This is a genomic window from Saccharopolyspora kobensis (assembly GCF_900108315.1).
Taxonomy (GTDB): Bacteria; Actinomycetota; Actinomycetes; order Mycobacteriales; family Pseudonocardiaceae; genus Saccharopolyspora; species Saccharopolyspora kobensis.
In genome coordinates this window covers 570526-1030970 of record NZ_FNVB01000002.1, presented here as the reverse complement: position 1 = coordinate 1030970, position 460445 = coordinate 570526, and the positions used below count along the sequence as shown (strand labels likewise).

404 protein-coding genes, 1 tRNA gene and 3 pseudogenes (2 of these 408 only partly in view) are annotated in these 460445 nt (G+C 69.9%); 202 read left to right on the top strand and 206 right to left on the bottom strand.

Annotated features, from left to right (window positions below):
- Window positions 1-89 carry the end of a CocE/NonD family hydrolase gene (locus tag C4T78_RS04560; protein ID WP_093346857.1) on the top strand. It extends 1936 nt beyond the left edge of the window, so 89 of the gene's 2025 nt are visible here — the last part of the coding sequence; the start codon falls outside the window, past its left edge; it ends in the stop codon at window positions 87-89.
- Window positions 90-136: 47 nt separating this feature from the next.
- Here the strand turns inward: C4T78_RS04560 and C4T78_RS04555 are convergent, their stop codons facing one another.
- The 3 genes from C4T78_RS04555 to C4T78_RS04545 form a co-directional block, all read right to left on the bottom strand.
- On the bottom strand, window positions 137-1450 hold the full coding sequence (locus C4T78_RS04555) for an ATP-grasp domain-containing protein (protein ID WP_093346859.1): 1314 nt from the start codon (window positions 1448-1450) through the stop codon (window positions 137-139).
- A 41-nt stretch (window positions 1451-1491) separates the two neighbouring features.
- The gene (locus C4T78_RS04550) at window positions 1492-2400 is read right to left on the bottom strand and encodes an alpha/beta hydrolase (protein WP_093346862.1); all 909 of its coding nucleotides are present in this window, start codon (window positions 2398-2400) and stop codon (window positions 1492-1494) included.
- Between the two features lie 75 nt (window positions 2401-2475).
- Window positions 2476-2718 (bottom strand): DUF6480 family protein, encoded by a 243-nt coding sequence (locus C4T78_RS04545; RefSeq protein WP_093346864.1) that lies wholly within the window; start codon window positions 2716-2718, stop codon window positions 2476-2478.
- Between the two features lie 142 nt (window positions 2719-2860).
- Between C4T78_RS04545 and C4T78_RS04540 the strand changes: the two genes are divergently transcribed.
- Together C4T78_RS04540 and C4T78_RS04535 are read left to right on the top strand one after the other, a co-directional pair.
- On the top strand, window positions 2861-3703 hold the full coding sequence (locus tag C4T78_RS04540; protein ID WP_093346867.1) for an MBL fold metallo-hydrolase: 843 nt from the start codon (window positions 2861-2863) through the stop codon (window positions 3701-3703).
- A 295-nt stretch (window positions 3704-3998) separates the two neighbouring features.
- Window positions 3999-4331, top strand: coding sequence for an STAS domain-containing protein (locus C4T78_RS04535; protein WP_235863026.1), 333 nt, complete (start codon window positions 3999-4001; stop codon window positions 4329-4331).
- Between the two features lie 28 nt (window positions 4332-4359).
- Here the strand turns inward: C4T78_RS04535 and C4T78_RS04530 are convergent, their stop codons facing one another.
- Window positions 4360-4863: a hypothetical protein gene (locus tag C4T78_RS04530; protein WP_218161452.1), complete on the bottom strand. Its 504-nt coding sequence runs from the start codon at window positions 4861-4863 to the stop codon at window positions 4360-4362.
- A gap of 287 nt (window positions 4864-5150) precedes the next feature.
- On the opposite strand from C4T78_RS04530, the gene C4T78_RS04525 reads away from it, so the two are divergent.
- Window positions 5151-5615, top strand: coding sequence for a hypothetical protein (locus C4T78_RS04525; protein ID WP_093346872.1), 465 nt, complete (start codon window positions 5151-5153; stop codon window positions 5613-5615).
- A gap of 22 nt (window positions 5616-5637) precedes the next feature.
- On the opposite strand, the gene C4T78_RS04520 is transcribed toward C4T78_RS04525, so the two are convergent.
- The 3 genes from C4T78_RS04520 to C4T78_RS04510 form a co-directional block, all read right to left on the bottom strand.
- Window positions 5638-5934 carry a hypothetical protein gene (locus C4T78_RS04520; protein WP_093346875.1) on the bottom strand — a complete coding sequence of 99 codons (297 nt, stop codon included), beginning with the start codon at window positions 5932-5934 and terminating at the stop codon, window positions 5638-5640.
- Window positions 5931-6209 (bottom strand): hypothetical protein, encoded by a 279-nt coding sequence (locus C4T78_RS04515; RefSeq protein WP_093346876.1) that lies wholly within the window; start codon window positions 6207-6209, stop codon window positions 5931-5933. The genes C4T78_RS04520 and C4T78_RS04515 overlap by 4 nt, the downstream gene beginning before the upstream one ends.
- A 282-nt stretch (window positions 6210-6491) precedes the next feature.
- The gene (locus tag C4T78_RS04510) at window positions 6492-6716 is read right to left on the bottom strand and encodes a hypothetical protein (RefSeq protein WP_093348449.1); all 225 of its coding nucleotides are present in this window, start codon (window positions 6714-6716) and stop codon (window positions 6492-6494) included.
- A gap of 195 nt (window positions 6717-6911) precedes the next feature.
- Here C4T78_RS04510 and C4T78_RS04505 point away from each other — a divergent pair, with 195 nt between their 5' ends.
- Window positions 6912-7412, top strand: a complete 501-nt coding sequence (locus tag C4T78_RS04505; protein ID WP_235863027.1) for a DUF2231 domain-containing protein — start codon at window positions 6912-6914, stop codon at window positions 7410-7412.
- A 198-nt stretch (window positions 7413-7610) separates the two neighbouring features.
- Here C4T78_RS04505 and C4T78_RS04500 read toward each other — a convergent pair whose 3' ends face one another.
- Entirely contained in the window at window positions 7611-8057 is a 447-nt protein-coding gene (locus C4T78_RS04500) for a hypothetical protein (protein WP_177247452.1), read from the bottom strand.
- Window positions 8058-8625: 568 nt separating this feature from the next.
- Between C4T78_RS04500 and C4T78_RS04495 the strand changes: the two genes are divergently transcribed.
- Entirely contained in the window at window positions 8626-9993 is a 1368-nt protein-coding gene (locus tag C4T78_RS04495; RefSeq protein WP_235863028.1) for a cytochrome ubiquinol oxidase subunit I, read from the top strand.
- A complete protein-coding gene (locus tag C4T78_RS04490) occupies window positions 9990-11027 on the top strand; it encodes a cytochrome d ubiquinol oxidase subunit II (RefSeq protein ID WP_093346883.1) in 1038 nt (345 codons plus the stop codon). Before C4T78_RS04495 ends, C4T78_RS04490 begins: the two co-directional genes overlap by 4 nt.
- A gap of 67 nt (window positions 11028-11094) precedes the next feature.
- Here the strand turns inward: C4T78_RS04490 and C4T78_RS04485 are convergent.
- Window positions 11095-11631, bottom strand: a pseudogene (locus C4T78_RS04485) (manganese catalase family protein); the annotation flags it as partial.
- Window positions 11632-11896: 265 nt separating this feature from the next.
- Window positions 11897-12259 (bottom strand): hypothetical protein, encoded by a 363-nt coding sequence (locus tag C4T78_RS04480; protein ID WP_235863030.1) that lies wholly within the window; start codon window positions 12257-12259, stop codon window positions 11897-11899.
- A 439-nt stretch (window positions 12260-12698) separates the two neighbouring features.
- Here C4T78_RS04480 and C4T78_RS04470 point away from each other — a divergent pair, with 439 nt between their 5' ends.
- From C4T78_RS04470 to C4T78_RS04445, 6 genes are all read left to right on the top strand, one after another.
- Window positions 12699-13010, top strand: coding sequence for a hypothetical protein (locus C4T78_RS04470; protein WP_093346889.1), 312 nt, complete (start codon window positions 12699-12701; stop codon window positions 13008-13010).
- A gap of 103 nt (window positions 13011-13113) precedes the next feature.
- The gene (gene greA / locus C4T78_RS04465) at window positions 13114-13599 is read left to right on the top strand and encodes a transcription elongation factor GreA (RefSeq protein WP_374703857.1); all 486 of its coding nucleotides are present in this window, start codon (window positions 13114-13116) and stop codon (window positions 13597-13599) included.
- Window positions 13600-13714: 115 nt separating this feature from the next.
- Window positions 13715-14107: a hypothetical protein gene (locus C4T78_RS04460; RefSeq protein ID WP_093346892.1), complete on the top strand. Its 393-nt coding sequence runs from the start codon at window positions 13715-13717 to the stop codon at window positions 14105-14107.
- 50 nt (window positions 14108-14157) lie between these two features.
- On the top strand, window positions 14158-14478 hold the full coding sequence (locus C4T78_RS04455; RefSeq protein ID WP_093346895.1) for a hypothetical protein: 321 nt from the start codon (window positions 14158-14160) through the stop codon (window positions 14476-14478).
- Between the two features lie 127 nt (window positions 14479-14605).
- Complete coding sequence (locus C4T78_RS04450) at window positions 14606-14923, top strand: hypothetical protein (protein WP_093346897.1); 318 nt, start codon at window positions 14606-14608, stop codon at window positions 14921-14923.
- A gap of 111 nt (window positions 14924-15034) precedes the next feature.
- Window positions 15035-16054, top strand: a complete 1020-nt coding sequence (locus tag C4T78_RS04445) for an SDR family oxidoreductase (protein WP_093346900.1) — start codon at window positions 15035-15037, stop codon at window positions 16052-16054.
- Between the two features lie 97 nt (window positions 16055-16151).
- Here C4T78_RS04445 and C4T78_RS04440 read toward each other — a convergent pair whose 3' ends face one another.
- The 6 genes from C4T78_RS04440 to C4T78_RS04415 are packed head-to-tail and all read right to left on the bottom strand — an operon-like array spanning window position 16152 to window position 23089.
- Window positions 16152-17492 (bottom strand): serine hydrolase domain-containing protein, encoded by a 1341-nt coding sequence (locus tag C4T78_RS04440; protein ID WP_093346902.1) that lies wholly within the window; start codon window positions 17490-17492, stop codon window positions 16152-16154.
- Window positions 17489-18499: an ABC transporter ATP-binding protein gene (locus tag C4T78_RS04435; protein WP_093346904.1), complete on the bottom strand. Its 1011-nt coding sequence runs from the start codon at window positions 18497-18499 to the stop codon at window positions 17489-17491. The genes C4T78_RS04440 and C4T78_RS04435 overlap by 4 nt, the downstream gene beginning before the upstream one ends.
- Window positions 18496-19509: an ABC transporter ATP-binding protein gene (locus tag C4T78_RS04430; RefSeq protein ID WP_093346907.1), complete on the bottom strand. Its 1014-nt coding sequence runs from the start codon at window positions 19507-19509 to the stop codon at window positions 18496-18498. Before C4T78_RS04430 ends, C4T78_RS04435 begins: the two co-directional genes overlap by 4 nt.
- A 2-nt stretch (window positions 19510-19511) precedes the next feature.
- Entirely contained in the window at window positions 19512-20402 is an 891-nt protein-coding gene (locus tag C4T78_RS04425; protein WP_093346911.1) for an ABC transporter permease, read from the bottom strand.
- On the bottom strand, window positions 20402-21403 hold the full coding sequence (locus tag C4T78_RS04420) for an ABC transporter permease (protein ID WP_093346913.1): 1002 nt from the start codon (window positions 21401-21403) through the stop codon (window positions 20402-20404). Before C4T78_RS04420 ends, C4T78_RS04425 begins: the two co-directional genes overlap by 1 nt.
- 33 nt (window positions 21404-21436) lie before the next feature.
- A complete protein-coding gene (locus tag C4T78_RS04415) occupies window positions 21437-23089 on the bottom strand; it encodes an ABC transporter substrate-binding protein (protein ID WP_093346916.1) in 1653 nt (550 codons plus the stop codon).
- 237 nt (window positions 23090-23326) lie between these two features.
- Between C4T78_RS04415 and C4T78_RS04410 the strand changes: the two genes are divergently transcribed.
- Entirely contained in the window at window positions 23327-24367 is a 1041-nt protein-coding gene (locus C4T78_RS04410) for an Lrp/AsnC family transcriptional regulator (RefSeq protein ID WP_093346919.1), read from the top strand.
- Window positions 24368-24644: 277 nt separating this feature from the next.
- Window positions 24645-25418 carry a DUF899 domain-containing protein gene (locus tag C4T78_RS04405; RefSeq protein ID WP_093346922.1) on the top strand — a complete coding sequence of 258 codons (774 nt, stop codon included), beginning with the start codon at window positions 24645-24647 and terminating at the stop codon, window positions 25416-25418.
- 168 nt (window positions 25419-25586) lie between these two features.
- Here the strand turns inward: C4T78_RS04405 and C4T78_RS04400 are convergent, their stop codons facing one another.
- Entirely contained in the window at window positions 25587-26021 is a 435-nt protein-coding gene (locus tag C4T78_RS04400; RefSeq protein WP_093346925.1) for a hypothetical protein, read from the bottom strand.
- 470 nt (window positions 26022-26491) lie between these two features.
- On the opposite strand from C4T78_RS04400, the gene C4T78_RS04395 reads away from it, so the two are divergent.
- The gene (locus tag C4T78_RS04395; RefSeq protein WP_093346928.1) at window positions 26492-27640 is read left to right on the top strand and encodes a carboxylate-amine ligase; all 1149 of its coding nucleotides are present in this window, start codon (window positions 26492-26494) and stop codon (window positions 27638-27640) included.
- 248 nt (window positions 27641-27888) lie between these two features.
- Window positions 27889-28602, top strand: a complete 714-nt coding sequence (locus tag C4T78_RS04390; protein WP_093346931.1) for a GntR family transcriptional regulator — start codon at window positions 27889-27891, stop codon at window positions 28600-28602.
- Between the two features lie 12 nt (window positions 28603-28614).
- Here C4T78_RS04390 and C4T78_RS04385 read toward each other — a convergent pair whose 3' ends face one another.
- The 6 genes from C4T78_RS04385 to C4T78_RS04360 all read right to left on the bottom strand — a co-directional run bounded on the left by C4T78_RS04385 (window position 28615) and on the right by C4T78_RS04360 (window position 37354).
- Window positions 28615-28845: a hypothetical protein gene (locus C4T78_RS04385; protein ID WP_093346933.1), complete on the bottom strand. Its 231-nt coding sequence runs from the start codon at window positions 28843-28845 to the stop codon at window positions 28615-28617.
- Window positions 28846-28856: 11 nt separating this feature from the next.
- Window positions 28857-30200 carry a TRAP transporter large permease subunit gene (locus C4T78_RS04380; protein ID WP_093346935.1) on the bottom strand — a complete coding sequence of 448 codons (1344 nt, stop codon included), beginning with the start codon at window positions 30198-30200 and terminating at the stop codon, window positions 28857-28859.
- Window positions 30201-30278: 78 nt separating this feature from the next.
- Window positions 30279-33176: an FAD-binding and (Fe-S)-binding domain-containing protein gene (locus C4T78_RS04375; protein ID WP_093346938.1), complete on the bottom strand. Its 2898-nt coding sequence runs from the start codon at window positions 33174-33176 to the stop codon at window positions 30279-30281.
- A gap of 340 nt (window positions 33177-33516) precedes the next feature.
- Window positions 33517-35490 (bottom strand): hypothetical protein, encoded by a 1974-nt coding sequence (locus tag C4T78_RS04370; RefSeq protein WP_093346940.1) that lies wholly within the window; start codon window positions 35488-35490, stop codon window positions 33517-33519.
- Window positions 35487-36623 carry a 5'-methylthioadenosine/S-adenosylhomocysteine nucleosidase family protein gene (locus C4T78_RS04365; RefSeq protein ID WP_093346942.1) on the bottom strand — a complete coding sequence of 379 codons (1137 nt, stop codon included), beginning with the start codon at window positions 36621-36623 and terminating at the stop codon, window positions 35487-35489. Before C4T78_RS04365 ends, C4T78_RS04370 begins: the two co-directional genes overlap by 4 nt.
- Window positions 36620-37354, bottom strand: coding sequence for an NUDIX hydrolase (locus C4T78_RS04360; protein ID WP_093346944.1), 735 nt, complete (start codon window positions 37352-37354; stop codon window positions 36620-36622). Before C4T78_RS04360 ends, C4T78_RS04365 begins: the two co-directional genes overlap by 4 nt.
- A gap of 507 nt (window positions 37355-37861) precedes the next feature.
- Here C4T78_RS04360 and C4T78_RS04355 point away from each other — a divergent pair.
- Window positions 37862-38833, top strand: coding sequence for a phosphotriesterase family protein (locus C4T78_RS04355; RefSeq protein WP_093346947.1), 972 nt, complete (start codon window positions 37862-37864; stop codon window positions 38831-38833).
- 196 nt (window positions 38834-39029) lie between these two features.
- Entirely contained in the window at window positions 39030-40640 is a 1611-nt protein-coding gene (locus C4T78_RS04350) for a GMC family oxidoreductase (RefSeq protein WP_093346949.1), read from the top strand.
- Window positions 40641-40731: 91 nt separating this feature from the next.
- On the opposite strand, the gene C4T78_RS04345 is transcribed toward C4T78_RS04350, so the two are convergent.
- Window positions 40732-41283: a helix-turn-helix domain-containing protein gene (locus C4T78_RS04345; protein ID WP_218161453.1), complete on the bottom strand. Its 552-nt coding sequence runs from the start codon at window positions 41281-41283 to the stop codon at window positions 40732-40734.
- Window positions 41284-41314: 31 nt separating this feature from the next.
- On the opposite strand from C4T78_RS04345, the gene C4T78_RS04340 reads away from it, so the two are divergent.
- The gene (locus C4T78_RS04340; RefSeq protein ID WP_093346954.1) at window positions 41315-42274 is read left to right on the top strand and encodes a DMT family transporter; all 960 of its coding nucleotides are present in this window, start codon (window positions 41315-41317) and stop codon (window positions 42272-42274) included.
- Between the two features lie 15 nt (window positions 42275-42289).
- Here C4T78_RS04340 and C4T78_RS04335 read toward each other — a convergent pair whose 3' ends face one another.
- Window positions 42290-43144 (bottom strand): SDR family oxidoreductase, encoded by an 855-nt coding sequence (locus C4T78_RS04335; RefSeq protein ID WP_093346957.1) that lies wholly within the window; start codon window positions 43142-43144, stop codon window positions 42290-42292.
- Window positions 43145-43294: 150 nt separating this feature from the next.
- Here C4T78_RS04335 and C4T78_RS04330 point away from each other — a divergent pair, with 150 nt between their 5' ends.
- Window positions 43295-45970 carry an ATP-binding protein gene (locus tag C4T78_RS04330; protein WP_093346960.1) on the top strand — a complete coding sequence of 892 codons (2676 nt, stop codon included), beginning with the start codon at window positions 43295-43297 and terminating at the stop codon, window positions 45968-45970.
- Window positions 45971-46378: 408 nt separating this feature from the next.
- Window positions 46379-47869: an FAD-binding oxidoreductase gene (locus C4T78_RS04325; RefSeq protein WP_235863031.1), complete on the top strand. Its 1491-nt coding sequence runs from the start codon at window positions 46379-46381 to the stop codon at window positions 47867-47869.
- Between the two features lie 60 nt (window positions 47870-47929).
- On the opposite strand, the gene C4T78_RS04320 is transcribed toward C4T78_RS04325, so the two are convergent.
- Window positions 47930-48709 (bottom strand): SDR family NAD(P)-dependent oxidoreductase, encoded by a 780-nt coding sequence (locus tag C4T78_RS04320; RefSeq protein ID WP_093148869.1) that lies wholly within the window; start codon window positions 48707-48709, stop codon window positions 47930-47932.
- A 510-nt stretch (window positions 48710-49219) separates the two neighbouring features.
- Between C4T78_RS04320 and C4T78_RS04315 the strand changes: the two genes are divergently transcribed.
- Entirely contained in the window at window positions 49220-50635 is a 1416-nt protein-coding gene (locus C4T78_RS04315) for an MFS transporter (protein ID WP_093346965.1), read from the top strand.
- Here C4T78_RS04315 and C4T78_RS04310 read toward each other — a convergent pair.
- From C4T78_RS04310 to C4T78_RS36750, 11 genes are all read right to left on the bottom strand, one after another.
- On the bottom strand, window positions 50602-51468 hold the full coding sequence (locus C4T78_RS04310; protein ID WP_093346968.1) for an arylamine N-acetyltransferase family protein: 867 nt from the start codon (window positions 51466-51468) through the stop codon (window positions 50602-50604). The genes C4T78_RS04315 and C4T78_RS04310 overlap by 34 nt on opposite strands.
- Before the next feature lie 80 nt (window positions 51469-51548).
- On the bottom strand, window positions 51549-52043 hold the full coding sequence (locus tag C4T78_RS04305) for a cupin domain-containing protein (protein WP_093346971.1): 495 nt from the start codon (window positions 52041-52043) through the stop codon (window positions 51549-51551).
- Window positions 52040-52591, bottom strand: a complete 552-nt coding sequence (locus tag C4T78_RS04300; protein ID WP_093346972.1) for a VOC family protein — start codon at window positions 52589-52591, stop codon at window positions 52040-52042. Before C4T78_RS04300 ends, C4T78_RS04305 begins: the two co-directional genes overlap by 4 nt.
- Window positions 52588-53733, bottom strand: coding sequence for a sedoheptulose 7-phosphate cyclase (locus tag C4T78_RS04295; protein WP_235863032.1), 1146 nt, complete (start codon window positions 53731-53733; stop codon window positions 52588-52590). Before C4T78_RS04295 ends, C4T78_RS04300 begins: the two co-directional genes overlap by 4 nt.
- Before the next feature lie 41 nt (window positions 53734-53774).
- Window positions 53775-54998, bottom strand: a complete 1224-nt coding sequence (locus C4T78_RS04290) for a DegT/DnrJ/EryC1/StrS family aminotransferase (protein WP_093346977.1) — start codon at window positions 54996-54998, stop codon at window positions 53775-53777.
- A 130-nt stretch (window positions 54999-55128) separates the two neighbouring features.
- Window positions 55129-56679: a GMC oxidoreductase gene (locus tag C4T78_RS04285; protein ID WP_093346979.1), complete on the bottom strand. Its 1551-nt coding sequence runs from the start codon at window positions 56677-56679 to the stop codon at window positions 55129-55131.
- A gap of 36 nt (window positions 56680-56715) precedes the next feature.
- Entirely contained in the window at window positions 56716-57102 is a 387-nt protein-coding gene (locus C4T78_RS04280) for a cupin domain-containing protein (RefSeq protein ID WP_093346980.1), read from the bottom strand.
- On the bottom strand, window positions 57099-57818 hold the full coding sequence (locus C4T78_RS04275; RefSeq protein ID WP_093346984.1) for a cupin domain-containing protein: 720 nt from the start codon (window positions 57816-57818) through the stop codon (window positions 57099-57101). The genes C4T78_RS04280 and C4T78_RS04275 overlap by 4 nt, the downstream gene beginning before the upstream one ends.
- A complete protein-coding gene (locus tag C4T78_RS04270) occupies window positions 57811-58212 on the bottom strand; it encodes a cupin domain-containing protein (RefSeq protein ID WP_093346987.1) in 402 nt (133 codons plus the stop codon). The genes C4T78_RS04275 and C4T78_RS04270 overlap by 8 nt, the downstream gene beginning before the upstream one ends.
- A complete protein-coding gene (locus C4T78_RS36755; RefSeq protein ID WP_218161454.1) occupies window positions 58209-58535 on the bottom strand; it encodes a hypothetical protein in 327 nt (108 codons plus the stop codon). The genes C4T78_RS04270 and C4T78_RS36755 overlap by 4 nt, the downstream gene beginning before the upstream one ends.
- A gap of 2 nt (window positions 58536-58537) precedes the next feature.
- Window positions 58538-58948 carry a cupin domain-containing protein gene (locus C4T78_RS36750; protein WP_218161455.1) on the bottom strand — a complete coding sequence of 137 codons (411 nt, stop codon included), beginning with the start codon at window positions 58946-58948 and terminating at the stop codon, window positions 58538-58540.
- Between the two features lie 1034 nt (window positions 58949-59982).
- On the opposite strand from C4T78_RS36750, the gene C4T78_RS04260 reads away from it, so the two are divergent.
- From C4T78_RS04260 to C4T78_RS04245, 4 genes are all read left to right on the top strand, one after another.
- Complete coding sequence (locus C4T78_RS04260) at window positions 59983-60387, top strand: BlaI/MecI/CopY family transcriptional regulator (RefSeq protein WP_093346990.1); 405 nt, start codon at window positions 59983-59985, stop codon at window positions 60385-60387.
- A complete protein-coding gene (locus tag C4T78_RS04255) occupies window positions 60384-61289 on the top strand; it encodes a M56 family metallopeptidase (protein WP_093346993.1) in 906 nt (301 codons plus the stop codon). The genes C4T78_RS04260 and C4T78_RS04255 overlap by 4 nt, the downstream gene beginning before the upstream one ends.
- Window positions 61290-61370: 81 nt before the next feature.
- Complete coding sequence (locus C4T78_RS04250; protein WP_093346995.1) at window positions 61371-62105, top strand: ABC transporter ATP-binding protein; 735 nt, start codon at window positions 61371-61373, stop codon at window positions 62103-62105.
- Window positions 62102-63559 carry a hypothetical protein gene (locus C4T78_RS04245; RefSeq protein ID WP_093346996.1) on the top strand — a complete coding sequence of 486 codons (1458 nt, stop codon included), beginning with the start codon at window positions 62102-62104 and terminating at the stop codon, window positions 63557-63559. The genes C4T78_RS04250 and C4T78_RS04245 overlap by 4 nt, the downstream gene beginning before the upstream one ends.
- A gap of 16 nt (window positions 63560-63575) precedes the next feature.
- Here the strand turns inward: C4T78_RS04245 and C4T78_RS04240 are convergent, their stop codons facing one another.
- The 4 genes from C4T78_RS04240 to C4T78_RS04225 form a co-directional block, all read right to left on the bottom strand.
- Complete coding sequence (locus C4T78_RS04240) at window positions 63576-64160, bottom strand: hypothetical protein (protein ID WP_093346999.1); 585 nt, start codon at window positions 64158-64160, stop codon at window positions 63576-63578.
- Between the two features lie 56 nt (window positions 64161-64216).
- On the bottom strand, window positions 64217-65251 hold the full coding sequence (locus tag C4T78_RS04235) for a glucose 1-dehydrogenase (RefSeq protein ID WP_235863151.1): 1035 nt from the start codon (window positions 65249-65251) through the stop codon (window positions 64217-64219).
- Window positions 65252-65317: 66 nt separating this feature from the next.
- Window positions 65318-66469, bottom strand: a complete 1152-nt coding sequence (locus C4T78_RS36290; RefSeq protein ID WP_177247399.1) for an FUSC family protein — start codon at window positions 66467-66469, stop codon at window positions 65318-65320.
- Window positions 66466-67908 (bottom strand): sugar porter family MFS transporter, encoded by a 1443-nt coding sequence (locus C4T78_RS04225; protein ID WP_218161456.1) that lies wholly within the window; start codon window positions 67906-67908, stop codon window positions 66466-66468. The genes C4T78_RS36290 and C4T78_RS04225 overlap by 4 nt, the downstream gene beginning before the upstream one ends.
- Window positions 67909-68104: 196 nt before the next feature.
- On the opposite strand from C4T78_RS04225, the gene C4T78_RS04220 reads away from it, so the two are divergent.
- Window positions 68105-68353 carry an SHOCT domain-containing protein gene (locus C4T78_RS04220; protein ID WP_093347003.1) on the top strand — a complete coding sequence of 83 codons (249 nt, stop codon included), beginning with the start codon at window positions 68105-68107 and terminating at the stop codon, window positions 68351-68353.
- A gap of 66 nt (window positions 68354-68419) precedes the next feature.
- On the top strand, window positions 68420-69370 hold the full coding sequence (locus C4T78_RS04215; RefSeq protein WP_093347006.1) for a nitroreductase family protein: 951 nt from the start codon (window positions 68420-68422) through the stop codon (window positions 69368-69370).
- 25 nt (window positions 69371-69395) lie between these two features.
- Here the strand turns inward: C4T78_RS04215 and C4T78_RS04210 are convergent, their stop codons facing one another.
- Entirely contained in the window at window positions 69396-70217 is an 822-nt protein-coding gene (locus C4T78_RS04210) for a universal stress protein (RefSeq protein ID WP_093348460.1), read from the bottom strand.
- Window positions 70218-70447: 230 nt separating this feature from the next.
- Window positions 70448-71719: an HNH endonuclease signature motif containing protein gene (locus C4T78_RS04205; protein ID WP_235863034.1), complete on the bottom strand. Its 1272-nt coding sequence runs from the start codon at window positions 71717-71719 to the stop codon at window positions 70448-70450.
- Window positions 71720-72440: 721 nt separating this feature from the next.
- On the opposite strand from C4T78_RS04205, the gene C4T78_RS04200 reads away from it, so the two are divergent.
- From C4T78_RS04200 to C4T78_RS04185, 3 genes are all read left to right on the top strand, one after another.
- Window positions 72441-73688: a flavin-dependent oxidoreductase gene (locus C4T78_RS04200; RefSeq protein ID WP_093347009.1), complete on the top strand. Its 1248-nt coding sequence runs from the start codon at window positions 72441-72443 to the stop codon at window positions 73686-73688.
- Between the two features lie 71 nt (window positions 73689-73759).
- Window positions 73760-74179 (top strand): VOC family protein, encoded by a 420-nt coding sequence (locus tag C4T78_RS04195; protein WP_093347012.1) that lies wholly within the window; start codon window positions 73760-73762, stop codon window positions 74177-74179.
- A gap of 464 nt (window positions 74180-74643) precedes the next feature.
- Complete coding sequence (locus C4T78_RS04185) at window positions 74644-75807, top strand: winged helix DNA-binding domain-containing protein (RefSeq protein WP_093347015.1); 1164 nt, start codon at window positions 74644-74646, stop codon at window positions 75805-75807.
- 237 nt (window positions 75808-76044) lie between these two features.
- Here C4T78_RS04185 and C4T78_RS04180 read toward each other — a convergent pair whose 3' ends face one another.
- Window positions 76045-76407, bottom strand: a complete 363-nt coding sequence (locus C4T78_RS04180; protein WP_093347018.1) for an SH3 domain-containing protein — start codon at window positions 76405-76407, stop codon at window positions 76045-76047.
- A gap of 324 nt (window positions 76408-76731) precedes the next feature.
- Here C4T78_RS04180 and C4T78_RS37385 point away from each other — a divergent pair, with 324 nt between their 5' ends.
- Window positions 76732-76815, top strand: coding sequence for a TetR family transcriptional regulator (locus C4T78_RS37385; protein WP_093347020.1), 84 nt, complete (start codon window positions 76732-76734; stop codon window positions 76813-76815).
- A complete protein-coding gene (locus tag C4T78_RS35950) occupies window positions 76812-77009 on the top strand; it encodes a hypothetical protein (protein WP_143185731.1) in 198 nt (65 codons plus the stop codon). Before C4T78_RS37385 ends, C4T78_RS35950 begins: the two co-directional genes overlap by 4 nt.
- 100 nt (window positions 77010-77109) lie before the next feature.
- On the opposite strand, the gene C4T78_RS04170 is transcribed toward C4T78_RS35950, so the two are convergent.
- The 5 genes from C4T78_RS04170 to C4T78_RS04150 all read right to left on the bottom strand — a co-directional run bounded on the left by C4T78_RS04170 (window position 77110) and on the right by C4T78_RS04150 (window position 81902).
- Window positions 77110-77820: a GTP pyrophosphokinase gene (locus C4T78_RS04170; protein ID WP_093347023.1), complete on the bottom strand. Its 711-nt coding sequence runs from the start codon at window positions 77818-77820 to the stop codon at window positions 77110-77112.
- A 162-nt stretch (window positions 77821-77982) separates the two neighbouring features.
- The gene (locus C4T78_RS04165; protein WP_093347025.1) at window positions 77983-78714 is read right to left on the bottom strand and encodes an amino acid ABC transporter ATP-binding protein; all 732 of its coding nucleotides are present in this window, start codon (window positions 78712-78714) and stop codon (window positions 77983-77985) included.
- A complete protein-coding gene (locus C4T78_RS04160) occupies window positions 78714-80210 on the bottom strand; it encodes an ABC transporter substrate-binding protein/permease (RefSeq protein WP_093347027.1) in 1497 nt (498 codons plus the stop codon). Before C4T78_RS04160 ends, C4T78_RS04165 begins: the two co-directional genes overlap by 1 nt.
- Window position 80211: 1 nt before the next feature.
- Window positions 80212-81162 (bottom strand): formimidoylglutamase, encoded by a 951-nt coding sequence (gene hutG, locus C4T78_RS04155; RefSeq protein ID WP_093347030.1) that lies wholly within the window; start codon window positions 81160-81162, stop codon window positions 80212-80214.
- A complete protein-coding gene (locus tag C4T78_RS04150; protein ID WP_177247400.1) occupies window positions 81159-81902 on the bottom strand; it encodes an IclR family transcriptional regulator in 744 nt (247 codons plus the stop codon). Before C4T78_RS04150 ends, hutG begins: the two co-directional genes overlap by 4 nt.
- A 267-nt stretch (window positions 81903-82169) precedes the next feature.
- Here C4T78_RS04150 and C4T78_RS04145 point away from each other — a divergent pair, with 267 nt between their 5' ends.
- A complete protein-coding gene (locus tag C4T78_RS04145) occupies window positions 82170-83372 on the top strand; it encodes an acyltransferase family protein (protein ID WP_093347037.1) in 1203 nt (400 codons plus the stop codon).
- On the opposite strand, the gene C4T78_RS04140 is transcribed toward C4T78_RS04145, so the two are convergent.
- From C4T78_RS04140 to C4T78_RS04130, 3 genes are read right to left on the bottom strand one after another with little or no spacing between them, the layout of a single operon-like run.
- On the bottom strand, window positions 83373-83846 hold the full coding sequence (locus C4T78_RS04140; RefSeq protein ID WP_093347040.1) for a hypothetical protein: 474 nt from the start codon (window positions 83844-83846) through the stop codon (window positions 83373-83375). It abuts the gene before it with no gap.
- Window positions 83843-85255, bottom strand: a complete 1413-nt coding sequence (locus tag C4T78_RS04135; RefSeq protein ID WP_093347043.1) for an ATP-binding protein — start codon at window positions 85253-85255, stop codon at window positions 83843-83845. Before C4T78_RS04135 ends, C4T78_RS04140 begins: the two co-directional genes overlap by 4 nt.
- Window positions 85252-85926: a response regulator gene (locus C4T78_RS04130; protein ID WP_093347046.1), complete on the bottom strand. Its 675-nt coding sequence runs from the start codon at window positions 85924-85926 to the stop codon at window positions 85252-85254. The genes C4T78_RS04135 and C4T78_RS04130 overlap by 4 nt, the downstream gene beginning before the upstream one ends.
- A gap of 112 nt (window positions 85927-86038) precedes the next feature.
- Between C4T78_RS04130 and C4T78_RS04125 the strand changes: the two genes are divergently transcribed.
- Window positions 86039-86782: an SGNH/GDSL hydrolase family protein gene (locus tag C4T78_RS04125; RefSeq protein WP_235863035.1), complete on the top strand. Its 744-nt coding sequence runs from the start codon at window positions 86039-86041 to the stop codon at window positions 86780-86782.
- Between the two features lie 4 nt (window positions 86783-86786).
- On the opposite strand, the gene gad is transcribed toward C4T78_RS04125, so the two are convergent.
- The 10 genes from gad to C4T78_RS04075 form a co-directional block, all read right to left on the bottom strand.
- On the bottom strand, window positions 86787-88208 hold the full coding sequence (gene gad, locus C4T78_RS04120) for a glutamate decarboxylase (protein WP_093347052.1): 1422 nt from the start codon (window positions 88206-88208) through the stop codon (window positions 86787-86789).
- A 43-nt stretch (window positions 88209-88251) separates the two neighbouring features.
- Window positions 88252-89082, bottom strand: a complete 831-nt coding sequence (locus C4T78_RS04115) for an HpcH/HpaI aldolase/citrate lyase family protein (RefSeq protein WP_093347055.1) — start codon at window positions 89080-89082, stop codon at window positions 88252-88254.
- Window positions 89079-90287, bottom strand: coding sequence for a CaiB/BaiF CoA transferase family protein (locus C4T78_RS04110; protein WP_093347059.1), 1209 nt, complete (start codon window positions 90285-90287; stop codon window positions 89079-89081). Before C4T78_RS04110 ends, C4T78_RS04115 begins: the two co-directional genes overlap by 4 nt.
- Window positions 90284-92263, bottom strand: coding sequence for an SUMF1/EgtB/PvdO family nonheme iron enzyme (locus C4T78_RS04105; protein ID WP_093347062.1), 1980 nt, complete (start codon window positions 92261-92263; stop codon window positions 90284-90286). The genes C4T78_RS04110 and C4T78_RS04105 overlap by 4 nt, the downstream gene beginning before the upstream one ends.
- Complete coding sequence (locus C4T78_RS04100) at window positions 92260-93603, bottom strand: ADP-ribosylglycohydrolase family protein (protein WP_093347066.1); 1344 nt, start codon at window positions 93601-93603, stop codon at window positions 92260-92262. Before C4T78_RS04100 ends, C4T78_RS04105 begins: the two co-directional genes overlap by 4 nt.
- Complete coding sequence (locus C4T78_RS04095; RefSeq protein WP_093347069.1) at window positions 93600-94763, bottom strand: ADP-ribosylglycohydrolase family protein; 1164 nt, start codon at window positions 94761-94763, stop codon at window positions 93600-93602. Before C4T78_RS04095 ends, C4T78_RS04100 begins: the two co-directional genes overlap by 4 nt.
- A 99-nt stretch (window positions 94764-94862) precedes the next feature.
- Complete coding sequence (locus tag C4T78_RS04090) at window positions 94863-96128, bottom strand: ABC transporter substrate-binding protein (protein ID WP_093347072.1); 1266 nt, start codon at window positions 96126-96128, stop codon at window positions 94863-94865.
- 32 nt (window positions 96129-96160) lie between these two features.
- Window positions 96161-96988 carry a carbohydrate ABC transporter permease gene (locus tag C4T78_RS04085; RefSeq protein WP_093347074.1) on the bottom strand — a complete coding sequence of 276 codons (828 nt, stop codon included), beginning with the start codon at window positions 96986-96988 and terminating at the stop codon, window positions 96161-96163.
- A gap of 3 nt (window positions 96989-96991) precedes the next feature.
- Window positions 96992-97891 (bottom strand): carbohydrate ABC transporter permease, encoded by a 900-nt coding sequence (locus C4T78_RS04080; RefSeq protein ID WP_093347076.1) that lies wholly within the window; start codon window positions 97889-97891, stop codon window positions 96992-96994.
- On the bottom strand, window positions 97888-98907 hold the full coding sequence (locus C4T78_RS04075) for a LacI family DNA-binding transcriptional regulator (protein ID WP_093347079.1): 1020 nt from the start codon (window positions 98905-98907) through the stop codon (window positions 97888-97890). Before C4T78_RS04075 ends, C4T78_RS04080 begins: the two co-directional genes overlap by 4 nt.
- 471 nt (window positions 98908-99378) lie before the next feature.
- Here C4T78_RS04075 and C4T78_RS04070 point away from each other — a divergent pair, with 471 nt between their 5' ends.
- The 3 genes from C4T78_RS04070 (at window position 99379) to C4T78_RS04060 (ending at window position 102686) form a co-directional block, all read left to right on the top strand.
- Window positions 99379-99939 carry a hypothetical protein gene (locus C4T78_RS04070; RefSeq protein WP_093347080.1) on the top strand — a complete coding sequence of 187 codons (561 nt, stop codon included), beginning with the start codon at window positions 99379-99381 and terminating at the stop codon, window positions 99937-99939.
- A gap of 142 nt (window positions 99940-100081) precedes the next feature.
- Window positions 100082-101311, top strand: coding sequence for a serine hydrolase domain-containing protein (locus C4T78_RS04065; protein WP_235863036.1), 1230 nt, complete (start codon window positions 100082-100084; stop codon window positions 101309-101311).
- 151 nt (window positions 101312-101462) lie between these two features.
- Window positions 101463-102686 (top strand): PLP-dependent cysteine synthase family protein, encoded by a 1224-nt coding sequence (locus C4T78_RS04060; protein ID WP_235863037.1) that lies wholly within the window; start codon window positions 101463-101465, stop codon window positions 102684-102686.
- Window positions 102687-102900: 214 nt separating this feature from the next.
- On the opposite strand, the gene C4T78_RS04050 is transcribed toward C4T78_RS04060, so the two are convergent.
- A complete protein-coding gene (locus C4T78_RS04050; RefSeq protein ID WP_218161457.1) occupies window positions 102901-103440 on the bottom strand; it encodes a thiamine pyrophosphate-binding protein in 540 nt (179 codons plus the stop codon).
- Between the two features lie 372 nt (window positions 103441-103812).
- Between C4T78_RS04050 and C4T78_RS04045 the strand changes: the two genes are divergently transcribed.
- Both C4T78_RS04045 and C4T78_RS04040 read left to right on the top strand, forming a co-directional pair.
- Complete coding sequence (locus C4T78_RS04045; protein WP_093347085.1) at window positions 103813-104766, top strand: ankyrin repeat domain-containing protein; 954 nt, start codon at window positions 103813-103815, stop codon at window positions 104764-104766.
- A 100-nt stretch (window positions 104767-104866) separates the two neighbouring features.
- A complete protein-coding gene (locus C4T78_RS04040) occupies window positions 104867-105577 on the top strand; it encodes a GNAT family N-acetyltransferase (protein ID WP_235863038.1) in 711 nt (236 codons plus the stop codon).
- Window positions 105578-105720: 143 nt separating this feature from the next.
- On the opposite strand, the gene C4T78_RS04035 is transcribed toward C4T78_RS04040, so the two are convergent.
- Window positions 105721-106686 carry a tyrosine-type recombinase/integrase gene (locus C4T78_RS04035; RefSeq protein WP_093347088.1) on the bottom strand — a complete coding sequence of 322 codons (966 nt, stop codon included), beginning with the start codon at window positions 106684-106686 and terminating at the stop codon, window positions 105721-105723.
- Between the two features lie 56 nt (window positions 106687-106742).
- Window positions 106743-108077 carry a M20/M25/M40 family metallo-hydrolase gene (locus C4T78_RS04030; protein WP_093347091.1) on the bottom strand — a complete coding sequence of 445 codons (1335 nt, stop codon included), beginning with the start codon at window positions 108075-108077 and terminating at the stop codon, window positions 106743-106745.
- 137 nt (window positions 108078-108214) lie between these two features.
- Here C4T78_RS04030 and C4T78_RS04025 point away from each other — a divergent pair.
- Window positions 108215-108299 (top strand) — tRNA-Leu (locus tag C4T78_RS04025).
- A 20-nt stretch (window positions 108300-108319) separates the two neighbouring features.
- Here C4T78_RS04025 and C4T78_RS04020 read toward each other — a convergent pair.
- Window positions 108320-109180: a recombinase family protein gene (locus tag C4T78_RS04020; protein ID WP_235863039.1), complete on the bottom strand. Its 861-nt coding sequence runs from the start codon at window positions 109178-109180 to the stop codon at window positions 108320-108322.
- 137 nt (window positions 109181-109317) lie between these two features.
- On the opposite strand from C4T78_RS04020, the gene C4T78_RS36890 reads away from it, so the two are divergent.
- The 6 genes from C4T78_RS36890 (at window position 109318) to C4T78_RS37380 (ending at window position 113137) form a co-directional block, all read left to right on the top strand.
- Window positions 109318-109560, top strand: coding sequence for a hypothetical protein (locus C4T78_RS36890; RefSeq protein WP_235863040.1), 243 nt, complete (start codon window positions 109318-109320; stop codon window positions 109558-109560).
- A gap of 256 nt (window positions 109561-109816) precedes the next feature.
- Window positions 109817-110068, top strand: a complete 252-nt coding sequence (locus C4T78_RS04015) for a hypothetical protein (RefSeq protein ID WP_093347094.1) — start codon at window positions 109817-109819, stop codon at window positions 110066-110068.
- 55 nt (window positions 110069-110123) lie between these two features.
- Window positions 110124-110555: a DUF6188 family protein gene (locus C4T78_RS35945; protein ID WP_143185732.1), complete on the top strand. Its 432-nt coding sequence runs from the start codon at window positions 110124-110126 to the stop codon at window positions 110553-110555.
- A gap of 729 nt (window positions 110556-111284) precedes the next feature.
- A complete protein-coding gene (locus C4T78_RS35940; RefSeq protein WP_143185733.1) occupies window positions 111285-111758 on the top strand; it encodes a hypothetical protein in 474 nt (157 codons plus the stop codon).
- Window positions 111759-111831: 73 nt separating this feature from the next.
- The gene (locus C4T78_RS04005) at window positions 111832-112698 is read left to right on the top strand and encodes a hypothetical protein (RefSeq protein ID WP_143185734.1); all 867 of its coding nucleotides are present in this window, start codon (window positions 111832-111834) and stop codon (window positions 112696-112698) included.
- 22 nt (window positions 112699-112720) lie between these two features.
- Window positions 112721-113137: a hypothetical protein gene (locus tag C4T78_RS37380; RefSeq protein WP_351113733.1), complete on the top strand. Its 417-nt coding sequence runs from the start codon at window positions 112721-112723 to the stop codon at window positions 113135-113137.
- A 731-nt stretch (window positions 113138-113868) separates the two neighbouring features.
- Here C4T78_RS37380 and C4T78_RS04000 read toward each other — a convergent pair.
- Window positions 113869-115206 (bottom strand): recombinase zinc beta ribbon domain-containing protein, encoded by a 1338-nt coding sequence (locus C4T78_RS04000; RefSeq protein ID WP_177247402.1) that lies wholly within the window; start codon window positions 115204-115206, stop codon window positions 113869-113871.
- A gap of 384 nt (window positions 115207-115590) precedes the next feature.
- Entirely contained in the window at window positions 115591-116007 is a 417-nt protein-coding gene (locus tag C4T78_RS37375) for a hypothetical protein (protein WP_374703864.1), read from the bottom strand.
- A 972-nt stretch (window positions 116008-116979) separates the two neighbouring features.
- Between C4T78_RS37375 and C4T78_RS35935 the strand changes: the two genes are divergently transcribed.
- From C4T78_RS35935 to C4T78_RS03990, 3 genes are all read left to right on the top strand, one after another.
- Complete coding sequence (locus C4T78_RS35935) at window positions 116980-117219, top strand: hypothetical protein (RefSeq protein WP_143185735.1); 240 nt, start codon at window positions 116980-116982, stop codon at window positions 117217-117219.
- Window positions 117220-117695: 476 nt separating this feature from the next.
- Complete coding sequence (gene ppk2 / locus C4T78_RS03995; RefSeq protein WP_093347099.1) at window positions 117696-118514, top strand: polyphosphate kinase 2; 819 nt, start codon at window positions 117696-117698, stop codon at window positions 118512-118514.
- Between the two features lie 82 nt (window positions 118515-118596).
- Window positions 118597-119025, top strand: coding sequence for a CBS domain-containing protein (locus C4T78_RS03990; protein WP_093347101.1), 429 nt, complete (start codon window positions 118597-118599; stop codon window positions 119023-119025).
- A 34-nt stretch (window positions 119026-119059) separates the two neighbouring features.
- Here C4T78_RS03990 and C4T78_RS03985 read toward each other — a convergent pair whose 3' ends face one another.
- On the bottom strand, window positions 119060-120139 hold the full coding sequence (locus C4T78_RS03985) for an Acg family FMN-binding oxidoreductase (protein ID WP_309599255.1): 1080 nt from the start codon (window positions 120137-120139) through the stop codon (window positions 119060-119062).
- A gap of 74 nt (window positions 120140-120213) precedes the next feature.
- Here C4T78_RS03985 and C4T78_RS03980 point away from each other — a divergent pair, with 74 nt between their 5' ends.
- Window positions 120214-121101, top strand: coding sequence for a universal stress protein (locus C4T78_RS03980; RefSeq protein ID WP_093347107.1), 888 nt, complete (start codon window positions 120214-120216; stop codon window positions 121099-121101).
- Between the two features lie 5 nt (window positions 121102-121106).
- Here the strand turns inward: C4T78_RS03980 and C4T78_RS03975 are convergent, their stop codons facing one another.
- The 3 genes from C4T78_RS03975 to otsB all read right to left on the bottom strand — a co-directional run bounded on the left by C4T78_RS03975 (window position 121107) and on the right by otsB (window position 126236).
- Window positions 121107-121937, bottom strand: coding sequence for a universal stress protein (locus C4T78_RS03975; protein ID WP_093347109.1), 831 nt, complete (start codon window positions 121935-121937; stop codon window positions 121107-121109).
- Between the two features lie 313 nt (window positions 121938-122250).
- Window positions 122251-124674, bottom strand: coding sequence for a glycoside hydrolase family 65 protein (locus C4T78_RS03970; RefSeq protein ID WP_093347112.1), 2424 nt, complete (start codon window positions 124672-124674; stop codon window positions 122251-122253).
- Window positions 124671-126236 carry a trehalose-phosphatase gene (gene otsB, locus C4T78_RS03965; RefSeq protein WP_093347115.1) on the bottom strand — a complete coding sequence of 522 codons (1566 nt, stop codon included), beginning with the start codon at window positions 126234-126236 and terminating at the stop codon, window positions 124671-124673. The genes C4T78_RS03970 and otsB overlap by 4 nt, the downstream gene beginning before the upstream one ends.
- Window positions 126237-126283: 47 nt before the next feature.
- Between otsB and C4T78_RS03960 the strand changes: the two genes are divergently transcribed.
- Window positions 126284-126688, top strand: coding sequence for a methyltransferase (locus C4T78_RS03960; protein WP_235863041.1), 405 nt, complete (start codon window positions 126284-126286; stop codon window positions 126686-126688).
- Between the two features lie 131 nt (window positions 126689-126819).
- Here the strand turns inward: C4T78_RS03960 and C4T78_RS03955 are convergent, their stop codons facing one another.
- The gene (locus C4T78_RS03955; protein WP_093347117.1) at window positions 126820-128310 is read right to left on the bottom strand and encodes a carboxylesterase/lipase family protein; all 1491 of its coding nucleotides are present in this window, start codon (window positions 128308-128310) and stop codon (window positions 126820-126822) included.
- A gap of 97 nt (window positions 128311-128407) precedes the next feature.
- On the opposite strand from C4T78_RS03955, the gene C4T78_RS03950 reads away from it, so the two are divergent.
- The 7 genes from C4T78_RS03950 (at window position 128408) to C4T78_RS03915 (ending at window position 137802) form a co-directional block, all read left to right on the top strand.
- Complete coding sequence (locus C4T78_RS03950; RefSeq protein ID WP_093347120.1) at window positions 128408-129007, top strand: TetR/AcrR family transcriptional regulator; 600 nt, start codon at window positions 128408-128410, stop codon at window positions 129005-129007.
- Between the two features lie 356 nt (window positions 129008-129363).
- The gene (locus tag C4T78_RS03940) at window positions 129364-132156 is read left to right on the top strand and encodes a bifunctional acetate--CoA ligase family protein/GNAT family N-acetyltransferase (protein ID WP_235863042.1); all 2793 of its coding nucleotides are present in this window, start codon (window positions 129364-129366) and stop codon (window positions 132154-132156) included.
- Between the two features lie 84 nt (window positions 132157-132240).
- Window positions 132241-132897: a hypothetical protein gene (locus C4T78_RS03935; protein ID WP_235863043.1), complete on the top strand. Its 657-nt coding sequence runs from the start codon at window positions 132241-132243 to the stop codon at window positions 132895-132897.
- Between the two features lie 151 nt (window positions 132898-133048).
- Window positions 133049-133735 carry a phosphoribosyltransferase gene (locus tag C4T78_RS03930; protein ID WP_177247403.1) on the top strand — a complete coding sequence of 229 codons (687 nt, stop codon included), beginning with the start codon at window positions 133049-133051 and terminating at the stop codon, window positions 133733-133735.
- A 170-nt stretch (window positions 133736-133905) separates the two neighbouring features.
- Window positions 133906-136602, top strand: coding sequence for a cation-translocating P-type ATPase (locus tag C4T78_RS03925; protein ID WP_093347123.1), 2697 nt, complete (start codon window positions 133906-133908; stop codon window positions 136600-136602).
- 52 nt (window positions 136603-136654) lie between these two features.
- On the top strand, window positions 136655-137266 hold the full coding sequence (locus C4T78_RS03920; RefSeq protein ID WP_093347126.1) for an Rv1733c family protein: 612 nt from the start codon (window positions 136655-136657) through the stop codon (window positions 137264-137266).
- A gap of 38 nt (window positions 137267-137304) precedes the next feature.
- Window positions 137305-137802, top strand: a complete 498-nt coding sequence (locus tag C4T78_RS03915; protein WP_093347128.1) for a universal stress protein — start codon at window positions 137305-137307, stop codon at window positions 137800-137802.
- 79 nt (window positions 137803-137881) lie between these two features.
- Here C4T78_RS03915 and C4T78_RS03910 read toward each other — a convergent pair whose 3' ends face one another.
- Both C4T78_RS03910 and C4T78_RS03905 read right to left on the bottom strand, forming a co-directional pair.
- The gene (locus C4T78_RS03910) at window positions 137882-138715 is read right to left on the bottom strand and encodes a universal stress protein (protein ID WP_093347131.1); all 834 of its coding nucleotides are present in this window, start codon (window positions 138713-138715) and stop codon (window positions 137882-137884) included.
- 9 nt (window positions 138716-138724) lie between these two features.
- On the bottom strand, window positions 138725-139546 hold the full coding sequence (locus C4T78_RS03905; RefSeq protein ID WP_093347134.1) for a universal stress protein: 822 nt from the start codon (window positions 139544-139546) through the stop codon (window positions 138725-138727).
- A gap of 143 nt (window positions 139547-139689) precedes the next feature.
- On the opposite strand from C4T78_RS03905, the pseudogene C4T78_RS36885 reads away from it, so the two are divergent.
- From C4T78_RS36885 to C4T78_RS03895, 3 genes and pseudogenes are all read left to right on the top strand, one after another.
- A pseudogene (locus C4T78_RS36885) lies at window positions 139690-139935 on the top strand (fructose 1,6-bisphosphatase); the annotation flags it as partial.
- Between the two features lie 109 nt (window positions 139936-140044).
- The gene (locus tag C4T78_RS36880) at window positions 140045-140191 is read left to right on the top strand and encodes a fructose 1,6-bisphosphatase (RefSeq protein ID WP_235863044.1); all 147 of its coding nucleotides are present in this window, start codon (window positions 140045-140047) and stop codon (window positions 140189-140191) included.
- Window position 140192: 1 nt separating this feature from the next.
- Window positions 140193-142922, top strand: coding sequence for an HAD-IC family P-type ATPase (locus tag C4T78_RS03895; protein ID WP_177247404.1), 2730 nt, complete (start codon window positions 140193-140195; stop codon window positions 142920-142922).
- Window positions 142923-143006: 84 nt separating this feature from the next.
- Here C4T78_RS03895 and C4T78_RS03890 read toward each other — a convergent pair whose 3' ends face one another.
- Both C4T78_RS03890 and C4T78_RS03885 read right to left on the bottom strand, forming a co-directional pair.
- A complete protein-coding gene (locus C4T78_RS03890) occupies window positions 143007-143378 on the bottom strand; it encodes a CBS domain-containing protein (protein ID WP_093347136.1) in 372 nt (123 codons plus the stop codon).
- A 4-nt stretch (window positions 143379-143382) separates the two neighbouring features.
- Window positions 143383-143988: a CBS domain-containing protein gene (locus C4T78_RS03885; RefSeq protein WP_235863045.1), complete on the bottom strand. Its 606-nt coding sequence runs from the start codon at window positions 143986-143988 to the stop codon at window positions 143383-143385.
- Window positions 143989-144286: 298 nt separating this feature from the next.
- On the opposite strand from C4T78_RS03885, the gene C4T78_RS03880 reads away from it, so the two are divergent.
- Window positions 144287-144730 (top strand): DUF7144 family membrane protein, encoded by a 444-nt coding sequence (locus C4T78_RS03880; protein ID WP_093347139.1) that lies wholly within the window; start codon window positions 144287-144289, stop codon window positions 144728-144730.
- 56 nt (window positions 144731-144786) lie between these two features.
- Here C4T78_RS03880 and fdhF read toward each other — a convergent pair whose 3' ends face one another.
- The 3 genes from fdhF to C4T78_RS03865 are packed head-to-tail and all read right to left on the bottom strand — an operon-like array spanning window position 144787 to window position 150002.
- On the bottom strand, window positions 144787-147474 hold the full coding sequence (gene fdhF / locus C4T78_RS03875) for a formate dehydrogenase subunit alpha (protein WP_093347141.1): 2688 nt from the start codon (window positions 147472-147474) through the stop codon (window positions 144787-144789).
- Complete coding sequence (locus C4T78_RS03870) at window positions 147474-149159, bottom strand: NAD(P)H-dependent oxidoreductase subunit E (RefSeq protein ID WP_093347144.1); 1686 nt, start codon at window positions 149157-149159, stop codon at window positions 147474-147476. Before C4T78_RS03870 ends, fdhF begins: the two co-directional genes overlap by 1 nt.
- Before the next feature lie 24 nt (window positions 149160-149183).
- On the bottom strand, window positions 149184-150002 hold the full coding sequence (locus C4T78_RS03865) for a universal stress protein (RefSeq protein WP_093347147.1): 819 nt from the start codon (window positions 150000-150002) through the stop codon (window positions 149184-149186).
- A gap of 219 nt (window positions 150003-150221) precedes the next feature.
- On the opposite strand from C4T78_RS03865, the gene C4T78_RS03860 reads away from it, so the two are divergent.
- From C4T78_RS03860 to C4T78_RS03835, 6 genes are all read left to right on the top strand, one after another.
- The gene (locus C4T78_RS03860; protein WP_093347149.1) at window positions 150222-150659 is read left to right on the top strand and encodes a universal stress protein; all 438 of its coding nucleotides are present in this window, start codon (window positions 150222-150224) and stop codon (window positions 150657-150659) included.
- 134 nt (window positions 150660-150793) lie between these two features.
- Entirely contained in the window at window positions 150794-151642 is an 849-nt protein-coding gene (locus tag C4T78_RS03855; protein WP_093347151.1) for a universal stress protein, read from the top strand.
- A gap of 229 nt (window positions 151643-151871) precedes the next feature.
- Complete coding sequence (locus C4T78_RS03850) at window positions 151872-152744, top strand: universal stress protein (protein WP_235863046.1); 873 nt, start codon at window positions 151872-151874, stop codon at window positions 152742-152744.
- A gap of 87 nt (window positions 152745-152831) precedes the next feature.
- Window positions 152832-153029, top strand: coding sequence for an SHOCT domain-containing protein (locus C4T78_RS03845; protein ID WP_218161458.1), 198 nt, complete (start codon window positions 152832-152834; stop codon window positions 153027-153029).
- A gap of 174 nt (window positions 153030-153203) precedes the next feature.
- The gene (locus C4T78_RS03840; RefSeq protein ID WP_258958319.1) at window positions 153204-154643 is read left to right on the top strand and encodes a nicotinate phosphoribosyltransferase; all 1440 of its coding nucleotides are present in this window, start codon (window positions 153204-153206) and stop codon (window positions 154641-154643) included.
- A 159-nt stretch (window positions 154644-154802) separates the two neighbouring features.
- Complete coding sequence (locus C4T78_RS03835; protein WP_093347163.1) at window positions 154803-155249, top strand: universal stress protein; 447 nt, start codon at window positions 154803-154805, stop codon at window positions 155247-155249.
- Window positions 155250-157250: 2001 nt separating this feature from the next.
- Here the strand turns inward: C4T78_RS03835 and C4T78_RS03825 are convergent.
- From C4T78_RS03825 to C4T78_RS03815, 3 genes are all read right to left on the bottom strand, one after another.
- Window positions 157251-159146, bottom strand: a complete 1896-nt coding sequence (locus C4T78_RS03825) for an FG-GAP-like repeat-containing protein (protein ID WP_177247405.1) — start codon at window positions 159144-159146, stop codon at window positions 157251-157253.
- Window positions 159147-159170: 24 nt separating this feature from the next.
- Window positions 159171-159656, bottom strand: a complete 486-nt coding sequence (locus tag C4T78_RS03820; RefSeq protein WP_143185736.1) for a hypothetical protein — start codon at window positions 159654-159656, stop codon at window positions 159171-159173.
- Between the two features lie 479 nt (window positions 159657-160135).
- Window positions 160136-163300, bottom strand: a complete 3165-nt coding sequence (locus C4T78_RS03815; RefSeq protein ID WP_143185737.1) for an ALF repeat-containing protein — start codon at window positions 163298-163300, stop codon at window positions 160136-160138.
- Between the two features lie 271 nt (window positions 163301-163571).
- Between C4T78_RS03815 and C4T78_RS03805 the strand changes: the two genes are divergently transcribed.
- Entirely contained in the window at window positions 163572-164420 is an 849-nt protein-coding gene (locus C4T78_RS03805) for a hypothetical protein (RefSeq protein ID WP_093347173.1), read from the top strand.
- Window positions 164421-164631: 211 nt separating this feature from the next.
- Window positions 164632-164985: a hypothetical protein gene (locus C4T78_RS03800; protein WP_103908075.1), complete on the top strand. Its 354-nt coding sequence runs from the start codon at window positions 164632-164634 to the stop codon at window positions 164983-164985.
- Between the two features lie 418 nt (window positions 164986-165403).
- Here the strand turns inward: C4T78_RS03800 and C4T78_RS03795 are convergent, their stop codons facing one another.
- Entirely contained in the window at window positions 165404-165616 is a 213-nt protein-coding gene (locus C4T78_RS03795; RefSeq protein WP_093347179.1) for a hypothetical protein, read from the bottom strand.
- 735 nt (window positions 165617-166351) lie between these two features.
- Window positions 166352-166819, bottom strand: coding sequence for a MarR family transcriptional regulator (locus tag C4T78_RS03790; protein ID WP_218161459.1), 468 nt, complete (start codon window positions 166817-166819; stop codon window positions 166352-166354).
- A gap of 120 nt (window positions 166820-166939) precedes the next feature.
- On the opposite strand from C4T78_RS03790, the gene C4T78_RS03785 reads away from it, so the two are divergent.
- Window positions 166940-168142 (top strand): PP2C family protein-serine/threonine phosphatase, encoded by a 1203-nt coding sequence (locus C4T78_RS03785; protein ID WP_093347185.1) that lies wholly within the window; start codon window positions 166940-166942, stop codon window positions 168140-168142.
- A 477-nt stretch (window positions 168143-168619) separates the two neighbouring features.
- Window positions 168620-169027: an STAS domain-containing protein gene (locus C4T78_RS03780; RefSeq protein WP_143185738.1), complete on the top strand. Its 408-nt coding sequence runs from the start codon at window positions 168620-168622 to the stop codon at window positions 169025-169027.
- Between the two features lie 36 nt (window positions 169028-169063).
- Here the strand turns inward: C4T78_RS03780 and C4T78_RS03775 are convergent, their stop codons facing one another.
- Together C4T78_RS03775 and C4T78_RS03770 are read right to left on the bottom strand one after the other, a co-directional pair.
- Complete coding sequence (locus C4T78_RS03775; protein WP_093347191.1) at window positions 169064-171109, bottom strand: hypothetical protein; 2046 nt, start codon at window positions 171107-171109, stop codon at window positions 169064-169066.
- A gap of 40 nt (window positions 171110-171149) precedes the next feature.
- On the bottom strand, window positions 171150-172391 hold the full coding sequence (locus tag C4T78_RS03770) for an ATP-grasp domain-containing protein (RefSeq protein WP_093347194.1): 1242 nt from the start codon (window positions 172389-172391) through the stop codon (window positions 171150-171152).
- Between the two features lie 577 nt (window positions 172392-172968).
- Here C4T78_RS03770 and C4T78_RS03765 point away from each other — a divergent pair.
- A complete protein-coding gene (locus C4T78_RS03765) occupies window positions 172969-174639 on the top strand; it encodes a DUF8189 domain-containing protein (protein ID WP_177247406.1) in 1671 nt (556 codons plus the stop codon).
- 252 nt (window positions 174640-174891) lie between these two features.
- Here C4T78_RS03765 and C4T78_RS03760 read toward each other — a convergent pair whose 3' ends face one another.
- On the bottom strand, window positions 174892-177396 hold the full coding sequence (locus tag C4T78_RS03760) for an NACHT domain-containing protein (protein WP_093347200.1): 2505 nt from the start codon (window positions 177394-177396) through the stop codon (window positions 174892-174894).
- An 853-nt stretch (window positions 177397-178249) separates the two neighbouring features.
- On the opposite strand from C4T78_RS03760, the gene C4T78_RS03755 reads away from it, so the two are divergent.
- Window positions 178250-179125: a hypothetical protein gene (locus C4T78_RS03755; protein ID WP_218161460.1), complete on the top strand. Its 876-nt coding sequence runs from the start codon at window positions 178250-178252 to the stop codon at window positions 179123-179125.
- 500 nt (window positions 179126-179625) lie between these two features.
- Here C4T78_RS03755 and hutH read toward each other — a convergent pair whose 3' ends face one another.
- Window positions 179626-181218, bottom strand: a complete 1593-nt coding sequence (hutH, locus tag C4T78_RS03750) for a histidine ammonia-lyase (RefSeq protein ID WP_093347203.1) — start codon at window positions 181216-181218, stop codon at window positions 179626-179628.
- Between the two features lie 268 nt (window positions 181219-181486).
- Here hutH and C4T78_RS03745 point away from each other — a divergent pair, with 268 nt between their 5' ends.
- The 3 genes from C4T78_RS03745 to C4T78_RS03735 all read left to right on the top strand — a co-directional run bounded on the left by C4T78_RS03745 (window position 181487) and on the right by C4T78_RS03735 (window position 185018).
- Window positions 181487-183091, top strand: a complete 1605-nt coding sequence (locus C4T78_RS03745; protein WP_093347206.1) for a PTS sugar transporter — start codon at window positions 181487-181489, stop codon at window positions 183089-183091.
- Window positions 183092-183220: 129 nt separating this feature from the next.
- A complete protein-coding gene (locus C4T78_RS03740) occupies window positions 183221-183979 on the top strand; it encodes a GntR family transcriptional regulator (RefSeq protein WP_177247407.1) in 759 nt (252 codons plus the stop codon).
- Between the two features lie 508 nt (window positions 183980-184487).
- Complete coding sequence (locus C4T78_RS03735; protein WP_093347212.1) at window positions 184488-185018, top strand: Lrp/AsnC family transcriptional regulator; 531 nt, start codon at window positions 184488-184490, stop codon at window positions 185016-185018.
- A 223-nt stretch (window positions 185019-185241) separates the two neighbouring features.
- Here C4T78_RS03735 and C4T78_RS03730 read toward each other — a convergent pair whose 3' ends face one another.
- Window positions 185242-186285, bottom strand: coding sequence for a 3-isopropylmalate dehydrogenase (locus tag C4T78_RS03730; RefSeq protein ID WP_218161507.1), 1044 nt, complete (start codon window positions 186283-186285; stop codon window positions 185242-185244).
- Between the two features lie 491 nt (window positions 186286-186776).
- Here C4T78_RS03730 and C4T78_RS03725 point away from each other — a divergent pair, with 491 nt between their 5' ends.
- Window positions 186777-188111 carry an SLC13 family permease gene (locus C4T78_RS03725; protein ID WP_093347215.1) on the top strand — a complete coding sequence of 445 codons (1335 nt, stop codon included), beginning with the start codon at window positions 186777-186779 and terminating at the stop codon, window positions 188109-188111.
- 25 nt (window positions 188112-188136) lie between these two features.
- Here C4T78_RS03725 and C4T78_RS03720 read toward each other — a convergent pair whose 3' ends face one another.
- Genes C4T78_RS03720 through alc (C4T78_RS03710) form a run of 3 tightly spaced genes read right to left on the bottom strand, consistent with a single transcriptional unit; the run spans window position 188137 to window position 191751 of the window.
- Window positions 188137-188988: a GntR family transcriptional regulator gene (locus tag C4T78_RS03720; protein ID WP_143185739.1), complete on the bottom strand. Its 852-nt coding sequence runs from the start codon at window positions 188986-188988 to the stop codon at window positions 188137-188139.
- Between the two features lie 30 nt (window positions 188989-189018).
- On the bottom strand, window positions 189019-190368 hold the full coding sequence (gene dctA / locus C4T78_RS03715; RefSeq protein WP_093347221.1) for a C4-dicarboxylate transporter DctA: 1350 nt from the start codon (window positions 190366-190368) through the stop codon (window positions 189019-189021).
- A 6-nt stretch (window positions 190369-190374) separates the two neighbouring features.
- A complete protein-coding gene (gene alc, locus C4T78_RS03710) occupies window positions 190375-191751 on the bottom strand; it encodes an allantoicase (protein ID WP_309599254.1) in 1377 nt (458 codons plus the stop codon).
- 109 nt (window positions 191752-191860) lie between these two features.
- Between alc (C4T78_RS03710) and C4T78_RS03705 the strand changes: the two genes are divergently transcribed.
- From C4T78_RS03705 to alc (C4T78_RS03695), 3 genes are read left to right on the top strand one after another with little or no spacing between them, the layout of a single operon-like run.
- The gene (locus C4T78_RS03705; protein ID WP_093348484.1) at window positions 191861-192280 is read left to right on the top strand and encodes an allophanate hydrolase-related protein; all 420 of its coding nucleotides are present in this window, start codon (window positions 191861-191863) and stop codon (window positions 192278-192280) included.
- A gap of 17 nt (window positions 192281-192297) precedes the next feature.
- Entirely contained in the window at window positions 192298-193818 is a 1521-nt protein-coding gene (locus C4T78_RS03700; protein WP_177247409.1) for an AbgT family transporter, read from the top strand.
- Window positions 193819-193850: 32 nt separating this feature from the next.
- Window positions 193851-195080, top strand: coding sequence for an allantoicase (alc, locus tag C4T78_RS03695; RefSeq protein ID WP_093347229.1), 1230 nt, complete (start codon window positions 193851-193853; stop codon window positions 195078-195080).
- 165 nt (window positions 195081-195245) lie between these two features.
- Here alc (C4T78_RS03695) and C4T78_RS03690 read toward each other — a convergent pair whose 3' ends face one another.
- Entirely contained in the window at window positions 195246-195755 is a 510-nt protein-coding gene (locus C4T78_RS03690) for a MarR family winged helix-turn-helix transcriptional regulator (RefSeq protein ID WP_093347232.1), read from the bottom strand.
- Between the two features lie 264 nt (window positions 195756-196019).
- Here C4T78_RS03690 and C4T78_RS03685 point away from each other — a divergent pair, with 264 nt between their 5' ends.
- The 16 genes from C4T78_RS03685 (at window position 196020) to C4T78_RS03610 (ending at window position 213003) form a co-directional block, all read left to right on the top strand.
- Window positions 196020-197066, top strand: a complete 1047-nt coding sequence (locus C4T78_RS03685) for a 2,5-dihydroxypyridine 5,6-dioxygenase NicX family protein (protein ID WP_093347234.1) — start codon at window positions 196020-196022, stop codon at window positions 197064-197066.
- A gap of 14 nt (window positions 197067-197080) precedes the next feature.
- A complete protein-coding gene (locus C4T78_RS03680) occupies window positions 197081-197863 on the top strand; it encodes a maleate cis-trans isomerase family protein (RefSeq protein WP_093348487.1) in 783 nt (260 codons plus the stop codon).
- A 262-nt stretch (window positions 197864-198125) separates the two neighbouring features.
- On the top strand, window positions 198126-199397 hold the full coding sequence (locus C4T78_RS03675) for an FAD-dependent oxidoreductase (protein ID WP_093347237.1): 1272 nt from the start codon (window positions 198126-198128) through the stop codon (window positions 199395-199397).
- 37 nt (window positions 199398-199434) lie between these two features.
- A complete protein-coding gene (locus tag C4T78_RS03670; RefSeq protein WP_093347240.1) occupies window positions 199435-200838 on the top strand; it encodes an MFS transporter in 1404 nt (467 codons plus the stop codon).
- 45 nt (window positions 200839-200883) lie between these two features.
- Entirely contained in the window at window positions 200884-201771 is an 888-nt protein-coding gene (locus C4T78_RS03665) for an FAD binding domain-containing protein (protein WP_093348489.1), read from the top strand.
- Complete coding sequence (locus C4T78_RS03660; protein WP_093347243.1) at window positions 201768-204191, top strand: xanthine dehydrogenase family protein molybdopterin-binding subunit; 2424 nt, start codon at window positions 201768-201770, stop codon at window positions 204189-204191. The genes C4T78_RS03665 and C4T78_RS03660 overlap by 4 nt, the downstream gene beginning before the upstream one ends.
- Before the next feature lie 76 nt (window positions 204192-204267).
- Window positions 204268-204798, top strand: a complete 531-nt coding sequence (locus C4T78_RS03655) for a (2Fe-2S)-binding protein (RefSeq protein WP_093348492.1) — start codon at window positions 204268-204270, stop codon at window positions 204796-204798.
- On the top strand, window positions 204795-205463 hold the full coding sequence (locus C4T78_RS03650) for an SRPBCC family protein (protein WP_093347246.1): 669 nt from the start codon (window positions 204795-204797) through the stop codon (window positions 205461-205463). The genes C4T78_RS03655 and C4T78_RS03650 overlap by 4 nt, the downstream gene beginning before the upstream one ends.
- Entirely contained in the window at window positions 205450-206145 is a 696-nt protein-coding gene (locus C4T78_RS03645) for an isochorismatase family protein (protein WP_093347249.1), read from the top strand. The genes C4T78_RS03650 and C4T78_RS03645 overlap by 14 nt, the downstream gene beginning before the upstream one ends.
- A 49-nt stretch (window positions 206146-206194) precedes the next feature.
- Complete coding sequence (locus C4T78_RS03640; RefSeq protein WP_235863048.1) at window positions 206195-207091, top strand: alpha/beta fold hydrolase; 897 nt, start codon at window positions 206195-206197, stop codon at window positions 207089-207091.
- A 408-nt stretch (window positions 207092-207499) separates the two neighbouring features.
- A complete protein-coding gene (locus tag C4T78_RS03635) occupies window positions 207500-207790 on the top strand; it encodes an FmdB family zinc ribbon protein (RefSeq protein WP_093347254.1) in 291 nt (96 codons plus the stop codon).
- A gap of 64 nt (window positions 207791-207854) precedes the next feature.
- On the top strand, window positions 207855-209111 hold the full coding sequence (gene fmdA, locus C4T78_RS03630) for a formamidase (RefSeq protein ID WP_093347256.1): 1257 nt from the start codon (window positions 207855-207857) through the stop codon (window positions 209109-209111).
- A gap of 109 nt (window positions 209112-209220) precedes the next feature.
- Window positions 209221-209976, top strand: coding sequence for a phosphotransferase family protein (locus C4T78_RS03625; RefSeq protein WP_218161461.1), 756 nt, complete (start codon window positions 209221-209223; stop codon window positions 209974-209976).
- Window positions 209977-210176: 200 nt separating this feature from the next.
- Window positions 210177-210767, top strand: coding sequence for a hypothetical protein (locus C4T78_RS03620; RefSeq protein ID WP_093347262.1), 591 nt, complete (start codon window positions 210177-210179; stop codon window positions 210765-210767).
- A gap of 456 nt (window positions 210768-211223) precedes the next feature.
- A complete protein-coding gene (locus C4T78_RS03615) occupies window positions 211224-211919 on the top strand; it encodes a response regulator transcription factor (protein ID WP_093347265.1) in 696 nt (231 codons plus the stop codon).
- Window positions 211912-213003 carry a sensor histidine kinase gene (locus C4T78_RS03610; protein WP_093347268.1) on the top strand — a complete coding sequence of 364 codons (1092 nt, stop codon included), beginning with the start codon at window positions 211912-211914 and terminating at the stop codon, window positions 213001-213003. The genes C4T78_RS03615 and C4T78_RS03610 overlap by 8 nt, the downstream gene beginning before the upstream one ends.
- Window positions 213004-213010: 7 nt before the next feature.
- On the opposite strand, the gene C4T78_RS03605 is transcribed toward C4T78_RS03610, so the two are convergent.
- Genes C4T78_RS03605 through C4T78_RS03590 form a run of 4 tightly spaced genes read right to left on the bottom strand, consistent with a single transcriptional unit; the run spans window position 213011 to window position 216285 of the window.
- Window positions 213011-213682, bottom strand: a complete 672-nt coding sequence (locus tag C4T78_RS03605) for a hypothetical protein (protein WP_143185740.1) — start codon at window positions 213680-213682, stop codon at window positions 213011-213013.
- Window positions 213654-214262: a D-Ala-D-Ala dipeptidase VanX gene (gene vanX / locus C4T78_RS03600; protein WP_093347273.1), complete on the bottom strand. Its 609-nt coding sequence runs from the start codon at window positions 214260-214262 to the stop codon at window positions 213654-213656. The genes C4T78_RS03605 and vanX overlap by 29 nt, the downstream gene beginning before the upstream one ends.
- Window positions 214259-215299, bottom strand: a complete 1041-nt coding sequence (gene vanA, locus C4T78_RS03595; RefSeq protein WP_093347275.1) for a D-alanine--(R)-lactate ligase — start codon at window positions 215297-215299, stop codon at window positions 214259-214261. The genes vanX and vanA overlap by 4 nt, the downstream gene beginning before the upstream one ends.
- Window positions 215296-216285 carry a D-isomer specific 2-hydroxyacid dehydrogenase family protein gene (locus C4T78_RS03590; protein ID WP_093348495.1) on the bottom strand — a complete coding sequence of 330 codons (990 nt, stop codon included), beginning with the start codon at window positions 216283-216285 and terminating at the stop codon, window positions 215296-215298. The genes vanA and C4T78_RS03590 overlap by 4 nt, the downstream gene beginning before the upstream one ends.
- A gap of 457 nt (window positions 216286-216742) precedes the next feature.
- Here C4T78_RS03590 and C4T78_RS03585 point away from each other — a divergent pair, with 457 nt between their 5' ends.
- Window positions 216743-218230, top strand: coding sequence for an amidase (locus C4T78_RS03585; protein ID WP_093347278.1), 1488 nt, complete (start codon window positions 216743-216745; stop codon window positions 218228-218230).
- A 519-nt stretch (window positions 218231-218749) separates the two neighbouring features.
- On the opposite strand, the gene C4T78_RS03575 is transcribed toward C4T78_RS03585, so the two are convergent.
- A complete protein-coding gene (locus tag C4T78_RS03575) occupies window positions 218750-219922 on the bottom strand; it encodes an MFS transporter (protein ID WP_177247410.1) in 1173 nt (390 codons plus the stop codon).
- Complete coding sequence (locus tag C4T78_RS03570; RefSeq protein WP_093347283.1) at window positions 219919-220584, bottom strand: GntR family transcriptional regulator; 666 nt, start codon at window positions 220582-220584, stop codon at window positions 219919-219921. The genes C4T78_RS03575 and C4T78_RS03570 overlap by 4 nt, the downstream gene beginning before the upstream one ends.
- Window positions 220585-220900: 316 nt before the next feature.
- On the opposite strand from C4T78_RS03570, the gene C4T78_RS03565 reads away from it, so the two are divergent.
- On the top strand, window positions 220901-221458 hold the full coding sequence (locus C4T78_RS03565; RefSeq protein WP_093347285.1) for a hypothetical protein: 558 nt from the start codon (window positions 220901-220903) through the stop codon (window positions 221456-221458).
- A 56-nt stretch (window positions 221459-221514) separates the two neighbouring features.
- On the opposite strand, the gene C4T78_RS03560 is transcribed toward C4T78_RS03565, so the two are convergent.
- On the bottom strand, window positions 221515-222129 hold the full coding sequence (locus C4T78_RS03560; protein WP_093347287.1) for a TetR/AcrR family transcriptional regulator: 615 nt from the start codon (window positions 222127-222129) through the stop codon (window positions 221515-221517).
- Between the two features lie 106 nt (window positions 222130-222235).
- Here C4T78_RS03560 and C4T78_RS03555 point away from each other — a divergent pair, with 106 nt between their 5' ends.
- From C4T78_RS03555 to C4T78_RS03530, 6 genes are all read left to right on the top strand, one after another.
- The gene (locus C4T78_RS03555; protein WP_093347290.1) at window positions 222236-223645 is read left to right on the top strand and encodes an amidase family protein; all 1410 of its coding nucleotides are present in this window, start codon (window positions 222236-222238) and stop codon (window positions 223643-223645) included.
- Window positions 223646-224495: 850 nt separating this feature from the next.
- The gene (locus C4T78_RS03550; protein WP_093347292.1) at window positions 224496-224885 is read left to right on the top strand and encodes a cupin domain-containing protein; all 390 of its coding nucleotides are present in this window, start codon (window positions 224496-224498) and stop codon (window positions 224883-224885) included.
- Complete coding sequence (locus tag C4T78_RS03545) at window positions 224882-226138, top strand: beta-ketoacyl-[acyl-carrier-protein] synthase family protein (RefSeq protein WP_093347295.1); 1257 nt, start codon at window positions 224882-224884, stop codon at window positions 226136-226138. Before C4T78_RS03550 ends, C4T78_RS03545 begins: the two co-directional genes overlap by 4 nt.
- Window positions 226135-227367 (top strand): beta-ketoacyl synthase N-terminal-like domain-containing protein, encoded by a 1233-nt coding sequence (locus C4T78_RS03540; RefSeq protein ID WP_093347297.1) that lies wholly within the window; start codon window positions 226135-226137, stop codon window positions 227365-227367. The genes C4T78_RS03545 and C4T78_RS03540 overlap by 4 nt, the downstream gene beginning before the upstream one ends.
- 1 nt (window position 227368) lies before the next feature.
- Entirely contained in the window at window positions 227369-227626 is a 258-nt protein-coding gene (locus C4T78_RS03535) for an acyl carrier protein (RefSeq protein ID WP_093347300.1), read from the top strand.
- Between the two features lies 1 nt (window position 227627).
- Entirely contained in the window at window positions 227628-228083 is a 456-nt protein-coding gene (locus tag C4T78_RS03530) for an SRPBCC family protein (protein WP_093347302.1), read from the top strand.
- 90 nt (window positions 228084-228173) lie between these two features.
- On the opposite strand, the gene C4T78_RS03525 is transcribed toward C4T78_RS03530, so the two are convergent.
- Window positions 228174-228434 (bottom strand): HAMP domain-containing histidine kinase, encoded by a 261-nt coding sequence (locus tag C4T78_RS03525; RefSeq protein ID WP_143185741.1) that lies wholly within the window; start codon window positions 228432-228434, stop codon window positions 228174-228176.
- 320 nt (window positions 228435-228754) lie between these two features.
- Here C4T78_RS03525 and C4T78_RS03520 point away from each other — a divergent pair, with 320 nt between their 5' ends.
- The 3 genes from C4T78_RS03520 (at window position 228755) to C4T78_RS37370 (ending at window position 233946) form a co-directional block, all read left to right on the top strand.
- Entirely contained in the window at window positions 228755-232111 is a 3357-nt protein-coding gene (locus C4T78_RS03520) for a TM0106 family RecB-like putative nuclease (RefSeq protein WP_093348500.1), read from the top strand.
- Window positions 232112-232296: 185 nt separating this feature from the next.
- Window positions 232297-233301 carry a helix-turn-helix domain-containing protein gene (locus tag C4T78_RS03515; protein ID WP_177247411.1) on the top strand — a complete coding sequence of 335 codons (1005 nt, stop codon included), beginning with the start codon at window positions 232297-232299 and terminating at the stop codon, window positions 233299-233301.
- A gap of 330 nt (window positions 233302-233631) precedes the next feature.
- Window positions 233632-233946 (top strand): response regulator transcription factor, encoded by a 315-nt coding sequence (locus tag C4T78_RS37370; RefSeq protein WP_093347310.1) that lies wholly within the window; start codon window positions 233632-233634, stop codon window positions 233944-233946.
- A 155-nt stretch (window positions 233947-234101) separates the two neighbouring features.
- Here C4T78_RS37370 and C4T78_RS03505 read toward each other — a convergent pair whose 3' ends face one another.
- The 7 genes from C4T78_RS03505 to C4T78_RS03475 form a co-directional block, all read right to left on the bottom strand.
- A complete protein-coding gene (locus C4T78_RS03505; protein WP_093347313.1) occupies window positions 234102-234665 on the bottom strand; it encodes a GNAT family N-acetyltransferase in 564 nt (187 codons plus the stop codon).
- Window positions 234666-237677: an amidohydrolase family protein gene (locus C4T78_RS03500; RefSeq protein ID WP_093347315.1), complete on the bottom strand. Its 3012-nt coding sequence runs from the start codon at window positions 237675-237677 to the stop codon at window positions 234666-234668. It abuts the gene before it with no gap.
- Window positions 237678-237681: 4 nt separating this feature from the next.
- The gene (gene prmC, locus C4T78_RS03495; RefSeq protein WP_093347316.1) at window positions 237682-240015 is read right to left on the bottom strand and encodes a peptide chain release factor N(5)-glutamine methyltransferase; all 2334 of its coding nucleotides are present in this window, start codon (window positions 240013-240015) and stop codon (window positions 237682-237684) included.
- Window positions 240016-240032: 17 nt separating this feature from the next.
- Window positions 240033-241268: an aminotransferase class I/II-fold pyridoxal phosphate-dependent enzyme gene (locus tag C4T78_RS03490; protein ID WP_235863049.1), complete on the bottom strand. Its 1236-nt coding sequence runs from the start codon at window positions 241266-241268 to the stop codon at window positions 240033-240035.
- Window positions 241269-241365: 97 nt separating this feature from the next.
- Complete coding sequence (locus C4T78_RS03485) at window positions 241366-242322, bottom strand: prephenate dehydrogenase/arogenate dehydrogenase family protein (RefSeq protein WP_093347320.1); 957 nt, start codon at window positions 242320-242322, stop codon at window positions 241366-241368.
- Window positions 242322-244379 carry an aminodeoxychorismate synthase component I gene (gene pabB, locus C4T78_RS03480; RefSeq protein ID WP_235863050.1) on the bottom strand — a complete coding sequence of 686 codons (2058 nt, stop codon included), beginning with the start codon at window positions 244377-244379 and terminating at the stop codon, window positions 242322-242324. The genes C4T78_RS03485 and pabB overlap by 1 nt, the downstream gene beginning before the upstream one ends.
- 51 nt (window positions 244380-244430) lie before the next feature.
- On the bottom strand, window positions 244431-244709 hold the full coding sequence (locus C4T78_RS03475) for a chorismate mutase family protein (protein ID WP_235863051.1): 279 nt from the start codon (window positions 244707-244709) through the stop codon (window positions 244431-244433).
- Between the two features lie 491 nt (window positions 244710-245200).
- Between C4T78_RS03475 and C4T78_RS03470 the strand changes: the two genes are divergently transcribed.
- Complete coding sequence (locus C4T78_RS03470; protein WP_093347326.1) at window positions 245201-246373, top strand: 3-deoxy-7-phosphoheptulonate synthase; 1173 nt, start codon at window positions 245201-245203, stop codon at window positions 246371-246373.
- 123 nt (window positions 246374-246496) lie between these two features.
- The gene (locus C4T78_RS03465; protein WP_235863052.1) at window positions 246497-247288 is read left to right on the top strand and encodes an SDR family NAD(P)-dependent oxidoreductase; all 792 of its coding nucleotides are present in this window, start codon (window positions 246497-246499) and stop codon (window positions 247286-247288) included.
- Window positions 247289-247341: 53 nt separating this feature from the next.
- Here the strand turns inward: C4T78_RS03465 and C4T78_RS03460 are convergent, their stop codons facing one another.
- A complete protein-coding gene (locus C4T78_RS03460; protein ID WP_235863053.1) occupies window positions 247342-249078 on the bottom strand; it encodes an MFS transporter in 1737 nt (578 codons plus the stop codon).
- 498 nt (window positions 249079-249576) lie between these two features.
- Between C4T78_RS03460 and C4T78_RS03455 the strand changes: the two genes are divergently transcribed.
- From C4T78_RS03455 to C4T78_RS03430, 6 genes are all read left to right on the top strand, one after another.
- A complete protein-coding gene (locus C4T78_RS03455) occupies window positions 249577-251034 on the top strand; it encodes a flavin monoamine oxidase family protein (RefSeq protein ID WP_093347331.1) in 1458 nt (485 codons plus the stop codon).
- A 571-nt stretch (window positions 251035-251605) separates the two neighbouring features.
- On the top strand, window positions 251606-253171 hold the full coding sequence (locus tag C4T78_RS03450; protein WP_093347332.1) for an AMP-binding protein: 1566 nt from the start codon (window positions 251606-251608) through the stop codon (window positions 253169-253171).
- A gap of 46 nt (window positions 253172-253217) precedes the next feature.
- Window positions 253218-253439: an acyl carrier protein gene (locus C4T78_RS03445; RefSeq protein ID WP_093347334.1), complete on the top strand. Its 222-nt coding sequence runs from the start codon at window positions 253218-253220 to the stop codon at window positions 253437-253439.
- A complete protein-coding gene (locus C4T78_RS03440; protein WP_093347336.1) occupies window positions 253436-254779 on the top strand; it encodes a flavin monoamine oxidase family protein in 1344 nt (447 codons plus the stop codon). The genes C4T78_RS03445 and C4T78_RS03440 overlap by 4 nt, the downstream gene beginning before the upstream one ends.
- The gene (locus tag C4T78_RS03435) at window positions 254776-256488 is read left to right on the top strand and encodes a class I adenylate-forming enzyme family protein (RefSeq protein WP_093347337.1); all 1713 of its coding nucleotides are present in this window, start codon (window positions 254776-254778) and stop codon (window positions 256486-256488) included. Before C4T78_RS03440 ends, C4T78_RS03435 begins: the two co-directional genes overlap by 4 nt.
- Window positions 256489-256547: 59 nt before the next feature.
- Window positions 256548-257156, top strand: coding sequence for a TIGR03086 family metal-binding protein (locus C4T78_RS03430; RefSeq protein WP_093347339.1), 609 nt, complete (start codon window positions 256548-256550; stop codon window positions 257154-257156).
- A gap of 5 nt (window positions 257157-257161) precedes the next feature.
- Here C4T78_RS03430 and paaI read toward each other — a convergent pair whose 3' ends face one another.
- The gene (gene paaI / locus C4T78_RS03425) at window positions 257162-257605 is read right to left on the bottom strand and encodes a hydroxyphenylacetyl-CoA thioesterase PaaI (RefSeq protein WP_093347340.1); all 444 of its coding nucleotides are present in this window, start codon (window positions 257603-257605) and stop codon (window positions 257162-257164) included.
- A 119-nt stretch (window positions 257606-257724) separates the two neighbouring features.
- On the opposite strand from paaI, the gene C4T78_RS03420 reads away from it, so the two are divergent.
- The 6 genes from C4T78_RS03420 to C4T78_RS03395 all read left to right on the top strand — a co-directional run bounded on the left by C4T78_RS03420 (window position 257725) and on the right by C4T78_RS03395 (window position 270187).
- Window positions 257725-258114, top strand: coding sequence for an acyl carrier protein (locus tag C4T78_RS03420; RefSeq protein WP_093347342.1), 390 nt, complete (start codon window positions 257725-257727; stop codon window positions 258112-258114).
- Window positions 258115-258163: 49 nt separating this feature from the next.
- Window positions 258164-264592 carry a type I polyketide synthase gene (locus C4T78_RS03415; protein WP_218161463.1) on the top strand — a complete coding sequence of 2143 codons (6429 nt, stop codon included), beginning with the start codon at window positions 258164-258166 and terminating at the stop codon, window positions 264590-264592.
- 7 nt (window positions 264593-264599) lie between these two features.
- Window positions 264600-266066, top strand: coding sequence for a beta-ketoacyl [acyl carrier protein] synthase domain-containing protein (locus C4T78_RS03410; RefSeq protein WP_093347343.1), 1467 nt, complete (start codon window positions 264600-264602; stop codon window positions 266064-266066).
- A gap of 14 nt (window positions 266067-266080) precedes the next feature.
- Window positions 266081-267649 (top strand): fatty acid--CoA ligase, encoded by a 1569-nt coding sequence (locus tag C4T78_RS03405; RefSeq protein ID WP_218161464.1) that lies wholly within the window; start codon window positions 266081-266083, stop codon window positions 267647-267649.
- Window positions 267650-267738: 89 nt separating this feature from the next.
- A complete protein-coding gene (locus C4T78_RS03400) occupies window positions 267739-268167 on the top strand; it encodes an acyl-CoA thioesterase (RefSeq protein ID WP_093347346.1) in 429 nt (142 codons plus the stop codon).
- 601 nt (window positions 268168-268768) lie between these two features.
- The gene (locus C4T78_RS03395; RefSeq protein ID WP_235863054.1) at window positions 268769-270187 is read left to right on the top strand and encodes a KamA family radical SAM protein; all 1419 of its coding nucleotides are present in this window, start codon (window positions 268769-268771) and stop codon (window positions 270185-270187) included.
- Between the two features lie 91 nt (window positions 270188-270278).
- On the opposite strand, the gene C4T78_RS03390 is transcribed toward C4T78_RS03395, so the two are convergent.
- The gene (locus C4T78_RS03390; RefSeq protein ID WP_235863055.1) at window positions 270279-271163 is read right to left on the bottom strand and encodes a C39 family peptidase; all 885 of its coding nucleotides are present in this window, start codon (window positions 271161-271163) and stop codon (window positions 270279-270281) included.
- A gap of 474 nt (window positions 271164-271637) precedes the next feature.
- On the opposite strand from C4T78_RS03390, the gene hutC reads away from it, so the two are divergent.
- The 9 genes from hutC to C4T78_RS03345 all read left to right on the top strand — a co-directional run bounded on the left by hutC (window position 271638) and on the right by C4T78_RS03345 (window position 281758).
- On the top strand, window positions 271638-272393 hold the full coding sequence (hutC, locus tag C4T78_RS03385) for a histidine utilization transcriptional repressor HutC (protein WP_235863056.1): 756 nt from the start codon (window positions 271638-271640) through the stop codon (window positions 272391-272393).
- A gap of 216 nt (window positions 272394-272609) precedes the next feature.
- Entirely contained in the window at window positions 272610-274001 is a 1392-nt protein-coding gene (locus C4T78_RS03380; RefSeq protein ID WP_093347350.1) for an amino acid permease, read from the top strand.
- Between the two features lie 143 nt (window positions 274002-274144).
- Window positions 274145-275512 (top strand): purine-cytosine permease family protein, encoded by a 1368-nt coding sequence (locus C4T78_RS03375; RefSeq protein ID WP_093347351.1) that lies wholly within the window; start codon window positions 274145-274147, stop codon window positions 275510-275512.
- Between the two features lie 274 nt (window positions 275513-275786).
- Window positions 275787-277289, top strand: a complete 1503-nt coding sequence (gene cysC / locus C4T78_RS03370) for an adenylyl-sulfate kinase (protein WP_235863057.1) — start codon at window positions 275787-275789, stop codon at window positions 277287-277289.
- Window positions 277274-278134 carry a sulfite exporter TauE/SafE family protein gene (locus C4T78_RS03365; protein WP_093347355.1) on the top strand — a complete coding sequence of 287 codons (861 nt, stop codon included), beginning with the start codon at window positions 277274-277276 and terminating at the stop codon, window positions 278132-278134. Before cysC ends, C4T78_RS03365 begins: the two co-directional genes overlap by 16 nt.
- Before the next feature lie 22 nt (window positions 278135-278156).
- The gene (locus tag C4T78_RS03360) at window positions 278157-278921 is read left to right on the top strand and encodes a 3'(2'),5'-bisphosphate nucleotidase CysQ (RefSeq protein ID WP_103908070.1); all 765 of its coding nucleotides are present in this window, start codon (window positions 278157-278159) and stop codon (window positions 278919-278921) included.
- Window positions 278921-279817: a sulfate adenylyltransferase subunit CysD gene (gene cysD / locus C4T78_RS03355; protein ID WP_093347359.1), complete on the top strand. Its 897-nt coding sequence runs from the start codon at window positions 278921-278923 to the stop codon at window positions 279815-279817. Before C4T78_RS03360 ends, cysD begins: the two co-directional genes overlap by 1 nt.
- Window positions 279817-281082, top strand: a complete 1266-nt coding sequence (locus tag C4T78_RS03350; RefSeq protein WP_093347360.1) for a sulfate adenylyltransferase subunit 1 — start codon at window positions 279817-279819, stop codon at window positions 281080-281082. Before cysD ends, C4T78_RS03350 begins: the two co-directional genes overlap by 1 nt.
- A gap of 19 nt (window positions 281083-281101) precedes the next feature.
- Window positions 281102-281758, top strand: a complete 657-nt coding sequence (locus C4T78_RS03345; RefSeq protein ID WP_093347363.1) for a sulfotransferase family protein — start codon at window positions 281102-281104, stop codon at window positions 281756-281758.
- Here the strand turns inward: C4T78_RS03345 and bioD are convergent.
- The 4 genes from bioD to bioB form a co-directional block, all read right to left on the bottom strand.
- Window positions 281713-282423, bottom strand: coding sequence for a dethiobiotin synthase (bioD, locus tag C4T78_RS03340; protein ID WP_235863058.1), 711 nt, complete (start codon window positions 282421-282423; stop codon window positions 281713-281715). The two genes, C4T78_RS03345 and bioD, sit on opposite strands and share 46 nt — an antisense overlap.
- Window positions 282414-283547: an 8-amino-7-oxononanoate synthase gene (locus tag C4T78_RS03335; RefSeq protein WP_093347365.1), complete on the bottom strand. Its 1134-nt coding sequence runs from the start codon at window positions 283545-283547 to the stop codon at window positions 282414-282416. Before C4T78_RS03335 ends, bioD begins: the two co-directional genes overlap by 10 nt.
- A gap of 136 nt (window positions 283548-283683) precedes the next feature.
- On the bottom strand, window positions 283684-284943 hold the full coding sequence (locus C4T78_RS03330) for an adenosylmethionine--8-amino-7-oxononanoate transaminase (RefSeq protein ID WP_093347368.1): 1260 nt from the start codon (window positions 284941-284943) through the stop codon (window positions 283684-283686).
- Window positions 284943-286001: a biotin synthase BioB gene (bioB, locus tag C4T78_RS03325; protein ID WP_093347372.1), complete on the bottom strand. Its 1059-nt coding sequence runs from the start codon at window positions 285999-286001 to the stop codon at window positions 284943-284945. The genes C4T78_RS03330 and bioB overlap by 1 nt, the downstream gene beginning before the upstream one ends.
- Window positions 286002-286092: 91 nt before the next feature.
- Here bioB and C4T78_RS03320 point away from each other — a divergent pair, with 91 nt between their 5' ends.
- Both C4T78_RS03320 and C4T78_RS03315 read left to right on the top strand, forming a co-directional pair.
- Window positions 286093-286647, top strand: coding sequence for a TetR/AcrR family transcriptional regulator C-terminal domain-containing protein (locus C4T78_RS03320; protein WP_093347375.1), 555 nt, complete (start codon window positions 286093-286095; stop codon window positions 286645-286647).
- Window positions 286648-286800: 153 nt separating this feature from the next.
- Window positions 286801-287154, top strand: a complete 354-nt coding sequence (locus C4T78_RS03315; protein WP_093347377.1) for a hypothetical protein — start codon at window positions 286801-286803, stop codon at window positions 287152-287154.
- Here C4T78_RS03315 and C4T78_RS03310 read toward each other — a convergent pair whose 3' ends face one another.
- Entirely contained in the window at window positions 287155-287808 is a 654-nt protein-coding gene (locus C4T78_RS03310) for a VOC family protein (protein ID WP_235863059.1), read from the bottom strand. It lies immediately after the preceding gene.
- Between the two features lie 76 nt (window positions 287809-287884).
- The gene (locus C4T78_RS03305; protein WP_235863060.1) at window positions 287885-288238 is read right to left on the bottom strand and encodes a hypothetical protein; all 354 of its coding nucleotides are present in this window, start codon (window positions 288236-288238) and stop codon (window positions 287885-287887) included.
- A gap of 69 nt (window positions 288239-288307) precedes the next feature.
- On the opposite strand from C4T78_RS03305, the gene C4T78_RS03300 reads away from it, so the two are divergent.
- The 3 genes from C4T78_RS03300 (at window position 288308) to C4T78_RS03290 (ending at window position 291527) form a co-directional block, all read left to right on the top strand.
- The gene (locus tag C4T78_RS03300; RefSeq protein WP_093348521.1) at window positions 288308-289096 is read left to right on the top strand and encodes a glycerophosphodiester phosphodiesterase family protein; all 789 of its coding nucleotides are present in this window, start codon (window positions 288308-288310) and stop codon (window positions 289094-289096) included.
- Window positions 289097-289201: 105 nt separating this feature from the next.
- Window positions 289202-290620, top strand: a complete 1419-nt coding sequence (locus C4T78_RS03295) for an MFS transporter (protein WP_093347382.1) — start codon at window positions 289202-289204, stop codon at window positions 290618-290620.
- 568 nt (window positions 290621-291188) lie between these two features.
- On the top strand, window positions 291189-291527 hold the full coding sequence (locus C4T78_RS03290) for an RNA polymerase-binding protein RbpA (protein WP_093156699.1): 339 nt from the start codon (window positions 291189-291191) through the stop codon (window positions 291525-291527).
- 76 nt (window positions 291528-291603) lie between these two features.
- Here the strand turns inward: C4T78_RS03290 and C4T78_RS03285 are convergent, their stop codons facing one another.
- Entirely contained in the window at window positions 291604-292377 is a 774-nt protein-coding gene (locus tag C4T78_RS03285; protein WP_093347385.1) for a polyprenol monophosphomannose synthase, read from the bottom strand.
- Window positions 292378-292445: 68 nt separating this feature from the next.
- The gene (gene lnt, locus C4T78_RS03280) at window positions 292446-293921 is read right to left on the bottom strand and encodes an apolipoprotein N-acyltransferase (protein WP_093347388.1); all 1476 of its coding nucleotides are present in this window, start codon (window positions 293919-293921) and stop codon (window positions 292446-292448) included.
- A gap of 301 nt (window positions 293922-294222) precedes the next feature.
- Here lnt and C4T78_RS03275 point away from each other — a divergent pair, with 301 nt between their 5' ends.
- Both C4T78_RS03275 and C4T78_RS03270 read left to right on the top strand, forming a co-directional pair.
- Window positions 294223-294978, top strand: a complete 756-nt coding sequence (locus C4T78_RS03275; protein ID WP_235863061.1) for an alpha/beta fold hydrolase — start codon at window positions 294223-294225, stop codon at window positions 294976-294978.
- Window positions 294979-295069: 91 nt separating this feature from the next.
- On the top strand, window positions 295070-297151 hold the full coding sequence (locus tag C4T78_RS03270) for a P-loop NTPase family protein (RefSeq protein WP_093347393.1): 2082 nt from the start codon (window positions 295070-295072) through the stop codon (window positions 297149-297151).
- Here C4T78_RS03270 and C4T78_RS03265 read toward each other — a convergent pair.
- The gene (locus tag C4T78_RS03265) at window positions 297130-298362 is read right to left on the bottom strand and encodes a CDP-glycerol glycerophosphotransferase family protein (RefSeq protein ID WP_093347396.1); all 1233 of its coding nucleotides are present in this window, start codon (window positions 298360-298362) and stop codon (window positions 297130-297132) included. The two genes, C4T78_RS03270 and C4T78_RS03265, sit on opposite strands and share 22 nt — an antisense overlap.
- Window positions 298341-298829: a hypothetical protein gene (locus C4T78_RS03260; protein WP_146075828.1), complete on the bottom strand. Its 489-nt coding sequence runs from the start codon at window positions 298827-298829 to the stop codon at window positions 298341-298343. The genes C4T78_RS03265 and C4T78_RS03260 overlap by 22 nt, the downstream gene beginning before the upstream one ends.
- A gap of 106 nt (window positions 298830-298935) precedes the next feature.
- Between C4T78_RS03260 and C4T78_RS03255 the strand changes: the two genes are divergently transcribed.
- On the top strand, window positions 298936-299394 hold the full coding sequence (locus C4T78_RS03255; RefSeq protein ID WP_258958318.1) for a DUF3574 domain-containing protein: 459 nt from the start codon (window positions 298936-298938) through the stop codon (window positions 299392-299394).
- Between the two features lie 4 nt (window positions 299395-299398).
- Here C4T78_RS03255 and C4T78_RS03250 read toward each other — a convergent pair whose 3' ends face one another.
- The 3 genes and pseudogenes from C4T78_RS03250 to C4T78_RS03240 form a co-directional block, all read right to left on the bottom strand.
- Window positions 299399-303934 carry a CHAT domain-containing protein gene (locus C4T78_RS03250; protein ID WP_093347398.1) on the bottom strand — a complete coding sequence of 1512 codons (4536 nt, stop codon included), beginning with the start codon at window positions 303932-303934 and terminating at the stop codon, window positions 299399-299401.
- Between the two features lie 84 nt (window positions 303935-304018).
- Window positions 304019-304598, bottom strand: a pseudogene (locus C4T78_RS03245) (mycothiol transferase).
- 468 nt (window positions 304599-305066) lie between these two features.
- Window positions 305067-306011: a DMT family transporter gene (locus C4T78_RS03240; RefSeq protein WP_374703856.1), complete on the bottom strand. Its 945-nt coding sequence runs from the start codon at window positions 306009-306011 to the stop codon at window positions 305067-305069.
- A gap of 47 nt (window positions 306012-306058) precedes the next feature.
- Between C4T78_RS03240 and C4T78_RS03235 the strand changes: the two genes are divergently transcribed.
- A complete protein-coding gene (locus C4T78_RS03235) occupies window positions 306059-306940 on the top strand; it encodes a LysR family transcriptional regulator (protein WP_093347404.1) in 882 nt (293 codons plus the stop codon).
- A gap of 131 nt (window positions 306941-307071) precedes the next feature.
- Window positions 307072-307548, top strand: a complete 477-nt coding sequence (locus C4T78_RS03230; RefSeq protein ID WP_143185742.1) for a DUF7144 family membrane protein — start codon at window positions 307072-307074, stop codon at window positions 307546-307548.
- Here the strand turns inward: C4T78_RS03230 and C4T78_RS03225 are convergent.
- From C4T78_RS03225 to C4T78_RS03200, 6 genes are all read right to left on the bottom strand, one after another.
- Window positions 307496-308395 carry a tellurite resistance/C4-dicarboxylate transporter family protein gene (locus C4T78_RS03225; protein WP_093347409.1) on the bottom strand — a complete coding sequence of 300 codons (900 nt, stop codon included), beginning with the start codon at window positions 308393-308395 and terminating at the stop codon, window positions 307496-307498. The genes C4T78_RS03230 and C4T78_RS03225 overlap by 53 nt on opposite strands.
- Before the next feature lie 54 nt (window positions 308396-308449).
- A complete protein-coding gene (narI, locus tag C4T78_RS03220; protein WP_177247412.1) occupies window positions 308450-309181 on the bottom strand; it encodes a respiratory nitrate reductase subunit gamma in 732 nt (243 codons plus the stop codon).
- Complete coding sequence (narJ, locus tag C4T78_RS03215; RefSeq protein ID WP_093347411.1) at window positions 309178-309789, bottom strand: nitrate reductase molybdenum cofactor assembly chaperone; 612 nt, start codon at window positions 309787-309789, stop codon at window positions 309178-309180. The genes narI and narJ overlap by 4 nt, the downstream gene beginning before the upstream one ends.
- Window positions 309786-311354, bottom strand: coding sequence for a nitrate reductase subunit beta (gene narH, locus C4T78_RS03210; protein ID WP_093347414.1), 1569 nt, complete (start codon window positions 311352-311354; stop codon window positions 309786-309788). The genes narJ and narH overlap by 4 nt, the downstream gene beginning before the upstream one ends.
- Window positions 311354-315073: a nitrate reductase subunit alpha gene (locus C4T78_RS03205; protein ID WP_181138253.1), complete on the bottom strand. Its 3720-nt coding sequence runs from the start codon at window positions 315071-315073 to the stop codon at window positions 311354-311356. The genes narH and C4T78_RS03205 overlap by 1 nt, the downstream gene beginning before the upstream one ends.
- 782 nt (window positions 315074-315855) lie before the next feature.
- Complete coding sequence (locus tag C4T78_RS03200) at window positions 315856-316824, bottom strand: GlxA family transcriptional regulator (protein WP_093347417.1); 969 nt, start codon at window positions 316822-316824, stop codon at window positions 315856-315858.
- 119 nt (window positions 316825-316943) lie between these two features.
- Here C4T78_RS03200 and C4T78_RS03195 point away from each other — a divergent pair, with 119 nt between their 5' ends.
- The 3 genes from C4T78_RS03195 to C4T78_RS03185 all read left to right on the top strand — a co-directional run bounded on the left by C4T78_RS03195 (window position 316944) and on the right by C4T78_RS03185 (window position 318026).
- On the top strand, window positions 316944-317147 hold the full coding sequence (locus tag C4T78_RS03195) for a hypothetical protein (protein WP_093347420.1): 204 nt from the start codon (window positions 316944-316946) through the stop codon (window positions 317145-317147).
- 141 nt (window positions 317148-317288) lie between these two features.
- Entirely contained in the window at window positions 317289-317537 is a 249-nt protein-coding gene (locus tag C4T78_RS03190; RefSeq protein ID WP_143185743.1) for an SHOCT domain-containing protein, read from the top strand.
- 273 nt (window positions 317538-317810) lie between these two features.
- Window positions 317811-318026, top strand: a complete 216-nt coding sequence (locus C4T78_RS03185; protein ID WP_143185744.1) for a hypothetical protein — start codon at window positions 317811-317813, stop codon at window positions 318024-318026.
- 60 nt (window positions 318027-318086) lie between these two features.
- Here C4T78_RS03185 and C4T78_RS03180 read toward each other — a convergent pair whose 3' ends face one another.
- On the bottom strand, window positions 318087-318389 hold the full coding sequence (locus C4T78_RS03180) for a hypothetical protein (RefSeq protein WP_093347429.1): 303 nt from the start codon (window positions 318387-318389) through the stop codon (window positions 318087-318089).
- Between the two features lie 246 nt (window positions 318390-318635).
- On the opposite strand from C4T78_RS03180, the gene C4T78_RS03175 reads away from it, so the two are divergent.
- Window positions 318636-318908 carry a GlsB/YeaQ/YmgE family stress response membrane protein gene (locus C4T78_RS03175; protein WP_093347431.1) on the top strand — a complete coding sequence of 91 codons (273 nt, stop codon included), beginning with the start codon at window positions 318636-318638 and terminating at the stop codon, window positions 318906-318908.
- Between the two features lie 108 nt (window positions 318909-319016).
- Here C4T78_RS03175 and C4T78_RS03170 read toward each other — a convergent pair whose 3' ends face one another.
- Together C4T78_RS03170 and C4T78_RS03165 are read right to left on the bottom strand one after the other, a co-directional pair.
- Entirely contained in the window at window positions 319017-319826 is an 810-nt protein-coding gene (locus tag C4T78_RS03170) for an SAM-dependent methyltransferase (RefSeq protein WP_093347434.1), read from the bottom strand.
- A gap of 73 nt (window positions 319827-319899) precedes the next feature.
- Entirely contained in the window at window positions 319900-321162 is a 1263-nt protein-coding gene (locus tag C4T78_RS03165) for a multidrug effflux MFS transporter (RefSeq protein WP_093347436.1), read from the bottom strand.
- Window positions 321163-321531: 369 nt separating this feature from the next.
- Between C4T78_RS03165 and C4T78_RS03160 the strand changes: the two genes are divergently transcribed.
- The gene (locus C4T78_RS03160) at window positions 321532-321813 is read left to right on the top strand and encodes a metal-sensitive transcriptional regulator (protein WP_093156858.1); all 282 of its coding nucleotides are present in this window, start codon (window positions 321532-321534) and stop codon (window positions 321811-321813) included.
- Window positions 321814-321855: 42 nt separating this feature from the next.
- On the opposite strand, the gene C4T78_RS03155 is transcribed toward C4T78_RS03160, so the two are convergent.
- From C4T78_RS03155 to C4T78_RS03130, 6 genes are all read right to left on the bottom strand, one after another.
- Complete coding sequence (locus C4T78_RS03155) at window positions 321856-322440, bottom strand: DUF305 domain-containing protein (protein WP_093347439.1); 585 nt, start codon at window positions 322438-322440, stop codon at window positions 321856-321858.
- Between the two features lie 82 nt (window positions 322441-322522).
- A complete protein-coding gene (locus C4T78_RS03150) occupies window positions 322523-322882 on the bottom strand; it encodes a hypothetical protein (RefSeq protein ID WP_143185745.1) in 360 nt (119 codons plus the stop codon).
- Window positions 322883-322917: 35 nt separating this feature from the next.
- Window positions 322918-323199, bottom strand: coding sequence for a metal-sensitive transcriptional regulator (locus C4T78_RS03145; RefSeq protein ID WP_093348531.1), 282 nt, complete (start codon window positions 323197-323199; stop codon window positions 322918-322920).
- Between the two features lie 62 nt (window positions 323200-323261).
- Complete coding sequence (locus C4T78_RS03140; RefSeq protein WP_093347444.1) at window positions 323262-323489, bottom strand: hypothetical protein; 228 nt, start codon at window positions 323487-323489, stop codon at window positions 323262-323264.
- A gap of 88 nt (window positions 323490-323577) precedes the next feature.
- Window positions 323578-324477, bottom strand: coding sequence for an AraC family transcriptional regulator (locus tag C4T78_RS03135; protein WP_093347447.1), 900 nt, complete (start codon window positions 324475-324477; stop codon window positions 323578-323580).
- A 195-nt stretch (window positions 324478-324672) separates the two neighbouring features.
- Window positions 324673-325278 carry a TetR/AcrR family transcriptional regulator gene (locus C4T78_RS03130; RefSeq protein ID WP_093348533.1) on the bottom strand — a complete coding sequence of 202 codons (606 nt, stop codon included), beginning with the start codon at window positions 325276-325278 and terminating at the stop codon, window positions 324673-324675.
- Window positions 325279-325379: 101 nt separating this feature from the next.
- Between C4T78_RS03130 and C4T78_RS03125 the strand changes: the two genes are divergently transcribed.
- Both C4T78_RS03125 and C4T78_RS03120 read left to right on the top strand, forming a co-directional pair.
- Complete coding sequence (locus C4T78_RS03125) at window positions 325380-326306, top strand: oxygenase MpaB family protein (RefSeq protein WP_093347450.1); 927 nt, start codon at window positions 325380-325382, stop codon at window positions 326304-326306.
- 125 nt (window positions 326307-326431) lie between these two features.
- Window positions 326432-327445: a PQQ-dependent sugar dehydrogenase gene (locus tag C4T78_RS03120; RefSeq protein WP_218161465.1), complete on the top strand. Its 1014-nt coding sequence runs from the start codon at window positions 326432-326434 to the stop codon at window positions 327443-327445.
- 197 nt (window positions 327446-327642) lie between these two features.
- Here the strand turns inward: C4T78_RS03120 and C4T78_RS03115 are convergent, their stop codons facing one another.
- Window positions 327643-328401: an IclR family transcriptional regulator gene (locus tag C4T78_RS03115; protein ID WP_093347453.1), complete on the bottom strand. Its 759-nt coding sequence runs from the start codon at window positions 328399-328401 to the stop codon at window positions 327643-327645.
- Between the two features lie 105 nt (window positions 328402-328506).
- Here C4T78_RS03115 and C4T78_RS03110 point away from each other — a divergent pair, with 105 nt between their 5' ends.
- The 3 genes from C4T78_RS03110 to C4T78_RS03100 all read left to right on the top strand — a co-directional run bounded on the left by C4T78_RS03110 (window position 328507) and on the right by C4T78_RS03100 (window position 331790).
- A complete protein-coding gene (locus tag C4T78_RS03110; RefSeq protein ID WP_093347456.1) occupies window positions 328507-329844 on the top strand; it encodes an SLC13 family permease in 1338 nt (445 codons plus the stop codon).
- On the top strand, window positions 329766-331292 hold the full coding sequence (locus C4T78_RS03105) for an acyl-CoA synthetase (protein WP_258958317.1): 1527 nt from the start codon (window positions 329766-329768) through the stop codon (window positions 331290-331292). The genes C4T78_RS03110 and C4T78_RS03105 overlap by 79 nt, the downstream gene beginning before the upstream one ends.
- A 69-nt stretch (window positions 331293-331361) precedes the next feature.
- The gene (locus C4T78_RS03100) at window positions 331362-331790 is read left to right on the top strand and encodes a PaaI family thioesterase (protein ID WP_093347462.1); all 429 of its coding nucleotides are present in this window, start codon (window positions 331362-331364) and stop codon (window positions 331788-331790) included.
- Between the two features lie 75 nt (window positions 331791-331865).
- Here C4T78_RS03100 and C4T78_RS03095 read toward each other — a convergent pair whose 3' ends face one another.
- The 6 genes from C4T78_RS03095 to C4T78_RS03070 all read right to left on the bottom strand — a co-directional run bounded on the left by C4T78_RS03095 (window position 331866) and on the right by C4T78_RS03070 (window position 338347).
- The gene (locus C4T78_RS03095; RefSeq protein ID WP_093347464.1) at window positions 331866-332609 is read right to left on the bottom strand and encodes a ThuA domain-containing protein; all 744 of its coding nucleotides are present in this window, start codon (window positions 332607-332609) and stop codon (window positions 331866-331868) included.
- The gene (locus C4T78_RS03090; protein WP_093347467.1) at window positions 332606-333685 is read right to left on the bottom strand and encodes a Gfo/Idh/MocA family protein; all 1080 of its coding nucleotides are present in this window, start codon (window positions 333683-333685) and stop codon (window positions 332606-332608) included. The genes C4T78_RS03095 and C4T78_RS03090 overlap by 4 nt, the downstream gene beginning before the upstream one ends.
- 137 nt (window positions 333686-333822) lie before the next feature.
- Window positions 333823-334599 (bottom strand): carbohydrate ABC transporter permease, encoded by a 777-nt coding sequence (locus tag C4T78_RS03085; RefSeq protein ID WP_235863158.1) that lies wholly within the window; start codon window positions 334597-334599, stop codon window positions 333823-333825.
- A gap of 98 nt (window positions 334600-334697) precedes the next feature.
- Window positions 334698-335621 (bottom strand): carbohydrate ABC transporter permease, encoded by a 924-nt coding sequence (locus C4T78_RS03080; RefSeq protein ID WP_093347473.1) that lies wholly within the window; start codon window positions 335619-335621, stop codon window positions 334698-334700.
- A gap of 123 nt (window positions 335622-335744) precedes the next feature.
- Window positions 335745-337031, bottom strand: a complete 1287-nt coding sequence (locus C4T78_RS03075; RefSeq protein ID WP_093347476.1) for an ABC transporter substrate-binding protein — start codon at window positions 337029-337031, stop codon at window positions 335745-335747.
- Between the two features lie 92 nt (window positions 337032-337123).
- Entirely contained in the window at window positions 337124-338347 is a 1224-nt protein-coding gene (locus tag C4T78_RS03070; protein ID WP_093347479.1) for an ROK family transcriptional regulator, read from the bottom strand.
- A gap of 158 nt (window positions 338348-338505) precedes the next feature.
- Between C4T78_RS03070 and C4T78_RS03065 the strand changes: the two genes are divergently transcribed.
- Genes C4T78_RS03065 through C4T78_RS03055 form a run of 3 tightly spaced genes read left to right on the top strand, consistent with a single transcriptional unit; the run spans window position 338506 to window position 341330 of the window.
- Window positions 338506-339636, top strand: a complete 1131-nt coding sequence (locus tag C4T78_RS03065; RefSeq protein WP_093347482.1) for a Gfo/Idh/MocA family protein — start codon at window positions 338506-338508, stop codon at window positions 339634-339636.
- Window positions 339636-340559, top strand: coding sequence for a sugar phosphate isomerase/epimerase family protein (locus C4T78_RS03060; protein WP_235863064.1), 924 nt, complete (start codon window positions 339636-339638; stop codon window positions 340557-340559). The genes C4T78_RS03065 and C4T78_RS03060 overlap by 1 nt, the downstream gene beginning before the upstream one ends.
- A gap of 12 nt (window positions 340560-340571) precedes the next feature.
- Window positions 340572-341330, top strand: coding sequence for a sugar phosphate isomerase/epimerase family protein (locus C4T78_RS03055; protein ID WP_093347484.1), 759 nt, complete (start codon window positions 340572-340574; stop codon window positions 341328-341330).
- 35 nt (window positions 341331-341365) lie between these two features.
- On the opposite strand, the gene C4T78_RS03050 is transcribed toward C4T78_RS03055, so the two are convergent.
- Complete coding sequence (locus C4T78_RS03050; RefSeq protein ID WP_093347487.1) at window positions 341366-341827, bottom strand: hypothetical protein; 462 nt, start codon at window positions 341825-341827, stop codon at window positions 341366-341368.
- 150 nt (window positions 341828-341977) lie between these two features.
- Here C4T78_RS03050 and C4T78_RS03045 point away from each other — a divergent pair, with 150 nt between their 5' ends.
- The gene (locus C4T78_RS03045) at window positions 341978-342292 is read left to right on the top strand and encodes a LapA family protein (protein ID WP_235863065.1); all 315 of its coding nucleotides are present in this window, start codon (window positions 341978-341980) and stop codon (window positions 342290-342292) included.
- 57 nt (window positions 342293-342349) lie between these two features.
- Here C4T78_RS03045 and C4T78_RS03040 read toward each other — a convergent pair whose 3' ends face one another.
- From C4T78_RS03040 to C4T78_RS03025, 4 genes are all read right to left on the bottom strand, one after another.
- Window positions 342350-343114 (bottom strand): SDR family NAD(P)-dependent oxidoreductase, encoded by a 765-nt coding sequence (locus C4T78_RS03040; protein ID WP_093347489.1) that lies wholly within the window; start codon window positions 343112-343114, stop codon window positions 342350-342352.
- Window positions 343115-343187: 73 nt separating this feature from the next.
- Complete coding sequence (locus tag C4T78_RS03035) at window positions 343188-343556, bottom strand: VOC family protein (RefSeq protein WP_093347492.1); 369 nt, start codon at window positions 343554-343556, stop codon at window positions 343188-343190.
- Window positions 343557-343624: 68 nt separating this feature from the next.
- Window positions 343625-344419 carry an IclR family transcriptional regulator gene (locus C4T78_RS03030; protein ID WP_093347494.1) on the bottom strand — a complete coding sequence of 265 codons (795 nt, stop codon included), beginning with the start codon at window positions 344417-344419 and terminating at the stop codon, window positions 343625-343627.
- A gap of 203 nt (window positions 344420-344622) precedes the next feature.
- The gene (locus C4T78_RS03025) at window positions 344623-345417 is read right to left on the bottom strand and encodes an NAD-dependent epimerase/dehydratase family protein (protein WP_235863066.1); all 795 of its coding nucleotides are present in this window, start codon (window positions 345415-345417) and stop codon (window positions 344623-344625) included.
- 128 nt (window positions 345418-345545) lie between these two features.
- On the opposite strand from C4T78_RS03025, the gene C4T78_RS03020 reads away from it, so the two are divergent.
- Both C4T78_RS03020 and C4T78_RS03015 read left to right on the top strand, forming a co-directional pair.
- Window positions 345546-347024, top strand: coding sequence for a sodium:solute symporter family protein (locus C4T78_RS03020; RefSeq protein WP_093348546.1), 1479 nt, complete (start codon window positions 345546-345548; stop codon window positions 347022-347024).
- 1 nt (window position 347025) lies between these two features.
- Window positions 347026-348135: a hypothetical protein gene (locus C4T78_RS03015; protein ID WP_093347497.1), complete on the top strand. Its 1110-nt coding sequence runs from the start codon at window positions 347026-347028 to the stop codon at window positions 348133-348135.
- Between the two features lie 87 nt (window positions 348136-348222).
- On the opposite strand, the gene C4T78_RS03010 is transcribed toward C4T78_RS03015, so the two are convergent.
- Together C4T78_RS03010 and C4T78_RS03005 are read right to left on the bottom strand one after the other, a co-directional pair.
- Entirely contained in the window at window positions 348223-348408 is a 186-nt protein-coding gene (locus tag C4T78_RS03010; protein WP_093347499.1) for a hypothetical protein, read from the bottom strand.
- Window positions 348409-348516: 108 nt separating this feature from the next.
- Window positions 348517-349335 carry a polysaccharide lyase gene (locus tag C4T78_RS03005; protein ID WP_235863068.1) on the bottom strand — a complete coding sequence of 273 codons (819 nt, stop codon included), beginning with the start codon at window positions 349333-349335 and terminating at the stop codon, window positions 348517-348519.
- 238 nt (window positions 349336-349573) lie between these two features.
- Here C4T78_RS03005 and C4T78_RS03000 point away from each other — a divergent pair, with 238 nt between their 5' ends.
- The 5 genes from C4T78_RS03000 (at window position 349574) to C4T78_RS02980 (ending at window position 354712) form a co-directional block, all read left to right on the top strand.
- Window positions 349574-350605 carry a right-handed parallel beta-helix repeat-containing protein gene (locus C4T78_RS03000; protein ID WP_177247414.1) on the top strand — a complete coding sequence of 344 codons (1032 nt, stop codon included), beginning with the start codon at window positions 349574-349576 and terminating at the stop codon, window positions 350603-350605.
- Between the two features lie 317 nt (window positions 350606-350922).
- Window positions 350923-353295 (top strand): sensor histidine kinase, encoded by a 2373-nt coding sequence (locus C4T78_RS02995; protein WP_177247415.1) that lies wholly within the window; start codon window positions 350923-350925, stop codon window positions 353293-353295.
- Between the two features lie 34 nt (window positions 353296-353329).
- Window positions 353330-353746 carry a roadblock/LC7 domain-containing protein gene (locus C4T78_RS02990; RefSeq protein ID WP_093348552.1) on the top strand — a complete coding sequence of 139 codons (417 nt, stop codon included), beginning with the start codon at window positions 353330-353332 and terminating at the stop codon, window positions 353744-353746.
- A 2-nt stretch (window positions 353747-353748) separates the two neighbouring features.
- A complete protein-coding gene (locus C4T78_RS02985) occupies window positions 353749-354108 on the top strand; it encodes a DUF742 domain-containing protein (protein WP_093156642.1) in 360 nt (119 codons plus the stop codon).
- Window position 354109: 1 nt separating this feature from the next.
- Window positions 354110-354712, top strand: a complete 603-nt coding sequence (locus C4T78_RS02980) for a GTP-binding protein (protein WP_093348554.1) — start codon at window positions 354110-354112, stop codon at window positions 354710-354712.
- A gap of 201 nt (window positions 354713-354913) precedes the next feature.
- Here C4T78_RS02980 and C4T78_RS02975 read toward each other — a convergent pair whose 3' ends face one another.
- The 3 genes from C4T78_RS02975 to C4T78_RS02965 form a co-directional block, all read right to left on the bottom strand.
- Window positions 354914-356287, bottom strand: coding sequence for a tryptophanase (locus C4T78_RS02975; RefSeq protein ID WP_093347508.1), 1374 nt, complete (start codon window positions 356285-356287; stop codon window positions 354914-354916).
- A gap of 87 nt (window positions 356288-356374) precedes the next feature.
- The gene (locus C4T78_RS02970; protein WP_093347511.1) at window positions 356375-357448 is read right to left on the bottom strand and encodes a tryptophan dimethylallyltransferase family protein; all 1074 of its coding nucleotides are present in this window, start codon (window positions 357446-357448) and stop codon (window positions 356375-356377) included.
- A gap of 445 nt (window positions 357449-357893) precedes the next feature.
- Window positions 357894-358628, bottom strand: coding sequence for an SDR family NAD(P)-dependent oxidoreductase (locus C4T78_RS02965; RefSeq protein ID WP_235863070.1), 735 nt, complete (start codon window positions 358626-358628; stop codon window positions 357894-357896).
- A gap of 223 nt (window positions 358629-358851) precedes the next feature.
- On the opposite strand from C4T78_RS02965, the gene C4T78_RS02960 reads away from it, so the two are divergent.
- Together C4T78_RS02960 and C4T78_RS02955 are read left to right on the top strand one after the other, a co-directional pair.
- A complete protein-coding gene (locus C4T78_RS02960; protein ID WP_093347517.1) occupies window positions 358852-359346 on the top strand; it encodes a MarR family winged helix-turn-helix transcriptional regulator in 495 nt (164 codons plus the stop codon).
- 84 nt (window positions 359347-359430) lie between these two features.
- Window positions 359431-359865, top strand: coding sequence for a hypothetical protein (locus C4T78_RS02955; RefSeq protein WP_177247416.1), 435 nt, complete (start codon window positions 359431-359433; stop codon window positions 359863-359865).
- Between the two features lie 7 nt (window positions 359866-359872).
- Here the strand turns inward: C4T78_RS02955 and C4T78_RS02950 are convergent, their stop codons facing one another.
- The 4 genes from C4T78_RS02950 to C4T78_RS02935 all read right to left on the bottom strand — a co-directional run bounded on the left by C4T78_RS02950 (window position 359873) and on the right by C4T78_RS02935 (window position 363680).
- Entirely contained in the window at window positions 359873-360451 is a 579-nt protein-coding gene (locus tag C4T78_RS02950) for a peroxidase-related enzyme (RefSeq protein ID WP_093347520.1), read from the bottom strand.
- Window positions 360452-360501: 50 nt separating this feature from the next.
- On the bottom strand, window positions 360502-361446 hold the full coding sequence (locus C4T78_RS02945) for a DUF6461 domain-containing protein (RefSeq protein WP_235863071.1): 945 nt from the start codon (window positions 361444-361446) through the stop codon (window positions 360502-360504).
- Between the two features lie 84 nt (window positions 361447-361530).
- Window positions 361531-362880 carry an MFS transporter gene (locus C4T78_RS02940; RefSeq protein ID WP_093347525.1) on the bottom strand — a complete coding sequence of 450 codons (1350 nt, stop codon included), beginning with the start codon at window positions 362878-362880 and terminating at the stop codon, window positions 361531-361533.
- Window positions 362881-363029: 149 nt separating this feature from the next.
- Window positions 363030-363680, bottom strand: a complete 651-nt coding sequence (locus tag C4T78_RS02935; protein ID WP_093347527.1) for a TetR/AcrR family transcriptional regulator — start codon at window positions 363678-363680, stop codon at window positions 363030-363032.
- Window positions 363681-363796: 116 nt separating this feature from the next.
- Here C4T78_RS02935 and C4T78_RS02930 point away from each other — a divergent pair, with 116 nt between their 5' ends.
- Together C4T78_RS02930 and C4T78_RS02925 are read left to right on the top strand one after the other, a co-directional pair.
- Window positions 363797-364675, top strand: a complete 879-nt coding sequence (locus C4T78_RS02930; protein ID WP_093347530.1) for a shikimate dehydrogenase — start codon at window positions 363797-363799, stop codon at window positions 364673-364675.
- Window positions 364662-366488: a bifunctional sugar phosphate isomerase/epimerase/4-hydroxyphenylpyruvate dioxygenase family protein gene (locus tag C4T78_RS02925; protein ID WP_093347532.1), complete on the top strand. Its 1827-nt coding sequence runs from the start codon at window positions 364662-364664 to the stop codon at window positions 366486-366488. The genes C4T78_RS02930 and C4T78_RS02925 overlap by 14 nt, the downstream gene beginning before the upstream one ends.
- A 35-nt stretch (window positions 366489-366523) precedes the next feature.
- Here the strand turns inward: C4T78_RS02925 and C4T78_RS02920 are convergent, their stop codons facing one another.
- From C4T78_RS02920 to C4T78_RS36280, 3 genes are all read right to left on the bottom strand, one after another.
- Entirely contained in the window at window positions 366524-368089 is a 1566-nt protein-coding gene (locus C4T78_RS02920) for a succinic semialdehyde dehydrogenase (protein WP_093347535.1), read from the bottom strand.
- 109 nt (window positions 368090-368198) lie between these two features.
- Window positions 368199-370748, bottom strand: coding sequence for a class IV lanthionine synthetase LanL (lanL, locus tag C4T78_RS02915; protein WP_093347537.1), 2550 nt, complete (start codon window positions 370746-370748; stop codon window positions 368199-368201).
- A 74-nt stretch (window positions 370749-370822) separates the two neighbouring features.
- Window positions 370823-370993 carry a hypothetical protein gene (locus C4T78_RS36280; protein ID WP_170210387.1) on the bottom strand — a complete coding sequence of 57 codons (171 nt, stop codon included), beginning with the start codon at window positions 370991-370993 and terminating at the stop codon, window positions 370823-370825.
- Window positions 370994-371274: 281 nt separating this feature from the next.
- On the opposite strand from C4T78_RS36280, the gene C4T78_RS02910 reads away from it, so the two are divergent.
- From C4T78_RS02910 to C4T78_RS02900, 3 genes are all read left to right on the top strand, one after another.
- Window positions 371275-373161, top strand: a complete 1887-nt coding sequence (locus C4T78_RS02910; protein ID WP_093347540.1) for an ABC transporter ATP-binding protein — start codon at window positions 371275-371277, stop codon at window positions 373159-373161.
- On the top strand, window positions 373155-374021 hold the full coding sequence (locus tag C4T78_RS35925; protein ID WP_258958315.1) for a MauE/DoxX family redox-associated membrane protein: 867 nt from the start codon (window positions 373155-373157) through the stop codon (window positions 374019-374021). The genes C4T78_RS02910 and C4T78_RS35925 overlap by 7 nt, the downstream gene beginning before the upstream one ends.
- 209 nt (window positions 374022-374230) lie before the next feature.
- Entirely contained in the window at window positions 374231-375697 is a 1467-nt protein-coding gene (locus tag C4T78_RS02900; protein ID WP_103908068.1) for an HNH endonuclease signature motif containing protein, read from the top strand.
- Window positions 375698-376231: 534 nt separating this feature from the next.
- On the opposite strand, the gene C4T78_RS02895 is transcribed toward C4T78_RS02900, so the two are convergent.
- From C4T78_RS02895 to C4T78_RS02870, 6 genes are read right to left on the bottom strand one after another with little or no spacing between them, the layout of a single operon-like run.
- Window positions 376232-377203: a CobW family GTP-binding protein gene (locus tag C4T78_RS02895; protein WP_093347545.1), complete on the bottom strand. Its 972-nt coding sequence runs from the start codon at window positions 377201-377203 to the stop codon at window positions 376232-376234.
- Window positions 377200-378570 carry a UbiD family decarboxylase gene (locus tag C4T78_RS02890; protein ID WP_093347548.1) on the bottom strand — a complete coding sequence of 457 codons (1371 nt, stop codon included), beginning with the start codon at window positions 378568-378570 and terminating at the stop codon, window positions 377200-377202. The genes C4T78_RS02895 and C4T78_RS02890 overlap by 4 nt, the downstream gene beginning before the upstream one ends.
- The gene (locus tag C4T78_RS02885; RefSeq protein ID WP_093347551.1) at window positions 378567-379157 is read right to left on the bottom strand and encodes a UbiX family flavin prenyltransferase; all 591 of its coding nucleotides are present in this window, start codon (window positions 379155-379157) and stop codon (window positions 378567-378569) included. Before C4T78_RS02885 ends, C4T78_RS02890 begins: the two co-directional genes overlap by 4 nt.
- Window positions 379150-380469: a nucleobase:cation symporter-2 family protein gene (locus C4T78_RS02880; RefSeq protein WP_093347553.1), complete on the bottom strand. Its 1320-nt coding sequence runs from the start codon at window positions 380467-380469 to the stop codon at window positions 379150-379152. The genes C4T78_RS02885 and C4T78_RS02880 overlap by 8 nt, the downstream gene beginning before the upstream one ends.
- Window positions 380470-380481: 12 nt before the next feature.
- Window positions 380482-381801 (bottom strand): nucleobase:cation symporter-2 family protein, encoded by a 1320-nt coding sequence (locus C4T78_RS02875; RefSeq protein ID WP_093347556.1) that lies wholly within the window; start codon window positions 381799-381801, stop codon window positions 380482-380484.
- Window positions 381802-381817: 16 nt separating this feature from the next.
- Window positions 381818-383212: an amidohydrolase family protein gene (locus tag C4T78_RS02870; RefSeq protein WP_093347558.1), complete on the bottom strand. Its 1395-nt coding sequence runs from the start codon at window positions 383210-383212 to the stop codon at window positions 381818-381820.
- Between the two features lie 337 nt (window positions 383213-383549).
- On the opposite strand from C4T78_RS02870, the gene C4T78_RS02865 reads away from it, so the two are divergent.
- The gene (locus C4T78_RS02865) at window positions 383550-384539 is read left to right on the top strand and encodes an amidohydrolase family protein (RefSeq protein WP_093146247.1); all 990 of its coding nucleotides are present in this window, start codon (window positions 383550-383552) and stop codon (window positions 384537-384539) included.
- Here C4T78_RS02865 and C4T78_RS02860 read toward each other — a convergent pair whose 3' ends face one another.
- Window positions 384540-385244, bottom strand: a complete 705-nt coding sequence (locus C4T78_RS02860) for a GntR family transcriptional regulator (protein ID WP_093347561.1) — start codon at window positions 385242-385244, stop codon at window positions 384540-384542. It abuts the gene before it with no gap.
- 74 nt (window positions 385245-385318) lie between these two features.
- On the opposite strand from C4T78_RS02860, the gene pucD reads away from it, so the two are divergent.
- The gene (gene pucD, locus C4T78_RS02855; protein ID WP_093347563.1) at window positions 385319-387613 is read left to right on the top strand and encodes a xanthine dehydrogenase subunit D; all 2295 of its coding nucleotides are present in this window, start codon (window positions 385319-385321) and stop codon (window positions 387611-387613) included.
- Here the strand turns inward: pucD and C4T78_RS02850 are convergent.
- The 3 genes from C4T78_RS02850 to C4T78_RS02840 all read right to left on the bottom strand — a co-directional run bounded on the left by C4T78_RS02850 (window position 387610) and on the right by C4T78_RS02840 (window position 390238).
- A complete protein-coding gene (locus C4T78_RS02850; protein ID WP_093347565.1) occupies window positions 387610-388707 on the bottom strand; it encodes an LLM class flavin-dependent oxidoreductase in 1098 nt (365 codons plus the stop codon). The two genes, pucD and C4T78_RS02850, sit on opposite strands and share 4 nt — an antisense overlap.
- A gap of 17 nt (window positions 388708-388724) precedes the next feature.
- Window positions 388725-389729, bottom strand: coding sequence for an ABC transporter substrate-binding protein (locus C4T78_RS02845; RefSeq protein ID WP_235863073.1), 1005 nt, complete (start codon window positions 389727-389729; stop codon window positions 388725-388727).
- 242 nt (window positions 389730-389971) lie between these two features.
- Complete coding sequence (locus C4T78_RS02840) at window positions 389972-390238, bottom strand: DUF3040 domain-containing protein (protein WP_093348557.1); 267 nt, start codon at window positions 390236-390238, stop codon at window positions 389972-389974.
- Window positions 390239-390592: 354 nt separating this feature from the next.
- On the opposite strand from C4T78_RS02840, the gene C4T78_RS02835 reads away from it, so the two are divergent.
- Entirely contained in the window at window positions 390593-390952 is a 360-nt protein-coding gene (locus tag C4T78_RS02835) for an arsenate reductase family protein (RefSeq protein WP_093347571.1), read from the top strand.
- A gap of 60 nt (window positions 390953-391012) precedes the next feature.
- Here the strand turns inward: C4T78_RS02835 and C4T78_RS02830 are convergent, their stop codons facing one another.
- Window positions 391013-393496: an ATP-dependent Clp protease ATP-binding subunit gene (locus tag C4T78_RS02830; RefSeq protein ID WP_093347573.1), complete on the bottom strand. Its 2484-nt coding sequence runs from the start codon at window positions 393494-393496 to the stop codon at window positions 391013-391015.
- Window positions 393497-393706: 210 nt separating this feature from the next.
- Here C4T78_RS02830 and C4T78_RS02825 point away from each other — a divergent pair, with 210 nt between their 5' ends.
- The 4 genes from C4T78_RS02825 to C4T78_RS02810 all read left to right on the top strand — a co-directional run bounded on the left by C4T78_RS02825 (window position 393707) and on the right by C4T78_RS02810 (window position 396971).
- Window positions 393707-394333 (top strand): class I SAM-dependent methyltransferase, encoded by a 627-nt coding sequence (locus C4T78_RS02825; protein WP_093347576.1) that lies wholly within the window; start codon window positions 393707-393709, stop codon window positions 394331-394333.
- Between the two features lie 58 nt (window positions 394334-394391).
- Complete coding sequence (locus tag C4T78_RS02820; RefSeq protein WP_093347578.1) at window positions 394392-394886, top strand: XdhC family protein; 495 nt, start codon at window positions 394392-394394, stop codon at window positions 394884-394886.
- Between the two features lie 106 nt (window positions 394887-394992).
- Window positions 394993-395739, top strand: a complete 747-nt coding sequence (locus C4T78_RS02815; RefSeq protein WP_093347581.1) for an Abi-alpha family protein — start codon at window positions 394993-394995, stop codon at window positions 395737-395739.
- Window positions 395736-396971, top strand: coding sequence for a DUF445 domain-containing protein (locus C4T78_RS02810; RefSeq protein WP_093347583.1), 1236 nt, complete (start codon window positions 395736-395738; stop codon window positions 396969-396971). The genes C4T78_RS02815 and C4T78_RS02810 overlap by 4 nt, the downstream gene beginning before the upstream one ends.
- Here the strand turns inward: C4T78_RS02810 and C4T78_RS02805 are convergent.
- Complete coding sequence (locus C4T78_RS02805; protein WP_093347585.1) at window positions 396922-397965, bottom strand: hypothetical protein; 1044 nt, start codon at window positions 397963-397965, stop codon at window positions 396922-396924. The genes C4T78_RS02810 and C4T78_RS02805 overlap by 50 nt on opposite strands.
- Before the next feature lie 108 nt (window positions 397966-398073).
- Window positions 398074-399921, bottom strand: a complete 1848-nt coding sequence (recQ, locus tag C4T78_RS02800; RefSeq protein ID WP_093347587.1) for a DNA helicase RecQ — start codon at window positions 399919-399921, stop codon at window positions 398074-398076.
- A gap of 393 nt (window positions 399922-400314) precedes the next feature.
- Between recQ and C4T78_RS02795 the strand changes: the two genes are divergently transcribed.
- The 3 genes from C4T78_RS02795 to C4T78_RS02785 all read left to right on the top strand — a co-directional run bounded on the left by C4T78_RS02795 (window position 400315) and on the right by C4T78_RS02785 (window position 403000).
- The gene (locus C4T78_RS02795; protein WP_093347590.1) at window positions 400315-401412 is read left to right on the top strand and encodes an LLM class flavin-dependent oxidoreductase; all 1098 of its coding nucleotides are present in this window, start codon (window positions 400315-400317) and stop codon (window positions 401410-401412) included.
- Between the two features lie 141 nt (window positions 401413-401553).
- Window positions 401554-402153, top strand: coding sequence for an FMN reductase (locus C4T78_RS02790; protein ID WP_093146256.1), 600 nt, complete (start codon window positions 401554-401556; stop codon window positions 402151-402153).
- A gap of 208 nt (window positions 402154-402361) precedes the next feature.
- Window positions 402362-403000 carry an isochorismatase family protein gene (locus tag C4T78_RS02785; protein ID WP_093347592.1) on the top strand — a complete coding sequence of 213 codons (639 nt, stop codon included), beginning with the start codon at window positions 402362-402364 and terminating at the stop codon, window positions 402998-403000.
- 31 nt (window positions 403001-403031) lie between these two features.
- On the opposite strand, the gene C4T78_RS02780 is transcribed toward C4T78_RS02785, so the two are convergent.
- Entirely contained in the window at window positions 403032-403895 is an 864-nt protein-coding gene (locus tag C4T78_RS02780; protein WP_093347593.1) for a LysR family transcriptional regulator, read from the bottom strand.
- A gap of 69 nt (window positions 403896-403964) precedes the next feature.
- Between C4T78_RS02780 and C4T78_RS02775 the strand changes: the two genes are divergently transcribed.
- Entirely contained in the window at window positions 403965-404933 is a 969-nt protein-coding gene (locus C4T78_RS02775; RefSeq protein WP_093347595.1) for a nitrilase family protein, read from the top strand.
- An 86-nt stretch (window positions 404934-405019) separates the two neighbouring features.
- Window positions 405020-406396: a type I glutamate--ammonia ligase gene (locus C4T78_RS02770; RefSeq protein ID WP_093347597.1), complete on the top strand. Its 1377-nt coding sequence runs from the start codon at window positions 405020-405022 to the stop codon at window positions 406394-406396.
- A 4-nt stretch (window positions 406397-406400) separates the two neighbouring features.
- Here C4T78_RS02770 and C4T78_RS02765 read toward each other — a convergent pair whose 3' ends face one another.
- Window positions 406401-407816, bottom strand: coding sequence for an amidase (locus C4T78_RS02765; protein WP_093347598.1), 1416 nt, complete (start codon window positions 407814-407816; stop codon window positions 406401-406403).
- Between the two features lie 162 nt (window positions 407817-407978).
- Here C4T78_RS02765 and C4T78_RS02760 point away from each other — a divergent pair, with 162 nt between their 5' ends.
- The 4 genes from C4T78_RS02760 (at window position 407979) to C4T78_RS02745 (ending at window position 413310) form a co-directional block, all read left to right on the top strand.
- Window positions 407979-409157, top strand: coding sequence for a TetR/AcrR family transcriptional regulator (locus C4T78_RS02760; RefSeq protein ID WP_093347600.1), 1179 nt, complete (start codon window positions 407979-407981; stop codon window positions 409155-409157).
- Window positions 409158-409372: 215 nt separating this feature from the next.
- On the top strand, window positions 409373-411010 hold the full coding sequence (locus tag C4T78_RS02755; protein WP_093347601.1) for an acyl-CoA carboxylase subunit beta: 1638 nt from the start codon (window positions 409373-409375) through the stop codon (window positions 411008-411010).
- 22 nt (window positions 411011-411032) lie between these two features.
- Window positions 411033-411287, top strand: coding sequence for an acyl-CoA carboxylase epsilon subunit (locus C4T78_RS02750; RefSeq protein WP_093347603.1), 255 nt, complete (start codon window positions 411033-411035; stop codon window positions 411285-411287).
- A gap of 259 nt (window positions 411288-411546) precedes the next feature.
- Window positions 411547-413310: an acetyl/propionyl/methylcrotonyl-CoA carboxylase subunit alpha gene (locus C4T78_RS02745; RefSeq protein ID WP_093347604.1), complete on the top strand. Its 1764-nt coding sequence runs from the start codon at window positions 411547-411549 to the stop codon at window positions 413308-413310.
- A gap of 65 nt (window positions 413311-413375) precedes the next feature.
- Here the strand turns inward: C4T78_RS02745 and C4T78_RS02740 are convergent, their stop codons facing one another.
- The gene (locus C4T78_RS02740) at window positions 413376-414560 is read right to left on the bottom strand and encodes an MFS transporter (protein WP_093347606.1); all 1185 of its coding nucleotides are present in this window, start codon (window positions 414558-414560) and stop codon (window positions 413376-413378) included.
- Window positions 414561-414596: 36 nt separating this feature from the next.
- Window positions 414597-414944 (bottom strand): MerR family transcriptional regulator, encoded by a 348-nt coding sequence (locus C4T78_RS02735; RefSeq protein ID WP_235863164.1) that lies wholly within the window; start codon window positions 414942-414944, stop codon window positions 414597-414599.
- 333 nt (window positions 414945-415277) lie between these two features.
- Between C4T78_RS02735 and C4T78_RS02730 the strand changes: the two genes are divergently transcribed.
- Both C4T78_RS02730 and C4T78_RS02725 read left to right on the top strand, forming a co-directional pair.
- A complete protein-coding gene (locus C4T78_RS02730; RefSeq protein ID WP_218161466.1) occupies window positions 415278-416576 on the top strand; it encodes a family 43 glycosylhydrolase in 1299 nt (432 codons plus the stop codon).
- Between the two features lie 62 nt (window positions 416577-416638).
- Window positions 416639-418297 (top strand): DUF885 domain-containing protein, encoded by a 1659-nt coding sequence (locus tag C4T78_RS02725; RefSeq protein WP_093347608.1) that lies wholly within the window; start codon window positions 416639-416641, stop codon window positions 418295-418297.
- 88 nt (window positions 418298-418385) lie between these two features.
- Here C4T78_RS02725 and C4T78_RS02720 read toward each other — a convergent pair whose 3' ends face one another.
- Window positions 418386-420209 (bottom strand): CocE/NonD family hydrolase, encoded by a 1824-nt coding sequence (locus C4T78_RS02720; protein WP_177247417.1) that lies wholly within the window; start codon window positions 420207-420209, stop codon window positions 418386-418388.
- A 239-nt stretch (window positions 420210-420448) separates the two neighbouring features.
- On the opposite strand from C4T78_RS02720, the gene C4T78_RS02715 reads away from it, so the two are divergent.
- Together C4T78_RS02715 and C4T78_RS02710 are read left to right on the top strand one after the other, a co-directional pair.
- Complete coding sequence (locus C4T78_RS02715; RefSeq protein WP_143185746.1) at window positions 420449-422239, top strand: hypothetical protein; 1791 nt, start codon at window positions 420449-420451, stop codon at window positions 422237-422239.
- A 14-nt stretch (window positions 422240-422253) separates the two neighbouring features.
- Window positions 422254-423816, top strand: a complete 1563-nt coding sequence (locus tag C4T78_RS02710) for a type 1 periplasmic-binding domain-containing protein (RefSeq protein ID WP_093347627.1) — start codon at window positions 422254-422256, stop codon at window positions 423814-423816.
- 4 nt (window positions 423817-423820) lie between these two features.
- Here the strand turns inward: C4T78_RS02710 and C4T78_RS02705 are convergent, their stop codons facing one another.
- Both C4T78_RS02705 and C4T78_RS02700 read right to left on the bottom strand, forming a co-directional pair.
- On the bottom strand, window positions 423821-424639 hold the full coding sequence (locus C4T78_RS02705) for a class I SAM-dependent methyltransferase (protein WP_093347629.1): 819 nt from the start codon (window positions 424637-424639) through the stop codon (window positions 423821-423823).
- A 14-nt stretch (window positions 424640-424653) separates the two neighbouring features.
- Window positions 424654-425466: a class I SAM-dependent methyltransferase gene (locus tag C4T78_RS02700; RefSeq protein ID WP_235863074.1), complete on the bottom strand. Its 813-nt coding sequence runs from the start codon at window positions 425464-425466 to the stop codon at window positions 424654-424656.
- Between the two features lie 66 nt (window positions 425467-425532).
- Here C4T78_RS02700 and C4T78_RS02695 point away from each other — a divergent pair, with 66 nt between their 5' ends.
- Entirely contained in the window at window positions 425533-426153 is a 621-nt protein-coding gene (locus tag C4T78_RS02695) for a TetR/AcrR family transcriptional regulator (RefSeq protein WP_093347630.1), read from the top strand.
- Between the two features lie 51 nt (window positions 426154-426204).
- On the opposite strand, the gene C4T78_RS02690 is transcribed toward C4T78_RS02695, so the two are convergent.
- On the bottom strand, window positions 426205-427458 hold the full coding sequence (locus C4T78_RS02690; RefSeq protein WP_093347632.1) for an amidohydrolase: 1254 nt from the start codon (window positions 427456-427458) through the stop codon (window positions 426205-426207).
- Between the two features lie 20 nt (window positions 427459-427478).
- Window positions 427479-429002, bottom strand: a complete 1524-nt coding sequence (locus C4T78_RS02685; protein WP_093347633.1) for an AbgT family transporter — start codon at window positions 429000-429002, stop codon at window positions 427479-427481.
- 120 nt (window positions 429003-429122) lie between these two features.
- Between C4T78_RS02685 and C4T78_RS02680 the strand changes: the two genes are divergently transcribed.
- Window positions 429123-430166 carry an Lrp/AsnC family transcriptional regulator gene (locus C4T78_RS02680; protein ID WP_093347635.1) on the top strand — a complete coding sequence of 348 codons (1044 nt, stop codon included), beginning with the start codon at window positions 429123-429125 and terminating at the stop codon, window positions 430164-430166.
- Between the two features lie 25 nt (window positions 430167-430191).
- Here the strand turns inward: C4T78_RS02680 and C4T78_RS02675 are convergent, their stop codons facing one another.
- The 4 genes from C4T78_RS02675 to C4T78_RS02660 all read right to left on the bottom strand — a co-directional run bounded on the left by C4T78_RS02675 (window position 430192) and on the right by C4T78_RS02660 (window position 434485).
- Window positions 430192-430461 (bottom strand): hypothetical protein, encoded by a 270-nt coding sequence (locus C4T78_RS02675; protein WP_143185747.1) that lies wholly within the window; start codon window positions 430459-430461, stop codon window positions 430192-430194.
- A gap of 613 nt (window positions 430462-431074) precedes the next feature.
- Entirely contained in the window at window positions 431075-432205 is a 1131-nt protein-coding gene (locus C4T78_RS02670; protein ID WP_093347639.1) for an amidohydrolase family protein, read from the bottom strand.
- A gap of 158 nt (window positions 432206-432363) precedes the next feature.
- The gene (locus C4T78_RS02665; protein ID WP_093347641.1) at window positions 432364-433386 is read right to left on the bottom strand and encodes an MBL fold metallo-hydrolase; all 1023 of its coding nucleotides are present in this window, start codon (window positions 433384-433386) and stop codon (window positions 432364-432366) included.
- Between the two features lie 142 nt (window positions 433387-433528).
- Complete coding sequence (locus C4T78_RS02660; protein WP_093347643.1) at window positions 433529-434485, bottom strand: LysR family transcriptional regulator; 957 nt, start codon at window positions 434483-434485, stop codon at window positions 433529-433531.
- A 171-nt stretch (window positions 434486-434656) separates the two neighbouring features.
- Here C4T78_RS02660 and C4T78_RS02655 point away from each other — a divergent pair, with 171 nt between their 5' ends.
- Entirely contained in the window at window positions 434657-436501 is a 1845-nt protein-coding gene (locus C4T78_RS02655) for a collagenase (RefSeq protein WP_235863075.1), read from the top strand.
- A gap of 212 nt (window positions 436502-436713) precedes the next feature.
- Entirely contained in the window at window positions 436714-436992 is a 279-nt protein-coding gene (locus tag C4T78_RS02650; protein WP_177247418.1) for a DUF3040 domain-containing protein, read from the top strand.
- A 22-nt stretch (window positions 436993-437014) separates the two neighbouring features.
- Here the strand turns inward: C4T78_RS02650 and C4T78_RS02645 are convergent, their stop codons facing one another.
- From C4T78_RS02645 to C4T78_RS02630, 4 genes are all read right to left on the bottom strand, one after another.
- On the bottom strand, window positions 437015-437209 hold the full coding sequence (locus C4T78_RS02645) for a DUF2795 domain-containing protein (RefSeq protein ID WP_093347657.1): 195 nt from the start codon (window positions 437207-437209) through the stop codon (window positions 437015-437017).
- A gap of 29 nt (window positions 437210-437238) precedes the next feature.
- On the bottom strand, window positions 437239-439071 hold the full coding sequence (locus C4T78_RS02640) for a transketolase (protein ID WP_093348565.1): 1833 nt from the start codon (window positions 439069-439071) through the stop codon (window positions 437239-437241).
- A 40-nt stretch (window positions 439072-439111) separates the two neighbouring features.
- The gene (locus C4T78_RS02635; RefSeq protein ID WP_093147355.1) at window positions 439112-439624 is read right to left on the bottom strand and encodes a histidine kinase; all 513 of its coding nucleotides are present in this window, start codon (window positions 439622-439624) and stop codon (window positions 439112-439114) included.
- Window positions 439625-440121: 497 nt separating this feature from the next.
- On the bottom strand, window positions 440122-441336 hold the full coding sequence (locus C4T78_RS02630) for an aminotransferase family protein (RefSeq protein ID WP_093348568.1): 1215 nt from the start codon (window positions 441334-441336) through the stop codon (window positions 440122-440124).
- A 554-nt stretch (window positions 441337-441890) separates the two neighbouring features.
- Between C4T78_RS02630 and ssuE the strand changes: the two genes are divergently transcribed.
- Complete coding sequence (gene ssuE / locus C4T78_RS02625) at window positions 441891-442451, top strand: NADPH-dependent FMN reductase (protein WP_093347658.1); 561 nt, start codon at window positions 441891-441893, stop codon at window positions 442449-442451.
- Window positions 442452-442542: 91 nt separating this feature from the next.
- On the opposite strand, the gene C4T78_RS02620 is transcribed toward ssuE, so the two are convergent.
- Window positions 442543-443436, bottom strand: a complete 894-nt coding sequence (locus C4T78_RS02620) for an ABC transporter substrate-binding protein (RefSeq protein ID WP_235863076.1) — start codon at window positions 443434-443436, stop codon at window positions 442543-442545.
- Between the two features lie 444 nt (window positions 443437-443880).
- Between C4T78_RS02620 and C4T78_RS02615 the strand changes: the two genes are divergently transcribed.
- The 3 genes from C4T78_RS02615 (at window position 443881) to C4T78_RS02605 (ending at window position 446309) form a co-directional block, all read left to right on the top strand.
- Entirely contained in the window at window positions 443881-444801 is a 921-nt protein-coding gene (locus tag C4T78_RS02615) for an amino acid ABC transporter permease (RefSeq protein ID WP_093347661.1), read from the top strand.
- A complete protein-coding gene (locus tag C4T78_RS02610; protein ID WP_093347662.1) occupies window positions 444801-445553 on the top strand; it encodes an amino acid ABC transporter ATP-binding protein in 753 nt (250 codons plus the stop codon). Before C4T78_RS02615 ends, C4T78_RS02610 begins: the two co-directional genes overlap by 1 nt.
- A gap of 156 nt (window positions 445554-445709) precedes the next feature.
- The gene (locus tag C4T78_RS02605; protein ID WP_235863077.1) at window positions 445710-446309 is read left to right on the top strand and encodes an HAD family hydrolase; all 600 of its coding nucleotides are present in this window, start codon (window positions 445710-445712) and stop codon (window positions 446307-446309) included.
- Between the two features lie 123 nt (window positions 446310-446432).
- On the opposite strand, the gene C4T78_RS02600 is transcribed toward C4T78_RS02605, so the two are convergent.
- A complete protein-coding gene (locus C4T78_RS02600) occupies window positions 446433-447020 on the bottom strand; it encodes a TetR/AcrR family transcriptional regulator (RefSeq protein ID WP_093146284.1) in 588 nt (195 codons plus the stop codon).
- A gap of 10 nt (window positions 447021-447030) precedes the next feature.
- Window positions 447031-448476: an MFS transporter gene (locus tag C4T78_RS02595; protein ID WP_093347664.1), complete on the bottom strand. Its 1446-nt coding sequence runs from the start codon at window positions 448474-448476 to the stop codon at window positions 447031-447033.
- A 513-nt stretch (window positions 448477-448989) separates the two neighbouring features.
- Here C4T78_RS02595 and C4T78_RS02590 point away from each other — a divergent pair.
- The gene (locus C4T78_RS02590; protein ID WP_143185748.1) at window positions 448990-450591 is read left to right on the top strand and encodes a hypothetical protein; all 1602 of its coding nucleotides are present in this window, start codon (window positions 448990-448992) and stop codon (window positions 450589-450591) included.
- Between the two features lie 23 nt (window positions 450592-450614).
- On the opposite strand, the gene C4T78_RS02585 is transcribed toward C4T78_RS02590, so the two are convergent.
- The 4 genes from C4T78_RS02585 to C4T78_RS36275 form a co-directional block, all read right to left on the bottom strand.
- A complete protein-coding gene (locus C4T78_RS02585; RefSeq protein ID WP_093347667.1) occupies window positions 450615-451274 on the bottom strand; it encodes a GntR family transcriptional regulator in 660 nt (219 codons plus the stop codon).
- A 69-nt stretch (window positions 451275-451343) separates the two neighbouring features.
- Window positions 451344-452174, bottom strand: a complete 831-nt coding sequence (locus tag C4T78_RS02580; protein WP_093347668.1) for an ABC transporter permease — start codon at window positions 452172-452174, stop codon at window positions 451344-451346.
- Between the two features lie 50 nt (window positions 452175-452224).
- On the bottom strand, window positions 452225-453178 hold the full coding sequence (locus C4T78_RS02575) for an ATP-binding cassette domain-containing protein (protein WP_093347669.1): 954 nt from the start codon (window positions 453176-453178) through the stop codon (window positions 452225-452227).
- Between the two features lie 59 nt (window positions 453179-453237).
- Complete coding sequence (locus C4T78_RS36275) at window positions 453238-453396, bottom strand: hypothetical protein (protein WP_177247419.1); 159 nt, start codon at window positions 453394-453396, stop codon at window positions 453238-453240.
- Window positions 453397-453481: 85 nt separating this feature from the next.
- Between C4T78_RS36275 and C4T78_RS02570 the strand changes: the two genes are divergently transcribed.
- Entirely contained in the window at window positions 453482-454138 is a 657-nt protein-coding gene (locus C4T78_RS02570) for a hypothetical protein (RefSeq protein WP_093348573.1), read from the top strand.
- Window positions 454139-454231: 93 nt separating this feature from the next.
- On the opposite strand, the gene C4T78_RS02565 is transcribed toward C4T78_RS02570, so the two are convergent.
- The 4 genes from C4T78_RS02565 to pdhA all read right to left on the bottom strand — a co-directional run bounded on the left by C4T78_RS02565 (window position 454232) and on the right by pdhA (window position 458856).
- Window positions 454232-455365, bottom strand: coding sequence for a calcium:cation antiporter (locus C4T78_RS02565; protein WP_093347671.1), 1134 nt, complete (start codon window positions 455363-455365; stop codon window positions 454232-454234).
- Between the two features lie 100 nt (window positions 455366-455465).
- The gene (locus tag C4T78_RS02560; protein ID WP_218161514.1) at window positions 455466-456647 is read right to left on the bottom strand and encodes a dihydrolipoamide acetyltransferase family protein; all 1182 of its coding nucleotides are present in this window, start codon (window positions 456645-456647) and stop codon (window positions 455466-455468) included.
- Window positions 456648-456778: 131 nt separating this feature from the next.
- On the bottom strand, window positions 456779-457798 hold the full coding sequence (locus C4T78_RS02555) for an alpha-ketoacid dehydrogenase subunit beta (protein ID WP_093347673.1): 1020 nt from the start codon (window positions 457796-457798) through the stop codon (window positions 456779-456781).
- On the bottom strand, window positions 457798-458856 hold the full coding sequence (gene pdhA / locus C4T78_RS02550; protein ID WP_093347674.1) for a pyruvate dehydrogenase (acetyl-transferring) E1 component subunit alpha: 1059 nt from the start codon (window positions 458854-458856) through the stop codon (window positions 457798-457800). The genes C4T78_RS02555 and pdhA overlap by 1 nt, the downstream gene beginning before the upstream one ends.
- A gap of 90 nt (window positions 458857-458946) precedes the next feature.
- On the opposite strand from pdhA, the gene C4T78_RS02545 reads away from it, so the two are divergent.
- Entirely contained in the window at window positions 458947-459447 is a 501-nt protein-coding gene (locus tag C4T78_RS02545; protein WP_093347676.1) for an Lrp/AsnC family transcriptional regulator, read from the top strand.
- Window positions 459448-459683: 236 nt separating this feature from the next.
- Here the strand turns inward: C4T78_RS02545 and C4T78_RS02540 are convergent, their stop codons facing one another.
- A protein-coding gene (locus C4T78_RS02540; protein WP_093347678.1) for an exodeoxyribonuclease III crosses the window boundary here: on the bottom strand, window positions 459684-460445 show its 3' portion. Its footprint extends 36 nt past the window's final position; only the last 762 of its 798 coding nucleotides appear in the window; its start codon lies off the right edge, out of view; it ends in the stop codon at window positions 459684-459686.

Sequence of the window (460445 nt, the reverse complement as noted above, 5' to 3'; positions counted from 1 at the left end):
ACCTGCACGCCGAGCTCGACGCCTACGAGGACGGGCGGCGCATCTTCTCGCGGAACTGGCAGCGATCCATCCCGCGTGACCACGTGTGAAGGGGGCGGCGCTCGGAGCGGCTCGCGCTGCCGAGCGCCGCTGTCGCCTATTCGTCGAATTCGAAGTGCAGGGCGTCGACGCAGCGCTGGTAGCGCTCGTTGAGCTCTGCTTCGTCGTCGGCGCCGATGAAGATGTCCGCGAGTTCGTAGCTGTAGCTGTCCTGACCCGGCAGGTCGGAGAGCCGCTCGCCCTGGCCGGGGATGACCTGGACGGTGACGCCGGGCAGGTCGCGCTCGATCTCCGCGATCTCCTCCTCGCCGGGAACCCGGCGGACGACGCCGTCGGTGAACCGGCGGAGGAACCACTTGGCCGCCACGCGGTGCTCGCCCCGTCCGCGGGGCAGTCGAGGGTGCTCCCCGAGCGCCAGGTGGACCATGCACTGGAGGTTGGGGGCCCCGTCGACGGCATCGAACAGCCGGGCGTGCGACTGGGACAGCCTCGGGTTCACCTCGATGATGTTGATGGCGTCGGTGTCGGGATCCCAGAAGTACTCGATGTTGAACGTGCTCGGCGTCAGGCCGATCTGCTCGATCAGCCTCACGGAGATGTCCTCCAGCCGGAGCCGCACGGCTTCAGGCACGTTCGAGGGGTACTGGTAGCGCAGGAAGCTCGACGTTCCCTCGTAGTTGATCGAGTCGACGACGCCGTAGGCGCGCACCTCCCCGTGAGCGCTGTAGCCCTCCACGGTCACCTGGCGGCCCGTCACGGCTTCCTCCGCGAGACACGCCTGGCCGCCGGCCTCGGCGATCTCCGGAGGGAGATCCAGGTGGTCCAGCAGCTCTTCGAAGGGTTCGCCGACCTTGCCGATGCCCTGCCTGATGTTGGTCACGGCGTCGTCGAACTCCGCGCTGCCGGTGACCTTGTAGGCGAGGTCGGAGGAGAACGACTTGACGGGTTTCAGCCACGCGGGAAAGCCGAGCCCGACGGGCAACGTCGGGTTGTTCTCCAGGTCGACCAGTCCGAACCCCGGGTGGGCGCTGGTGACCTTCTGCTGCTCGAGCCGACTCCAGTACTTGTGCTCGCACTTGACCACCGCCTCCAGCGGTGGGGAGGGCAGGTCGAACCGTTCGCACAGGATCGGCACCAACGAGCTCACCGGGAAGTCCCAGTAGCCGGTGATCGCATCGATCTCGCCGTCGAAGCGCTCCAGCTGTCGTTGCGCGCGGGAGAGCAGTTCGGTGAAGCCGGCCGGGTTCCGGCCGACCAGCTCGTCGAAGTCGAGCAAGGAGTGGAACCTGCATCCCTCCAGCCCCGGTAGCCGTCGAAGGCTGTCCAGGTTCAGTTCGTCCATCCCCAGCACGAAGATGTTCTTCGGCTCGGGCGTTGCCGCAGAAGACGCGCGTTCGGAAGGAATGATCATCTCCTTTGCTCGACCTGGTTCGGGCTGACTGCGCGGGTCCGCTACCGGTGCGCCGGTGACGGGACGTTCACGAGTTTCGCTATCCGGGCGGTCGCATCCCGCGCCTCCGGCAGGGACTGCAGGATCCAGCCGTGGAACATCCCCGGGTACTCCTCGTAGTCGATCCGCACTCCGCGCTGGGCGGTGAGCTCGCGAAGCCGCCGTGCATCAGCGAGGAGGACGTCGCGAGTCGCCGCGTACACGCTGAGCGGCGCCAGGCCGTCGAGGTCGCCGTAGATGGGGCTCAGACGCGGGTCGTGCGGATCCAGGCCCCTCGCGTAGAGACGACCGGCTTCGCGCAGCCCCTCGATGCCGAGGTAGGGATCGTGGCGGTCCAGTTCGGTCATCGACGGGTCGGTGACGGTGATGTCGAGCCAGGGCGAGATCAGCACGACCCGCTGGGGCTGCGGTCGGCCTCGGGCCTTCAGCCGCTGAGCGATGAACAGGCTCAGAGCACCACCAGCGGAGTCGCCCATGACCACCTGGTTCTCCGGTGCCTCGGCACCGACGGTGGCTTCGTAGGACTCCCAGACCATGGGAATCGTCTCGCGGTAGCTGTGGGCCGGGGCCAACGGGTACAGGGGGACCGTCACCGAGGCACCGGTCACGTCGATCAGCCTGTTCAGGAAGTTCCAATGCGCGGACTCGACCTGGTGCACGTACGCGCCGCCGTGCAGGTAGAAGATGTGCGCCGGTCCCGCAGACGTGCGCGGGCGCAGCGTGTAGCAGCGGTGGCCGTCGACATCCCGGCCGGTCACGTCGAACTTCGCGCGAACCCAGTCCGGCAGTTGCGACGTCTCGGTCTGGTTGCTCTCGGCGCTCTGCCGCAGAGCCCGAGCGTCGGCGAAGATCCGCTTTCGGCGGGTCATCCGGTACTTGGCGATGACCGCTTTGCTCCGCAAGCTCGCCATGGCCACCTCCTGACCTAGGTACAGCACATCGCGGCCCGTGGATACCCAACTACCTGATGTTGAATCCCGAAGAGGTCAGCGAACCCAACCGACTGCCAGGAACACGAAGAACGCGGCCACCAGCAGCACCACGATGGTGATCGCGGCCAGCCAGACCCATTTCGAGGCCTGCGCGCTGGGGCGACTGGTGTGCGAGAGGCCTTCGGTCGCGGACGCCGACTCGGGAGGGGTCTCACCCGGTGGTACCGATCCACCGTCGTCGAGACCGGGAGTCCGGTCGGGCTCCGGATCCGGTTCGGACGAGTTCTGCTCGGACATGCCCCAGGGATGGCCGCGGGCACCGCGACGGGAAACGCCGGCCGGTTCTGCTCCGAACCGCGGTCGTGTTTACCGCTGCAGCGGCAGGGCATTCCGGTACGGGCCGCGGTGCGCACGGGCCGAAGGTGCTGAGGTGAGGCCGATGTGGCAGAGCCGTGATCCGGTGTCGGTGACGTTCGTGGGCAACGCGACGACCTTGCTCCGGTGGCGCTCGTTCACCCTCCTCACCGACCCGAACTTCCTGCACGCCGGCGAGCTGGCGTACCTCGGGCACGGTCTGGTGTCGAAACGCCTCCGCGAACCGGCCATCCAGATCGAGGAACTGCCGGATGACATCGATTCGGTCCTGCTCTCCCACCTGCACGGCGACCACTGGGACCGCGCGGTCCGCCGGAAGCTCGATCGCGGAACGCCGATCGTGACGACCCCGCATGCCGCTCGCCGGTTGCAGGGCTGGCACGGCTTTCGCCGGGCGACCGGGCTGCGCACGTGGGAGTCGCAGAACCTCCTCAAGCACGACGAGTTCGTGCGGGTGACCGCGCTGCCCGGGCTGCACGCGCCCGGCCCGGCGCGGTTCCTCCTGCCGCCGGTCATGGGCAGCCTCGTCGAGTTCGGTTCGGTCGGTGACGGCGTCGGCTTCCGGCTCTACATCACCGGTGACACCCTGCTGTTCGACGGTGTGCGGGAGATCGCGCGGCGCTGTCCGGACATCGACGTGGTGGTCGCGCACCTCGGCGGGACCACGCTGCCCGGTGGCCTGCTGGTGACGATGGACGCGCGACAGGGCGCGGACCTCCTCGAGGTGGTTCCCGCGAGGACGACCATTCCGGTGCACACCGACGACTACACCGTGTTCAAGTCCTCGCTCGAGGACTTCGAGGCGGAGGTGCGCCGCAGGGGCCTGCAGGACAAGGTCACCTACCTCGGGCGAGGGGAGACCGTCGAGATCCGGCCCGGTGCTGGGAGCGGCGGCTCCTCGCCGTGACGTCGGCCCTCCACCGGGAGAGCGGGCCGAGAGCGAGGTACGGTGGGGGCACGCCCTTGCACCGAACGCGGCAGCGGAGTGATTCCGCCGGTTTTTCGTTTCGGGGTTGTTGTCCCGGCCGGGACAGGGATGTCGTAGTGGATCGTCGGTCCGTCACCCGGCTGCCCTGTCTGGAGGCAGCCACATGAGCACACCTGAACTCTCGCCAGGTGCTCGGTCACCGCGGGTAACTCCCGATCGCCCCGGGCACCATCCGGGCCTCGACCTGCGGTGCTCGCGTCCCACGAGCACATCCGTGGTGATCCGGGTGGGCGGCGAGCTGGACCGCCGAACCGCCGCCCGCCTGCACGAGCTGCTCGCGACCCGGTTGTCCTCCATGGCCGACACGGTCGTGCTGGAGCTGTCCGGGCTGAGCTTCATCGGTGTGGCGGGGTTGGAGCTCCTGCTGCACGCCCACCGCCAGGCCGGCAGCCGAGGTGTGGACCTGCGGCTGGTCACCGGCGACGTGCACTGCCTGCGGCGGGCGCTGATCGCTGCGGAGTCGACCGAGACGTTTCACTGCTACACCACGCTGGAGCGGGCCTTGGCCACGGTGTCCGGACGGCTGCGCGAGCTGCAGACCGGCTGAGCGTCGTGCGCTGCCCAGATTTCCGCCGTCATGTTGTCATCTCGGATGCGATCTGCACGCGAATGCTTTCCAGTTCGTCGAACTGCTGCTGTGCGCGGGTGAGGAGGTTTCGCAGCATGTCGGTGTTCACGCGAGGCTCGCGCTCCGCGATCGTCAGCAGGGTTCGCCAGCCCGCCGCTTTGCCTTGCACTCCGAGGACGAGGGCTTCCAGTTCGATCAGATCGCTCAGCGGCGTCCGATTCACCAGGCCTCCGTTGAGCTTCAGCCGCCCGGCCTTTTCTCCTGCCCAGCCCATGGCCACCTTGTAACGGGCGACCTGCACGTCGAGTTTCCGCATGATCGCCAGGAGGGAACGCCGGTCCTGCTCGATCTCGCGGGCGACAGCCGCCAGGCGTGGCGTGATCGCCGCGTCACGATTGTTCCGGGTCGCTCGACGTGCCAGTGCGACACCGCCGGTGGCGGCCGCCAGGTGATCGTTGAGGTAGATTTCCAGCATCCGCTGCGAAGAGGGAGCATCCACGTCTTCGGGCACCTCCGAAGTCCGAATCAGCACTCCTTCCGGGAATGCCCGAATTCGCAGTGGTCAAACCCCGAACGCGGTCGACGTGGATCCCCGCGCAGCGCAATGGGACTTCTGATTCATGCGACGTCCGCGGTGTTCGGAATTCGCGGTGCGTCAACGGTCAGGCTTTCCCGGTCAATGTCCGTCTCGTTGGCGGGGCGGAATGGTCCCGGTTCACGGCCGCTGCCCAGCCAGGTTGCCGACGGGGCCTGCGGGTAGCCACGTAGGGAGGGTCATCAGCTTGGGCGGTGAGACAGATGTTTCCCGTGGACGACTCCACAGTCCTGTGCGACGGAGATTGGGAGGACATCATCATCGCAGCCGACGCGGCCGGCCGCCACGCAGCTCGTGAACTCGCGCAACGATGCACCGCTGCCGAGCTCGCTCGCAGAGGCCGGATCGAAGTCGTCGTCGGCCCGCCAGGCAACCCGCTGGCCGCCTGGCTGCGGTGCACCGGGCGAGCCAACCGCAACGACGACGGAACGGCCGTGCTCGACGTCCAGCTGCCGGAAACCGCTATCCTGCCCGCGACCGCACCCGAGCACAAAGCGCGATCGCTGCTGGTGAAACACGCCTACGCCACCGCCTACTGCACTGTGCTGGCGGAAGAAGCGGGCGCTGTGACCGCGCGGCGCATCATTCCGGCAGATGCCCTGGCGCCCGACCTGCCCGCACCACGACGCGGAACGGATCTGGACAGGCACCCGCGCAGCCTGTCCTGAGCACCCGGCGGTGTTGCGGCGGCTACGAGTCGCTGTCGCGGTTCTGGCGTTCCAGTGCGAGCGCGCGCCGCTCGCGTTCCCGGCCACCGTAGGTGGCGCGCAGCACTGCCTCCCTGGTCTCCAGGCTGGCGCCCAGCGCACCGGCAACCGTTCCCAGCGACGTGGCCAGCCGGACCAGGTGCAGGTAATCGCCGAACGTCGTCGGATGCCCGAGAACGGACGTGAGGTACGTCGGAGCGATCACTGCGATCGCGGCGACCAGGGTCACGACGAAGAGGATGATGTAAAGGCAGGTCACGCCGATGAACAGCGTGATCACGGTCGCGATGTTGTACAGCAGGGCGCTGTCCGGCTCGGGTGGTCCTCCTTGGCCAGCCATTGCCCGGCGTACTGCTCGATCGGTATGCGGCCACCTGCGTCCATGGTGAGCTTCCTGGTCACCATGTGCACATCCCAGGCGATGTGCTCACCGGCCGCTCCCGACAACGCACCGGGCAGCTCCGAGACGACCTTGCTCGCCAGCGAGCGCGAAATGCCGGGATCGACGATCAGCCCGACGACCACCTGCTTCTCGACGCGTTGATCGGTGCTCATCTGAGGGCTCCCATTGCGCACAGCCATGTTCTGGGGCGTGCCCGGCTGCTCGGAAGGACAAAAGGATCGACCCGGGGATTGCGATCCTCGCGGGTCGAGAGCAGTCCTCAGCGGCCGGGCGCACCGGGACGGACACCCGGTGCGCTCGGCCGCGCGTTGAGGGATGACCTGTGCGAGGAGCGGCAACGGGTTCCAGCAGCGCGGAGAAGCGTCTGCAGCTTCAGGCCGCCTCAGTTCGAAGACCGGTGACCCCGTCCCGCACGCGGGCACGCATCTCGCCCCTCACCGACGGGGTTTGTCCTCCTCCAGGCGAAGCCCCACGCCCAGGGCGAAGAACGTCGGCGCCCACTCACCGACGAAGATTCCCCATCGGTCAGCTCGGTCCACGCCCTTGTTCTCGCCTCGCTGCGAGACGGCCCACGACAGGACGCTCAACCCGATCGAGGCGAAACCGGCGGCGAACAACATGTCGGATGTCAGACCTGCGTCGGAAAGCTTGCGCAACACGGAGAATCCCTCCCTTTGGGTCCTGCGGACGACCTCGACGTCGACCACTGGACATACCCGGCCCGACACAGCCCCACACAAGCGCGTCAGGAGCTTGGCCAGCATGCGGGGGCCTGGCATAGCCGCGTGGCCGTCCGGGTAGCCGGGGCCATGGCAGTGCGCAAGGTTCTGCAAGCAGCGGAGTCCGCTCGATGGGTGGAGCGGCCAGCGGAGGCCGTGGCCCGCGCCGTCCGGCGCACGATCAGCGGTACGCGCGCCGATCGGCTGCTCGGCGGTGCGTGGCTCGGGCACCCGGTCCACCCCCTGCTGGTCACCGTGCCGATCGGTGCGTGCGTGTCCGCACCTGTCCTCGAGCTCTGCACCGGAAACCGCCAGGCCGCCAGGTGGCTGATCGCACTCGGCCTGATCGCCGTGCCACCCGCCGTCGTCGCGGGATTGGCCGACTTCGCCCACCTCGACGCGCGACAACGGCGTGTCGGCGCGCTGCACGCGACGGCGAACGTCGTCTCGACGGCCTTCTTCGGCGCTTCGCTGTGCTGTCGGCCCGGCGCCCGCTCGGCGAAGGTCTCGATGGCGCTCGGAACGCTCACCATCGCGATCGGCGGCGCACTCGGCGGCCACCTCTCCTACGCGCAGGGAGCCGGAGTCCGCCGGTGGCAGAACACCGACGAGAGCGACAGCCCTGTCCGACGGTGACGACCAGCCAGCGACGAGCACGGCAGGCGCCGCGTCGTCCGGTCGGGCAAGGCTGCGGGCATCACGTCGACCGGTGCGCAGGAGTACACAGTGGACCATGACCGACATCGAACCCGTGACGTCCCGCCCGCCGCACGTGCGGCTTCGAGGACTTCGGCCTGCTCGCCGATGCGGGCGCACCCGTGCCCACCGACATCATCAGTTCGGCGGCGGCCCCACGTGAGCGTGACGACCGGGAACGCGTTGCGCGTGGCGCTGCCCGGGCCCCGCGCCCGTGCGCGCCGCAAGCCGGTCCGCCACGAGTCCCGTCGCGATCGCGTACACCGCTTTGTGGAACAGGTCGACGGCGAGCTCATCACGCGGCCACGTCCACGGCGGGGCACCGACTCCGGTCGCGTTCTCCAGCGTCTGATCGTTGGTCAAGCGCACGACCGCGAACATGGCGGAGGAGAACGGCCCCCGCAAACCGGCGTGGGCCATCGCGCCGCGAAGCGCCCCGAGGAGCACTCCCTGGCCGAGGTGCATGAGGAGGTTCATGCCCGTCGGTTCCCGCCGCATCCCCATGAGCGCCGCCATCGTGGCACCCGGCACGTGCGAGTTCGGGCGACCGGTGAGGCGCTGTTCCAGCTTCTCGCTGACCGTCATGGCGACGACACCGACGGCACCCGCCACGAGACCGTGGACAGCGCCCTGCCGGAAGACCTCCTTCGAGGTCTGCGGCCGGTCCGGCCGTCGAGGTCTGCCCGTCTTCGTCCTGTTCACGCCCGTTTCCCAATCCAGAGGTTCCAGAAGTCCACTCCTGCAGTGCCTCACAACTGCCCAATCCCCGCAATCGCTGCGCAGCGCGGAGATCGCCGGTCGCACCCTTTCCCACGCCCGCGTTGATCGCCGTCTCCACCCGCTCCTGGAAAGGAAGCGGCAAGCACTTCCCGGAGCTTCGCGGCACCTCCGGCCCCGAGGGTGCTGACCGACTCCGTCTCGTCGGTCAACGTGGTTCGTGCCAGCGGCCGGGGTCATCCACTGTAGACGGGCAGTGCCGGGCTCCCGGGTGACGACCGAACCGCGGGACTGGGGTTCCGCCTTCCCCGGAGGGCCACGGCGCTGTTCCGGGCACTGAGCACTCCGCCCCGTGTGCCCGGCGGAGTGGAGGGGAACCCCCTGCTTGACGTGGTTCGCGGGAGTTTCGCGGCTGGGCGGTGTGGAGGTGTTGCGGGTGAGCGGGCTACCCGATCTGGTGTTCGCCGGAGCGGCGACCCCGGCGGACCTGGTGGCGGCGCGGGTTCAGATGGCGCTGTCGTTGGGCTGGCACATCGTGATCGCCTGCTTCGGCGTGGGGATGCCCGCGATCACCGTGTTCGCCGAGTGGCGGGCGATCCGCCGAGGTGACCGCACCTACCTGGCGTTGGCGCACCGGTGGGCCCAGGCCATGGGGGTGCTGTTCGCCGTCGGCGCGGTGTCGGGCACGATCCTCAGCTTCGAGATGGGCGTGCTATGGCCGGGGATGATGGACACCTACGGCCAGGTCATCGGGCTGCCCTTCGCCTTGGAGGGCTTCGCCTTCTTCATCGAGGCGATCTTCCTCGGCATCTACCTCTACGGGTGGAACCGGTTGCCACCGCGGGTGCACGTGCTCACCGGCATCCCGGTCTGCCTGGCCGGCATCGCGTCGGCGTTCTTCGTCGTCGCGGCGAACGCGTGGATGAACCAGCCGCGCGGCTTCGACCTCGACGCCGGCCGAGTCGTGGGCGTCCGGCCCTGGGCCGCGATGTTCAACCCCGCCACGCCGCCGCAGACGGTGCACATGATCATCGCGGCGTTCATGGTGGCCGGCTACGGCATGGCGTCGGTGTACGCGGTGGCCATGCTGCGCGGTCGCACGGATCGGTACCACCGCTTGGGCTTCCTGGTGCCGTTCACCGCGGCGGCCGCGCTGACCCCGGTGCAGATCGCCGTGGGCGACTGGGCGGCGAAGTTCCTGGCGACGAACCAGCCCGCGAAGCTGGCCGCGATCGAAGGCGTGTTCGCGACCTCGCACGCGGTGCCGTTGCACATCGGCGGTTTCTACGAGGACGGCGAGATGCGCTACGCGCTGGAGATCCCGCACGGGCTGTCGTTGCTGGCGCATTGGGACCCGCAAGCGCTGATCATCGGCTTGGACCGGTTCGCACCCGAAGACCGGCCACCGGTGAACGTGGTGCACTGGTCGTTCCAGGTGATGGTGGCCATCGGGGTGTTCCTCCTGCTGCTGGGCATCTGGTTGGCCGTGGCGTGGTGGCGTCGGCGCGATCTGCCCGCTTCGCGCTGGTTCCTGCGGGGTTCGGCGGTGGCCGGTGCGGCGGCCGCGATCGCGCTCGAAGCCGGGTGGATCACCACCGAGGTCGGGCGGCAGCCCTGGATCGTGTGGGGTGTGCTGCGCACCGCCGACGCGGTGACACCGGTGCCAGGCCTGGCGGTGGGGCTGCTCGTGGTCGGGGTGGTGTACGCCGCGCTCACCGTGACGACCGTCGCCGTGCTCCGGCGACTGATCCGCGCTCCGCTCGCCCCGCAGGAAGAACCGGGTGAGGAGATGAACCTGCCATGACCGCGGCCGACTGGACGATCGGCGCCATGTGGGTGGGCGTGACCGCCTACGTGCTGCTCGCAGGCGCGGACTTCGGGGCGGGCTTCTGGGATCTGCTGGCCGGTGGCAGCCGGCGCGGCGCCGAGCAGCGCGACCTCATCGAGCATTCCATCGGACCGGTGTGGGAGGCCAACCACGTCTGGTTGATCTTCGTGATCGTGCTCTGCTGGGCCGGATTCCCCGGCGTGTTCGCCTCGGTGGCGTCGACGATGTACGTACCGCTGATGCTCGTCGCGCTGGGCATCATCGCGCGCGGCGCCGCGTTCGCCTTCCGGAAGGCCTCGGCCGAGCTCGGGCACCGGCGCGCTTACGGAGCTTGCTTCGCGCTCTCCTCGGTGCTCACCCCGTTCTTCCTGGGCACCGTCGCCGGCGGCATCGCCTCCGGGCGCGTGCCCCTGGGCATCGCGGCGGGTGACCTGATCACGAGCTGGCTCAACCCCACCTCGTTCCTGGCCGGGACGCTGGCCGTCGGGACGACCGCCTACCTGGCGGCCGTGTACCTGTGCGCGGATGCGCGGCGGGCGGGTGCCGCACCGCTGGCCGAGCAGTTCCGGAGCCGGGGCATCGCGACCGGTGCGGTAACCGGCGTCATCGCGCTGGCCGGTATCGCGGTCCTGCTCATCGACTCACCGGCGCTGTACCGCGGGCTGATCGGTCCAGGACTGCCGCTGGTCGTCATCTCGGCTGTCGCAGGCCTGGCCTCCGCGGTGCTGCTGCTGCGGCGCAACTACCTCCCGGCCCGGCTCTCCGCTGCGGTGGCCGTCGCCGCACTGCCCTGGGGCTGGGCCGTCGCCCAGTACCCGTTGGTCCTGCTCCCGGACACCACCATCGAAAGCGCCGCAGCTCAGCCGACGGTGCTGCACGCGGTGCTGGTGACGACGCTCATCGGCGCAGTGCTGCTCATCCCGTCGTTGCTGTGGATGTTCGCGTTGTTCCAGCGGGGGACCACACCCGGGCGCAGTTCCCACGGGTCGGCTGCCGACAGCGGGTCCTAGGGAGGTGGCGGTTCACCGCCCGGTGACGGTTCGCTTCGCCTTCTGCAGCATCGTTTCTTCGTCCCACGCGGGCCAGGTTGAACTTGAGCATGCTCTTGACACCCGGATCGTCGGTCATGTGGTACAGCCGAGCGGTCTGCAGCCTTCCCTGCGACTCGGCGGTGACGTTGGCCCGGAAGTCCGCGAGCAGGTTGCCGCTGGCGATGATGTAGCGGCCGTTCCACGGGTAGCCGTTGGCGTCGGCGGGAAGAGCGGCCCCACCGGCGACGACGGCCTGCTGCGGATCCATGCCACCGATGATCGCGCCGAGCACCGGATCGTTCTCCGCGGCTTGCGCCGTCTTGTCGGACGGCGCTCCCTCCAGGAGGCGGGCGACCATGGTCGCGAGCATCTCGACGTGCCCGATCTCCTCGGTTGCGATGTCCATGATCATGTCCTTGTACTTGCCCTCGATGCGGCAGTTCCAGCCTTGGAACAAGTACTGCATGGTCACGGTCATCTCGCCCCAAGCGCCTCCGATCAACTCCTGGAGCTTGTGCGCGTAGACCGGATCGGGGTTCTCCGGCCTGGCTTCGAACTGAAGTCGCTTGGTGTGGTTGAACATCAATTCATCCAAGGGAATTCGCCGTCCGATGAAGGCTCCCGCACGGCAGTCGAGATCGCCATTCCGCACGTGTCGCCGTTGACTGCGAAGGCGAGCGGAACTGAGCCGTCCGCCGTCGGGGGATGGCTCTGCGCGCTCGCGCTCGGCGACGCACTCTGCTAGGGCGAGATCTCGGTGACTGACCGCTCTGCGGCGTCACAGGGCCAGACCATCGGCTGCTCTGGTCGCTGCGCGGCTGCTAGGGCTTCCGGGCGGTGTCATGCCGTCAGCGGCTCGAGCGGGATCGAGGGCGGGATCGCATCCGTTCGAAGGTCGCCGCGGTTGCGAACCCGAAGACGAGGTGGGGGATCAGGTCCATCAGCCAGGAGCTGGCCGGCCACTCGCGCGGGTCGGTGACGCGCATCGCGACCATGGGCGCCGTCCCGACGAGATTGGCGGTCACACCGGCACCGATCGCCAGCGCGGTGACGGGTGGGTCTTCCCAGCGCGAGCGCACGAGTCCGTAGAGGGCGCCTGAGCTGAGCCCGGCCGCGATGCCGAGGAGGGCGCCGATCCCGCTGCGCCGGTTCGCGGCGGTCGTCCCGTCCGAAGACACCGGTTTTCCCAGCCATTCCTCCATCTTCTGCACGGTCTGCTCGGGAGTCCGGCTGGCAGGACGGCCCCGCAGGGCCATGTCCAAGTAGGTCGTTGCGTTGAGCGCGGTGGTCCCCGCTGCTCCGGCGAGCGCCCCGCGGAGTGCATCTCTCCTCATACCTCCGGTTTCCCGGCGGAACGGCGTGGAACACGCGAAACCGGGGCAACTGCCGGAGGAGTTCCGCCGACCGGGAGGGTGGCCCAGGCCCAGGCCCAGGCCCAGGCCCAGGCCCAGGCCCAGGCCCACGCTCCGCGCCGCAAGCTGTTCTGCAACCGCTCTTCAAGGCGTTTAGACCGTCGGTTCGGGGGAAGGCAGGAGAGTGACGGCAGCTCGGAGAAGGGCATCCGCGAGCACGTCGAGGAGGAGTGGGTCGCCGCTCCTGGAGAGGGTTTCCCGCTCGGTGCCGGCCAGCGGATGTGTTGGGAGGTGCGACATGGCAGCGCAGAACGACGATCAGGAAGAGCACGCCGGTCAATCGCTGACCACGCAGGATCATTCCGTGATCCGCCGCTGGGCGGAGGAGCGAGGTGGCACGCCCGCCACCGCTCCGGGAACCGAGCACGGTGACCACCTCGGCGTCCTGGAGATCGACTTCCCCGACTACGGCGGTGAGAAGCTGAAGCACGTGTCGTGGGACGAGTGGTTCAACACCTTCGACGAGCGAGGCCTGGAGTTCGTGTACCAGGAGCACTTGAAGAGCGGCAGTCCGAGCAACTTCTTCAAGGTGAGGCAGCGAGGGGGCTGATCCGGCAACGACGAGGGCGGGCCCGGCCCGGGAGGGGGACGGGTTCCCGGCGGCCGGTACTCGATCCGGTCGTGGCGCGAGTGGTCGGTGAGGAGCAATGGGCGTGGACGAGCCGCAAGCGGTCTGGTTGACGCAGGACGCCTACGACACGCTCCGCCGCGAGCTGGCGGAGCTGCTGGCGCACCGGCCGGTGCTCGCCGCCGAGATCAACGAACGCCGTCAGGAGGGCGATCTCCGGGAGAACGACGCGTACCGGGCGGTCCGGGAGGAGCAGGCCGACGAAGAGGCGCGGATCCGCCAGCTGCAACAGCTGCTGCAGAACCCGAAGATCGAGGAACACCCGTCGTCCGGTGGATCGGTCGAGCCCGGGATGCTCCTCACGGTCGCTTACCAGGACGGGGACGAGGAGACGTTCCTCCTCGCGACGCGAGCTGCGGGAGCGCATGGAGACCTGGAGGTCTACTCGCCCGAGTCGCCGCTGGGGCACTCGCTGCTCGGAGCCCGGGAGGGCGACGTCCGGGAGTACGGTCTCCCCGGTGGGGGGACCATGCGCGTGAAGGTGGTCAAGATCGAGCCCTACCACGGCTGACCAGGCGTTATCCGAGCGAACGCACCGGAACGAGGCGCGGCTGAGCAGCGCGCGCATCACCTGGTCGGTGGTTCGCGCCCAGCCGGGTGGGTGGCAGCGGGTTTACGTTGGCCCGGTGCGGGAGTACCTGAGCCCGGACTGCCAGGAGCGGGTGCGGTCCTGCGCGGCCGAGGCCCTGACGGCCGACGACGCGAACACGCAACGCGTCGTCGCTACCGTGCGGGTCAAGTACGGTCTCGCAGGGGTGTTCGAGATGTGCGCGTACTTCGCCCTGCTCGGCCACTACGAGGGAACGGCGCCGATCAGCCTGTGGGACGCGGACCCGGCTGAATGGCGACCGGAGCTCAGGTCGCTGCTCAACATCTACCGCTTCGGGCTGGCAGTGCGGAACCAGGAGGCGGACGCGGCCGACGAGATCTTCTCGGACGTCGTGCGGCTCGGCACGGGCGAGCTGAACTCGTTCGTCGCCAACCTGCGGCGCTACGCCCGCGACGAGTGGAAGTCCTGACCAGCGGCACCCGGCCCGGGCGTTTGCCCCCGTTCGCTCCGGGAACACCCGTGGGTGCGGACCTCGACGGGAGGGACGCCCTTGTGCTGCGGGAGGTTCTGCGGTGCGCCGACGAGAGCGCAGGGAGTTGCAGGAAGTGGAGTAGCCACCTGCAGCGCGAATCTCCCGAGCTCGACCAGAAGTTCCGGAAGTTCAGCGGCGACCGGCGGCGTGCGCCGCGGTCGCGCCCAACGCTGACGGCGTTGCTGTTCGTGGTCGGCTTCGGCGGTGCCCTGCTGTCGTTGCACTCCGGGCTCGTGATCGCGGCCGGAGTTCTAGCCCTGCTGAGCATCATCATGCCGGTCGCCGTCCTGGCCGACGCATCGCCTTGACGTTCCGGCCGTTGCGGCTCACCCGCTCGGCCCGCGGTGGAGAGCCAGCCCTTTCTGCTCCGTGCCCGGGGCGGCCGGGGGCGCATACTTCAGTTGTCACGTCCGCCACCGCCGGAAAGTGATCACGATGGGCGCGCGCAAGATCGAACACCCGCACTGGTGCCAGGACACCGACCTGGAGGAACGGCTGTTCGCCCACACGGGATCGGATTGGGTGATCCACGTGGGGCCGCGGGTCAGCATCGGCGGCATCGTCCTGCGGCTGACCCGCACCGACGTCGAGGGCGAGCCCGGTGAGGACCGGGTCAGCATCCGCTGTCAGGCCATGGAAGACCTACCCCTCGAACAGGCACGCCAACTCGCCGAACCCGACCAGCTGACCGAGCTCGCCGAAGCACTGGTTCAGCTCGCCGACCACGCGGAGGCCGACAAGCGGCAGCAGTGACCAACGCGGCGCGGGGCCAGTGCCGCTGCTGCGGGCGCCTGCACTGGCGATGCCGTTTACGGATAGTGCCCCGCGGGGAAGTCGGGTGGTCGACGAAACCGGAGGGGGCGGATGGTGCGGACCGGGCGGAAGCCGCGCGTCGTCGTGGTGACGGGTGCGAGCGCAGGCATCGGGCGCGCGGTGGCGCGCGAATACGGTAGGCGCGGGTGCCGGGTCGCGCTGCTGGCCCGCGGTCGCCGCGGCCTGGACGGTGCTGCTGAGGACGTGCGCCGATCCGGCGGCACGCCGCTGACCATCCCGGTCGATGCCGCCGGCTCCGAGGAGGTCTTCGCCGCCGCGCAGCAGGTGGAAGACGCGCTCGGCCCCGTCGACGTCTGGGTCAACGACGCCTTCACGTCGGTGTTCGCCCCGTTCCACGAGATCAGCCCCGAGGAGTTCCGGCGCGTCACCGAAGTCACCTACCTCGGCTGCGTGCACGGCACGATGGCCGCGCTGCGGCACATGCGCCCGCGCGACCGGGGAACGATCGTGCAGGTCGGGTCGGCCCTGGCCTACCGCGGAATTCCGCTCCAATCGGCCTACAGCGGCGCCAAGCACGCCATCCAGGGCTTCAACGAGGCGCTCCGCGTCGAGCTGCTGCACGACCGCAGCCGTGTGCGCACGACGATGGTGCAGTTGCCCGCAGTGAACACGCCGCAGTTCTCATGGGTGCGTTCGCGGCTGGGCGACCACCCGCAGCCGGTCCCGCCGATATTCCAGCCCGAGGTGGCGGCCCGGGCCGTCGTGCACGCCGGAGACCACCCGCACCGGCGCGAGTACTGGGTGGGCGGCAGCACGGTGAAGACCTTGCTGGCCAACGCGGCAGCACCGGGGCTGCTCGACCGCTACCTGGCGCGGAAGGGGTACGAGGCCCAGCAGAACTCCGGTGTCCACGACCCGCACCGTGCCGACAACCTGTGGGAACCGGCCGATTCGAACGGCCACGACTACGGAGCTCACGGAGTTTTCGACGACGTCTCCAGGTCGCGCAGCATCCAGCTGTGGTCGTCGCAGCACCACGGCGCCGTGGCAGTGGGAGTGCTCGCCGCCTGCGGAGCCCTCGGTGCCCGGCGCTTGTTGCGCACCCGTTGAACGGAGATGACCTCGGGATCCGTCGGCACCGCCCGTGCGAAGCGGCTGCCACGTCAGCAGAACGCGGTCCGGGCGATCTCCCGGCTCCGGCCGGCCATCACTCCGTCGCCCGGGGTGCCAGCCGGTCGCGGAGGCGGAGGCCGGTGATGGCCCCGGCACTGTCGCGGCGGACGTCGATGGGCGTGCCGCGCTCGGCCGCCGGTTCGGTGATCACCAGCTCGTCCGGGCCGCGCCACTCGACGCGTTCGATCGACGGCGGTTCCAGGTAGTAGCGGCCCGGCTGCGGTTGCGGTCGGCGGATGCGCACCTGCGCGCCGCCGTCCGGGTGCGGGGTGAGCTCCATGCGGTAGAAGGTCGCGTCGAACTCGCCGGTCAGCTCGGTCCCACCGGTGGGCGCGAGGCCCGGTCGGCGCGGGGCTTCCGGCTCGATGCCGACCAGTTCGCGCAGCAGCGAGGTGCGCACCTCCTGGTTGATCCGGTCGCCGGACGTGCCGTTGGTCAGCAGCACGAAGGCCGCCCCGCGTTCGGGGACCAGGCACAGCTGCGTGCAGTACCCGATGGTCAGCCCGCCGTGGTGCACCAGCCGCACGCCGTCGACGTCGTCCAACCGCCAGACCAGCCCGATCCGCTCAGCCGGTCCGCTGCGCTCGCGCTGCGGCGTGAACAGCTCCGCCGATGCGCTGCCGTTGAGGTGGTGCTCGGCGTAGCGGAGCATGTCGCGCACGCAGGACACCAGTCCACCGCCGGGCACGTCCCAACCGGGCAGCTGCCAGCCGCGCTGCCACCCCGCGGCGCGGGCCACCTCGGGCACCTCGCCCCGGTGCGGCGCTGCGACGCGGTGGGTGATCGCCTCGTCGGCCGTGGTGAAGGTGTGCGACATACCGGTCGGCTCCAGCACCTCGTCGCGCACCAGGTCCGCGTACCGGCGACCGGTGACCACTTCGAGCAGGCGCCCCGCCACGATCAGCCCGGCGTTGCTGTACGAGTAGTCGGTGCCGGGGGCGAAGACCAGCGGCAGTCCGGCGATGTGCGCCACCCCGGTGGCGATCGAGTCGTCCGCGCCGTCGGCGAGCAGCCGGGGACCGTTGAGGATCAGGTGGTCGCCGGAGAGCCCCGAGGAGTGGGTGAGCAGGTGCCGGACGGTGATCCGCCCGTCCAGACCGGAGCCGGGCAGGTGGTCGACGACCAGGTCGTCCAATCCCAGCCGCCCGGCACCGGCCAGCTCGGCGAGCATCGCGGCCACGAAGGTCTTGGACACCGAGCCGATCTGGAACAGCGTGCGCTCGTCGACCGGCAGCGGGTGGTCCACATTGGTCACGCCGAAGCCGAAGTGGTGGTGCCCTTCCGGGGTGAGCACCCCGACGCCGACGCCGGGCACGCCCCACCCCCGCATCAGCGGCGGGACGATCTCGGTCAGCAGGCCGGAAATGTCCGTCATGCGCGTGCACCATCCTCTGCGGGCGATCGGAGTTCTTCGCCTGGGCGAAGCGGGAAGAAGCAGGACGCGGCGCGGTTCTCCGCACCGGTCGGCGGGGGAGCGTCCTGGGAGCACCGCACCTGCGCCTTCGGGCAGCGCGGGTGGAAGGCGCAGCCGGCCGGCGGGTGCATCGCCGAGGGCACGTCCCCGGAGAGCACCACTCGCTTCCGGCGCGCCTCGGCATCCGGGTCGGGCAGCGGGATGGCCGACAGCAGGGACGCGGTGTACGGGTGGACCGGGGCGGCGAAGAAGTCCGCCCGCTCGGCGACCTCGACGACCTTGCCCAGGTACATCACCGCCACCCGGTCGCACAGGTGCTTGACCACGGACAGGTCGTGCGTGATGAACACGTAGGTGAGGCCGAGCTCTCGCTGGAGGTCCTTGAGCAGTTCGAGGATCTGCGCCTGGATGGAGACGTCCAGCGCGGAGACCGGCTCGTCGCAGACCACCACCTTCGGCCGCAGGGCGATGGCCCGGGCGATGCCCATCCGCTGCCGCTGCCCGCCGGAGAACTCGTGCGGGTAGCGGTCGCGGTGGTCCGGGTGCAGCCCGACCATCTCCATCAGCTCGGCCACCCGCCGCCGCACGTCCGGCCGCCGCTGGATGCGCAGCGGCTCGGCGATGATCTCGCCGACGCTGAGCCGGGGGTTCACCGATGCCGACGGGTTCTGGAAGACCATCTGGACGTCGCGGCGCAGCCGGGACAGCTCGGCGCCCCGCTTGGCGAAGACGTCCTCGCCCTCGAACAGCACCTCGCCGCTGGTCGGCGTCGCCAGCCTCAGCAGCAGCCGGGCGAGAGTGCTCTTGCCGCAACCGGATTCGCCGACCAGGCCGAGGGTTTCCCCGCGCCGCACGCCGATGTCCACGCCGTCGACGGCCCGCACCAGACCGCCGCGCCTGCGGAACAGGCCGCCGCGCGCGGGGAAGTGCATGGTCAGTCCCCGGGTTTGCAGGAGGTATTCGTTCATCGGCCCGCCTCGGTCGGTTCGTCCAGCGCCGCCGCCAGCTCCCGGAACTCCGCCGCGGTGTGCACGCACGCGGCCCACCGGCCCGCCGCCTTGAGGTCCAGCGCCTGCTCCGTCGTGGTGCACCGGTCGTCGGCGAACCGGCATCGCGGCGCGAACCGGCAGCCCGGCGGCGGGTCGGCCAACGACGGCGGCTGCCCGCCGATCGGCACCGGTGGGTCGTCGGCGTCGAGCCTGGGCACCGCGCGCAGCAGGGACCAGGTGTAGGGCATCAGCGGATCCTGGAAGAGCTCCTTCGGGGTGCCGGACTCCACCGCCTTCCCGCCGTACATCACCAGCACCCGGTCGGCGATCTGGGAAACGACCCCCAGATCGTGGGTGATCATGATGACGGACATGCCGTGCGCCGCCTTCAGCTCGGCGAGCAGTTCCAGGATCTGCGCCTGGATGGTGACGTCGAGCGCGGTGGTCGGCTCGTCCGCGATCAGGATCTTGGGCCGCCCGGCCAGCGCGGCGGCGATCATGGCCCGCTGCCGCATCCCGCCGGAGAGCTGGTGCGGGTAGTCGCGGGCGCGCTGCGCGGCGCCGGGCATCCCGACCTCGTCCAGCGCCTGCACGGCGCGGCGCAGCGCCTGCCTGCGCGAAACCCGTTCGTGGCTGCGGATCGCCTCGGCGATCTGGTCGCCGACGGTGAGCACCGGGTTGAGGCAGGTGGTCGGGTCCTGGAAGATCATCGAGATCTCCTTGCCCCGGATCGCCCGCAGCTCGCGCTCGGAGGCGCCGAGCAGGTCGCGGCCCCGGTACCGGATCCGGCCCCCGGCGTAGTGGCAGGGCGGTGACGGGTTGAGCCGCATGATCGACATCGCGGTCACGCTCTTGCCGGAGCCGGACTCGCCCACGATGCCCAGCGTCTCGCCCTCGGCGACGGAGAAGGAGACCCCGTCGACGGCGCGGACCAGGCCCTCGGTGGTGCGGAAGTGCGCCCGCAGGTCGTCGACTTCGAGGAGGTCCATCGTCAGCGCACCGCCTTCGGGTCGAAGACGTCGCGGAAGCCGTCGCCGATGAAGTTCACGCACAGCACCGCGAAGGCGATCGCCAGTCCCGGGAACACGATGGCGAACTGGCTGGTGAGGAACACGTGGAAGCCGGCGCGGAAGGCGTCGGAGAGCATGGCACCCCATTCCGGTGTCGGCGCCTGCGCGCCGAGGCCGAGGAAGGACAGCGCGGCGATGTCCAGGATGGCCGCGGCGAGGCTGAGCGTGGACTGGACGATCAGCGGGCCCGTGCAGTTGGGCAGCAGGGTGCGCAGGAGGATCCGCGCACTACCGGCGCCCATGGACCGCGCCGCCTGCACGTAGTCGCTGTCCCGCAACCCGATCGCTGCCGACCGGACGACCCTGGCGATCTGCGGGACGGAGACGATGCCCACCGCCAGCATGGCGTTCCAGAGCCCCGGCCCGAGGGTCGAGACGATCAGGATGGCCAGCAGCACGCTGGGGAACGCCAGCAGGACGTCCATCAACCGCATCAGCACGGTGTCGCACCAGCCGCCCCGGTAACCGGCGAGCAGTCCGATCGCCGTCCCGACGGCGGTGGCAAGTGCGACCGCCAGCAGTCCGGCGGACAGCGTCACCCCGGCGCCGTGCAGCAGCCGGGACAGGATGTCGCGACCCAGCTCGTCCTGCCCCAGCGGGTGCGCCCCGCTCGGCGGCCGGAACCGGCCGGCGAGGTCCTGCGCGTACGGGTCGTACGGCGCGATGACCGGTGCCAGCACGGCGATCAGCGCGAACAGCCCGAGCACGACGACGCCGAGAACGGCCAGCCGGTTGGCGAAGAAGGCACGCCGCCGCCGGGACGGCCGGCTCCGGGCGCCGGTCGGCGGCGCGGTGGCAACCACTTCGACCATCAGTACCTCACTCTCGGGTCGAGGACCGCGTACAGCAGGTCGACCGCGAGGTTGACCAGCACGAACAGCAGCGATCCGTACAGCACCACGCCCTGGATCAGCGCGTAGTCGCGCTGGTACACCGCCTGGTAGGCGATCTGGCCGATGCCCGGCCAGGAGAAGATCGTCTCGGTGATCACCGCGCCGCCGAGCAGCAGGCCGAGCTGCAGCCCGATCACCGTGAGCACCGGCAGCATCGAGTTGCGCAGGCCGTGCCGGAAGGTCGTGACCAGCGGGTGGAGCCCCTTCGCCCGCGCGGTGCGGATGAAGTCCTCGGCCAGCGTCTCCCGCATGCTCGACCGGGTCATGCGCATGATCACCCCGCACGGGATGGTCGCCAGCGCGAGCGCGGGCATGACCAGGTGCGCCAGCGAGGTCCGCAACATCGCCCAGTCACCGGCGAGCAGCGAGTCGACCACGTTCAGCCCGGTGACCGCGGGCAGCGATTCGGCGGCCGGCAGCCGCCCCGGGAACGGCAGCAGGTGCAGGTTCACGCCCAGCACCACCATCAGGAGCATGGCCAGCCAGAAGATGGGCATGCTCACGCCCGCGACGGCCAGCACCGAGGCGGCCTTGTCCAGCAGCGAGTGCGGGCGGCTGGCCGCCAGTGTGCCGAGGGCGATGCCGACCACCACGGCGACGACCAGCGCGGCCAGCGTCAGCTCCAGGGTGGCGGGCAGCCGGGCGGCCAGTTCGGCGACGACCGGCCGACCGGTCACAGTGGACTCGCCGAGATCGCCCCGCAGCGCCCGGGCCAGGAACAGCCCGTACTGGGCGATGACCGGTTCGTCGAGCCCCATCTCGGCGCGCAGCTCGGCGACCTGCGCGGGGGTGGCGTTCTCCCCGAGGATGACCTGCGCCGGATCGCCGGGAATCATCCGCACGGTGAAGAACACGACTGCCGAAACCCCGAGCAGCACCGGGATCAGCTGGCCCAGTCGGCGCACGGCGTAGGTCAGCACGGGCGCTCACCTCCTCGGTGCGGGGTGCGCGGTTCAGACGGTGAGCGCATCGAGGTCGTCCATGGCGATGTTGGTGCCGAAACCCGCGAAGCCGGAGCGCAGCGCGATCGGCGGGCTGACGTAGGCGATCGGGAGCACCGGTACCTCGTCGTGCACGATGCGCTGGACGGTGGCGTAGAGGGCACGTTGTTCCTCCGGATCGGTGGTGACCCTGGCTTCGGCGAGCAGCGCGTCGACCTGCGGATTCTGGAAGAAGGACAGGTTGGAGGAGTTCTCCGGCGTGGCGCTGGCGCCGGCGTACCAGTAGTTCAGCGGGAAGTAGGAGTCCACGCCGATCGTGGTGCCGCCGAACATGGCGATGTCGTGCATGCCCTTGCCGGTCCGCTCCACGTAGGTGGCGAGCTCGTAGGTGACCAGCTCGGCCGCGATCCCGACCTCGGCCAGGTTCGCCTGCACGACCTGGGCGACGCCCTTGCCGTCCGGCATGTATGGCCGGGCGGTGGACATGTACCAGAGGCTGGTCCGGAACCCGCCGGGCATCCCGGCTTCGGCCAGCAACCGCCGCGCCAGGCCGGGGTCGTACGGGTGCGGCCGGATCGAGCGGTCGACGAAGGTGGAGATCCCGTACAGCGGCGCACCGGCCACCTCGGCCCGCGCGCCGAAGAAGTGCTCCACGATCCGCGGCAGATCGATCGCGTGCGCGATCGCCTTGCGCACCAACGGGTTCTGGAACGGGGCGCGCCGGGTGTTCATGGCGAAGTAGCTGAAGCACTCCTGCGGGTGCTGGGCGACGGTGAAACCCGCTGTCTCGCGCAGCGCGTCGGCGTCCTGCGGCACGATGCCGTTGACCGCGGAGAGCCCGCCGCCGACCAGCGCGGCCACCCGTGCGGTGCTGTCCGGAATGGACGTCAGCACCACGGTGTCCACCCGCCTGCCGGGCCCGGCCTGCCGCGTGCCCCACCAGGATTCGTTGCGGCGCAAGGTGATCTTGTTCCCGTGCTCCCAGGACGCCAGCGCGAACGGGCCGGTGCCCACCGGGCGCTCCCAGAAGCCTTCGACGTCCTGCCGGATCGCGGTGGGCGAAGCGATGCCGAACTGCGCTCCGGCGAGCGTGGGCAGGAAAGGCCCGTACGGCTCCCGGAGGGTGAACCGCACCGCGTGCGGGCCGACCGCCTCCACGCGACTGATCACCGACTCCTCGTCGAAGCCGCCGAAGAGGTTGGCGTAGTAGGCGAACTTGCTGCTCTGCGGACCTCCGCCCCGGTGGTAGGGGTGGTCGCTCTCCCGCCAGCGCCGGAAGTTGAACACCACGGCCTCGGCGTCGAGCGGGGTTCCGTCGTGGAACCGCACGTCCTCGCGGAGTTCGAAGGTGTACTGCCTGCCGTTGTCCTCGGGTGCCGGGACAGCGGTCGCCAGCGCGGGCAGCAGCGCCCCGTCCGGGGCGTAGCGCAGCAGCGAGTCGAAGACCTGGTGGATCACCGCGTAGGACTCGCTGTCGGTCTGGTTCATCGGGTCGAGCGAGACCGCGTCCGCGCCCCGCCCGTAGACGAATGCCGCACCGCCCGCTCCGGCCCGCTCCGGAGTTCCGCACCCGGCAGAGCCGAGCAGCACCGCTCCGGCCCCGGCGAGCTGGAGCAGGCCGCGGCGGGACAACCCCGGCCCGGTCCGGGTGAGCTCGTGCGTCATCGCAGCTCCTCTTTGGTCTCCATGCGCTGTGCCGACGTGAGCGGAGGGGACTCCGGCCCGCATCGGGCGCGTGATCCCCGGGTGCGCTGCGCGGGCGTCTCCGGGTAGCTGTTCCGGCGCCCCGCTGGTCAGCGTCGGTGATCTCGCGTCGGGCTGGACTAGAGTGTGAACTCGGCGGCGGATGAACAAGATCATTCGCTCGATTCGCTCACTTCATGCCCGCTGGGAGCGAGAAACGTGCACGAGGACTTCTCCGAAGACGACTTGGCGCTCATCCACGCCCTGCAGCTGTGGCCCCGCGCGCCCTGGGCGGCGCTGGCCCCGGTGCTCGATGCCTCGCCGACGGCGCTGGCGCAGCGCTGGGCCCGGCTCCGCGACGCGGGCCTGGCGTGGATCACGGCCTATCCGGAGTACGGCGAGCTCTCCGGCGGCGCGATGGTGGCGCTGGTCGAGATGGACTGCGCCCCGGGCGCGGTGGACGACGTGGCGGGGCGGCTGGAGCGGACCCACCGCGTGCACAACGTCGAGCACGTCGCGCAGGGCCGGGACCTGCTGCTGACGGTCGCGGCCAGCTCGTTCGGCGAGCTCTCCGCGCTGCTGCTGGACGAGCTGCCGAAGCTGCCCGGCGTGGCCTCGCTGCACTCCCACATCGGGACCAAGCGGCACATCGAGGGAAGCCAGTGGCAGCTCGACGCGCTGGACAGCGCGCAGCGCGAGGCCATCCGGCAGGCGGGCCGCGGCGAGCGCGACCGCCCCAGCGAGCCGATCTACCTGCGCTCCGGCGTCTTCGCGCCGCTGGTGTCGGCGTTGGCGCACGACGGCAGGGCGACCGCGGCGGAGCTGGCCGAGCGGCTCGGCAGGCCGACCTCCACGGTCCGCCGCCAGCTGGCCGCGCTGCTGCGCTCCCGAGCGCTCCGGCTGCGCTGCGAGGTCGCCCAGCTGCACACCCGGTGGCCGATCGCGGTGCTCTGGTGGTGCCGGCTGCCCAACAGCGCCCTGCCCGCGACCGTGTCCCGGCTGCGGGAGGACTCGCGGGTGCGGTTGTGCATGTCCGTGACCGGTTCGGCGAACCTGGTGGTCAACGCCTGGACGGCGAACATGGCGGACCTGATGCGCATGCAGGACGACCTCGAAGAGCTGCTGCCGCCGGGCGGAATCTCGCACAACTCGGTGATCCTGCGGACCCGCAAGCGGGTCGGCTGGCTGATGCACGCCGACGGCCGCCGCACCGGCGAGGTCGTCCCGCTGCCCGGCCCGCTCGCCGAACCGGCGTCCTGAGAACCGCGCCGCGCGGGCGCCTGCTCACCGGCTGAGCGGTTCGTCCGTCGACGAGGCCGCGATCGGATGAAAGCGACCACCGCGTAGCGGGTTTGACGTGTTCGCACGCCGAATTCGTAGCTGGGAGGGGCTTTCGCGATCGCCGGGTATGAGTCCGCGCCGATCCGCAGGGATGCTGGATCGGGGCGCAGGGCGAGAGAACTGCTTGCAGAGTGCTATCACTCACGTTAGGCTCCGGGTGGTTGCATAAGACAATCAGCTAAGGGTGAGGAAGCAGATGCCCGACCCGGAAATCACGACGCGCGAGCAGTGGCTCGTGGCTCGGCGCGAGCTGCTCAAGAAGGAGAAGGAGCTGACCCGGCACCGCGACGAGGTCAACGCCGCTCGCCGCCGGCTGCCGATGGTCGAGATCACGAAGGACTACTCCTTCGACGGCCCGCAGGGCCGGGTCGGACTGGTGGACCTGTTCGAGGGCCGCAGCCAGCTGGTGATCTACCACGCCATGTTCGACCCCGACGCCGACGCGGGGTGCCCGGCCTGCTCGTTCTGGCTCGACAACGTCGGCAACCTCAGCCACCTGCACGCCCGCGACACCACGTTCGCGGCGGTCTCGTTGGCGCCGCTGGAGAAGCTCGAACGCTACAAGCAGCGCATGGGCTGGACCGTCCCCTGGTACTCGTCGTACGGCAGCGAGTTCAACTACGACTTCCACGCCACCTTCGACCCGGAGATCGCTCCGGTGGAGTGGAACTACAAGGACCTCGACGAGCTGGTGCAGGACGACCCCGGGTGGGCGGAGTACCGGGGCTCGGAGACCGGGCTGAGCGCGTTCCTGCGCAAGGGCGATCGGGTCTTCCACACCTACGCCTGCTACGGGCGCGGCATCGACCTGCTCAACGGCACCTACAACTACCTCGATCTCACCGCGCGCGGCCGCCAGGAGGACTGGGAACAGCCGCCCGGCCGCAGCAACGGCTCCACGATGAGCTGGCTGCGCCGCCACGACGAGTACGACCCCGCGGTCATCGGCGGTGCGACCACCTCGGCCTGACCACGGCGCAGGGCGTTGCGGAACGCACCTCGGCGACGCCCGCCCGTTGGCCCCGCGTCGCCCGCGCCCGCGTCGACGGAACCACGATCGGGCAGGACGAATTCCTCAACGACCGCAAGCAGATCCGCGACCACGCGCCGGGCGCACGTCGGCTGTGCTGTTGAGCGGCTATGCGGACGAGCCGGGGACACCACGCTTGACCGGAGCGGTCGTCGGTTCGTCGGCGAGGTCCGGTCCGTGGGTTCGGGCGATCTCGTCGTTGAGGCGCTGGCTGCGTTGCTGGGTGCGGATCCGGGCGAAGGCCCAGATCGTCGTGGCGTGCGCGACCGCCATCACCAGGAGCACGACGCCGAGCCGCAGGATGACCTGGTGCAGGGGATTGCTCGCGGGCAGGCCCGGCAGCGAGGCGAGGGCGACGACGCCGAGCATGAACGTGACGAACAGCGCTGAGATCAGGCGGTTGGCCGAGTCCGCCACGCGGCGGTCCGGGTGGACCTCGGCGAGGTAGGTCACCCCGCTGCGGCGGATGAACCAGCCGTCGACGGCGACCGCCGCGACGGCGATGATGAAGAAGAGCACGTGCGAGGTCATGTCCAGGTGCATCGCTGGCCTCCTCGGGTCGGTGCTGTCCGCCTGCAGCCGTACCCGCGACGATCTGACGGCAAACGACCTTGTTCCGGTCCAGCGATCCACCGGCCCCTTCACCGTCGGTCGCGCCGAGGAGCCGGAGTACCGGCGGCCGGGATCGTGGAGGCGCCGCAAATCGTCAAGTGCAGCACAGAGTTTTGCATTGCCGGTGTAGATATGCCGGTGCTGGAATGACGACCACGCTGGCACGGCCCGTGGCCTCGACCCGATCCGGCGCAACCTCGGGCTCGGGAGTTCAGCTGGGCCGGGAGGCCTGCCAGGCGATCATCGCCCCGTCGTGGCTCCTTAGCCCGAGTGGGTCGTTTCGACTCGCATGCCGCACGGGTGCTGAATTCCGTGGGAGCATGACTTCCGTGGAGCGTGGGGGCGATGACACGGACGAGAGTCTCTCTTCCGCTCGCGGTCGGTGCCACGCGGCTGGGGCGATGCCGGATCTGCTGACGGTGGGAGTCGAAGAGGAGTACCTGCTGGTCGATCCGGTCACCCGCGAGGCGGTGCCGGAGGGGCGGGCAGTGGTGGCCCGGGCGTCGGCCGGTGGGCTCGGTGACCGGGTGACCACCGAACTGACCCGCTACCAGGTGGAGGCGCGGACCGAACCGCACGTCGCGATGGACGGCCTCGGTGAGCAGATCCGGTCGATGCGTGCCGCTGTCGCCCAGGCGGCTGAGAAGTGTGGTTCGCGGGCCGTCTCCAGCGGCGCGCCCGTTCTGCTCCGGCCGACTCCTCCGCCCATATCCGAGGGCCGGCGGTACGCGGAGAGCGTCGAGGTCTTCCGCGCGCTGACCGACTCGCACGTCGCGTGCGCCTGCCACATCCACGTCGGAGTGGCCGACCTGGGCCTGGCCCTCCAGGTCAGCAACCACATCCGCCCGTGGCTCCCGGCGCTCATCGCGCTCTCGGCCAATTCGCCGTACTGGGCGGGCAGGGACACCGGTTATGCGAGCTGGCGCGCGATATCCCTGGCGTGCTGGCCGGTCGCCGGCCCGCCACCGTACTTCGAGTCGCCGGCTCACTTCAACGAGCTCGTCGAGGCGGTCGTCGAGCCCGGTGCGGTCCTGGACCGCGGCGGGCTGTACTGGGACATCAGGCCGTCCGGTCATGTGCCGACCCTGGAGATCCGGGTGGCCGACGCCGTGGCGACCGCCGAGGAGACCGTCCTGCTCTCCGCGATCGTCAGGGCTGCGGCAGCGACCGCGCTGAGCGCCGTCCACCTCGGCGAGCCGGCGCCGCGTCCGCAGCCGGAGATCCTGAGAGTGGCGTGCTGGCGCGCCGCGCGCGACGGTTTGGCGGGGGAGAGCGTTGCTCTGCCCACCACCCGGCTGGTTCCCGCGACCACCCGGATCGATCAGCTCCTGGCGTGGATCGAGCCCGCGCTGCGGCAGCACGGTGATCTGCAGCTCGTGCTGTCCGGTTGGTCGCGGCTGCGCGCCGGGGGAGGTGGCGCCGATCGCCAGCGCCTCGCCTACCGGCGCCGCGCCAGCTTCACCGACGTCGTCGACCACCTCATCGCTTCCACCACGACCGGAGAGAGCGACGACATGGCTCTGGCGCGAGTTCTCCGGCCCCGGGACTGATGCGCAGCGACGGGAGGGCGCTGGGTCGCCGCGGTTCTCAGCAGGCCGGTGCGGCCCGTTCGACGGTCCGAAGTGGAGCCCTGTGAACTCCGCGTCCACTTCGGACTTGTTGGCGGTGCTGGCGGCTCGCGCAGCGGGCCGGGCTCCCGGCAGAGGCGTTGCGGAGATACGATGGCCCGGTAGCCGCAGATGCGCCGCTGGCCCGTGATCGCTGCTCGCATCCGGCGCCGAGGCCGGACGGGAAGAACATGAGCACGGGTAGAGAGCCGAGCCTCACCGAGGTCGTCATGGAGCACGTGCGCTCCGCCGTCATCGAAGGCACGATGCGCCCGCAGGAGTGGTACAGCGTCTACCAGCTCTCCGACGAGCTCGGCGTCTCGCGCTCGCCGGTCCGCGAAGGCCTCCTGCGGTTGGAGGAGGCCGGTCTCATCCGCTTCGTGCGCAACCGCGGTTTCCAGATCATCCCCACGACGCCCGAGGACGTCGCGGAGATCTTCTCCATCCGCCTCGCCCTCGAAGTCCCGGCGGCCCATCGCGCCGCCCTGTACGCCGACGAGTCGTTCACCGCCGAGGCGGAGGAACTGCGCCGGCAGATGTGCGAGGCCGCCGAGCAGGACGAGGAGACGCGCTTCTTCGCCGTCGACCAGCAGCTGCACGGCATCGTGCTCATGGCGGGCAGCATGCGGCGCGGTCACCGGATCGTCGATCAGCTGCGGGTCTCGACCCGGTTGCTCGGCGCTTCGACGGCCGGCCGGAGCCGGGACTACTCCGACATCATCGGCGAGCACGATCCGATCGTCGCCGCGATCCTCGCAGGCGATGGCCCCGGTGCGGCCCGGGCGATGCGGGAGCACCTCGAGGCCACCGCCGTGCTGCTGGTCGGTCAAGCGCTGCGCTACGCGGAGCGGTCCGAGGACCCCGGGGAGCTCTGGACCCGGTTGCGAGCGGGTTTCGACTCCTGATCCGCCCAGCGCTCACGACTGTTCGGTCGGCTTCTCCTCCGGGAGGTACTGCAGCGCGAATGCGGCCAGCGCGCAGACCGTCGCCGAGCTGAACGCCGACCAGTTGAGCGCCGAAGCGGCACCCTCCACGAGCCCAGGGCTGAGGACGACGACGCCGAGCAGCTGGCCGAAGACGATGAGCGCGCCGAGTGCGAGGAAAGCGACCAGGGCGAGCCAGAAGACGAATTCGAGGGCCTTCTTCACAGCGGATCCTCTCAGCTCGGAATCGGCAGCCAGCCCATGGCGATGAGCCACGCGATGGCGATGATGGGAACGACGAACCAGATGATGAGCGGGACGAACGTCTTCTGGGGGCTGACCTCGGCCATGCCGGCGGACAGGTAGATGGGCGCGCCCACCGGCGGCGAGGCGCCCTCGGTCGAGGTGCACACCAGGATCGCGCAGATGGCCACGACCGCCGGGACGTCGACGGTGCCCAGGGCGATGACCGCCGGAGCGGCGATGGCCGCCGCTGTCGCCGTCGAGGACAGCGGCGTGGCCACGAGCACCGCGGTGAGGCACACGACGAGGACGAGCAGCGGCTTGGGCAGCTGCAGCTGGGCCAGCGTCTCGGACAGCTGCGGTCCGACGCCGAGCTCGCTCATGATGTTCGAGGCGGCCAGTGCGGCGAACAGGGAGATGCCCACCGTGGCGAACTGCGGTGCTTCCGCCCGGATCGCCCGGCGGAGGTGCCCCCAGTTGCCGCGCAGGCGCTTGCGGCCCTCGATGAGCGCGATCGCGGAGATCAGGATCGGCACCCAGACGATGATGGAGATCTCGCCCATGGCCGATTCGCCGATCCGCGCTTCGGATTCCAGCCAGTTGAAGAGCGGGCCGAAGGTGAGCAGCACGGGGATGAGGATGCCGACGAAGATCGTCATCGACGTCCACCCGGTCGACAGCGCCTGGCCGAAGGTGGCCAGGTGGCGGGAGTCGGTGCGCCGGATGCCGTCGCGGCGGGTCCAGATGAAGACGACGAGCATGCGGTAGAGCACGCAGTAGGCACCCGCGGCGAACAGCGAGACGTAGACGTCACCGGCGCTGACGCCGACGGCGGCAGGTGTCGCCAGGATGATGAACATGGTCGAGTTCGGCGGCAGCGAGACGCCGAGGCCGGAGTTGCCCGCCACCAGCGTCGCGGCCCGCGCGCCGGACCAGCCGTTCTCCTTCATCCACGGGATGGTCACCGAACCGACGGTGGCGGCGTTGCCCGCGGTCGATCCGGCGACGAGCCCGATTGCCGCGGACCCCGCCGTCGAGACGTAGGCCGCTCCGCCGCGCAGGCGGCCGAAGACGGAGTTGAAGATCTCGATGAGCCGCTCGATGAGGCCGGTGGCCGAGACGATCACGCCCATGAAGACGAAGGCCATGCCGGCGAAGGTCACGTCGTTGTCGAGCGCGCCCCAGACACCGGTCCACAGCAGCGAAAGGGCGTCCTTGCCGCCGACGAGCGCGGTGGCCAGGAGAGCCACCAGCAGGGACTCGGAGATCGGTCTCTTCAACGGGACGTTCATCACGACGGTGACAGCGATGAAGACCAGCAGCGCGAGGATGCCCATCGTGTTTCACCTGTTTCTTCGGGTTGTCAGCCGCTCAGCGCGGAGCGGGGTGCCAGGGGGATGCGGGTGCGGCCGTCCTCAAGCGCTCTTGTCGAGCGCTCGACGGAGCAGTTGGGCTAGGTGGAGCCCCTGCTTCCGAACCGGGCCTCGGTCGCTCGGACCGGCCTCGTCGGCCAGGCCCTCGCGGATCTGCGTGCGGCAGGAGTAGCCGTCGGCGAGCACGACGGCCTCCGCGTCGAGCTCGCGGATGCGCGGGAGCAGTTCCCGCTCCGCGAGGCGGCGGGAGAGATCGGCGTGACCGGGCTCGAACCCCCAGTTGCCCGCCAGGCCGCAACAGCCGGTCTCGATCTGGGACTCCTCGACGCCCAACCGGGCGAGTGCCACGCCGGTGCCTCCGTGGCCGCGGCGGGAGCGCTCGTGGCAGTGGACCTGGGAGAGCGCCGGGACCGGCAGCTCCCCGAACGGCCAGTCCGCGTCGTCGACGTGCCGGGCGACGATGTCGCCGAGCGTGACGACTTGTTCGGCCAGCCGGCGCGAGCGCGGGTCGGCGGCGAGGAGCTCGGGAGCCTCTTCGGTGAGCATCGACGCGCACGACGGTTCCAGGACGACGACGGGAGTGCGGCCGTCGATCCAGGCGTCGAGCGAGTTCAGCGTGCGGGCGAGGACCTGCTGCGTTCTGCCGAGCTGGCCGGTCGAGTGCCACGTCAGCCCGCAGCAGACGAACCCGCGAGGAACGATCACGTCGTAGCCGAGTGCGGTGAGGACGACGTGGGCGTCGGCGGCCACGTTCGCGTCCAGGTGGTTGGTGAAGCTGTCCGGCCAGAGCACCACCTTCCCGCGGGTGGCGCGCTCGGTGCGGAAGCGCCGCGACTTCGCCAGCGACTGGAAGCTGCGCGGGGAGAAGCGGATCATCGAACGGCCGGTGTCGACGCCGCCGAGCCGCATGACGGCCTTCTGCACGGGGCGGATCGACAGCAGCGCGTTGACCGCTCGGGCGGCACCGGGGACGAGGTGCAGGATTCTGCTGGTGAGGGGCAGCCAGCCCATCGAGTAGTGGGCCATGGGGCGGCGCCGGCCCGCGTAGTGCCGGTGGAGGAACTCCGACTTGTACGTGGCCATGTCGACGTTGACGGGGCATTCGGAGGCGCACGCCCGGCAGGAGAGGCACAGATCGAGGGCGTCCTTGACGTCCTCGGAGCTGGTGCCCTCCGGGTAGAGAACGCCGCGGAACATCTCGGAGAGGATGCGGGCCCGGCCGCGAGTGCTGTGCACCTCGTCACGGGTGATCTGGAAGGAGGGGCACATCGCGCCCTCGTCCGAGCGGCAGGCGCCGACGCCCACGCAGCGGTTCACGGCGTTGACGAGTGATCCCCGGTCGTGGCTGAGGGCGTGCACGGGGATGAACTCCCTGCTGCGCTGTCCCGGTGCCGCGCGGACCCCGGCGTCGAGGGCATCGGGCTCGACGAGCACACCGGGGTTGAGGGCGCTGTCCGGATCGAAGGCCGCTTTGAACGCGGCGAAGGCCGCGAGCGCCTGCGGCGGGTACATCTGCGGCAGCAGGGCGGAGCGGGCGCGGCCGTCGCCGTGCTCGCCGGAGAGCGAACCTCCGTGGGCCGCGACGGTGGCGGCGGCATCGGACATGAAGGCCCGGAAGACGCCGAGCCCGTCCTCGGTGCCGAGGTCGAAGGAGATGCGGATGTGGACGCAGCCCTCGCCGAAGTGCCCGAACGGGATGCCACGCAGGCCGTGCCGGTCCAGCAGGGCGTATAGATCGCGGAGGTAGTCGGCGAGCTGCTCGGGCGGTACGGCGGAGTCCTCCCAGTTCGGCCAGGCCTCGCCACCGTCGGGCAGGCGGGTGACCAGACCTGCCGCGGATTCCCGGATCCGCCAGAGCTTGCGCATCTCGGCCGGATCGGCGACGACGACGGCGTCCACGGTGCCGTGCTGGGAGTGGGAATCGAACTCGGCCACGAGTTCCTCGGCGCGCAGCCGGGCGTCTTCGGCGGTCTCACCGGTGGTCTCGCAGTAGAGCCAGCCACCTGCCGGGCGCGGGTCACCGACACTGCCCGGCAGGATGTCCCCGGCATCGCGTCCCTGGCTGATCCGCAGCACGTCGAGGAGGTCTCCGCCCATGCCCTCGGAGGTCACCACACCGTTGCGCCGGGTCAGCGGCGCGGCAGCGGCGGCGTCGAAGACGGTGGGGAACGCCAGGACGGCCAGGGCGGTGGCCGCGGGCACGGGAACGAGCCGGACGACGGCTTCGACGATGATGCCCAGGGTTCCTTCGGAGCCGGCGAAGGCCTTGGCCGTGTCGAAGCCGTTCTCCGGGAGCAGGTGGTGCAGCCCGTACCCGGAGACCTGCCGGGGGAACCGGCCCAGGGCGGTGCGCAGCAGCGCGAGGTTCTCCTCCCGCAAGCGCAGGAGGGCCCGGTCGAGCTCGGGATCGCTCGTCCCGCCCCGCTTCAGCGTGACCAGCTCCCCGTCGGCGCGCATGACGGTGAGCTCGACGACGTTGTCCGCAGCGGTTCCCCAGGCCAGCGAATGGGATCCGCACGCGTTGTTGGCGATCATGCCGCCGACGGTGCACCGGCTGTGGGTCGACGGGTCCGGCCCGTAGGTGAGGCCGTAGGGCGCCGCCGCCTCGCGCAGTGCGTCGCAGACGACGCCGGGTTCGATCCGGGCGGTGCGCGCTTCGGGATCGATTTCGAGGACGCGGTTGAAGTGCCGGGAGGTGTCGATGATCAGGCCCTCGCCGATCCCGTTGCCCGCCACCGAGGTGCCGCCGCCGCGGACGGTGACCGGCCAGCCCTCCTCCCGGGCGAGGAGCACCCCGGCCCGGATCTCCGCTCGGTTCCGCGGTTCGAGGACGGCCCGGGGCACGCGGCGGAAGATCGAGGCATCGGAGACGTAGGCGCCCAGCGCGGCGCGATCGGTGCGCAACCGCGCGCGGATGTCCTCGGTGGACGCTGTCGTCACCGTGCTGCTCTCCCTTCAGGTGGTCGGCGGTGACGACCAGCCGCACCAGGAGAACCTGCGCGGGTGGCACCCGAATCGTGGGGCAAGTCACCGGCGGCAGGACAGTAACATGTTACTCACGGAGGTTGGCAACCATCGGCCCCGCGAGCCCCCGCCCGGCCGATCCGGACTGTGCTGACCTGCGCACGCAGCGTTGACCTGCACCTGCGGTGCGGTGTTGGGAGGTCGGGATAGGCGGCGCGCAAGCTCGGCTCTTGCGTGAAGGTGCTCCTGACCGAGCTAGATCAGGAGCACCTTCGTCCCCAGCAGTGACGGATCAAGCGAATTTCAACGCCCTGCCTTAACGCTGGCCAGGTGGAGAGGGGCGGTGCGGATCGCGGTGGATCCAGCTTTTGCCCTCTGCTGCGATGCCTTCCAGAATGTGCAGGGTGGGGGTGAATCCTGCGGTCTCGAGGTTGAGCGTGACGAAGGAGTTGATGTGTTCTTCGGGTGAGGGATGCTGGTCATCGGGTTCTGTGACGCGGATGTTCCTGGTCGGGCCGTTGCTCAGTGTCAGTTCGAGGGTGTATTTGAGTGCGCTGGTGGTGGCTACGTGCACGGAGGAAACGGCGTCGAAGCGGTAGTTGCTCCGTTCCTCGCCGTTGAACGAGCCGGTTTCGAAGTTGAGTTCAGTGCTGATCTCGCGGACTCCGTCCAGGCTGACGAGGAACAGCCGGATGTCGTACTTGGAGTATCGCCAGGGGCAGCCTTCGAAGCGCGCCCGTTTGGCCCCGGTAGCGCGCGTTTGCAGGAATGAGTGGGCGATGATGTCGCGCCATGCCAGCCGGTAGTGGCGCAGTGTCTTGTCGACCAGCAGTGTTTTATCTGCGATAAGCCATGTTTCCATCTCGTCCTCGCCCGGCCGGATGGAGTCCAGCTTGCGCTCCCATCGGTCGTAGGCGGCCACGCGCTTGGTGAACTCCCGCTCCTGCTCGAGAGATTCCTCGGCGTACCGTCGCCGCTCGGCGATGATGTGGAAACCACGCTGCGCTGCGGTGCGCCCGCCGAGTCCTGCGGCGATTGCGGCTGCTACGGCAGGCAGCGGTGCGGCCTGGAACGCCGCGATAATAGCGACGGCTGCTGCGGGGATCGCTGCCACCAGCGATAGCAAGCACCATGCCTTCGTCGATGGTGAGGTCCGGTACTGCTGCTGGAAGTCGAACAGCGTTCCCGCGCGCCAGCGTTTGCGGACTTCGAGCACGAGGTAACCGATCAGCCAGTTGATCTCTCCGATGGAGATTCTGGTCTCACGATAGATTTCGACGATCTCGTTGCGGAGCTCGTTGCGGACGCCGGCCGTTGCGGACAGCCAGTGCTGGCGGTTCTCCTCGTCCGGTGCGTACTTGCTGAAGTAGTGATCGAAGGACTGGTCGACGCGATTTGCGAACCCGCCTTCGGGAACGCGCCGCCGTTCGGTTGGGCCGAAGTAGACCTGCTCCTTGGTTCTCATGCGCAGCGTGCGGTAACGCCATTCCAGCGCGTTGCGGGCCGCGACGTACCCGGCTACGAGCGCAAGGAGGTAGGCGATCACGGCTATCGGCTCAGCGCGCAGCAGCACCAGCCACCCGAGGTAGCCGACGGTGAGGAGGAATAGCGTAGTGCCGAAGAATCTCCGTATCTGGTCGCCATCGGTGATGGACACACTCGCCACAGGCCGAATACGCGGTCGCGCTGGCACAGGATGGAAGTAGGCCCACACGCGGCCGAAGCGATCGTTGCTCACCTGATCGACTTTGGCCGCCTCTCGGGCTTGTGCCCAGAGACGGTCCTTCATCCCGCCGGTGAGGACCAGATCGAGGTGCCGCATGATCTTGTCGCGCTGCTTCGCCGGCGTGGTGAACAGTTCGTCGATGGCGGCCGCCATGTCGGCTTCACGCCCTGCAGTGGCATCCAGAAGCTTGCACACCGCAGACAGTGCGCGTTTCCACTCACCTTCAGGAAAAGAATGCACGAGCTTCGATGTCTGATCGAGCTGATCTCGTTCCTGCGCGTTGAGGTCCCGGTAGGAGCGCTTGCTCAGCAGTGCCAGTATCCAGTGGAACCGCACTTCGGCGGAGTCGAAGTCGTGCGCGATGGCATCGCCGATGAGATCCCGGGCCCGGCCGGGAGTGCCACCGTCCAGAAGTTTGAGGCCGACCTCGTACTTCCGGGCGGGCGGGTCGGCCGGAGCACTCACGTACACGGTCGAGTTGTGCACGGAGTCCGCGACGATGCCGACCGTGGCTCCCGGCTCGGCGCTCACCTTCGTCGTGGGCTTCTCCGACTCCTCGCTCATGACAGACTGTTCACCGCCGTGATGATGGTGGCGATCTTGGTCACGAGCTCGGCGACGTCGTCGACGAGGCCGCGCATTCGCTTCAAGGACAGCACGGCCTTGCTCTTGGCTTCGGGTTCCGTCGTTTCCAGGGCCTGGCGTGCGTTGTCGAGCTCTTCACTGGCAGCCTTGTAGGTGGCGTCGTCGACAGCTCCATTGGCGCGCACACGGGCAAGGTGATCAGCCAGTCCCCGCAGCTCAGCGCTCAGGTCGGTCGCGGTGGGCGAGGAGCCGGTAGCTACGGTGACGTTGCTGTTGTGAACATCGCGAGCCACGATGCCAGCGATACCGGAGCTGGAAATGGTGATGTGGCTCGGGAAGTCACGTTCTTTGTTCATCGCGTTGCGCTCCTGCCGGGCGATCAGCTGCTTGGCGAGATGAGTGGCGAACGTGGCGGCGCCGGCCGCAGCTCGTGGTTGCCAGTCGGCGTCGTCGCTGCTGTTCTTCGTTCCATCGGCGCGATCGCTGATGCCGCGCACGATCGCGACCGGCACGCCGTTGAAGTGGCCCGCTTGCGCGACGCCGGCGGCCTCCATCTCGATGGCCAACGCGTCGTTGAAGTGTTCCCGGACCCAGCGCGCCTCGTAGGAATGGCGGGAGTTGTGCAGAACCTCGCCCGCAGCGACGGGGCCGAAGTGAACCTTGGGCGTGTACTCGCCACGCAAGTCCTGCATCCAGTCGTCGGAACGGGCGATGTGCTGTGCGAGCTGATGGAGGGAGTGTGCGGTTTCCCAGGCACGTGGCCGGGCTTTCGCTCCGTCATCCTCACTGGTGGCCCCGTGATAGCCGTAGACATGGGTCGCCACGACGAGGTCGCCCAGCTTCGTCTTGCCCCACAGCGCTCCTGCCACACCGACGAACACCAACGCCGCCGGTGAGAACTGCTGCATCGCTCGTTCAGCGAACACTGCGGCAGGATGGTTCCCCTTGCCGGTCTGCCCGAGAGCGATGCGGCAATCGCTGCCTCGCAGATGGCCGACCTCGAACAGCGAGCCCTTGTCATGGTGGTGCAGCCGCGGGTCGATGAGCTTCTCGCGGACGGCCTGATACTCGAGATCGAAGGCCGTCAGTATCACGACCAGATTGTTCGTCAACGTTCCTCCTCGACTGGTATCGGGTGTTCGGGGCGGGTCAACGGCGGACTCAGCACGGCGCGCGTCCCGGCCCGGTACAGACGCGCAGGTCGCCCCTTCGTTGTTCTGCGGGTCGACTCCACCGGGACGAGAAAGCCAGGTACTCCCTGGACCTTCCGGTAGAAGTTGCGCGGATCGAGCGAGACACCCCAGACCGCCTCGTAGACCTTCTGCAAGTCCGAAATCGTGAAGATCTCCGGGCAGAACGCGGTACCCAGAGCGGTGCGCTCCAGCTTCGCCCGCGCTCGCTCCACACCATCGGCCAGGATCTGCTGATGGTCAAAAGCGAGATTCAGGCCCCCGCTCAAAACGTCGTCGACCGGTCGCCACGAAGCGCTCGCGGCGTCAGTGCCCGCGATCGGTTCGGGGAGGCTCGGGGCGATGGCGAGGTAGGCCACTGAGATCACACGTCCGCGCGGATCGCGCCCGGGCTTGCCGTAGGTGCCCAGCTGTTCAAGGTGTAGCTGGGCACCGTCGAGATGTGCCTCCTCGCTCAGCTCGCGGTGCGCCGCCCCCTCGATGTCCTCGGCGGCGTTGTTCAGGAACCCGCCAGGAAGTGCCTGAAGTCCGCTATACGGTGCGACGCCCCGCTCCACGAGCAGCACCTGCAACTTCGAGGAGCGGAGCGTCAGGATGACGAGGTCAACTGCCACCAGAACTCGTGGGGCCGACCAGTTCTCATCGTCGTTCACGTGACCGACACTACTTTATTGTCAAAGTGACAGAAATGCTCTTTCTGGGGGACCCGCACCGCGCAGAGCAACCTGGGTACGGCTCCGAGCAAGCTGTCGACAAGATCCGGTGGCTCCCGTCGTTTGCTGGTGGTGGTAGCAAGTCGGTCCGGAGGAGGACGGGGATGAAGTAGTTGACTGTCCACAGTGCTCATCGATGTGTCTCATTGAGCAGCACGTGACTGTGTCTAAGGCTGGTCGGCCCGGCGGCGGTGCGTAGAGGTGGGATCGCACATCTGGACGATCGCCTCACCAGCACGTCGGGGTACAGGGTCAGCTGCAGCCCGCGGGCCTGGCTCGGTGCCGAAGTGTGCGGCTGGCCGGGGGTGGGCCGGTCATCGCATGTCGCTCACGGACGAACGCGGGACGAATCTTGACTTCGTTCGAACGCCGAAACACACTACCGATCTGCTCCAGCCGTGTGATGCGGGTAACAAGACCTGCTCTCGTGTTCAGGAGGTATCCGCGATGGCGGAAGTCCGCACCGTCCGCGGCCCGGTTCCGGTCGACCGGCTCGGGGTCACGCTCATGCACGAGCACGTGTTCGTCCTCGGTGCGGAGATGCGGCAGAACTACCCCGACTACCCGGATCGCTGGGACGAGGACGCGAGGGTCGCGGACGCGGTCGAGAAGCTGCGGCAGTGCAAGGCGCGCGGCGTGGACACCATCGTCGATCCGACCGTGATCGGCCTCGGCCGCTACATCCCGCGCATCCAGCGCATCAACGAGCAGGTCGACATCAACATCGTGGTGGCGACCGGCGTCTACACCTACGACGAGGTTCCGATCCAGTTCCACCACACCGGGCCGGGTCTGCTCTTCGACGGCCCCGAACCGATGGTCGAGCTGTTCGTCGCCGACATTCGCGAGGGCATCGCCGGGACCGGGGTCAAGGCCGCGTTCCTCAAGTGCGCCATCGACGAGCGGGGCCTGACCCCGGGCGTGGAGCGCGTGATGCGCGCGGTCGCGCAAGCGCACGTCGAAACCGGTGCACCGATCACGGTGCACACCAGCGTGCACAACCGGTCCGGACTGATCGCGCAGAAGGTGCTCGCCGAGGAGGGCGCCGACCTGACCAAGGTCGTCATCGGCCACTCGGGTGACAGCACCGACCTCGACTACCTGCGCGAGCTCGCCGACGCAGGCTCGTACCTCGGGATGGACCGGTTCGGGCTCGATGTCCTGCTGCCGTTCGAGGCCCGGGTCGGGACCGTGGCCGAACTCGCGCAGCGGGGTTACGCGGAGAGGATGGTCCTCTCGCACGACGCCTCGTGCTTCATCGACTGGTTCCCCGAGGGAGCCAGAGTCGCGGCAGTCCCGAACTGGATCTACACCCACATCAGCGACGACGTCCTGCCCGCCTTGCGGGAGCGCGGAGTCACCGAGGAGCAGATCACCACGATGCTCGAGGAGAACCCCCGCCGCTACTTCTCCGCGTGACGCCTACTGCGGACCGCTTCGCAGCAGAACCGGTTCTGGGGAGGAGGCATCTATGTGATCGGTAGCGGAAGGATGCCGTTGCTGTCAGGGGTAGTTGCTGCCTTGCGCGTATGGACAAGTGAATAGAACGTGTTCTAGCCTTGCCTGACGCTCGAACTGCTCCGAACAAGTTCTGCTCGCGGTGAAAGGCATCGGGATGGCTGAGGCTGATTACGTCGTTGTGGGCGCGGGCAGCGCCGGGTGCGCGGTGGCGCGACGGCTCGCCGAACGGGGATCCAGCGTCGTCCTGGTCGAAGCCGGGGCGCGCGACGACCGGGGGCCGTTGAAGAGCCTGTTGAGCATCCCGGGCGCCATCGCGGTGGTGCACTCCACGCCGCAGCTCAAGAAGTTCTTCGACTGGGGCTACAAGTCGGTTCCGCAGGAGCACGCGGCCAACCGCAAGATCCCCCAGACCCGCGGCAAGGTGCTGGGCGGATCGAGCTCGGTCAACGGCATGCTCTTCGTCCGGGGCAACCGGGAGAACTACGACGGCTGGGCCGACGACGGCTGCAAGGGCTGGTCCTACGACGACGTCCTGCCCGCGTTCAAGCGCCTGGAGCACTGGGAGGGCGGTGCGAACGACTTCCGGGGAACGGGCGGCCCGATCCGCGTCCGCAAGCAGGGCGGGCTCACCGAGGCCGCGCAGGGGTTCATGGACGCGGCGACGAGCCGCCTCGGCGTGCCGGTGCTCGACGACTACAACGCGGAGGGCCAGGAGGGCATCGCGACCATCCAGCTCAGCGCCGATCCCGGTGTGCGGTACTCCTCGTCGAAGGGCTACCTGCACAGCCGCCCGGTGGACTCGCTCACCGTCCTCACCGACGCCACCGTTTCCAAGGTGGTGCTCAGCGGTTCGCGCGCCACCGGGGTGGAAGTCATCGGCAAGAACGGGAGCCGACGCGTCATCCGGGCGGGGCGCGAGGTCATCCTGTCCGCCGGGGCGTTCGGTTCCCCGCAGCTGCTCATGCTCTCCGGCATCGGCCCGGCGGAGCACCTGCGCGAGCACGGCATCGAGGTGCGGGCGGACCTGCCGGTCGGGGACAACCTGCACGACCACCTCTTCGTGCCGGTGTCGTTCCGGATGGACTCGGCCCTGCGCAGGCCGACGCCGACGTACTTCGCGCGCGGCCTCGCCCGGGAGTGGTTCCGGCCGGGGTCGGGATGGGCGGGCGGCTCCCAGTTCGAGGCGACCGGCTTCGTGCGCACCTCGCACGCCGGCTCGATCCCGAACCTCCAGCTGCTGAGCCTGTACTGGGTCTACCCGATCCCGAACCAGGACTCCGACAAGGCGGTGCGACCGCCGTCGACCAAGCCGGGGCAGAGCGTCTTCCCGACGCTGATCTACCCCGAGAGCCGCGGCACCGTCCGCCTGGCCAGCGCGGATCCGCTGGCGGCACCGCTGATCGACCCCGCGTACCTGAAGGCGGGCAAGGACGCCGATGTGCTCCTCGAAGGCATCAAGATGGTGCGCGAGGTGATGGACGGCGTCGGCGACAACGAGGGCGAGATCGGACCGGGGCAGCAGTACTCGGACGAGAAGGAACTGCGCCGGATCCTCCCGGACTTCGTGCACAGCGTCTACCACCCGGTGGGAACCTGCCGGATGGGCGCGGACGAACGAGCGGTGGTCGGGCCGGACCTCAAGGTCCTCGGCATCGACGGCCTCCGGGTCGCGGACGCCTCGGTGATGCCCTCCATCATCGGCGGCAACACCAACGCCCCCTCGATCATGATCGGCGAACGCTGCGCGGACCTGATCCAGAGCTGAGCTCCGGGTCCTGCGCTGCCGCTGCCGTCCCACTGATCGCCGGTCGTCCACAGAGGACGCTTTCGGTCGCTTTCGGGAACGCGCAGGGCCGTCAGGAGATGACGTTGCGGACGAACGTGGTGGTGATCTCCGCGCTGTTGACGTAGGCGTAGTGCTGGGCGCTGGAGTAGATGGCGTAGTCGCCTTCGGCGACGTGGACCGGTCCTTCGTCGCGTTCGATCAGCAGGTGGCCGCGCGTCACGTAGACCATCTCGTGCCACCCGTCGGGATCGGGCTCGCCGTCGTAGCGGTCGCCGGGCGCGAGGCTCCAGGTCCACAGCTGGGCCTCGTTGCGCGCCGGGGCGCTGCCGAGCAGGACCGCCCGGCTCTCCGGGTGGCCGCCGCGCCAGGTGGTCGCGTCGATGCGGTTGCTCGGTGCGGTCGGCGGGGCCACCAGGTCGACGAACGTCGCGCCCAGCGCGTCGGCGAGCTTGTCCAGGCCGGACAGGCTGATGTTGGACTCGCCCGCTTCCAGGTTGATGATCGTTCGCCGGCTCACGCCCGCGGCGGCGGCGAGCGCGGCCTGGCTCTGGCCCGCCGAGCGGCGCAGGCGGCGCAGGTTCTCCCCGACGTGCACCAGGACGTCCGGGCGCGACTCTTGCATGTGCAGCATTTTACACATAGCGTGGTGCAATATGTTGCACATTCGTTCGCGGTTCCCGGTGCTGAGCAAGCACGAGTCGGCGCTGGTCGGCATCACCGCGATCTGGGGAGCGACCTTCCTGATCATCCACACCGCGATGAACCACAGCGGGCCGCTGTTCTTCGTCGGAGTGCGCTTCCTGACCGCCGGGTTGATCGGGCTCGTGGTGTTCCGGCGCGCCCTGGCCGGGCTAACCTGGCGCGATCTGGGAGCGGGCAGCGCGATCGGAGTGACGATCTTCCTCGGGTACGGGTTGCAGACCTGGGGGCTGCAGACGGTCAGCAGCAGCAGCTCGGCGTTCATCACCGCGCTGTACGTGCCGATGGTGCCCCTGCTGCAGTGGATGCTGCTCCGCAGAGCACCGCGGCCGATGACCTGGGCCGGTATCGGGCTCGCCTTCACCGGCCTGGTGCTGCTGGCCGGGCCGGGCGCGGCCGGGATCTCCCTGAGCGCGGGTGAGATCGCCACGCTCATCAGCGCCGTCGCCATCGCCGCGGAGATCATCCTGATCGGGCTGTTCGCCGGGAAGGCCGACCTCGGCAGAATCACCGTCGTGCAGCTGTTCGTCGGTGGTGGGCTGTCCCTGCTGATGATGCCGGTCGTCGGCGAGCCGGTCCCGGCGTTCTCCTGGGTCTGGCTCATCGCGGCGGTCGGCCTCGGCGCCGCGAGCTACCTGATCCAGCTCACCATGAACTGGGCGCAGCGCGCCGTCTCCCCGACGAGGGCGACCATCATCTACGCCGGTGAGCCGGTGTGGGGCGGTGTCATCGGGCGGCTCGCCGGCGACCGCCTGCCCGGCCTCGCGCTCCTCGGCGCGGTCTTGATCGTCCTCGGAGTGATCGTCAGCGAGCTGAAGCCCCGGAGGCGCAGGAACTCCCCGGAACGCGCGGAAGTTCCCGGCGACGCCGAGTTCCTCCGCGGCGCGGAGGAGACCGGCGCTGCCTCGCGCTGATCCGTCCGCGCGCGTTCAGGCCCGGAGGAACGCGGCGGCGTAGTCGCGGGCGAAGTCGGTGATGTCGCGAGCGGGATGCCCGGTGAGGTCCGCGACGGAGGTGTGCACGTCGGCTGCTTCGCCGCGGGCGTAGTGGGCGTAGTCCTCGACGAGACCGTCGAGCTGCCACGGCGGGAGGACGCCGGTCAGCGCCGCGGTGAACTGGTCGGCAGGTGCGTCGCGGAAGGTGATGGTCCGTCCGGTGGCGGCTGAGAGCGCGTCGGCGATCTGGGCATGGGTGACGGCGCGGGGGCCGGTCAACGTGTAGGTGCGGCCGGTGTGCCCCGCGGTCGTCAGCACGGCTGCGGCGCTCTCGGCGATGTCCCTGGTGTCGATCGCGCTGATGGCGGCGTCACCGATGGGCGCGGCGAACCAGCCCTGCGCGATGGTGCCCGCGAAGCCGAGCAGCGCCTGCAGGTAGAGGTTGGGCCGCAGCACGGTGCGGTCGAGCCCGAGCTCCCGCACGTGCGCTTCGACTTCGGCGTGCCAGCGGAGGAAACGCACCGGCGAGTCGGTGCGCGCCGCGTACTGGGACAGGAGCACGAGCCGGTGCACGCCCGCATCCCGGGCGAGGTCGGCGAACCGGATCTGGAGCGCGGCGGCGTCGGGAGCCGAGGGGCTGTTGAGGAAGGCCGCGTCGACGCCTTTCAGGGCCGCGGTGACCGAACCCGGATCCCGCAGGTCGGCGACGACGTTCTCGACGCCGGCGATCTCGCGTTCGGGGTCGCGGATCATCGCGCGGACGGTGGCGCCGCGGGCTCGCAGGGCGGGGATCAGCGCGGAACCGACGGTTCCGGTCGCGCCGGTCACGAGCACGGTGGGGGCGTTCATGGGAGAGCCTTCCTGCTGCGGAGATCAGTGCGCGCGAGCCGCGCATGACTGGATGATCGCGTCGGTGCGCGCCCGCTCGCGTCGGCGACCATCACCTACTTCCGCTGGCCCGCGGCGCGATAGGTGTGTCGCGGGTGACAGCATCTCCCCATGGATCGGACCACGCCTCGGCTCCTCGGCCGGGACGACGAGATCGAGCGGCTGCTCGCTCTCGCCGACGGGGCGGAGCGGGGCGAGGGCGGCGCGCTCGTCCTGCGCGGCGAGGCGGGCATCGGCAAGAGCGCGTTGCTGGAGCACCTCGTGCGCGCGGTGCCTGCGGGCTTTCAGATCATCCGCGCGTCCGGGTCGGAGTTCGAGGGCGAGATGCCGTTCGCGGCACTGCACCAGCTGTGCGTTTCGGTGCTGACCCACCTCGACTCCCTGGAAGCGCCCTACCGCGACTCCCTGCTTGTCGCGTTCGGGTTGGCCGACGGGACGCCGGACCCGTTCCGCGTCGGCCTCGCCGCGCTCGAACTGCTGGCGTCGGCCGCGGCGGAGCGGCCGGTGCTGTGCGTCATCGATGACGCGCACTGGATGGACGCCGCTTCGGCGAGAGCCTTCGCGTTCCTGGCGAGGCGCATCGCAGCGGAGCCGATCGCGATGGTGTTCGCGGCCCGCGACGAGGACGCCGTCCGGGGCCTGGACGAGCTGCCGGGCCTGACGATCGGTGGCCTGAGCGACGCCCACGCGCGCGAGCTGCTGGCCGCGGCGAAGACCGCGACGCTCGACGAGCGGGTGCGTGATCGCCTCCTCGCCGAGGCGCGCGGGAACCCGCTGGCCCTCATCGAACTGCCGAGAGCAGGTGGTTTCGCGCTGCCGACTCCGTCGCCGGTCGCGAGCCGGATCGAGCGGAGCTTCCGGGCCAGGATGGCGGAATTGCCCCTGGAAGCGCGGATTCTGCTGATCCTCGCCAGCGCCGATCCCACCGGCGATCCGGGCCTGCTGTGGGCGGCCGCGCGGCGGATGGACATCGACGTGACCGCCGCGAGCGCCGCCGCCGAGGGCTCCGGGCTGATGATCTTCGGCACGCGTGCGCGCTTCTGCCACCCGTTGGCCCGCTCGGCCGCATACCGCGCGGCACCGCCGGAGCAGCGCCGTGCGGCGCACCAGGCGCTGGCCGACGCCACCGACCCGGACGTCGCTCCGGACCGGCGGGCCTGGCACCGCGCTCAGGCGACCAGCGGGCCCGACGAGCGAGTCGCGGCGGAGTTGGAGTCCTCGGCGTCGCGCGCCCAAGCACGCGGGGGAGTGGCGGCAGCAGCAGCGTTCCTTGAACGTGCCGCGGCGCTGTCGCTCGATCCCGGCGAGCAGATCGGGCGCACGCTCGCGGCCGCCGGAGCGGCGCTCGACGCGGGTGGTGCGAACGCTGCTGCGGACCTGCTGGCCAGCATCGGCACTGAAACGCTGGACGATCGCCAGCGCGCATCCGTCGAGCTGCTGCGCGGACGGATCGCCTTCGTCCGAGGCGCGGACGGTGCCGTCGAGGGAGCGGAGCTCATCCTGCGGGCCGCACAACGGCTCGCGGCCGACGATCCGGAACGGTCGCGCGAGTTCTTGGTGTCAGCGCTGGAGATGGGGCTCGTCGTCGGCAGAGCGGCGGGCGTGATGGAACGGGTGCTCGACGCGGCCCGCTCGGCGCCGCCGTCGTCGCGGCAGCCGGATCTTCTCGACGCGCTGGTGCTGTTGCGCACCGAGGGGCACCGCGCCGGAGTTCCTGCGCTGCGGCAGGTCCTGACCGGTGACGATGCCGGCTGGATGAGGGTTCCTGCGCTGGCCACGGTGTTGGCGGGCGAGCTGTGGGACATCGAGCTGCACACGGCGGTCACCGAGTGGCTGGTGCGGTCCGGGCGGGCCACCGGCTCGCCGATGACCATCCGGCTCGGCCTGTCGCAGGCGGCGCTGTCCGCGGTCTTCGCCGGTGACTTCGGGCGGGCGATGGCCGCGATCGCCGAGGAAGAAGCCGTCGCCGACGCCCTCGGCGACCTGTCGCAGCTGTACCCGAGGGTGCACCTGGCGGCGATGCGCGGTCGGCGCCAGGAAGTGCTCGACCTGGTCGCCGAGGTGATGAGCCGGGGCACCGGCCAGCTGGCGGCGAACGCGCACTGGGCGACGGCCGTGCTGCACAACGGCCTCGCCGACTACCCGGCCGCGCTGGAAGCAGCCGGGCGAGTGGTGGCCGACGGCGACCTCTTCCTCACCGGCATCGCGTTGCCCGAACTGGTGGAGGCCGCGGTCCGGTGCGGTGACCGCACCGCCGCGCGGTCGGCTCTGGATTCCCTGGTGGAGCGCACGGAATCCGCCGGAACCGGCTTCGGCCTCGGCGTAGCGGCAGGCGCACGAGCACTGGTCAGCGACGCGGAAGACGACCACTTGGCGGCGCTCCAGCACCTGGCGGACAGTCCGGTGGCGCTGCACCTCGCGCGGGCGCACCTGCGCTACGGCGAGTGGCTGCGCCGCGCGAATCGGCGCCGTGACGCGCGGAAACACCTGCGCTTCGCGCACGAGAAGCTGTCGGGGATGGGGATGGAAGCGTTCGCCCAGCGCGCCGCGGGCGAGCTGCGCGCGACCGGCGAAGTGGCCCGCAGCCGCTCCGAGCACACCTACGACCGCCTGACCGCGCAGGAGATGCACATCGCGCGCCAGGTGGCTGCGGGCGCGACGTCGAAGGAAGTGGCCACCCACCTGTTCATCAGTCCGCGCACGGTTGACGCGCACCTGCGCAACATCTTCCGGAAACTCGGGATCACGTCCCGCAGACAGCTCCGGAATATTCCAGAAGTCGGATGACGGACGCTGCGCGCCCGGACAAATCGGTGCGCCGCTGAACGCCAGGCCGCAGGTGCGGCCTGGGAAAACCCGCTCCCGGCCGGGTTCAACCCATCCACGCTACCGCTCGGAGTGCCGGAGAACATCCGGAATGGCAACCAATTTTCGGAAATATTCGGTAAACCGCTGAGGGGTGGCTGAGAATTGCTCGCGCCAGTGGAAAATCCGCCACCCGCGTTCACCCGTTCGTGTAGCCTCGCCGCATGCGCACGTTGATTGGAACGGGCGCGACGAAGAACTTATGGGGATTCAATGACTGGGACAATGGCCGAACAGAGTCGGCCGGTAGAACTGAACGGCTCGACCGGGAACGGACAGCGGTCGACGCCGGTCCGCGTCTCGCCCAGCGACGCCAGGTATGGGGACCTGGTGCGCGGAAAGAATCAGCGCTGGGTCGCCCGACCCGATTACGTTTACCTGCCCACCTCCAGCCGCGAGGTGCGAATCGCGGTTCAGGACGCGGTCGACTCGCAGAAACGCCTCTCGGTCCGCAGCGGCGGGCACTGCTACGAGGACTTCGTGTACAACCCGGACGTCAACGTCGTGATCGACCTGTCCGAGATGACCCGGGTGTACTTCGACCGGGAGATGAACGCATTCGCCGTCGAAGCCGGGGCGGAGCTGCTCGACGTTTACGAGACCGTTTACCGGCTCCGGGGCGTGACCTTCCCCGGCGGGATGTGCTACTCGGTGGCCGCCGGTGGGCACATCTGCGGTGGCGGTTACGGCTTCCTCTCCCGGAAGCACGGGCTCGTCGTCGACCACCTGTACGCGGTCGAGGTGGTGGTCGTCGATGAGAACGGCACCGCCGACATCGTCATCGCGACCCGGGACGCCGACGACCCGAACCGGGATCTGTGGTGGGCGCACACCGGTGGCGGCGGTGGCAACTTCGGCGTGGTCACCCGCTACTGGCTCCGGTCGCCGGAAGCCGATGCCGATCCGACCGCGCCGCTGCTGCCCTCGCCGCCGGCCGAGGTCCTGGTCAGCGCGGTTTCCTGGGACTGGGAGTCGATCACCGAGGACTCGTTCCGCAGGCTGATCGGCAACTTCGCCGACTGGCAGGTCCGCAACCAGGACCCCGATTCGCCCGCCGCGGGCCTGTTCGCCACCCTCCAGGTCAACCACCGGTCGAACGGTCAGATCGGGATGATGACGCAGATGGACGGGTCGGTGCCGGACGCGGAGGCGGTGCTGGCGCAGTTCCTCGACGAGGTGTGCGCCGGCGTCGAGGTCCCGACCGGTCCGGTGACCACCTCGATGGGCGACTACCTGCCGAGGCCGCAGCTGGCGACGCCGCGGCGGCTGCCCTGGCTGCAGGCGACGCAGATGCTGGCCACCGGCACGCCGACGCTGACCAACCCCAGCCTGCGGGCCAAGTACCGGTCGGGGTACTTGCGCGCGTCGCTGTCGGATGACCAGATCGGGACCATCTACCGGTACCTGACCAGCCCCGACTACAGCAACGACACCGCGCTGCTGCTGATCTCCGCCTACGGCGGCAAGATCAACTCGGTGGCCGCGGAGGACACCGCGGTGGTCCAGCGCGACTCGGTGATGAAGCTGCTGATCCAGAACTACTGGTCCGACCCGTCCGAGGACGACTACAACCTCAGCTGGATCCGCGCGTTCTTCCACGACATGTTCGCCGAGACCGGCGGCGTGCCGCTGCACGACGAGCGCACCGCGGGCTGCTACGTCAACTACCCGGACGTCGACCTCGACGCCCCGGAGTGGAACCGGTCCGGGCTGTCCGGTGTGGAGCTGTACTACGGGAGCAACTACCCCCGGCTGCAAGAGGTGAAGCGGCGCTGGGATCCCGGCAACGTCTTCCGCCACCGGCAGTCGGTCCGGCCCTGACGGAGAACACGGCGGCGGGAACACAACCGGTTGTGTTCCCGCCGTCCCCAGTCACTCAGCTCAGAGCTGCTTGAGCATTCCCCCGTCGACCACCAGGTCCGCGCCGTTCATGTTGGGCACGCGGCCGGAGGCCAGCAGCACCACGAGCACGGCCAGCTCTTCCGGCTCGGTGAACTTGCCGGTGTTGAGCCCGGTCATCGCAGGCACCTGCGAGACGAACTCCTCGTGGTCGATCCCCGCGCTGCGGGACAGCCCGGAGGCCATCCCGTCGGAGGACGTCCAGACCGCGGTGCGCGTCGGCCCGGGGGAGATGGTGTTCACCCGCAGACCCGCTTCGCCGTACTCCTCGGCGAGCGACTTGGCGAAGTTGGTCATCGCGGCCTTGGCCGCGGAGTAGTCGATCAGCCGCGGCAGGGCCAGCTGCGAGTTGACCGAGCCGATGTTGACGATGTTCCCCTTGCGCTCGAGCAGGCTCGGCAGGGCCGCCCGGGTGGTGCGCACCGTGCTGAAGAAGTTCAGCTCGAACGCGTGCTGCCATTCTTCGTCGCTGATGGCCAGGAATCCGTCGGTGCGCGCCGGGGAGCCGCCGACGTTGTTGACCAGCAGGTCGATGCCGCCCAGTTCGCCGAGCGCCCACTCCACCATTTCCGCGGTCTGCCCCGCGTCGGACAGATCTGCTTGCCGGGTCAGCGGAGTCGCCTCGGCCAACGCCTCACTGGTGGTGCGAGCACATGCAGCGACCTGCACTCCCTCCGCGGCCAGCGCCTGGACCACGGCCAGGCCGATGCCCTTGCTGGCACCGGTCACCAGCGCGGTCTTGCCTTCCAGCTTGAGTTCCATCTCGCTCCATTTCACTCGCATGCGTCGTGCGATCGATAGCGTATCCGGAAATTTCGCGCCCGGAGGGAGAATCCGCGGAGTGCGATCTCCCTCTCGCTTCCGTTCTGCTGTTCAGCGGATTGCGGCGGCTCTGCATGGTGCAATTTGGCATATTCCACCATCGTGAAAAGTACGCCCGATGTTCACGTGTTATTGGCCTGGGGGAGAATGCGCTGGCAGCGCGTCCGGCGAAGTCGTTCCGGTGGTTTCGCGGGGTGCGGTCGAGCTGGTTCTCCTGTCGTTTCCCCGTCGGATATCGGCAGGTCGAGTGTCGAACGTGGACAGTTGTGCTCGCAATTCCCGGAGGTATTGAGATCCCGGTCACGCGCGGGTAATTCGAACGCCGCGTGAAATCCGCGTCGGCTATCGTCGAGAACGCGTCCAAACGTCGTGAACCGGGCCGAGGGGGGGCCGTGCGCGCCGACCTGATGCGGGCGTCGACGAGCAGCGCTTCCGGGGGAGTCACCTGACATGAATCGCGTCGCAACGGTCTTCATCTCGCTGACCGCACTGTTCCTCGTTCCGTTCACCTTGAGCGGGGCCTCCGTCGCGCTCGTCCGGATCACCGAGGACCTGGACACCACGCTCGCGGCCACGCAGTGGGTCGTCAACGGGTACAGCGCGACCTTCGCGGGCTTCATGCTGGTCACCGGTTCGCTCGCGGACCGGTACGGCCGGCGCCGCACGTTCCTCGCGGGCGTCGCGTCGTTCTCGGTGTGCGCGCTGGTGAGCGCGGTGGTCACCGACATCGTGCTGCTCGACCTGGCCCGCGCGCTGGCCGGGATCGGCGCGGCCGCCACCGTGACCGGCGCCAGCGCGATGCTCGCCCAGGTCTTCACCGGCGCGGCGCGGACCAGGATCTTCGGGCTGTTCGGCGCGACCATCGGCCTCGGGCTCGCCTTCGGGCCCACCCTGGCTGGGCTGCTGATGGAGTCGTTCGGCTGGCGCAGCACCTTCGGCCTGCCCGGTGCGATCGGCCTGATCGCGCTGGCGTTCTTCCGCTTCCTGCCCGACTTCCGGTCCGCACCGGGCAACGCCGCGGCGGGCCGGATGGACTGGGCGGGCACGACGACGTTCACCCTCGCCCTGATGCTGCTGATCCTGGTGTTCGTGGAGGGCCCGGAGCTGGGCTGGACGTCTCCGCTCGTGCTGCTGGCGCTGCTGGGCGCGGTGATCCTGTTCCCGCTGTTCATCAGGATCGAGCGGCGAGCCGCCGACCCGCTGCTGGATCTCCGGCTGCTGACCTCCTCCCGGTTCCTCGGCCTGTGCGCCGCCAACATCGCGATCGTCGCGGTGTTCGGCCCGCTGGTGGTGTACCTGCCCTCGTACTTCATGGCGACGCAGCCCGTGACGGCGGCTCAGGCCGGTGCGCTCGTCATCCTGCTGACCGGGCCGATGCTGGTGGTGCCGATCCTGTGCGGGATGGTCACCCGCTGGGTGGAGCCGTCGGTGCAGGTGATCGCGGCCCTGGTGCTGGTCGGTGCGGGCGCGGCCTGGTTCGCCGCCACCGAGCAGCACGCGGGACCGCTGCTGCTGATGGGCGTGGGGATCGCCATCGCGACCGGGCTGCTGGACGGCTTGGCGGTCAGCAGCATGCCCGCCGAGCAGTCGGGCATGGCCGCGGGCATGTTCAACACCACCAAGCTGACCGGGGAAACCCTCGGCATCGCCGTGATCGGCGCGGTGCTGGCGGCCCGGACCTCCGGAACCCTGGCAGGCCCGGAGTACCCGGCCGCCATGGACCTCTCGCTGTGGGTGCTCGGTGCGCTGTGCATCGGCGTGGCGGTGCTCGTCGCGGTGCTGTTCCGCCTCTCGCAGCGGCAGCCGGTGGCCGCGTCCGCCGGCGAGCGCGGTCACAGCGCTTCGGTGTCCTCAGCGGACTCGTAGAACTCCTGCAGCGCGGAGAGCTCGGCCGGGGTCAGCTCGACGTCCAGCGCGCGCAGGGTGCCGGCGAGCTGGTCGGTGGTGATCTCGGCGGTCTCCACGCGGCCGTCGGCGTGCTCGGTGATGAGCCGGTGCCCGACGAACTTGCGCACCACGCCGTCGGTCAGCCGCATCACCACCAGCTGGCCGGTGAACGGGGAGCGCGGGTGGGTGGAGGTGTAGTGGTGGAACACCTCGTAGTCGACCTGCCGGGCGGGCAGGCCGAGAGTGGCGTGCAGCGCCTCCCAGCCGTCGGCGGTGTGCTTCTCGAACACCCAGTGGCCGTTGTCCCGGCGGATCCGGTGCCGCCAGCCGGCCTGGTCCACCTCGGCGCCGTCGATCAGCGGCGTCGGGTGCATCACCCAGGCGCCGAAGCCGACGTCCACCAGGTGGTCCGTCCCGTCGACGGGCACCACCGCGAGCATGTGGGTGTACGAGCCGCGCTCGTGGTCCGGCCGCACCCGGGCGAAGCTGCGCCGGACGGTGAACCCGAGCTCCTCCAGCGCGGCGGCGAAGAGCAGCCCGTGCTCGAAGCAGTAGCCACCTCGGTCGCGGCGGACCAGCTTGTCCACGATGGCGGGCAGCTCGATCCCGCGGTGCCTGCCCAGCGCGACGTCGATGTTCTCGAACGGGATGGCCCGCACGTGCGCGCTGTGCAGCGAGCGCAGCGCGGCCGCGGACGGTTCGACGCGCGGGTGGTCGATCCGCCGCAGGTAGGCGTCCAAGTCGAAGGCGGTGGTGTCGAAGCCGGCCACCGGGTCGGTGACCGGGAACGGGTTGAGCTCGGTGAACGTCATGGTCCTACCCTCGGTTCCGGTCGTGCGCGCGCACCGCGCGCTGCCCCGGCCCGGGGCGGCGCGCGGTGCGTTCGGGCGAACTACTTGGTGCTCGGTCCTTCCCAGCCGAAGCGCGGGGCGATCGCCACCGCCTTCGCGAACTCCTCCGGACCCCACTGCGGCACCGGCGTGCTCGGCACCGCCGGCTGGCCCGACGCCAGGAAGAACTCCTCGAAACCGGCCGGGGTGTAGGCGAAGATCGTGTGCGCGACGTGCACGCCGACGTTCTTGAAGCAGTGCGGCGTGCCGTGCGGGACGAAGACGTAGTCCCCGGCCTTGCCGGTGAACCGCGAGTCGCCGACCTGGAACTCCAGCTGGCCGGACAGCACGTGGAACACCTCGTCGGACTCGGTGTGCACGTGCGGCGGCGGGCCGCATCCCGGCAGGATGGAGGATTCCAGGACGGACAGGGCTCCGTTGGTGGCCTTGCCGCTGATCTTGACGGTGTAGACGTTGCCGTCGAACCAGATCGTCTCGCCCTCGCCCGCCGGGACGATCGCCGGCTGCTCGGGGGAAACGTCGTGCTGCTGGCTCATGAACCTCCTATTCGATCGGACCAGGATCCGTCCGGCTGGTACAGCCGCACGTCCGTCTGCTGCTCGAACGGTGCCCCGGGGGGCAGGTTGATCAGCTCCAGCTGCATCCCCCACGGCGTCGTGAAGTACACCCAGCGGTCTCCCGCGATGGGGCCGTCGGCGATGGTCTCCGGGGTGCTGAGCACCCGAACGCCCGGTTGCGCCCGCAAGTACTCCGCAGCGGCGTCGACGTCCGCGACGTGGATGGCCAGGTGGTGACCGCCCCAGTCGCTGTTGCGGGGCAGCTGCCGCCGCTGGTCGGGCGCGGTGTACTCGAAGAGCTCCAGGTTCGTCACCGGGCCCAGCCGCAGCATGGCGATGCGGGCGGTGGCCGCGGCGTCCACGTCGAGCTTGCGGGTCATCCAGTCGCCCGCGGCGTCCTGCACCAGCGTGTAGGCGAGTTCGGCGCCGATGACGTCGGTGAAGAACTCGACGGCCTGGTCGAGGTCCGGCACCGTGTAGGCGACGTGGTGCACCGCGACCGCGCCGGGGATGCCCCGCCGGGTCATCGGTCGCCTCCCAGCTCGCGCAGCGTCTCGGCCGCGCCGGTGAGCTCGGCGACGGTGAGGTCGTGCAGGAAGTGGGCCCCGCCGATGCCGACCGGGATCGGCATCCGCTGCAACCCGTCCCGGTGCCGGGTGGTCTCCCGCAACGCGTGCTCCAGCAGACCGGTCTCCAGCAGCGGGTGCCAGACGGGAAGCCGGAGCCGGCGCATCAGGCGGAAGATCCGCTCGCGGTCCGGTGTGGACACCATGCCGCGCGCCTCGGCCAGCACCGTGGTGAGCGCCATGTCAACGGTGACGGCCTCGCCGTGAAGGAGCGCGGGCAGAGCGCGCATCTCCAGGGTGGGGCTGAAGGAGTGGCCGTAGTCGACCAGGCGCTCCAGCTTCTGCTCCCACAGGTTCGGTTCCAGCTCCTCCAGCATGCCGCCGACCGCGCGGCTGAACACCTCCCGCGCCACCACGTCGCCGGTGGGCGTCTGGCCGGTGAGCCGTTCGGCGAGCAGCAGTTCGGCGTGCTCCTCCAGCAACTCGAACAGCACCGCGTCCTTGATCAGCGCGATCTTGAGGATCTCGGCGAGGCCGTTGCTGATGTGCCGGTCGTCCACAGTGGCCAGGAAGCCGCGGTCCAGCAGCGCCGCGGTCGGCGCGAAGTAGGTGCCGAGCCGGTTCTTGTGGGAGCCGAAGTTCACCCCGGTCTTGATGCCGACACCTGCGTCGACCAGCCCGATCAGGGAGGTGGGCACCCGGACGTAGGGCGTGCTGCGCCGGTACATGCTGGCGGCAAGGCCCGCGATGTCCAGCACGATCCCGCCGCCGATGGCGATGATCGGCTCGTGCCTGCGCGAGATGCCGAACGAGTCGAGGCCGTTGACCACGGTGAACACCGACTCCATGGTCTTGGCCTCCTCCGAGGCCGACAGCACGCACAACCGGTACTCGCAGTTGTGGTGCGCGAGGTACTTGCGGAGCGCATCGCCGTAGATCTCGAGCACGTTGGCGTCGATCACGATGAACCGGCGGGGCTCATCGGTGCGGACGGTCGCTCCGGCGTCCAGCAGCGCTCGGTTGGACGGGTCGAGGACGCCGTCGGTCATCCGGACTTCGTAGGTGATGGTCTGCTCGGCCTGGGCCTGCCACTGATGGGCCATGGCTGTTGCCTCCGTCAGTGCGGTTTCGACCGCATGTGTGTTCATTTCATCGCAACCACTTCGTTGACTGCTGACTGGACGGCGCGGGCGGCGGCGGCGATCTCGTCCGGCGACGAGAGCGGGTTGATGCCGACTCCCGAGCCGAGATAGGCGTCGACCACGCCGACCGACAGGGCGATCGACCGGCCGAGGATCTCGTCGGTGCGGGGGAGCATGTTCGCCTCGTACCGCCGGTCGCTGGAGGCGAAGGGGTGTTCCGAGGGCGTGGGCGTGCGGCGCGCGAGCAGCTGCGGCATGTTCCCGTAGTAGTGGCGGCCCGAGTCGATGAGCGTGGAGGTGCCCAGCCGTTCGGCCACCGCGCGCGCCGCTTCGACGGTCTCGAACTGCAGGACCAGGAACGAGAAGCACTCGCCATCCGGATCGTTGATGCGCCTGCGGGTCACGCCCGGCAGCTCGCCGATCGCGTCCAGCAACGCCGTCTTCTGCTTGCGCAGCACGCCCAGGATGTCGTCGATCTTGCGCAGCTGGCCCAGTGCCACGGCGCCGCTGAGCTCGTGCATCCGCAGGTTCATCCCGAACAGCGAATCGGCGTCGGCGATGCCCTGCCGCAGCGGCTTGAACCCGTGGTCGTGGAAGGCGAAGGCGCGTTCGTAAGCCGTGTCGTCGGCCAACGTGAGCAGCCCGCCGTCCCCGCTGGTGATGATCTTGAACAGGTTGAGCGAGAAGGCCCCGGCGTCCCCGATGGTGCCGAGCGCACGGCCCCGGTACCGGCCACCGCAAGCCTGTGCGGCGTCCTCGATGAGGAAGAGACCGTGCTCGTCGGCGATCCGCCGCAGCTCTCCCACGTCGGCCGGAGCGCCGAGCATGTGCACTGCGACGATGGCCTTCGTCGCGGGCGTGATCCGGCGCGCCACGTCCGCCGGGTCGAGGGTGAGGGACTCGTCGATCTCGGCGAGAACCGGGACCGCACCGCGGTGCACGATCGCGGCGATGGAGGCGATGAACGTGTAGCCAGGCACGATCACCTCGTCACCGGGGCCGACGCCGAGCGCCACCAGCGCGGTGAGCAGCGCGGACGTGCAGCTGTTGACGGCGAGGCAGTGCGGGGCGCCGGTGCGCTGCTCGAACTCGCGCTCGAGCGAGTACACCATGGACGGTCCGGCCGCTTCGTCGAACCGGTAGCGGTTCAGGTGCCACTCGTCCAGCGCCTGCTGGACCAGCGCCCTCTCTTCGTCACCGAGGAACAGGTATCCGGGGCCGCTCATGGGTGCTGTGCCGCCTTTCCGCGATTGGTCGCGCTCGCGATCGGTCGTGCGTTTCGGGGTTTCTCCTGGCCGGGTCGCGCCACGTTCCTCCGACGTGCGGCTGAGCACTGCCGTGGTTCGCGCGGGCTGTTCATGCGAGTGCCCTCTCCGCCGGGAATGCTCGCCCGGCGCGGAGAATCCCGCGTGCGGCGCGCAGCGCCATCGCCACGCTCGTCAGCGTCGGGTTGCTCGCGTTGCCGGTCGGGATCAGGCCGTTGCCGCCGAGGTAGAGGTTCTCCACGCCCCAGACGCGGGAACCGGGGTCGACCACGCTGGTGTCCGGGTCGGTGCCCATCCGGGTGGTTCCCGCGATGTGCAGCGGCAGCGTGGGGAGGATGAACCTCGGCTCGGAACCGGGCACGTACGGCCCGAGCGCGGCGGCGGCTCGCCGCAGGTCCGCCATCATCCGGTGCTGCCGGGCGCGGTCGGAGTCGCTGAGCGAGAACTCGAAGCCCGCCTCCGGCATGCCGTAGCGGTCGCGGGCGGTGTCGGAGAAGACGACCCGGTTCTCCGGCCTCGGGTCGACCAGCCCGAACCAGCGCAGGTCGACCACCAGCCTGCCGTCGAGGTCCGGGTCCACGACCATGTCGTCGTAGGGCAGATCGCGGTGGATCTGGCAGTGCCACGGGCGCTCCGGCGACACCGGGATCCACACGTTCGGATCGAGGTCGTCCAGCGGGATCGGCACCGCGTCTCCGGGGTGGCCGGCCCGGTGGGCCGCCACCCGCTCGGCGAAGCGCGGGTCCGCCGCGACACCCTCGACCAGGTCGTCCCGGAGCAGGATCTGGCAGAAGGCGACCGGTTGCTCGGTGAGGTACCGGCCGAGCGCCGGCGGGCGGATCCCGGAGGCGTGGAGCAGCTGCGGGGTGAGCACGGCGCCGCAGGCGACGACGTACGTGCTCGCCTCGACGCGCAACGTCCGCCAGGTGGTGTGGTCGACGATCTCGGCGTACTCGATGCGCGACCCGTCCGCCGCGGGCACGAGTCGCGTGCACTGGTGCTGCTCGCGCAGGACGAACCCGTCGGCGCCGCCGTCGGCCAGCGGGCCGAGGATGGTGTCCACACCGGTCCAGCGCACCAGCCTCGGGTTGTCCGCGCGGCGCTCGGCGGCCATCGGCAGGTGCTGAACGCCGTACGGCGCGGGCAGTTCCGCGTACTCGGCGGCGAGCGCGTCGAGCACCACCTGGTGGGAGATGGCGCTCGCGGTCAGGTCGGTGCGCGTGTTGAGGAGCGCCTCGGCCTCGCCGTAGAGCGAATCCCAGTCGGCCGCCGGGATGGCGCTGGAGCGCTCGACGGTCGGGTGGTGCCGGGGCGTCACGCCCGTCCAGTGGGTGGCCATGCCGCCGACCGCGTAGGTGGCGACGCCCGCGGCCAGGCTGATCAGCTCCTCCGGCGGGACCACCGCGCGGGACGGGCGCGACAGCGGGTGCAGGTGGCCGCGGATCAGCGCGCCGAACCGCTCGTGGCTGTGCTGGTAGGCGAGGTGGTTCTTCAGGTGTTCACCCGGTCTGCTGGACAGCTGCGGACCGGCGTCCACGACCACGACCTGGCGCCCGCCGTTGACGAGCGTGCGCGCGAACGTGGCGCCCACCGGCCCGGAACCCACGACGAGGACGTCGACCTCGATGCGCTGGTGGCTCACACGTCCCCTCCCTTCTGGTGTCAGTCGGTGCTCGGGTCAGTCGGCCGGAGTTCTCGTCGGGAGCCGTCGGCTCACCGAAGCGGGCATGAGCGCCAGGACGAGCAGTTCGAGCGGGGAGTCCTCGGTAGCGCGCCACCTGCCGGCGGTTCCGTGGGAGCAGAGGACGAGCTCGCCCTCGCGGAGCCGCAGCGGAGCCTCGCCGTCGGCGAGGAACTCGCCGCGGCCGCGCAGCACGAACCACGCCTCCTCGATGTCGCCGCGGCCGCGCTCGTCGAGGGCGGATCCCGGTGCGAGCCGGACGTAGTCGAAGGACTCGCACTCGCTGAACAACATCCCGCGGCGCCCGAGGCACCGCCACACGGCGTTGCCGAGCTCGCCGTCGAAGGTCTCGGTGAGACCGTCGTGGGTTCGCGAAACGATCACGCCGCACCTCCCGCGCTCGCCGGAACGGCAAGGCTCACCACGAAGAACTCCACTCCGCCCGGTCCGCCCTCGATCGACGCGGCACCGCGGTGCGGCAGGCCAACCGACACCCCGTGGCGCAGCGGAACGGTGGTGGCACCGGCCGTCGCGGTCCCGGTGCCGCTCAGCGTGAAGAGCACGTGCTCCTGGTCGTCGGCCACCAAGGACTCGGTGCGGCCCGAGTCGAGGCGCACCAGCCGCGCCCGGCGCAGCGGGCCGGCGAGGTAGTCCAGCGCGTCGACGTCGCGGGCCTCGCGGAGGTCGATCACCTCGGCGCGGACGTCCTCGGTGCCCGAGTCCGGCACGCCTTCCGCCATCCTGGGGCCGGAAACCTCGATGACCAACCAGATCAGGTCCTCGGTGCCGGTGTTGCGGATGCCGTGCCGGGTGCCGAGGCAGGTCGTGATCAGGTCACCGGCGGCGACCGGGTGGTCCGTGCCGTTGATCGTCATGACGCCCTGCCCGGACACGACGTAGTCGAACTGCTCGGTCCGGCTGTGCAGGTGCACGCCGCTGGCCGCGCCCGGCGGCAGCGAGGAGCGCTCCACCGCCTCCCACGGCCCGAACATGTTGTTCCGCCGCACCAGGCACTTCCACCGCGCGACCAGCTCGCCGCCGTGCATCTCGTGGACCTCGGACGGCTCGTCGAGCGTGGTGATCACCAGCCGGTCAGTCATGGTCGCCCCCGGCCAGCAGCCACGGCGCCACCGGAACCCGCGCGGGCAGCCGATCGGTCACCGCGGTGGGCAGCACCGTCAGGGAGAGCAGTTCGAGCTCACCGGGAGAATCGTTGTGCACCGATCCGCGCGCACCGCCGGCGGCGAACAGTAGATCTCCGGGGCGCAGTGCGGTGGAGCGATCCGCGCCGTCGACGAAGCGGCCATGTCCACTGAGGACGAACCAGGCCGTTTCGACGCCGTCCCGGCCGCGCCCGTCCCGCGCGGCGCCCGGCGGCAACCGGAGGTAGTCGATGGCCTCGCACTCGCTGTGCAGCATGCCGCGGCGGGCCAGGCAGCGCCAGGCGCTGCCGTCCGCCGTCCGGCTCAGCCCGCCGGCGTTGGTGACGATCATTCGGCGGCTCCCGGGCTCTGCGGCGTGGCGAGGCTGGCGGTGAACAGCTCGAGGCCTTCGTCGCCGGCGGTGACCGCGACCTCGCTGCCCAGCGGCAGGGTCAGCGCCACGCCGGGCCGCAGTGCCACGGTCGCCGACCCGGAAACCGCGTCGCCGTTGCCCCGCACGACGAACAGCGTGTGCTCCTGGCCCTCGGCGATCAGCGTTTCCCGCTGGCCGGGCTGGAGCTGCGGCAGGCGGACGCGCCCGAGCGGGCCGCTGAGGAAGTCCCCGGCGTCGATCTCCCGCACCTCGCGGAGGTTGATCACCACGGCGTTGCTCATCGTCATCCCCTTACGTCGATCTGCTGCTGGTGATGGGCGTAGACGGCTGCCATCGGTGGCCCCACCACCTCGATGACGAGCCACTCCAAGCGGTCGTCGCCGGTGTTGCGCAGGCCGTGCCGGGTGCCGAGGCCGTTGAGGATCACGTGACCGGCCTCGACCGGGTGCTCCTGGCCGTCGAGGAGCATGACCCCGGTGCCGGAGATGATGAAGTAGAGCTCTTCGGTGCGGGTGTGGACGTGCGCGCCGCTGATCCCGCCCGGCGGCAGCGCGGCCCACTCGACCGCCTCCCAGCGCCCGAAGAGGTTGTCCCGCCGGGCGAAGCACTTCCACTCCGACGCGCCGTCCGCGCCGTGCACGCCGTGCACGACGGATGTCTCGTCGAGGTCCGCGATCACCAGGTGTTCTGCCACCTGCTCTCCTTCACGTCCGCGGTCTTTTCGGGGGTGCGTCCGAGCACCACCGTCCTTGGAATCCAGGTGCCCGTGAATTCGTGGAAACGATTGCTGGATTGCTGCTGGTGCCGGACCGGAATTGCGCTGATCGTCTGATCCGGGTTGCTTCTCGGTTCGGCTGAGCTGTTTCGGTGAAGCAGGTTCGGTTCGGCCCGGCCCGGGTCTGCGCGAGAAGTCTGCCGAGTCGAATTGTGTGAAATGAAGCCAGCGACTCACGCGCTCGGCGCGGCGGCATTGCCGCACCATGAACGAGCGACGAAACCTATTCGAATGAGAGCCCCAGTTGCATCGATCGACCGCACGGTCCATCGCTGACCAAAAGTCAGACTACCGGCCGCCGCATTCCGCTCAATCGGCAGTCCGGGTGAGACGCGCATCACATGTCGGGTTAACTGTTATTCACACATTATCAATTTTCCGGCCACTGTCTTCGGTAATAATGGCACCTCGTCTCACTTGCCCAAATGCGGTTCCTGAAGGTTTCCTTGGTGCATTTGCGCAGATCAGTGCCTCCTTCTGGCTCCAGGCCGCGCCGCTGGTGCTTTCGGTGATTCAGTTCCGCTGTGTCGGGCTTCCATTGTGGTCGATTAAGGCACGTGACGGATCGATTCGGCGTCGGGTGCGGGCGCGCCCACCATGTCGCGTTCATTGTGGACTTCGGCCGGGTTCGGATGGCTGGGGTTGTGCAGAATTGTTCGCTTCGGTGCTGGTGTTCGAGTGCTGGCCGGGTGGTTTCTGATTGGTGTGTGATTTTGAGAGGGCTCCCCGCGGGGCTTCGATGGGCAGGTTCGGGGAGGTGTTCGGCTGCGTCGAATGTGGACCGGTGGAAATCGGGTCGCGCCATTTCGGCGGCGCTCGGGAGTGCGCACTTTTCCCGGCTCTGGGCCGATGGGTGGCCGTGGCGGGTTTCGGTGATTCCCGTCGTTCACCGGTGAAAAGCGAGAACGGGCCTCGCCGGGATCGCCGCCCCGGCTTCTGCTACGGTCCGTAGCATGTCGAAGCGGCGGGGGCTGGCGGCGCACTTCGGGCCGCTGGAGTTGGCGATCCTCGACGTGCTCTGGTCCGGTGGCGAGATGGACGTGGCCGAGTGCGTCAAGCGGCTGCGCGGGGACCAGGCCTACACCACGGTGAAGACGGTGATGGAGCGGCTCGTGGGCAAGGGTTTCCTGGTTCGCCGCAAGGAAGGCCGCCAGTACGTGTACTGGCCGAGCCGGTCGCGGTCCGAGGTGGAGCAGGAGGTGGCGGCCGCCCAGGTGCGGCAGCTGGTCGACGGCTTCGGCGACCTCGCCGTGGCGAACTTCGTCCGCGCGGTGCGCGACGACACCGAACAGCTCGCGCAGGTGCGCGCCCTGCTGGCGGAGATCGAGGACCATGATGAGCCCGGTGGTGCGCGATGAGCATCGACTGGCTCGGCTATCCGCAGGTCGTCATCGTGTTGTGGGGGCCGCTGGCAGTGGTCTCCGGGTGGCACGCGGCGAAGCGGGTCATCCGGCGGTTGCCGCCGCGCGAGCGGTTCTTCCTCGCCGTGCTCGTCTCGATGACGCCGTTCCTGGCGATGTCGGTGCCGTACCTCCCGGAGAGCCCGTTGCGCGACGCGGTGCCCTGGCGCGCGCCGCTGGCGTGGGGGATCAGCAACCACGTCCTGGTCGACGGCGACGATCTGCTCACCGTCGTGGCGGGCGAGGTGCTGCTGCTTCTCTTCGTGCTGCCGATCGCTTCGCTGGCCGCATCTTTCGCCCTCGGTTTCGCCCAGGTGATCCGCGGTGCTCGCCGGGTCGCCGCGCTGGCGCCCGAGCGGCGCGGCGACCTGCGGCTCGTCCGCTCGCGCGAGAAGGTGGCCTGCACCGCCGGGTTGTTCCGCCCGCGCATCGTCCTGGACCGGGCGACCGCGGAGTCCGCGGCCGCGCCCGCGATCATCGAGCACGAGCGCGCCCACGCGCGGGCCCGCCATCCACTGTGGATATTCCTGGCCACCTGCCTGCTGCGGTCCTGGTGGTGGATTCCGGGCAGGCGCGCGGTGCTCGCCGAGGTCCGGCTGGCGGCCGAGCTCCGGGCGGACGAGCGGGCGCGTGCCGCCCTGGGTGCGCCCGCCGTCGCGCGTGCTCTCCGCGCTCAGATCGACGCCATGGCGAGGCGAGATCTCGTTCCGGCGGGGACGGGTTTCCTCGATCCGCACGTCGAACTCGTCCACCGGGCGCAGGCGCTGGCTGCTGCGCCCAAGAATCTCCCGGTGTGGCGGACGTGGGCAGTCCGCGCCGTCGCAGCACTGGCCGCCGGTCTGGTGGTCGTCCTGCTGTGACTTCCTGATCAGCACTCCCTCCCGGCGCGGGACTTCGCGCGCCACGAATTGCTACACGATGTAGCAGATTGGAGCTCGTCGATGCGTCCACCCTCGTCCGGTCCCGGGGAGATCCCGGTCGTCCAGACCGCCGGTCTCACCAGGACTTTCGGCTCCGTGACCGCTGTGGACTCGGTGCACCTGGTGGTGCGGCCGGGCCGGATCTACGGTCTGCTCGGCCCGAACGGCGCGGGCAAGTCCACCACGCTGAAGATGCTCCTCGGCCTGCTTCCGCCCAGTTCCGGCGAAATCCGGTTGTTCGGGCGACCGTGGAGCCGGGGAGCGCTGGCGCGCATCGGAGCGAGCATCAACGGCCCCAGCTACTACGGTCACCTCTCCGCGCGGCAGAACCTGGCGGTGCACGCGCACCTGCTGGGAGTTTCCGGGGCAGAAGTGGAGCGCGTGCTGGCCGCCGTCGAGCTGAGCGACGCCGGTCGCAAGAAGGCCAAGAGCTTCTCCACCGGGATGAAGGGCCGCCTCGCGCTGGCGATGGCGATGCTGGGCGACCCGGACCTGCTCATCCTCGACGAACCGCAGAACGGGCTGGACCCGGAGGGCATCGCCGCGCTGCGGACCATGCTGCGCCGGTTCACCGACGGCGGCCGCACCGTGGTGCTGTCCAGCCACCTGCTCGGCGAAGTGGCGTCACTCGCCGACGACATCGGGTTGATCGCCGAGGGACGGCTCCGATACCAGGGCGGCATCGCCGACTTCGCCCCGGACGGCGACCTCGAACGCGCCTACTTCGCCTTGACCGGAACCGGGGTGCGCGCATGACGGCGCAGATCGGGCTGCCGCAGAGCCTGCGGGCCGAGTTCGCCACCTGGCGGCGCAGCGCGGTGGCCCGCCTGCCGCTGGCCGGGCTCGCGTTCGGCCTGGTCAACACGGTGGTGATGGTCGGCATCGGCGGTGGCGCCGGCTGGGAGCGAGCCTTCGGCCAGCAGAACCTGTGGGCGGTGTTCGCGGGCCCGATGCTGACCGCACTCCTGGTGGCCGGCTCGTCCCGCATCGACCGCGCGGCCCGGGGCGGCGGCACCTGGTACCGGCCGGTGCGCCCGGTCTTCCGCCGCCTGAGCCGGTTCACCGACCTGGCGATGCGGGTCCTCCTGCTCAACTTCCTGGCCGTCGTTCCGATGCTGCTGGTGATCGGCCTGCTGTCCGACGTGACCCGCATCCCGTGGGGACGCGCCGTCGAACTCCTCGTCGTGCTGTGGGCGTCGCAGCTCGGTGTCGTCGCGATGCTGCTGTGGCTGGCGATGCACGTCGGCTGGCTCGTGGTCCTCGGCGGCGGTCTGGTGTGGACGGTGCTGGGCGTGCTCTTCGCCGAATCCCCGTCGTGGCCGCTCCTGCCGTTCACCTGGATGCTCCGCGGCGCGCTGCCGATCACGGGCACCCATGCGAACGGCATCGCCCTGCCGCCGGGCGATCCCCTGGCCGCGGCCTCGCCGTGGGCGCCGATGCTGCTGGGCGCAGTCCTCGCGGTGCCGTTCCTGCTCCTACCTCGCCTGAACCGGCCGGTTCCCCGGGCATCTCGACGGTCCGAACCTGAGCGAGCCGCGCAGGCGGCGGCCGAAGCGGAGCGGCCGGGCCACCCCCGGGTGCTGCGCGCGATGCTGGCCACGCTGAACCGGACCGCGCTGTGGTGGCTGTGCCCGGCGGCGGTCGGCATGGTCGCGCTGTGGCTGCCCTGGCACGACCCGGCGCGCAGCGTCGAGCTGTTCACCCTGGTGGTCCTGCCGATCGGGACCTCCGTGCTGGGAATGGTGATCTGGCAGGCCACCGGCCAGGGCTGGCGAGCGGTCGCAGCCCGGCCCACCGGAACCACCGGGCCGGCACTGGCGCTGACCGGGATCACGCTCACCATCACCGCGCTCGTCTCGCTGGCCACTGCGCTGGTGTACCTGGCGGCAGGACTGCCGCTCGCGCACACCTGGCCGATCGCGCTCACCGGTGCGGTGGTCGGCGCGATGCTCACCGCGGCCGGTCTCTGGCTGGCGGTCCGGACCTCGCTGGTGATCAGCGTGACGGTCGCCGTCATCGGCGTCCTGCTCGGCATCCTGATCGGCGGCACCGGGCTCCAGCAGCACCTGTGGCCGTTCGTCCCGTGGGCCTGGGCGAACCTGCTGGACCTGCCCCGGATGTCGATCACGCTGCCGGTGAGCGCGGTGGCGACGGTGGCCTTCGGCTTCGCCGCGAGCCGCGCGGCCCGCCGGAAAGCAGCCGACTCCTGAGAGCCGCTTCGGCCGCTCAGCCGCGCACCCGCCAAGCGGCGAACTCCTCGGGAGTGGCTACGCCGTGGTCGAGCACCGCGCGGTAGACCTCGTAGCTGGCGATCGGGTCCTCGGGCCGGGTCGCCAGCTCGTGCTTGATGGCCAGCACGGTTGCGCGTGCCGCATCGTCCAACCGCGGGCCCAGCGTGCGCAGGTGCGCCAGGTCGGGCTGGCGGTCCGGTTCGTCGACGAACCAGATGTCGAGCGTCCACTCGTGACCCGCGGTGTCGCGACACGAGATGTTCAGGTACAGGCCATCGGGGTACATCGGGTCGGTGTTCCACCGCCCGGTGTCGTCGCGGAGCCGCACCTCGCGAACCTGCTCGTGCAGCGCCAGCTCCGCGCCGAGGCGGGCGACCGCGCGGTGCGTGGCCCGGTCGAGTTCGGCGCAGGTCACGGTGATGTCGACATCGCGACGGACCATCACGCCGAGCGCCGAGCTGCCCACCCGGGTCGGGGAGCCGATCGCCGACAGCTCGGCCTCCAGCCCCAGTTCGGCCACCAGTGCGTCCGCTTCGGAACGGGTGCGCGCTTCGCGCTCCAGGATCTGCTGGGTCGTCACAACCGCGTGATTGTGCCAGCACGGGCGAGAACCGCGGGAGGCGATCGCGGGCCGGGTCAGGCCTGCAGGTCCACGACGACCTTGATGTCGTCCGGCCTGCGCTCCAGGGCGTCGGTCCACGAGGACAGCGGGACCTTGCGGGTCAGGAGCGCCCGCAGCCAACCCCGGTCCGCTCCCGCCAGGTGGTCCGCCGCTCGCTCGTAGTGGCTGCGGTTGGCGTTCACCGAGCCGACCACCACCTGGTTCCCCATCACGAACCAGCTGTTGACCCGGTCCATCTCCATCGGGATCCGGTGCGTGCCCGAACCGAGGCCGGTCAGGCAGAGCACCGCGTTGGGCCCCACCACCTGCATCAGGTCGGCCACCACGACCCCGGCGCCGGTGGCCTCCACCACCGCATCCGGGCGGACCCCGATGTCGGTGACCGCGTCGGCGACGTGGAAGGTGCCGCCAAGAGCTCTGACCAGTTCGGGTTTGGCACCGGCGTCGCTGCGGTCGTAGACGTGCGTGTCGTAGCCGAGCTGCACGCTGATCATCGCCGCGAGCAGCCCGATCGGGCCGGCGCCGGTGATCAGCGCGACGTCGCCGACGTGGCAGGCGCGGCGGCGGATGTACTGGACCTGCTCCCACGCCTTGGTCACGATCGTCGTCGGCTCCATCAGCACGCCGGTCTCGCCGAGGCCCGGGTCGAGCTTGACCAGGAACTCCGCCGGCACCCGCCAGCGCTGGCTGCCGAAACCGTCCGCGCGCTGGATCCCGCGCTCGACGTAGCGGCCGGTCCGGCAGAAGTCCCACTGCCCGGCCCGGCAGCACGGGCAGTCGTCCGGCCGCCGCACGATGCCCGCGACGACATCGCCCGCGGCGAATCCGCTGCCGTCCGGCGCTTCGAGCACGCGGCCGTGGGATTCGTGCCCGAGGATCAGCTCTTCGCGCCCCGATGGCGCGGCCCCGTGGCCGCCGTTGACGATTTCGGCGTCAGTGCCGCAAATCCCGACCGACAGCCCCTCCACCAGGACGTCGCCGTCGCTGACCGAGGGCTCTGGCCTGCTGCTGACACCGGCCGTACCTGGCACGCCCGGCACCACCGTCATCGCTCTCACCGAAACCTCCCTGGGTTGAACTTTCAGGCTCGCGCGCACCGCACGCGCTGAGCCGGGTCACCTCGGATGTGCGGCACCTCGCAACCGGAACCGGTGGGCGAAGGGAATTCGCCTCGGCGCCACCGGCGGAATCACCGCGGGCCGCTCGATTTCGCCGCGCACTGCGGCTTTGGCCTCGCCGACCTCGACTCCGGCGAAGACCACGAGGTCGGTGGCGACCATGCGCACCGCCCCGCAGGCCGCGCTGAGCTGCTGATCGCTGCCCGGATCGATCGCCGCGACGGCGCGGGCGGCCGTCAGCGCCCGGTCGGCGGCACGCTGGCGGGCTGCACCGTCGTTGAGCGAGTGCTGCAGAGTGCGTGCGGCACAGGTGAGTTGTTCGATCGCGGGTGCCAGCAGCACCCGGTTCTCCTCGGTCGCCTTCACCGTGCGCACGAGCGTCACGCAACTGCTGTCGAGCAGATCGAGCTCACCGGAATGCTCGGCCTCCCGGCGGATGGCGGCCACGCCGCGCCACCAGTACGGCGCCCGCCGCGCCACGTCGCGAATGCGCTTGCGGATGCCGGAAAGCGCGCTGAGCGGATCCTCCGCATTGCGCAGGGTGTCGATCGCCTGCGCGGCGAAGGTGTTGTCGTGGGTCCGGAGCGCCTTGCAGGTGAGGGAGAGCGCGGTCGCGACTTCGTCCAGCGCCGCCATCTCCGCGCGCCGCAACAGCTTCAGCGGTTCAGCGGGGAAAAGCACCTGCGAGATCACCAGAGCAACTCCGGCGCCGATCAGCGCATCCAGCAGACGCCCGGTGCCTGCTGCCGGATCTCCGATGGTGACGGTGAGGATCGCCCCGGCCGCGGCCTGGGCGATCACCAGCCGAGAACCGCCCAGCGCGAACGAGATCAGCATGGCCACGAACGTCGCTCCCGCGAGTACGACGGTCCTCGAAGTGTGTCCCAGCAGGGCGATGTCGGCGACCACGATCCCGACGATCACGCCGAGCATCAGCCGGACGGCGTTGATGCCGCGCTCGCCGCGATCGGCGTTGAGCGCGACCACCGCGGCGACCGGGGCGAAGAACGGGCTGTTGTGCAGCTGACCGGCCAGCACCCACGAGACGACGACCGCGAGAGTGGTCTGCAGCAGCGGCCAGAAGTCCGCGGCAACCCTCCGCCAGGCCTTTCCGAAGGTCTGACCGGCTCTTCCGGTGAACTCGCTCAAGTCGTCTGCAGGTGGAAGCGCTGCCGCAGGGAGCTGTCGATCTGCGGGTAGTCCTTGTTCCGCGTCTCCGGCACGTAGCGGAAGACGAAAAGCAGCGCGAAGACGCAGATTCCCGCGAAGATGTAGAAGGTGTCGGCCGCACCGATCGCCGTGACGACGGGCAGGAACGCTGCGCTCACGGTGAAGTTGGAGGCCCAGTTCACGGCGGTGCAGGCGCTGGAACCGTCGGCGCGCGCGGACGGCGGGAACAGCTCGCCGATCAGCGTCCAGAAGATCGGCCCTAGACCGCCCGAGTAGACGGCGATGTAGACGACCATGAACAGCAGGGTCACCACCGGCGGCATGCCCAGCGCGAACGACGCGCCCAGCATCCCGATGCTGATCGCCATGCCCGCCAGCGAGATGATGAGCAGCGGACGGCGCCCCACCTTGTCGATCAGCTTGATGGCCACGACGGCCATGATCAGGTTGATCACGCCGATCGCGATCGAGTACACGATGGAGTTCGAGGCGCTGAGCCCGGTCTGGGTCATGATGGTCGGCGCGTAGTAGATGATCGTGTTGATGCCGCCGAACTGTTGCACGGCGGCCAGCACCAGCCCGACGATCAGCGCCGGGCGCACCGCCGCGGAGAGCAGCGCCGCCCAGCCGGACTTCCGCGTCTCGCCGCGCTGCGGCGGGACCGGCCGATGCTGATGCGCGTCGTGGGCGGAGATCAACCGCTCCGCGGTCGCTTCGTCGGTGACCAGCATGATCGTGCGCTTGGCCTCGTCGCGCCTGCCCTTGTCGAGCAACCACCGCGCCGATTCCGGAACGAGCCCGAGGCCCGCGGCCACCAGCACCAGTGCCGGTATTGCGCCCATGCCGAGCATCCACCGCCAGGCGCCGGCTGGGGAGAAGATCACGTTGACGACGTAGGCGGAGAGGATGCCGATGGTGATCATCAGCTGGTTGAGGGTCAGCACGCGGCCCCGGATCGCAGTCGGTGCGATCTCGGACAGGTAGATCGGCACGGTGGCCGAGGCGGAGCCGACCGCCAGCCCCAGGACGACGCGCGCCACCATGAGAGTCGCGTAGTTCTGGGCGGACACGGCCAGTGCGGTTCCGGCGAGGAACACCGCACCTTCCAGCCCGAGCACCGGCCGCCGCCCCAGCCGGTCCGCGATGCCACCGATCCCCAGGGCGCCGACCATCGCACCGAGCAGCAGAACGCTGACCACGCCGCCCTGCATCGCCGGGCTGAGGTCGAACTCCGGCGCGAGGTAGAGCAGCGCCCCGGAGATCACACCGGTGTCGAACCCGAACAGGAAACCACCGACCGCGATGATCACCGCCCAGACCCAGACCTTGCGCATGGCGGCCCGCCGCGCGTCGGTGATCGGACCGTGCGTACCCGGCTCAGTCGAGAAGCCCTGAACCATGGTGACCCCCAAGCTCACTCCGGACGCGATCCTGTCGGGACTACCCCGGGCAGTCCCCGCCCATACGGATTCCGGTCCAGTTACCCCCGCCGGTGAGCGGGGTCGTCACTCACCGCATTCGGCAGGCCGGTGACCATCGCCTCTTGGCCGGTGCCGCAGCTCGACGAACAGTGGAGTCACGGTGGCGGCACGCGCTGTTGCGGGAGGGATCGCGATGTACTACGGGGGCGCATGGGGCCTTCTCGGGATGCTGGTGATGGCGGTGGGGATGGTGCTGTTCTGGGTGCTCGTGGTCGTCGCGATCATCGCGCTGGTGCGCTACCTCCAGCGGACCGGACGATCTGATTCCGGTAGCACTCGTGCCGAGGAGGTGCTGGCGGAGCGCTTCGCGCGCGGGGAGATCGACGAGGAGGAGTACCGGCGGCGGCTGGAGACGCTGACCGAGCGAAGACGTCGCGCGTGACCGGATCCGATGTGGAGAGATCTCATGACGAACTTCCCAGCAACCCGAGGCGAAGGGGGGAAGCGGATGAACACGGCCGCGGGTGAGGTCGGAGGCCGCCAGGCACCGGGGGAGTGGTCGGCGGCGGAATCGGTGGTCATCAATCGAGCGGTCCAGAACGCGCCGTCGGTGCACAACTCGCGCCCGTGGTCGCTCGCGCTGCGCGGACGGAGCGCGGAACTGCGCGAACGTCCGACCCTGCTGGTGCAGCACGACCCGGAAGGCCGGGACCGCCGCATCTCCTGCGGCGCGGCGTTGGCGAACCTGGTGCTGGCCATCCGCAGCCTGAGATGGACCGCGGAAGTGGAGTTCGGCTCCAGTTCCGGATTGGTGACGGCCACGGTCACCGCGACCGGGCGGGCTGATCCGAGCGAAGCGGAGCGGCGTCGCGGGGCAGCGGTGCTCGACCGCTGGAGTTGCCGACGCCCGTTCGACGGGCCGGGGCTGCCGGCGAGCACCCTGGACGTGCTGCTGGAGGCCATCGCGGCTCCCGGGGTCACCGGTCGCTGGGTCTCCGGCGCCGACGAGGCGTTGGGCGTTGCGAGGCTGCTGACCTACGCGGGGCGCGTGTTCCGCGGCAACGCCGACTACCAGCGGGAGCTTTCCTCGTGGACGACGGTCACCGGTGACGGTCTGCGCCGCGAGGGGCTCGGTGAGCGGGGGCTGGCCGCGGTGGGCCTGACCACCGGCCGCACCCGGTTGCCCGACGAGCACGTGCTCTCCGCGCGCATCCAGCGGGAAGCGGTGCTCCTCGTGGGTTCCGGGGCCGATGGGCCGGCAGAACAGATCCGCGTGGGTTCCGCGGTGGAGCAGACGTGGCTGGAGGCGACCGCTCGCGGGCTGGTCGTCTCCGTCATGACACAACCGCTGCACCTGGCGGAGGTCCGGTCCGGGCTGGCGGCAGGCCTCGGCTTCCCCGGGATGCCGCAGGTGATGATGCGCTTCGGGAGGTTGGCGGAGTCCGTGGACGAGCGGTGACACGGGTGCAGGTGCCACGAGCCCGTCAGTGCCCATCCCGGACGACGGCTACCGGGCATTGCGCGTGCTGCAGCACGCCCATCGCCACTGAGCCCAGCAGGAGACCGGTGAACCCGCCGCGCCCCCGGTGGCCGACGACCAGCAGCCGCGCCTGCTCCGCTGCACCGGAGAGCGCGGCCACCGGGTGCCCGCGCGGCGCGATCCGCTCGACCGGCACGTCCGGGTAGTCCTCGGTGCATCCCGCCAGCTGCTCGGCGAGGCTGCGCAGAGCTCCATCGCGCAGCTGTTCCAGTTCGTAGTCCAGGGGCGGTACGACGGGTGCGTAATCGAAGTCCTGCCACACCTGCGCGGCCACGAGCTCGCACCCGTACCTTGCTGCGGCGTCGAACGCGAATCGCAGCGCAGCGCGACTGCGCGGGGAGTTGTCCAGCCCGACCACCACCGGCCCGCTGCTGCGGTGCTCCCGCACGACCACGGTCGGGCACAGCGCGTGCGCGGCCAGCTTGGCGCTGACCGACCCGAGCATCGTCGCGGCCAGCGGGCTGCGCCCGCGTGAACCGACCGCGACCAGCTCCGCGCTGCCGGAGAGCCCGACCAGCACGTCGGCGGGGTCGCCGCGCACGACGTCGGAGGTCGCCTCCACGCCGGACCGGCGCTCGGCGAACCTGCTCGTTACCGGACCGACGGTCGCCCGGGCTTCGTCGTCGGTCGTTCGATCACCGGACACCATCACGAACCGCACCTGCTCGGCGTGCCGGAGCTCGGCCTCGTCGGCGGCCCACGCGGCAGCTGCCAGCGATGCCGGGGAACCGTCCACCCCGACGACCACCTGCCCACCTGATTGCATGCCGACCTCCCGTGTCCGGTCGCCACCTCGGGTACCCCGACCGGGACCGCCGAATGCCGCTGCCCGCTGCCGCCCGACCCCGTCGACCAGGTTCGGCACGCCCACGGCCACGCGGTCCAAGCGGGTTGCATCCAGGGCGGTGTTCACGTGCACCAGGCGGAGACCGAGGAGCCGGCGCGCTCGGTTCAGGTGATTTAGGCGTGCGGGGGCGGCCGCCCGAGGTGGGCGGCTCAGGCGGCATGTGTTGTCTCCTCGGATCGGCGTGGTCGTGGGATGACCTGCTGGAGGAGGGTGTTGTGCTCGGCTCCGACGGGCCGACCGCCCGGTCTCGGTCTCCGCTCGGGGTCCACTGTGGTGGGTGGGGTGAAGACCGGTCGGTTGTCCTCGACGGTGATGGTCCAGTGCTGGGTGTGGACGGCTCGGTGGTGGTGGCCGCAGAGCATGACGAGGTTGGCCAGATCGGTGGCCCCGCCATCGACCCAGCTCTCGATGTGATGTGCCTCCGGTGTCCCCGGCGGCCGGTCGCATGCCGGAAAAGCGCACGTGCCGTCACGCAACTGCAGCGCAGCCCGGAGGTGGGGCGGAGCGGTCCGCTCGGCACGACCGACGTCCAGGGGGAGTCCGTCACTGCCGAGGACGACCGGGAGGATCTCGGCATCGCAGGCCAGCCGTCGGACGTTGGCGGCGGTGATCGGCTGACCGGTCGCGGTCAGAGTTCCCGGGAGCACGCCGGGTTCCCGGAGTGCACGGGCGAGGTCGTCGAAGTCGATGGTCACCGTGATGTGCGGACGCTGGCCACCGGAGCGCGGCAGCTGCTCGGAAGCGATGGCGATGTCCAGCAGCGCGTTGAGGGCATCGGCGTTGCGCTGGCCGGGACCGCGCGGGTCGGGCTCGCCGTCCACGGTGGGGCGGGGCGCGGCCAGCGGCTGCAGCGCAGCGCGGAACTTCGCGCCGGTTTCCCGGTCGAGACGTGCGTTGATCACGGTCATCCCGTCGGCGGCGGTGCCGTAGTGCAACTCCCTCAATGCGTGCTGAACTTCTTCGGTGCGGAACGCCCCGTCCTGGTCGAAGTAGTAGCGGATCCGCTCGGCGAGCTTCGCCAAGTCGTGCGGGCAGTGGTCGCGCGCGTATCCGGCAAGCATCGACTCGGCCTGGCCCAGCTCGACAGGAGTGCAGACCGGTGCCATCCGGCGCACGCCGTCGATGATCACTCGTGCATGCGCCACCGTCATCGCCCCAGCAGCGATGGCTTCGGCCGTGGCGGGCAGTTCGGCAGGGATCGTCTCGCCCTGCAGATTGGTGCGCTCGGTGGCCATCCGCGCCGCCAGCACCCGGTTCTTCGCCTCGCCCGCGGCGATGTTGAGCGTGGCCCGCAACCACGTCTCGGTCTTCCGCGCACCCTGCCCGGTGGGAATGCGACGCTCCTCGGCTTCAGCGATGGCCCGCAGCTGCACTGCCATCGCGGCCCGCATCACGGCTTCGGCATCACTGATCACGGCCATCAGCTCCGAATCGGAGCAGGCCGCAACAGCCGACTGCGGGCTTCGATCACCCGCACCCGACCCGGAAACCAACTCCATGACGTCCACGCACCCATTCTCACAGCAATCGAACGAAATTTCGATTCAATAACCATCCCTCGATCAGGTGATCAAGGCCCCGAAAACGCGAAAACCCCTACACGACAAGCCGATCAGCAGCACGACCAAGAAGCCGCAGCAAGAAGATCACCGGAATTCCGAAGCTGACGACGTCTCAGCAGGAAGCGGCGAAACCACGCCTGCGAAGCCGTCCTGAACGTCCCCGATCCATCACCGATACCGGAAACCCGCCGGAAAACACACCCTGCTCGTGTTCGCGGGCGCGGGGTGCTCGTTCGGCGGCAGACGGCGGTGACCCTCTGCGCCGAGGGAAGTCGGCACCTTCAACGTCGAATCAAACGCTCGAACAGTCAATGCGGAGCGGCCGGCTCGTGAGCGCGACGGTCAAGGATGGTCCGAGGCTTCCGCGATTCGCGCGGAACCGTCCCACCCCAGGCGCAGGCATCGACGACTTCGCGCGAGAAAAGCCCCGATCAACTCGGAAACCGGGGCCGACCACAGAGAACCAACGCAAGGGGCCCGACTGACGATCGACCCCGCCCAACAACCGGATGCCGACCGGCGGTAGTGCACTCCGCCCACCTCGGCCACCCTAGGGGTGAGGTCTGCGCAGGAGGCGACTGTGAAGGTCATCATCGTCGGAGCCGGGATCGGTGGCCTGACCACCGCTCTGCACCTGCACCGCGAAGGAATCGACTGCGCGGTCCACGAGCAGAGCCAACACACCACCGAACTGGGCGTCGGGATCAACGCGCTGCCGCACGCGGTCAAGGAGCTGGCCGCGCTCGGCCTGCTCGACCCGCTGGACGAGATCGGGATCCGCACTCGCGAGCTCTGCTACGCCCACCGACTCGGGCCGGTGATCCTGCGCAAGCCGTGCGGGCTCGACGCCGGATTCGACTTCCCGCAGTTCTGCCTGCACCGGGGCAGGTTGCAGGCCGTGCTGCTGCGTGCGGTCCGAGCACGCCTGGGTGCCGACGCGGTGCGGACCGGACACCGGCTCACCGCGTTCACCCAGGACGCCGGCGGAGTCCAGGCGCACTTCGCAGACCGGCGCGGTGGCGCCCCGGTCACCGAGCGCGGCGACGTCCTGGTGGCCGCCGACGGCATCCATTCGACGGTGCGCTCCATCCTCTTCCCAGCGGAAGGGCCTCCCCGGTGGAACGGTGTCATGATGTGGCGCGGCGCGACCGACTGGCCGGAGTTCGACGGCGGCCGTTCGATGATCGTCGCAGGTGGCACCGCGGCCAAGCTGGTCGTCTACCCGATCGCGGCGGGCCGGAGTCCCGGTACCCGGCTCACCAACTGGGCGATCTGCGTGCAGACCGGGAAACCCGGTGCAGCGCCGCCGAAGCGCCAGGACTGGGCCAGGCCCGGCGACCGGGCGGAGCTGGCCCGCTACATCGGGCGGTTCCGGTCGCCCGCGGTCGACCACGCCGGGCTGGTCGAGGCCACCGAGGAGATCTTCGAGTTCCCGATGTGCGACCGCGATCCGCTGCCCGCCTGGACCCGCGGTCGGGTGACGCTGCTGGGCGACGCGGCCCACCCGATGTACCCGATGGGCTCCAACGGAGCAGGGCAGGCGATCCTCGACGCCACCTGCCTCGGCGGCCACTTGGCGCAGTGCTCCGATCCCGCCGAAGCACTGCTGGCCTACCAGCACGACCGCTTGGCGACCACCAGCGAGATCGTGCTCCGAAACCGCCGAGGCGGCCCGGAGAACGTCATCGACGAGGTCGAACGCCGCGCCCCGAACGGTTTTTCGCACATCGACGACGTGATCGACCCGGCAACGCTCGAAGCGGTCATCGCCGCCTACGCCCAAGCATCGGGAGCCTCCCAGCAGCAGGTGAACGGCCCGCCGCAGTGAAGACCTGGCGCTGGGTGAGCGGTCTTGATCCACTGAGCGCCGGATCGCGACGATGGGAGAGAACCGGGGAATTGCCCGACAACGCGCAGCCCGATGACGTCGCCGAGACCACTTCCGGGCTCGGCTTCGGTCTGCACCACGTGCAGCTGTCGATCCCGCCGAACAGCGAGGACGACTGCCGCCGGTTCTGGGTGGACGTGCTGGGCATGACGGAGACCCGGAAACCGCCGGTGCTCGCCGCCAGCGGCGGCCTGTGGGTCCGGGCCGACGACCTGGAGATCCACCTCGGCGTGGAGGAGGACTCCCGCCCGGCGAAGAAGGCGCACCCCGGCATCCTGGTCGCAGACCTCGACGGCCTCGCGAAGCGGCTGGAGGGCAGGGGAGTCGAGGTCACCTGGGACGATGACTTCCACGGCCACCGGAGGTTCTGCGCGAAGGGCGACCCCGGCAACCGTCTGGAGTTCCTGGCCCCGGCTCCGGATACCCGCTGACCTGCCGCTTGCGTCAGGTGAGGAGCACCGGACGCGTGTCGTCGACGCTGGAGGCCACATCGTTCGGGATGTCGACGGCGGCGACCCGGCCGGAGTCGATCACCGCGAGTCGCACAGCCGTGGCGCTTCGTCCATGAAGCGCGTGACCAGCAGGATCGTGCCGCCGCGGTCGCGGACGAGTTCGATGAGCTCCCAGGCGTCGCGGCGGGCCTGCGGGTCGAGACCGGTGGTGAGTCGTCGAGCACTACCACCCTCGGGTCGCCGATCAGCACGAGAGCGGTGGACATCGTTGCTTCTGCCGCCGGAGAGCCTGCGGAACTGGGCGCCGACCTCGAGCGTGTCCGGCAGGTCGCTCTGCCGCAGCTGCGCGCCGAGCAGTTGCCGCAGCTCGCGGTCGCCATCAACCGATCGGGGATGCCGGGTCAGCTCGTCGCGTGTCGGTGCCTGCTGGTAGCAATGGCGTCGTGCGGTTTGACATTGAACAGCGGCGGGCCCGGCTGGTCGCCCGGCAGCACCTCGCCGGGACGGCGAGCGACCCGGTGCGGGCGGCGGCAGACGTGGTGGTGCTGCACGCGACGGACCCGGCAACGGTCTTCCTGTCGGTGCTCGCCCGCTGCCCGTCGGCGTCGCTCGAGGATGTCGCCAAGGTCATGTACGACGACCGCGAGCTGGTCCGGATGCTGGCGATGCGCCGCACGCTGTTCGTGGTGCCGACCGATCTGGTGCCGGTGGTGCACAACGCCGCGTCGCTGGAGGTCGCCGACCGGCAGCGCAAACGGCTGATCCAGCAACTCACCACGATTCCCACCGATCCGGAGCTGCCCGCCGATGTCGAGGGGTGGCTGCGATCGGTGGAGTCGTCGGTGGAACAGGCGCTGGCGGAGCGCGGTTCGGCCACCGCGGCGCAGCTGTCCGCCGACGAGCCCCGGCTGCGGACCGCTCTGCTGCCGACGTCGGGCAAGAAGTGGGACGTGAAGCGCAACATCACCACGAACGTCCTGGTGATGATGGCGGCCGAGGGCCGGATGGTCCGCGCGCAACCGCGCGGCTCGTGGACCTCCCGCGCGCACACCTGGGAACCGGCGTCGAGCTGGTGGCCGCGGGGAATCCCCGAGCTGCCGGACGCCAAGGCCCGCCTGGTCGAGCAGTACCTGCGGCGCTTCGGCCCGGCCACCGTCGCCGACGTCCAGTGGTGGACGGGCTGGACGCTCGGAGCCACCAGGAAGGCCCTCGCCGCGCTGGACACCGTCGACGTCGGCTGCGGGCTGGTCATGGCCGACGACACCGCGGCCGACGAGCCCGCAGCCCCGACCGCCGCGCTGCTGCCCGCGCTCGATCCCACGCCCATGGGCTGGAAGGAACGCGACTGGTACCTGCCCGAGGACTCCCGGCCCCTGTTCGACCGCAACGGGAACATCGGTCCGACGATCTGGTGGGGTGGTGAGGTCATCGGGGGCTGGGCGGTGCGCCCGGACGGGGAGATCGCCACCAGCCTGCTGGTCGATCGCGGCACGGCGGCGGCCGGTGCGGTGCAGGAAGCCGCCCGTGCGCTGCAGCCCCGCCTGAACGGAATCCCGGTGGTCCCGTCCTTCCCGACACCGCTGGAAAAGCAACTCCGCACGGCGTGATACGGCCGCCGTGGGACAGTCGGCGGCGGGAGCTGATTCTGCGGAACTTGCCGCTGGTGGCGCGTTCCACGGCGGAGCGCCTGTCGTCGACGCGTCAATATGTCCTTTTAGGACTATAACTGCTCAGCCCACCGTCCGCCGAAGAGCGCCCTCGTCGCTCCAAAGAAGCCGCGGCCAGTCGCTTCGGAGCATGCCGGTGAGTTGCGCGGGATCTGTTGCCACCAGGCGAAAGAAGCCTCACCAGGATTGCGTGGGAGAGAGGGCGCGAGGGCAAGGGGGCACGCTTTGGCCGTTCAGCATGACCAACGTCGCCGTGGAATAGCCCGTTACGTTGGTGGCCTGGTCGGTCAGGTAGTACCAGAAGTCGGTGTCGCCCACCACGTCCCCTCGCGCGTAGCAGTGCACGTCCACGGGTTGGTTCTTGAAGCCCTCGCCGAGTCTGGGGGAGTTGAGGCGGGGTTCGGCGTGGATGTACACCCCGTCCGCGGTGAAGTGTCCGGGAGCGGGCACGGGTGCCTGGGCGTGAGCCGGGGAGAACGACCCTCCCAGCAGTCCGGCCGCGAAGGCGACCACGGCGGCGATCCTGCTTCGTCGGAACATCCGTATTCTCCTCATATTCGTTGCTGTGGAAGGGATTCCAGGTAAGGGAAGCACGCGCTGATGCGGCGAGCCAACTTCAGCCGCCGCTGTTCACCCACCCCTGCTGCTCTGTCGATCGCGGATCTCGGCGTTGCGATCCTGTTGCGCGGCAGGTGTCTCGCTCGGTTGGGTGGGTGGGCGAATTCCCTTGCTCTGCAAGATGTGTCGAGCACGTGCAGGCGGTCGCAGCGCTCAAGACGGCCATGACGGTGGCGATGGTGCGGTCACGAGGGCTCCGGTGACGCTGGAGCGGGGTGATTCTGCGGTACTTGCCGCGACGCCAGCATGACCGAGATCGCCACCGCGGCCGGTGCCGGTCGCGCAACGCTCTACCGCTACTTCCGGCCCGGGAGGGGATCGCGCGGTTGAGTCGCGCCATCGTCACGACGGGGCGCAAGTACGTCGCGCTGGCGGAGCTGCCGCCCGGTCTCGTGGACGCCCGGGCCGTCGAAACGCGGATCGTGGAGCCGATCCGCGCTCTGCTGGTCCGGGGCGAGGCGGACGGCACGCTGCGACGACCTCGATGCGGAAGCGCTGCCCGCCACGTTCCTCGGCATCGGTGACGTCCTTGATCAAGCTGTCCATTCGCGGTGGTCAGGGCGTCGAACAGGTCAGCGCCGCCGCGACCACCGCCTTCCTCGACGGCGCCGCTCGAACGCAGCTCTAGTCGGACGCCCTCTCGCTGAGCTCGTGCAGCGAGGCCATCTGGGCGTCGAGCCCGGCTGCGGTCTCGGCCGCGGATTTGAGCTCGGCGGCGAAGTTCTCCGGCACCTCGCCCCCGCTCTTGTAGAGCAGCTCGTGCTCGACGGCGGCCCAGAAGTCCATCGCGATGGTGCGCAGCTGGAGCTCGACGGCGACCAGCTCGGTGCGGTTGGACAGGTGCACGGGCATCTTGATGATCAGGTGCAGGCTGCGGTAGCCGTTCGGCTTCGGCTCGGCGATGTAGTCCTTGGTCTGCACGATCTCGATCTGGTGCTGGCGGATGACGTCGCGGAGGAGGTAGACGTCGGAGACGAACGGGCACACCACGCGCACGCCGGCGATGTCGGTGAGGTTCTCGCGCGCCGACTCCGGGCTGACCGGCAGCCCGCGCCGGGCCAGCTTGGCCGCGATCGCTTCCGGGCGCTTGATCCGCGAGGTGATGTGCTCGATCGGATCGTGCTCGTGGGAGTAGTCGAACTCCTCGCTCCAGATCCGCAGCTTGGTCATGAGCTCGTCGACGCCGAACTTGTGCATCATCAGCAGGTCGCCGGTCCGGCGCATGAACGCCAGTGCGTCGTCGCGTTCGGTGTCGCTGAGCTGTTCGAGGGCGTTGACCTGCGGGTACGGCCATCGGCGGGAGCTGCCGCGCGCTGACCTGACCTCAAAACTCATCGACGCTCCTACTACTCCCGGACTGCTCGACTCCAGACTAGGCCGAACGGGCCGCGCGGACCCGGGCGCGGGCGGCCGGGAACCTGCGGGCGGGGCTCGGTGGCCGCGGAGCGAAGCCGTCGCCGCTGGTCGCAGCGACGGCTTCAATCCGGTTCGGGCCGATCAGAGGACCTTGTCCAGGAAGGTCCGGATGCGGGGGTGGGTGTTGCTGTCGGCGAAGAACTCGTCCGGCGGGAGGTCGGCGACGATGTGCCCGTCGTCGACGAAGACGACGCGGTCGGCGACCTTGCGGGCGAAGCCCATCTCGTGCGTGACGACGACCATGGTCATGCCGTCGTCGGCGAGCTCGGACATGATGTCGAGCACGTCCTGGACGACCTCGGGGTCCAGCGCGGAGGTCGGTTCGTCGAAGAGCATCAGCTTCGGGTCCATCGCGGCGGCGCGGACGATCGCCACGCGCTGCTTCTGCCCGCCGGAGAGCCGGTTCGGATAGGCCTCGGCGCGTTCGAGCATGCCGACGCGCTCCAGCAGGGCGCGCGCCTTCGCCTCGGCCTCGGCCTTCGACCTCTTGAGCACGTTCACCTGCGGCAGCACGACGTTTCGCAGCGCCGTCATGTTGGGGAACAGGTTGAAGTGCTGGAACACCATGCCCATCCGGGAGCGCAGCCGGTCGAGGTCGACACCGCTGCCGGTCAGCTCCTCGCCGTCGAAGCGCACGCTGCCGGAGGTCGGGGTCTCCAGCAGGTTGAGGCAGCGCAGGAAGGTGGACTTGCCGCCGCCGCTGGGGCCGATCACCGCGACCACCTGGCCGGGCTCGACGGTGAAGTCGATCCCGCGCAGCACCTCGGCATCGCCGTAGCTCTTGGTCAGGTCCTTGACTTCGAGTAGTGCCATCAGATGTACACCGCCATCTTCTTCTCGATGGTGCTCGTCGCGAAACCGATGAGGTTGGTGATCAGGTAGTAGAGCAGCCCGATGAACAGGTAGACCGTCAGCGCGTCGAACGTGCGGGAGATGATCGTCTGCCCCACCAGGAAGAGCTCGTGGATGGTCACGAAGGACACCAGCGCCGAGTTCTTCGTCATCGAGACGAACTCGTTGCCCAGCGGCGGGAGCATGCGCAGGAACGCCTGCGGGATGACCACGTGGCGCATGGCCGAGGCGTGCGACATCCCGCACGACCGCGACGCCTCCAGCTGACCGCGGTCGACGGACTGCACGGCACCGCGGAAGATCTCGGTCACGTACGAACCGCTGTAGAGCCCGAGGGCGATGATCCCGGCGGCCATCGGTGGGAGTTGCAGCCCGAGCTGGGGAAGTCCGAAGTAGATGAAGAACAGCTGGACCACGAACGGCGTGCCGCGGATCACCGAGACGTAGGCGGTGCCCAGCCACCTGAGCGGTGTGATCCGGCTGAGCTTGGCGAAGCCGCCGATGGTGCCGAGCAGCAGGCTCAGCACCAGCGCGCTGAGGATGACCTGGAGGCTGACGAGCAGGCCCTGCCAGATCTGCCCCGAGGACTCGACGATGGTGGCGACGTTGAACAGGGGGCGTTCGGCCGGCTTGGCGGCGGTGGCCTCCGCGCCGAACCACTTGTCGGTGATCTGGTGGTACGAGCCGTCGTCGTGCATCTGCTTGAGCGCGGCGTTGAACGCGTTCCGCAGGTCCGCATCGGCCTTCTGGAAGGCGTAGCCGTAGTTCTCCTCGGTCAAGCGGTCACCGACCTGCTTGAGACCGCCCTGCTGGGCGATGAAGTACTTCCCGCCGGGGGCGCCGGTCACGACGGCGTCGGCCTGCCCCAGCCGCGCCGACGAGAACATCTGCTCGTTGGTCTGGACCGTGATCAGCTGCGCGGCGGGTTGGTGCTGCTTGAGCCACTCGACGGACTTCGTGCCCACTTGGACGGCGACCCGCTTGCCCGCCAGATCTTCGAGCGAGGAGATCGAGTCGTCCTTCTCGTTGGTGAAGATGGCGAGGCCGCCGGGGTAGTAGACGTCGGTGAAGTCGACGGCTTTGGCGCGTTCGGCGCTGATGTAGATCGCCGAGGCGCCCACGTCGATCTGGTCGGCCTGCAGCGCGGGAACGATGTTGCCGAACGGCATCTGGACGAACTCGACGTTCTTGATCCCGGCCCGCGCGGCCAGCGCCCGGACCAGGTCGACGTCGAAGCCGAGCTGATCTCCCGCGGCGTCGGTGAACTCGAACGGCGGGAAGGTGGCGTCGGTGCCGACCCGCAGCGCGAGCTGACCGGACCGCAGCGCTGCGAGCTTGTCGGAGGGGGGAGGTTCTTGCGCGGTCGCCGCGTTCGCGGGCGCGAACACGAGCAGGCAGGCGGCCAGACCGGCGAGGAGCGCGGTCATCAGCCGCCCCCGGATCCGCTGACGGGGCATCTCAGCGTCCTTCCAGGACAGATCGGTCGGCAGCGCTCATCGCGATCGTGTGCACGAGGCGGGCCGCGACCCGAGCGGTGCGGTTGTCGATGTCGTAGGTGGGGTTCAGCTCGGTGATGTCGGCCAGGACGAGCTTCGGGTCGTTGCCGACCAGCCGGCACACTTCGATGACGACACCGGCGGGTACGCCGAGGGTCGAGGGGGCGCTGACCCCGGGCGCCTGCGCGGCGGGGAGCACGTCGAGATCGATCGACAGGTACAGCACGTCGACGTCCGCGGTGAAGGCCCGGACGAATTCGACGACGTCCTCGACGTGCCGTTCCTGGCAGTCGAGGTCCAGCAGGTGGCGGACGCCGAGCTCGGCCGCCGTGGTGAACAGCGCGGCGGTGTTGCTCGGCTGGCTGATTCCGATGACCGCGTAGGTGAAGTCGGCGCCGCGCTCGGCCTCCCCGGCGGCGATCTGCCGGAACGGGGTGCCGGAGGTCGCGCGATCGGCTTGCCGGAGGTCGAAGTGCGCATCGAGGTTGAGCACGCCCAGGCGCCGCCCGTCGAGCAGGCCGCTCCGCGCGAGCCCGAGGTAGGAACCGTAGGCCGTTTCGTGCCCACCGCCGAGCACGAACGGGAGGTTCCCGGCGCCCAGCTGCGCCGCGACGGCTTCGGCGAGGCCGTCCTGCGCCGCTTCGAGAGCATCACCGCTGACCGCGACGTCGCCTGCGTCGTGCACGACGCTCTCCGGCTGGATCGCGAACGAACCCAGCGCAGCGCGGATCGCGCCCGGGCCTGCTTGCGCCCCCGGTCGGCCACCGTTGCGGCGGACTCCGATGTCGCTGGGAAACCCGATCAGCGAAACCCCGGTGGCACCGGGTGATTCGTTGATCGCGCTGTGCCACCTGCGATGTTCTGGTCCGGGTCCGTCGGTGCGCCCGGTCCACTCGGGAGCGGATGTGCTCACGTGTGCGCCTCCAGTCTGCTGATGTCCTGCGCTGCGGCGTGAGTGAGCGTTATGAGGGACTCACGCCGTGCCCGGACGCGGAAATCGGGGGCCATCGTGCTGACCACGCCGACGAGGTCGTGGTTGCGGCCCAGCACGGGCACGCTCACGCCCCACACGCCTGGATCGACCTGGCCGACGCTCACCGCGAAGCCCTGGTCCCGAACGCGCCGCAGGTCGCTCGCCAACTTCTCGGCCTGCGCGGTGGTCAGCCCGTGCGCCGCGGCGGCCCGCGAGACCCGGTCCCCGGGCAGGTGCGCGAGCAGGGCTTGGGCGCTGGCTCCGAAGGTGAGCGGCTTGCTCAGCCCGGGCGAGAAGCTGCAGCGGATGACCCGTGTTCCCTCGGCGGCTTCGATGCAGAGCACGTCGTTGTCGCGGGCGATGAGGAACGCGGCGAGTTCGTCGGTGTCGGTCGCCAGCCGCCGGAGGCGAGCCCGCACCCCGCCCTGGTTGAGCACTTCCCGCCGGTAGTTCTCGGCCATCTGCACCGTCAGCGATCCGGCGCAGTAGCGGCCGCGCGTGCGTCCCTGGTGCACCAGTCCGATTTCGACGAACGCGGTCAGGTGCCGGTACACGGCGCTGGAGGGAATGCCGGTGCTGGCGGAGATCTCCTCCGCCGTCGCGCTCTCCTGCTCGGCGAACACCGCCAGGATCCGCGCTGCCCGTCCACCGGCTTTCCGGTTCGTTTCCGCGCTGGTCACGGCGGGGACAGTACGTCGGCGACGTGCGGCTGCCCAGTCATTTCTCCCAGTGAATGGGAATGTGATTCCCAGTGTTCGGGCGGATGCGGAGAGGAGCGGTCGGTGGCGAAGCGAGATGGCCGACAGTGTCGGCTCGACCACGGAACGCCGCGCACAAGCGCTCTTCTCGCGACTCACGCCTCGCCACAGTGGACGGTCCGGATGTTGCGACAGGGCTGGGACGTGACGTGGACGGTGTTTCGACATGGGGTCGGCAAAGTCGGCTCCATGACGCAGGTTCAGCCGATCAAGACCGCTGGGGTGAGCGGTGCGCACCTGCCCGCGCTGGACGGGTTGCGGGGGATTTCGATCCTCGGGGTGCTGTTGTTCCACACCGGCCACCTGTCCGGTGGTTTCCTCGGGGTGGATCTGTTCTTCGCGCTGTCCGGTTACCTCATCACCGGTCTGCTGCTGCGGGAGATCGCGACGACGGGGGCGGTGTCGCTGGTCGCCTTCTGGGGGCGGCGGATCCGCCGGTTGCTGCCTGCGCTGGTGGTGATGCTGACGGCGGTCGCGGTGCTCGTGTGGGCGGTGGGCTCGCCGGACGTGGTGCGGACGACGCTCTCGGACGGTCCGTGGGTCCAGCTGAACCTGCTCAACTGGCACCTGCTCGCGGAGTCGGCCGGCTATTGGGACCGGTTCGGGCCCGACCGGGTCTTCGAGCACCTGTGGAGCATCGCGGTCGAGGAGCAGTTCTACCTGGTCTGGCCGGTGCTGGTGCTGGTCATCGCCCGGCGCGGGCGGGTCGGCCGCCGGGTCGCGGTGGCCGCGGCCTCGGTTTCCGCCGTCTCACTGGTGCTGATGGTCGTGCTCGCCGACCCGGCGGATCCGACCCGCGTCTACACCGGCACCGACACCAGGGCGTTCTCATTGCTGCTGGGCGCCTTGGCCGCCACCCGACCGGTGCAAGCCGTGCTGGCCCGTGCGGTCGGTCGATCGGCGGGCGCCGTGATGGCGCTGCTGCTGACCGGGATCGGCGCGATGTGGCTCCTGGCCGACGGGGTGGATTCGCGGTGGCTGTTCACCGGTGGGCTCTTCGTGCACTCGCTGGCCGCCGCGCTGCTGATCAGGCTGTGCGCGCAGGCACCGCAGGCGCTGGTCGCCAAGGGCCTCGCCTGGCGGCCGCTGCGCTGGCTGGGGCTGATCTCCTACAGCCTCTACCTGTGGCACTGGCCGGTCATCGTGCTGCTCGGACCGCAGTTGCCGGGACTCGGCGAGTGGGCCCGGACGGTGCTGGTGTTCGCGGTGTCCATCGGCTTGGCCGCGCTGTCGAAGTACCTGGTCGAGGACCCGATCCGGTTCCGCGCCAGGTGGGCAGCGGGGCGAAGCGGCTTGCTCGTGTTCGCAGCGGTGATGATCGGGCTCGCGGTGCTGTGGCTGGTGCTGCCCGCGCCGGCTCCGGCCGTCATCGACATCACGAGACTGGGCTGATCACCTGATCAGCGGGCAGGTCCGCCGCTCGTCGGACTCCGGGGTGGGTTGGACGAAGTGGACCTGCACCTTCTCGTTCCGCGATCCGCCGCTCTGCACGTGGACGCCCAGCGCGGTGCACACCAGCTGGTCGATGCCCCGCGGAGTCACCTCGCCGATCGTCAGCGGCACGCCGAGCCGGATCAGGCCCGGAGTGGTGACCACTTGGACCCGCGTCACCCCGGTTGCCGCGATCTCGGTGTGCAGGCCCGACCCGCCGGGGCCCGCCAGCAGCAGCGACATGGCCTCCGAGATCGTGCCCAGCCGGTCGGTGAGCCGCAGGTTCGGGCGGAGCTCGCCCCGGGAATCGACGAAGTACAGCGTCACCCCGGGTGCCACCCCGGTCGGGGCCGGCCTGCCCGCGGTGACTTCGGAGGGCTGGACGCCGCAACCCGCGAGCAGCAAGACCGCTGCCAGCAACCAGATCCGCTTCACAACTCCTCCAAGTCACGCGGCAGTCGCAGCACGAACCGCGCACCGCCACCGTCGGCGTTGCCCGCGCTGAGATCGCCGCCGTGCAGCCGGGCGTTCTCCAGTGCGATCGCCAGTCCGAGCCCGCTGCCCGGGGTGCGGGTGCGCGCGGCGTCGGCCTTGTAGAAGCGGTCGAACACGTGCGGCAACGCGCTTTCGGGCAACCCGGGCCCGGCGTCGGTGACCTCGATCCGCGCCTGCTCGCAGGACGCCGAGATGCGCACGCGCACCGGCGGTTCACCGTGCCGCAGCGCGTTCCCGACCAGGTTGGCCACGATGACGTCCAGCCGTCGCCGGTCCGCGCGCAGCAGGACCTCGTCCGGCGCCACCAGGTCGACCCGCTCCAGCCAGCCGCGGGCGCGCAGGCAGTCCCGCACGGCGCCGACCACGTCGATCTCCTCCACCCGCAGGTGCGCGGTTCCGGCGTCGAAGCGGGAGACCTCCATCAGGTCCTCCACGAGCTGAACCAGCCGGTGCGTTTCGGTGATCGCCAGCTGCGCGGACTCCCGGGCGTCGGCGTCCATCCCGTCGGCGGTCGTCGCCAGCACCTCCACCACCGCCGTCAGCGTGGTCAGCGGGGTGCGCAGCTCGTGCGAGACGTCGGCGGCGAACCTCTTGGCGTCGGCTTGCATCCGCTGCATCGCGGCCATCGACGTCTGCACCGATTCGGCCATCTCGTTGACGGTGACGGTGAGCTCGGCCAGCTCGTCGGCGCCCTGGGGCGAGGTCCGCGCATCGAGCTCGCCGTCGGCCAGCCGGCGGGCGGTGTCGCGGAGTTCGCGCACCGGGCGCAGCACGCTGCCCGCCGCCAGCACTGCCAGCAGCACCGCCAGCGGCAGCGCCAGCGCTGCGGTGATGACCGCCTGCCAGGCGAGGGCGTCGATCTGCTGGTCGACATCGGTGAGGTCGCGGGCGGTGTAGACCTCGATGCCCGACGGGATGCGCGCACCATCGACAGCGGTGATCACGATCGGCGTGCCGACCAGCAGCCACGGCCTGCCCTCGGCGATGATCCGCTGCGTGACCAGCCGGTTCTGGACGCGTACCGCGGTGCGCAGCGCATCGGTGACCAGCTCGGGCCCGGCGCCGTCCGCGGACCGCAGGTCCTGGTAGGTCACCAGCGCGTTCGCGCCGACGGCCGCGCGCAGCCGATCGAGCGCGCCCTGGTCCGGCGGATAGGTCAGCTGGGGAGCGATCGGAGCGATCTGGCCGACGACGGTCTCGGTCAGCCGCTGCTCGGTCGAGGTGACCAGCGCGGTGCTCGCCGATCCGGCGCTGGACCAGGCCGCCGCGGCGGCACCGAGCACGGTAACCAGCGCGAAGGCGGCCAGCAGCCGGGCGCGCAGCCCGCGCGGCCACAGCCGCCGGGTCACACCGGTCCGAACCGGTAGCCGAACCCGCGCACGGTCTGCACGTACTCCGGGGTCGCCGGACTGGCCTCGATCTTCGCCCGCAGCCGCTGCACGCAGTTGTCGACCAGCCGGGAGTCACCGAGGTAGTCGTGCTCCCACACCTGCTCCAGCAGTTGTTGCCTGCTGAACACCTGGCCAGGGGCCTGGGACAGGGTCAGCAGCAGGCGCAGCTCGGTCGGCGTCAGCGACACCGGTTCGCCGCGCGACGACACCGTCAGCGAGGCGGTGTCGATGCGGAGATCGCGGTGGACCCGCACGCCGTCCTGGGCGCCGGTGCTGCGGCGCAGCACCGCGCGGATCCGCGCGTCGAGCACGGTGGGCTGCACCGGCTTGACGACGTAGTCGTCCGCGCCCGCCTCCAAGCCGGTGACGACGTCGAAGTCGTCACCGCGTGCCGTCAGCACGATCACCGGTACGTCGCCGGCGGCCCGGATGCGACGGCACACCTCGAACCCGTCGACGACCGGCAACATCAGGTCGAGCACCACCAGGTCGGGCGTGGCCGAGCCGAACTCGCGCAGCCCGTCCTCGCCGGTGTCCGCGGTGCGGACGTCGTGACCGTGCCTGGACAGCGCGAGCTGGAGTCCCCGCCGGACCAGGGGATCGTCTTCGATCAGCAGAATCGACGCCACCGGTCCATTATCGACAACGCCGACCGCCACCGGCTGCTGCGGCGGGTTCCTGCGACACGACCGCGACATGGCGGCGGAGGTGCTGGGACACGGCGACGGCACCGTCGAAGCCATGAGCAAGACGCGAAATCTCGTCCTCGGCCTGACCGGGCTGTTCCTGCTGACCACCGCCTGCGCCACCACGACCGGAGCGCCTGCCGGTGCCGACGACCGGGCACTGCCCAAGGTGGTCCTCCTCGGCGACTCCGTCGCGGCGGGGGAGGCGTTGCCCCTGGCCGCGGCGTTCGAGGCCAGCGGGGTCGAGTTCCAGTCGCTGGCCTCCGACGGCGGCGGGAACGTCGTCGGACCGTTCGCCGACGAGCAGTGGAAGGAGCTGCACGGCAAGCTCCGCTCCGCGGAACCCGGCGTGGTCGTCTACCAGATCACGTCCTACGACTGGGGCAGTCCGCAGGAGCAGCAGGCCGCCTACGAAAAGCTGCTGACCACCGTGACCGGGATCGGCGCGGAACTGCTCTTCGTCACGATGCCGCCGATCGAGCCCGACGACTTCTACGAGCCGCACGTGGCCGACCTGGACCGCGCACCCGAGGCCGCCCGAGCGGTCGCGGCGGGTTCGGCGGGCCGGGCCCGCGTGCTCGACGCCGGCGAGGTGTGGGGCAGTACCTACCAGCAGATCAAGGACGGCAAGCCCGACCGCAGCGACGACGGCATCCACACCTGCCCGCAGGGCGCGGCCCGCTTCAGCAACTGGCTGCTCGGCGAGCTGGCCGAGCAGTACCCAGGCTTCACCCCGGCGGCCCCGCAGACCTGGGCCAACACCGGCTGGGCAGCGGACACCCGCTTCAAGGGCTGCTGACCGCTCAGCCCCGCTGCGCGCTGCCCGTGCCGTGCGCGAACGAGCTGTGCTCCGCGCCGCGCACCGGTTCGGGCTGGCGCCGCAGCTCCGCGAGGCAGCGTTCGAGGTCTCCGGCCAGGAGGTCGGCGAGGTCGTGGGTGAAGCCGTTGCGGACCACGATCCGCAGCACCGAGAGGTCGGTGCGGTTGGCCGGGAACGCGTAAGCCGGGACCAGCCAACCGCGCTCCCGCAGGTGCGCCGACACGTCGAAGACGGAGTAGCCGGTGACCTCCTCGCGCAGCGTGAAGGCGAACACCGGTAGCTGGTCTCCCCGGGTGAGCAGCCGGAACGGTCCCAGCCCTGCGATCCGGTCGGCCAGCGAGGTCGCCACGTCCCGGCAGTTCTGCTGGACCCGGCGGAAGCCCTCGAAGCCCAGCCGCAGGAACGCGTAGTACTGCGCGACCACCTGCCCGCCCGGCCGGGAGAAGTTCAGCGCGAACGTCGGCATGCTGCCGCCGAGGTAGTCGACGTCGAAGACGAGGTCCTGCGGCAGCGCAGCGGCCTCCCGCCACACCACCCAGCCCACACCCGGGTAGACCAGTCCGTACTTGTGCCCGGAGGTGTTGATCGAGGCGACCCGCGGCAGCCGGAAGTCCCAGTGCAGGCCGGGGTCGCAGAACGGTGCGATCATCGCCCCGGAGGCGCCGTCGACGTGCACCGGGAGGTCCCAGCCGCGCTCGGCGGACAACCGGTCCAGCGCGGCGCAGATCTCGGCCACCGGTTCGTAGCTGCCGTCGAAGGTGGAGCCCAGCACCGCCACCACTCCGATGGTGTTCTCGTCGCAGCGGGCGACGGCTTCGGCGGCGTCGAGGTGGAAGCGCTCACCTTCCATCGGCACCAGCCGCGCCTCGACTTCCCAGTAGTCGGCGAACTTCTCCCAGCAGACCTGGACGTTGGCGCCCATCACGATGTTCGGCCGGTCGGCTGGACGCCCGGCCGCGCGCCGGGCGTGCTGCCAACGGCGTTTGAGCGCCAACCCGGCCAGCATGCACGCCTCGCTGGAACCCGTGGTGGAGCAGCCGATGGTGGACTCGGGTTCGGGTGCGTGCCACAGGTCCGCGAGCATCCGCACGCAGCGCTGCTCCAGCGCGGCCGTGCGCGGATACTCGTCCTTGTCGATCATGTTCTTGTCGAAGCACTCCGCCATCAACCGATCGGCCTGCGGCTCCATCCAGCTGGTGACGAACGTGGCCAGGTTGAGCCGAGCGTTGCCGTCGAGCATCAGCTCGTCGTGCACGACCTGGTAGGCCACGTCGGGGTCGAGCGCCCGCGCGGGCAGCCGGTTGCGCGGCACCTGAGCCGGTTCGGCGACGAACACCGGATTGATCGACAGGTGCTCCCGGCGGGAATCCCGGCTGCGGCGATGCCCCCGGCTCCGTGCGGTCATGCCTGCCAACGCTAGGACAGCCACCCGCCACCCGCAGCGCGCGTCAGGTGGCGAGGGCGAGGACGGTGCGGGCTTGTTCGAGCATTGCCACGTCGAGGAAGGTGCCGTCCGGGAGGGCGAGGGCGCCGACTCCTGCTGCCGTCGCTCCGTCCAGGCGGGCGATGACCTCGCGGGCCCGTTCCACTTCTTCGGCCGTCGGGAGGAAGGCTGTTCGGATCGTGGGCAGTTGGGCCGGGTGGATCGCGGTGCGGCCGCGGAAGCCGAGGGCTCGGCCGGTCCGGCACGACTGCGCCAGGCCTTCCAGGTCGCGGACGTTCGGGTAGGCCGACATGACCGGTGGTGGCAGGCGTGCTGCGCGGGCCGCGACGACCACTCGGCTGCGGGCCCACGAAAGGCCCGTTTCGTCGGCCACGTGCAGGTCCGAGCGCAGGTCGGCCTCGCCGAGCCCGATCGATGCCACCTGCGGCGCGGCCGTGGCGATGTCCAGGGCGTGTTCGACACCGAGCGCCGACTCGATGAGCAGGTGCAGCGCTCGGTCCGGCAGCGCGGCTGCGAGCCTCCGGACTTCCTCGGCCGCCTCGACCTTGGGAACACGGACGCCCACGGCGAGCGGCAGGTCGGCGAGCGCGGCGACGTCGTCGTCGTGCCATGGCGTGCTCGGGTGGTTGATGCGCACTTGCACGGGGCGGTCGGTGGGCGCATCGGCGAGCAGTCGCAGCGCGTTCGCGCGAGCTTCGTCCTTGCGCGCCGGGGCGACCGCGTCTTCGAGGTCCACGAGCACGACGTCGGCGTTCGAGGCGAGCGCCTTGGTCACCCGGTCCGGCCGGTCGGCGGGCACGTACAGCAGGGTCAGCGGGGGAGGCGCTTGGCTCATACCGCCCCCCGGGCGCGCAGTTCGGCGATCCGCTCCGGGGTGAACCCGAGCTCGGCGAGCACTTCGCCGGTGTCGGCGCCGTGCGGGCGGCCGGTGAAGCCGATGACGCCGTCGTTGCCGGACAGCCTGAACAGCGGGCCCTGCATCAGCGTCGGCCCCAGCTCGGGGTCGGTGATCTCGTGGATCGTGCCCAGCGCGCGGAACTGCGGGTCGGCCACGATGTCGGCGGCGTCGTAGATCGGTGCGATCGCGGCCTGCGCCGCCTCGAACGCGGCGACGACCTCCTCGCGCGTGCGCTGGGCGATCCACGCTCCCACGGCCTCGTCGAGCTCGTCGGCGTGCCGCGCGCGGTCGGCGCCGCTGGCGAACCACGGTTGCTCCACGAGATCGGGCCGGCCGACGAGCCGCACGACCCGCTCGGCGACCGATTGCGCCGAAGTGGAAACGGCGACCCAGTGGCCGTCGCTGGTGCGGTAGGTGTTGCGCGGCGCGTTGTTGGTCGAGCGGTTGCCCGTGCGCGGCTGGACGGTGCGCAGCTGGTCCCAGCGGGTGATCTGCGGGCCGAGCATCGCGAGGATCGGTTCGATGATCGCCACGTCCACCACCTGGCCCCGTCCGCGCTGCTCGCGGCTGGACAGCGCCACCATGATCGCGAAAGCCGTGGCGAGCGAGGCGACGCCGTCGGCGAGGCCGAAGGGCGGGAGCGTCGGCGGGCCGTCGGGTTCACCGGTCGTCGCGGCGAACCCGCTCATCGCCTCGGCCAGCGTGCCGAAGCCGGGCCGCGTCCGGTAGGGGCCGAGCTGCCCGAACCCGGTGACTCGGGCGAGCACCAGCCCCGGGTTGCGGGCCGACAGCTCTTCGTAGCCGAGGCCCCACCGCTCGAGGGTTCCGGGCCGGAAGTTCTCGATCACCACGTCCGCGGTCGCGGCGAGCGCGAGGAACACCTCGCGGCCGCCCTCGTCGGCGAGGTCGGCGGTGACCGTGCGCTTGTTCCGGCCCAGCGTCTTCCACCACAGGTTGACGCCGTCCTTCGCGACGCCGTGCGTGCGCGAGGGATCGGGCTTGGCCGGGTGCTCGACCTTGATCACCTCGGCACCCATGTCGCCGAGGTGCATGGCGGCCATCGGCCCGGCGAAGAGCGTGGACGCGTCGACGACGCGCAATCCGGCGAGGGCGCCCGCCGAGGGATCGCGGGATACTGTCATCGGACCTCCTCCACAGTGGACAAGTCCCAGGCGCAGCGGAAGCCGACCGTCGCGCTGCGGGCGAGCCCGAGCCCCGGGAGCAGCAGCTTCACGCTGTAGGCCGGATCCCGCCGCCCGCCCTCCACGTACCAGTCGGCGCCCTCGGCGCGGTAGTCGCAGCCGCCCTTGAGCATCACGAACCGCGTCCGGCCGTCGGAGTGCTCGCTCTCGGTCCAGTTCCACACGGCCGGCTCGCCGCGCCGCAACAGGCCCGTCTCGCCGGCGAGCTGCCATTCGTCCTCGGTGGGCAGCCGACCGCCGCGCCAGGCGCAGTAGGCGCGCGCGTCGTCGAGGTCGACGAAGGTCACCGGTTCGTCCGGTGCGGACGGACGGCCGTCGGCCCAGTGCGCGAGGAACCGGTGCGGCTCGGCGGGCCGGTAGCCCGTGGCTTCGAGGAACTCGGCGAACTGCGCGTTCGTCACCTCGCTGGCGGCGACCGCGACGGGCGCGGCGAGCTCGCCGTCCCGTTGCAGCGTCCGCGCATCGTGCAGCCTGGGCGGAAGCGGCTTCCACTCGTCGACGTAGGGAGCGCCCTGGTACATGCCCGTCTCGCGCGCGCGGTAGCGCACGGTCAGCACGTACGGCCCGGCCGGCACGACGACGGCGCCCGGTTCGGCCGCACCTGTGCTCGGTTCCGGCGTGCGGCGGATCGCGAGGCGGTGCGGGAAGCGCGCATCCGGATCGTGGGGCATGCCGCGCAGCGCTTCGAGCAGCTCAGGCAGCCACGCCGGTTCGGCGGCGCCCGGGGCGATGTGCAGCAGCGCGCCGATGCCCCGCCCCGGCACGACGCCGTCACCGAAGAGATCGATCAGCCTGCCGCCATCGGACGCGCGGACCACGGGCCCCGGGTAATCCTCTTCGCCGCGGTTGACGACCGTCCACAGCGTCAGCCCGCCCAGCTCCCAGCGGGACGCGTACACCCCCGCGGCCTCGGCCTCGTCGGTGAGTTCCGCGAGCGGCGTCCACTCACCGCCGAGCAGCAGGTCGCCGACCGCGCGCTGGACGGTGACCATGCGTCGCACGGTCGCCGCATCCCGGCGCGACCAGCCGACCCAGACGCCGAACACCACCTCCCACACCATGACGCCGACGCCGTTGAGCCACGCCGAGTGCAGCTCCTCGGTGTGGTCGCGGTGCCAGCGGCGAACGTGGTGCTGCATGTGCCGCCGCTCGTACCAGTGGGCGCGCAGCACTCCTGGCACGGCCGAGTCCGCGAAGAACTGCGCCCACGAGCACGAGTGGTCCTCGATGCGCTCGACGGGCAGCTTGGACTCGCCTTCGAGCACGATCCCGGGGCGGGCCCGTTCGAGGCGCGCGACGAACTCCGGTTCCGCCTTCTTGAGGGTGTCGAGGAAGACGCCGTCGGCGTCGAGGTCGGCGACGAGCGCGGCGAGCTCGGTCAGATCGTCCTCGCCGCGCCGGGTGCCGACGTCCCACGGGTTGTAGTCGACGAACACGTGCAGCCCCGCGTCGTGCAGGGCCTCGACGAGCCGGGACAGGCCGGGCACATCGCGGTAGAAGTCCCACTGGTTGCGCTCGTCGAGCCCGATGATCGGGTAGGCGTGCCACAGCACGACCGCGTCCAGCCCGCCGAAGCGCTCGCGCGCGTCGGCGATGAAGCGCTCCGGCGTGAACCGGCGGTCCTCGAACGAGTAGAGCAGCTCGTCCCACAGCCACACCTGGGCGACGCTGTAGCAGCGCATCGCCCAGGCCGCCGCCGGGCGGTCGTAGGCGGCGCCGGTGTAGTCGTGGCGGTTGCGGGCGTCGTCGCGCCACTCGTGCAGGAGCCGCCGCCACGCGGGCCGCTCCGCGGGATCGGACGGCCCGGCGAAGATCTTGGCCTCGTCGAGCAGCTCGGCATCCGGCGATCCGGTCACCGGCACGTCGGTCTGCCGGTCGATCGGGCGGGGAACGAGCGGGTCGAACGCGTAGGTCATCGTGCCTTTCCTCCGGTCGAGAGCGCGGCGGTGCGTTCAGCGAGGTCGGCGATGCGCTGCTCGCCGCCGGGCAGCGAGGTCGCGATGCGCCCGTCGAGCGGTGCGGTCCACTGCTCGCCGATGCCCTCCACGCCGCGCAGGGCTCCGACGACTCCGCCGACCGTCGCCGCCGCGGAGTCGGTGTCCCAGCCCGCCAGCACGGCGAGCGACACGCTCGGCCCGAACTCGCCCCGGCCCTTGGCCAGCGCGTAGGCGATGACCGCCGCGTTGTTGAGCACGTGCACCCAGTGCAGGTGCCCGTACTCCGCGTGCAGGCGGTCGAGCCCGGTGCGCACATCGGGCTCCGCCGCCACCGCGCGGCCGAACCGGACCGCCCGGGCGAGGCGGCTGTCCGGCGGGACGACCGCCTCCGCCGCGTCCAGGACTTCCTCCGCGGAATCGCACACCATCGCCGCGGAGGCGAGGGCGGCCGCCCACATCGCCCCGTAGACACCGTTGCGCGTGTGGCTCAACCGCGCGTCGGTCCAGGCCAGCCGCGCGGCTGCGCGCACATCACCCGGCGTCACCCAGCCGAAGACGTCGGTGCGGATGAGCGCGCCGATCCACTCGCGGAAGGGGTTGTGGTGCGTCGCCGTCCCAGGCACGGGCCGGGCGTCGAGGATGTTGCGGTAGGCGGCGCGCTCCGCGGTGAACACGCGTCCGGCGGGGAGGTTGTCCAGCCAGAGCTGCGCGACGTCGTCGGTGGTGAACGCGCGGCCGTGCCGTTCGAGCAGGGCCAGCGCCAGCATCGGGTAGTTGAGGTCGTCGTCCTCGGGCATCCCGGCGATGTTCTCCTCCAGCGAGGTGCCCGCGGAGCGCCGGTTCCACGGCCAGCGCTGCGCGACGTCGCGGGGGAGTCCGACGGCGGTGAAGTACCGGGTCAGCGGCCAGCGCCCGGTCGCCCGCAGGATCTCCTCGATGCCCTGCCGCGGGATCTTCTCGACCGGCTTGCCGAGCAGGCAGCCCGCCGCGCGACCGGTCCACGCCCCGAGCGCCCGTTCCCGCGTCGGCCCGGGCAGGTCCGGTGCGGGCGGGAGCAGCGCGAGGATCGCCTCCCAGTCGTCGGGCTCATCCGGTGCCGGTGCGGCGGCGATGGCGTCGAGCTCGTCGAGCAGCGCGCGTGCCAGCGAACGCATCGACGGCGTGGCCGGGTCGGCGCTGGCCCCGCTCACCGCGGGAACGGCGTCGCCACCGGCGGCGACCCACCGGTCGCGGATCCCGGTGACGTCCTTGCCCTCCGCCGCGGACTGCACCAGCTCGTGGGCGAGCAGGTCCTCCGGCTGCGCCCAGGTGAGCCTCATGCCTCTTCTCCGATCGCGGCACCGATGCCGGCCACGCGCGCGAGCGCTCGTTCCCGGTCGGCGCGGAGGATGTCGGTCGCGGCCGAAGCCATCAGCCGCCCGGTCGCGCGCAGATCCGTGCGACTGGCCTCGTCGATCGCGTCCACCCACTCCGCGGGCACGACGGCGGTGCCGCCGAGGCCCGCGCAGATGGCGCCCGCCATCGAGGCGATCGAGTCGGCGTCGCGGCCGTAGTTGACCGAGGCCAGCACCGAGCCGCGGTAGTCGCCCCGGTGGCCGAGCACGAGCCCGAGCGCGGCGGGCAGCTCCTCGATCGACTTCGTCCGGGACGGTCGCCGGGCGTCCATCGACATCTGCCGGTAGTGCGGTCCCACCGAGTCGAACGGGGCGACGACCTCGCGGACGCGGCGCGCGAGCGCGCGTTCCTGCTCGTCGTCGGTCGGCGGGGTGGAATCCGAGAACGCGTCTACGACGGCGCGCAGAGCAGCGGCCGTCCCGTCGTGCGCGACCGAGAGAGCCGCTTCGACCACGTCGTCGAGTCCGGCACCGGGTGCGACCGAGGCAGCCACCATCGCGGCCAGCACTCCGGCGGCTTCCCGGCCGTAGCTCGACTGGTGCGCGCCGGTGAGGTCGATCGCCTCGGCGTACGCACCGCGCGGGTCACCGGCGTTGGCGATCCCGACCGGCGCGATGTACATCGCGGCACCGCAGTTGACGACGTTGCCCGCGCCCGCCTCGCGCGGATCGGCGTGTCCGTAGTGGAGCTTGGTGACGATCCACTTCTCCGCGAGGAAGACCCGCTGCAGCAGCAGCGCGGAGGCCTCCAGCTCGGGCACCCACCGGGGCTCGCCGATCATCAGCGGGACGAGGTCCTCGGCCATCGCGTAGGCGTCGAGGTGGGCGCGGCGCTTGGCGTACACCTCGACGAGCGCGCAGGTCATCAGGGTGTCGTCGGTGATGTGCCCGTCGCCCTTGTGGTACGGGGCGATGGGGCGCGCGTCGCGCCAGTTCGGGTACCACGGGCCGACGATGCCGGTCACCCGGCCGCCGTGCCGTTCCTCGATCTGCTCCGGCGTCCACCCCTCCGTAGCGCCGCCGAGGGCATCGCCCACCGCCGCGCCGGTGATCACCGCGACCGCGCGGTCCTCCAGCCAGGTCACCGGATCCGGTCCCTTCCTCGTCCCGCGCGGGCCGCTCGCCCGCGCTCGGTTGTCCGAAGTGGACCGGCGGCGGTGCTGCCGCCGGTCCGCGTGCGAGTGCTAGCGCGTGATGTTCTGCCAGCCGTCGGTGAGCTCCTTGGCCAGCCCGGCGGCGTCGGTCTGCTGCGCGAGGAACCGCTGGTAGGCCGGTGTGGCGACGGTGTCCTTCCACTGCGCGTACTTGTCGACGAACAGGTACGGCGCCGAGGTCAGGTGCTCACCGGTGGCCAGGATGGCGTCCCAGCCGTTCTGCGAGCCGAGCTTCTCGGCCAGCGCCTCGCGCGCCGAGGTGGTCGGCGGGATCAGCGCGTCCGCCTCGTTGAGCGCCACCAGGTTCTCGGTGCTGGTGAAGAACTCGATGAACTCGGCGGCCTGCTCGACGTGCTCGGAGTCGACGTTCACCGACAGCGTCTGCGGGTTGGCCGCCTGCGCGGGCCCGGCCGGTCCCGCCAGCGGCGGCAGCACGATCCAGTCGAGACCGGGAGGGGCGTCCTTCGCGATGTTCGCCGCCTGGAACGAGCCCTGCACCGTCATGGCGACCTGGCCCGCGTAGAACGGCGCGAGCGCCTTGGCGCCGGACTGCGTGAGGGTGACCGGCAGGATCGACTTGTCCTGGAAGGCCATCTGGCCGACGAGCTCGGGCAGCGCCATCTCGCCCTGGCCGATCTGGGCGGTCGTGGCCTCACCGGTGCCCTGGAAGTACTGCCCGCCGAAGCCGGGCGCCAGCGCGACGAACGCCGCCGTCGGGCTCGACAGGCCCCAGCCGAGGCCGTAGGCGCCGTCCTTGGTGGTGGCCTTGGCGATCTGCCGCAGCTGGTCCCACGACATCGTCGGGCCGGTGGGGATCTCGACGCCGGCCTGCTGGAGCAGCGTCCTGTTCGCGAAGACCACGTAGGACTGCAGCTCGGTCGGGTAGCCGATCACCTTGCCGTCGGCGGTGACGGAGTCGAGCACGCCCTTCGGGATGTCCGCGCGCTTCTCCTCCGACAGGTGCGGGGTGAGGTCGGCGAGGTAGCCGTCCTTGGCGAACGGCACGATCCCGGCCGCCTCGTAGTGCACGATGTCGGGTGCGCTGCCCGAGTTGAACTGCGTGATCAGCTTGTCGTAGACCCCGTCCCAGCCCGCGGGCACGACCTCCACCCGGGTGTCGGGGTGCTGCTGGTTCCAGGCCTCGACGATCTTGTTCGTCGCTTCGATCGCGGCCGGCTGGTCGGACAGGGACTGGAAGGTCAGGGTGACCGGCCCCGACTCGCCGCCGCCGCAAGCGGTCAGCAGCAGGCTCGCGGTCAGCAGGCAGGAGCCGATTGACGTGCGTCTGGACCTCATTGTCCACCTTTCACGGCTGGTGCGGGTGAAACTCATCCCTTCACCGCCCCCGCCATGAGCCCACTGGTGAGCCTGCGGCGCAGGAGGGTGAAGAAGACGATGCTGGGGATCGCCGCGAGCACCGCTCCCGCGGCGAGCGGCCCGAGCGCGACCTTGCCCTCGCCGCCGATGAACATCTTCAGCGTGATCGGCAGCGTGTAGTTCTCCGGTGACTGCAGCAGGACGAGGGCGAAGAAGAACTCGTTCCACGAGGCCACGAAGCTGAACATCGCCGTCGCGACGATGCCCGGTGTCAGCAGCGGGAACACGATCGCGCGGAGCACGGTGAACCGGCTCGCGCCGTCCATCGACCCGGCCTCTTCGAGCTCGACCGGCACCGACGCGACGTAGCCCTGCAGCATCCACAGCGCGAACGGCAGCATGTAGGTCGTGTGCACGAGCACCAGCCCGACCAGGCTGTCGGTCAGCCCGAACGTCCGCAGCACGAGGAACAGCGGCAGGACCACGAGGACGACCGGGAACACCTGGCTCACCAGGATCCAGGTCACGCCCGCCATCCGGACCTTGCCCTTCACCCGGGCGAGCACGTACGACGCGGGCAGCGCGATCAGGACCACCAGCGCGGTCGACGCCAGCGCCACGACGAGGCTGTTCCACGCGGAGCGGATGAGGCCCTGCCGGTCGAGCGCCTGCGAGTAGTTCTCCCAGTGCCACTGCTGCGGCAGCAGGCTCACCGACAGCGAGTTGAGCTCAGCGGAGGACTTCACCGAGGCCGAGATCAGCCACAGCAGCGGGAACCCGAGGAACAGCAGGTAGGCGGCGAGCGCCGCGTACTGGGCGGGGCGGATCAGGGGACGCATGGCTCACCGCGCTTTCTCGGTGCGGTCGTGGCGGAACTGCGACCGCAGGTACAGGGCGAGCACGGCCACGATGACGATGACGAGCACGACGCCCATCGCGGCGGCGTAACCGAGGTTGCGGTTCTTGAACGCTTCCAGGTAGACGAAGAGCACCGGGACCATCGTCCGCCCGCCCGGGCCGCCCTCGGTGAGCACGTAGACCAGGGCGAACGAGTTGAAGTTCCAGATGAAGTTCAGCGACGTGATCGAGGTGACGATCGGGCGCAGGCTCGGCCAGGTCACGGAGGTGAACCGGCGCCAGGCCCCGGCGCCGTCCACGGCGGCGGCCTCGTGCAGGTCGGCGGGGATCTGCTGCAGGCCGGCCAGCAGCGTGATGGTCGTCTGCGGCATCCCGACCCACACGCCGACGACGATCACGGCGGGCAGTGCGGTGGAGAAGTCCCCGAGCCAGTTGATGTCGCCGGGCAGGCCGATGCCGCCGAGGAACGCGTTGAGCGGGCCACCGTTGGCCGAGTAGATCATCTGCCACATGATCGCCACGACCACCGGCGGCATCGCCCACGGGACGAGCGCGAGCACCCGGGTGAGGCCCTGCAGGCGCAGGCCCGAGTTGAGCAGCAGCGCCAGGCCCATGGCGGCCACGAGCTGGAGCAGCGTGACGCTGACCGTCCAGATCAGGCCGATCCGCAGCGAATCCCAGAACAGCGAGTTGCCCGCCAGGCGCGCGAAGTTGTCCAGCCCCACCACGTCGTAGTCGGGCTTGCGAACCAGCCGCGCGTCGGTGAAGGCGAGCGCGATCCCGACCACCAGCGGCGCGATGCTGAGCACCAGGATCGGGATCAGCGACGGCATGACCAGCGCGGCGACCTCGCGCCGCCGGGCGCGCACCATGGGAGTGGTCATGACGCCGGTCCGTCCGCTGTGGACTCGCGCACGATCAGCTCGGGTCCCACGGCGACCTGCCGCGCGGGCTGGCCGGGATCGTCGGTGAGGCCGAGCACGAGCTCGGCCGCCGCGCGCCCGCGCTCGGTGGAGCCCAGCGACACGCTCGTCAGGCTCGGCAGGAACACGCGGCCGAGCTCGGTGTCGTCCATGCCGGTCATGGCCACGTCGCCGGGCACCGCCAGCCCGAACTCGCGCGCGGCCCGGATCGCCCCGATGGCGAGCAGATCGTTCGCCGCCACGACGGCGTCGAGCTGCTCCGCGGGGCCGGACGCGCGGGCGAAGAGCCGCCGAGCGGCGGCCAGTCCGGCGCTGACGGTGAAGTCGTCGGCGATCTCGGTCTCGACGTGCTCGAACCCGCCGGCCGCCGCGTCGAAGCCGCGTTGCCGGGCGGTGCCCGGTGTGGTGTCGAGCGGGCCGTTGAGGAAGCCGATGCGCCGGCGGCCGCAGGAGCGCACGTGCTCGACGGCCGCGCCGATGCCGGCCGCGGAGTCGGTGGAGACGGAGCTGACGCCGTGGTCGCTCATCGCGCGCCCGATGACCACGACGGGTACCGGGGCCTGCTGGATCTCCGCGATCAACCGGTCGTCGGTTCGCAGCGGCACGAGGATCATCCCGTCGACGAAGCCGCTGTTGAGGCTGCGCACCAGATCGGCGGCGGAGTCGGCGGTGTCACCGGTGGTCATGACCACGACCCGGAAGCCGTGCGGGGCGAGCACCTCGTGGATGCCGCGCATCATCTCCACGTAGACCGGGTTGCCGATGTCGGCGATGGCGAAGGCGATCTGGAAGGTCTTCTTCATGCGCAGCGACCGCCCGATCGCGTCCACGCTGTAGCCGAGCTCGGCGGCCGCCGCCCGGACCCGCTCGACCATCGCCTTGCTCGCGCCGGTCCCGTGGAGGGCGCGGGAGGTGGACGCCAGCGAAACCCCCGCACGCTCGGCCACCTGCAAGAGCGTGGCCCGTGTCGACGTCATCGTCCCTCCATGTCGTTCGCGGCCGGACCGCGGAAACGTTTCCAGCCCGGATCCGAGGAGAACTGAAAACGTTTCCAAGCTGTGTGGCGGCGATAGTGCCACCCGCTCCGGTGCGGTGTCAATCACGGCTCGGGATGCCCGCGCCGCCTGGTCTGAGCCCGCGCTGAGCGCATCGCGGTGAGGGGGTTCCTCGGCCGCGTGCTCCGGCGAACTGCCCACACGCCGCCCATATCGGACCACTGTGGACGAACGTGGCTGATCTCGACGACAGTACGGCTGATCTCCGGATTCCTTTTGCCGATAAAGGGTTTTCGGAGGCGACGTCGATATCGAGCGGGTAACGCTTGGCAGGCACGCTGAACCGGAACGGGGTGGGCCGCAGCTGAGCAACTGCCGCCCCGAAAGCCGGAACCGGCTCCCCGGCGCATCGGGCGGTGGCCTGGCACCACACCCAAGAGGAGACACACCGACATGACCTACGCACCCGTCGCCGCGCCTGCACCCATGCAGGCGCCGAAGCGCCCGGTGGTGCTGATCGTCCTGCAGTTCTTCGCCGGGCTGTCCGGACTGCTGCCGATCGTCGCCGGGATCCTGAACTTCGCCGGCGGCCGCCGGCTGGCCGAGGAGGAGCTGGTCAACAACATCAACCGCATCGAGCCCGCCCTGATGGACGAAGCGGGCCTCAGCGAGGACTCGTTCGTCGAGCTGATGCGCAGCACCGGCCAGTGGGAAGGCTTCGTCGCCGACTTCCAGGGCGCCATGGCCACCTGGGCGGGCATCGAGATCGGCTTCGGCGTCCTGCTGCTGGTGTGGACGGTCTTCGCCCGAATGATCTGGGCCCGAGTGCTGCTCACCGTGTTCTCGGTGCTCGCCTTCATCGTGCACTTCGCCGCGATCGGCACCTCCGCCATGGGATCGGACGTCGTCGGCGGCCTGCTCGTGGCCGCCTGGCCCTGCGGCCTGCTGACGCTGATCTTCTGCTGGCTCCCGCCGATCAACCGCTACGCCAGGGCGCTGAAGCTCGCCCGCTGACTCAGCGGAGGCCGAGGCGTGGTCGGGTGTATCGCGGGCATATCGAAAATCGCATACGCCACGGCAACAGTCCTACGTCTTCGGTGGAGACGTGTACCGCCGCACAGGAGTGGCGCGCGGTTTCGCCGATCGAGGAAGGACTGTGATCGTGTACTCGGATTCCGCACGTGGTGTCGACCGGCGGCGGCTGCTCGGGTGGGGCGGGTTGGTGGCCGCCGCGCCGCTGCTCGGCGCCGGGCTCGGCCGCGCAGCCTCCGCCGCGCCCGAGCCGTCGTGGCGCGACCGGATCCCGCCGGACACCCAGCCCGGCGGGGCCTACGACCGGTACGTGGCGGAGCTGGCCGCGGCGGACAAGTTCTCCGGCGTGGTGCTGCTGTCGCACCGGGGCCGGACGGTGCTTTCGCGCAGCTACGGCATGGCCGACGAGGCGAAGGGGATCCGCAACCACGAGGACGTCGCGGTCAACCTCTCATCGGCGAGCCAGCCGTTCCTGTCGGTGGCCGTCCTGCAGCTGGTGCAGCAGGGCGAGGTGTCGCTGTCGGACGTGGTCGGCACCTATCTGTCGGGTTTCGCCCGCGAGATCGCCGAGCAGGTGACCGTCCACCACCTGCTCACGCCGCTCTCCGGGCTGGACGCCCCGATGCCGGACTGGCGACGGGTCTTCCACAGCAAGGCGGAGGTGCACGAGTACCACGAGCAGTGGACCCGGCAGGCCGAGCTGGTGGCGGTTCCCGGCTCGGGCGACAACAGCCACCGCCCCGGCGGCGGTGCCGCTCTGGCGATCGCCGCGCAGATCGTGGAGGCCGTGACCGGCACGACGTTCTGGGACTACGTGCACGAGCACGTATTCGGCCGCTGCGGCATGACCGGTTCGGCGTTCTACACCAGGGAGCAGTGGCTCACCGACGAGCACATCGCGCACTCGTACCTGCTCCAGCCGGACGGCACCCGGGTCGACGCCGTCCACAACTTGGACGCGGGGGAGCGGAACCCGGGCCGCGGCTTCATCGGCCACGCCTCGGGCGACGGCTTCGCCACCGCGCCGGACCTGGTGCGGTTCGCGAACGCGCTGTACGACGGCACGGTGCTGGATCGCCCTTACGCCGACCTGCTCGCCGGGCCGAAGCTCCCCGGCCACGGCCCCTCGTCCTACGAGGCGTACACGATGCCGGTCTCGATCATCGGCGGCCAGTGGGTGATCGGGCGCGGCGGCGGCACCGGCGGCAGCTCCGCCAACTGGACCATCTACCCGGACACCGGCTGGGTCGGCGTCGTCCTCAGCAACTACGACGAGGTTCCGATGCAGGAGATCTGCCTGCAGGAGATCAAGGCCATCACCGGCGTGGCCCTCGACCCGCCGGGCGGCGGCTGACGCGGGCATCCCATCGGGCGTTAATCGTCACTCGTCGGCGCGCGGTTCGTCAGCTGCTCCGGTTATGCCGGAAGCGGCGTTTTATGTTGGTGTGCGGTGATGTTCGGCGGAGGGGACGACGGAGCCCTCCCGTTTTCCCGTGGGGGTTCGCGTGACTGTGTCAGAGCCGGAGCTTCGTCCCTACGAGGCGGAGTTGGCGGATGGTGCCGTCCCGGCGCAGCGCCGGGATGGTGTGGTCGTCGGCGAGTTCCCCGGACTGGACGATCTGGACAATCCGCACTACCGGGACGAGCGGCGGTGGGTGGCCGGTTGCGTCGCGCGGATCCGTTCGATGCCGCGCCCGGTGACTCCGCTGCACGAGATCGCGCTTCCGGCGCAGCTGGCCGGGCTGAAGCTGTACATCAAGGACGAGACGGTGCATCCCACGAAGAGTCACAAGCACCGGCTCGCCGAAGCGCTGTTCCTCAACGCCTTCGCCAACGGCTGGCTGCGCAGCGACGGTCCTGTCGTGGAGGCGTCCAGCGGGTCCACGGCCATCTCCGAGGCGTGGTTCTGCCGGGAGCTCGGCATGCGCTTCCTGGCCGTCGTTCCGGCGGGCACCGCTGCGCGGAAGAAGAAGGCGATCAGCGAGCTGGGCGGCGAGATCAAGGAGGCGTCCGGCGCGGCGATCTCGGCGGTGGCCCGGAAGACGGCGCAGGAGACGAACGGTCACTTCATGGACCAGTTCACCTACGCCGAGCGGGCCTACGACTGGCGCGCTGATCACGGGATCGCCGCCGAGGTGATCGAGGCCGTGGACCCGGACTGGTTCGTCATGGGCGCCGGTACCGGCGGGACCGTCGCCTCCGTGGCCCGCTACGCCCGGTACTGCGACCGGAAGGTCAAGATCTGCGTCACCGACCCGGAGAACTCGGCATTCTTCCCCGGCTGGCGGGACGACGATCGCGCGGCGACCGCTCCGGGTTCCCGCATCGAGGGCATCGGCCGCCCGGTGGTCGAGCCGTCGTTCCTCTTCCCGCTGGTCAACCGCATGATCCGGGTGCCGGACCCGGCGTCGATCGCGGCGATGCGGGTCGCGGCCGACCGCCTGGGCGTCCGGCCCGGCGCGTCGACCGGAACCGCGCTGTACGGGGCTCTGAAGATCCTCCACGGCATGCACGAGCGGGGCGAGACCGGCACGGTCGTCACCGTGCTGTGCGACCCGGGCGAACGCTACCTCGACACCTACTACGACGACGACTGGCTGGCGCAGCGCGGGATCGACCACACCCCGTGGGTGCCGGTCATCGAGGATTTCCTCGATCACGGCACGTGGCACCCGCCGGCGACCTGGACGGCGCCGCCGGTGCCTGCGACCGTCCTGTGGAACATGTGACGGAGTGCCGTGCAGATCGAGCTGCACGGCACTCCGCTCGTCGCCGGGTCAAGCAGGGCCGAAGTACCGGATGACCCGCTGGCCCGCGCCCCCTGCAGCGCACCGATGCGGCCGTTCGCGCTGATGTCGGCCTCGGCGGTGTCCGGGAGGACAGCGTCGGTGAGGACCTCCACGACGTAGGGCTTGTCCTCGTCGACCTGCCGCACCGCACAGGTCAGCGCCTGTTCGAGGTCGTTCGCGGATTCGACCAGGCAGCCGTCGACACCGAAGCCCGCTGCCGGCTCCACGAACGACAGCTGGGGCTCACCGTCGAGTTCGAGGTACTCGGCCGGGCCGCTCGGCTCCCAGTCGTGGGACTTCCGCAGCACGTCCAGCCCGCGCACAGCACAAGCAGCGGGGAGTGCGACCGGGAGGCGTTGAACAGGTTCCCGATCGCGTGACCGACGCCCGGGGTGACGTGCAACCCGACGACACCGGGCACGACGTCGCCGCTGCCGGTCCGCCGGTGCCGCGCGTACCCCATGGCGGCGCCGAGGGCGATGTTCTCGTGCAGGCAGAGCACGTACTCGATCCGGTTCTCCGGAACGTCGGTACCGTCGATCAGCGGGATCTCGTTGGTGCCGGGAACCCCGTAGAGCCGGTCGACACCGGCGGTTCTGAGGTAGTCGAAGACGATGTCCCGGTCCAGACGCGGGTTGTTCTCCTGCTCTATCGGGAGCCACTGCGCGGACTGCTCGTGATCGGTCTCGGTCACCTTGTTCTCATCCTCGGTCATCGAGTCGTGAGCCGGCGGTGCTGTGAGGCGTTGAGATCGCGGCCAGGATCCCGTTGCAGGATCAGGGGAATCTTTCGGTGTCGGTGCTGCGGATCCGCCGGGCGGTCCGCGGTGTTGCATCGCCGTTGCGGCACGCTTCGCGCCGGTGTCGAGCGTCCGTCCCCAGCCCGCGCACACGCCGCCGATCCACCTGCCGACGGCAACCCGTAGGTAACAGGATTTCCCAGGCCCCATGGGGCGGATCGCGATAACCCGGGGGATTTCCCTCGCAGGTCAAGGCCAACGCGCGGCTGCGTGTCGGTGGGTTCGGGCAAGATCGCTGACCGACGTCGTACATCTCGAAGGAGGAACATGGTCACTGCCAAAGGAAACGGATGGGCGGGGCTGAGCTACTGGGCTTGGTCGGACTACGACCAGATCCGGGCGCGGCTCGACGCGGGCGCCGATCCGAACGCCCCGGTGTGGGGGAGTCGGCCCCTGCACGCAGCGGCCGAGCGGGGTTCGCCGGAGGTGGTCGCGGAGCTGGCGCGCCGCGTCGAGGATCCCGACGCGGAGTACGAGGGCCGCACGGCGCTCTGGCTCGCGGTCTACGCCAACCGCCCGGACAACGCGCGAGCCCTGGTCGCCGCCGGAGCCGATCCGCGGCGGCCGATGATGGCGGGCTGGTCACCTGCCCGCCTCAGCCTGGCCGGGCCGAATCCCGACCTGTTCGGCCTCGAACCCGGCGAGCTCGAGCTGTCCCCGGACGAAGCCGCCGCGTCGGCCGAAGGGCGGCGGTTGATCGCGGCCCTCAGCACCCTGGACTTCACCGAGGGCCTCGGCCTGGCCGCCGTCGCGGGGATCAGCGCCGCCGAAGCAGCGCAGCGGCTGGAGGCCGAGCTGGTTGAGGGCTTCGAGCCCGACCCGTACGCCTTCGACCAGGACATGAGGCTCGTCGCGGCCACCGATGTGCCCGGTGGTTGCGTCATCAGCCAGCCGTGGGGCTACGCGCCGCAGATGCCGGGTGTGACGGCCCGGCTGTCCGCAGGCACCGTGTGCTACGGCCTCTACGCCAACCCCAAGAGCGGCAACCAGGGAAGCATCATCCGTGACGGCGTGATCGAAGGCTGGGACCTGCACCCCGGCGGTGATCCCTATGCCGATGATTCCGCCGAGGAGGTCCTGGCGGCCTACCTCTACCAGCGCCACGCCGTCGCCTACTGCTGCGCCTACGCGGGTCTGCGGTTGACCGACAGCCGGTCGATCAACGGCAAGCCCGACCGCTGGCTGCGGCTGCCCGAACGCGACCACTGGAAGCAGCCCTAGTGCTGCGAGGGCGGTCGCTGGGGGTGTGGTGGACCGGTTGCTGCGCTGCTCGATGTGGAACGTCGGCCCCGCACGAGGCGGAGGCTCGTAACCTCCGGTCGTGATGATCGAGGAAACGATGCGGACGTGGGTGGCGGGATGGGCGCTGTCGCGCAGCACCCCGCCGCCGGTCGAAAAGCCCTGGGGCCTCTACGTAGAGGTGCCGGACAACCGTTCGGAGGTCGGGCGGCACGTGCTGCCGCGCATGGAGGAAGCGCTCGTCCGCGCGGCGGAGACACCGCGGACCTGGCTGAAAATGCCCGGCGAGCCGGAGACCGTCGAGCCGTGGCTGACCGGCGGCTGGGTCGTCGCCTGGGACGAGACCGGGCACCTGATGGGGACGGATTTGCAGGCCACGAACCCAGTCGTGCCGGACGGGTACACCGCGACGGTGGAGACCAGCGGCGCCGTCACCTACGTGCGGGTGCATGACGCGGCGGGCGCACCGGCGGCGAAGGGGCAGATGGCGACGGTCGGCGACGCGGTGGTCGTGGACCGGGTGGTGACCGAGGACGCGCACCGGCGGCGCGGGCTGGGCGGTTTCGTCATGCGCACGCTCGCGAATCACGCGCTGGAAGCGGGTTCGGTGCGCGGCGTGCTCGGCGCGACGGACGCCGGGCGGGGCGCTCTACGAGACGCTGGGGTGGCGGAAGCACGCCACGACCGCGGAGTGCATCTACCAGCCGACCAGCTGATCAGTCAGCCTCGTCGGCCGTCAAGACGACCACAGGCTGCTCGCCGCCGTGCCGGTGTTGCCACGGCGGGCAGGTGAGTGGGCATCTGCAGCGGCTGGGGCGGGCCCGGTGCTGTCGCCGGCGGCATCACCGGATGTCGTCGGCGACGCGCAGGATGAGCTCGGTGAGCAGGCTTCGGATCGCTCGACATCGGTCCCCTTTCACGGGAGACCCGCGTCGACTAGCCCCCGGAGAGCTCGCCGAGGACGTTCAGCGTGCGGTTGGCTCGCACCGACATCCGCTGTTCGCGGGCGGTCACGTCGATGTAGGTCTGGCTGGAGTTGATCGACGAGTGCCCGAGCAGCTTGGCGATCTCCGCGGCGTTCGCCCCGTCCTCGGCGAGCCGGGTGGCGAAGGTGTGCCGCAGGGCGTGCACCATCGCGCCCGGCTGCACCCGGTCGGACACGCCGGCGGCCCGCAACGACTGCCGCACCAGGTACTGCAGCCCACCGCGCTGGAGCCGCTCACCGCGGTGATCGACGAACAGCGGTTCTCCGCCGGGCATCCGCTCGCCGAACCGCTCGCGCCTGGACCGCAGGTAGTTCTGGATCAGCACGTCCAAGGCGTCCTCGATTGGGATCGAGCGGTTCTTGCCGCCCTTGCCGTGCACGTGCAGCCGCCGGTCGCCGTCGCGCCCGGCCAGCGACCCGACGGTGAGATCCAGCAGCTCGGCCGAGCGCACACCGGTGCACAGCAGCGTGGCCAGCACCGCGAGGTCGCGCTCCGGCCACGGGTTGCGCGCCCGCCTGGCTCCGGAGGCGACCATCCGCAGCAGCCGCTCGGGCGTGTCCTCGCCCTGCAGCGGCTTCGGGGTCGAGGGCGCGTTGCGCGGCTTCGGGATCACCTGCATCGGGTTGCCGGGCACTGCGCCCTCGACGACCAGGAACCCGAAGAAGCCGTTCCAGGTCGACCAGGCCCGGGTCACCGACGACGCCGACCGGGCCGCCGCGAACCGCGCGAACGCCGATCGCAGCACCGAGGCGTCGACCCGCTCCACCGGCAACCGGTCGGCGGTGGAGCCGGTGAGCTCCACCAGCTCACCGGCCACCGACTCCAGGTCGCGGCGGTAGGCCCGCAGCGAGTTCGCCGCGAGCTTGCGCGCCTGCAAGTGCTCCAGGTAGATCTCGATCAAGCGCGCCAGGTCCACGCCGCACCTCCCCGATGATCAACTACCGGGTGGATGAAACCAGACACCCCCGACAATCAGCTGTTGCGGATGAACCGGTCCAGCACCCGCACGCCGAACTGCAGCGCATCCACCGGGACGCGCTCGTCCACGCCGTGGAACAGCGCGCTGAAGTCGAGGTCGGCGGGCAGCTTGAGCGGGGCGAAGCCGTAGCAGCTCATGCCGAGTCGGCTGAACGACTTGGCGTCGGTGCCGCCGGACATCATGTACGGCAGTGCCTTGGCCCCGGGGTCCTCGGCGATCAGCGAGGCGCTCATGGCGTCCACGATCCGCCCCTCGAACTTGGCTTCCACCGGCGGCAGCCCGACCCACTCGCGCTCGACGTCGGGCCCCAGCAGCTCGGCCAGCTCCCGCTCGAACGCCTCCTCCCGACCGGGCAGGATCCGGCAGTCCACCGCGGCCTCGGCCACCGAGGGGATGACGTTGTGCTTGTACCCGGCGGTGAGCATCGTCGGGTTGGCGGTGTCGCGCAGCGTGGCCCCGACCATCCGCGACAGGTTGCCGAGCTTGGCGACCGCGCCCTCGACGTCGTCCTCCGGGAAGTCCCAGCCGGTGATCTCGGTGACGCCGGCGAGGAACTCCTGCACCGAGTCGGTCAGCACCAGCGGGAACCGGTGGTTGCCCAGCTTGGCGACGGCCTCGGAGAGCTTGGTGACGGCGTTGTCGTCGTGCACCATCGACCCGTGCCCGGCCCGCGCCCGGACCCGCAGCTTCAGCCAGCGGATGCCCTTCTCGGCGCTCTGCACCAGGTATGCCCGCACACCGTCCTTCAGCGTGACGGAGAACCCGCCGACCTCGCTGATGGCCTCGGTGCACCCCTCGAACAGCTCCGGCCGGTGGTCGACCAGCCACTGCGCCCCGTGGAAGCTCCCGGCCTCCTCGTCGGCCAGGAACGCGAAGACGACGTCCCGGGGCGGCACGATCCCGTCCCGCTTGAACCGCCGCGCGATCGCCAGGCTCATGGCGACCATGTCCTTCATGTCGACCGCACCGCGGCCCCACACGTACCCGTCCTGAACGGCCCCGGAGAAGGGGTGCACGGACCACTCGGCGGGATCGGCGGGCACGACGTCCAGGTGCCCGTGCACCAGCAACCCGCCCCGGCTGGAGTCGGCCCCGGGCAACCGCGCGATGACGTTGCCCCGCCCGGGGTGGTCCCCGGACTCGACGTAGGTGACCTCGTACCCGACCTCGCTGAGCTTGCCGGCCACGAACTCGGCGGCGGCCCGCTCGCCCACGAGCGTCTCAGGATCACCGGTGTTGGTGGTGTCGATGCGGATCAAGTCGCTGGCCAGGCCGACAACCTCCTCCTCGGCCAGCCGCAACCCCGCCTCATGATCAGTACCGGACATACCGCTGTGCTCGCTCACCAGGCATTTCTATCACCCGAGCCCGAAAGAGGGGGGTGCCGTCGACCCCCGGATGACCATGGGCTAATCTATCTACACAACACAGCGGGAACCCCCGGAGAACGAGGGTGACCCGAGATGTCCGAGTGGCGGAATGGCAGACGCGCTAGCTTGAGGTGCTAGTGCCCGATTAAGGGCGTGGGGGTTCAAGTCCCCCCTCGGACACTCTTTTACCCCACGGGGTTTCAGCAGTTCTGCAACTGGCGATTCTCGTAGTTGGCGGTGGGTCCGTCTTCTTGATGGTCGACTATGTAGTCCATCTCGAGCGCTGATGATGTTGGGTCGCGTAAAGCCACCTGTTCTTGAGCAGCACGGTATGGTGTCGGCCTGAGTTCCCAGCCTGCGTGGCTGCACACGATCTCCAGCCCCGCTCGATGGAGCTGTTCATCAACCTCGTCCGTCACATCGTGATCGGGAGGTTTCCAGCCTTGCTGGTTGAGCAGTCCCGGTAAGGCGTCGAGTAGGTGGTCCTCGCGGACGTAGACAGTCCGGGATGCTTGACTTGGTCGCGGTATGCCGGCTCGATAGCCGTGGCGGCAGCGATGACCGGGACGGCCGTGGACCCAGTGCGCGTCCATCCGACGGCCACATTCCCCGCACACCACCAACCCGGCCAACGCATACTCCCGTGCCTGGCCGTCCTTGGCAGGTCGTGCGGCCCGGCTCCCTTGAACGGCGACGAACGTGACCTCGTCGACCAACGGCGTATGAGACGGGCGCTCGGATACCTCCCAGTTCTGCACTGGATTCCGGAGCACTTGCCCGGAGCCGCGGCCGCCGGTGCGCCCTCCACCGTGGCCCTTGGTGGTGTGCCGGTTCCAGACCTGGCGGCCGGTGTAGCGCGGGTTCTGCAGGATCAGTGCGATGGTGCGTGCGATCCACCGCCCTGCTGGCTGGTGCGGATTGCGGGTCTGGTCGGCCTCGGTTGGGCAGGGCACACCGCGGTCGTTGAGTTCCCGTGCCAGCGACGCGATTGACCGGCCACGTGCTCGCTCGGTGAACATCCACCGGACCCACGGTGCGGTTTCGGGATCCGGTTCCAGCACGTGAACACGTCGCCCCACTGTGCGTGGGTTGTGTTGGGGTGCGGTCCAGCGTCGGCCAGGCGGTATCCGTACGGTGGGCGGCCACCGAGGAAACGACCCTCCGATCGAGTTTGGGCTCCCATCGCGGCCTTCACCCGATGCCGAGCCCGCACCACCTCACGCTGTGCCTGCGCACCCAGCAGCACCATCAGCGCCTGATGCACCGGACTGCCCAGCTCCACCGGCCCACCAGCCTCGGGCAACCACACCTGCACCCCGAGCGCGTTGAGCCGTGTCACGACCGCCTCGAACTGGTCGCCGTAGAAGGCGCGTTCGTATTCACCGACCACCACCGCATCGAACCCACGATCCGGGCGCTCCACCGCGGCCAGCAGGGCTGAGGCTTGCGGTCGGTCCTGCCAGGACCACGTTCGGCTCGTCCAGTGGGGTTTGTGGATTAAGATCTGCACTGTTTCAGCAGGTCGGTGGCGTTATGGCTGGTTGGGTGCTTTGGTGTGGGCAGCTTTGCGTGAGGAGAGGTTCCCGCGCGGAGGGCGGTGGGGCTTCCTCGCTGGTCAAGGTGTCAGAGTGGGGTTTCTGGTTCGCGGTTCTGTTGGGTTTGGGTCCAGCGGTGTTGGAGGGCAGTGAGGTGTTGAGATGCGTACTTTGAAGGTCGGTGAGCGCGAGATCGAAGTGGTGGATTTCGAGGACGTGACCGTGCCGGAGCGAGTGATCGAATTTCGCTTCATTGATGATCACAATTCATCTTCTTTTGCTGCGGTTGTTGTTCCTGAAGGGGGCGACTGGTCGTCTGCGGTGCTCAGTGTCGACCCGAAATTCGGTGAATTCCCAGCAGCGCTGATGGCCGCGTTGATGGAGGTTGCCCGGGAGATCATCGAAGCAAATTAAGAAATGGCAAGAACACGACCAAGTCCCGCGGAATCCCCACGAGAATCGACTTTTGGTGGGGATTCTGGGGCTTGGTTCCGAAGGGGTGGACGTGGTGGCAGTCGATTTGAATCTTCAAGGCCAATCGGTCGTCCAAGTTTGCTTCGATGCGAGTCTCATGCTTCGAACCAGCGGCGATTATGAACTACGCATAGAGACCGAGGTTCTCCTCCAGCTCTCGGTCGGGGATCAAGTATCTTTCGATCCCGAGTCCCCAGGTGTTGCAGCTGCCCATCTCGTCGAATTGGCGCGCGACGTCATTGGCTCGGCTGAGGTGCGAAGCGCTGGGGATCTCGTGATCGGATTCGAGAGGAGCGGTATGACGCTGAATGTTGCTCCGAATGATGATTATGAATCCTGGGGTCTTGTTGGCCCAGGGGGAAAGCGCGTTACCTGCATGCCTGGAGGTGAAATTGCGGTGTGGAGTGATAGTGGAATTTGGAAATAATCGAATAGTATGACCCCCCATGCCGCGCCTTCACCTGTTCAGCGCGGTCCGCCCGCTTCGGAGCCCGTTCGACGTGATGATCTCGGCCTCCACATCGGTATGGCTGTCGTGGAACCTCCCGACTAGTTCGGTCGCGGAGAGGCGGGTGTCGTTCACGTCCATCCGCAGCGGGCGGTCGCGGATCCGGATCGACTCCCCGTGTGCGCGGGACCGAGGCCTGGACACCTCGGAAGTAGGTCTCGGCGCGGAATCATCCCCAGCGTGTGCGGGGCCGAGCTCGCGCATCCCTTCGTCCTCGTCTGGACGGAGGAACCATCCTGCGTGTGTGGGGTTGAGGTACGACAGCGGCCCGGCGCGCCTCCTTGTGCTGTGCGGGCGGCAAAGCGGTTGGGGGCGAGTGTCGTGGACTCCTTTACTTCGCCGGGTAGACTGTGCAGCGACCTCGAAGAATGAGCTTGAGCATGCCGCTGTCCCTCGCTTTAGCTGGGGGTCAAGGGGTCGCAGGTTCAAATCCTGTCATCCCGACGGTTGTGACCAGCGGGTTTGCCGAAAGGTGAACCCGCTGGTTTCGTTTTTGGGGTCATTGTGGTCGCAATGTGGTCGCATATTGCGCGATCTAATAGCAAAGGTGCGGTCCGCTATGGTGGAGATGAATGATCACAATTGGGGTAATGCCCGCAATCGGGCTTCGGAGATGAGTTTCCTTATTAAGGCGTTGGGGAATATAGAATGACGGTCATCGGTTTCCTGTCGAACGTAGCGGTGACGGGCACCGTCGCGGGTGTGGGTGTTGGGTCGTCGACCGAGGATATCTATGAGGCGCTAGGTAATGAGTGTGTCGTAGATCGTAATGGAAAGTCTCTTCGTCTCGACTACGGTATTGTTGAGTTTGCTCTCTATGCTGGATGCTGTGAAGGGGTGACTGTTCAGGCGCATAGGCTCGTGCATGGGGTTGTTATTCCTGACGCTCTGAAGGCTGCGTTCAGCGTGCAATCGGATGCAATTTCTTTTAGTGCTTTGCGGGCTGAAATAGAAGCGGGCGGTGATTATTCGCTGGAGGAGCGTGGCAGGCAATTCGGGTACCGGAGCTACCGTGTTGTGAACACGCATGTAATTCTTATTGTTGTAGATATGTCCGCAGGTGAGGGGGACCTGCTCGCTCCTGGCGATCTGTGGTCCATCGCGGTTTCTGGTCGAAGTTGAGAGTTCATCCGTCCTTGTAGTGGGTCGGACAGCTAGCTAATGGAGAGCTGCGGGGGCTGAAATGGTTGGCGAAGTGAGCAAGGAGTTGGTCATCAGTCCTCGCAGTGAGCGAGTGCGAGAGGAGTTGGCGGACGCGGGTGCCTGGAGTTCGTATGCGGCGGTACTGCGCCAGGTGCTCGGTGCGGTGATTGCGAAGAGTGGTATTGACTTCCTGGAGGTCGGTGAGCTGCTGGTGAATGAACCCCTTCCCGACAGGCATCTCGGCCTTCGCAACGGCGTGGGGGTCCAGTTCCCGCAGGCGATTGATCTTGTCGAGGACATGGCGGCCGGGCGTGGGCCGTATTGTCAGCTCTTCATTCCGGGGCGACTTCAGATCGAGTCGGGATGGGGCGGGGCTGTACACCTCTACACGACGCGAGCGGTAGCCGCTGATCTGGCAGGACTCCCTTGTCAGGATGCGATTCTCCAGTGGCGCGACGGAGCTCCTGAGCCCGTAGCGATCTCGAAGCCCGTTGGTGCTGTAGCTGACGAGAGTTTCTGGGAGATGGTGGCGAAGGCCTCCGAGCGCTTCACCTTGTTGTGCGAGCGCTGGGCGTACGGTGCCTACGGGCGCCGTTGGTTCCGCGTGACTCGGGAGAACGTTGCCGAGCTGGCCCGGCTCATGCGACCACGTTCACTGGTTTGCGTGGCTAGCGATCCGGTGTTGCAACCCAGGCCTGAGTTATTGGAGGAGGACTTCACGGCCTTCGTGGCGCCGGTGCTGCCCGGCGAGTTGTTCTATCGGTCTTACCCCGGTGGCGCCGATACGCTCTCTGAGGTCACGGGTGGTGGTTTCTCATTCATGCTGGCGGACAGGGTGATGGGTGATTGGTGTGCGGTAGTGCCGGACTCGGATGGGGTGAACAGGGCGCAGTGGGAGAGCCTGGGGGAGTCGGACTGAAACAGTGTTCTACGTAGGTTTTATGGATGGGGAGTGTTCGGATGGCGATCCCGACCTGCCGATTGGCAGAATAGTGGCTGGTAATTTGGATGAAAGGTTCGAATCGCTGGTTCAGTACTGGTCGAGATCCGAATATGAGTCGAGCTGGCGGCGACAGCTGCAGCTCTTGCTTGAGGGCGGCAGCCGTGCTTTGCTGCTCACCGTAGCCATTCCGCCAGAGCGGGCAAATTTTCTCCGAGGATTTGAACTGTACAGATTCGGTGAGCAGGTCCGGGTGCACGATAAGATGGTGTTGATTGGACGCTTTCCTAGAAAGCGGTCAATTTTGGTTCATCCTGATCGGTATGTATCTTCGTATCGTTCATCGACAAGGGGCGGCCAGAGGATCTCAGAATGGTACACAACGGTTAGTGAAATCCGTTCATTTCTGGCCTCGTAGGGCTTGCTTGGCTCGGCGCTGGTTAGTTGCCTTTCGGGCATTGAGCGTGGTTTACCACCGTGCTGCCAGGTTCGGTGGGGTCCGCGAGCGAGTGGTCAGGTAACGGCATCGCCCGGCTGTGGCGGGGCTCCTGGACGTTGCTCGTGCCGTTACCGGACTATGACTTCGCGGAGGCGGCAAAGTCGATGACAGTCAGAGGGGTCAGTCCGGAGAAGATTGGCTTGGCGGCGCAGCAGCAGTTGAGAAGTCTGCAATCGGCCGTGGGATGGAGTAGCCCGTGAAGATGTTCCATGCTCGGCGAATGAATCCCGTGGGGTGCGGGGAGCACCGTGGGGAGCAAATGGGGAGCGGAGCTGTGCGCTGAACGGCTGTGAACTGACCGCAACTGTCTTGAATGGATCCACGTAGGCCTGCGAATAGGCCATTAGCGGGAGAGGGGGGCACATGCCGCCTAGGGCTGCAGACAACTCAGGCCACCACAAAGAGCTAGCGACCTTGCTTGAAGGCCATCAGCGTCATCACCGGTGTTGCCGACCAGATGCCGAGACCATCGCCACCGCAGCCACGTCCCACCGGCCAGCCCGCGGCTGTGGACGCTCGCGCCCAGCAGGCACCCGCCAGCGAACCGAGCAAAGAGCAACCACAGGCCGAGCGAGGACGACGACCGACTCAACCTGGACCTGGTCCTTCTGGGGCCAGTGGCCGTGCCCGTGATCCCTGCGAGGTGCTTGTCAGCACGCACGTGACGGTGAGTGTCCTGCGACTGGTCGGCCCTGAGCTTTTTCGATGGTCCAGTCCGGGTCGCGGTAGACGATCACGAGGCTATTCGTGCGGAGGTAGTTGGCCAAGGACGTGTTGTCGCCGGTAGCTTCGTTCAGCTGGACTCGGAGTCCGTCGAGTAGGTGGTCTTCTCTGACGTAGGTGCTCTTCGGGATCGGCGTGTGGGTGCGTGCGCTGGTGTGGCCGTGGCGGCATCGGTAGCCGGGGCGGTTGTGTACCCAGTGTGAGTCGAACCGTCGGTCGCACACTCCGCACATGATCAGTCCCGCCAGCAGGTAGGTGCGGGTGTCTCCGTCCTGGCTCTTTCGGGCGGCGCGCATCCCCTGCACAGCCTGGAACGTCGCCTCGTCGACCAGTGCGGGATGTGCGGGTGCTTTCGATACCGCCCAGTCCCGTTCGTTGACTTGGCCTCCGGTGCCGCCGGCGCGGCGGGCGGTGCGGTGGCTGCGGGAGGTGGTGTGCCGGTTCCAGACCTGCCCGCCCGGTGTAGCGTGGGTTTTCCAGGATTTCTCCGACTGTGCGCGTGATCCATTCCTGCCCCGTGCGGTGCGGGTTGCGTCCGGGGTCGGCACCGGACGGGCACGGTATTCCGCGCTGCGCGCTGGTTGAGTTCGTCGCGTGCGATGCCGGCGATGCTGCGTCCGGTGGCGCGCTGCTGGAAGATCCACCCCACCCACCCGGCTGTGGCCGGGGTCGGGTTCCAGTCGGTGGAGCCGGCGGCCCCAGCGGGCGTGCACAGGGTTGGGGTGTGGTCCGGCATCGACCAGCCGGTAGCCGTAGGGTGGTCGGCCGCCGAGGAACCGGCCCTGGGTGCGGACCTGTGTGCGCATCGCCGCCAGCACCCGGTGGCGTGCTCGCAGCACTTCTTGTCGGGACTGCGAGCCCAGCAGCAGCATCAACGCCTGATGCGCCGGGTTCTCGAGATCCACCGGTCCGCCAGCTTCCGGTAACCACACTTGCACGCCCACGTCGGCCAGGGCGGCCAGTACTGTCTGGAATTGGTCGCCGTAGAAGGCGCGTTCGTATTCGCCGATGACCACGGCGTCGAAGCCACGATCCGGTCGTTGTGCGGCGGCCAGCAGGGCCGCGGCGCGGGGGCGTTTGGTCCAGGACCACCGGCGTGAGCAGCCTTGGTCGAAGTACTCGGCCACGATCGTCCCGTGCTCGGCGATGGTTTCTTCGGCGACGTCGAGCTGCCAGCCCCGTGAGGTCACGCGGTCCTGGTACTCGGTAGTCGACATCCGGCCGTAGAAAGTGAACCGCACCAGCGACCCGCGGTCAGTGTTCACCCGAGTCCGTCGTCTGGGGCGGCGTCGCTCGGCCGGCGCGGCGTTGTTTCGTCTTGCTGTCCCGGTTGCCATCGTGCACCTCGCATTCCAGCCCGCTGATCGAGTGGTTCTGGAACGCCGGGGTGCCACCCTGATGACGCCGGGCTCGCCCAGGACCACCCGAACAGCCGCATCCCGAGGCAGTACCGCGGCGGTGTCGAGGCACCGTCCGACACGCCGGCCAACCTCGCCGGCCGGTGTCGTTGGCCTGGTGCCGCAGACTGAGAGTGGGGGAGAGGGGAGTGTGCTATGATTCCGGGGTGATTTCCCCAAACACGGGAATTCGCACCACTTTGAGGGTTCAAGTCTCCCCTCTCGGACACTCTTTTACCCCACGGGGTTTCATCAAATCTGCGACTGGCGCTCCTTGCTGATGACTGTGGATCTGCCTTCATGATGGTCGGCAGTGGAGTTCATCTCGAGCGGTAGCGATGTTTGGCCGGATAGGGCTATCGGCTCCTGAGTAGCAAGGCGTGGGGTCGGCCTGAGTTCCCAGCTTGCGTGGCTGCACACGATCTCCAGTCCTGCTCGATGGAGCTGTTCATTAACCTCGTACGCCTCATCGTCCTCGGGTGGTTTCCAGCCTTGCTGGCTGAGTAGTCCGGGTAAGGCGTCGAGCAGGTGGTCCTCGCGGGCGTAGACGGTACGGGGCGCCTGACTCGGTCGCGGTGTGCCAGTTCTATAGCCATGGCGGCAGCGATGACCGGCGCGGCCGTGGACCCAGTGCGCGTCCATCCGACGGCCGCACTCACCGCACACCACCGTCCCGGCCAACACGTACTCCCGCGCCTGGCCGTCCGCAGTTGGCCGCGCAGCTCGTGTCCCTTGAACGGAAATGAATGTGGCCTCGTCGACCAACGCTGCATGGGACAGGCGTTCGGAGACTTCCCAGTCTCGCACAGAGCTTCGGAGCACTCGTCCTGAGCCGCGGCCGCCAGCGCGTCCCCCGGTGCCGTGGCCTTTGGTGGTGTGCCGGTTCCAGACTTGCCGGCCGGTGTAGCGCGGCTTCTCCAGGATTCAGTGCGATGGTGCGAGCGATCCACCTCCCAGCTGACCGGTGTGGACTACGGGCCTGGTCCGCCTCGGCGGGGCAGGGCACGCCCCGGTAGTTGAGCTCCCGTGCCAGCGACGCTACCGACCGGCCGCGTGCGCGTTCGGTGAACATCCATCGCACCCACGGCGCGGTGGCGGGATCGGGCTCCAGCACGTGCACGCGCCGGCCCCACTGTGCGTGGGTGGTGTTGGGGTGCGGGCCGGCGTCGGCGAGGCGGTATCCGTACGGTGGGCGACCACCGAGGAACCGTCCCTCCAGCCGGGTTTGGGTCGACCACGATCTCACCGACGCCCTCGACCAGCTCCTCCGACACTGCCCGCTGCCACGCGCGCGAGGTCTGCGGGTCCTGGAATCCGCGGGTGGACATCCGCCCGTAGAACGCGAACCGCACACCACCAACCGGTCCTGGAACGGCTCGCGGTGAACCCCGCCGACGTGCCGCTACCGCTTCGGCAAAACCCGCACTGCTCAACTCACTCATCCCGGCCCTCTCCGCATCGAGGCCGGGAACCACCACGCTGCAGCCCCATGACCGACACTCAACCAGGCCGGGCCAACTTCACCGCACCCCCACCAGCGATACTGATCACCCCGCAACACCGGCGTAGGCCCCGGCGCTGATCGTGCGAACGCCAACGGGTGCTCTCCGCTCAGGTGGACGTGGCTAGGGTCTCGGCCGCATGTCTGGGGATGAGAAGCCGGTACGGCGGGTGAAGGTCACGGCCGAAGCGATCTTCGAGGTCACCGACGTAACCGCAGTCGAACAAGCCGCGCTGGAGGACATCGGGCAGAGCTCTTTCGCCGGAGACAAGGCAAGAGCTAGGTGGCGAGGGCTTGCCGCCGCAGCCATCGAAACGGGGCAGCACGCCCTCCATCATTCAGATTCCGGCCCACAGGCGAGCGTCCGCTGGACGGCATGACTCGACACCGTTGCTCCTGCGGAGGGTCGCAACGCGGTACGGCCATTCGGCCAATGCCCCTATTCAGCGGAAGAGCGAAGACATCAGAACGGGCCTGACCGCGCAAGGCGTTCGAGCAGGCGGTGGGAGTGTCTCGCAGGCGTTTGGGCGCGCCGGGTGACTATCGCCTCTGTGCTGGTGAGGTAGGAGGAGAAGAGTGGGGGCATGGCGGCTGGAAGGTGCTGTTGCCCGGACGCTTCTCTGCTGGAGAGGCGCTTGGTGGCTTCGGGTTTTCTGCTGACGATGCTGAGCGTGGCGCTTCGCGATCGTCGCGTTGGCGGTGAATCAGGCGTACCGGCAGCGGGCGGAGCCGTTGGTGCGGCGCAGACATCGAGTGCGACCGGGCAGTCGCGAGGCGTGGCCGGCCGAGCCTTGGCGCACGTGGCGCTGTGCCCGGTGCTCATCGCCTGGACTCCGGCAGCCTGAGAGCGGTGCGCATGGCGGGCGGGCAATCGAGTGCGCGCGGGCCGAAGCGACTGCTCCGGGCTGGCTACGAGCGCGAACTGTTCCGGTTGCAGGCGGAATTGGTGAAGGTGCAGGAGTGGGTCCGGGCGGAAGGTGTGCGCCTGGTCGTGCTCTTCGAAGGCCGGGATGCGGCGGGGAAGGGCAGTACGATCAAGCGCGTCGCGGAGTACCTCAACCCGCGTGTGGCGCGAATCGCGGCGCTGCCGGCGCCGACGGAGCGGGAGCGGACGCAGTGGTACTTCCAGCGCTACGTCGCCGAACTGCCGGCCGCTGGTGAGATCGTCCTGTTCGACCGCAGCTGGTACAACCGCGCGGGAGTCGAGCACGTGATGGGCTTCTGCACCGACGAGGAGCACCAGCGGTTCCTCCGGCAGTGCCCGCTCTTCGAGCGGATGCTCGTCGAGGACGGGCTGCTGCTGCGCAAGTACTGGTTCTCGATCAGCCAGGCCGAGCAGGAGCGTCGCCTGCGCAAGCGGGCGGTGGATCCGATGCGGCGGTGGAAGCTCTCCAGGGTGGATCTGGAGTCGATCGCGCGGTGGGAGGAGTACTCGAGGGCCAGGGACCTCATGCTCGCGGCCACTGACACAGCCGAGGCCCCGTGGTATCTGGTGGAGAGCGAGGACAAGCGGCGTGCCAGGATCAACATGATCGCGCACTTGGTGTCGAGCGTGCCCTACCAGGAGGTGCCGCTTCCGGCCCTCGACCTGCCACCCCGGCCGCCTCCTGCGGGCTATCGCAGGCCGCCGCGGGACGCGTTCTGCTACGTCCCCGACCACGCCGCCTCGCTCTGACCGCATTCGTGACCAACTCCTCTGGTCGTGCTCGGGCGGGCGCGGGACGGTGGGTTCCGGGACGTGGTCTTCGAGGTGGGACATGACCGATCGGACGAGTTCGCTGGACTTGGCGAGCACGCCTGTCGTCGCCGTCCGGCCCGAGCTGGATGCGATGGGGGCGTTGTACGAGATGTACGCGCGGGACGTCCATCATCTCGCTGTCGTGGCCGATGACGGGTCGGTGGGGCTGGTCAGCGCGTCGGATCTCTTGCAGGGCATTGCCGCTTGGTACCCGAAGACGGAGGTGACCGTCGGTTCGTTGTGCGCGGTGCCGGGGCCCGTGGTGGAGGCCTCTGACGGCATCGACGTGGCCGCACGGCGCATGATCGACGCGCGGACCGACGCGGTTCTGGTCATGCGGAGCGGCTGCGTTTGCGGGGTGCTCACCGCGGTCGACCTCGTCCGAAGCATCGCCCGGAGTTCTGCGGCACCGGACGGGCGTGTGGAACGCGAGGGGGAAGGCAGCTGAACGAGCAGCTGGTGGAGGCCTCGTTGCGCCGTGGTCAATCCTGCGCGGGCCCGTCGATGAGCAGATCGGCGGGTTCGCGGCGCGGCGCGGCGGCGGTGGTGGTCCCGTGGCCGATCCGCAGCAGCGCCTGCGGTGCAGCATGCCCACCGAGCAGATCGTGGACTTCCTGACGGGTCTCCGGCAGTTCGAGGACTTGGGAGATCACCGAGGCGGCCAGCCCTCGTGCAGTCGCGGTCAGCCACAGCCGCTGCAGGGCCTGTCCGGACTGCAGTTCGGCCTCCTGGTCGTCGGTGCGGCTGCACAGCAGCGCCAGCAACGGGTGGGATTCGAACTTCGTCCCCGGTGCGCGTTCGGCCTGACCGGCGGTGAAATCGCGGTTCACCCACTGATCCTGGAGCCCGGGCTTGGGGCCGGCGGCCGACAACGGCACACCTTCGGAGCCGTCGTCGCCGCGGCCGACCCAGGCCGCCAGCTCGGCCCGGAACCGTTCGTCGGCCATCTGCACGCGGTGTGCACGGTGCACCAGCCCTTCGAGCGTCCCCAGTTGACCCGGCGGTACCACGTGCAACCAGGTGTGCTCCTCCTGCACGGCGCGAACGAGCTCGTGGCGGTCTTCGGTCGAGACCGGGGTGTTCTGGAACGGCTGCCGGTGGCTGTGCCGACGGGGGATCGCCTCGCACAGCTGGACATCACCGGGGCGCGGATGTTCGTGACCGCCGCTGCGGATCTCAGCCAGAGCGGTGGCGGAACCCAGGGGCGGCAGCAGGGTCACCAGCGGGTGGACTCCCGCCTGCGCCAAGGCGAGGCGGAGATTGAACAGAGCGGCTCCGCACGCGAGCCGCAGTTCCCGGTCTTCCGGGTCCGCCGCGGGCAGTCTGCGCTTCGGGTCCGCGTGCAGTTCGATCAGGTGCGGCATGATCCGGAAGCGCCAGGGCTGGCTGTTGTGCAGTGACGGGGCCATTCCGGCGAGCCGGATGACCTGTTCGATCTGGCAGGATGTCAGGCCGAATGCTGCGGGGAACGTCGGCATCCTCACCTCCGCGGGTGCGATGCCCTCACCATGCCTGCTGCGTCGGCTTGCCGGGGAGGGCCCAACGGCCTCGGCGCGCAGCACTGGTGACGAAGTGCTCTGATCCCGCAGCGCCCATCTGACGCAGCCTGGACCCGGTGCGGGAGGGGGCGTTCCGGATGGCGAAGAGCGTTCGCAGACCGGTGGTGGTGGGCTACGACTTGGCCGCGCAGTCCCGCCGAGCGGTGTGGTGGGCGGGGCGCGAGGCGTCCGGTCGTCACTTGCCGTTGCAGCTGGTTCATGTGCTGACCTGGCCGTTCGAGAAGAGCATCCCGATCGTCGTGCCGGGTGAGGGCGACGTGCTGGAGCCGCTGCAGGACATGCTGCGGCGAGAGCTCGGCGAGCTGGTCGCGGGCTGCCGGGAGATCGACGCGGAGCTCGAGGTGCGCGACGAGTTGCGGTTCGGGGATCCGGTCGAGACCTTGTCGGAGTTGTCGGGCGATGCCGAGCTGCTGGTGCTGGGCGGGCCGCGCATCGAGGTCGAGATGGGGGTGCTGGGTTCGACCTCGGCTGAGCTGCTGGCCCGCCGCACTGGGGCTCCGGTGGTGGTGGTCCGAGGCGCGGGCGAGCAGCCCGATTCACGACCCGTCGTGGTGGGCGTGGACGGGTCGCAGGCGAGCCGCAAGGCGATCGGATTCGCCTACGACTTCGCTTCGCGCCACGGCAACGCGCTGGTCGCGGTGCACGCGTGGAGCGACCTGCCGCTTGATCTGTTCACATGGGTGCAGCACTGGGAGCTGCCGTGGGACGAAGTGCGCCAGGAAGCGATGGAAGTGCTCGCTTCCTGCCTGGCCGGTTGGAGCGAGCACTACCCGGACGTCAAGGTCCGGCGCGCGATCAGCCCGGAGAAACCCGCCGACGCGCTACTCCGGGAAGCGCAGGACGCCGCGCTGGTCGTGGTGGGAAGCCACGGCAGGGGACTGTTCCGTCGCGCGTTGCTGGGCTCGGTGAGCCACGCCGTCGTGAACCGGGCTCGGTGTCCGGTCGCAGTCATGCGAACGGGGTGAACTCGTCACGACTCCGCCACCGCGTCGCGGACGATGGCCACCGGGCACGGAGCGTGATGCAGCACACCCGCCGCCACCGAGCCCAGCAGGAGCCCGGCGAACCCGCCGCGACCGCGGTGCCCGACGACCAGCAGACGAGCTTCCTCAGCGGCAGCGGCGAGTTCGGCAACCGGATGCCCTCGCTGCGCGATCCTGCGGACCGGCACGTTCGGGTAGGCCTCGGCGCAACCGGACAGCTGCTCGGAGAGACCGCGCAGCGCTTCGTCGCGGAGCTCGACCAGCTCGTGCTCCAGCGGCGGCACGATGGGCGTGGGCTCCACGTACTCCCACACCTGCACGGCCAGGAGCTCGCACTCGTAGCGGGCTGCGGCCTCGAGCGCGTAGCGCAGTGCGGCCCGGCTGCCCGAGGAGTTGTCCACCCCGACGACAACAGGCCCGCTGCTGCGGTGTTCCCGGACGACCACGACCGGGCATCGCGCGTGCGTGGCCACCTTGGCACTGACCGATCCGAGTAGCGTCGCGGCCAGCGGGCCGCGTCCGCGCGAGCCGACTACGACCAGCTCCCCGGCACCGGAGAGCTGGACCAGCACGTCCGCCGGGTCGCCGTGCGCGACTGTCGCCGTCACCTCCGGGCCCGATCGGCGGGGGGTCGAGCGGCTCGCGACCGAGCGGGCCGTTTCCCAGGCTTCGTCATCCGCCGACCGATCGCCGGTGACCACCACGACCCGCACCTGCTCTGCATGCCGGAGCTCGGCTTCCTCGACGGCCCACGCGGCAGCTGCCAGCGCCCCTGCCGAGCCGTCCACTCCGACGACTACTTGCCCACCCGAATGCATGCCGACTCCCTGGTGCGGATGAACTGGGTGAGCCTCGGGTACCCGGACCCGCCTCGGCACACGGGGTCGTTGGACTCTGACGTCGAGAACCACGCGCGGCTCACCGCGAGATGTCGACTGCGACATCAGGACGCGGAGACGCCGGAGTGAGTGCGCACGATCGCGCAGTGGAGCGCGGTGTTCTGCGGAGGCGTCCCGCGGCGGCGTTGGCACTTCTCGGTCTCGCCGGCGTGGTGATCGCAGGACGCGTGCGCGTGTGCTCGACTCGGACGCATTCCCCACCTGCGCGGCTGAAGCCGCCTCCAGCGCTTGATCAGCTGGAATCGTCCTTCCACGACCGGTGTTCGAGCGAGAAGCGCGCGGTCTCGCCGGGACCGAGCAGGACGCTCCGGATGCCGCAGGCGCAGGTGATGGGCGGCCGGGCGGGGCCGGGTGCGGTCCGAACCGTCGCGGTCCGGCCGGTGACGGTGATGGTGAGGGGCTGTCCCTGGTACCGGAGGGTCAGCTCCAGGTCTCCGAGTTCGGTCGGCCAAAGCGGGTTGAGGCGCAGCGCTCCGTCGCGGACTTCGATGCCGGCGAAGCAGCGCTGGAGGAGGTCGATGCTGCCTGCCATGGCGGCGAGGTGGACGCCTTCGCTGGTGGTGCCGCGCTGGGTGTCGTGGATGTCGGCGGCGAGCACGTGGTCGAAGAACTCCAGCGCCCGGTGCCGGTGGCTGCGGGCGAGCACCCAGGCGTGCACGACCGCGCTGAGGGTCGAGCCGTGGCTGGTGCGCTGGAGGTAGTACTCGATGTTGGCCGGGATCGTGTCTGCGGGCATCGGGTATCCGAGACCTTCGAGAAGTCCGCCCAGTTCCTCGGCGGAGAGCAGGTAGAACAGCATCAGCACGTCGGCCTGTTTGGAGGCCTGGTAGCGGTTGGGGTCGTCGCCCTCGGCTTCGAGGATTCGGTCCAGCCGGTGGATGTCGCCGTAGCGGCGCCGGTAGCCGTCCCAGTCGAGCTCGGCGAGCTGGTCGTAGCCCTCGAACTGGCTGATGATGCCGTTGCCGTGGAAGGGCACGTACATCCGCTGCGCGATCCGCTTCCACCGGTCGATCTCGCCGTGCCGCAGGTTGAGCTGCTCGACGAGCTCGTGGCGCCGCTCGGTGGGCAGTTCACGCAGGACTTCCGCGGCGGTGCGGCACAGCCAGGCCGTCATGATGTTGGTGTAGGCGTTGTTGTCGATGCCGGGACGCGCCTGCCCCGGATAGCCGGTGTGGTACTCGTCGGGGCCGACCACGCCGCGGATGACGTAGCGGTCCCGGCTGCGGTCGTAGTGGGCCAGTGCGGCGAAGAACCGGGTGATCTCCAGCAGCATCTCCGCGCCGAACTCGCTGAGGAACTCGTCGTCACCGGTGGCCCGGTGGTAGTGGTGGATGTTGTGGGCGATGGCGATGCCGACGTGGCGCTGCAGGTGGGTGTGATCGGGCAGCCAGCGCCCGGAGCGCGGGTTGAGGTGCAGCTGCTGACTCTCCTCCCGGCCGTTGCTGCCGCTCTGCCACGGGAACATCGCCCCAGGCAGGCCCGCTTCGGAAGCCGCGCGGCGGGCCCGGCCGAGCCTGCGGTAGCGGTACATCAGCAGTGTTCGGGCCAGCCGGGGGCGGCGCAGGGTCAGGGTGGGCAGCACGAAAAGCTCGTCCCAGAACACGTGCCCGCGGTAGGCCTCGCCGTGCAGCCCGCGAGCGGGCACCCCGACGTCGAGATCGCCGCTGGTCGGCGAGATCGTCTGCAACAGGTGGAACAGGTGCAGCCGCACCGCTCGCTGCGCCTCCTCGCTCGTTGACAGCCCGCAGTGGAATTCGCGGTGCAGTCGCGCCCACGCCAGGGTGTGCGACCGGCACAGCTCGTCGAAGTCCGGGGCGCAGCGCACCTCGTCCACGGCTTCGGTGACGGGTTCGGTCGAAGCCGCGTCCCGGGAAGTGCGCAGCGAGGCGATCTTCTCGACACGGACTTCGGAGCCTCGTTCGAGCTGGACGGTGAGGTCGTGGGTGATCAGGTCGCCCTGCTGGACCAGCGAGCGCGCCACGTCCGACGGCTGGCCGCCCGCGAACACCTGCGACCGCGCGGCTTCGGCGACGCGGATGCCGGACTGCGAGGTCCGCGCGTGCAGCACCACGATGCCCGTTGCGGTCTCGAAGGTGCGGTGGTCGGTGAGGTGCTGGGAGTCGAGTGCGCGGTAGCGGGCGACACCGCTGTTGGTCACGCGCCCGTCGATGCCGCAGCGGAACGTGACCTGCCCGGACCAGTCTTCGGCGACCAGCGTGGTGTCCAGCCCGGCGAGATGAGGAGCGGCCATGTGCGCGAACCGGTGCTGCACGAGCCTGGTGGTGCGCCACTGTTCGTCGCGGAAGCGCAGGCGGCGCACCAGGAATCCGCGTTCCAGGTCGAGCTCCTGCTCGTGGTCGAGGACCTCCAGCCGCCGGAGGTCGAGCCACGGGCCGCCGTCGACGCGGAAGGTCAGCAGCAGCCAGTTCGGCATGTTGACCACCGACTCCTGCTCCACCTCCCGCCCAGCGACCTCGGTGGTGAGCCGGTTGTAGCAGCCCGCGACGTAGGTCCCCGGGTAGTGCACGTCGTCGGCGGTGCACTCCGGAGCGGCACCGCGGGTGGCGAAGTAGCCGTTTCCCAGCGTGCACAGGGCCTCGCGGCGACCCTCGTCGTCCGGATCGAAGCCCCGGAAGCCGAACAGCCAGGAACTCATGGCGCTCCCGGCGGTGGTGCGATGCGGGACAGCAGCTCGATCAACCGGTCTGCGCCGTCGACGCTGCAGTGCGCCCAAGTCAGGCGGTCGCCGTGCTCGACGCTGAGCACGACGATGCCGAGTCCGTCTTCGTGGACCTCGCGCAGCGCGTCCTCGTCGGTGTAGTCGTCGCCGGCGAACACCGGTGCCAGGTCAGGGCCGGTGAGCCCAGCGCGCTCCAGCAGCCAGCGCAGCGCCCGGCCCTTGTTCCAGTCGATGTCGGGCAGCAGCTCGACCACCTTGCGGCCGTGGGTCACCCGCAGACCGGGCAGCTCCGAACAGATCTGCCTCGCGGCGGAGACCACCCGGTCGACGTCGGCGGGGCTGACGTTGCGGTAGTGCGCGGCGAGCGCGAAGCGCTTGCGGTCGACCAGCGCTCCGGCCACCGGCGCCAGTTCGGCGGACAGGCGCTGCTCCGCGACGTCGAGAGCGGGCAGCGCGGCTTCACCCGCTTCCTGCGCGATCGGGTCATCACCGGGACCGGCCAGCTCGAATCCGTGGCTGCCCGCGCACCACACGCCCTCGACCCGCACCCGGCCGCGCACATCGCTGAGATCGCGACCGCTGATCACGGCCACCGGACAGCGCTGGACGAGCTCCTGCACGGCCGCCCGGGTCCGCACCGACAGCGAGACCTGCGCCGGGTCCTTGCGGATCGGTGCGAGGGTGCCGTCGAAGTCCAGCAGCAGCACTGGACGACGGCCCCGCAGCCGGGAACTGATCTCGTTCCAGTGCACGAGTCCGTCGGGGATCTCGGAGAGCCGCCGCTGCCCGGGTGCCGCGATCGTCACCTCGTCCAGGCTGGACACCACCACGTCCGCACCGGCGTCGGCCAGCCGCCTCGGCAGGCCTGCCCGGTCGAGGCCGAGAACCAGCGCGAATCCACCAGCACGGGCCGCTGCCACACCCGCTTCGGCGTCCTCCACCACCGCGGCCCTCGCCGGTGGCACGCCCAGCCGCCGGGCGGCTTCGAGGAAGAGCGCGGGGTCGGGCTTGCCGGGCAGCTCCAGCTCCGCCGCGACCACGCCGTCGACGCGGACGCCGAACAAGTGCCCGATGCCCGCCTGTTCGAGCACCCGGGAGCAGTTGCGGCTCGCGGAGATCACGGCGGTCGCGACGTGGTGCTGGTGCAGTGACTCGACGAGCGAGACGGCATCGGCGAACACCTCTGCGCCCTGCTCGTCGAGAACGCGCCGGAAGTGCTCGTCCTTGAGCTTGCCCAGTCCGTGGGCGGTCTCTTCACCGGCTTCGTCGCCCACGTCGCCGCGGGGCAGCCCGATCCCGCGGGAGTGCAAGAAGTCCAGAACACCGTCAACGCGAGACTTGCCGTCGACGTGGTGGCGGTAGTCGTCATCGGTGAACGGGCGGTGGTCCTCCGACGGGGTCGGGGAGCGCTCGGCCAAGTACTGGTCGAACAACCCCTTCCACGCCGCGGAGTGCAGCCGCGCGGTGTTGGTCAGCACTCCGTCCATGTCGAACAGCACGGCGCGGTGGAAGAGAGGATCGATGCTGGTTGCGACCATGGCGGCTCCACACCTGGGAATCGGCGTGCTCGCGGATTACCCACATCGTGGCTTCGTGCACTTTCAGCAGCAGCGTTTGGAGCAGGGACGCTCCGGAAGGGAGCAAGCCCTTACTCGACATCAACTGCGCCGGCGGGCGGGCCGAACTCGCTTTCGTCGAACCGCTCGGGACGAGCACCACCGGTACTCCTGCCTACCCGCACCGGTACGGGCGCGAGTTCTGGGGCACCAGCCCGGAGTTGCGGCGCTCGTTCGACGCCCAGATGAACTGGCGTTTCCAAGCGCAGGCGCCGCAGATCGCTAACCGCTTCGACTGGAGCCGCTTCTCCGAGATCCTTGACGTCGGCGGAGGTGATGGGCCCGTCCTCGCAACGATCCTGCAAGCCCATCCCGACCTTCGCGGACGGATCCTGGACCTGCCCCGACGACTACCGCCCTCTCCCGGCTCTTGATGTCCTCCGTCTCCCTCGGGTGGGATCTGATGCCAAGCGGGCCGGGTGTTGCCTGGCTGTACGCCAGTTCGCGCTGTCCCCGATGGGCAGGGGAGTGGCGGCGTCGCAGCCGTAGGAGCCGGCCCGGACAATCACGAGAGATCGAAGGGGGCGGGGAAGTGGCCTTCCCAGATCTGGCGGGATGCCTGTTCGGGGTAGGGCAGAGTCTTCGACTCGGTGTCCAGGACGCGGGTGAGGTGCTCGCCGGGCCGGTGAGCGGACCAGCCCGCGTCGCCGGTGGTGACGAAGCGGACCCATGCCTCCTGGAGTTCGCGGGAGAGCGCCACGGCATCAGGAGTGGGCTCCTCACCGATGAGCTCGGTGCCGACGGGGCTGTCCAGCGTGCCGAACGCCAGGGGCACGTCGAGGCTGTGGCAGGCGCCCAGGATGCCGCCGAGGGCCGGGGCAACCCAGCACAGTTCGAACAGGTACGAGGTGCCGCCGGCTGCGGCGTTCGCCTCGGCCAGCTTCTGCGACGGCATCCGGAATAGGGCGTCGGAGTACACCGTCTCCACCAGCTCCTCCGGGCCTGCCTGCGGGAACGCGGCACGGTAGGCCCGCGCGCCGTCCGGCTGCGGGGCGTGCAGTTCCAGGGCCGCGCGGGAGTCCTCCTCGGTGAAGGTGCCGTACCGTCCGCTCACGACGCTGAAGTACCGGAATTCGTCCCGGGCGTGGCCGACGAGCAGTTCGGCCCCGCTCGCGCGCGCGCCGGTCAGCGCGGGCCAAGGCGTTTCCGGGAGAACCTCGCCGTCGACGACGGGGCACAGCGCGGCGCCGGCGTCCGTGAGGCGTCCCCAGCTCTCCCGGTGCGCGTGGAGGCCGGCGTTGAAGGAGGTGAGCTCGGCGGCCAGGTGCCACGGGTCGATGTCGCGCAGGGCCTCGGCGGTGGGGGCCGCCGCGCCGAGTCGGTCCGCGAACGCGGCGGTGACCTGCCGCGCCAGCGCGGGGGTGCTGTGCAGCCCCGGCACCGAATGGGCGATGGCCCGCCGGAACAGGCCACGCGCGGACTTCATCGTCAGCAGGGCGGCGACCGAGCCCGCTCCGGCGGACACCCCGCCCACGGTGACCCGGCCGGGATCGCCTCCGAAGGCGGCGATGTTGCGCTGCACCCACTCCAGCGCCGCGATCTGGTCGAGGAATCCGCGGTTGGGCGGCACGTCGTCGAGGAACGCGAATCCCTCCGCGCCCACGCGGCAGTTGATGGTCACCACGACGACGCCCGCCTCGGCCAGCGCTGCCGGGTCGAACATCGGGTCGCTCGACGCCGCCGAGAGGTAGCCGCCCACGGGGATCCACACCAGCACCGGCAGTCCCGCCGCGCCGGGATCCGGAGTGCCGACGTTGAGCGTCAGCCAGTCGGTGCCCTGCGGGGGCACGTCGATCGGCAGGGACAGCGGCACCACGGGGCCGAACTCGACCGCCTGCCGCGTCCCCTCCCAGCGGTGCGGCGGCGCGGGCGCGGCGAAGCGGAGCGCTCCGACCGGGGGTTGGGCGTAGGGGATGCCGCGGAACACCGCGTGTCTCTGCCGCCAGCGCCCCTGCACCACGCCTTCCGTGGTCCGCACCTTCGGATGTTCGGACATGACGATTCCTTCCCTCGAGTGGACCCCAAGATTATGGGTCAGGTGTATTATGTCAACCGTATTGGAACAGTCCCGGGGTACGAGGGAGGGGTCGGCGATGCCGAAACAGGTGGATCACCGCGGACGCCGCGAAGCGATCGCCCGCGCACTGTGGCGGGTGGTGGAGCAGCGCGGCGTCACACAGCTGACGATGCGCGTGGTGGCGCAAGAGGCGGGCATGTCACTCGGGCAGCTGCAGCACTACTTCGCCTCCCGGACCGCCATGCTCTCCTTCGCCATGGACTTCGCGTCGGAGCAGACCTCGGTGCGCATACATCAGGGACTCGAAAAGCTCGGTGACCGTCCGCACCCCCGTGAAGTGCTGCGACTGACGCTCGCGGAAATGCTCCCGTTGCATGCCGACGCCCGCGCGACCAGCCGGATGAGCGCCGCCTACGTTCTGGAGGCGCTGCACGACGATGTCGTGCACGAGCAGGCACGCCGCGGCCTCGTCCAAGGGCGGGCCCTCGTCGAGCGGCTGGTCCACCAGGCGATCGCCGACGGGCACATCGACTCCGGCCGCGACCCGGCGACCGAGACCAACCTGCTCCTCGCCCTCACCGGCTTCACCTCCCTGATCGAACTCGACGTGATCGAGCCCCAGGACGCGCTCGCCGCGATCGACGTGCATCTGGACCGGCTGTTCAGGAGTACGTGACCTGCCCCGGACACGGGAGCAGGCGGGGAAAGATCAGCTCTAGTCCGGCCGCTCCCCGGCCTGGTGCCCTCTGACCGGCCACCTCTGCCGTGATCTGTCCGTAGTGGTCGACCCGAGGAGTGAACGCGATCCATCGGTCCGTCTCGGCCCGTGCCCGGCTCAGCCCCAGCACCTGGGCGACTGCGGCCATGAGGCCGCCCGCGAGACCGGGCGCCTCCCAAACTCGTGCACAACTGCCGTCACCACTCGCGAACAAAGTCACACATCGGCTCCCGCGCCCGGCCTCACCGCGATGAGGACGAAGTCGATCAACGCTTCGCGCAGCAGTGCGCCGCACGCCGGTAGTCCCGGCCGCCGTGCTGCAAGAGCAGAGGAGACCTATCGTCGCAATCGAGGTGGTGCGCGCTTCTCCCGAGCGGACTCGGGTGAGGGGAGCCGGTCCGGTGTCAGCGGCAGGCAGTGGGTCCGAAGCTGGGGCGAACGCGCAGGTGGTGCGCGCGGTGCTGGCCGATGGCAGCGTCGTCACTGTCCGGCTCCTGGAGCGTGGGGATCTGGCCGAGCTCGAACGCCTGCACGGGGCGTTGTCGGCGGAGGACCGCTACCTCCGCTTCTTCGGCGCACCTTCGGACACCAGCATCGCCAGGTTCCTGCGGGGACTGGTGGAACCTGGCGATGCGCACGTGGTGGCGTTGGGTGCGTTCGAAGGTGCGCGGCTGATCGGTGTCGGCCACTACGAGCTCGTGCTCCCGGAAGTGGCCGAGATCGCCTTCGTGGTCGAGCACGCCCGGCATGCGCGCGGGGTGGCGACCCTGTTGCTGGAACACCTGGTCGCCGTGGCTCGCCGGCGCGGCGTCCGGACGTTCGTCGCCGAGGTCTTGGCGGAGAACTCGGCCATGCTCGAGGTGCTGCGCGACAGCGGCCTGCCGCACGAGGCGCACCTGGACGGCTCCAGCTACCAGGTCAAGGCCGCGCTGGACGCCGGTGAGCCGTACCAGGCCAAGGTCGGCGACCGCGAGCGGATCGCGGAGGTCGCCAGCCTGCGGCGAGTGCTCGGTCCGGCCTCGGTGGTGGTCATCGGCGCCGGGCACCGGCTCTCATCTGTCGGGAACGCCGTGCTGCACAACATCGTTCACGGCGGTTATGCCGGAACGGTGCACGCGGTCAACCGCAGCGGGGGCGAGGTCCACGGCGTCGCTGCGGTGCGGTCGGTGGCTGACATCCCGGAACCTCCGGAGCTCGCGGTGCTGTGCGTGCCTGCGGAGAGCGTTCCCACCATCGCCGAGGAGTGCGGTCGGTGCGGCGTGCGCGCGCTGGTGGTGGTGACAGCGGGGATCACCGGATTGCCGGACGTCGCCAACGAACTGCTCACCGCAGTGCGGCGCTGGGGAATGCGGTTGGTGGGCCCGAACTGCCTCGGGCTGGTCAACTCCGATCCGCAGGTCCGTCTGGACGCGACGTTCAGCGCAGCCGGGATCCCGGCAGGTGCGGTGGGTGTGGTCACGCAGTCCGGGGGCGTGGGGATCGCGCTGCTGGAACGGCTGGATGCCGCCGGGCTGGGCGTGTCCACCTTGGTGTCCACAGGGGACAAATACGATGTGAGCGGCAACGACATGCTGCTGTGGTGGGAGCGCGACGAGCGGACCCGGATCGGCGTCCTCTACCTGGAGTCCTTCGGCAACCCCCGCAAGTTCTCCTGGCTGGCGCGGCGGATCGGCCGGTCCAAACCCCTGGTGGTCCTGCGCAGCGGCAGCAGTCCGGTCGCTCAGCGCGCCGCGCTTTCGCACACCGCGGCGACCGCGACGCCCAGCAGCACCCGGGATGCGCTGCTGCGGCAGACCGGTGCGATCGGCGTCGACGACTTGGACGAGCTCGTCGCGGTGCTCGGCTTGCTGAACTGGCAACCGCTGCCTGCAGGGCCGAAAGTGGCTGTGGTCAGCAACGCGGGCGGCCTGGGTGTCCTCGCCGCGGACGGCTGCGCGCGCGCCGGGCTGGATTTCGCGGAATTCCCGCAGGCGTGCCGAGAACTCGCAGTCCTGTTGCCGGGGCAGGCCAGCGCGCGCAACCCGGTGGACACCACGGCGACCCTCGACGCGGCCACCTTCGGGAGGAGCCTCGAGATCGTCCTGCGGGATCCGGCTGTGCACGCACTCATCGTGCCGGTCCTGCGCACCGCGATCGGCGACCCCGGTGACGCGGTCGCCGAAGCCGTGGCCCGAGCCCGTGCCGCCGGGTGTGACAAGCCTGTGCTGGTGGTGCGGCCGGGGCAGCAGGAATCGGTGCGACAGCTGCCCGGCGGGACGTCGCAGATTCCGGTGTTCGCCGATCCCGCGCTCGCCGCCAGAGCACTCGCCGACGTCGTCGGATACGCGACCTGGCTGGTTCGGCCGAGCGGGGCGGTACCGGACCTCGGCGGGATCGACGTCGCGGCCGCGCGCGCCGCGGTGGTCGCGGCGCTCGACCGGTCGCCCGGCGGTAGGTGGTTGGAACCCGAGGAGGTGCGGCGACTGCTCACCTCGTTCGGCCTGTCGGTGGTGCCCACCACGCTGTGCCGCACCGAAGCCGAAGCGCTCGCCGCGTTCCGCGAGCTGGGTGGCTGCGTTGCGCTCAAGGTCAGAGCGGACGGGGTTCTGCACAAAGCCTGGGCAGGTGGCGTGCTGCTCGGTGTGTCCACGGTCGCCGACCTGCGGGCGGGGTGGGAGCGCTTGCGCCAGCGATTCGGTGCCGGGTTCGGCGGGGTGGTGCTGCAGCCGATGGTGGAACCGGGGCGGGAGTTCCTCGTCGGCGTGCTCAGCGAACCCTCGTTCGGGCCGGTGATCGTCTTCGGCATGGGCGGAATCGACACCGATCTGATCGCAGACCGCAGTCGTCGTCTGGTCCCGCTCACGACCCGCGATGCCCGCGAGATGCTCGACGAGCTGCGGGCCGCGCCCGGACTGTTCGGACCCGACGCCGACCGAGCGCTGGACACCGGCGCGGTGGTCGACGTGCTGCTGCGAACGGCGCGGTTGGCCGAGCTGGTGCCCGAGGTCGTCGAAGCCGACCTCAACCCGGTCATCGCAACCGGTAGCGGCGTGCGAATCCCGGACGCGCGGATACGCCTGGAACCGCGCGTGCTCGGTGATCCGTTCCTCCGCGAACTAGGAGGTTGAGCTCGTGACCATCGCCTCTAGCCGGCTGGGGATGGATGCCCGACGGTCAGGAGAGCCGCCCGAACCGAGGCGAGGAGCGAGCACATGGGCGACAGGACTGACGAGACGCGAACGCACGCCCCCGATGTCGATGCGGCGGCGTGGGAGGTCACCGGGCCCTCGGTGACGATCGACGACTTCGCGCCGCGCTGCGATGTCGGTGCGGTCGAGCACGTGGTGACCGATGCGCCGCCGGAGGAGATGTACCGGGCGCTGCGGAACCTGGACCTGCTCGACATCCATTCGCGTATCGCGGATTTCGCCTGGCGGATACGGGGACTGCCCGAACGGATCGAACGGCACGTCCCGCCGCGGGAACCGACCAGGCTGACCTTCGACGACCTGTGCGCCAGCGGCGAGTGGGTGCAGCTGGGCGAACAGCCGGGACGCGAGGTGGTCTTCGGCGCGGTGGGGCGGTTCTGGACGCCGGTCGTGCGCATGGAGGAGGTCTCGGCCGAGGAATTCGCGCAGTACGGCAAGCCCGGCCGAGGAAAGCTCGTGACCGCGTTCTCGGTGCGCCCCTACGGCCGTGGCGGCAGCCTGGCGACCTACGACGTCCGCACGACGCTCAACGATCCGATCACCCGCCGGATCTTCACCCTGTACTGGCGCACGGTGCGACCGTTCGTCCGGGTCATCATGCGCGCCACCCTCCGCACCGCGGCGAAGCGAGCGGCACGTCCAGAGGCCGGGAACGGGTGACGGTTCCGGCGGAGCCCGGAAACCACGAGCTGCTGCGGACGATCAGTGCGAGAGCATACGGACTTCCTCGCGCTGCACCACGTCGACAGCCCGGTGGCGATCGTCCGGGGGTTCCACCCCGTGTGAGCCGAGGATCTGCTGGAGGTGCGGCATGTCGTTCGCTGATCGCAGGGAAGCGGGGTGGCGGTTGGCTGAGCGGCTGCGGTACCTGCGCGATGAGGATGTCGTGGTGCTGGGCCTGCCGCGCGGTGGGGTTCCGGTCGCCTTCGAGGCGGCTCGTGCGCTGGATGCCCCGCTGGACGTGATCGTTGTACGGAAGCTCGGCATCGCCGCCCACCCCGAGCTGGGCATGGGGGCGATCGGTGAAGGCGATGTGCGTGTGATCAACGACGAGGTGATGTGGCGAACCGGTGTCCGATCCGGCGAACTCGCGGAGATCGAGCGCCGAGAACGTCGCGAACTGGATCGGTGGGCGAGGCTGTGCCGGGGGAACCGCGCGCGGATCGACCTTTCGGGGAGAACAGCGGTCATCGTCGACGATGGGATCGCGTCCGGTGCGACAGCGGCGGTGGCCTGCCGCGTGGCCCGTGCGCAAGGAGCCGCGCGAGTGGTGCTGGCGGTTCCGGCCGCCCCGCCCGGTGCGCTGGAGCGGTTGCGGGAGTCCGTGGACGAGCTGGTGTGCCTGGAAGCGCCGGAGGACTTCCGGGAGATCGGTGAGCGATACGCGGATTTCACCCCGGTTCCGGACGCGGAGGTCGTCGAACTGCTCGACCTCGTCGCGCAGGCACACCCCGCGGCTCGTCGCGTGGAGACCGGCGAAAACGGGTGCGACGCCTGATTGAGGACAGCTCGTGACCATCGTCCCTGGCGGGCGGGCACCTGAACGCGCGATGGTCGTGGGCGGTGACCGACGATGGGGGCGAGCGGTGGTCCTTCCCGAAGTGCAGCAGCTCCTGGTGGGAGTCGACGCTGCGGTCGAACGGTTCAGCGGCCCGCGGAAGTAGTCGAGTGATCCATCCGCATCACACCCGCTTCTCCGGCCGGTCTTCGACATCGGCGGAGCCGGACCCGCGGGAGTCGACTTCGCGACTGCTCCGGGATCTGCGAACCAGCACGGGGGGACTGACCGCGAGAGAAGCGCAGCGGCGACTCGAGGTGCACGGACCCAACGCGCTGGCGCTGCGCGAAGCGCAGCAGTGGCCGGTGGCGCTGCTGAAGCAGCTCTCCCACCCGCTCGCACTGCTGCTCTGGGTCGCTGCGGTGCTCGCCTGGATCGCCGGCACCCGCGAGCTGGCCTGGGCCATCGTGGCGGTGGTCGTGCTGAACGCGGCGCTGGCGTTCTGGCAGGAGGAACAGGCCGAGCATGCCGTCGAAGCCCTGGGCGAGTACTTGCCGCAGCACTCCGAGGTCCGGCGCGACGGCCGTGTCTCGTCGGTGCTGGCAGCCGATCTCGTGCCAGGCGATGTGCTGCTGCTCGGAGAGGGAGATCGGGTACCGGCGGATGCCAGGCTGCTCAGCGGCGCGCTCGAGATCGACGCTTCTGCGCTGACCGGCGAGTCCAGCCCGGTGGAACGAGCCGCGGATCTCCCCGACACCGCACTTCGCCCGGTGGACTCCCCGGTACTGGTCTTCAGCGGCACCGTCTGCACCGGAGGGGCGGCTGAGGCGGTTGTCCACGCGACCGGTCGGCACACCGAGCTCGGCCGAATCGCCGCCCTGTCAGCCCGGGTGAGGTTGGCGGAAAGCCCGCTGGAACACCAGGTGCGGCGCGTGGCCTGGCTGATCGCGGCTGTGGCCACCGGTGCTGCCGTGGTGTTCCTGCCGCTCGGAGTGCTGGCGGGATTGAGCTGGACCCAGGCGTTCCTGTTCGCCATCGGCCTGCTCGTCGCGAACGTTCCCGAGGGACTGCTGCCCACGATCACCCTCGCGCTCGCCGCCGGGGTGCGGGGCATGGCTCGGCGCGGTGCACTGGTCAAGCGACTGTCGGCGGTGGAGACTCTGGGTTCCACCGCGGTCATATGCACCGACAAGACCGGAACCTTGACCCGCAACGTCATGCGGGTGGCAGAAGCGCGGGACGGCCTCGGCTCGCTCACCTCGGCCGACCCGGCCCTCACCACGGCGCTGGCCCGGTGCACGACCGCGGACCCACGTGCGGGGATCGGGGACCCGATGGAGCTGGCGCTGCTGGTTTTCGCGGAGTCCTCCGGGCTTCGGCTGGCTCCCGAGACGCGGGATTCCCAGCGGATCAGGCTGTTCCGATTCGACCCGCATCTGAAGCGGATGACCACTGTGGACCGGGTCGGTGACGGGTACCGGGCGAATGTCAAAGGCGCACCCGAGGAACTTCTCACCCGGTGCACCAGCGCGTTGTCCGACGCAGGTGCCGAACAGACCTTGACCGATCGGGAACGTGCGCGGTTGGCCGCCGTCGTGGACGGCATGGCCGATCGCGGGCTGCGAGTGCTGGCCGTGGCCGGCCGGGCCTTCGACCACCCGCCGGAGGACCGGGCTGTCGTCGAGTCGCAGCTGTGCCTGCTCGGCGTGGTGGGGCTGATCGACCCACCACGCGCGGAGGTGGCGGCTGCGGTCGCGGCGTGCCACTCGGCGGGGATCCGGGTGCACGTGGCCACCGGCGACAACGGGCGCACAGCGGCGGCGATCGCTCAGCAGGTCGGCATCGGTGCTGACCACGTGGTCGACGGCCCGGCGTTGGACGCGATGCCCGAGACCGACCTCGACGCGCTGCTGACCAGCGGGCAGGAGATCGTGTTCTGCCGGGCCGCGCCCGAGAGCAAGCTGCGCATCGCCGATGCCCTGCACCACTGCGGGCAGGTGGTCGCCATGACCGGTGACGGGGTCAACGACGCGCCCGCCCTGCGCCGAGCCGATCTCGGTGTCGCGATGGGCGCCAGAGGGACCGACGTGGCGCGTGAGGCGGCAACCATCGTGCTCACCGACGACAACTTCGCCACCATCGTCAGCGGTGTCGAGGAAGGCCGCCGGGTCTACGACAACGTGCGCAAGTTCATCCTCTACATCTTCGCCCACGCCGTGCCCGAAGTGCTGCCGTTCCTGCTCTTCGCCCTGTCCGGCGGCGCGGTCCCGCTGCCCCTGACCGTGCTGCAGATCCTGGCGATCGACCTGGGCACCGAGACGCTGCCAGCCCTGGCGCTGGGCCGGGAGCGAGCCGAGCCCGGGCTGATGAGCCGCCCACCGCGGCAACGGACCGAGAGCGTGGTCACGGGACGTCTGCTGCTGCGCGCGTGGGGCATCATGGGCGTGGTCTCGGGGATTCTCGTGCTTCTCGGGTTCTTCGCGGTGCTGCTGGCAGCCGGATGGCGGCCGGGTGCCGACGTGGTCGGGGACCCGGTGCTGCACCACGCGTACCTGCAAGCCACCACGGTGACCTTCCTCGGCGTCGTCTTCTGCCAGATCGGCACCGCGATGGCCTCGCGGACCCAGTACGCCGCACTCCGCGACGTCGGGGTGACCAGCAACAAGTTGCTGCTCGGCGGCTGTGCGTTCGAGTTGGCCTTCGCGGCTGCGATCGTCTACCTGCCCGCGCTGCAGGCGGTGTTCGGCACCGCGCCGCCCCCGGCCTGGGCGTTCGCGCTGCTGGCGCCGTTCCCCGTCCTGGTGTGGGCTGCCGATGAGCTCTACCGTGCTCGGTCTCGCCGGGCCTTCGATGACGAAATGCCCTGATCGCACCCCGTCGGATCACCGAGTCTGGAAGTGAGCGACTCGGGAGAACGTGATGTGCGCTGGATGGCTGTCGACCGAGGCCGGCTGGCTTGGTCAGACGTTGGGGTTGAAACCGAACCCGTTGCGGCGTCGCCGGGACCGCATCGAGGCTGTTGTGCTCCTCGCACTGCTCGTCGTGGCGTTGGCAGTCGTGCCATTGGGGGCCCTCACGTGGGGCAAGGCTTCCTACGAAGCGGATGTGCGTGCGGCGGCCACCGCTGCGGTGCGGCACCAGGTGGAGGCGGTCGTGATCACCGAACCGCGCATGGAAGTCGTGGGGGTCAATCCCGATTTCGAGGTGAACCGGTACCGGGCCGAGGCGCGGTGGTCTGGTGCCGATGGGACTCCCCGGGTACAGACGATCGATGTGGGGGCGGGCGGCGAGGTCGGTAGCACGATCGCGGTGTGGATCGACGATGCCGGGCACCTCGTAGAGGCACCTCGGAGCGAGAGACAGCTTCGGGCGGTGGCAGTCGGGGGTGCCGTGGGGGTGGCTATGACCGGTGAGGCGGTCTGCGTGGCGTTGATCGCCTGCGTTCGAGCTGCCGCCAATGCGCGTGCGGACAAGGCATGGGAACGAGAGTGGGAGATCGTCGGGCCACAGTGGACTCGGCAGCAGTACTGAGCCGCTGTGCGGGCCACGACGGAATGTGAGCGGACATCATGGCCAGCCGACAACCGCTTGTGGTCGGGGTGGACGGCTCCGATGCCAGCGCGCGGGCATTGCGCTGGGCGTTGGGGGAGGCGCGTCGTCGTGGCGCGCCCGTGCATGCGCTCGCGGTGTGGGAGTCACGCGCGGTCATGGCCGGGCCCGCTCCGCTGCTGATGAACCCGGACCTGGCGCCGCACCACGTGCGCGAGCAGCGCTGGCAGGAGCTGACCCGGCTCGTGCGCGATTGCATGGGCTCGGCGTCGAGCCCGGAGGTCCACGCCGAGCTCGTCGAAGGCGACGCGGCTGAGACCCTTGCGGAGAGGTCCGTGGGTGCCGCGATGCTGGTGATGGGGGATCACGGGCGTGGCCGACTGGCGGATGCGGTGCTGGGCAGCACGGCACTGCGCTGCATCCACCGGGCGCGGTGTCCGGTGGTGGTCGTGCCCGCCGGTGTGGAGTCGGATCCCGAGCCCGCCGGTGGGCAGAGCATCGACCCGGTGCTGGGCTGAGAGCGATGAATCCGCGCGAGAGCTCACCGGCCGGCCGTCTGTCCACCGGTGGGCTGGATGACGCTTTCGCACCGTCGGTTCAGCCTGTGCCATCTGCGCTGCGCACGACGGCAACCGGGCATGTGGCGTGGTGCAGCACGCCTGCTGCCACCGATCCCAGGAACAGGCCGTCGAAGCCCCCGCTCCCTCGGTGGCCCACGACGAGCAGTCGCGCATCACGCGCGGAGTCGGTCAGGACCGACACCGGGTGGCCTCGCTGCACCACCTCACGGGTAGCGACCTGCGGGTACTGTGCGCGCAGCGGCGCGGTCTGCTTCTCCAGCGCCTGCTCCACCTCGTGCTGCACGCGGTCCCGGTCAGGTGGTGCGAGCGGGGCCGAGAGCAGCCCTTCCTCGTGCCACACCTGCAGGACGACCAGATCTGCGTGCAGCCGGGCGGCCTCGGCGTAGGCGAACCGCAAGGCTTGCAGGCTGCACGGTGATTCGTCCACTCCGACGACCACCGGCCCCACGGTGATCGGGATGTCCTCGCGCACCACGACCACCGGACAGACCGCGTGGGTGGCCACGCCCGTGCTCACCCCGCCCAGCAGGGCGTCGGTGAAGCCGCCGTGCCCGCGCGCGCCGAGGACTACCAGCTGCGCTTGCGCACTGCGGCGCACCAGCTCTTCGACGGGATGGCCGGTGGCGACCTCCGCGGTGATCACGACATCAGGGGTCTGCACTCGGCATTTAGCCGCGATCTTGCGCACCACCTGCTCCGCGTGGTCGGCCCGGGCCGGGTCGTCGTTGACGATCAGCAGCTGCAACCCGGTGTTGCGCCGACTGGCCTCCGCAGCCGCCCGGTACGCCGCCTTCACGGACCCCTCAGACCCGTCCACGCCCGCCACGACAGGTTGCTCCGGTACCACCATGATGCCTCCTCATCTGCACTCGCCGCGTACGACGGCCACCGGGCACGACGCGTGCTGGATCACGCCGCCGGCAACCGAGCCCAGGAGTCCGGGGAACTCGCCCCTCCCACGATGGCCGACGACCAGCAGTCGCGCGTCGACGGCCGCCGCCGCCAGCTCGGCCACCGGGTGTCCGCGCTGGACGACTTCGCGGACCGGTACCTCCGGGTACTGCTCGGTCCATCCGGCGATCTGCCGGATGAGGACTCGTTGCGCTTCCTGCCGCGCCTCGGTCATCTCCAGGCTCAGCGTGGGCACGCTCGGGGCATAGCCGACGTCCCGCCACACGTGCACCGCCACGAGCCCGGCCGCATGGCGTGCCGCGGCGTCGAAGGCGAATGCCAGCGCGGCGCGACTGTGCCGCGAGTTGTCCAGCCCGACGACGATCGGGCCGGAGTCGCGGTGATCCCGGACGACGACGACCGGGCAGTGCGCGTGCATGGCGACCTTGGTGCTGACCGATCCGATCAGGATCGCACTCAGCGAGCTGTGTCCCCGTGCGCCGACGACGAGCAGCTGTGCCTCGTTCGATCGTCGCACCAGGACGTCCGCCGGATGTCCGTGCACCACTTCCGGCGAGATCTCCAGACGTGGATGGCTGCTCACCAGTCGGTCCACCACGGCCGACACGGTCTCCCATGCCTCGTCGTCGCACAGCGGGTCATTGCTGACCACCACGAGACGCAGCTCAGGTGCACGGAGCAGGTCGGCCTCGCCTGCTGCCCACATCGCGGCACCGATCGAATGCGTGGAGCCGTCCACCCCAACGAACACCGGCAAGTCCGCGGCCATGCTCACACCCCCATGCCCGTCGGCCAAGGCGAGGTCACTTCCCGGGTACCCCGGATGTGCAACGGGAACAAGGCCGGTCGGCCCTAGTGGCGGGAGTTCAGCGCGACGGAGAGTGTTCCCGGATCCTCGGCCAGGAGGTCGCGATGGTTACGTTGAGCATCATCAAGGCCGACACAGGTGGTTTCCTCGGTCATCCCGCCGTGCACCCGGACATGGTGAGCCCGGCCGAGGAAGCCATGAACACCGCCGTCACCGTTCGGCTACTGGTGGGCGGGGCGAGCGCCTGCTGCGGTGACGACCTGTCGTTGACCATGGCCCAGGAGCACGGCCCGGACTCGGAGGCGGTGCACTCCCTCGCCTGGGACGTGTTCCGGCAGACAACCCGGTTCGCCCAGCGGCTCGGTCTGTGCGGAGCTGGTCAGGATCTGCTGTCGGACGCCTTCAGCGGGATCGCGGGACCTCTTCGACGACCGCGCCAGAGCGCGGACCAACGAAGTGATGGACTACCTGCGCCGCCACGGCCCGTTCGAACCGCACCGGTCGCCGCTGGAAGAACTGAGGTACACCACCATGGCAGAGTTGGAAGAGCTCCTGGCCGAACGGTGGCAGCCGATGCTTCAGGCCGCTGTTCCAGTCCCGCGCTGACTTGATCGCAGCAGGTTCTGCGCCGCCTCACCACCTCGAAGCTCACGAGGTGGTGAGGTGCCTGCGCACCGACGCGTGTCGGGGGCTGACCACCGCGGAGGCGGATCGGAGGCGGGATCGCTTCGGCCCGAATGCGCTGCCCCGGCCGGGGACGGCAGGACCGGTCGTACGGCTGTTCCGGCAGGTGCGCGATCCGCTGGTGTACGTGCTGCTGGTGGCAGGTGTCGTGACACTGGCGTTCGGCGAAAGCGTGGACGCCGGCGTGATCTTCGGCGTTGTCGTGCTGAACACGATCATCGGATTCGTGGAGGAGTCGAAGGCCGAGTCGGCACTCGACGCACTGCGGAAAATGGTGCGCGCCAAGGCACGAACGCTTCGTGAGGGCCGCGAATGGACGATCGCGGCTGAGGACCTGGTTCCCGGTGATGTCGTGCTGGTCGAGGCCGGTGATCAGGTACCCGCAGACATGCGGGTGATCCGCGCAGCCGACCTGCACGTCGACGAATCCGCGCTGACCGGCGAATCGGCTCCGGTGATCAAGGAGCATCCGGCCCTGCCCGAACCGACGGTGGTGGCGGATCGTCGCAACATGCTGCATTCGGGCACCTTGGTCACCGCTGGGTCCGGTGCAGCTGTTGCGGTGGCCACTGGGGCCGCGACCGAACTGGGCAAGATCTACCTGCTGCTCGGTGCGGCGGAGAAGCTGGCGACCCCGCTGACCCGCAAGCTCGCCTGGTTCAGCAAGGTCCTGACCGTTGCGATCCTGGCGCTGGCGGTGATGACGTTCGGCATCGGGGTGGCCCGCGGGCAAGGCGCGGTGGAGATGTTCACCGCGGCCGTCGCACTGGCTGTCGGAGCGATCCCCGAGGGGCTGCCGGCGGCGGTCACCATCACGCTGGCCATCGGAGTCGGCCGGATGGCCAGGCGGCGGGCGGTGATCCGACGGCTGCCCGCGGTGGAGACGCTGGGCAGCACGACCGTGATCGGCTCGGACAAGACCGGCACGCTCACGGAGAACCAGATGACCGTGCAGTGCGTGTGGACTCCGGACGGCCGGTTCGACGTCACCGGATCGGGGTACTCGCCGGACGGCGAAGTCGTCGGTCGGCCGCGTTCCGAGGCGCTGCGGTGGTGCCTGCTCGCCGGGGCGGGCTGCAACGACGCCGCGCTCGCCCAACGCGACGGCCGTCCCATCGCCGTCGGCGATCCCACCGAAGCGGCCATGCTGGTGGTCGCGCACAAGGCGGACCTGGAACTCCACGGTGCCGAGCTCACCCGGGTCGCGACGATTCCCTTCACCTCCGACCGCCAGTACATGGCGACCCTGCACGAGATGCCCGACGGCGACGGGAGGGTGGTGCTGGCCAAAGGCGCGGTGGAACGGCTCCTCGTGTTGTGCGGCTCGGAGATGGCCTCCGACGGCACCCACCGGCCGATCGATCGACGCGCCGCGCTGGTCGCGGCCGATGAGCTAGCCCGAACAGGCCTTCGGGTGCTGGCCACGGCCATGAAACCCGTTGCGGCACAAGACGGCCTCGTGGAGAAGTCGATGCCCGGAACGCTCGTCCTCACCGGTTTGCAGGCCATGTTCGACCCGCCACGCGGTCATGCCGCCGACGCCGTGCGCGCCTGCCGCGAAGCGGGGATCAAGGTCACGATGATCACCGGCGATCACGCGGGGACGGCCACGTCGATCGCGAGGCGCATCGGGCTGCTCGGCGCCGGTGCGCACGCGGAGACGCTCACCGGTGCCGAACTGGCGGCTCTGCCGGAGCGGGAGTGGCCGGCTGCGGTGGATCGCGCCTCGGTGTTCGCGCGGGTCTCACCCGAGCAGAAGCTCCGCCTGGTCAAGGCGTTCCAGGCGCGTGGTCACGTGGTGGCGATGACCGGCGACGGCGTCAACGATGCCCCGGCACTGCGTCAAGCCGACATCGGGGTCGCGATGGGTCTCAGCGGGACCGAAGTCGCCAAAGAAGCCGCTGACATGGTGCTCACCGACGACGACTTCGCCACGATCGAGGCCGCCGTGGAGGAAGGCCGAGGAGCCTTCGACAACCTCACCAAGTTCATCGTGTGGACCCTGCCGACGAACATGGCCGAGGGTCTGGTCATCCTCGCGGCCATCGTCGTCGGTTCCGCCCTGCCGATCCTGCCCACCCAGATCCTGTGGATCAACATGACCACCGCCGTCGCCCTCGGCCTCATGCTCGCCTTCGAGCCCAAGGAGGCGGGCAGCATGCAGCGCCCACCCCGTGACCCGGGCACGCCGTTGCTCACCGGTGCCTTGGTCCAGCGGATCCTGCTCGTCTCGGTGCTGCTGGTCGGTGGCTCGTGGTGGCTGTTCGAATGGGCGCAAGCCACCGGAGCCACGTTGCCCGAGGCCAGGACCGCGGCCGTGAACTTCTTCGTCGCCGTGGAGGTCGCCTACCTGTTCAGCTGCCGGTCGCTGAACAGGTCGATCTGGAGCATCGGCGTTCTCGGCAACCGTTGGGTCGTGGGCGGCGTGACCGTCCAAGCTGCCGGGCAGCTCGCGATCACCTACCTGCCGGTGTTCAACTCCTTGTTCCACACCGCCCCAATCAGCATGCACCTGTGGTCGCTCGTTCTCGGGCTGTCCCTCCTGGCATGGCTGGTCATCGCCGCCGACAAGCGTTTGCGACGCCACTTCGACCAGGCAGCTCCCGCAGGACCCCGGTCTTCCACGACCAGCGTTGGGCCTCCCGCCGAATGATCTGTGCGTCACGGCGGCGTCTCGGCCGACCCTCCAACAGCGCATCGGGAGGCGCCTTATCAGGCGAGTGGGACGGGAGTCTTGTCAGAGCCACGTCTCGATCGCCAGGAGGTCTCGCATGGAGATGACTCCCACGACCGCAGGGCCTCGTTTGACTGGCAGGTGGCGAACGCCTGCATCGAGCATCCGGCGCGCGACGTCCTGGGTGTCCTCCCCGACGGTGGCTGTTTCGAGTTGGTGGGAAGCGAACGCCGTGGCTGTGGTCTGCTGGGGGTCGGCTTGTTCCGCGATTGCCCGGACGAGGTCACGTTCGGAGATGATGCCGATGATCCGCTCGCCGTCGAGCACGGCGAGCGCACCGACGTGGTCAGCGGTCATCTTCCGCGCGACGTCGGCGAGCGCATCCGTCGCGTCGCAGGTGAGTGTTCCAGGGTGGAAGGCTTCCTCGACTTGCATGGCTTCACCTTCTCCGTCTCAGTGCCGTTCGGAGGCTAGGTGGGCGGCCGGGGTTTGGCCACGGTGACCTGCCGGTTGCCAGTGCCACCGCCCGGGCGACCTCGCGCGCATGCGGGTCGTCGACCGGGTCGGTGATCACGACCGCGCCATCGCGCACCGCGACCGGCCACTGCTCGAACCGGCCGAGGTTGCGGCGGATCACAGCGTCGTCACGGGCGAGCCCGCGCATCAGGTCACGCCGGGTGACGATGCCGACGACGATCCCGTTCTGCACGGCGGGAACGGTACGCAGGTTGTGCTTGAGCATCGTTTCGGCGATGTCGGCGCAGTCGGTGTCCGGCGCTGCGGCGCGCACCTTCTTGGTCATGATCTGGTTGACGAGGGTGGGCTGCGTGCTCGTCCGGACGTCGCGGACGCGGCTGCGGGGATCGTAGGCGATCGCGTCTCTGATCAGGTCGGCCTCGGTCACGATGCCGATGAGTACGCCGTCATCGTCGACGACTGGTACGGCCGTGAAATCGTGTTCGGTCAGCACCACGCTGGCGGTCCTGATCGAGTCGAAGCCGCGGACGGTGACGACCGGCCGTGACATGACGTCTCCGGCTTGCATCGTGCCTCCCGACTGAATCCACCGCAGCGGAGTTGGCCGCGGTCGCCACTCTGCCTGGTACAGCCGCCATCCGGGAGGGTCGAACGGCATCGATGCGCCTCCCGTGTGAGAAGCACGTGGTGCCAGGGGCCGTTGGGCCCTTGGTAGCCGCCATGTTCTTTCGCGATTCTGGGGTATCGAGCCGTACTTCTGCGGGGGTCGTGTCGAACACGCAGGAGCAGGCCGACGACGCCCACGCCGGCGGCATCGGCGGTGATGCTGACCTGCGATCGGGCGCAGAGCGAAGGAGATGAGGAACATGGCGCACGCGGGACACGGGGGCGTCCACTACCCGACGGCTCGGGAGTCCTGGGCCGGTGGAGTGGAGTTGTTCGCCGCCGTCATGATGATCATCGTCGGGATGTTCCACGTCATCGTCGGGCTCACGGCGATCCTGCAGAGTTCGTACTACGTGGTCACGGCGAACTACGCCTTCACCTTCGAGGTCACGGCCTGGGGCTGGGTGCACCTGGTGCTGGGCGTCCTGATCGCGATCACAGGTATCGCGCTGACCATGGGCCAGTCCTGGGCGCGGGTCGTCGGCATGATCATCGCCGGCATCAGCGCGCTGGGGAACTTCCTGTTCATCCCGTACGAGCCGGTGTGGTCGCTGCTCATCATCGCGATCGACGTCGCCGTGATATGGGCGCTGGCCGTGGACCTTCGCGAAGGTGCGCAGCGCAGAACAGTCGTCGAGAAGTAGCCGAACGCATCGAGCGGCGTGCTGGGTGGGTGAGCGCACGCGCGCCTTGGCCACGCTCACGCATGCTGTTTGGCATGCTCGGTCCGGATTCGGACGGCGGTGACCTTGTACTCCGGGCAGCCGGTGGCGGTGTCGGTGTGCGGCGAGGTGAGGTCGTTGACGGCGACGTCCGGGAAGTGGAACGCCGCGAACACCTGGCCGGGTGCAACATCTGGGTTGAGGTGCGCGGTCAGGGTGACCCGGCCCCACCGGCTGGCGACGGTCACCTCCGCCCCGTCCACCACGTGCAGGTGCGCGGCGTCGACCGGGTGGAGTTCGAGCGCTTCGGCGGGAAGCAGTTCGGCGTTGGGGGTGCGGCGGGTCATGGATCCGGTGTTGTAGTGCACGAGCCGCCGACCCGTGACCAGGAGGTACGGGAATTCGCCGTCGGGTTGTTCCCCCGGCGGCAGGTAGGGGCGGGCGGCGAGCGCGGCGCGGCCGTCCGGCGTGGCGAACCGGTCGAGGTGGAGCACCGCCTCGCCGGGCTGATCGAGTGTCCTGCAGGGCCAGTGCAGGGGGCCTTCGGCGTCGAGCCGCTGGTGCGACAGGCCGGCGAAGACGGGCGTCAACGAGGCGCATTCGGCGAGCGCGTCGGCAGGTGTGCGGCAGCCCAGATCGACGCCCATGGCGTTGGCGATGCGGTGCAGGATGTCGAAGTCGCTGGCCGCACCTCCGGGTGGGGTCACGGCGGGGCGCACCCGTTGGAAGCGGCGGTCGAAGTTCACGAAGGTGCCGTCCTTCTCCAGGAAGGAGGCGGCCGGCAGGACGACGTCGGCGTGCTCGGCCGTTCGGGACGAGAACAAGTCGTGGCAGACCACCAGATCGCAGGCGCGTAATGCGGCGCGGACGTGGGCGGCGTTGGGATCGCTTTGCACGATGTCCTCGCCGATCACGTGGATCGCGCGCACTTCCCCCGCGATCGCTGCGTCGAACATCTGCGGAATCCGCAGACCGGGCCGCTCCGGTACCGCGTGCCCCCACAGCGCCGCGAACCGGTCGCGGACAGCTGCGTCGGTGACGGGCTGGTACCCGGGCAGGAAGTCCGGGAGCGCTCCCATGTCGGAGGCGCCTTGGACGTTGTTCTGCCCTCGCAGCGGCAAGATCCCGCAACAGCCCGGGGTACCGACTGCGCCGCGGAGCAGGGCCAGGTTGGTCAGGGTCCGCACGCCGTCCGTGCCGTGGGCGTGTTCGGTGATGCCCAGTCCGTAGACGATGACGGGACGCTGCGCTCGCCCGAACAACCGCGCAGCGTCGATCAGGTCCGCGGCCCGCACATCGGCGATCTCGGAGGCGAGGTCCGGCCGGTAGTCCTCGACCAGCCTCGCGAGCTCGGCGAAGCCCGTGGTGCGCTGGTTCAGGAAGTCGTGGTCGAGGTGGTCCTCGGCGATCAGCACGTGGGCGATTCCGTTGAAGACGGCGACGTTGGAGCCGGGGCGGGCTTGCAGGTGGACGTCGGCGAGGGCGGCGAGTTCGGTGCGCCGGGGGTCGATGACCACGAGGCGGGCCCCGGCCAGGACCCGTTGTTTGATGCGGGCTCCGACGACGGGGTGGGCTTCGGTGGGGTTGGCGCCGGCGAGCAGGATGCAATCGGTGCGGTCGAGGTCGTCGAGCGGGTTGGTGCCGCCGGCCAGGCCGAGGGACGCGGTGAGCCCGGCCGCCGAGGGGGCGTGGCACAGGCGGGAGCAGTTGTCGATGCTGTTGGTGCCGATGGCGGTGCGGAGGAACTTCTGCGCCAGGTAGTTCTCCTCGTTGGTCGCCCGTGCGGAGGAGATCATGGCGATGGCGTCCGGCCCGTGCCGGTCCCTGATCGCGACCAGCCGGTCGGCGACCACGGTGATGGCGTCGTCCCAGGTGGCTTCGAGGAGTTGTCCGCCTCGGCGGATCAGCGGGGCGGTGAGCCGGTCGTCGGCGCGAACGAAGGTGTGGGCGAACCGGCCCTTGATGCAAGCGTGGCCGCGATTGACCGGAGCACTGCGCACCGGGGTGATCGCGGCGATCTCGCCGTCGCGGACGTGGACGTCCAGGGTGCAGCCCACACCGCAGTAGCCGCAGGTGGTCGTGGTCGTCGTGGTGACAGGTCGGGGGTCGAGCAGGCCGGGTTCGGACAGCGCACCGGTGGGGCAGCTGTCCACGCACCCGCCGCACCCGACGCAGGGCGAGGACACCCACGGCCCGCCGTCGCCCGCGGTGACGACCGTGTCGAAGCCGCGGCCGGTGAGATCGAGGGCGAAGGTGCCCTGGACCTCTGCGCACATGGCCACGCACCGCCCGCAGGCGATGCACAGGTCGCGGTCGAGCTTGACGTACGGGTGGGAGTGGTCGGTGCCGCGATCGTGCGTGGCACCGGCGAAGCTGCTGGCCGTGATGCCGAAGTGGTCGCAGGCCCGGACGAGTTCACTGCGCTGGGCGGGGGCGTCCAACGCGCGTGCGGGAAGTTCGGAGACGATCAGCTCGACCGCGCCCATGGCTGCCTGCCGGGCAACGGGATCGTCGAGGCTGATGTGCATGCCCTCCGTGGCGGGAGCGGTGCAGGCGGCCACGACGCGCTCATTTGCCCGCACCAGGCAGGTCCGGCACGACCCGCGTGGTGACAAACGCTCGTCGTGGCAGAGCGCGGGCAGTTCGAGGTTGGCGGTGTGCACGGCATCGAGCACGCTGGTGCCGTCCGGAACGTCCACAGTGGCCTCGTTGATGTGCACGCGCATCAGGAATCTCCAGAGGTGAGCTCGTCCCGGTAGACGCGCAGCAGACTGCGCACCGCTGCGGGGACGCCTCGGCCGAAGGCGCACAGGCTGCCGACGGACATCACCTCCAGCAGCTTCTCGTGCTGGGAGAGGATCTGTTCGGATCCGGCCGGGAAGTGCGCGGCCAGCTCCTGGCCGCGGCGGGTTCCGACCCGGCACGGGGTGCACGCGCCGCAGCTCTCGGCTGCTGCGAATCTCCAGACGTGCTGCAGCAGCTCCCGAGCCGCGATCTGGTCGTCGATGGCGACGAGACTGCCGTGCCCGAGCGCCACACCGGCCTCGGTCAGAGCGCCGGCGAGCAGCGGCACGTCCAGATCATCGGGAGAGACGAAGCCACCCAGCGGTCCGCCGATCTGCAGGGCGCGGAGCCGGAAGCCGGGTTTGAGGCCGCCGCCCAGGTTTTCGACGATGTGGCGCAGCGGGACGCCGAACTCGACTTCGTACACGCCCGGATGCCGGAATCGCTGGCTCAGGCACACGAGCTTGGTCCCGGTCTCCGTCCGGTTGCCGAGCCTGGCGTAGTTGCCGCCTCCATGACGCAGCACCCACGGCACCGCGGCGAGGGTCTCGACGTTGTTCACCGCGGTGGGGCGCTCGGCCAGCCCGGATTCAGTCGGATACGGAGGCCGGGGCCGGACACCGCCGCGCAGTCCTTGCAGGGCGTGCAGCAGCGCAGTTTCTTCGCCTGCGACGTAGGAACCGGCACCCTCAACGACCTCGACGTCGAAGTCGAACGACGATCCGTGAACTCCGCGTCCCAGATGACCTGCGGCGCGTGCGGCATCCACCGCGGCTCGCATCCGCGCGACGGCGACCGGGTATTCGGAGCGCACGAACACCGCACCTCGGCTCGCGCCGGTCGCGAAGGCGGCCAGCGCCAGACCTTCGAGGACGCGGTCGGGATCGCTCTCCATCAGCAGCCGATCGCAGAACGAGCCGGGATCGCCCTCGTCGCCGTTGGCCACCACGAACCTCGGGGCCGGGCCGCGCGCTGCCGACCGCCACTTCTCGGCGACCGGGAACTCCGCGCCACCTCGGCCTCGCAGCCCCGCCAACGCCACTTCGGCGCGAACCGCTCCGGGAGGTACCGCGGTCACCACGTGCGGCCACACCTGCCAGGAACGTTCCGCTCCCACCAGTCCGGCGAGCACCACGGCCTCGCGTCCGGCCACCCGGTAGGGGATCGCGGGCGCCGCCGCGGCCGGGTGCTCGGTGTCCAGCAATCGCGCGCCGAGATCAGGGCCGGTGATCGGGGTGTGCCCGTCCAGCGCGGTCGGCGAGGCGTAGCAGTAGCCGAGGCAGTGCACCTCGGCCAGCGACACCGAGCCGTCAGCGCTGGTGCGGCCGGGAGCCACACCCAGCGCGGCCTCCGCGAGCGGCGCGGTGTGATCTCCCGCCGAGACGAAGCACGAGGTGCCCGCGCAGATCCGGACGTGCCGGGTGCCGTGCTCCCCGCCGAAGTCCGCGTAGAAGCCGGCCGCTCCGGCCACCGCCGCCACCGGCAGCCGGAACTCCTCGGCGATGGCGTGCAGGTCCCGCCGGTCGACTCGACCGTGGCGCACCGTCGTGTCGTGCAGCCGTTGGAGCACCGCGGTTTCATCACTCCCGAACCGCCGCTCCCATTCGACGAACGCATCTCGCCCCATGTATCCCCCTCACCGGGCAGGTGATCAGCCGGGGACCACTGCCACCGGGCAGGGCGCGTGGTGCAGCACGCCCCGGGCGACCGAGCCCACCAGCAGGCCGGTGAATCCGCCGAGCCCGCGATGGCCGACCACGAGCAGCTGCGCCTGGCACGCCGCCTCCCGCAGCGCCTGCACCGGCGGCACGTTCGACACGACCCGGCGCACTGGTACGTCCGGGAAGTTCCCGGCCCAGATGGAGACCTGGTCGGCGAGGTTCTGGTTGGCGGCCGCGACGAGTTCGTCGCGATCGGGGTGGTCGTAGGGGCCGGGGATGAAGTAGGCGTTCGGCAGCGCCTGCACCGCGACCAGTTCGCCGTGACGCCGAGCGGCCGCCTCGAAGGCGAAGCGCAATGCCGCTCGGCTCCCGGTCGAACCGTCGGTCCCGACGACGACGGGTCCTGATTCCGGCGAGGGTGCGCCGGGTACGACGACCACCGGTGTGGACGCATGGGTGGCCACCGCGGCACTGGTGGAACCGAGCAGCGTCTCCCGGAACGCGCCCTGCCCGCGAGAACCCACGACGACCAGCAGAGCGGAAGCCGAACGGTGCACCAGTTCCTCGGCGGGGTGGCCGGGACCGACCTCGTCGGTGATCTCCAGCTCGGGCACGGCCTGCCGGCAGCTGCTGCTGATGTCGTGCACCACCGCCTTGGCATGCGGCTCACGGGCAGGATCGTTGTTGACCAGCACCAAGTGCAGCGGAGCCGACAGGCGGACCGCTTCGTCGGCCGCCCACAACGCCGCCCGCAAGGATGATTCGGAGCCGTCCACGCCTACCACGACCGACTGCTTCGTTCGTGCCATCCCCGCCCCCACCACGCTGATACGACAGACCACGCTGCCAACCGCAGCAGTCGTGCTGATAGGGCCGATGGACCCTACCCGCCAGTACTCGCGTGAGAGGAGCCGGGCCGGTTCGGCAAGCAGCTGGGCATCGGGAGAGCTGGTCGGCATGTTCGCCGGCTCCGGCGGGTAAACCCAGCGACGTCGAGCTGCCGATCGCCTGCCCGGGATGGGAAGACCATGAACGAGACCGAGCCGCGGATTCTGGTCGGCGTGGACGGATCACCCGGATCCCGAGCGGCGCTGCGGTGGGCGCTGCGCTACGCCGAGCTCTGCGACGGTCGTGTCATCGCGCTGATCGCGTGCGCGATTCCGGCCTTGATCGATGTGGCCCTGATGCTGGAGGACGACGTCGCAGCCAACGCGAAACGGGAACTGGAGAAAGCCGTGGAGGAAACCCGCGCACTGCTGGGGACACGGCGCCCGGTGGAACGACGAGTGGTGCGCGATCACGCCGCGCGAGCATTGTTGGAGGAAGCGCGAGCACAGGACGTCGATCTGCTGGTGGTGGGGCATCGCGGGCACGGCGGATTCGTCGAGGCGATGTTGGGCTCGGTGAGCCAGCACTGCGTCCACCACGCTCCGTGCCCGGTCGTCGTGGTCCGCCGATCAGCCTGACGCCGGGCGAGCCGACCAGCTCACTCGTGCCTGCTCCGCGCTCGGCTTCGATGTCGTTGGTGGTGCGGCGCCCGCATCGCCCGAGTTGTGCCGTGCTGAAGCGGCCGTACGGTCGAGGCGGGGAGGAGTGACTCATGCACCACGCGAACGTCGTGGGGGTTGACGGATCCGAGTCAGCGGTAACCGCAGTGCGCTGGGCCGCGAACGACGCCGCGTTGCACCGAGCGCCGCTGCGGCTGCTGTCGGTCGGACCCGAGGCGTTGCCCGACGCAGCTCGCGCCGCCGATGAAGTCAACCGGCAACGTTGGTTGGACTCCGCGACACGGCTGGCCACCGAGGTCGCTCCGGAGGTCCAGGTCCGCTCGGAGCTCCGCCGAGGTGATCCCCGTTCCGTTCTGGTCGAGGAATCCGAGCAGGCCCGTCGAGTGATCGTCGGAATCCGAGGGCTCGCTGAGCGAACCGGTTTGCCGGTCGGCTCCATCGCCGACGCGGTCGCCATGCACGCCGCGTGTCCGGTTGCCGTGGTGCGCGGACGGGTACCCGAGGCTGCCGCGCGGAGTCCGGTCCTGGTCGGGGTCGATGGTTCCCGCGTCGGCGAGTGCGCCGTGGCTGCGGCGTTCGAGGAGGCATCGGTTCGCCGCGTTCCGCTGGTTGCCGTGCACGTCTGGACGGATGTCGCGATCGAGCCCTGGTTCCCCGTCGACGACCGGGAATGGGAGGAGATCGACGAGACCGAACGGGCTGTGCTGGCTGAACGCCTCGCCGGGTGGCAGGAGAAGTACCCGGATGTCGAGGTGCGCCGGGTGGTGGAGCGGGACCGACCGGTGCGCTACCTGATCGAGCACGCCGAGAACGCCCAGCTGATCGTCGTCGGCAGTCGGGGCCGGGGTGGCATGACCGGGATGCTGCTGGGCTCGACCAGCCGAGCCTTGCTGTACATGGCCCCGTGCCCGGTGCTCATCGCCCGGTCCCCGCGAGCCTGAGCACTGCGCGAGCGATGGCACCCGTGACGGCTGTCCTGGACGCCGCGAGCGGGACCAGCTGGTGACCATCAGCCCTAGCAGGGGGCGTGGCTGGTGCGGAACTGTCGAGCCGGGCGCTTCGCCCACCGAGGTGGCATCCGATGATGGGGCCGCCCAGAAACAACCGGCCCGGGTACCCGGCAGCGGCGAAGCCTGGAAGCAGCAGGAGGTAGTCGTGAGCAGTTCTGGGGTGAAGCCGGTCGTGGTCGGGATCGACGGGTCGTCGTCGGCCCTGGACGCAGCGTGTTGGGCGGCCGTCGAAGCGGCCCGCCGCGAAACGTGGCTGCGGATCGTCTTCGCTGACGTCTTCGCGCAGGTCTACCTGCCGGAGCTGCCGACGATCCCGCTGCCGGAGACCTACAGCGATGCGATGGCGCGACAAGCCAGGACCTGGCTGGACCGAGCCGAACAGGAGGCACGATCCGCAGCACCTGATGTCGAGGTGCGAACCGTCTCGCACACCGGGGGTGCGGCGCCGGTGCTCATCGACGAGTCGCAGCGGGCTCAGTTGGTGGTTGTGGGGAGCCGTGGGATCGGTGGATTCACGGGCTTGATCGTGGGGTCGGTCGCCGTGGCCCTGTGCGCGCACGGTCATTGCCCGGTCGCGGTCGTGCGGCAAGCACCTGCCGATGTGGACCCGGCTGCGCCGGCAGTCGTCGGCGTGGACGACCGGGACCAGCAGGAACCGGTGCTGACCGCCGCCTTCGAAGCAGCCGCGATGCGCCGCGTGCTGTTGGTGGCTGTGCACGCCTGGCACGAAGTGGGATCCCAACGCGCCTGGAAGGACTTCAACGCAGCGGGACAAGCGGCTGCGGTGCACGCCGAGGAGGAACGCTACCTCGCCGAAGCGATGGCGGGGTGGGCCGACAAGTACCCGGATGTCGCAGCACGTCGCGTCGTGGCGCACGGCCAGGCCGCTCGAGCGCTGCTCGACCACGCCGAACACGCTCAACTCGTCGTAGTGGGCTCCCGCGGCCGCGGAGGCCTTTCAGGGCTGCTACTGGGGTCGACCAGCCAGCAGTTGGTGCACCACGCCCCGTGTTCTGTGCTCGTGGTGCGGTGACCACTGCGGATCTCGGGAGGAGGGAAAGACGCACTACTGGGACGACTGCGACCCGGTGTCTGGGGAATGGCGATGATAACGGTGAGCATGGTTCTGTTCTGGGCTTTGATCACCGCCTCCAGCGTTGCGCTGGTCCGTTACGTCGGCCAGGCCGGAGGTAGAGAGCAGAGGCCCACTTCTGCGGAGGAGATCCCCTCCGAGCGGTACGCGCGCGAGGAGATCGACGACGAGGAGTATCGCCGCCGCCTGCAGGCATTGTCGGAGCGCGGCCACTGGAAAACCTGACATGGCACGGGAACTGGATGCCTCGCACGCTGGAGGGGGTCATCCGGGAGCGCGTGCGAAAGCCGATCGGTCCCTTTTCCGCACGAGGAGAATTCCCGATGAAAGACGAAACGGAAGAGGCTGGCAGGGCAGCGGCAAGCACTGCCACCTCGACGCCTTGGACGGCCGCTGACTGTGAGGTGGCGGCCGACGAATCCGCCGACGATCACGACGTCGGCATCCTCAGTCGGCCACCGCAAGCGGTGTAGCCAGGCGGAGACGACGACAGCCGTGTCCGGTCTGCGCACCGATCTGTACGAGATCAGGATGGCGGCCAGCTACTCGCGCCGAGGTATGACCGCGCCCGCGACGTTCAGCCTGTTCACCCGGAAACTGCCGCGGGAGCGTGGTTTCCTCGTCGCGGCGGGGCTTGCCGACTGCCTGGAGTTCCTGCAGGAGCTGCACTTCGACGCTGATGAGCTTCGCTACCTCGCTGACGTGGTCGGGCTCGGCGCGGACGACCTGGCTGCGCTGGGGGAGCTGCGGTTCACCGGCGAGGTGCGGGCGGTGCCCGAGGGGCGTGTGGTCTTCGCAGACGAGCCGCTCCTGGAAGTCACCGCGCCGATCGCGCAGGCGCAACTGGTGGAGACGGCGCTGCTGAACTTCGTGACGTTCCAGACGTCGGTGGCGACCAAGGCGGCCCGGTGCCGGATCGCGGCGCCGCACGCCGACCTCATCGACTTCGCGGCCCGCCGCACGCACGGGCTGGAGGCCGCCAGGGCGGTCGCGCGGGCTTCGGCCATCGCCGGCTTCACGGGAACGAGCTACGTGGCCGCGGCTCGGGAGTTCGATCTTCCCTCCTCCGGAACGATGGCGCACTCCTACGTGGAGGCCTTCCCCGATGAACGATCCGCTTTCACCGCCTTCGCCGAAGACTTCCCCGGCATCACGGTGTTCCTCGTGGACACCTACGACACCGCCCAGGGCGTGCGCACGGCCATCGACGTCGCTGGTGGGCGCACCGAAGGCCTCGTCGGGATCCGGCTCGACTCCGGTGACTTGGCAGAACTGGCGAGGTGGTCCCGTCGTCTTCTCGACGAGGCCGGGTTCTCGACCGCCAGGATCATGGCCAGTGGCGGGCTGGACGAACATCAGCTCGCCGACCTCGCGGGTACTCCGATCGACGCATTCGGCATCGGGACCCGCATGGGGGTGTCGGCCGATGCCCCGTCCCTGGACAGCGCCTACAAACTCGTCGAGTACGACCACCATCCCGTGATGAAACTATCGCCGGGCAAACTGACCGCCCCCGGAGCCAAGCAGGTCCACCGCGGTGCTCCCGGGGAACCGGACCTCCTCGCTCTGCGCGACGACATCGCCCCGCCCGGGCGAGAACCGCTGCTGGAGGTCGTGATGCGCGACGGTGCACGCCTGAACGACCCAGAACCCGTCGCGGTGGCACGCCGACGATTCGAAGGAGAACTGCGGTGGCTTCCCGACGCTGCGCGTCGGCTCACCGACCCGAGCCCTGTCGAGGTGTCGTGGAGTCCGGAACTGCAGCGCCTGACCGATGAGTTGCGGCGCTCATTGGTCACTCGTATGGGGCTGGAGAACACCACGAAGCGGAAGCAATAGCTTTGCTTTGCGCGTGCAGTCCTGGATGTGCGCGGGACGGTCCCACGGGGGCGAACCAGGATGAAACGGTTCTTCCCGACTGCCCCCTTCTCGACGTGCGATCTCGGCACTGCACGAGTAGACCCGGCTTCGACAGCAGACCTGAGCAGTGGAGGCGCGATGACCGAGAACGAGCCGCGGATCGTCGTCGGGGTGGACGGCTCGCCGGGTTCCCGGGACGCGCTGCGGTGGGCGCTGAACTACGCCGGGCATTGCGGTGGAACCCTGACCGCGCTGATCGCATGGACACCGCCGACGCTCGTCGAAGCCGCACCCATGCCACCGGTGATCTCGGACGAGGATTCGAAGAGGCATGCCGAACAGCAGCTCCGGCAGACCGTCGACGAGACCACGGCGACGCTGGCGACATCGGTGCCCGTTCACCACGAGGTGGTTCGTGGCCCGGCTGCGCGGTCGCTGCTGGATCACGCCCAGCACGCCGATCTCCTGGTGGTGGGAAGCCGCGGCCACGGCGGGTTCGCCGGTGCTCTTCTGGGCTCGGTGAGCCTGCATTGCGTGAGCCATGCGCACTGTCCGGTCGTCGTCGTCCGACCAGGCGCCACATGACCGACTCACGCGAGACAGTCGGTGGGCGATTCGCATCCCCGGAACCCGTGGAGATCATGAGGATGGATAACTCGCGCACCGGAACGTCACCGGCACGCTTCGTATACCCGAACAGCGTTGCGATTACGCAAGGCCGCTTCGCATCGATCAGCCGGTAGCCGCCGAGGAACCGGCCCTGTGTGCGGACCTGGGTGCGCATGGCGGCCAGGACTCGGTGGCGTGCTCGCAGTACTTCTTGGCGGGACTGTGAGCCCAGCAGCATCCGGGCCTGGTGCGCCGGTTCTTCGAGATCCACCGGTCGCTGGCTGCTGGTAGCCACACTTGCACTCCTACTTCGGCCAGGGCGGCCAGGACTGTCTGGAATTGGTTGCCGTAGAAGGCGCGTTCGTATTCGCCGATGACCACGGCATCAAAGCCACGATCTGGGCGTTGTGCGGCGGTCAGCAGGGCCGGGGCGCGGGGGCGTGTGGTCCAGGGCCACCGTCGTGAGCAGCCTCTGTCGAAGTACTCGGCCACGGTGGTTGACATCCGGCCGTAGAAGGCGAACCGCACCAGCGGCCTGTGGTCGGTGCTTCCCGACGCTGGTCGTCTGCGCTGGTCGCGCTTGGCCGGCGATGCTGTGCCTCGTCGTGCTGTCCTGGTTGCCACCGTGCACCTCGTATTCCAGACCGCTGATCGGGCGGTTCTGGAACGCCGGGGTGCCACCCAGATGACGCCGGGCTCGCCCAGGGGCACCCGAACAGCCGCATCCCGGTCGGCCTTGGTCGGTCCTGCGGCGGTGTCGAGGCACCGTCCGACACGCCGGCCAACCTCGCCGGCCGGTGTCGTTGGCGTGGTGGTGCAGACTCAGAGTGGGGGAGAGGGGAGCTTGCTATGATTCTGGTGCGATTTCCCCAAACACGGGAAATAGCACCACTTTGAGGGTTCAAGTCTCGGACACTCCTTTACCCCGAGGGTTTTCAGTGACTCAGCGACTGGCGCTCCTCGCTGTCGGCGGTGACCCTGTCTTCTTGGTGATCGGCAGTGGAGTTCATGTCGAGCGCTAGTGATGCTTGGCTGGATAGGGTCATCAGGTCTTGTGCAGCATGGTGTGGTGTCGGTCTGAGGTCCCAACCTGCGTGGCTGCACACGATCTCCAGTCCTGCTCGGCGGAGCTGTTCATCGACCTCGCGACCCACATCGTCCTCTGGTGTTTGCCAGCCTTGCTGGCTGAGTAGTCCGGGTAAGGCCTCGAGTAGGTGGTCCTCGCGGACGTAGACGGTACGGGGCGCCTGGCTCGGTCGCGGTATGCCCGCTCGATGGCCGTGGCGGCAGCGATGACCGGCGCGGCCGTGGACCCACGTCGCGGGACTCCGTCGGAACCATCCCCGCGTGCGCGGGGCCGAGGCTTGTTGACCAGCGAGTTTACTGGCGCCAGGTGGCGATTTTATTTAGTTGCGAGTCGTCGGTGGGCGGTGGTGTAGCCGGGCTGTATGAGATCGTGGTTCGTTCTGGCCGGTCCACGGGGCGTCCTGACGGTCTTGTTTCGAGTTGTGGGTGTCTGTTGGTGAGGTTAGTGGTCCAAGGCTTGGTCGTTGCTCTGGGAGGGATCGTGATGCCCGGCTGTGGTGGTCGCCTAGTCCGGCTCGGCATTGGTGAATCCGTGCTCATTGGATGGATTCTGTGGGGCATGGGGAGCACCGTGGGGAGGAGATGGGGAGCAGACGGGGAGCAGCTGTGCGTTGAACCGCTGTGAACCGACCTGAACTGTCTTGAATGGACTCGTGCTGACCTGCGAATTCTTGTTTTCGCAGGTCAGCGCGTTGTGTTGAACATAGTTCACACAAGTGCTCTTCCAACCGTGCTCAACGGCGCGCAACTGCATCAAACCGCAGGTCAACGGGCTGGATCATGCTCGGCTTCGACTCGGTGTCGCGGTGAGCACTTCGTATGAAGGGGAGCAGGCTTCTGGAAGCTTAAGGATTCGGGGCGGGAAGGTGCTGCCTTCCCGCCCCGGTCTGGTCAGCGGTGTGCGGAGGGCAGTGGTACTTCGAGTCCGCCTGCGAAGTTGCCGTGCCATTCGGTGCCGTTTTCGAAGGCGGTGCCGTCGGAGCGGGCGACGTAGACCTGGGCGCGGCCGCCGCGGGTGAAGGTGATGACGTCGGCTTTGCCGTCGCCGTTGAAGTCGCCGACGCCGGGCCATTCGTCGTGGATGGAGAAGTAGTCGTTCCAGCGGTCGTTGTTCTCGATGAAGCTTTCGCCGGTGGACAGCGACACGTAGACGTAGCCGGTGTTGCCGCGGAAGAACGTCACGATGTCGTCCTTGCCGTCGCCGTTGAAGTCACCGATGGCGGGGATTTCACCGGTGGGGGAGAAGAGGTTGTGCCACTTCCAGCCGTCCTGGACGAAGCGGGTGCCGTCGGAGAGCGAGACGTAGACGGCGCCGTGGTCGGTGAAGGTGATGATGTCGGCTTTGCCGTCGCCGTTGAAGTCACCGACAGCGGGTTTCTCGGTGCCGAGGGCGAAGCGGCTGTGCCACTTCTGCGCGGGCTGGAACTGGCTGCCGGTGGAGAGGGAGATGAACACATCGCCGTAGGTGCGGCCGGAGAAGGCGACGATGTCGTCCTTGCCGTCCCCGTTGACATCGCCCACGGCGACCTTCTGGTCGGACAGGCCGAAGTGGTCGTGCCAGCGCTGGGTGGGGCCGAACTTCTGGCCGTCGGAGAGGGCGACGTGGACGGGCCCGTTGTTGAAGGTGACGACGTCGCTGATGCCGTCGCCGTTGAAGTCGCCGGTCAACGGGATCGCGCTGTTACCGGCGAGATTGCTGCTCCACTGCGAGGCGGCACCGAACTGCTCGCCGTCGGAGACGGCCACGGAGGTGGTGGTGCCTTTGAAGGTGGCGATGTCGTCTTTGCCGTCGCCGTTGAAGTCGGTGACGGTCGCATTCCGGCTGGTGGCCTTGACCGTGTTGGACACCGCGACCTGGGTGCCCTCGGCGTCGAGGACGGCGACCCGGTAGTGCCAGGTCTGCCCGGCGGGCAGCGAGGTGTGGGTGAAGCGGTTCTCGGAGGTCTCGCCGAGCAGGTTGCGGGCGTCGATGGCGACGTTGGCGTCCTGGGAGCCGTAGACGCGGTATTTCCCTGTCATGGCGGTCCAGGACAGGTTGATCGCGTTCTTGCCCGCGGGCGTGGCCTGCAGTGCGACGACCTGGCTGGCCATCCAGTCGTACAGGTCATCGGCTCGGGCAGCCGTCGCACCCGCCTGCGTCGAGGTCTCGCCGATGCATCCGGCCTGGTAGGAGCCGCTGGCGACCGCGACGAGCTCGCCGTCGCGCAGCACGGGGCCACCGGCGTCGCCCTTGCAGATGTTGGCCTCGCCGCTGCCCTGGAGGTTCAGGGTCCCGGAGCCAACGGAGTCCACAGTGAACTCGCCGGTGTGCGCCTGGGCGGGCACCCACTGATCAGCGGTACGCCCGAAACCCGATACCTGCAGGACCTGCCCCGAGCTTGGCACGGCCGACGCCACCGTCACGGGCGTGACACCGGTGACGGGCTTGTCGAGGTGGGCGAGAACGAGATCGCGGTCCTGACGGGGCGCGATCCGGTCCACGACCCGCTCGTGCGTCCCGATGGTCGCGGTGGTCGCCGTGTGCGGCGCGCCGGGCTCCAGCTTCTCCGGCTTGCTCGGGATAGGAGCGAAACAGGCCGCCGAAGTCACCACCCACTGCGGAGCCACCAACGCCCCGGAACACGCCGCATCATTGGCTCCAACGCGGATCTTGGCCAAATACGGCTGAGCACCGTCATCGGCAGCGGTACCACCGGAAAGGGCATGCGCCGGAGCCGACACCAACGAGGCACCGGTCACGGTCACCGCCACGGCCGTCAACAGCCGCGCACGGAACGGGCGAATCATGACTACTCCTTGCATGAATCGGAATTACGAGGCGTGCAGTTCGACGAGGGTCGCGGGGTCCTTGCTCTCACCCTCGCCTACCGGGGTGTATTCGCCGGGGCTGATATCGACAGCCTCGGTCTTGCCGTCGGTCGTGATTCGCGCGGTGACATTGTGACTACCGCCTTGGATCGCGAAGACCCGGGGAATCTCCATGGTCAGCCAGCCCGACGCCCCGACGACCCGGAAACACGAATCCCGGAGAGTGACACTCTTGACCCGGATGACGGGTCCTTCGGTGGCGCAATCAGCCAGCGCGATCTTCCCGTCGCCCTTCAGGAGTCGGATACCTCTCTCTGCGAAGATCTGATCCGCGCCCGGGTAGTTGAACTCTTCCACTGCGGGCGGCGGGGTTGCCGATAATGCCGAACTCGCGGCATTATCTCCACTGTTTACTGCCGAAACCGGGCTGGGGATGAAGAGTATCGAGCTCAGTGAGAGAAGCGTGAAGAGTTTTAGTGCATGTTTCATCGAGGCCTCAATGGTTGATCTGCGCTGTGGTTTCGTCGTGCAAAGGTTGTTTGCGCGTTTGGTTCACATCACTGTTGCACTCGCTTACCTGGAGTGCGGTAGGAGTCAGTGCGGCTGAGTCCAGCTCGTGGATGCAGCTGCTGGATTCTTGCACCCGCGCTAGCGGCATCCCAGCCGATGAGATTCTTGGTTATCCGCCCAGAACTTGTCACCCTGCCTGATATTCCAGGCAGGGTGACCGTCAGTGCCTACTTTTTCATCGAACGGACGTAGAAGGCGACAAAGCCAGCCATCAGGACAAGGCCAACGCCGCCAGCAATATAGCTTCCCCCAGATCCCCTTGGCCACAAAATTGCGGCAACAAAGGCTGTAATGAAAGATATCGCGAGCAATATTGCCAAGAGGCGCAGTGTGATCGCCCTTTTTCTTTGATTCATCTCTCCTGACTCCTTTGAATCAATCGGCCAACTTGGCAAGTGCTAGTAAAAAAGTCCACCAAGATACCATCCGGCGAGGCTTCCGAGTCCGATTCCAAGGCCGATAACCGCGCCGATGGCTCCTCCCGCGGCAGCCCCCTCGCCGCACCCGATCATTGCTGTTACGGCGCATCCGATCGCAGCCCCGGTGCCAGCAAATCCGCCGACCGAACCGAGAACGAACCCCGCGTCACTTTTGAAGTCATCCCAGGAGTATCCCTGCTTCAAACACGTTCTTTGTGTTGCGGTTCCGTCCTGGTTCAGCACGACGCACGGCTCGGTTTCGTATGCGACGTTGACGACTTCGGCATCGGTGATGGGCGGCTCGTTGTGGAGGTTGTCGCCGTGGTACTGCGGTCGGAGTTCCGCGGTTTTGGCTTCCAGTGCTTGCCGGGATGCTTCCGCGGCTGCTGCTGCGGCTGCTGCGGAGCCGGCGTGCTGATTGGCTTGCCACGCGTCTTGCCAAGCCTGGTTGGCCGCGGTGAAGGCGGCGTTTGCATAGCTGCGGGCGTTGGTGGCCGAACGCTGGGCACGCACCGCGTAGGTCCCCGCATCATGTGCGCTCCGCTGGGCAGCGGCGGCCGCATCGCGTGCGGTGACCGATGAGGCCAGGGCTTGTTCAGCTGAGGCACGTGCCGCATCCGCAGAGTCTTGGGCCTGGGTCGCATAGCCTGCAGCCTGCGTCGCCGATGCCTGCGCCTGAGCAGCGTGCTCGGCCGCCTCAGCAGCTGCCTGCCGCGCCAACGCTGCAGATTCCGCAGCCGTATGGGCGTCCTGAACCGCTTCCGCTGCAGCCTGCATGCCCTGGGAGACCAGTCGGTCCATCTCAGCCGCGTGGGCGGCGGCCTGCTCGTCGTGCTGCTTGAACAGATACTGCTCGGAGAGCACGAACTTCTCGGTCCAGCCCGGTGGGCCCTGCAACGCCGCCTCGGCGGCGTTCTTGGTACGGGGGCCACCGGCGGCCTTGATCCGCGCCGACGCGATCTCCATGTCCTTGGCGCGGGCCGTGAACTGGCCTTCTCGCAAAAACTTTTGCCGGTCTTCCGGCGTGCCCTGCATCGCTGCTTCGGCTGCCTCGCGCACGGCGGGGCCGATCGCGGCAGCCTTGATCTGCATGACCTTCAGCTCGTCCAGCTTGGTGCGGTTCGGGTAGTCCTGGTTGACCAGGAACTCACGCATCTGGGTGTCGGTGCCGTTCAGCGCAGCCTCGGCGGCTTCGCGAAGTTCCTTGGGCTCACCCATCCGCACGATCTGGGCGACCCGCTCTCGGTCGTCCTGGACCGCGGCGGCTTCACGCCCCGTGCTGAGCCACTGCTGAACATCGGTTTCGGTCCCGGACAGAGCTTGCTGCGCCGCCTTCGCGCTCCACGGACCGCCAGTGCTCAGGATGTTGACCGCAGCTTGCCTGCCGTTGCTCAGCACGGTTTCGGCATCTGCATCGGGTGTGCTCGCCGCGTCCAGCAACCGCTGGGTCTCAGCGTCGATCCGCTCTTGTTCGGTGGCATCCCAGGAGATGAGGTCCTGGATTTCCCGCCATGACTCATGGGCCTGTTTGGCGGCGTCGACGAGCACTTGGCCTTCCTGCTCGACTCGCTGGGCCTCAGCCTCCCGAGCCAGCGCGACGACCTGCTTCGCCTGTTCAGCAGTGGCCACGGATGCCTCGGCCGCGGCGATCGCGGCATTGGCATGTCTGGTCGCCTCGGCCGCCGCATCCGCGGCCTCCCCCGCGTGGTCGGCAGCTTCCTCAGCCGCTGTCGCCGCGTTGTTGGCGTGCCGGGCGGCCGAGTCCGCCGCCGCGGCGGCGGTGTTCGCCGCCGCGATCGACCGGCCGGCCAGCGACGAGGCGGCATTCGCAGCCTGCCGGGCCCGGTTGGCCTGCGCGCGTGCCTCAGCACCGGCCGCCGCTGCGCGCCGTGCCTCAGTCTCGGACACCCCTGCATACCGCGCCGATGCCGCTGCGGCTTCGCCCGCTGCCGCAGCGTTGGCGGCTGCGCTGGCCGCGGAGCCGGCTGCATTCTGCGCCTGCGCCGCAGCGTTCCCGGCTTCGCGGGCCGCAACGGCCACCTGTGTGGCCTGCGCCGCCGCAGCCCGCGCCGCATGTGCTGCATCGCGCGCGGTCTTGGCCGCATTGGCGTCCATCGCCGCGGCCGAGGCCGCCGAATACGCCCGGGACGCGGCCTTGCCCGCCAGACTCGCAGCCGACGCAGCATTAGCCGCAGCGTTCGCGGCCACCCGCGCCGCCGTATTCGCCGCATTTGCTGCATTAATCGCGGTACGGGCCGCGGCTGCGGCCTGCTTGGCCATGGACGCCGCTTCTGCAGCCGCCGCCGAGGCACGCCGCGCATCTCCTTGGGCAGCCTCGGTTTCTGCACGGGCACGTTCCGCGGCTCGCTTGGCCTGTTCGGCGGCTTGCAACGCACGATCGGTAGCCTGCTGCGCGGCCACCGTGTGCTCACGAGCCTGCTTCCCGGCCTTCTCCGCACGCTGCACCAGCTCGGTGACCGTGGACTTCTCCACATCCCGAGTCTGAGCGATCTCCCAGTCATAACTGAGGAATCGCAACAGCGCCTCAACGCTGTCGGCCTGTAGCGCTGCCTCGGCGGCTTCCTTCACATACGGCCCACCAGCCGCCTTGGCCTGCACCACCCGCAGTTCCAGATCGGTGCGGTTCGGCTGTTTCCAGCCCTCCTGCAGGAACGCCTCCAGCGCCTCCTTGGAGCCGTCCTGCAGCGCAGCCTCAGCCGCGGCCTGGACCTGCCCGCCACCGGCTGCCTTCATCCGGACGGTCTGGATCTCCAGATCCTTCAGATAAGGCGGGCGAAACCCCTCCGCCAGGAAGGATTCCAGCGCTTCGAGCGTATTGGCCTCCAGGACCTCGTTGGCTGCGGTCTCGGTCGCTGGACCGCCCTGAGCCATCAACTCCATGACCTGGGCGCGCAGATCCTGATGCCGAGCCGGCTCGACCCCGTCGTTCAGGAACTCCCGCAGCTCAGCGTCCGTACCGGCCAGCGCCGCACCGGCTGCTTCCCGGGTAGCCTCGCCACCATTCAGCCACAACTGCATCACCGCAGCCCGGTCCTCCGGCGAGACCACCTGGGCCTGGGCCACAGCGACCGGCGCCGCACCGGACAGGCTCATGCCGAGGCTGAGGACCACCCCATACACCACACCAGCGCGACCGTAACCCCGGCCGCGTCTTAAGCGCGTCACGTCAACGACTCCCTCACCCCAGAAAGATCAACACGAAGAAATGACCGTCGATCAACATAGCTGGGTGGAATACCCGATTCGGGTAAAGTGCACCGTTTGTGGCTCTTGGCACTTTGTGTAACAAGTGATCGATACGTTACAAACGGGCGGTCTTCGGTGACGACGTCGTCGCCGGGAGAGGGCTCGCAGGCAGCAGGCTGGACATCGCCTCGACGTAGTACCGACCGAAGTGGGCGACCAGGTCGGCCAGGCCTGCGATCGGCTCGGTCGTCGGATCCCGGGCGTCCTCGTGCTGCCATTCACGCCGGCAGCAGTGCAGATGTTCCTCGAATACGGCCAGTACACCGCAGCTGAAGAGGACCACAAGGCTGCTGTGCACGCGGCGGAAATGGAACGCCTCGTGCGACGGGGGATGGAGGCGGCTGCCCAGGCCCAGGAGTACGCGTTCAAGGCAGCGGAAGCCGCGGCAACGGCCCGCAACGCGGCCGAGGAGGCCGCTGGGTACGCCCGGCAGGCCAGCGCATCAGCTGAGCAGGCAGCAGGTTTCGCCGCCCAGGCTCAACGCGCGGCCAACGACGCGAAGGCCTCCGCCGACCGCGCAGCCAAAGCCGCCCAATCGGCGCTGGCGGCAGCTGATTCCGCGCAGCACAGCGCAAACCGCGCAGCGTCATATGCGGTAAGCGCTCGACGATCAGCTCTGGACGCGCGCGACTTCGCCGCATCCGCCTACTACGCGGCCAACCAGGCGCGTGCCTGGGCGTACCAGGCGGGAAAGGATGCGGAGGCGGCTGCTCAGGAAGCCTTGGAAGCCATCGACATCTCGTTGGAAGCCTTCCGCAAGGAAGCCGAACAGCTGCGCAACAACCGTCCGCAGCTCACCGACGCGCAGATCAAGCAGACCTACCAGAACGGCCTGATCTGCAAGTACACCTACATGGAAGGCAGTCCCGCGGAGCAACGATGCCTGAACGAGGCATCAAGCCCGGGCTTCGACGACTACATGCAGCGAGACCAGAGGTCTCTTTCGAATACCCGAAGGGCACCTGGCTGCAGTCCAACGACTGGCGGCTCGACTTGAGTGCCCCGGGCGTCTGACCGCACCGGTCACACAGGTGCACGAATTTTGGCGGTCGGGCAACAGGCCGGCGGCCGACCGCCGCGTCAGCCGTTCGCCCTGATGACGACTTCGCGTAGGCGCTCGTCGAAGTGGGCCGCTCGTGCTCCCTGAACTAGTACGGAACTCCGGCAGAGCTAAGGACTTCATTCCCATGTTCCGCTAATGTTCGTGCATGGACGGTGAACGTACCGACCCTGTGGCACAGGCGGCTTGGCGTCTGCAATTGGGGGTCCAGGGAGTTCTGGCGTCGTGCGTCACCACTGCGGATCCGGATACCTATATCGACCCGGATCAGGTGGCGGTGGGCGATCTCGATCACGCCCGCGCGGAACTGGACGAGGTTGCTCCACTCCTGCTGGCCGAGCATCTCGACGTGGTGGAGCAGGTCCGGACCGGACTCGACTGTGCCGACCGCGGCGATACCGAAGGCACTACCCGGGAGCTCATCAAGGCGTGGCGGTCCTTGGCGAGCATTTCGGGGAAGGAGATACGCCTGCCTGGCCTGCTGGGCGTGATCGACCCGTAGAGACGCCTTGGACGTGAACGGCATCCCAAAGCTCTGGGGCGCCGCGCTCGCCAGAGGGTCCTTGGCAGCGCGACTCTACGCTCACCTCATGAACCGGCGAGCCGTTGAGGTAGTGGAAACACCTTCTTGGATGAACGAAACCAATAGGTTGCCATAGGGCAAGCAAATGTCGATCACGGCATGTCCGGGCCCGACTGCGGTGGTGCAGTGGCCATTGTGGTGCGCCTCTCTGGAGGGACAGCGCTGCCGCACACGTCCGGAGATGGACGGTGCCCCGGATCGTGGTGGGCTGATCCGGGGCACCAGCGCCCCGCACCTGTGCGCGCAGCGGAGTTCCGACCGTACTGGTTCGATCGTTCTCGCCTACCGCCGAACGTGTGACGCTCAGGGGTCGTGCCTGGGGTCCCGCCGAGTGGGGCTAGCCCTTGCGTGGGAGATCGGGCGCGCGGAGTTCAAGGTAGGCGTGGCCCTCGTGAGACCGCACCGCACTGTGCAGCACGGGCAAGACGAGGCGGTCGCCAACGTTGACGGCCACCGGGATATCGCCGGATCCGCTGTCACGCAACTGCTGCACGATCTCGGCAAGATGGTCCACGGTCATCTGACTCGGAGCCGGGTCGCTCACTTGCATCACCGCCTTCCTGTTCTTCCCGCCACGCTACCGAAGACCACCTCCGGGTCGCGACAGCGCCGATCTTCCGTACCACTGCCGCGGCGATGGTGGTGCGCCGTGCTCGATCTCGGGGCCCTCGTCCATCAACGCAGCCTCGCCGGCCTGGGCTGACGTCGTCTCCCAGCCCGATTCGGTACTGACGTCTTCTCGGCTCTGCTCATCAGTTCCTTGTCGGGCCACCGCCCGCACATCCGGATTCCTCGCGCAGGGCAGCAGTCCGAGCGACGGCTGCGCACACCCGTCACCCACCGCCACTGTGCAGGCGGCGGGCTCTTCTGCAGGCCGAGATCGTTCACGTCGCGGTGGAGGCCCTGGCCGGAGGTGCGAAGGCCTTCTGAGGGAGTGGAGGTGAGCGGCGGTCGTTGGGGGCTCCGCCCACCTCCACCCGGCGGGAACTCGTCGAGCGACCCGGGCCCGGGCATGGCGGCCGGACCCGAGAACGTCCCGACTTCTGCCGCGGGGGAGTGCGGCAGGTCCCAGCCTAGATCAGGTGGGGCCACGCCGCCGGGTGAGAATCCTGGGCGCGTCTCCGCGGGCTCGCTCGGGCCCGGTTGCGGACGCTCTGCGCAGTGCCGGTATTTTACTTGTCCTCCGACAAATAAATCGGAAGGGCGAGGACATGGTCGCAGCCGTGTCGCTCCGGCGGGCAGGAGTGACCGGCCCGGTACGGCGCGAGCAGTGTTGGGCAGGAGGTCAGGCGAGCATGTCTTCGGGCAGGCCGAGTTCGGTCGCGGCGGCGTAGAAGGAGCTCATGCCGGTGAGCAGGGCATTGCGGCTGCGCGGGCTCATGGCATCCAGCACTTGCTTGAGATCGGCCTGGCGTTCCCGGCGGAACTGGCGGAGGAGGCGGCGGCCGTCCTTGGACAGCTGGAGCATGACCTCGCGGCGGTCACCAGGGCTGGCGACCCGGTCGAGGAGCCCGGCGGCCTGGAGCCGATCGCACAGCCTGCTCGTCACCGAGGGGATCGAACCCAGCTCGTCGGCGAGGCTCATGAGGTTGATGCCACCGTGCCTGTCCACGACGACGAGTGCCCGCAGCTGCGGCGCCGAGACCTTGGGCTTGATGCGTTCGGCGCTGCGCGCCCAGACGACCATGAGCAGCTCAACGCCGGCTTCGAAGTCGTCCAGGGCTTCGGAGGAAACAGAATCGGGTTCGCGCACCAGAACAGTCCTCCTAGCCGGGTGCTTCGCGGTTCTTCGTCGGGCTCCCGGACGCATTCTGTCATGTCAGCATTCAAGATCGCCCGCAGTTGAGCGGGCCCAGGTGAAGCCGGAGAAGCGGTGACCGTCCCCACACGTCTGGAGTGCATTGACCGAGCCCTGCGCAACGCTCCCGCCCACGAATTGCCGGGCGTGCTCGAGGCCGTGCTGGCGCACCATTTCGGCGTAGCCGGGTTGGAGATCTACCTGGTCGATCTCAGGCTCGCGGTTCTGGAACCGGTGCTCGAACCCGAGGGCCCCGGCATCCCTTTGGTGGCGACAGTGGAAGGGCGTGTCTTCTGCGACCAGGTGCACGTCCAGCAGCCGCTCGATCACGAAGTGGCGCTGCATCTGCCGCTGACCGTGCGGGGCGACCGGCTGGGCGTCCTCTGGCTGCGGCTGCCCGATGCGCCCGACGAAGCGACTCGTGAGGAACTGGCGGAGGCGGCCGCGCTCACCGCGCACGCCATCACGCTCGCGGAAGTGGCCACCGACCGGTATCGGCGCGCGCGGCGGCCTCAACGACTGACGCTCGCCGCTGAGATGCAATGGCAGCTGTTGCCAGTGCGGTCGGTGGAGTGCGCTTCCTACCGGCTCGCCGGTCAGCTCGAACCCGCTTATGCCATCCGCGGTGACAACTTCGACTGGGCCGAGGACGTCGATTCGCTGACCGTCGCGGTCACCAACGGCATGGGGGAAAGCACCTCCGCCGCCATGCTGACCACCTTGGCGATCACAGCGCTGCGCAACGCCCGTCGCAGCGGAGCCAACCTCGCCACCCAGGCGGCCCTCGCCGATCAAGCCATCTGGTCGCATCATGCGGGATCCCAGCACGTCTCCACGCTCCTGATGCAGATCGACCTGGTCACCGGTGCAGTCCGCGCCATCGACGCGGGCTCGCCCCGGATGTGGCGCGTCCGCGACGACGGCGTCGAGCGGATCGACCTGGACGCCCAGCTCCCGCTCGGGATGCTCGACGGCACCGAATACGATGTGCAGGACTTCCAGCTCGAACCAGGAGACCGGCTGGTCATCCTCACCGACGGCATCTACGACGCCGTGCTCGCGGACCGCGACTACAGCACCACTGCCTTACGGCGAGCGCTGTACAGCAGCCGGCACCTGGACCCCGCCGAAGCCGTGCGATCGCTGCTCAGCGACCTCCGCGCTTTCCTCCAGGACAGCGACCTGGATGACGACGCCGTGGCGGTGTGCGTCGACTGGCTCGGGCCACACCACGGTGAGAGCCCCGCAGCGCGGGAACGGAGCTGGATCCTGCTCTGATCCGCGCCTGTCGCGCGAAAACGGTCTCCGGATCGCGCTCCCGCGTCACGTGCGCCGCATCGAACCACGTCTTGCTGCAGACGTCGGCCGGCCTCGACCCCACTGCGGCGCTTCCGCGTTGCCCGGGGCATCGTACTGCGGTTGCAGAAGGTTTAGTTGCCATCTGGCAACAAATACGCGGGTGATCCCGTTCGCGCACGGCGGTGGTTTCCGACCCTGGTCAAGCGTCACTCGTATGCCGTAGTCCGGACTCGCGGTCGGTCAGCCGCTGCGAGGCGGCGAGCGGGTGCAACGCCACTTGCTTGTCCTGCGGCAATCAAACTATAAGATCCCATGACGCTGCGCTGCGCACGATCAACGTGCGCGGAGGTGCAGCGACGACTGGAACGAGCCACGAGGCGGCTCGCCTGCGCACGGAAGGGCGACTGAATGACTTCTGAGAACCGGGCTCCCGAAACCCACACCGAGCAGGGTGTGGTGCTCCGCGAGAGCATCAGGGAGAAATCGTCGGCTGGACCGAGTGTTCAGGCGACCTTCCCCCGGCCCGATACGGTCGTCATCACCGTCAGCGGAACCGTCGACGCCGAGACGGTGGAAAAGCTCGAGACGATCCTCTGGCCGCAGCCGACGTCGACGGCCCGGCTGGTCGTCGTGGACCTCAGCACCATGTACCTGCTCAACGTTCCGGACCTGCAGCTGCTGACCCACGCCCACATGCTGGCCCAAGCCCGCGGCGCAACCCTCCGTGTCGTCACCTCGAACCTGGCCATCCAGGACGCACTCCAGGCGGCCGGTCTCCAGGCCCTGCTCGAGTGCCACAACTCGCTCCACGCCGCGCTCGCACCGACGACAGCGACCCCGGACAGCCCCCACCGGGGAAGCTGAAGCGATCACGATCACAGATCGTGGCGGGGCGTGCCGTCACCGGGGAGCACGCGGATCCGACTGCGGATCCTTCGTGGCCTGCAGTTCCCCCGCCGGCAGGCGGTCGGCGCCCCAGCTGCGCTCGATGTATCCGATGATCCGCGCGACGTCCTCGGCAGGCACGCTCCCCGGCTCACCGCGTTCGAGCGGGTCGGCGTGGAAGATGTAGAGCCGCGAGGCGAACTGGTCGAACGGCAGCGAGGCCTCACCGAATCGCTCGCCGTTGCCCGCGGTGGAGACCACCACGCCGTCGCCCCAGTCCTGGCCGCTGTCGTTGTTCGGGTTGAAGAAGTACACCCGCATGACCTCCTGCGGGTCCGGCGCGACCCGCAGGATCGTGATCGCGTGCCAGCCGACGTAGCGGGCCGCGCTGTCGGTGACGGCGATGCCGGCCGGCTGCGGGTGGATCACGGGCTGCCCACCGTTGTAGGACGGGTGGTAGCTCGCGTGGAACTGCCGCAGGAACTCGTCGAGGTTGACCAGCTTCCCGGTCGCGACCTCGACGTTGATCCAGAACCCGCGGGCCGCCCACCAGCCGTGGAACTCGGGGTTGACCCACCGGTGCGGGTCCCCGGACCGGTCGGCGCAACGCCTGCCCATCTCGGCGTAGATCCGGTCCAGGTGGGGCACCACCAGCAACGACACGGGATCGAGGTCCATCGGCAGCGTGCTCGCGACCCCGGAGGAGCTGTCCTTCGACGAGACCGGCTGGCCCTCGAAATGCATGATGATCTCGTCGTCGCGGGCGGCCCAGACCACCACCTGCAGCAGGTAGTCCGGGTCGTTGTAGGCCCACATCGACAGCGCGCGGGCCGACTGGCAGGTCGGATTGTCGCCCTGCCCGACGCCGAGCGGCTGGCCCAGCATCGCCAGCACCCCGGCGGTCAGCCGCGCGTTCGGCGTCGGCTGCTCGCCGAACACCGCCGTCAATCGCTCTCTCGCGACCGGCGCGAGGGCCAGAGACAGCTGGCGCCACAGCGCGGGCACCACCGGCGGCTCGTAGAGGATGCCGCGGTCCAGCAGCAGCGCGAGCCCGTAGACGCATTGCGCGGTCTGCGGGTGCACCGCTTCCTCGATCAGCCGGTGCACCAGGTCGCGGTAGCGCAGCAGGCAGTTGCGGCCGGTGTCGGACAACCCGAGTGCCTCGCCGACGAGGTAGTCGCTCTCGTGCTGCACGAACCGCAGGAGCTCGGCGTGGTACGGCGAGACCAGACCGGTGTCGTGCATCGCCCGGGCGAACCCGCTGGCCTCGTACTGCAGGCCGCCGGTGTCCATGGCTTCCAGCCTGGCACGGAAGACCTCCAGGCCCGGGTCATCCCGGCACGCTTCGGTCGGCCCGAACAGGCTGGTGATGAGCCGGTCGACCCCCTGCCCGCCCGTCGCGCCCAGATCCACGTCCGGATCGCCGCGGTAGATCGCGATCCGGGTGATCAGCGACTGCACCTGCTCGACCTGGATCGGGCGCTGGCGGAGGATCCGCCAGATCTCCTCGACCAGCTTGTCCAGCACGCTGTCGTAGCCGATCTCCTCAGCGAGGTGCCGGAACAGGTCCCGGATCAGCTGCGCGGTCCGGCCCTGCCGGATCCGCTCCGCCTCGCTGGGCGGGGTGAACAGCAGCTCCAGGTTCATCGCCAGGACCTGGGACAGGAACTGACGGGCCTCCTCAGCGGAGAAGGTCGGGTGCGCGAACTCGCCGCGCGCGACGGCGAGCATCCGCAGCTCGCTGGTCGCCTCCACCACGACGGTGTCCGCGTCCCCGCTGCGCAGCCCAGGGCCGACCAGTGACGGGAGGAGGATCTCCGGAGAGGCCCAGTCGGTCCCGGCGAACAGGCCCGCTTCCTCCAACGCCTGCGCTCGAGCCTGGACCGCCGCGGCGCCGCCCGGCTGCAGCAGCACCCGCCGCAACGCTTCCAGGACCCGCCGCAGCTTCGCGTGCTTTCCGAAGTCGCGGGTCTCGGCCATGGCTCGAATGGCGGCGTCGAGCGAGGTCACGCGCTTGTCCAGCGTCGTGACCTCGCCCCTGACGTCGGCGGTCGGTTCCAAAGGTGTCCCTCGGGTAGGTCTCCTGCGTCCGCGAACGTCCTCAGACGTAGAAGTCGAGCTCTTCCTGCTTCTTCAACAGATCGCGCATCCGGTAGGGGTCATCACCGAAGAAGTACACCAGACCCCAGTGATTGCCGAACGCAGTCCTCTTGGTAACCGTCTCCTCCAGCGGCGCCGACAGATCGTGCGACTCATAGTAGTCGTCGTCCTCGGTCTCCTCCGGGATCTGCAGCTCGGCGACAACCCGACGGCGCGGGTAGACGCCGAAGCAGCCCGCGACCCCGGACGCGTCCACGACCTCGCGCGGGAAGAAGGCGTCGATCTCCTCCTCGGTCGTCTTCGGGTCGAAGGCCAGCACCAGCCCCTGATAGGCGTTGAACCCGTATGCCCGCTCCAGCAGCTCGAAGACCTTGAAACCCGGCGGCCGGTAGGCGACCTCGCCGAAGTACATCTCACCGTCGCTGGTGACGAAGTACTCCGGGTGCACGAACCCGAACTCGATGTCGAAGGTCTTGATGAGCTTCTCGATCTGCGCCGTGATCTGCGGTCGGTATCGTTCCAGTTCCGGGGTCGCCGGCACGAACACCGAGTACCCGAGCGTGACGTACTCGGAGATGTTGAGGAACTTGATCTTCCCGTTGTGGATCCACGCCTCGACGGCGAACTCCCAGCCGTCGAGGTGCGATTCCATGAGGACCGGGAACTCCTCGTCCGGAATCGAGTCGATCTCGTCGGGAGTGCGGATGACGCGGTGCCCGAGACACCCGGCCTTGTCGAACGCCTTGAGATGGATCGGGTCGTTCGGGTCGCCGTCGAGCTTGAGCAGCGTCTGGTTGACGCGCTTGAGGAAGCGGATCACGTCGTCGCGGTCGTGCGCTTCCTCGAAGATCCCGACGCGGATCCCGCCGAGCTGCGCGCGCCGCTTCATCAGCGCCTTGTCCCGCAGCAGCATGGCCTGACCGAACAGGCGCGGGTTGTCCATCAGGACGGAGTTGATCGCCCCGGCCCACTCCACCGTCTCCTCGAACAGCGGGATCGCGACATCGACGCCTTCCTCCTTGAGCGTCTCGGCGATCTCCATGGAGCGGTCGTTGAGCCGCTCGAAATTCCACGGCAGGTAAGGAATATCGTGTTCGGAGCAGTACTCCTCGGCCCAGTCCGGTGCCACGACGACATACCGCCGATCGAACCGGTCGAGAGCCTCCACCGCGTTGAGGCTCCATCCGAGAAGCGCTACGTATCCCTTGTTCTCATTCTTGATGGCCGGTTCGGGCTGTGGCATGGACCGCTCCTCCGCATCGGCACACTCAGTCACGACGGCGTCGCAGGAACAACCGTACCCCGAGATGATGTTTCCTCAGCCCGCCAAAGCGAAAAACCCGATGACGACCAGCCGCTCACCTGCAGTTCATGCGGTCCGCAGCCCCAATCGGCGCAGTCGACTCGGCGCTGTCGACCGAGATGGGCCAGCGACGCGTCGTGCCCCGACGCGCTCACCGATTTGATTGCCATGTGGCAAGCTCTTGCACGAGCAACGGTGTCGGCCTCCGTGCTGGCCCCACCATGCCTACGCCGAGAAGCGCGGTGGAGTCGAGAGCCACCGCGGCCAGAACGCCACCGACCTCGCTGATAGGGGTACAGCCCTGGCGTCGATTCGCTCCTCTCGCGCCTGGAGCGAGTTGACCGCAACTTGTGCGCGAACTCCTCGTAGCGCTCCGGGCACCCAGAGTGGGGTCGGGCCGTAGTGTGGATCACACTGATGTAAGCTCACCTTGGCGCTTCCTGTTGGGCGACGTATACAAGACGTGCCTATGCGGGCTTGAACGTACTTTAAAGGAATACTGCCGGGGGTAGGGTTGGTGTCTTCTGCACGCGATGGCTACGAATACGACATCGCCGTCTCTTTCGCCGGCGAAGATCGTGATTATGTGGAACGCGTTGTTCGCGAGCTGCAGAAAGAAGGCATTAAGGTATTTTATGATCAGGACATCCAGGATCAGCTCTGGGGGGAGAACCTGATTGATTACCTGAAAGTCGTGTATGGCGGACGCGCGCGGTATGTGGTCCTGTTCATCTCTCGCTACTATCTTGAGAAGAAGTGGACGAACTGGGAGCGGCAAAGCGCCCAGGACCGCGGCTTGCAGCAGCCTTCGCCATACATACTCCCGGTCCGACTGGACGACTCCGAGCTTCCCGGAATGCTCACGAGTGTCGCTTACCTGGACGCCCGCGTGAGCAGCATAAAAGATATCGTCAACGCGGCAAAAGGCAAGCTGGGGTCCATCGGGGTTGCTTCAGGATCAAAGTCAGGCGACGAAGTCCTGCTCAGCGGCATCGACGGTGTCGAATCTCGGAGGCCGAGGCGGAAGCTGCCCGTCCTGATAGTCACCGCCGTCCTTGTGCTCGCGCTCGTGGTAGTGGTGCTGCGGTTCGGGATTTCATGGGCCCCGCCAGACACATCGCAGGGTCGACCGACCCCGGTGACCCCGTCGTCACAGCTGGAAGCGCATCCGCCGCTACCGCCGCCGACCGCGTGCGCCGAACGCAGCACCCACGACTGGTGCGGAAAGCTCCCCGGCGGAGCGGCCGGCTTGGCCGCTGATGGCACGATGGTCATCCTGGCGAAAAATTCGGACAACACGGTTGCGCGCTACAAGCAGTCGAACTTCAAAGAGCATGTCACCCTCGACGGCAACCTCGGCGGCAACGTCGGCGACGCGCCGACCGTCGTGCCCGACGCGCGGGGCCGATTGATCGCATTCGCGGTCGACATCGATGGCACCCTGCGGTACAACTCCAACGTCGAGTCGGAACCCCCGCAGGACAACTGGCTCCCGATCCCCGGAGCCTCCGACATGCGCGGGCGGCCGGCGGCGGCCCAGGATGCCAGTGGCAGGCTCGTGGTGTTCACCAGGGACAACGGAGGACGGCTTTGGCGGACCGCGCAAAGCGATCCGAGCGAGTACAAGTGGGATTCCCCAGTGTTAATGCCCGGCCCCGGCCTCTGGGATGACCCAACGGTCCACCAAGACGTGAACCGCGAACTGCGGGTTTTCGCGTTGACCGACAAAAGCAGCAGTGTGTACACCTGGGCCGAGGACCGGCAGCGACCGCCCTCGGAATCTTGGTCATGGCAGCAGGTCGGAGGGGCGAAACTCGCGACCTCGCCGGCGGTGGTCAAAGATGACCGCCAGCGATTGCATCTGATCGCCCTGGGCGCGGACAACTCCTTGCAGCACATCGTCGAGGATCCGATCCCCAACAAATGGTCGACAGAGTGGTCCGCGATCAGTCCGCCCGGCCTCTACGAGGACCAACCCGCCGCAGCGTGGGACCCGAAATTCGAGATCGTGAAAGCGTACGCCCGGCGCCAGGACCTACGCGACAAGGTTTACTCGGTCAATGCGTCAGGCCCCGAGGCCGAACAATCGATCGCAACGCCCATGGACCGCGTCCTTTCTGTCGCGCCCGACATTGAGGAAGCACTCATCATTTACGGAACCCACGAAGGTGCCGTGGTCACGGCCTGACCTTCGCACAGCGGGAAGCCGCCCGACTCCGGTTTGGCCGATCTCCGGCAGCGCGAGGTCGGTGGAATGGTGTGCAAGTCCGCTTCGGGCGCAAAATCGATTCACCCGGCTCGCCGGGTGAATTTTTATCTGGGCGGCCCCGATCGGCTGGGTCATAGCGAACTCGCAGGTCAACGCCTATGGCCGTGTGATCACGCGTAGTCAGCGCGTCCGCCCGAGATTTCCTCGACGATGCGGGGAGCACCTCGCGGATCAGTCCTCCACCGCATTCGGTGCCTTGGTGATGAGGTGATCTTGCAGCCGGGCGTGGCGGAACTGGTACACCACCCCGGTTTGCCGCAACACGCCGCGCTGATAGGCGTCGGTGAGGAAGGCCTGAACCCGCCAGGGCAGGCGACCGGTCAGGGGCAGCCACCCCCGCACCAGAACTAGCCAGTAGAGCCAGGCGCTCGTAGCGCGAACACCCACAAACCCCGCCACGACCGCAGTCGCGAGCCCGAATGGCAGCCCGTTTATGTCAGCGGCCAGCACGCCGAGCGCGAGTCCGACCGCGAGCATCTTTCGGATGGCGTTTCGCCGGTCTCGGGACAGCGACTCCCCAACACCGACCACATCAGCCGCATCAACGGGTGCCTCAAGCCCGAACGCGAGTACGGACATGAACCCGACCCACAGCCCGAACGGCAGTCCGTCAAGGAGCCCATCGGCGAGCCCTGCCCCGGGCAAGGCGATCCCATCGACGAACTCGACCACGAACCCGCCCCCGAACCCGAACACGAACCCGAGTCCGAACTTGCCGGCGATGAATCGGCCCCGGCCGCGGATCTGAAGGCGCGTACGGCTCGGCGGAGGTCCTGCGGAGCGGACACGAATACGCCTGGCCGAGAGCCCGGCCAGGACCATGACCAAGAGCCCAGCAGTGAGACCGGTCACGATCCCGGCCACGAGCGCGGCCTGGGTCTCGACCCCGAACTGCCGGAGCCCAACTCTCAGGCCGTACGTGGCCCCAGTCCCGAACGCAGGTCCCTGCAGGAGCCCATTACTGACCGCGCTGCCCACGCCCTTGAACCCGTACGCGAGCTGGGCGGCGAGCCCGACCATGAGCCCGTACGCGAGTGCGCTCGCGAGCCCAGTGCCGAGTCCGGTCCCGAGCGCGATGGCGAACTTGGTGGAGAGGAAGCGCGGATTGTCCCGCCTGCGTTGGCCGCGGAGTGCTTTGGTGAGCCCGACTGTCAATGCGACCACGAGCCCGCTTACCAGCATGGCCGGGAGCCCGTACACGAGCCCGACCACGAACCCGTACACGATCCCATCTGCAGGCCCGTCCACAGATCCGAGCCGACGCCCCTGCGGGGCTCCGTTCGTGAGCCAGAATGCCAGGCCATTCGTGAGCCCGAACATGAGCCAGGTGATGAACCCGTCCAGCAGCGCGAAGATGATGGTGCGGTGTGATCGGGGAATGGTGTCGCGGAGCTGCCACCACCCCAGATCGTGGGTGCCTGCTTTGCGGATATGGTGGGCGAGATAGGTCAAGTACCGGTGAGCGCGGTCGATGGGCCACCCTGGACGGCTGCCTGGTTGGTCGGCTTGGTACACGGCGGGCACGAACTCGGCCAGCAGGTGGTCTTGCAGGGCCGGTTCGGCGGGGAACTGGTGGGTGTCGAGCAGTTCTGCGGGGTTCTGGCCTGGGCGATCGCTGTAGATGGTGCGGGCCAGGAACACCATCAACGGGTTGGTCAGGACTTGGCGCAGCATGGCCGGCCCCGGGGCGTGTGGTTCAGCGCGCATCCGCTGCAGGACCGGGTCCCAGATTCCGGTGCGGTTCCCGGCCGCAGTGCGAGGCAGGTACGCGGCCAGGTCGTGCAGGGTCAGGTCGTCGAGTTCGACGACGGCGGCTCCGGTGAAAACGTCCGCGCCGTGCACTGCACTGGTGTACTCCTCGACCCGGCTGGTGACCACGATCGGGGTGTCCGTGATGGTGTTGAGCTGGCGCAGCGCGGCCCGATGCAAACCGGCATCGATTTCGTCGAAACCATCCAGAATGGGCAGAACCCGGTCGGCGTCGATCAGCGCGGCGGCCCGAGAAGGCCCACGCTTCTGGACAGGGGCGGCCAGGCCGGGGTGGTCACGGGCGAGTTGCTCAGCCAGCCACACGTGCAGCGGTGTGGTCGTGGGGTTCCAGGAGCCGACACTGACAATGACCGGAACCCGATGACCAGGCTCGTGGGCTTCTAACAGATCCAACGCCAAGCGGGCGGCCAACACGGTTTTTCCGGAACCAGCCGCGCCGAGCAGAACCAGCCGACCGGACGGGATGCTCCGATAGATCTCACCAAGCTGGTCGATACTCCCAGACAGAGCCAAGGGCTCGGCAGCGGCGCCAGCTGGAAGGCGGCGGATGTTGGCCCACTGATCGGCCAATTCCGGGTTGGGGTGCCAGCGCACCGGCAGCGCTACCGGGTCATGGATCCGGCGATGAGCTTCTTCTCGCCGCCACAGTTTCTGCACACCCAGGGCCAGGCCCTCGGTCCACTTGTCCACCTCGGACTGGGTCGGAGTCCCGGTGGTGATGACGACACCGCCAGAAATCGAGCCAGCCTGCACCACCGGGCCACTGACCACACCGCTGACCTCGTTGCGCGTGACCGCTGGCGAGTGCTTCGAAACACCATCACCGTCCTCCCCCATGATCCCATGGTCGCAGAAGATCGACAGCGACGGGGGAGCAGCCAGGTTTCCGGTAACAGGGAAGCTCACTGACGCCAGAGCACCCGGTGCGCGGTGTCCGCGAAAGCCAAGACACAGCGCACTGCGTGCAGCTCCTCACCTTTTGCCCGCCACTCGCCGCGTGTGCAGCCAACCCGGTGAAAGCGGCTTCGCCGATCAACCGACGCCAGGCAGGCGAAGGCGTGTGGTTAGCGTGCAAGTCTCGAATGTTCTTTTGTCCCACGGGTTTTCAGCAAGCCTGCGACTGGTATTCCTCACTGCTGCCGCTGGGTCCGTCTTCTCGGTGGTCAACTATGTGATCCATCTCGGGGCCCAATTCAGATCGTCGCACGCCCGTACTACGAGGAAACCGCCTTCAGGGACGGGAAGGCGCTGCGGGCCGAACGCCCTTGGGTGTTCAGCGCAGAGCATCAGCCGGCGCTTTGGCTCGCAGTGCTTTCGAGACCACAATCCGAGCGCCTCGCCGAAAACCGAGGCCTGGCGAACACGCCGCAGCCCATCACCGCCGCAGCAGCAGCCAGCAAAGGTGTCGGGAGCAGACGTAGGCGCTCGACGAGGTCAGCTCTCCGCTGCCGCCCCGGCAGGTCCTGGTCGACTTGGGCGTGGATGAGGCCGTTCTGTGACGGGCCGGCGAGCCCCGGGCCCTCATGACGGTGGCGACGCTCTCGTCGCGGCGCGAGGTGACTCGATGGCAGTCCTCCGGTACCGGCCATGTTGGCCTGTTCCCGGGACGGCGCCTACCAGCGCGGCCTTAAAGATATGCACCTTTGACCTAGGAGGCTAACTTGACGTGGTTGACCGCTGGATATCAAAGGTATATATCTTTGTCTCGTTGCGGTACTCGAGTCGGCCGCGACGAGACATCTCCGGAGAAAGGTCGCTCGTGATCAACTTTCAGTCCGCTGACATGGATCGCCGTCGCGCCCACGCGATCGCCAAGGTTCGCGAGGCGATCACCGACCACGGCGGAACGACCCTGCTGAGCACCGGAATTACCGCCGACGACTCCCGTCTGGCCAAGGCCGTCGTCGATGCCGGCGTGCGCCTTCTCGAGCCGAACCACCCTGCTATCGCGCTGGCGCGAGGACTGCATGGCGTCAAGGACATGCACAATGCCGAGAGCGTGCGCCACGAGCTGGACCTGGCTGAGATCGACCGCGTCGTCGCCGGTGTTCGGGCCGTCGCCGGTCCCGAGGTGTTCGTCACTGTCGGCATCCCCGGCGGGTTCACCGAGGTGCAGCCTGTTGCCCTGCGCGAGCAGCACTTCTACGACTTGGCCCGTGCGGGTGCTGATGGATTGCACACGCACAAGTCCAGCCTCGCCGACTTGGAGGACTGGATCGCGGTCGCGCACCGCTATGGTCTGACGGTCGACGCCTACATCGCCCACCCCGAGGACCGGCATCCGTTCGGCATTGCGGCCGCCACGCCCGGAGAAGTGGCCAAGGTCGCCAAGCAGATGGAGGGGATCGGAGCCGATATGATCGGCCTGATGACGGGCATGTCCTACGGTGGGGCCGCTGCTGGTGAGATCCCCGTCGAAATCCGTGACCGTCTTGCGGCCCTGGTCGAAACCGTTTCGGTGCCCACCTTGGCCGAAGGCGGAATCAACGCGGAGAACTTCCGCGCCTTCCGGGGCACCGGCGTCGACATCATCGTCGTGGGCACCTCTTTTGACGACGTGGCGCGGATGGCGGTTGCGCAGACGGCAGCAACGTACATCAGTGCGGGTCAGAAGGCCGTCGCGTCCGTCAGCTGACTCGAACGGGCATGGGTGGTGGGTCCCGCGTCGATGTCGGTCTCCAACTCGATCGAGGTTTCCTCTCATCTTGCGGCTGATGCGTGCCGGCTTCGGTGACTCCTGGGGAGGCAGCCGCGAGTTCTACCGGTGTGCATTCTTCTCGGTGCATCAGGCGAAGTCGACGATGGCTCCTGCTCTGTCGATGTCGAGCAACGCACAGGCGGCCAAGGTTGCCGGGTGCGGGAGGTCGTTTGTCCTTCCGCGTGGTGGAGCCACCGTCAGGGAGCCGCTCCGGCTCCCTGACGGTGGGGCAAACGTTCATGACGACACCGCTGAGGGGCGCCGCGGTGATGGCCCCTGGCACGCTCACTGGCACCCAGTGCTCAGGGACGGTGGGGCAGGGGCGCCATCTGGACAGGTCAGGCGCCGGTCACCGGTGCTTTTGGTGATGAAGCGCTGTTCTTGAGCGCCTTCGCAGCGCTGCCAACGAATTCGCGGGCGGGGGAGGCGGAGCGGGGTCAGGCGAGATGTCCGGCCACTGCCTCTGCCGCTTCTACCACCGAGCCGGAGGCCAGCAACTGCACGGTGCGCTCGATTTCGGGACTCAACCACCGGTCGGCACCTGGGCCGGGCACCCGCTCGCGCAGCAGCCGCACGACGGACGCAGTGGCGGGGGATGGTTGCAGGGGTGCGCGCAAGTCCAGTCCTCGGGCGGCGGTCATCACCTCCACGCTCAAGACCCGAGTGAGCGCATCGATCGCGCGCCGCAACTTGCGCGCAGACGACCATCCCATCGACACGTGGTCTTCCTGCATGGCTGACGAGGGGATCGAGTCAACGCTGGCCGGCACAGCCAGCCGCTTCATTTCACTGACCAGTGCCGCCTGCGTGTACTGCGCGATCATGAGCCCGGAATCCAGACCGGGGGCGGCGGCCAGGAACGCCGGAAGACCGTTGGAGCGGGCCGGGTCGAGCAAGCGGTCGGTCCGCCGCTCGCTGATCGAAGCCAGATCGGCGGCCACGATGGAAAGGAAGTCCAGCACGTACGCGATCGGGGCGCCATGAAAGTTCCCGTTGCTCTCAATGCGCCTGTCATCGAGCACCGCCGGGTTGTCGACCGCGCTGTTGAGCTCGACCTGCGCGATGCGGGCGGCGTGCTCGACGGTGTCGCGGACGGCGCCAGCGACCTGGGGCGCACAGCGCAGGGAATAGGCGTCCTGCACCACGGTGCAGTCCTCTTCCCGGTGACTGGCCATGATCTCCGAGGATGCCAGCAGCGCAGTGAGATTGGCTGCTGAAGCCGCCTGGCCCGCATGCGGGCGTAGCGCCTGCAACTCGGCGGCGAAGACGCGATCGGTCCCCAAGAGCGCTTCCACGCTCATCGCGGCTGCCACATCTGCGCAGGTCAGCAGCTGGCGCAGGTCGTGCACGGCCAGGACGAGCATGCCGAGCATTCCGTCCGTGCCGTTGATCAGAGCGAGCCCTTCCTTCGCGCCGAGCGCGAGTGGGCCGTGGCCCAGCTCAGCCAGCACTTCGGCACTGTCGCGCACCACGCCCTGCGCCGAGCGAACCGGCCCTTCGCCGATGATGGCCAGCGCGCAGTGCGCCAGCGGCGCCAGATCCCCAGAGCAGCCCAGAGAACCGTATTCGTGCACCACCGGGGTCGCGTGGGCGTTCAGGAGTCCCGCGTACCGCTCGGCCACCTCTAGGCGCACCCCGGTGTGCCCGGTCGTGAAGGTCTGCAGCCGCAGCAACATCAGCGCCCGCACCACCTCCCGTTCCACCTCGGGGCCCGAACCGGCAGCGTGCGATCGGATCAACGATGTTTGCAGCCGGGCCCTTGAGGCGGAGTCGATCCTCCGCGTGGCCAACGCTCCGAAACCGGTGGAAACTCCGTAGATCGCCCGCTCTGAGGAGGCGTGTCCTTCGACCACGCTCCTGGCGCGCGTCATCGCTCGGCGGGCGTCCTCAGCGATGGTGACCTGCGCGCCGTCCCGGGCGACCGCTACCACGTCCTCGATCGTCAGAGGCCTGTCTCCCAGCACGATCAGCCCGGCGGCCCCTGCTCTCCGCGCGATCGGCCCGACAAGCTCACGCGTCTGCCCGCTCATGCATGCTCCTCACCCGATTAAACATCTATACCTTTCTACTCTGCGGTATCTGAGCTCTTCTGTACAAGCATCGGGGCGTTGGGTGGGAGCGCTTCGTCACGGCCACCCGCCGAGGGGGTAAAAGCCCAGTATGTGAGCATGTGGAGTGGTGAAGTCGTGATGCGTCGCGGGTGTGCCCAGGGTGCGGGTTCGAGTTTCCTTGACGGTTCTCCGTCGCCCGTCTACCTTTCCGCAAAACATCTATATTGGTTCGGCGGGAGGCACTCGGATGGGCGACGACGTGGCCGCAACAAGCACGCGTACGAGGCTGGTAGCGGTACTGGGCAGCAGCGGTGGGAACCTGCGCAGCCACGGCGGCGACGATCCCGCGAGCCTGCTCCGGGACGTGAATCGGCAGCTGGAGGCCGCAGGCCTGGCGCTGGGCGAAGTGCAGTTCGTCTCGGCGCAGGCGTCGATGGACGGAGTTTCGGACAGCACCCCGGCGCAGCTGTGGGCATTGGTGGACGGGCAGCCGCAGGTGGTGGCCGAAGGACCGCTGGGAGAGGTGAACGCGGCCGCTCGGGACCGTGATGTCCGGTTGTCCGAGCGGGTGCGCGCTGGTGAGATCGACGGGTTGATCCTGATCAGCGCCGACCCGACCGGGGCCAATGCCGCGACGGTGGAGGCAGCGGTCGCAGCCGACCTGCCCGCGGCTGGAACAGGCGGGACCTCGATCGCGACAGCTCAGCAGCTGGGCCTGAAGCTCGTAGCCGCGTCGGGTACGACGGGCACGACATCGACCACTCGAGCGGTGTCGTACGTCGGGGGGCTCGCCCGGCATTGGAAGATCAAGTACAAGCCGGTGCTGGGGGGCGGTTCGTCGGCTGCTGGTGCCGGTGGTGGCGGGCCAGCGTGGCGGCGTATCAGCATCCGCGGGATCATGGTCGGTTCGATCCCGGCTTTCATCGCGCTGGCACTGGTTCTTGCCGTCAGCAAGATCCCCGGACTGAGCGCCGTCAACGAAGTCTTCGAGACACTGATGGCGGGACTGCCCATCGTGGTGGCCGCAGTCGCCGCTCGCAAGGTGTCGGCACTGGACGAGGTCGGCTTGGTGGCCGGCGCTGTGACCGGCATCTTGGGCGCCAAGGGCGGCGTTCTAGGCGGTTTGGCCGGCGGTGTGCTGGCCGGTCTGCTCGCCGCGTGGCTGATCCGCTGGACGCTGGCGCATCGTTTTCCGGCCACGACTGCCAACATCGTCACCGGTGCTGTGGCGGGGTTGCTGCCCGGCCTGCTGGTCCTCTTCGTGCTGGCTCCGGTGACCAGCGCTGTCGGTGACGGGGTCAAGTACAGCATCGAAGCCGCGTTGGCCTTCAACTCCATCGCTGCTGGGGCGCTGGCCGGCGGCGTGATCTGGTTCGCGATCATCGGCGGCGTTTACCACTCGGTGATCTTGCCGTTGGTGCTGCTGGAAATGGGGCAGAAGGGACACAGCTTCTTCGGCGCGATCGACATGGTCAGCCTGGTCATGGTTTCGCTGGGCATCACCCTGGCCGGCGTGGTCAAGCCGCGCACCAGTGGTGAACGCGCCCTGGCCGGATCCGGCGCCGCCGTGAACTTCTTCTTCGGAACTTTCGTGGAAGCTTCTTACCCCTTTATGTTCGGTGACAAGCGAGTCTTCGCCGTCGCCATCGCCTCGGCCACCGTTGGCGGCGCCATGGCAGGCGCCTTCACCGTGGAAGCCTCGGCCTATCTGCCTGCTGTCGTGGCTCCGTTCGTCGCCACCAACTCCGCCGGCATGGCAGCCTCCATGGTCACCAGCCTCGCACTCGCCTTCACCCTTACCTATCTGATCAACCGCCACCACGTTCGCCGGAACCCGGCACCCACCACGTGACCACGACTGTTGGCCACTGCACGTCGAAGGCCTTCGACCACCCGGAATGTGGTACAAGGACTTCCAGGGCACAGGCTAGGAGCAACCATGAGTCGGCGAGCGGGGGCACGGATCCCCCTGCACGAGCAGATGTACACCGTCATCCGGGCACGGATCGCGTCTCGTGAGTGGGACCAGGGACACCAACTGCCGCCGGAGTGGCAGTTGGCCGACGAGTTCGGCGTCAGCCGCGGCACCGCGCGCCAGGCCATCACCCGCCTGGTCAACGATGGTCTTCTCGACCGCTCGGCCGGGCGCGGGACCTTCGTCGCCGACCGCCAGCCTCTGGCGTACCCGGTCTCCGACCTCCTCGGCTTCAGCCGGCGGATCACCGACAGTGGCCGCACTCCCAGTTCCCGAGTCGTCCAGGTCGATGTCGTCCAGCGAAGCCAGGCTCCCGCCGACTTCGTCTTCGACAACGCGGTCCGGAAGCTCTTGTCCATCGGACGCGTCCGCCTCGCGGACGACATTCCCGTGGCCCTGGAGCACTTCTACCTGCCGTGGCCCCGGTTCGCCGGCCTCGCTGACATCGACCTCGAGTCGGTCGGCATCTACGACACCCTGGAGGCAGACTTCGGGGTGAAGATCCAGCTCGGTGACTTCACCCTGACGATCGCCGACCTCGATGAGTGGCAGGCCGAGCAGTTGGACGATCCTCCGGGTTCCCCGGTCTTCCTCATGCGCGGATGCGTCGTCGACAACAACGAGGTCATCATCGCTGGCGTCAGTTCCTACTACCGGCGGGATGCTTTCTCGTTCCAGTTCTCGATGGCCCGGCGCGAACACGGCCAGCACCCGGTGGCGAGGCCGCTCAACCCCGTGCTGTCCTTGCAGCCGGACACTGCTTAGAGGCCTTGGACAAAGATCTCGGTCCGGTACGGCGGTGGCTGGAGTCGATCATTCTCCGGCCGTTGGAGCCCGGGCCGGGCCCACGTGGGCTGCGCGGCCGCGGGATGACTGCAACGGGTGGTTCCCTCGACCGCTGGCATGGCGGCCTCCGCGGCTGCACGGGCCGCGGTGATGGAGTCTTGTTGTGCCTCGGCTGTCTCGATGGCAGGACGCAGAACGTCGAGGAGTGCCTTGTCGCCAAGCTCGGCACCGACGGCCCGCAGCAGCGTTCTGGCGTGGGTTTCCTCCGGCAATTCGCGACTCCGACTGCGCGCGCCGTTCGTCGAGAACCAAGGCCTTTCGTTGTGCAGCGGGGAAAGCTTGGGCTGGCAGCGGTTCTTTCACGTGAACGTGCATTCCGATAGGCTGAAGTGCCGAGATCCGGCATGTGGCATCTCAGATGGCCGTTGATGCGGGCATTTCGCGTGACTGGGCGACTGCAGGGGGGGCGAACTGAAAGGTGCCGGCCATGTCCCTGGACGAGCAGGAAGACGTCAGACTCGACGCCACCGACGTCGGGATCCTCCGTGCGTTGCACCGGCATCCGCGTATCACGGTCGTCAGCCTCGCCGAGTCGTTGCAGTTGGCCAGAAGCACGGTGCAGGCACGGCTGGCTCGGCTGGAGGCGTTGGGCGTGCTCGGTGCGAACGAGGCACACCGGATTCCGCAGCTACTGGGCTTCGAGATCACCGCGTTCGTCCGGGTGGAAGTGCGGCAGCAGGACTTCGAGCGCCTGAGCGGGGACCTGCGCAAGATCCCCGAGGTCCTGGAAGCTCACGGTGTCACCGGCGATGGTGACGTTGTGTGCAAGATCGTGGCCCGGAACGCAGCGGACTTGGGCCGGGTGACGAGGGCGATCACCGATTGCTACGGCGCCCAGCGATCGCGGACCTCGGTCGTGATGAGGGACGTGCTGGGGTATCGCGTCGAGCCGCTGCTGGACCAATCGATCCGTCCGTCCGGTGGGCGCAAGCGGAAATCGGCGAGCCGACGAACGTAGGGCCGCGCCCAGTTCGGTCGGAATCTGCTGCGTGCGCACCGGCGAAGAGCGGGCACCTCCTCTGGTCGAGCTGCGCATCGGAATCGACAGCACCGCGCTCTCGCCGGTGCTGGGGCGAGCTGAGCGCCGTCGGCGCGCCCGAAGGCGGCAGCTCTCCCCAGCAGCGCTGTGCCTGGATGCCGGTCAGTTGCACCGGCCGCGCACGGCGGCGTAGCGATTCACGTCAGCCGGCGATTCGTGCCGCGATCGCGTCGCCGACCTCCGGCGTCGAGCGCTTGGTATCGGCGGTGCGCTCGGTGAGGTCGGCGAGCACGGCGTCCTCGATGCGGGCAGCCGCTTGGTGATGCCCGAGGTGGTCCAGCAGCAACGCTGTTGACAGGATCGCGGCGGTCGGGTCCGCGAGCAGTTCGCCGGCGATGTCGGGAGCCGAGCCGTGCACCGGCTCGAACATCGACGGCGTGGTGCGGTCGGGGTTCACATTGCCCGATGCGGCGAGGCCGATGCCGCCGGTGTTCGCGGCGGCCAGGTCGGTGATGATGTCGCCGAACAGGTTGTCGGTCACGATCACGTCGAAGCGTGACGGATCGGTCGACAGGTAGATCATGGCCGCGTCGATGTGGCAGTAGTCGGTCGTGACGTCGGGATGCTCGGCCGCCACCGCCTCGAACAGCCGCCACCACAGCGAGCCCGCGTTGACGAGCACGTTGGTCTTGTGGACCAGCGTCAACTTCCTGCGAGGTCGGCGCTGCGCACGCGCGAACGCGTCACGGACGACCCGCTCCACGCCGTGCGCCGTATTCACCGACACCTCGGTGGCGACCTCGGCCGGGGTGCCGACCCGGAGGGTGCCACCGTTGCCTGTGTAGGGACCCTCGGTGCCTTCGCGGACCACCACGAAGTCGACCTCGCCGGGGTTGGCGAGCGGCGACGGGACACCGGGGAACAGCTTCGACGGGCGCAGGTTGACGTAGTGGTCGAGCTCGAAGCGGAGCCGCAGCAGCAGCCCGCGTTCGAGGATGCCCGGTGGCAGGTTCGGGTCGTTGGGCTTGCCGCCCACAGCACCGAGCAGGATCACGTCGTGGTCGCGGATCTCGGCCAGCACCGAGTCCGGCAGCACCTCGCCGGTCGAGAGGTAGCGCTCGGCGCCCAGGTCGTAGCGGGTCTGCGCGAACTTCACACCGGCCGGTGCGGCGACCTCAAGGACTTTCAGCGCCTCGGCGGTCACCTCGGGGCCGATCCCGTCCCCGGGGATGACGGCGAGTTTCACGGTCTGCGGGACGGGCGAGTTCGTGGAGTCGGCGGCGAGGTGGTTGTTCAGCTGGTTCGACAATGAGGCTTCCTCGGAGTTCCTGGAAAATTGATCACTCGACCGCAAGCGACTGGCGTCTGACGTGTGCTGGACGTTCTGCGGTGAACGCCCATCCTTCGATCGCTGTGAAGGTCGGTCAATGACCCGCCGTCCTAATCGGTCAATCCGCTTGTTCGGGCCCGCCAGGCCGAGATGTGACCGGTCAACTTGCAGTGTCGAAGTGGCAGGCACCGGAGTTCGCGTGGATTCACGGGGAAGATCACGACCAGCTTGCTCGCGCCCCGCGAGCCGGCCCGGCCGATCGATCATCTTGACCGGTCCAACCCCGCCGGAGGACGCGAGAACGGGCATTCCGACCGACTTCTGGCGCGCGTGTTGACCGGCATGCGACATGGCTCACACCATTGACCGCCAATCTGCCACCTGGCTCGACCGGAGCTGTGAGAACCATGAGCGTTGAAGTTCTGACCATTCTCGTCCTCGTGCTGATCTTCATCATCGGCACCGCGAGATCGGTCAATCTCGGAGTCCTCGGGCTCGTCGCCGCATTCGCCGTGGGCGGACTCGCCGTCGGGATGACCACCGAGGACATCTTCGGAGGGTTCCCGGTGGACCTGTTCATCGCCCTCGTGGGCCTCACGTTCCTCTTCGGGTTCGCCCAGCGGAACGGAACCGTCGACCTTCTCGTGAAGTGGGGCCTGCAGGTGGTCCGCGGCAAGGTCGCGGCAGCACCGTGGATCTTCTTCGTCCTCACGGGACTCCTGATGTCGATCGGTGCGATCTTCGCGATCGCGTGCGTGGCCCCGCTTGCCATCCCCTTCGCCCGCCGCTACAAGATCGACCAGCTGATGATGGGCATGATGGTCGTCCACGGCGGCATGGCCGGCGCGTTCTCGCCGCTCAGCGTCTACGGTGTGTTCGTCAACGGCTACCTGGAGTCCCAGGACCTTCCCGTCGACCACCTCGCGCTGTTCACGACGTCGTTCGCGTTCAACACCGGCATTGCCCTGCTCGTCTACTTCACCATGGGCGGGCGGAAGCTCCTGGGCGGTAGCGGCGCGGTCGTCGAGTCGGGCTACGGCGAGCCGCCGCAGACCGTCCCCGCCAGTTCGGGGAAGCACCGTGGCCGGCAGGACCTGATCGCGCTCGCACCGGAGTCGGCCGCCGAAACCACCAGCCCGCGTTCGGCAGAGCTCTCGCCCTACCAGTTCCTGACCTTGGCCGGCCTGGTCGCCATGATCGTCGGCACAGCCGCATTCGGCGTCGACATCGGTGTCATCTCGATGACGGTCGCGGCCGTACTCGCCATCGTCGACCCGGATGACGCGAAGGCGGCGCTCACCGATGTCAGCTGGAGCACGGTAGTCCTCGTCGGTGGAGTCCTCACCTACATCAACGTTCTCGAGACCGCAGGCACCGTGGAGTTCGCCAGCCACGCGATCACGGGACTCGGTACGCCGCTGTTGGCCATCCTGCTTCTGTGCTACTTGTCGGGCATCGTGTCCGCGCTCGCATCGTCGATCGGCACCATTGGTGTCGCAGTCGCGATCGCAGCTCCGCTGATGGCCTCCGGCGAACTCGGCGTGATCGGCGCAGCCGCCGCCCTCTCCATCTCCGCCACCATCGTCGACGTCAGCCCGTTCTCGACCAATGGCGCCCTGGTCCTCGCCAACGTCGATGCCGCCCACCGCGAGGCCTTCTACAAGCGCATGCTGGTGTACGCGGGTCTGGTGGTGCTCCTCGCGCCGCTCGTGGCGTGGACCTTCGTCTTCCTGCCGATCTGACCGAGGTCGGCGCGGGAGCACGCGCTCAGCCGAATGGGCTGCGCGGGTGTCGGGTGCGGATCAGGTTGAGGGCGATCTCCCGGTTGTGCTCGTTGTCCAGGTGCGCGGCCTGGGCGGCCATTTCCTCGTCGCCGGCGACGATGGCGTGGAGCAGGGCGAGATGACCTCGCCAGACGTGTTCTGGGTCCGGGCTCGTCTGGTAGGCCCAGGAAAGCCGGCCGATGAGAGGTTCGACGCGTTCGGTGACGAAGCGGTTGGCCGCGGTGCGCCTCAGCAACGCGTGGAACTCGTGGTTGGTGCGGCCGATCGCTTGGGTGTCGTTGTCGTCGATGGCTCTGCGGTTGGCGCGGACGACTTCGTGGAGGGCGGTCGTGGCAGCCTCATCGGCGTACCTGGTGGCCAAACGTGCTGCCAGTGCTTCCAAAGCGCCGCGGACGTCGAACATCTCGTTGATCTCGTCGGCATCCAGTTGGCGGACGACGACGCCCCCGGTGGGTGCCGCGACCAGGTAGCCCTCGGCTTCCAGGAGGCGCAGGGCTTCGCGGACGGGCACGCGGGAGACGTTCATCCGGTCGGCGATCTCGCGTTCCAGCAGTCGTTGTCCCGGGTGCAAGCTGCCGTCGGCGATGCGGGCGCGGATCTCTCGTCGCACCCAATCGCGCAGCGCGTTCGGCAACTTGGCCGCATTGCTCTCCGGGTGGCGCAGCGAAGTCATCGTTCCTCGGTTCGGGAGGTCGATCGTCTCGGCAAGGCCGACTTCCCTCTCAGCACACCACAGGCGCGAGGAGAAAGGTAGTACGGGCGATCCCTCTCGCGGAGCCGTCGTCCAGTTGTCGGCTGTCGCGGTTCGAACAGGCGGTGCCCGCAGCACGGCCACGGACACCGCCCTGGTGTTCGGAACCGGCGTTCATTGCCCGCCCGCGGAAGGGCTCGTTTCAGAGATGTCCTCCCCCTGCGAATCCGGTTTCGACGCGCGTCGGCGGAGCGCCCGGTCGAGTTGTCGGCGGTCGAGCTGCCCTTCCCAGCGGGCCACGATCAAGGTAGCGATCACGTTGCCGATCAAGTTCGTGGCGGTGCGTCCCTTGGCCATGATCCGGTCCGGGCCCAGGATCAACACCGCCGCGGCTGCGGGAATGCCGCCGACGGCTCCGATCGTGGCGGTGAGCGCGACGAACGCCGATCCCGCGACCCCTGCCATGCCCTTGGAGGTCAGCACGGCGACCAGGATGATCGTGAGCAGCTCTGAGAATCCGAGGTCGGTGCCCAGCGCTTGGGCCAGGAACACCACTGATGCGGAGAGGTAGATGGAGGCGCCGTCCAGGTTGAACGAGTATCCGGTCGGCACGACCAGCCCGACCACGGTCCGGGAGCAGCCGGCCTCTTCGAGCTTCTTGGTGATCTGCGGCAGCACGGCTTCCGAGGAGCCGGTGAACGCCGCGGTGACCAGTTCCTCGCGGACGTAGTTCACGAGCCGGAAGAACCCGACGCCGGTGGTCACCCGCAACAGCACCGCGAGGAGGACGAGGAACACCACGAGTGCGAGGTAGAAGGCCCCGATCATCTTCCCGAAGCTGGTCAGCGATTCGAGTCCGTACTCGCCGACGGTGTAGGCCATGACGCCGAACGTCGCGATCGGCGCGAGTTTCATCACCCAGCCCACGATCGTGAAGATGATGTCCTGCAGCCTCTCGATCAAGGACATCAAGGGCCGGGCGCGTTCGCCGGCGTGGATCATCGCGATCCCGAACAGCACGGAGAACAGCAGGACTTGGAGCAAGCTGTTCTCGGCGAAGGCCCCGATCACGCTTTCCGGGATGATGTCCAGGAGGAACTCCGAGGTGCTCGCCGGGGCGCCGTCGGTCTTCTCCTGCGCCGCGCCGGGATCGAGCGTGGCCGGGTCCACGTTGAGCCCGCGGCCCGGCGCGATGATCTCAGTGACCACCAGGCCCACCACGAGTGCGACGGTGGAGACGATCTCGAAGTAGATGAGCGCCTTCAGGCCGATGCGGCGGAGGGTGGCGAGGTCACCGGCCCCGGCGATCCCGATCACCACGACGCAGAACACCAAGGGCGCGATGATCATCTTGACGAGTTTGACGAAAGCGTCCCCGAGCGGTTTGAGCGCGGAGCCGAACTCCGGCCACACCGCGCCCACGATGGCGCCCAGGACCAGTCCTGCCGCGATCTGGAAGAACAGCGATCGGTAGAAGGGCCTTTTCGCGGTCCTCTGGACTTTGCGCTTGGAAGGCCACGGCATCGTGGATCACCCTCTTGCGTCGCTGTCGACGTGCGTGATGCCGAGGCGTGCGCGCAGAGCCGCCGTCGTCGTCTGATCGAGCAGCGCCTCAGCGTCGCTCAGCGTGGTGAACGGGCGTGCGCCGACGAACTTCTCCACCTGCGGGGCGGAGATGTCCAGTTGGGACAGTAGTGTCCGCAGCTGTGCTTCCGGAAGCATGTTGATCCAGCGAATGCCCCGTTCGAGAGCTCCGCTGTCGGAGCAGTAGCCGAGCAGGCGCAGCCTGGAGAGGCCTCCGTCGGGGAAGATGTTCAGGCGTACATGGGTGGCCTGCTTCTGGGTTTCGGTGTGGAAGCGGTGGACCTGATCGGGCTGGAGCCGCTGGCGCGCCACTAGCGTCCACCACGCCGTCGGGTCGTTCAGGTCGTCGGTCGAGGCATCACATGCCAGAAGTGCGCATGAGTCGGGCGCGTTTCCGATGTAGCGCGAGGTGTCCACGATCGCCTGGTGGATGTGCCCTGGCGCTGCGAGGCACACGGTCAACCAGTCGTGGCCGTCGTCGCGGCGGCGTTTCGTCTCCCACCCGTCCTTGGTCGTGCGCGCGGTCCCGGGGGTGATGACGTTCGACGCCGGGTTGAAGAATCCGTCGCTCTGCTCGATGACCCGGCCGCCGTTGTCGAGAGCGGCCAGGTCCCAGGACAGCCCGCTGAAGTCGAGCGGGTCGCGCACGGCTTCTCCGTGCACCCGCAGGCGGGCGACGCCACCATCGGGATGGATGCACAACCGCACGTGCGTGAACCTGGTCCGATCGTGCACCGGGTAGGCGTTCTCCGAGTCGCCTTCGCAGGGTGTCTCCGGGACGATGTCGACCCATTCGGCATCCGCGAGATCTTCCGGAGCGGGGTATCCGTCCAGCGCGCATGCCTGCACGGAGATGCGGTCGGGGTAGTTCCCCCGAAAGAACGCGGTGTCCACCACGACGCCGTGCACAACTCCGGGGACCCCCAGCCGGATGACGACCCAGTCGTGTCCTGCAGTGCGCCTGCGGCGGGTTTCCCAGCCGTCGTAGATCCCACCGCGGTTCCCGGACTGCCCTTTGCAGGAAACGGGTGCTTCCGGTTTGATCAGATTCTCCTTCTCGACGAAGAACTCGTCGTTGGTGATGACAACGCTACCGCCGATGTTGCGGGAAGCGAGATCCGTGAAATGGGCGAAATCGACCACGGTGCGGCCTTTCGTGTTGTTTTTGAGAGGAGTTTGCGGACGGAGGGGAACCGGTCCGTCGGTGGAGTCGAGTCTTGCCAGGTGGGCGGCCCGTTTCAAGACGTCGCGCGTATACAACTCTGGTATACGCACGCGGCTCTTGAACGCGGGATCCGCTGATCGCAAGCTGTCTACCAACACCGATGCTGGTCCGTCGTGCGGGGCGGCGACCGGCGTTTCGACTCGTGGCCGAATTGTGTTCTCGAGTTTCTATTTCTCTCCTGGGGCGACTTGTTTCTGGAGGTTGATCGTGGTCCACCTGTTCGTCAACGGAGGTGCTCTGCGCGGCGGCGGGGCCCATCGGTACATCGAGGGTTGCCCATTTGTCGGTGAATTGCGCACTGCTCCGCACTATCGGTTCGTCTGCGTGCGCAACAGGTTTCCGGCCTTGTGGCCGGTGTCGCACGGCGGTGCCCCGATCTGGGGCGAGGTCTACGATGTCCCGCTGGATCGGCTGCGCGATCAGTTCCTGCCCAACGAGTCGCCCGAGCTGGAGCTCGGTGTCATCGAGCTGGAGGACGGAACGTCGTCGTTGGCGATGTTGCTCCGACGAACCGAACGTCTGCCCGGCAAGTACGAAGACATCACCGGCTACGGCGGTTGGCGCAACTACCGCGACGAGGTTCCACCGACCAGTGGCAAGCCGTCCGGGCGTGACGGGGGCAGATGATGGCGGGATCTCGGGTAGTGCGTGGTGCCGCGAAGGGTTTCGCTTCCTTCCTCGCCGTTCTCGAGAAGGTCGGCAATCGTGTTCCGCAACCGTTCGTGCTGTTCTGCTGGTTGTTCGTCCTGGTCGCTCTTGCATCCACGATCGCGGATGTGCTGGGCGCCTCGGTCACCGTTCCCGGACGAGATCAGGTTCTCGACGTTCGCGGGGTGCTGTCCCTGGACGGGCTCCTGTACCTGCTCGGCCACGTCATCACGAACTTCATCGAATTTCCGGGGCTCGGCAACATCTTCGTCATGGTGATGGCGGTCAACGTCACCATGGGCACGGGGTTCCTCGAAGCAGGTGTGCGCTGGCTGCTCTCGCGGGTTCCTGACCGGGGAGTTCCCTACGCGGTGGCGTTCGTCGCGGCGCAGGGCCACGTCTTCTCCGACGCGTCCTACTTCGTGATCGCGCCGCTCGGTGCGGTCGCGTTCAAGGCCGCCGACCGCAATCCGCTGGCCGGCCTGATCGGTGCTTACGCGTGCCTGCAGGGCGGTTATGCAGGCGGCTTCGTCATCGGCACGCTGGACGCGACCTACATCGCGATCACCGAAGCGGCTGTGCAACTCGTCCCGGGCTTGCCGCCCGTGGACGTCCACATCGCGATGAACTACTTCTTCACCACCGCAGTGGGTCTGATCTTCCCGCTAGTGGGTGGTTGGCTGATCGCGCACGTGCTCGAACCGCGCTTGCCGGGCCGAGGGGAAGTGCTGACGGAACGCGTCGAGCTGGCACCTGAGCAGCGGCGCGGTCTCGTGATGGCGATGGCCGCGGTCAGCGCATACCTGGTGCTCCTCGCCGTTGGCACCCTGGTCCCTGGTACGCCGTTCCACGGCGTCGATGGAACGCTGCTCTCCTCGCCGTTGCTGGAGAACCTGGTGGCGGTCATCGGAGCGGCCTTCGTGCTGGTGGGTGTGGTCTTCGGTCTGGTCGCCGGGACGCTGACCAAGGAGAACGGGCTCCAGGTCTTGATGACCAAGGGGATGCGGGACATCGCAGGCCCGACCGTGGTCGTTTTCGTGATCGCACAGGTCTTCGGCGTCCTGACGTGGAGCAACCTCGGCGGTGTTCTGGCCATCGGACTGGCGGATCTGGCCAAGTCGTTGCACGTTGACGGCTTCCTGGCGTTGCTGGTCATGGTCTGCGTTTCGGCGGCCCTCAACATGGTGATCACCGGCGGTGGATCGCTGTGGTCCCTGGTCGGTCCTGTGATGGTTCCGAGCTTGATGCTCCTGGGACTGTCGCCGGCGGTGATTCAGGCCGCACATCGGATCGGGGACTCGACGACGACGCTGATCACCCCGATGTCGGTATTCCTGGTAGTTCTGCTGAGCATGGCACGGGAGTACGAACCCGGCCTGCGGCTGGGAACGCTGATGACGCGGCTGGCCATCTTCGTCATTCCGTACTTCGCAGTGTGGCTGGGCGTGCTCGGAATCTTCTACTTCCTCGACCTGCCGCTTGGCCCCGGAGCCGGAGTCGAGCTCGGCGCGCGTTGATCCAAGTCCCGCGAACCTGGAGGTCAAACGACATGTCAGAACTCGCCCACCACGTCGACCTCGCCTCGATCCGGCTGGGCGGCGCGGTCATCGCTGCCAACGACGAGTCATTCGGAAGCAAGGAGCACCTCCTCGACCCGCTGCCTCCGAAGTCGTACGCCGACCACATCGGACTCCGCGGCGAGCTTTACGACGGCTGGGAAACCCGCCGGAGCCGAAACCCGGGCAACGACTGGGTTATCGTGCGCCTCGGCGCTCCGGGGATCGTCCGGGAGGTCCTCATCGACACGAGCTTCTTCAAGGGGAACTGCCCGAAGGCGATCTCGATCCAGGCCTGTGGTGCGGAGGGCTATCTGCCTCCGGAGGAGCTGGTCACCCGGGACGACCTCGAATGGACGACTCTGGTAACGGAAACTCCCGTGGAGCGGGACAGCGAGAACCGGTTCTTGGTGGCGAACGAGCACCGGTTCACCCACGTGCGACTGAACATCCACCCCGATGGCGGAGTCGCTCGCCTGCGGGTGCTCGGTGACGTCGTCCCAGACCCGCGCCGCTTCGCCGGGGTATCGCTGGACCTGGCAGCTCAAGCGAACGGAGGCGTCGTGCTCGGCTGCAGCGACCAGTTCTTCGGGAACCCCTTCAACATCAACGCGCCCACACCGATGCTGCGTCACGAAAAGGGGTGGGAATCGACCCGGCGACGCGGTCCCGGGCATGACTGGATCGAGCTGCGGTTGGGCGGCAGGGGCGTCGTCCGGCACGTCGAGTACGACACCACCTACTACCGGGGCAACGCTCCGGAGAGTTTCCGCGTGCTCGGATGCGATGCTGAGGAGCGGGACCTCGCGGACCCGAGGGCGTGGTATGAACTGCTGCCGCGAACCAGCGGACTGCACGACGCAGCGCACTGGTTCTCCGTCCCCGAACCGCGTCCCACCACCCACGTGCGCCTGGAGATCTACCCAGACGGAGGAGTTTCACGGCTGAAGCTCATCGGTGAGCTCGACGCGCTCGGCCGGGAAGCGACCACGATCCGCTGGCTGGACTCGTTGCCTCGAGCCAACGCTATCGCGGCTCTGACCTCACTCAGCGCGACCACCGAGACGGCCGTCGAGCTAGCCGACTCCCGGAAATTCGACACCGCGGAGAACGTCTGCGCTGCGCTGGAAGCACTGCCCTCCGGTAGCTCCGGACAAGTCGCTGAAGCACTGGCCGTCCTTCTGGGCCGACAGAGTAGGTGCGGGCTCCTCCCATCTGGATGAGGGAGAGCGCTCCGGGTTCGTAGGAGCGTTGGTGCTGGCCGAGCCGTCCGTGGTCGAAGTGGTCGGGTTGGCTGCAGGGGGAGTTGCTCGCTGAGGCGGGCGGCCCGGGATGCTTCGGCTGGTTGGAATGCGCTGGCTGCCTGCTGCCGGGGCAGTGTGTTCGGCTCAGTCGAGTTTTTCGATTGTTGCGACGGATTCCCAGTGGGCGCCGAGGGTGTTGAGCAGGGTTGCGATGTCGGCGTCGCGGGCGATGTCGTTGCCTGCCAGCAGTGCCTCGTCCAGTCGTCGGGCGCGCTGGTGCACCTGGGTGAGCACCGCCTCGCCTTCCTCGGTGAGGGACAGCAGTTTGCGGCGGGCGTCGCGCGGGGATTCGACGCGCCGGATGAGGTTTCGCCGCTCGAGCCTGCGGCACAGGTCGGCCATCGTCGAGGTGTCCAGCGCGGCGGCGTCGGCCAGTGAGCTCTGGTCGCTGCCCGGATAGGCGCGGACAGCGGAGAGCACCGCGAACTGCGGGCCGGTCAGCACCGAGTCGACGTGGCGGTTCCAGGCGGCGAGGTAGGCCTGGTACAGGCGACGGGCGCCGTAGCCGGGGGCGGCCAGCAGGTCGGCGGGCGGTGCCGGATCGACGGCAGACGCACCCGAGGCGCGCCGGCCCGCGCGCGTTGGCTCCCCCATTGAGTTCCTCCCATGCGGCTCGCGCACCTGGGTCAGGTGCCCGTTGATGATACGTGCCCGGATGGTTGTGCCTGGGTGCGGGACCGGGCTGTGGCGGGCCCGTCCGGATGGTGCAGCGCGGGCTCGTGCAACGGGGTCGTCCTGTTCGTCGGGTCGGCCGAACGGTCGGTCTCCGCGCGGGCCCGGTACGCGGAGGTGCTGCGAAAAACAACTCTTGCGCCTCCGGATAATACGTGCTCGGATTAACTTCGGAGGTGGTCAACGGTGGACCAGAACCTGTTCAACGACATCTGCTTGCAGCAGCTGCGCCTGTCCGGCGTGCACGAGGGGGAGACGGTCGTCGTCCTCACTCGCGGTGGGGAGCGCGCGGCGTACGCGGACGCGTTCCTGTGGGCCGCGCAGCAGTTGGGAGCCGCGGCGTTCCACATGCGGTTGCCCTCGCCGGCGAGTGCTTCGGGGGCGTGGGCCGTGGGCGACTCCGGCCTCGGGAACATCCCCAAGGCCGTGGAGGCGCTCAAGGGCGTCGACATGGTCGTGGACTGCACCTTCTTGCTGTTCAGCAAGGAGCAGTTCGCCATCCAGGACGCCGGGGTTCGGATCCTGACCGCCGTCGAGCCGCCGGAGCTGCTGGCCCGGTTGATGCCGACGAAGGAGTTGCGCGAGCGGGTGGAGATCGGCGCCGAACTGCTGGCCAAGGCGAGCACCATGCGGATCACCAGCCCGGCGGGCACCGACGTCACCTACAAGCTCGGCATGTACCCGACGTTGTCGGAGTACGGCTACACCGACACCCCCGGGCGATGGGACCACTGGCCGGCCGCGTTCGTGTTCACCGGCGGAGCCGACGACGGTGTGGACGGGAAGATCGTGCTCTCGCCCGGAGACGTGCTCCTGCCGTTCAACACCTACGTGCAGACCCCGGTGGAGATCACCATCGAGGAGGGCTTCATCCGCGACATCCGCGGCGGCGCCGGGTCCTCCGGGCTGGACGCCGATCTGCTGCGCTCCTACATCGAGAGCTTCGACGACCCGCGCGGCTACGGGATGAGCCACGTCGGCTGGGGCCTCGACGAGCGCGCCCACTGGCACGGCCTGACCCAGTTCCCCGGCGGGATGGGCATGGAGCTGCGCAGCTTCTACGGCAACGTGATGTTCTCCATCGGGCCGAACAACGAGCTGGGCGGCCCCAACGACACCGCCTGCCACTTCGACATCCCGATGCGCGGCAACTCGCTGTACCTCGACGACGAGCTGATCGTCGACGCCGGCGAGCTGACCGTCGCCGAGATGCGCCCGGCCGGTGGCCGATGAGCGCGGGCGCGGCGGTGCGCGAGCACCACGTCGGGATGATCGTGCCCAGCTCGAACCTCACCATGGAGACCGAGCTGCCGCGGATGCTGCGAGCTCGGCAGGAGATCGATCCGGCGGAGCAGTTCATCTTCCACTCCGCCCGGGCGCGGATGCGGCACGTGACCCCTGAACAACTGCGGGCGATGAACGCGCAGGCCGAGCGAGCGGCGGCGGAACTGGCCGACGCCCGCCCGTCGGTCGTGGTCACCGCGTGCCTGGTGGCGATCATGGCGCAGGGGCCGGGCTACCACTGCACCGCGGAGGACGACATCACCCGCGCGCTGCGCGCCGAGGGGTCCGACGCCCCGGTCGTCTCCAGCGCTGGTGCACTGCTGTCCGGCATCGGTGCGTTGGGCGCGCGCAAGGTCGCGATCCTGACGCCGTACATGAAGCCGCTGACCAAGGCGGTGGCGGACTACATCGAGGACGCCGGGATCGAGGTGGTGGACGCGCTCTCGCTGGAGGTGCCGGACAACCTCGCCGTGGCGCGGCTGGATCCGGCCGATCTGCGCGAGCACCACCGCAAGCTCGACCTGTCCAACGCCGACGCGCTGGTCCTGTCGGCCTGCGTGCAGATGCCGTCCCTGCCCTCGATCCAGCCGGTCGAGGACGAGGTGGGGATCCCGGTGCTCTCGGCCGCGACCGCCACCACCTTCCGGATCCTGTCCGAGCTCGGACTCGAACCCCGAGTGCCCGGTGCGGGCAGGCTGCTCAGCGGAGCGGTCGCCGCCCCGGGAGTTCCCGCGCACGCGGTCTGACCCCGGCGCGCGACGCTCGTGGCCGGGGCTGCCCCCGCTGGGGCGTCCCCGGCTCCTCGGGCTGCGCGTTCTCACCCGTTGCGAGCTCGTGCTCGCTCGTCCGCATCCTGATCGCTCGCGCTCTCTTCGCGCCGATCAAGTGCGCGTCAAACGGTAATCATCTGCGAACAAATCCTTTTCAAACAAGACCTTGCATATCCGGATAGTACGTGTTCGGATCACCTGAATCCGGCGCGGTTCCGGCGAGGACGAGGAGGCCAGCGTGGCTGCGAGCCAGTCGTTCGAAGTCGTTGTTGTCGGTGCCGGTCTGGGAGGCCTGTGCGCCGCGCTGTCGCTGCGGCAGCGCGGACTGCGGGTCACCGTGGTCGAAGCGGCCCCGCAGCTGGGGGAGATCGGCGCCGGAATCCAGACCGCGCCCAACGCCAGCCGGATCCTGATCGGCCTCGGACTCCGCGCCGAGCTCGAACGCGTGCGCACCGAACCGCAGGACCAGGTCCGCCGCCGCTGGGCGGACGGCAGCATCATCGGCCAGCTGCCGCTCGGGCAGCGGGTGATCGACCAGTACGGGGCTCCCTACTGGCACTACCACCGCGCCGACCTGCACGGCGTCCTGCTCGCGGCCTGCTTGGACCCGACGGGCCCCGGGCCGGTGGTCGAGGTCGCCACCTCGGCGCAGGTGGTCGACCTCGACCGCACCGATCCGGCGCGCCCGGCGGTGCTGACCGCTGACGGGCGCCGGTTCACCGGGGACGTCGTGATCGGAGCGGACGGCATCCGGTCCGCGGTGCGGGATCTGGCGGGCTTCGACGACACCCTGGAGTTCTCCGGGGAGATGGCCTACCGCGCGCTGATCCCCGGCGACCTGGTGGCCGCCGACCCGGCGACCCGGTTCCTCGTGGACCGCTTCCACTCCACCATCTGGTACGGCCCGGACAAGCACCTGGTGCACTACCTGATCCGCGGCGGCCAGTACCTCAACGTCGTCGCGATCGTCCCGTGCACCGAGGACATCGCCCGCGACTGGAGCGGCCCGGCGACCGCGGCGCAGCTCGCCGCGGAGTACCAGGACTGGGACGACCGCGTGCCGGCCGTGCTGGCCAAGGCCAAGGACGAGGACGTGTCGGTGTGGGCGATGTACCGCAGGCGCCGCGACCCGGTCTGGGTCGACGGGCGGGTCGCGCTGCTCGGCGATGCCTGCCACGCGATGCTGCCCTACCAGGCGCAGGGCGCTTCCCAGGCGATGGAGGACGCCGCTGTGCTCGCCGAGGAGCTGGGCCGGGTGACCCGCGACGGGATCGAGGCGGCCCTGATCCGCTACGTCGATCGACGGGCGAAGCACGCGGGCATGGTTCAGGATGCCTCCCTGCAGAACATGAGCTTCTACCACCTGCCCGACGGCCCGGAGCAGCGTGAGCGCGACGAGAAGCTGCGTCGCTTCGACGGTGAGTCCGACGTGTCCTACGACTGGCTGTGGAGCGGCAGCCCGCTCACCGACCCGGACACCGAATCCATCCAATACCAGTTCGCACGCTGACGCGTGACGCCGCCGCCACAGCACAACGGAGTGACTCATGCGTACCGGAGACCAAGTCGTCCAGGACCTGCCCTGGCGATGGAGCGTGCAAGGCAAGATCTTCCTGATCGGCGGGCTGGGCTACATGTTCGATGCCTGGGACGTCGCGCTGAACGGCTTCCTCACCCCGCTGGTGGGAACCGAGTTCGGGCTGTCACCGGGCCAGAAGGGACTGGTGGCCACCGCCAACCTGATCGGCATGGCCGTCGGTGCGGTCGCCTGGGGGACGGTGGCCGACCGCATCGGCCGCAAGCGGGCGTTCAGCATCACGCTGCTGCTCTTCGCGCTGTTCTCCGCGGTCGGCGCGCTGTCGCCGAACCTGGAGATCTTCCTGCTCCTGCGCTTCCTCGCCGGAGTCGGTCTCGGCGGGTGCATCCCGGTCGACTACGCGATCGTCAGCGAGTTCTCACCCCGCCGACAACGGGGGCGGGTGCTCTCGGCGATGGACGGCTGGTGGCCGGTGGGGACCACGCTGGCGGGCGTCTCGGCGACGTTGCTCGTCCCGGTGGACGGCAACTGGCGCTGGATGCTGGTGCTGATGATCCTGCCTGCGGTCCTGCTGATCTGGGTGCGCCGCGGTGTGCCGGAATCCCCGCTGTACCTGGTCCGCAAGGGCCGCGAGGACGAAGCTCGCGCGGTCATCGACGATCTCGTCCGGCGCACCGGGGCGAAGCCCGAGCCCTACGTGATTCCGGCGGCGGTCGCGGAGGACACCCGCGGCGGGGCGCTGGCGGCGGCGTTCGACCAGCTCCGCCGGGTGTGGGCCTTCAACCCGCGGATCACCGCGGTGTCGTGGACGTTGTTCACCAGCGTGATGCTCGTGTACTACGCCGCGCTGAGCTGGATGCCGTCCATCCTGAAGGCGGAGGGCTTCGGCGAGATCGCCGCCTTCGCCTCCACCGCGCTGATGAACGCGGTGGGCATCGTCGGCGTCGTGCTGGCGGTGCTCGTGGTGGACTGGGTGGGCCGCAAGCGGGTCATCGCGACCGCGGGCCCGGCCATGGCGGTGTTGCTGGTGGTGTTCTCGTTGCTGCTGGGCACACCTTCCTTGGCGGTCGTGGCGATCGGCGCCTTCGGCCTGTTCGCGCTGACGGTCATCCCGGTCATGTACGCCTACGTCTCCGAGCTCTACCCGACGGAGCTGCGCGCTTCGGGCTTCGGCTGGGCGTCGTCGTCGAGCCGCGCCGTCACCGGCTTCGCCCCGCTGCTGTTCGGCAGCGTGCTGTGGCCGGTGCTGGGCTTGCCGCTGACCTTCACCGTGCTCGGTGTGCTCGTGGTGGCCGCGGTCGTGTTCATGATGGTCGCCGCGCCGGAGACCCGGGGGCGCGAACTCGACCGCATCACCGATCCCGCGTCGTCGGCTGTGGAAACCCCTGCGACGCCGGATGCTTCGGTGCGCTGACGCCGAGAACCGCTGCCAGTGAAGAACAACGAGGAGGTCGACCGCGTGAAGCCCGCTGCGTTCAGCTACCACCGGGCGCATGATGTCGCCGATGCCATCGGCTTGCTCGGCGAGCTCGCCGCGGTGGGAGCGGAGCCGAAGCTCATCGCCGGTGGCCAGAGCCTGATCCCGATGATGAACTTCCGGCTCGCCCGGCCGACGGTGCTGGTCGACCTGGGGCCGTTGCGCCGCGATCCGGCGATGACCGCGATCCGGCGCGACGGCTCGCAGCTGCGGATCGGGGCGCTGAGCACCCATCGTGCCGTCGAGACCGCCGGTGGCACCTTGGGCCCGGAGTTCGACGTGATCTCCCGGGCGATGCGGTGGGTGGGGCACCTGCCGATCCGCTCCCGCGGCACCGTCGCGGGCAGCGTCGTGCACGGAGACGCCACCGCCGAGTGGTGCCTGCTCGCCCTGCTCCTCGACGCGGTGATCGTCGCCGAAGGGCCGAACGGGCAACGGGAGATCCCGGCAGCGGAGATGTTCCACGGGTTCTACGCCACGGCCGTCGAACCCGACGAGGTCGTGGTGGAAGTGCGCTTCACGCGACCGGCGCCGCGAGCCGCGCTCACCGAGTTCGCCCGCCGCCACGGGGATTTCGCGATCGTCGACGCGGCGGTCTCGCTCGACGCCGCCGACGCGGATCGGCTGGCCGGTGGGCGGGTGGTGCTCGGGGGCGTGTCCCCGGCGCCCGTCCGGATTCCGGAGGCCGAGGCCGTGCTGGCCGGTGGTGTCCCCGGGCCGGATCTGTTCACCGAGTGCGGGGAGGCCGCCGCCGCGGCCATCGATCCACCCGACGACGCAGCGGGTACCGGCGCCTACCGCCGCCGGCTCACCCGGACGCTCGTCGCCCGGGCCCTGCACGAGGCGTGGGAGAAAGGAGTGACGCGATGACCGGACGCGACACCGGTGTCCGACATGGATCTCCGCAGTCCGGCGGGAGGCGCTGGGTCGGGGCCGCGGTGCCCCGGCGCGAGGATCCCCGCCTGCTGCGCGGTCGGGGGCGGTTCATCGACGACGTCCAGCTGAGCGGGATGCTGCACGCGGGTTTCGTCCGCTCCACCGTCGCGCACGGGCGGATCCTCGACATCGACCTCTCCGCGGTTCGCGCGGTCGAGGGCGTCGTGGCCGCCTACACCGCTGAGGACCTCGACCTCGGCGACATCGTGGCCCTGCTCGATCGCCCGCCGGAGGAGTTCGCGCCCACCGCGATGCCCGTCCTCGCCAAGGAGAAGGTGCGCTTCGTCGGCGAACCGGTGGCCGTGGTCATCGCTCGCGACCCCTACAGCGTGGAAGACGGCATCGAAGCGGCGGCGGTCACCTTCGAACCCATCGGCGCGATCGTCTCGGAGGAGACCGCGTTCGCCGCGGACGCACCGCTCGTGCACGAGGAAGCACCCGGGAACGTCCTCCTCGACGTGTCGATGTTCGACACACCCGGAGTCGACACCGCGTTCGAGGCCGCCGAATCCGGGCCGGGATGCGTGGTCGAGGTCGTCACGCGAAGCGGGCGGCAGAACGCGCTGCCGCTGGAAACCCGCGGTGTGGTCGCCTCCTGGGACGATCGCGACGACCAGCTGCTGGTGCAGACCTGCACGCAGGTCCCGCACCAGGTGCGCACGGTGCTGGCCCGGTCGCTGCGCGTGCCGGAGCGCACCGTGCGGGTCACCGTCCCCGACATGGGCGGCGGGTTCGGGCAGAAGTGCGTGGTCGGCCGCGAGGAGATCGCGGTCGCGGCGGCGGCCCGGAAGCTGGACCGGCCGGTGAAGTGGATCGAGGACCGCCGGGAGGCGCTGACCGCCGCGTTCCTGGCCCGCGAGCAGCGCTACCGCACCCGCGCGGCGTTCGACGCCGAGGGCCGGATCACCGCGCTGGACGTCGACGTCGTCTGCGACATGGGCGCCTACTCCTGCTACCCGTTCACGGCGGGCATCGAACCGCTGATGGCCTCCGCCGAGATGCCGAGCGTCTACCGGGTGCCCGCCTACCGGGTCCGCGGCCGCGCCATCACCAGCAACAAGGCGCCGACCGCCCCCTACCGCGGGGTCAGCCGACCGCAGTACGTGATGGCGATGGAACGCGTCATGGAGCGCGCGGCGCGCGAACTCGGCATCGACCCGGTCGAGATCCGCCGGCGCAACGTGATCACCGAGTTCCCCTACACCGGTGTCAACGGCGTCACCTACGACCCCGGCACCTACCGGGAATCGCTCGACCTCGCCGAGGCCGCGCTCCGCGAGGAGGGCTGGTACGAGTTCCGCGAGCGGGCCGCGGCGGAAGGGCGGCACATCGGCATCGGCTACTGCTGCTTCTCCGAGCGGACCGGCTACGGTTCCGACGCCTTCGCCAAGCGCAAGATGCAGGTGGTGCCCGGTTTCGACGTCTCCGAGATCCGGATGGACACCACGGGAGCGGTGGTGGTCACCAGCGGCACGATGAACCACGGGCAGTCGCACGAGACGACCCTCGCCCAGATCGCGGCCGACCGGCTGGGGCTGGAGCTGGACAAGGTCAAGCTGCGGCAGGGCGACACCGAGCGCATCGCCTACGGGTGGGGCACCTTCGCCTCGCGGTCGGTGACCATCGGCGGCTCCGCCGTGTCCGTCGCGGCCGGGCGCCTCGGCGAGCTGCTGTGCACCATCGCCGCGCACCTGCTCAAGACACGTCCGGACAACGTCCGCCTGGACGGCGACGGGGGAGTCGTCCAGATCGACGACCCCTCGCGGCGAGTGCCCTTCGAGGACATCGCCGAGGTGGCCTACCTGCGCAGCCACCTGCTGCCCAAGGGCGTCGAACCGACGTTGACCGCGACCGCGAGCTTCGACGTCGCCGGTGACGGCACGTTCTCCAACGCCACCCACGCGGTGGTCGTCGAGGCCGATCCGGGCACCGGCCGGATCGGCATCCTGCGCTACGCCTGCGTCGAGGACTGCGGTGTGGTGATCCACCCGCAGGTCGTCGACGGCCAGTGCCGCGGGGGCATCGCTCAGGGCATCGCCGGAGCGCTGTTCGAGGAAGTCACCTACGCCGACAACGGCGAACCCTCGGCCGCCAGCTTCATCGACTACCTCGTGCCGACCGCGACGGAGATCCCGGACATCACCGTCACCCATCTCGAAACACCGTGCGCGTTCACCGAGAGCGGCGCGAAAGGTGCCGGCGAGGGCGGCACCATCGGTGCGCCGGCCGCCGTGCTGAACGCGATCAACGACGCACTGCGCCACACCGGGGTCGAACTCGACACCACGCCCGTGCACCCGCAGACCGTGCTGGCCGCGCTGGACGCGGCGCGGGAACAACCGGTGCGGGCTTGATCAGCGCAACTGGCGAAAGGAGGTGGGGTGGTTCCTCCCCGAGGCAGCAACCGCGGGGGCGCGCCACCTGCACAAGATGAACGAGCGACACCTGATCGCGCTGAACGTCAACGGTGCGGCGCACGAGGCACTCGTCGAACCGCGCAAGACGCTGCTCGACGCCCTGCGCCACGACTTGGGTCTCACCGGCACTCACGTCGGCTGCGAGCACGGGGTGTGCGGAGCCTGCACCGTCCTCGTCGACGGCGAACCGGTGCGAGCCTGCCTGATGTTCGCCGTGCAGGCCGAGAACTGCGACATCCGCACGGTCGAGTCGCTCGCCGGTGACGGCGAGCTCTCCGATCTGCAGCGGGCGTTCCGCGACCACCACGGACTGCAGTGCGGGTTCTGCACCCCCGGATTCCTCATGCTCGCCGAGGGCTTCCTCGCCCAGCAGCCGGACGCCGACCGCGAGGAGATCCGCGAGGCGGTCTCGGCCAACCTGTGCCGCTGCACGGGCTACCAGACGATCGTCGACGCGATCACCGCGACCGCCGAACGCAGGCGGTCCACTTCGGACACCGACGCCGCGTGCCCCACCTCCGCCGAGAAGGAAGCGACCCCGTGATCCTGGAAAACCAACTCGAAGTACCGGCGGACCCGGACGCCGTGTTCGCCCTGATCAACGATGTCGAACGGGTGGCGGGCTGCCTGCCCGGCGCGACCCTCGACGGGCGCGACGGCGACACCTACCGCGGTCGGGTGAAGTTCAAGGTCGGCCCGATCAGCGCCGCGTACTCCGGCACGGTGCGCTTCAGCGAGGTCGCTGCCGCCGATCGCCGGCTGCGCCTGCTCGCGCGGGGCGCGGACAGCCACGGGAACGGCGATGCCGAGGCCGATGTCGTCCTGACCGTGCTCGAAGCTCCCGGGGGAGCGACGCTCGACCTGCGCACGGACCTGTCCGTGCGCGGAAAGCTCGCCCAGTTCGGCAAGAGCGCGATCGGCACCGTGTCCAACCGGCTGCTGGACCAGTTCGCCCGCAACCTCGCCGCCCAACTGCAGCAGGGGCCGAGCACCGCGGTCCCGGCGAGCCCGGCCGGCACCGCGCCCGCCCCGGCCGGGAACGACAGCGGCGATGCCCTCGACGGGCTGGCGATGCTGCTCCCGCCGGGCGCCGGGCGGTACGCCGCGGTGGCGGCCGCTGCGGCGCTCGGCTTCTTCCAGGGCTGGCTGCTCGGCCGGATCCGCACCCAGGACAGACTGATCAAGGAGTTGCAGCGTGCCCGACGATGACCACCGCTCCGCCGGCCTGCACGGGGCCGAGACCGATGCGACCTACGACCGGGCGGGGTTCGGCGCCGCCGTTCCTCGCGGCAGCCGCCCGGCGCTGGTCGTGGTCGACCTGACCCGCGGCTTCACCGAGCCCGGCTTCGCCTCCGGGTCCGACCTCACCCGGGAGGTGACCGCGGCGGCCGTGCTGACGACCACGGCCCGCCAGCACGACGTGCCGGTGATCTACACCGCGATCAGCTACACGCCCGCCGAGGCCGACGGCGATTCCTGCGCCTGGCTCCGCAAAGCACCGGGCATGCGCGCTCTGCGCGAAGGAAGCGACGAGATCGCTCTCGATCCCCGGCTGGAGCAGCACGCCGACGACCACCTGGTGCTGAAGAAGGGCGCTTCCGCGTTCCACGGAACCGGCTTGGCCGCGCTGCTGACCGGACTGGGCACCGACACGCTGCTGGTCTGCGGTGCCACCACGTCCGGCTGCGTCCGCGCCACCGCGGTCGATGCCGTGCAGAGCGGCTTCAACACCCTCGTCGTGCGAGAAGCCTGCGGTGACCGTGCGCGAGGCCCGCACGATGCCGCCCTGTTCGACCTGCAAGCGAAGTACGCCGATGTCATCGGCCTCTACGACGCGCTGGCCTACTTCGAAGGCTTGCCCCAGCGCAGCACCGCCGCGTCCCTCGCGTAGGCGGCGCAGCGGCGATGGAGCCGACCCCACCGACCCAGAAAGGCCACTCGTGACCACGTCCCTCCCGCTGATCCCGACCGAGCCGCCGACGGCCCGCACGCTGAGCCAACCCGCGTTGGCCGATCTCGGCGACGTCCCCGCGGTGAGCCGATGGGTGCGTTCGGGATCGCTCCGGCTGCACCTGCTCGACTACGGCCCGGCCGACGGCGTTCCGGTGCTGATCCTGCCCGGCATCACCAGCCCCGCCATCACGATGGACTTCGTGGCACGAGGCCTGACCGGTCCCGTGCGTCCGCTGGTGCTCGACGTCCGGGGCCGCGGGCTCTCCGACAGCCCCTCCGCTGCGACCGCGTTGCACGGCTACGACCTCGCCAGCTACGCCGCGGATGTCGATGCCGTCGTGTCCGGGCTGCACCTGGAGCGGCCCGTCCTGCTCGGACACTCCATGGGTGCGCGGATCGCGGCGCTGGCCGCGATCACCGGCGAGCACGAACTGCGGGGTGTCGTTCTGGTCGACCCGCCGATGAGCGGACCCGGCAGGGATCCGTACCCCACCAGCCTCGAAGCCTTCCTCGGCCAGCTCGACCAGGCCCGCAGCGGCACCGACGCCGACGAGGTCGCGAAGTCCTGGCCCCGCTGGCCCCGCAGGGAGCAGGAGTTGCGCGCCCGCTGGCTGTCCTCCTGCTCGCGGACCGCGATCGCGGCAACGCACGCCGGGTTCGAATCCGAGGACTTCTTCGCCCACTGGCCCGAGGTCCCCGCGCCCGCGGTCCTCGTCCGCGGAGCCGACAGCCCGGTGGTCACCGCCGCGGGCGCACGGGAAGCCGCCGAGACCAATCCCTCGGCCGAACTCGTCGAAGTGCCCGGAGCCGGGCACATGGTCTTCTGGGACGAACCCGACGCCGCCCTCACCGCAGTGCGCGACGCACTGCGGAAGCTGACCTGACCGCCGGTGCCAGCAGCCGCGTTCATCCTGTTCCCGGCACCCGACCGCGACTCACCGGCTGGCTGCTGCGGTCCGGTAGCCAGCTGACCTGCACCGTTCCGGCAGAGCCGGGGCGCCGTGACCGGTGGCGGCTCTCCGGTGGCTCCGGCGCGGCCGCTCTCGTAATCTCCGTTGTTCTGGTCGGTGTCGCCGCGGGGCCGCTTCACGCCCGGGGCCACCGCGGTCGAACCCGTGCCGGTCGACCGGCATCGCGAGCGAAGTGAATCCGGCGGACGAGGTGAATCCAGGAGGAAGGAAGCGCATGCGTCGCACAGCGGCCTCGGGCAAGCCCAGCAGTGCTGGTGGAACGACCGACGACGACCTGGCACCGGACTCCGGGCCGAGCTCAGCGCGGAGGTTTTGAGCGCCATGCCCCTGTACGCGTTCCGCTGTCCCGAAGGCACCGAGTTCGACCTCAACTTCGCCATGCGTGACGTGCCTGCGTCGGTGGCCTGCCCGACGTGCGGGGAACCGGCCCGGCGGCGCGTCACCGCGCCGCGCCTGTCCCGAGCCGGCAGCGCGGCGTACCGGTTGATCGACTCCACCGCCGCGTCGGCGCACGAGCCGGCGGTCGTCACCTCGCTGCCGCCGGGCCCGGCCCGCCGTGCGGCGCCGCGGGTGACGCAGAACCCGTTGCACAGCAAGCTGCCGCGTCCCTGACTCCGACCCCACCTGGTCCAGGCAGACCGGACCGAACCCGTCACGACCCGATCAGGAGCACGACATGCCTGAAGTGATCTTTCCGCTCGACTCCGGCAGGCGCTTCGAGGACCAGCAGAAGCTCGGGCACAACCGGTGGCACCCGGAGATCCCTCCGGTCGCGACGGTGAAGCCCGGCGACTCGTTCCGCGTCGACTGCCGGGAATGGTTCGACGGTGCCATCGTCAACGACGACTCCGCCGAGGACATCCTCAACGCACCGCTGCTGACGGTCCACAAGCTGTCCGGCCCGTTCGCGGTCGAGGGCGCTCGACCGGGTGACCTGCTGATCGTCGACATCCTCGACGTCGGTCCGATCCCGCAGGAGGACTCCGGTCCGCTGGCCGGTCAGGGCTGGGGCTACACCGGCATCTTCGCCAAGAACAACGGCGGCGGCTTCCTGACCGACCAGTTCCCGGACGCCTACAAGGCGGTCTGGGACTTCAACGGCCAGGTGGCCAGCAGCCGGCACGTCCCGCACGTCAGCTTCGAAGGCCTCATCCACCCCGGCCTGATGGGCACCGCCCCCTCGGCTGAGCTGCTGGCCAGGTGGAACACCCGGGAAATGGCCCTCATCGACACCGATCCCGATCGCGTTCCGCCGCTGGCGCTCCCGCCCGAGGCGGAGCAAGCCGTGCTGGGCGGGTTGCCGCGTGACCAGTGGGCGCGGGTGGGTGCCGAAGCGGCGCGCACGGCGCCGCCGCGGGAGAACGGCGGGAACCAGGACATCAAGAACCTGAGCAAGGGCACCCGGGTCTTCTACCCGGTGTTCGTCGACGGCGCGAACCTCTCGGTGGGCGACCTGCACTTCTCCCAGGGCGACGGGGAGATCACCTTCTGCGGCGCGATCGAGATGGGTGGCTTCATCGACCTGCGCGTCGACCTGATCAAGGGCGGCATGGAGACCTACGGCGTGCACGAGCACGCGATCTTCATGCCCGGTCGGGTGGATCCGCGCTTCAGCGAGTGGATCGCCTTCTCGGGCACCTCGGTCACTCTCGACGGAGAACAGCGCTATCTCGACTCGCACCTGTCGTACCAGCGAGCGTGCCTGCACGCGATCGAGTACCTGACCAAGTTCGGCTACTCGCCCGAGCAGGCGTACCTCCTGCTGGGCGCGGCCCCCATCGAGGGCCGGCTCTCCGGCGTGGTGGACATCCCGAACTCCTGCTCGACGGTCTACCTCCCGACCGCGATCTTCGACTTCGACGTGCGCCCGTCGGCGTCCGGACCGTTCCAGATCGATCCGGGCATCGGCGCCCCGCGCGCCGAGAACCGGTGAACCGCGCCGGTCACGACCGCGAGATCGCTCGGTTCGAGCATCGCCGAGCAGGGGCGGCGGCGTCCCGCCACCCGCAAATCGGGCGACATCGGCTGCCGTTCGCGCCAGGATGGCCGGTGTGGAAGAGGTTGAAGTCGTCGTCGCCCACAGCCAGCGCGCGACGCTGCGCGTCGGCGAGGTGTTCCTGAAGGTCGACGGCGACCCGGCGCACGTCGACGTCGAGGTGCGGGCGATGGCCATGGCGCCGGTACCGACCCCGGCGATCCTCTGGCGCGAGCCGCCCGTGCTCGCGATCGCCGCCGTGCCCGGCAAGGCGCTCGGCGTCCTCGGCGAACCGTCGGACGCGTCACCGGCGGCGTGGGCTGCGGCGGGCGCCGCCATCCGGCGGCTGCACGAGGCGCCGTTGCCGCCGTGGCCGGGGCGCGGCCTCGACGACGTGGCGGCGGAGCTCGACAGCGAGTGCGCGTGGCTGCTCGCCAACTCCGTTCTGCCCGCCGAGGTGATCCGGCGCAACCGCGAGATCGCCGAGGCCGCGCTCCGGCCGTGGAAACCGGTGTTCATCCACGGCGACCTGCAGATCACCCACGTGTTCGTCGACGGCGACGAGGTCACCGGCGTCATCGACTGGTCCGAGGCCGCCCCCGGCGACGCCATGTTCGACCTCGCCACGTTGACGCTCGGGCACGAGGAACGCCTGGACGACCTGCTCACCGGCTACGGCGACGGCGCGGACCGGGACGTGATCCGAGCCTGGTGGTCGTTGCGCAGCCTGGTGGCGTCGCGCTGGCTGATCGAGCACGGCTTCGACCCGGACGCGCCGGGGTGCGAATTCGACGTGCTCAGATCCCGGATGCGGGGAACCTAGGGCCTGCGTCGAAGCTGGGGCGACTGAACGACACCGGACACCTGCCACGGTGGGATGACCGGCCTCGACCGCGGGCTCTGGGTCGGCCGGATTGCCGCCGTGGGTGACAGCATCGCAACGAACGCGGCGGGAAGTGCCCGAATCGCCGGCGGATCAGGGATGGTCTTCGTTGATGTCGCGAGCTGGCCGGTGGGGGTGCGATGACTGAGCGCGAGGATGTGGACCTCGATCTTCGGGCGACCGAACGAGCGCTGGCTGCAGCCGAGCGGGCCGGGCTCGGCGAGTGGGAACGCACGTTCCCCGTCAACCAGCGCGACGACCAGAAGGAGAAGAACCACGCCGTCGTCCTGTGGTTCGGCGGACCTTGGGTGCTGATCGCCGTGGTGATCTTCGTGCCGATGCCGTGGTACGTCCGGGTTCTGCTGATCGTCCTTGCACTGGGAGCGGTCGGCGGAATCGCGCTCGCCACGCGGAAAGCGCGTCAGCGCGGTCGCTCCGGCGGGGCGTTGGTACACCTGTTCGCGTCCGGCCTGGTCCTGGAGCGCACCCGCGGTGAGCTCGCGGCGCTGGCGCACCCGGCGCCGATCGAGTTCGTGACCTGGGAGGAACAGGGCGAGGACACCAGTTTCACGTGGGTCCAGCTGTGGATCACGCTTCAGGAAGGGCGGACCGTGGCCCTGGAAGGCGCGACCGACGCCGAGCGGGAAGCACTCCGCCTCATCGCGCAGCAGTGCGGCCTGCCACCGACACCGCGCGAGATTGCGCAGCCGGAACACCCTCCGGTCTGGTGATCGCTTAGCCGGGCACGGTGTGGATGCTTCTCCCCGCGAAAATCTGATCCGTGCCCGAACGGATACGTGCACGCGGTCCGTGTCGTCTCCTCTCTTTCTTTGATCTGCGCAGACGATCTGCGCAGTGGAGTCGTCGAGCATCTCACCCGGCGGGCATCCATCAGGTGAGGACGAGGCGGTTCTGGCTCGGCGTGGGTACCCGCCAGCGCTGCTCCCGCCCGCAGCCCGGTCCTCCGGCGTGACCACCTGGGCCACAGCGCCCGACATGCCCGCGCAGAGGCCGAGGACCACTCCGCACATTCCCGGGTGGCGTCAAGCTCGATACCGGCGCGGGCGGGCAGTGGCGCTGGTGGGCGTTCGAGCTTCGCACCAGGTTCGCGCCGCGGGTGTGGAACAGCAGCGGCGGCGGAGTTTTCGATACGTCGGCGATATCCGCCCGCTCCTACGATGGGGCGCATGCGCGTGCTGGTCGTCGAGGACGAGCCCTACATGGCCGAGGCCATCCGCGATGGGCTGCGCCTGGCAGCTATCGCAGCCGACACCGCCGGGGACGGCGACACCGCTCTGGAGATGCTGAGCGTCAACACCTACGACATCGCCGTCCTCGACCGCGACATCCCCGGGCCCTCCGGCGACGAGGTCGCCGAGCGCATCGTCGCTTCGGGCAGCGGCATGCCGATCCTGATGCTCACCGCTGCGGACCGGCTCGACGACAAGGCCTCCGGGTTCGGGCTCGGCGCCGACGACTACCTCACCAAGCCGTTCGAGCTGCAGGAACTCGTGCTCCGGCTCAGAGCCCTCGACCGCAGGCGCGCCCACAGCAGGCCGCCGGTGCGGGAACTCGCCGGCCTGCGGCTGGACCCGTTCCGCCGCGAGGTCTACCGGGACGGCCGGTACGTCGCGCTCACCCGGAAGCAGTTCGCGGTGCTCGAAGTCCTCATGGCCGCCGAAGGCGGTGTCATCAGCGCCGAGGAACTGCTGGAGCGGGCTTGGGACGAGAACGCCGACCCGTTCACCAACGCCGTGCGCATCACGGTTTCCGCGCTGCGCAAGCGGCTCGGCGAACCCTGGCTGATCGCCACCGTGCCCGGCGTCGGCTACCGCATCGACACGGGACCGGACGCCGGGAGCCAGGGCGGCGAACGTGGATAGGGCGCCTGGGCTGAGCGTTCGGCTCAAGCTCACCTTCAGCTACGCCGGTTTCCTCATGATCGCCGGCGCCGTGCTGCTCGGGGCGTTCGCGGTGTTCCTGGACGGATACCGGGAGCGGGCGCAAGACGCCGGTGAGATCGTGATCGCGCCTTCTGGCACCGAGCTGCTGCGCGACTTCGCGCCGGCGGCCGTCGGCGCGATCGTGTTCCTCCTGGTGTTCGGCTTCGCCGGTGGATGGATTCTCGCCGGGCGGATGCTGGCCCCGCTGACCCGCATCACCGATGCCACGCGCACGGCCGCGCGGGGGTCGCTCTCGCACCGGATCGAGCTGGAGGGGCACCAGGACGAGTTCCGGGAGCTCGCCGACGCCTTCGACGGCATGCTCGGGCGGCTCGAAGCGCACGTCGCCGAACAGCAGCGCTTCGCGGCCAACGTTTCCCACGAGCTGCGCACTCCGCTCGCGATCACCCAGACCCTGCTCGATGTCGCTCGCAACGATCCGAACCGGGAGAGCAGCGAGCTCGATGAACGCCTCCGCGTCGTCAACGCCCGGGCGATCGACCTCACCGAGGCGCTGCTCCTGCTCAGCCGCACCGACCAGCGCTCCTTCGCCCGGGACGAGGTTGATCTGTCCCTCATCGCCGAAGAAGCCACGGAGGCGCTCCTCCCGCTCGCCGAGAAGCACGGCATCGCCATCGAAACCTCCGGGGACATCACTTTGGCCACCGGTTCCCATGCGCTCCTGCTGCAGCTGACCACGAACCTCCTGCACAACGCGATCGTCCACAACCTGCCCGAACGCGGCACCGTTCGGATCCGCACCGCTGCCGGTCCCGAGGACGCCGTGCTCGTGGTCGAGAACACCGGCCACAAGCTCAGCCCGCACGTGGTCGCCACCCTCACCGAGCCGTTCCAGCGCGGCACCGAACGCATCCGCAGCGACCACGCAGGTGTCGGCCTCGGTCTGGCGATCGCCAAGAGCATCACGCAAGCGCACGGCGGAACGCTCTCGCTCAGCCCGCGCGCCGAAGGCGGGCTCCGCGTCGCGGTGCGACTGCCCGCGACAGACCGGCAGGTCTCGTAGGTAGCCGTCATGACGTCGCTCTGATCAAGATCCCCCGGTTCGCGTGGAACCGCTCGAAGACGTGCACGGGCAGCGATGCGGAGTCCGAGTTGTGCGAGTAGCCCGACGGGTTGTGGAACCGCACCACCCCGTCCTCGACCGCGTAGACCAGCACCAGGTGACCACCTCGCTGCGGTGCGGGGGTGTCCGGGTCGCGAATCTCCGGAGAAACCGAGGCGATCAGCACCTGCCCAGGCCGGACCGCCCGGTGGGACGCGCGAATCGGCGTGCGCTCGACCAGTTCGCAGTGGAATCCGAACTGCTCTCCGACCCAGGCCATGAAAGGCCGGTAGATGAGTCCTCGGACCTTGCCGGAGGGCTCCACCGCGTAGCAGCCCCGGTCGAGAGCCAGCGCGAGGAGTTCGCCCATCGTCAGCCGGACGTCGGTCCAGCCGTGGAGCAGCGACTGCAGGCACGCCAAACCGCAGACCTTCCGGGACCAGAACAGGTACTCCTCGCTCGAGCGGTATCCGTCGGCGGCCCAGTCGTGCAGTCGCGAGGGATCGGTGCGCGGCAAGAAGACCTTCAGCCCGGACAGCGCGGTGCGCCGCACGACGACCTCGTCGTTGCGCTCCAGGCACCCCCACTGCGAGATGCAGCGGAGACGGCGGTCAGATGATGGGAAAGTCGAAGTAGACATCGGGATGGGGCTCGTTCCTGAGCGTGTAGTGCCACCATTCGCGGTCGTAGCGGTCGAATCCGCAGTCCTCCATGATGGAGCGGAGGTGCTCGCGGTTTCGGGCCTCGGCCGGTGTGATTGCGCGGGCTCGATGATGTGAGACCGGGTCCATGAGGTCGTGGTCGCCGCCCATGGGAGCCAGCTCGCCGGTGGCGAGGTGGTAGAGCGTCAGGTCGACCGCGCTGCCCCTGCTGTGTCCGGACTTCGCGGCCACGTACCCGTGCTCGACGATCTCGGCGCGGTCGATGTTCGGGTAGTGCCGCAGTTTCGTCCGGCCGTCTTCCGGCTGCTCGGACCAGCGGAGGAAGCGGTCGACGGCGCGTTGGGGGCGGTACCCGTCCCAGAGGAGCAGTCCGAACCCGAGGGAGGCTGCCTTGTCGCGTGCTGCCTCCAAGGCCGCGCACAGGGCGCGGGTGCCGACGATGCGATTCGCGAGGTAGCCGTCCACCGGTTTGCCGGTGAAGTTGTCCCAGGTGGCGTACTTGGCGTCCCAGCGGATGCCCGGCACCCGCTCGTCGACGTAGCCGAAGTCGTCGTTCATCGCTTCTTCCCGTGCAGCGCCGTCGAGATGAGCCGGTCGATCAGATCGGGCATCGGCACCCCGGCGGCGGCCATCATCCGCGGGTAGCGGCTGTAGGACGTCATGCCGGGCATGGTGTTGACCTCGTTGAGGACCACCCTCCCGTCGTCGGTGAGGAACATGTCGACGCGGGCGAGCCCCTCGCAGCCCAGAGCGCGGTAGATGGTCTTGGCGGTCTCCTGGACGAGCCGCCGCGATTCCTCGGAGATGTCGGCGGGAACGATGAAGGTCGCGTTCTCCGATCCGGTCTCCGGGGAGTCCTCCTGGTGGATCCGGAAGAACCCGTGCGAGAGGTCGACCCGGTCCACCTCGCCCGTGACCAGGCCGGACAGCTCCCCGAGGACCGCGCAACCGACCTCGCCGCCGGCCACGGCCTCCTCGATCAGCACCTTCGAGTCGTACCGCCGCGCCGCGCTCAGCGCGCTCGGCAGTTCGTCGGCTCGGGTGACCTTGCTGACGCCGAACGAGGAGCCCGACCGGGCGGGCTTCACGAAGACCGGATACCGGAGACACCCCGGGTCGACCTCCTCGTCCTCCGCGACCACCGAGAAGACCGGGGTGGCGATTCCCGCACTCTCGGCGACGGTGTAGGCCAGGGACTTGTCCATGCACACGGCCGAGGCCTGGACGTCGCAGCCGACGTAGGGGATGCCGGAGAGCTCCAGCAAGCCCTGGATCGCGCCGTCCTCACCGAGCCTGCCGTGGAGTACCGGCAAGACGACGTCGAGGCGCACCACTTCGCAGCCTTCCCGCCCCATGACCAGCAGGCCGTGCGCGCTCCGGTCAGGTGACAGCGCGACCGGACGAGCGGCGGCGCTCTCCCAATCCTCGTCCGGGCCGTCGCAGAGCCTCCAGTCGCCGCCGGTCGTGATGCCGATCCAGAGCGGCTCGTACTTCTCGGTGTCGAGGTTGCTCGCCACCTCGCGCGCCGACTTGACCGAGACCGGATGTTCCTCGCAAGCGCCTCCGAAGATGACTCCGACCTTCAACCTGCTCATGCTGTTCTCCCGTTCTCGAAGTTCAGGCAGTTGATGAGACTGTTCTCGACGACGTCTCTCAGGGCGTGCTCCGTGTAGTAGGCGGAGTGCGGACTGATCAGCACATTCGGCAGTCGCTGCAGCCGCACCAGGGCCTCGTTCCCGAGCTGCCTGTTCCGGCAGTCGGCGTAGAAGATCCCTTCTTCGCCTTCGAGCACGTCCAGCGCCGCACCGCCCAACCTGCCGCTCTCCAGCGCCGACAGCAGGGCCTCGGTGTCGAGCAGCGGTCCGCGCCCCGTGTTGACGACGTACGCACCGGTCTTCATCCGTTTGATGCGGTGGTGATCGAGGAGGTGGTGCGTGTCCGCGGTGAGCGGGGTGTGGAGCGTGACGATGTCGCTCTGCTCGATCAGTTCGTCCAGAGCCACGTACTCGGCGCCGGCGTGAGACGGCTTGTCGTGGGCGAGCACGCGGGCCCCGAAGCCGCGCAGCCGGTCGATCACCGCTGTGCCGATGCGCCCCGTTCCCACCACGCCCACGGTCAGATCTCGCAGTTCCTTGCCGCGGGTCTCGTTGAGCCGGTAGTCATGGGAATCGGTGCGCCGGACAGTGGATTTCGCGTGGCGAACGGCCATCAGCATCAACATCAACGTGTAGTCGGCCACGCTGTCCGGTGAGTAGGCGACGTTGCCCACCGAGATGCCGACGCGTTCGGCGTGATCCAGGTCGATGTGGTCGTATCCGATGCTTCTGGTGGAGATGTACTCCACACCGGCCTCGCTGAGCGCCAGCAGCGCGGCGGCGGTGATCTGCGCCTTGTGGTTCACGCTGATGCACCGGCTGCCGCGCGCCAGTTCGGCATTGGTTTCGCAGACGGCCGACTCGACGATCGTCGGCGAGGCACCGAGGCGGGCCCCGGCCTCGCGGAACACGACGGCTTCGTCCGGGCTGCACCCGAAGACCGTGAGCCCCACCGCCGGGATGGCGGAGGTCGACGTCCCGGCCATCGCTCGGTCGCGACGGTCGGCGATCGCTCCGCTGTGGATCGAACCCAGTTCGCTGCAGGCCATGCCCCAAGTCAAGTCAGGGCGGTGTTGCCGGCGCGTATGCGGTTTTCAATATGCGGACGATATGCCGATGAGCGCAGCGGTGGTCTCGTCGATGCCCGCTGCCACCGCCAATCGGGCCGGGCCGTCGACAACTGCCGGTAGCGACCATTCCTCCGACAGGAGCGCCCCGGTCACCGGCAGCAACGGTCAGCGGGCAGGGATTGAGACGTCCGTCCTGTTGCACGACGCGGTATTCGATGGCTCGTGCGGGTGGTGCTCGGGCCAGTCGGAGCTGTGACCTGCGGTGGAGTGCCTTCGGTGGTGGGACGAGCGCGCGATTTCGGGGCGAATGCGGATTCCCGTTGCGCGAGCGGGCATTTCGTGTCCTCTGTGGCGGGTCGATAGCTTCGGATTCATGGATTGGAGCTTTCAGTCGGCCGAAGAATTGGTGGCCGCGTTGCGCGCCGGTGCGGTGACTTCGGTGGAACTTACCGACGAGGCGATCGCCCGCATCGAGCGCGAGGACGAGCTGATCAACGCGATCTGCGTGCCGGACTTCGACCGCGCGCGGGCCGCCGCGCAGCGTGCCGACCAGGCGCGCGCCCGTGGTGAGGACCGGCCGCTGCTCGGCATTCCGGTGACGGTCAAGGAGTCGTACGACATCGCCGGGCTGCCCACGAGCTGGGGCATGCCGCAACACCGGGACTACGTGCCGGCCGAGGACGCGGTACAGGTGTCGCGGCTCAAGGACGCCGGTGCGGTGGTGCTCGGCAAGACCAATGTGCCGTTGGGGCTGCAGGACATCCAGAGCTTCAACGAGATCCACGGCACCACCAGCAACCCGTGGGATCGCGACCGCACGTCGGGCGGGTCCTCCGGCGGGTCGGCGGCGGCCCTGGCGTCCGGCTTCGGCGCGCTGTCCATCGGCTCCGACCTCGCCGGTTCGCTGCGCACCCCCGCGCACTTCTGCGGCATCTACGCGCACAAGCCGACGCTCGGACTGGCGCCGACCCGCGGCATGGTGGCGCCGCAGGCACCGGCGTTGCCGGTCGACCTCGACCTCGCCGTCGTCGGCCCGATGGCGCGCACCGCCCGTGATCTCGCGCTCCTGCTCGACGTCATGGCCGGGCCGGATCCGCTGACGCTCGGCAAGGCCCACCACCTGACGCTGCCGCCCGCGCGCCACGAGCGGCTCTGCGACTTCCGGGTCCTGGTCATCGACGAGCATCCGCTCATCCCGACCGGATCCGCAGTGCGGGCGGGCGTGAACCGGGTGGCTGCCGCGCTCGTCGACGCCGGTGCCCGAGTCGAACGGCGCAGTCCGCTGCTGCCCGATCTGACCGAAGCCGCGACGCTCTACATGCGGTTGCTGATCTCGGGCGCGGTTGCGCGCTTTCCCGTCGGTTCCGACGAGCAGCTGCGGGCCCGCGTCGCCGGGCTCAGCGCGGACGACCAGGGCCTCGACGCCGTGCGGCTGCGCGCCATGGTGTTCAGCCACCACGACTGGGTCGAGGCGAACAACCGCCGCGAACTCCACCGCCACGGCTGGCGTCAGCTGTTCGCCGAGTTCGACGCCGTGGTTTGCCCGATCACGCCGACGCCCGCGTTCCCGCACGACCACAAGCCCAACCCGATGGAGCGGCGCATCGACATCGACGGCGTCGAGCACCCCTACTTCGACCAGCTCGTCTGGGCAGGCCTGGCCACCATGCCCGGCCTGCCCGCCACCGCCGTACCCGCGGGCCGGTCCCCCGAGGGCCTGCCGGTCGGAGTGCAGCTCATCGGTTCGATGTTCGAGGACCGCACCCCGCTGCGGCTGGCCGAACTGCTCGAGCAGAAGACCGGCGGCTTCCAGGCGCCGCCGAAGTGGGGCGCACCGGCCGGTCGGTCGGCACCGAGGTGAACACCGAACACCCGGCACGGCAACGTGATCCGACGGCGACTCGGCAACCTCGTGCCCGCCTCGCGCGTTCCGACTACGGCTGGCGGCATCAACTGCAGAGGGGTCGGGGCGCGGTGGACGGTGTGACGGGTTTGTTGTTGATCGTGTCGGGCTTGTTGCTGCTGTCCGGTGCTGTGCTCTTCGCCGTCTGGCTCTGGAACGCGTGGTCTCTCAGGCGGGCGTTCGGAAAGCGCGTCTCCCGGGGTCGTTCTCGCAGCGATTCGACGTCTTCCTCTGACGGTGACGGAAGCCCCGGCAGCGGCTGGGACGGTGGTGGAGGCGACTGGGGCGGTGGAGGCGGAGACGGCGGAGGTGGCGGCGGAGGCGACTGATCACCGGTCGCCCGCCCCGCCGGTGGCCGCTTGCCTCCCGCGCGCGGCTTCAGGAGGCGAGCGGCCACCGTTCGCGCCGTCATCGCTCACCACTCGCCGCACCTGACCAACTCCGCCGACCGGGCCGGGTGGGGCCGGCGGGCTGTGCTCAGGATCGGGAAGGCCGGTCGACCGGGAGTTTGCGGGCCAGCGTGCCGGTGAGGGCCAGGCCCGCCGCGGTGACCCACAGGACGCCCGCGGCGCCGAGCCCGGCGGCGACCATGCCGATCGTGCCGGGGATGACGACCTGACCGGCGCGATTCCCGGTGAGCCGCAACGACATCGCGCGTCCGCGCGCGCCCGCGGGGGCCGATTCGGCGAGCCAGGACATCGTCAGCGGCTGCCCGACGCCGAGACCGAAGCCTGCGACGGTGACCGCGATGAGCAGCAGCCAGACCGGCACCGGGGCGGCGGCGACGGTGATTCCCGCGGCGGCGCCGAAGATGCTCAGGATCAGCAACCTGCGCCGCCCGAGCGCCTCCGAGAGACGTCCGAGGAAGAACCGCGACACCATCGACGAGGCGGCGCGCAGCACCAGCAGCGTGCCGATCAGCGACGAGGCGATACCGCGTTCGGCTCCCAGCGCGGGCAGGTAGACCAGGGAGATGTCGACCGCGGCGAGCACGGTGCACGCGGTCAGCAGCGCCCCGGCCAGTCCCGGCAGGCGCAGCAGCGAGCGCACGCCGATGTCGCTGGTCGCGGCCGGGCCGCGACCAGACCGGGCGTTCCGGATGCCGAAGGTCAGGGCGAAGAGCACGACCGCGATCGCGATGCTCCCCTGGAAGATCGGCGTGGTGTCCGGGATCGCCCGCGTTCCGCCGAAGGCCACGATCAGCAGCGGCCCGGCGGCCTGGCCGAGCGAGGCGGCGAAGGTGTAGTAGCCGAACGCGGCGTCCATCCGGCCGGAAGCGGTGCTGTTGGCCACCAGCGCCTGCTGGCCGACGATCGCGCCCAGGTGCGCGGTGCCGAGCACCACGCTGCCCGCGACCAGGCCGGGCACGGTGTCGCCGAGTGCCAGCAGCAGTGTGCCCGCCGCGCACATCAGCAGGCTGCCCGCCAGCATCACCCGCCGTTCGCCGATCCGGTCGACGATGTGGCCCGCGGGCAGCGCGAGCACCAGCGGGACCAGCGCGAAGCTGCCGGAGAGCACACCGAGCCAGGACGCCGGAACGCCCAGTTCCAGCGCCCGGTAGGTGGTGGCGGGACGCAGTACGAAGGTGATGAGCTGGGTCAGCGCGGCGTGCGCGAGCAGTACCCGGACCCGCCAGTTCGCGGAGGTCACCGCGACAGGCGCCGGGTCGCTTGGGTGGCGAGGCTGGTGTCGATGTGCTCGGTCATCACCGCGGCCGCACCGTCGGAATCACCCGCGATGATCGCCTCGGCCAGCATCCGGTGCTCCTCGTCCTTCTTGGCCCTGGCCTCCGGGCCGCGGTCGACCTCCAGGGCGAACCTGCGGTAGCGGTCGGCCTTGTCCCACAGGCCATCCAGGGCTTCGACGAGCAGGTCGTTGTGCGAGGCCCGGTAGATCGCGCGGTGGTAGCGCCGGTGGTGCAGGAGGTGCTCGTAGTCGGGATTTTCCGGCATCGCCCGCAGGCCTTCCAGGGACGCGCGGATCTCGGCGATGTCTTCCCCGGTGCGTCGTTGCGCGGCCAGCGACGCTGCCAGCGGGTCGAGGGATCTGCGCATCTCCAGCAGATCGCGGTTCTCCTCGGCTCTGAGCTCGGTGACCTTGGCGTCGCGGTGGGCGCCGAGCTCGACCAGTCCTTCGGCCTTCAACCGCCGCAGGGCCTCCCGGAGCGGGGTGGTGCTGATGCCGATGCTGCGCGCGAGCGTCGCCTGGTTGATCACGGACCCGGGCGGGAACTCGCCCGAGAGGATCTTCTCCCGCACCTTGTCGTAAGCCACGTCGCTCTTGGTCACCAGCGGCGTCACCGGTTCTGCCATCACCCGACCTCCTGACTTCCCTATAGCCTACAACTTCTCTCGATGCCGACTTGTGGTCGTTAGGTGATGGCTGTTCACAAGGGAAGACGAGGAAAGCGCCCCGGACTGAGGTGCACTAGTGGCGGCCCTGGGGGCGATCGATCGGAAAAGGTTATAACCTCGTCCTCTCCGGCGATGCTGACCGGGCTCGCCGACCGCCACCAGGACGAATCGCCGCGCCGGGCCGCGCGGCACCGCTGCCTTCGTGGATCTTGTCCGGGCGCAGATCGCGTGGAGTCGCTCACCGCTGGAAGTGTCTTCGGCTACGCTGCCTGCCGTGTCCGAACAAACGTGGTCGCCCGCTCCTGGGACGCCTGTGGTCGAGTACCGGTCCAGCCGGGCGTTGTTCATCGGCGGGCTGGCCATGTTCGTCTTCTTCGGGTTCGCCGCCCTCTTCCCGGACATCGGGACCCCGTCGAACACTCCGCGATCCAATTACGCCCCGGGCTACGGGGTGTTCATGATGGGCGCGTTCGCGCTGGGCGGCCTGCTGCTGATGATCGGCTCGATTCCCCGCACGCATCGCTTCGCCGTCGACGAACGCGGACTGTGGTGGCGAGCCGGCCGCAAGTCGGACCTGATCGCGTGGGAGGAGCTGCGCGCCGTGCGCGGCCAGGAACCGCGCCCGCCGGTCAAGGGCGACCCGAACTCGAAGCTGCTGCGGTCGGCCCTGGTGTTCACCCCCGTGGACCGCCGCTTCATCACCCGCCACCGGGCGCTGCTGCCGGGCCCGCTCACTCCCGATCCGGAAGTGGAGCTGAGACTGCCGAACACCGCCACGGTCAAGCAGTTGACCGAGGAGATAGCCAGGGTCCGGCCGGACCTGCTCTCCTAGGCGACGGCGGCCGGTTCGGGCACCGCAAGGGGCGGCCGGACCGGCGATGATGGCGATCAGTCGTCATCGCGCGGTTCACCGGCCGTCCGTGCGCCGCGGAGGACGATCTCGGTGGCGGTGACGATGGCGTCAGGTGGGACGGAGCCGGGATCGATGGCGCGCTGGATGGCCAAGCCGTCTTCGAGCGCGTGCACGATGAGGGCGGTGAACGCCGCTTCCGCGGTATCGGTTCCGAGTTCGCGTGCCACCGCACCGGTGAGCGCCTCACGGGCGTAGGCCTCCCGCTCGGCGAGGACGGATCGTTCGCCGCGTGGTCGTCGGAGCGCGTGGCGCACGAGTTCCAGGCGCAGCGCCAGCCATTCCTCGAGGTGAGCGGATCGCTCGCGATGCCAGGCCCGCAGCGCTTCCCAGGTGTCGCCCTCGCTCGCCGCGAGCTGCGCCACTTCCTCCCGTTCGCGACGGGTTCGTTCCTCCAGCAGTGCCGCCACGACGGCGTCCTTGTCGGCGAAGTGCCCGTAGAACGCGCCGCGGGTGTACCCGGCGCGGTCGGCGATCCGCTCGACCGAGGCCCCGGCGACACCGTGCTCGGCGAACACCTCGGCGGCCGCGTCGAGCAGCCGCGTGCGGGTCACCACCTGCGACTCGCGGCGTGAGAGCCGTTGACGGGACATCACCACTCCTCATGGGTTCACCACCGGGCCTGCCGCCCGGACGGTACACGGCACCGCTCATTCATATTCACTACTGCATCCAGATTCAGTTATGTATCTTAGTGGCATGGGAACGAGCGCATCCGAGGTCACGAGCTGGTCGGCGACTCGCATCGCGACGGCGGTCGCCACCGGGCAGACGCGTGCGGTCGAGATCCTGGAAGCACACCTGGACCGCATCGACAGGTGCAACCCGCGCCTCGCGGCGGTCACCTCGCGGCGGGACGACGACGCGCGGAGGGATGCGGCGGCCATCGACGAAGCCGTTGCGCGCGGTGAGAGGGTCGGACCGCTCGCCGGGGTGCCGATCACCGTGAAGGAGACCACCGACGTGCGCGGGCTCGCGACGACGCACGGCTTGCGGGCCTTCGCCGACCGCATCGCCGCCGCCGATGCTCCTCCGGTCGACGCGTTGCGCCGCGCAGGCGCCGTCGTCGTCGGCCACACCAACATGCCGACCTTGACGCTGACCGGCATGCATCCGCGCAGCGAGCTGTTCGGCGACACGATCAACCCCTGGGATCCGGGTGTCACGCCCGGTGGCAGCAGTGGCGGGGACGCCGTCGCGGTGGCCACCGGGATGGCGGCGATCGGTCTGGGCAACGATTCCGGAGGCTCCACGCGATTGCCCGCGCAGCTGTGCGGAGTGGCCGGGTTGAAGCCGACGCCGGGACGCTTTCCCGCCGACCACCGGATCGGTGCGGCCGACCCGGCACCGGCCTCCGCGCTGTTCCCCGTCGACGGACCGATCGCGCGAAGCGCGTCCGATCTGCGCGCCGCGTTCGAGGTCCTCGCGATCACCGACCCCCGGGACCCCCGAGCTGTTCCGGTGCCCACCCGCGGGCCGCGGCTTCCGCGCGCCGTCGGGGTCGTCCGCGATCCCGGCGGTCACGGGGTCGACCCCGCCATCGCGAACGCCGTGGACGCCGCTGCCGACGCGCTAGCCGACGCCGGCTACGCGGTCGGCGAGGTCGACGTCCCCATGCTCGACGACGCCCTTGCGGTGTACACGGGCATGGTGCTCACCGAGTTCGCCGGGAACTGGCCCGCGATCAGCGCGCTGGTCGGCCCCGACGCGTCCCGCTACATCAACTACGACCTCGACGAGCACCCGCCGCTGGACCTGGAGCACTACCTCGAACGTGCCGCACGACTGCTGACCGTGCGCCGGGCCTGGGCGCAGCGGGCAGCGGTGACGCCGCTCCTGCTCGGTCCCGTCAGCACGCGCACCGGGTTCGCGCCAGGACAGGAATCCTCGTCGGCGGAGGAGAAACGGCGGTACGGACGTTCGATGACGCTCTCGGTGTGGTCGACCGCGGTCGGCGCACCCGCGGTCGCCGTCCCCACCGGACTCGCCGACGGACGCCCGGTCGGCGTGCAGTTGATCGGGCCGATGTTCCGGGAGGACGCCGTGCTCGACGCGGCACAGGTCGTCGAGAACGCCCGCGGCACGCTGACTCCCGTCGAACCCCGATGAGCGGGGCCATGTCGGCCACCACCTCCTCGACGAGCCGAGCGCCAAGCGCCTGAAAAGGGAGCAATTCAAGCGCATGCCGCACCTGACTGCCCCTGCCAGGAGCAGCCGCCCTGCTTGGACGAGATCAACCGCGACTTCCGCTGCGGGTGCAAGCGATCTGGACTCCGAGCGCGCGGTAGACCTGATCGTGGTCATGCACGCGGTGCTGACGCGAGGCGCAATCACTGTTCACCGCGATCGCGGTGAAACACCCGGCACCGATCGACGCGAAAGAACGCCAACGATCGGGGCCTTGATCAACCTGTGAAACGCCCTATAAGGGTGGCCGGTCCGCCCGTTGGGTGGGCGAGACTTGCGCGGCATGCCGGCTGGAATCACGCTGTCCTGCGAGGTAGGAGATCTTCGCGGTGAGTTCACATGTCCCTGATGGCAAGAACTTTCGCGTCTGACATTCCGACGGAGGCCGGTTGCGTGCGGTTTTCACCTTGCGTCTCGCGGACGGCGCGAGAGATCGAATCATCGCCGCCTGCCGGGAGTTTCGTCGCCAGCTGTGCTGGTCGGCGGCTGACACGGTGATGGAGCGTGCGAATCGACGGCAGTTCCGCTGGAATTGATGATTACTGAAGAGCGGGAAAGCCTGGATCATTTTCAGCAACGGGAGGCAGTCTCGCGAACTCGCGGCAACCCGGTGGCATGTGCGGCACACCGCGAGCCACGGCGATATCGCGCATGCCGGCCACCCGGCATCGATCAGCAGAGGAGAGAGTTCCGTGGTCCACCGTGGATTCATCGACGCCGCGCAACACCGTGCCAGCGGCGAAAACCGGTGCTGTGCGCCGGGAGTGCTGTCATGACCGGCCAGTTGCACAAGGTGGTCGACATCGCCGAGGTGAGCTCGAACCGCAAGCGCGGCGGTGACGTCCGAGTGCTTCTCGGCCCGGCCACCGTCGGCGCGGCGAGCGGGTTTCAAGGTGTGGTCCTGCTGGAACCCGGTGAGCAGGTGCGGGAGCACTACCACCCGTACTCCGAAGAGTTCCTCTTCCTGTTCGAGGGAGAGGTGGAGGTGGACCTGGACGGCGTGGCCCATGCGCTTCGGCCGCACCAGGCCGTCTTCGTGCCGATCGACGTCCGGCACCGGGTGCGCAACACCGGGCCGCGACTCGCGCGTCTGGTCTTCCACCTCAGCCCGCTGGCGCCCCGGCCGGAGCTGGGCCACGTCGACACCGAGCCGTCGTCATGACGCATCGAATCGCAGTCACCGGCTTGGGGGTGGTGGCACCGGGAGGTGCGGGCACGAAGGCTTTCTGGGAGCTGCTGACGTCCGGGCGCACCGCTACCCGGGGGATCTCGCTGTTCCCGGTCGAGGGCTTCCGTTCGAGGATCGCCGCCGAATGCGACTTTGACGGCACCGAGAACGGCCTGACCGCGGCCGAGATCGCCCGGATGGATCGCTATGTGCAGTTCGCCGCGGTCGCCGTCGACGAGGCGTGGGGCCAGGCGGGGCTGGAGGTGTCGGATCCCTGGCGGGTCGGCGTGTGCATGGGTTCGGCCGTGGGCGGCACGACGCAGCTCGAGCACGACTACGTGGCCACCTCCGACTCGGGCAACCGGTGGGTGGTCGACCACGCCAGGGCGTCGCGGTGCCTGCACCTGGCACTGACACCGTCCACTTTGGCCGCAGAGGTCGCCTGCCGGGTCGGTGCTCGGGGCGTCGTGCAGACGATATCCACCGGCTGCACGGCCGGCCTGGACGCGGTCGGGCACGCCGCCCGGCACATCCGGGAAGGCCGTGCCGACGTGATGGTGGCGGGCGCGGCGGAGTCCCCGATCTCGCCGATCGCGGTGGCCTGCTTCGACGCCATCCGGGCGACCTCGGCGCGCAACGACGACGCCGAGCACGCCGCTCGCCCCTTCGACCTGCACCGGGACGGGTTCGTGATCGGCGAGGGGGCGGCGGTGCTGGTGCTGGAGGAGTGGGAGCACGCCGTCGGCCGAAGCGCCCCGGTGCTGGCCGAGGTCGTGGGATTCGCCAATCGCAGCAACGCCTACCACATGACCGGTCTGCGCACCGACGGTGCCGAGATGGCCGAAGCCATCCGGTGTGCGATGGACCAAGCGCGGCTGGCCCCTGCCGACATCGACTACGTCAACGCCCACGGTTCGGGCACCCGGCAGAACGACCGGCACGAGACCGCGGCGTTCAAGCGGGCGCTGGGCCGGCGGGCGTACGCCGTGCCGGTCAGCTCGATCAAGTCGATGATCGGGCACTCCCTCGGCGCGATCGGTGCCATCGAGGCCCTCGCTTGCGTGCTGGCCCTGGTACACGACGTCGTGCCCCCGACGGCGAACCTCGACACCCCCGACCCGGAGTGCGACCTGGACTACGTGCCGCACACGGCCAGGGACCAGGCGCTGCGCACGGCGCTGTCGGTCGGCAGCGGATTCGGCGGTTTCCAGTCCGCCCTCCTGCTGAGCAGAGCGAGACGACCGTGAGCGGCACACCGGTCATCACCGGGCTCGGCGTCGTGGCGCCGAACGGGATCGGCGCCGACGAGTTCTGGCGAGCACTGCGTGACGGGCGTCCCGCGCTCGGCCCGCTGACCCGGTTCGAGCCCAACCCCTATCCGGTCAAGGTCGCGGGCCAGGTCGTCGGCTTCGACTCATCCGACTGGATCGACCCGAGAGTCGCCGTGCAGACCGACCGGTTCACCCACTTCGGTCTCGCCGCGGCCGAGTTGGCGCTGCGTGACGCCGGTCTGGACCCGGCCGTCGTCCCACCGCTCGAATTCGGTGTGGTCACGGCCAGCTTCAGCGCCGGTGTCGAGTTCGGGCAGCAGGAGATCCAGCAGCTGTGGCGGCGTGGCCCGGAGCACGTCGGCCCGTATCAGTCGATCGCGTGGTTCTACGCGGCCACCACCGGCCAGATCTCCATCGGCAACGGGCTTCGCGGACCGTGCGGTGTGCTGGTCGCCGACGAAGCCGGTGGCCTCGACGTGCTGGCCGCCGCCCGCGACGACGTCCGGAGCGGCGCTGCGATGCTGGCGGGTGGTGCTGAGGCGCCGCTGTCCCCGTACGCGGTGTGCGCCCAACTCGGCTTCGAGCTGCTCAGTTCCGCTGCCGACCCGGCCGCCGCCTACTTGCCGTTCACCTCCCACGCCGCGGGGTTCATCCCCGGTGAGGGCGGTGCGATGCTCGTCGTGGAGTCCGCCCGCGCAGCTCGTCGGCGCGGCACCAGGGCGCGAGCGGCGATCGCCGGGCATGGAGCCACGTTCACCGGTCCTCGGTGCTTCGACCGGTCGGCGGAAGGGCTGGAGCGCGCGGCCCGGCTCGCTCTCGCCGATGCCGACGTGGATGCGTCCGATGTGGACGTCGTCTTCCTCGATGCGCTGGGTGACCCCGAAGCCGATCGGGCCGAGGAGCGTGCGCTGCGGCGGCTGTTGGGCGACGGTGCCAACCGGATTCCGGTCACTGCGCCCAAGACCGGCTACGGCCGCTGCTACGCCGGTGCGGCGGCACTCGACGTCGCGGCCGCTGTGCTGGCCATCGAGCACGGCATCGTGCCGCCGACGCCCAACATCCGCGACTGCCCGTTCGACCTGGATCTCGTGACGCACGCCCGCCCGGCCGACATCAACACCGCGCTCGTGCTGGCCCGGGGCTTGCACGGCGGCAACTCCGCATTGGTCCTGAGACGTCCCGCTTCGACCCGAGGAGATGACTGAGATGCACACACCCGAGACGAACCGACCTCTTTCCTCCATCGCGCTGGCCGCGCTGATCAGCCGCTGCACCGGTGTCCCGGTCACCGGTGACCAGGTCGACGACGCAGGCCAGAGCTTCGCCGAGCTCGGCGTGGACTCCCTCGGCCTTCTGGGAGTCGTGGCACAGCTCCAGCGCGACTGCGGCTTGTCCGAGACCGTCGACCTGAACACCGACCACTCGCCGAGAGACCTGCTGCTCCTGCTCGACGGGAGGGCATGAGATGGCCGGGCACACCGACAACGAGATCACCATCGCAGCGCCACTCCGCTTCGTGTGGGACCGCACCAACGACGTGGAGGACTGGCCGAACCTGTTCAGCGAGTACGACTCGGTGCAGGTGCTGGAACGCGAAGGTGACCGCGTGCTGTTCCGGCTGACCACGCGACCCGACTCCAGCGGCAGGGCGTGGAGCTGGGTGTCGGAACGAATCGCCGATCCGGCGACCAGGACCGTCCACGCACGCCGAGTCGAGACCGGTCCGTTCGGGCGGATGAACATCCGGTGGACCTACGAGGAGGTCGACGACGGCGTGCGGATGCGCTGGATCCAGGACTTCACGATGAAGCCGGACGCGCCGATCGACGACGAGGCGATGACCGAGCGCATCAACGCCAACACCCGCGTCCAGATGGCGCTGATCAAGAGGAAGCTCGAAGCGGCAGCTGTCGCTCCCTGATCGTCGCCCGAACGACTCCCGGCGCTGCCCTGCTCAACAGGCTGAACCTCCGAGTGCCCCAGAGGGATTCCCTCGTCGGATGTCGGTTGCTCAGCGGGCGGCGGGCCGGGTCCATGCCGGGCCCGTGGTCGGTGACGGGCAGCTCGACCCGGTCGCCGGGTAGCGAGCGAACCGCCACGGCAACTGGTGTGTGCCGGTGGGTGTGTGCTGCTGTGGGTTGCTGAGCAGGTTGCGCAACACCTGCAGCAGCCGATCCTCGTCACCGCTGGCGAACACCTCGGCCTGGATGTCGTGGAGGCGGTGCACATCGGAACGGGACCCTGCTCTGATCTTCAGCACGGAACTGCCCACGGACGACCACGTCACCGTCCACGCGCTCTGCGCCGAGGGAGGCGGCGGCTGGCTGAGCGCGCCGAACACCGAGGGCGGTGGGCTGGACGTCGAGCTCGCCGACGGGAATCACTTCCCGTTTCGGTCCATCCGGATGGAACCGTGCTCGCCGTGCGCCTGCTTCCCGGTCGCGACTGATCTGAAGCCGCATACCTGCGGGCACAGCGGTTCGGTCGAGCACTGCGTCGCGCATCACCCGCCGGTGCGGCGGCAGCGGCGGCTCGGCGTGTCGGTACCCGTGGTGCTGGCTCGGATGGGTGCGCATGCCAGACTGCCTGGCGATGCATACGCCGTCCGACCTCGCCGATCTGCTCGAATGCGAGCACCGCAGCATTCTCAAGCAAGCGCTGGCGGCGGGGGTGCCCGGCGCGCCGCGTCCGAGCACCGCGCCCGACCGGTTGGCCGTCAAGCACGGGCGCGCGCACGAGGCCGCCACGCTCGAGCGGTTGCGTGATGAGCGCAAGACCGTGGTCGAGATCGAAGAGCCCGATCAGGTCGCCGCCGCGAAGGCCACCGAGGAAGCGCTGCGGGCCGGCGCACCGGTCATCTACCAGGCCGTTTTCCACGACGGCGAGTTCTCCGGGCGCGCCGACTTCCTGCTCCGCGATGACCAGGGCCGCTACGAGGTCTACGACACGAAGCTCGCGCGGCACGCCAAGCCGTCGGCGGTGCTGCAGCTCACCGCGTACGCCGACGCGCTGCGCCGTGCCGGCTGGCCGGCCGGGCCGGAGATGCACCTGCTGCTCGGCGACGGCACCAAGCGCAGCCTGCGCGTCGACGACTTCCTGCCGCTGCTGGACCGGCTCCGCAACCGGCTCGTCACGCGGCCGCCCGGGCTGCCGGAACGCATGTGGGCCGACGAACGGCCCGCCTGCAACGGCTGCGGCTTCGCCGACCACTGCTCTTCCGCGCGCGAGGCGGACCGGGATCTGTCGCTGGTCGCGGGCATGCGCGGCGAACAGCGGCGCAAGCTCGTGACGGCCGGGTTGGGCACGATCGACGCGCTCGCCACCGCCGAGCCCGCCGACCGGCCGCGCGACATGTCGGCGGACACCTTCGCCAACCTGCGGGCGCAGGCCGCGATCCAGGTGCGGCAGGACCGGACCGGGGAACTCGCCTACGAGGTCATCGACCCGACGGCGCTGGCCGAGCTGCCGCCACCGAGCCCGGGAGACGTCTTCTTCGACATGGAAGGCGATCCGTACGCGCTCGCCGGCACCGGGCTGGAGTACCTGTTCGGCGCCGTCACGCCCGACATGCGGTTCACACCGTTCTGGGCGCACACGCGGCTCCAGGAGAAGCGCGCCTTCGAGGAGTTCATCGACTTCGCCACCGCCCGGCTCACCGACGATCCGGACGCGCACATCTTCCACTACGCGCCGTACGAGGTCACGGCCGTCAAGCGGCTCGCCGCGGTGCACGGAACGCGCGAGGAAGCCGTGGACGAGCTGCTGCGCGGCGGCCGGATGATCGACCTGTACGCAGTGGTGCGCAAGGCGTTGCGCGTCGGCCAGCGGTCGTACTCGATCAAGTACCTCGAACCGCTGTACATGCCGGAAGCCCGCGACGGCGAGGTGAAGACGGCCGCGTCGAGCATCGAGGCGTACGAGGACTACCTGACGCTCACCAAGGCCGGTGACGCCGAAGAGGCCGACGAGGTGCTGCGCGGCATCGCCGACTACAACGAGTACGACTGCGTGTCCACGTTGCGGCTGCTGGAGTTCCTGCACCGCGTCCGCGAGGAAGCGGGCATCGAGCTCGCCGCCCCGGCGCCGGAGTCCGAAGTGGACGCTCTGATCCGGCAGACGGAGGAGGAAGAGGCCGCGCTGCGCCGGGCCGAACGCGCGGCCGCGCTGGCGGCGCTGGTCGACCCGCTGCTCGACGGCCTGCCCGACGATCCCGCTGACTTCACCCCGGACGACCGCGCTCGCGCGCTGCTCGCCGCCTCCGTCGGCTACCACCGGCGCGAGACGAACCCGGCGTGGTGGGAGTTCTTCCGGCAGCTCGCCGCGCCGGTCGGCGACCTGGAGGTGGACACGACCTGCGCGGTGCCGGTGTCGGTGTCGGCGGGGGAGTGGGTGCCGCCGTCGGGCCGGCTTCGCACGGCCAAGCGCACGCTCACGGTGGCGTGCGACCCGGACCGGCCGCATCCGTTCGCGGTCGGCGACGGCGTGCGGCTGCGGTACGGCGCCGACGCGCGGGACGCGAAGGTCGTGGCGGCATCGGCCGTCGAGCTGACGCTGGAGGAGAGCAGCACACCGGACAGCACGTCGAACGAGCTGCCGGTCGCGGTCCTGCCGGGCGGCCCGGTGCGGCCCGCGCCGAAGGACGAGGCGGTGGCCGACCTGGCCCGGCTGGTCGGCGAAACCCTCCCGGAGCTGCCCGCGCACCCGGGCGTGGACCTGCTGCGCCGGATCCCGCGATTGCGCGGCGGTGCGCTGCCCGCACCGGGCGAGGACTCGGTGGCCGCCGTGATCGAGGCGGTCGACGCGCTCGACGGATCGGTGCTCGCGGTGCAGGGCCCGCCCGGGGCGGGCAAGACGTACTTGGCGGGCAAGCTGATCGCGCACCTCGTGCGGTCCGGGCGGACGGTCGGTGTGACCTCCAACAGCCACAAGGCCGTGGAGAACGTGCTGTCCGCCGCGCTCGGCAACGCGCCGACGATGGCGTGCGCGAAACGGCCGCGCCGGACGCCGGATCCCGCGTTGCCGTGGGAGCAGCCGAAGACGAACAACGCGCTGGCCAAGTGGCGCGACGAGCACAACGACGGGCACCTGGTCGGCGGCACCGCGTGGACGTTCGCCAACGCCGCCGTGCGCGAGGAACCGTTCGACGTGCTGGTGATCGACGAGGCCGGGCAGTTCGCGCTCGCGGACGCGCTGGCGGTGTCGATGTGCGCGAAGAACCTGGTGCTGCTGGGCGATCCGCAGCAGCTGCCGCAGGTCGTGCAGGGCACGCACCCGGCGGGCGCGGAGGCGTCGGCGCTCGGGCACCTGATCGGCGACGCGGACATCATGCCGCCCGAGCTGGGCTACTTCCTGGACCTGACGCGGCGCATGCACCCGGCCGTGTGCGCGCCGGTCTCCCGGCTGTCGTACGCGGGTTTGCTGCACTCGCACCCGGCCGCGGACCGCTCGATCGACGGCTTCGCCTCCGGGCTGTACCTCGCGTCGGTGGAGCACCGCGGGAACACCACCCGGTCGGTGGAAGAAGCGGCGAAGGTCGTGTCGGTGATCGCGGAGCTGCACGGGCGCACGTGGCAGGGCCGTCCGCTGGAGGACGCGGACTTCCTGGTGGTCGCGCCGTACAACCTGCAGGCGCGGACGGTCACCCGCGCGCTGGCCGATGCCGGTTTCGGCGACGTGCGCGTCGGCACGGTGGACCGGTTCCAAGGCCAGGAGGCCCCGGTGGTGGTGACGACGATGACGTCCTCGTCGGCGATCGACCTGCCCCGCGGCCTGGACTTCCTGCTCTCCCGCAACCGGCTGAACGTGGCGCTGTCGCGAGCGCAGTCGGTGGCGGTGCTGGTGTGCAGCCCGCGGCTGCTGGAGGCGGACATCCGGACGGTCGAGCAGATGCGGCTCGTCTCCGGGATGCTCGGACTGCTGCGGGACGCCCACCCGTGGCCCGCCGGATGACCACGTCCGGTCCGCGCGTGCCCCGGCTTCCCGTTCCAGGATTCGGACGTCGGCAACGGGAATTTTCATTCCGGGTCGCGCGCCGATCGTACAAAGGTGGCGGTTGACCTTCCATCGGCTTTGGCCCATGATTCAAGATCGGCGTGTCGATCATGCGGGTGTGATGCTTGTGGCGAGGGAGATATGTGGTGGTCCGGGTTTGCACGGATGACGTACCATTCGGTGAACGCGTCGATTACTGGCAGCACGTGGTGTCGGACAATTTCGTTCGGTGCGTCGCGCGGATTGACAGAAGAGACGAGACGTTCTGGGGTCGCATAGTTTCGACCAGTCTCGGGGCCGTCCACTATTCGCTCATCGAGCATTATGCGTCCAGCGGTTACGAGATCTCCCGCAGCGCGAAGCACATCCGCCAGGGCGAGGCGGACGATTACATCCTCGAACTGCAGCTGGGCGGTGAATCCGTCGTGCTCGGCCAGGACGGGCGCGAGGCCGTGTTCGATCGAGGCGACTTCGGGATGCTGGACGTCACGCGTCCGTCGCTGCTGGCCTGCCGGCCGAATTCGTTGGTGCGGGCGATATCGCTGACCTTCCCGCGCCACCTGCTGCCGCTCCGGGCCGAGGCGGTGCAGGGCCTGACGGCCGTGCGGATAAACGGCGGGTCGGGCATAGGCAAGCTGGTCTCGTCCTTCTTGATCGGACTGGCCGAGAACCTCGACGAGGGCGTGCCGTACGGGGACGACGCGGTGCGGCTGTCGAACGTCCTGCTGGATCTCCTCGCGGTCGGCCTGACCAGCAGCGCGGCCGGCGATTCGGTCGCTGCTCCGGAGAGCAGCCGCAGCGTGCTGCGGACCCGGGTGTACTCCTTTATCGATCGGCACCTGCACGACCCGGAATTGTCGCCGAACAAGATAGCCGAGGCGCACCACATTTCGACCCGCTACTTGCACAAGCTCTTCGAGGGCGAGGAATCCACGGTGGTGGAGTGGATTCGGCTGCGGCGGCTGGAGCAGTGCCGGCGGTACTTGGCCGATCCGGCGAAGCGGTGCAGCTCGGTGGGCGTGATAGCCGCCCGGTGGGGTTTCCGGGATCCCAGCTACTTCTCGCGGTTGTTCCGCGCCACGTACGGGATAAGGCCGCGTGAATACCGCATGCTGAACTTGGAGCAGAAGATCCCGAGTCCGCTGTAGGACCCACCGCCTGTAGTGCTTCTGCCCGAGCGCCCGGCATCCGCGGGCCGATCCCGGTTGCGCCGAATTCCACACCGGGGCCGAGCAGTTCGCCGTGGGTCCAGGTGTTGTGCGCTGTAGTCCAGGTGAGCGGCCCGGGATCCGGATAACGTGACCAGACGGCGCTCCTTGCGCCCGAGTGCGGCCTGCTCAGCGTCGAGCGGTCCAGCAGGGAGTCTGGGGTCCCAGTGCGGGTGTGGTGGGGTTCACAGCCCTGGGCTCAGGTCAACCGGTAAATCACCAATCTCACTCAGGGAGATCGCGGATGTTCGTTGTGCCGATGACCCGAATATGCTCGGTTGCGGTGGTTCGAGGCCCGTTGTTCGGCGTGAGTGGAAGATGAAGCCCGGTGCGCAGGGATGTGGCGTCACCGCGACGTGCCTGATCTGCAAAGAAGGCGAACGGATCGACCTGTCCCGCCAGATCGTGTGCTACTTGGCGGTCGGTTACACCGATGAGCAGATCGCGCGACGGCTCTCGTTGAGCGTGCGCACTGTTCGGCGCAGGATAGCCAAGATAATGGAAGAACTCGACGTCGTGGGCAGGTTCGCGGCCGGGGTGGAGGCCGCGAGAAGCGGGTTGATCTGCCCAAGACTCCTCTGTTAGGCGGCGATCTCCTCGACGGGCGGGGCTGGGGAGTTCTCGGGGAAGTGGACGTGGTCGTGGTGTTCGCCTGTTGAGGACGCCCCCGTGCTGAGCACGTGAAAGAGGTTGGTTGGACCCTGCGTCGATGCGTCGATCGCAGGGTCCAATGTCTATGATCACGACGCCCGGCGAGATCTGCGCCATTCCTCGGCGAGCAGGGCGTAGCGGTACTCCCCGCCCCACTCGCCCTTGAAGAACTGCGATTCGAGGAAATGCGCCTCCCTGCGCATGCCGAGGCGCTCCATGAGTCCGGCCGACGCGGAATTGCGCGGATCGCACCGCCCGATTATGCGGTGCAGGCCGAGCTCTTCGAAACCTATCCGCAGCATTTCGGCGGCGGCCTCCGAGGCGTACCCCTTGCCGTGGTGGTCGGGGTGGAGGACGTAGCCGAACTCGCCCTGCTGGTCGTGCCGGCTGAGCCAGATCAGGAGCGTGTAGCCGACGACCTTCCCGCCGAGTTCGATGGCGAGCATCAGGGTGTCGCCCTCCTCGCGGAGGGCGTGCTGCTTCAGGCGGACGGCGAGTTCCTTCGCGTTGTCCTCGGGAGTGCGTGGCTCGTTGAGCAGGTACCGGGCCACGTCGGGACGCGACTCGAACTCAAGCATGTCGTCCTCGTCGCGTTCGGCGAACGGCCGCAGGACGAGGCGTGCGGTCTTGATGGGAGATGTGATTTCGATCATTCAGCTTCCTCTCCGGCAGCAGGCTTGCGGTGCGTAGGGCTGCGGTCGAGCGCCGCGGCATTCGGGCAGGTTCTCGAACGGTGCCAAGAGACCCGCCACGTCGTGTTCGTGGCCGTCGACGAAGACGCGCTCGATGCGCGAGGTGTCCCGGATCTCCCGGAGGGGGTCGCCGTCGATGATCAGGAGGTCTGCCCGCGCCCCCGCTCTGATGCAGCCCAGCTCTCCTTCGGCGCCGAGGGCGACCGCGGCGTTGGAGGTCGCGGTTCTCAGCGCGTCGACCGGGGAGAAGCCGTGCTTCACCATGGCGCGGAGGTTCTGGTGGATGCTGATGCCGATGTCGTCCAGCGGCGCGTCCGTGCCCGCCACGACGAGCCCGCCCGCCCGGTGGACGCGGAGCAGGAGATCGACGTCGCCTCGCGTCCAGGCTCGGTTGAGCTCGTTGCCGGGGCCGGCGGCCTGGCGCGCCTTCTCCTTGAGGCGCTCGTACTCCCACCAGGGGAAGAGGACCTTGGTGCGACGATCTTCGACGAGGTCGGGAGAGTCGACGAACATCTCGTTGGCGAACAGGAGAGTGGAGGACACCCACATGTCCGAGGAGCTGAGCAGGCGGATCGTGTCCTCGGCCGTTCGGCCTCCAGCAGCGCTGAGCGTGCGCGAATAGCCGAGCCTGTTGCCGCCGCCGGTGTGTTCCATGCCGTTGAGGCCGGTCGCAACGGCGGGGTAGAGGTAGTGCGAGACGACGGGGATGCCCCGGTCGCGCAGCTGCTCGACGAGCGAGCGCTCCAAGGTGACGGGCAGGCGCTGGTACGACTTGACGACGTTGTAGTCGAGCGCCACGATGCGCTGCAGTTCCCGGGCGAGCTGCGCCTCGGACGAAACGGTGCGCATGAACGCGAACGAGTTGCGGGTGCCGTCCAGCGGCTCGCCCGAACCGAGGAAGCGCGGCCCCACCGCGGCCCCGGAGTGGATCGACTCGCGGGTTTCCAGCATCTGATACGCGGGGTCGCCGGGTGAGCGGCTGGTGGTCACGCCGTACGCGAGCCAGAGCGGGCCCTGTCTGCTGCCCCACTGGCGGCCGCGGAAGTGCCAGTGGTTGTGCACGTCGATCAGTCCCGGGATGACGCACTTGGTGCTCGCGTCCACCGTTGGCGTGACGTCGGGCCGCGCGGGATCGACAGCGGTGATGAAGCCGTTCTCGATCCTGATGTCCACGTTCTCGCGGTACCCGTCGGAGTGCCCGTCCCACAGCGTCCCCGCCCGGATCGTGGCCGCGGGCGGTGGTTTCCGCTGCCGGCAGGTGATGGGTGGCGTGTGCTGCTCGCCGCCGAGGATCACCACCTTCCCGAAGGACAGGAAGAGAACGTCCCCCGAAGCGGAGACGGAGACCGAATCGGCCACCAGCTCGGACAGCGGCGAGGGAGGGCCCGCGATCGTTCCGTCGCGGGCCACGGGCACGCGGTGCACGAGGCTGTCCACCACGGCGATGAGCGACTTCCCGTCCGGCGACCACAGCGGCCCGTCGCCGTTGCGGGTCGCGATGGACCGGTGAGGTGCGATCGATTGGACCGTGCTGTTCCCGCTCTCGACGTCCACCACCATGATGTCGTTGTGACCGGCGGCATCGCGTTCCGAGGCCGGCCTCGTGACGGTCATCGCAAGGTAGCGGCCGTCAGGGGACCAGGACGGTTTGCCCGGGTAGTCGGCGGCGGGCACGAGTTCGCGGATCTCGCTCGTGGTGAGGTCGAGCACCGAGGTCGTCCCGGCCTCGTCCTGGAAGGCGATCCGGTCACCGCTCGGGTCGACGCTCGGGACGAACGCGCCGTCCGGGAGATCGGTCAGTGGCTCGCAGCCCTCGCCGATGGTGTGCCGCCAGAGGTTGGCCACACCGCTGCGGTCGCTGGAGTACACGACGGACCGGCCGTCGGGCGCCCAGGAGGGGTCGGCGTTGAAGTAGCCGTCGTCGACGATCTTCTCCGCTGCTCCGCCCAACCGCAGCAACCAGAGCGCGTTCAAGGCGCGGAAGCACACCGTGGAGCCGTCAGGGGAAAGCGCGGGGCCGACGATGCCGCGCAGTGCCGCCTGCTCGGGCAAGGAGATCGGCCGCCGGATCTCCGGTGGACTGCCCGGGGCCGCCAGCGCTGCGCTGAAGGGGATCGCCACGAAGTCCCGGTCTCCGGTGCGGCGTCGGCGTATGTGGCCGTCGGCGCCGTACGCGAGCTCGTCCGCCGACAACCACGCGGGTGGCAGCGGGGCGACCTCTTCGGCAGCGGCGGACAGAGCGGTTCCACCGCGGAAGAGCGTGGACCGCGGGCCGTCCACCAGCACGTAGGCGAGATCGCCGCTCGGACCGTAGGAGGTGCCCCGGAAGGACTGTCCCGCCGGGGCCGTGTGGAGCACTCGCCGGTCGCCGGTGGCCAGATGCAGGACCTCGACAGCCGAGTCACCAGCGACGTAGGCGATCCGCTGACCGTCCGGATGCCACGTGGGCGCGCGGTAGGCGAGCTCGTCGTCGGTGCCGACCAGCGGCCGGGGCCGGCCGTCGGCGCGGTCGAGCAGCCACACCGCGCTGGTGCCTCCGGCGTCGGAGACGTACGCGACGCGGCTCCCGTCCGGGGAAACGCACGGGTCCACGTCGTACTGCGGGCCGCGCGTCAGCCGTTCGACGGCCCCGGAGGCCACGTCGACGGAAGCGATGTCGTAGACCCCGTCGCGGAAGGACTGGAACGCGATCCGCTTCCCGTCGGGGAAGAACGACGGCCAGGTCGCGTCCTCGGCGTCCTCGGTGAGCCGCCGGGCCTGCCCGCCGGCGAGCGGGAGGACCCACAGCACGTTGCCCGCGTCGAAGGCCAGGACGCGCGTTCCGGCGTGGTGCGAGAGGGCGATGTTGGTGGCCTGGCGGATGATGATCCCGGCGCCGTGCTCCGGTGCCGGCGGCGCGGTGCACCCGGTCAGTGCCACCGCGCCGCCCACCACAACGCCACCCTTGAGCAGGGCTCGTCGTGACAACGTCACCAGGTCATGCCTCCAGGTACTGCGCGACGACGTAGCGGGCGAAACCGTCGTGATCGGTGTGGCTGGTCACCGAGGTGAACCCGGCCGACCGCAGGATGTCCACGACGTCGTCGACCACGGTGTCGTAGTGCTCGATCGCCAGCACTCCGCCCTTCTTCAGCAGGCGTGCCGCGGTCGCCGCGATCGAGCGCGTGAGGTCGAGCCCGTCCCACCCCGAGTAGATCGCCTCGGTGGGCTGGTAGACGGCCCATTCCGGGGGGATCTGCAGGCTGTGCGGGACGTACGGCGGGTTCGCCGTGATCAGGTCCACGCCACCGGCCAGATCGGCCAGCAGATCGGGATCGGAGGCGTCGCCCTCGATGAACTCCGCCGCGTTCGGGACCTTCTCCTGCAGCCGCTCGGCGTTCCGCCGCGCGCACTCAACGGCCGCGGCGGAGATGTCGACGCCGGTCACGGTCGCGTCGGCGCGCAACCGGGCGATGGCCAGCGCGATGGCGCCGGACCCGGTGCACAGGTCCACCGCGCGGAGGCGGTTGACGGAGCACCGCGCGAGCGCGTTCTCGATCATCGCCTCGGAGTGGACGCGCGGGATGAAAACGCCTTCGTTGACGTGGAATTCCAGGTCGAACAGCGTTGCGCGGCCGGTCAGGTACTCGAGCGGCACCCGGTCGGCCCGGCGTCGGACCAACGACCAGAACTCCTCGGCGCCGGCTCCGGTCAGGGACGCGTCGAGGTCCAGGGTCTCCGGGGTGCTGTGGGTCACGTGCGCCGCCAGGGCGAGAACGTCCTGCCGGGGAGCCCAGACCTGCGCGGAGGTGAGGACTTCCTGCGCCCTGTCGACCTGATCCCGGACAGTGCGGACTTCCGCGCTCGCCGGGGCGCCGAACTTCGCTCGGCAGTTGTCGTAGTAGGACCGCAGCCACTCGACCATGTGCGGGTGCAGCCGCGAGGAGGCGAGGAGCTCGGGCGGCGGGGTGAACCCGGCGTCGATCTCGTCCGCCCACCGCGTGTAGATCGGCTTCAGGTCGGCCGCCAGGTACTCCTGCCAGTCGGTCGGGATGTTCCAGTGGTGCTCGTAGCCGGTCGCGAGCATGTGCTCGACGGTCGTGTCGATCACGGCCTCGCGGGACACGCCCTCCAGCGGCGCGCGCTCCGGGGTGAAGGCGTCGAGGTCCAGCTCGGGTTCCTCGCCCGACAGCCGGCGGGCGAACTCCCGCGCCAGCAGCGGCGAGAGGAACAACCCGTCGCGGTAGGTGCCGGTCATCATCCACAGGCCGTCCAGCGGTGTCTCACCGAGCAGCGGGAAGCCGTCGAGCGAAACCGGCCGGTTGCCGACGTTGACCTGGACGATGCTGCTGGACCACAGGTTCCGGCGGATCTGCCGGTGCGCGCAGCCGGTCAGGAATTCGAGGTCGCGCAGCACCGGGTCGGCGAGCGGCCGCGGGTTGATGATGTTGGTCGCGCCGACGTACACGCGCCCCAGACCCCGGGGCACGACGTGCAGACCGCAGGCGAAGGCGCGGTTGGGCGTGCGGATCACCGACTCGGGCTGCGTGCCGTCCTGCGTGGTCATCACGACCGACACCCCGTAACCGGCGACCAGGCGGGGGATGCACGCGCCGAGGCCGGGAACCGAGTCGATCAGGTCCTGGGAGCCGACACCGCCCGCCAGCACCACCTTCCGGGCGCTCAACGTCGCGCCGCTGGCGAGCACGACGCCGCGGACCTGCCCATCGCTGTTGACCAGCGAAACGGCCTGGTCGTCCACGACGTGCACGCCCCGGTCCTCGGCGGTGCGCTCCAGCCGCCGCAGGAGTCGCCCGGAGTCCACCGCGTGCTCGCCCGGAATGTGCAGCGCCTCCAGCGGACGCGAGTTCGGGTCCGGGTCGAGCCAGGAGATGTCGGCGGGGTCGACGCTCTCGTAGGGCTCGTCGTACTTGTCGAGCATCGCCCGGATCGCGGCGTAGTTCCCCGAGTCGATCGGGCCGCTGCCGACCGTGTTGAGCAGCACCGTGGTGCCCGATGCGGTGAGCAGCTCGGTGCCGTCGGAGGTGCCGTCGGAGATGTTCTGCAACCACTCCGGCCAGATGTCCTTGGCCTTGAGGTCGAGATCGAACTTGGTCATGCCGTGCGCGTTGTCCAGCAGCGCCGTCGTGACCTCGCCGAAGCAGCCGAGCATGGCGCCGGCCGCGGCCGAGGCCGCGTACGGGCGGTGCGCCGGGCCGATCAGCGCGACCGACCCTTGACGTCCGGCCAACTCGACGGCGAGCGACGAGCCGAGGGCGCCGTTGCCCACGACGATCACGTCGAAACCTGGCTGGGAAGTACGGGAACTCATCCGCTTCTCCTGGTGATTCAGACTGTGGTGAGGTGGTGGGCGATCGACTCGATCTGGACCGGCGTGTGCTTGGCGGAGATCGCGAAGCGCAGCAGCCCGGTGCCCCGGGCGACGACCGGGTAGAAGACCGGGAAGCAGAGGATTCCCGCCGCGCGCAGTCGCACTGCGCTCTCGAACGCGGCCTCTTCGGTTTCCATGGCCAGCCCGCGGATCGGGGAGGGCGCTCCTGCGTTGACGACGTTGCGGGTGGTGCACTCGTCGAAGAGCGCGACGTTGGCCCACAGCTGGTCCTGGAGCGTGGCGACCGTTCCGTCCAGGTGCATGCGCGCCGATTCCGCGTTCGCCACCACGTGGGTGATCATGTTGGAGTGGCCGAAGACCATCGGGTTGGCTTCGCGGCGCAACACCTCCGCGTCTTCCGGCGAGTGCACCAGGATGACGCCGCCGGAGCCGCCGAAGGCCTTCGACAGCGAACCGACCAGCAGCACCTGCGGGGGGATCCGGTTGCCCAGCGCCTCGAAGGCGTAGCCGGCTCCGTGGGGCCCGCTGATCGAAGTCCCGTGCGCGTCGTCGATGTAGAGGTAGCCGCGTTCTTCGCCGACGGCTTCGCTGATGCCCGCGACGTCGATCAGACCGCCCATCGACCCGATCCCGTCGACCAGCACGATCGGGGTCCGGTTCTGCGACCGGGCCTGCGCCAGGGCCGCGGTGAGGGTGTCGGGTTCCTCGCTGCGGAACCGGATGGCCGGGCCGGTCTGCTCCAGGACGCCGCGAATGCACTGCATCGATGCGTGCGCCGTCCGGTCGATGATGAACAGCGGGCCGTTGCCGGAGACCGGGTAGCCCTTCAGGATTCCTGCTCCGAGCAGGGGGAGCACTCCCAGGTGCACGCTGCTGACGGAGTTGAACACCACGCTGGTCATGCCGGGGTAGATCTCGCCGAACAGTTCCTCCAGCTCGTCGATCTCGACGGGCTGCATGCTGTTGCGCGAGGACGAGAAGTGGATTCCGTACTTGTCGATCGCGGAGCGCGCCGCCTGGATCAGACGCGGGTGGTCGTCCAGCCCGAGGTACGAGCACGACACGAACTCCACGCATTCGGACCCGTCCGACAGCCGGACCGTCTTCCCGGAACGGCCGGTGATGGTGTGCCCGGTCAGCGCGGCTTTGACCGCTCTGTCGTACATGTCCGTGGTGGCCGCGGACCGCCGAACGATCCGGTTGGTCGGCAGCACATCATTCACGCTGGTCACGTGGCTCCTTTGGAGGGTAGTAGCGTGCATTGGCGGGTGAAGCGGATTGATGCGGGTGGAGCGACGGGACGTGTGAACGCGGTGCCGGGCGGCGTGCTCACCGCTCGGCGGTGCGGGAATCGCTTCTCCGGGCGACCAGGGCGCCGAGCAGGTGAGCCGCGTCGTCGGCGAACCGGTCGATGTCGTCGCCGAGCCACGTGCGCAACCGGGCGAACGCGAGCTCGAAGGCGGTGTCGTCTCCGGTGAGCACCTGGTCGTCCAGTTCGCCCACCGATTCCCGCAGGGCGGTTCGCGCCGTCGCGCCCGGTTCTCCGGAGTTCTGGATGTCCCAGTAGGTCTCCGGGTTCGCCGTCAGCACCCGAGCCGCCAGCGCCAGCAGGGCCCGGGCAGGCGGGGGCGAGCAGGCGATCACGTCGGCCGGCGGCAGACCGAGACGCGGCAGCGTGGTGGCGAAGCCGAGGATGACGGCGTGCGCGACTGCCTGGACGACCGTCACGCACCGGTCGTGCTCCCCGGGCGAGAGGTGGTGCACCTGGGCACCGGCTGCACCGATCAGGTGCAGCAGCCGGTCCACGTTCGAGCCACCTCGCACGACGGAGGCGGTCACGGTGTTCCCGACCCAGCCGAGCGACGGGTGGAAGAGCGGATTGAGGCTCACCAGTGGGCGCGGCGCGAGAACGTCGTCAGCGGCCTGGAGGAAGCGCGCTTTGCGGGACAGCGTCTCGACGATGCTGACGTCGTGGCCGACGCATTCGTCGATGACGTCCACGGCGGCCAGCGCCGCCCGCTCGGGAACCGCGACGATCACCACGTCGACGTCGGAGAGCGCTCGCCGGAGTTCGGGCGTGGGCCGGCCGATGTCGGCCTGCACGCGGAGATCGGGAACGCCGCCCGCGGGCGGCGTTCCCGAAGGGGAGTGCGGGTCGATCGCCGTGACGTGCCAGTCCGCCTCGGCCAGCAGGTCGCCGAACAAGCGGCCGACGTTGCCGTAGCCGACGACCGCGACCCGCGGGCGCGGGTCCGCGTCGTGCCGTGCGCGCTGCTCGTCGGCCATCAGATGTCCTCGATGGCCGCGCCGAGGGCCGAAACCATGGCCCGCGACTTCACCAGCGTCTCGCGGTACTCCTCCTCGGGGTCCGACAGCGAGACGATCGCTCCGCCGACGCCGAAGGTGCAGGACCGCTCGTCGTTGACCAGCGTCCGGATGACGATGTTCAGATCGGCCGCGCCGCTCAGCGAGAGCCAGCCGATGGCACCGGAGTAGTAGCCGCGCGCTCTCCGCTCGAGCGAGTCGATGATCTCCATGGTGCGGACCTTCGGCGCACCGGTCATCGACCCGCCGGGGAAGGCCGCGCGGATGCAGTCGACGGCCGTGCTGCCGGCTGCGAGCTGCCCTTCGATGGTGCTGACGAGCTGGTGCACGTGCGAGTACGTCTCGACGTCGAACAACTTGGGCACGTGCACGCTGCCCACCGCGCACACCCGGTGCAGGTCGTTGCGGAGCAGGTCGACGATCATCAGGTTCTCCGCCTGGTCCTTGACGTTGGTCGCCAGGTCGCGCACGAGTTCGGCGTCGGCTTCCGGCGTTTCACCGCGCGGGCGGGTGCCCTTGATCGGCTTCGCCTGAACGCGGCCGTCCCGGCGCACTTCGACGAACCGTTCCGGGGAGGCGCTCAGAACCGCCGTGCTGCCTGCGCGCAAGTACGCCCCGAACGGAACCGGGCTCGTCGACCGGAGCCGCAGGTAGGTCCGCAGCGGATCGGCCAGCGGGGAGGTCTCGCCGGTGTTGGTGAGGCAGATTTCGTACGACTCGCCGTCGGTGATCGCCTCCAGGCAGGTGGCGATGCTGTCCAGGTATGCGCTGCGCGTCTGGTCGAAGCGGATCCGCGGTCGTTCGCCGTCCTCGGCGCCGGGTGCTTCCGAAGTGGCCGCTCCAGCCGCCGAGCGCCGCTGAACGACCTCGGAGGTCCGGTCGAGCCACTCCGCGCTGCCGCGCATCGTCTCGGGGGCGCGCGGGTCGATCAGAGCCAGCAGGTAGCTGCGGCGGGCCTGGTGATCCACCACGATCGCCCGGTCGGCGAAGATGAGCTGGGCGTCCGGGCGCGGTGAGACGTGCTGGTTCCGCACACCGGTCTCCGCCTTGAGCTCGTAGCCGAGAGCGCCGACGTATCCCAGGTTGAAGTCGATCGGCAGCCGCGACGGGTGCTCGACCCGGCGGTTGGCGAGCTCGTCGTTGAGGTGCTCGAAGAACCCTGCCGCGACCTCTTCGGACCGGCCGCCGGAGGTGATCGTCCAGGTGCCATCGGAGACGGAGTAGCTGAGGTGTTCGGCGAGCGGGCCCGAGTCGTCGCCCATGATCGTGAACCGGCCGACACCGCGGTCGGCGCTGGAGCTGTCGAGCCAGAACGCGTTCTCCGAGGATCCGTACAGCTCGACGAACAGCTCCTGGGTCTCGGGGAGGGCGTCGATCTCCCGGCATTCGATCCGGTACCGCGACCGGCGGTGAGCGGGTGCGGTCGGCTCGGACGGCGAGCCCCGGTCCTCCACCAGCCTCCGGAAGTTGTAGAGCAGATCGGCGCCGAATTCGCTGAGGATCGATTCCGGGTGGAATTGCACGCCCCACTGCGGTGCGCGCAGGCTGCGAAGGGCCATGACGACGCCGTCGGCGGTCCAGGCCAACGGCTCGACGTCGGCGGGCAGATCGCCTGCGGCCAGCGAGTGGTAGCGAACCGCCTTGAAAGGTGAGGGAAGGCCCGAGAACAGGTCCGTCCCGGAGTGGTGCACCTCGCACACCCGGCCGTGCATCGGTTCGGGGGCGTGCTCGACGCGGCCACCGTGCAGGTGGGAGATCCCTTGGTGCCCGAGGCATATGCCGAGGACGGGGATCTGGGACTGCTTCAGCGCGAGTGCTGAGATGCCGAGATCGCGCTCCCGCTGCGGGCGACCCGGTCCGGGGGAGACGACGATGGAGTCGTACCGGGAGAGGTCGATGTCCGACCAGGGCGTGTCGTTGGTGACCACGTGGGGGGCCGCGCCGTTGACGCGATGCAGGAGGTCGTTCAGGTTGTAGGTGAAGGAGTCGTAGTTGTCGATAAGCAACGTCCGCAGCAATGGAACGCTCTCCGCTGGTCTCGTGCGCCGAACTGGGTTCTCCAGGCGCGATCAATTCGACGGACTGTTTCCCATCACGATGTCTTCGACCCGGCACGTCTCGCCGATGATGAGGTCGTAGAGCCGGCGCAGGAAATCGGGGTCGACGCCGTGGGCCCGGCCGTAGTTCGCGGCCCGCTCCTGGACGATCCCGATGCGGTGGGGCTGCATCATGGGGATGCCGTGCTCATTCTTGTGGCGGGCGATGCGGACGCAGCAATCGATGCGTTCTCTGACTATGTCGAGGAGTCGTTCGTCGATGTTGTCGAGCTCGCCCCGCAGCTTCGTCAATGGGGAGGAATCCGCTGAGTTTTCCGCCATGGGCGTGCCTCCCGGGTTTGGGCTTCGGCTTGGTCGAATTACAGCACGCGGTCGGGTGGATCTCCAGGGAATGGCAGCTTCCTGACGTTGTGGGTGCGAAATGGTCGGCCATCTGCGATGGAGGTGGGTAAAAGGCCAGGTCAACGGACTTGTCGGCTGTCGCGGAGCATTTCGTCGAGCTGTTCGCGGAAGTCGTGCGGAAGAACGGGTCGTGCTAGTCTCCGTTCCGGAAAACCGTTCGGCAGCCGACCGCTAGGCTGTTTGTCGGAGACCGTTAGTGAATCCGCGAAGAGGCAGTGCGGCCACACGCAGTCGCGGGGTTACCGATGAAGCTGGACAAAGCCCGCCGTGTCGTTCGTTGTCGTGCTTCCGGGTGACCGGATACCCCACGGGCGGCCATTGCCGCGGGAGAAGGAACGAAGTTTCGCGACGCTCGGTTCATACAATTCAGGCGGTGTTCAGTGACTCTTTCCCTCAACACGGCTGCGGCGGCACAGCAGCCGGACTGGCCGGACGGTGAACTCGTCGAGCGGGCGCGCCGCACCTTGAGCGATCTGCCCGGGCTCACCACGGAGGACGAGATCGACAGCCTCCGCGAGGTGCTGGCCGCAGCGGCGCTCGGTGAAGCCCTGGTGCTTCAGGGCGGCGACTGCGCCGAACGGTTCGCGGACGCCGAGCCCAGCACCGTGCGGCGCAAGCTCGACCACCTCCAGGGAGTGGCGTCGGTGCTGCGCTCCGGCGCCGAGCTGCCCGTGGTGACGATCGGCAGGATCGCGGGCCAGTACGCCAAGCCGAGGTCCACCTCCCACGAGAAGCTGCCAGACGGCCGGAGCCTGCCGAGCTACCGAGGCGACGCGGTGAACGACATCGCCGCTGACCCCGTGCTGAGGACCCCCGACCCGGACCGGTTGCTGACCGCCTACCACAGCGCTCGGGCGGTGCTGGACACGATGCGTTCCTCGTGGATCGGCAGGCCGGCCGCCGAGCGGGTCTACGCGGCTCACGAACTGCTCCTGCTCCCGTACGAGGAACCGCTGGTCAGATCCGGTTCGACGGGGAAGTTCGCGGCGTCCGCGCATTTCGGCTGGGTCGGTGAGCGCACGCGGGACATCGGCGGCGCGCACGTGCGGCTGGCGGAGTCCGTCCAGAACCCGATCGGGGTGAAGATCGGTCCGGCAGTCACGCCGGTGGAGGCGGTCGAGCTCGTTCACAAGCTCAACCCGGACCGGATCCCAGGGCGGCTGACGCTCATCGTGCGCATGGGCGCGGGCGAGGTCGGCAGGCGATTACCGCTCCTGGTGGAGGAGGTGTCCAGGCATGCCGGGCCGGTGGTCTGGCTCAGCGACCCGATGCACGGCAACACCTCGCGCACGAGCGGCGGCGTCAAGACGAGATTCCTGCCCGCCGTGCTGGAGGAGGTGACGACGTTCGTGCGGGTCCTGCGCGAACGGGGGCAGTGGCCGGCAGGTCTGCACCTGGAGCTGACTCCGGACCCGGTGACGGAATGCGTGGACGGCCCCGAGCGGTTCGAGGAACACCTGGCGTTCCCCGACTACCGCTCGGTCTGCGATCCCAGGCTCAACCCGGCGCAAGCGGCACAGGTCGTCGACGCCTTTCTCCTTGCGGCGCGCTGAAAGCCTGGCGACCGAGACCCGCCAACAGGTACTGAGCGGTGCGAGCGCCGCGGCTGCTCACCACGACGAGGAGGAACACATGCTGATGTCCGACCAGGATCGGGTCGAACCCCGGTGGTCCGCGTGACCGGGCCGATGGGGATCGACCTCGCCGGGAAGAACGCGGTCGTCACGGGAGCGAGCCGGGGCATCGGTCTGGCGGTGGTGCGCGAGCTCGTGAGCTGCGGAGCGCGAGTGCTCGGTGGCGCGCGTGCGCCGAGCCCCGCGCTGAGCGAGGCCACGCCGCACGTCCTCGCCGTCGATCTGGCCACTTCGGACGGACCCGCCCGGCTCGTCGAGCACGCGATCGGGGAGTTCGGCGGCATCGACGTCCTGATCAACAACGTGTCCGGGTCGGAGTCGCAGGACGGCGGGTTCCTCGACGTGTCGGAGGAATCCTGGCACCGGGAGTTCGAAGCCACGTTCTTCAGCGCCGTTCGCGCCACGCGGGCAGGGCTTTCCTCGCTGGTCGAGCGACGTGGTTCGGTGGTGATGGTCGGCTCGGTGCACTCCCGGCTCCCGCTTCCGGGAGTCGTCGCCTACTCGGCCGCGAAGTCGGCGCTGGCGAGCGTGACGAAGGCGTTGTCCGAGGAGTTCGCACCGCAGGGAGTCCGGGTCAACTCCGTTTCCCCCGGCCTGGTGCGCACGGCGGTGTGGACCGGGCCTGACAGCGAAGGCGCCAAACTGGCTCGGCAGTACGGGGTCAGCCAGGAGGAGCTGCTCGCCGGTCTGCCCGCTCAGGCAGGCGTGACCACCGGGGTGTTCAGCGAGCCGGAGGAGATCGCGCGCCTGATCGTGCTGGTCGCCTCGGGCGTGCTTCCCAACCTCACCGGGGCCGAGATCGTTCTCGACGGCGGGATGATCAAGACGCTGTGAGCGCGGTGAAGCGGGGGGTGTCCGCTCCCCGGAGGAACGGACACCCCCGGTCGTCAGCTTCCGGCCCCGGCTTCGGGCGCACGGGCCTTCCGCAGCACCACGGCCGTGGTCACCGCGGCGGCGATCAGGATTGCCGCCGCGACCGCGCTGGTGACGTGGATGCCGCTGATGAACGCCGAGAACGCCTGCTGCAGCAGGGCTTCGCCCGCTCCGCCGGGCATGCTTCCCGCGAGTTCCGCGGCGCCCGCGACGCTGCGCGCGGCTTCGCCCGGTGCGTCGGGCATTCCGGACTGGTAGGAGGCCAGCAGGACGCTTCCCAGCACGGCCACGCCGAGGGCGGCGCCGAGTTCGTAGCCGGTTTCGGAGACGGCGGATGCCGCGCCTGCGCGTTCCTCCGGGGCGGAGCTGACCACTGCGTCGTTGGTGAGGGTCTGGGCCAGCCCCATGCCGAAGCACACGAAGGAGAACGCGATGGCGGCGAAGGTCACCTGCTCGCCGTCGGGCAGGAGGGTGAACATCACGAACCCGACGACCATCAGACCGACACCGACGACGAGCGTTCCGGTCGTGCGCAGCCACCGGGAGACCGGGACCGCGAGGAAGCTGGCGAGGACCGCGAGCAGCAGGCCGGGCAGCAGCGACAGGCCGGCCACGAACGGGTTGAGGCCCAGGACGATCTGGAGGTACTGGGTCAGGAAGAACAGCGCCGCGATCATCGCGAACAGCGTGATCAGGTTGAGCATCACGGCGATGGTGAACGGGCGGATGGAGAACAGGCCGATGTCCAGCAGCGGTTCGTCGAGCTTGAGCTGGCGGCGGACGAACACCACCCCGCTGGCGGCGCCGACCAGGAACAGGGCCGCGGCCAGCGGATCGAATCCGTGCTCGGCGAACGATTTGATTCCGTAGACCACGGGGAACATCGCGGCGGCCAACAGCAATACGCTCACCGGGTCGAGCTTGCCGAGCTGCGCGGCCTTGGATTCACGCACCAGGATCGGTGCGAAAACGATGACGAGGATCGTGATCGGCACGTTGATGAGGAAAAGCGAACCCCACCAGAAGAATTCGAGCAGCGCGCCGCCGAGCAGCGGTCCGAGCGCGGAACCGGCCGACAGCGCGGAAGCCCACACCGCGATGGCGGTCTGCCGCTGCCTGCCGTCGGGGAACATGCTCCGGATCAGCGACAGGGTGGAGGGCATGAGCGTCGCGCCCGCGACGCCCAGCAGGGCCCGGGCGGCGATCATCACGCCGGCGCTCGGGGCGAACGCGGTGATCAGCGAAGCGACGCCGAATCCGGCGGCGCCGAACATGAGCAGCTTGCGCCGGCCGATCCGGTCGCCGAGCGCGCCCATCGAGACCAGCAGCGCGGCCAGCACGAACGAGTAGATGTCGACGATCCACAGCAGTTCGACGGAACCGGCACCGAGGTCCCGGCTGATGTGCGGCACGGCGAAATTCAGGACCGTCATGTCGACGGAGATGAGCAGAACCGGCAAGGTGAGCACGGCGACCGCGGCCCATTCCCGCGGGCCCGCCTTCTGCGCACCGGCCGTCGTGATTTCACTGGAGGAACACTCGGACGTCGCATTGTCATGCGACGATGCGTGGTTTTCGGATTGCTGATTCGACGAATCTGCCACGCGGGTGAGGTTACCAGTCTCCTCCGTGCTGCTGATGCCGGTATCCATTTTCCGCGAACCCGGAGGAACGTTAGAAGAGGCGATGATGGCGTAAGGAGGTGCACCTGGTTCCTTCGTGGACCCGAATAGGGCTGTTCTGTTCTGCACGAGCGGCTGTGACGTGCGCTTTTGCCGTTCCGGGTGGCTTCGCCGCGACGCTTCGCGCGCTTAGACGGGCTCGGGTGGCGACAGTTTTCCGCGATAGGGAATGGCCATCGGGATTCGCACGAATGAGCGCCGGAAATGTACCCGGACGTGCTATCACGCGTCTCGACAACCTCCGAATGGGTGTTTTCGTGGCAGGAACCTGCCACCTTCTTGACCTCCGCGCTCCCCGGGCGGGGGAACCGGGGTGTCGCGCGCGTGCGCCGCAGGCGGACGTCGCAGGTCGGCCGCCGGGGCGCGATCGAGGAAGCCGGTGCACCGGCTCGACGCGCCACCGAGCACCGGCCCCGCTCATGGCTCCAGCACACCGGATAGCCGCTCGAGAAGCACGAACGTCAGCAGGTGGGATCGCGCAGGTGGGCGTTGCTAGCCGCACCGGCCGGTGTCACCGCAGCTGATTCCCGGAATGCACCATCAGCGTCCGTTGGGAGATGAGCAAGCATGGCGAACGGAATGGATCGACGGTCGGTGCTGCGCGCCGCCTTCGCGGTGGGTGCCGGTGTTGTCGCGTCACCGGCCACTGCCGCGGCCGCCGGTGCGCGCTTCACCGACGTCGTAGTGATCGGGGCGGGCCTCGCCGGCCTCGCCGCAGCCCGCGACCTGGTCGCCGCCGGCCTCACCGTCACGGTGCTGGAGGCTCGATCCAGGCCCGGCGGCCGGGTCGGTGACGTGCGCACCGCGGGCGGGCTGTCCGTCGACGGCGGTGCGCAGTTCGTGGGGCCGACCCAGGACAACATGCTCGCGTTGGCGCGCGATTTCGGCGTTGCGGTCCAGCCGACCCACACGGCCGGGCGGAGCGTGTTCTGGCGCGATGGAGAGCCGTCCTACTTCGAGGTGGACCACGCGTTTCCGCCCGAGCTGAACGACCCCGCGGTGGACGCCGCGATCGCCGAGATCGATGCGCTGTCCGCCGGTTTCCCGGTCGGCGAGCCGTGGCGCCACCCGCGAGCCGCCGAGCTCGACGCCATCACGTTCACGGAGTGGATCGGCCGACGTTCCTCCAGCGACCTCGCCCACCTGATCCTGGGCAGGGTCAGCGGTTCAGCGGTCGTCTCCGCGCCGCCGGAGGAGGTGTCGGCGCTGTACATGCTCAACTACTACGCCGCCGCCGGGGACAGCCGGAACCCCGGCACCTACCAGCGTCTGATGGGCACCGCCGGCGGGGCCCAGGAGAGCTTCCTGGACGGTGCGGCCCGGATTCCGGAGGGGATCGCCCGCGAACTCGGTGGGCGCGTGGTGTTCGGGGCGCCGGTGCGACATCTCCGCCAGAACCGCGATCACGTCGTCGTGCACTCCGACCGCGGCGTGCACCGCGGTCGCAAGGCGATCGTCGCGATGTCCCCGGCCATCAGCGGTCACATCGACTACGAGCCGCTGCTGCCCGCGGCCCGGCGACGTCTCACCGCGGGGTACCGGATGGGCAACATCGGCAAGTTCATCGCGATCTACGACCGTCCGTGGTGGCGCGAGGCGGGCCTGTCCGGTCAGCTCGTCGGCAACGGGTCGCCCATCGACGTCGTTTACGAGAGCTACCGCCACGGCAAGCACGTGCTGATCGGCTTCGTCGCGCCGAAGCCGATGCGCCGGTTGGACCACGTGCCTGCGAGCTGGTTCGCCGCCGAGTGCAAGCGCGGCCTGGTCGGGTACTTCGGGCGAGCAGCGGCGAACATGTCCGATTTCGGTTTTGTTCGCTGGGACAACGAGAAGTGGTCGCGCGGCGGTCCGGTCGCGGTGACCGCGCCGGGCGTGCTGGCCGGCCACGGCCGCGCCCTGCGCGAGCCCGTGGGGCACCTCCACTGGGCGGGCACCGAGACCACCGACTACTGGATCGGCTACATGGAGGGCGCGGTCCGATCTGGACGACGTGCCGCAGCCGAGGTCGTGACCGAACTCGGCTGACGCTCGGCGGTTTCCCGGATCACCCGGGCTGTGCGGCTGCAAGGTGCGCCGCACAGCCCGGTCCCGCTCGGCACGCTCCGGCGGAACTCGAGAGCGCGGGATCGTAGCCCGCCGCGACGGTGAAACAATCGGCCGTTCACTCCAGTCTTGCCATTTTCACGGACGTGATCGAGATCACCTCCTGCTCGATGGGCGGCCGGATAGTTCCAGGTCAACGAACCTAGTCCTGAATGATTAAGCTTCAGGGGTGCGCTCGGTGGGTCGCCGGTGTCGACCGTTCAACCCACCTGATTGAACTGAATGCAGTATCAAGTTTGCGCACCCGCGATCCGGTGGGTGATCGAACCTGGCGGTGTGTGGGTGGGTGTTGATACCGTCGCGCTCACGTAATCGAGTGGATATAAGACTGAAACATCCGCGACATTCACGTAGCTTTACTGGGGCACTCTGCGGCGGGTTTCCGCCACTGATAGGACATCTGTGGGGGTCATTCGCTGCGCGATCGTCGGGAATTGAACTTCCTGTTCGTCTTGAAAACTGTTGGACCAGTGTGTTCGCGAGTATGGGGAAAATGTCGTTAACTGGGGTGGAGATTTCGGGCGGCTCGGTTCGGGAGTCGACCTTCGAGGACATCGTCGAAGCATTCTTTGCCTGTGCTCGCGCGCATCCCGAACGCCCGGCGGTGCGGCAGAACGGGCGGGCCGAGCTCGCGCTGAGCTACGGGCAGCTGGCCGCCAGGGTGGCGGCGATGGCTCGCCGGCTCGGTGACGACCCCGGCCCGGTGGCGGTGCTGACCGAGCGGTCGCCCGACACGATCGTCGCGATGCTCGGCGTTCTGGCGGCCGGTGGGATCTACTGCCCGGTCGACCCGAAGTACCCGGCGGCGCGGCGAACGGAGATGATCGAGTCCATCGGCTGCCGGTTCCTGGTGGGCACGGCGCCGGATGAGGTGCCGGCGGGCGTCGCGGTGGTCGGCGTGCCCGCCGATGCCCGCGATGATGCGGATCCGGCCCGGATCGATGCGCCCCGGTCGGCGGTCACCGATGCCGGGCGCGGGGCGTACGTGCTCTTCACGTCCGGTTCGACCGGGAAGCCGAAGCCGGTCATGACACCTCGGCGGGCGATCGCCGCGGCGGTCCGTTCGCTGCGCGAGATGATGGGGATGAGCGCTGCGGACCGGGTTCTGCAGTTCGCTTCGCTGAACTGGGACACCTGCTTCGAGGAGATCCTCACCGCGCTCACCTCCGGTGCGGCGCTGGTCTTCCACGACGACGCCCATTCCGGGTCGTTCCCCCGGATGCTGCGCATGATCGAGCGGGAAGAGATCACGGTCCTCGACCTGCCGACGGCCATGTGGCGCGAACTGGTCCGTCACCTCGCCGAGGAGGGGGCGGGGCTGCCCGACCCGGTCCGGCTGGTGATCATCGGGGGCGAGGCGGTGGACGCGGCGGCGATCGCCGACTGGTCGAGCGCCCGCACCGAACACGTCCGGCTGGTCAACACCTACGGCTGCACCGAGACGACCCTGGTCACGCACGCGGTGGACCTGTGCGGGCCCGACGCCCCTGGTCAGGGTGCCTGGTGGGGCGCCGACGTCCCGCCGCCGATAGGCCGGGCGCTGCCGCACGTCGTCGAGGCGCTGGACGACGACGGCCAGCTGCTCGTCGCCGGGCCGGCGCTCGCGACCGGCTACATCGGCATGGAAGAGGCGACCGCCGACCGGTTCCGGGTGCGCGACCTGGGGGACGGCCCGCTTCGCTACTTCCACACCGGAGACCGGGTCGAGCGGGTTCAGGACGGGATGCTCAGCCACCGGGGACGCCTCGACCAGGAGATCAAGATCCGCGGCATCCGGGTCGACCCCGGGGAGGTCGAGGCGCACATCGCCCGGCACCCGGCGGTGTCGGCGGTGGCCGTGGTGGGAGTGCAGTCGGCAGGCCGGGCCACGATGGTCGCCTACGTCGTCCCGGCCTCCCCGGAAAAGGCCGAGACGGTCGCCAAAGACGTGATCGCCAGTTTGCGCGCATCGGTCCCGGCGCATCTCGTGCCGGGCAGAGCACGGGCGGTACCCGAACTCGTTTATACGTCCAGCGGAAAAGTGGATCGCGCTGGAACGCACCGGAAGCACGCGTCGTAATCGCGAGGCGATGACCGGTCAGGAATGACGCCGAGGAGGCACAGAGATGGATTCGTCTGCGTTAGTTCAGATATTCCGCCGGGTCCTGGAAGATCAGGGCGTTGACGGCGGGACCGATTTCTTCGAATTCGGTGGGGATTCGCTGCTGGCGACCCGGGTGTTGAGCGCGATCGCCCGTGAGTGCGGTGTGGAGCTGACCATCGAAGACTTCATCGCGGCGCCGACGCCGGACGAGCTGTCCGCCAAGCTGGCGAGCGTGCCCGCATGAGGGTCGTCGTGGTCGGTGCCGGGCTGGCGGGACTCACGGCCGCGAACGAGCTGGTCGCGGGCGGTGCCGACGTGCTCGTGCTCGAAGCGCGTGACCGGGTCGGTGGTCGCATGCACGGCATCGAGGTCGCCGACGGCGACTGGGTCGACGCCGGTGCGGCCTACCTGGGCGACCGGCACACCGAGCTGCTGCGCTTGCTGGCGGAGTGCGGGCTCAAGACCATTCCGACCACGATGGAGGGTGCCAGCCGGTTCGCGCTGAAGTCCGGTGAGCAGACCCGTGCCGGGCGGTTCCCACCGCTGAGCGCGGTCCAGCTCGGCGAGATGTTCGACCTGCTCGCCGAGCTCGCCGATTCCGTGCGCACCGAGGCGCCTTGGCGCACCGCGGACGCCGAACGGCTGGACGCGATGACGGCCGCGCAGTGGGCGGAGGAGAACCTCAAGCCCGACGCCAAGCTGTTCTTCCCGCTGTTCCTGGGCGAGATGATGGCTGCCGACCCGGCCGACGTCTCGGTGCTGCACATGGCGTTCTACCTCAACTCCGGCGGCGGCATCCGCTTCCTCAACGCCTTCGAGGGCGGGGCGCAGGCCGAACGGGTCCACGGTGGAGCGCACCAGCTGTGCGAGCACCTGGCCGCGCGGCTCGGCGACAAGGTGCGGCTGAACGAAGCGGTGCGGGCGGTTCACCAGGACGCCGACGGCGTGACCGTGGTGTCCGACCGCGGCCGGGAACGGGCGGACCGGGTGGTCGTCGCGCTGCCACCGCTGCTCGCGGACTCCCTCGACTACCAGCCCGCGCTGCCTGCGCGACGCTCCGGTTCGCGCACCGCGCCCGGATGCGCGGTCAAGCTGCACCTGGTGTACCCGGGGCCGGTGTGGCGCGAGCAGGGGTTGTCCGGCTGGTCGGTCAGCGCGGACGGCCCGCTTCTGTCCACTGTGGACGACTCGCCGTGGGAGGGCGGTGTCGGCGTGCTGACCGGTTTCGTCACCGGCCGGGAAGCGCGCACCTTCGCCGAACTTCCGGCCGCCGACCGGCGGGCCGCCGCGTTCGAGCAGGCGTCCCGGATGTTCCCGGGCCTGCCGGAGCCGATCGGGTTCCACGCGACGGACTGGATCAACGAGGAGTTCAGCCGCGGCTGCTACGCGGCGTTGTTCGGACCGGGCGACTGGATCGCCAACGGCCCGCATCTGACCACGCCGCACCAGCGGGTGCACTGGGCCGGAACCGAGACGAGCACCGAGTTCTTCGGGCTCATGGAAGGTGCGATCCGCTCCGGCCACCGGGCGGCCGCGGAAGTGCTGCCGAACACCGACAGCGCGTCGATCGAGGAGTCGCGATGACCGAGCAGAGCCCCATCGCCCCGCTGTCCGTCCGCCAGGAGCTCATGGCGGACCCGACGCTCGGAGCGGGTTCATTCCTGCAGCGGGCGATCGAGGTGAACCCGAATCGCGCGGTGCAGTTCGCCTACACGCACCGCACGAACCACCGAGGTGAGGTGGAGGTTCGCGGCTACAGCCTGCTGGACCTGCAGGCCATCCGCGATCGCTATGCCTCGTGGTACTGGGCCAACGGCGTCCGGCCGGGAGACCCGGTCGCCGTCTACGTCAGCGAGGGCCTCGAACCGCTGCTGCACTTCCTCGCGCTCACCGCGCTCGGGGCCGTCCCGGCGATGATCAACGATGCGATGCCGACCGGCACCGCGATCCGCTATCTCGACCACATCGCGGCTGAAGGGCTGGTCGCGGACGATCCGACCAAGCTGACGGCCGGCTTCCGGGCCGACCCGAGTCGGCGCCGCCCCCGTTTCATCGTGCCCGCGGCGGAAGTCCGCATGCACGACCCGGAGTCGCTGCAGCTGCCCGACGTGTACCCGCACGTCCACGAGATGGACGAGGTCATCGCCCTGATCCACTCCTCGGGCACGACCGGAACGCCGAAGTCGACCACCCTGGGGCATCGCCAGTTCTGGGACGGCAAGCAGCCGAGGATGGTCCGGTTCCCCGCGGAGCCGTACGACAGGCTGATGTCGCTGATGCCGCACACCCACGCCGGCGGGCTGAGCTACTTCCTGACCGCCACCCTGCTGGGCCTGCCGGTCATGGTGATGGGCGATTGGCGCCGCCAGGTGGTGGAGCCGGTCATGGAGGTGTTCCAGCCGACCATGGTGGCGTCGTTCCCGCGGACCTTCGTGGAACTGGCCACCGGTGAGCTGCCCACCGCCGGAGCCGCGAAGGTGCATTCGTGGTTCAACACCGGTGACTCCGCGCACTACGGCCACATTCGGCGGCTGGTGTCGCTCGGCGAGCGGCCCGCCGGGCTGATCAAGCCGTGGCTGCTGCCCAGCGAAGCGGCCGGGGAAGGCGCGCTGCCGGGCTCGCAGTTCATCGACGGCCTCGGCTCGTCGGAGATGGGCATGGCGCTGTTCGGGCAGGTCACCACGCCGGAGACCCCGCGCAGCGACCGCTGCGTGGGCAAGCCGCTCGAGGTGGTCGAGAAGGCGGCGGTGCTGGACGTGGACGGCGAGGAGGTGCCGGACGGCACCGTCGGCCTGCTGGCCGTGAAGACCCCGTCGCGCACCCTGGGCTACTGGAACGACTCCAAGCTGACCACGAGCTTCGAGCTCAACGGGTACTGGCTGACCGGGGACGTCGCCCGCAGGGACGGCGAGGGCAACTTCTACCACCTGGACCGCACCGTCGACGTGATCGACACGGCGGACGGGCCGGTGTACAGCTTGCCGCTTGAGGAGATCCTGATCGCCGACTGCGAGGACGAGGTCCTGGACTGCGCTGTCGTCGGCATCCCAGCCGGGGACGGCACCGGCCAGTGCCCGGTGGCCGTGGTCCAGCCGCAGCCGAACCTGACCGGCCTCGACGCGGAGCTGCTGCGGGAGAAGGCGAACAAGGCGATAGCGGCCGCGGGGCTGGCCCCGCTCGCCGCTGTCATCATCGCCGAGGAACCCGCCGACTACCCGACCGGCGTCACCGGCAAGGTGCTGAAGCGAGAGCTGCGCACCCGGCTGGCCACGCTGTTCACCGGCGGCGCCTGAGCCGACCGACAGGTGCTGGCGGAGCCGGCAGCAGATGCCTGACCGATAGGGGAAGCAGCATGGACTTGCTGGAGATGAATCGCCTCGCGGTGCGGACCAGCGTGCGAGCGGTGGAAGCGCTCCCCGGTGGAGCGCTCGATCGTCCGACGCCGTGCGCCGGCTGGTCGGTGGGGCGTCTGCTGCAGCACATGACCGCCCAGCACTACGGGTTCGCCGCGGCGGCAACCGGTTCCGGGCCCGACCTGGCGCCGTGGCGGGAAGCGCCGCTCGGCGCGGACCCGAAGCGCGACTACGCCGCCGCGGCGGATGCGGTGCTCACCGCCTTCGCCGCGGACGGCGTGCTCGACCGGGAGGTCTGGCTGAGCGAGATCACCACGAGCCGGACCTTCCGCGGGCGGGTGGCGGTCAGCTTCCACCTGCTCGACTACGTCGTGCACGGGTGGGACATCGCGGTGTCGGTCGGTGACGGCGAGCGGTTCGGCGGCACCGTCGGAGCCGAGCTCGTCGATGCCTCGTTCGAGGTGGCCAGGACCTACGTGCCGGACGGGCCCGCCAGGCAACGGCCGGGAGCCGGGTTCGGGCCGCCCGTCCCGGTGCCCGAGCAGGCGCCGGACTTCGAGCGCCTGCTCGGTTTCCTCGGCCGCGACCCGGATTGGTCGGCGGGGTGAGCCGGTCAGCTGTCCGGTGTGAACGGTCGGCCGGACAGCATCTGGCTCTGCCCGCGGAATTCGGCGACGATCTCACCGTCGGCCCTGCGGACGATGACGTCGTAGATGCCGCTTCGCCCGTAGCGGCGGCGTTCTGCCGCTTCGGCGATCAGTTCGTCGCCGACCGCCACCGGCCGGAGGAACGTGACCTGGGCGCTGTGCGCCACGGTCACCGGGCCGTGGGTGTTGCAGGCGAAGGAGAAGGCGGCGTCGGCGAGCAGGAAGATGAAGCCGCCGTGACCGGTGCCGTGACCGTTGGTCATCTCCTCGGTCACCCGCATTCCGACGGTGGCCGCGCCCTGGCGCGCGGAGTGCAGCGAGATGCCGAGCTTTCGGCAGGTGCCGTCCTTGGCGTACAACGCGTCGGCGAGCTCGGCGGCGCGGACGTCGGCGGCGGGCGCTTCGGGCATCATTTCCTCCATTGTGGATGGTCGGGTGTCCCGGGGCGATCACAGTATGCGGATCAGATGATGACACGGGAAACCGTTCGGGAGATGCCTCATGGATCTCGTCGAACGCGAGGAGAGCGATGAGCAGCTGGGTCGACGAACTTGCGGCAACTCCGCCGGCGGAGCGGGCCAGGTTCCTCGAGCAGATGGTGGTGGGCGAGTTCAAGGCGTGGCTGCTGATGGAGCCGTCCGAGGAATTCCCGCTCGAGCAGAGCTACTTCGAACTGGGGCTCACCTCGCTCGGTGCCACCGAGATCAAGGAGACCCTCGAAGCCCGGCTGGGCCAGCCGGTGCAGTCGGCGACGTTGTTCAACAACCCCACCGCCGCGCACCTGCTCAAGCACCTGCGCGAGCACGTGCTCGCCGAGCACTTCCCGACCGAGACGACGGCACCTGCGGAACCGGACAGCTCCGCGGAATCCCGTCGGGCGATGGTCGGCAGCCTGCTCGACGAGCTGTACCAGAACTGACCGGAACCCGATTCCCGGCCCACACCACTGCGAACTGGAGACCACACCAGTGACCGACGTCAACCAGGTCGACGGACCTGAGCAGTTGGCTCGCCAGCTGTTGCTCGAGAAGTACGAGCCCATCGCCATCGTGGGCGTGGGCATTCGGTACCCGGGGAAGAACGACACACCGCAGCAGTTCGCCGACTTCCTGCGCGCCGGTGGTGACGGTACCGGGCCGGTGCCCGAGACCCGTTGGGACATGGCCGAACTCCAGGCGGCCGAGGCGAAGGCCGGCCGCAAGCCGCTGGCCGCCGGCGGCGGTTTCACCGCCGATGCGGACAAGTTCGACCCGCAGTTCTTCAGCATCTCGCCGAAGGAAGCCGCGAGCATCGACCCGCAGCACCGCTGGGCTCTGGAATGCGCCTGGCGAGCCTTCGAATCGGCCAACATCGACCCGGTCGCGCTGCGCGACGGCACCGGTGGGGTGTACCTCGGCGTCGGCCAGATGGACTTCGCGATCGAGGTCGAGAGCGTGCCGACCGCCGACCTGGACGCGCACATCGCGGCAGGCACCGCGCACAGCGCCGCGGCCGGCCGGCTGTCCTACTTCCTCGGCTGGCGCGGCCCGTGCCTGAGCGTGGACACCGCGTGCTCCTCATCGCTGGTGTCGTTGCACCTGGCGGTGCAGGGCCTGCGCGCCAAGGAGTGCGACATCGCGCTCGCCGGTGGCGTCAACGCGGCCCACCACCCGCGCAACCACGTCGTGTACTCGCGGGCCGGCATGCTCTCCCCGGACGGCAAGTGCAAGACCTTCGACGACTCGGCGGACGGCTACGGCCGCAGCGAGGGCTGCGGAATGCTGCTGCTCAAGCGGTTGTCCGACGCCAAGCGGGACGGCGACGACATCCTGGCCCTGGTGCGCGGCTCGGCGGTGCGCCAGGACGGGGAGAGCGGTGGGCTGACCGTGCCCAACGGCACCGCGCAGGCGGCGCTGATGCGTGCCGCGCTGGACAGCGCGATGCTGCAGCCCGGCGACATCTCCTACGTCGAGGCGCACGGCACGGGGACCTCGCTCGGCGACCCGATCGAGCTCGGCGCCATCGACAGCGTGTTCGCCTCCTCGCGTCCGCAGGGCGAGCCGTTGCTGGTCGGTTCCGTCAAGACCAACATCGGGCACATGGAGGCCGCCGCAGGCGTCGGCGGCGTCACCAAGGTCATCGAGCAGATGCGGGCGGGCGAGATCTTCCCGCACATCAACCTGACCACGCCGTCGCGGCACATCCCGTGGGACCGCTACCGGGTGAAGGTGCCGACCGAGCTGTGCGAGTGGCCCGCTCGGCCGCGCCGGGCGCTGGTCAACTCCTTCGGCTTCGCGGGCACCATCGCGTCGGTCGTGCTGGAGCAGGCGCCGCCCTCGCTGCAGCAGAAGCCGGCCGAGGCGCCGCAGCGAGGCACTGCGGTGTTCACGCTGTCCGCCAAGACCGCGGCCGGGCTGCACGCGCAGGCGCGGAGCTACCGGCAACTGCTCGACGAGCAGCCGGACATCTCGATCGCGGACCTCTGCTACACCGGCAACGTCGGCCGAACGCACCTGCCCGCCCGGATCGCGGCCGCGATCGACACCCGCGACGAGCTGGTGGAGGTGCTCGACGCGGCGCTGGCCCGGCGCGACACCGCCGACAGCGATTCGCCCACCGGTGGTGACGTCGCGTTCATGTTCAGCGGGCAGGGCTCGCAGTACGTGGGCATGGGCCGCGCGCTCCACCAGCGGTACCCGGCCTTCGCCGCTCAGCTGGACGAGTGCGACCGGCTCTTCGCCGAGCACCTCGGCCGCTCGATCAAGGAGATCATGTTCGGCGAGGCGCCGGACAGCGAAGAGCTGATCGACCAGACCCGCTACACCCAGCCCGCGCTGTTCGCGCTGGAGTACGCGCTGGCCGCGCTGTGGATGTCGTGGGGCGTTCGTCCGAACGTGCTGATCGGGCACAGCATCGGCGAGATCACCGCGGCCGCGGTGGCCGGGCTGTTCAGCCTGCCCGACGCGGTCAAGCTCGTCGCGGTGCGCGGCCGGATGATGCAGTCGGTGTCGGAGCCGGGCGGCATGCTCGCCGTGGAGGCCGCCGCCACCGACGTCGAAGCACTGCTCGCTCCGTTCGACGACGTGAGCTTCGGCGCGGTGAACGGACCGCGGCAGTGCGTGATCTCCGGAGGCGTCCGGTCGCTGGAGGCGATCGCGGAGTCGTTGCGCGCCGAGGGGATCAAGACCAAGCGGTTGTCGGTGTCGCACGCGTTCCACTCGCCGCTGATGGCCGAGGTGGCCGAGGAGTTCCTCGCCGAGCTCTCCGACATCACCTTCCACGAGCCGCAGCGCAGCTTCGTGTCCAACCTGACCGGTGAGTCCGCCACGCTCGCCGAGGTCGGCACGCCGTCCTACTGGGTCCGCCACATCGCCGAGCCGGTGAACTTCGCCGCGGGCATCCGAAAGGTGCTGGCATCGGGCGCGCGGATCATGATCGAGGTCGGTCCGGGCGCGGCGTTGACCGGCCTCGGCCGCGCCGCCGATGGGGCGGCCGGACAGCTGTGGCTGACCAGCCTCTCGCGGTCCGAGCAGGACGGTGCGACGGCGATCAGGTCCTCGCTCGCCAAGTGCTACACCGCCGGCCTGCCCGTGTCGTGGCCCGGTTACCACGACGGCGCGGCACTGCGCCGGATCCCGCTGCCCGGCTACGTCTTCGACAAGAAGTCCTACCGGCTGCCTGCGGCGCGGAACCTCGAAGTGGCGGCCGGGCAGGAGCACCACCCGCTGCTGGGGCGCGAGATCACCAACGAGCAGCAGCGCGCGGCGGGGGAGCGGGAGTTCCGCACCGCGCTGCGACCGGACGCGCCCGGCTACCTCGCCGATCACATCGTGGGCGGCCAGGTCGTGTTCCCCGGCGCGGGCTACGCGGAGATCGTGTTCGCGCTCCAGGACGCGGTGTTCGGGGAGACCCGTCGGCTCGTGCGCGAGATGGGCATCCACGAGCCGTTGTACCTGACGGCGGATGCGCCGACCGAGGTTCGCACCAGGCTGCGGGACGCAGGCGACGACCAGTTCAGCGTGGAGATCGTCAGCAGGGTCGAGGGCAACGGCGGTGACGGCAGCGCCTTCGAGCGGCGCCACGTCACGGCGCTGATCGGCCCGGCCCCGGCCGGCGGCGCGCACCTGGCCGAGCTGATCGAGCGGCTCGGCGGGCTGGCCGACGAGACGCCCACCGCCGAGACCACAGTGGACGGTGAGCGGCTCTACGCGCGGTACGTGGATCTCGGGCTGCCGTACGGCCCGGCGTTCCGGCGGGTGCGCTCGGTGGCGCGGCACGGTGCGGGCCTCGCGATCGGCGAGCTCCGCGGCATCGACGAGCCCACCATCGAGCATCTCACCGCCTCGGTGCTGGACTGCGCGATGCAGACCGTCGGTGCCATCGTCGAGCTGGGCGACACCTACCTGCCGGTGGCCTTCGACGCCGTCGAGCTGCTCAAGAAGCCGAAGGGCGACCTTCGGGTGCTGATCACGCCGACCGAGCACACCGACGCCGAACTCGTCGTCGACCTGGTGGCGCTGGAAGGCAGGCGCCCGGTGTTCGCGGTGCGCGGCGTGCGGCTCAAGCGGGTGGCGAACCCGCTGACCGAGGCGGCCGCCCGGATGCTGGTGCACCCGCGCTGGATCAAGCGGTCGCTGGTGAGCAGGCAGCCTGGTCGCGCCCGGGAGATCCTGGTGGTGCGGGCCGCGCCCGCGGACTTCGCCGAGCTCGCCGGGCCGCTGGCGGCCGCCGGGCTGACCCTGCACTTCGCCGCGGACGCCAGCAGCGCGGGTGCGCTGCTCGCGCGGCATCCGGCGATCACCGATCTGTGCTGGTTCTGGCGAGCCGAGCCCGCTCTGACGGGAGTCGACCGGCTGCGCGCGGAATGCGAGGAGAACTACCGCGACCTGCTCGAGCTGACCGGGCTGCTGGACGAGCAGGGCCCCGGGCGGGAACTCCGCGTCCAGCTGGTCACCGAGGGCGGGCAGTGGCTGCCCGCCGACGACGCGGACGGCCGGGACGGCGACGCGCTCGCGGCCGCGTCGCTCTGGGGATTCGGCCACGTGCTGCTCAACGAGTACCCGGCGATGCGCGCCACCCTGATCGACCTGGAGCCCGCCGGTTCCAAGCTGCCGCTGGTCGACGAGTGGGCGAACGCCGAGAGCTCGGGCGGTGAGTTCCAGATCGCCTACCGCGGCGGCAACCGCCACGTGAAGCGGCTGTGGCCGAACGAGAGCAGGCCGGCCGGAGACGACAACTTCGAGCTGTCGGTCACCGAGTACGGCCAGTTCGGCGCGATCAAACCGGTGCCGGTGCCCGACACCGAGCCGGTCGGCGACGAGGTCACCGTGCAGGTGCACGCCGCCGGGCTGAACTTCAAGGACGTGCTGAACGCGCTCGGCATGCTGCACCAGTACGCGGTGGACAACGGGCTGGAGCACCAGCACCTGCCGCTGGGCTTCGAGGCCGCCGGCACGGTCGTGGCCGCGGGGCCGGACGCGGAGTTCCGGCCGGGGCAACAGGTCATGCTCAGCAGGCTGGGCTGCTTGCGCCGCCGGGTGACGGTGCCCTCGGCGGTCGTGGTGGCCAAACCGGACGAGATCGGCTTCGCGGAAGCCGCCGCGCTGCCCGCCGCCTACGTCACCGCCTACCACGCGCTGCACCACCTCGCGAAGATCCAGCCCGGCGACCGGGTGCTGATCCACGCCGCGGCCGGTGGCGTGGGCCAGGCCGCCGTGCAGCTGGCCACCAGGGCCGGTGCGACGGTGTACGCGACGGCCAGCCCCCGCAAGTGGCCGTTGCTGCACGAGCAGGGCGTGGCGCACGTGATGAACTCGCGCACCCTCGACTTCGCCGATCAGCTGCTCGAAGCCACCGAGGGCCGCGGTGTGGACATCGTGCTGAACAGCCTGAGCAACGACTTCGTGCCGGCCAGCGCGCGCTGCCTGGCCGAGGGCGGGCGGTTCGTCGAACTCGGCAAGATCGGTATCTGGTCGCCGGAGCAGATGCGCGAACGGCGACCGGACGTGGAGTACCACAACTTCGACCTCAGCGAGCTGCCCGCCGCCGAGCTCGACTCGGTGACCGGGAAGGTCCTGCGGATCGTGGCCGACGGGGTTCGCGCGGGCGAGATCAGCCCGCCGCCGACGACCAGCTACTCGCTGGACGAGGTGGAAGAGGCGTTCGGCGTGCTGAGCCGGGGGGCCAACATCGGCAAGCTGGTGCTCGACCTGACCGCGGACGCGCCCGCGGAGGAGAAGCCGGTGCGCATCGGCCAGGACGAGACCTACTTGATCACGGGCGGTCTCGGCGCGCTCGGCGAGGTGACCGCCGGTCGGCTCGCCGCGGCCGGTGCCCGCCGCATCGCGCTGGTCGGCCGCCGCGAGATCGACGAACAGCGCCGCGCCGAGCTGGCTGCCCGGCTCGGTCCGGACGTGCAGCTGAGCGTGCACCGCGCGGACATCGCCTCCGAGTCCGACGTGGCGGCGTTGCTGGCTGAACTGCCCGCGCCGCTGGGCGGGGTGGTGCACGCCGCCGGAGTGCTGGCGGACGCACCGGTGGCCAAGCAGACCTGGGAGAGCATGCGGGAGGTCTTCGCCGCGAAGATCGACGGCAGCTGGCTGCTGCACCGAGCGGTGGCCGACCTGCCGAGCGTGCGGTTCTTCGTCACCTACTCCTCGATCTCGGCGGTGCTCGGCGCCGCGGGCCAGGCCAACTACGCGGCGGCCAACGCGTTCATGGACACCCTCATGGCGTGGCGCCGAGCCGCGGGATCGCCTGCGCTGAGCGTGAACTGGGGCCCGTGGGCCGAGGTCGGCATGGCTGCGAAGCTCTCCGAGCAGCAGATCCGCGGCATCGCTGGTCGCGGCATCCAGCTGGTCGAACCGGGAGAGGCGATGCGCGCGCTGCTGAAGGCGCTCGGCAGGCCGGCCGCGCAAGCGGTGGTCGGCAAGTTCGACTGGGGCGCCTACACCGCGAACCTGCCGTGGGACAACCAGCTGTTCAGCCGGGTCCGGCCGGAGACCGTCACCGTCGCCGACACCATCGACCCGGGCGCGCTCATCGGGATGGGTGCCGACGAACGCGCGAAGGCGATCACCGGGATCGTGCGGGAGAAGGTCGCGCAGGTGCTGCGATTCGACTCGGCGGGCGAGGTGGACAGCAACGCGCGGTTCGTCGAGCTCGGCCTGGACTCCCTGGCGGCGGTGGAGCTGAAGAACGCGCTCGAAGCGGCGACCCGGGTGCCGCTGCCGACCTCGATCGTGTTCGACCACCCCTCGATCGGCGCGCTGGCGAGGTTCATCGACAGCCAAGTGGCCCCCGACGATGCCCCGGTGCAGGAGGACCAGGCCGCCCGGGACGACGACGGCGACGTGCAGGCGATGAGCGACGCGGAGGCCGACGCCGAGCTCGCCGCGCTGCGCGAGCTCACCCGCTGAGGCCGCCATGTCCGACTACATCGACTACTTGGACACGCTGTCCCGCAAGCAGCTCATGCTGATGCTGGCCCGCCAGCACCTGCGGGAGACCGAGAGCATCGCCGTGGTGGGCCTCGGGTGCCGGCTGCCCGGGGACATCGACGACGGTCCCCAGCTCTGGTCGGCGCTGCGCGGCAAGACGGTGGTGCCCACCGCGGGACCGCCCACCGACAGCCTCGGCAGGCCGCGCTGGAACCTCGACGCACCCGATCTGCGTCCGTTCGCGGACCTGTTGCGCCGCGGGCGCTTCCTGCCCGGCATAGACCTGTTCGACGCCGAGCGGTTCGCCATCTCGCCGGCCGAGGCGGCGAGCATGGACCCGCAGCAGAGGGTGCTGCTGGAAGTCGCGGTGCGGGCGTTGGCCGATGCCGGGCTCGACCAGGCCGACCTGGCCACGAGCACCGTCGGGGTGTTCGCCGGGTCGGGGCCCGTGGAGTACCCCTACGCCTGGCTGCGCAACGGGACGTCGGCCGCGGAGCTGTCCGGGCACATGGCCACCGGGAGCGCGGCCAGCGCGGTGTCCGGGCGGATCGCGCACGCGCTCGGCGTCAGCGGCCCGGCGATGACCGTCGACACGGCCTCGTCGAGCATGCTGTCCGCGGTCCACCTGGCGTGCCAGTCGCTGCGCCGCCGGGAGTGCGACATCGCGGTGGTGGGCACCTGCAGCCTGCTGCTGTCCCCGTTCAGCGCACCGATCCTGGCCGACGCGGGCATGTTGTCGCCGACCGGGACCAGCCTGCCGTTCACCGCGAGCGCGGACGGATACGTGCGCGGCGAAGGGGCCAGCGTGGTCGTCCTTGAGCGGCAGTCCGACGCCCTTCGAGCGCAGCGGCTGCCGTACGCGCTGGTCCGGGGGAGCGCGATCCACCAGCAGGGCGACCGGCCGGGCCTCGCCGTGGCCTCGTCGTCCGGGCAGCGGAGGGTCATCGAGCTGGCGCTGGCCGATGCCCGGCTCGAACCGGCGGACGTGCACTACGTCGAGGCGCAGGCCAACGGCTCCAAGATCGGCGGTGTCATCGAGGCGGAGTCGTTGTCGGCGGCCTACCGGCCGGATGGCAGCGGCACGCCCCTGTACGTGGGCTCGTGCAAGGCGAATCTCGGGTACCTGGAGCACGCGTCCGGTGGCCCCGGCCTGCTCAAGGCGGTGCTCGCGCTGGACCGGGCGGAGATTCCGCCGCAGGTCGGTGCCGAGGATGCCGATCCGGCGCTGGCGTGGGACCGGCTCGGCCTGCGCCTCGCGGCCGAACCGCTGCCCTGGCCGTCGGACGGCCCGCGCCGCGCAGCGGTCAGCGGTTTCGGGTTCACCGGAACGATGGCGCACGTGGTGCTGGAGAGCGCCGCGATTAACCAGGGAACCACCGCCGGGCAGCGTCGCCCGGAACTCCCCGCGCTCGCGGGACAGCGGCACTGGCCCGACCACAACACATGGTGCTAAACGGAGACACACGCATGTACTACCCCCAGTTGCAGACCGCGGCAGACACCCTGCCGTTCCACGCCGGTCGAGCGCCGGAGCAGGCGGCCATCCGCTGCGAGGGACGTGAGGTGACCTACGGTGCGCTGCACCGGGAGAGCAACCGGATCGCACGCGCACTGCGCGCACGCGGCATCGGTGCCGGCGCGCGGGTCGGCTACCTCGGCAAGGAGTCCGAGCGCTACTACGAGATCTTCTTCGGCTGCGCCAAGTCGGGCGTCGTGCTGGTGCCGATCAACTGGCGGCTGGCGGCTGACGAGGTCGACCACGTCCTGCGCGACTCCGGCGCCGAGCTGCTGTTCGTCGAGCACGACCACCTCGACGTCGCCGAGCAGCGGCAGCCGAACCTGCCCGCGTTGCGGCTGATCGTCGAGATCGACCGCGAGCAGCCCGAGGACGGTCTCGCCCGGTTCAAAGACGGTGCGAGCACAGCGGATCTGGACCACGTGGCCAGGCCCGGCGATCCGGTGGTGCAGCTCTACACCAGCGGCACCACCGGTTTGCCGAAGGGCGTGGTGCTGGCCCACCGCAGCTTCTTCGGGATCCGCGACCTGCTCGCCGAGCACGGCGTCGACTGGCTGGACTGGTACCCGCAGGACCGGAGCCTGATCAGCATTCCCGGGTTCCACGTCGCCGGGATCTGGTGGGCGATGCAGGGTTTCAACGCCGGCGTGCTGAACGTGTGCATGCGGATGTTCACCGCCCACGACGCCGTCGCCCTGATCAGGGAGGCCGGCATCACCACCACCCTGGCGGTGCCGTCGATGCTGCAGATGATGCTCGCCGAGAACGGCGTCAGCAGGGCGGACTTCACCTCCCTGCGCATGATCAACTACGGCGGGTCGCCGATCTCGGAGACGTTGTTGCAGCGCTGCCAGGAGATCTTCGACTGCGACCTGAGCCAGATGTACGGGCTCACCGAGAGCGGCAACTGCGCCATCTGCCTGCCGCCGGAGGACCACGTGCCGGGCAGTCCGAGGATGCGCGCCGCGGGCAAGCCCTACCCGGGCGTCTCGGTCAAGATCGTCGATTCGGCCGGCGGGCAGGTGCCCACCGGAGAGGTGGGTGAGATCTGCGTGCGCACGCCCGCGGTCATGCTCGAGTACTGGGGGTTGCCGGAAGCGACGGCCAAGACGCTGGTCGACGGCTGGTTGCACACCGGCGACGCCGGTTACCTGGACGCCGACGGCTACGTCTACATCGCCGACCGGATCAAGGACGTGATCATCATCGCCGGCGAGAACGTGTACCCGGCGGAGGTGGAGAACGCGCTGTGCAAGCACCCCGCGGTCGCCGAGGCCGCCGTGGTCGGCATCCCGGACCAGCGGTGGGGCGAGGCGGCGCACGCTTTCGTCACGCTGCGCCCCGGTAGCAGCGCCAAGCCGCGCGAGCTGATGCTCTTCGTGCGCGAGCTGATCGCCGAGTTCAAGGTGCCGACCCGCTACGAAATCGTGGAGACGATCCCGCGCAATCCGAGTGGGAAAATCCTCAGACGAAAGCTTCGTGAACAATTCTGGGCCGATCAGGACAGGAAGGTCAACTGATGATTTAGCACCCCGCGCGGAGTTCTGCGCTGGTAGGGTGAATTCGGTGATCGGTGACTGCGTGTTCTGGACGTTGATGGAGGTTGGCGATGTCGGATCTGTTCCGGGTGCGAGTGGTGGTTCGCGGCTATGAACTGGACACCCTGGGCCATCTGAATCAGGGTGTCTATCACCTCTACGCGGAACACGCGCGCTGGGAGCTGTCCAGGGCCGCGGGAATCACGCAGGACGTGTTCATCGAATCCGGTGCCGGTCCCGTTTACCTGGAGAACACCATCAAATTCCGGAACGAGCTGCGCGGCGGTGACGAGGTCGACATCTCCTGCGAGTTCATCTGGGGCGAGAAGAAGACCTTCGAGGTGCGCCAGGAGATAACCCGCGCCGACGGGGTCCTCGCCGCCGAGCTGACCAGCACCGCGGGTGTCATCGACCTGCAGAAGCGCAAGCTGGTGGACGATCCGGCCGCGCACTTCCGGAAGTTGGCGACGAAGCCGGAACTGCTCGGTCTGACCGGGTAAGCGCGGCCGCAGCGGGACGGGAATGGCCCGCCACCGCGCACGGTTCCCGGCCCGCCGCCGGTGCCGGGTCGGCCGGGGGGCGGTGTGCCGCTGGGTGCCGGTGCTCCGGATGATCGACGACTGCCGCCCGTTCCGCGAGGTCGCGGGGCCGGGCGGGACCGAGGTGCCCGGAATCGGAGGCGCTCGCTGCCGTGCACGCCGCCGGTCATGTGATGGAACGTGAACTCCCGCCGGAGCCCAGTGCCGTGCTCCGGCCGAGCAGGTGAGTCACCGCCTGCGAACGGAATCGTTTTGCTGCTCGCCGGTGGCCCGGATCGCCACCGGCACGATTGCGGTCACCTGCGGGTGCACCCGACCGCCGAGTTGCCGGATCGCAGTTCTCGCGGCGGGCCGCGAATTCAAGGAACCCTGCGAACGCGGTCGAACCAATCGGCTGCCAACCCTCGGAAATCTGTCCGAAATCGTGCTTTTTCCCAGGCGGGAACGTCGGGTGAAACTGGCCGCCCCGGCTTTCGGATTCCTCCAGGAAATGCGTGCGCGATCGCCGCGTGCCGTCTGGAGCGAATTCGAGTGGTTACGTGCGAACAACGTAGGAGTGCACATGACAGCCCAGTCCACGACTGGTAGCGCAGCGACCCCCACCACGTCCGCCGCGGTCGCCCAGGCCGGCGGGCAGCCGTACGAGTACGTGCGAAAGGAGCTGGTCGAGCCGGATTGGCGGCGATTACCGGGCTGGCGGGACGTGACCGAGGCGCAGTGGCGCGACGCGCAGTGGCAGCGGGCGCACTGCGTGAAGAACATCAAGCAGCTGCACGCCGTGGTCGGCGACCTGCTCACCGACGAGTTCTACGACGAGCTGGACGCGGACCAGCGGGAGCTGGCCACGATGTCGATGCTGCTGCCACCGCAGATGCTCAACACGATCGCACCCACCGCCGAGACCACGCCCGAGGCGTTCACGAAGATGTTCGGCGCGGACCCGGTCCGGCGCTACATGCTCCCGGTGCGCAGCGACCGCGACGCGGTGTGGCCCAGCCACCCCTACTCGTCGCGGGATTCCTTGCACGAGGCCGAGATGTGGGTGGTCGAGGGCCTCACCCACCGCTATCCCACCAAGGTGCTCGCCGAGCTGGTGTCCACCTGCCCGCAGTACTGCGGGCACTGCACCCGCATGGACCTGGTGGGCAATTCCACGCCCGCGGTCGACAAGCACAAGCTCCTGCTGAAGCCGGTCGACCGCCAGGACCAGATGATCGAGTACCTGAAGAAGACGCCGGGCGTGCGCGACGTCGTGGTGTCCGGCGGCGACGTGGCCAACGTGCCGTGGCGGCAGCTGGAGCTGTTCCTCATGCGGCTGCTGGACATCCCGACGGTGCGCGACATCCGCCTGGCCACCAAGGCGCTCGCCGGCCTGCCGCAGCACTGGCTGCAGCCCACCGTCGTGGAAGGGCTGGAGCGGGTGGCCCGCACGGCGGAACGACGCGGGGTGAACCTGGCGATCCACACGCACGTGAACCACGTGCAGTCGGTGACCCCGCTGGTGGCCGAGGCGGCGCGGACGGCGCTCGCGGTCGGCGTGCGCGACGTGCGCAACCAGGGCGTGCTCATGCGCGGTGTCAACGACACACCGGGAGACCTGCTCGATCTGTGCTTCGCGCTGCAGGGCGAGGCGAGCATTCTGCCGTACTACTTCTACATGTGCGACATGATCCCCAACGCCGAGCACTGGCGGGTCGCGGTGTGGGAGGCGCAGAAGCTGCAGCACGCGATCATGGGGTACCTGCCGGGTTACGCCACCCCGCGGATCATCTGCGACGTGCCCTACGTCGGCAAGCGCTGGGTGCACCAGGTCGCCGAGTACGACCGAGAACGCGGCATCTCCTACTGGACGAAGGACTACCGCACCGGCATCGAACTCGACTCCCCGGACGTGCTCGACCGCCGCTACCCCTACTACGACCCGATCTGCACGCTCCCCGAGTCCGGCAAGCGCTACTGGGACGAGCACGGCCGGGACTGAGGCTGCCGCACGGCGGAATGGCCGAAGGCCCGCCGGGATCCGGCGGGCCTTCGGTGTCTGCTCGGCTCCGGAACGAGTCCGGGGCCTCCGATCAGGCGGTGTAGCCCTTCGGCTTGATCAGCGACGCCAGCTGGTCGAGGCTCAGCCAGTAGTCCTCGATGCCGCTGAAGCGGGCCGGGTCGGCGATGTGGACCGTCTTGTTCGCCGCGTCGTAGCCGGCGATCGTCACGTAGTGGTAGATCGTCTGGTTCGACGGGTAGCCGGGCGGCTGGTTGCCCGGGGCCGCCACGATGTTGGCCACCATGGCCTTGTCCTGGTCGATGTTGCGGACGATGTCCGACCACAGCTGGTCGGTCAGCTCCGGGGTCAGCTGCTTGTCGCTCCAGTCGCGGGCGATGTAGCCGCCCTTGTCGCCGAGCTTCTCGTTGAGGCCGTCGACGACCTGGTGGATGGTGTCCGTGCCGTTCTCGGTGGTGCCGAGGTCGGCGGCGAGCGCGGCCTGGTCCGGCAGGTCGGCGGTCCGGCTGGACAGCGCGATGCGGGTCGCGGTCGGGCCGCACCAGTAGCTGGTCTGCTGCGCCTGGTACTCGAGGTCGAGGGACTTCGAAACGGGCTTCGGCGGCTCCTGCGGAGCGGGGGCCTGAACGGGGGCCGGCGCCGGCGGGGCCGCCGGGGCCTGCGGGGCGGGCAGAGGTGCCTGTGCCGGGGCTTCGGCCGCGGGGGCCGCGGCGGGGGCCGGCAGCGGGGCTTCGTGCTCGACGGCGCGGACCTGGGCCGTCGTGGGCTCTGGTTCCGAACCGCCGCCGGTCACCAGGGGCTGGCCGACGAGCGCGATCGCGCCGCCTGCCACGACCACCGGGAGGACCTTGGCGGACACCCGGCGGACCTGGGAGCCGTCTGCGTTCTTGCCGAACTTGTCAACGAGTGCGCGGACCTTGGTCTTCGGGGTGTGGCCCGCGTTGCGAAGCTTCTGCACGTGCGCCTTTCGACGTCGGGGGAGAACCGGTCGGCACCGCCGGGGGTGCGGTGGTCGTCGTGACCGGATCGTGATTTACAGCCACAGGCAACGTAACTGAGAGTCATGCTCGCTTCAACGTATGCCCTGATCGGGTCAGTATTCGAGCCTTGATGACTCCGCTGGGTAACTGTTTGCGTCTGCCGGTGGAAAACCGCCGCGCTGCGCCCGGTGGATCTCGGGGCGCCGAGCCGCATCGGCGCCATCAGTGCTGGTGAGCGAAGTGCTGGCCCGCACCGGCTGGGGCCGCGCGGTGCCGGGTGGGCCGAGATCGGATACCGGTTGATCACCGTCGGTGAAGATCGGGGGAAGTGCCATCGTGAGCCTGGGCACAAGGCCCGGAACGATCGGCGTCGTGGCTGCTCCCGGGAGTGCTCCGGAGCCGGCGGATAGACTGGGTCCGGGTGGGTTGATCTCCGAATCGGGCGGTGACCGGTGGCCGTTGATGCGATGGACGTCGCCGCGCTGTTCCACGAGAGCCGCCGCGAGTCCGCGCCCGCCTACCGCCGCCTCAAGGACGTGCTCATCGAGCAGATCGGCACCGGGCGGTGGGCCGAGGGCGAGCTGCTGCCCTCGGAGAGCCAGCTGGTCAGCGCGCTGGGGCTGTCGCGGATGACGATCAACCGGGCGCTGCGCGAGCTGAGCGCGGAGGGGCTCGTCGTGCGGCTGGCCGGGGTGGGCACCTTCGTCGCCGAGCGCAAGAGCAGTTCGGCGCTGTACGAGGTGCGCAACATCGCCGAGGAGGTGCAGCGGCGCGGGCACCGGCACCGGACCGACGTCGTGCTGCTCCGGGCGGAGCCCGCCGACCTGCGCGCCCACCGGCTGTTCGGGATCGCCGAGGGCGAGCCGGTCTTCCACTCCGTGGTGGTGCACTTCGAGGACGGCGTCGCGATCCAGCTGGAGGACCGCCACGTCAGCCCCGAGCTCGCGCCCGACTACCTCGACCAGGACTTCACCGCGCAGACGCCGAACAGCTACCTGTCGCGGATCGCGCCGCTGGGCAAGGGCGAGCACGTCGTCGAGGCGGTGCTCGGCAGTGCGGAGGACTGCGCGCTGCTGGACATCGAGGACTCCGAGCCGTGCCTGCTGATCCACCGGCGCACCTGGTCGGAGGGGCGGCTCGTGAGCTCGGCGCGGCTGTTGCATCCTGGATCGCGGTTCCGGCTCGAAGGAACCTTCGACGCGACCTGATCGCGCGCGGGAAGTCCCTGGTCATCACCCGGAAACGTTGGTGTTCGTCATCGAGTGTGCGCTGCTCCGGCCGATACCGGATCCGGCTCTTGACTGCCTGTATATACAGCACTATACATATCGCACCGCTCGGATTGTGCTCCCGGGCACAGCCGGGGCAGGGCAGCAGCCCGGTCGCGACGGAGGGGACGACGTGGTTCCCGCAGGGAGGAACAGGTGAGAAAAGGCGCGGCGGCACTGAGCCGGGGCCTCACGGCACGGCACATCCGCTTCATCGCCCTCGGCTCGGCCATCGGGACCGGCCTCTTCTACGGCTCGTCGGAGGCGATCAGCCAGGCCGGGCCCTCGGCCCTGCTGGCCTACCTCGTCGGCGGCGCGGTGGTGTTCGTGGTGCTGCGGGCGCTCGGCGAGATGGCCGTGGCCGACCCGGTGCCCGGCTCGTTCGGCGAGTACGCCAGCAGGCACCTGGGGCGATTGCCGGGCTTCCTGACCGGCTGGACCTACACCTTCGAGATGATCATCGTCTGCATCGCCGACGTCACCGCGCTGGCGGTCTACATGGGGTTCTGGTTCCCCGACGTGCCCAGGTGGGTCTGGGTGCTGGCCACCCTGTTCGTCATCGCCGCGGTGAACCTGGCCAGCGTCAAGGTCTTCGGCGAGCTGGAGTTCTGGTTCTCGGTGATCAAGGTCGCCGCGATCATCGCGATGATCATCGGCGGCGCCGCGGTGCTGGTCTTCGGCTTCAGCGCCGGTCAGGCCGAGCCCGCGGTGAGCAACCTCTGGACCAACGGCGGCCTCTTCCCCAACGGGTTCGAGGGCTTCCTGCTCTCCTTCGCGGTGGTGATGTTCGCCTTCGGCGGCACCGAGATCATCGGCGTCACCGCCGGGGAGGCCGCGGACCCGGAGAAGACCATCCCGCGCGCGGTGAACACCGTCCCGGTGCGCGTCCTGCTGTTCTACGTGCTGACCCTCGGCGTGATCATGTCGATCACCCCGTGGCAGTCGATCAGCTCCTCGGGCAGCCCGTTCGTGGAGATCTTCCAGAGCCTCGGCCTGACGTCGGCGGCGACGGTGCTCAACATCGTGGTCATCACCGCCGCGCTCTCGGCGATCAACAGCGACATCTTCGGCGCGGGCCGGATGCTGTTCGGCATGGTCGAGCGCGGCCAGGCGCCGGCGATCATGGGCCGGGTCTCGCGCAACGGCGTGCCGTGGATGACGGTGGTCATCATGACCGGCGCGCTGCTGGTCGGGGTGGTGCTCAACTACGTCATCCCGGAGAACGTCTTCACCATCATCGCCTCGATCGCGACCTTCGCGACGGTCTGGGTGTGGCTGATGATCATGCTGTCGCACTACCGGGCCCGCCGGGCGATGAGCGCCGAGGAGGCCGCCGCGCTGAAGTTCCCGTCGCCGCTGTGGCCCTACGCCCAGATCGCGGCGATCGCCTTCCTGGTCTTCGTCTTCGTGCTGCTGGCCTTCTCCGCGGACACCCGCGTGGCGCTGCTCGTCGGCGCGGCCTGGCTCGCCCTGCTGACGCTCTGCTACTGGCTGGGCGTCGCCCGGCGGCCTTCCGGTGACCGGGCGGTCGAGACCGAGGTGAGCTGAGGCGACCGGTCCGGGCGGGGCTGCCGCCCGGACCGACCGCGGCGTCTGCCATTCCGGACAGCGGTCACCGGACGGGCGTTGCTCTCGACATCCGCGCGGCGGCTAATGGAACCGGCCGAGATCCGCGGGGTGAGGAGTGGCGCATGGCGGCGTTGCAGGTCGAGCGGAGGTCGATCGACCCGGTTCCGGACGGCGAGCGGCACGGCAGCCCGCGCAGCCTCTTCACGTTGTGGTTCGCCGGGAACATGCAGATCACATCGGCGGTGACCGGTGCGCTGACCGTGCTCGTCGGGCTGCACCCGCTGTGGGCGCTGGTGGCCATCGCGCTGGGCAACGCGCTCGGCGGCGTCCCGATGGCGCTGCACGCGGCGCAGGGCCCGAAGCTGGGCATCCCGCAGATGATCCAGAGCCGGGCGCAGTTCGGCGTGCACGGCGCGGTGCTGCCGCTGGTGCTCGTGGTGCTGATGTACCTGGGCTACTTCGCCAGCGGCAACGTGCTCGGCGGTCAGGCGCTCGCCGCGATCACCCGGCTGCCGGTGGATCTCAGCATCGTGCTCTACGCGGCGCTGTCGGCGCTGATCGCCGTCGTCGGGTACCGGCTGATCCACCGGTTCGGCCGGCTGGCGTCGCTGCTGTCGGTCGTGGTGTTCGTGTACCTGACCTTCCGGCTGATCGGCACGCACGACCTCGGGCCGGTGCTGGCGGAACCGGTGCTGGACGTGCCCGCGTTCCTGCTCGCGCTGTCGCTGACCGCGTCGTGGCAGCTCACCTTCGGCCCCTACGTCGCCGACACCTCCCGCTACCTGCCCGCGAGCACCTCGATCCGGGCGACGTTCTGGTGGACCTACGGCGGCACCGCGCTCGGCGCGACGTGGGCGATGTCCTTCGGCGCGCTGGCCTACGCGGTCGCGGGCGAGCGCTTCAAGGGGCACGAGGTCGGCTACGTGGTGGGGCTGGGCAGCGAGGCGCTGGTGCTGCCGCTGCTGCTGGCGATCGCGCTGGGCAAGCTCACGATCAACGTGCTCAACATCTACGGCGGGTACATGACGGTGGCCACGACGATGACCGCCTTCACCCGCCGGGCGGGGCTGTCGCCGGCGATGCGGATCGGCTACATCGCGCTCGTCGGCGTGCTGGGCGGGGTGCTGGCCGTGCTGGGATGCGGTGACTTCCTGGCGAATTTCGTGCTGTTCCTGCACTTCCTGCTCTACTTCCTGACGCCGTGGAGCGCGATCAACCTGGTCGACTTCTACCTCCTGCGCAAGGAGCGCTACGACCTGGAGGCGATGTACGACCCGGACGGCGCCTATGGCCGCTGGTGCGCTCCGGCGCTGGTGGCCTACTTCGCCGGTATCGCGGTGCAGATCCCGTTCTCCCATGTGGACGGTGTTTTCACCGGTTTCGCGGTGCCGCTGCTCGGTGGTGCCGACATCGCCTGGCTGCTCGGGCTGGCGGTTCCCGGAGCGATCTACTGGGCCGTCATGCGCAACCGCATCGGCTTGCGCACCTGACGTTCGGCTCTGCCACCGCCGATCGGGTGGCGCTGCGCCACCTCCGTCCACAGCGGACGCTCCGCGGTGCGTCCGATTCATCCGGAGATGCTCCTTCGATCACTCTTTTGGTGGGTTCGGAGCGGTGGGGATGTGTTGTGGGGTGGGGAAGAGCGGGATCTGGCGAGAAGTGGTCGGTGGGGTTTTCCGGGTGCGAGCCGTCGGTCAAGGTTGTGGATCAAGAGCTCGCACGAGAGGTGTCCGACCGTCCCGCGAACAGCGGATGGAGGTGTCGGTGAGCGCGAACGGAACCGAGTCCGGAGGAACGGGCGGGGCCGCCCCGGTGCCCGCCGGTTCGCGGCGGCGCGTGGTCCGCCAGCTCGAACCCGCCGAACTGTCCGACGTCGAACTGCTGCTGGACGGAGCTTTCCCGCCCCTGCGAGGATTCCTCACCGCCGCCGAGGCGTTCTCGGTGCGCGACCGGCAGTGCCTGCGCGGAGGAGCGCCCTGGCCGGACCCGCTGACGCTGCCGGTGCCCGACGAAGCCGTCGAGGCCGACGAGATCGAACTGCGCGACGGTGAAGGCGCACCGGTGGCCGTGGTCCGCAACGAGTCTCCGTGGCGCGACGAGTCCGGCGCGCACGCCGCCGGGCCCGTTCAGGCCGCGGGCGAACCCACCGGTGTGCTGCGCCGGATGCGCCCGCCCGCCGCCGATGTGCGCGCGAAGTTGCCCGCCGGGCCGGTGCTCGGGCTGCTGCCGGAGGAACCGCTGCACCACCGCGAGCTCGCCCAGATCCGCGAGCTGGCCGCTGAGCTCGACGCGCACGTGCTGGTGCTGCCGAGGATGAGCGGGCCGCGTCCGGAGCTGCTCGTGCAGGCGCTGCTGGCAGCCGTGCCGGAACTGCCGGAAGGCACCACGATCGTGCCGGTGCCGCTGGTGCGCCGCACCGACCCGAAGCGCGACGCGCTCCTGAGCGCGCACGTCGCGGCAGCCTACGGCGCTACGCACCTGGTCTCGGAACAGGCGCTTGAGCAATCCCCGATCGAGGTCGTGGCGCCACCGGAGGTGGTGCGCGACCGGGACGACCGCTGGCGCCCGGCCGCGCAGGTCCCGCCGGCCGACCGCCGTCCCGGGCTCAGCGCCGAGCAGCTGCGCGAGCTGCTCGACCGCGGTGCGGCCCTGCCCGGCTGGTTCACCACTGCGGCCATCGCCGAGCAGCAGCGCAGGATCCACCCGCCGCTGGCCGCTCGCGGGTTCACCGTGCTGTTCACCGGGCTGTCCGGAGCGGGGAAGTCCACGCTGGCCCGCGCGCTGCGCGATGAGCTCAACCGGCACGACCAGCGCGCGGTGACGCTGCTCGACGGCGACGTCGTGCGCCGCACCCTGTGCGAGGGCCTGGGCTTCTCGGCGGCGGACCGCAGCCGGAACGTGCGCCGCATCGGTTTCGTCGCCGCCGAGGTCACCCGGCACGGCGGTGCGGCGATCTGCGCGCCCATCGCGCCGTACCACGCCGATCGCGACGCGGTGCGCCGGATGGTGGCGGAGGTGGGCGGATTCGTGCTGGTCCACGTCGCCACCCCGCTGGGCGAGTGCGAGCGGCGGGACCGCAAGGGCCTGTACCGCAAGGCCCGCGCCGGTTCGCTGCCGGAGTTCACCGGCGTCTCCGCGCCGTACGAGGTGCCCGGCGATGCCGATCTCGTCCTGGACACCACCGGGCTCGCACCGGAGGAAGCGGTCGGACGCGTCGTGGCGCTGCTTCGCGAGCGGGGCTGGGTGGGGCCGTGGACTGGGGCGTAGCGGCGACCGGGCTGCTCACCGGACTGCTGGTGGGCATGACCGGGATGGGCGGCGGCGCGCTGACGATGCCGCTGCTCACGCTCGTGTTCGGCGTGCCACCACTGGCCGCGGTGTCCTCGGACCTGGTGGCCGGGGCGGTGATGAAACCGCTCGGCGCGGCCGTGCACCTGCGGCGGCGCACGGTGCAGCCGAAGCTGGTCGGCTGGCTGTGCCTGGGCTCGCTGCCGTGCGCGGCGTCCGGCTCGCTGCTGGCCGGATCGCTGGGCAAGAGCGCGGAGTCGGTGCTCAGGGAAGTCGTCGGCGGTGCGGTGCTGCTCGCCGCGGGGATGTTGTTCCTGCGGATGCTGCTGGCCCGCCGTCGCGCGTCCGAGGCGGGCGGTTCGGTGGTGCGACCGCTGCCGACGGTGCTGCTGGGCGCGGTGGCCGGGCTGGTCGTCGGCATCACCTCGGTCGGTTCCGGCTCGATCATCATCGTCGTCCTGCTGCTGCTCAACAGCGGGCTCAGCTCGGCGCGGCTGGTCGGCACCGATCTCGTGCAGGCGGTGCCGCTGGTGCTGGTCGCGGCCGTCGGGCACCTGTTCGCCGGTGATGTCCACTTCGGACTCGTCGGTTCGCTGCTGGTCGGTTCGCTGCCCGGAGTGCTGGTGGGAGCGCTGATCTCGGCGCGAGTGCCGGACCGGCCGGTGCGCGTGCTGGTGGGCGGCATGCTGGTGGCCACCGGGCTGGTGATGATCGGCGGCGACGTCCTGCTCGGCGGGGCGGCCGGGCTGCTCGCGGTGCTGCTCGGCACGGTGCTTTCCGCTGGTGCGCAACGCGAAACCTCGCGGGCGGTGAACGTTCGGTGAGCAAGGACGGGGAGGTATCCGGGTGAACGTCGACGATCACGAGCTGGCCGCGCGGCTGGCGCAGCGGGCCGGGGAGCAGCTGGTCGAGCTGCGGGCCGCGCGAGCGTCCACATCGGATCCCAAGGAGCTCGGAGCGGCCGGCGACGCGGCGGCGCACGCGCTGCTCGGCGCCGCGCTCGCGCAGGAGCGCCCGGAAGACCCGGTGTTGTCCGAACACGGAACCTCGGGCCCGGATCGCAGTCCCGGCGGGCGGGTCTGGATCGTCGATCCGCTGGACGGCACGCGGGAGTTCTCCGAGGCCGGGCGCACCGACTGGGCGGTGCACGTCGCGCTGGTCGACAAGCACGAGGTGAGCGCCGCGGCCGTGGCGCTGCCCGCGCAGGGCTTGGTGCTCGGCACCGCGCAGCGGTCCGAGCAGCCTCCGCGCGGCAGCGGCCGCCCGCGGATCGCGGTCAGCCGCAGCCGCCCGCCGGAGTTCGTGCCCGGGATCGCCGAGCGCATCGGCGCCGAGCTCGTCCCGATGGGCTCGGCAGGCGCGAAGATCGCCGCGGTGGTGCTCGGCGAGGTCGACGCCTACCTGCACGACGGCGGTCAGTACGAGTGGGACAGCGCGGCCCCGGTCGGGGTCGCGCGCGCCGCCGGGCTGCACACCAGCCGCCTGGACGGCTCCGAGCTGGTCTACGGCCGGGCCGACCCGTGGCTGCCGGACCTGCTGGTCTGCCGGGTCGAGCTGGCCGGCGACCTGCTCGACGCGCTGTCGCGCACCCGACCCGAGGGGAGTCGCTGATGCTGTCCCGGCTGGACCTGCTGGAATCCGAGGCGGTGCACCTGATCCGCGAGGTCGTCGCCGAGTTCGACCGCCCGGCGCTGCTGTTCTCCGGCGGCAAGGACTCCGCGGTCCTGCTCAGGCTGGCGGAGAAGGCGCTGGCCCCGGCGCCGATCCCGTTCCCGGTGCTGCACGTCGACACCGGGCACAACTTCGAGGAGGTGCTGGACTTCCGCGACCGGCGGGCCGCCGAGCTCGGCGTCCGGCTGGTGGTGGCCTCGGTGCAGGACTCGATCGACGCCGGTCGGGTCGCCGAGCCGACCGGCAAGGGCGCCAGCCGCAACCGCGCGCAGACCGTGACGCTGCTGGACGCCATCGCCGAGCACCGCTTCGACGCGCTGTTCGGCGGTGCGCGCCGCGACGAGGAACGCGCCCGCGCCAAGGAGCGGATGCTGTCCTTCCGGGACTCCTTCGGCCAGTGGGACCCGCGCAACCAGCGCCCGGAGCTGTGGAACCTCTACAACGGGAAGATCCACCCCGGCGAGAACGTGCGCGCGTTCCCGCTGTCGAACTGGACCGAGCGCGACGTGTGGACCTACATCGAGCGCGAGGGCGTGGAGCTGCCGTCGCTGTACTTCGCGCACCGGCGCAAGGTCTTCGAGCGCGACGGGATGCTGCTGGCCGACACCCCGTTCCTGCCGCGCGAGCCGGGCGAGCAGCTCGTCGAGCGCTCCGTGCGGTTCCGCACCGTCGGCGACATGACCTGCACCGGCGCGGTGCCCTCGACGGCCGCCACGGTCGCCGAGGTGATCGCCGAGATCGCCGCGACCGGTGTGAGCGAGCGCGGGCAGACCCGCGCCGACGACCGCGCCGGCGCGGCCGCGATGGAGGACCGCAAGCGGGAGGGGTACTTCTGATGAGCGACGCACCGGTCTTCGCCCCGGCCGACAGCCTGCTGCGGTTCGCCACCGCCGGTGCCGTCGACGACGGCAAGAGCACCCTGATCGGCCGCCTGCTGCACGATTCGCGCTCGCTGCTGGCCGATCAGCTGGAAGCGCTGGAGGTGGCCAGCCGGGAGCGCGGCGACGCGGAACCGGACCTGGCGATGCTCACCGACGGGCTGCGCGCCGAGCGCGAGCAGGGCATCACCATCGACGTGGCGCACCGCTACTTCGAGACCGCGCGGCGGGCGTTCATCATCGCCGACACGCCGGGCCACGCCCAGTACACCCGCAACATGGTCACCGGCGCGTCCACCGCGGGCCTGGCGATCGTGCTGGTCGACGCCCGCAACGGCCTGACCGAGCAGAGCCGCAGGCATGCCGTGCTGGCCGGGTTGCTGCGGGTGCCGCGACTGGTGCTGGCGGTCAACAAGATGGACCTGGTCGGCTTCGACGAAACGGTGTTCCGCGCCATCACCGGTGAGTTCGCCGCCTTCACCGCCCAGCTGGGCCTGCGCGAGGTCACCGCCATCCCGATCTCGGCGCTGCGCGGCGACAACGTCGTGCACCGCTCGGAGGCGATGCCCTGGTACGACGGACCGGCGCTGCTGGAACACCTCGAAGACGTCGAGGTCACCGATGAGAATGCCGCCGGTGAGTTCCGGCTGCCGGTGCAGTGCACCATCCGAGCTCCGGGATACCGCGGCTACGCCGGGCAGATCGCCAGCGGCTCGATCGCCCCGGGCGAGGAGGTCCTGCACCTGCCCTCCGGCATGCGCAGCCGCGTGGTCGCCGTCGACACCGCCGACGGCGAGCTGGACCGGGGGAGGGCACCGCAGTCGGTGACCGCGCGGCTGGCCGACGACATCGACATCGGCCGCGGCGACATGCTCTGCGCTCCGGCGAATCCGCCGGTGGCGGCGTCGGAGCTCACCGCATCGGTGTGCTGGATGTCGGCCGGACCGGCGCTGGAACCGGGCACGAGGCTGCTGCTCAAGCACACCACGCGCACGGTCAAGGCGCTGGTGTCCGGGATCGGCGACCGGCTGGAGGTCACCACGCTGGAGCGCGGCCCGGCCGAGCGCCTGGAGGTCAACGAGATCGGCGAGGTCGGCCTGCGGCTGGCGCAGCCGGTGTTCTGCGATCCCTACGCCGACAACCGGTTCACCGGCGGCGCAGTGCTCATCGACGAATCCACCCACGCGACCGTCGGCGCGGTCCTGATCACCGAAGCGCGCTGAATCACGACAAGGAGCAGGAATGGTGCAGATCATCGGGGCCGGGTTCGGCCGCACCGGTACCGCGTCGCTGAAGGCGGCTCTGGAGCGCCTCGGCTACGGCCCGTGCTACCACATGTTCGAGGTCATCGCGCAGCCCGACCGGGTGCAGCACTGGGCGCGCGCGCTGGACGGCGAGATCTCCGACTGGGAGACCGTCCTCGGCGGCTTCAACTCCACAGTGGACTGGCCGGGGTGCACGTTCTGGCGCGAGCTGATGGACTTCTACCCGGACGCCAAGGTGCTGCTGACCGTCCGCGACCCGGAGAAGTGGTACGACAGCGTGCACAGCACGATCTACCAGTTCGCGCAGGAGGAACCCGAGGACGGCCATTCGTTCGCGAAGCTGCGCCCGACCGTGGAGCGGTTGGTCTGGGACGGCACCTTCGGCGGCCGATTCGCCGACCGCGCGCACGCCATCGAGGTCTTCGAGGCGCACAACGCCGCCGTGCAGGCAGCGGTCCCGGCCGACCGGCTGCTGACCTACCGGGTCGGCGAGGGCTGGGAGCGGCTGTGCGACTTCCTCGGCGTGCCGGTGCCGGAGGAGGACTTCCCGCACGTCAACGACTCCGCGTCGATCCGCGAGCTGGTCGATCAGATCAGCCGCGACGGCAGGATCCCCTCACCGTTCGACTCCTGAACCGCCGACAGCCAGGAGCCGACCCGCTCGCGGAAGCGCTCGGGAGCGAGGCTCCCAGCCCCCTCGGGAAAGGCCGCCACGACCGGGACTCCGGTGACGCGCGGCAGCTCGGTGCGGTTGCACTGCTCGGCCAGACCGAGCTCGTCCGGCACCGCGCCGAGCACCAGCCCCGCCGGTTCCAGGCCGCGGGAGCGCAGCGCGCCGACGGTGAGTTCGGTGTGGTTGAGGGTGCCGAGCCCGATGCGGGTCACGACGTAGACCCGCACCGGGTGGTCCCGGGCGAGATCGGCGGCGAGGTCCAGCAGCGTCCGGCCGCCGGTGTCGAGGCGGACCAGCAGTCCGCCCGCGCCTTCGACGACCACGGTGTCGTGGTCGCGGGCCAGTTCGCGGACGCGGGCGGCGTGCGCGCCGACCGGGGGGATCTCGACGCCGCGCAACCGGGCGGCGGTGTCGGGTGCCAGCGGGTCTTCGAGGCGGGTGAACTCGGCGACCTCGCAGCCCGCCAGGTGCGCCACCGCGCGGATGTCGGGTTCGTCGGTGCCGACGCCGGTCTGCGCGGGCTTCACCGCGATCGTGCCCGGCCCGGCGCGGACGGCGAGCGCGGCAGTGGTCACGGTCTTGCCGACACCGGTGTCGGTGCCGGTGACGATGAGGATCACGGCCACCTCCGGTGGTCCTTGACGACCCGGGCCAGCGCCTCGACCGCGTGCTCCCAGCGCGCGTCGGCGAGGCCCGCGCGGGCGGTGACGCGGAGCCGGGACACGCCGTCCGGCACCGACGGCGGCCGGAAGCAGCCCACCCGCACCCCGGCCTCCAGCGCCGCGGCCTGCGCCGCGACGGCGACCTGCGGGGAAGGCATCGGCACCGAGAGCACGGCACCGGCGGATCGCCGGACGCCGAGCCGGTCGGCCAGTTCGGCACCGCGCTGGTGGATTCGCAACGGGAGCGCGGGTTGTCGGCGCAGGCAGCGCAGCGCGGTCAGCGCGGCGGCGGTGGGCGCCGGCGCCAGCCCGGTGTCGAAGATGAACGGGCGCGCGCGGTTGACGAGGTGGTCGACGAGCGCGGCGGAACCGAGGACCGCGCCGCCCATCGCGCCCAGCGATTTCGACAGGGTCGCGGTCATGACCACGTTCGGGTGCTCGGACGTGCCGTGCAGCGCTCCTCGGCCGCCGTCGCCGACGACACCGAGCCCGTGCGCTTCGTCGACCACGAGCAGCGCGTCGTGATCGGCGCAGACTTCGGCGAGATCCGGCAGCGGAGCGGCGTCGCCGAGCACCGAGAAGACCGATTCGGTCAGCACCAGCGCGCGCCGGTCACCGGCCGCGGCCAACGCCTTCCGGACCGCGGCGACGTCGTTGTGCGGGACCACCTCGATCGCCGCCCGGGTCAGCCGCGCGGCGTCGATCAGCGAGGCGTGCACGTGCGCATCGGAGACGATCAGCGACTGCTTGTCCGCCAGCGCCGTCACCGCCGACAGGTTGGCCTGATAACCCGTCGAGAACACCAAAGCCGCCTCGCGGCCGGTGAATTCGGCGAGTTCGCGCTCCAGGTCGACGTGCAGCGAGGTGGTGCCGGTGACCAGCCGGGACGCGCCCGCGCCCGCTCCCCAGCACAGCGCCGCATCGGCGGCGGCCCGGCGCACCGCGGGATGCAGGCTCAGCCCCAGGTAGTCGTTGTTGGCGAGGTCGATGACGTCCTCATCGGCCGCGCGGGGCCGCAGCGCGCGCTGCAACCCGGCGTCCTCGCGCCCGGCCCGCTGCTCGGCGAACCACTCCACCCAGCTACTCATGCGCGTTCCGCCTCTCCGCGATTCCCAGTGGTGGTTGCGTTCGGGGCGATCTTGCGTTTGGGGGTTTCCTGTGGCTGGTGCGCGTCACGTTCCCCTGAGCTGCGGTTGCGCAGCGCCGGGGTTGACACGGGGCTACTCATCCCGCGTCCGCAGCGGCCGCGATCCCGGCGCAGATGGCGGCGACGTCCTCGTCGCTGCACACGTACGGCGGCATGGTGTAGATCAGGTCCCGGAACGGGCGCAGCCACACGCCTTCGGCGAGCCCCGCTTCGGTCGCCTCGACCACGTCGACGGGGTGGTCGAGCTGGACCACGCCGACCGCACCGAGAACGCGCACGTCGAGAGCGTCGATCCCGTGCAGCGCCTGCAATCCCGTGTTGATCCGCCGCACGTCGGCGGCCCAGCCACCGGTGCTCAGCAGCTCCAGGCTCGCCGAGGCGACCGCGCAGGCCAGCGGATTGCCCATGAAGGTCGGCCCGTGCATGAGGACGCCGGAATCGCCGGCCGACAGGCCGCGGGCGACCTCGGCCGTGCACAGCGCGGCGGCCAGCGACAGGTAGCCGCCGGTGAGCGCCTTGCCCACGCACAGCACGTCCGGAACCACCCCGGCGGCTTCCGCGGCGAAAAGCGTGCCGGTCCGGCCGAAACCGGTGGCGATCTCGTCGAAGACCAGCACCAGGCCGTGCTCGTCGGCGACCTCGCGGAACACCACCAGGCATTCGGCGGGGTAGGGGTGCATCCCGCCCGCGCCCTGCAGCAGCGGCTCCACGATCAGCCCGGCGAGCCGGTCGGCGTGCTCGGCGGCGAGCGCCCGGAAACCCGCTGCCCACGCGGCGACATCGCCGCCCAGGCCGGGCGGGCGCTCGCCGAAGACCTGCTCCGGCAGCACCCCGGACCACATCGCGTGCATGCCGCCGTCGGGATCGCACACGCTCATGCAGTCGAAGGTGTCGCCGTGGTAGCCGCCGCGCACGGTGAGGAACCGGTTCCGCCCGGGCCGCCCGGCGCCGCGCTGGTACTGCAGCGCCATCTTCATCGCCACCTCGACGCTCACCGAGCCGGAATCGGCCAGGAAGACGCGGTCGAGGCCTTCCGGCGCGAGGTCGATCAGGCGCCGGGCCAGCTCGACCGCCGGTTCGTGGGTGAGCCCGCCGAACATCACGTGCGCCACCCGGTCGAGCTGGCCGCGCACCGCCTCGTCGAGCACCGGGTGCCGGTAGCCGTGGATGGCCGACCACCACGACGCCATCCCGTCCACCACCTCGCCGACGCCGTCGAGGCAGATACGGCTGCCCGCGGCACCGGTGACCAGGCGGGTCGGCGCCGGATCGGTCATCGAGGTGTACGGGTGCCACAGGTGCTCGCGGTCGAAGGCGAGCAGTTCCGCCGCGCTCATCAGGCGTTCGGGAGCAGATCGGTGCCCGCGCCGCGCCGCCGGATCACCGGATCGGCCGCGCGCTGCGCGAGGTCCTCCTCGGAGCCCTGCACGACGAAACCGCCGTCGCGGATCATCTCCAGGTCCGCCTCGGCGGCCTGGCCCTCCGAGGTGAGGTAGTCGCCGAGGAAGATCGAGTTGGCGACGTGCAGCGCGATCGACTGCAGCGAGCGCAGGTGCATCTCCCGGCCGCCCGCGATGCGGATCTCCCGGTCCGGGCAGACGAAGCGCGCCATCGCCAGGATCTTCACGCAGCGGGTCGGGGTGAGCTCCCAGGTGTTCTCGAACGGGGTGCCGTCGAAGGGCATCAGGAAGTTGACCGGGATCGAGTCCGATTCCAGGTCCCGGAGCGCGAACAGCGCCTCGACGAGCTGCTCGTCGGTCTCGCCGAGCCCGGCGATCAGCCCGGAGCAGGGCGAGATCCCCGCGCCCTTGGCCTTCTCCACGGTGTCCACGCGGTCGGCGTAGGTGTGGGTCTGGACGATGTTGTCGTGGTGGCTCTCGGCGGTGTTGATGTTGTGGTTGTAGGCGTCCACACCGGCGTCCTTGAGCCGTTCGGCCTGCCCCTCCTTGAGCAGTCCCAGGCAGGCGCAGACCTCGACGCCGGGGTGCTCCCGCTTCAGCGCCCCGACCACCTCGACCACCTTGTCGATGTCCCTTGTGGACGGCCCGCGGCCGGAGGCGACCAGGCACACCCGGCTGGCGCCGCCGCCGAGCCCCGCTCCGGCCTGCGCGAGGGCCTCGGACTCGGAGAGCCACGAGTACTTCAGGATCGGCGCGCTGGATCCCAGCGCCTGCGAGCAGTAGTTGCAGTTCTCCTGGCAGAGGCCGGATTTCAGGTTCACCAGGTAGTTCACCTTCACCGCGTTGCCGAAGTGCGCGCGGCGCAGCCGGGCGGCCGCGGCGACGACGGACATCAGCTCGGCGTCGTCGGCGCGCAGCACCGCGAGGGCGTCCTCCGGGGTGGCCGGGGTGCCGGCGAGGACCGCGTCGGCGAGCTGGTGGAAGTGGGCGCTCATCGCTTCTCCGGGATGTCGAACCTGAACAGCGTTCACCTGAACGGCGTTCAGGCTAGACTGGGCGGGTCGATCGGTCAACGGGAGGTTTCGGGTGCGCTACCACCGCAGCGACGTCGTGGCCCGCGCGATATCGGTGCTCGACGAGTACGGGCTGGAGTCGCTGACGATGCGGCGGCTGGCCACCGAACTCGGCGTGCAACCGAGCGCGCTCTACCACCACGTGCCGAACAAGCAGACGCTGCTGGCCGCGGTCGCCGACGAGATCCTGCGCCGGGGCGAGCGGCCCCGCCGCGCCGAGCGCTGGGACCGGCGAGTCGTCGAGATCTGCAGCGAGCTGCGGGACGCGATGCTGGCCTACCGCGACGGCGCCGAAGTCGTCGTCACCGCGCACACCTTCGGCCTCGGCGCCGGTGAACCCGCAGGTCAGCTGCGCGCGGCGCTGCGCGATGGCGGCCTGCCCGAGGACGTGGTCGACGTCGGCACCCGAGCCCTGCTGCACCTCGTGTTCGGCCACACCGTGGAGGAGCAGATGGCGCTGCAGGCGGCCAGCGCCGGGGCGATCGACCGCGCGCCCGGCGGCCCGGCGGACTTCGAGCGCGGGCTCGACCTGGTGCTGGACGGCCTGCGAGCCAGGGTCAACGGCTGACGTCATCACCCCACCGGGTGGTCTTGGTGCGATGGCCGCGGAATGTGCCGCCGCCGCGGTGCGGCGTGGGGCATCGTGGGCCCGAGGCTGACCTGGACAGATCGGCCGCCCGCCCGCCGAAGCCCGAGAAGCGACCGCGAAGGACACCGCGCCGTGAACAGCGTCAACGAAGCGCTGCAGCTCTACCCGGAGCTCGCGATCCTGGTCGGCATCCAGACGCTGTGGACCTTCTGGATCCTGACCGATCCGCTCGGGCGCCCGGAATGGCTGGTCGGCGTGGTGAGCTGGCCCGAGCACAGCGATGCGCTCTGGATCGCCGACCGGCAGCACGCGCTGGCCGCCCGGCTGCTGGTGGCCACGCCCTCCGGCGGGATCGTCTGGCAGTGCTCGGGCACGCTGGCTTCGACCATCGACGCGCTGAGCAAGCTCCCGGATCCCGGCACTCCCGGCGCGCCGTGCGAGGTCCTCAAGCCCGGGCCGTTCTGGCCCCCGGCGCGGCTCTGCTGATCAGCCCCAGCCGGTCGCCGCGGTCAAGGCGATCGTCGCGCCGTCCGGGTCGGTGATCGCCAGCGCCTCGCCGAGCAGCGGGTGGTCGAACCGGTCGGCGATCTCGGCGCCCACGTCGGTGACCAGCTTCTCCGCCACGGCGAGGTCTTCCACCGCGAAGAAGCACAGCCAGCCCCAGGCCGCCGCGACCTGCCGGTTCGTCCGGGAGGCGAGCGGACGGTCGTCCACCAGGTACTCCGCGCCGCCGGGGGTGGGACGCACCGCCCAGTTCAGCGTCCCGGCCCAGAAGGCGTCGGCCCGGTCCGGATCGCTGGCGGCCAGCTCGATCCAGCAGGGCTCGCCCGGGCGGGGTTCGGGGGCCAGCGGGCCGTGCTGGGCGCGGCCCTTGGCGATCCGGGCCAGCGCGTCGTCCGGGCCGGTGAGCGCGCAGTTCGGCGAGCTCCCGGCGAACACCGGCCGCCAGCCCGGCCGCTCGCCCGCGCGGGGCTTGCGGATCGTCGCGCAGCGGCGGTTGCCGACCCAGCAGTCGAACCCGCGACCGGTCGGATCCGGGTTCCAGTCGAGCAGCGCGCGGTAGCGGACCGCGGAAGCCACCGGGTCCGGGCTGATCAGGTCGACGCGGCGCAGGCCGCGGACCACGGGTCGTGCGGGCACGGTCGACACCTCGTCACCGCTGGGGACCAACCCATCCTGGTCACCTCCCGAGCCCCGCACAATCCTCCGTTCGCCCTCACCGCAGCCGTTCCAGCTCCACGGCCACGTCCACCACCTGCGCGGCGAGCTTGCGCAGCTCACCGCGGTCGGCGGTGTCGTCGACCGCGGTGACCACGTCCTCGGCGGCGCAGCGCAGCTGGAACAGCCGGTCCTGCAGGTCCGCCAGCTCCGCGGCGGAGAGCACCACCGCGTCCTCCGGCAGCCCGCCGCGCTGCACCGCGGTGCGGCGCTCGTAGGCGCGCTGGCGGCAGGACTGGGCGCAGTACAGGCGTGGACGCCCCTGGCGGCCGGCCTCCGGAACGCGGCGCCCGCACCAGGCGCAATGCCGGATCTGCCGCTGGCGCCGGGAGGGCTGGTCAGAGATATCCACGATCGATCACGTTAGTCAAGGGCCCCGCCTGCGCGATGCAGGCACGCCGATCGGGCAGAGTTGTCCGGTGTGACGCATCCTTTCCTGCTCGGCCCCCGACCCCGCGCCTTCGCTCACCGTGGGTGGCACCTCGGGGAGCTGCACGACCTGGAGAACTCGCTGAGCGCGTTCCGGCGCGCCGCCGAGGAAGGCTTCCGCTACATCGAGACCGACGTGCACGCCACGGCCGACGGCGTGGTGGTGGTCAACCACGATCCGACGCTGGATCGCACGACCGACGGTCGCGGCACCATCCGGCGGCTGCCGTGGTCGGCCGTGCGCACCGCGCGGATCGGTGGCCGGGAACCGGTGTGCTCGCTGGACGAGGCGCTGGAGGAGCTGCCGGAGACCTTCTTCAACATCGACGTCAAGGAGGACTCGGCGGTGGAGCCGGTCCTGCGGACGCTGCGCGCGCACAAGGCCTGGGACCGGGTGTGCTTGGCCTCCTTCGTCGAGCAGCGGCTGGCCCGGTTGCGGCGCGCCGCCGGACCCGAGCTGCTGACCTCGACCGGGAAGCGGTCGGCCGGGTTGCTGTGGCTCGGTTCGCGGTGGGGCGGCTGGCCGCTGCGCTCGCTGGTCGCGGGAGGTGCGGCGCAGGTGCCGCAGGGGTTCGGCGCGGTGCGCGTGATCGACCGCCGGTTCATCCGGCAGGCGCACCGCTGGGGGATCGAGGTGCACGTCTGGACCGTCGACGACCCCGCGGAGATGCGGCAGCTGCTCGACGCCGGGGTGGACGGGCTGGTCACCGACCGGCCCGACCTGTTGAACCAGGTGCTGCGCGAGCGCTTCGGCGAGCCGCACTCGGAGGTGAGCGGGTGAGTACAACTACGCAATGTCCGCGCTCGGGCCTCCACCGTGTTCGATCGAGCCAGTAAGGTCCGGTTACCCCCAATCGAGTGACATTGGCTTCGGAGGACCGAACGGATGAGCGTGATGGGCAGCGACGTGGCACCGGACGCCGCGCAGCGGCGCCGGGAGCAGCGTGGTTGGTGCTGGTACGACTGGGCCAACTCGGTGTTCCCGACCTCGGTGTCGACGGTCTTCCTGTCGCTCTACCTCACCGCGGTGGCCACCTCGGCGGCCGAGGCGGACACCGAGCGCAACGGCCTGAACCCGTGCCCCGGCGGCAACGCGCTGGTGGACTGCGACATCTCGGTCTTCGGTCTCAGCTTCCCGGCGGGATCGCTGTGGGGGTACCTGCTGTCGGTGGCCACCGTCGTGCAGGTGCTGGTGCTGCCGATCACCGGGGCCATCGCCGACCGCTCCAGCAACAAGCGGCTGATGCTGGCCGTGCTGGCCTTCGGCGGCGCCGCGACCACCGCGCTGCTGGCGCTGGTCGGCGGGCAGAACTGGCAGCTGGGCGTGGTGCTGTTCATCCTCGCCAACATCTGCTTCGGCGCCTCGGTGGTGGTCTACTACTCGTTCCTGCCGGAGATCGCCGACGCCGATGAGCGGGACATGGTCTCCACCAAGGGCTGGGCCTTCGGCTACTTGGGCGCCGGCGTCGCGCTGGCCCTGCACCTGGTGATCTACCTCTTCCACGACTCGATCGGCATGGACTCCGACGCCGCCGTGCGGGTCATATTCCTGTCCTCGGGCGTGTGGTGGGCGGCGTTCACGCTGCTGCCGCTGGCGGCGCTGCCCCGGCGCCGCGCTCCGGAGGGCGAGCAGGCCGCCGCGCCCCGCCCGACGACGACCGTCATGGAGGGCTTCAAGCAGCTGAAGAGCACGCTGCGCGAGGCCAAGCACTTCCCGCTGACCCTGGCGTTCCTGGGTGCCTACTGGATCTTCACCGACGGCATCGCCACCGTCGTCCAGGTCGCGCCGCAGTACGGCAACCTGGAGCTGAAGCTGCCCCAGGACGCGCTGATCGTCACCGTGCTGATCGTGCAGTTCATCGCCTTCATCGGCGGCATGCTGCACGGCCTGCTGGCCAAGTACATCGGCGCCAAGAAGACGATCCTGATCAGCCTGTCGATCTGGCTGGTCGTGGTCGTCACCGCTTACTTCGTGCAGGCGGGTCAGGAGATGCAGTTCTACGGCCTGGCGGTGGGCATCGGCCTGGTGCTCGGCGGAACGAACGCGCTGTCCCGTTCGTTGTTCAGCCAGATGGTGCCGCCCGGCCGGGAGGCGGAGTACTTCTCGCTGTACGAGATCGGGGAGCGCTCCACCTCGTGGCTGGGGCCACTGGTGTTCGCAGGCGTCGGGCAGGCCACCGGATCGTTCCGGCTGGCCATCATCTCGCTGGTGCTCTTCTTCGCCGTCGGTCTGCTGCTGGTGGCGCTGGTGCCGGTGCGGCGGGCCATCGAGGCAGTGGGCAACCCCGCGCCGAAGGTGCTCTGAGAGCGCTGTCGGCGAGGCCGTCCGCTGAACGACCCCTGAGCAGCGCAAGCACCGACGAGCTCGGGGGAAGGACGGTGGGTCACACTGCGGAGCGCACCCGTCGGGTGACGCTCCGCATCCGCTCTGCCGTCCCGGTGCCATTGCTCCAAGCTGGTGATGGGGGAGTTCGGGTCGCACGGCGTGTTCGGTATATGCCGGTACGCTGCGTCGTGAAAGCGGGGAACGAAGTGCAGCTACAATCCGTTACTTCTTTTCCGAGGCCCTGCTCCGTCCGTGGCGTGATCTATGTCCCACTCTCGACGTTTTCCCTGGATGTGGTTTAGCCAGAGTGGCTCAACATCTGGCACTATCACCCGTTCGAACGCACCTATAGATTGCCAGTGGGATAACGCGTCACGAACGCGGACCGACTGCATCTCTAGGGAGAAGGCTGTCGTTGACGGGTGAACAACGTCACCGACGGCAACCAGAAGCATGACACCGGGAACAGACGGCGGGACTCCCGTCGTTGCACACGGTGAGCACAACCGCCCGGGCTCGGCCCCGGGCCGAAGTGAAAGGAACCGTCATGGCCGACCGCGTTCTGCGTGGCAGCCGGCTCGGAGCAGTGAGCTACGAGACCGATCGCAACCACGACCTCGCACCGCGCCGGACGGTGCGCTACGCCTGCCCCAAGAGCCACGAGTTCGAGGTGCCGTTCTCCGACGACGCCGAGGTGCCGCCGACTTGGGAGTGCCGCCTGCACGGCACCGAGTCGAAGATCATCGACGGCAACGAGCCGGAGCAGAAGAAGGCCAAGCCGCCGCGCACCCACTGGGACATGCTCCTGGAGCGACGCACCATCCCGGAGCTCGAAGAGCTGCTCACCGAGCGGCTGGACCTGCTGCGGGCGCGCCGAGGCCGCTGACCCCGGAAAAGCACGACGGCAAAGCGCCTGGGACTCCGTCTCCCAGGCGCTTTGCCGTGCTTGCCGAGCCGTGCGGTCAGCGGCGGAGGGCGCGCAGGACTCCCGCTGCCTGGTGGGCCCGGCGGCGCAGGCCCCACTTGGTCACCCGCACCAGGGCTTCGCGGACCACTTCGGCATCCATCTTGGACGTGCCCGCTTCGCGCTCCACGAAGGTGATCGGCACTTCCACCACCACGAAGCCCGCCTCCACCGCGCGCCACGCCAGGTCCACCTGGAAGCAGTAGCCCTGCGAGGCGACGTCGTGCAGCCGGACCGTCTCCAGCACCTCGCGCCGGTACACCCGGAAGCCGGAGGTGATGTCGTTGATGGACACGCCCAGCGCCAGCTTCGAGTAGGTGTTCGCGCCGCGGGAGAGCAACGCCCGGTACCAGGGCCAGTTCACCGTCCGCCCGCCGGTCACGTAGCGGGAGCCCAGCACCACGTCGGCCCCGGTGCCGTCCGGACCGAGCATGCCGATCAGCCGGGGCAGGTCCTCCGGCGCGTGCGAGCCGTCCGCGTCCATCTCGATGATCGCGGCGTAGTCGCGGGCCAGCGCCCAGTCGAACCCGGCCACGTAGGCCGCGCCCAGCCCGGCCTTCTCGGTGCGGTGCAGCACGTGCACCCGCTCGTCCTCGGCGGCCAGCCGGTCGGCGATCTCACCGGTGCCGTCCGGGCTGCCGTCGTCGACGACCAGCACGTGCGCCGCGGGCAACGCGGCGGACAGCCGGCGCACGATCGGTTCCAGGTTGTCCCGCTCGTTGTAGGTCGGGATCACCACCAGCACCGCGTCGGGGCTTGGCCGGGTCGACATCCATGTCCTCCTAGCCGGTCGCGCGGACCGGCCGTGCGTTTCGGTCGGGTGTTGTCTCGGCGGCGGGCTCAGCCGCGGCGGGGCCGCCACCAGGTGGCCACCAGCGCGCCCACCGCCAGCGCCACCAGCGCCCACGTCGTCGCGGATCCGAGCTGGGTGGCCACCGTCAGCGTCGAGCGCAGCGGCACCTCGGCGATCAGATTCTGCGCGGTGAACTGCTCGGTCTGCTCGCTGACGGACCCGTCGGGCCGCACCACGGCGCTCACGCCGCTGGTCGAGGCCACCACGACGGCGCGCCCGTGCTCGACCGCGCGCAGCCGGGCCATCGCCAGCTGCTGGTAGCTCATCTCGGAGTAGCCGTACCAGGCGTTGTTGGTGGGCAGCGCCAGCACCGTCGCGCCCCGCTGCACCGCGCCGGTGTACACGTCGTCGTAGGCGACGTCGTAGCAGATGCCCACGCCCACCCGGATGCCGCCGACGTTGAGCAGTCCCGGCTGGTCGTCGGGAACCATGTCCTGCGGGAAGCGGTCCACGAACGGGCTGACCTGGCGCGCCACCGAGCGCATCGGGATCGTCTCGGAGAACGGCACCAGGTGCTGCTTGACGTAGCGGTCGCCCGCGCCGGTGGCCGGGTCCCACTGGACGATCTGGTTGCGCAGCGAGCCGTCGGCGTCCTTGCCGAGACCGCCCACCACCAGCGGCACGCCGAGCTGCGCGGCGATGGCCGAGAGCTCCGGGTCGGTCCGGGTCGGCCCCCAGCTGCCGACCTGCTCGGGCAGCACGACGAAGTCCGGCTGCGGCATCCGCCCCGCCTGCACGTCGGCGACCAGCTTCTTCGCGGCCGCGATGTGGTTGGCCTTCAGCGTGCCGTCCTCGTAGAGCAGCCCGAGTCCGATGTTGGGCGCGTTGCCCTGCACGATCGCGACCCGCGCGGTCCCGGCCTCGGCGTCGGTGCCGATGAACGGCGACATCACCGCGCCACCGACGACCGGCACCAGGACGACGGCCAGCGGAGCGGCCCAGTTGCGGCGCGCGCGCAGCCGGAAGGCCAGTTCCGCGAGGCCGCCGCCGATCAGCGCGACGACGAAGGAGACCAGCGCGCTGCCGCCGAGCGCGGCCAGCGGCAGGAGCATCCCGGTGTCCTGGGTGAAGGCCAGCCGGCCCCATGGGAAGCCGCCGAAGGGCACGCTGGAGCGCAGCACCTCGAAGGCGACGAACACCGCGGCCATCCACACCGGCCCGCCGGGCAGCCTGCTCACCCGCGCCATCCCGGCGCCGGCGAGGCCCACGAACAGCGCCTCGACCGCTGCCACGCCCAGCCACGGCCACGGGCCGAAGTCGGCGCCGAGGAAGTCCTGCAGCCAGCCCAGCAGCGGCATCAGGAACGAGAAGCCGAACAGCAGGCCGTAGCCGAACCCGGCACGCGCGCCGCGGTGCCGGACCACCGCGGCGAACAGCGCGAACGCGATCGGCGCCAGCCACCACAGCTCCCGGGGCGGCGATCCGGCGTAGAGCACGAACCCGGCCGCGACGGCCGCCAGCACGCGCAGCGGCCAGGCTGATCGACCTCTGGTTCTGCTGCGATCCGGCCGGGCGGTGCGCTGCGGACGAGTCGTGGGGGAAGCCAAACGATCAACCTTCTAGGTGCTGCGTGCCGGCCGGACCGGAACGCCGAACGTCGTGCCGAACGAGGTGCGCGAACGGTCGGCGCGCACTTGACAAATGTACGCCGGGGCACGACAGGGCCGGGCAAGGGCGGCTGATCAGGTGGTGCTGGATCCAGGCGGGTGCGCCCGGTCGGCAGGTGGGCCATGCTGGAGCGCCAGTCGATCTGGGAGGTGCTTCGTGGCGGAAGAGCTCGGTGGTGGTCAGCACCCGGTCATCGCGCTGCACGGGTGGTTCGGGTCGGGAGCCGCCTGGCGGCCGGTGCACCCGCACCTGGACGGCAGCCGGTTCCGGTACGTCTTCCCGGACTACCGCGGCTACGGCAGGCGGATCGGCGAACCCGGCGAGCACACCCTCGCCGAGGCCGCGCAGGACGTGCTGGCGCTCGCCGACGAGCTGGGCTTCGACCGGTTCTCCATGATCGGCCACTCGATGGGCGGTGCGGTGATGCAGCGCGTGCTCGCCGACGCGCCGGAGCGGGTGCGCGCGCTGGTCGGGATCTCGCCGGTGCCGGCCAGCGGAGTGCCGTTCGACGAGCAGGCCTGGGAGCTGTTCACCGGTGCGGTGGCCGAACCCGGCAACCGCCGCGCCATCCTCGATCTGACCACCGGCAACCGGCTCACCGGCGTGTGGCTGGACGCGGCCGTGCGCCACTCCCTGGCGCACTCCGACCGGCGGGCCTTCGGCGACTACCTGGAGGCGTGGGCGAAGGCCGACTTCCACGCCGAGATCCAGGGCAACCCGGTGCCGGTGAAGGTGATCGTCGGTGAGCACGACCCGGCGCTGGGTGCGGCGACCATGCAGGCGACCTTCCAGCAGCACTACCCGAACTGCGAGCTGGAAACCCTCACCAACGCCGGGCACTACGCGATCGACGAGACGCCGATCGCGCTGGTCACGAGCATCGAGAGGTTCCTCGCCGCCGTCGAGGACTGAGCCGCCGGCGAGTTCGATGACTTGCCGGATCCCGGCCGACACGAAGCGTTACGCTGGGTGCTGGTGATCTTCGGCGCGAGAGGGGCGGGCGATGACCGAGGACGTCGGCGGCGACAACCGCTTCGACGGCGAAGCGGAGAACGTCGTGCAGGCGCGCGACATCCACGGCGACGTCCACTTCCACGCGCCCGAATCGCCCAACCCGCCGCCGAAGCAGGTCCCGCTGCCGAGCCGGTTCTTCACCAACAACGAGCGGCAGCTCGCCGAGATCGGCGAGTTCCTGCGGCCGGGCGCCGATTCCGGGGAGCGGCCACCGGGACTGGTGGTCGTGCAAGGCCTGCCGGGCAGCGGGAAGAGCGAAACCGCCTACCAGTGGGTCCACGACCACCGCGACCACTACCCGGACGGCGCGTTCTACGCCCGGCTGGCAGCGGGCACGGACGAGCCCGGGCTGGTGAGCGAGGCGCTGCACCAGTTCCTGGTCGCCGTCGGCTACAAGACGGCGGAGCTCCCGGCCGGTCTGGACGCCCGCTCGAACCTGTTCCGGTCGTGGAGCAGCGGCAAGAAGGTCGTGGTCGTGATCGACGACGCGATCACCGCGGCTCAGGTCGTGCCGCTGCTGCCGGGCGAGGGGAACTCGGCGGTGCTGGTGACCGAGGCCCGGTCGTTGAGCGCGCTGCGGGTTCGCGCGGGCGCGGAGTTCGTGCCGCTCGATCCGCTGACCGACGATGCCGCGCGGCTGCTGGTGTCCCGCATCGTAGGCGGGGCGAAGGACCTGAGCGGGGAAGCCGATCAGGTCGACCGGCTGATCGAGCTGTGCGAGGGGCAGACGATCGCGCTGTGCGTGGCCGCCGCGGAACTCGCCAGCAGCCCTGAGCGGCCGGTGGCCCGGCTGGTCCGCGAGCTGTCGAAGGAAGGGCAGCTGCTGGGACGGCTGTCGCGCGATGCGGATCTGTCGGTCAAAGCCGTGTTCAACACCGCGGTGGCGCGCCTCGACGCGGAGGCGCGGCAGCTGTACGCGGCGTTCGGGCAGCACCCGGGCGCCGGTGAGGTGAGCTTGGCGGCGTTGGCGGCGGCCGTCGGGCGCGACGAGGACGACGTGCGGGAGGTGCTGGACCGGCTCACCTCCGCGCACCTGATCCGCGAGGTCGCTGAGGACCGCTACTTCGCCTACAGCCTGGTCCGCGAACACGCCCGCGAACTCGGCGAGTCCGCTGTGCGCGACCGCTTCACCGAGTACTACGTCCGCCGCGCCCTGGCCGCCGGGCACGCGGTTCGGCCGAACCGGGGATGGCTGGAAGCGCTGTGGCCGGGCTTCGAGCCCGAGCCGCTCGACGTCGCCGGAGCACGGGAGTGGCTGGCCACCGAAAGGGCCAACCTGCGCGCTGTCGCGAAGAGGCTGCACGAGGCCGGCGCGGAGCAGCTGTGCCAGCTTGCCGTAGCGCTGTGGCCGTTCCAGGAGCAGGGCAAGCACGTCGACGACATGGACGTGATCAACGGGTACGCCGCCGACGTCGCAGGTCATCGCGGGCTGACCTTCGCCGCCGGGCTCGCGCTCATCCAGCGGGGCTTCGCCTTCCAGGCGCGCGGGGAATCGGACAAGGCCGCCGAGCTGTTCGCCGAAGGCGAGGAGAAGGCGCGCGCGATATCCCGGGACGACCTGGCGGCCACCGCCGTGGAATCGCTGGGGATCAGCTTGCGGAACCAGGGCGACCGCCACGGTGCGCGCACCGCGCTGGAGCGGAACCTGGAAATGGCGGACCGGCTGGCCGATCCGCGACGATTGGCGCTCGCGCGGATGCACCTGGGATCGGTCGCCGAAGCCCAGCGCGGTGAGCACTTGCTCGACCAGGCACTCGCCGAATTCGCCTCCGAGCCCTACAACGCCGCGAAGACCCGCATGTGGCGGGGACGCCGGCGCACCGAGCAGCAGCGCTACGCCGACGCGAAGGCCGACCTGGGTGCCGCGCTGGAGTACATGACCGCGCACGGGCACCACTTCGACCGGGCGCAGGTGCTGGTCGGTCTCGGCGACAACGCGTTCGCCGCGGGCGATTCCGAGGCGGCGCAGAAGCACTTCCTGGAGGCCGCGACGATCTGCCGGACCCGGGGTTTCGCCGAGCTGGGCGAGCAGGTGCGCGTCCGGCTCGATCAGTCCTCGAAGGACAGCTGAACCGGCTCGGTGCGCGGTCCCAGCTGGAGCTGCTCGGGGAGCTCGTGCGGTGTGCGGCCGGAGCACAGCCAGGCGTGCACGACCGCGGCGCACGCCGGGCCGAGGTCGTCGGGGCCTTGGAAACGCACCACCGGCAGGTCGGTGCCGCTGATGATCCAGTCGCCCGCGCGGTCCCGCGTCGCGGCGAGCAGGCAGCCGGGCAGGCGCGACAGCGAAGCGCTGATCCACCGCAGCGGGTCGTCGTAGCGGTCGTCGTGGACCAGGACTTCGGCCAGCTCCAGCCAGCGCCGGTCCGGTTCGTCCGCGCAGGTCACGAGAACTCCGCCGGAGACCGCCGGTTCGTCCAGCGCCGCCGCCGGGAATCGCGTCACGGACGCGGACCGGTCGGCCAACCGCACCTGGATCAGCTGACTCCCGGTTCCGGGCGGTTGCGCGGCCGGCAGCGGGACGGCGGTGGAATCCGCCGGGACAGGCGGTTCCGGCAGCTCCAGTCGGGTGTAGATCTCGGCGCGCAGCAACGCCGCCGACCGGCCCGGCTCGGAGGTGGCGAGCTCGGTGATGTGGGCGTGCTCGGCCGGTGAATGCCCCGCGATCACCGCGTCGATCTGCCCGGCCAGCGGGGCCTGCGGATCCAGGCGCGGCGCGGTTCGCAGGAGGGCAGCGATCGGCGAAGCCGGGTCGACGGTCTCCTCCGGCCAGGTGGCGAGCAGGACCGGGGTGCCCAGCGCGGCCGAGTAGAACGTCACCGATCCGTGGTCGCCGATGGTGACGTCAGCGGCGACCAGCGCGGCTCGCCAGCCCTCCTCCGGAGGCAGCACGACCACGCCCGCCCTGGCGCACTCGGCCAGCCACATCCGTACCTGCCAGGGTGAATGGCCGTGCCAGATGTTCGGGTGCAGCGCCACCACGACGCGGTACTCGTCCAGCGGCAACTGGCGGGCGAGCCGCAGGACCAGCGACGGGTGCCTGCCGAACAGCGACGCCTGGCCCCAGGTGGAGGAGATCGCGACGCAGCGCTGGTCGGGGCCGATTCCTAGGCGGTTGCGGTAGGAATCGCGCAGCGGGCGGCTGGCCAGCATCCGGTCGAAGCAGGGATCGCCCGCGACCAGCGCGGCCGGGAGGGCTTGCGGGCAGTAGCGCGCGAGGCGGTCGCGCTGCTCGTGGTGCGACAGGACCGCGACCGAGGGAACTACCTCGCCCTCGTGCAGCAACCACGCATCGGAGAGACCGAAGACCGGATTCTCCTGGATTCTCCTGGATTCTCCTGGATTCTCCTGGATTCTCCTGGATTCTCCTGGATTCTCCTGGATTCGAGGAACTTATTGTACCCCATTCCGTGCGGCAGAACGATCAACGGCGCCCGGACCTCGTGCAGCGCGCCGCCGTAGCTGGCCGAGACGGCGAGGTCGAACTCGCCGCGCACCGCCTGCTCCCAGTCGATCGGCGTGATGCCGCGCTCGCCGAGGAAGTCGGTGGTGCCGGTGGTGAAGGCGCTGGACCCGATGCAGGTGAACACCGTCTGGATCCGCAGGTCGCCCGCCCAGTGCGGCACCACGTCGAGCAGGCGGGTGGCGGCTGTGACGTTGTGCACGATCACCAGCACGCGCCGGGTGGTCGAGGCGGTCCGCCACCGCCTGCCGGGCGCGCCGATCAGCAGTTCGTCCCACTCCAGCGCCACGGTGATCATCCTATCGGCCGGGTGCGCTTCCCTGATCGCGGGAATTCGGCCGCCGCCTCGCGGGGTGGCGCGCCCGCCGCGGCGCGGTGGACCTACTGTTCCTGGCGTGCAGAAGACGATCAAGCCGTCCTGGCGCATGACCACCGCGATGCTGGCCGCCGCCCTGATCGGCGCGGGTGCTCCCACCGCCTACGCCGCGCTCGGAGAGGAAGCACCGGTGCCGAGCGGGCGCGGCGCGCCCTTCGTGGAGACCAGCCTGCTGTTCGGCACCGTCCGCCCCGACGGCGGGCCGCCGGTCACCGACGAGCAGTTCCACTCGTTCATCGACGAGGTCGTCACGCCGCGGTTCCCGGACGGGCTCACCGTGCAGGACGGCTACGGCCAGTACCGCGACGCCAACGGCGTGATCGAGCGGGAGCGCTCGTTCGAGCTGATCCTGCTCTACCCGGTCGGCGAGTACCGGGACAGCGACCCGAAGATCGAGCAGATCCGCGCGGAGTACGTCGCACGCTTCGCCCAGGAATCGGTGGCCAGGGTCGACGACCGAGCCGCGGTGGACTTCTGAGGCATCACCTGCCGTGGTAGGTGAAGGCGGCCCAGTGCTCCGGGGTTGCGGGGTCGGTTTCGGCGAAGTGCCGGGCGAGTTCGTCCGGCACGCCGGGGACCGGGTGGCGGTGCGGGTCGAGCATCCACAGCTGCGCGGCGCGCAGGGCTTCGGCGGGTTCCGGTGAGCCGTCGTTGAGGTGGTGGTGGAAGGCGATCATGAACATCGCGGTCACCAGGTCGTCGATCTCCCACCGGGTGCCGACCACCCCGCCGGCCCCGGCGGCCAGGAACGCGGTGGCCAGGGTGAGGGCCTCGTCGTGCTGGCGGGCGGTCAGATCGCTGGAGCAGGCGGCCAGCACGACCAGCGCACCGCGCGGACCGCTCTTGTGCCGCAGGACGTCGCGCACCGGCAGCGACCGGGAACCCAGTCGCAGCGCGGATTCGACCGGGAGTTCGGCAGGCGTGGCGTGGCAGCCCAGGTGCAGCATCGTCGTTCCGGGCAGCGCGGTCAGCACGTCGTCCGGGCTCGGCACCGAACGCTGACCGGGGCGGCCGAGGTAGTGGCCGTGCGCGTAGTGCGCGGCGTGGATGTGCCCGATCTCGTGGCGGGTCCAGTACAGGTCGGGGGTCCGGACCAGGACCGGGCGGTCGGCGAAGCGCGGTGCCTGCCGCCGGGCTGCTTCGACGAACTGGCGCGCGGAGGCCGCGTAGCCGATGACGGCGTCCTGGCACGCGTAGCGGGACCGGCCGCCCGCGCCCGGTTTGCGCGCCGCGTGCCACGGGACGAGGTTCAGCTTCCCCGTCGGCACCAGCACGATCCGCGGCGGGCGGTCGCCGCCGAACCAGTCCAGCAGGGGCCCGATCGCGGCCGTCCACGCCCAGTCGCACAGATCGTGCAGCGCGGCCTGCCAGGGCTGCTGCACTGCCGGTCCGACGCGGGCCCGCTCGCGTTGCAGCAGGTCGAAGTGCTGGACCGGCTCCCGCTCGCGCAGCGCGGGGAGCGGGAGGTGGTGGAGCTCGCCGCCGTCGGTGATCACCACAGCTTCGCCCGCGGTGAGGTAGACCAGTGCGCGAGCGCTGCGGGCGCGCAGCGCCGCGCTGATCTCCGAGCTGCTCGGCGGGGAGAGCAGTTCTTCTTCCGCAGCAGTGTCTTTCAGGGCGCGCTGCACCGACAGCCGCAGGTCGCTGGGCAGCTGGAGTTCTGCCGGGCTGCTCCGGCGGCTCCCGGAATCCCAGGGCTGCTGCTGGTCGACTTCGGCGGACCAGCGCTCGGCCAGGTCCGGGTGACCGCTGTCCCGCAGCAGGTCCGGCATCGTCGCCGCGGAGGTCGCGGCGTGCAGGACCATGCCGCGACCGAGCTCCAGCGCCTGCACCGCAGATTCCAGGTCGTCCGCGCGCAGGCAGCGGTGCGCTGCTACGACGGCACTGCCGGCTGCCGCCGAAGCGACGCTCATCGCTCGCTGCGGGCTGGACTGCAGCAGCACGCCACGGGCGCGCGTCCGCAGCGCTTCCAGCCCGGTCTCGATCGCGCGGCGCAGGTCGCCGCGTTCTTCGTAGTTGCCCGCCAGGATGGTGAGGTTGGCAGCCAGCGCTTCGCCGGTGCCCGGCGGGCGCTCCCGGATCATGCGCTCCAGCCCGTCGATCGCCGAGTCCAGCGCATCGCTGGAAGCGCGGTGCCACGAGCGACCCTGGCGCGCGTAGGCCAGCAGCTGAACCGTGAAGTACTCCACCTCGGTGGACAGGCCCGGCTGCTTGCTCACCTCGTCGAGCGCTGCCAGGCCTTCATCGGCCAGGGCCAGATCGTCGGCGGCGATCCCGGAAGCGGCGCACAGCGCTGCCGCTCCGGAGAGCTCGATGGCGCGATTCTCATCGGATTCCGGCAACCGCCGGGCGGCCAGGAGCGCGCGTCGCGCCGCGTCGAGGTCGGCCCGGCTCGGCGGAGTGGAACCCGCCCGGAACTCGCGCGGTACCAGCAGGCGCAGCGCGATGACGCCTCTGACGATCCACCGGGCGCGATGGTCCGGTACGCCATCGCCGGCCGCCGCGCGCAGCTTGCTCAGCCCGGTGTCGACGTCGGTGAGCTGCTTCGACCACACCTCGTTCGCCCAGGCCAGCACCTCGTGCGGAGGATGCGGGGTTTCCGCGGAGTAGTACTGGGCGGCGTCGGCGTCCTCCCGGTTTCCCGAGGCCAGGAACCGGGCCATCAGCATCTTGCCCACGACCGGGTTCAGCTCGGCGCGCACCTGGTCATCGGAGGCCAGCAGCTCATCCGCCCGCCGCACGTGATCGAGCGTCTCCTGCACCGCTTCGAGCGAGTGGCCCAGGCCGTACTCGGCACTGAGGGCGAGCAGCGCGTGACTCATGCCCGACAGAGTTCCGACGTCCGGGTACCGCTGCGTCACGTGCTGGGCGATCTCCTTGGCCCTCTCCAGAGCTGCGCGGTCGCCGCGCAGGCCTTGCACGACCAGGAACGCGATCAGCGAGGTCAGTCCGTCGGCGTGCTCGGGCGAGCCTTCGGGCAGCGCTTCGAGCCGCTGCTCGCCCTGCCTGATCAGGTTCGCCAGGTCGTCGGAGCTGAGGCTCTCGGGAGAACGCACCAGGGGCAGCAGGAACATGCCGTGCAGCGGTGAGTCGGCGGGCAAGCCCTCGGACGCGGTGGCGAGCAGCCGCTTGACCTCGGCGTCGTCCTGGCGACCGGGCAGGGCGGCGGTGACCGACCGGATGGCGTCGAGTTCGACGGGGCTCAGGTCGTCACCGCTTGCCGCCGCGAAGTCGCGCAGGAACGAGGCGAAATCCCCGTGCGGGTCGGCATCCGCGTGCGGATCGGCCGACCAGGCCAGCAGCCGGATGGCGGCGAGCTCGTCATCGCTGGTGTCGGAGACGGCGGCCAGGTGCCGCTGGACCTCGGGCAGGCTCGTGCGGTCGAGGTGGTGGTGGAGCTCCTCGGGATCGGGCTCCGGCACGCGAAGTTCGGCGGGGACGTCGCGGAAGAGCAGCAGCATCGCCAGCGCGGCGTGGCAGCCGTCCTGCGTGTGCGGATCGTCCCAGGCCAGCGCTTCGGTGAAGGCTTCGCTGGCCAGGCGGTGGTCGTCCGCGGTGCCGCCCATCCGCAGGTACCGGACCTGGTACATCGAGGCGCGGAACATCCACGTCCGCCGACGGAGGTCGCCGTCCGGCAGCCCGTCGAGCGCGGCGTCCAGCAGCTCGATCGCTTCGGCCACGTCCGCCGGATCCTGGGAGTTCAGCGCGAGTTTCGTGCTGATGAACCCGCGGTGTGCCAGGAACTCGGAGCGTTCCGCATCGTCTGCCGGGTGCAGGTCGCGCAGGATCTCCGCGGCTCGCCGCAGGTCTTCCCGGGCGTCGCGGGCCGCGTGGGCGAGCGCGAGCTGGATGCGGGCAGCGGGCAGCTCCGGCTGGAACGCCACCATCGCTTCAGCGACCTCGACGCACCTGGCGGCGCCCTGGCCGGTCAGCTCGGCGCGCTGGATCAGCAGTGCGTTGAGCTGCGCCAGGATGCCGAAGCCCGCCGCGCTGCCGTCCGCCGCGATCAGCTCGCGCCGCAGCTCGGCGAGGGTCTGGTCCAGCTCGGTGACCGGCGGCGGGTCCGAGCCCAGGGCTGCCCGGACGGCGACGAGCATGTGGCGGTGCGGATCGTGCTCGTCGAGCGCGCCGATCAGCGTGCTCAGGTCTCCGCCCAGCACGTCCCAGTCCTGCCGGGTGGCTTCGGACGCCTGCCCGACGATGACGTTGACGCGGATTCCGGCGATGCCGGGAATCGCGATGGTCTGCGGGGAGAGCGCGTCGAGGTGCGCGCGCAGCGCGGCGGCCGGTGCGGCGCGGGTGTACTGCGCCGCTTGCTGCTCCGACCACGGCGCTGAGGTCCGGGCGTGGCGCGGCAGGTGCTCGGCCACGATGAGGTTGACCAGTTCGAGGTGGCAGTGGTCGGCCAGTTCCGGCGGGATGCCGGGCCGGTCCAGGATCGCGGTGAAGGTGTCGACGGCGTAGTGCAGATCGCTGTCCGGGCCGCCCATCTCGCGGAATCGCGCCGAGCACAGCTGCGCGCGCTGGATCTGCGCGCCGTGCCGCAGCTCATCGTCGGTGAGCAGTGGGAAGGCGGCGTCGAGGTCCGCGATCGCCTGCGCCGCGCACTCCTCATCGCCCAGCAGGACGGCGATGTCCGCGCAGAGCATCCCGCAACGGGCCCGGATCGCGACGTGCATCGGCAGCTCGTCGTCGAGCAGCGGGCGCAGCTCCCGCAGACGTGCGAGCGCGGCCTGCAGCGATTGCTCGCCGTGGTGCCGCGCACCCGCCCAGTGGGCCACGGCGAGGTGGAGCAGCGGCAGGGCTCGGGCGGGGGAGTCCGCCTGGAGCGCCTTGTCCAGCTCGCCTGCGACGCCGAGAGCTTCGACCGGGTCCTCGCCGGTCAGCTGGCTGCGCTGCAGGAGCAGCTCCACCAGCTCGACCGCGGCGCGGTAGGCCTGCTCGTCGTCGAGCTGCTGCGCCAGCGCCTCGCGGCGCGCGTCGATGGCTTCGGCGAGTCCGGCCGGAATCTCGGTCATCGTGCTCCCTGCGGAGTGGCCCCCGAGCACCGAGATTAGCGCGCGGCGATCACGACCGGTGCCGTTTCGTCCACAGTGGCCGAGTCATTCGCCGACCACGCCATCGGCGAGCTCGCGCAGCAGGTCGAGGTGGCCGACGTGCCGGGCGGTCTCCTGGGTGACGTGCGCCAGGATCCACCGGATAGTCCGCTCGCCGTCCGCGGCCAGGTCGTCCGGGTTCAGACCGGCGAGCGCGCAGGTGGAGCGTTCCCACTCCGCCTCGTAGGCCGCGATGACGGTCTGCGGCGGAGAGGTTCCACGACGGATCGGGGCTGCCCTCCCACAGCGACGGCAGCGCGGCACCGGTGCCGACGATCGAGATCCAGTGCCGTTCCACCGCGGTGAAGTGCTTGATGACGCCGAGCGCGGTCGTCTTGGGTGAGGTCGCGATCGGCGCTGCGACGGCGAGTTCGGGGCTGAGCCCGTCGACCTTGCCGACGGCGGTGTGCCGCAGGAACTGCAGGAACTCCTGGGTGAGCTGAAGCTCATCGGTCGCTTCTCCATCCGGCCAGCGCCGGTGGTGGACCGTCACCGCGGTGCTCCTCCGCTCGCCGTGCTCGCCGCCGGGACTGTAGTCGACGGCAACTGGGGTTCGGCAGGTGCGGCGCTCGACGCCGCGCCGCACCGCCGGGTTTCGGGTTGGGGAGACGGAGAAGCGCGGCCGCTGGCGGTGGCTGCGCCGAGCGGGGCTCGGCCCGCACCAGGCCCTTCGACGACTTCGCGGCCGGTTCGGCGAAGGGCCAGTAGCGGGAGGTGCTGCCGAAATCCCTGCCGTGGGCCCGACGGCCACGAATCCGTTCTGCGGTCCTACGAATCGTCTCGTCTTCTGCGATGGTCTGGAACGTCTCGGGCACGAGGATCTGCACGTCGACCGGCTCGCGGTGGCGGTATCGTTCCTGCGGCCGCTCGCAGGTCGTGGACTGCTCCGCACCGACGGTATCGTCCGGTCGGTTCGGCCCGGAGCGGTGCCCGAGCACACTGCCGGGTCCGGACCGAACCGCACGGGCCTGGAGTTCCTCCTGGAATCCGTTCCCTGGGAACCCGCTGACCCGACGAGATGATTCTGATCGGCTTCGAGCACCGCGCCCCGGTACTACTTGGCGGGACGGCGGGAGATCGCGACGCCGATGAGGCAGATCGCGCCACCTGCCAGCGCGTAGAGCGTGGGCGTTTCGCCGAGCAGCAGCCACGACAGCAGGACCGAGACCACCGGTGCCACGTAGGTCGTGGAGCTGAGCTTGCCCGCGCTCATCCGGCCCAGTGCGTAGGACCAGGTGGTGAAGCCGATCGCAGTGGGGAACAGTCCCAAGTAGATGGTTCCGAGGATCGCGTTCGGCGGTGCGGTCCGGAGCTCGTCGAGCAGCTGCGGGGCCCAGGGCAGGAGCACCGCCGTGGCGACCAGGCAGCCCAGCCAGAGCCCGATCAGGCCGTCGACGCCCCGCAGGGTGGCCTTCTGGACCAGCACTCCCGCCGCGTACAGGACGGCCGCGACCAGGCACAGCACCACACCGAGCCAGTCGCGGTGACCGGCCGAGCCGAGGGCGATGAGCGAGAGTCCGCCCAGAGCGACGAGGGAGCCGATGATCAGCACCTTCGGGTAGCCCTCGCCCAGGAACAGCCCCGCGCCGAAGGCGATCAGCAGCGGTGCGATGTTCACCAGCAGCGCGGCGGTTCCCGCGTCGATGTGCTGCTCGGCGGCGTTGAGCACCACCGTGTACCCGGCCAGCCAGAGCACCGCGTACACCGCGACCAGCAGCAACGTCCGGCGCGACTTCGGCAGCCGCGGCGCGCCGCGGAACCGGACCAGCACCAGCAGCGAGAGGGCGACGGCCGCGACGGCGAGGCGCATCAAGGCCATCGGCGCGGGCGAGAGGGAGTGCCCGATGTTGCGGATGGCCACGAAGGCTGATGCCCACAGCACGATGGTCACGGCGACGGCGGCCGTCGCCTTCCAGCGTTCGGTCGCGGGAGGAGCGTCGGGGGTCCGGGTCTGAACGGTCACGCTGGCCATCGTCACCAGCGCGAGAAGAAAGGACAAGCGACTTTTTCTACCGAATCGTTAAGAGCTGCTTTACGATTCAGGGCATGCTCGACCTGCCTAGACTGCGCGTGCTCCGGGCCGTCGTCGCGACGGGCTCGATCCGCGCGAGCGCTTCCGCACTGGGGTACACGCCCTCCGCGGTGAGCCAGCAGCTGTCCTCGCTGCAGCGCGAAACCGGGTTGCAGCTCTTCGAAAGGGTCGGCCGCGGGATCGAACCGACCACCGCGGGCCTGACGCTCGCGGCCGAAGCCGAGCCGCTGTTCGAAGCGGTCAGCAGACTCGAAGGCGTGGTCGGCGACCTGCGCGCGGGGCGCATCGGCAGTCTGTCGATCGGCTACTTCGGCACCGCCGGGGCGACCTGGCTGCCGTCGATCGTGGCCGCGCTGCGCGCCGAGTTCCCCGAGCTGCGGCTGGAGCTGCGGCTGACCGAGCTCGACCCGTCCGAGCCGGACATCGACATCCTCGTCGAGCGGCCCGGCACCGAGTACCCGCCGCAGGTCGCCGTGCACCACCTCATCGACGACCCGTACCTGCTGGTCGTCCGCGACGACGACCCGCTGGCCGAACGCGCGGAGGTGCCGCTGGCCGAGCTGGCCGAACGGCACTGGGTGGACAACGACTTCGCGCTGGGAGCTTGCCGCCAGGTGTTGCTCGACGCCTGTGCCGAGGCGGGATTCGCGCCCCGGTTCGTCGTGGAGACCCGCGACTACCAGACCGCGATCCCCTTCGTGGCGACCGGCATCGGCGTCACGGTGATCCCGAGACTGGGCATCGGGAACCTGCCCGCCGGCCTGACCGCGGTCCCCGTGGTGGCACCGGCGACCGTCCGCCGCATCAACGTCGTGGTGAAGAAGTCGGTCGCCGACCACCCCGCTGTGCAGCGCACCGTCGAACTGCTGCACGAGCTCACCGCGGGGGACTTTTGAACCCGGCGCGCGCCGGGCATCCCTGGTGAGCCCTTCTTCATCCCGACCACGGCCAGGCGGTGCCCGAGACCCCGCCTGGCGGTCGCCTGCGGAGGAAGGGGCGCGGGGCACGAGCGAACGGGGGAGCCATGATGACTTCCGGACGAAGTGCGGGGCGGCCGGAGACCGAGCAGAGCGCCGGGACGGCGCCGAGCAGTTGGGCGCTGACCAGTTCGGCGGAAACCCGGCCGCCGTCGGGGTGGCTCGCCTTCGCCGGCTCGATGCTGGGCCTGCTGGGGATCTTCAACATCATCACCGGGATCACCGCGCTGACCCGCCCGGAGTACTTCCTGGTCACCGCCAACCGGCTGCTCGCCTTCAACTACCCGATCTGGGGCTGGATCTGGCTCGCCCTCGGCATCGTGCAGGTCGTGGTCGGTGCCGGCGCGATGTACGGGCGCGGCTGGGCGCGCTTCATCGGCATCGACCTGGCCGCGCTGTGCGCGATCGGGCACCTGGTGTTCCTCACCGCCTTCCCGCTGTGGTCCGTGCTGGTCATCGCGCTGTCGGTGATGGTCATCTACGGGCTGGTGGTGCGGAGCGCGCCAACCGGAGGAGCGCACCCGTGACGCGGCGCGCGGTGCCCCACGCGGCCAGGCAGAGCACGACCAGCGCGGGCCACAGCAGCACCTGACCGGCCGTCGTCAGCCACCCCGTGCCGGTGGCCGCGGCGACGCCGAAGGTCGCCGTGCAGGTCATGCCCAGCGGGAAGACCGTCGCCCAGCGCCGGAAGTCGTAGCGCAGCCGTGGCGCGAACAGCTCCGACCCGGCCAGCACGACGTACCAGGCGGAGGTGATCGCCCACAGCACGACCGCGCCCGCTCCGACAGCACCGGCCGCTCCAGGCGGCAGCGCGGAAGCCAGCGCGGTGGTGGCCACGGTGCTGATCGCCAGCGCGCCACCAGCGATCCAGTGATCACCGCTGCCGCGCACCAGCTGGCGGAAGTCGAACCGCGACAGCACGAAGACGTACAGGCCGAGGCCGAGCACGTCCGCTACGGCCGCGAGCGGCAGCAACCAATCCGCCCCGACGGCCAGCTTCGCCGCCAGCACCGCGAGCGACTGGGTGGCCACGCACAGCAGGAAGCTCGAACCGACCGCCGGGGACTTCAGATTCCGGAGCACCCGCGGCAGCAACACCGCCCACAGCACAACAGCCACCGCCAGGAACGCCCAGCTCACCGTCGGCCAGCCGTGCTGGGCGAGACCGACGCCGAGCACCCCGGTCGCCGCGACACCCGTCAGCGCACCGGGTCGGACCGCCTCGGCGCGCCACGCCGGCGCGTCCGAGGCCAGCCGGGCCAGGAACGAGACCCCGAGCAGCGCCCACACCGCTCCGGCCACCGTCAGCAGCACCCAGGACAGCACCACGTCGCCCGCCGACTGCGCGGCGACCGACACGATGCCGATCCCCATCACCACCGCACCGGATTCGCACGGAACCCGGTGCGCAACCGCGGCGAACACGGCTCAGGGCCGCCGCCAGCCGCGCGGCGCCTGGCGGGTGCCGACGCGGTCTCCGCTGCGGCTGCGGTAGACGATGTACGGGCGGAACAGGTAGTGCACCGGCGCGCTGAAGGCGTGCACGAGGCGGCTGAACGGCCACAGCGCGAAGAGCCCGAGCGCGAGCAGCGCGTGCAGCCGGTAGTCCAGCGGTGCGCTGGCCATGAGTTCCGGATGCGGTTGCAGCAGGAAGATGTCGCGGAACCACGGGCCGATCGATTCGCGGTAGTCGTAGGGCCCGCGGACCCCGTTGTCGACCACCGTCGTCCACAACCCGACCGACATCACCGCGATCAGCAGCACGTAGGTGAGCTGATCGCTGCGACTGGACGACCGGCGCACCGCCTCCGTGCGCAGCCGCCGCCACAGCAGCACCACCAGCCCGGCCAGCGCGGCGCAGCCGGCGATCGTGCCCATCAGCAGCGATACCACGTGGTAGTTCTGCTCGGTCACGCCGAAGAACTCGGTCAGCGCCTTGGGCACCAGCAGCCCGAGCACGTGCCCGCCGACCACCAGCAGCAGCCCGTAGTGGAACAGCGGACTGCCCACCCGCAGCAGGCGGGACTCGTGCAACTGGCTGGAACGCGAGGTCCAGCCGAACTTGTCGTAGCGGTACCGCCAGATCGTGCCGCCGATGAACACGGCCAGCACCACGTACGGCAGCACGCCCCACAGCATCGCGTCGATCGGGCTGATCATCGGCTTCCCTCCCGGAGCAGGAACGGTTGCAGGCCGACCATCTCGGTCGGCGCCTGCGCGGGCACGGCCGCGCTCTCGCGGCTGCGCGGGACCGCGTCGAGCACCGCCCCCACCGCCCCGGCGTAGGGGGTGCCGACCTCGCCGAGCTTGCGGTGCAGCAGCTCGATCGCCGGCCGGAAGCGGCCGAGCAGCGCCTCGCCCGGGTCGGCGGCCGCGACCGAGAACTCCAGCAGCGCGGGCAGGTAGTCGGGCAGTTCCCCGTCGCCGATCCGGTAGCCGTGCGTGCGGTAGATGCCCGCCAGCTCGGCCAGCGCACCGCCGCGCAGCCGCGTGTCGCCGTGCACGAACCACGTCAGGTAGAGGCTCCGGCGCGGGCTGACGTCGAACACCTCGACGTAGTGCTGCTCGGCGTCCGGCAGCGGAGTACCGGCGAGGTGGTCCAGCAGGTGGTGCAACGGCTCGGCCGCGGGGAGATCGCCGAGCTCGGCGGTGGCCTCGCGCAGCAACGGCAGCTGCCGGATCAGCTCGCCATCGGGGTAGTGCAGGCACCACGCGGCGATCTGGCGGACCAGGCCGCGGGTGCGGGCGTTCAGGCGTCGGCGCCTCACCGCTCACCTCCGCGCACCGTCGGGAACATGCCGTCCGGACGGCCGTCGCCGTTCCACACCACCAGATCGGTGCTCCCGGAGCGCAGACCGCCCATGCCCGGCCCGCCGTCGGTGTCCAGGCTGCACGTCGTCGCCAGCGACTCCAGGTCGTGCGCATCGCCGATCCCGGCGGTCGGGATGACGTAGCGGTCCTCGTACTTGGCGATGGCCAGCAGCCGGTACATCGACTGCAGCTCGGCGGCGTCCAGCCCGGCCGCGCGCAGCGGCTCCTCGTCCGGCGGCTCACCGAGGTTCACCGAGCGCATGTACGAGCGCATCGCCGCAAGCCTGCGGAGCGCATCCCGCACCGGATCGATGTCGCCCGCCGTGAACAGCTCGGCCAGGTACTCCACGGGAATGCGCAGCGCGTCGATCGCCCCGAAGAGGTTGTCGGCGTCCTCGCCGTCGAACCCGGTCTCGGCCACCGCGTCCACCACCGGCGACAGCGGCGGGACGTACCAGACCATCGGCAGGGTGCGGTACTCCGGGTGCAGCGGCAGCGCCACCCGGTAGCGGCAGATCAGGTCGCGCACCGGGGAGCGGCGGGCCGCCTCGATCCAGTCGTGCGGGATGCCCGCGCGCTCGGCGGCGGCGACGACCTCCGGCTCGCGCGGGTCCAGGAACAGATCGCGCTGCGCCGGGTAGAGCTGGTGCTCGTCGGTGATGGCGGCGGCTTCGGCGACCCGGTCGGCGTCGTAGAGCAGCACGCCGATGTAGCGCAGCCGCCCCACGCAGGTCTCCGAGCAGATCGTCGGCTGGCCCACCTCGACCCGCGGGTAGCAGAAGGTGCACTTCTCGGCCTTGCCGGTGCGGTGGTTGAAGTAGACCTTCTTGTACGGGCAGCCGGAAACGCACATCCGCCAGCCGCGGCACTGGTCCTGGTCGACCAGCACGATGCCGTCCTCGGAGCGCTTGTACATCGCTCCCGAGGGGCAGGAGGCCACGCAGGACGGGTTGAGGCAGTGCTCGCAGATCCGCGGCAGGTGGAACATGAACGACTGCTCGAACTCGAACTTGATCCGGGTGCCCAGCTCGGTGCGCAGCTTGGCCACCACCGGGTCGGCGTCACCGTGCTCCGGGGTGCCGCCGAGCGAATCCTCCCAGTTCGGTCCCCATTGGACGGACGTCGGGCGGCCGGTGACCGCCGAGGTCGGTCGCGCGACCGGGACGTCCTCGCCCAGCGGGGCTTCCAGCAGCATCCGGTAGTCGTAGGTCCAGGGCTGGTAGTAGTCGTCGAGCTCCGGCAGATCGGGGTTGGCGAACAGCGTCGCCAGCTTGCGAAGCCGGCCGCCGCCGCGCAGCTTCAACCGCCCCCGCCGGTCCAGCTGCCACCCGCCGCGCCACTTGGACTGGTCCTCGTAGGCTCGCGGATATCCCTGCCCGGGGCGGGTTTCCACGTTGTTGAACCACACGTACTCGACGCCATCGCGGTTGGTCCAGGTCTGCTTGCAGGTGACCGAGCAGGTGTGGCAGCCGATGCACTTGTCGAGGTTCATCACCATGGCTAGTTGGGCCATCACGCGCATCAGTAGTCGACCTCCTGGCTGCGGCGGCGGATCACGGTGACCTCGTCGCGCTGGTTCCCGGTGGGACCGTGGTAGTTCAGCGCGAAGGTCTGCTGGGCGTAGCCGCCGATGAGGTGGGTGGGTTTGACCTGCACGCGGGTCAGCGAGTTGTGGATCCCGCCGCGCCGGCCGGTGGTCTCGCTCTTCGGCACGTTCACCGTCCGGTCCTGCGCGTGGTACATGAACACGGTGCCCGCGGGCATCCGGTGCGAGACGACCGCGCGGGCCACCACCACGCCGTTGCGGTTGACCGCCTCGACCCAGTCGTTGTCGCGCACGCCGATCGCCGCCGCGTCCACCGGGCTCATCCAGAACGTCGGGCCGCCGCGCGAGAGCGTCAGCATGATCGGGTTGTCCTGGTACTCGCTGTGGATCGACCACTTCGAGTGCGGGGTCAGGTAGCGCACCACCACTTCCGCGCCGTCGGGGCCGAGCCGGCGTTCCCCGGCCAGCCGGTGCAGGTCCAGCGGCGGCCGGTAGAGCGGCAGCTGCTCGCCGAACTCGGCCATCCAGTCGTGGTCCAGGAAGAAGTGCTGGCGGCCGGTGAGGGTGTGCCAGGGCTTGAGCTGCTCGACGTTGATGGTGAACGGCGAGTAGCGCCGCCCGCCGGATTCGTCGCCCGACCACTCCGGGCTGGTCACCACCGGTGCCGGGCGCGACCGGGTGTCGGCGAAGGTCACCCGGTGCCCGAGGTGGTGCTCCGAGAGGTGGGTCAGCGGTCGGCCGACGCGCCGCTCCAGCGCGCGGAAGGCGTCGTTGGCCAGCCTGCCGTTCGTGGTGCCCGACAGCGCGAGCACCGCATCGGCGAACCGGCGGTCGGTGTCCAGCCGCGGCCGCCCGGCTGCCGGGCCCGCGGTGACCAGGCCGTTGGCGCTGCCCAGCCAGGCCAGTTCGCGGTCGACCTCGACCGTCCAGCCCTTGGTGGTCACCCCGAGCTTGTCCAGCAGCGGTCCGGCCGCGCCGAGCTTCGCGGCCACCGCCGGGTAGTCCCGCTCGACGACCGTCAGCGCGGGCATGGTGCGGCCGGGTTGCGGATCGACCTCACCGCTGCGCCAGTCCAGCAGCACCCCGCCCGGCTGCGCGACCTCACCGGGCGTGTCGTGCCCGATCGCGGTGGCCACCACGTCCCGCCGCACCCCGAGGTGGGTGGCGGCCAGTTCGCTGAACTTCGCGGCGATGCCGTGGAAGGCGTCGAAATCGGTGCGGCACTGCCACGGCGGGTCGACCGCGGCGTTGAACGAGTGCACGTAGGGGTGCATGTCGGTGCTGGACAGGTCGTGCTTCTCGTACCAGGTCGCGGCGGGCAGCACCACGTCGGAGAACAGCGTGGTGCTGGTCATCCGGAAGTCCAGCGACAGCAGCAGGTCCAGCTTGCCCTCGGCGGCCTCCGCCCGGTGCACCTCGGCGGGCGGCTGCTCCGGCTCCGCCGAGCGCGGGCTCGCAGCGGCGCCCAGCAGGTGCTTGAGGAAGAACTCGTTGCCCTTGGCGGAGGAGCCCAGCAGGTTGGAGCGCCACACGGTCAGCACGCGCGGCCAGTTCGCCGGGGCGTCCGGATCCTCGCAGGCGAAACCGAGCCGCTCCGCGCGCAGTTCCCGCACGACGTGCTCGACCGGGTCCAGCCCGGCGGCCTCGGCTTCGTCGGCCAGGTCCAGCGGGTTGCGGTCGAACGTCGGGTAGGACGGCATCCACCCGGCCCGCGCCGAGCGCGCGATGCAGTCGGCCGCCGTCGTCCCGCTGAGCGTGCCCGCGGCTCCCGGCCAGGACAGCGCGTCGGTGCTGAGGCCGTCGTAGCGCCACTGCCCGGTGTGCAGGTAGAACCAGGCCGTTCCGATCATCTGCCGCGGGGGCCGGTGCCAGTCCGCCGCACCGGCCAGCGTCGCCCACCCGGTCAGCGGGCGCACCTTCTCCTGGCCCACGTAGTGCGCCCAGCCGCCGCCGTTGCGGCCCTGGCAGCCGGTGAGCAGCAGCAGCGTCAGGAACGTCCGGTACACCTCGTCGGAGTGGTACCAGTGGTTGGTGCCCGCACCCATCAGGATCATGCACCGGCCCTCGGACCGGATCGCGGTGTCGGCGAACTCCCGCGCGATCCGCACCGCGCGCGCGGCGGGCACCGAGGTGATCTGCTCCTGCCAGCCCGGGGTGCCCGGCTCGGGGTCCGCGTAGTCGGCGGGCCAGCTTCCGGGCAGTCCTTCGCGGCCGACCCCGTACTGCGCGAGCAGCAGGTCGAACACCGTCGTCACCAGGGGGCCGTCCGGCTTCAGCCGCACCGCGGGCACGCCGCGGGCGATCGCCGCGCCGGCCCCGTCCGGGGAGTCGAAGCGGGGCAGCAGCACCTCGACCGGTTCGTGCGGGTGCTCGTGCAGGCTCAGCCGCGGGGTGGTCTCGCCGAGGTCGAGGTTCCAGCGCCCGGTCTCCTCGTCGTTCCAGCGGAATCCCAGCGAGCCGTTGGGCACCACCGGTTCACCGGTCGCGTCGTCGAGCAGCACGGTCTTCCACTGCTCGTTCGCGCCCGCTCGCCCCAGGTCGGCGGCCGTGACGAACTTGCCCGGCACGAGCGCGCCGTCCCGCTCGACCAGGCTCACCAGGAACGGCAGATCCGTGTAGCGGCGCACGTAGTCGGTGAAGAACGGGGTGGTGCGCTCGACGAAGAACTCCTTGAGCACGACGTGGCCCATCGCGACCGCCAGCGCGGCATCCGTGCCGGGGTGCGGCGCCAGCCACTCGTCGGCGAACTTGGTGTTGTCGGCGTAGTCCGGGGAGATCGCCACGACCTTCTGGCCGCGGTAGCGGGCCTCGGTCATGAAGTGCGCGTCCGGAGTGCGGGTGACCGGCACGTTGGAGCCCCACATCACCAGGTACGCCGCGTCCCACCAGTCCGCGGACTCGGGCACGTCGGTCTGGTCGCCGAACACCTGCGGCGAGGCCACCGGCAGGTCGGCGTACCAGTCGTAGAACGACAGCATGGTGGCGCCGATCAGCGAGGTGAACCGGGCGCCGGCGGCGTGCGAGACCATCGACATCGCCGGGATGGGGGAGAACCCGGCGATCCGGTCCGGGCCGTGCGCGGCGATGGTGTGCACGTGCGCGGCGGCGATCATCTCCAGCGCCTCGTCCCAGGAGATCCGCACCAGGCCGCCCTTGCCGCGCGCCCGCTGGTAGCGCCGCCGCAGCTCGGGATCGTCCACGATGGACTGCCAGGCGCGCACCGGATCACCGGTGGCGGCCTTGGCCCGGCGGTACATCTCGACGAGCACGCCGCGCGCGTGCGGGTAGCGGATGCGGGTGGGGGAGTAGGAGTACCAGGAGAACGAGGCGCCTCGCGGGCAGCCGCGCGGCTCGTACTCCGGGCGGTCCGGGCCCACCGACGGGTAGTCGGTGTCCTGGGTCTCCCAGGTGATGATCCCGTCCTTGACGTAGACGTTCCACCGGCAGGAGCCGGTGCAGTTCACGCCGTGCGTGGAGGGCACGACCTTGTCGTGGTTCCAGCGGTCCCGGTAGAAGGCATCGCCCTCGCGGCCCCCTGCGCGGAAGACGGTCCGCAGGTCGGCCGAGACGTCTTCCCTGGACAGCAGGCGGCCGAGTCGGAGCAGCGCGTCGCCCGCCGCTCCGCCGCCGTCGGCCCGGAGCCGGGAGAACCAGCCGGATCCGCTGCTCGGATCCCTGATGGGTGCTGCGCACATACTGATCTCCGATCGCTTTGAGGAATTGCGACAGGTGGTGCCCGGGTCGAATTTACGACCGCCGAGCGTCGCCTGCCAATGTGGCCGAAAGTGGGAATGTTCACTGGTGGTAAACGGGTGAAAACGCGCCGTGTTCGGTTTGCGAGCGTCGCGAAGCTGGCCGGTTTTGCGGCGATGTTCCATTGTTTCGGTATGGTTAAAAGGCGCTTGACCTGCAAGTACGACGGAATGCGGGGCTCGCTGTCGCGGAATCCCAAGAATTGTTCAAGTGTTCGTTTGACTTGCATTGGCGCTCCCGATGTCCTGTATGGGTGGTTTCGCTTGATTGATGTACCCGTTTGTCCGGCGGTGCAATGAATGCGCTTCCGAATGGCTTACGACTTTTGGTGGTTGCAGGTCTTTTTCGCGGCTAAGGGGCCGTCTTGCTGCCGTTTGTCGCGTTGAGTCGGTTCGGCGGATGGAGCAGTCGGCGTCCGGACGTGGATCGCCGGTGTCGCGGCGGGGTGGTGGGTGGTTCAGGGCCGTCCGGCGCGGTTTCCCCGTGCGTCCACAGTGGAGTCCTGGCCGTCCGGCCGCGATCGAGCGGCTGCGACCATGATGGCATCGACTCGAACGGATTTTCGAGCTTATTTCGGTCGCTCGATCGGATGATCATCGAGGCCCCGCGCCGGGGCGGGTCTGCCGATGCGCTGCGAGCCCCTGCTCTCACCTGCGGCGTTGTTGTCCGCAGTGCCCTCCGGGGCGGCTGCAGGCCCCTGCCGCACGCGCGCATCGGCTGCGCGTCATCGCGGTGCCGGCTCGGTGTTCCGGGCGAAGGTCCGGCGGTAGTCGCGCGGCGGCACGCCGACGATGCGCCGGAAGTGGTGCCGCAGCAGGGCGGCCGTGCTGAACCCGCACTCGCGCGCGATCTGCTCGATGCCCAGCTCGGTGTCCTCCAGCAGGCGGCGGGCGTGCAGGATGCGCTGGGTGGCCAGCCACTGGTTCGGCGTCGTACCGGTCTCGGCGACGAACCGGCGCGCGAAGGTGCGCGGTGACATCCGGGCGCGGGCGGCGAGGCCGGCCACGTTGTGCTCGACGTCCAGGGTTTCCCGCATCCAGGCCAGCACCGGCTCCAGGCTGGCGCCGGTGCAGTCGGGGACGGGCAGGTCGATGAACTGCCGCTGACCGCCGTCGCGCTGCGGCGGCACCACCATCCGGCGGGCGATCCGCATCGCCGCCGCGGAACCCAGTTCGCGGCGGACCAGGTGCAGGCACGCGTCGATCCCGGCGGCGGTTCCCGCGCTGGTCACCACGTCCCCGTCGTCGACGTAGAGCACGTCGGGGTCGAGTTGGGCGGTCGGGAAGCGGCGGCGGAACTCGGCCGCGTAGTACCAGTGCGTCGTGCAGCGGCGACCGTCCAGGAGTCCTGCCGCACCGAGCAGGAAAGCGCCGGAGCACACCGAGAGCAGGGTCGCCCCGCGCGCTGCGGCGGCGCGCAGCCCGTCGAGCACTTCCGGCGGGTAGTGGTCGCGGATCTGCGCGGCCGGTACCGCCACGACGTCGGCCCGGGCCAGCTCGTCGAGTCCGTGCGGGGGCACCACCTGCATGCCCACCGAGGTGCGCACCGGTTCGCCCGGGCGCTGCCCGCAGATGCGGAAGTCCACCGGCGGCACCCCGTCGGCCGCCCGGTCCAGGCCGAACACCTCGCACAGCACGCCCAGCTCGAACGGTGCGACGTCGTCCAGCAGGACCGCGGCCACGCTGCGCAGCATGCCCACCACGGTAGCTGGCAGGATTTTGCCGCACAATGGCGTTGCTGCCGCTGTCGGCGGGATTGGGCGCATCGCAGGCTGGTTCCAGCGCACCCGAGAGCCAGCAGGGATGACCCACCATGAACACTCCGCTCGGCAGGCCGTTGCCCGGATTCCGCCGCTACTTCGCCGTCCAGCGCTGGTTGTGGTCCCGCTACCTGGCGGATCTGCAGCCGTGGGAGGCCGAGGCCGCGATGCGCTGGGTCCGCAATCCGGTCACCCGGCGCTGGGAGCTGCGCGGTGGTGTCCTGCCGCCGTGCCCGGACGAATCCACTCAGGACTGAACCGGCCGCCGCTCGCAGTGCTGCACGAGCGCTGTACGTCGCGTGCGGTAGTGCGATTGCCGCTTTCCGACGGACGACGCGGAACCTCGCGAGGCCGAAGCTGGATCCGGTGTTGGACCGGGTTTCGGAGGTGTTGTGGTGGTGACCGAGTTCCTGATGCAGTGGGGTCCCGGCGGGCACGGCCCGCACGGCGGCCCCTGGTGGCCGATCGGGCTGTTCTTCCTGCTGCTGGTCGTCGTGCTGGTCGTGACCGCCGGCTGGTCGGCGGTGCGCGCCCGCCCGCGCCGGACGTCCGCTGCCGAGCGGGCGAAGGAGATCCTCGCCGAGCGCTACGCCAGGGGCGAGATCGGTTCCGAGGAGTACCGCGAACGGCTCGGCGGTCTTGGCTGATCCCGCCGGTGGTCGCCGGCGCCCGCCGGCGGCCACCGTGTTGGGAACGGACCAGTCTCGAAACTATGACGGTGATTTTCCAACATAGCCCCGTTCGGGGGAGCGCGCTCTTCTCGCCGGGGAGTTACTGTCGATACAGGTGTGCACGAAGTCGTGCGGCACCACGCCTCGGCTCGGTCCGGGGCACAACACTGGGGGGAGCGGTCGGGGCTGCGCGGATGCGCCGGTTCCCGGTCGCTCGATCGACCACGGGAGTGGTCTGCGATGGATCTGATGAAGTGCAGTGAGCTCCCGCACGAGCAGTTGTGCGAGGAGATCAGGATCGCCGGTCTGGCCCGCAAGCAAGCCCTCGACTCCGGTTCGAGGGCGGACGTGGAGATGGCCGAGTCGGTGCTGGACTGGTTCCTGGACGAACTCGCCGACCGGCTGCGGCGGGGCCGCGTCCCGGACACCGGTGCCGTCCGGGAGGACGAACCGGTGCCGCAGTGACCGCGTGATCGTGGAACCGGCGCGGAGGGAAGTCCGGTTCGGCGTGCTTGCGCGAGCGGGTCAGCGCGCGTTGCGGGAGGCCAGGCGGGAGCCCGGCTGGGAGAGCCTGCCGCGGGCGGTCACCAGTGCGGTGCGGGCGTCTTCCGGCGAGCCGTGGGCGAGGTGTTCGGCCGCGGTGCGGACCGCGGCGGCCGCATCGGCGGAGACCTCGATCTGCGGGTGCTGGTCGAGCATGTCGACCGCTCGGCTCAGCTCGTGCTGCGCCCGGTCGGCCGGGTTGTGCTGTGCGGTCAGTAAGTCGATGAGGGCTGTGTCCACCGCGTCGCGCAGGGCCGCCTCGGTCGTGCTGTGCTGGGCAGTCACGAGGCGGAAGTCTATGCGCTGGAAATGCGGTTTTCCCCGCGACGAAGATCACCCACATGGGTGGTCCTTGTGCTGTTGATCGCCACGGTCGGCAGCCAGATCGCCCGAATGCCCGTTTTCAGGGCGGTCCGCGGCAGCGGAGTCCACTGAGGACTCCGCGTGGCCGGGCGGGGCCGGTGATCGCGACCGGCGAGTAACCTGGTGGTGATGTTGGTTGCCACCGAGCCCGGGAAGTAGGGGAGAGGCATGTTCTGGACCATCCTCGGATGGATCGTCTTCGGCCTGGTCGCGGGTTTCATCGCCAGGGCGATCGTGCCGGGCAAGGACGACATCGGTCTGGTGCGGACGATCCTGCTCGGCGTCGCCGGTTCGGTCGTCGGCGGATTCGTCTTCGGCCTGCTCACCGTCGGCCTGCGCGGCTTCGAACCGGCGGGCTGGATCGGCTCGGTGATCGGCGCGGTGATCGTGCTGGTGATCTACAACAAGGTCACCGGCCGCAAGCGCCGGATCCGTTCGTAACCGGAGCGCCGGGAATGCGGGGAAACCGGTGCGCCGGTTTCCCCCGATTCGTGCGCGGTGCCCTGAGCGCGGAAAGCGGACCTCCGCGCTCACGGCCCGCGGTGCCGGTCACGGCTTGCGGCCGACTCCGGCCAGTCCGGTCAGGCGCTCCGGGTGCTCGCCGACCTCGTCCGGCGCCACCGGCCGCCACTGCGGCAGGAAGACCACTCCCGGCTCCACCAGCTCGAACCCGTCGAAGAAACCGGTCACCTCGGCCTGCGAGCGCATCGTCATCGGCGTCGTGGTGCGCTTGCGGTAGAGGTCGGCGTGCGCCGGGCCGACGTCGGGGCGGCCTTCGTTGGACGCGTGCGAGATCACCAGGAAGCTGCCCGGCGCCATCACCTCCCGGTAGCGGGCGATGATCTTCGACGGCTCGTCGCCGTCCGGGACGAAGTGCAGCACTGCGACCATCATCACCGCGACCGGCCGGCTCAGGTCCAGCAGTTCGGCGACCTCCGGGCTGCCGAGCACCCGGCCCGGGTCGCGCATGTCGGCGTCGATGATCGCGGCGTCCGGGTTGTCGTGCAGCAGCTTCTTGCTGTAGGCGACCGCGACCGGATCGGTGTCCACGTAGACCACTCGCGCGCCGGGCGCCGCCTGCTGGGCGACCTCGTGCACGTTGCCGACGGTGGGGATGCCCGAGCCCAGGTCGAGGAACTGGTCGATGCCCTGCTCGACGCAGAACTGCACGGCGCGGCGCAGGAAGGCGCGGTTGGCCTGCATCACCAGCGGCAGGTCCGGCCACATCGCGATCGCTTCCTCGGCCATCTGCCGATCCACCGCGAAGTTGTGGTCGCCGCCCAGGTAGTAGTCGTAGACCCGCGCCGCGTTCGGCTTCTCCAGGTCGATGTGCCCGTGCTCCGGCGACACCTCGGACATCCAGTTCCTCCTCACGGCTGGGCGGTGCTTCACCCGCCCAGCCGTGATGTTAATCGTGTCCGATATGCCCGGGCTAGACCGTCGGTTCGGCCGTGCCGCCCAGCCGGACCACGACGCCCAGGGCCAGCAGCGCGACCGCCGCGCCACCGGTCATGGTGATCGCCATCGCCGGGCCGTCGTTGCCCAGCACGCCGACCAGCGGCGCGATCAGCGCACCGAGCCCGAACTGCCCGGCGCCGAGCAGCGCGGCCGCGGTTCCGGCGGCTTCACCGTGCCGGGAGAGCGCGAGCGCGGGCGCGTTGGGCAGCACGAATCCCATGGCGCCGAGCACCAGCCACAGCGGCACGATGAACCCGTACAGCCCGCCGGTGCCGGTGGTGGTCAGCGCGGTCAGGATCAGACCCGCCACGGTGGCCGCGACCAGCGCGGCGAACACGATCTGCTTGGGGCTGTAGCGGTTGAGCAGCACGACGTTGAACTGCGAGGCGCCGATCAGCGCCACCGCGCCGACGCCGAAGACCAGGCCGAACGCCTGCTGGTCGAGGCCGAACTGCTCCTGGAGCACGAACGACGAGCCGGAGATGTAGGAGAACAGCGCGGACATCGCCAGCGCCGCCACGATGGCGAGCAGCACGAAGTCGCGGTCGGTGATCAGCTGCCGGTAGGTGCGCAGGACCGGGCGGAACTGCGCGGCCTGGCGGCGTTCCGGCGGCAGCGACTCCTTGAGCGCGAAGATCGCCACCACCAGCAGCACCGCGCCGATGATCGCCAGCGCGCCGAACACGCCGCGCCACGAGCCGGTCAGCAGGATGGCGCCGCCCAGGCTCGGCGCGAGGATCGGTGCCACGCCCATCACCAGCATCAGCCGTGAGAGCGCGGTGGCTGCGGCGCGGCCGCTGAACAGGTCCCGCACCACGGCCAGCGCGACGACCATGGCGGCGGCCGCACCGACGCCCTGCAGCGTGCGCAGCGTTCCCAGCACGGCGATGTTCGGCGCGAACAAGCACGCCACCGACGCCAGGATGTGCAGTGCGGTTCCGATGATCAGCGGCAGCCTGCGGCCGACGATGTCGGAGAACGGGCCGATCAGGAGCTGGCCGATGCCGAGGCCGAGCAGGGTGCCGGTGAGGGTGAGCTGCACCGTGGAGGCGCTGGCCGCCAGGTCGTTGCCGATGGCGGGCAGCGCGGGCAGGTACATGTCGATGGTGAGCGGGCCGAGGGCGATCAGCGCCCCGAGCACGACGATGACCCGGAATCGGTCGAACCCGGTCGGCTCTTTCGCGTCAGGTCGTGCGTCCAGCGCCGCCGGAGGGCTCTGCACCGCAACGTTGTCCATTGTTGCCTTTCGAACTCACCGCGAGGGGTGGGAGATTCTGACGCGCTCTTTAGCGGTGATCGCGAACGCTTTGTTCCCGCAATGGCGGGAGAATGGCTGTGATGCGGGCTACAGCTCGCCTGTTCCGTTGCGATATCGGGATTTTCCGCACATCAAGTTAACCGAGCTAAATGTCTATTGTGGACGTATTCCCGGTGTTCGGTAAAGGAATGATGAATTCTGGCGGTCGGGGAATGCGGGTGGCGTCCGGCTCGATTCCCGGATCCTGGGAATCGGGCGGAGGGCGACCTGCGCGAAGAGGGCTCCACCCGGCGCCCCGCGGAGGGTAGGATTTCCAGGTTTGGCCAGGCCGGTGAAGTGGAGCGGGCGATGCACGGATACACCCAGGACAAGGACAACTACCTCAAACGACTGGCGCGCATCGAGGGCCAGGTCCGCGGCCTGGCGCGGATGATCGAAGAGGACAAGTACTGCATCGACATCCTGACCCAGGTCTCGGCGGTGACGAAGGGCCTGCAGGCGGTCTCCCTGCGGCTCCTCGACGAGCACCTCAAGCACTGCGTGGCCGAAGCGCTGGCCGAGGGCGGCCAGAACGCGGACGAGAAGGTCAAGGAGGCCAGCGACGCGATCGCCCGCCTGGTGAAGTCCTGAGCGGTGGGCCGGGGGCGGCGGTCGGCCGCCCCCGGCCTGGCGTCAGCTCTGCGACAGCAGGGCGCGCATGGTGTCGATCTCGGCCTGCTGGGTGTCGATGATCTGCTGGGCCATCTGCTTGGCCGCCGGGAACCGGCCGTCGGACAGCTCGGTCCGGGCCATCGTCACGGCGCCCTCGTGGTGCTTGATCATCAGCTCCAGGAACCGGCGGTCGAACTCCGCGCCCCTGGACTGCTCCAGCTGCTTCATCTCGTCGCCGGTCATCATGCCGCCCATGTCGCCGTGACCCATCGTGCTGTGGTCGGTGCTCGCACCGGGGCCGGCGCCCCACTGGCCCAGCCAGCCGTTGAGCGTCGCGATCTCCGGTCCCTGCGCGGCCTCGATCTGCTTGGCCAGGTCCTTGACCTGCTGCGACTCGGCCCGCTCCGGAGCGAGCCGCGACATCTCGATGGCCTGCTCGTGGTGCGGGATCATGCCCTGCGCGAAGGTGACGTCGGCGGCGTTGCTCGCCGCCTGCTCCTGGCTCGCCGGGGCCTCCGGCGGCGGGGTCCCCTCGTTGCTGCAGCCGGCCAGTGCGATCGCGGCGACCGCGGTGATCGTGGCGGCGAATGCGCGCGTGCGCTTCATCGTTGTCCTCGTCTTTCCATGAGCTGAATCGGGCATGCGTCATCGAGCCACGACGCGGAGGTCGTGGCCGATCAGCTGCCGATCAGCGACGAAGCACGCACAGCGCCGCGAGTCTTCGCGGTACGGGCAGAGGTGGCGGGAGCAGCACCGGCAGGGCCACGGCGAGGCTCCTCGGCAGTTCGGCCGCGGCTCGGAGAGCGCGCCGGAGCCGGGGGAGCAGCAGCACCAGGAATCCGGCGAGGATCGCCAGGCACAGGTGCAGCGCGCCGTGACCGGAGTCCGCCGGCGGCTCGTGGTGCTCGACCGCCGCGGTCTGCACGGCGGCGGCCGCCGGTTGGTGCGCCGACTCGTGCTGCTGCGCCGGGACGTGGTGCATCAGCACGACGCAGAACGCGAGGACCAGCAGTAGGCCCCAGCGGAGCAGCCCTGGACGTTCGCGCACGTTGCCCACCATACCGGGGTTGGGTTTGCCGGTCGTCAGGACTTCACCAGTCGGGCGATCGCGTCGCTGGCCTCGCGGATCTTGTCCTCGGCCTGCTCGCCGCCCTCGGTGAGCGCTTCGGAGACGCAGTGCTTGAGGTGCTCGTCCAGCAGGCCCAGGGCCACGGCCTGCAGGGCCTTGGTGGTGGCCGAGATCTGGGTGAGCACGTCGATGCAGTACTCGTCGTTGTCGATCATCCGGGCCAGTCCGCGGACCTGCCCCTCGATCCGCCGCAGCCGCTTGGCGTAGTTGTCCTTGTCGTGCGCGTAGCCGTGCATCGGCACCTCCCCGGAGTTCTGCCTCCTTTATACCCCAGGGGGGTAATGCTCGGCAAAGTTGATCAGAGGAAGCCCTCCGGCTTGACCGGCCCCTTCGCCGCCTCCGGCCGCTCCCGCTCGGCGCGCGCCAGCCACAGCACGCCGCCCAGCTGCACCAGCGCCGCGCCACCGGTCAGGGCGACCGCGATGATCGCGTAGATCTGCCAGCCCGAGATGAAGCCCAGCACCACCGCGACGACGAAGAACAGCAGCGTGCGCACCAGCACGGTGGTGAGTTGACTCTTGCTCATCTCTTGCTGGGCCTCCCTGCTCGCGTCCACCACCGAGTGTAGGTGGCCGGGCGGACCGCCCTTGCGAAGCGGGTGTTCCGCGCGGTGGTCACCGGCCGTCCGCTGCGGGCTGCGGCGGGAGGTGCGTCGGCGCGCGCAGCCGACCGGAACGAGGGTCCCGGCCTGCCGAGACCTCGCTCGGGCTGATCCCCCTGGCGCGTTTGAACGCCGAGCTGAAGCCGAAACCGTCGGCGTAGCCCACGCGCTTGGCCACCGAGGAGACCGTTGCGCCGGGTTCGGCCAGCAGTTCGGTCGCCAGCGACATCCGCCAGTCGGTCAGGTAGGACAGCGGCGGTTCACCGACCAGCGCGGTGAACCGCTTGGCCAGCGTGGTCCGGGAAACACCGGAGCGCTCGGCCAGCGAAGCGACTGTCCACGGCCTGGCCGGTTCTTCGTGCATGGCGTGCAGCGCGAGGCCGACGACCGGGTCGGACAGCGCCCGGTGCCAAGCGGGTGGCAGCACCTCCGGGCGGTCGAACCAAGCACGGAGCGCGCACAGCAGGAACCAGTCCAGCAATCGTTCGAGGACGGCGTCCTGGCCCGGCTTGACCGAGGCGACCTCGGCGGCGATGAACTCGAGGACGGGAGCACCACCGTCATCCGGCAGGACGAGCGGGGACGGCAACGCGTCCACGAGCCGGCGGCCGGAGTTGCTGCACAGCCGGTAACCGCCGATCAAGAGCACGGTGTGGCCGGCTGCCGCGCGTTCGCCGCTCGGGAGGTCGCTGACCACGGAGAACGGTTCACGCGAGAGGACGGCGTCGCCCTGCTCCAGCAGCGTCGGCTCGCCGCTGCCGGGCAGCAGCCACCCGTGGCCGCCGACCACGGCGCAGAGCGCCAGGGACGCTTCTCCAAGAGAGTTCAACGACCACGGCGCGGGAAGTTCGGCTCGGCGGAACAAGGTGCTCTCAGCCCGGACACCTCGGAGCAGACCGGTGAGCACGTCCATGGGTTCAACATAGACGAAGGGTCTCCAGAGCCAGCTCGACGAACGTCCCACCGGCTCGACCTCCGCTGGCACCAGGTAGGCCGCGGGGCGCCGCTCCGGGCGGCTGGCCGGCTGGGCGCAACCGCATCCGGGCGGGAGATCCGATTCGGCGAGCCGACTTCGCGGCGTACCTGGCGGAACCGGTGATCTTGAGGGCTAGACCGCGTGGTCGTCGACCAGAGAAGCCGCGGTGAGGAGGAGTTTCACGCAGTAGTCGACCAGCTGCTCGTGCGTGGCGGGGAGGCTGCCGTCCAGCCAGCGGATGAAGAGGTTCGTCAGCGCGCCGATCAGTGCCGTGGCCGTCATCCGCGCCCCCAGGTCGGCGGCCTCCCCGTCGAGTTCGGACCGGATCAGGTCGGCGAACACCGGCATCAGCTCAGCGCCCCGGCCGCCCAGCGTCGCGTCGGTCACGGGTTCCAGCAGCAGCACCCGGCCCTTGCGCGGGTCGTCGGTGAGCACGGCGAGGAACGCTTCGACGGCGGCTGTCGCCACCGCTTCCCGGGTGCCCTCGGTGTTCGCCATCGCTGCGCCCAGCGCGGTTCTCGCCTCCTCGGCGACCTGGTCGTACACCGCCAGCAGCAGCGCGTCCCGGTCGGAGAAGCTCTCGTAGAAGTAGCGGTCGGTGAGCTTGGCGTGGCGGCATACCGAGCGGACCGTCACGGCCGCGCTGCCCTGCGTGCCCAACAGCTCCAGGCCGACTTCGAGCAGCTTCGACCGCCGCGCGGACCGGCGCTGCTCGAGGTTGGTTCCGCCCCACGTCATCCGGTTGCTCCGCTCGGTTGGTTCGGCGCGGTGGTCGTTGACGGGCACCCGCCGCGATCCTACTTTGACGACAGGTGTCCTCAGTTCTGGAGGGAGCACCGATGTCGAAGCCGACACCGCTCGGTCCGGATTCGCTCATGTGGCGATACTTCGGCGACTGGCGCGGCCTGCTGCTGGCGCTGTGGGCCGGGTCGATGCAGAACATGCACCCGCAGCTGGGCGCGGGCGTCGAGCAGCACTCGCAGTTCTTCGACGAGCGCTGGGAACGGCTCTTCCGGTCCCTGTACCCGATCGGCGGGGTGATCTACGACGGCCCGCGCGCCGAGCAGACCGCGCGGCAGGTGCGCGGCTACCACGACACGATCAAGGGCGTCGACAAGCGCGGGCGGCCCTACCACGCGCTCAACCCGGACACCTACTTCTGGGCGCACTCGACGTTCCTGGTGATGCCGATCCTGATCAACGAGCACTTCGGCGACCCGCTCACCGAGGAGCAGAAGGAGCAGATCTACGCCGAGGGCGTGCAGTGGTACCGCCTGTACGGGATGAGCATGCGCCCGGTGCCGCCGGACTGGCCGAGCTTCAAGGCGTACTGGGACCGAATGTGCCGCGAGGTGCTGGAGGACAACAAGGCCACGCGTGACGTCCTGGACATCTCGCGGATCGGCAAGCCGCCCGCGCTGCGCTGGCTGCCCGCGCCGCTGTGGAAGCTCGCCCGCATCCCGATCAGCCGCGGCTTCGTCTGGCTCACCGTGGGTGTTTACGACCAGGCCATCCGCGACAAGCTCGGCTACCGGTGGACCGCGCGCGACGAGCGGCTCCTGCGGCTGCTGGGGCGCGCGCTCGCCTTCGCCTGGCGCCTGGTTCCGTTCGAGCTGCGGTACCACCCGCGCGCCCGCGCGGGCTGGCAACGCGTGCGCGGGAAGATCCCGGCCGACGCGCCGCTGGTCGAAACCCCGCCCCGCTACCTCCCACCGCCGGACCGCCGCGACGACCCCAAGCACTACTCGCCCGCGCAGACCGGCTGAAACCAGGTGACTCCTGGTGGCGGTACGCGCCCGCACCGGTGCGTGCTGTGATCACCGGTGGTGAACCGCCGCCTCACCGCGATGTTCGCGCGCGCTCGTGCGCCCGCGATGGGAGGAGGTCGTTGATGATCCGTCGCACCTGCGCGGTCGTCGCCGCGCTCATGTTGGCCCTCACCCCGGCAGCCGCCGCGGCCGAGGTCAAGCCGGTGGCCACCGGCTTGGACATCCCGTGGGGACTGGCGTTCCTGCCCGACGGCTCGGCGCTGTTCACCCAGCGCGACACCGGGCAGCTCATGTCCCTGAAGGACGGCCAGGTCGCCGAGGTGCAGAAGATCGAGGACTCCGAGCCGACCAACGGCGAGGGCGGGCTGATGGGCCTGGCCGTCTCGCCGCAGTTCGAGTCCGATCAGACGGTGTTCGTCTTCTACAGCACCAGCGAGGACAACCGGATCGCGAAGCTGCGCCTCGGGGAGGCACCGCAGCCGATCGTGACCGGCATCAAGAAGAACCGCTACCACAACGGCGGCCGCCTCGCCTTCGGCCCGGACGGGATGCTCTACGCCGCAACCGGCGACGCCCAGGACAAGCCCAGCGCGCAGGACCCGGACTCGCTCAACGGCAAGATCCTGCGGATGACCCCCGACGGGAAACCGGCCCCGGACAACCCGTTCGGCGACTCGCTGATCTACTCGCTGGGCCACCGCAACCCGCAGGGACTGGGTTGGGACGACGCGGGCAGGCTGTACTCCTCGGAGCTCGGCGACGCCACCTGGGACGAGGTCAACCTGATCGAGGGCGGCAAGAACTACGGCTGGCCCGAGTGCGAGGGCGAGTGCGGCAACGACGAGTTCACCGATCCGCTGGTGACCTGGCCGACCCGCGAGTCCTCGCCCAGCGGCCTGGCGGTGCACGACGGCAACATCTACGTCGCTGCGCTGCGCGGCCAGCGCCTCTGGCAGATCCCGCTCAACGGCGACGGGTCGGTCGGTGAGCCGACCGCGCTGCTCGCCGGCGAGTACGGCCGCCTCCGCACGCCGGTCTCGGCCCCGGACGGCACCCTCTGGGTGACGACTTCCAACCAGGACAACAACGGAAACCCCGGCGCCGACGACGACCAGATCCTCAGCGTCACCCCGTAACACCGTTGAACGCCCCTTCTGCCTGTTCCCGAGACAGGCAGAAGGGGCGTTCGGCTGCCCGGTCTCATCGCAGGTGTGCCGGGTCGGCTGGAACTGCGCTCCGGCGTGTGGCGGCACCCGCTCCAGCCCTCGGAACGGGCCTCTGGGGGATCACGTCCAAACAGGACAAGAACGAAAACCCCGGGCCGGGCCGGAACCTAGGTCGCAGGCACTGCTCCCAGTCGAGTGCTGATCTGCGCAGCTGCCTCGCGCACCATCGGCCCGAGCGCGTCGAACCGGTCCGGCGTGATCCGACTGCTCGGCCCCGATATCGAGATGGCGCCAACCGGTTGGTTTCGGGCGTTGAGCAATGCGGCGCCCAGCGAGTTGATCCCCGTGCTCAAACCACCGGTGTTGCGGGAAAATCCGTCTGCTCTGGTCTTGTGCAACGCTTCTCGCACCAGCGCGGGGTCGGTCAGCGAATCGGGAGTGTCCGCCACGAGCTCACCGTCGAGGTAGGTGTCGATGAACTGGTCCGTCGACGCCGCGAGGAAGGCCAGTCCCGTCGCGGAGCTGTGCAACCTGGCCCTGGCACCGAGCGGTAGAAATGCGCGAAGCGGGTGAGCGGTGTCCAATCGCTCGATGAGCACCAGATCGTTTCGGCCTGGAGCGCACAGGTGAACGGTTTCCGTCGTCGCCAGCTGCAGCTCGCTCATCACCGGTAGTGCGACTTCGCGGAGGGATTCCTTGGAGTCCTTGCCGCACACCGCAATAGCGTGATAGCTGATCGACCACCGCACGGGTGTGGTGTCAGAAGGCCTGATCCAGCCGACGTCTTGCAGCGTCAACAGGCACCGCTGGGTGGTGCTCTTGGGCAGTTCCGTAGCCCTCGCCACCTCCGACAGTCCGACGGGCTGGGCCTCCGCGACCGCCTCAAGAACCCGGAATGCCGACACGACGCTGTTCGTGACAGACACTTGCGCGCCTTCCTGCGAGTGAACTAGCTTACAGCCCGTGGTCCACGATGAGGGACATTGTGCCGCAGAGTGGACCGATTGGCAAGGCCCTAGGAGGTTGAGCTCGTGGTGCAATCAATCGCTTTCGGGGTTTTCGTCATCGCGTTCGCCGTCGCGGCGATCCGGAACGTGAACATCGGAATCGTGCTGTTCCCGGCCGCGTGCGCGGTCGGTCTCGGGTTGGCGGACATGACCCTGGAAGACGTCATCGCCGGGTTCCCGCTGAACATTCTCGTGCTGCTGGTGGGCGTGACCTACTTCTTCGGCATCGCCCACAGCAACGGCACGATCCAGTGGCTGGTCGATGCCGCGTTGGCCGGGGTCGGCGAGCGAGATCGACTGCTACCGCTGGCCTTCTTCGTCCTCACTGGCACGATTTCGGCGATGGGCGCTCCGCTGGGGGGCCTCGTGACCGCTCCGATCGGCATGAGCGTGGCTCATGAGCGCCGGATCGATCCGATGCTCATGGCGCTGGCCATGGGAACCGGCCTGAGCGCGGGCGCGTTCGCACCGACGAGCCTGTTCGGCATCATCACCCTCGGTACGGCGAAAGAAGCCGGCATCGCGATCTCCCCGGCGGTGTTGTTCGGGAGTGCTCTGGTGCTCAACCTCGTGTTCCTCGCCGTCGCCTACGTCCTGTTCGGCAAGCAGCGTCAGCAGGCATCGCGAGAACCTCAGCGGGAGAAGGCCGCGGCGAACGTCGGCATCCCGCTGTCGGAATACGGCCAGTCCACGTTGACCGCCGAGCTGGAACCCGAGGCGGACCTCGGGAAGCGGTCGCGGCCCACCGCTGTGCAGCTCCTGACCCTCGCCGCCATCGGCCTCCTGATCGTCCTCACGATCGTCATCGCACTGCTCGGCGGCGAGCCCGACATCGGAGTGCTGTGCTTCGGCCTCGGAGCTGCCCTGGCGTTGCTGGAGCCATCGGCGGCCAAGAAGGCGATGACGCGGATCGATTGGGGCTCGGTGCTTCTCGTCGGCGGGATCATCACCTACGTCGGCGTGCTGTCCGAACTGGGTGTGTTCGATTCGCTCGGAGAGCACGCCGCACACGTGGGTGCGCCGTTGCTGGCGGCACTGCTGCTCTGCGCGGTCGCGGCGCTGGTGTCGGCGTTCGCATCGACCACCGGCATGCTGGCAGCCCTCGTTCCGCTGGCGCTTCCCCTGATCGCCGACGGGGGTGTTCCGGGATGGGCTCTGATCTGCTCCATCGGACTGTGCGCATCGATCGTCGATGTATCACCGTTCTCGACCGTGGGGGCCGCTTTCACAGCATCGACGGTCGACGAGGCGCAACGTCCTCGAATGACCCGCCTGCTCACCTGGTGGAGCATGTCCCTGGTCGTCATCGGTCCGATCGCACTGACAGTTCTCCTCATCCTTCCCGGAAAGATCTTCTCATGACGCGACTGTTCGCAGATCTGTTCAACCCCTCCCAGACCGATCCGGACCGCACCGCGGTCACCATCGACGGCCGCAGTCTCACGCGAGCGGAGTTGGTCGCCGCGGCCCGCGGCTTCGCGCTGTCCCTGCCGGAGAGCAGCGGTCCGATCGCCATCCAGGCCGACCGATCGCTTCGGACGGTCGTCGCTGCGGTCGGATGCATCGCGGCCGGCGTGCCGTTCGTGCCGATCGCGCCCGATGCCGGTGCCGCCGAACGCGAACACGTGCTGACCGACTCGGGGGCGGCGTACATGGTGGGAGACGTCGTGCCCCCAACCATGACCACGCTGCCCGTCGATCTCGCCGGCACCACCCACTCCGCCGATCCGCTGCCGCGAACACCCGACGCCGAAACCGCGGCAATCCTCTACACGTCGGGTACGACCGGTGTCCCCAAGGGGGTGCTGATCAGCCGCTCGGCGATCGCCTCCGGAGTGGAGGCGCTGGCCGACGCGTGGCAGTGGACTGCCGCCGACACGGTCGCCCACGGACTTCCGCTGTTCCACGCGCACGGCCTGGTCCTCGGGGTGCTCGGTTCCCTGCACATCGGATCTCCCTTCGTGCACACTGGAAGCCCCACCCCTGCCAACTACGCCTCCGTCTCGGCGACGATGTTCTTCGGGGTGCCGACGATCTGGAACCGGATCGCCAACGATCCGGAGGCCGCCCGGGCCTTGCGCGATGCGCGGCTGCTGATCTCCGGCAGCGCGCCCCTGTCGGTTCAGACCTTCGAACGCATCCGCACGCTCACCGGACATGCACTCGTCGAGCGGTACGGGATGACAGAGATGCTGATCGCGCTCAGCACGCGCGCCGACGGTGAGCGCAGGCCGGGATGGGTGGGTGTTCCGTTGAGCGGCTACACCACTCGGCTTCGGACCGAAGCCGGCGAAGCGGTGCCGGCCGACGGAAAGTCCGTGGGGCGGCTCGAAGTTCGGGGGCCGTCCTTGTTCAGCGGCTACCTCGGGCAACCATCGGCGACCGACGACTCCTGGACGGAGGACGGCTGGTTCATCACCGGTGACCTCGCGGTCGTCGACGAGCGCGGCTTTCACCGCATCGTCGGCCGCGAGTCGGTCGATCTGATCAAATCCGGCGGGTACCGGATCGGTGCGGGCGAGGTCGAGGAATGCCTGCGCAACGTCACCGGTGTCGGCGAAGCGGCCGTCGTCGGGGTGCCCGACGAGGACTTGGGGCAGCGCATCGTCGCTTTCGTCATCCTCGAAAACCCCGGCGGCGACGCCGCGTCGACCGGTGATCTCGGCGATCAGCTCATCGCTCACGTCGCCGACGAGCTGTCCTGGCACAAACGTCCGCGGGAGATCCGCTTCGTCGAGGAATTTCCCCGCACCCCGCTGGGCAAGGTGCAGAAGAAGCTGCTCCTCGAAGAGGCCACGAGCATGCCTTGACCGTCACCGGCACTCCGGGCCCCCTGCCGATCAGTTGATCACCAGTCGATCAGGAGAGAGCACTCGACGATGACTCGCACTCAACCAGTTGATCCCTACGCGCAGCACCTCGGGATCACCGTCATCGGCCACGGTGGTGGTCGAGCGGAGGCGACCGCGACGGTGTCCCCGAACCACCTAAACCCCCACGGAACCGCCCACGGCGCGTTCATCTTCACCGTGGCCGGGGCCGCGCTGGCAGCGGCGGCGAACGACGCCGAGCACAGCGGGGTGGTCAGCGCCGTCCACATCGACTACCTCCGGCCCGGTCAGCTCGGCGACCGCCTGACCGCGGTCGCGCGAGTGGCCGAGCGACTGCCGAAGGAGGACATCTTCGAAATACGGATCAGCGACGACGAGAACAACATCGTCGCTCGGGTCTCGGGACGGGCGAACCGGCGGCTGCGCGCCTCGTCGACCGCTCCTCGAGACAGGGGCATACCTCATTCGAACGGGTGATCGGTCGGCGTGCGCGGGGACGTCGGGGCTAGCTGGCGTCTCCGTCGCACGCCGACCGAACGGGCCGTCCGAGGGCTAACCCTCCGAATACCAGTCCCGGGCCGGGTTGGAGACCTCCGGGGCGGTTCTGTCCACTCCGGGCCGGGCCGCCCAGGTGATTCCGTTGGCCAGGACTCTCCTGATCTCCGGCTGGTTGTAGACCGGGTAGCGCTCGTCGCCGGGGCTGAAGTAGAAGATCCGGCCCTTGCCGCGGTTGAAGGTCACCCCGGAGCGGAAGACCTCGCCACCGGTGAAGGAGCTGATGAAGATCAGCTCGTCCGGGGCCGGGATGTCGAAGAACTCGCCGTAGGTCTCCTGCTCCGGGATCACCAGCGGGTTCGGGATCCCTGCGGCGATCGGGTGCGTCGGGTCCACCGTCCACACCACTTCGCGCTCGGCTGCGTTACGCCAGCTCAGCGAGCAGGTGGTGCCCAGCAGGCGGGTGAAGATCTTGGAGAAGTGCCCGGAGTGCAGGACCAGCAGGCCCATCCCGCCGAGCACGTGCCGCTGCACCCGGTCCACCACGGCGTCGTCGACCTGGCCGTGCGCCTTGTGGCCCCACCACAGCAGGACGTCGGTGTCGGCCAGCACCTCTTCCGGCAGCCCGTGCTCGGGATCGCTGAGCAGGGCGGTGCGCACGGTGGCGTCCGGCAGCTGCTCGCGGATCCCGGACGCGATCGCGCCGTGGATGCCGTCGGGGTAGTACTCGTCCATCCCGGCCGGGTCCTGGGTGGACTCGTGCACGCCCTCGTTCCAGACGGTGATGCGGAGCTTGCTCACTCGACCACGATCTCCTTGTTCTCGGCGGCGGACTGGTAGCAGGCGTCGATGACGCGGGCTCGCTTCAGGGCGAGGGATCCGTCGTTGGCGGGCCAGCGGGCCTGGTCGCGGAGGACGTCGATGAAGTTCTCCACCACCCCGGCGTGCGCGCGGCCCGGCTCGGCCGCGGGCTGGTAGTCGGCGATCTCGCCGTCGGCGTCGCGGTACACGTGCAGGTCGCCGACCGCTGCCTTGGTCGCTCCGACGGCTTTGAGCTCCGCGCCGCCGTCGGTTCCCAGGACACTGAAGTCGATCAGGTCGTCCGGGCTGCGGAACGCCGCCCAGGAGGTCTCCAGCACCAGCGTCGCACCGCCCTCCAGGCGGACGAACGCCGCGGCGAAGTCCTCGACCTCGTACTCCGAGACGCTCTGGTCGGCCGTTTCCCGCTTCATGCCGCCGATCCCGCGGTGGCCGAGCTCGGAGTAGGTGACCGCGTTGACCGACAGCACGCGCGGCTCGCCCAGCAGGAACAGCGCGTAGTCCAGCACGTGCACGCCGATGTCGGCCAGCGGGCCGCCACCGGACATCTCCTGGTTGGTGAACCAGCTGCCCAGCAGCGGGATGCCGCGGCGGCGCATCCACGACGCCTTCGCGTAGTACGGCCGCCCCAGATCACCGCGCCCGATGATCTCGCCCAGCGCCTGGATGTCGCCGCGCAACCGGTGGTTGAACACCACGTCCAGCACCCGGCCGGCGGAGCGGGCGGCTTCGACCATCTGCTGGCCCTCGACCCCGTTGCGGGCCAGGGGTTTCTCGCTGAGGACGTGCAGCCCGCGCTTGAGCGCGGCGATCGCGATGGGTGCGTGCAGGAACGTCGGCACCGCGATGCTGACCGCGTCGAGGTCGGGCACCTCCAGCAGCTTCTCCCAGCTCTCGAACAGCATCGTCGCGCCGTACTGCTCGCCGAGCGAGCGCAGCAGTTCCGGTTCCTTGCCCGCGATCGCGACGATCTCGACATCCGGCAGGTCGCGGTAGGCGGCCAGGTGCTGCTGGCCGGCCCAGCCGATGCCGATGACGCCGACCCGGATCGGACTCATGGATGCGGTCTCCTTTCGGTGGGTTCTGCTCTGCTCTTGAGTTGTTCTTGCCTTGAAGCGGCGCAGCCGCTCGCCCCGCCCGCGCAGCTCGCACCGCTACCGGCACCGCTGCGCAAGATGAGTGGAACCCGCCCTTTTCAGCCCTTGATGGCGCCGGCGGTGAGGCCGGCGACGATGCGCTTCTGGAACAGCAGCACCAGGAGGAGCAGCGGGAGGGTGACGATCACCGAGGCCGCGCTGATGGTGCCGATGGGTTGCTCGAACTCGTTGGTGCCCGCGAAGAACGCGATGGCCACCGGCACCGTGCGGGAGGTCGGCGTGGAGGTCAGGGTGACGGCGAGCAGGAACTCGTTCCACACCGAGATGAACACCAGGATCGCGGTGGTGGCGATGCCGGGCACCGCCAGCGGCAGGATCACCTTGCGGAACGCCTGGAACGGGGTGGCGCCGTCGATCAGCGCGGACTCCTCCAGCTCGAAGGGGATTTCGCGGAAGAACGAGGTCAGCACGAAGATCGCCATCGGCAGCGCGAAGGTGAGCTTCGGGATGATCAGCCCGGGCAGCGTGTCGTAGATGCCCAGGTCACTCCAGATCTTGAACATCGGCGCCGCGATCGCGATGACCGGGAACGTGGTCACCGACAGCACCGCCGCGAGGATCAGGCCCTTGCGGGGCAGTGCGAGCCGCGCCAGCGCGTAGGCGGCGAACGACGCCAGCAGCAGCGCCAGCGAGGTCGTGACCACGCCGACGATCACCGAATTGCCCAGCGCGGTCAGGAACTTCCCGTCCTGCAGCACTTCCAGGTAGTTCTGCAGCGACGGCGCGGTGGGGAACAGGCTGCCCGAGGACAGCTCGGCGCCGGTCTTCAGCGAGGTGTTGATCAGCCAGTAGAACGGCACCAGCGAGGCCAGCATCACCAGCACGGCGAAGACCAGCGTCAGCGGCCGGAGTCGTTGGCGGTCCCGGGGGCGGGCCGGTGCGGTGGACTTGACGGGGACGAGGACGGTCGCCATCAGCGCTCCTTCGCGACGTCGCGGATGTTGCCGCCCGCGAAGCGGATGTAGACCAGCGACACCACCATCACCGTGGCGAAGGTCAGGATCGACAGCGCCGAGCCGGGGCCGATCAGCCGTCCTTCGCGCAGTTCCTGGTAGGCGAGCATGGACATGGTCTCGGTGCCGCTGGCGCCCTTGGTCAGCACGAACGGCAGGTCGAAGATGCGCAGCGCGTCCAGCAGCCGGAAGATCGCGGCCAGCGCGATCGCCGGGCGCAGCAGCGGCAGCGTGACCCGCCAGAAGGTCTGCCAGCGGCCGGCACCGTCCAGGTCGGCGGCCTCGTAGACGTCGGGCGGGATGACCTGCAGCCCGGCCAGCACGAGCAGCGCCACGAACGGCGCGGTTTTCCACACGTCGGCGATGATGATCACCGTCATCGCGTATCCGGGTTCGGCCAGCCACACGTGCTCGCCGCCGGGCAGGCCGAGCGCGCGCAGCACGCCGGTCACGAGGCCGAGGTTGGACTCGAACATCGCCTGCCAGGTGATCGCCGAGACCACCGTCAGCACGGCGTAGGGGACCAGCAGCGTGGAGCGCAGCAGGCCCCGCCCGCGGAAGGCCAGGTTCAGCAGCAGGGCCATCGCGACGCCGAGCACGATCTCCAGGAACACCGACACGATCGCGAAGAGGAACGTCTGGCGGAACGCCGCCCACCACTCCGGCGAGGTCAGCGCGTGCCAGTAGTTGGTCAGCCCGACGAACTGGGACAGATCGGCCTGCCGGACGCTGTAGACGTTCAGCGACAGCCACACCGCGTAGCCGATCGGCACCGCGGCCACCAGGAACATCACCACCAGCGCGGGCGAGACCATCCACACCGCGGTGCGCCGTTGCTGCTGGTCGACCCGGCGGCGCTGCCGGGTCGGGGTCATCGTGGTCATCAGATCCTGTCTCTGGTCGTTGTTGTGGTCTTCGTCTTTGAAACGCCGGAGGCGTTTAGCCCACCCTCGGCGCTTGCACCGCTACCGGCACCGCCACGCAAAACGAGTTCGTCAGACAAGTTCTCAGAAGGTCTCCTGGGCGGCCCGGACGTCCTCGGCCATCTTCCGCACGCCCGTTTCCACGTCGGTCTGCCCGGAGATCACCTGGTAGACGTTCCGGTAGACGGCGCGGGACACCTGCGCGTACACCGGCGACTTCGGGCGCGGCTTCGCGCTGAGCACCGACTGCTTGAGCTGCGGGATGAACGGCAGCTCGGCGATCACCTGCGGGTCGTCGTAGGTGGCGGCGTGCACCGGGGCCTGGGAGTGCTCCAGCACCATGATCTTCTGGAACTCGGCGCTGGTGGCGTAGTCGATGACGGCCACCGCACCAGCGGGGTTGTCGGCCTTGGCCGCGACGGCGAGGTTCCAGCCGCCGAGCACCGCAGCCGGCCGGCTGTGCTCGTCGAAGGCGGGCAGCGCGGCCACCGCGGTGCCCGGACCGGCCCCGGTCTGCTCGATGAGCTTCAGCGCGCTCGGCCACTGCCGCAGGTACCCGGCGCGGCCGGACTCGTAGGCCCGCCGGCCGCTGTCCTCGTCGTAGGTCAGGCTCGCCCGGTCGACCGCTCCGGACTCCAGGCCCTCGGTCAGCAGCCGGAGCACGGCGCGGGTCTGCGGCGAGTCGACGGTGACGTTGCCGCTCTCGTCGATCACCGATCCGCCCGCGGAGTACAGCATCTCCAGGAAGTTCACCGTCAGACCCTCGTAGCGCTTGGCCTGCATCTCCACCTTGTGCTGCGGGTCGGTGGCGGCATCGGCGTAGACCTGCGACCAGGTGGTCGGCGGCGGCACCCGGTCCTGGCGGTAGAACAGCAGACCCGCGTTGGTGTGGAAGGGCACCGCCCAGAACCGCCCGTCGTAGCGCGCGGTGTCCAGAGTGGACGGGATGAGGTCGGCGCGGTGCGCCTCGACCAGCTCGCTGTGGTCCTGGATCCAGCCCTGCGCGGCCCACTCGCTGACCCAGGTCACGTCCATCAGGTAGATGTCGCAGCCCGGGGAACCGCCTTCGAGGCGCTGGATCGCCTGCGTCCGGGTCGAGTCGGTGTCCTGCCCGATCTCCAGGTAGTGCGCGGTCACCCCGGTGCTCCTGGCGTTGAACGACTCGGTGAGCTTCGAGTACATCCCGGTGTCCCGGACGCCGCAGATCGTCACGTCGCCGGTCGCGCCGGCGGCGATCGCGGGATCCAGCACGGGGGCCTGGGGTGCGTGCTCGCCGACCGGGCCGGTGGCCGGGGCGCTGACGCAGCCGGTGAGGGTGATCGCTGCGGTGGTGGCGAGAACCGCCCACGCGGGCGTGCGTCTCAGCTGCATGGTCTCTCCGCTTCGCGGGGTCCGTCGGGTGGTGGTACCCGTGGCACTGCGGCGTGAGACGTTCAAATGGTTAGTCGCGGGAACGCGGCGTGTCAAGGGTTTTCCCGCAGCAGGCTGCGAATCCCTTCCGCGGAGAGCACGTTCTCGATGCCCGCCACCACCGCGCCCGCCAGCCCCGCCGAGCGGCCGAGCGTGCTGTTGGCCAGCGACAGGTGCCGGGTCGCCAGCGGCAGGGCGCGGCGGTAGACCACGCTGCGGATCCCGGCGAGCAGGTCGTCGCCCGCAGAGGTGATGAGTCCACCCAGGACGATCCGCTTCGGGTTGTAGAAGTGCACGAGCATGGCCACCACCTCACCGATCGTCGCCGCGGCCGTGCGGACCTGGCGCACCGCCGTGGCATCGCCGTCGCGCAGCAGCCGCGCCAGGTCCTCCACGCTGCGTGGGCCGCCCTGATCGGTGCGCAGCGCGCGCAGCACCGCGTCGGCCGAGGCGACGGCCTCGACGCAGCCGACGTTGCCGCACTGGCAGACCACGTCGTCGGCGCCCGGCACCCGGATGTGCCCGATGTCGCCCGCCGCGCCGTCGGAGCCGCGGTGCAGCTCGCCACCTGCCGAGACGATGCCGCCGCCGATGCCGGTGCCGACCTTCAGGAACAGCAGCGGCGCTTCCTCGGCAGGCAGTGCGCGGGCCTCGCCGAGCGCCATCAGGTTGACGTCGTTGTCCACCGCGGCGGTGCAGGCGAACCGGGTGGCCATCGCGTCGCCGACCGGGAAGCCGTCCCAGCCGGGCATGATCGGCGGTCGCACCGGCATGCCCATCCGCGGATCCACCGGGCCGGGGAGCCCCATCACCAGCGCTTTCACCTTCTCCAGCGGCATCCCGGCGTCGGCCAGCAGCTTGCGCAGGTGGTCGGTGAGCACGTCCAGCGAACGTTCCGGGCCGACCGAGATCTCCAGCTCCACCTCGCCCTCGGCGAGCACGTCCTGGCCGAGGTCGGCCACCGCGAGCCGGGTGCTGTGCACGCCGACGTCGGCGGCGAGCACGACGCCGGCGCGCGGTGCGATCGCCAGGCGGTGCGCCGGTCGGCCCCTGCCGCCGCTGCCGACCGGGCCGCGTTCGACGACGACGCCCGCGGCGATCAGCGCGTCCAGGTGACTGTGCACTGTGGACCGCGACAGGCCGGTGGCGCGCACCAGCTCGACCCTGCTCTCGGCCGCACCCGAGGCGATCAGCCGCGCCAGGCTGCTGTGCACCAGGTTGTCGTCGGTCCGTCCGGACGTCCTCGGCACCGCCAAGCGGACCGGTTCCCATCCCATCGTCGCAGCTCCTGACCGAAATACCGCTGATTTATGACTGAAAAGAAATTAAATACTAGCTCTTGTCGACCAAAAGATGGAGATCTAGTTTTGACCTCGACGTAAATCGGGCGTGAGACACCCGCAGAAGTCAACTGATCCGATGAAGGAGGCTCTCCGTGAGCCCTGGACCTTCCGGGCGCGGCGCGGCCATCTTGGGCGCCGGGATGATCGGCGAAGTGCACCGCCGCGCGGCGCTGCTCGCCGGAGCCGACGTGGTCGGCGTGCTGGCGTCCTCACCGGCGCGGTCGGGCGAAGTGGCCGCGCGCTGGGGCGCGTCGGCCTACGGCGAGCTCGCCGACGTGCTGGCCGACGACCGCGTCGACGTCGTGCACATCTGCACTCCCAACGCCACCCACGCGCCGTTCGCCGAAGCCGCCCTGCGCGCCGGCAAGCACGTGATCTGCGAGAAACCGCTGGGGATCTCGCTCGCCGAGGCCGAGCGCATGGCCGCCGCGGCGGGTGCGAGCGACCGGATCGCCACGGTCCCGTTCGTCTACCGCTACCACCCGGTGGTGCGGGAGATCCGGGCTCGGCGCCTGGCGGGGGAGTTCGGCGCGTGGAACCTGCTGCACGGCAGCTACCTGCAGGACTGGATGCTCTCGCCGGACGCCTCCAGCTGGCGCGTCGATCCCGAGCTGGGCGGTGCGTCGCGGGCGTTCGCCGACATCGGCTCGCACTGGTGCGACCTGGTGCAGTGGGTGTCGGGGGAGACGTTCACCGATCTGCTCGCGGCGCTGAGCATCGCGATCCCGACGCGCCCGGCCGCGGCCGGGCCGACCTTCGCTGGCCCCGCCGAGCACACCGGCGACCGGGTCGAGGTGCGCACCGAGGACTCCGCGGCGCTGCTGCTGCGCACCGCTTCCGGCGTGCTTGGCTCGGCGACGATCTCGCAGGTCGCGGCCGGGCGGAAGAACCGGTTGTGGTTCGAGCTCGACGGCGCGCGCGGCAGCGCGGTGTTCGACCAGGAGGAGCCGGAGCGGATCTGGCTCGGCGGCGCCGACGGCAACCGCATCCTGGTCCGCGACCCCGAACACGGATCGCCCGAGCAGCGGCGCCTGTCGACGCTGCCCGCCGGGCACGCGCAGGGCTACGCCCAGTGCTTCGAGGCGTTCGTCGCGGACACCTACGCCGCGATCGACGGCGGCAGCCCGGAGGGCCTGCCCACGTTCGAGGACGGCCTGCGCTCGGCGCGGCTGGTCGACGCCGTCCTCCGCTCCGCCCGCAACGGTTCCTGGACGAAGGTGTGATGATGCAGCTCGGAATGCTCACCGCGTGCCTCCCGCAGTGGTCGCTGGACCGGATCGCCCGCTGGGCGAAGCAGGCCGGTTACGAGGCGCTGGAGGTGGCGGTCTGGCCCGGCACCGGCGGCCGCGACTTCGAGGCGGCGCACCTGCCGGTCGCCGACTTCGGCCCGCGCCAGGTCGAGGAGACCCTGGCGCTGTTCGACGAGCACGGCCTGGCGCTGTCGGCGTTCGCCTACTACGAGAACAACCTGCACCCGGATCCGGTGCGGCGCGAGGAGATCCGCACCCACCTGCGGCACGCGATCGACGCCGCGCAGGCGCTCGGCGTGCCCTACGTCGGCACCTTCGTGGGCCGCGACTGGACGAAGCCGGTGGCCGACAACCTCGCCGAGGCGGAGCGGATCTTCCCGGAGCTGGTGGACTACGCGGGCGAGCGCGATGTGAAGATCATCGTGGAGAACTGCGTGATGGAGGGCTGGCACCCGGACGGCTACCCCGGCAACCTGGCCTACTCGCCGGAGCTGTGGGAGTGGATGTTCGGCCTCGGCCTGTACCTGAACTGGGATCCCTCGCACCTGACCTGGATCGGCATCGACCCGGTCGAGACGATCGCCCCTTACATCGACCGCATCGTGCACGCCCAGGCCAAGGACGTGGAACTGGATCCGGTCGCGCGCAACCGGTACGGGTTCTTCGGCAAGGCCGACAAGGGCGGCGACCCGTGGGACATGGGCTGGTGGCGCTTCCGCGTGCCGGGCCTGGGCCAGGTCGACTGGCGGCGCGTGGTCGACCGGCTCTACGAACACGGCTTCACCGGCACGCTCTCGGTGGAGCACGAGGACCCGGTGTGGAGCGGCGACGACGAGCGCATCACGCACGGGCTGGACTTCGCGCACCGGACGCTGCGTCCGCTGATCGCCGGCTGACCGGGGGCCGCGATGCTCTCCGTTCAGCTCTACAGCGTTCGCGACCAGCTCGCCGCCGACCGGCCCGCGACCCTGGCGAAGCTGGCCGCGATCGGCTTCCGCCACGTCGAGCCGTTCGGCCTCGGCTCCCCGGACCGGACACCGGCCGAACGCCTGACCGCGGCCCGGTCCCTGCGCGCGGACCTGGACGCGGCGGGCCTGGCGGTCTCGGCGGTGCACGCCGGGCTGCCCGGAGATCTCGCGGAACTCGAAGAGGAGTGCGCGATCCTGGGCGCGGACACGGCGTTCATCCCGCACCCGCGCCTGGTCCCGGGCTTCGGCGAGGAGACCTTCGCCGATCCGGCCCGGGTCGACGCCTTCGCCGATGTCCTCGGCGCGGCAGCCGAATCGGCGGGCCTGCGGCTGGGCTACCACAACCACTGGTTCGAATGGGCCCGGCTGCCCGACGGCACCACCGGCTACGACAGGTTCTGGCAGCGCACGAGCGCGGGCCTGCTCGCCGAGCTGGACGTCTACTGGGCGGTCGCGGCGGGCGCCGACCCGACGGCGGTGCTGGCGGCGCTCGGGGACCGGGTGACCGCCGTCCACCTCAAGGACGGCCCGGCGGAGCCAGGGGCACCGCAAACGCCGATCGGCACCGGCCGCGTCGACATCCCGGCCGTTCTCCGCGTCGTGCCCGGAATCCCCTGGCACGTGGTCGAAATCGACACCACGGACCTGGACCCGTTCGACCTCCTCAGCACCAACGCCACCGCGCTCACCTCCATCTGAGCGAGTGCTCGATCAGATGGAGGTGAGCGCGGTGGTCAGCGGGCAGTGCGCGCGAGGTGCTCCTGGATCTTCTCGCGCACGAGGTCGAGAAGGGCACCGTTGGCAGGGGCCGAGTACGACATCGTCGGATCCGGATGGATGACGACGTCCACGCGTTCCGCGGTGGCGGAGATCACGGACAGCCCGGGCGACGTGCGCGCGACGTTGATCTTCACCACGGCCGGGGCGACTCTGGCGCCATGGCTGGGAAAGGTCTGCTTCCGCACTGGTTCGCCGAGGCCGACCTTCCACAGCGAGACCGCGTCGCGGTCGATGCTGAGGACGTACCCGGCGAAGCTCCGCATGCCCAGCGTTGGACGGCACAAAAACGCGAGGCCGTTCTGGCGCAGCACGGCCAAGGTCTTGCGCTGGTTGCCTACCAAGAGCCGCCCGCAGATCACCAGCGCGAGAAACACCAACAGCGCCAGGGCCGCTACCAGGAGCAGGAAGGCGTACATCGGCCGACTGTAACCCCGCGGTCGTCCCGCACGGGGCGCTTCGCGGCAACTGGCCCGAAGCGCCCTTCACCGCGTTCGCTGTCACTGGATCGGGTGACGGGTCGGCGCGGGGGATCGGGTTGGGACGGGTTGGTGATGATGATGGTTCGCATGGCTGAGAACGGGGTCGGCAGTGGGCGGCGCGGGGACGAGGATCGCGCCGAGCAGTTGGAGCGGACGCGGACCGGTGGCATCTGGGTCTCGGTCGTCATCGCCGCGGTCGTGCTCGTGTTCCTGCTCGTCTTCATCCTGCAGAACTTCGACACCGTGACCGTGCGGTTCCTGTGGACCGCGGGCACGCTGCCGCTGGGCGTGGCGATGCTCTTCTCCGTGCTGGCCGGTGCGTTGCTGGTCGCGCTCATCGGCACGGCGCGGATCCTGCAGCTGCGGCGCTCCGCCAAGCACCGCGCGGTCAAGCCGGAGTGAACGGGGTCGTGCGCGGATCTCCCGAGGGGCTGGGAGATCCGCGCACGACGTGGCGGGTCACTGCGTGGTGAAACCGCCGTCGATCGACAGGCTGGCGCCGGTGATGAAGCTGGCCTCGTCGCTGAGCAGGAACGCCGCGAACGCGGCGATCTCCTCGGGCTGGGAGATCCGGCCTACCGGGTGCAGGGCGGCGATCTGCGCTTCGCCTTCCGGCGTCGCGCCCATGCTGCTGCGGAACGCCGGGGTGTCCACCGCGGCGGGGGAGATGGCGTTGACGCGGATTCCGCGCGCGGCGTTCTCCAGCGCGACCGCCTTGGTCAGCCCGACCACGCCGTGCTTCGCCGCCACGTAGGGCGAAACGCTGCCCATGCCCACCAGGCCCAGGTTCGAGGCGTTGTTGAGGATCGCCCCGCCGCCGGAGGCGAGGATCGCCGGGACCTGGTGCTTCAGGCCGAAGTAGACACTGCTCAGGTTGAGCGCGATGTCGGCCTGCCAACCGTCCGCGACGATGTCCTGCACCGCGCCGAAGGCGTTGATCGCCCCGGCGTTGTTGAAAGCGCCGTCGAGTCGGCCGAATTCGTCCACCGCCGCGCGCACCAGCGCTTCGACCTCGGATTCCACCGTCACATCGGTGGGCACGAACAGCGCCCGGCCACCCGTCGCGCGGATGTCGGCCGCCAGCTGCTCACCGACGTCCTTGCTGCGAGCCCCCAGGACCACCGCCGCACCTTCGGCGGCCAGCCGCCGGCTCGTGGCCTCGCCGATGCCGGAGGTAGCTCCGGTGACCAGGACCACTTTGGACTCGAAACGCGCCGTGTTCATCTCTTCCTCGAATGTTCGCCGTGTTCGGACGAATCCAATGCTCGTCGCGCATCGGCGTCGGTGCTGGCGGTAATCAGCCATCGCGTTGGGACGTCGAATCACCGCGCGGCGCTTCGGCGAGCGAGAGGCTGTTGCCGTCCGGGTCGAGGACGACGACGTGCCGCACACCGTTGTCGTAGGTCTCCACCGGCTCGTGGCCGATGCCGCGGGCGGCGAGCCGGGCCAGGACGTCGTCCAGCCCCGTCACCTCGATGGTGATCAGCGCGCCGCCCGCTCGATCGCGCTCGGCGACGAAGATCCACGCGGTGTCGCTGATCGCCCAGAGCGCTTCGTCACCGACCACTTCGTCGGCCGGGCGGCCGAAGAACACCGCGAACCACTCCAGAGCGGCGTTCCGGTCGGTCACCGGCACACCGCAGTAGACCCGATTCATCGATCCCATGTTCGCTCCTCCCGGCTCGGTCCCGGATGCGGACCGGTCGCTGGAGCGGAACTCATCGGGAAGCGGGACTACCGGATTCCTTCGCGGCGCAGGCGCTGGGCCAGCTCGGCGGTGACCTTGGTCAGGAGCTCGCCGGTCTTGCGGGCCTTCGCGTCGGTGGTCTGGTCGATCGGCATCGAGCAGCTGATCGCGTCGGTGCCGGGGATGCGGTACGGGACGACCGCGGCTACGCAGCGGATGCCGGGCGTGCCCTCCTCGACCTCGGCCGCGTAGCCGCGTTCGCGGGCGGTGGCGCAGGCCTCGTCCAGCTGCTCCAGCGACACCAGGGTGTTCTCGGTCAGCGCGGGCAGCGGCTTCGGCAGCAGCGCGGCGACTTCCTCGCGCGTCAGCTCCGCCAGCAGCGCCTTGCCCAGCGCCGTGGCGTGCGCGGGCAGCGTGCGGCCGATCTTGGAGGTCAGGTACGTGGAACGCTGCGATTCGCGGGTTTCCAGGTAGACGACCTGGCTGCCGACCAGGCGCGCGTAGTGCGTGGTGAACCCGGTCTGCTCGCGCAGTTCTTCCAGGGCCTCGGTGGCGAAGCGGATCGCCGGGTCGCGGTCGAGGTAGGCGGTGCCGCAGATCAGGGCGCGCGCGCCCAGCCGGTACCGGGTGTTGCTGGAATCGGCCTCCAGCCAGCCCGCGTCCAGCAGCGTGCGCAGCAGCCCGTGCAGGCTGGAGCGCGGGAAGCCGGTCTTGGCGTGCAGGTCCGACAGCGACAGCCAGGAGGGGTGCGCGGCGAAGGCCTCGACCAGGTCGATCGCGCGCCGCGCCGACTTCACCCCGGCCGCTTCGGATGCGCTGCCAGCGGCTGCCGGTCGGGCCATGTCCACGTCCTCCTCCGTCGCTGCACCACTGCGTTCACGATCCTAGTCGGGCCGGTACTCCGTTCGCATACATGAACGTTGTTCACCGGAATCGGCGCGCGCAGTCACCCGAGTCCAACACCCGGCTGGTGCCGGAGCGGCGGTTCCGCCGTCCGGATGCAATTTCAATTGAAGTTGGACGTGTGATTTCAATTGAAATCGCATCAGTTCGGGATGCCGAGCGGGGTCGTGGTGAAGGGGCCGCCGAGGTAGCGGTGCTGTTCGCCCGGCGGGAGTTCGGCGGCGAACCGCTCCGCGTCGTCCTCCGGCAGGTAGCCCAGTTCCGCGGCCTCGGTCGGTGAGCAGACCTGGCGGGTGTTGGCCGAAACGCCCCAGACAACGCGGTAGCCCGGCGCCGGGTGGGCGAGGCAGGCTTCGAACAGCCGCGCTCCGTCGTCCGGCGACATCCACAGCGACAGCGCGCGCACGTCGGCCGGGCGCTCGAAGCAGGATCCGATGCGGACGCAGACGACGTCCATGCCGAAGCGCGAGTGGTACAGGCTGCCCAGGGCCTCGATCGCCGCCTTGCTCACGCCGTAGTAGGTGTCCGGCCGGGGTGGCGAGTCGGCGGGCAGCCCGCCGGGACCGGCGTCGGCCACTTCGCGGAAGCCGGCGGCGTGGTTGCTGGAGGCGAGCACGACTCGTCCGACACCGGCTGCGCGGGCGGCCTCCAGCACGGTGTGGGTGCCGTCGATGTTCACCGAAAGCGTTTCGCGCCAGCTGTTCTCGCGGCTGTACCCGCCCAGGTGCAGCACGGCGTCGACGTCCCGGCAGGCCGCGTCCATCACCTCCGGGTCGGTCAGCGAGCCGTGCACCAGCTCCACCGCCTCGCCCGGTTGCGGCGGCGGGAGCGGGGCGATGTCCAGCAGGCGCAGGACCCGGCCGGGCCGCCGCAGTCGCGGCCGCAGCAGCGTGCCGATGCCGCCCGCCGCGCCGGTGATCAGGATGCGTTGCGTCAACTTGCCGCTCCCCTCGGTTGACACGTGATCTGGGTCATACTAGCGTTTCGCGGCAGCATTCCAAGGAACGAACTTATTCGATAACCAGTCCATCGTTCAAGTATGTGAACGACGAAGGGGTCGGGCCGGTGCACGCTCTCGACTGGGCAATGGTGTGCGGTTACTTCGGGCTGATGGTGCTCATCGGCTGGTGGTCGCACCGCAGGGTCAAGACCGACGCGGACTTCTTCATCGCGGGCGGCCGGATGCCGTGGTGGCTGGCCGGGATCTCCCACCACATGTCCGGCTACAGCGCGGTGATGTTCGTGGCCTACGCCGGTGTCGCCTACACCGACGGCGTCACGGTGTACTTCTGGGGATTCGCCAGCATCGGCATCGGGGTGGCGATCGGCGCCTGGCTGTTCGCCGCCAGGTGGAACCGGCTGCGCACCAGGTTCGGCGTGGCCTCGCCGCTGGAGTTCCTGGCCCGCCGCTACAACGTCCCGGCGCAGCAGGTGCTGGCCTGGAGCGGTTCCTCGCTGAAGGTCTTCGACGTGGCGTCGAAGTGGTTCGCGGTGGCCGTCCTGCTGAACTCCTTCGCCGGGGTGCCGCTGCTGTGGGGCATCGTGATCACCGGCACGGTCACCCTGCTGTACTGCACCGCCGGTGGCCTGTGGGCCGATGCGCTCACCGACTTCGGCCAGTTCGTCATCCAGGCCGCGGCGGGAATCGTGATGATCTGGGCGGTGCTGGACGGGCTCGGCGGCATCTCCGGGCTGTGGACGCTGTGGGACCGGCTGCCCGCCGGGCACACCTCGCCGGTCACCGGCGACTACACCACCGTGTTCCTGCTGGTGTACGTGCTGGTCAAGACGCTGGAGTACAACGGAGGGATGTGGAACCTGGCGCAGCGCTACATGGCCGCGCCCGGGGCCGGCGAGGCCCGCCGCGGTGCGCTGCTGTCCTCGGCGCTGTACCTGGTCTGGCCGCTGGTGCTGATGTTCCCGATGTTCGCCGCGCCGCTGTTCGTGCCCGGCCTGGAGGATCCGACCACGTCCTACGCGGCGATGACCCAGGCGCTGCTGCCACCCGGCATGATCGGGCTGGTGCTGGCGGGGATGTTCTCCCACACCATGGCCATGGTGGCCTCCGACGCCAACGCGATCTCGGCGGTGATCACCCGCGACATGCTGCCGGTGCTGTGGCGCAGGGCGCGGCGCTTCACCGAGCACCAGCGGTTGCGCACCGGGCGTATCGCGACCTTCAGCTTCATCGTGCTGAGCATGCTGGTGGCCACGCAGGCGCAGCACCTCGGCGGTGTGCTGTCCATCGTGGTCTCCTGGGTGGCCGCGCTGATGGGGCCCATCTCGGTACCGCTGCTGCTGGGAATGCTGCCGTGGTTCCGCCGCTGCGGTGCACGAGCCGCGATCGTGTCCTGGGCGGGCGGGCTGGTCACCTACGGCGTGCTCTACTACGGCCTCGACGCCGACCAGACGGCCACCGTGGCCACTCCGATCCTGGTCTCCCTGGTGCTCTACATCGGACTGGGGCTGGCCGCCTCGGAGCGCACCGAGCAGATCGACGAGATGCTGGAAGTGCTCGACGGCGAACCGGCGATCAGGAGCTGACGTGCACGTCACCGGATACAGCTACCCGTGGGACGTGGACGCCGACTTCATCGGCCGCGCAGCGGAACTCGGCGTGGACGAGGTCGCCGTCGCGGTCGCCTACCACAGCGCGCGGGCCGCGACGCCGTGGTCGGAGCGCGGGACCAGCGTGCTCGCCCGGCACGCCGCGCTGTACCGGCCGGTGCGCGCCGGGTGGGGCGTGCTGCGTCCGGCACCGGCCGGCTGGGTGGAGTCACCGGACAGCGCCGGCGATGCGATCCGCTCGCTGACCGGCGCAGGCATCCCGGCCGCGGCCTGGCTCGTGCTGACCCACAACTCCTTGCTGGGCAGCGCTTTTCCAGAGCACAGCGTGCGGAACTGCTTCGGCGAGCACTACCCGTGGGCGCTGTGCCCGGCGCACGAGGAGGTGCGCGAGTTCGCGTCCCTCCTGACCGCGGAAGCGCTCGCCGACCTGGACGTGCGGACGGTGGTGCTGGAGGCGTGCGGGCAGCTCGGCGCCGTGCACCAGCACCAGCACGAGAAGACCGACGCGGTGTGGTCGCCCGAGGCGGTGCGGGTGCTGTCGGTGTGCTGCTGCCCGGCGTGCACCGAGAGCTGGGCCGAGCGGGGGATCGACCCGGTCGCGACGCGCGAGCTGCTGCGAAACGAAGCGCTGCGGCTGATCAGCGGTGAGCAGGCCGAGAACCGGTTGCCCGCCGAGGTCCGGGCCGTGCTGCTGGACACCCGGCAACGCGCGACCGACCGGCTGCGGCGGGAGGTGTGCGAGCAGATCGGCGCGCACCGGCGAGTGGTCCTGCACGCCAGCGCGGATCCGTGGGCGACGGGAGCGCTTCCGGGACTCACGCCCGCGGCGGCCGGGGAGGTGGACGGAGTCGTGGTTCCGTGCTGGAAGCCGTCGGGACCGGCCGAGGTGGCTGCTGCCAGCGCTGTGACCTCGGCTGACATCGGGGCCTACGTGACGGCGGTCGGCCCGGAAGTGCCGGACATGACGCAGTACGTGCGAGAACTCCGCGCCGCCGGTGCCGACGAACTGCACCTCTACCACCTCGGCCTGGCCGGGCCCGCGCGCTGGCCGCACCTGCGCCGCGCTGTCGAGGAAGCGCACAGCTGAACTCGCCGACCTGGCCGGGTCGGTGGTGGTGGGCCGGAGGCTCGGAAACACTTGGCGGCGGGAACGGGCCTCCGGCTCCGCAATCGTTCAGAAGCACAACAGGTTCGTCGCGCGGACCGGCCTCCCCGGCGGCAGCGGAGGCCCCAGGGATTCGTCCAGCGGGATGTCCGACCAGTCGAACCGGAAGAGGCCCTCCTTCGGTTCGGCCGGGGCCCGGACCATCAGGTCGAACGTGGCGACCGGGCGGCTCACGTCGTCCCAGTCCTCCTCCACGCCTGCACCCGGTGCCCCGGTCCGCCTGGGGAATTGCCAATGCCCGTGGCCCGCAACAGGTTCCGCTGCCGTTGCGGGTGCGCAGACCGGGCTGCGCACCCGCGATGCTCAGCGCGTCGGGGATTCGGCGACGCGGAAGTCGCGGAACTGGGCGTGCACGTCCTTGCCAGGGCCCCAGGAGGTGTCGTGGCCGCCGAAGAAGGTGGAGAAGAAGATTCCCGAGAACGGGATGTCGGCGATCTCCCGGATGCCTTGCTCGTTGAGCACTTCCCGCCCGTCGTACCAGACGGTGATGGTGCCGTTGGTGCGGTCCACCGCCTGCTCGACGGTGTGCCACTGGTCGTCGGCCTGCCAGAGCCAGGAGCCCAGGCCGACGTCCTCGCCGTAGCCGTCGCCCATCGACGGGTCGTAGACGTACACCGTGGCCTTCGGCTCGTCGCTGCGGATCCGCCACATGTACCGGGTCGACCAGGCATCGCCGTGCTCGCCGCCGCTGGCCTGCCCGGGCGGGCCGCCGTAGAGGCCCGGCAGCTTCCCGCCGCGCTGCCCGAAGTCCCAGTCGGCGGGGAAGCGCACCTGGTAGCTCAGGTGCAGCACCGGGGCGTCGGCCAGGTCGTCGCGGCCGATCGAGCGGAAGTCGGTGTAGAACTGGCCGCCGCCCTCGCTCGGGCAGTCGCCGCACGACGGTGCCGAGGACCCCTTGCCGTAGAAGACGTCGAGCTCCTCGCCCTGCGGGGTCATCCGGTCGAAGCCCCAGTCGCCCTCGGCGACGAAACCCCACTGCTGCTTCCAGGAATCGCTCGGGAAGTCGGCGAAACCGCCGCTCCACGGCTCGGCCGCGGGGGAGGCCCCGCCGGGGGCCGCGGACAGCGCCAGCAGCGCCGCCATGGCGATTCCGGTCAGCCCGGTCAGTCGTCTTTTCCGCACGTCCGTCCACCTCGCATCGCTTCGATGTCGACCGGGCGGCGGAGCGGTCCACGCCGGGAAGCTCCCGGCGGATTCCCAGCACACACCAGCGACGGCCGGTCGGTCAACCCGCCGTTGCGGGAATACTTCCGGCGCGTTGACGATTTTTCCCCGATCCGACAAGGTGATCTGCGACCGGACTCCCGGTCCGCGGGCGTTCCGCCGCCGGCCCGTCGAACGGATTCTGCGAGGAGGAACGATGTCGACCAGCAGACTGCGGCGGATCGCGGTGCTGACCGCCGGGCTCGCGCTCACCGCGACGGCGACAGCGGTCGCCGCCGAGCGCGCGGTGATCCCGGTGTCCAGCGCGGAGGAACTCGTCCAGGCCCTGGCGCAGGCCGAGCCCGGCGACACCATCGAACTCGCCCCCGGCGACTACGACGGCACCTTCTTCACCACGCTCAGCGGAACCGAGGCGGCGCCGATCACGCTGACCGGGCCCGCCGACGCGGTGCTGTCCAACACGCAGAAGGGCTGCGACCCCAACGTTCCCGACGGCCGCGACGTCACCTACTGCGGATACGGCCTGCACCTCAACGGCGCGAACCACTGGCGCCTGCGCGGTTTCACCGTCGAGAAGTCGGCCAAGGGCATCGTCCTGGACCGCTCCAACAACAACGTCATCGACGGCGTTGAGGTGCGCGAGACCGGCGACGAGGGCGTGCACTTCCGGGCCACCAGCTCCGACAACGTCATCCAGAACTCCTACGTGCACAACACCGGCACCGAGCAGCCGCAGTACGGCGAGGGGCTCTACTTCGGTTCGGCGGAGAGCAACTGGGACAAGTACGGCGACGCACCCGGCCAGCCGGACCGCAGCGATCGCAACAAGGCGCTGGACAACCGCCTCGGCCCGGACGTCCGCGCCGAGCACGTGGACATCAAGGAGGGCACCGCGGCCGGCGAGGTGCTGCGCAACTCCTTCGACGGGCAGGGCATGACCGGCCAGAACTCGGCGGAGAGCTGGGTCAGCGCCAAGGGCAACGGCTACCAGATCTCCGGCAACCGCGGGGTGAGGTCCTTCGAGCACGGCTTCAAGGTGATCCAGCGGGTCGACGGTTGGGGCTGCCGCAACGTGTTCCACGACAACCACGCCGATGTGCAGGCGGCGGGCTACGGCTTCCAGCTGCCGCACGACGAGCGCTGCGGCGACCAGCGCAACGAGGTCTACCGGGACAACACGGTGCTCAACGCCGGCGCCGGATTCTCCGATGTGGAGCCGATCGGCTGATCGGCGATTGGTCCGTCCGGCGGTAAGGAGCTGGGCTGGCGAGGTCGACCCACGAACTGTGCGGGACGACTCACTGCAAAGTGCAGTTCGATCACGATCGGATGATCTTAGTTCGATACAGTGCGTTCGCATCGGGGGAATAGCGAGCGCGCCGAACGAGCGGATGTGCGGACACCGCGGTCGGAGGCGGAGAGGAGCCGGAGCAGCACGCTGATCGAGCAGCGCCTGGTGGCAGCGCGTCGGCCGTTCGCGGCCGCGCGCTGCATTTCGGCGTGGACGGTTTCCGCACGGGCCAGAACATTTGAGAGTGCATGGAAGTGACAACCCAGAACGAGCCCTTGGCTCCTCCTGAAAAACCGAGAAGACGCCGCTCCGGGCAGAACTCGATCCGGTCGCGGTTGACGTGGTCGGTGGTGATCCCGTGGATCGTCGTCTTCGTCCTCTGGGCGGTCGGCTGCGCCCTGTTCGCCTTCGAGGCCATCTACACGCAGGCCGTCGCCACCAGCGTCCGGCAGATGTCGCTGCCCGCGATGTCCGCGCTGGAAGAGGTCAAGAAGGAACGCCTGCTGACCCTCGAAACCGTTGAGCAGCCCGGGCGGGACTCGGCGGAACTGCTCGACCAGCAGCGCCGGACGGACCGCGCCGTCGCCGAGATGAACCGGATCGCCAGCGGTCTGATCGAATCGGCGCCAGTGGAGATCCAGCGCGCGATGAACGAGCTCGTGGACAACCTGGAGCGGATGGAAGGCGTCCGCACCAGGGTGGTCGCCGGGCAGATCTCCAGCGGTGAGGTCGTCGACTTCTACGACACCCTCTTCGACACCGCCACCCGGATGGCCGACGTCCAGGCGCAGCTCACCCTCGACCCGGACACCCGGCAGGGCGCGATCGCCGCGACCGACCTGCTCCGCGCATCGGACATGTTCTCCCGCGAGACGTCGCTGGTCGGCACCGTGCTCGACACCGGTCGGCTGAGCGCCGAGCAGCACCGGCAGCTCACCCGCTACATCGACTCGTACCACAGCACGCTGGAGCAGAACGTCTCCAGCATGCGCCCCGAGGTGCGCACCCGGTACGAGAAGCTGCTGGTCAGCCCGGCCTGGCAGCAGCTGGTCGCGGCCGAGGACCGGCTCATCGCCAGCCCCGGCATGGACGGTGACGCGCTGCCGATCACGCGCGAGGAGTGGCGCCGGGTCTCCAACGAGGTCGGCAACGAGCTCTCCGCGCTGGTGACCACGCAGGCCGACGAGGTCTCCGCCACCGCGGTGGACCTCGGCGCGGACGCGCTGTGGACGGTGCTGTGGGGAAGCCTCGCCGCGCTGGTGGTCGCGCTCGCGTCCTTCATCTACGCCCGTCGCGTGTACCGGGCGGTGGTCGACGAAGCGCTGCTGACCCGGCTGCAGGGCCTGCGCACCGAATCGCTGGTGATGGCGAACAAGCTGCCCGAGATGGTGCGGCGGCTGCGCGAGGGCGAAGCGGTCGACGTCAAGACCGAGATGGCCGCGCTGGACAACTACGGCACCGACGAGGTCGGCCAGGTGGCGCAAGCCCTCCAGCTGTTCCAGCGGCAGGCGATGGACGCCGCGGTCGGCGAGACCCGGGCGCGGCAGGGCGCGCGAGTGGTGTTCGTCGGCATGGCGCACCGCATCCAGCGGCTCCTGCGGCAGATGCACGGCACCATCGACCAGCTGGAGAAGAACGAGGAGAACTCGCTGCAGCTGGCCAAGCTGTTCGAGCTGGACAACTCCACCACCCGCGCCCGGCGCACGGTGGAGAACCTGCTGGTGCTCGGTGACCAGCAGCCGGGCCGCCGGTGGAGCCGGCCGGTGGCGCTGATGGACGTGCTGCGCTCGTCGATCTCCGAGATCGACCAGTACTCGCGGGTGGTCGTCGGCCACGTGCCGAAGGTGATGATCAACGGCGCCGCCGTCGGCGACACCATCCACCTGATCTCCGAGCTGATCGACAACGCCACCGCGTTCTCGCCGCCGAACACCCAGGTGCAGGTGGACGTCAAGGAGGTCGCGCGCGGGGTCGCCATCGACATCGCCGACCAGGGCCTGGGCATGAACGAGGAGACCCGGGACCGCGCCAACCAGATGATGTCCGCACCGCCGGAGTTCGACCGGCTGGTGCTGGAGAGCAACAAGGCCGAGCAGCTGGGCCTGTTCACCGCGGCGCGGCTGGCGCACCGCCGCGACATCGCCGTGGAGTTCGGCGTCTCGGCCTACGGCGGCACCCGGGCCACGGTGCTGCTGCCGAACCGGCTCCTGGACGCCGACACCGAGCTGACCACGAGCAACGGCAGCGGACCGCTCGGCGCCGGGAGCGGTGGTGAGCACAAGCTCGCCGCGGTGCCCAAGCCGCGCGAGCTGAGCTGGAACGGGGCCACGACCGACCAGCCGGAGCCGCCGGATCCGAAGCCGGCCGAAGCCGCTTACGAGTGGCCCAAGGCGGATCCGGCTCCCGATCCCGAACCTGCCCCCGCAGCGCCGGAGGAGGAGCGGGGCAAGCCGAAGAGCGCGCGGCCGCCGCTGCCCAAGCGCGTTCCCCAGCAGAACCTGGCAGACGGCTTGCGCGACGAGCCGGACCAGGAGGAGCAGGGCGTCGTCGCCACGCCCAGCAAGCTGGCCGGTTTCCGGCGGGCCTTCCGCGGCGGTTTCGGCGATACGCCGGACGACCGCGAGTGAGCAGACCAGACAACGAGAAGTGTGTGAGGTGGGCATGACCGAAACCGCGTCGAAACTGAGTTGGCTGCTGGACGGCTTCGTGCAGGGCGTGCACGGTGCCGACCACGCAGTCGTGCTGTCCAACGACGGACTGGTGATCGCCAAGTCGGACGACCTGGACCGGGACTCCGCCGACAAGCTGGCGGCGGCGGCGTCGAGCATGCGCAGCATCGGCAAGGGCGTCAGCAAGGACTTCGGCCGCGGGCAGGTGGCGCAGACGCACGTCGAGATGGAGCGCGGCTTCCTGTTCGTCTCCGCCGCCGGCAGCGGCGCGTGCCTGGCCGTGCTGTGCGCGTCCGACGCCGACATCGAGCTGGTGGCCTACGAGATGGGCAGGCTCATCACCCGCGTCGGCAGCTTCCTGTCGGCCGCGCCCCGGGACGCGCGCGGTGCGGTGGCGGAAAGGACCTGACCGTGGACGAGGCGTGGTATGACGATGAAGCGGGCCCGATCGTCCGCCCGTACACGATCACGCGCGGTCGCACCCCGACCAGGAGCACCCGGCTCGACACGGCCAGCCAGGTGCTGACCGTCGAACCGCGGCCGGAGACCCCGCGGCTCGAGCTCACCCCGGAACACCGCTGGATCCTGGATGCCTGCGCGCGTCCGGTGTCGCTGGCGGAGCTGGCCGTGCAGCTGGGGCAGCCGGTCGGAGTGGTCCGGGTCCTGTGCGGTGACCTGCTCGACCACGGCGCCGTCTTCGTGCGCTCGCCTCGTACAGAAGTCAGCCGAGATATCTTGGAGCAGGTGTACCGTGGGCTTTCCAGACTCTAGCCTGGTCGAAAGACCTTCCGCCGCAGGCGGTTCCACCCCGGACGGGGAAGGCCAGGCCCCGATCCCGGTCAAGCTGGTGATCGCCGGTGGTTTCGGGGCGGGCAAGACGACGCTCGTCGGTGCGGTCAGCGAGATCCCGCCGCTGACCACCGAGGAGGAGATGACCGTCGTCAGCGAGGGCGTCGACGACCTCACCGGTCTTGAGCGCAAGACGACCACGACGGTCGCGCTGGACTTCGGGCGCATCACGATCTCCGAGCAGATCGTGCTGTACCTCTTCGGCGCGCCCGGCCAGGACCGGTTCTGGCCGTTGTGGAACGACTTGGCGCTGGGCGCGGCCGGTGCGGTGGTGCTGGTGGACACCCGCAAGCTGGAGGACGGGTTCGCCTCGATCGACTTCTTCGAGCGGCGCGACATCCCGTTCGTGGTGGCCGTCAACGTCTTCGACGACGCCTACCACTACGAGCCGGAGGAGCTGCGCGAGGCGCTGACGATCCCGCCGGAGGTCCCGGTCGTGATGTGCGACGCTCGGGAGCGGGAGCGCGCCAAGGAAACGCTGCTCACCCTGGTGCGGAGGGCGATCGAGAAGATCCCGTCCACATGAGGCTCTCCCGGGCTCGTTCCGCATTGCGGTGCGGGTAGTGGAACTCAGCGTCCGCCTGGACCGCGGTTGCGATCGGTGCACGGCGGCCGGGCCGTCCTGGTCAGGCGAACGCTGAGAACCCGCGGCGATGCAAATGCCGTTGGGTGGGCCCGCTTATCGGGGCCGTGAGTGCGGGAGCGGTGCTCCCGCACTCACGACCGCTCACGGCTCGATCGGCTCGGTGCGGCAGCGGAAGTGCCGCAGCACTTCCGGGTTGTGGGTGAGGCGGTAGCCGGGCACCCGCTCGGGGTGCTTGGCGATCTCGGCCAGCACCTCGGCGATGTACTCCATGTGGCTGTGGTCGTAGACGCGACGCGGCAGCGCCAGCCGCACCAGCTCGAACGGCGGCGCGGTGACCAGCTCGTTGTTCTCGTCGAAGGTGCCCAGGAACAATCCGCCGCCCGCGGCCCGGATGCCGCCCTCCCGGTACAGCGCGCAGGTGACCGCGTGGTCGGGGAGGTGCTTCGGCTCCAGGTGCGGCACCAGCGGGGTGGCGTTGACGTAGACCGCGTGCAGCCCGGTCGGGTGCAGCGTCTCCACACCCACCGCGCGCAGGCGGTCGGCCAGGAACTTGGCCTCGTGCTCGCGGTCGGCCAGGTAGTGCGGGTCGAGCACTTCCCGCAGGCCCTGCGCGAGGTGCTCCAGCGTGTGCCCGGTCAGGCCGCCGTAGGTGCGGAAGCCCTCGGTGGCGATGATGTCGACCTCGCAGCGGTCGGCGAGCTCGGGATCGTGCACGGCGATGAACGCGCCTTCGTGCGAGAGCCCGTCCTTCTTGAGGCTGGCGACCACGGCGTCGCCGAACTCGAACACCCGCCGCGCCACCTCCCGCGGGCTCCAGTCCGCGTACTCGGGATCGCGCCGGGTGACCAGCCAGGCGTTCTCGGCGAAGCGGGCGGCGTCCAGGACCAGCGGCACGCGGTGCTCGCGGGCCACCGCGCTGATCTCCTCCAGGTTGGCCATCGACACCGGCTGCCCACCACCGCCGTTGTTCGTGATGGTGACCACGATCTGCCCGACCCGGTGCCCGTCGGGTCCACTGAGGACGGCTCTGACCGCATCGACGTCGATGTCGCCCTTGAACGGCGCGTCGCTGGTCAGGTCGAACAGCTGCGGGCTGGGCAGGTCCCGGGCCTCGGCGCCGATGCGCTCGACGTTGGCCCGGGTGGTGTCGAAGTGCATGTTGCTGAGGCTGATGCTGCCCGGCTCCAGCAGCTCCCCGAACAGCACCCGCTCGGCCGCCCGGCCCTGGTGCACGGGCAGGACGTGCTCGTGCGGCACGAGGTCGCGGACGGCATCACGGAACCGGAACCAGGAGTCGGCCCCGGCGTAGCGCTCGTCGGCCCGCTGCGCCCACGCCTGCTGCTCGGTCGACACCGCACCGGTGCCCGAGTCCGACAGCAGGTCGATGCTGACCTTGTCGCCGCTGATGTTGAACGGGTTGTGGCCGGCTCGGTCCAGCTCGGCGATGCGCTCTTCCCGCGTGGTGATCGGGATGGGGCGCACGACGGCGGAGACGAAGGGCCGGAGATGCGGCATGGTGCTCCCTACGGTGGTGCTGGGATTCACCGGGCGCCGGGAGGTGCCCGGGAGTCGTGGAACGAGCGGACCGGGGCGTCCGCTCGGTCAGTTCCGGGCCGGCGTTCCGCCGTAGGCCTCGGAGGAGAAGTAGAGCGAGGTGCCGACCCGGTCCTGGGTCAGCCGGAGCGAGACGTGGGCGAGCAGCCCGGCGCGGGCGTCCAGCGGGCGGTCGGTGAGCGCACCCATGGAGTCGTCCAGCGCTGCGAGGTCGAAGCCGTGGTGCCGCAGGTGCTCGGCAGCCCGCTCCCGCGCCACCGCGTCGTGCGGCACGTAGTCGCGGATCGGCAGGTAGAGGCTGTAGTTGCTGGGCTTCTCCGGGTCCCCTTCGAGGAAGGAGTAGCTCGACATCAGCGGACGTCCGTCGAACACCTCGACCCCCGGGGCCAGCGTTTCGCAGAACTCCCGGATGGTGTTGCAGTCGACGCCCGGCACGGCGGCCGCGGCGTGCTCGGCGTCTGCGGCGCGGGCGTCGAGCTGCCGGAAGTAGAGCTTGACCCTGGCCTGCGCGCTGCGGTCGAGATCGATGGCGAAGAAGGTCGGGAGGTCCTTGCCCTCGCGGCGCAGCGCGTACGTGCTGACCAGTTCGGAGGCGGTGGTCATGCCCAGTCGTGCGAAGGCGTCGGCGACCACCTGCTCGGCGGCGTCGGCACCGTGCATGTCGGTGTTGAAGTAGAGCTTGAAGGACGGGTTCCCGGCTTCGTCGAAGATGAGCGAGAACGCCCAGGAGAACCAGCTCTGCGGGGCGTCCGAGGTGAAGATGTCCTGCACCGCGCGCAGGCGCTCCACGGCGAGGTCGTAGCGGTCGGCCAGTTCGGCGGTGAGGTCCTTGGCGGCCTGCAGGTTCGCCGCCGGGCTGGGTCGCCCGGCCAGCCGTTCGAGGTGGATGCGCAGGTGCCTGGCGCCGGTGTCCTCGAACTGGACGGAGAACTCCAGCGGAGTGGCGTCGTCGGCCACGCCGGATGGCCACAGCGGCGGTTCGGACAGCGGGCGGGCGGCGACGGGGCCGAGCAATTCCCCGAGGAGTTCCGGAGGGCTGCTCTTGTCGATGCCCAGCACATCGCACAGGTTCTTCAGCTGTCTTTTGGCTAACTCACCCAACGTCGTATCGACACGACTCATGGAAACCCCGATCCATGTCTTCGAAAGCCGGTTGCGGGCCGGTGACCGGTGCGGCGCGGTCACGCTAATACGTGCCTTCCGGGCGTGCCAGATCCACTGGAGTGATCTTGGGCATGTGCGGCATTCGGCGGTGCCGGTGCCAGGACCGATACGTCCCGTAGCCAGATTCGGGGAGTCCTGTTGAGATCGATTCGTGATCCGCCGGTGATTCCGGTCGGGAATTCGGTTTGTTAGGGGTTGCGTTCTGTTCGCGCGGCGCGCCGGAATGCTCGCGGAGCCGCTGTGGCCGCGGGGTTGTCCGGAGTTCATCGGGGCTTGCCGCGGCGGGATCCGGGGATTCATCGAGCATTTTGCTCTGCGCGGGTGGAGACCACTGGTCTGGACCGCCTAATCCGGTGCACTGATAATGGGGGCCGACCGGTCCGCGATCGGCCCCCACCGGCGGTCAGCGGCCCAGGTGCATGCCGCCGGAGACGTGCACGACCTGTCCGGTGATGTGCGAGGCCTCCGACGAGGCCAGGAACTCGACCAGCGCGGCGACCTCGTCGACCCGGCCGAGCCGGCCGTCGGCGGCCCGCGATTCGACGAACGCGCGCCGCGCGGCCGGGAAGTCGCCGCCGCGGAAGAAGTCGGTCCCCTCGGTCGGGCCGGGGGAGACCACGTTGGCGGTGATGCCGCGCGCCCCGAGCTGGAAGGCCAGCTCGGAGGTCCACGGTTCCAGCGTCGCCTTGACCGCTCCGTAGCTGCCCTGCCCGGAGCGCGCCGTCACGGAACCGAGGTTGACGATCCGCGCGTGATCGGCGAGCCGGGGCAGCAGCGCGTGCGTCACGAGCACGGCGCTGAGCACGTTCGCCTCGAAGTTCGCCGTCCAGGAGGCGTGCAGCGCTTCGAGATCATCGGCGGCGGGCGCGCCGTTGGCCAGGTCGGTGTTGCCGCCCGCGGCGTTGATCAGCACGTCGATCCGGTCGGGCAGCTCGGCGGTGGCGGCCCGGACGGCGGCCGGGTCGGTGGCGTCGACCGGAACGGCGCGGGCTGCCGGGCCGAGTTCGGCGACGGCTCCGGCGAGCTTCTCCGGGCGTCGGCCCAGCAGTGCGACCTGGTCGCCGGCCGCCACCAGCCGGGCCGCCACGGCACGGCCGATTCCGGTGCCGCCGCCGGTGACGACTGCGTTGCGAGCCACGTGCTGTCCCGCCGCCCCGCGATTTTCAGCGCTGGTTGCGCCCGAGGTCGAACTCGCGTTTCGCGGTTTCTCGTAACTGTGCGTCGCGGTCCCCTGAGATGCGGATGGGCAGGACTCCGGTTGACGCGAGGGTGTCATGCTTCCTCCAAGTTCTTTAGGTCTAAAGACGTGGCCGATGCTAGCTCGTCTTTAGGTCTAAAGAAAGTGCGGTTAGACTGCGCCCATGAACGCTGACGCGGTGGACGGCATCGTCGAGCAGTGGGCGCGGGAGCGGCCGGGCATGGCGGTGGACTCCATCGGCGTGATCGCCCGGATCCTGCGCATCGCCAAGCTGATCACCGACGAGCGCCGCCGCGTGCTGGCCGAGCTCGGCATCGACAGCGCCACCCTCGACCTGCTCGCCACGCTCCGCCGCGCCGGCGACCCCTACCGGCTCACACCGGCCGAGATCGCGGAAAAGTGCCTGGTCAGCGGCGGTGCCATCACGCAGCGCGTGGCCCGCGCCGAGGACGCGGGCCTGGTGCGGACCCAGCGGTCGGCCTCCGGCAAGCGGACCGTGGCGGTGGAGCTCACCGCGCACGGCCACCAGGTGATCGAGCACGACATCGAGGTGCTGATCGACCGGGAGCGGCGGCTGATCGCCGGGCTCCCCGCCGATGACCGGCACCAGCTGGAAGGGCTGCTGCGGGAACTGCTGGGGCGGATGAGCAGCGAGTGACCGCCGCACCGCCGCCGAGTAACCCGCACCGGCGGCTCCGGTAGACTTCGGCGGCCGGGGAGCAGAGTGGAAGTGAGAGTCTCGATGGCGCGTGACGCGGACCGCCGTGGTTCTGCGGGCAACTCCGGAATCCTGAGCCGGATCGACCCGTTCTGCTGGATCCCCGTCGTGCCCATGGTGCTGCTGGCGCTGGTCGTCATGTTCGCGATGGGCATCTGGGAGCTGAGCCTGATCCTGCTGGTGGGTGCCGCGGTGATCCTGGGCTTCGACTTCTGGGTGAACAGCCGCCGCAAGCCGGCCGCCCCGCCCCAGCGCCGCCCCCGCCGCGACGACTTCGACGATCTCGACGACCGGCCCCGCCGCGAACCGGCCCGCCGGCCCGCGCGCCAGGCCCCGCCGGAACGTCCCGCGGCAGCGCGCGGTGGCGCGCCCCGGGGAGGCGCTACCCGCGTCGGGAACCCGCCGCGCGGCGGACGACCGCAGCAGCGCCCGGGCGGACGCCCCGGCGCCCGCCGCTGAGCGGCGCTCACTGCCTGGGCACGCGTCCCATCAGGAAGAACTCGTCGTTGGGGCGCAGCGCCATGAGGTGCGCGAGCCGGTTGGACATCGCGAAGAACGCGGTGATCGCCCCGATGTCCCAGATCTCGTCCTCGGACAGACCGGCTTCCCGCGCGGCGGCGAGGTCGTGCTCGCCGAACAGCGCGGAGTCCTGGGTCAGCGACAGGGCCAGGTCGACGATGGCGCGACGCCGCTCGTCCAGCTCGGCTCCGCACGGGTTGGCGGCCACCAGGTCCGCCAGCTGCGGATCCTTCGCCCGCACCCGCAGGATCGCGCCGTGCGCGACGACGCAGTACGTGCAGTGGTTCGCGGCCGAGGTCGCCACCACGACCAGCTCCCGCTCGGCCTTGGTCAGGCCGGAGTCGCGCTCCATCAGCGCGTCGTGGTAGTCGCAGAAGGCCCGCAGCTCGTTCGGCCGGTGCCCCAGCGCCAGGAAGACGTTGGGCACGAATCCGGACTTCTCCGCGATGGCCCCGATGCGCTCCCGCAGATCCTCGGGAAGATCTGCGAGCTGCACCGCGCCGAACCGGCTGATCTCGTCGCTCATGCCCGGCACGGTATTGCCCCGAACGCGCCACGTCGATGCGGTGACCCGGACTACCGGGGGTTCTGGAGGCAGTAGCCGAGGGCCTGGGCCAGCTTCCGGAGGTCCGTGGCTCGTTGACGCCGGGCTTCCTCGCTCCGCGTGAGCCAGCTGGACGATGTCGAGCGACCCTGGTCGCATTCGATCAGCCAGGCGCGCACGTGCTGCCCGAGATCGCTGTCCGGGGTGACGTCGACCCGCTGGCCGCTTTCCACCGCGGCCAGCGCTTCGGGTAGTCCTGGGGTGCTGGTCAGGCCGAGCAGCTCGGTCAGCCGCTTCGTCTCCGCTAAGGCTTCGACGGGACCGTCCACTCCGCGCGGCAGGTGCTTCGGTGCCGCGCTGAACCAGGGATCGAAGTGCGCGCTGGTCAGCGGCCCGGTCAGCTGCTCGTAGGTGGGGGAGACGCCGGTGATGAGGCGGATCGCCCGCAGCGACAGGGAGAACGCGCGGTCCTGGCCGTTCTCGCTTTCCGCCAGGTCGAAGCCGGCCTCGCGCAGCAGCGGGTCGAGGCGGGCCGGCTCCGTGCCGTAGCGCACGTCCGGGAAGGTCGGGTCGAGTCCGGTCACCAGCTCGCCGTCCACCGCGTAGTCGAGGTGCGGGCTGGCGTAATCGTGGCGGAGCAGGGATACGGCTTCGGTTCCCCGCGACAGGATCGGCGTGAGGGACGAGCCCCAGAAGCCGCACGGCTCGAGCACGACGGTCCAGGAGCCCAGCCGCGCGGCCATGGCGAGCTCCGGCGTGCCTTCGGAGCAGTGGCCCAGCGCGTCGTCCGCTGCTGCCGCGCGGACGGCGGTCGTGTCGGCGAAACCGCCCATCAGCCGCAGCACTTCGTCGATGCCGACGTCCTTGACGAAGGTCAGGCAGAAGATCTCGCTGAGGTGGCGGTCCTGGCCGGGATGGCTGTCCGCCCAGGAGAATTCGTCGAGTTCGGCCACGTGGTACCCATCTCCGATCGGCATCGGAGCGCGAGCTTACCGACGCACCGCCGACGGTGGGGGTGGATCGGGAATATCCACAGTGGACGGATGCCCCGGCCGCCGGTGTCAGGCGCTCACCGCGCTCCGGTCCCGTTCGCCTTTCGCTTTGGGCGACTTCAGCCCCAGCTCCTCGGTCGGCACCCGGTAGGTCTCCCGCCCGGTGGCCACCGCGACGGCGTTGAGCGCGCACAGGCCCGCGGTGAACAGCGCGACGTTCATCCAGCCGTCCCGGCCACCGCCGACGGCCTCGGCGATGCTCGGGGCGAACCCGGCGACGGCGAACCCGATCTGGGTGCCCACCGCCATGCCGGACAACCGGACGCGGGCCGGGAACATCTCGCCGTAGAAGGCGGGCCAGATCCCGTTCGTCGCGCTGTAGACGACGCCGAACATGAGGATCCCGGTCAGGAAGATCAGCGCGTGGTCACCGATCGACAGCGACCAGAGGTAGGCGGCCATCAGCACCGCGCAGCCCAGCGAGCCGCCGATGAACACCGGCTTGCGGCCGATCCGGTCGGCGAGCCGCGCCCACAGCGGGATGGTGATCAGAGCCGCGATGTTGGCCAGCACCCCGACCCACAGGATCGGGCTGCGCTCCAGACCGACCGTGTTCACCGCGTAGCTCAGCGCGTAGACGGTGAAGATGGTGCTCACCGCCGCGATGACGGAGGCCATCACGACTCGCAGCACGTCGGCCCAGTGGTCGCGGAACAGCGGTGCCAGCGGGGTCTTGGCGCGCTTGGTCTCGCCCGCGGCGACCTCCTGCTCGAACACCGGGGTCTCGTCGAGCTTGCGGCGGATCACCAGGCCGGCGACCACCACGGCCGCGCTGAGCCAGAACGGCACGCGCCAGCCCCAGGTCAGCAGGTGTTCCTCGGGCAGCGCGGCGACCGGCAGGAAGACCGCGGTCGCCAGGATCTGCCCGGCTTGCGTGCCGCTGAGCGTGAAGCTCGTGTAGTAGGCGCGGCGGTTGGACGGCGCGTGTTCCAGCGACATCGAGTTGGCGCCTGCCTGCTCGCCCGCCGCCGAGAAGCCCTGCAGCAGCCGCAGCGCGACCAGCAGTGCCGGTGCGGCCACGCCGATCTGCTGGTAGGTCGGCAGGCAGCCGACCAGCACGGTCGCCACGCCCATCAGCAGCACGGTCTGCACCAGCACCCGCTTGCGGCCGAAGACGTCGCCGATGTGGCCGAGGACGAACGCGCCGATCGGTCTGGCGAGGTAGCCGACGCCGAACGTGGCCAGCGCGAGCAGCGTGCCGGTGGCGGGGGAGGAGGCGGGGAAGAAGATCTTGTTGAACACCAGCGCGGCGGCGGTGCCGTAGATGAAGAAGTCGTAGTACTCCAGGGCGCTGCCGATCCACGCCGCGGCGGCGGCCTTGCGGGGTTTGCCGCGATGGGCGGCCGGGTGGGAGGTCACTCGAAGCTCCAGTAGTCCGTGCACCGTTGCTCAGCCCGGCGACTTATGAACCAACTAGTTAGTCCCAAAGGCTGAGGTGTGACCGGTCACCTGTCAAGGCCCTGTTCCGGAGCGATTTCGTCCAGATCTCCCGCTGCCGCGCCGACCGCTCAGCGGGCGGTGAGGAAGTCGATCACCAGGTCCCCGAGCATCTTGCGGTAGTGGTCGCGGCGGGCCGGGTCGAGCATGTCGCGCTGGAAGATCGCCTGGAACGTGTAGCGGTTCGCGGTGCGGAAGACGCAGAACGAGCTGATCACCATGTGCACGTCCAGCGCGTCGACGTCGTCGCGGAACAGGCCCGCGGCCCGGCCGCGCTCCAGGATCCGGCCGAGCACGCCCACCGCCGGGTCGGACAACCGGGGCAGCAGGTCGGACTTGGCCAGGTGCTCGGCGCGGTGGATGTTCTCGATGCTGACCAGGCGGAGGAAGTCCGGGTGCGACTCGTGGTGGTCGAAGGTCGCCTCGGCCAGCCGGCGGATCGCCTCGACCGGCTCCACGGCTTCGGCGTCGACCTCGCTCTCGATGCCGCGGATCACCGAGTAGGCGTTCTCCAGCGCGGCGAGGTAGAGCTGCTCCTTGCCGCCGAAGTAGTAGTAGATCATCCGCTTGGTGGTGCTGGTGCGCGCGGCGATCTCGTCGACCCGGGCGCCCGCGTAGCCCTTGTCGGCGAATTCCAGGGTGGCGACCTCGAGGATCTCCGAGCGCGTCCGCTCGGCGTCGCGCTGCCGGATCTCGCTGGTGTCGGACGTCGGTGCTGCCACGGCGCTCCCTCTGCGGATCGGCACTCCAGCCCACTGTAGTGCAGCGACCCTTCCACGATCCGCGCTTCCGCCCTACTATTAACTAGCTAGTTCGTTCATTGATCCGAGGCGGGGATGTGCGCACGCAGGACAGCTACCTCATCGGACTCGTCGGATCGGGCATCGGCCCATCGCTGAGCCCGCCGCTGCACGAGCGGGAGGCCGACGAGCTCGGCATCCGGTACCTCTACCGCAGGTGGGACCTGGACGTGCTGGGCAGACCGGCCGAGTCGATCGGCGACCTGCTGGCCGTCGCCCGCACGGCCGGCTACGACGGCCTCAACATCACGCACCCATGCAAGCAGCTCGTCGTCGAACACCTCGACGAGCTCTCCCCGGACGCGGTCGCGCTCGGCGCGGTCAACACGGTCGTGCTCGCCGGATGTCGCGCGATCGGCCACAACACCGATTGGTCCGGCTTCGCCCGCAGCTTCAGCCGCGGACTCCCGGACGCCGCGGTGGACCGCGTCGTGCTGCTGGGCGCGGGCGGAGCCGGTTCGGCCGTCGCGCACGCGCTGCTGACGTTGGGCACGGGAGTGCTCCGAGTGCTCGACGCCGCCCCGGGCCGTGCGGAGCGGCTGGCGACGTCGCTGCGGGAGCGCTTCGGCGCGGGCCGGGTGGAGGCCGTGCGGCCGGAGTCCGTTGCCGCAGCGCTGGCCTGGGCGGACGGCCTCGTGCACGCCACACCGACGGGAATGGCCGCGCACCCCGGGATGCCGGTGCCTGCGGAGCTGCTGCGCCCTGAGCTGTGGGTGGCCGACGTGGTCTACCGGCCGCTGGAGACCGAGCTGGTCCGCACCGCGCGCGCGAGGGGCTGCCGAGTGCTCGATGGTGGCGGCATGGCCGTCTTCCAAGCCGCCGACGCTTTCCGCCTGTTCACCGGTGTCGAGCCGGACGCCGACCGGATGCTGCGCCACTTCACCGAACTCGCCGGAGGTGTGCATGTCCACAGCTGAGCCCCGCAGGGTGATCGCCACCGTCTGCCTGTCCGGCACCCTGGAGGACAAGCTGGCGGCCGCCGCTGCCGCCGGGTTCGACGGGGTGGAGATCTTCGAGAACGACCTGATCGCCTCCGCGGCCGCGCCCGCCGAGATCCGGCAGCGCTGCGCCGATCTCGGGCTGACCGTCGACCTCTACCAGCCGTTCCGCGATTTCGAATCGGTCCCGCCGGAGCTGCTGCGGGCCAACCTGCGCCGCGCCGAGCGCAAGTTCGACGTGATGGAGCAGCTGGGCGCCGACCTGGTGCTGGTGTGCTCGACGGTGTCCCCGGACGCGGTCGACGACGACGAGCTCGCCGCCGAGCAGCTGCGCCTGCTCGCCGAACGCGCCGCCGCCCGCGGCATGCGGGTCGCCTACGAGGCGCTGGCGTGGGGCAGGTTCGTCAACACCTACGAGCATTCCTGGCGCATCGTGCGCCGCGCGGACCACCCGGCGCTGGGCGTGTGCCTGGACAGCTTCCACGTGCTGTCCCGGGGCGGCGATCCGGCGCTGATCCGCACGATCCCGGGGGAGAAGCTGTTCTTCCTGCAGCTGGCCGACGCGCCGAGGCTGGACATGGACGTGCTGCAGTGGAGCCGGCACCACCGGCTCTTCCCGGGCCAGGGCTCGTTCGACCTGCAGACCTTCATCGGCAACGTGCTCTCCACCGGCTATGCGGGGCCGCTGTCGCTGGAGGTCTTCAACGACGTCTTCCGCCAAGCCGACCCGAAGCCCGCCGCGGTGGACGCGATGCGCTCGCTGCGCCTGCTGGAGGAGCAGCTGGGATTTCCGGTGGCCGAGCCGGCGCCGCGGCTGTCCGGTCACGCGTTCGTGGAGCTGGCCGTGGACCGGGAATCGGGCGCACGGATCGCCGGAACCCTTGCCGCGCTCGGCTTCGAGGCCACCGGTGAGCACGGCAGCAAACCCGTGCGGCTGTGGGAGCAGGGCGGCGCGCGGGTGCTGCTGAACGCGAAGTCGGAAACGCCGGGCTCGGCGGAGATCGGTGCGCTGGCGGTGGAGAGCGCCGATCCGAGCAGCTCCGCGCTGCGAGCCGAAGCGATGCACGCCCCGATCCTGCCGCGCACGCGCGGACCGGAGGAGGCGAACCTGGCGTCCGTGGCGGCGCCGGACGGCACCGAGGTCTTCTTCTGCGGCGCCGGTTCCGGCAGCTGGCTCGCGGACTTCGCCGGGGCCGGTGCCGCTCCGGTGCCGGGGCTGGGCATCACCGGCATCGACCACGTCGCGCTGACCCAGCCCTTCGACCACTTCGACGAGGCCACGCTGTTCTACCGCTCGGTGACCGGGCTGCGACCAGAGCCGATCGCGGAGTACGCGGCACCGTTCGGCATGGTGCGGACGCGAGGAGTCGCCGACCCGACGGGAGCGGTGCGCCTGGCGCTGACCGGCACGCTGGTGCGCCGCGGCGAGTGGGCCCCGGCGGTGCGCGATCCGCAGCACATCGCGTTCGCCTGCGACCACGTGCTCGCCGCGGCGCGCACCTTGCGCGAACGAGGAGCGCCGGTCCTGCGCATCCCGGACAACTACTACGACGACCTCGACGCCCGGTTGGACCTCGGCGAGGAAGTGCTGGCGCAGCTGCGCGCGAACTCGGTGCTCTACGACCGCGACGAGCACGGTGAATACCTGCACGTGTGCACCGAGATGCTGGGCTCCCGCATCTTCTTCGAACTCGTCCAGCGCATCGGGGGCTACGCGGGCTACGGCGTGCCCAACGCTCCGGTCCGCATGGCCGCCCACCGCCGCCAGCGCCTCGCCGCCGGCAGCGGCTGACCAGCAGTGGACGGTCACTGTCCACTGCCGACCGGTCAGCGGATGCGCAGCGCCTTGATCACGCGCAGCGCCGCGGTGAACAGCTTGGCGTGCTGCTGCCCGCTGAGCCCGAAGGCGGGGTCGAAGCCGAGCACGCGCTGGCTGGCCACCGACTGCGCTTCGGTGTACTTCAGCAGCCCGGCAGGACCGTGGCGGCGGCCCAGCCCGGACTCCTTCATGCCGCCCATCGAGGCTCCCTGCGAGGCGTAGGCCGCGGCGTAGCCCTCGTTGAGGTTGACGGTGCCCGCCTTGATCCGGGCCGCCACCCGCCGGGCACGGCGTTCGTCGCGGCTGAACACCGAGGCGTTGAGGCCGTACGGCGTGTCGTTGGCCAGCTCGATCGCCTCGTCCTCGCTGCGGAACGGGTAGACGGAGACGACGGGGCCGAAGGTCTCCTCGCGGCACACCGGGGTGCCCTCGACGACGCCGGTCAGCACGGTCGGTTCGAAGAAGTACGGCCCCAGGTCGGGACGGGCCTTCCCTCCCGCGGCCACCGTCGCCCCCGCTTCGACGGCGGCCTCGACGTGCTCGGTGACGCGGGCGAGCTGGCGCTCGGAGGTCAGCGATCCGACGTCGGCGGTGAACGCGAGGTCGGAGTTCAGCCGCAGGTCGCGGACCTGCCGGGCGAACAGCTCGACGAACTCGTCGTGCACGGCGGCGTCGACGTAGATCCGCTCGATCGACACGCACAGCTGCCCGGCGTTGGCGAAGCAGGCGCGGACCGCGGTCTTCGCCGTCGCGGCCAGGTCGGCGTCGTCGAGCACCAGCATCGGGTTCTTGCCGCCGAGCTCCAGCGAGCACCCGGTCAGCTGCTTCGCGGCTCGCTCGGCGATGGCCTTGCCCGCCGCGGTGGAACCGGTGAAGCCGACGTAGTCGGCCTCGTCGATCAGCGCGTTCCCGATGTCACCGGGTTCGCCGAGCACGACCTGCCACAGCTCCTGCGGCAGCCCGGCCTCGACCAGCAGGGCACGCGGCCACAGGCTGGACAGCGCGGTCTGGCTGTCCGGTTTGTGCACCACGGCGTTGCCCGCCAGCAGCGCGGGAACGACGTCCATGGTCAGTGCCAGCGGGTAGTTCCACGGCGTGATCGTGGTGACGACGCCCTTCGGCAGCGGAGTCTCGATGGTGCGGGTGAACACCGGCAGCGCGCCCGCACGCCGACGGCCGCGCAGCAGCTGTGGCGCTTTGCGCGCGTAGTACAAGGTGGACATCGCGCCGTCGAGGACCTCCTCGAAGGCGTGCAGCCGGGCTTTGCCCGTTTCGTGCTGGATGAGGTCCAGCACCTCGGACTGCCGGGACAGCATCATGTCCACCAGCCGGAGGAACGGCCGCACCCGCTCGCGCACGGGAGTGCTCGCCCATTCCCGCTGCGCCTCGCGAGCTCGTGCGAAGGCGCTGCGCACATCGCTGTCCGTCGATTGCGGGATGGTCGCCAGCGCTGCGCCGGTGAACGGCGCGGTCGTGGTCCTCGGTTCACCCGTGGCGGCGATTCCCGAGGTCAACCGCCGCACAGTGGCCGCATCCAGCGGAGTCGCGGTTGCCTGGGCGGTGGACGAGCTCATCCGGTGTCTCCGTGTTTCGCGCGGGCGGGCACTTTCTACCCGTCGGTAACATGCCGCGCCCATTCTGGCAGCGAACCGCCCGGGACACCAGGGGCCCGCGACGGAGCGATCAGGTGAGGTCCTCGGCGATCGGTCGCGACGGCGGAGTCCAGGCGGGAGTCCAGAGGCGTTCACCAGCGCGGTCGTGCAGGCGGCGGAGGAAGGACAGGACACCGGAGGTGCCCGTGGACCACGGGGCGCTGGAGGTCTCCAGCGAGTTGTCCGGGAACCTCGGGGCGGCGTACTCGCCGCCGCTGCGGGCCAGCATGTGCACGGCGATCTCCTCGGCGCCGCGCCAGAACTCCTCGTCCTCGGTGGCGATGGCCAGGTCGATGAGCGCCTCGCCCATCCCGGCCAGACCGCAGCACTGCGACACCACCCACGCCTGGGCTGCCAGGCCGAGGCAAGCGCGGCCGCCGTCCTTCGCCAGCGCCAGGTAGCGGTCGTCGTCCCAGTGCCGCGCCGCTGCCAGCAGTGCGGAGGAGATGCCGGACATGCCCTGGCACCAGGAAGCGGCCATCGGCCGCGCGGGACGGCCTCGCATGACCTGGATCAGCTCCACCGCCTCATCGGCGAGGGCGGCGAACCGCTTCGCGGCCGCTTCCTCCGCGGCCGGATCACCGGTGCGCTGGTGGTAGGACAGCAGGAAGTGCGCGATCCCGGCGCTGCCGTGGGCGAAACCGGCTTCCAGCGCCACACCGGTCTCCGGCGCGGCGGGCACCGCGTCCTCGGTCTCCCGGGTCCGGCCGGTGAGCAGCCGGCGGGCGCACTCGTCGGCGACCGCCAGGTGCCCGCCCGCCGGTTCCACGGCGTGCAGCACCAGGTGGCCCGCGCCGATCCCGGCCACGCCGTGGATGTAGTCGGCGCGTTCGTCGCCGAGATCGACCGGTTCGGACACCGGCAGCTCCGCACCGGTCCGGCGCGCGGTGGCCAGGAAGATCTCGGTCCCGGTCCGTCCGAAGTACATCGCGGCGGGCAATCGGGTCGGCGGCGTCGCCGCGATCGTCCAGCGGGCCAGTTCGATCCCGGCGTCGATGCCCTCGGGGTGGTGCAGCAGTTCCAGGCCGAGCCCGGCCGATCCACTGTAGACGTTGGTCTTGGGCGGTTCCGAACGACCACCGGTCGGTTGCGATGCCATCTCGCGGGCGGCGGCCACGCACTCGCCGACGGTGTGGCTCAGCACGGACTCCAGCAGGTCGGCGCTCAGCACGGGTGCTTCGGGCCGGCGACCGCGCCGGGCCGGGCGATCGGTGCGCAGGGCCTCGAAGGCCGCGGTGCGCTCGGCCGGGTCCAGGCTGAGCAGTCCGGGGATCAGCGCGCGCACGCCGGTCGCCTCCGGGTACAGGCGATCCAGGCACAGCAGCGTGCGCTCCAGGTTGCGCACCGGGTCGGGGTCGGCGCCGATCGGGTTGATCCCGGTCGCGGCGAAGAACAGCGTCGCGCCCAGCGAGAAGTAGTCGTCGCTCGCTTCGGCCGGGCGATCGGTGTGCTGGTCGGGCACGCTGTAGCCGCGCGTCCACCCGTGCAGCTGGAAGCCGTCGAAGTGGCTGTTGCCGAAGTCGATGAGCGTGCAGCGGCCGTCGTCGTCGAGGACCACGTTCTTCGGGGAGAGATCGCGCACCACCACGCCGCGCTCGTGCACCGCGGCGAGCACGTCGGCCAGCCGGGAGGCCAGGCGCACCAGGTCCCGGTCGGGACTGGTGGGGTCGTCGAAGAACCTGGTCTGCTCGCCGACGTACCGGTTGAGATCGCGCGTCCCGACGTCGGTGGTCACGAGGTACTCGTCCTCGCCGTGCCGGAAGTGGTCGAGCAGCCGCGGCACCCCGTCCACGCCGTCCAGCGCCTGCAGGACGCGACGCTCGTTGCGCAGCTGCATGCGCAGGTCGATGCCGTTGACGTTCTCGCCGACGTGAGCGCGGGCCTCCTTGATCACCACCTGCCGGCCTTCGGGATCGACGGCGCGGTAGACGTTGCCGCGCGGCCCGCGCAGCACTCCGGAGGTCAGCCGGAAGCGGCCGCCGAGCACGGTCGCCCGCTGGGCGGACTCGGCGGGGCGGAACGGGTCGGTGGCCCACGGCGGGCAGCTGAACTCCGGTCCCGCCGCGCCCGGCAGTGCGGTGCCGTCCGGCCCGAGCACCACCAGCTCGAAGTCGCCGTTGTCGTCCACCCGGTACTGCGGCCGGAACGGCGCGTAGCGGTAGTACACCGGGGAATCCGGGCGGATGCGGCGATCGCTGGTGATCCGCGGGCCGGTCATCCCGGCCAGCGCCTCGGCCAGCAGGCCGCCCAGCCGCACCACGTCGTCCTGCGGCGGGTAGACGGTCATCGCCTTGCCGACGGTCGCCGGGTCGACGTCGCCGGAGTTGAGCTCCCGCAGCACTTCGGGGGACCGCGCGACCTTGAAGTCGCAGTCGTGGGCGAGCAGCAGCGGTAGGACTATGTCGACGGTCTGCTCCAACGTGCCCGGTCGGGCGGAGATGTGCAGCTTCCAGCCCTGGTCGGGCACCGCGCCGCCGGGGCTGCGCACGCTCACCCAGGTTTCGTCGACGGCCCACTCCCGGCCGGCGGCTTCCGCGCTCCGGGCCAGCAGGCCGGGCAGATCGGTGGTGGTGCTGCGCATCCTGCTGCTCCCGGTCGAGGTCGGACGCGGTGGGAAGTCCGCTGCGGACTTCCCACCGCTGTGGCGAATACCCGTCAGACGATGGACGGACAGCAGGGCCAGCTGCTGCAGACGGTCCGCTTGCAGGTGTTCACGCACGCCTGGGGTCCGTGCAGGACCTCCTTGAGGTCCACCTCGAAGTCGACCGAAACGTCCTCGATCTCAACGGTTCCCGCGTCACGCGGCTCCAGCAGCAGGGTGTGCATGATCGCTCCTCTCTCGCCCACCGGTCTGGTGGGACGTCCGGGGTTGCCGCGGCGGCAGTGGATTTCGCAGCGCACCAACGATTTCCGGGTTGCGCGCTCCCCACTGCGCGGTCTGCACCCGGTGCAACCCCTTGGCATTGTTGGCACACCGGGTTTCGCAGACCTAGGGCCAAACGGAGGAACAACGCCGGTTTACAGAACTCCCTTGGTTGGATTAACTTCTCGAACGTGATGGCGCGAAGTCGTTGCCCGGCAGGATTTCCGGAAACCGGTCGAATCGGATGAGGTGGCGACGACGCACCGCGGCCGAGCCGGCCGATCTCGTCGTGCCGTACTGGCAGGCGCACGACGAGGAACTGCTGTCCGCGGGCCTGGGAGCCATCGCGCGGCGACTGCCGGCGCTGGTCCGCGACGCGATCCGGGTCGCCTGGCAGGCCAGCCGCGCCGACACCGCGGCCGCGCTGGTCCTCACCGTGCTGGCGGGCCTGTTCACCGCGTTCGGGTTGCTCGCCACCAACGACGTGCTGGAGTCGCTGTTCGCGGCGGGCGCGACCGCGGACCGCGTCCGCGCGGCGATTCCCGCACTGCTGCTGGTGGCCGCGGCCGCCGCGCTGCGGGCGGGCATGCTGGCGGTCGCGGCCTGGGCGCAGGAAAGGCTGAAACCGCAGGTCGAGCGGCTGGCGGAAACCCGGTTGTTCCGGTTGACCACCCGCGTTGAGCTGACCGCGTTCGACGACGAGGAGTTCCACAACTCGATGCAGCGGGCGCGGGACAACGGCGTGCCCGATTCCGCGACGGTCGTGGAGATGACGGTCAACGTGCTCACCGGAGCGATCGGCGTGCTCTCCGCGGCGGTCACGCTGGGCATCCTGCACCCGGCGCTGATGCCGCTGCTACTGGTGACGGCGGTGCCGGACGCCTGGGCGGCACTGCGGTCGGCGCGGATGCGCTACGCGGCATTCCGCCGGGTCTCCACCGCGCGACGGCGCAAGTTCCTGCTCTCCGACCTGATGGCCGAGCGCCCACCCGCGGCGGAGGTCCGGGCGTTCACGCTGCGCCGCTTCCTGCTCGGCGAGTACGACCGCATCGCCGAGTACGAGCAGCGGGTGGAGCTCGACGTGGCCTGGCAGCGGGCGACCACGCGGGTGACCGGCGACCTGCTCGGCGGCGTCGCGCTCGCCGCGGTGTACGGGACGCTCGGGTTGATGCTGGCCTTCGGCTTCCTGCCGCTGGCGGTGGTGGGCACCGCGGTGCTGACCATCCGCGCGAGCCAGTCGTCCCTGACCAGCCTGGTGCAGTCGGTGAACAAGCTCTACGAGGCCGGTCTGTACTTCGGCGACTACCTGGAGTTCTGCGCGATGGCGGAGCGGTTCGTGCCGCCCGAGCGCACCGCCCGGCTCGACCCGTTCCGCCGGATCGCAGCCGAGTCGGTGCACTTCACGTACCCAGGAGCGGACACGCCCGCGCTCGACGGGGTCAGCGTGGCGGTCGAGCGCGGTGAGATCGTGGCGCTGGTCGGCGAGAACGGCTCGGGCAAGACTACGCTGGCCAAGCTGCTGGCAGGCCTGTACGCACCGGATTCCGGCGCGGTCCGGTGGAACGCCGTCGACCTGGCCGAGGTCGACGGCGACACGCTGCGCGAACGCATCTCGGTGATCGCCCAGGACCACACGCGCTGGCCGCTGACCGCGGCGCAGAACATCACGATGGGCCGGCTCCGCGACGACGAGCGCATGGCCGAAGCGGCGCGCGCCGCGGGAGCCGATGCGGTGCTCGCGAGGCTCGACGACGGCTACGAAACCCTGCTGGACCGCAGGTTCCGAGGCGGCCAAGAGCTCTCCGGCGGTCAGTGGCAGCGCATCGCGATCGCCCGCGCCTTCTACCGCGACGCGGACGTGATGATCTTCGACGAACCGACCTCGGCCCTGGACCCCCGCGCGGAACACGCGCTGTTCGAGCGCATCCGGCACCACGCGGCCGGTCGCACGGTGGTGCTGATCTCGCACCGCCTCTTCAGCGTCCGCTACGCCGACCGGATCTACGTCCTGGACCGCGGCCGCGTCGTCGAGCAGGGGACGCACCCGGAACTGCTGCGCACCGGAGGCCGCTACGCCCAGCTCTACGAGCTTCAGGCGGCCGCGTATCGAGAACCGAGTTCGGCGTGCTGAGCTGGTCGGCTCCGGCTGCACTGGCGGTGGCCGGAGTGCTGGCCTTCGCGGCGGTGGGCAAGCTGCGCGACCTCGCCGGGTTCTCCGAGGCAGTCGCCGGTTACCGGCTCCTGGCCGGTGGGTTGGTTCCGGTGGTCGCGCGGGCGGTTGTCGGGGCGGAGCTGGTGGGCGCGGCGTTGTTGGCGGCACCACCGACGCGGGTATGGGGATCAGCGCTCGCGGTGGTGCTGTTCAGCGCGTTCCTGATCGGCATGGGCAGTGTGCTGCGCCGTGGGATGCGGGTGTCCTGTGGCTGCTTGCAGGGCTCGGAAAGGGTTGGTGCGGGTTCGCTGACACGTACTGGGCTGCTGCTGGTCCTCGCGTTGTTCGCCGGATTCGGTGCGGACCTGCCGTTCGAGCCGGTGCAGTTGCTCGGAGCTGCGCTCCTCGCCGGAGTGGTGTTCGGGGCGGCAGCGCTGGTTTCACGCTTGGACGCGCAACCGTCGGCGCCGGTGGTGGGGAGGCGGTTCGAGATCGGTACCGATGTTTCGGACTTCGCCGGTGGTGGTGACCGGGTGCTGTTCGCCTACATCTCGCCGCTCTGCGGTGCTTGTCGGGTGATGCTGCCCGAGTTCCGGGCGGTGGCCGGCCGGGTGCCGGTGGTGTTGGTGAGTTCCGGCGAGTTCGGCGAGGTGCGGGACTACCTCGGTGGGCAGGGGATCGAACTGCCGTTGGTGACCGGGCCGGACGTCTTCGAGGCCAACGGCGTTCCCGGGCCGCCTTACGCCGTGGTGACCGATGGGTCCGGTGCGGTTCTGGCGCACCGTGGGGTTGATCGGCCGGATAAGTTGGCGGCGTTGCTGGGCGAAGCCGGGCTTTGAGGCGGCAGTCAGAGGAGTCCTATTAGGACTAACAGGGATTCACGTTTCAGCTTGCGCGTAGGTCAACGACACGCCGATCTGTCCCCCTTCTGTTTTGATAATTTATGCTGCGAGGCAAGGGTTTTCGTGTTTGATGAGTGTTGTGTTCACCTGGTTGTGGGACGGTTATTCGCTCGAAACCACGTTCGATCCTTGGGAGAATTTGATGCATGACACCGCTGATGACCACCCTGGACGCGACGCCTGCCGCTGGCGCGGGTGTGGTCGTGTCCGCCTTGCCCGCGTGGGATGTGTCCGCGCCGGGTGGGGTGTGGTCGTCTGCGGTTCGGTCTCTTTCCGATGAGGAACTGGTCTCCCGGATCGGGGAGGTGGAACAGCGGATCCGCCAGGCCCGTATGCAGCAGCTGCGGTTGATCGCCGAGGCCGACCGCCGTCGTCTGCACACCGCCTGTGGTGTGCGTTCGACGCAGGTGTGGTTGAAGACCCTGCTCAACATCGACGGCCAGGACGCCACGAACCGGGTCCGTATCGCCACCGCCACCACGCCCTCGTCGAACACCAGCGGGGACAGTGAGAACACCACTGGGGCCGTCGCTGGGCCGGAGGTGTCCCTTCCGGCTACTGGGGAGGCGTTGGGCGAGGGTGTGATCGGGCTGGAGCATGCGCGGGTGATCTCCCGCTGCCTGACCCGGCTGCCCGCGCACGTCCGGCACCAGGCCGGTGAGGTAGAGCGGTTGCTGGTGGACAACGCCCGTCGTCAGTGTCCCCGCGACCTCGCGAAACTCGCCGACCGGGTGCGCTACATGCTCGACGCTGATGGTGCTGTGGCGGACGAGCGGGCGCAGTTCGAATCCCGTGAGTTGCACTATGCGACGGCTCGTGACGGGATGCTGGTGATCAAGGCACGGCTGGACCGGGAGACCGGGGCGAAGTTCGTCACCGCCCTGCAACCGCTGGCCGCACCCCGCCCGGAAACCGACGACATCAAGGACCCGCGCACGGTCGGGCAGCGCAACGCCGACGGCCTGTCCACCCTGCTCGACCTGGTGCTGGACACCGATGGAATGCCGCGCACCGGTGGGCAGAAGCCGCACCTGACCGTCACCATCGACTACACCCAGCTGAAAAACCAACTCCCCACCAACGCCACCGGTGAGATCACCACCGCTGGTGGTGCGGGGATGCTGGAGGGCACCGGCCAGTATGTAAGCCCGCGAACGGTGCGCAGGATCGCCTGCGACTGTGAGGTTCTGCCCATGGTCCTGGGTGGGGACAGTCTGCCTTTGGACGTGGGCGCGTCTCAGCGGACCGCGCCGACCCACATCCGGGCCGCACTCCTGGCCCGCGACGGTGTCTGCGCGTTCCCTGGATGTGATCACCCGGCGGGGACGCCGCAGGCGCATCACATCGTGCACTGGATCGACGGCGGACCCACCAGCCTCGACAACATGGTCATGCTGTGCGCCCACCACCACCGCACCACCCACAACCACCACTGGCACATCGAGCTACAACGTGGCCGCCCGGTCTTCACTCCACCGGCAAGCCTCGACCCGGCACGCACGCCCAGGTCGGGTGGGAAAGCCCAACCCGCCACACACCACCACGCCCTCCGCCACCTGAACACACCACCGGAGAGCCGCCCGCCAACGTCCAGATCCCTGGCGAGCACCTGATCACCTCACCCCGGTCTCGGGTGAGGCGCCCCACCCTGCCCACCGACCAAACAACAGAGCCGAAATTCCGACCCAACTAGGAAAGGGCAGCCACCGATGACGAACCACCCCACGATCGTTGAGCTCAAAACGGCCGACACCACTGCTCACCGCCGTCATCTCGCGACCAACCGCCAGCCCGCAGGGCACAGCCACCCTGCACACGACCCGCCGGTGACAGAGCAACCCACCTCTCAACCAGCAGAGGCCCGGCCACCCTGCTTCCCGGGGGGCGTCCATGATTTCCGGGACCCGTTCCATACCGGGTCATCCCCGTGACATCAAGCCAAACCGGGACTGCGGGCCGGATGCCAAGCCTGCCAACCGCGAAAGGGCGGCCGCCAGGCAGTGCTTGGCATCCGGACCACAGCCCCACGATCCCCCACCAGGGGATTACCCACCGCCAGGACACAACGACATCAGCAGTTCGCACCTTGAAAACTCAACAGCGGAACCAAAGACGCGCCCGAACAAGGACGGCGAAACCGAGCATCCTCAAGCAGCACGAACACAAGTCCGCAACCCGTCGACAAGAGAAGCACGATCGAGATCGCGCCCAATGAAGACGACCTTGCTGCCCCGGGAATCCCGCCCCCAAGGCTCAGCGGGACGGAGCTCGAAGATCCGATGAATCCCCTGGAGCACGAACCGCCGAGAATCCTCCCGAACAGCGAGAACGCCCTTCAAGCGGTACAGGTCGTCGCCGTGCTCATCGGTGAGCCGACCGAGCCACGCCCGCAGCGCGCCCTCGTCGAGATCCCCGTCGACAGCGCTGTCGAGCTCGATCCCGACGGAGCTCACAGCAGGATCGTGGAAGTGCTCCTGCTCGTCGAGCCAAGCAGGATGCACGATCCGGCTGAACGCGCCGACGCCGAGGATGTCGGTGAGATCGACCTTGGAGTAGTTGGACGTGATGATCTCGGCAGTGGCGTTGATCCCGCGAAGCCGTTCGCGGAGCGCGGCGAGCTCGGGTTCGGTGACCAGGTCGATCTTGTTGAGCACGAGCCGATCGGCGAAGGCGATCTGGTCCACGGCCTGGTGGCCGACTCCGGCGCCATCCAGGTGCCGGCCGATGTGCTTGGAGTCGACCAGCGTCACGATCGCGTCCAGCGCGAAGTGCTCGCTGATCTCCTCGTCGATGTAGAAGGTCTGGGCGACCGGGTTCGGGTCGGCCAGACCGGTCGTCTCGATCAGCACCCGGTCGATCTTGTCCTTCCGCTCGATCAGCTTCCGCAGGATGTCGATCAGGTCCGTCCGGGCCGTGCAGCAGATGCAGCAGCCGTTGGACATCTCGAAGAACTCCTCGTCGGAGCGCAGCACAAGCGCGTCATCGATCGGGATCTCGCCGAACTCGTTCTCGATGACCGCGATGCGGTGCCCGTGCTCGGCGGTGAGGATGTGGTTGACCAGCGTCGTCTTCCCAGCGCCGAGGAAGCCGGTCAGCACGGTCACGGGAATCTTGCTCATCGTCGTCCTCCATCGGTGCCCAGCAGGCGGCGGGCGTCGTTGCGTGCGGTTGCCGAGACCACGATCCGGTCGCCGGCGAAGTCGGGGCCGCGCGTCGCGTCGAGCCCCATCCGGGACGTGGTGCCACCGGGATCCGACGAAGGATCCAGCGGCGATCCCGGAAGTCCGTCCACCACGAACAGGTCGCGGTGCGGTTGGAAGTGCGTGGCCAGCGCCCACAGCACTTCGGAGTCGGACGTGACGTCCACGTCGGCGTCCACGGCGACGGCCGTCTTCACGTACGGGTCCCAGCCCAGCAGACCGAGCAGCACCTGGCGGGCTTGTCCCGGACGGGATTCGCGCAACGCCACGTAGCAGTGGAAGTGGGTGCCCGAGGTCGGGTAGTGCACGGCGGTGACGTCGGGGAAGCGGTCCTTGAGCTTCTCCGCCAGCTCCGACTCCCGCGGTACCCGCGCGAGGTTCAGGTGATCCGCGGTGTTCCCGCCCGCGACATCCACCAAGAGCGCGTCCTCGCGCCGCAGGACGGCCTCCACCCGCAGCACGTTGTTGGTGGACCGGTGCGACGAGTACCCCGAGAACTCGCCGAACGGGCCCTCCTCGGCGTGGCGTCGCGGGTCGATGGTGCCCTCCAGCACGTACTCCGCCCACGCCGGCACACCGATCCCGTGCCGCGGAGTGCGCACCACGTCCAGCGGTTCGCCGAACAGCCCCCCGGCCACGGCGCGCTCGTCCACATCCGCCGGGACGCGGGCGGAGGCGGCCAGCATGAACAGCGGGTGCCCGCCGACGACCACCGCCACCGGCATCGGTTCGCCCCGTTCGGCGTACTTCGCCAGCAGGCGCCACAGGTCGCCGCGCGAGTGCAGGCTCGTCGCCAGCTCAGTGGGGGAGTGCACCATCGAACGGTGGTAACTCATGTTCCCGACCTTGGTGTCGGGATCCTCGGCCACCACGATGCCGCTGGTCATGTAGGGCGCCCGGTCGGAGGCGAAGTGCTGGAACATCGGAACGGTCGCCAGGTCCACCTCGGCGTCCTCGACGAGCGGCGAGGAGTCGACGACGCGCGGGGCGATCAGCCGCGAAGCACGTGACTGGTACACCTCGTGCAGTTGCCCGGGCTCGGCGTCGAAGAACCGGGCGATCCGGCGGCGGGAGGCGAAGACGTTGGTCACCACCGGTGCGGCGACACCGCCGACCTCGTTGCACACCAGCATCTCGTCCCGACCGCGTGCGGTCAGCTCGTAGATCAGCCCCGTCACACCCTCGACCGCGGACACCGGCTCTTCCACCACGAGGACGTCCTCGGGGTGCGCGTGCCGGTACTCGGCGAAGAAGGCGTGCGCGTCCTGGCGCGGGGAAGGGTTCACCGGACTGCTCCTAGTTCTCGACGGGGGCCTTGCCAGCGCGGGAAGAGATCGTGGTCGATGCCGAACTGGTCCAGGACCTTGCCGGTGAGGTGGGCCAGCAGGTCGTCGACCGACTCGGGCCGGTGGTAGAAGGCGGGCACCGGGGGCAGCACCACCGCACCGGCTTCGGTCACCGCCGTCATGTTGCGCAGGTGCACCAGGCTCAGCGGTGTTTCGCGGGTGACCAGCACCAGGCGCCGCCGCTCCTTCAGGCACACGTCGGCGGCGCGGGTCAGCAGGTCGTCGCTGTAGCCGTGCGCGATCCCGGCGAGCGTCTTCATCGAGCACGGCACCACGACCATCCCCGCGGTGCGGAACGAGCCGGAGGCGATGCTCCCGGCGATGTCACCGCGCTGGTGGCAGACGTCGGCCAGCGCCGCCACATCGGCGGGCCGGAGACCGGTCTCCAGCTCGATGGTGCGGTGCGCGGCGCGGGACATCACGAGGTGCGTCTCGACCTCGTCGATCCGCTGCAGGGCGGTCAGCAGGTGGATGGCGAGGTGCGGTGCGCTGGCCCCGGTCACACCCACCACGAGTCGATCACGCATCCGGTCGCCTCCGCAGGTGGAACAGGGCGTTGAGGGTCACCGCCAGGACCGTTCCGGTCGCCACGCCGCTGTCCAGGAAGACCTGCGCGACGAAGGGCAGCCGGTGGTAGAAGTCGGGTGCGCCGGTGGGCACCAGCCCGACGCCGAGCGCGACCATCACGACCACGAGATTCCCGGCCCGACTGAAGTCCACTTCGGACAGAAGCTCGATGCCGGAGACGGTCAGCGCGGCGAAGGTGACCACCGCGACCGCACCGATCACCGGCTGCGGGATCGCCGCGACCAGGCGGCCGATCGGCTGCACCACGCCCAGCACCACCAGGATCACGCCGCCGACCGCGACCGGGTAGCGGCTGCGGACCTTGGTCAGCGCGATCAGCCCGATGTTCTGCCCGAAGGTGGTGTAGGCGAAGCCGCTGAAGATCCCGCTGAGCGCGGTCAGCAGCCCGTCCACGCGCAGCAGGCGGCTGATCTCGGTGGGCCCGACCTTCCGGCCCACCACCTGCCCGACTGCCAGCCCCTGGCCGGAAGCCTCCACGGTGAGCACCAGCACGACGATGAGGAACAGCAGGATCGACGGGAGGTCGAACTGCACCATCCCGTAGTGGAACGGTGCGGGCACGTCGAGCACCGGGCCCGAGCCGACCTCGGCCAGATCGCCCATGCCGGCGATCCAGCCGGCGACGGCGCCCACGACGAGTGCGAGCAGCAGCGCGAGCTGACCCAGCAACCCGCGCAGGAACCGGGAGAACACCACGACCAGCAGCAGGGTGAACCCGGCGATCAGCAGGTTGCCCGGTGCGGCGTAGTCGGGGGCGCTCGGATCCTTCCCGGCGATCAGCCGGAGACCCACCGGGATCAGCGTCAGGCCGATCAGGGTGATCACGGTTCCGGTCACCACGGCCGGGAACAGCTTCAGCAGGCTGCCGAACAGCGGTGCCAGCAGGATCCACAGCACCCCGCCGACCAGCAGCGAGCCGTAGACGGTGGGCAGTCCCTTCGACTGGCCGATGAGGATCATCGGCACGATCCCGTTCGACGCCGCGCCCACCACCAGCGGCATCCGGATCCCGAACTTCCACAGCCCCAGCGACTGCAGGATCGTGCCGATGCCGGCCAGTACGAGGTCGATGCAGACCAGGGTGGCGATCTCGTCCTGGCCGAGCCCTAGGGCGGAGCCGACCACCATCGGCACCACGACCGCGCCCGCGTACATCACCAGCACGTGCTGCAGGCCCAGCAGGATCGTGTGACCCCAGGGCGGTCGGTCGTCCACTCCGAGGTCCGATGTGGACGGGGTTTCGCGCACCATCTCGTCCACCTCTCAGGAAGTTCGCCGGTTGAGCACCAGGTTCAGCAGGAAGGCGGCGATGCCACCGGCCGCGATCCCGGAGGACAGCACCGGTTGCAGGACGCCGGGCAGGTTCGCGTAGAACTCCGGGGCGCCCACCGGCAGCAGGCCGAAGCCGAAGGAGATCGCCACGATCAGGATGTTGCGCGGATTCCCCAGGTCCGCCTGGGCCATGATCTTCACGCCGATCGCGCCGACGGTGCCGAACATGACCACGCCGACCCCGCCCAGCACCGGGCCCGGCAGCGAGGCGACCACGGCGCCGAGCTTGGGCAGCAGGCCGATCACGACCAGCAGCGCCCCGGCGGTGGCGACGACGTAGCGGCTGAGCACGCGGGTCATGCTCACCAGGCCGACGTTCTCGCCGAAGGTCACGATGGTGAACGAGTTGAACACCCCGGCGAACGCGGTCCCGACCCCGTCGGCGCGCAGCGCCCGGGCCAGGTCGTCGCGCCCGACGTCGCGCCCGGCGATCTGCCCGATCGCCAGCGTGTCCCCGGTGGACTCCACCATGTTCACCAGTTGGATGATGATCATCGGCAGGATCGCGGCGATGGTGAACTCGGGCAGCCCGAACGCGAACGGGTGCACCGCGCCGAACCAGGACGCCTCGCCCACCGAGGAGAAGTCGGCCAGCCCCAGCGGCAGCGCCAGGAGCGTGCCCAGCACCAGTGCGATCAGGATCGCGAAGCGCGCGACGGCGACCGGGGCGAACGCCTCCAGCAGCACCACCAGCAGGATCGTGCCCAGCGCCATCAGCAGGCGGGTAGGGGAGGCGAAGTCGGCGGCGGTGGGGTCGGTGCCCGCGATGAGCTTCGAAGTCGAGGGCAGCAGGGAGAAGCCGATGATGGCGATGATGGTGCCGGTGACGATGGGCGGGAAGAACCGCATCAGGCGGCTGAACCACGGGGCGACGATCCAGGTGAGCAGCCCGGCGACGATCGTCGCGCCGAACACCGCGGGCAGTCCGCCGTCCTTGCCGACCAGGATGGCGGGGGTGATCCCGGTGAACGTCGAGCCCATCACGATCGGCAGCCGAGCTCCGATGTTGAGCACACCGAGCGCCTGCAACAGCGTCGCGATGCCGCTGACCAGCACGTTCGCCGACACGAGCAGGGCGATCTGCTCGGTGGGCAGTCCGATTCCGAGGCCGATCAGCAGCGGCACGGTGGCCATGCCGGAGTAGGCGACCAGCACGTGCTGCAGGCCGAGCGGCAGCAGCTGGCGCAGCGGTGGGACGGTGTCGACGGCGTCTGGCGGGGCGGTGCTGCGAGGTCTGGGGCGTAAACGCATGGCTCCTCCTCGGGCCTTAGCGCAGCAGGTGGGTCATGCCGGCGCGGTGCAGCAGGAGATCGGCCCGTTCCCGGGCTTCGGCGACGGCGGATGCTTCGTCGACGCGCAGGCAGCGGCCGTCGCGCTGGACGATCTCGCCGTCGACGACGGTGACGACGACGTCCGAGCCGCGCGCGGCGTAAACCAGCGTGCTCACGACGTCGTGGAGCGGTTGCAGGTGCGGTCGGTCGAGGTCGACGACGATCAGGTCGGCGAGCCGGCCGGCTTCCAGCACACCCGCGTCGACTCCGGCGCAGCGCGCGCCGTCGCGGGTGGCCAGGTCGAGCGCGTCTTGCGCGCGCATCGCCGTCGGGTCGAGGGTGACCGACCGCTGGGCGAGGACGGACTGCTTCATGCACTCGAACAGGTCCTGCCGGTGCCCGCAGCTCGGTCCGTCGGTGCCCAGGCCGACCGCGGCCCCGCGTTCGCGCAGCTCGGCCAGTGCCAACGTGCCCGACGCCAGGTAGGCGTTGGAGGTCGGGTTGTGCACGACGCGGGCGCCGGACTCGGCGACCTGCTCGATCTCGGACTCGTCGAGCCAGATCGCGTGCGCGAGGGTGGCCCGCTGGTCGAGCAACCCGGCTTCGGCGAGCCACTGCACCGGTCGCGACCGGTAGGCGTCGAGGTAGCTCTGGGGATCGTTGCGCCCTTCGCAGCAGTGCGCGTGCCAGCTGGTGCCGAGTTCCCGCGCGAGTTCGATGCTGCGGCGCACGAGCTCCTGGTCAACGTAGGTGAGGTTCAGCGGTGCGGGCCAGACCTCGACCCGCGATCCGGGCGGACGGTGCTGCACGGCTTCGCGGGTGATGGCGAGCTCGTCCGCGGTGGAGTACCGGAACAGCGCTTCGGGCTGGCCGCGCTGCGCGGCGATTTCGGTGCGGGGGCCGACGATTCCGCGGGCGATCGCACCGCGCAGCCCGGTTCGTTCGACGACGTCGGCCACCGCGAGAGTGGTTTCCAGGTCGGTCGGTGCGTAGTGGTTGTCCACCACGGTCGTCGTCCCGTGCCGCAGCGCTTCGGCCGCGGCGAGGCGCGCCGCCGCGACGGCATCCGCGCCTCGCACCGCGATGGAGTACGGCCACATGAAGTCGCACAACCACGGGACGATGGACAGTCCTTCGCCCAAACTCCGGGCCAGCGCTTGGTAGAGGTGGTTGTGCCCGTCGACGAGCCCGGGCAGCACGGCCTTCCCGGTGCAGTCGAGCACCGTTCTGCCCTGCCAGTCGGCCATTTCGGCTTGCGGGCCGACGGCGGTGATCCGGTTCCCGGTGACGGCGACCGTTCCCGGGCGGTGGATGGTGCGGTGGTCGTCGACGGTCAGCACCGTCGCGTCGGTGAGCAGCAGGTCGCAGAGCTTCTCGTGCACGGCGGGCATGCACGCCTCACTTCCCTGGGCCGACGGCGGCCCGATCGGTGCGGAGGGATTCGGATCGCCGAACGGAGGCCCACGACGGGGAGGTCACCGGCGAGTGCGATGCGGATAACATGTAAAGCGCGCCGGACCTGTCGTGTCAACCGGTGAACAGCGCTGAACCGGTTCGCCCGGCCTGCTTTTACCTGCTGGAAATGCAGAGATGCACGAAATTACATGCAACTTGTTGACAGCGGCTGCGGACCGGTGTTGCACTCGATCGCGCCGCGGTTCGAGCGCGGCGACCCGAAGGTGCGGTGATTCGCGGCCGGGGTGCGTGCAACCGATTGGAGAGATCCCGTTGATCATCGACACGCATGTGCACCCGACGAACCTGGTGGACGAGGCATGGCGGCACACCGGTGAGCCGTTCACCGGCGAGCGCACCCTCAAGATGATGGACGGTCCGATGTGGATCAACGGCAAGCCGCGCCGGGTCGACATCAGCTGCATCATGCCGCCGCCGGGCAACACCTCCTGGCGGGACGGCAACCGCGGCGGCCGCGAGGGCATCCGGGACTACCAGGCCTACGTGACCTCGCTGGTGCAGCGCTACCCGGACCGGTTCGTCGGCAACTTCATCTACAACCCGCGGTTCGGTCCCGACAACGGTGCCAAGGAGCTGGAGTTCCACGTCAAGGAGCACGGCTACAAGATGCTCAAGCTGCACGCCAACATGCACGCCTACCGGCCGGACCGGGCGCTGGACTGGCTGCGGCCGGTGATGCGGGTGTGCGACGAGCTGGGCGTGATCGTGCTGATCCACACCGGTGACGGGCCGTACTCCATCCCGACCCAGTTCTACCCGATCATCCGCGAGTTCCCCGGCGTCACGTTCATCCTGGGGCACTTCGGGATCCAGACCGGTGGTGTGTACTGCTTCGAGGCGTTCTGGATGATCCAGGACTCGCACAACGTGATCGGCGAGTCCGGCTGGCTGCTGCAGTCGCGGATCGTGGAGTTCGCCAAGGAGATGAAGAAGACCAAGATGGTCTACGGCACCGACTCGCCGCCCAACGAACCGGGCATGTGGGCGCGCGAGCTGGAGGTGCTCTGCCACGAGCCGCCGCAGGGGCTGAACCTGTCCGAGGACGACCTGGAGGGCTACCTCGGCAACAACATGGCGCACCTGCTGGGCCTGCAGCCGACCCCGCCGCCGAAGGACCGGGCGGAGGCGGAGGCGTACCTGCGCGGCGAGATCACGCAGGCCTCGGCGACGAACTCGCACGCCGACGCCTACGCCGGCTACACGCCCGATTCCTGGGCCGAGGAGCTGGACCCGGCGAGCTGATCACCGGCCGAGGCGGCGGCGTTCGGTGGTGCGGGCGGTGGCCTGACCCAGGCGGATGCGCAGCCGGGCGATGTGGCGGCGGGCGGCGGCTTCGGCCATCTCGGGGTCGCCGCTGGCCATCGCGTCCACCACCGCCCGGTGCTCGTCGAGCGCCAGCCGCGGTGCGTCGTCGCTGCGCCATAGCGAGTGGAGGGCGAAGTGGGCGCGTCCGGTGATCGGTTCCAGGGTGGCGAGCAGGTGCGGGTTGTCGGCGAATTCCCGCACCGCGCGGTGGAACCGCATGTCGAGTTCGATGTGCGCGGCGTTGTCGGCGTCGGCGGCCAGCGCCTGCTCGTGCTCGGCGAGGATCGCGCGGAGCTGCGCCAGCCCGTCGGCGTCGAGGTTCTCGGTGGCCAGCCGGGCGGCCAGGCCTTCGAGCAGTTCGCGCACCACGTAGAGCTGGCGGAGGTCCTCGATGTCGACCCTGCTGACCTCGGCGCCGCGGTGCGGCACGTGGGTGGCCAGTCCGTCGTGGATCAGGCGCTGCACCGCCTCGCGCACCGGGCTCCGGCTCACGTCGAGCTGGCGGGCGAGTTCGGGCACGCTCAGCCCGGTGCCGGGCGGCAGGGTGCCGTCCAGGACGGCGCTCTTGAGCGCGGCGTAGGTGCGGTCGGCCAGCAGGCCTTCGCCGGTCAGCGGGGTCAGGCGACGGGGTGCCGGGGACATCGCGGTACCTCACTCCTGGGTGGGGGATTCGGCAGCAATATTACATGTAATCCAGCTGCTAGTAGGGAGCAGGCATGCGCGAAGAGTCCGTCCACCACACGATCAGCACCGAGCGCGCCGGGGCGGTGGGGCGCAGCGCGCCCCGCCCGGACGGCACGCTGAAGGTCACCGGACAGTTCGCCTACTCGTCCGACCTGTGGGTGTCGGGCACGGTGTGGGGCACCACGCTGCGCAGCCCGCACGCCGCCGCGCGCATCCGTTCCGTCGACGTGCGGAAGGCTTTGGCGCTGGACGGGGTGCACGCGGTGCTCACGCACGAAGACGTGCCCGGTGCGAAGACCTACGGGATGAAGGTGGCGGACCAGCCGGTGCTGGCCGTCGACGAGGTCCGCTACCAGGGCGAACCGGTCGCGCTGGTGGCGGCCGACGACCCGCACACCGCCAAGCGCGCGGCGGCGCTGGTCCAGGTCGACTACGAGCTGCTGGAGCCGGTGACCGACGCCGAGCGCGCGCTGGAGGAGACCACCAGGCGGGTGCACCCGGACGGGAACCTGGTCCGCCACGTCAAGATCCGCCACGGCGACGTCGCCGCCGCGCGGGCGCGCGCCGACGTCGTGGTCAGCGGCGAGTACGAGGTGGGCATGCAGGACCAGGCGTTCCTCGGCCCGGAGTCCGGGTTAGCGCTGCCCACCGAGGACGGTGGCGTCGAGCTGCACGTGTCCTCGCAGTGGCTGCACAAGGACCTGGAGCAGATCGCGCCCTGCCTCGGGCTGCCCGCCGAGAAGGTGCGCCTGACGCTGGCCGGGGTCGGTGGCGCGTTCGGCGGTCGCGAAGACCTCTCGGTGCACGTCCACGCGTGCATGCTGGCGCTGCGGCTGGGCAAGCCGGTGAAGATGGTCTACGACCGCGAGGAGTCCTTCTTCGGCCACGTGCACCGCCACCCGGCGAAGATGCGCTTCGAGCACGGCGCGACGCGGGACGGGAAGTTGGTGCACGTCAAGGCGGAACTGGTGATGGACGGCGGCGCCTACACCTCCACCTCGCCGGTGGTCATCGCCAACGCCTGCTACTTCGTCGCCGGCGCCTACGAGGTGCCCAACGCCGAGATCGACGGTTTCGCCGTGTTCAGCAACAACCCGCCGTGCGGCGCGATGCGCGGTTTCGGCGCGGTGCAGTCCACCTACGGCTGCGAGTCCAACATGGACAAACTGGCCCGCGAGCTGGGCATGGATCCGCTGGAACTGCGGATGCGCAACGCGATGACGACCGGGACGGTGCTTCCGACGGGTCAGGCGGTGGACGGTCCGGCTCCGGTGGCCGAGCTGCTGGCGGATCTGCGCGACCGGCCGCTGCCGCCGCCGGGCTCGGAGCTGCTGCCGGGCGGGCTGGCGAACACCTCGCACGGCGAAGGCATCCGTCGCGGCGTCGGCTACGCGATCGGGGTGAAGGCGATCGGCTACTCCGGGGGAGTCGACGACACCTCCACCGCCCGGGTCGTGGTGTCGGCCGCCGGCGGTGAACCGGTGGTGTCGGTGCACACCGCTGCGGCCGAGTGCGGCCAGGGGATCACCACGGTGCAGTGCCAGATCGCCAGCACGGAGCTCGGCCTGTCGCGCGTGGTGGTGCTACCGGCGGACACCGCGATCGGGGACGCGGGCTCGGCTTCCGCATCCCGGTTGACCTGGATGTCCGGCGGTGCGGTGCAGGGCGCGTGCCGACTGGTCGCGCAGGAGCTGCTGCGGCGCGCGGCCGAGCGCACCGGGCGTCCGGCAGCGGTGCTGGCGCTGCGCGACGACCACGTCGTCGACGCCACCGGCACGGCCCTGATCCCGATCGCGGATCTCGTCGGCACCGACGACGTGGAGCGGGTTTTCGAGTTCCACCACCGGCAGACGTCGGCCGTCGATCCGGAGACCGGGCAGGGCGACGCGCACATCGCCTACGCCTTCGCCGCCCACCGCGCGGTGGTCGACGTCGACGTGGACCTGGGACTGGTGAAGGTGGTCGAGCTGGCCACCGCGCAGGACGTCGGCAAGGCGATGAACCCGCTGTCGGTCGCCGGTCAGATCGAGGGCGGCAGCGCGCAGGGCCTCGGCCTGGCCCTGATGGAGGAGATCCTGCTCGACGAGCACGGCCGCATCCGCAACCCCTCGTTCACCGACTACCTGATCCCGACCATCCTGGACGTGCCGAGCATGCCGATCTCGCTGTTCGAGTTCCCGCACCCGGATTCGCCGTACGGTCTCAACGGCGTCGGCGAACCACCGACGTTGTCGTCGACCCCGGCGATCGTCAACGCCCTGCGGGCCGCCACCGGCCTTGAGCTGGCGAGGGTTCCGGTGCGGCCGCAGGACATCGCGCTGGCCTAGCGCAGGCCGCGGCGGGCGAGCTCGGGGTGCACGCCCTCTCCGAACCAGTACGCCTCCTCCAGGTGCGGATAGCCGGAGAGCACGAACTCCTCGATGCCGACCGAGTGGTACTCCTCGATCAGATCCGCGACCTCGCGATGGCTGCCGACGAACGCGGTGCCCGCCCCGCCGCGCAGCAGGCCGACACCGGCCCACAAGCCGGGGTGCACTTCGAGCTCGCGGGCTTCGCCGCGCAGCGCTCCGCCGTGCAGGGCGACCATGTTCCGCTGGCCGGTGGACTCGCTTGCGTTGAGCTTGGCCTGGGAGGCGGCGACCTCGGCCGGGTCCATCTGGTCGAGGAAGCGCTGTGCGGTGGCCCAGGCGTCCTCGCTGGTGTCCCGCGTGATGACGTGCGCGCGCAGCCCGAACCGCAGCGAGCGCCCTTCCTCGGCGGCGAGTTCGCGCAGCAGCTTCACCTTCCGCGCCACGGCGTCCGGTGGCTCACCCCAGGTCAGGTGCACGTCCGCGCGTCGTGCGGCGACGGGCAGCGCGGCTTCCGAGGACCCGCCGAAGTACAGCTGCGGTCGCGGGTCGGGAGCTTCGAAGGCCGTGGCGCCGCGGACCTGGTAGTGCCGGCCGTCGAAGTCGAACGGCTCACCATCGAAGATCCCGCGCAGCACGGCCAGGAATTCGTCGGTGCGCTCGTACCGCTGGTCGTGGTCGAGCCAGTCGCCGTAGCGCTGCTGCTCGGTGGATTCGCCACCGGTGACGATGTTGAGCAGCAGCCGCCCGCCCGACACCCGCTGGTAGGTGGTGGCCAGCTGGGCGGCCAGCGTCGGCGTCAGCGACCCGGGGCGGAAGGCCACCAGGAACTTGATCCGCCGGGTCCGGGCGAGCAGCGCGGCGGTGGTGATCCAGGCGTCCTGGCACCAGCTGCCGGTGGGTGTGAGCATGCCGGTGAACCCGAGGTGCTCGGCGGCCTGCGCGACCTGAGCCAGGTAGTCGATGTCCGGTCGGCGCGGTGTGCCTGCTCCTTCCGGGGTCGCGTGCGGACGGTCCACGATGGACCGGCCGTCGCCGTGGGTGGGCAGGAACCAGTGCGTGGTGACGGTCATGCGGGTCTCCGGTCTGCTCAGGCGGTGGCGAGTTGCGCGGCGAATCGGGTGTCGACGAACTCGGCGAACTCGAACCGCCGCGGAATCTCCTCGGCCGCGACGAACGCGTCGGCCAGCTCCTGCTCGGAGCGGATCACCTCGGCGTTCAGCTCCACGGGCAGGTCGGGGCCGAGTTCGGTGGCCCGCCGGGTCACCTCGACCGGCAGGCCCGTGTCCTCGGCCCACGCCTGCGCGCGCTGCTCGCGGTTGGCGTCGGCGAACCGCTGGGCCCGGGCGAGCCGGACCAGGTAGTCGGCGATGGCGGTGTTGCGTCCCGCATCGGCGAGCGCGGCGGGGCCTGCGACCTGGAAGCTCAGCCCGTTGGCGGTGCCCCGGCCGTCGGCGAGCAGCCGGACGGCCGATTCGAGCTGGATCTGGGAGAAGTAGGGATCCCAGATGGCCCACGCGTCCACCGAGCCCTGCTTGAACGCGCCCATCGCGTCGGAGGGCTGCAGGTACACCAGTTCGACGTCGGCCGGGGTCAATCCGGCTTTTCGCAGCGTCAGCAGGATCTGCCCGTGCGCGGAACTTCCCTTGGCCACGGCGATCTTGCGGCCGCGCAGCTGCGCGACCTGCTGCAGCGGGGAATCCGGCAGCACGACGAGCGCATCGCTGGCGACGTTGCCCTTGGAGGCGGCGACCACCCGGATCTTGGCCTTGGCCGCGGCGGCGAACAGCGGTGGGGTGTTCCCGACACCACCGATGTCCACGGCGTCCGCCGAGATGGCCTCCAGCAGCGGCGGGCCGGACGGGAAGGTGGCCCATTCCACGGTGTAGGGGAAGTCGTCGAGCCCCGCGGAGCGCAACAGCGACCGGGAGTTGCCCTTCTGGTCACCGACGCGCAGCGTCACCGAGGCCAGTTGCTCGGGCGGCGCGGGCGGGGGCACCGGCGCTTGCTGCGGATCGGTCCGCCCGCCGGCGCAGGCGCTGAGGAAGCCGGTGGAGGAAATGGCGAGCACGGTCAGGAAATCACGACGACGCACGGTCGGATGCTCCGGATTCACAGGAGTCGGGCAGGGGAGATCGGCCCCGACCGGCAGCACGCGGCGGGGCGGTTCAGCGCGAGGAGATCAGCGGCAACGACACGCGGAACTGGCCTGCCGCCGCAGATCGACGTGCAAGCGCCAGGTCAACGCGAGGCGTCCGGTCACGTCGCCGATGCTCGCAGCAGGCGCGCGTCGCCGTCAACGCCGCGCCGGACCCTCCCAGAGATCGGGAACGCCCGTCATTCCAACCGGATCTGGCACTTCCGGGAGGCGAACACGAGCACGGCCAGCACCGCCGAGAAGAACATGCCGCCGCCCTCGCCGAGGAACAGGCACAGCACCGCCAGCACCGCCGCCACCAGAACCAGCAGCGTCCGTGGCGACAGCTGCAGCCACAACCGGCGCAGCGAACTGGTTTCGGTCAGCCTCCGAGCCAGCTTGGGATCGTCGCCCATCAGCTGGTTCTCGATCTCCTTCAGGCGGCGACGTTCGTCCTTGGGGAGCATGGCCACCTCCACGGAAGATCCGCCTCCTTGAACAAGTATTGCAACGATCGTGGCAGCTGTGAAGGGCCCATCGGCCCGCGGGCACCTGCGGTCGCGGGAACTCGCGGCGCCTGGACGGCGGTGGCCACCGGAACCGGATCTGCACTGCTCCGTGGAGGTGAAGAACCCCCGAGGGCCATCCGCCTTGGTGAGCAGCTGCCATGGTGCGGACGATCGTGGCCCCCGACCGTACCGGCCCCGACGCAGCGGTGCAGCACTGGCCGAGCCGTCTCGGGGAGCGGCGGCCGTCGATCTCGGCGTGCGACGCGGCTGGCAGGATCGGTGCGTCGGTCCTGGCGCAGGTGGGGAGTGGGAATGGAGATCTGGGTCAACCCGGCGTGCTCGAAGTGCCGGTCGGCCGTGTCGTTGCTGGACGAGGCCGGGGCGGAGTACACGGTCCGCCGCTACCTGGAGGAGCCGCCCACGGCGGCGGAGCTGGGCGAGGTGCTCGACCGGCTCGGGCTGGAGCCCTGGGACGTCGCCCGCACGGCCGAGCCGGTGGCCGAGGAACTCGGGCTGAAGGACTGGCCGAAGGATCCGGCGAACAGGGAGCGGTGGATCGAGGCGATGGTGCAGCACCCGAAGCTCATCCAGCGCCCGATCATCACCGCCGACGACGGGACCGCGGTGGTCGCGCGCACGCCCGAGGCGGTCCGGTCGGTTCTGCCCGGCTGAGCCCTGGACGCGCGAGAACGGGGCGGGTGCGCGATGCACCCGCCCCGTTCTCGCGCGCTGTCAGGCCGCGACCGGCGCGTCGACCCGCAGGGTCAGCTCACCGTCGGCGGCGGACACCCGCAGCCGGGCGCCCTCGGCGAGTTCGCCGTCCAGGATCAGGTCGCTGATCCGGTCGTCGACCTCGCGCTCGATCGCCCGCCGCAGCGGCCGGGCGCCGAACTCGGGCTGGTAGCCGCGCTCGGAGATCCAGGCCACCGCCGCCTGGTCGAACTCGACGTCGATGCCCAGCTCGCCCAGCCGCCGCTCGGTGTGCGCCAGCAGCATCCGGGTGATGGTGTGCAGCTGCTCGCCGTCGAGCCGCTTGAACACCACGATCTCGTTGATGCGGTTGAGGAATTCCGGCCGGAACGCCTCGCGCAGCCGCGGCATGATCCGCTCGTCCAATGCCGGGTCGGCATCGCCCGCGGTGAAGCCGATCTTGCCGCCGGGGCTGGAGATGACCTCCGAGCCCAGGTTGCTGGTCATGATCAGCACCGTGTTGCTGAAGTCCACGGTGCGGCCCTGACCGTCGGTCAGCCTGCCGTCGTCGAGCACCTGCAGCAGCGTGTTGAACACGTCGGGGTGGGCCTTCTCGACCTCGTCGAGCAGCACCACCGAGTACGGGTGGCGCCGCACGGCCTCGGTCAGCTCACCGGCCTCGCCGTGGCCGACGTAGCCGGGCGGGGCACCGACCAGGCGGCTCGCGGTGTGCCGCTCCTGGAACTCGCTCATGTCCAGCCGGACCATCCGCTGCTCGTCGCCGAACAGCGATTCGGCCAGCGCCTTGGCCAGTTCGGTCTTGCCGACGCCGGTCGGCCCGAGGAACAGGAAGCTGCCCACCGGGCGGTTCGGGTCGCCGAGCCCGCTGCGCGACCGCCGCACCGCGCGGGCCAGCGCCCGCACCGCGTCGTCCTGGCCGACCACGCGCTCGTGCAGCTCCTTCTCGAGGTTCTGCAGCCGCTCCTTCTCCGCGGCGGTCAACCGGCTGACCGGAACCCCGGTCGCCCGCGCCACGATCTCGGCGATGTCCTCGGCGGTGACCTCCAGCACGCCGGTGGACTCCGCGTCACCGAGCCCGGAGCGGGCCTGGTTGATCTCGTCGCGCAGCGCCGAAGCGCGCTCGTAGTCCTCCTGGGCGACCGCCTCGTCCTTCAGCTGCTCCAGCCGCTCGATGCGCTCGCGCAGGGCGGACTCGTCCGGTGTCAGCGAGGCCAGCCGCTTGCGCGCCCCGGCCTGGTCGATCAGGTCGATCGCCTTGTCCGGCAGGAACCGGTCGTTGATGTACTGGTCGGACAGCCGGGCCGCGGCCGTCACCGCCTCCTCGGTGTAGCGGACCTGGTGGTGCTCCTCGTAGTTCTCGCGCAGGCCCTGCAGGATCAGCACGGTGTCCGCAACGCTCGGCTCGGGCACCTGCACCGGCTGGAACCGCCGCTCCAGGGCCGGGTCCTTCTCGATGTGCTTGCGGTACTCGTCGAGCGTCGTCGCGCCGATCACGTGCAGCTCACCGCGGGCCAGGCGGGGCTTGAGCATGTTGCCCGCGTCCATGGCGCCCTCGGCACCACCGGCGCCGACCACGGTGTGCAGCTCGTCGACGAAGACGATCAGCTCGTCGCGGTGCTCGGAGATCTCGTCGATGACCTTGGTCATCCGCTCCTCGAAGTCGCCGCGGTAGCGGGTTCCGGCCAGCATGCCGGACAGGTCCAGCTGCACCACCCGCTTGCCGTCGAGCACCCGCGGCACCTGACCGGCGACGATGCGCTGCGCCAGGCCTTCGGCGATCGCGGTCTTGCCGACGCCGGCCTCACCGACCAGCACCGGGTTGTTCTTGGTGCGCCGGGACAGGATCTCCACGGTCTGCTCGATCTCGGTGGTGCGGCCGATCACCGGGTCGAGCTCGCCGGCCCTGGCCCGCGCGGTCAGGTCGCGACCGTACTGGTCGAGCGTCGGCGTGCTGCTGTCCTGGTTCTGCTGCTCCGGCTCGGAGCGCGGCCGCTGGGTCGCGGCGCGCAGCGCCTCGGGGCCCGCACCGGCGGAGCCGAGCAGCCGCCCGGTCTCCGATTCGGGGCTGGCCGACATCGCCAGCAGCACGTGCAGCGGGCTGATGTAGGTGGAGCCGAGCGCGCGGGCGACCCGGTGGGCGTCGGCGAGCACCGTGCGCGCCGCCAGCGTCAGCGCCACCGGCTGGTCACCGGTGGCTTCACCGGCTGCGGGCAGGTGCTCCTCGACCTTCGCCGCGAACGCGTCGGGGTCGACGCCGACCTGCTTCAGCTGCGCGCGGGTGGGCTCCTCGTGCGCGGCCGACCACAGCAGGTGCAGCGCGTCGAGGTCGCTCTGCCCGCGGTCCCGGGCGAAGCGCGCGGCACCGCTGACCAGCTGCTGGGCCTGCTCGGTCAGCAACTGCCCGATGTCGATGCGCCGGGAACCGGACGCGGCGTCGTCGGCCCCGAAGAAGCGCGCGAAGTACTCGTCGAACGGGCCGCCTGCCGGTCCGAAGAACGTCGCCATGCCAAACCTCCTCGCGACGGTGTTGCTGGCTTCCGCCGCCATCTACTTGAGTCTGCTGTTATCAACCAACGTCAGTCCGCCCCGGGTAATTCCCAGCAGCCACACGAGTGGCGCGTGTCACTCCGGCGTGCCGTCGGTGGAGCGGGGTGTTGACTTCGAGCGAGGTCGAAGTAGCAGATTGTGACCAGCAGCTTCGTGGAGAGGACGGACATGACTTCGGTTGAGCGTTCGGCGTTCGACGCCGCGTACGAGGAGGGCACGGCTCCGTGGGTGATCGGCGAGCCGCAGCCTGCCGTCGTCGAGCTGGAACGGGCCGGCGGCATCGGCGGGAAGGTGCTGGACCCGGGCTGCGGCGCCGGTGAGCACACGATCCTGCTGGCCGGGCTGGGCTACGACGTGCTGGGCGTGGACTTCTCCCGCCCGGCCGTCGAGCGGGCGCGGGCCAACGCCGCCGAGCGGAAGGTCGAGGCCCGGTTCGAGGTGGCCGATGCGCTGGCGCTGGAAGGCGGCCCGTACGACACGGTGGTGGACAGCGCGCTGTTCCACGTCTTCGGGCCGGAGGACCGGGCGAAGTACGTGCGCAGCCTGCACGGGGTGTGCCGGCCGGGTGCGACCGTGCACGTGCTCGCCCTGTCGGACACCGAGCCCGGCTTCGGTCCGCGCCTCCCGGCGTCGGTGATCCGCGAAGCGTTCGACGTGCCGGGCTGGCGGCTGGAGGAGATCCAGGAGCGCCGCTACCGGGGTGTCGCGCGCGGCGAGCACGCCGACGGGCTGGGCGTTGCCGACGGGTCATTGGTGGACGTCGCCGCCTGGCTGGCCCGCGCCACCCGGCTCTGACGTCCACAGTGGAGCACTGGGGGTGGTTCCGGCCGGCCGCGGCTGGCATCCTCGGTCCATGACCGAAGATGCTGCGTGCGCGGTGGCGCACGGCGAGGTGCCGGTGGACGGGGGCAGCCGCGCGTTGGTCGCGGTGTTCGCCTCGCCGGTGGCCGAGCACCTGCTGCGGTACGGCCGGGACCTCGGCTTCCGGACGTTGCTGGTCGATCCGGACCCCGAGCGGGCCGCGGACGGCGCGCTGGCCGAGGTGCCGGAGCTCGGGTCCGACGCCGACGTCGTGGTGACCGACCACCACCGCGCGGAGCTCGGCGCAGTGTTGCGGGACGTGCTCAAGCGCGATGTCCGCTGGGTCGGGGTCATGGGCAACCCGCGCCACGCCGGGCCGCACGTCGCGGCGCTGCGGGAACTCGGCGTCCCGGAGTCCGAGATCGCGCGGGTGCACCGCCCGATCGGACTCAACATCGGCTCCCGGACGCCGCCCGAGATCGCCATCGCGACCCTCGCCGGACTGCTGGCCGACCGCAACGGAAAACCGGGCGGCTTCGCCTTCTGACCGCCTCCGCCGATGCTCGCTTTCGCCGGGCTGCCGTGGTTATGCTCCGGGCACCCGGCGCCGGGTCGACCCGGTGTTCGAGCGGTGCGGAGCGGAGGGGTGCGGGGTGGACGGTGATCGGGCGGGCGGGTCGCAGTCCGAAGCGCTGGGTGAGCTGGTCGGCTGGGCCGCGAGAACCGGTTGGGGTGCGGCGCGCGTCGGTTTCGGCCTGATCAAGCAGCTGCCCGGCGGAGTCGAGGCCGAGCGCGGGTTCCGGACGGTGGAGCGGGTGGTGGCCACCGGAGTGCGCCAGTGGCTCGACGACGTGGAGTCCAGCCCCGCGGGGACCGCCGACGACGAGGTGGAACCGGCCGAGGAGACGCCGAAACCGCCCGACCTGCGCGAGCGGATGGCCGAGCTGCTGCACCGCTCGGCCATGACCGGCCGCGAAGAAGCCGCCGAAGACCTCTACTCCGGCATCCTCCGGCTCCTCACCCCGGACGAGGCCCGCATCCTGGCCGGGCTCGGCGACGGCTCGGCGTACCCGGTGCTGCACGTGGCCGAACGCGGCGTGGTGGGCGGAACCGCCCGGTTCCTGCTGCGCAACGGTTCGACGGTGGGGCGCGCGGTGGGCGTCTCGCTGACCGAGGAGGTGCCGCACTACCTGACCCGCCTGCACGCGTTCGGCCTGGTCGAGATGGGTCCGGCGCTGCCGGGCCTGGACGACCAGTACGAGCTGCTGCAGACCGATTCCCGGGTGCGCGAGGCGCTGCGGTCGTCGAAGGCGGCCAAGCCGGTGCGCCGCAGCGTGCGGATATCGGCGCTGGGAGCCAGGTTCTGGCGGCGGTGCGCGGGCCCGGGGGAAGTCGGATGAACGCGATCGTCCAGGACTTCGCCGAGCACTGGCCGATCTACCTGTCGATCCCGGTGGTGGCGGCGCTCATCGGCTACGTCACCAAGGTGATCGCCATCCGGATGATGTTCGGGCCGGTGGAGTTCAAGGGCATCAGGCCGTTCCTGGGCTGGCAGGGCATCGTGCCCAAGCACGCCGCGAAGATGGCCGGGGTCGCCTGCGACACGCTGACCCAGCAGCTGATCAGACCGCAGGAGGTGCTGGACCGGCTGGATCCCGAGCGCATCGTCGCCGAGGTCTCCGAGCCGTTGCGGCAGACCATCGAGGAGATCGTCCGGGAGGTCGCCTCGGCCTACCAGCCGGGGTTGTGGGAGTCGTTGCCGCGCAGCGTGCAGCGGGCGGTGATCAGCCGGGTGCAGGCCGACGCGCCGCGGTTGCTCGCCGAGGTGCTGGCCGAGATCAAGTCCGATGTGGACAACGTCTTCGACCTCAAGGACATGGTGGTCACCAGCCTGGTCCGGGACAAGGAGCTGCTGAACCGGATCTTCCTGGAGGCCGGCGGCAAGGAGTTCCAGTTCATCCGCCGCTCGGGTGCGGTGTTCGGCGCGCTGATCGGCGTGGTGCAGATGTCGGCCTGGGTGGTGTTCAAGGTGCCGCTCATCATGCCGCTGTTCGGCCTGTTCACCGGCTGGTTCACCGACTGGCTCGCGCTCAAGATGATCTTCCACCCGCGGCGGCCGAAGCGCTACCTGGGGCTGTTCGAGTGGCAGGGCCTGTTCCACAAGCGCCGCGACGAGGTCGCCGAGGCCTACTGCGAGCTGATCGCCGCGGAGATCATCACCCCGCGCAACGTCATCGAAGCGGTGTTGCGCGGCCCGATGTCGGACAAGGTGATGGTCCTGGTGCAGCGGCAGGTCGACGACGAGCTCAGCCGCCGGGCGAGCATCGCCAAGCCGCTGCTGGTGCTGGCCATCGGTGGTCGCCGCTACCAGGACCTCAAGCAGCGGATCTCGGAGCTGCTGATGGCCAAGCTGCCGCAGACGATGGGCTACGTGGAGGACTACGCGGCCGACGCGATGGACATCCGCAACACCCTGGTCGGCAAGATGAAGGAGCTCGACGCCGAGGAGTTCGAGGAACTCCTGCGCCCGGCGTTCCGCGAAGAGGAGCGCACCCTCATCGCCACCGGCGCAGCCCTCGGCTTCATCGTGGGTGAGGCTCAGGTCCTCGTCCTGGAACAACTGGCCCCGTGAGGGCGTCGGCCTCGGTCTCGTCCGTGGTCATCGGCTCCGGCCCGCTGCGGAAGCGATGACCGGTCGACCGGAGGTGCTGGTACTCGAAGACGGCCAGCAGCAGGGATGACGCCGCCCCGCAGAGGGTCAACGCGAGCCACAGCGGGTGCGGCACGTCGTTGGTCTCGGGCTTGATGATCTCCTTGGTGGTGATCAGAAGCATGACGGATGTGGTCGCGATCGGTGTGAGCAGCGGGTGGAGCGCACCGATCCAGAAGCCGGTCCGCGCCGCCCAGTAGATCGTGCAGTACCAGAAGCCCAGGTACCAGGGCCCCAGGAAGACCACGAGGAACACGACGAAGAGCACCTCTGCGGCGCCGAGCCGGCCGGAGAGGAACGACGGCAGGGGATTGAACTCGTGAGTGCCGTCGACGAAGAGACGGGAGAGATCGTCGCGGAGGAACCACACGATGGGCAGGTAGAAGGCCGCCAGCGCGAGTACGGCGTACCCCAGGGTTCGCAGCGCGCCGCGCATGAGTCGCACCCGGTGGCCGGAGCGGGTCACGATGAGCATCACGAGAAACGCCGGCGGAAGCAGGAGCAGCGCGTACCCCCCGGTCTTGGTCGCCTTGAGATACGTGTTGAAGGGGATCTCCGACCAGTACCTCGGGTAGGGGAAGGTCGCGAGCGCGATCACGGCCAGGCCGAGAGCCGCTCGCCAGAACGAGAGCCGGTCCAGCATCCGGTCCTTGCGGAGTGCGCCGACCTTGGGCTTGAACAGGGACCTGGCGGCGAACCACGGCAGTACGACGGCGGCGATGCGGCGCAGCACGACCCTGCTGCGCCAACGGGGTGGAGCGGGTGCGGCGGGTGCGTGTTTCGGTTGGACGGTCACCATGTTGTTCTTGCGCACGATGACCATCGGGCGACCGTTGACCACAACCTCTTCGACCGAGTTCTCCGGTGATTCGGCATTGTCGGCGGTTCGGCGCAGTGACTCGGCCGGTTCAGGCATCACCCGTTCCCCATCAGCGGCGCGCGTGTTCTCCCGCGCAGCATAACGGCGATCACCGTGTCACAAGTCACTTTTCGCGGAACTCCGGCGCCAGCGCCTGCCCCGCGATCACTCCTCCGCGGCGAGGGCTTCGAGCACCGCTTGGCCGTACTTGTTGAGCTTCTGCTCGCCGATTCCGCTGATGCCGCCGAGCTCCTCCAGGGTGGTGGGCTGGGCCGCGGCGATCTGCCGCAGCGTCGAGTCGTGGAAGATGATGAACGGCGCCTTGCCCTCCTCGCGCGCGGTGGCCAGCCGCCAGGCGCGCAGCTTCTGGAAGACCGGCTCGGCCTCGGCGGGCATCTCCTGCGCCCCGGCCTTGGCGGTCTTGGCCTTGGGCGCGGACGCGACGCGCTTGGGCTCGGTGCGCAGCAGGACCTGGCGCGGATCTTCCCGGCGCAGCACCTCACCGCTGGATTCGGTGAGCACCAGCGTGCCGTAATCGCCCTCGACGGAGAGCAGGCGCTGGGCGAGCAGCTGCCGGATCACGCTGCGCCACTCGTTGTCGCTGAGATCGGCGCCGACGCCGAACACGCTCAGCGAATCGTGCCGGAACTGCTCGATCTTCGGCGTCTTCTTGCCGCGCAGGATGTCGATGACCTGCCCGGCGCCGAACCGCTGGTTGCGCTCGCGGTCGAGGCGGACCACGGTCGACAGCAGCTTCTGCGCGGCGACCGTGCCGTCCCAGGACTCCGGCGGGCTCAGGCAGGTGTCGCAGTTCTGGCAGGTCACCGGGGTGTCCTGGCCGAAGTAGGCGAGCAGCTGGGTGCGGCGGCAGCTCACCGTCTCGCACAGCGCCAGCATCGAGTCCAGGTGCCGGGACAGCGTGCGGCGGTGGGCCTCGCCGCCGTCGGAGAGGTCGATCAGCTTGCGCTGCTGCACCACGTCCTGCAGGCCGTAGGCCATCCAGGCGGTGGAGGGCAGCCCGTCGCGGCCGGCGCGACCGGTCTCCTGGTAGTAGCCCTCGACGGACTTGGGCAGGTCGAGGTGCGCGACGAAGCGCACGTCGGGCTTGTCGATGCCCATCCCGAAGGCGATGGTCGCCACCATCACCAGGCCTTCCTCGCGCAGGAACCGGGCCTGGTGCCGCGCGCGGACCTCCTTGTCCAGCCCGGCGTGGTAGGGCAGCGCTTCGATGCCGTTGGCGACCAGGAACTCCGCGGTCCGCTCCACCTCGGCGCGGGAGAGCCGGTAGACGATGCCGGCGTCCCCGGCGTGCTCGCTGCGCAGGAACTGCAGCAGCTGCTTGCGCGGGTCGTTCTTCGGCACGATGCGGTACTGGATGTTGGGCCGGTCGAAGTCGGAGACGAAGTGCCGGGCCTCGGTCAGCTCCAGCCGGGTGGCGATCTCCTGGCGGGTCGCCGGGGTGGCGGTGGCGGTCAGCGCGATGCGCGGCACCTCCGGCCAGCGCTCGTGCAGCACCGACAGGTTCAGGTAGTCGGGCCGGAAGTCGTGGCCCCACTGCGCCACGCAGTGCGCCTCGTCGATGGCGAACAGCGAGACCTCGCCGCGGCCGAGCAGCTCCAGCGTCGAGTCCAGGTTCAGCCGCTCCGGCGCGAGGTAGAGCAGGTCGAGCTCGCCGGAGGCGAACGCCTGCTCGGTGCGGCGGCGCTGCTCGTAGGTCTGGGTGGAGTTGAGGAACCCGGCCTTCACGCCGAGCTCGTTGAGCGCGTCCACCTGGTCCTGCATCAGCGCGATCAGCGGCGAGACCACGACCCCGACACCCGGCCGCACCAGCGCCGGGATCTGGTAGCACAGCGACTTGCCGCCACCGGTGGGCATCAGCACCAGGGCGTCCCCGCCGCCGATGACCTGCTCGACGATCTCCTGCTGCGAGCCGCGGAAGGAGTCGTAGCCGAACACCCGCTGGAGAACCTGGTGAGCATCGGTCAAGAGATCGGGGGAAGCCACGGCGCGCATCTTAGAGGTCCTCCTGGGGTCGCCTTGCGTGGCGGTGCGGGCAGCGGAACCTCAGCGCCCGCCTGGACTCCGGGATCCCGGACTCATGAATGCCCGATGCGCGGAGCTCGGGCTGTCCTCGCCAGGCGACCGCTGTGAACCCGCGGCGGTGCAAGCGCCGAGAGCGGGCCAAGCGGCTGCGCAGCTTCGAAGACGAATTCGATCGTACTCAGGAGGTGTGGCTGTTCCCCGTTCCACCGGTGCTGACATGCCCGGGCGTGTCGGGCACCTGCTGTGACGTGCGTCCTGCCGGGGCGGGCTGGCGCGGGGAATAGCTCGTAGGGAAGAATCGTTCCCGGAAGTAGTTGAATCTCGTACTAAAGAGGGCGGGATCTGGCCAGCGAGGGAGCTGACATGCAGTTCGGAATCTTCTCGGTCGGTGACGTCACCGCGGACCCGACCACCGGCCGCACGCCCACCGAGGCCGAGCGGATCAAGGCCATGGTCCGGATCGCGCTGAAGGCCGAAGAGGTGGGGCTGGACGTCTTCGCCACCGGCGAGCACCACAACCCGCCCTTCGTGCCGTCCTCGCCGACCACCATGCTCGGCTACGTGGCGGCCCGCACCGAGCGGCTGATCCTGTCCACCTCGACCACGCTGATCACCACCAACGACCCGGTGAAGATCGCCGAGGACTTCGCCATGCTGCAGCACCTGGCGGGCGGCCGGGTGGACCTGATGATGGGGCGCGGCAACACCGGGCCGGTGTACCCGTGGTTCGGCCAGGACATCCGCCAGGGCATCCCGCTGGCGATCGAGAACTACCACCTGCTGCACCGGTTGTGGCGCGAGGACGTGGTGGACTGGGAGGGCAAGTTCCGCACCCCGCTGCAGGGCTTCACCTCCACGCCGCGTCCGCTGGACGACGTCCCGCCGTTCGTCTGGCACGGCTCCATCCGCAGCCCGGAGATCGCCGAGCAGGCCGCCTACTACGGCGACGGCTTCTTCCACAACAACATCTTCTGGCCCGCGCAGCACACCCAGCGGATGGTCGAGCTGTACCGGCGGCGCTTCGAGCACTACGGGCACGGCTCGGCGGACCAGGCGATCGTCGGCCTCGGCGGTCAGGTGTTCATGCGCAAGAACTCCCAGGACGCGGTGCGCGAGTTCCGGCCGTACTTCGACCACGCGCCGGTCTACGGCGGCGGGCCGTCGCTGGAGGAGTTCACCGAGCAGACGCCGCTGACCGTGGGCAGCCCGCAGGAGGTCATCGACCGGACGCTGGGCTTCCGCGAGTACGTCGGCGACTACCAGCGCCAGCTGTTCCTGATGGACCACGCCGGGCTGCCGCTGAAGACCGTGCTGGAGCAGCTGGACCTGCTCGGCGAGGAGGTCGTCCCGGTGCTGCGCAAGGAATTCGAGTCGCTGCGGCCCAGCCACGTCCCGGAGGCGCCGACGCACGCCTCCCTGCTGGCCGCCAAGAACGAGAAGAAGGCGGAGACGGTGAAATGAGGTTCTAAGGACCTCGTTTTGCGCGGCGGTGCGGGCTGCACAGGTGGACTCGGAAGCGCCTTCGGCGCTTGGCGGCAGTTGCACGGCCACGCGGCCCCGGACGTCGCGGCTGCGGCCGCCGACCAGAATGGAGAGAGTTCAATGACCGAGCGGAAGCTGGTCGTGGTCTCGGCAGGGCTGAGCCAGCCCTCGTCGACCAGGTTGCTGGCCGACCGGCTGGCCGCGGCCACCGAGCGGGAACTGCCGGTGCGCACCAGGGTGGTGGAGCTGCGCGACCACGCCAAGGACGTGGCCAACAACCTGGTCACCGGGTTCCCCGGCACCGAGCTGCGCGAGGTGCTGGACGAGGTGGCGGCGGCCGACGGGCTGATCGCGGTGACACCGATCTTCCAGGCCTCCTACAGCGGCTTGTTCAAGTCGTTCTTCGACGTGCTGGACAACGAGTCGCTGCTGGGCAAGCCGGTGCTGATCGGCGCCACCGGCGGTTCGCCGCGCCACTCGCTGGCGCTGGAGCACGCGATGCGCCCGATGTTCAGCTACCTGCGCGCGGTGGTGGTGCCGACGGCGGTCTACGCGGCGTCGGAGGACTGGGGCAACGGCGGCGACGGCACGGCGCTGGCCGACCGGATCGACCGGGCGGCGGCCGAGTTCGCGGCCCTGATCGCCGCCCGCCCGGCGGCCTCCCGGCCCGATCCCTTCGAGGAAGTCGTCCCGTTCGAACAGCTGATGGCCCAGAACTGACGGCTCGTCGCCCCGGCCGAGCGCTCGGCGAGGCCGGGGCGCGCCGTTGCGAACCGCGGCGGCCTCGTCGATCAGGTCACCACGGCGACCGGCTGCGTGGTCCGGCACGCGATTCGGCCGCAGGACGCGGAGAGGCTGTTTGCGCTGCCAGTCGCGGGGTATGCCTTTCGCGATCGTGGGAGTCGGAAGCGTCCGGGGGGAGAACGCCATGGCCAAGACCGAGCCCGAGCCGCGCCGCGATCCCCGGACCGACCACCTGCTCACGCCCGAGAACTGCATCGTCGCGCTGATCGACTACCAGCCCGAGCAGTACGCCACCATCACCTCGAGCACGCGCGAGGAGATCGATCTGAACGTGGTCGCCCTGTGCAAGCTGGCCACGGCCTACGGCGTGCCGGTCGTGCTCTCCACGGTCGGGGTCGGCATGGGCGTGAACGAGGGCACCGCGCAGCGGATCCGCGACGAGCTGCCGGGCGTCGAGGAGATCGACCGCACCGGTGTCAACGCCTGGGAGGATCCCGACTTCCACGAGGCGATCGAGAGCTCGCGGCGCCGCAAGGTGGTCATAGCCGGGCTCTGGACCGAGGTGTGCCTGGCCTTTCCCACCTTGGACATGCTCGCGGCGGGATACGACGTCCACCCGGTGGCCGACGCGGTCGGCGGGATCAGCCGGGTGGCGCACGAGCGCGCGTTCGACCGGATGATCGCCGCCGGCGCGCGGCCGGTCACCGCGATCTCCTTCGGCGCGGAGCTGATGCGCAACTGGGCGCGCCCCGACTCCGACAACCTCCGGAAGGTCATGCGCTGGTACTTCCCCGAACGCCAGCGCCTCGGCCTGGGCGGCTGAGCCCTGCGAACGATTCCGCTGCCAGGCCCGGCTACGCGGTCGGCTCCGGTGCGAGAACGCTCTTGACGAAGTTGTCGACCAGGGCGGTGTGCTGGACGGGGTGCCAGGCGATGCCGACGTCCCAGGTCGCCTCGGGCTCGTGCAGCGCGGTGAAGGTCACGCCGGGCGCAGCGATGCGGGCCGCGGTGGCGGGGACGAGCGCGGGGCCGACGCCCGCCGCCACGAGGGCGAGCACGGTCTGCAGGTCGTGGGTTTCGTGCAGGGTGCCGGGGCTGATCTGCCGGGCAGCGCAGAGCCGGTCGATCTGCGCCGCCAGGCCCGGACCCTTGATCCGGGCGAGCCGGACCAGTCGCTGCCCGCCGAGCCAGCCGATGACCTCGCGCGGCACCGGGGCGGTGCTGGCGACGACGAGGTGATCGCGGCGCAGCGCGCGTTGGTGCAGATCGTCGCCCACCGGTAGCCGGACGAATCCCGCGTGGAGCCGACCGGTGCGGATCCGGTCGACCTGCACCGCGGAGGGCAGGTCCTCCAGGCCGACCTCGACGTCCGGGAACGACCGCCGGAACGCCGCGACCGCCCGCGGCGCGATGTCGATCGTCGACAGTCCGAAGCCGAGTGCCAGCCTGCCGTGCTCGCCCCGGGACAGGCGGTGCGCGTGGTGCGTGAAGTCGTCGACCGCGGCGACCACCTCCCGGGCCTGCGGCAGCAGCGACTCGCCGAAGTCGGTGAGCGCGGCGCCGTGCCTGCCGCGGGTGAACAGGGCCCCGCCCAGCTCGCGTTCCAGTGCCTGGATCTGCTTGGTCAGCGCCGGCTGGGTGATGGAGAGGCTGCGCGCGGCCGGTCCGAAACCGCGGTTGTCGGCGATCGTGACGAAGGCCCGCAGTCGAGCATGCATTCCATCAGGTTATGCGATGCCGCCGAAGATTCATTGGACGTATGGATGTCGTTCGGTTGGGATGGCCCTATGGCAGACGTCCTGAAGGTGGCGGCGGTGCAGTTCGAGCACCGCGCCGACGACAAGCAGCACAACCTGGGGCGAGTGGCGCACTTCGCGGGCCTGGCCGCGGCGGCCGGGGCTCGGCTCGTGGTGTGTCCGGAGATGTGCGTGATCGGGTACTGGCACCTGCGCCGGCACGACGTGGCGGCGTTGCGCGCGTTGGCCGAGCCGGTGGACGGGCCGTCGGTGAGCGCGGTGCGTTCGCTCGCCCAGCAGCACGGCGTCGGGGTGGGCGTCGGATTCCTGGAGAGCGACGGCGGAAGGTTGTTCAACTCCTACGCCGTGTGCCTGCCCGACGGGAGCGTGCACGTGCACCGCAAGCTGCACGCGTTCGAGCACGAGGCCATCAGCAGCGGCGACGGCTACACGGTCTTCGACACCCCGTGGGGTGTGCGGATGGCGGTGCTGATCTGCTGGGACAACAACCTCGTCGAGAACGTCCGGGCCTGCGCGCTGGCCGGTGCGCAGGTCCTGATCGCGCCGCACCAGACCGGTGGGACCGCCTCCCGCAGCCCGCACGGCATGCGACCGGTTCCCGTGGAGCTCTGGCGGAACCGGCACGCCGATCCCGCGGCGATCGAACGCGAGTTCCGCGGTCCCAACGGGCGTGACTGGCTGATGCGCTGGCTGCCGGCGCGCGCCCACGACAACGGCCTGTTCGTGGTCTTCAGCAACGGAGTCGGCCAGGACGACGACGAGGTCCGCACCGGCAACGCCATGGTGCTCGACCCCTACGGGCGGATCCTCGCCGAGACCTGGGCGGCCGCTGACGAGGTGGTGCTGGCCGATCTCGACCTCGACCTGATCCCGCTGGCCACGGGTCGGCGGTGGCTGGCCGGTCGCCGCCCGGAGCTCTACGGCGTCCTCGTCAGGCGCACCGGCGCTGAACGCGATCCGCGCACCGCCCGGTTCGCCACCGAACCGGTCGACATCTGAGACCGCGGCCGCTCGTTGCGCGCACCAGGGCGTGGACAACGGCGCAGCCGGCGCGAAATCGGCCGTTCCGGCGCTACGGTGACGGCATGGGTGATCGGATTCCGGCGTCCGAGCCGGTCGGGCTGGGTGATGTCGTCGCGGGATTGCGCGCCGACGGCGTGGAACTGGTCGAGCTGTCCTTTGTGGACAACGCGGGGAACGTGCGGGTGAAGGGCGTGCCGCTGGACCGGCTGCCCGCGGCGGCGCGGTACGGGGTCGGGGCCTCGCCCTGCTTCGAGACGTTCACCTTCGACGACGTGATGGTGCGCGGGCGCTACCTGGGCGGCCCGGACGGCGATCTGCGCCTGGTGCCCGACCTGGACCGGTTGGTCCGGCTGGCGGCGATGCCGGGCTGGGCCTGGGCACCCGCCGACAAGTTCACCCAGGACGGGGACCGGTTCGTCGGCTGCCAGCGGGATTTCGCCGCGCGGCAGGTCCGGGCGGCAGCCGATGACGGCCTGACGGCCTTCGCGGCCTTCGAGCACGAATGGGCGTTGGGACGAGCTGACAGCGAGGAGTTCGTCCCGGCTTTCGGCGGCCCCGGCTACGGCCAGATGCGCCTGGAGGCCACCGCCGAGTACGCGCGGGAGCTCGTCGCAGCCCTGCGCGCCCAGGGACTGGAGGTCCAGCAGTTCCACCCCGAGTACGCGCTCGGCCAGGTGGAGCTGTCGGTGGCCGCGGTCGGCCCGGTGACCGCGGCCGACGACGCGGTGCTGGTCCGGCACACCGTGCGCGCCCTGTCGAGACGCCACGGCTGGCGCGCGAGCTTCGCGCCGTGCCTGGTGCCCGGCGGCGCCGGTTCCGGTGGCCACCTGCACCTGTCGGTGCGCGATGCGGACGGGAACCTGTTCGCCGGCGGCAGCGGCCCGCACGGGCTGCGCCCGGCGGGGGAGTCGTTCCTGGCCGGTGTGCTGCGCGAGCTCCCCGCGCTGGTGGCCATCGGTGCGGGCAACCCGGCGAGCTTCCTGCGCCTGGAGCCCTCCCGCTGGGCCGGTGTGTGGCAGGTGTGGGGCCGGGAGGCGCGCGAGGCGGCGTTGCGGCTGATCACCGGTACGACCGGCACGCAGCAGTGGGCGGCCAACGTCGAGGTGAAGTGCTTCGACGGCACCGCGAACCCCTACCTCGCGGTCGGCGCGGTGCTCGCGGCCGGGCTGGCCGGTGCGCGCGAAGGGCTCGCGCTGCCCGCGGAGGTCACCGGCGATCCGGCGGCGCTGGACGAGCGCGACCGGGTGGCGGCCGGAATCCACCGGCTGCCCACGAACGCCGCGGCGGCCGCCGATGCGCTGGCGGGGTCGGCGGTGCTGGCCGAGGCGATGGGCCCGGAGCTGCACGACGCGATGCTCACCGTCCGCCGCGCCGAGGCCGAGCGCTACGCCGACGCCGCCCCGGACGAGATCGTCGCCGCCACCTGCTGGCGCTGGTGAGCGCTCATCCCGCGGTGAGCTCGAACGCCCGGGCCAGGCGCAGCAGCGTCGATTCGGCGTGGTGGGCACCGATGAGCTGCACTCCCACGGGGAGGCCGTCGCCGGTCAGCCCGGCCGGGACGGAGATCGCCGGGAGCCCGGCCACGCTGGCGCCGAAGGTGTAGCGGGAGAAGGTCGGAAACGGGTCGACCGCGCTCCCGTTGTGCTCCATCCGGCCGCTCTGCGCCAGCGGGATCGCCGGTGACGGGGTGGTGGGCGAGAGCAGCACGTCCACATCGGACAGCGCGGTCAGGTATCCGCGGCGGATGGCGGGCACGGTCTCGCCGAGCGCGGTCAGGTACGCGTGGGCGGGGACGGGCGAGGCGTCCGGGCCGACCTGGCTGCCGAGCAGAGCGGCGACGTCGGCGCCGAAGCTGCCCAGCCGTTCCTCGACCGAGCCGAGCCCGCGTTCGCGGAACAGCTCCGCCACCAGCACGACCGACTCCGGGGAGACGATCAGGAACCCGGTCTCGCTGCCGATCTCGGCGTGCTCGACGGTGACCTCCCGCAGCTCGGCACCCGCATCGGCGAACCGCTGGGCGGCTGCCCGGTGCAACCGCTCGACCTCCGGGTGGTTGTCCGCCCAGTAGTCGCCGACCGGGACACCGATGCGGACACCGCGCAGCGCTGCGGGATCGGTGGGCAGTTCGCCCGGCGCCACCGTCTCGCCACCGGTGAGGACGTGCATCATCAGCGCGGCATCGGTGACGTCCCGGGTGATCGGCCCGGCGACGTCGAATCCCGCGGACACCCGCAGAACGCCCTCCAGCGGCAACCGGCCGTGGGTCGGCTTCAGCCCGACCGCGCCGCAGACCGCCGCTGGGATGCGCACGGAGCCGCCGGTGTCGGTGCCCATGGCGGCGGGCACGATGCGGGCGGCGACCGCCGCGCCGGAACCGCCGCTGGAGCCACCTGCGCTGCGCGTCGGGTCGTGCGGGTTGCGCACCGGGCCGAAGTGCGGGTTGTCCGAGGTGATCCCGAAGCTGCACTCGTGCATGTTGGTCTTGCCGAGCACGATCGCACCGGCGTCGGTCAAGCGCTGCACCACCGCGGCGTCGGTGTCCGGGATCCAGTCCCGCAGCACGGCCATGCCACCGGTGGTCCTGATGCCCGAGGTGGTGTAGTTGTCCTTGACGCTGACCGGAACCCCGTGCAGCGGGCCGATGGGACCGCGCTCGGCGAGCCGCCGGTCGAGCTCCCCGGCGCGTTGGGCGGCGTTCTCGGCGACGGTGATGTGGGTGTTCAGGTCGTCGAGCGCCGCCGCCTGCGCGAGGCAGGCCGACACCAGCTCCCGGCTGGACAGCTCACCGCCGCGGACCCGAGCCGCGATCGCGGTGACCCCGCTGCCGATCAGGTCGGCGTGCTCCGAAGCTGCTGACATGCGTCGACTCCCGATCGTCCGGTGTGGATCCGCGTTGGCCGCCGGAGTATCGCCCGCGGCGCGAGCGATCGAAAGACCCACCGGCTAAGGGTTCTACGTATCCGGCGGCGGCTCGGAACGGCGCACGTATGCTCGTGGGTGGCCGGGGAAGGGACGGACGCGATGCCAGAGGTGACCAATCCGCCTGCCCGGAACACGCGTCCGCGCAACCGGCGCGCGCTGATCACCGCGGCCGCCGCGGACCTGTTCTACCGCCAGGGCTACGCGCGGGTGGGCATGAGCGACATCGCCGAGGCCGTCGGCGTCGGCTCCTCGGCCCTGTACCGGCACTTCGCCGGCAAGCAGCAGCTGCTGACCCGGGTGGTGCTCGACGAGCTGCGCCCGTTCAGCGAGATCACCGCCGAGGTCACCGACCTGGACCAGGTGGTGGAGCGGCTCGCCGCGGCCGCGCTGGAGCACCGCCAGCTGGGCGTGCTCTGGCAGCGCGAGGCCCGGCAGCTGCCCGAGGAGCAGCGCGACGCGCTGCGCAAGGAGCTGCGCGAGGTCGCCAGCGGCCTGGCCGAGGTCGCCCGCGCCTTCCGAGCGGAGCTGACCGGGCAGGACGCCCGGTTCCGCGCCTGGTGCACCTTCAGCGTGCTGACCAGCCCGTCCTACCACCAGGTCGACCTGCCGAGGCGGGAGTTCGAACAGCTGCTGCGGGCGATGGTGGTGGTCATCGGCGAGCAGCCCCCGCACCGGTTCGCCGAGCGCCGCGACGACTCCGAGCAGCGCTCGGCGCTGTTCGCCGGCCGCGCCTCCCGGCGCCGGCTGCTGCTGGCCGCCGCGATGCGGCTGTTCTCCGACGCCGGCTACACCAAGGTGACCACCGAGGACGTCGGTGCGGCGGCCGGGATCGCCGGGCCGAGCCTCTACAACTACTTCGCCAGCAAGCAGGAGCTGCTCAGCACGGTGATCACCCGCGGCAACGCGTGGCTGGAGGTCGAGCTCGAACGCACCCTGGCCAGCACCCCGGCCGCCGCCGACGCGCTGCGCGAGCTGCTGCGCTCCTACATCACCTTCGCCTTCGACCACGGGCGCTTCATCGACATCCTGGTCAGCGAGGTCAACCACCTGCCGGACGCCGAGCGGCACCGCGCCCGGCAGACCCAGCACGCCTACGTCGCCGAGTGGGTCGGGCTGCTGTGCGAGGCGCGACCCGAGCTGGACCAGGTGCGCTCCCGGATCCTGGTGCAGGCGGCGCTGACGGTGGCCAACGACATGGCGCGCACCGGCGCGGTCCGCGACGTGGAGGCGCTGCTGGCCGTCGGAGCGGCTCTGATGCTGGCTACCCCGATCGGCTGAGTGCGCTCGACCACAACTTGAGCCTCGACTACCGGCCATTCACTTAACCGGCGAATCCGCAGGTGGTTGCCGATCGGTGTGATCTATTCGCTGGTCACTTCCGCATTGACGCGAGACCGGCCGCCGAACTAATCTCCGCAAGAATCAGTGCTGCGTTCGCCGTGATCGCGGGCGGATACTGAGGTCGGAGCAGGTAACGAGGACGGGTTGGTTGCATGAGCAGCGCGACGGAGCCGGTCGGTCAGCCGCCGGCGGACGTGCCGGACATCCACACGACCGCGGGCAAGCTGGCGGATCTGTACCGGCGCAACGACGAGGCGGTGCACGCCGGCTCGGAGCGCGCGGTGGCCAAGCAGCACGCCAAGGGCAAGTACACCGCCCGCGAGCGGATCGACCTGCTGCTGGACCCGGGCTCGTTCGTGGAGCTCGACGAGCACGCCCGGCACCGCTCCACCAACTTCGGCCTGGACGCCAACCGCCCCTACGGCGACGGCGTGGTGACCGGCTACGGCACCGTCGACGGGCGCAAGGTGTGCGTGTTCTCCCAGGACTTCACCGTCTTCGGCGGTTCGCTGGGCGAGGTCTTCGGCGAGAAGATCGTCAAGGTGATGGACCTGGCGCTCAAGACCGGGTGCCCGCTGATCGGCATCAACGACTCCGGCGGCGCGCGGATCCAGGAGGGCGTCGCGGCGCTGGGCCTCTACGCCGAGATCTTCAAGCGCAACACCCACGCCTCCGGCGTGATCCCGCAGATCTCGCTGATCATGGGCCCGTGCGCGGGCGGCGCGGTGTACTCGCCGGCGATCACCGACTTCACCGTGATGGTCGACCAGACCTCGCACATGTTCATCACCGGCCCGGACGTGATCAAGACCGTCACCGGTGAGGACGTCACCTTCGAGGACCTCGGCGGCGCCCGCACGCACAACTCCCGCTCGGGCAACGCGCACTACCTGGCCGCCGACGAGGACGACGCGATCGGCTACGTCAAGGAACTGCTGTCGTTCCTGCCGAGCAACAACCTCGCCGAAGCGCCGGTCTTCGACGCCGACATCGCCGAGGGCGCGATCGCCGACTCGATCACCGACCTCGACCGCGAGCTGGACACCCTGGTCCCGGACTCGCCGAACCAGCCCTACGACATGCTCCAGGTCATCTCCCGCGTCGTCGACGACGAGGACTTCCTGGAGACCGGCGCGCTGTTCGCGCCGAACATCATCACCGGCTTCGGGCGCATCGAGGGCCGCCCGGTGGGCGTGGTGGCCAACCAGCCCACCCAGTTCGCGGGCACCCTGGACATCGACGCCAGCGAGAAGGCCGCCCGGTTCGTGCGGACCTGCGACGCGTTCAACATCCCGGTGCTGACCTTCGTCGACGTGCCGGGCTTCCTGCCGGGCACCGACCAGGAGTGGAACGGCATCATCCGCCGCGGCGCGAAGCTGCTCTACGCCTACGCCGAGGCGACGGTCCCGCTGGTCACCGTGATCACCCGCAAGGCCTACGGCGGTGCCTACGACGTGATGGGCTCCAAGCACCTGGGCGCGGACATCAACCTGGCCTGGCCGACCGCGCAGATCGCGGTGATGGGCGCGCAGGGCGCGGTCAACATCCTCTACCGCCGCCAGCTGGCGGAGGCCGCGGACGACGGCGAGGACGTCGAAGCGCTGCGGGCGCGGTTGCAGCAGGAGTACGAGGACACCCTGTGCAACCCCTACGTCGCCGCCGAGCGCGGCTACGTCGACTCGGTGATCCCGCCGTCGTTCACCCGCGGCTACGTGGCGCGATCGCTGCGGATGCTGCGCGACAAGCGGGAGAGCCTGCCCGCCAAGAAGCACGGCAACATCCCGCTGTGACGGCTGCCGGAGGAGGAGCGCAATGAGCCACGACGCGGACGCGGTGCCGGAGCGGCCGGTGCTGCGCATCGTGCGCGGTGATCCCGACGAGGTCGAGCTCGCCGCGCTGACCGCCGCGCTGACCGGGCTGGCCGCGGCCAAGGCGGCGTCGGCCGAGCCGCGGCCCGAGCCGATGTCGCGGTGGGGCGATCCCGCCGCGGCGGTCCGCCACCCCGCCGGGCGGCGGCCGCTGCGGCCCGGCCCGCACGCCTGGCGCGCTTCGGCGCTGCCGGGCTGAAGGCCTGTCGGGTGGACTCGTCTTGCGCAGCGGTGCCGGTAGCGGGAACTCAGCGCCCGCCCGGACTGCGGGTGCCCGGCCCAATGCACGGCGGCCGGGCCGTCCTCGCCGGGCGAGCGCTGAGAACCCGCGGCGGTGCAAGCGCCGAGGGCGGGCTGAACGTCTTCGGCGTTTCAAAGACAAAGACAGGCTCTGACGTGTTCAGACAAGGTTTCGCCAGTCGTCCGGCGTCGCGCCGGGAGTTGAGGAGTTGGCCACTGTGGACGTGACGCCGATCAGCAAGGTCCTGATCGCCAACCGCGGTGAGATCGCGGTGCGGGTGATCCGCGCCTGCAAGGACGAGGGCATCGCCTCGGTCGCGGTGTACGCCGAGCCGGACGCGGACGCGCTGTTCGTGCGGCTGGCCGACGAGGCCTTCGCGCTGGGCGGGTCGACGCCCGGCGAGTCGTACCTGAACATCGACAAGATCATCGACGTGGCCAAGCGCGCCGAGGCCGACGCGGTGCACCCCGGCTACGGGTTCCTGTCGGAGAACGCCGACTTCGCCCAGGCGGTGCTGGACGCGGGCCTGATCTGGATCGGCCCGTCGCCGCAGGCGATCCGCGACCTCGGCGACAAGGTCACCGCCCGGCACATCGCCACCCGGGCCGGTGCGCCGCTGGTGCCCGGCACCAAGGACCCGGTGTCCGGCGCCGACGAGGTGGTGGCCTTCGCCGAGGAGCACGGCCTGCCGGTGGCCATCAAGGCCGCCTTCGGCGGTGGCGGCCGCGGGCTGAAGGTCGCCCGGACCATCGAGGAGATCCCCGAGCTCTACGCCTCGGCGGTGCGCGAGGCCGAGACCGCTTTCGGGCGGGGCGAGTGCTTCGTGGAGCGCTACCTGGACCGCCCGCGGCACGTGGAGGCCCAGGTGCTGGCCGACCAGCACGGCAACGTGGTCGTCGTCGGCACCCGCGACTGCTCGCTGCAGCGCCGCCACCAGAAGCTGGTCGAGGAGGCCCCGGCGCCGTTCCTCAGCGACGAGCAGCACCGCACCATCCACGAGGCGGCCCGCGCGATCTGCGCCGAGGCCGGCTACTACGGCGCGGGCACCGTGGAGTTCCTGGTCGGCATGGACGGGACGATCTCGTTCCTGGAGGTCAACACCCGGCTGCAGGTCGAGCACCCGGTGTCGGAGGAGACCACCGGCATCGACCTGGTGCGCGGCCAGTTCCGGATCGCCGAGGGCGCGAAGCTCGAGCACACCGAGGACCCGAAGCCGCGCGGCCACTCCATCGAGTTCCGCATCAACGGCGAGGACGCAGGCCGCGGGTTCCTGCCCGCGCCCGGCACCGTGACCCGCTTCGTCGCGCCGCACGGCCCGGGCGTGCGGGTGGACGCGGGCGTGGAGTCCGGCAGCGTGATCGGCGGGCAGTTCGACTCGCTGCTGGCCAAGGTGATCGTGACCGGCGCGGACCGGCAGCAGGCGCTGGAGCGCTCGCGCCGCGTCCTGGACGAGATGGTGGTGGAGGGCATGGCCACGGTCCTGCCGTTCCACCGCGCGATCGTGCGCGACCCGGCGTTCACCGGCACCGACGGCTTCACCGTGCACACCCGCTGGATCGAGACCGAGTTCGACAACACCATCGAGCCGTTCACCGGTGGCGCCGAGGCCGCGGAGCCGGAGGCGCGCCAGAGCATCACCGTCGAGGTCGGCGGTCGCCGCCTCGAAGTGACGCTGCCCGCGGAGCTGGCGGTCTCCGGTGCGGCCCCGGCGTCGAAGGCCAAGCCGCGCAAGCGCTCCGCGAGCAAGGCCGGAGCGGCGGTCTCCGGTGACGCGGTGACGGCGCCGATGCAGGGCACCATCGTCAAGGTGTCGGTGACCGACGGCCAGCAGGTCGAAGCCGGCGAGCAGATCGCGGTCCTGGAAGCGATGAAGATGGAGAACCCGGTGACGGCCCACAAGGCGGGCACGGTCACGGGCCTGTCGGCCCAACCGGGCGACTCGGTCTCCCAGGGCACCACCCTCTGCGAGATCAAGGACTGACCGCGATTCGGCCCCGCCCGGAGGCTCCGGGCGGGGCCGAACTGCGTCTGCCCGACGAGCTGCGCTCACACGGGTGTGGTGAGACGGGCCGGTGCGGGAGCCCAGGCGAGGGCGAAGGACAGCGCCATCAGCAGCGCGGCGGCCAAGGGGAGGTACGGGATGCCGACGGTGCTGATCACCGCTCCGCCCACCGCCCCGGCGACACCGGTGCCCAGGTAGAGCCCGGAGATGTTCAGCGCGAGCGCGGTCATCCCGGCGCTCGGACCGGCGGCCAGCAGGATGCTTCCCTGCACCGGCGGTGTCAGGCCCCAGGCGAAGACGGCCCAGAAACCGATCACCGCGGCGAGCGGGACGGTGCCGCCCGCGCCGCTGAACCCGAGGAACGCGGCGAGACCCAGCGCGACGGCATGCCCGCCGATCACCACCCGCAGGCTCCGGTGCGGGCCCCAGGAATCGGTGACCCGGCCTGCGAGCAGCGCGCCGACCAGCCCGGCCACGCCGACCACGAAGAGCGGGAACGGCAGCGCGGCGGTGGAGTCCCCGGCCACCTCGCGGGTGTAGGCGGCCAGGTAGGTGTAGAATATCAGCCCGCCGCTGGCGGCCAGGAACGTGACCAGCACGAGCCGCAGCACGCCGGGATCGCGCAGCGGCGCGAGGCGTTCGCGCAGCGGGGCGATCTCCCCGCCGGAGACCTTCGGCGCGGTGGCGAGCACACCGGCCATCACGATGGCGCCGACCGCGGCGATCAGCCAGAACGTGGCCCGCCAGCCCATCGTGCCGCCCAGCCAGGTGCCGAGCGGCACGCCGGTGAACAGCGCTGCGGTCATCCCTGCGGTGACCACCGCCAGGTAACGACCTTGCTGCTGCGGTGGCGCCCCGGCTCCAGCGGTGGCGAAGGCGGCCGAGGCGATCACCGCGGCGGCGACCCTGGCGGCCAGCAGCCACCAGTAGCCGGGTGCGACCGCAGCGGCGGCGTTCGACAGCACGAAGACCCCGAGCCCGCCGACCATGACTGCGCGGCGCGGGAACCGCTCGCACACCACTGCGAGGGTGGGCGCCCCCACCGCGTACACGACGGCGAAGACGGTCACCAGCTGCCCGGCCGCGGCGACGCTCACCCGGAGATCGTCGGCGATGGCCCGCAGCACCCCGGCGATGATGAACTCATCGGTGGCCGTGGCCAGCAGGGCGAGGAAGAGGACGTACAGCCAGCCCGGGAGAGCGGGCTTGCTCGCGGTGACAGCACTCATGGGACCGCACGCTAAGTACTGACACCGGTGTCATGTTCAAGCCGCGGATCCGGATTCGCCTTCGCGCAGCACCTCGCCGAGATCCTCATCCGGCCGTCCGGCGCGCAGCGTCGCGATGCGCTGGACCGGCACGGCCCGGTAGCGGGCGAGCTCGGCGGCCCTCGCCTCAACCGCGGCCAGCCGGCTCTCGTACATCTCCAGCACCTCGTCGGGGCTGTTCCGGCAGGCGAGGAAGTCCGCTGTCTTCATGTCCGGGCAGGGCGCCACCTGCCGGATGTCCTCCATCGTCAGCCCGGCCCTGAGCAGCTCGCGCACGTTGAGCACGCGGTGCACGGCGGGTTCGTCGTAGACGCGCCACCCCTTGCCGGTCCGGTGCGACTCCAGCAGGCCGTGCTGCTCGTAGTAGCGGATCGACCGCCGACTGGCCCCCCGTGCGCTCGGAAAGCTCCCCGATCTGCATACCCGTCCTCCGTGTGCGTTTTGGGGCGCTGCAAAGCACTCACGGTATCTCCCGCAACCGCTCGCGGGGATCGTCGCCCCGCTTCCCGCTCGTGCTGGTGCGATCGCGCAACCACGCGAGTGCGAGTGGGTTCTCTCGTCATGCGGACGCTGCTCGGTCGACGTCGGCCGGAAGGGGCCGCGTAGCGTCGATCACGGGCCGGCGCGGTGCGCAGGCCCCGATTCGGGATCTGGCGGAACACAGCGAGGAGAATGTCGATGCCCAGCTCGCACCTGAACCGGCGGACCCTGCTGCTGGGTACCGCGAGCACCGTCGGACTGGCGGCCGCACTGTCCGGACTCACCTGGGCGCGCGGGTTTTCGCCGCAGCAGGAGCACCCCCCGAACTGGCCGGGCATGAAGCCCTACGGCGCCGCGGACATCCGGAAGGACCTGTGGCCGCGGGCGGACAACTCCCGCGTTCTCGCACTCGAACTCCGCCCCCGCGACGAGGAACTCGGGCGGGTCTGGATCCGGGACACCTACGTCAACTGCTTCGTAGTCGACGGCAAGCCGTGCTACGTCGCCACGGGAACCACCCGCGCGACCGGTCTCGAAAGCGCGTCGCCGTGGAACGACGGCATCTTCGTCTGGGTCGCCGAATCCCTGGACGGGCCGTGGGAGCTGGTGGACACGACCGGTCTCCGGCCCGGTGCGGAGAAGGGCAAGGTGTGGTCACCGGAGTTCGCCGGTGAGAACGAGCCCGGGCGCACCGTCGTCGCCCCGTGGCAGGAGTACTGGCGCGACGAGGAGCACGGCAAGCGGGGCAACGTGTGGGCGCCGGAGGTGCACCACTTCCGCGATACCTGGTACATCGTCGCCTGCATGGGCGATCACTCCCGGAAGGTCGGCTCGTTCATGCTCAAGAGCGAGGGCGGGATCGAAGGCCCGTACCGGGTCGTCGAGGGCAACCTGGACAAGCCGTTCGGCGACCTGGCGCCCCGCGGGCCGGAGTGGATCGACCCGAAGGTCTACTACCACATCGACGGCGGTCTCCACGCCGAAGGCGACAAGGCCTGGCTCGTGCTGCACAACCACCTGTACGCCGAATTCACCGACGACATGGAGGACATCGTCCAGAAGACGAAGCTCCCGAGGTTCGAGCAGGTGGCGTACTCACCCGAGCCGTACCTCGAAGGTGCGAGCGTCATCAAGCACGAGGGCAAGTACTACCTGATGCACGCTGCCTGGAACAAGAAGTCCGAGAACCCCGACGGCGGCGAGCGGCACGCCTACACGCCCGGGGGCGAGCGGTACCAGTACGACGCGATCATCGCGGTGGCGGACAAGTTCGAAGGGCCGTACTCGAAGCGCTGGACCGCGGGCGTCGGGGCCGGTCACAACAACCTCTTCGTGGATGCCGACGGCGAGCTGTGGGCGACGTTCTTCCGGAACCCGGTCGCCGGTTACTGGGCCGACCCGGCGCGGCAGGGCGACGCCGCCGTGGCCGGTGTGGTGCGGATGGAGTGGACCGGCCCCGAGGGCAGTCGGATCTACGTCCGGCGCAGACAGGGGTGAGCTCCGAATGGCCCGGGAAAACGCGGTGACGCCGGGGCGATCGGTCCGGTATCAACTCCCGCATGACGACGGTGACCCGGCTCGCTGACGAGCTGCTCGCGCTGCTGCACCGGGAGGATCCGCTGGCGGCCACGGCGCTGGGCGTTGGCGGGCACGACCACGAGCTGCCCGACCTCAGCGAATCCGGCGAGCGGGCTCGCAAGGCCGATGCCGGGCACATCGCGCGGCGGGCGTCGGGTCTCGGCGGGCTCGGTGAGCAGGAGAGCGTGACGCGGGCCGTCGTGGTGCAGCAGGCGATGGCGTTGGTCGCGCGGGTGGACGCCCGGCTGGTCGAGCACACGGTGGCGTTCCAGCTGACCTCGCCCGCCGGTGCTCTGCTGCACGGGCTTGCGCAGGTGCGGCCGGTCGGGGACGACGCGGAACGCGCTTACCTGGACAGGTTGGCCGCGATCCCGGCCTATCTCGCGGTCGCCGCCGAGCGGCATCGGGCGGGTGCGGCAGCGGGCCGTCTTCCGGTGGCCTACCTGGGGTGCGCGGCCGTGGCGAGCCTCGATCGGTACCTCGCGGGCCCCGACCCGCTCCGCGGACCTGCGTTGAGCGGATCGCGCGTCGCTGAACGCGAACGCCTCCTGGACGGCGTGGTCCGCGAGGCGTTCGCGCGCTATCGCGAGGTGATCGACACCGAGCTGGTGCCGTGCGGAAGACCGGAGGAGCAGCCGGGTTTGTGCTGGTTGCCCGACGGCGGGGCGGTGTACGAGGCGTTGTCGCGCGTGCACACGACCACCGAACGCGGGCCGGAAGACCTGCACCGGACGGGTTTGGAGCTCATCGACGAACTGGCGGCGGAGTACGTCGAGATCGGCTCGCGGGTATTCGGCGCCACGACCGCCGACGAGGTGCGGGAACGGCTCCGCGCGGACCCGGCGCTGCGGTGGGAGAGCCCGGAAGAGGTGCTGAGCACCGCGCGCGGGACCGTCGAGCGCGCGGAGCAGGCGGCGGCGGGCTGGTTCCGGAGAGTTCCGGCCGGACGTTGCGCTGTGCGGCCCGTTCCGGACAACGAGGCGCCCAACGTGTCCGCCTACTACAACCGGCCCGCGCTGGACGGCTCGCGGCCGGGGACCTACTTCGCCAACACCTACCGGGCCGAGGAGCGCGAGAAGGTCACCGCGGAAGCGGTGGCCTTCCACGAGGCCGTGCCGGGACACCACTTCCAGCTGGCGCTCGCGCAGGAGGCCGAGGGGCTGCCGATGCTGCGCAGCCTCGCCGACATCAACGCCTACGTCGAGGGGTGGGCGCTGTACGCCGAGCGGCTGGCCGACGAGATGGGCCTGTACTCCGGTGATCTCGCCCGCCTGGGCATGCTCGCGGAGGATTCCCTGCGCGCTGCCAGGCTGGTGGTCGACACCGGACTGCACGCGCGGGGCTGGACCCGCCGGCAGGCGGTCGACTTCATGCTCTCGCACACCCTGCTGTCCGAAGTGGACGTCCACGTCGAGGTCGACCGCTACGTCGAGTGGCCCGGCCAGGCGCTGTCGTACATGGTGGGGCGCCTGGAGATCCAGCGCCTGCGAGCCGGTGCGGAGCGCGCACTCGGCACCGCCTTCGACCTCGCTGCCTTCCACGACCTCGTGCTCACCGGCGGCCCGCTGCCGATGACGGTGCTCGCCGAGGTCGTCGAGAACTGGGCGCCCTGGTCCACAGCCGTCCCGAACACGAGGTGATGGTCGATGTCTCGCGAAGTTGACGCCGCCCGCAGCTCGCGGAGGCCGGGGCGCATGAGCTCTCGTGGTCCATCCGCCCGGTGCTGGTTCACCTGGTCGCGGGGATCGTCGGCAGGGTGAGCAGCGACGGCTGTTCCGGCGAGGTGTGGATGGTCAGCGGTGACAACGCCGCGGGCAGGTCGCGCACCGTCGGGAGCAGGTGCGGGACGTCGTAGGCCTGCACGGCGATGCGCAGCTTGTGGCCGGTCGGGATCACCGCGCCGGTGGGGAAGACCTCGACGTCGATCGGCGCGATCTGCCCTGGCCGCAACAGGTTCTGCGCGTCCATGGTGAACGGGTGGTGCGGCTGGATCAGCTGGCCGTCGAGGTAGCGGGAGCGGGACTCGTCCAGCGCCCGGTGCGACAGGACCTGCCAACCACCGGTGAGGCGGTCGACCTCGCCGGTCGGGGACACCGACGACACCGACACCGACAGCATCCCGTTGCCGGTCGGCGTCGAGACGTTCAGGTGTGCGTTGATGGGACCGCGCATCCGGAGCGGTTCCGCCACCGGCTCGGTCTCGAAAACCGCGCCGGAGAGGTCGTTCCAGCGGTTGTCTGCGCACAGCTTCCCGAGCCCGGCCGCGTTCGGCAGTCCCGCCGTCCACTGGTTGGCCGAACGCGTGCACAGCCCGGAGACCGGGACCGGAGCGACGATGCTGCGTCCCGGCTCGGCGTCGTCGGCGACGAGCTGACCGGGAGCACCGGGGAGCGAGGTGCCGGAGAGCTGGAAGGTGGTCGCGCGCTGCTCGTCGATCCAGTCCTGCGCCCGGTGCCACTCGCCGGAGCCGATCTCGTGCCAGGTCAGCGGCGGGATGTCCGAATCCAGCGCCGGGTCGGGCACCCCGCGCACGTGGTGGTCGAACCAGCGCAGCTGGAGCTCCTGCAGGGAGCCGTGCCCGGCGTCCTCGACGCCCGCACCGGTGCTGGCCTGCAGGTGGTCCCACGGGCCGAAGATCATCTTGGTGGGCACGCCGCGTTCCCGGAGCCGGTCGAACAGCATCGGGGTGCCGCGCTGGAACAGGTCGTACTCGCCGCCGACGAGGAAGGTCGGCACGTCGATCCGGTCGACGACGTTGATCGGCGAGCGCTCGGCGTAGAACGGCCCGTCGAAGGCCGAATCCAGCCCCAGCGTCGCCGAGAGCAGCAGCGGCGCGGTGAACCCGGTGGCGCCCTGCACCCGCGAGAGGTACATCTGCAGCGCGTTGTCCGGCTCGGCGGGCCCGTAGGCGGGCGGGATCAGCCCGGTTCCGGTGACCAGTCCCAGCCACAGCGGGATGAACCCGACGTCGAGCGCCCCGCCGGAGGCGACCACATCGCGATAGGTGTCGGCGGCCGGGACCTGCGGGAAGACGGCCTTCAACCCGGTGGGCCGGTTGGCGGCGGCGAACAGCTGGCTGATGCCCATGTAGGACGGCCCGTGCATCCCGACCGAACCGCTGCTCCACGGCCGTTCGGCGGAGGCGGCCCACTCGACGACCTCCCCGGCGTCGGTGTTCTCCCGCTCGCTGAACGCCGCCCACGAACCACCGGAACTGCCGGTACCCCGAGCGTCGACGTTGACCTGCACGTACCCGCGCTTGACGAAGTAGCCGGGATCGCCCATCACGCCGGCCCCGGCCCGGTACAGCACAGCCTTGTTGTAGGCGGTGATGGTCACCAGCACGGGAAACCGGCCCTCGACCGGATTGCCGTCGGCATCGGCCGGCCGCTGGACGTCCCCGCGCAGCACGATCCCGTCGGACATCGGGATGGCAACGTCGGTCTCGGTGGCGACCTCGGGGTGCTCCTCGGCGCGAGCGGCCCACCCGCCCTGCGCGGAAGCCGCCGGCACCCCGGCGAAAGCGGTGGCGAGAGCGAGCAGAAATGCCAACCAGCAGCGCCGCATGATGACCTCCCAGCACGATCGGGGAGATCAACGATCAGAACGACCCGGGGTTACGCGGACCGCGGATCCGTCCAGATGTGATCGCGGCGGGTTTCGGTTTTTCGCTTGACTTGTGACCGGTGGTGACGGGACAGTTACCCGCTGGCTTGATCGTGGGGGTGGGCCGGATGGTTGGTGGTTTAGCGGGGCGTTCCGGTGTTGTCGAGGGTTTGATCGGTTCGTGCGTGCGGCGGGATTCCGAGGGTGGGCGGGGTCCGGAGCTGCCCGTTGTCGTGCTGTTCGGGCCGCGGGGGAGCGGGAAGACCGCGGCGCTGGGTGACATCGCCGAGCGGTGCGGGGACCGGGTGCCCCACGCGCACGCCGATCTGGAACGGGTCGTCAAGCCGCCGCGGGCGATCATCACCGAGCTGGCCTTCAGCCTCAGCCGCAAGTTCGAGGGGCAGCCGCGCATCCGGTTTCGCCAGTTGTGGTTGTGCTTGCTGGTCAAGGGCGCGCAGCTGAACCAGGAGAACCGGGAGAAGGCACTGGCGCAGGTGCGCGATTCGCTGGCGGCCGACGCGGAGTTCTCCCCGCGCACGCACAACACCGTCAACGGGGTCGTGGACACCATCGCGCAGGCCGGGGTGCTTCCGTGGTGGTCGCCGCTGGTCGCCAGCACGCTGCTGCGCGGAGGTGAGGCGGTGCGCTGGCGGCGCAGGTTGCGCCGGGCTTCCGGACTCCGCGATGCGACTCCGCAGCGGTCGCCGAACCTGCAGGACGTGCTGGTCGACATCGGGATCGCCGACAGCGGCCTGATGGACGAGGTGTTCTGCGCGGCGTTCCTCGCCGACCTGCGGGAGGCCTACCGCGGGCGGGGTGCCGGGCGGCGCAAGGCGAACTGCGTCGCGCTGCTGGACAACGTCGACTCGGCGGGTGGCGCGCAGCTGCTCGACCTGCTGCTGCACATCCGCCAGCGGCACCGGCAGGACCCCGATCCGCTCGTGGTGGTCGGCACCAGCAGGCAGTGGCAGTCGCGGTGGGGCCGGCAGGACAGCGCGCGGACCCCGGAGCAGGCCGGGCTCGACGACTGGACGCAGCACCGCGAGGCCGACCGCGGCCCGGATTCGTGGTGGTATCCGGTCGAACTGCGCGATCTGACCCCGTCCGAGGTGGTCGAAGCCGGCCGGTTCGGCGGCAGCACCGCGCCGTACGTGCACGCGCTGACCCGCGGTCACCCGTGGGGAATGCGGCAGATAGCCGCCGCGCTCGGCGAGCAGGCACCGGGTCCCGCGATGCGGGCGTTCCTGGAGCACCGCGCCGCAGACGAGGTGCCCTTCGCCGAGCGGGCGCGCGAATACCTGTTGCAGGACTTCGATCCCGTGCAGCGCGAAGTCCTGGTCGGGCTGTCGGCAGCGCCGAACCTGGAACTGGCCACCCGGGCGGAAGTGCGCCTCGGTCGTGCCGACGACGCGGGCGTGCTGCACGAGATCCGCAAGCGGCTGTGGTCGGTGCTCGACGGTGAGAACCGGCTCGCACTGCACCCGTGGCTGCGCCGCCTGCTGCTGCACGAACTCGCCGCACGGCCCGACGACCACGAGGAGCGCTGGGTCGTCCTGCACGACCGGCATCGCCAGCACCACAGGGAGAACGGCAACTCTCCGCTGGCGCTCTACCACGCGCTGGCGCTGGGAGACCTGGCCGCGGTGGTGGGACACCTGCAGCGGCAGTTCGAGCAGATCGCCACCGAGAGCGCCGTGGCGCCGTGGTTGGCGCGGCTGGAGCTGATCACCGCCGCGCCCAACAGGTTGCGCACCGACCGCGAACCCCGCGAGCAGGTCGAGGAACTGGCCCGCGTGGTGGCACCCGCGGAGGCGGACCTGGCGCGGCTGGTGGCGGCGAAGTGGCTGATGTCCGATCCGCTCGGCGACCCCGGTCGAACGTTGCGCGGCATCGCGCGCAGCGAGTTCGAACAGCTGGCGCGGCAGGCCCGCGCGGGTTTCGTGGTGTTTTTCGGCGAGAGCGAGAAGTACGCCTGACCTGGAGGCATACGGTGGCGAACTACGTGCACCAGACGTGGTGGCGGAAGAACCGCGGGAGAACGCTCGTGGCGGCCGCGGTCGTGCTGCTGGTGGTCGCCGGAGCGGTGGCCTGGGTGTGGCAGTCGAGCCGGTGCGCGGCGGGCATCGAGCGGACGGCATCCGGTGAGTGCGTCGGGATGTCCGACGGCTCCTTCGAGTTCGCTCCGGAGCTGGCCGGTGTGCTGGGCAAGATCAAGGCGGAGAACGACCGGGTGCTGGCCGAGTCCAACGGCAACCACGTGAGCATCGCCTACCTGGCTCCGATGACGTTGACCGGCCTGGACACCATCACCTCGGAGTCCACCCGCAACGCATTGCAGGGTGCTTACGTCTCGCAGCTGCGCGCCAACCGGACCGCCGATTGGGACGGTGCCACCCCGATGGTCCGGTTGCTTCCGGCGAACCCGGGCAGCCGGTTCGACCAGTGGCAGCCGGTGGTGGCGCAGATCGAGCAGGCGCGGAGCGGTCCGGACCGGGTGGTCGCGGTGACCGGGCTGGGGCAGAGCCACGAGGGCACCAAGCAGGCGATCGACCGGCTGGCGGCGCTGGGCATGCCGATGGTCGGCGCCACGATCACCGCCGACGTCTTCACCGAGCAGGAGAAGGCCGGTGAGTTCAGCGGCCTGCTGCGGGTCGCGCCGTCGAACACCGAGCAGGTGCAGGCCGTGGTGCGGCGGTTGACGGGCAGCCGGCGGGCGATGCTGGTGCAGGACGAGAACCAGTCCGACCTGCTGGCCAGCAACCTGGCGAAGGCATTCGAGCAGGTCTACCCGGCCAGCACCGGTGGTGAGCTGCTCCGGGCGGAGACCTACAACTCCAAGCTGGACGATGCCACCGGCACCGGGCTGGGCAGCAACGCGAACGCGTTCGCCCCGATGGTCCGCAACATCTGCGTCGCCCAGCCGGACGTGCTGTTCTTCTCCGGGCGCTACCGGGACCTGAAGGGACTGCTGGAGGCGTTGGGCAGGCGGTGGTGCCCGCAACTGGAGATCCGGGTGCTGACCCTGGACAGCGTGGTGGACATCGCGGGCGTGGAGGAGATCCGCGGTGCGCTCTCGCCGAACACCACGCTGGAGTACACCCACCTGTCCAGCCCGGCGGCGTGGCGGGCGGATCCGCAGGCCTTCGACCCGAACGTGGTCGGCTACTTCCGGGAGACCTACTCCCGCGAGTTCCCGGACGACTCCGCGGGCGACGGGATGGCCGCCACCTCGTTCGACGCGGTCGGGGTGGCGGTCACCGCGATCCGGAGGGCAGGGGGCACTGGCCGCGACGTCTCGCTGGTCACGCCGGAGTCGGTCACCTCGCAGTTCCACCGGATGCACGGCGTGGAGGCGGTCGCGGGAGCCAGCGGCTGGCTGTCCTTCGACTGCGTCGGGCACCCGGAGGACAAGGCCGTCTCGGTGTTCACCCTCACGCCCGGGAAGGTGCCTCCGACCTCGGAGATCCTGCCCGAAGTCGTCTCCGCCAGCGGCGACATCCGCACCCCGGATTCCGGTTTCGACGCCTTCCGCCCCACCCAGCGCTGCCGGTGACCGTTCAGCGCGCGGCGGTGACCAGCCATGCCGCGCCGCGCAGCTGAACTCCACCGGGGCCGTGGTACCGGTGCATCGCCTCGGTGAGCGCAGCGCGGGCGGCCGGATCTTCCGCGTTGCGCAGCATCGCTCGGACCGGCGACCACTCGAAGAGGAAACCGGCCGCGTCCGCCGGATCGGTGCCCCAGAACTGCGGCGCGTCGACGGGTTCCACGGTCACGTCGGCGAACCCGGCGCCGGTGAGCACTCGGCGGATGCGGTCCGGATCCGCCAGCGAGGTCGGGCCGGGGGAGTGCGGGTCGGCGGGCTCTGGTGCGCGCAGGTGCTCGGCCATCGCGTCCAGGACCGTTCCCAGGTCGCCGTCGCTCCGCTCGCGCAGGCACACGAACACCAGCCGGCCGCCGGGTCGCAGCGCGCGGCGGACGTTGGCGAACGCGGCGACCGGGTCGGCGAAGAACATCACGCCGAACCTGCTCATCGCCACGTCGAAACCGTGCTCGGTGAACGGGTGCACCTGGGCATCGCCCTGCTCGAAGGACACGTTGCCGATGCCTTCCCGCGATGCTGCTCGCCGAGCCCGGCGCAGCATCGGAGCCGACAAGTCCAGCCCGACGGCCCGGGCCGCGCGTGCTGCGGCCAGCCGGGTCGTCTGCCCGTTGCCGCAGCCGATGTCGAGCACGCGGTCTCGCGCGGCGATGTCCGCGGCGTTGAGCAGCGGGTCGTTGAAGCCGCTGTTCACGGCGTCGTAGCGATCCTGGTGCTCGGCCCAGTGGGTGCCCTCCGCCCCGTTCCAGGCGGCCGATTGCGGTGCGTTCACGGTCATGTTGCCACCCTCTGTCATCGGATCGCGCTGGTCAGCCAGACGGTTCCGCGCACCTGCACGCCCTGCGGCGTTTCGTGCGGCCGGAAGCCGGCGGCCACCTCGTCGCGGAGTCGGTCCACAGTGGACCTGTCGACGTCGCGCAGGTTGAACTGGACGGGTGCCAGCGAGCAGATGAAGTCCGCCGCGTCGGCTGCGTCGGCACCCAGGTTCTCGGTGGCCTGCACCTTCGCCACGGCGATGTCCCGGAAACCGGCGGCACCGAGCACTTCGCGGATGCGTTCCGGTGCGGCCAGCGACATCATGCCGCTCGCCGCCGGTGACGGCCGGGTCGTGAACTCGGCCAGGGCGGCGGTCGCGCGGGCGTAGTCGCCATCCGGATCCGGTGCGGTCGGGCTGATGAACGCAAGTCGGCCGCCGGGGCGCAGCGCGCGGTGGATGTTGGCGAAGGCCGCGACCAGGTCGGCGAAGAACATCACCCCGCCGCGGCTGATGGCCACGTCGAAACCGGCCTCCGGGAACGGGTGGACCTGCGCGTCGGCCAGCACGAACTCGATGTTCGCGATGTCGGTGGCGTCGGCGCGGGCGCGGGCCACCATCGGTGCGGAGATGTCGACGCCCACGGCGCGCGCCGCCCGCTCGGCCGCCAGCCGGGTGGTGCTCCCTGGGCCGCAGCCGACGTCGAGGACCCGATCGTCCGGGCCGATCCCGGCGGCGGCGAAGAGCGGTGCGTTGAAGTCGTCGAGCATTCCGTCGTACCGCTGCGGATTCGACGCCCAGAGCTCGCCTTCCCAGCCGTTCCAGGCCTCGGCCTGCTGGTTGTCGGTCACGGGACTCCTCCCCGAAACTCACTAGAGTCGCTCTCTAGTGTTCGACTCCAGTTATAGACTCCGGTCATGAGTCCGGTCAACAAGCGGGCCGAGAAGGCCAGGCAGACACGTGCGCGGATGCTGCGCGCGGCGGGGGAGCTGTTCGTGGAGCGCGGCTACGGCGCGACGCCGCTGCAGGACATCGCCGACCGGGCCGGAGTGGCGGTGCAGACCATCTACTTCACCTTCCGCAACAAGCGGAACCTGCTGAAGGAGGTCGTGGACACCGCGATCGCGGGTGACGACGAGCCGGTCGCGACGATGGACCGCCCGTGGTTCCGCGACGCGCTGGAGACCGAGACCGCGGAGGCCCACCTCCGCGCCCACGTCGCGGGCACCCGCCGAGTCCTGCAGCGGGTGGCGGAGATCGTCGAGGTGCTGCGCGTGGCGGCGGCAACGGACCCGGAAGTGGTGGACCTGTGGCCGAAGGGCGAGAACCCGCGCTACACGGTCCAGGCGGAGGCGGCGAAGTCCTTGGTCGCGAAACCGGGAGCACGGCCCGGCCTGTCGGCGACCGAAGCAGCCGACATCCTGTTCGCCCTGCTGAGCCCGGAGCTCTACCTCCTGCTGGTGCGGGACCGGGCGTGGACTCCCGAACGCTGGGAGCAGTGGGCCCGCGAAACCCTGCACTCCCAGCTCGTCCTTTGAACGGGCGCAGGGCGCCTTTCGCGGTCGAAAGGTGCCCTGCGCCGTGGATCGTCAGCGGCGGATGAGGCGTTCGAGGGTGTCGAGAGCGATCTCGATGGAGCGCTCGTCGATGTCGAAGAGGGGGTTGTGGTGGGGCGCGGTGTTGCCGCCGCCGACCGTCATGTACGTGGCGATGCCGCCGTTGCGCTGGACTTCGCGGGCGAACAGGCTCGCGTCGTCGCTGCCGCCCATCTGCTTGAAGCCTTCGGTGGTGGTGGCTCCGGGGAGTTCAGCGGCGATCGCGTCGATCGCGTCGACGAGTTCCGCGTCACAGTCCATCGTGGCCGAACCGCCGGTCTCCACGACGTCGACGGCGACCCCGTGCATTTCGCCGGAGCCGCGCAGAGCGGCCTTGATGCGCTCGGTGAGGGATGCGCTTACCTCGGAGTCCGTGGAGCGCGCCTCCAGGGTCATCCGCGCCCAGGAGGGCACGATGTTGACGTTGTCGCCGCCGTGCAGCGTGCCCACGTTGATGCGGGTGTCCGCCGTGGAGTAGCGCGGTAGCGCCATCACGTTGAGCAGTGCGCTCGCGGCTGTGACCAGTGCGTTCGCCCCTTGTTCCGGGGCTCCGGCGGCGTGTGCGGCGGTGCCGGTGAAGGTGGCGCGCATCTTGGTGGTGGCCAGCAGGCCCTGGATGCCGCCGCTGACCTGGCCCACCGGCTCGTCCAGGCCGAGGTGCACCGCGACGAACCGGTCCACCCCTTCGACCGCGCCCGCGGCGAGCATCGACGCGGCGCCGCGCCCGCCTTCTTCAGCCGGTTGGAAGAGGAAGCGCGCCGTTCCCGCGAAGTCGTTGTCGGCGACCAGCCGACCGGCCAGGCCGAGGCCGATCGCGGTGTGCCCGTCGTGCGCGCAGGCGTGCATCGCCCCGTAGTCGCAGCGGAAGCCGTTCGCAGCAGGTGCGTGCTCCGGGCTGTCCGACTCGGCCAGCGGCAGCGCGTCCATGTCGAAGCGAAGGCCCCAGGTGGGGCCGGGGCGGTTGCCGCGGACCTCGGCGATCACGGCGGTGCCGGACTCGATCGCGCGCGCGACGTCCTCGGCGTCCGCACCGGTGCGCACCGCCCGCTCGCCGAACAGCTCGCGCTGCTCGGCGGTGGGGTAGTCGACGACGGTCTCAGCGCGCATCGCCTCCTGCCCGGTCAGCGGCTCCAGACCCAGTTCGCGCAGGCGCGACACGACGATGCTGGAGGTGCGGATCTCCAGGAACGCCGGCTCGGCGTACCGGTGGAAGTCGCGCCGCAACGCCACGAGCTCGTCGAAGTGCATCATCTCTCCTCTGTGGATGGTTACAGCCGGATGCCCGAACCCGGCCCGACGGGCAGGTCGAAGAAGTAGAACACCGCCAGGATCAGCAGCCACATCGCGAAGAACGGCAGCACGAACACGCTCAGCCGCGCCAGCAGCGTGCCCAGCTGCGTCTCGGGCTGGTACTTCCGGTTCACGCTGAGCAGGATGTAGACGTAGGCGTTGAGCGGGCTGACCGCCTGCGTGGTCGAGTCGCCGATGCGGTAGGCGGCCTGGATGAACGCCGGGTCGTAGCCGAGGATGGTGAAGGCCGGGATCATCACCGGGGCCAGCAGCGACCACAGCGCCGAACCGGACGTGATGAACAGGTTCGCCACCGTGGCCAGCAGCACCATCACGATGATCGCCGGGAACCCGGTCAGGTGCGCGGCGCGCAGGCCGTCGGCCGCGCCGATCGCGATCAGCGTGCCCAGGTTCGACCAGGTGAACAGGGCGATGAACTGGGCGGCGACGAAGATGAACACGATGTAGCCCGCCATGTCCTTGACGGTCTCGGTCATCATCCGCGGCACGTCGGCGCGCTTGGAGACGGTGCCCGCGGTCACGCCGTAGGCGAGCCCGGCCAGCAGGAACGCGATGATGATCAGCGGCACGATGCTGTCCAGGAAGGGCGAGGGCACCAGCTCACCTGCCTCGCCGCGCAGGAAGCTGCCCGGCACCAGCCAGGCGCCGAAGGCCACCACCGCGTAGCCGACCAGCACGGCGAACGCCCGCCACACGCCCTTGCGCTGCTGCGCGGTGAGCTCGGCGCTCTGCTCGCCCTCCGGATCGGTCCACGGGCCCAGCCGCGGCTCCAGGACCCGGTCGATCAGGAACCCGCCGACCAGCGGCAGCAGCAGCCCGGCGGTTGCCGCGAAGAAGTAGTTCATCGCGATGTGGGTGTGCACCTCGACGCCGAGCGGGGCGATCTGCACCGCCTTCTCGGTGATGCCCACCAGCAGCCCGTCCAGCGATCCGACCAGGATCCCGCCGCCGTAACCCGTTGCGCCGCAGGCGAAAGCGCCGATGAGGCCGGCGACCGGGTGGCGGCCCGCCGCCTTGAACATCAGCGCGGCCAGCGGCGGGATCACGATCAGCGACGGGTCCGACATGACGTGCGCCTGGCAGGCCACGAACGCCACCGCGTAGGGCAGCAGCCAGCGCGGAGCGCGGCCGAAGACCAACGTGACCGCGGCCGACAGGAAACCGGTCCGCTCGGCGAAGCCGACCACCAGCATCATCGCCAGCACGGTGCCCAGCGGCGGGAAGCCGATGAAGTTGTCCACGAAGTTGGTCAGGAACCAGACCAGGCCCTCGGAGCTCAGCACCGCGCGCACCGGGACCGGCTCGGCCTTGCCGGGAACGTCGACGGTGACGCCGAGGGCGGCCACCGCGGTGGAGATCACCGCCAGCGCGGCGAGCAGGTAGACGAACAGGAAGAACGGTTCGGGCAGCTTGCCGCCGACCCGCTCGATGCCGGCGAAGACCCGGTCCAACCGGGTCTGCCGGGTACGCGCTGTGTCCATGTGTGCTCCGGGCGAAGTCGTGCCTTCCCGCAGCTCGGCAACCGCGGTTGGCGGAAAGCGTGGACAGCGCACCAGCACCACTGCTTGGATTGCCGGAAATCGTCACATGAGGGTTCGTGCATGCAAGATTCGTCCAGCCTCGACGAGCTCGACCTGTCGCTCGTCAACGCGGTGCAGATCGCCCCGCGCGGTTCCTGGCAGCTCATCGGATCGGTGCTGGGAGTGGACCCGAGCACGGTCGCCCGCCGCTGGCAGCGCATCACCGAACAGGGCCTGGTGTGGGTGACCGCCTACGCGCGGCTCACCGCCCCGACGGCGTTCGTGCTGGGTTGCGTGGAGATCGACTGCAGGCCGAGCGAGCGGGACCGGCTCGCGGTGCTGCTGGCCCGGTTGCCGCAGGTCGTCTCGGTCCACCACGTCGGCAGCGGGCGCGACCTGCTGGTGCTCGTCAACGCCCGGGGCCTGCCCGCGCTGTCGCGGTTCGTGCTCGACGAGCTCAGTCACCACCCCGGGGTGCGGCGGACGAGCGTGCACACCGCGACCACGGTGTTCGGCGAGGGCGTGCAGTGGCGGCTCAACGCGCTGTCACCCGCGCAGCGCGCGCAGTTGGCCGCGCACGCGCCTCCGCGCGCGAAGCAGGGCGTGCTGACCGAGGAGGACCGGGACCTGATGGTCGCGCTGAGCACCGACGGGCGGCGGACGGTGGCCGAGCTGGCCGAGCTGACCGGAGCGAGCGTGTCGACCGCGCGGCGGCGGTTGACCAAGCTGGTCGACCGGGGACTGGTGTCCATCCGCTGCGAGGTCGCGCAGAGCCTCACCGGGTGGCCGGTCTCGGCGATCTTCTGGGCCAACGCGCCCGCCGATGAGCTGCCGGAGATCGGGCGGGCGCTGGCCGAGCTCGCGGAGATCCGGTTCTGCGCGGCGGTCACCGGCGAGCACAACCTGATCATGATCGTCTGGCTGCGCTCGCCGGAGGACTGCCAACGCCTGGAGGGACGCCTGGCCGCCCGCCTGCCGTCGCTGTCCCTGGCGGAACGCGCGATCACTCTCCGTCAGCTGAAGCGCCAGACCCGGGTTCTGGACGACCTGGGGCGCAGCACGGAGGTCGTGCCCACCGATCCGTGGGCGGACCTCCGCCTGCCCGCCCCGGACGGTGCCGGGTGAGGGAATGTGAGGCGGAGCGTTCGGCTCACTGGAACGGGCGCTTGAGCCCCTGGATTCGCACGTTGTGCAGCGATCGCCGGTTCTTCTCGTCGTAGTGGTCGTCCGGCGGCCGCCCGGCCTCCGGGATCTCCCCATCGGCCGAGTCATCGGCCGCGTGGAAGGAGTGGGCCTCGGCGGCGAATGCGTACGACTCGTAGGCGGCGGCGCTCTCCTCAGCGCTGTGCATCAGGCCGGATACGAGCACGACGAGGAGCACGCACAGCGCGACCGGAGCGCTGAGTCGTTCCGTTCGCAAGTCCTGCGCTGGTGAAGCGTTGTTGAGCACGGAAGCCTCTCTGGGAGATCTTGTCAATGCGGTGAGGGCAGCGGTGATCCCGTGGTTGACCTGCATCGATTCATGCACGTCGGATGTGAATCAGTATTGATATTTCCTAATCGCGGGTCAACCGATGCCCGTGGAGAGCTCCAACACAGGACTTTGGTCATTTCGGCGATCGGCGCGAACCCGATTAGATAGGTATCGATATCGGGAGCGGTGGGAGTGCGAGCATGAGCGGCAGGCGGATCCGGCGGAGCGCCCTGGCCGAAAACCCGGGCCATCCGGCTCCTTTCGCAACGTCAACCGCTTTCGGCTGTGACGTCGAATGGTGTGCGCATCGTTGATGGCGTTCTTGTTTTCGAGCCGGACGAGGGAATGGATCGTGCGGTTCGAAGTGCAGCACCGTGATCGCCGCAATCGGTGCCGACTCGGTGAACGTTCACCGGGGACGTCTTCGGAAATGATTCTTCCGGATTCTTCCGCGGCCCAACCTGACCGCTCCGACGACGTGTACCGATGCGCAGGCTGGGGCGCCCGGTCCGCATTCCAGCATTCCGGGTTCCGCTGCACGACCAAGCGGAACTGGGCGTTACCGCTCGTCGAGGCGGTAGATGCGGCGGGCGTTGTCGCGCCCGATCATCCGGGCCACGCGGATCGCGTCCGGCACGGACCACTCACCCGCGGCCACCCACTGGGCCAGTGCGGCCTGCGTTCCGCGTCGCCACAGCAGGGCTCCGAGGTGGTGCAGCTCCGGCGGCCCCCATGCGTCGGAGGAGAACAGGACCTTCGCGAACGGTGCGAGCTCCAGGGATTCGGCCACCACCGCTGCCGAGCGCGCGCCGGTGTGGTTCACCGCGAGGCCGACGTCGAAGTACACGTGCGGGAAGACCTGCGCCAGGTACCCGGCATTGCGGTGGTGCGGGTAGCAGTGCAGCAGCAGGAGGTCGGTGCCGTGCGGTTCGACCAGCTTGATGAACCCGGTCAGCAGCGCCGGATCGCAGCGGTGCAGCTCGATGTCGGGATCGCCGTACCCGGCGTGCAGCTGCAGCGGCAGCCCGCGGTCGACGCCCGTCCAGAGAAGGAACCGCAGCAGCACCGGGTCGTCCACCCGGCCGCCGGTGCGCAGCCAGCGTCCCGCCGCGGCGACGACCTCGGACGTCGACGGGCGTTGCGGGTCGAAGTCGAAGCCGAAGCGGTAGGCCACGATGCTCTTGAGCCCTACCGCGTCCACCGTGCGCTCCGCCAGGACCTCCGGGAACCGGGCGGGCAGCTCGCCCGCGCCCACCCCGCTGCGGGCCAGGTCCTCCAGCACGGTTTCCAGGCGCACGACCTCGTCCGCACGTGCACCGGCCGCCGCCGCCATCTCCGCGGGGGAGAGGATCGCGTCGCCCTCGTAGCCGGTCTCCACCAGGAAGTGCTCGACACCGCTGGCCGCCAGCAAGCGCCGCGTGACCTCCTGGACGCCCAGTTCTTCCCGCCGTGCCACGTAATCGGCGGCCTCGGCGTGCGTCGGCAGCCCGAGCACGGGAGCGCACCAGCGGCGCACCGCGAACCCCAGCTGCGAGTCGAACTGCGTCATCCAACCGGGAATCGCCCGGCCCGACTCGGTGAGCATCCCCTCCAGCCCGGCCCGGTCGACGGGACCCCGCAGCGCCCCGTGCACGTGGTGATCCACCAGCGGCAGCCCATCAACGGCCGCCGCCAACTCATCGATAGCCATGACCCCTCCGCTCCGGAACCGCCGCCGAGACCACAGTGTCCACCGCGAGTGCCGGGGTGCGGGGTGCCGGACACGCCGGCGAATCGCTCGGTCCGGGGACGGAACTCCGCGATGTCGAAGGAGATCGTGCGTCCGGTTTCCGTTGAAGCGGCGCCGCGTCAGGCCGGGGCGTAGTGCTTGACCTCGTCGACGGCTTCCGCGCGGAGCCTGGCCTGGAGGACCAGGACGTCGAGGTGGGCGGCCGTTTCGAGGACCGCCAGCATCTGGTTGTACGGGTCCATGTCGTCCAGCGCGTGCTCGCGGCGGGTCCAGGTCAGGCCGCGCGCCACCTCGTAGGCCGTCGACGCGCCGCGCTCCACGACCGCCGCCGTGGCCGCGAGCCGGCGGTCGTGGTGGTCCAGCAGCTCGTCGATGCGCTGGTGCGCGCTGTCGGTGACCGGGCCGTGCGCGGGCAGCAGCCGCATGTCCGGCAGGGCGCGGACCAGCCGCAACGAGGCCATGTAGTCGCGCAGCGGCAGTTCGCTCGGGGCCTGCTCGAAGCCGATGGACGGGGTGATGTGCGGCAGCACGTGGTCCCCGGCGAACAGCAGACCGGTCCCGTCGTCGATGAACACCACGTGGCCGCGGGTGTGGCCGGGCGTGGGCAGCGCGCGAAGCGGGCGGTCGGTCAGGCCGACGTCGGTGGACCCGGTGATCCACTCGTCGGGTTCCTCCCAGCCGGTCGTCCGGGGCTTCTCACCGCGGAGGGCGATCACCGCCTCCAGCACCGGTTTCGCGCCGCACCCGGCGAGCAGCTCGACCTGCTTCTCCAGCGCCACGTGGTCGGGCCGCATCAGGACCTGGAGCGTCGGCCGCTCGCCTTCGCCCAGCAGCACCCGGGACCCGTACTCCCGGCGCAGGGCCACCGCCTGCGTGTAGTGGTCGCGGTGGGCGTGGGTGACCAGGAACCGCCGGATGTCGCCGAGCCCGGCGCCGATCTGGCGCAGCCCGGCGCTGAGCTGCTCGCGGGCCTCGGCCAGCGCCCAGCCGCCGTCGACGAGGGTGAGCGCATCGCCGTCGGCGATCGCGTAGACGTTGACCGCCCGCAGGCCGTCGTTGGGAAGGGGCAGCGGGATCCGGTGCACGCCGGGCGCGACCTCGTGCGCGCCGGGCTGCATCCACTCGTGCCGTGAGTCGCCCATGACCACACCTCCGAGCCCGCCCCCGTTCGGAGGCGTCCAAGTAGACGTACCACAGACATACCGACCGGTCAGTGTGTCCAGCGCCACGTCCGCCGCGCCGACGGTTCGTCAACTTCGCACGAAGTCGGCGCCGGGCGGGCGGTCAGAGGATCGGGTGGACCTCGGGGTGGGCGTTCCACCAGCGGTGGAAGACCGGGTTGTCCGCGACGTGCGCCAGGTACGCGTGCGCCAGGTCCTGGTAGAGCAGGTCGGCCTGCTCCCTGGTCAGGCGGTCCGGGCGCCAGGCCACCACCAGCCGGGCCACCAGCGGATCGCCCTCCAGCGGGCGCACGACGGTGCCCTCCGGCACGGCGAAGGTGGGCTCCACCAGCCGGATCCCGTATCCGCGGGCGACCAGTTCCCGCGCTCCGCCGCTCGGGGCCTCGAACCGGATCCGCGGTTCGAACCCGGCGTCCAGGCAGGCGGCGCGGAACGTCGCGAGCGAACCGTCGTCGGCGCCCGGCGGCCCGATCCACGATTCCTCGCCCAGATCGGCCAGTCGCACCTGGTCGAGCTCCGCGGCCCAGTGGTCGGCGGCGAGCGCGACGAACCACGGGTAGCGCGGGACCAGCACGCGGCTGGTGACCGGGCGCTCCAGCGGAACCTCGAAACCCTCGGCGTTGGCGACCAATCCCGCGTCGTACCGGCCACGCGAGAGCGAATCCGCCAGCACCGCGGCGGAAGACTCGACGTGCAGCATCACCGACTGGCCCAACCCGCCCTCCTGCACCCGGTCCACGATGCTCGGCACGCACGCCAGGTGCGCGCATCCGAGGTGCAGCGGATCGTTCGACGGTGACGGCCGGCCCGCCGCGCCGAAGAGGGAATCGACCTCCGACAGCACGATTCGCGCGCGGTCGACGGTGCGGCGGCCGAAATCCGTCGGCACCACACCGGTTCTGCTCCGCACGAACAGCTCGTCGCCGAGCATCTTCTCGATGGCCTGCAACTGGTTGCTCAGCGCGGGTTGGGTGAGCTCCAGCCTCGCCGCGGCGCGCGTGATGCTGCCGGTCTCCGCGATCGCGCAGATCATCCGCAGCTGCCGGATCTCGATCGTCATAGCGGAACTGTATATCGCAGGTTATGACCGCAGATCACCGCTGGCTGCCAGAATTGCCCGCACGTGCGCACGTTCCACACCGCTCTCCCCGGCTCCGCGCCGGATCTTCCCCTCACCAGGAGGCAGAACGTGCCGATCAGACCACCGAGTGCCGCCGGTTGGCGGAGTGCCTTGCGCCGCGCCACCTTCCTCGGCGTGGCGCTGGCGCTGATGACGCCCGCGATCCCCGCACTGGCGGAAAACCCACCGGAGACAAGGAAGTTCTTCGGAACGACCCAGCAGCGCAGCGCCGACGAGCGCGCCCCGCTGCCCGCCGACAACCCCAGCAAGAACTTCGGAGCGCCGGAGTTCCCGCGCCCCTCGACGCAGGTGGCACCGGCGCGGGAATGCGACCCGTCGCGGTTCACCGGCACCACCGGTGACGCGCTGGTCGGCGAGATCAAGGCCGCACCGACCGACTGCATCAACACCCTGTTCGGTCTTTCCGGAGCGGACGCGCGCGGTGCGTTCCGGGAGGAGCAGATGGTCACCGTCGCCAACGCCTACCGGCAGAACGCGGTGTCCTACCCCGGCGACAACAGCACGAGCACCGCGCAGCTGGTGCTGTTCCTGCGCGCCGGCTACTACGTCCAGTACGGCGATCCGGAGAGCGTCGGCGAGTACGGTCCGGCGCTCAAGGCCGCGATCCAGGGCGCGCTGGACGCCTTCTTCGGCAACGCCAAGTCCGGCACGGTCAGCGACGCCAACGGCGAGGTGCTCGCCGAATCGGTCACGCTGATCGACAGCTCCGCCGAGAACGGGCGCTACCTCGAGGTCGTCGAGCGGTTGCTCACCGCCTACGACTCCTCCTACGACCAGTACTGGTGGATGCTCAACGCGGTCAACAACGTCTACACCGTGCTCTTCCGCGGCCACCAGTTCCCCGACTTCGTCGAGGCCGTGCACGCCGATCCCAGCGTGCTGGAGACGCTGCGCACCTTCGCCTCGGAGCACCTCGACCTGCTCGGCACCGACAACAGCTTCCTGACCGCCAACGCCGGTCGCGAGCTCGCTCGCTTCGTGCAGCACGAGGGGCTGCGCGACCAGGTCCGCCCGATGCTCAAGGACCTGCTGGGCAGGAGCGACCTGACCGGCCCCACGGCGCCGCTGTGGGTGGGCATCGCCGAGATGGCCGACTTCTACGACGGTGCGAACTGCGCCGAGTACGGCATCTGCGACCTGCAGCAGCGGTTGATCGACGCGGTGCTGACCGTCGAGCACACCTGCGGCCCGAGCATCGTCATCCGCGCCCAGCAGCTCAGCGCCGAGGAACTGGCTGCCACCTGCACCAGCCTGACCGGCCAGGACCAGTACTTCCACGAGAAGGTGCAGTCCGGCGGGCAGCCGGTCGCCGACGACCACAACACCAACATCGAGGTGGTCGTCTTCGACTCCAGCGACGACTACCGCACCTACGCGGGCGCGATCTACGGGATCGACACCAACAACGGCGGCATGTACCTCGAAGGCGACCCGGCGCAGCAGGGCAACCAGCCGCGGTTCATCGCCCACGAGGCCGAGTGGGAGCCCGCTTTCGAGATCTGGAACCTCAACCACGAGTACACCCACTACCTCGACGGCCGCTTCAACATGCACGGCGACTTCGCGGCGGCGATGAGCACACCCACGGTGTGGTGGATCGAGGGAGTGGGCGAGTACATCTCCTACGGCTACCGCGGGCAGCCGTACCCGGAGGCGGTGGAGGAGGCGGGCAAGCAGACCTACCGGCTCAGCGAGCTGTGGGACACCACCTACGAGAACGGTGACACCACCCGCGTCTACCGGTGGGGCTACCTGGCCGTCCGCTACATGTTCGAGCGGCACCCGGACGAGCTCAACACGGTGCTCGGCCACTACCGCACGGGCGACTGGGCCGGTGCCCGCGAGTTCCTCACCGGCACCATCGGCACGAGCCACGACGCGGACTGGTCGGCCTGGCTGACCGAGTGCGCCGCGGGAGCGTGCTCGACCCCGTGAGCCCGCGATCGGCCCGGCGAGCCTGCCGGGCCGATCGTGTGCGGTGACGCAGCGCAGCCGCCGATGATCGCTCTGAGTGACGCAAAATCACCCGGTCGCGGCGTGGGGCGGTGAACCCGGCCGTGCCAATCTGTATGCACCCTTCCGGGGCATCAGCCGGACGGGGGGCGGGTACCTCTTTGGGGTCGAAGGGAACGTTGCTAGGAGCTCGTATGTTGAGCAGGCACGAGCGGGACCGGCTCGCCGAGATCGAGTCGGCGCTGATCTCCGGTGATCCTCGGCTGGCGGAGAAGTTCGAGCGGTTCGACGGGCGCCGGGACTGGACCGGAGTGCGCCGGTTCCTGGTGTTCCTGGTGTTCGCGCTCATCATGCTGCTGGCGGTGCTGTGCATGCTGAGCGGACTGGTGCTGAGCGCGATCACGCTGTTCACGGCCGCCGTCGCGGGCGCGGGCGCGCTCTGGTGGCGGAGCAGGCGCGCCGACCCGACCTGATGTCCGAAGTGGATCCAACCGGTCACGGGTGCGGCAGCGCCTGCAGCACCGTGTCGGCCTCGACGTAGGTGCCTTCGGGCAAGGTCTTCAACCGGGCCAGGTGCGCAGCCGGAGCGCCCAGCTCCGCGCACTGCCGGTAGATCTCCTGCTTGGTCGCCGGGAACTGGACGTGGCAGAGCACCTGGAGCAGCTCGCCGCGCTCGGGAACCGATGACATCACCGGCCTCCTCCCCGCCGAAACCCCGCTCAGCGGCGGGTCTTGAGCAGCTCGCGGGCCTCCGCGGCGATGGAGGCGGCGTCGATGCCCGCCTGACCGAGCAGCTCCGCCGGGGTTCCGGAACCGGGCATGATCCGCACCGCCAGCACCCGCACCGGCGGCGCTCCGACACCGGCCAGCGCGCTGAGCACGGTCTCGCCGAGCCCGCCCTCCGGCCAGTGGTCCTCGACGGTCACCAGGCCGCCGGTCTCCTCCGCCGCGCGGCGCAACGTCGCGGCGTCCACCGGCTTGATCGAGTACAGGTCGATCACCCGCGCCTGAATGCCCTCCGGTGCGAGGATCTCCGCGGCGTGCAACGCCTCGTGCAGGGTGATCCCGGCGCCGACCAGCGTGACGTCGTCGCCGTCGCGCACCACCCGCGAGCCGCCGACCGGGAACTCCTCGTCCGGCCCGTAGATCACCGGCGTGGCGCCGCGGCTGGTGCGCAGGTAGTTCACCCCGGACCGGTCGGCCATCGCCGCGGTCAGCTGCACGGTCTGGTTCGCATCGCACGGGTAGAGCACGGTGCTGCCGTGCACCGCGCGCAACGCGGCCAAGTCCTCCAGGGCCATCTGGGACGGCCCGTCCTCGCCGATGGCGACTCCGGCGTGCGAACCCATCAAGCACATGTCGGCCCGGCTCACCGCGGCCATCCGGATGAAGTCGTAGGCGCGGGAGAGGAAGGCGGCGAAGGTCGATGCGAACGGGCGCCACCCCCGCACCTGCATGCCCACCGCCGCGGCCACCATCTGCTGCTCGGCGATGTACATCTCGAAGTAGCGGTCCGGGTGCGCCTCGCGGAACATCTCGGCGAACGTGGAGTTCGACACCTCGCCGTCCAGCGCCACCACGTCGCCGCGGCGGTCGCCGAGCGCGCGCAGCGCCTCGCCGTAGGCCTTGCGGGTCGCGACCTCGGTGCCCGGTTCGAAGGCGGGCAGCCCGCCGCCGCGCACCTCGAAGACGTGCGGCTGCGCCCGCGCGGTGGGCTTGGCCGGGGTCACCCGCAGGTCGCGGATGCCGCCGAGCTCCTCGATCGCCTCGTCCGGGTGCACCAGCGCCTTGCCGTGGAAGCCCGGTTTGTCCTCGACCTCGGCGACGCCCCGGCCCTTCTTGGTCGCCGCCAGCACCGCGACCGGCCGGCCGTCGCCGTCCTCGGCGTCCTTCAGCGCGGTCTCGATCTGCTCCGGGTCGTGGCCGTCGATCTCCAGCACCCGCCACCCGGCGGCCCGCGCGCGAGCGGCGTAGGACTCGAGGTCCCAGCCGTGCATGGTCTGCCCGGTCTGGCCCAGCCGGTTGACGTCGACCAGCGCGATCAGGTTGTCCAGCTGCTCGAACCCAGCGTGCTCCAGCGCCTCCCAGACCGAGCCCTCGGCCAGCTCGCTGTCGCCGCAGAGCACCCACACCCGGTAGGGCAGCCGGTCCAGCCGCTTGCCGGCCAGCGCCAGACCGGCCCCGATGGGCAGCCCCTGGCCGAGCGAGCCGGTGGCCACGTCCACCCAGGGCAGCACCGGGGTCGGGTGGCCCTCCACCCGGCTGCCGAACTCGCGGAAGGTCATCAGCTCGGCGTCGTCGATGGCACCGACCGCCTTCAGGCAGGAGTACAGCAGCGGTGAGGCGTGCCCCTTGGAGAAGATCAGGTGATCGTTGCGCGGATCGCCGGGGTTCTCGAAGTCCAGCCGCAGGTGCCCGTCCAGCAGCGCCGCGAGCAGGTCGGCGGCCGACATGGAGGAGGTCGGATGCCCGGACCCGGCGGCGCTGCTGCACCGCACGGAGTCCACCCGCAGTTGCTGCGCCAGCTCGTAGCGGAAGGTCAGGTGGTCCATGCCCACCAGATGCCCACCAGCGCAGCTCCCGAAACGCCGCCTACCGGAGGTCCGAGTTGCTCAGGCCCGAGAGGAGCCGCTTGACGACCTCGGGATCGATCTCGGCCGTTTCCTCGGCCGCGTGCTCGGCCATCGGGTGGCGCTTGGTGCGGGAGCGGCGGGGGAGCGGAACCGCGTCCGCCGAGACCCCACCCGGTAGCGGCACCTCGCACCACACGAGGCTGCCGCCGCCGCGCAGGGCGGTCGAGCCGCAGCGACCACCGGCGAAGCCGGGCGCCAGCGCCGGCGGGAGGGTGGCCTGCTCGTCCTCTACCTCGGCGACCAGCTTGTCCCCGCTGAGCCGCAGCCGGATGGTGAGGAAGCCCGCGGAGTCCTGGTTGGCGTTGTCCACCGCCGCGGTGACCAGGGCGGTGGTGAGCTGCGTGGTCTCGTCGACCAGGTCGCGCAGGGACCACTCGGCGAGGGTGAAGCGGACGAACATCTCGGCGCAGTTGACCGCGCTGGGCAGTGCGATGAGTCGCAGGTCGTCGACTTGTGCGGTTTGGGTGTTCACCTGGCTGTCGTCCTCCATCCGCGTCCGCTGCGCGCTTGTCACCCGGAAGCCGTATTTTGCCAACTCGTTCGGGCGGCGCGTGCACAGGGGCGGTGGTTTTGCTCGCTGCTCGCCGGGCTGGTTCCGGAATGCCGATTTCTCCGAGGCATGCACCGCGAGCCCCCGGTCCGGGCGCCGCGGTCCGGGCCTCACGTGACTCGGTGCATGTCGACTTCCTCGATGGTCTGCTGTGGACGATATTGTGGCGGATTTCGTTGTGGCGCAGCTCTTTTCGGCACCGCGAGCAGCGACGCCGGGCTGGTCCGCCGACGGCTGCGACAACGGTCCTGAACAGAAACGTACGTGACGGATCCGGTCTGGTACAGACCGGAACGTATCGTTTCCACAACGGGAATATTCCAGCCGGATGAGCGGCCGATGTCCAGCCGCTGAATGGGCGGAGTCCAATAAGCCCAGCTCGGGGTGAATGCGACCACTTCGCATTCACCCCGACGAGGTCACCCGATAGTGTCGAGCCCTTCCTTGAGGGCCTTGCCGAGCAATTCGATCTCGGCCTCGGCGATGGTCAGCGGCGGCGACACGGCCAGCGCCTTGCCCAGCGGGCGCACGATGACGCCGAGGTCGCGGACGGCCTTCTGCACGCGGCCGACGGCGCCGGGGTCGGCGGCCAGCACCTCCGGTGCGAGCTCGACCGCTCCCAGCAGGCCGACCCCGCCGCGGACCTCGCCGACGGCGGGGTGGTCGGCGAGCGGCAGCAGCGCCTGGTGCAGCGGGCGCTCCAGCTCATCGGCCCGCTGCAGCAGCTTCTCCCGCTCCAGGATGTCGAGGTTCGCCAGCGCAGCTGCGGCGACCGTGGGGTGTCCGGAGTAGGTCGCACCGTGCCGGAACACGCGGCCGGGCCGGTCCCAGAAGGGCTCGGCCACCCGCTCGGCCACCACCACACCGCCCAGCGGGAGGTAACCGCTGGTCACGCCCTTGGCGAAGGTGATCATGTCGGGTTTCAGGCCCCACCGCTCGACGCCGAACCAGCTGCCGACCCGGCCGAACCCGCAGATCACCGAGTCGGCCACGAACAGGATGTCGTGCTCGGCGCAGAGCTTGGCCACCGCCTCCAGGTAGCCCGGCTGCGGCGGGTGGAGGCCGCCGGCGCCCATCACCGGCTCGGCGAAGAACGCCGCGACCCGGTCGGCCCCGAGCCGCTCGACGGCCTCGCGGAGGGCCTCCGCGTCGTCGTGCGCCACGCGCGTGGTGGCCGGGACGAGGTCGCCGAACCCGCTCCGGTTGGCCTCGATGCCGCCGATGCTGGTGCCCATGCCGTTGGTGCCGTGGTAGGCGTTGCCGCGGCTGATGATGTGCGTGCGCTGCGGCTGCCCGCGCTGCGCCCAGTACTGCCGGGCCAGCTTGGCCGCCGTGTCGATCGCCTCGCCGCCGCCGGTGGTGAGGAAGATCTTCGCGTTGTCCACCGGCGCGAGCTGGGCGAGCCGGTCGGCCAGCTCCTCGGCGGGCGGGTTGGTGAAGTCGTTGAACACGAAGTAGGACTCCAGCGTGCGCATCTGCGCGGCCGCGGCCTCGACGATCTCGGTGCGGCCGTGCCCCGCGTTGGCGTACCACAGGCTCGCGGTGCCATCGAGGTAGCGGCGTCCGTCCTGGTCGTAGATCCACACGCCCTCGGCTGCGCTGACGCAGAACTGGCTGGACTTGACCTCGAACATGTCCGCGAACGGGTGCCACAGCGCGGTGCTGCGCGGTGCTGTCACTGTTCCGCCTCTCCGCGATTCACTGCTCCGCCTCTCCGCGATTCGCAGTGGTGGTCGCGTGCGTCGTTGATCTTGCGTTCTTGCGGTTTCTTGTGGCCGGGTTGCGTCACGTTCCCCTGGGGTGCGGTTGGGTGGGGCTGGAGTTGGTGCGGGGCGCTCGTGTCCTCCATCGGTGTCGCCCTCCTACTCTTACCGCTGTTCGGTCGCCGTGCCAGTGCCAAAACGCCGAAGTTCGGGTCGCGGATTGGCCAGATCGACACGGTTGATCACGCTCCGTGTTCAGTCCACTGTGGTCTTCCAGCGGGCTGCTCCCGGGTGCTGGGAAGCGTTGACACTCCTCGGCGCGCCGCCGACGATTGGGCCGTGATGTTCCCGGTGCTCACGAGGCGGCGGCACGTCGACTTCCGGCGGGTCTGCGCCCAGGCGTGTCGACCCGGTGTTCCGCGCAGCTGCTGAGCGGAAGACGCGAATCAGTCCACAGTGGATGACTTCGAACCCAGGGAGCACGTGTGTCCAGCGTTCTGGTAATTTCCGGCAGTCCGTCGCGCACTTCGAAGACCGAGCGGATCGGCGAGCACATCGCCCAGCGCCTGTCGGCGGCCGGCCGCGACGTCGACCACCTCCGCGTCCGGACCCTTCCGGCGGACGCCCTGCTCGGTGCCGACACCAGCGCCCCGGCCATCGCCGAGGCCGTCGCGGCGGTCGCCGCGGCCGACGGCGTCGTGCTGGCCACCCCGACCTACAAGGCGAGCTACTCCGGCCTGCTCAAGTCGTTCCTGGACCTGCTGCCGCAGTTCGGCTTCGCGGGCAAGGCGGTGCTGCCGCTGGCCACCGGTGGCACGATCGCCCACGTCCTGGCCATCGACTACGCGCTTCGCCCGGTGGTGCACTCGCTCGGCGCCCGGCACGCGGTGCAGAGCTTCTTCCTGCTCGACAAGCACGTCACGGTGGTCGACGGCGGGATCAGCGTGCACCCGGACAGCGGCGGCCCGCTGGCCGACGTCATCGAGCAGTTCGACAAGGCGCTGGACGGCATCCCGCACACCACCGTGCTCGGCCGCTCTGCGTGAGACCGTCCTGAAGCATTCCGCCTTGCGCGGCAGGAGGTTCCAAGACGAAGCGGGTGCTGGTCCCGGCCGGGACCAGCACCCGCTTCGCTGCTCAGCGAAGTTCCGGCGGGCTGATCCGGGAGGTCTCGATCGCCGAGGGCTCGACGCCCCACTTGCGCAGGATGCGCTGGTAGGTGCCGTCGGCGATCAGCTTGTTCACCGCCGCCTGCAGGGCCGGTGCCAGCGGCGAGCCCTTCGCCAGCGCGAAGCCGACGTCCAGCCGGCGGAAGTCGTTGAGGAAGCGGAGGTTCGACTGCTGCGAGGTGGCGTGGCGCAGGCCGTTGATGGTGCTCATCAGCACGTCGACCTTGCCCTGCCGCAGCGCCGAGTAGGAGGCGCTCTGCTCGGAGAACACCTGCACCTGGTACGGCGGCAGCCCGGCCTCCGCGCAGCGGTGCACCTGGGCGTTGAGGGTCGACTCGAAAGTGGTGCCCGCGCCGGTGCCGACGATCCGCCCGCACAGCTGCGCGATGTCGGTCACCGGCGCGAGGTCGCTGTCCTGGCGGACCGCGAAGCCCTGGCCGTCGTCGATGTAGGTCACGAAGTCGATGGTCTTGCGGCGCTCCTCGGTGACGCCGAAGTTGCCGGTGCCGACCTGGAACTTGCCGCTGCCCAGCGCGGGCAGGATCGCCTCGAACGCGGCCTCCTGCCGTTCGACGCGCACCCCGAGCACGCGGGCCACCGCATCGGTGATGTCGATGTCCAGCCCGACGGCGGTGCGGTTGTCCGGCAGGTGGAACGGCGACGGCGGACTGCCGATGGAGCTGCCGAACCTCAGCACACCGGCCTCCCGCACCTCCGGCGGCAGCAGCGCGGCGACGGCCTCGTCCTTCGCGACGGGTGACACGACGTCGGCGCCGACGTCCAGGCCGGAGTTCTGGTCGGGAGGGGGAGCGCAACCGGCGAGCAGGCCGGCGGCGATGACTGCGGTGACGGCTGTTCTCACGCGCGTGAGCATTCGGTGTGAGCCCTTCCGGGAACGGCGAACGGGTGTGGTGGTGGAGTGGTGGCACCCGTGCGGAGCGAGAGAACCGGCTGAGCGGCCGGCGGCGCGAAGCGGGCAGCGTCAGCCGCGACAAGCGGCCGACCACACCAGGGCGAGGTCGATGTGGTTGCGCTTCACCAAACGCAGTTGCCTGGTCACGCGCCGAGAATCGCCCGGTGCGCGCGGGGTGTCAACGTCGATCATCCTGTGGGACGGCCTTGACGTTCCGGTTCCGGCGGCTAGCGTGGCGGCCGGTGGTGAGTGGCTCCTCCGCGGCGCTTTTCCCGATCGTTCAGCGCGATTCCGGCCGACCCGCTCGTGAACGGCGCTTCCGCTCACGAGCCGCTGGTGTCGGATCGGCGCTGCACGTCCCGAGTGAGATCGCTGCTCCGACAGGAAGTCCTGATGACCAGATCCTCGCATCTCCAGGCGGTTCCGGAGGTCCGGCCCGCCGATTCCGCCGAACCACCGCGGGTGGTGCCCGCCCGGCACCCGGGCCGGTGGGTCGCCGCGCTCGTGGTGCTGGCGGCGCTCGGCGCGGTGCTCCAGTCCATCGCCACCAACCCGAACTTCCAGTGGTCCGTGGTCGGTGCCTACTTCACGCTGCCCGCGGTGCTCAACGGGCTGTGGCTGACGCTGTGGCTGACCGCGGTGACCATGGTGCTCGGCTTCGCGCTGGGCACCGCGCTGGCCGTGATGCGGCTGTCCGGCAATCCCGTGCTCAGCGCCGCGAGCTGGCTCTACACCTGGCTCTTCCGCTCCATCCCGCTGCTGGTGCAGCTGCTGTTCTGGTTCAACATCGGCGCGCTGTACCCGACGGTGAGCATCGGCCCGTGGTTCGCGCTGGACACCGTCGACCTCATCGGCGGCACCGCGACCGCGGTCATCGGCCTGGTGCTGCACGAGGCCGCCTACGCCGGTGAGGTGGTGCGCGCCGGGATCCTGTCCGTCGACGCCGGGCAGACCGAAGCCGCGCAGTCGCTGGGGATGTCCCGGCTGCGGGTGCTGCGGCGGATCGTGCTGCCGCAAGCGATGCGGGCGATCGTGCCGCCCGCGGGCAACATGCTCATCGGAACGCTCAAGGGCACCTCCATCGTCAGCGTCATCGCGGTGCACGACCTGCTGTACTCGGTGCAGCTGATCTACAACCGCACCTACGAGGTGATCCCGCTGCTGCTGGTGGCGACGGTCTGGTACCTGGTGGTGACCTCGATCCTCACCGCGGGCCAGTACTACGTCGAACGCCACTACGCGCGGGGCGCCGAGCGCGAGCTGCCGCCGACACCGCTGCAACGCCTCCGGGCCGCGTTGAAGGGGAACCGCTGATGCTGGAGATCACCGGGCTGCACAAGAGCTTCGGGCAGGCGCAGGTGTTGCGCGGGGTCGACCTCTCGGTGCGCCGGGGCGGGGTGACCTGCGTGATCGGGCCGTCCGGTTCCGGGAAGAGCACGCTGCTGCGCTGCGTCAACCACCTGGAGAAGGTCGACGCCGGGCGGATCGAGGTGGACGGGGAGCTGATCGGCTACCGGGAGGCCGGTGGCAGGCTGCACGAGCTCGGCGATCGGGCGATCGCCCGGCAGCGCGCCCGGATCGGCATGGTCTTCCAGCAGTTCAACCTCTTCGGCCACCTGACGGTGCTGCAGAACCTGGTGGAAGCACCGGTCGGCGTGCTCGGCCTGGCCAAGAAGGACGCGGTGGCGCGGGCTCGGGAGAAGCTGCGCCGCGTGGGCCTGGCCGACCGCGAGAACGCCTATCCCCGCCAGCTCTCCGGCGGCCAGCAGCAGCGGATCGCCATCGCCCGCGCACTGGCGATGGAACCGAAGCTGCTGCTGTTCGACGAACCGACCAGCGCGCTGGACCCGGAGCTGGTGGGAGAGGTGCTGGCGGTGCTGCGGGACCTGGCCGAAGCGGGCCACACGATGGTCGTGGTGACGCACGAGATCGGCTTCGCCCGCGAAGCGGCCGACGAAGTGGTGTTCCTCGACCGGGGCGAGGTGGTGGAATCGGGTCCGCCGAGCCAGGTCCTGGACCGCCCGGCCGAACCGCGAACCAGGGAGTTCCTGCACCGCACGCACTGAACGAGGCTCCGTTTCCGCTGGTAAGGGCCCGTGAGTACTTTGTGGTGCTATACCCCCCCAAACACTCACGGGAGCTGAACAGCGGAAACGGAACCCCTGGCACGATTCCGCGCGGACATCGGAGCTTCGGACGGCGCTCGTGTGAGACTGGTCGGCGTGGGAGCGTTCGATGCGGTTCTGTGCGATCTGGACGGCGTGCTGCGGTGGTGGGATCCGGCGATCATGCGGGAGGCAGAGGGGATCGGCGCATTGCCGCCGGGAACGCTGGCCGGTGCTGCTTTCGCGCCGGAACGGCTGGTTCCTGCGATCACCGGTGTGCAGACCGATGAGCAGTGGCGCGCGGCGGTTGCCTCGGATCTCGCCGAGCACTGCGGTGCGGCCACCGCGCGGGAGGTCGTCGCACACTGGTCGGAGCCGGTCGGCGCGGTCGTCGACGAGGTGGCCGGAATCCTTGCTGATCTGCACGTTCCGGTGGTCCTGGTGTCCAACGCGACGAGCAGGCTGGGCTCCGACCTCGCGGCGTTGGGCGTGCTGGACCTGTTCGAGGCCGTGGTGAACAGCTCCAGCGTCGGAGTCGCCAAACCCGACCCGGGTATCTACCGCTTCGCGGCCCGGCAAGCCGGAGTCGAGCTCGACCGCTGCCTGTTCATCGACGACACGCTGGCCAACGTCGAAGCCGCCCGGGTTCTCGGCATGACCGGTGTGCACTACCGCGATCCGGCCGGGCTCCGGGCCGTCCTCGCCCAGGGGCGGTGATTTCGCGCGAAGCAGCCCTTTCGAGCCCCCGTTTCCGCCGGTGGCGACCCGTGAGTGTTTTGGGGTGCTATAACCCCGCAAAGTACTCATGGTGCCTGAAGAGCGGAAACGGAGCCGACGCGCTCACAGCGGGCTGTCGAGCCAGCGCTGGATGAGCGGGGCCGTGATCGCGACCAGGTTCTCCTTCGGTTCCGCGCTGATCGCCTTCGTGCGGAGCACCAGGCGGGAGGCGCCCAGGCCCATCAGGTGGCTGCACACCAGCTCCGCGCGGAGGAGGGCGTCGGGACCGGGGAGCCGCTCGGCCAGCCGGGTCACCAGCTGGTGTTCGAAGTTCGCGCGGAACTGGGCACCCGCCGGGCGCGAGGAGGTGAACACCGCGCGCACCAGCGGGTCGCCCTGGGTGCGGTCGTGGTAGTCCAGCAGGGTGCGGACGAGGTGCTCGCCGAGGCGGGGGAGCTCGCAGTCCAGCAGGCGCTCGGCGTCCTGCTCGAAGCCCGAGGCCTCGGCGAACAGGTTCTCCTTGCTGCCGAAGTACTTCACCACCAGCGCGGCGCTCACCTCGGCGTCGGCCGCGATGTCGCGCAGCGTCACGTCGGCGTAACCGCAGGAGGAGAAGCGGCGCCGGGCCATCTTCAGGATCGCCTCGCGGGTCGCGCACGCGTCGCGCCGCTGGTCTTCGCCGACCGCCGTGGCGGGTGCCGTGCTGGGCATGCCGTTCAGGCTAGCGCGATCCCCTGCCGGAGGTCGCCACCTGCGCGGTAACGGGCGCGTACCGACGTGCGGCGGGTGTGGCGGCGGCGATCAGCGCGGCCACCAGCGCCGCCGAACCGGCGACCAGGAAGACCCAGGAGTACGCCGTCACCGACGGGTACTCGACGCCGGAGATCTGCACCACCGACCCGGTCGTCAGCGCCACCACGATGGCGCTGCAGCTGGAGGTGCCGATCGAGCGGGCCAGCGTGTTCAGGCTGTTCGCGGCGGCGGTCTCGGCGGGCGGCACGGCCCGCATGATCAGCGTCGGCAGCGCCCCGTAGGCCAGTGCACCGCCGATCGCCACCACCGTCAGGTTCAGCACCACCAGCGGGAGCGGGTCGTGCAGGAAGGAGCCGGCGAGGTTGCCCGCGGTCAGCACCGATCCGCCGATGATCAGCGTGGTGCGCGGTCCGTGCCGCCGGGAGATGCGGGCCGACAGCGGGGAGAACACGCCCATGGCGCCGCCGATCGGCAGCAGCACCAGCCCGGTGACCACCAGCGACATCCCGAAGCCGTAGCCGGTGCCCACCGGTGCCTGCAGGATCTGCGCCCCGACCATGAACCCGGCGAACATCGCCAGCCCGATCAGCACCGACGCGATGTTGGTCAGCAGCACGGCGGGCCGGGCCGAGACCCGCAGGTCCACCAGCGGGGAGGAGGTGCGCAGCTCGTAGCCGCCCCACACCGCGAACAGCGCGGCGGCGGCCAGGAGCAGGCCGAGCACCGCCGGGCTGGTCCAGCCCCAGTCGTTGCCCTTGGAGATGGCCAGCAGCAGGCAGGTCAGCGCCGCCGAGAGCCCCAGCGCGCCGACCAGGTCGAACCGACCGCCGCTGCGCAGCGGGGACTCCGGGACCACCAGCCGCACCAGCGCGAACTCGACCAGGCTGAAGACGGCCGCGCCGGCGAACAGCCAGTGCCAGTTGAAGTGCTCGGCGACCAGCCCCGTCACCGGCAGCCCGACGGCACCGCCGATGCCGAGCGTGGCGCTCATCAGCGCCACCCCGGAGGTGATCCGCTCCTCCGGCAGCTCGTCGCGCATGATGCTGATGCCCAGCGGGACCACGCCGATGGCAGCACCCTGCAGCACCCGCCCGACCAGCACGGCCCCGAAGTCGTTGCTGACCGCGCCGATGGCGCTGCCCATGGCCATGGCGGCCAGCGAGACCAGCAGCATCCGCCGTTTGCCGTACATGTCGCCGAGGCGGCCGAGCACCGGGGCGCACACCGCGCCCGCCACCAGGGTCGCGGTGATCAGCCAGGCGGCGTTGGCCGGAGTGGTGTTGAGGAACCGCGGGAACTCCGGCAGCAGCGGCACGACCAGCGTCTGCATCAGCGAGACCGCGATCCCGCAGGAGGCGAGCACACCGATGACGGCCTTCGACCGCCGCTGGGATGCGACCGTGGCGCTGCTCATCAGGTTGTCCCGCCTCTCCGCGATTCGCAGTGGTGATTGCGTGCAGGGGTGATCTTGCGTTTCTCGTGTCCGGGTCGCGTCACGTTCCCTCGAGGCGCGCTTGAGCAGGGCCGGGGTCAGCGCAGGGGTCGCTCACCCGCGCTCCTCGGGGTGAACTTGCGTTCACCAAGCAAGTAAACCTGTGTTCACCTCGGCTGGCAAGGTCCTTCAGGTGTGATCCCGCCCAGCGAAAGGCGTTTCGCCCGATTACCCGTCCATTGTGGACTATGGTGTGTGGCGCTGGTGCAGTGGCACGTGTCGGGGCGATCCTGCTGTTCCCGGCGGTAGACAGGTCAGGAGTCGGCGATGGAGCATTGCCGCGCCTGACGCGTCTCTTCCGCGGGTTCGCGGCGGGATCGGTCGAGGTGCTGGCGCGGAAAGCGGGTCTGCGACGATCATGTTCGCAAGTCCGCGCTCAACACCGTCCGCGCTGGACCTGTGTCCGTCGCCCGCCCAGCCGTCCGGGAGATCCTGATGAGCACCCTCTACCGCGCTATCTGGTCGGATTCGCACGAGGCGGACCGCGAGGGAGTGGTCGGCCTAGCCCGGAGCTGTGTGTCGTGCTGGGCGTTGAACAGTGACGAAGCATCGGATCTGCCGGACGGCGAGACCGTCGTGCACAACCGCCGGATCACGGTGCGCACGCTGTCTGCGGACGACCACTTCGGCTTCGAGTTCACCGCCGTCGACTCGCCTGAGCAGGGCGCTCAGAGCTCCGCCACCTGGCGGACGGAGATCCGCGTCGTGGCGACCGGGGGCGAGGTGCACACGTGGGTGGAGAACGGGATGGAGACCGACGACATCACGGCGCGGGTCGCGGTGGGCCGACCGCGCGTCGTCGATGCACTGCTCAGCCTCCCCGGACGGCATCGGTTGGGCGGGAGCGGGGTGTTCACCGACGTTGCACCGATCGATGCGAACGCTGTCCACGTGCTTGTGGAGCAGCTGCGCAACCCGGAACGGCAGCTTCCGGTCATCGTCGTGACCGAGGCGCACAACTCCGACCGGTGGCAGCGGTGGGCAGAGCGTGTCGCCACACGTGCTGGCGGTGTTGCCACCGTCGTCACGCTGGACGGCGCGGCTGTCACGGAGTTCAAGAAGCAGCTGGGCGGCCTCGCGGTGTGGGGTGGCGGGATCCGGACCTACATCCCGGCCCCACTGGAATCGGAGCGGGACGGGTGGCGACACCGATACGTACCGGGCAAGCAGCTGTTAGAGGCGGAAGGTCGCGCGATCGATCGCATCGTCTACGGCGTGACGCAGCTGTCCACCCGGCGTCACGTCCCGGGCGTCTTCAGGGTCTTCAAGAGTCAGGACGAAGTGGTGACCGCTGCCGAGCTGGAGCGCATCGAGGATGAGTGGATGCAGAAGCTCGAACTCGAATACGCCGAGCGCAACGAAGTGGAGCAGGAACTCGCCCGGACCGCTGACCACCTCGATCGGCAGCTGGCGAAGGTCGACGGCCTGGAAGCTCGGCTCAGCTGGTTGCGCCGCGAACTCGAGATGCGGGGAAGGGCGGAGCTGTACTGGGCCGCACCGCAGGACTCGACCGAGCCGGTGGACCTGTTGGAGGCCATCACCTGCACGACGGATGCGATCGAGGTCGCCCGAATGCGTCTGTCAGACGATCTGGAGATCCCTGAATCCGCGCCGCGCGAACTCGACGACATCGACACCGCGACGAAAGCATCGGCTTGGGGGCATGCGACGTGGCGCGGATTGCGCGCTCTCGCCGCGTACGCGAAGGCGAGTCGAGCGGGGTTCGAGGGCGACTTCTGGACGTGGTGCCAGCGCGGCGAGCCGTTCGCGTGGCAGGCGTCGACCAAGACGCTAGCGATGAAGGAGTCCTCGACGGTGGAAAAGAACCCGAGACTGCGGAGACAACGCGAGTTCGAGGTCGCGAGGGAAGTCGATCAGAGCGGTCGGATCGTCATGTTCGCTCACTTGAAGATCAGTGAAGGCGGTGGGAACCTCGCGCCGCGCGTGTACTTCCACGACGACACCGGTGGCCGGACGGGAAAGGTGCACATCGGCCTGATCGGACCGCACTACCTGGTTCAGAACACCAAGTCCTGAGTGGCGCCCGACCCGATCCGGGCTCAGGTGAGCATGCGCTCCAGGACCATCCGGCGACTGGAGAGGACGTGCTGCTTGGCGACCTCGGCCGCCCGGTCGGCATCGCCCGCGGTGATCGCGGCCTGGATCGCCTCGTGCTCGCGGCAGACCCGCTCGGGTTCGAGGTTCATCCGGAAGAGCCAGGCGAGCCTGCCGTGCAGCGGCTCCAGCATCGAGGCCAGCAGCTCGTTGCCCGACAGCTCCACGAGCTTGTCGTGGAAGGCGCCGTTGGCGTCGGACATCTCGTCGATCGCACCGGCCTCGTGGGCCTTGCGGCCCCGCTCGGCGAGCTCGGCCAGCAGCACGACGTCGCCGGGCTCGGCGCGCTCGGCGGCCAGGCGGGCGGCGTAGACCTCCAGCGCCTCGCGCACCTCGAACAGCTCCTTGGCCTGCTGGCGGTCCAGCCCTCGGACGAACACCCCGCGCCGACCAGGAGGAACGTCGACGAACCCTTCGCTCTGCAGCATCCGGATCGCCTCGCGCACCGGAACGCGGGAGATGCCCAGCTCGACGGCGAGATCCTGCTCGAAGATCCGGTCACCGGGCAGCAGCCGACCGTCGGCGATGCGGGCCTGCAGCTCCTGCCGCACCCGCTCGCGCAGCGGGGTGCGCGGTTCCGCGACATGTTCTCCGGTGACCGACACGGCTCCTCCTCGTCGCTGGCTGCCGCACCACCCTAGGCCAGGGACCGGGCGGTGCGGCAGCGTTCGCGATCAGAGGCCGCGCTTCATGGCCCGGATGCCCAGGAGCAGGCCGAGCGCCGCGATCGCCACCGCGGCGATGCCACCGGACAGGACCGAGGGGTCCAGGAGCCGGCCGGCGAACAGCGCTCGCTCGGCGTCGGCGATGTGCGAGACCGGGTTGATCCGGGCCGCCACCTGCAGCCACGCCGGGCCGAAGTCCATCGGCAGGAGCACGCCGGAGAGCAGCATCAGCGGGAACAGGACGAGCTGGGTGACCGCGTAGAACAGCTCACCGCCCGGGTGCGCGGCGATGGCCAGCACGTAGGACAGCGAGCCCAGCCCGACGCCGAACACCAGCAGCAGCGCCAGCCCGGCCAGCACGCCCGCCGGGTGCAGCTGGAAGCCGAGCGGCATCGACAGCGCGATGAGCAGCACGGCCTGCACCAGCAGCAGGGCGAAGTCCTTGAGGGTGCGGCCGACGAGCATCGCCGAGCGGTTCAGCGGGGTGACCAGCATCCGCTCCAGCGAGCCGCTGCCGAGCTCGACCAGCAGGTTGTAGCCGGCCATCATCGGCCCGAACAGGCACATCATCACCAGGATGCCGGGCACGAACCACTGCCACGGCGAGGTCGGGAACCCGGAGGTGCCCGCCAGCAGCGGGCCGAACAGGAACAGGAACAGCAGCGGCTGCGCCATGCTGAACACGATCGCCGTCGGCTCCCGCAGGCTCGGCGTGATCTCGCGCCGGAAGACCGTCCCGGTGTCGCGGAAGAAGCGCAGCCCCGCCTCTCCGGGATTTTCAGTGGTGGTCGCGTTCGGTGTCGTTCTTGCTTCTGGCGGTTTCTTGCGGCTGGGTCGCATCTCGGTCCTTCAGGGGCGGTTGAGCGGGAGTCCGGTTGGCATGAGGGATGTCATGCTTCGGTTTCGCGCAGGCTGCGGCCGGTGAGCGCGAGGAACACGTCGTCCAGGGTCGGGCGGGCGGTTTCGGCCGCGACCGCCTTGATCCCGTTGTCCTCCAGGGCGCGCAGGTACTCCGGCAGTGCTGCGTCGGCGCGCGGCACCCGGACCTGGATCGCGCGGTCCTCGACGCTCACCGCGTCGGCGTCGGCCATGCGCTCGGCGATCCCGGCGGCGGCTGCCACGTCCGGTTGCGCCACGGTGATGGTGATGCGGTCCCCGGCCAGATCGGCCTTGAGCCGGCCGGGAGTGCCGTCGGCGATGACCCGGCCGTGGTCGACCACCACCACCCGCTCGGCCATGTTGTCGGCCTCGTCGAGGTAGTGCGTGGTGAACAGCAGGGTGGCCCGGTGCTCCGCGCGCAGCCGCAGCACGTGCTCCCAGATGTTGGCGCGGCTGTGCGGGTCCAGACCGGTGGACGGCTCGTCCAGGAACAGCAGCTCGGGCTCGTTCACCAGGCCCATCGCGATGTCCAGGCGGCGGCGCTGGCCGCCGGAGAGGCTGCCGGGCTTGCGGTCGGCGAGCGCGGTCAGGTCGAGCAGATCCAGCACCTCCTCGGCGCGGCGGCGGGCGTCGCGGCCGGACAGGCCGTAGCTGCGGCCCTGGGTGATCAGCTCGTCGCGGGCCCGGTAGTTCTCGCCGGCGCTGTTCTTCTGCCCCACGTACCCGATGCGCGCGCGGACGGCCGCGGGGTCGGTGCGGATGTCGTGCCCGGCGACGGTGGCGGTGCCGGAGGTGGGCGGCAACAGCGTGGTGAGCATGCGCAGGCTGGTCGACTTCCCGGCGCCGTTGGGGCCGAGGAGGGCGACGAGCTGGCCGGGCTCGATGTCGAGGTCCAGGCCGCGAACGGCCTCGACGGGTTTGCGCTTGACGGTGAACCTGCGGGTCAGACCGCGGGCTCGGATCATCGACTGCTCCTAGTTGATCGATCGCCCGCCGAATGCGGGCATGACGAAGAAACCCCAGGTCAGGGGGCTGTTTTGGGAGTGATTCGATCCTGCCCGGCCGGAGAACCGGAGTCAAACGTGAACAGTGCCTTCGCATTTGCTCCGACCTGCGGAAACGCCGCCGGGCCGGAGTTCGGGCCGATGTCCGGTTTCAGCGGAATCCGCAGTTCAGCGATCACTTCGGCGAACTCCGGAAAAATTTCGCTGTGAACCCTAGGTTTACACGTGGTACTGTAAACCGCAGGTTCACAGAGGGGTGTGAAGATGACGGCGAACGAAGTCGAGCAGTTGGTGCGGCAGATGGCCGGTGCACCGGCCGAGGTGGCCGACCCGGGGCCCAAGGCCAGCGACGTCGGCGACGAGCAGGAGCGGCGGTTGCGCGCGCTGGGCAGGTTCCGGGCCGCGCTGGACGTCGAGGAGAAGGTGGCGGAGGCGGCGCTGCGGCAGACCGCGGAAGCCGCCGAGGAGTCGGTGTGGCTGGGCGCCAGCCTGGCCGACCTGAGCGCGGTCACCGGGCGGACCCGTCAGGCGGCGCGCAAGCGCTGGCCGGAGCTCGGCGGTGTCTACCGGCGCCGCAAGTGGCTCGGTAACCACGTGGAGGACATCACCTACATGGCCGGGCTGCTGGCATCCCGCGCCGACGACCTGGTGCCCTCCTACGGGCACGGCACGTTCATGAAGCTGATCCGCCGGCTGCGCGAGGGAATCCGCCGCTGCGAAACGGACTTCGCGCCGGAGACGCAGGACGTCGAGGACCCCGCCGCCCGCTGGCGGAACCTGGACGACCTGGTCAACGTGATCCTGCGCGGGGCCATCGAAGCGGCGGGCGAGCCCCAGACGCCGGAAGCCGATTTCGCGCTCCACGGGGCCAAGGGCGTCCTCGGCTACTACGACCACGCGGTCGCGGCCGAGGACGCCTGAGAGCACTGTCGGCGAATTTCGTGCAAGCGCCGGCACCCGCGGTTCAGGGGAGCGGCCACCTGAGCAAGGCGACCACCAACAGCCTGCGAGACCTCATGAGAACACGGCGAGGCCGTAGACGAGGAAGACGAGGAGGTGCGCCGCTCCGTGGAGCGGCGTGACCTTCTTGCCCGCGAACGTCGTGATCGACAGCAGCATGGTGATGCCGAGGAGCACCAGGTTGGCCGGGCTCTCCGCGAGCACCACGGTCTGCCCGGTCAGCAGCCCGATGGTCAGCACTGCCGGGATGGTCAGGCCGACCGTCGACACCAGCGCGCCGTGGCAGAGGTTGCTCACCCGCTGGATCTCCCCGGTGTGCGCGGCCCGCACCGCGGTGATCGTCTCCGGCAGGAACACGATCATGGCGATGAGGATGCCCGAGAGCGCCACGGGCGCCCCGGCGCGGCCGAGACCGTCGTCGAGCAGCGCGGCCATGTCGTGCGAGAGCAGCACGATGGGCACCACGGTCAGCACGAGGACGACCGCGCGCAGGACGATCTCGGAACGGTGCTTCGACAGCACCTCGGAGATCGCCGGCCGCTCCTCGTCCGCGCCGGGGGAGGCGGAGACCTCCTGGAAGTCCGCGCGCTGCTCGCCCATCTGCCGGTGCAGGAAGTACGCGTACAGCAGCACGGTCAGTGCGATGACCGGGATCGCCTGCGCCGGCCGGTAGGCACCACCGGTGCCGATGAGGCCGGGCAGGGCGAAGGCGAGCGTCGAGAGCACCACGAGCAGGGACAGGTAGGCCGAGACGCCGGTGCGGTTGGGTTCCAGGTCGTCGTGCCGCGTCCCGCCGACGAGCAGCGCGACGCCGATGACCAGGTTCATGATGATCATCGATACCGCCATCACCGAATCGCGGGCGATGGTGGCGTGCTCGCCGGGGCCGAGCATCACCGCGGAGATCAGGACGACCTCGATCAGCACGATGGACAGCGTCAGCACGAGCGTGCCGTAGGGGTCGCCCAGGCGGTGCGCCAGGTGCTCGGCCTGGGTGACCACGCCGAAGGCGCAGACGACGATCACGGCGATGATGCCCGCGAGCACACCGATCAGCGCGGGGCCCGGCAGGTGCGCGGAGAGGACCGGTTCGGCGAGCAGGACGCCGGCGAAGGCACCCCAGCCCAGCAGCAGCCGGAAGATCACCGCGGGTGTGATGACGGTCCGGTGGGTGGATGCTGTCCGCACGGATGTGGACCTGCAATCTGCGGGGCCGTCCCTGCTCGCGTCCTCGCTCACGGGTCGTCCCGCTCGCGCCTTGCCGTGCCCCCATTTTAGCCGCGGTGCCTCAGACGTCGGCGAGAGCTGTGATGGGATTCTCCACGCAGTCCGCCAGGTGGCGGAGGAACCCGCCCGCCGTGCCGCCGTCGCAGACGCGGTGGTCGAAGGTCAGCGACAGCTGGGTGACCTTGCGCAGCGCCAGCTCGCCCCGGTGGGCCCAGGGCTTGTCGACGATGCGGCCCACGCCGAGGATCGCCGCCTCCGGGTGGTTGATGATCGGCGTCGAGCCGTCCACGCCGAACACGCCGTAGTTGTTGAGCGTGAAGGTGCCGCCGGTGAGGTACTTCGGTTCGAGCTCGCCCGCGCGGGCCCGTTCGGTGCGGTGGGCGATCGCCTCGGCGAGCTGCGCGGTGGTCATCTCGTGCGCGTCGCGGACCACCGGCACCACCAGGCCGCGCGGGGTCTGGGCGGCGAAGCCGAGGCCGATGCGGCTGTGCTGGACGATCTCGTCCCGCTCGGTGTCCACGGAGGAGTTGAGCTCCGGGAACCGGCGCAGCCCGACGACGCAGAACCGCGCGAGCAGCGCCAGCAGCCCGATGCCGCGCGATCTCAGCTCGTCGCGGGCCTCCAGCAGCCGGGTCGCGTCGACGTCCACCCACGTGGTCGCGTCCGGGATCTCGCGGCGGCTGCGGGTGAGCTTGTCGGCCACCGCGCCGCGCAGCCCGCGCAGCGGGATGCGCACCTCGTCCCGCTCCGGCTCCGGCAGCCGGGCGGCCTCCACGTCGCGGCGCAGGATCACCCCGCCCGGGCCTGAACCATCCACACTGGACAGATCGACGCCGTGCTGCTTGGCCAGCCGGCGCACGATCGGCGACAGCACGCGCGGGGCACCCGTCGCGGGCCGTGCCACGGCGTGCTGCGGCCGGACCCGCTGGCGGCGCCTCCGCGCCGCGGTACCGGTCCCGTAACCGACGAGCACGTTGCCCGATCCGGCCCGCTCCTCGGTCCGGTGCTGCTCGTGCGGGGAGGAGTCGCCGCTGATCGTGGTCAGCGGGGCGCCCACCGCGATCACGTCACCGGGCTCGCCGTGCAGCGCCTCGACGACTCCGGCCAGCGGGCACGGCACGTCCACGACCGCCTTCGCGGTCTCCACCTCGACGACCACCTGGTCCGCCGCGACGCGGTCGCCGACCGCGACGTGCCAGCGGACGATCTCCGCCTCGGTGAGCCCCTCGCCCAGGTCCGGCAGGGTGAACTGCCCCGCCTCTTTGCGATTCGCCGTGGTGGTTGCGTTTCGGGTTCGGTCCTGCGTTTCAGGGGTTTCTTGCGGCCGGGTTGCGTCACGGTCCACTGAGGTGCGGTTGAGCGGTGCAGGGCTGTTCACGCTGCTCCCTCCCGTGCGTCGAGCCACTTCACGTCGGGCTGGTCGTCCCACTGGAGCCGGGCCAGGGCATCGAGCACGCGGTCAACGTTGGGCAGGTGGCTGTGCTCCAGCTTGGGGGGCGGGTACGGGACGTCGAAGCCGGAGACGCGCAGCACCGGGGCGGACAGCGAGTGGAAGCAGCGCTCCTGCACGCGGGCCGCGATCTCCGCGGCGACCCCGGCGAATCCCTGCGCTTCCTGCAGCACCACGCACCGGCCGGTCTCGCGGACCGCGGCGGTCACCGTCTCGTCGTCGAAGGGCACCAGGCTGCGCACGTCGACGACCTGCACGTCCCAGCCCTCCTCGGCCGCGGCCGCCGCCGACTCCATCGCCAGCGCGACGCTGGGGCCGTAGGCGATCAGCGTGGCGTCGCGGCCCCGCCTGCGGATCGCGGCGCGGCCGATCGGCTCGGTGGTCACCGGCAGTTCGACGTCCTCTTTGGACCAGTAGAGCTTCTTGGGCTCCAGGAACACCACCGGATCCGGGTCCTCGATCGCCTCGCGCAGCAGCGAATACGCATCGGCCGCGCCGGACGGGGTGACGACCTTCAGGCCGGGGGTGTGCGCGTAGTAGGCCTCGCTGGAATCGCAGTGGTGCTCGACGCCGCCGATGCCGCCCGCGAACGGGATCCGGATCACCATCGGCAGCGCCACCGCGCCGCGGGTTCGGTTGCGCATCTTGGCCACGTGCGAGACGACCTGCTCGAAGGCGGGGAAGGCGAAGGCGTCGAACTGCATCTCCACCACCGGGCGGAACCCGGCCATCGCCATGCCCACGGCGAACCCGGCGATGCCGGACTCGGCCAGCGGGGTGTCGAAGCAGCGGTCCTCGCCGAAGGCGTCCTGCAGGCCGTCGGTGATCCGGAAGACCCCGCCGAGCTTGCCGACGTCCTCGCCGAAGACCACGACCCGCTCGTCCTCGGCGATCGCGTCGCGCAGCGCCGCGTTGAGCGCCTGCGCCATGCTGGTCGGTGCCATCACAACGCCTCCTGTTCGGCTCGGAGCTGGGCGAGCTGCTCGGTCAGCTGCGGGGTCGGCTCGGCGTAGACGTGGCGGAAGAGGTCCGCCGGGTCGGTGCTCGGCTCGGCCTGCATGCGGCTGCGGACCTGCACGGCGAACTCCTCGGCCTCCGCGGCGATCTGCTCGACCGCGGTGTCGTCGAGGTGCCCGCTCTCGCGCAGCTGGCGCTCCAGCCGGTCGATGGGGTCCCGCTGCCGCCACTGCTCGACCTCGTCGGGCGAGCGGTAGCGCCCGGCGTCGTCGGCGTTGGTGTGCGCCTCCATCCGGTAGGTGTGCGCCTCGATCAGGAACGGCCCACCGCCGGACCGCGCGTGGGCCACGGCGGTGTCCAGCACCGACAGCACGGCCGCCGCGTCGTTGCCGTCCACCTGCTCGCTGCGCACGCCGTAGCCGATTCCCTTGTGCGCCAAGGACGGCGCGACGGACTGCTTGGCCAGCGGCACGCTGATCGCATAACCGTTGTTCTGCACCAGGAACACCACCGGTGCGCGGAACACCGCGGCGAAGTTCAGCGCCTCGTGGAAGTCGCCCTCGCTGGTGGCGCCGTCGCCGATCAGCGCCAGCGCGACCGTGTCGCGGCCCTTGCGGGCCTCGCCGTGCGCCAGGCCGACCGCGTGCAAGGTCTGGGTGGCCAGCGGCGTGCACTGCGGTGCGGTGCGGGTGCTCGGCACGTCGTAGCCGCAGTGCCAGTCCCCGCGCAGCAGCGTCAGCACCTCCACCGGATCGATGCCGCGGGTCACCAGCGCCACCGAGTCCCGGTAGGTGGGGAACAGCCAGTCCTGCGCGCCGATGCTCAGCGCGGCGCCGACCTGGCAGGCCTCCTGGCCGCGCGAGGACGGGTACACCGCCAGCCGGCCCTGCTTGGTGAGCGTGGTGGCCTGCGCGTCGAACCGGCGGCCCACGACCATCGCCCGGTAGGCGGCCAGCAGCCGGGACGGCTCCGGCGCCGGGTGGTTCGGATCCGGCAGCTGCACCGGACTGCTCGACGGAAGCCATTCCACGGTCGACACCTCCATTGGACGACTGGCTTGAGATCGTCGGCCAGCGGTGCCATGTGATACAAGTCATCGGCGAGCAATCGGAACGAACGGCTTCAGGAGCACGTGATGATCGACCAGAAGTCCGGCGGGAGCGGCCTCCGGCGCGCCCGGACCGGACGATCGGCTCCGGCGCTGGACGACATCGACGCGCGCATCGTCGACGAGCTGGCCCGCGACGGCCGGATGTCCATCCGCACGCTGGCCGAGCGGGTCAACATCTCCCGCACCAATGCGCACGGGCGGCTGGACCGGCTGCTCGACAGCGGGGTGATCACCGGTTTCCACGCCCGCGTCGAGCCGACCAAGGCCGGGCTGGGCACCGCGGCGCTGATCGGGCTGTCCATCGAGCAGGACACCTGGCGCGAGGTGTCCCGCAGGCTGGCCGCGATCGACTCGGTCGAGCACGTGGCGCTGGTGGCGGGGGAGTTCGACATCGTGGTCCGGGTGCGCACAGAGGACAACGTGTCCCTGCGCAACCTGGTCTTCGACCACATCCAGTCGCTACCGGGCGTGCGCACCTGCCACACCTGGCTGATCTTCGACGAGTTCGAACCGGAGCACACCTGATCCGCGCAACTTCAATGGAAATCAGAGCGTCGATTTCAATGGAATTTGCGGATCGTCGGCGCGTCACCCCCCCCCCGATGCGCCGACGGATGTGGACGAAAACCGCAATTTCAATTGAAATCAGAGGTCCAATTTCAATTGAAATTGCGTTACTTCCGACGCGCCGTCGGCGTGTCGGGTGGTGGGCACGCCGATGGGGTACCAGGTCTTCTGGGAGTGCCGGGTCCTGGGGCCCGTCAGGGGAGGTCGAGGTCCACGACCACCGGGGCGTGGTCGGAGGTGCCCTTGCCCTTGCGGGCGTTGCGGTCGACGTAGGCGTCGGTGACCGCCGCGGTGAAGCGCTCGTTACCGTAGGCCAGGTCGATGCGCATGCCCTGGTTGTTGGGGAAGCGCAGTGCGCGGTAGTCCCAGTAGGTGAAGGGCACGTCGTACTTCAGAGCGCGCGGGAGGACCTCGGCCAGGCCGATCTCGCCGAGCGCGGTGAGGGCCTTGCGCTCCTCCTCGGTGACGTGGGTGCAGCCCGCGAACTCGGCGATGTCCCAGACGTCGGCGTCGGTCGGGGCGATGTTGAAGTCGCCGAGGACGGCGAACGGCAGCTCGGCCAGCTCCTCGGCGGCGGTGGCGCGCAGCGCGTCGAGCCAGCGCAGCTTGTAGGCGTAGTGCGCGTGGGTGATGTCGCGGCCGTTGGGCACGTACACCGACCAGACGCGGACGCCACCGCAGGTGGCGCCGATCGCGCGCGGCTCCACCGCCTCGAACATCGCGCCGTCGGCGAGGAAACCGGGCTCGTCGAGCAGTCCGCGGCGGACGTCCTCGATGCCGACCTTGGACAGCACCGCCACGCCGTTCCACCGACCGGTGCCGTGCGCGGCGACCTCGTAACCCAGCGCGCCGATCTCGTCGTACGGGAAGGCGTCCTCGGCGCACTTGAGTTCCTGGAGGCACAGCACGTCCGGCTCGGCGGTGCCCAGCCAGTCGACCAGCTTCGGCAACCGGGC

Bases quoted from the DNA above. Each gene is read 5' to 3' on its own strand.
- C4T78_RS04555 (WP_093346859.1), bottom strand. From the start codon at position 1,450: ATGATCATTCCTTCCGAACGCGCGTCTTCTGCGGCAACGCCCGAGCCG.
- C4T78_RS04550 (WP_093346862.1), bottom strand. From the start codon at position 2,400: ATGGCGAGCTTGCGGAGCAAAGCGGTCATCGCCAAGTACCGGATGACC.
- C4T78_RS04545 (WP_093346864.1), bottom strand. From the start codon at position 2,718: ATGTCCGAGCAGAACTCGTCCGAACCGGATCCGGAGCCCGACCGGACT.
- C4T78_RS04540 (WP_093346867.1), top strand. From the start codon at position 2,861: ATGTGGCAGAGCCGTGATCCGGTGTCGGTGACGTTCGTGGGCAACGCG.
- C4T78_RS04525 (WP_093346872.1), top strand. From the start codon at position 5,151: ATGTTTCCCGTGGACGACTCCACAGTCCTGTGCGACGGAGATTGGGAG.
- C4T78_RS04515 (WP_093346876.1), bottom strand. From the start codon at position 6,209: ATGAGCACCGATCAACGCGTCGAGAAGCAGGTGGTCGTCGGGCTGATC.
- C4T78_RS04500 (WP_177247452.1), bottom strand. From the start codon at position 8,057: ATGACGGTCAGCGAGAAGCTGGAACAGCGCCTCACCGGTCGCCCGAAC.
- C4T78_RS04490 (WP_093346883.1), top strand. From the start codon at position 9,990: ATGACCGCGGCCGACTGGACGATCGGCGCCATGTGGGTGGGCGTGACC.
- C4T78_RS04470 (WP_093346889.1), top strand. From the start codon at position 12,699: ATGGCAGCGCAGAACGACGATCAGGAAGAGCACGCCGGTCAATCGCTG.
- C4T78_RS04450 (WP_093346897.1), top strand. From the start codon at position 14,606: ATGGGCGCGCGCAAGATCGAACACCCGCACTGGTGCCAGGACACCGAC.
- C4T78_RS04445 (WP_093346900.1), top strand. From the start codon at position 15,035: ATGGTGCGGACCGGGCGGAAGCCGCGCGTCGTCGTGGTGACGGGTGCG.
- C4T78_RS04440 (WP_093346902.1), bottom strand. From the start codon at position 17,492: ATGACGGACATTTCCGGCCTGCTGACCGAGATCGTCCCGCCGCTGATG.
- C4T78_RS04435 (WP_093346904.1), bottom strand. From the start codon at position 18,499: ATGAACGAATACCTCCTGCAAACCCGGGGACTGACCATGCACTTCCCC.
- C4T78_RS04430 (WP_093346907.1), bottom strand. From the start codon at position 19,509: ATGGACCTCCTCGAAGTCGACGACCTGCGGGCGCACTTCCGCACCACC.
- C4T78_RS04425 (WP_093346911.1), bottom strand. From the start codon at position 20,402: ATGGTCGAAGTGGTTGCCACCGCGCCGCCGACCGGCGCCCGGAGCCGG.
- C4T78_RS04415 (WP_093346916.1), bottom strand. From the start codon at position 23,089: ATGACGCACGAGCTCACCCGGACCGGGCCGGGGTTGTCCCGCCGCGGC.
- C4T78_RS04405 (WP_093346922.1), top strand. From the start codon at position 24,645: ATGCCCGACCCGGAAATCACGACGCGCGAGCAGTGGCTCGTGGCTCGG.
- C4T78_RS04400 (WP_093346925.1), bottom strand. From the start codon at position 26,021: ATGCACCTGGACATGACCTCGCACGTGCTCTTCTTCATCATCGCCGTC.
- C4T78_RS04395 (WP_093346928.1), top strand. From the start codon at position 26,492: ATGCCGGATCTGCTGACGGTGGGAGTCGAAGAGGAGTACCTGCTGGTC.
- C4T78_RS04390 (WP_093346931.1), top strand. From the start codon at position 27,889: ATGAGCACGGGTAGAGAGCCGAGCCTCACCGAGGTCGTCATGGAGCAC.
- C4T78_RS04380 (WP_093346935.1), bottom strand. From the start codon at position 30,200: ATGGGCATCCTCGCGCTGCTGGTCTTCATCGCTGTCACCGTCGTGATG.
- C4T78_RS04370 (WP_093346940.1), bottom strand. From the start codon at position 35,490: ATGAGCGAGGAGTCGGAGAAGCCCACGACGAAGGTGAGCGCCGAGCCG.
- C4T78_RS04355 (WP_093346947.1), top strand. From the start codon at position 37,862: ATGGCGGAAGTCCGCACCGTCCGCGGCCCGGTTCCGGTCGACCGGCTC.
- C4T78_RS04350 (WP_093346949.1), top strand. From the start codon at position 39,030: ATGGCTGAGGCTGATTACGTCGTTGTGGGCGCGGGCAGCGCCGGGTGC.
- C4T78_RS04345 (WP_218161453.1), bottom strand. From the start codon at position 41,283: ATGCAAGAGTCGCGCCCGGACGTCCTGGTGCACGTCGGGGAGAACCTG.
- C4T78_RS04340 (WP_093346954.1), top strand. From the start codon at position 41,315: ATGTTGCACATTCGTTCGCGGTTCCCGGTGCTGAGCAAGCACGAGTCG.
- C4T78_RS04335 (WP_093346957.1), bottom strand. From the start codon at position 43,144: ATGAACGCCCCCACCGTGCTCGTGACCGGCGCGACCGGAACCGTCGGT.
- C4T78_RS04330 (WP_093346960.1), top strand. From the start codon at position 43,295: ATGGATCGGACCACGCCTCGGCTCCTCGGCCGGGACGACGAGATCGAG.
- C4T78_RS04320 (WP_093148869.1), bottom strand. From the start codon at position 48,709: ATGGAACTCAAGCTGGAAGGCAAGACCGCGCTGGTGACCGGTGCCAGC.
- C4T78_RS04315 (WP_093346965.1), top strand. From the start codon at position 49,220: ATGAATCGCGTCGCAACGGTCTTCATCTCGCTGACCGCACTGTTCCTC.
- C4T78_RS04310 (WP_093346968.1), bottom strand. From the start codon at position 51,468: ATGACGTTCACCGAGCTCAACCCGTTCCCGGTCACCGACCCGGTGGCC.
- C4T78_RS04305 (WP_093346971.1), bottom strand. From the start codon at position 52,043: ATGAGCCAGCAGCACGACGTTTCCCCCGAGCAGCCGGCGATCGTCCCG.
- C4T78_RS04300 (WP_093346972.1), bottom strand. From the start codon at position 52,591: ATGACCCGGCGGGGCATCCCCGGCGCGGTCGCGGTGCACCACGTCGCC.
- C4T78_RS04295 (WP_235863032.1), bottom strand. From the start codon at position 53,733: ATGGCCCATCAGTGGCAGGCCCAGGCCGAGCAGACCATCACCTACGAA.
- C4T78_RS04290 (WP_093346977.1), bottom strand. From the start codon at position 54,998: ATGAGCGGCCCCGGATACCTGTTCCTCGGTGACGAAGAGAGGGCGCTG.
- C4T78_RS04275 (WP_093346984.1), bottom strand. From the start codon at position 57,818: ATGACTGACCGGCTGGTGATCACCACGCTCGACGAGCCGTCCGAGGTC.
- C4T78_RS04270 (WP_093346987.1), bottom strand. From the start codon at position 58,212: ATGATCGTCACCAACGCCGGCGGGCTGAGCCGGACGGCGGACGGCAGC.
- C4T78_RS36755 (WP_218161454.1), bottom strand. From the start codon at position 58,535: ATGAGCAACGCCGTGGTGATCAACCTCCGCGAGGTGCGGGAGATCGAC.
- C4T78_RS04260 (WP_093346990.1), top strand. From the start codon at position 59,983: ATGTCGAAGCGGCGGGGGCTGGCGGCGCACTTCGGGCCGCTGGAGTTG.
- C4T78_RS04255 (WP_093346993.1), top strand. From the start codon at position 60,384: ATGAGCATCGACTGGCTCGGCTATCCGCAGGTCGTCATCGTGTTGTGG.
- C4T78_RS04250 (WP_093346995.1), top strand. From the start codon at position 61,371: ATGCGTCCACCCTCGTCCGGTCCCGGGGAGATCCCGGTCGTCCAGACC.
- C4T78_RS04245 (WP_093346996.1), top strand. From the start codon at position 62,102: ATGACGGCGCAGATCGGGCTGCCGCAGAGCCTGCGGGCCGAGTTCGCC.
- C4T78_RS04235 (WP_235863151.1), bottom strand. From the start codon at position 65,251: ATGACGGTGGTGCCGGGCGTGCCAGGTACGGCCGGTGTCAGCAGCAGG.
- C4T78_RS04220 (WP_093347003.1), top strand. From the start codon at position 68,105: ATGTACTACGGGGGCGCATGGGGCCTTCTCGGGATGCTGGTGATGGCG.
- C4T78_RS04215 (WP_093347006.1), top strand. From the start codon at position 68,420: ATGAACACGGCCGCGGGTGAGGTCGGAGGCCGCCAGGCACCGGGGGAG.
- C4T78_RS04210 (WP_093348460.1), bottom strand. From the start codon at position 70,217: ATGCAATCAGGTGGGCAGGTGGTCGTCGGGGTGGACGGTTCCCCGGCA.
- C4T78_RS04205 (WP_235863034.1), bottom strand. From the start codon at position 71,719: ATGGCCGTGATCAGTGATGCCGAAGCCGTGATGCGGGCCGCGATGGCA.
- C4T78_RS04180 (WP_093347018.1), bottom strand. From the start codon at position 76,407: ATGTTCCGACGAAGCAGGATCGCCGCCGTGGTCGCCTTCGCGGCCGGA.
- C4T78_RS37385 (WP_093347020.1), top strand. From the start codon at position 76,732: ATGACCGAGATCGCCACCGCGGCCGGTGCCGGTCGCGCAACGCTCTAC.
- C4T78_RS04170 (WP_093347023.1), bottom strand. From the start codon at position 77,820: ATGAGTTTTGAGGTCAGGTCAGCGCGCGGCAGCTCCCGCCGATGGCCG.
- C4T78_RS04165 (WP_093347025.1), bottom strand. From the start codon at position 78,714: ATGGCACTACTCGAAGTCAAGGACCTGACCAAGAGCTACGGCGATGCC.
- C4T78_RS04160 (WP_093347027.1), bottom strand. From the start codon at position 80,210: ATGCCCCGTCAGCGGATCCGGGGGCGGCTGATGACCGCGCTCCTCGCC.
- C4T78_RS04145 (WP_093347037.1), top strand. From the start codon at position 82,170: ATGACGCAGGTTCAGCCGATCAAGACCGCTGGGGTGAGCGGTGCGCAC.
- C4T78_RS04125 (WP_235863035.1), top strand. From the start codon at position 86,039: ATGAGCAAGACGCGAAATCTCGTCCTCGGCCTGACCGGGCTGTTCCTG.
- gad (WP_093347052.1), bottom strand. From the start codon at position 88,208: ATGACCGCACGGAGCCGGGGGCATCGCCGCAGCCGGGATTCCCGCCGG.
- C4T78_RS04115 (WP_093347055.1), bottom strand. From the start codon at position 89,082: ATGAGCCAAGCGCCTCCCCCGCTGACCCTGCTGTACGTGCCCGCCGAC.
- C4T78_RS04110 (WP_093347059.1), bottom strand. From the start codon at position 90,287: ATGACAGTATCCCGCGATCCCTCGGCGGGCGCCCTCGCCGGATTGCGC.
- C4T78_RS04105 (WP_093347062.1), bottom strand. From the start codon at position 92,263: ATGACCTACGCGTTCGACCCGCTCGTTCCCCGCCCGATCGACCGGCAG.
- C4T78_RS04100 (WP_093347066.1), bottom strand. From the start codon at position 93,603: ATGAGGCTCACCTGGGCGCAGCCGGAGGACCTGCTCGCCCACGAGCTG.
- C4T78_RS04090 (WP_093347072.1), bottom strand. From the start codon at position 96,128: ATGAGGTCCAGACGCACGTCAATCGGCTCCTGCCTGCTGACCGCGAGC.
- C4T78_RS04085 (WP_093347074.1), bottom strand. From the start codon at position 96,988: ATGCGTCCCCTGATCCGCCCCGCCCAGTACGCGGCGCTCGCCGCCTAC.
- C4T78_RS04080 (WP_093347076.1), bottom strand. From the start codon at position 97,891: ATGACCACTCCCATGGTGCGCGCCCGGCGGCGCGAGGTCGCCGCGCTG.
- C4T78_RS04075 (WP_093347079.1), bottom strand. From the start codon at position 98,907: ATGACGTCGACACGGGCCACGCTCTTGCAGGTGGCCGAGCGTGCGGGG.
- C4T78_RS04070 (WP_093347080.1), top strand. From the start codon at position 99,379: ATGACCTACGCACCCGTCGCCGCGCCTGCACCCATGCAGGCGCCGAAG.
- C4T78_RS04045 (WP_093347085.1), top strand. From the start codon at position 103,813: ATGGTCACTGCCAAAGGAAACGGATGGGCGGGGCTGAGCTACTGGGCT.
- C4T78_RS04030 (WP_093347091.1), bottom strand. From the start codon at position 108,077: ATGTCCGGTACTGATCATGAGGCGGGGTTGCGGCTGGCCGAGGAGGAG.
- C4T78_RS36890 (WP_235863040.1), top strand. From the start codon at position 109,318: ATGCCGAGCCCGCACCACCTCACGCTGTGCCTGCGCACCCAGCAGCAC.
- C4T78_RS04015 (WP_093347094.1), top strand. From the start codon at position 109,817: ATGCGTACTTTGAAGGTCGGTGAGCGCGAGATCGAAGTGGTGGATTTC.
- C4T78_RS35940 (WP_143185733.1), top strand. From the start codon at position 111,285: ATGACGGTCATCGGTTTCCTGTCGAACGTAGCGGTGACGGGCACCGTC.
- C4T78_RS37380 (WP_351113733.1), top strand. From the start codon at position 112,721: ATGGATGGGGAGTGTTCGGATGGCGATCCCGACCTGCCGATTGGCAGA.
- C4T78_RS35935 (WP_143185735.1), top strand. From the start codon at position 116,980: ATGTCTGGGGATGAGAAGCCGGTACGGCGGGTGAAGGTCACGGCCGAA.
- ppk2 (WP_093347099.1), top strand. From the start codon at position 117,696: ATGGCGGGCGGGCAATCGAGTGCGCGCGGGCCGAAGCGACTGCTCCGG.
- C4T78_RS03990 (WP_093347101.1), top strand. From the start codon at position 118,597: ATGACCGATCGGACGAGTTCGCTGGACTTGGCGAGCACGCCTGTCGTC.
- C4T78_RS03980 (WP_093347107.1), top strand. From the start codon at position 120,214: ATGGCGAAGAGCGTTCGCAGACCGGTGGTGGTGGGCTACGACTTGGCC.
- C4T78_RS03975 (WP_093347109.1), bottom strand. From the start codon at position 121,937: ATGCATTCGGGTGGGCAAGTAGTCGTCGGAGTGGACGGCTCGGCAGGG.
- C4T78_RS03970 (WP_093347112.1), bottom strand. From the start codon at position 124,674: ATGAGTTCCTGGCTGTTCGGCTTCCGGGGCTTCGATCCGGACGACGAG.
- otsB (WP_093347115.1), bottom strand. From the start codon at position 126,236: ATGGTCGCAACCAGCATCGATCCTCTCTTCCACCGCGCCGTGCTGTTC.
- C4T78_RS03955 (WP_093347117.1), bottom strand. From the start codon at position 128,310: ATGTCCGAACATCCGAAGGTGCGGACCACGGAAGGCGTGGTGCAGGGG.
- C4T78_RS03950 (WP_093347120.1), top strand. From the start codon at position 128,408: ATGCCGAAACAGGTGGATCACCGCGGACGCCGCGAAGCGATCGCCCGC.
- C4T78_RS03935 (WP_235863043.1), top strand. From the start codon at position 132,241: ATGGGCGACAGGACTGACGAGACGCGAACGCACGCCCCCGATGTCGAT.
- C4T78_RS03930 (WP_177247403.1), top strand. From the start codon at position 133,049: ATGTCGTTCGCTGATCGCAGGGAAGCGGGGTGGCGGTTGGCTGAGCGG.
- C4T78_RS03920 (WP_093347126.1), top strand. From the start codon at position 136,655: ATGTGCGCTGGATGGCTGTCGACCGAGGCCGGCTGGCTTGGTCAGACG.
- C4T78_RS03915 (WP_093347128.1), top strand. From the start codon at position 137,305: ATGGCCAGCCGACAACCGCTTGTGGTCGGGGTGGACGGCTCCGATGCC.
- C4T78_RS03910 (WP_093347131.1), bottom strand. From the start codon at position 138,715: ATGGTGGTACCGGAGCAACCTGTCGTGGCGGGCGTGGACGGGTCTGAG.
- C4T78_RS03905 (WP_093347134.1), bottom strand. From the start codon at position 139,546: ATGGCCGCGGACTTGCCGGTGTTCGTTGGGGTGGACGGCTCCACGCAT.
- C4T78_RS36880 (WP_235863044.1), top strand. From the start codon at position 140,045: ATGGACTACCTGCGCCGCCACGGCCCGTTCGAACCGCACCGGTCGCCG.
- C4T78_RS03890 (WP_093347136.1), bottom strand. From the start codon at position 143,378: ATGCAAGTCGAGGAAGCCTTCCACCCTGGAACACTCACCTGCGACGCG.
- C4T78_RS03885 (WP_235863045.1), bottom strand. From the start codon at position 143,988: ATGCAAGCCGGAGACGTCATGTCACGGCCGGTCGTCACCGTCCGCGGC.
- C4T78_RS03880 (WP_093347139.1), top strand. From the start codon at position 144,287: ATGGCGCACGCGGGACACGGGGGCGTCCACTACCCGACGGCTCGGGAG.
- fdhF (WP_093347141.1), bottom strand. From the start codon at position 147,474: ATGCGCGTGCACATCAACGAGGCCACTGTGGACGTTCCGGACGGCACC.
- C4T78_RS03870 (WP_093347144.1), bottom strand. From the start codon at position 149,159: ATGGGGCGAGATGCGTTCGTCGAATGGGAGCGGCGGTTCGGGAGTGAT.
- C4T78_RS03865 (WP_093347147.1), bottom strand. From the start codon at position 150,002: ATGGCACGAACGAAGCAGTCGGTCGTGGTAGGCGTGGACGGCTCCGAA.
- C4T78_RS03860 (WP_093347149.1), top strand. From the start codon at position 150,222: ATGAACGAGACCGAGCCGCGGATTCTGGTCGGCGTGGACGGATCACCC.
- C4T78_RS03855 (WP_093347151.1), top strand. From the start codon at position 150,794: ATGCACCACGCGAACGTCGTGGGGGTTGACGGATCCGAGTCAGCGGTA.
- C4T78_RS03845 (WP_218161458.1), top strand. From the start codon at position 152,832: ATGGTTCTGTTCTGGGCTTTGATCACCGCCTCCAGCGTTGCGCTGGTC.
- C4T78_RS03835 (WP_093347163.1), top strand. From the start codon at position 154,803: ATGACCGAGAACGAGCCGCGGATCGTCGTCGGGGTGGACGGCTCGCCG.
- C4T78_RS03825 (WP_177247405.1), bottom strand. From the start codon at position 159,146: ATGATTCGCCCGTTCCGTGCGCGGCTGTTGACGGCCGTGGCGGTGACC.
- C4T78_RS03820 (WP_143185736.1), bottom strand. From the start codon at position 159,656: ATGAAACATGCACTAAAACTCTTCACGCTTCTCTCACTGAGCTCGATA.
- C4T78_RS03800 (WP_103908075.1), top strand. From the start codon at position 164,632: ATGGACGGTGAACGTACCGACCCTGTGGCACAGGCGGCTTGGCGTCTG.
- C4T78_RS03795 (WP_093347179.1), bottom strand. From the start codon at position 165,616: ATGCAAGTGAGCGACCCGGCTCCGAGTCAGATGACCGTGGACCATCTT.
- C4T78_RS03770 (WP_093347194.1), bottom strand. From the start codon at position 172,391: ATGCCACAGCCCGAACCGGCCATCAAGAATGAGAACAAGGGATACGTA.
- hutH (WP_093347203.1), bottom strand. From the start codon at position 181,218: ATGAGCGGGCAGACGCGTGAGCTTGTCGGGCCGATCGCGCGGAGAGCA.
- C4T78_RS03745 (WP_093347206.1), top strand. From the start codon at position 181,487: ATGGGCGACGACGTGGCCGCAACAAGCACGCGTACGAGGCTGGTAGCG.
- C4T78_RS03740 (WP_177247407.1), top strand. From the start codon at position 183,221: ATGTACACCGTCATCCGGGCACGGATCGCGTCTCGTGAGTGGGACCAG.
- C4T78_RS03735 (WP_093347212.1), top strand. From the start codon at position 184,488: ATGTCCCTGGACGAGCAGGAAGACGTCAGACTCGACGCCACCGACGTC.
- C4T78_RS03725 (WP_093347215.1), top strand. From the start codon at position 186,777: ATGAGCGTTGAAGTTCTGACCATTCTCGTCCTCGTGCTGATCTTCATC.
- dctA (WP_093347221.1), bottom strand. From the start codon at position 190,368: ATGCCGTGGCCTTCCAAGCGCAAAGTCCAGAGGACCGCGAAAAGGCCC.
- alc (WP_093347229.1), top strand. From the start codon at position 193,851: ATGTCAGAACTCGCCCACCACGTCGACCTCGCCTCGATCCGGCTGGGC.
- C4T78_RS03690 (WP_093347232.1), bottom strand. From the start codon at position 195,755: ATGGGGGAGCCAACGCGCGCGGGCCGGCGCGCCTCGGGTGCGTCTGCC.
- C4T78_RS03670 (WP_093347240.1), top strand. From the start codon at position 199,435: ATGCGTACCGGAGACCAAGTCGTCCAGGACCTGCCCTGGCGATGGAGC.
- C4T78_RS03660 (WP_093347243.1), top strand. From the start codon at position 201,768: ATGACCGGACGCGACACCGGTGTCCGACATGGATCTCCGCAGTCCGGC.
- C4T78_RS03655 (WP_093348492.1), top strand. From the start codon at position 204,268: ATGAACGAGCGACACCTGATCGCGCTGAACGTCAACGGTGCGGCGCAC.
- C4T78_RS03635 (WP_093347254.1), top strand. From the start codon at position 207,500: ATGCCCCTGTACGCGTTCCGCTGTCCCGAAGGCACCGAGTTCGACCTC.
- fmdA (WP_093347256.1), top strand. From the start codon at position 207,855: ATGCCTGAAGTGATCTTTCCGCTCGACTCCGGCAGGCGCTTCGAGGAC.
- C4T78_RS03625 (WP_218161461.1), top strand. From the start codon at position 209,221: ATGGCCGGTGTGGAAGAGGTTGAAGTCGTCGTCGCCCACAGCCAGCGC.
- C4T78_RS03620 (WP_093347262.1), top strand. From the start codon at position 210,177: ATGACTGAGCGCGAGGATGTGGACCTCGATCTTCGGGCGACCGAACGA.
- C4T78_RS03615 (WP_093347265.1), top strand. From the start codon at position 211,224: ATGCGCGTGCTGGTCGTCGAGGACGAGCCCTACATGGCCGAGGCCATC.
- C4T78_RS03605 (WP_143185740.1), bottom strand. From the start codon at position 213,682: ATGTCTACTTCGACTTTCCCATCATCTGACCGCCGTCTCCGCTGCATC.
- vanX (WP_093347273.1), bottom strand. From the start codon at position 214,262: ATGAACGACGACTTCGGCTACGTCGACGAGCGGGTGCCGGGCATCCGC.
- vanA (WP_093347275.1), bottom strand. From the start codon at position 215,299: ATGAGCAGGTTGAAGGTCGGAGTCATCTTCGGAGGCGCTTGCGAGGAA.
- C4T78_RS03590 (WP_093348495.1), bottom strand. From the start codon at position 216,285: ATGGCCGGGACGTCGACCTCCGCCATCCCGGCGGTGGGGCTCACGGTC.
- C4T78_RS03585 (WP_093347278.1), top strand. From the start codon at position 216,743: ATGGATTGGAGCTTTCAGTCGGCCGAAGAATTGGTGGCCGCGTTGCGC.
- C4T78_RS03570 (WP_093347283.1), bottom strand. From the start codon at position 220,584: ATGGCAGAACCGGTGACGCCGCTGGTGACCAAGAGCGACGTGGCTTAC.
- C4T78_RS03560 (WP_093347287.1), bottom strand. From the start codon at position 222,129: ATGTCCCGTCAACGGCTCTCACGCCGCGAGTCGCAGGTGGTGACCCGC.
- C4T78_RS03555 (WP_093347290.1), top strand. From the start codon at position 222,236: ATGGGAACGAGCGCATCCGAGGTCACGAGCTGGTCGGCGACTCGCATC.
- C4T78_RS03550 (WP_093347292.1), top strand. From the start codon at position 224,496: ATGACCGGCCAGTTGCACAAGGTGGTCGACATCGCCGAGGTGAGCTCG.
- C4T78_RS03545 (WP_093347295.1), top strand. From the start codon at position 224,882: ATGACGCATCGAATCGCAGTCACCGGCTTGGGGGTGGTGGCACCGGGA.
- C4T78_RS03535 (WP_093347300.1), top strand. From the start codon at position 227,369: ATGCACACACCCGAGACGAACCGACCTCTTTCCTCCATCGCGCTGGCC.
- C4T78_RS03530 (WP_093347302.1), top strand. From the start codon at position 227,628: ATGGCCGGGCACACCGACAACGAGATCACCATCGCAGCGCCACTCCGC.
- C4T78_RS03520 (WP_093348500.1), top strand. From the start codon at position 228,755: ATGCATACGCCGTCCGACCTCGCCGATCTGCTCGAATGCGAGCACCGC.
- C4T78_RS37370 (WP_093347310.1), top strand. From the start codon at position 233,632: ATGCTCGGTTGCGGTGGTTCGAGGCCCGTTGTTCGGCGTGAGTGGAAG.
- C4T78_RS03505 (WP_093347313.1), bottom strand. From the start codon at position 234,665: ATGATCGAAATCACATCTCCCATCAAGACCGCACGCCTCGTCCTGCGG.
- prmC (WP_093347316.1), bottom strand. From the start codon at position 240,015: ATGAGTTCCCGTACTTCCCAGCCAGGTTTCGACGTGATCGTCGTGGGC.
- C4T78_RS03485 (WP_093347320.1), bottom strand. From the start codon at position 242,322: ATGGCCGACGAGCAGCGCGCACGGCACGACGCGGACCCGCGCCCGCGG.
- C4T78_RS03455 (WP_093347331.1), top strand. From the start codon at position 249,577: ATGGCGAACGGAATGGATCGACGGTCGGTGCTGCGCGCCGCCTTCGCG.
- C4T78_RS03450 (WP_093347332.1), top strand. From the start codon at position 251,606: ATGTCGTTAACTGGGGTGGAGATTTCGGGCGGCTCGGTTCGGGAGTCG.
- C4T78_RS03445 (WP_093347334.1), top strand. From the start codon at position 253,218: ATGGATTCGTCTGCGTTAGTTCAGATATTCCGCCGGGTCCTGGAAGAT.
- C4T78_RS03440 (WP_093347336.1), top strand. From the start codon at position 253,436: ATGAGGGTCGTCGTGGTCGGTGCCGGGCTGGCGGGACTCACGGCCGCG.
- C4T78_RS03435 (WP_093347337.1), top strand. From the start codon at position 254,776: ATGACCGAGCAGAGCCCCATCGCCCCGCTGTCCGTCCGCCAGGAGCTC.
- C4T78_RS03430 (WP_093347339.1), top strand. From the start codon at position 256,548: ATGGACTTGCTGGAGATGAATCGCCTCGCGGTGCGGACCAGCGTGCGA.
- paaI (WP_093347340.1), bottom strand. From the start codon at position 257,605: ATGCCCGAAGCGCCCGCCGCCGACGTCCGCGCCGCCGAGCTCGCCGAC.
- C4T78_RS03420 (WP_093347342.1), top strand. From the start codon at position 257,725: ATGAGCAGCTGGGTCGACGAACTTGCGGCAACTCCGCCGGCGGAGCGG.
- C4T78_RS03410 (WP_093347343.1), top strand. From the start codon at position 264,600: ATGTCCGACTACATCGACTACTTGGACACGCTGTCCCGCAAGCAGCTC.
- C4T78_RS03405 (WP_218161464.1), top strand. From the start codon at position 266,081: ATGTACTACCCCCAGTTGCAGACCGCGGCAGACACCCTGCCGTTCCAC.
- C4T78_RS03400 (WP_093347346.1), top strand. From the start codon at position 267,739: ATGTCGGATCTGTTCCGGGTGCGAGTGGTGGTTCGCGGCTATGAACTG.
- C4T78_RS03395 (WP_235863054.1), top strand. From the start codon at position 268,769: ATGACAGCCCAGTCCACGACTGGTAGCGCAGCGACCCCCACCACGTCC.
- C4T78_RS03375 (WP_093347351.1), top strand. From the start codon at position 274,145: ATGGCGGCGTTGCAGGTCGAGCGGAGGTCGATCGACCCGGTTCCGGAC.
- cysD (WP_093347359.1), top strand. From the start codon at position 278,921: ATGCTGTCCCGGCTGGACCTGCTGGAATCCGAGGCGGTGCACCTGATC.
- C4T78_RS03350 (WP_093347360.1), top strand. From the start codon at position 279,817: ATGAGCGACGCACCGGTCTTCGCCCCGGCCGACAGCCTGCTGCGGTTC.
- C4T78_RS03345 (WP_093347363.1), top strand. From the start codon at position 281,102: ATGGTGCAGATCATCGGGGCCGGGTTCGGCCGCACCGGTACCGCGTCG.
- C4T78_RS03335 (WP_093347365.1), bottom strand. From the start codon at position 283,547: ATGAGTAGCTGGGTGGAGTGGTTCGCCGAGCAGCGGGCCGGGCGCGAG.
- C4T78_RS03330 (WP_093347368.1), bottom strand. From the start codon at position 284,943: ATGAGCGCGGCGGAACTGCTCGCCTTCGACCGCGAGCACCTGTGGCAC.
- bioB (WP_093347372.1), bottom strand. From the start codon at position 286,001: ATGAGCGCCCACTTCCACCAGCTCGCCGACGCGGTCCTCGCCGGCACC.
- C4T78_RS03295 (WP_093347382.1), top strand. From the start codon at position 289,202: ATGAGCGTGATGGGCAGCGACGTGGCACCGGACGCCGCGCAGCGGCGC.
- C4T78_RS03290 (WP_093156699.1), top strand. From the start codon at position 291,189: ATGGCCGACCGCGTTCTGCGTGGCAGCCGGCTCGGAGCAGTGAGCTAC.
- C4T78_RS03285 (WP_093347385.1), bottom strand. From the start codon at position 292,377: ATGTCGACCCGGCCAAGCCCCGACGCGGTGCTGGTGGTGATCCCGACC.
- C4T78_RS03270 (WP_093347393.1), top strand. From the start codon at position 295,070: ATGACCGAGGACGTCGGCGGCGACAACCGCTTCGACGGCGAAGCGGAG.
- C4T78_RS03250 (WP_093347398.1), bottom strand. From the start codon at position 303,934: ATGACCGAGATTCCGGCCGGACTCGCCGAAGCCATCGACGCGCGCCGC.
- C4T78_RS03235 (WP_093347404.1), top strand. From the start codon at position 306,059: ATGCTCGACCTGCCTAGACTGCGCGTGCTCCGGGCCGTCGTCGCGACG.
- C4T78_RS03230 (WP_143185742.1), top strand. From the start codon at position 307,072: ATGACTTCCGGACGAAGTGCGGGGCGGCCGGAGACCGAGCAGAGCGCC.
- C4T78_RS03225 (WP_093347409.1), bottom strand. From the start codon at position 308,395: ATGGGGATCGGCATCGTGTCGGTCGCCGCGCAGTCGGCGGGCGACGTG.
- narI (WP_177247412.1), bottom strand. From the start codon at position 309,181: ATGATCAGCCCGATCGACGCGATGCTGTGGGGCGTGCTGCCGTACGTG.
- narH (WP_093347414.1), bottom strand. From the start codon at position 311,354: ATGCGCGTGATGGCCCAACTAGCCATGGTGATGAACCTCGACAAGTGC.
- C4T78_RS03205 (WP_181138253.1), bottom strand. From the start codon at position 315,073: ATGTGCGCAGCACCCATCAGGGATCCGAGCAGCGGATCCGGCTGGTTC.
- C4T78_RS03200 (WP_093347417.1), bottom strand. From the start codon at position 316,824: ATGCTGCGCAGCGTGGCCGCGGTCCTGCTGGACGACGTCGCACCGTTC.
- C4T78_RS03195 (WP_093347420.1), top strand. From the start codon at position 316,944: ATGAACACTCCGCTCGGCAGGCCGTTGCCCGGATTCCGCCGCTACTTC.
- C4T78_RS03185 (WP_143185744.1), top strand. From the start codon at position 317,811: ATGAAGTGCAGTGAGCTCCCGCACGAGCAGTTGTGCGAGGAGATCAGG.
- C4T78_RS03175 (WP_093347431.1), top strand. From the start codon at position 318,636: ATGTTCTGGACCATCCTCGGATGGATCGTCTTCGGCCTGGTCGCGGGT.
- C4T78_RS03170 (WP_093347434.1), bottom strand. From the start codon at position 319,826: ATGTCCGAGGTGTCGCCGGAGCACGGGCACATCGACCTGGAGAAGCCG.
- C4T78_RS03165 (WP_093347436.1), bottom strand. From the start codon at position 321,162: ATGGACAACGTTGCGGTGCAGAGCCCTCCGGCGGCGCTGGACGCACGA.
- C4T78_RS03160 (WP_093156858.1), top strand. From the start codon at position 321,532: ATGCACGGATACACCCAGGACAAGGACAACTACCTCAAACGACTGGCG.
- C4T78_RS03155 (WP_093347439.1), bottom strand. From the start codon at position 322,440: ATGAAGCGCACGCGCGCATTCGCCGCCACGATCACCGCGGTCGCCGCG.
- C4T78_RS03145 (WP_093348531.1), bottom strand. From the start codon at position 323,199: ATGCACGGCTACGCGCACGACAAGGACAACTACGCCAAGCGGCTGCGG.
- C4T78_RS03140 (WP_093347444.1), bottom strand. From the start codon at position 323,489: ATGAGCAAGAGTCAACTCACCACCGTGCTGGTGCGCACGCTGCTGTTC.
- C4T78_RS03135 (WP_093347447.1), bottom strand. From the start codon at position 324,477: ATGGACGTGCTCACCGGTCTGCTCCGAGGTGTCCGGGCTGAGAGCACC.
- C4T78_RS03130 (WP_093348533.1), bottom strand. From the start codon at position 325,278: ATGACGTGGGGCGGAACCAACCTCGAGCAGCGCCGGTCCGCGCGGCGG.
- C4T78_RS03125 (WP_093347450.1), top strand. From the start codon at position 325,380: ATGTCGAAGCCGACACCGCTCGGTCCGGATTCGCTCATGTGGCGATAC.
- C4T78_RS03120 (WP_218161465.1), top strand. From the start codon at position 326,432: ATGATCCGTCGCACCTGCGCGGTCGTCGCCGCGCTCATGTTGGCCCTC.
- C4T78_RS03100 (WP_093347462.1), top strand. From the start codon at position 331,362: ATGACTCGCACTCAACCAGTTGATCCCTACGCGCAGCACCTCGGGATC.
- C4T78_RS03090 (WP_093347467.1), bottom strand. From the start codon at position 333,685: ATGAGTCCGATCCGGGTCGGCGTCATCGGCATCGGCTGGGCCGGCCAG.
- C4T78_RS03085 (WP_235863158.1), bottom strand. From the start codon at position 334,599: ATGCTGGCCTCGCTGGTGCCGTTCTACTGGCTGATCAACACCTCGCTG.
- C4T78_RS03080 (WP_093347473.1), bottom strand. From the start codon at position 335,621: ATGACCACGATGACCCCGACCCGGCAGCGCCGCCGGGTCGACCAGCAG.
- C4T78_RS03075 (WP_093347476.1), bottom strand. From the start codon at position 337,031: ATGCAGCTGAGACGCACGCCCGCGTGGGCGGTTCTCGCCACCACCGCA.
- C4T78_RS03070 (WP_093347479.1), bottom strand. From the start codon at position 338,347: ATGGGATGGGAACCGGTCCGCTTGGCGGTGCCGAGGACGTCCGGACGG.
- C4T78_RS03060 (WP_235863064.1), top strand. From the start codon at position 339,636: ATGATGCAGCTCGGAATGCTCACCGCGTGCCTCCCGCAGTGGTCGCTG.
- C4T78_RS03055 (WP_093347484.1), top strand. From the start codon at position 340,572: ATGCTCTCCGTTCAGCTCTACAGCGTTCGCGACCAGCTCGCCGCCGAC.
- C4T78_RS03050 (WP_093347487.1), bottom strand. From the start codon at position 341,827: ATGTACGCCTTCCTGCTCCTGGTAGCGGCCCTGGCGCTGTTGGTGTTT.
- C4T78_RS03045 (WP_235863065.1), top strand. From the start codon at position 341,978: ATGGCTGAGAACGGGGTCGGCAGTGGGCGGCGCGGGGACGAGGATCGC.
- C4T78_RS03040 (WP_093347489.1), bottom strand. From the start codon at position 343,114: ATGAACACGGCGCGTTTCGAGTCCAAAGTGGTCCTGGTCACCGGAGCT.
- C4T78_RS03035 (WP_093347492.1), bottom strand. From the start codon at position 343,556: ATGGGATCGATGAATCGGGTCTACTGCGGTGTGCCGGTGACCGACCGG.
- C4T78_RS03030 (WP_093347494.1), bottom strand. From the start codon at position 344,419: ATGGCCCGACCGGCAGCCGCTGGCAGCGCATCCGAAGCGGCCGGGGTG.
- C4T78_RS03000 (WP_177247414.1), top strand. From the start codon at position 349,574: ATGTCGACCAGCAGACTGCGGCGGATCGCGGTGCTGACCGCCGGGCTC.
- C4T78_RS02990 (WP_093348552.1), top strand. From the start codon at position 353,330: ATGACCGAAACCGCGTCGAAACTGAGTTGGCTGCTGGACGGCTTCGTG.
- C4T78_RS02975 (WP_093347508.1), bottom strand. From the start codon at position 356,287: ATGCCGCATCTCCGGCCCTTCGTCTCCGCCGTCGTGCGCCCCATCCCG.
- C4T78_RS02970 (WP_093347511.1), bottom strand. From the start codon at position 357,448: ATGAGTCGTGTCGATACGACGTTGGGTGAGTTAGCCAAAAGACAGCTG.
- C4T78_RS02960 (WP_093347517.1), top strand. From the start codon at position 358,852: ATGAACGCTGACGCGGTGGACGGCATCGTCGAGCAGTGGGCGCGGGAG.
- C4T78_RS02955 (WP_177247416.1), top strand. From the start codon at position 359,431: ATGGCGCGTGACGCGGACCGCCGTGGTTCTGCGGGCAACTCCGGAATC.
- C4T78_RS02950 (WP_093347520.1), bottom strand. From the start codon at position 360,451: ATGAGCGACGAGATCAGCCGGTTCGGCGCGGTGCAGCTCGCAGATCTT.
- C4T78_RS02945 (WP_235863071.1), bottom strand. From the start codon at position 361,446: ATGCCGATCGGAGATGGGTACCACGTGGCCGAACTCGACGAATTCTCC.
- C4T78_RS02925 (WP_093347532.1), top strand. From the start codon at position 364,662: ATGTCCACAGCTGAGCCCCGCAGGGTGATCGCCACCGTCTGCCTGTCC.
- C4T78_RS02920 (WP_093347535.1), bottom strand. From the start codon at position 368,089: ATGAGCTCGTCCACCGCCCAGGCAACCGCGACTCCGCTGGATGCGGCC.
- lanL (WP_093347537.1), bottom strand. From the start codon at position 370,748: ATGCGCAGCACCACCACCGATCTGCCCGGCCTGCTGGCCCGGAGCGCG.
- C4T78_RS36280 (WP_170210387.1), bottom strand. From the start codon at position 370,993: ATGCACACCCTGCTGCTGGAGCCGCGTGACGCGGGAACCGTTGAGATC.
- C4T78_RS02910 (WP_093347540.1), top strand. From the start codon at position 371,275: ATGAGGTGGCGACGACGCACCGCGGCCGAGCCGGCCGATCTCGTCGTG.
- C4T78_RS02900 (WP_103908068.1), top strand. From the start codon at position 374,231: ATGACACCGCTGATGACCACCCTGGACGCGACGCCTGCCGCTGGCGCG.
- C4T78_RS02895 (WP_093347545.1), bottom strand. From the start codon at position 377,203: ATGAGCAAGATTCCCGTGACCGTGCTGACCGGCTTCCTCGGCGCTGGG.
- C4T78_RS02885 (WP_093347551.1), bottom strand. From the start codon at position 379,157: ATGCGTGATCGACTCGTGGTGGGTGTGACCGGGGCCAGCGCACCGCAC.
- C4T78_RS02880 (WP_093347553.1), bottom strand. From the start codon at position 380,469: ATGGTGCGCGAAACCCCGTCCACATCGGACCTCGGAGTGGACGACCGA.
- C4T78_RS02875 (WP_093347556.1), bottom strand. From the start codon at position 381,801: ATGCGTTTACGCCCCAGACCTCGCAGCACCGCCCCGCCAGACGCCGTC.
- C4T78_RS02870 (WP_093347558.1), bottom strand. From the start codon at position 383,212: ATGCCCGCCGTGCACGAGAAGCTCTGCGACCTGCTGCTCACCGACGCG.
- C4T78_RS02860 (WP_093347561.1), bottom strand. From the start codon at position 385,244: ATGTCCCCGGCACCCCGTCGCCTGACCCCGCTGACCGGCGAAGGCCTG.
- pucD (WP_093347563.1), top strand. From the start codon at position 385,319: ATGCGCGAAGAGTCCGTCCACCACACGATCAGCACCGAGCGCGCCGGG.
- C4T78_RS02850 (WP_093347565.1), bottom strand. From the start codon at position 388,707: ATGACCGTCACCACGCACTGGTTCCTGCCCACCCACGGCGACGGCCGG.
- C4T78_RS02840 (WP_093348557.1), bottom strand. From the start codon at position 390,238: ATGCTCCCCAAGGACGAACGTCGCCGCCTGAAGGAGATCGAGAACCAG.
- C4T78_RS02835 (WP_093347571.1), top strand. From the start codon at position 390,593: ATGGAGATCTGGGTCAACCCGGCGTGCTCGAAGTGCCGGTCGGCCGTG.
- C4T78_RS02830 (WP_093347573.1), bottom strand. From the start codon at position 393,496: ATGGCGACGTTCTTCGGACCGGCAGGCGGCCCGTTCGACGAGTACTTC.
- C4T78_RS02825 (WP_093347576.1), top strand. From the start codon at position 393,707: ATGACTTCGGTTGAGCGTTCGGCGTTCGACGCCGCGTACGAGGAGGGC.
- C4T78_RS02820 (WP_093347578.1), top strand. From the start codon at position 394,392: ATGACCGAAGATGCTGCGTGCGCGGTGGCGCACGGCGAGGTGCCGGTG.
- C4T78_RS02810 (WP_093347583.1), top strand. From the start codon at position 395,736: ATGAACGCGATCGTCCAGGACTTCGCCGAGCACTGGCCGATCTACCTG.
- C4T78_RS02805 (WP_093347585.1), bottom strand. From the start codon at position 397,965: ATGCCTGAACCGGCCGAGTCACTGCGCCGAACCGCCGACAATGCCGAA.
- recQ (WP_093347587.1), bottom strand. From the start codon at position 399,921: ATGCGCGCCGTGGCTTCCCCCGATCTCTTGACCGATGCTCACCAGGTT.
- C4T78_RS02795 (WP_093347590.1), top strand. From the start codon at position 400,315: ATGCAGTTCGGAATCTTCTCGGTCGGTGACGTCACCGCGGACCCGACC.
- C4T78_RS02790 (WP_093146256.1), top strand. From the start codon at position 401,554: ATGACCGAGCGGAAGCTGGTCGTGGTCTCGGCAGGGCTGAGCCAGCCC.
- C4T78_RS02785 (WP_093347592.1), top strand. From the start codon at position 402,362: ATGGCCAAGACCGAGCCCGAGCCGCGCCGCGATCCCCGGACCGACCAC.
- C4T78_RS02780 (WP_093347593.1), bottom strand. From the start codon at position 403,895: ATGCATGCTCGACTGCGGGCCTTCGTCACGATCGCCGACAACCGCGGT.
- C4T78_RS02775 (WP_093347595.1), top strand. From the start codon at position 403,965: ATGGCAGACGTCCTGAAGGTGGCGGCGGTGCAGTTCGAGCACCGCGCC.
- C4T78_RS02770 (WP_093347597.1), top strand. From the start codon at position 405,020: ATGGGTGATCGGATTCCGGCGTCCGAGCCGGTCGGGCTGGGTGATGTC.
- C4T78_RS02765 (WP_093347598.1), bottom strand. From the start codon at position 407,816: ATGTCAGCAGCTTCGGAGCACGCCGACCTGATCGGCAGCGGGGTCACC.
- C4T78_RS02760 (WP_093347600.1), top strand. From the start codon at position 407,979: ATGCCAGAGGTGACCAATCCGCCTGCCCGGAACACGCGTCCGCGCAAC.
- C4T78_RS02755 (WP_093347601.1), top strand. From the start codon at position 409,373: ATGAGCAGCGCGACGGAGCCGGTCGGTCAGCCGCCGGCGGACGTGCCG.
- C4T78_RS02750 (WP_093347603.1), top strand. From the start codon at position 411,033: ATGAGCCACGACGCGGACGCGGTGCCGGAGCGGCCGGTGCTGCGCATC.
- C4T78_RS02740 (WP_093347606.1), bottom strand. From the start codon at position 414,560: ATGAGTGCTGTCACCGCGAGCAAGCCCGCTCTCCCGGGCTGGCTGTAC.
- C4T78_RS02730 (WP_218161466.1), top strand. From the start codon at position 415,278: ATGCCCAGCTCGCACCTGAACCGGCGGACCCTGCTGCTGGGTACCGCG.
- C4T78_RS02725 (WP_093347608.1), top strand. From the start codon at position 416,639: ATGACGACGGTGACCCGGCTCGCTGACGAGCTGCTCGCGCTGCTGCAC.
- C4T78_RS02705 (WP_093347629.1), bottom strand. From the start codon at position 424,639: ATGACCGTGAACGCACCGCAATCGGCCGCCTGGAACGGGGCGGAGGGC.
- C4T78_RS02695 (WP_093347630.1), top strand. From the start codon at position 425,533: ATGAGTCCGGTCAACAAGCGGGCCGAGAAGGCCAGGCAGACACGTGCG.
- C4T78_RS02690 (WP_093347632.1), bottom strand. From the start codon at position 427,458: ATGCACTTCGACGAGCTCGTGGCGTTGCGGCGCGACTTCCACCGGTAC.
- C4T78_RS02685 (WP_093347633.1), bottom strand. From the start codon at position 429,002: ATGGACACAGCGCGTACCCGGCAGACCCGGTTGGACCGGGTCTTCGCC.
- C4T78_RS02680 (WP_093347635.1), top strand. From the start codon at position 429,123: ATGCAAGATTCGTCCAGCCTCGACGAGCTCGACCTGTCGCTCGTCAAC.
- C4T78_RS02670 (WP_093347639.1), bottom strand. From the start codon at position 432,205: ATGGCTATCGATGAGTTGGCGGCGGCCGTTGATGGGCTGCCGCTGGTG.
- C4T78_RS02665 (WP_093347641.1), bottom strand. From the start codon at position 433,386: ATGGGCGACTCACGGCACGAGTGGATGCAGCCCGGCGCGCACGAGGTC.
- C4T78_RS02660 (WP_093347643.1), bottom strand. From the start codon at position 434,485: ATGACGATCGAGATCCGGCAGCTGCGGATGATCTGCGCGATCGCGGAG.
- C4T78_RS02650 (WP_177247418.1), top strand. From the start codon at position 436,714: ATGTTGAGCAGGCACGAGCGGGACCGGCTCGCCGAGATCGAGTCGGCG.
- C4T78_RS02645 (WP_093347657.1), bottom strand. From the start codon at position 437,209: ATGTCATCGGTTCCCGAGCGCGGCGAGCTGCTCCAGGTGCTCTGCCAC.
- C4T78_RS02640 (WP_093348565.1), bottom strand. From the start codon at position 439,071: ATGGACCACCTGACCTTCCGCTACGAGCTGGCGCAGCAACTGCGGGTG.
- C4T78_RS02630 (WP_093348568.1), bottom strand. From the start codon at position 441,336: ATGTTCGAGGTCAAGTCCAGCCAGTTCTGCGTCAGCGCAGCCGAGGGC.
- C4T78_RS02615 (WP_093347661.1), top strand. From the start codon at position 443,881: ATGACCAGATCCTCGCATCTCCAGGCGGTTCCGGAGGTCCGGCCCGCC.
- C4T78_RS02610 (WP_093347662.1), top strand. From the start codon at position 444,801: ATGCTGGAGATCACCGGGCTGCACAAGAGCTTCGGGCAGGCGCAGGTG.
- C4T78_RS02600 (WP_093146284.1), bottom strand. From the start codon at position 447,020: ATGCCCAGCACGGCACCCGCCACGGCGGTCGGCGAAGACCAGCGGCGC.
- C4T78_RS02595 (WP_093347664.1), bottom strand. From the start codon at position 448,476: ATGAGCAGCGCCACGGTCGCATCCCAGCGGCGGTCGAAGGCCGTCATC.
- C4T78_RS02590 (WP_143185748.1), top strand. From the start codon at position 448,990: ATGAGCACCCTCTACCGCGCTATCTGGTCGGATTCGCACGAGGCGGAC.
- C4T78_RS02580 (WP_093347668.1), bottom strand. From the start codon at position 452,174: ATGCGACCCAGCCGCAAGAAACCGCCAGAAGCAAGAACGACACCGAAC.
- C4T78_RS02575 (WP_093347669.1), bottom strand. From the start codon at position 453,178: ATGATCCGAGCCCGCGGTCTGACCCGCAGGTTCACCGTCAAGCGCAAA.
- C4T78_RS02570 (WP_093348573.1), top strand. From the start codon at position 453,482: ATGACGGCGAACGAAGTCGAGCAGTTGGTGCGGCAGATGGCCGGTGCA.
- C4T78_RS02555 (WP_093347673.1), bottom strand. From the start codon at position 457,798: ATGGCACCGACCAGCATGGCGCAGGCGCTCAACGCGGCGCTGCGCGAC.
- pdhA (WP_093347674.1), bottom strand. From the start codon at position 458,856: ATGGAGGTGTCGACCGTGGAATGGCTTCCGTCGAGCAGTCCGGTGCAG.
- C4T78_RS02545 (WP_093347676.1), top strand. From the start codon at position 458,947: ATGATCGACCAGAAGTCCGGCGGGAGCGGCCTCCGGCGCGCCCGGACC.